We start from the raw sequence: 427,959 nt of genomic DNA on the forward strand, positions 1-427,959 counted from the left end.
TCGCGGTTCAGGTATTGGTGTCTGGTCCGGGGTGAGTGATGGAACGTGAGCAGGCACGGTCCGGAGTGATCATTAGGGTGTCGAGTCCTGTGATCCCCAAGAGAAGGCCGTGCCTGCCCCGCCGATTCTGGAGCGGAAGGCCGGCGAGCGGCTCAATGGCGGCGTATGGCTTGGGAGCTCTGCCTGCCGGCTTCTCCCGGGCCAAGGCGAGGGACCGCGCGGTGAGCGACGAGTGCGGACGGAGGCCAGGTCAGCGAGGAGGCGGCGTGCAATTAGCGTGCAACTAGAGGCGGTGATCTAGGGTCAACCGCGGTCACTCACGGGACGGCTGGAGGGCAGGTCGGCGGCCATAGAGGGCATGATCGGTTTGGTTCCCAAGCTGACAGCGCGGGTTCGATTCCCGTCACCCGCTCCACCACGAAGGCCCAGGCCAGGGACATGTTCCCCAGCACTGGGCCTTGATCGTTTCGGCGCTCCGACGCCGTCGGGCCATTAGCGTGCAATTAGGCCACCGGCACCAGCGCCCCGCCGCGCCCTCGTCGTCCTGGCCGTGCTCGGCCTGAACCAGCGCGTCGAGACCATCGGCGATGGCGCGGTCTCCATTGGCTGACCGGTGCTGGTAGCGCAGGGCGGCCGGCTTGTTGTCGTGGCTCATGCGCGCATCAGGTTCTTGGTCGAGACGCCTGGCCTCTTCCGCGAGATGGGGCGCCGTGGGGCCCGGTACGGCCTGGAGGCGATGTGCATCGGCGGCGACCAGGGCCTGGCGGCGGTCTTCTAGCGCGTCGGTTGGCAGACGCGTCCGCCGCTCAGGCCGGCCGGTTCGTCTTGGTCAGAGGGTGGGGTTGATGACGAACATTCCGCCCTTCTGGGAGACGGCGGAGAGCTTGGCGGCGCTGATGGTGTGCTTGCCGCCGGTCGCCTTCCACGGGTCCCAGACGGTGATGGTCTTCTTGCTGGCGTTGTAGCCGTACACGACGATCGCGTGCCCGGTGTGGTTGGGGAAGCCTTGCTTGGTGTTCCAGGGCAGATCGTCGGCCCATACGCCGAGGACCGTGGCCCGGTGCAGCACGCCCGCGTCGTACCTGACCTTGGTCAGCAGTTTCGTGCCGGTGCTGATGTCGTCCCCGGTCCGGTAGGCGAGGTGCTTGGGCTTGGCGTAGGCGTTGAGCACCGGGAGCGCCTGCCTGGCCGTGGTGCCGGGGCCCGCGGTCTTCATCTTCTTGGCGAGCGTGGCCTGGCTCACGTTGACGCCGAGGGTGCGCAGGCTGATCGAACTCGACGTCGGCACGCACCAGTTGTTCTTGCTCTGGTACTGCCCGGTGATCTTCACGGTGTACGACCCGGGCGCGGCCGCGGCCTGTTGCAGGGCGGGCTGGCTGCGGGGTGCGGCCACGGGCTCGTAGGGCATGCCCTGGGGAATCGCGGCGGGCTGGGTGGGCAGGGCCTGGGCGGCTCCGGCGGCACCCGCCCGGCCGCCGTCCCGGGCGCCGTCTCGGGCGTCGGCCGTCGAGACGACGATTCCGGTCGCGACGGCGGCGGTTGCGGTGAGGGTGGCGATGCCTCCGGCGATCCAGCGGGAAACGGGCACCTGGGTACTCCTTGTGGTCGGCGGGTGATCGAAGTGACTCGGCTGCTGGATGAGACGCACCATGATCGCCGACGGTTTTGGGGGGATCATCCGAAATCTGTGTTCATCGGATCACCATCGATGTCCTGACAATGACCCGGCCGGCCCGGCGCATAAGTTACCGTCGAGTAGTATTCGGACCCCGGATGAACCACGATCGGACGCGCACCCTAACCTGCCCGCCGGCGCCCGTACCTTCATGAGGTCAACAAGTGCGGCGGCGGGCCATTAGCGGGCCATTAGCCAGAGGGAACAGGGGTCATTCACGGTCACTAGCGGCACCGTGGTCGGCCAGGTCAGCGGCCCTGGAGGGGGTGACCCGGTTCGATTCCCGAGTTGACAGCGCGGGTTCGATTCCCGTCACCCGCTCCAGCATGACAAAGCCCCAGGTCCAGAAGCAGTTTCCGGATGCTGGGGCTTCGCCGTTCACAGGCCTTGCACACCTCGCTGTGCCCGCTACGTGCCCGATCCCTCCTCGGGCCTTTGGACTTCTTCCGCTGCTTCTTGATCTTCTTCAGCTCACGTCTTGTCCAGCGTCGAGGCGATCTCACGATCACGCTCACGCCGCGCGTGAAAATAGAACTGCGCCGGCCCGCGTTGAGGAGTGCCCCATCCGGCTCATCATCTCGGCGGGCGAGGCGCCCGACTCGGCGGTGTAGGTGTGCCCGGTGTGCCGCAGGTCGTCAAGGGGCGGCGGCGCTCGCGCCGCCGGGCCGCGCACCGCGCCACCGCCGCCTCGCGTCCGTGTGCCGCTCGCCACGGGGTCCGCGCCGCCGCCCTGAACGAGCCATCACGTCAGGGTCGCGGGCCGCCGGCCAGCGAGGGAAGCTCACCCCTCCAGGTGCCTACGGCATTGGACGGCAGGCCGCTCGCGAGGTTACGGAGTGCTGTCTTCCAGTTGAGCGTGCGTGACTGGGGAACCCCGTGCTTTCCCAGACCCCTCCTGGAGTTGGAGCACTCATTCGCGCGCATCTGTCTGTCACGGGGTACGCGCCGTTCGCGCGAATTAGCATTCTGGAGCGATGCGTGTCTGTTGCGCCCAGCGCCAGGCAGAGGTCGCCACCTCTGCGATCTAGATCGTATGCGGCACAGTGCCGGGCGGATGTCACGGATGACGGCGATCAGGGGAAGGCCAGCAAGTTGGGCAGTGCTCGCGGGGCGTGGGCAGAGCCCCGAGTCTCAGGCGTTGTGAGGCCGACCTTGTCATTCAAGAGTGAAGCGGCCCCTCCGGGGCGAGGAGCCGCTTACGGGTTGGGGTACCCGGCTTCTGCTATCGCCGACGCCGGGCAAGGGTGAGGGCCACGGCGCCGAGGGTCATGCCTATGGCGCTGGTGGCGATGGCCACGAAGTTGTAGCCGTTGAGACCGTTGATGGCCACGCCTTCAAACCCGAGAACGAAGCCCAGGAACCCGAGGGAGAAGCCCCAGGCGCCGATGATCGTATCGGTCTGGGCAGGGGATCGGGTGTCAGTGGCAGGGCTCATGAGGGTTCTCCTTTGAAGTGATCGTCTTACCTTCAAGATCCACCGTCCGGGCAGGCTGATCGATGTCAGCGCGGTGGCTCGGACCGAGCTGGAGCGGTGACGGCAACAGGAACGAATATCAGCGCACGCCGACGGACATCAGAGCAGGGCAGCGCGTTTGCGGACGCTGATGACCTCAGCGCGGAACGACCATAAGGATGCGGTCGGACGGTCAGGGTTGCTGGGCGGCGCCACGTACCAAGATCCGGAATATATGCGGGAACCCGTCGGAGACGTTGAGGACGTCGACCGGGAGCCTGTCCAGGTCAGCGCGGAGGCAGCGCCGAGATCCATAGCGGTCTGTAAAGCCGTTGGCCGTGCCCGTTGCGTGCCCGTTAGGGCGGGCGCTCATGGGCGCGTACTCAACGGGGAGGTTGACGCGTAGGGCCAGGTCAGAGACGCCACAGGTGATCGCCGATCTTGGATGAGTTTCCCAAGCTGACAGCGCGGGTTCGATTCCCGTCACCCGCTCCACAACGAAGGCCCAGGTAGGGAGTACATCCCCGTTAGAGCCCTGCAGGAGCCCTCTTGCCCTTAGCGTGCCATTAGGCCACCGGCACCAAGACGCCCGCCGAACCGTCATCATCCTCGTCCCCGTCCTGGTTTTGCTCGACTTGGACGAGCGCGTCCAGGCCGTCCGCGATGACGCGATCCTCTTGGCTGATCTGTGCTAGTACCGCAGCGCGGCCCGCTCGTTGTCCAGCTTGGTGGAGACGCCCATGTCCGCGGTGAGCTGGTTACCCGTGTGCCGGAGGTCTTGGAAGTGCAGGTTCTGTACGAGGGGCTAGACATTGGTGACACCGTTCCAGAGACGTGAAACGGGTGGCTGACCGCCGGCAAGAAACATTGCCGAACCTATCTGCCTCACCCGACGCCGCGTCGACGTCCTACACGCGATGCTCAAGAACGGTACGACCTACCGACCTAAATCCCTCAGCAGCTTGATGAGCCCGATGGGGTCACCCTTCCGCTCCAGGTACGCCGTCCCTAGTCCCAGGGGTCGCGCCCCGAGGTACGCGGCCAGTCTGGTGTAGACGTCGGCGTCGTCGGGCACCGCGACGACCGGACCGAACGGGCTCTGCTCGCTGCGGGTCTCAGGCGGGGCGAACCTCGGAAACGCCTCGAGCGCCTGCACCGCGAGCTCCGGGTCGAGTTCACTGAGCCGTCCCGTGGCATGGGCGAGGTCCCAGGAGTGCACGGTGAACTCGTGGGTGTAGGCGTCCAGCGCGACGCGGCCTGGCAGCGTGGCCCACGGCAAAGTGACCATGCGGTCGAGCATCGCATCGTCGGTCCACACCCGCTCAACCTCACCGCGAGCTTTGCTGAATGCGCTGATCCAGCCGGTGTCGGCGACATCGTCGATCACGTCTGCAACATCGGAGACGTCGCGTCCGGTGCCGACACCGGCGAGCTTGTGCAGCACCGCGACCATGTGCCCGACCAGCGCGCGAACGTCGTAGTCGGCGCACGGTGTGCTGTTGCCCAGCTCGTCGGGACGTACCGCCGCGACCTGCTGCTCGGCTTGCCCCACCGCCAGGGCGAACAGCGGGCGCGGATCATGGATTGGCCGTGTTGCCATGATCGGCACCATAGAAGGGCGCACCGACACCGGGGTCGTCGGAGACGCTCATCGCCGTTGCCATGTCCTCGGGCGCACTACATCCTGATCACACACGGTCACGGCCTGATCGTCGGACGTTAACCGACCGGCCACATCGCCTATTGATCGCGGTCCTTGTTCTGCTCCTGCGTCAGTTGCACTGGTCCGAAGGTTCTGACGTACTGGCGCTGTTTCTGGTCTTTCACCATGACGCCTAGACGGGTCAGTTCCTCGCGGAGTTCTCGTACCTCGCCGTCATCGGCGCCCTTGTCTTCCAGTGGTTTCTGGCGGGCTTTGAGGAGGGCGTTCGCCTTCTCCGGAAGCCGGGGAGATCGGGGACCCAGCGGCGAAACTCGTCCTTGTAGGGATCACCGGCCCCCCGTCGAAACCGATGCGAATCCTTTCTGGCGATACCGCCCCAACCCGGCGAGCAACCTCCTAAGGCGTGCGGGACACCGCAGCGGTTGCGCGGCCATGGCCGTAGACGGGTGGAGTCGTATCCCCAGCCAGCGTGCAACTGGTCCGCCCGACCCTACGAATGTCGTGCCCATCCCGACTTTGGTAAGTGAATGATCAGTCCTTTTGACGCTGCCGCGCACCAGCTCACCCCCGGTGAGATGGACGGCGGCGATGCGCCAGGCCGACAGGGCCGCCATCGCGAAGACGACGAGACTGCCCGCAGATCATGTCGCCTGCGGCCCTTGAAAGGAGTCCGCCCATGACGACTCGACCGACCAGAGCAACCTATCAACGCAGTGCCGCATCGCCCTCCGACCGTGTGACCAGGCGGTTGCTGGCCTGCGGCGCAATCGGTCCCCCGCTATTCCTGAGCGTGATCATTATCGAAGGTGCCCTCCGGCCTCACTATGACCCGGTCGAACAGATGAGCAGCGCACTGAGTCTCAGCGACCGAGGATGGATTCAGATCACCAACTTCGTGGTCACCGGGCTTTCGATGATCGCCTTCGCCGTGGGACTGCGACGGGCACTGCCCTCGGGCCGTGCCTGCATCGCGGGACCGCTGATGTTCAGCATCTTCGGCGCCGCGCTGATCGGCGCCGGAGTCTTCGTCGGGGATCCCTCCGACGGTTACCCACCCGGGTCGCCGTCCAGCCCCGATGCCGCCACGACCTGGCACGGCACCATGCACAATGCGGTTTCGACCGGGGTGTTCCTCTCGCTTGCAGTCGCATGCTTCGTGTTCGCCAGACGATACGCCGCCAAACCCGGACAGCGTGTGTGGGCCCTATACTGTGCCGCCACAGGCGTGGCGCTCCCAGTCCTGCAGCCTCTGTTGAACGTGCTGACGCCAGGCACCGAAACCGGCAAGGGCCTGATCCAGAAGGTGACGATCGCCGTCGGCTGGGGCTGGATCACCCTGCTGGCCACGCGGCTGCTCCGCAGACACCCCGAACCGACGCAACACCATCTCGACCAGGATCAGGCGCCGTTCATCGCGTGAGTCGACGCTGGCAGACTTCCGATGGCGCTAAGCCGAACGCGCGAGCCTTCACCCGAGAGGAGCCCCAGCCCGCCACGCTGCCGGGGTAACTCTGCACCCTTGCGGCGAAGCGTTTGACGGTTGGACGTGCCCAAAGTGGGGGCTGCTTCGCAGCCCCCAGCCCCCCGCGAGCCGGAGCACTCATCCGCGCGAAACTGTCTGTCACACCGTCTCGCCGTTCGCGCGGATAAGCACTCCGGAGCGAGGAGCGCCCGCGCGGGAGGCATGCGGACGGAGCTACGGTGCAGGGGAGAGCACCCAGGTCAAAGCGCTGTTCCTTGGGACTGCTGTGCAGCAGAAAAGTACAGCAACACCAGCACAGAACCGCTTACGCGATCTACCACCAGCACACGTCACGACCAGGGCGAGAGCCTAGATGTCCAGGATTGCCGGTAGTTCGGATCCAGGGGGTCAGGTCGCTGGCACGGCTGTTTCAAGATCATGATGTGAGGGCGGGTGCCGGGTCGGTCTGGGAACGTGTCCGGGCCTGGAGGAACCAATGCGCGGCGATCAATGGGATGACGCCGACGGGGTACCAGGCAACATCAATGAGGTCGAACTGGGCGCCCAGCAGTTGGCGCGCGAACCAGCTGCGTTGGGAGAGTGCCGCAGGTATGGGGGTGAGCTGTGCGAACTCGATGAACCAGCAGTATGCGACCGCGGCACTGCCGGCGGACAGTGGGGAGATCAGCGGCCGTAGGCAGATCACTATCGTGTAGACGATGGCCGCGGACAGGGCGGCGCCTGAATACTGTTCGATGGGCCCGTCCATCGGGGCACGGATTGCGAAGGCCGCGCCTGCAAAGCCAGCTGCCGAGACCACCATCAGCAGCCGAATCCAGCGCACTGCGAGCGACATGACGCAATAGTAGGTGACAGCGCAGCCAAGGTGGCAGCTGGTCTGCTGATCTTGGACGGGCCTCAACCGCACCGTTTCCAATGCCGAAACCGCGACCCGATGGGTCTGTCACTCGGCGCGAACGTCGCCAAGCAGCGCGTCCAGGCCAGCTGCTCGACGAGATCCTGACGTTCTTCGCCCTAGTCCTCGTCGAACACCGCTGTCGTCGTGCCAGGCGCGAGATGTTTCCACCGAGAGTGTCCGTCCGAGTCCTGTCTGGTCGCTGGGTCCCGCAGCAGAACGGCACGAATAACGGCTTGTAGCCCGAGGTCAGCATCAATGATGCGTGACGGCAACCCTGACGGCAATGGCCACCAACGGGCACCGCGGACGCACGTCGGGCACCGTCTGACCTCGGTCGACGGGTTGGGCGCAGGCCGGTTGCCAGGTCTGATAAGCGGAAGGTCGCCGTTCGGTGCAGTCCGCCGGCTGAGCGCTCCAGCGTGCGGTTCCGTGCGAGATGGCGAACCACGGCGGCCAGAGAGTCAGCAGGCCAGGCGGTAGGCGGCGAACGATTAGCCATGGTGATCTATCTTGCGGATCGAAGTACCAGCCCGGAACCGTTCGTACATATAGGCCTACCCTGCCGGGGTCGACTGGTTCGCCGCTCTTGCCGAAGCCGACGTTAAGGTCTCCCGGGAGGTACTCCGTGCCGCATACCGCGAACCAGCCACCCCGACCGATCTCGCCGACCTCTGGTCGGCCGGACCGCCTATCGGTGGACCCGGAGGCCCTGTTCGTCTACGGAAGTCTCCAGTTCCCTGAGGTCCTGTTCGCCCTGATCGACCGGGTACCCGACCACCGGCTTGCCACAGCCGAGGGCTGGAGAGTCGCAGCCTTGCCCAACGAGGTCTACCCCGGACTCGTCCCAGGGGAGACCATCGCCTGCGGCTACCTCCTCACCGGTCTGGCGCCGGAGGAGTGGCGGCTCCTGGACGCATTCGAGAACCCGCTGTACGAGTTGAAGCGCGTCGAGTTGACCGACGGCGCCCACGGATGGGCCTACGCCTGCACACCCGAAGAGGTTGAGCCGCACGATTGGTCAGCCGAAGACTTCGAGGCCCAGCACCTACCCGCCTACATCGAACGCTGCACAGCATGGCGCCGCCGCTACGAAGCCCGAGAGCAAGTCAGCTAATCCACCAGGCCAAACGCCTCTAAAACTGACGATCATCGTTGACACCTGGGTCTCCGGCGCACTACGGAGATCACCGTGTCCAACCCCAAACCCCCGTTCGATCGGCCCCACCCCCCGCTCGATCGTGAGGCCAAGGGTCGCCTGGCCGTCATCCGCCACGTCGAAGAGGTCACCGGCAACGTCGCGCAGACGTGCCGGTACTTCGGGATCAGCCGGCAGGCCTACTACATCTGGTACCGCCGCTACCAGGCCGAGGGCGTCGAGGGCCTGCGCACCCGCTCCAAGCGGCCCAAGACCAGCCCGAACGCCACCCACGTCGAGGTCGTCGGGAAGATCATCTACCTGCGGCAGAACTACCACTTCGGGCCCGAGAAGATCGCCATGTACCTCAAGCGGTACCACGACATCACCATCAGCAAGTCCGGCGTCTGGCGGATCCTCAAGCGCCTGGACATGGGCCGCCTGCCCGCCTCCCAGCGCTACAAGCGGCACGACAAACGGTGGAAGCGCTACGAGAAGCAGCTCCCGGGGCACCGGGTCCAGATCGACGTGAAGTTCATCGAACCCATCGCCGGGGTCACCACCGGCCGCCGCGGCGGCCGCAACAAGTACTACCAGTTCACCGCCATCGACGACTGCACACGGCTGCGCGTGCTGCGGATCTACCCACAGCTCAACCAGAAGACCGCCATCCAGTTCCTGGACTACGTACTGCAGCGGTTGCCGTTCCAGGTCGAGGTGATCCAGACAGACAACGGGGCCGAGTTCCAGTCGGCCTTCCACTGGCACGTGCTGGACAAGGGCATCGCGCACACCTACATCAAGCCCCGCACCCCGCGGCTGAACGGCAAGGTGGAGCGGTCGCACCGCATCGATGCCGAGGAGTTCTACAGCATGCTCGACGGCGTGCTCATCGACGACGCGGAGGTGTTCAACGACAAGCTCCGCGAGTGGGAGGACTACTACAACTACGATCGCCCTCACGGCGGCCTCGGCGGCCAGACCCCTTACGAACGCCTCAAGCAGAAGACCCAGGCCCAGGCGTAAACGATCACCGTCGGTCGCACACCAGGCCAAACGGCGGCCGGGCAAACGAGACCGGTCACCCGCTGACGGGGTGGGAGGCGAAGGTCGTTCGTCCAGTGGGGAGCCCGGCGGCAACGCGCCGGAGTCCATGAGGCCCAGGTCCATCCGCAACACCAGGTCAGGGGAGAGCCGGAGGGCGGGAGGCCACTGGTGGTGGGCCTGCTCCGTTCGCCGTGCTCTCTCTCCACATCCGCTGGACGGCCTCAGACCAGGTCCCCCCGAAGATCACGACTTGCGGCCGGGTGTTTAGACTCCTTCCCGTAATTCACTCCAGAGCCGTTCCCGGCTCTCGACTCGAGTTGCACCCGGATACCGGGCGCAGCCGAGGAGCCGGGACACGAGACTCCCGGACTCCTGGTGCGCCCACGCATCAGAAGGGACTCCGGATGGAGACCAACAAACAAGATGAACGCGCCGTGCCGGACACACCCGGCGACGACGCTGATACAGAGCCCAAGATCGCTCCGATGCTGGTGCTGGCCTCGCTGAGCCTGGGCCAGCTCAGCAATGTCATCCTCCTTGCCACGGGGGTGCTGATCGAGCAGGGTTCCGTCACGACCGTGTTCCTCCAGACCGCGTTCACCACGATCCTGCTCTGGTTCTTGGTCCGGCCAAAGCGGAAGGCCGGCTGGTCGCTGTGGTGGAGGGGGCTCCTGTTGGGGAGCAGTAACGCCGCGAGCTTGGTCGCATTTCGTGAGGCCCAGTCCATCGCGCCGTACGCCACGGTCACGTGCACGTGGCTCGTCCTGGGTCCCATGATGGCGGCCGGCTACAGGATCGTGCGATCCCAAATGTGGCGAGCCCTGGGCTGGCTGGCTCTCACCCTTCCCGGCACCGTGTTGGTGGTGGACGGGCTCAAGCCGGCCAGCATCACCGCCCTGCTCTGGGTCGGAGTGACGGCCGTGACCTACCACATTCACGTCAAGATCAACTCCGGCCTTCCGAAGGAGGACATCGACACCTGCAGCACACTCGGCAAGATGACCAACATGGTGGTCGTCACCGTTCTGCTCCTCTCTGTCGAGGGGAGCGGGGCACTGCTCGGCATCGACTGGAAGGCACTTGCGGTGTGCTCGGGGGCGGCGGTGCTGTTCGTCGGTTCGACACTCCTGATGAACGCCGCCTGGAAGACGGGACTACACGTCACGTCACACGCCATGCTCATGCCGGCGAAACCGGCGCTCAGCCTGCTGCTCGGCATGATCGCGGGGCAGTTCCTGAGCCTGGCCAACTGGCTCGGCATCGCGCTGGTCACGGTCGCCGGCTGGGGCTCCAAACGAACCCAGATCCGGGACCAGACGAAGAAGGGGAGGCGGCCCGGCTTGGGCTGATCCCTTCACCCGCGGCGGGGAGGACTCCTCCCCGCCGCTCTCCTGCTTTGAGGCCATGCCTCGACAGCACCATTGTTCTCGGCATACAGCCCCATGCCGGGCCCGCACGCGCTGATAGGACGACGTGCGGCACCACATCACCGTGCTCAGCGGTGGCGGCGCCCGGCCGCGTCGGCGAAGTGCGCGTTCGGTGGGCGCGGTCAGCCCGGGGGAGTCGGCGGACCGCTACGTCGACGAGTGTGGACGAAGCCGCAGTCGCGGGATTCCCAGCCGGTGGTTGTTGTCGCCCAGTACGACCAGGGCGCCTGGATCACGGGGTGCGCAGGCAGCCGACACGGCGTCGGCTGACTCCCACCGGTCGCGCCTTCGAAGGGCCTACGGCCATCGACCGGCCTGCGGTAGAACCGGCAGTCCGGCTGGTCTCCTTCACCGCCCGCCGCGCCTGCTCCGCCGGCCACCGCAAGGAAAAGCACTCAACAATATCGAGGTGCAAAAACACGCTCTCGCCAGGCCCGCGCTCTCGCTTCTCCCCAACGAAGCCAGTTGTGCATCCTCGCGTCTGCACACGCGTGGGGCGTCGGGTCCGGCCATGACTCAGGAGAGTGCGCAGGTGAGCGGTTGGTCGAGGGTTGGACGTGCCCGAGTGGGGTCTCGCGACCCCCAGCCCCCCGGCGAGCCGGAGCGCGCGTCTGTGACACCGTCTCGCCGTTCGCATGGATGAGCACCCAGAGGCGGCGCGTGACCGTCCGAGAGGGCGATGGCCTAGCCGTACTCCGCTGCGAAGACTTCCATCGCACGTGCGATCTCGCCGGCCACGTCCGGATCAGTTTCCGATTGCGCCATCCGCTCCAGGAACTGTCGAAGCTCCGGCCAAGCCGCGTAGCGCATGGCCCATACCGCCGCGCTCCGGACTCTCGCCTCACGATGACCGATCGACTCGCGGATCCTGTTCAGAAACTCCTCGTACATGGACCTCGGTGCCCCGACTCCGAGTGCGAGCACCGCTTTCGCCCAGCCCGCCGGGTACATGTTGACATCGAATTCCTCTGCCAGAGCCTCTAGAGACTGGACGGGCAGGCCATCTTCGATCCGCCGTGCGAGTTTCGCCGTAGCCTTTGGGTCATGGTGCTGAACCACCATGTAGAGGACATCTGCGAACTCGTCGATGACGAAGTGGACAGTGTTTCCGTCGTTCACTTCCCATCGGGCCTCGTAGAACACACCTCGTTCAGAATCTCTCGGCACATGCCCCAGGTACGTCCAGCCCTGGCGCTCGGCGAAACCCCAGATGTCCGCGTCGACGACATTGGACCGGAGGATGAGCCGTCGGCTTGAATGCATCGCCATCCCCCCTCTACGGCGCTGTCAGGCACAAAGGGTCGGAGAAGACGGCAAACCTCCCTGGCACATCGGACCTGCACCACGAGCGCAACGCAACGACGCCTGCCCGCTTCTTTGCTGGTTGAGACGGCGCCACGGCGGCCGCACCTCGCCCTCTCCTGACCTCGGCTGGGAACGAGTGCCGATCTGCACTGGTGGCACTACCGGGATCACCCGCCGTTCGAACTTCGCATCGAGCAGCGCAGCAACGATGTGCGCCTTGGCGAGGGTAAGAACCGCCATGACCCAAGACCATCAGCTTGGGGGGTAGTTCGAACTCAGTGGTGACAACTTGTGAGCTGAGCTGTCGGAACTGGGCGATTTGATCGCTAGATCGGGCTTGAACTCCTCGATGAGGATGCTGGACGTGTCCAGGCCGCTCGCGCGCAGCAATAACTCGTGGGCGATGCACAGGTGCTTCTTTCCCCTATACCTGCGATCCAGCCGGGTCCTGCGGGCGTTATAAGCCGAGTTGTTGTTCATGATCCACTGCCCGGTCGGTCGTTCACAGGAGTCTTTCTCCGCCCACAACTCGCCACCCATCCGGGCCGGCGGCCGGAGCATCTTGGGCAACCAGCCGTTCCATCCTCCCGCCGCCAGATCAGCATGCTTGAGCCCGTGATCGATCCTTCCGCTGCCCGCGGGATGAATGCGGCGGGGGTAGAGGCTCACATACGACGGGTCCTGCTCGGGCGCGAGCCGGAAGTCCCCCTTGGCGTCGACGAGCCACAGATAGGTCCGCGACGGATCCAGTGTGCCGAGGTCCAGCGGTGCTCCTGGGTGTATGACGCGCATGGTGGGCGGCGGGACATAGGGCCGTTCGAAGCCGCGGCCCCGGAGGAACGTCCTACTTGGCCTGCCCAAGCGGTTGAGCAGGTGCTCGATCCCCTCCGATACGCCCCCGTCTCCAGGGATGCCACGCTCAGGGCCGTCTGGGCTCTTGGTCTTCGCAGGTTCCCTGACACCTGATGTCACACCGCCACCGTCCCGGACCAGCGGCGAAGGCACTCCCTGCACGCACGCACCTGTATCCGCTCCGAGCTAGGTGGGTCACCCTCTTCCGGCGCACCCTTCTTGCTCGTAACCGTCCGGGGAGTACACGGCTCGGCCACTCGTCGTCGGCGGCGAGGCGGGTCTGCCAATGAACCAAGCCGCCACTCTGGAGGACGCGCCTATGGGGAAGGCGACTCAGGGGAGTGGGCGCGAGGCGTTTGGTTCCCGAGCTGCCGGCGAGGGTTCGGTTCCCGTCACCCGCTCCAAGAAGAAGGCCCAGGCCAGCGGCGTGATCCCGAACACTGGGCCTTGATCGTTTTTGCGGCTCTCGTGCCCGTCGCACATCTGTTGCGGGAAGGCGTGCCTGGTCGGGAATCGACAAGCAAGGGCCCGGTGGTGGCCGGGCCCTTGCGAATGGGGTTGATCGCCAGGCGTTAGGGCCGGGCGTTCAGCATGGCGAGAACGCCGCCGACGAAAAAGCTGCCGGCAACGACGACGTTGAAGGCCGGCTTCTCGCCGAGGACGACGCTGCGCACGAGTATGAGGCTGGCGATGCCAGCGACGATGAGGACCGCGATGACCAGAGCGGCGAGTTTCGAGGTGCGGACGCCGCCCCTGACGGTGCCGGAGGTCAAACCGCGCAACAGCCAGGTGCCGAACACGGCGCCCATGGCGCCCGTGATGGCGCCCATGCCGGCCACGAGAGCGGTGGTGCCACCGGAGAAGCCGTCGAGCCTGACGCTGTCGACCCCTCCGAGGACAGCGCCGAAGACGGCGCCGAACCCGATGCCCTGAGCGATGCCGCCACCGTTGGCGCGGACGTTGGCCTTGGCGATAGCAGCGATGACGCGATCGCAGTTCATGAGATCTCCCGGTTTGGTTGGGACACCCGTGCCATAGACGGGTCGTCAGAGCCTTACCGTGCCGACAACAACCCGCGCCGCACGTCGGCGCGGCTGTCTTGGTTCATCCGCCCCATCAGCGCTATTGGCGGTGCGACTCGGCGAAGGGCGCCCTCAGACGGATGCCCTGGCCCAGCGAGCCCGCCCCGGGGAGACGGTTCCCAAGGCAGCCATGGCGGGAGATCCTCGCCGAACGAGAGGCCATGCAACAGCGTCGCTTGGGTTGCGAGCCGCCTCTAGAAGGTGGCTGTACCCGCAGGTCAATAGGAATGCTGTACAGCAGGAAGTACCGCAACACCCCCTCACGACGACTCACACGACCTTCCAGTGGCGACGTTGTCGAGGCAGGAGTGCCGATAGTTCGGGACGAAGAGGTGGCCGGTCGGGCCGGTTGGTCGAGCGTGACTCTGGGGCCCCGCCGCCCCCAGGCTCCCGTGCATCCGCACCCAGGCCTTGATCGTTTCTGGAGCCCTCGTGCCATTAGGCCACCGGCACCAGGACGCCCGCCGAACATGTCCTGTGTGGCGAAGGTCGTGGAAGTGCAGGTTCGGCACGCCCAACGGGTTCGCCATGTGGCTCCACCGGGGTGAGCTTATTGAAGCCGCTCCGCCGCAGCGGTCCGCCCTTGATCCTGTGAAGACGAGCGTTTCTACGTCCGGCGGGACGTATTTGTCCAGGTGGGGGACGATCGCGGCCGGGAGAGGCGGTGCGCATGCCCGCCCGTGACTTGGCGAAGCCGAGGATCGTCTCCCCGTTGGCCCGTTCGACGTAGGTGGCCCGGACCCGGACGGTGCGGTTCACGATGCCGCACCGCCGCACCGCCGTGACCTCGCCCCACCGCAGACTTGCGACGTCCGCCGCCACGTACAGGTCTCGTCGGGGTCGGGGGAAGGTTGAACAGCGGCTTCGCCGCACGCCTAGGCGAGTCGTTCAGGACCCGTGGATGGGAGCCGCACCGATCCAGCGGTGATAGGCGTCTACGTCGACGTTGCTGCCGCACACGATGGTGACCACGTTCCGGCCGGCGAAGCGGTCACGGTCTTCGAGGATCGCCGCGATGCCGAGCGCGGCCGACGGTTCGACGACGAGGTCGGCGTGGTCGAGGAGCATCCGCATACCGGCGATGATCGACGCCTCCTGGACCAGGACGGCGTCGTCGGCGACCAGGAGGAGGTCGTCCAGGACGGCCGGGATGGGACGCCGGCCGGCGACGCCGTCCGCGATGGTGTCGGTCGAGTCGGTGGTGACGACGCGCCGCCTGCGCCACGAGTGCGTCATCGCCGGGGCGCCCTGCGGCTGGACGCAGATCACTTCGACTTCGGGTGCCCAGGCCTTCACCACATGACCCACGCCGGTGGCCAGCGCCCCGCCGCCGAGAGCGATCAGGACGGCGTCGAACGACGGCACGGTGTCCACCAGTTCCAGGCCGATGGTCGCCGCGCCCTCGCAGGTCTCGATGTCCAGGCTGTCTTCGACCAGCCGGATGCCGTCGTGCCGCGCGACGGCCGCCGCCCGCTCGCGAGCCATGTCGAAGTCGCCGTCCACCAGTTCCAACCTGGCGTCCAGCGCGCGGATGCGATCAAGCTTGGCCGCGGGCGCGAAGCGGGATGCCACGACGGTGACGTCGAGCCCCCGGCCGCGACCGGACCAAGCGAGGGCTTGGCCGAGGTTGCCCGCGCTCGCGCACACCACGGCTCGCGGGCCCTTGTCGGCGAGCAGGCTCGTGACCACCTCGGTGCCGCGGGCCTTGAAGCTGCGGACCGGGTTCGCCGTTTCGAGCTTGATGCTCACCGTGCACCCGAGGTCGGGCTCCAGCGCCTCGCAGCGGTACAGCGGAGTGTCGAGAAAAATCGGGTCGATCACCCGGCGAGCCGCCCGGATCCGACCAGTGTCGAGGCGCGTCTCCTGCACGACACAGCAGCGTAGCGCCGGAGCCCAACGCCGGTCCTGATCTACGGCTTCCAGATCTTCCTCGGGAAGGGGCGACCCTTCATGTCACCCGCCGAGGACCATCCCATCCATCACCTCACAGGGCAGACGAAGATCCCGGGACCCCTCTGGGGGGTCTAAGGGGCGATGTTCTGGCGGCTGGCCACGTCCCACAACCAAACTCCCCGCGGGCGTGCATTGAGGGTGGTGGTATTCGCGGTCACTTACAGTTCGGACGAACAGTGAGGGGGTGGGGAAGGTCGCGAGTTCGATTTCCGTCACCTGCTCCATAACGAAGGCCCAGGTCCCCGAACCTGGGCCTTCGTTTCTAGGCAGTAGGCCACCGTTCGTCAGTGGTGGTGGACGACTGGTGCTGACACCTCAGTGCGGTTCGCCCATGCGCAGCCATCCGGGGGAGAGCAGGGGTCAATTCACGCACAGGGCCGTGGGGAGGGCCTTGGCCATGGCGTCGTCCAGGGCCGGTCCGCCGCCCGGGTTGAGGTTGACCATGACGGTGGCCTGCCTGCCGTCCATGGTGGCTCCCGCGCGGACGCTGAAGCCGAGCATGTCCCCGTTGTGTCCCCAGAAGCCGTCGCCGCAGCCGGGGAAATCCTTGGCGGGAGACCACTCCAGTCCCAGGCCGTACTTGGACCCTGACGCGCGTCCCGTGGGGCGGGCGTCCAGCATTTCCCGCAGTTGCGCCGGCTTCAGCAGGCGTCCGCGGAGCAGCGCCGCCAGGAAGCGGTTGATGTCCGAGGCGCTGGAGATCATCCCGCCCGCGGCTCCGGCGACGGTCGGGTTGAGGCGGGTGATGTCCACCAGGTCGGACTCTGGCCGCACGTATCCCTGGGGGTGCGGCCCGGGGATGTCCGGCGCGTCGCTCGGCACGATGGTGTCGTCCAGCCCGAGCGGAACGACCACGCGCCGATGGATCTCGTCGGTGTAGGGGCTTCTGGTCACCCTCTCGATGATCATTCCGGCCAGTATGTAGTTGGTGCTGGAGTAGCCGAACCTCTCGCCTGGGGTGAAGTCGCGGGGGTGCCGCAGGGCGATGTCCACCAGCTCACGCGCCTCCCAGTGGCGGAGCGGGTCCTTGAGGATCTCCATCGGGGGCAGGTGTTTAAGAATGTCCGGCAGCCCGCTGGTGTGCTGGAGCAGTTGGCGGACGGTGATCTCCCGCCCGTCGTTGTCGGCGCCGCGCACCACCCCGGGCAGGTACCGCTCGACCGGCGCGTCCAGCTTGATCCGCCCATCGCCGACGAGCTGGAGCACCACGGTGGCGGTGAACGGCTTCGTCAGGCTGCCGATTCGGAAGCGGCTGCGGGGATCCACCGGTGCGCCCGTCCGTATGTCCGCCACGCCACTGGTGATCACCAGACGGCCGTCCCGGTCGTTGACCTCCGCGAGCGCCCCGGGAGCCCCGTCCGGCCCGGTGAGCCGCTCCACCACCGGCCGCAGTCCGGCGTGGCCCGCCGCCTCCGCCGGGCTGGTCGAAGCCGCCACCGCCAGGGCCAGAACCGCCGCCGCCGCACGCCGGAACATCACGTTTCTTGTGATCATGGAACGTCACGATAAGTACCGGCGCACTGACCGCACATCCATCGCGTGAGCCATCCATGCCCTCACTCCCAAAGGGGCGAACCACCGCCCTACAAGGGGCGCTCCAGGACGACGTCACCGGTCATCGGCCCACTGCCCGACTCGTCAGGTCGCCGGGAGCCGGCGGACGGCGACGCCGACGAACTGGTCGGCGTGGACGAACCCGTAGTCGCGGGAATCCCAGCTGGTGGCCGCGTTGTCGCCCAGTACGACCAGGGCGCCTGGCGGTACGGTCGTTTGCCGGGTCTGGCGCAGGCATGGCACCCGGTCCACGGGCACGGGATCACCGGCCACCGCGATCGCCCGCTTGATGAACAGTGGCCCGTCCGGGTGCTCCCGCTCAACCGGAGCCGGCGGCACCTCTTCGAGGTCCAGATCCGGCGGTGGCGCGTCCAGCATCGGCGGCCGGATCCGGATCACCACGATCTGGCCTGCGCGCGCGCGTCGGGTCCGGCGGACCAGCAGTCTGTCGCCGGGGTGGAGGGTCGGCTCCATGCTGGGGCCGTCGACTGTGGTGACCAGGTACTTCCGGCGTGCCCATCCGAGGAGGACGGCGGCCAGCGCCAGCCCGCTTCCCGTGGCGGTGGCGAGGAACGTCATCCGATGTCCTGGGTCTCCTGGTATCCGGCTGCCTGCAGCCGGAACAACCGGGCGTAGTGGCCGCCCGCCGGCATCAGCGTCTCGTGTGTGCCGAGCTCGACGACGCGCCCGCCGTCGAGGATCGCGATGAGATCGGTCTCCCGCACGGCGTTGAGCCGATGTGAGATCAGCAGGCTGGTCCGGCCGGCCCGGTGGAGGCGCATCTGGCCGTGGACCTCATGCTCGGCCTCTGGGTCGAGGCCGGAACTGGGCTCGTCGAGGATCATCAGATCCCGGCCGTCGCGGACGAAGGCCCGGGCCAGCGCGAGGCGCTGCCACTGGCCACCGGACAGCACCACCCCGGTGTCGGGGTCCTCCTTGTCGGCCTCTGAGAAGAACATCCGGGTCAGCAGGGTGTCATAGCCGCGGGGCAGCCCGGCGAGCCTGTCGTGGACGCCCGCGCGGGCGGCCGCCTGCCGGATCGCGTCCGGCCGGTCGAGTGTCCCGATGTCGCCGAGCGCGATGTTCTCCCTCGCGGTCATGTCGTAGTTCATGTGGTCCTGGAACACCGCGCTGATGCGCTCGCGCAGCGCGGACGGCGGGATGTCCCGCAGGTCCACGCCGTCCCACAGGATGTGCCCGCGGGTCGGGTCGTACATCCGGCAGAGCAGCTTGACCAGCGTGCTCTTGCCCGCGCCGTTCAGGCCGACCAGCGCGACCGCCCGGCCGTGCGGGATCGTCAGGTCGACGCCGCGCAGCACCCACGGATGGTCGTCGCTGTAGCGGAACCACACGTCCCGGAACTCGATGCCCCGCCGCAGCTTCGGAGCATCGCCCGTGACGACGCTCGGCAGGTCCGGTTCCGCCCGGGTCACCGCGACGTAGTGCGTGAACGTGAGCAGGCGGCCATGGGCGATGGTGATGGAGGACGTCAGCAGATCCAGGGCGGCCTGCACGCCGACGACCGCGGCGAGGAACATGGTGACGTCGCCGACGCCGAGCGTGCCATGCCGCGCCGCCGTGATCGCCCACCACAGGCCGCCGCCCGCCACCGCCGCGCTCAGCGCGGTGAGGCCGCCCTGGACGGCCAGCTCACGCCGGGCCATCCGCTGCTCGGCCGCGTTGCCGCGTTCACGTTCGGCCATCATTCGGGCGCGCAGGAAGGCGCCGATGCCGAACAGCCGGATCTCCGTGGCCGCCTCCACGTCGGTCAGCAGGCCGCTGTAGAAGAACTCGCGGCGATGGGTCTGCTCGGTCGCCCACTCCATGGCCGCCCGGCTCCGCGACAGCAGGAGCTGGGCGATCAGGGCCGGTACGGCGGCCAGCAGGACCAGCACCGCCATCAACGGGCTGATGACCAGCAGCGACATGAGGAAGCCGATGAGTGACAGCGCGCCGCGCTTGGTGCCGCAGACGGCGTCGACCAGGTACCCGGCACTGGCGGTCGCCTCCTGCGCCAGGCGCAGCCGGTCCAGGAAGACCGGATCCTCGAAGCGCCGCAGACCGACCTGGCGTTCGGTCGCGGCGAACAGCCGATCGGTCGCCCGGACTCCGGCGACCCGGCCGGTCTGGTCGCGCAGGTACCTGCCGATCCCGGGGAGGGCCGCGGCGGCCAACCCGGTCGCCACCAGCGCGGCGGCCGGGGCCGCGACCGGGCCCGGGGACGTCGTCAGCCGGTCGACCACCGTCTTCGTCAGCCAGGCGGTCGCGATCGGCGCGGCGGCCTCGGCCAGGGTGATCAGGAAGGTACCGGACACGCCGCCGGGTGCGGACCGCCAGGTGAGCGCGGTCGCCTCGGCCCCGGCGACGGCCAGTTCCCGTGCGTGGGCGCGCCCGCCTGGTCCCCGGCCCGCGTCGGACGTCCTCATGCCGGGGATTCGATGGGCAGGTCCTCCAAGCGTCCGCCTGCGGCCACCACCCGGTGCTCGCCGTCGATGAGGTACAGCGCCGGCGTCCAGGTGTTCTGGAAGGCGCGGCTCACGACGCCGTTGTGGTCCTCGACGACGACGCGGGTCGCCGGCGACAGGACCGCGACCAGCTCGGGGTCGTCACCGGACACCACCGCGAGCCGTGGCAGCCCCGTCGCGAGCCGCGCGAAGCGCGGAGCCAGGTCGTGGCACGGCTCGCAGCCCGCGGAGAAGAAGCCGATCAGCCCGATGAGAATCGCCCGCGAGACCGGCTCGCCTTCGGTGGTCGTCGTGGTGAAGTCACCGACCTCCGCGCCGGGCTCGAGCGCCATCGGCGGCCCGGCGTCCTGAGGCTGCGCCGCGCCCTGCTCCCGCAGCCTGCGGATCAGGCCGAGCGTGAGGACGAGGTTCAGCACGGACAGCAGCCCGATGAGGACGACGGCGGCGGCAAGGTAGGGCATCAGGGGTTCCTCGCGAACAGCTCGACGATGTCGTCGAGGGAGACGATCAGTACCGCTCCGACCGCCCCGGCCGCGGCGGCCACCGCGATCCCGCCCGCCGGCGGCAGGCCGCCGGGGGACAGGCCGCCGAGCACGGCGCAGGCGAACAGCGCCCCGTTGCGGACGAGGTGGCGCGGACCGAGCGGCACGCTGGACGGGCCGAAGCAGCGGCAGGTGGCGCGGCGTCCGCGCCGTATCGAGGCCGCGATGGCCGCGGTGAAGGCGACCAGCAGCGCGGCGGCGAGACCGAAACCGTATGGGGCGGTGGGCGGCGCGATCAGTAGCGGCGGCACCAGTGCCTCGAGCGCGGTCGTGGTGATCGCCACGAGCCGGACGTGGCCTGGCCCCACCGGCACCAGCGCGCGAACGGACCTGGCGAAACCGCCGAAGTCGCGGACCTTGGAAACGGCCGACACGGCGAAGACCAGCCCGATCAGGCAGGCGCTCCCGATCCGCACGAGTTCCATTCGCATCCCTCACAGAACGCCCGTCGCGGGCGGCGACATTACGTCGCCGCCCGCGCGGGACCTCACGGTGATCCGCAGGCACCGATGACGTGGTCGCGGCAGTCGCGGCCGCAGCAAACATGCTTGTACTTCAGGCCGCCGGAGCAGTAGTAGGTCGTTTTGCAGCCGGCGGACGCGGTGGCCTTCGGGGCCACGCGCGCCAGCAGGCGATCGACGAGACGGGCCATGCGTGTCTCCTCTCCCGGGCCGTCAACGGCCGTGGGGCAGTGATCGTGATCAGGACCGTCCCGGATTACAGCAAAAGGCAAGGCCGCGATTCCCGAAGATGATCGTTTTTCGGACTCTTCGGGTATCCGCCTCGGCGGATACCCGGGGCGCGCCCGCCGTCCTGCTCGACTCCGTACTGACACGTGGACGGAAGGGCCACCTCGGCCAATCGCCGGACACGTCAGGCGGGTAACGCAAGGGGACCCGCCGACAGGGGGCTGCCCCGGATCGGGTGAGGCTGGACGCAGAAGGCCGTCCTCAAGGACGGTGGGGCACTCCTGCAAGGAAGCGATCCGCGCTCCCGCTTCGGTCCTCGGCTCGTTCGCATCGCCGTTACGGCGCTAGAGTGAAATTGTGGCTTTTTTGCCGAAAGACTCGCCGTCAATGATCAGCGATGAGGACCGCGACACGGCCGTGCAGCGCCTGCAGGAGGCGTACGCCGAAGGGCACATCTCGCACGAGGAGATGGACGAAGGCCTCCAGCAGGTGCTCACCGCCAAGACGCAGGGCGAACTCGCGCAGGGTCTGGCCTCGCTCCCGGAGGAGAATGCGGGCACCACGTCCACGATCGCCGCCGTCGGAGGACGGATCCAGCGGCGCGGTGCATGGCGGGTGCCTCGGGCTCTCAAGGTCGAGTCCGCGTTCGGAAGGGTGCACCTTGACCTTTCCCGGGCGGTCATCGACCATCCGGTGGTCGACATCGAGTTGCAACTCGGCACCGGCAAGGCCAAGATCACGGTTCCTCGCGACGCGGTCGTCGACGTCGAGGAACTGCGCACCGGGTGGAAGGACACGCTCTACAAGCCCCGCCGGCCCGCCCGCCCCGGCGGGCCGAGGATCCGGATCTCCGGGAGCATGGGGCTCGGACGGTTGAAGATCCGCCACGCGCGGCGTTGAGGCCCCATCGGGCACTTTGTCGTCCCTGGCAGGGCTTGGCAGGTGGGTGTATGACCACGGATCCGCTCCTGGAGGATGTACCCAAGACCTCAACAAGCCGGCTGGTGCGGACCGTCAAGGGCTGCGGTACCGGACCACGGAGCTATCGGGACCGCAGTCCTCTGATGAGCCGACGCCATTCGCCGCGGGTCATTCTGAGTTGGGGGCCGCTCTGGTCGGTGGAATCGCGTACCGCTACGAATCCCTGGCCGTTTGCGACTTCAACGCAACCGCTCTGGTTCAGTGCTTCGCAGCGTGCAGACTTGCGGAACGTCAACGGCTCCATTCGGACCTTTCTCTCTTGGGAGTCGCGGGCATGGGCGGGGGAAGGCCGTGTAGTACCGGAATCGGTCCAGTATAAGCCGCAGGCGCGATCGCTTGTGGCCTTATCATCCCGATGAATTGCCGTTGCGCGGTCATGCCGTTTCGGAAATGTCTGTCATGGACCGAAATGCGATGTCGCGCCATGCCGGCGATCCGTGGGCGTCGCGGGATGCGGCTGCTGTCGCGGATGCGCGGGACGCGCGCCGACGGCTGCGAAGCCGGTGGTCCGCCGGCGCGTGCCGAGAGGCCTGACGACGGGGACCCGCCAAGTCGATCAAGGGCAGGTGTCGGTCATAACGCCTGATCAGGGGTAGGGCTTAAGGCGGGTCCGCCGACGCCGATATGACCGCCGTCCAGAAGGGCACGAACGCGTTCCAGGGATCCGACCCCCCCGAGTGTCCAGGGCCGTCCGCCCACGGGGAGGTTGATCGCAGGTGAACATGATCGGGCCGCGGATCAAGGCACGACCGCTCTTCCACAGGCGCAACGCCGCATGCCTGCTGCTGCTCGTCTTCGCGATGGCGCTGACGCTGTCGGCCTTCGCCGAGGTCGGGTTGGCTCGTGACGGCCGGCTCCCGCTGGGCCTGCCGCTGTACGGGGGCGGGCTGGCCCTGCTCGCGCTGGTCGCGTACGCGGTGCAGTCCAAGTTCGCGCCCTACGCCGACCCGCTGCTGCTGCCGCTGGCGGTGGCGCTGAACGGCCTCGGGCTGGCGATGATCTACCGGCTCGACCTGGACACCAGCGCGCAGAAGCAGGCGGCGCTGAGCACCGGAGAGGTGGCCAAGGACGCGGCCGACGCGAAGACCCAGCTGTTGTGGTCGTTCGTCGGGATCGCGCTCTTCGTGGCCGCCGTCCTGATCATGCGGGACACAGGCAAGAGCGGTGCCCGGCTGTCGTTCACGCCCAAGACCGCGCAGCGCTACCCCTACCTGATCGGCTTCGCCGCGGTCATCTTCCTGCTGCTGCCGATCGTGCCGGGGATCGGCACGTCGATCAACGGCGCCCGGGTGTGGATCCGGGTCGGCGCCTTCTCCCTGCAGCCGGGCGAGTTCGCCAAGATCATGCTGGTCATCCTCTTCGCCGGCTACCTGGTCAACAAGCGGCAGGCGATGTCCCTGATCGGCAAGAAGATCGGGCCGGTCAGCCTGCCGCGCGCCCGCGACCTGGGCCCGATCATGGTGATCTGGATCTTCTGCCTGGGCGTGCTGTTCGTCCAGAAGGACCTGGGCACGGCTCTGCTCTACTTCGGCCTGTTCATCTCGATGATCTACATCGCCACCCAGCGGGCCTCCTGGGTGCTGATCGGCGTCGGGCTGCTCGCGGCCGGCATCGTGATCGCGACCATGCTGCCGTTCATGAGCCACGTGAACCAGCGGATCGACATCTGGAAGAACCCCGAGCCCTACTTCGACGGCGGCTGCGTGGTCGGCGGCAAGGTCGTCCCCGTCAATCCCGACACCGAGCTGTTCAAGCAGGAGGTCGCGGTCTCCGGACGGAAGCTCGGGGCGGGGCTGCGCGCCTGCGACAAGCTGGGCGGCAAGTTCGCCGACAGCGCGCAGCTGATGAAGGGCCTGTTCGCGCTCGGCCAGGGCGGCGTGCTGGGCACCGGCCTGGGCCAGGGTGAACCGTGGCGCACTCCGTTGGCGTTCAGCGACTTCATCTTCGACTCGCTCGGCGAGGAGATCGGGCTCACCGGATTGATGGCGTTGCTGCTGATGTACGCGTTAATCGTGCAACGGGGGATGAAGACCGCCATCGCGGCGCGAGACCCGTTCCTGAAACTCTTCGCGGGTGGTGTGTCGTTCATCCTGGCGCTCCAGGTGTTCCTCATCGTCGGGGGCGTCACCAAGCTCATCCCGCTGACGGGTCTGGCGACACCGTTCCTGGCCCAGGGCGGCTCCTCGCTGATGGCCAACTGGATCCTGATCGCGATCCTCGTCCGGCTGAGCCACGACGCGCGCAAGCCCGCCCCGAAGGCGATCCAGGAAGAAGGCATGACCCAGGTCGTGAGCATGCGGCAAGCTCCCGGGCAATGACCGCCACCGGGTCATCGGTCGCTTTTTCGAGCCGAGAGTGGTGCGGTCGTTACCTGAAGTCGGAAAGGTCATGCTTTTCATGGCGTCGGCGGCCGCCGTGATCACGCCGTGGCTCGCCCGCTACCGGGCATGATGGCGGCATGTTGATTAGGGAGGCCGATGCGGGTGACTGGCCTGCCATCTGGCCGTTCTTCAAGGCGATCGTCGCAGCGGGTGAGACCTTCACCTTTCCGACGGATCTTGACGAGGACCAGGGGCGTGACTGGTGGCTCCTGCCGGCTCCCGACCGTACCGTCGTCGCGGTGGACGGCTCGGGCGGCGTCCTCGGTACGGCGAAGATGAACCGCAACCACGCGGGCAACGCGTCGCATATCGCGAGCGCCAGCTACATGGTCGACCCGGCGCATGCCGGGCGGGGTGTGGGACGGGCGCTGTGTGAGTACACGATGGAGTGGGCGCGTTCGGCAGGCTATCGGGCGATGCAGTTCAACGCGGTCGTGGAGACCAATGTCCGTGCGGTGCGGCTGTACCGGTCGCTCGGCTTCGAGGTGCTCGGCACATTGCCGGAGGGCTTCCGGCACCCCGCACAAGGCTACGTCGGACTGCACATCATGCACCGCGCGCTCTAGGCGCCATCCTCGTAGGAGTCCAGCAGATCGCGGCGAAGCATGTCCGTCCGGACCGTCAGGGCGCCCAGGAGTTCCTCACCGCTCAGTCCGTCGGTCGTTCGGAACGCCCATGCGGGATGCCCCGCTTCGTTCAGGCACTTCACCAGCACGATCGCGGCCAGACCGGTCCAGCCCGGAGGCAGCGGCAACACCCTGATCCCCGCCAACGCTTCGCCGATGGCGACCGTCCCGTCGTCGTCAGTCATAGTTCCAGATCACCGCCCCATGCCCGCCCAGTAGAGACCCGGAATATACGGGAACGTCGCACATCCCCCAACCTTGGGGGTATTCACCGGTCGTACATCGTTGCCATGAGGGCGAGCCGGTCGGCGAACCGCGGACGGCCGAGGTCACGGTAGGCGCGCGCCCAGAGGGGGTGCAGGCCGGCGAACCGGTCGGGGTCGTCGTGGAAAGCGTCCGTGAGCTCCAGCAGGGCGGACGCCGGGAAGCCCGCGTCCAGTAGCCGGTCGGCGCCGGCGAGGATCTCGTCCAGTTCGCCGGAGTTCACGGGGCCTTGGGCGGCGAAGGCATCGGCCGGGGCCAGCACGCCGACTCCGGTCCCGTCCCGGCCGGGCACATGCCTCCAGCCGGACGGGACGGCGGGCTCGAGTGGCACCACCGCGTCGGAACCGTCCGGGGTGATGCCGTGCTCGGGGGCGGGGTGGATGTCGAGTTCGGCGGCGAGCCGGGCGATGAGGGCGCGGGCGTCGTCCCGGAGGTTCTGTCTGCGGAGTCCCAGCGAGAGCATCCACTCCAGGCCGGCCCGGGTGTCCCTGGCGATGAGCCGCATCCCGGCGTCGTCGCCGAAGAGGGCGACGGGGTGATCGGCTCCGTTCAGTTCCGGCGCGAGAACCACCCATCCGACGTAGGTGCCGGTGCCCAGGCTGCCGAACCGCACCAACTCGGGCGTGGCCCACAGCGGAACGAAGTCCTGTCGCACGCCACTCGCCAGCGCGGGGCCTGGATACGTGTATTCCCAACCGTCGGGTGCGGCGGGGACGGCTTCCAGGTCGAACATGAAGCCGAAGTGGGATGCCAGGAGGCACTCGTCGTACAGGTCCTCGTCGGTGAAGGCGTGTTCCCAGGCGATGTCGATCAGCTTGGCGAGCGCGGGAGGTGTGGGGAAGGGGAACAGGTCGTCGACCCAGGGCGGGGGCGCGGACATGGCGATCAAGCTCCCAGAGCGTGCCCGGCTGGTCAAAGAGGTTGACCGGGACAGGCAGACGGGTATGGTTCGCCCAGCAGCTCGAACGGCCCGAGCTGCGGGACGCGTCGGGGCGCACATCACGGCGTGGACGGAGCAGAACGCGGTCGATCTGAACCCGTTCGGCCCGGTGCCCGCCGCCACCTCCGGCGGCGCCGCCTCGGCCCCGTCCACCGGCGAGGGACCCCAGGTGGAACGGCTGCGCGCCGTGCTGCACGCGGCCATCGACGCCATGCCACTGCATGAGCTCATGCGGCTCCGAATCCCCGTGGGATACCTCCCCCCTGGACTGAAAGCGAGCGGCCCCCGACATGGATCCGTCCGCGTCGGCCGCCTTTCTCATTCGGTCGATCCGGGAGATCGCACCGACACACTCAGGCTCAGCCGACGGACAACCACTCGCGCTTCCCCAGGATCAAGCTCACCCTGCTGCCGCAGGGCAGGCTCGTCCTTCCCAAGGACGCCGACGGCGTCCTGCCGATGCCCAGGCGGAGCTGATCGGGCCGGGCCGCTGGCCGCCCGGGTCGGCGGCGACTTCTACCACTGGATCCTGGAGAACCACGGTTTGCACGTCGCCATGTTCGGCACCGGCGGCGTCTCCGACCCGCACATCAAGGTGGACGACAACAAGCACGGCCTCGTCCGGACGGGCCGCATCCACTTCACCATCGATCCGGACCCCGGCGGCCTCGCTCAGGTCGGCGGCGAGCTGTTCTGGGACTGCTCACCGCCGGCGCCTGGCGGGGTGGGGAGGGCCGCCACGTAGCCTTCTCCCCCGTAAAGGGATTCGTAGATGCGGGAGCCGGTCCGGTTCCGCGTCCGGCGGTGAACCGGCGACGCGATGTAGTGATGTTGCCGGAACGGGACAAAATCGGGGGGTTGTGAGGGGTCTCGCGTAGATTCTGGCTGGTGGACGGTGGGGTTGGCGGCCGGGTGGTGCTGCGGCGGACGTCCGTCGAAGACAGGGACGAGTTCGTCGCGCTCGCCAAGGCCAGTACGGAACTGCATCATCCTTGGGTGTGGGTGCCGACCACCGTCGACGCGTTCGGCGAGTATCTGGCGCGGTTCGACCAGGTCACGGCCGTGGGTTTCGTCGTGTGCCTGCGGAGCACGGGGGCGATCGCGGGGTTCGTCGGGATCAGCCGGATCGAGCGGGCCTCGTATGAGAAGGGGGTGCTCGGGTACGGCGCGTTCGTGCCGCACCAGGGGTGCGGCTTCATGACCGAGGGGGTCGGGCTGGCGGTGCGTTACGGGTTCGAGCGGCTCGGGCTGCATCGGCTGGAGGCCGACATCCAGCCGGAGAACGTGGCGTCGCTGCGGCTGGCGGCCAAGGTGGGGATGCGGCGGGAGGGGTTCTCGCCGGGGCTGATCAGGGTCGACGGGGTGTGGCGGGATTTCGAGCGCTGGGCGATCACCAATGATCGGGTTTAGTGATCTTGAGTCTGCACGATAAGCGGACAAATGGGGCGCAGTGCCGCGCTCGGATCTCATCTGGGAGGTCGTTCAGGCGTGGCCGTCGATGTCGAGTTGCTCACGTCCCCATCCCGGCATGAATGGCCGGACACGCTCGACGTGCGGGCACTTCTGGAGGAGGGCTGGCGCCCCACCCCGTTCCGGGAGTTCATCATCAAGGTGCACAGCCGCTGCAACCTGGCATGCGACTACTGCTACATGTACGAGATGGCGGACCAGGGGTGGCGCCGCCAGCCGCGGCGCATGAGCCGTCCCATCGTCGACCAGGTGGCGCGCCGGATCGCCGAGCACGCCGAGGCGAACCTGCTGCGCAAGGTGGACGTGGTCCTGCACGGGGGCGAGCCGCTGCTGGCCGGGGTGGAGCACCTGCGCTACACCGCGACGACGATCCGCGAAGCCATGCCGGATGTCGAGGTGGGGTTCCACGTGCAGACCAACGGGGTGCTGCTCGACCCCTACTTCCTGGAGCTCTTCGACGAGCTGGACGTCACCGTCGCCGTCAGCATGGACGGGGACGAGGAAGGCCACGACCTGCACCGGCGCCGGGCCGACGGGCGGGGCAGCTTCCGGGACGTGCGGGCGGCGGTCGACGCGCTGACGGGACCGCCGCACCGGCGCCTGTTCGGCGGCCTGCTCAGCACGATCGACCTGCGGAACGATCCGGTACGGACCTACGAGGCCCTGCTGGAGTTCGACCCGCCCGCCGTCGACTTCCTGCTGCCGCACGGCAACTGGGACACGCCGCCCCCGGGACGGCCCGACGACGGCACGGCTCCCTACGGGGAGTGGCTCGTCGGCGTGTTCGACCGCTGGTACGGGGCGAAGGTGCGGGAGACCCGCGTGCGGATGTTCGACGAGATCGTCCGGCTGCTGCTCGGCCGGCGCTCGGTCACCGAGGCGGTCGGGCTGGCGCCGGTCTCGCTGGTGGTCGTGGAGACCAACGGCCAGATCGAGCAGGTGGACTCGCTCAAGTCCACGTTCGCGGGCGCGGCCGGCACCCCGTTGCACGTGTCCCGCGATCCGTTCGACACGGCGCTGATGCTGCCCCCGATCGTCGCCCGCCAGATCGGCGCGCGGGCGCTCGCGCCGCGTTGCCTGGACTGCCGCATCAGGAACGTGTGCGGCGGCGGGCACTACGTGCACCGCTACCGTTCGGGACAGGGCTTCCTCAACCGGTCGGTCTACTGCAACGACCTCTACCGTTTGATCACGCACATCCACGAGGTCCTGTCGGCCGACGTGAAGGCGTTGCAGGACGCCTAGGCGGCGTTTCATAAGTCTCGTCCGTGGCGAGCGGCGTTCAGATGCGTGCCTGGGCGTAGCGCAGCAGGACAGCAGGCTTATGAAACACCCCTAGATGGGCGGCGGGTCGAAGTCGGCGTCGAGGTGGCGGCCCTCTAGGAAGACCTTCGTGTCGGGGTGTTCGAGGCCCAGCGTGCGGGTGTACGCGGCCTTGGTCGTCTCGAAGAGCGCCGCCGCCTCCTCTTTCTCATCGAGGGCTTTCAAGTCGGCGGAGAGGTTGGCCGCGCAAGAGAGGGACATCGGGTGGTTGTCGCCGAGGACGGCTCGCAGGCGGCGCAGCGTGCCGCGTCCCAGCCGGCCGGCGTTGTCGTAGTCGCCGAGTGCGGCCAGGTCGCTGGCCAGGTTGGTGGCCACGGTCAGCGCGTAGTGGTGGTCGCGGCCCAGCTTGCTCTCTAGGCCGGCCAATGCCTGCTCGTTGAGTTCCCGCGCGGACTGCGGGTCGTCCATGACGCGGTGCATGATGGCGAGGTTCCCCATGCAGCCGTAGTTGTACGGGTGGGTGGGCCCGTAGACCCTGGGGTAGCGGCGTACGGTGTCGGCGGCCAAGTCCATGGCCTCGGAGGTGTCGCCGCGAGTGCGCAGGAGGTTGGCCAGGCACATCGCGGCGGCGAGCGTGTCGGGGTGGTTGAGGCCGAACTGGCGGACGCATCGGGCGTGGACGTCCTCCGCCAGTTCACGCGCGCGGTCGAGCTCGCCCATGCGCCGCCATGCGATGGACAGGTCTCTGCCCGTGCGCAACGACCAGCTGTGCTCGACTCCGAACTGCTCGACGCTGTAGGCGTAGGCGTCCTCGCCCAGGTCGCAGGCTTCCGAATAGTCGCCGCAGAGCCGCACGGACCGAGCGAGCCCGCTCCAGATGGTGAGATGGGTCAGCTTGTCGTCGTTGTTCGCTTCCAGGGCGAGACAGGTCTGGTACGCGCCCTCCAGCACTTCCTTGGAACGGGTGTAGGAACTGCTGAGCCCGTAGTCCAGCGCCACGTTGTTCGCGGTCCTGACGGTTCTCAGGTCGAGCTCGCCGAACTTGGCCTCGTAGCGGCGCAGCAGCTGCTCGTCGCGTTCGAGCGCGCGCTGGAAATCGCCGCGGGCGCGGAGGTCGGCGCCCTCGCCGCGGAGGAAGCGCAGGGTCAGTTCGTCGTCGGCACCGAGGATCTTCTCGGCCACCTCCAGCGTGCTCAGGTTGAGATTGGACGAGCCCTCGTAGTCGCCCAGCTCCCGCAGGATGTTGGCCTGTTCCATGCGAAGTTCGAGGACGTCCGGGTGTTCCTCCCCCGAGTCGGCGATCCACCTGGGGAGGAAGCTCTCGGCATGGTCGCGGGCCGATTGGAAGTCACCCGACGCGTACAGGTACCGCACGATGTCGACGGCGAGCCGGCGGGCCTCGGCCGCCGCGCTGCGGCCGACCTCGGCCGGGACGATGTGCCCCAGCAGCTCGGAGTACCGCTTCCAGCTGTCGGGCTGGTTGGGGTCGCTGGGGGCGTAGCCCGAGAGCAGCAGGTGGACCTCGTCGCGCAGCCGCCGCTGCTCGTCCGGCGGCAACTCCTCGCGCACCAGGGCCTGGATCAGCCGGTGGACCTGGATGGTGCGGTTGGGGATGTCCAGCCGTGCCAGGGCGTACCGGCCCAGCTCACCGATCACCCTGCTGAGCAGGATGGGGTCGCGGACGAGCCCGGCGAGCGGCTCGCTCAGCCGCAGCCGCGGCTGGCTGAAGGCGTCCCGGGGGATCGGCTCGGGGCCGAACAAGGCGCAGCAGCGCAGCAGGGCGATGGCCTCGGGCAGCTTGTCGTTCAGGCTGGCCACCGACAGGCCCCAGGCGGCGGTCATCGACACCGGGTACTCGGTGGGCTTTCCCTCGGCCAGCAGCCGGCTGGTGTGTTCGGCGAGCAGCCGCAGGTACTCCGCGACGCTCATGCCGGTCTCGGCCTGCAGGGCGCCCGCCTGTTCGAGCGCGAGCGGCAGGTCGCCCAGCTCGTGCGCGAGGCGGTCCGCGTCCTCGGCGGTGATGGCCCGCGGCACCCGCTTCTGCAGGAACTCCAGGCTCTCCTCGCGCCGGAACACGTCCACCGCGACGGTGTCGACGACGCCCTCCCAGCGGTGGTTGCGGGAGGTGATCAGCACATGGCCGCGGCCGTGCGGGATGATCTCGTTCAGGTCCTCGGGCTGGTCGGCGTTGTCGAAGATCAGCAGCCAGCTTTCGTACGGCTCGCCGCGGCGCAGCGCCTCGAGCACCGCCTTGGCCGCGTCCTCGATGCCGCTGGCGGTCGCCGGCGGCAGCCCGAGGAACGGGGCCAGGCTCGCCAGCGAGGAGCGCACCAGCACGGGCTGGTCGGCGGGGATCCACCAGACGACGTCGTACTCCGAGCGGAACCGGTAGGCGTACTCGACGGCCATCTGGGTCTTGCCGACGCCGCCGAGCCCGTGCAACGCGTGCGGCACGACAGCCGTCACCTGGCCGGCGATGCCGTCGCGGAGCTGCCCCAGCAGTTCTTCCCTGCCGGTGAAGTTCTTGTTGCGGGGTGGGATTCTTCCCCACACCTCGGGTACACGTCCCGCCGGTCGCGTCGCCTCCGGGCGTGGGTTGGTCATCCGAGCCACCTCCGGGTCCGTACCGGTCATGACCTTTGCAATTTTCCGTAACACTTACCTATCAGACAAGTCTGCTCTGCGCGGGGATTAGGGAAAAGGATTGGCTAATGTGTCATGTGACACTGCCACCACCTTCCTCCTGCATATGGTCCGGCTTTAATGGTGGTTCTGTGTGGACCTTAATGGGGATGGACGGTGGCAATCATTGGTGGAAGAATCACCGCGGGCGGCAACAAATCCCGCCCACGCCGCGACCCGGCCGATCCGGCGGACCCCGGCGCGCCGGCCCACGGCAACGAACGGTGGCCCACCATTTGCCCAGGGAGAGCGCATGGCAGAGCAGGAACTCCAGACGCACGCCGACGTCGAACCCATCAACACCTCCGGCGTCACGCTCTCCCAGCTGGCAGCACGTCCCGAATCGGCCCTCGTGCACGCCCTGATCGAGCTGCTCGACCCGGAGCGGCCCGGAAGGGGGCCGCTGGGCGGCGGTTTCGACAACAAGCTCATCGGCTACTGACCGGCTCGGGAGAATAACGCGGCGACGCCGTTCCCACCGTCCCGACGAGAGATCTGACGCCCGGGCCGGGATCGCCGGCAATTCATGATCGCAATTTGCGGCCGGGTCGATGGCCGATTAGCCGATATGGCCGGGCCGGGGCGTATTACTCTGGTCGGACCAGCGTCCCCGCGGACACCGCCGTCCGTCCGCGGAGGTCCCGTGCGGAGGTCGTCCGGTGCTCACCAATTCCCTGGCCGAGGGGTCGCCTCCCTATGTCGGAACGCGCCCCTTCGGTATCGGGGACGACCGCATCTTCTTCGGCCGCGACCGGGAGATCGAGGAACTGTCCGCGCTCTGGCGGGACAGCCGGCTCACCGTGCTGCACGGCGGCGCCGGAGTGGGCAAGACCTCGCTGGTGTGCGCGGGCGTGGTGCCGCGCCTGCGCGCGGAGGGCGCGCACGTCCTGCCGCTGGGCCAGATCTGGCGCCGCAACGTCTTCCCCACGGCGGCGTTCCCCGAGCAGAACCCGTTCACCCTCGCGCTGCTGTCGTCCTGGTACCCGGACGAGTCCCCGATCCGCGTCGCGGGGCTGTCGGTCCTGAACTCCCTCCGCAGGCACCGCCGCAAGGACAGGTTCGGCGCGCCCGTGCCCACGTTCGCGGTGATCGATCAAGCCGAGCTGCTGTTCCGGGAGCCGATGCCGCACGCCGGGCAGCGCCGCCGCTTCCTCGACCAACTCCAGGATGCGCTGACCGCCGAGCCGAACCTGCGCCTCCTGCTGGCCGGACGGGAGGAGCATCTCGACGATCTGCTGTCGCTCGGTGAGCGGCTCGGCGAGGACGCCGGCACGCACTACCCGCTGCGCCCCTTCGACCGGGACGCCGCGGTGCAGGCCGTCCACATGCCGCTCACCGGCACCGGCAGGGAGCCGGGCCGGGACGCCGTGGAATCGCTGGTGGACGAGCTCCGCACGGTCCGGACGCCCTGGGAGGCGACGGACCGGCGGATCCCGACCGTGGCGCCGGCCCTGCTGCAACTGGTGTGCGCCCGCCTCTGGGCCGGGCCCGAGCCCGCCGCCGCCCTCGACGCCGGACCTCGCACCGGACGGCTGGCGGGCGAGGTCGACGAGGTGCTCGGCGAGTTCTGCGGCCAGGCGCTGGCGGCGGTCGCGGCCGACCACCGCATCGCCTCGGGACGGGTGGTCTCGTGGTTCCGTGCGGCCTTCGCCGATCGCGGCAGCGGCGGCGGGGTCGCCGAAGAAAGGCTCGGCACGGGCCCGCCAACCGAGATGCCCGCCTCCGTCCTGCGCGCCGTGGAGGACCTGCATCTGGTCAGGGTGCGGGTCCGGGCCGGCGTCCGGACCCACGAGCTCCACCATCCGCGCATGATCGGGCCCGTGCGGGCGCTGGGCGAGCGGTCCTGGCCCGTCCGGCGGCCGGAGCCGGCCGAGCTGCTGCAGGCGGCCGAGCGCGCTCTCTGCACGGGGGACGCGGCCCAGGCGTGGTACGCGGCGGAGGCCGTGATCCGCGCCTGCGGCAACGACGGGCTGCGGTTGCGGGCCGAGGCCGAGCACCTGCTGGGCAACATCGCCTGCGAGCGCCGCCGGGCCGACCTCGCCGTCCAGCATTACCGCAGCTCGGCGAGCATTTTCGAGGTTCTGCAGGACGGCCGGGCGGTCGGCCTCCTGCTCGCCGCGCTGGGCCGGCTGCTCATGGACGGCAGCGCGGCCGACGCCGTCCGGGAGCTGCGGACCGCGGCGAGCCGGCTGCCGAACGATCTGGTCGTCCAGATCGCGCTCGCGCAGGCGCTCTGGGGCGCCGGTCAGCCGACGGCGGCGGTGGCCGTCCTGGACACCGTGCTCGCGCGGGACGGCGACACCCCGGAGGCGCTGCGGGCGCGCGGGGAGATGCTGGTCGACCTCGGCCGGACCGAGCCGGGGCTGCGCGATCTGCGCCGTGTCGATCACCTGGACCGGCCGTCCACCCGCGCCGCCTGGGTCCTCGCGGAGACCGCGCGCGACGATGCCGCGGATCCGCGGGATCTCGTCGGGGGTGTCGGGGGGCACGACGGAGTGTGGCCGGATCCGGCCGGGATCCTCGGTGAGGCGGCCGAGAGCGGGCCGGTGCTGCTGCGCGTCGCGCGGGTGCGCGGGCTGCGCGGGCAGGAGGACGCGGCCGTGTTCGCGGCTCGGGCCATGCGGGCCGGGCGTCCGCCGCTGCCGCCGCATCTGCGGGACGAGGCGCGGCGGCTCATGACCACCGGGTCCCGCGCGTCGCGTGCCACCGGGAGGGAATGATCCGTCGCCGACCGCAATGGCTGGATCACCGAGAATCTCGGATTTGGCGCAATAAAGCCGATGGAAGCGGGTACGGGCGACCTGTGCCGTCAGGCGGTCCGCCATGAGGGCGGATACCGCGCCTTTGTCATCACGGGTGGTGGCGATCGCGGCGCGGTGGGTGGCGCGGTCCGTTCTCGCGCGCGTCACATATTGCGATTTTCTGCGATCCCGGTCGGGAGTGGAGCGCGGTTCGGTAGCGTTCCCTTGCCGGCGTCGAGGTGGCGCGCATCCCACCGGTAGGAGCGGACGGCCACCGCCGCGGTCGCTCAGGTTTTTCGTTCTTGGGCTGAGGATTGATCGACGTGGTCGGAGCATGCCGATATGTGGACGAACGGCTATCCGTAGTTAGCGCGGTCATTGCCCCGGGGCCAGCAGAATGGCGGGAGATGATCTCCTCCTGGCGAGCGGAATAAATGGCACGCCATATCTGGGAACGCGACTTCAGGCTGCTGTGGACCGGTTCGGTGGTCTCGCAGTTCGGGGCGGTCGGGGCAGGGACGGCCACCCCGCTCCTGGCGCTGTCGCTGGGCGGTTCCGCGGTCTCGGCCGGATGGGCGGCGGCGGCGGGCGCGCTTCCGGGGCTGCTGTTCCATCTGCCCGCCGGCTGGCTGGCCGACCGCGCGGACCGGCGCAGGATCATGCAGGTCAGCCAGCTCGTCCGGATGGCGGCGGGGATCGTGTTCGTGGGCGGGCTGATGACCGTGGGCGGGCCGACCTGGCTGCTGCTTCCCGCCGTGATCGTGGCGGGCACCTGCGCGATCTTCTACGGCATCGCCGAGAGCGCCGCGGTCCGGGACCTGGTGTACTCGGCCGGTCCCGGCGCGGATCGGCGGGAGGCGCGCAAGCGTCAGGTGGCGCTGGCGCAGAATGAGGCGCGCCACCATGTGGCGCAGGTCTTGGGGCGTCCTTTCGGCGGGGTCCTTTTCGGTATCTGGCACCTGCTGCCCTATGTCGTCGACGCGGTCGCGGCCCTGTTCTCGTTCGGCATGATGAGGCGGATGAGGGCGGGCCGGGGCGGGGCCGGAACGGGGCACCGGGCGGTGCCGGCCGCCGGGGCGGCGCGGTCGGATTTACCGGCCTCGGAGTCCCTCGCACGAAGCAGCCTTGAATTACTCAGAAAAGACAGATTCCTGTGCACGGTCCTCGTCGTCTGCGCGGTGGCCAATTTCTTCTTCCAGACGGTCGTGCTGCTGCTCATCGTCGCCGCCCAGGAGCGGGGTATTTCCAGCTCCCTGACCGGACTCTTTCTGTCGGCATCGGGTATCGGCGGGCTGCTCGGCGCCTTTGTCGCGCCGCGTGCGTTGCGCAAGGCGGGGGCCGAGAGAATCGTGGTGCGGTGCGTCTGGAGTTGGCTGGCACTGGTCTCGGTCGTGGCGCTCGTCGACCAGCCGCTGGCCGGTCTGGTCGCCTGGGGCAGTTGCAGCTACATGGGCGTGCATGTGAACGTCGCGCTCGAGGTGCACAAAGCGTCGCATGTGCCGCGCGACCTGCAAGGCAAGATCACCGGGATCAGCAGGTTCGTGACCGGCGGGGCGCTGCCGCTCGGCGCGCTGAGCGGCGGTTACCTGATCGCCGAGCTGGAGCCGCGGGGCACCGCGATGCTCGTCTCCCTCGTCATGGCGGTGCTGGCGATCTCGGTCTCTATTGTGGCGTTCCCTCCGACCAGAAAGCGGCTGACCGATATTTCGGTCAGGTGGCGCTGGCGAATGGTGGCCTTGCTGGTGCTGTCGCATGTGGGCCCGTCGCAATCGGGCTCGGCGCACCGGGACATCGAGACTCCGGCGAATTTGTGTCATGAGACATCACTCCGATGTGCCTCGCATGAATCAATGAGTGCGGAACGGTGGAGCCGCGGCCGCGATCTCCGTCCCTTCACCAAGATCAGAATTGGCGGTACCCTGGGTGCCACCAGTGGGGCGGTTGTTTGCATGCCTGCGGACGGAGTGTTCGGAGCATGGAATGAGGGCCAGGTCACTGGACGTCCGGGATCAGCGGCGGCTTGTCGCCGCGTTCCTGGAGATCGACAGCATGCGGCTGCGCAGCACCCGTGACCTCTGCATCTCGGTGCTCGAGCGCGATCTGGGGCACGGCCTCCACCTGGACCGGCACGAGCAGGCGGGGCATGACGTGTGGGGCCTGGTCGACGCCTGCCTGGACAGCCCGGGCGGGATCCACATGCTGCTGGAGGCCGTCGAGACCTTCCACCGCGGCAGCCGCTCGGTGCGGGCGCTGCGCGCGCTCGTCGAGGAGCTGCTGCCCGAGCCGCTGCTGGCCGGCGGCGAACGGCAGGAGCTGAACCAGCTCGTCCAGGCCCTGGAGAGGCAGGGGCTGAGCCCGTTCCAGACCGCCGCGCTCCCGCTGCTCTACCAGCACGCCGTCGGGCCCGTCGGGCCGCCGCTCGGGCTGGAGGTCCGCGGCGTCCGGGACATCATCGAGCAGCTGGAGGAGATGCCGCTCCGCACGGACGGCGTGGCCCCGCTGCTCGTCTTCGTCAACCATCTCGCCGGGTACGCCAGGGGCGCCACGGCCACCGCGTTCGGGGAATGGACGATCCGGTTCGCAGAGCGGTCCGGGCTCTCCGCGGAGCGGCTCCGGCGGCTCCCCCGGATCCTGGAGCCCGCCGCGCCGTCCCTGGACCCCGAATCCGACGCCTACCTGGTGATCGAGTGCCGGCCGGACGGCGCCGACCCGGACCGTTTCGAGGTGACCGCGTGGCTGCAACCCGCCGGCCGCCCCGCAGTGATGCTGCACTGCGACGAGGAACCGCTGCCGCCGGCCCGGCTGCCCGCCCTGGTCGAGGCGCTGCTGGCACGCGACGGCCGGGTGGTGGCGCGGGAGAACCCGGAGCTGACGATCGAGTTCGTGCTGCCGCGCGAGCTGCTCGACCAGCCCTTCGACCAGTTCAAGATCACGATTGCCGGGGTGCGGCGCCGGCTCGGCGTCGAGTACCCGGTCGTCCTGCGCAGCATGGACCGGTTGCGGGGCGGCGCGCCGTGGCACAGCTGGCGGGCGAAGTGGCGGCGGCTGCGCGCGGACCCGGCGGGCGCGACCGTCCACCGGATCGCCGAACCGGGCGGATACGACGACGAGCTGCTGTTCACGCTGCTGTCGGAACCGTCCTCGGTCGGGCTGGCGATGGCGTTCCCGCCGGGCCGCGGCGGCACCGGACGGGTCGACGAGCTCTGGGTCGGCCTGCAGGCGGGCATGCCGGTCGCCGTCTGGTGCCGGGACGGCGGGGCGTCCGGCCGCTTCGCCGACGAGGTCCGCGCGCTGCTGGAGTCCGACCTGCCGTCCTTGCCGCGGAAGGTGCGCGAGCTGCGCCGCGAGGCGGTGCTGGCGCAGGGCGCGCAGGTCAGGGCCGAGGCGATGGCGGGGCAGGAGGCCGTCGCCGTGGGCGCCGGGGCCGTGCCCGGCGCGGGCGTGGAGGTGCGGCGGACGGAGGAGCACGTCGGCTCGCACCTGGCCCTGCTCTACGACGACGCCGACCGTTTTCCCGAGGTGTACGAACCGCTCAGACCGCCGGCGTGACCGGACCACCCGCGTGACCAGCCCCGGAGGGCCGCATGGCGAAACCCGACCCCGCACCGCAGCAGGACCAGAACGGCGGCTTTCGCATCTTCCGCGGCAACAGCGGCCCGCACGACGGGATCGACCGGCTGCCGCCGCCCCCGCCGTGGCGGCGGTTCGGCCCGGGCGGCTCGGTGGCGGCCGGCCGGCTCGGCGACCGCGAGCGGGCCGTCGCCTACCGGGTCGACGAGCGGATCGTGGACCGGGTGAACGCCGCGCTGCACCTGCGCCGCCCGCTGCTGGTGACGGGCAAGCCCGGATCGGGCAAGACCACGCTGGCGTTCAACATCGCCTACGAGCTGGGGCTGGAGCCGGTGCTGCGCTGGCCGGTCAACAGCCGGACGACGCTGCGGCAGGGCCTGTACGACTACGACGCGATAGCGCGATTGCAGGACGCCGGTCTGCGTCGCGGCTGGAACGCGCCCCAGCCCCCGTCCGCCGCGGCGAACACGCGGGAGGATGACGACGAACCGCCCGGCATCGGCCGGTACATCAGGCTGGGGCCGCTGGGCACCGCGCTGCTGCCCGGGAGCCGCCCCCGCGTGCTGCTGATCGACGAGCTGGACAAGAGCGACATCGACCTGCCCAACGATCTGCTGAACGTGCTGGAGGAGGGCGGGTTCGGCATTCCGGAGCTGGAACGGCTGCCCGACGACGCGCCGCCGGTCGAGGTGATGACCGCCGACGAGGGCGGCCGCGCGACGATCAGGCGCGGCCGGGTGCGCTGCTCCGACTTCCCGATCATGATCATCACCAGCAACGGCGAGCGCGAGTTCCCGCCCGCGTTCCTGCGCCGCTGCCTGCGGGTGATGATCGAGCCGCCCACCGCGGCCCAGCTGGCCGACATCGTGGACGCCCACTTCAGCCCGGACGACCACGCCGCCGCGGAGGGGCTGATCAGCACCTTCATCGCCCGCCGCGAGCTGGCCGACCTGGCCACCGACCAGCTGCTCAACGCGGTCTTCCTGGCCCGCTCGCTGTCGCCCGAGACCACCCGGGGAGAGCTGCTTGACGAGATCTTGCGGCCGCTGAACCTCAAGGAGCCGTGATGATCGAGCGGCTGGTCGACGCGCTGGACGGGGTGGAGCCGGCGCCCTCGGCGGAAGAGCTGGCGGACGCGCTGTGGCTGGCCCGGTTCCTCGACCCGCCCGGCGGCGGCCGTCCGGAAGGCGGGAACGGCGCGGGACCGCGGACCGCGGACGCGAGCGGCACCGGGCCCGGAGCGGCGGAGTTCACGCCGGGGAACGGCACGGCATCCGGGGACGCGGCACATGGGGAGGGGCCGTCCGGCTCGACGAACGGCCGGGCCCAGGCCGCCGCACCCGCGAAGACGGGCGCGGGCATCGGCGCCGAACTCGGCACGGTGGCCGGAGCCGGAAACGGAGCGGTCCCGGGGGAGCCGGCGGCCTCCGTGCGGCAGGCGGGCCTCTACCTGCCGGGATCCCTGCCCGGCGGTGACGCGAAGGTCTCCTTCCCCGTCCGTTCCCCGACCCTTCCCGCGCTTCCGCGCACGCTGAAACTCGCACGGGCGCTGCGCCCGCTGCGGCTGGACGTCCCGGCCCCGGGGCCCGGCCGCCTGAACGCGAAGCGCACGGTCAGGCGGTTCGCCGAGACCGGCGTCTGGGCGCCCCAGCTGGACCCGGTGCCGGAGCGCCGGTTCGCCCTGGTCCTGGTCGTGGACGTGGCGGCGTCCATGACGGTGTGGCGGCACACCGCCGACGAGCTGCGGCTGCTGCTGGAACGGCTCGGAGCGTTCCGGGACGTGCGAATCCGATACCTGGACACTGACGCCGACACTGACGGTCTGCGGCTCGGCACCGATTCGGCCGGTGCCGAGGGGCGCCGGATCGTCCTGGTCGTGAGCGACTGCATCGGAGCGGCCTGGCAGGACGGCCGTGCCGCCGCCCTGCTGGAGCGGTGGGGCCGGTCGGGCGCCGTCGCGATCGTCCAGCCGCTTCCGCAGCGGCTCTGGCGCAGGTGCGCGGCCGCCACGGAGCAGGTGTACCTGCGCGCCTCCGCGCCGGGGGCCGCCAACGCCCGGCTGGCGGTGCGGGCGCGGGAGCGCGGCGCGGCCGTCCCGCCGGGTGTCGCGGTGCCGGTCCTGGAGCTGGACCGGCGCTGGCTCGCGCCGTGGGCCGCCATGGTCGCGGGCTCCGGGCGGGAGATCGCGGGCGAGGCGCTGTTCACGGGACGTCCGGTCGCGGAGCGTCCCGCGCCGTCGCAGGCGGCGCAGGAGGGGGAGCCGACCGCGCTGGAACGGGTCCTGCGGTTCCGCGCGTCGGCCTCCCCGCAGGCGTTCGAGCTGGCCGGCTACCTGGCCGCCGCGCCGCTGCGGCTGCCGGTGATGCGGCTCGTCCAGCGGGCGATGCTGCCCCGGTCGACGCCGGCGCACTTCGCGGAGGTGTTCCTGGGCGGCCTGATGCGCGTGGCGGACGGCGACGCGCGTGATCCGTCCGCCGTCGCCTACGAGTTCCACGACGGGGTCCGGGACGTGCTGCTCGGCGGGCTGCGCCGGAACGAGGCGCTGACCGTGCTCCGGGAGGTGTGGGGCACGGTCCGGGACAGGCTGGGGTCCTCGCTCGACTTCCCGGCGCTGCTGGCCGCCGTCCAGGACGACGCGGCCGTGCTGCCGCCCGACCAGCCGTTCGCCCAGGTGGCCGCGCGTGTGCTGGCGCGGCTCGGCGGGAGTTACGGGGAGGTCGCCCGGCGGCTGACCGCGGCCGCCGGGGAAGGAACACCTGTCCCCGCCGGGGGCCCCGGGGACGACCGGCCCGACGAGAAACCGGCGGAGCGGGGCGTCCCATCGCTCTTCGCGGGCGTGCCGCCGCGCGATCCGGGCTTCCACGGCCGCGACGACCTCATCCCGCGGGTCGCCGGGGCATTGCGCGACGCCGGGACGGTCGTCCTGCTGCCGGGCACGGACGGCGCGCCCGGTGGCGAGGGGAAGACACGGCTCGCGGTCGAGTCGACCCACGCCCGCCTTCGCGACTACGACCTCGTCTGGTGGATACCGGCGGCCGACACGCGATCGGTTCGGGCGTCCCTGGGCGCTTTGGCGCACCGGCTGGGCACGCCGTCGAGCGATGACCTCGGGGTGACCGTCGGCAACCTCCTCAGGGCGCTGCGCGGCGGGCTTCCGGGCGGCGGCCGCTGGCTGCTGGTGTACGACGACGCGTGCGACCCCGCCGATGTCCTCCCCTTGATGCCGCGCGGCACCGGCGGCGGCACCGGCGATGTCCTGGTCACGTCACGGGATCGCCGATGGGCGCGCGTGGCGGCGGCGGTCGAGGTGGGCGCCTTCGCGCGTTCGCGCAGCGTCTCCTTCCTCCGGCGCAGGGTGCCGTGGCTGCCGGCGGACGCCGCGGAGCGGGTCGCGGAACGCTGCGGCGATCTTCCCGGCGCGCTGGCACAGGCCGCCGCCTGGCTCACGTCCACGGGGGACACCGACTACGCCGGACTCCTCGACGAACGGATCCACGCCGACCAAGCGGATCCGTACGCCGCGGCCTTGGGCCTCACTCTCGAACGGCTCGACCTGGCGGATCCCGCGGCGGCCGATCTGCTCCGGCTCTGGTCGTATCTCGGCTCGGAGCCGGTGCCCGCCGGTCTGCTCGCCGGGGTCACGGCGGACGAGACCGCCGTGCTCTCCGCGATGCGCGCGCTCGACCGTTCTGAAGTGGCCCGTTTCGATCCGGACGCCCGGACTCTCCAGGTCTCCCCTTCCGTGCGGACCGTGCTGCGCGATCGGCTCCCGGCCGCGGAGCAGGCACGGATGCGGGACCGCGTCCATGCGATCCTCATCGCCGCGACGCCCGAACTCGTCACCCCGCACCTCCTCCCGTCCGGGCTCATCGACGCGGACGGGCCCGACGCCGCGCGCGAGGTCGTCGCGGACCAGTTGCGCCTCCTCCTCCGCTCAGGCGATCACGAGACCTGCCGGGCCCTGGCGGCCGAGGCCGTGGCCCGGTGGAGGGCCCGGCACGGCGACTTCGACGCCCTCATGCACGACGCCGCCCGCGCCCTGACGGACGCGCTGGAGGCGCTCGGCCGTCCGGCGGAGGCGGCGGAGATCGCCGCGGACATCGTCCGCGGCATGGGCGCTCAGCTGGGCCGCGCGCACCCGGCCACCGTGCTGGCGGCCGGCCGTCTCGGCGCCGGCGGCCCGATGCTCCGGCTCCGCGGCGATTTCAAGGGGGCGTACGAGCGCGACGAGGACTTCTGGAGGCGGGTGGAGCAGCGGTACGGCCGGGACCATCCCGAGACGCTGCACGCGGCCGCGGCGGTCGCGGCCGACCTGTGCCTGCTGGGCAGGTTCCACGAGGCGCACGCGATCGACGCGGCGGGCCCGGAACGCCCGCGCGACGGCGACCGGGCGGCCCTCGATGTCGCCTATCGCCTCGCCCGCGATCTGCACGGGCTCGGACGCTACGACGAGGCCGTTCGCGCGCAGGAGGCGGCCATCGCACGGGCCCCCGCACTCCTCGGCCGCGATCACGCGCTCGTCCTGCGGGCGCAGGCCGTCCACGCCGGGGCGCTCCGCAAGGCCGGCCGGCTGACGGACGCGGCGCGCCTGGCGACCCTCTCCCTGGACGGTCACCTCCGCCGGTTCGGCGCCGAACATCCCGGCGCACAGGCCGCCAAGGTGACCGCCGCCCTCGCCCGCGCCGCCGCCGGATCCCCCGGCCCCGGACGCGTTCTGGCGGAGGAGGCGCTCGCGTCCTACCGCCGCACGCTGGGCGAGGACCACCCGTTCACCAGCGCCTGCGCCATCGACCTCGGCATCCTGCTGCGCGTGGTCGGCGACGTCCAGACCGCGCTCGACACCGATCGCGCCGCGCTGGAGGCGCTGCGGCGGGACGGTTCCATGGGGCCGGACCACTACTACGCGCTGTGCGGCGCGGCGGGCATGGCGAAGGACCTCTACCTGCTGGGCGAGCTGGGCGCGGCACTCGATCTCGCGGAGCATGCCCGGGACGGCTTCCGCGCCCGGCACGGCCCGCGCCACCCGTACACGCTGGCCTGCGCCCACAACGTCGCGACGATCAGGCGCGCCGCCGGCCTGCCCGGAGGCGCGGCGGACCCCGGCGCGCTGGCCGGGCTGCTCGGCGAGCACCATCCCGAGGTGCGGGCGGCGGCCCGGGGCGACCTTCTCGACTGCGACATCGCACTCCCGCCCCTGTGAGAAAACCGAGGGTCGACATGGCAGGTTCCCCGAACGGCGGATGGCGTCCGTCCGGTCTCAGCTCCCAGTTCGTCTGCGACGTCGCCTCCTTCGGCGACCAGCGCCGCGGCGACGACGCCCGCGTCCACGTCAGGAAGGGGCTGTACGCCGCGCTGCGGACGGCCTTCGAGGCGGAGGGGATCACGTCCGGCGGCCGGTACCAGGAGGACCGCGGCGACGGCGTGCTGGTGGTCGTCCCGCCGCAGGTGGACACCGCGTCGCTCCTCACCTCGGTCGCGCTCCGGCTGCGCGCCGAGGTGCGCAGGCACAACGCGCTCTCCAGCGAGGCGGCGCGGATGCGGCTGCGCGTCGCGGTGAACACCGGTGAGGTGCACTGGGACGGCGAGGGGCTGGTGGGGACGGCGTTGAACGACACGTTCCGGATCCTGGACGCCGGTCCGTTCAAGGAGGTGCTGCGCGCGACGGACGCCGATCTCGCCCTGATCGTGTCGCAGCGCGTCTACGACGACGTGGTCAGGCAGGGCCGGGGGCTGCTGGACCGGCGGGACTACCTGCCGCTGGAGATCAGGGTGAAGGAGCTGGAGGGCACCGCCTGGGTCACCCTGCCGGGGCTGGGCCGGCCGCCGTCCGGTGCGGTCGCGGGAGGCGGCGAGATCGTCCCGGTCTCCGCGGACCTCGCCGAGCCGGGGCCGCAGGGGATGCCGGCGCCGGGAGGCTGGTCGCACGAGGGGCGGGACGTGCCGTCCGAGGTGCTGTTCGAGCTGGTCGAGTGCGCGCTGGCGATGCCGCAGATGAAGAACGAGCGGGAGCGCGAGCGGGTGGTCGGGGCGCTGCCCGCGGAGATCGGGGACGTGGTGCCGCGGTCGTTCAACGCGCGCGCCGACACCTACGAGATCATCCGGACCTGCCTGGACTACCCAGGGGGACTGCAGGCACTGCTGGGCGTGCTGCAGGGGTTCGTGGGGGAGTCGTTGGCGTTCGGTGAGTTCAAGCGGGCGATCGTCCGCCTGCTGTACGAGGGCTGAGCGGCCACGGCGGGCCCCCGAAACGGCGACCTGGTGGGGGCGTAAGGTCACTGTGCGTGGGGATGGATCTTGCCTGACGCTTAACCGTCCCCCTAGGTTTACTTGGTTGGAACGATTTATGTGGGAGGCCGAGGGCGTCAGCGGCTCGTGGAGTGCGGCCGAGGCCCGGACAGGGAGAAGACAAGGTGCCGGATAAACGCGTGAAACCAGACGACAGCGGCGGAGGGGAGATCTTGGGCACATCCGGCGGGCTGCGGGGGGCGTTGCCGCCCCGGACCGACTGGATCGTGTTCGGCGTGACCGCGGTGCTGACCCTCGCCTTCGTGGTCTGGGGCGCCATGGCCACCGACTCGCTGGAGCGCGTGTCGACCTCGCTCCTGACCGGCACCATGCACAACCTCGGCTGGGCGTTCGTGCTGGCCGCGTCCGGATTCGTGGTGTTCGCGCTGTGGCTGGCGTTCAGCCGGTACGGCAAGATCACCCTCGGTCAGGAGGGCGAGGAACCGGAGTTCCGGACGGTCTCCTGGGTTGCGATGATGTTCAGCGCGGGCATGGGCATCGGCCTGATGTTCTACGGGGTGAACGAGCCGCTCACGCACTTCGCCGAGCCACCGCCGGGCACCTCCGGCACCGACCCCGCGGACAAGATCGAGACCGCGATGGCGACCACGCTGTTCCACTGGACGCTGCATCCGTGGGCGATCTACGCGGTGGTCGGGCTGGGCATCGCCTACAGCTGCTACCGGCGCGGCCGGCGGCAGACCGTCAGCGCCGTGTTCACCCCGCTGATCGGTGAGAAGCACGCCAACGGCGGCGTCGGCAAGGTGATCGACATCCTGGCGATCTTCGCCACGCTGTTCGGGTCGGCCGCGTCGCTGGGCCTGGGCGCGCTGCAGATCGCCAGCGGCGCCGAGGCGGCCGGCTGGACCAAGGAGGTCGGCGAGGGCATCCTGGTCCTCATCATCGCCGTGCTGACGCTGGCGTTCGTGCTCTCCGCCGTCTCCGGCGTCGAGAAGGGCATCCAGTGGCTGTCCAACACCAACATGGTGCTGGCGCTGGCACTGCTGCTGTTCGTGTTCGTGGCCGGCCCGACCGTCCAGATCCTGGACCTGCTGCCCGGCTCGATCGGCGCGTTCATCGGCGACCTGCCCCAGATGGCGGCGCGTACCGAGGCCAGCGCCGGCGCCGACATCGCCGGATGGCTGGCCGACTGGTCGGTGTTCTACTGGGCCTGGTGGATCTCCTGGACGCCGTTCGTCGGCCTGTTCATCGCGCGGATCAGCCGTGGCCGCACGATCCGGCAGTTCGTCGGCGGCGTGATCCTGGTGCCGAGCACGGTCAGCCTGCTGTGGTTCGCGGTGTTCGGCGGCACGGCGACCCGGCTGGAGTCGCAGGGCGCGCGGCTGACCGGCGGCGACGCCACCCCGGAGGGGCAGCTGTTCGCGGTGCTGCGCGAGTACCCGATCGCCGGGGTCACCGGGCTGCTGGTCATGATCCTGGTGGGGATCTTCTTCGTGTCCGGCGCGGACGCGGCCTCGATCGTCATGGGCACACTGTCGCAGCGCGGCACGCTGGAGCCGACCCGCGTCGTGGTGGTCATCTGGGGTGTGCTGACCGGGGCGGTCGCGGCGATCATGCTGCTGGTCGGCGGTGGCGGCGACGCGGCGCTGACCGGGCTGAAGAACCTCACCATCCTGGTCGCCGTCCCGTTCATGCTGGTCATGGTCGGCATGTGCGTCGCGCTGACCCGCGATCTGCGCAGCGACCCGCTGATCCTGCGCGGCGAACGGGGCGAGGAGGCCGTGGAGAGCGCGGTCATCACCGGCCACGAGCTGTACGACGGCGACTTCGAGCTGCGCGTCGTCCCCACCTACGGCAACGGTGACGGCGGGGACCACGAAACGTCCGTCAAGACCTGAACGGAAGATCTGAGACGGCGGCCGGGGCGGGTGCCCCGGCCGCCGTCATTCGGGCACGGCGTAGCCGGGAACCGAGGGCCAGCGGACGGTCAGCACCACCGACGCCTCCTCCGCGTACCACGAGTGGTCCACGCCTGGACCCCACACCACGTAGTCGCCCTGCTTGCTCAGCAGCACGCTGCGCTCCGGAAGCTCCACCCGGAACCGCCCGCTGATCAGAACCAGCAGCGCGGTGCGGCGCTCCCCGGTGGCCCACTGCGCGCGGCGGTCGCCGGGCGGGTGGGTGCCCCACTTGATCTCCACGTCGTCGCTGTGCCGGGCGTCGCCGGGCGGCTTGAAGTGACCCAGCAGCCAGCCCCGGTCACCGGGCGCGTCGATACCGGCGTTCCCCACATAAACCTTCTCCACGGCCCGCGACGCTAGCACCAGTCGAGAAGCACCGGCCGGGATCTTGCGGCACCGGATCCTCCAGTGAACGCCGCAAGTCTTTTGCGAGACCGCGGATTATCCGAAGCCGCGCGTGCGCGCATGGTGGGACGAACGCGCGGATAATCGCCGAGCTTGTCGGCCGGATGACAGGACACGGCGAGGAATTTCCCTCTTGGTCCACCGCGAGTAGGCGCCCCGTTACATTGGCGTCGCGCTGCGTTTCCAACGGATCACACCGGGAACTATTTGATCTATCGACGGGGAAAGGAGGGTGCCATGGAGGTCGTGATCGAGATGACCTTGCCCCGCGACGCCGAGAGTGCGCCACTGGTGCGGCACACGCTCGACGCGTCCTTGCGGGGCTTGGGAGTGACCTCCGAGATTCGTGCGGACATCGCGCTCGCCCTTGGGGAGGCATGCGCCAACGTGATCCAACACGCCGAGTCCAGCCGGGAGTACGAGGTCCGTGCCCACATGGACGGTGTGCGCTGCGTGGTCGAAGTCATCGACGGGGGCCGTACGGGGTGTGACGCGGAACGGTGGAGACGCGAACGCCAGGCCTTGCCGGTGGCCGAGCACGGGCGGGGTCTCCAGCTCATGAGAGCCCTTACCGAAGACTTGAACATCACCGGTCGCGCCGACAGGAACGGCGCGATCGTTCATTTTGAGAAGTCCCTGGCAAGCTGACGGGCATTCCCGCGGACCGGGAGCGCGGGTGGTCCGCCCGCGCTCCCGGTCGGCGCGGATCAGCGGCTCAACCGGTGACGGGGAGGTCGCCGTCCACGGGGACGGGTTTGGGTGCACGCGCCGGCGGCATGCCCGGCCGCCCATCCAGCGACCCGCCGTGGCTGCTCGGGGAGGTCTGGCCGCTCGGCTTGCCGGCTCCGCTGATGGGTGCTTTGGGGCTGGTCCGGGTGCCGGGCAGTCCGGGCACGTCAGGCACGTCAGGCAGGCCGGGTAGGCCGGGTTGGGCTTCTTTGTGGGACGCGTGGCCGCAGATGACGCCGGCGGCGCTGAAGTTCTGGGTGCCGAACGTGTTCATCGGCACGGACGCCTCCAGGGCGGTGACCGACAGGCGGCCGTCCGGGAGGCGGCGCTGCCTGTTCAGCGTGAGCTTGGCCGTGCCGACGCCGGGGATCTGGACCGGGATGGCGGTGTTGGGACGCGGCGCGGCGCCCAGCCTGCGGCCGTAGACGACGGCATTGGCCAGCCGTGACGTGCCGCGGCGGCCCTGGCAGCCGGCGGAGAGCGCGTCCGCGGAGAAGCCCGCGTCGGGCACCTTGAGGTCCTGGACGGTCGACCGGGCGTGCCGGGCGCCGGCCCGGGTGTCCATCGCGGCGGCGCTGAACAACTTGGTGCGTTTCTCCGTGGCCAGGCTCTTGCGGACCTCGCGCCCGCGGGAGGCGACGGCGGGCAGTGCGGGGAGCGTGACCGGGCCGGAGGCGGCGACACCGTAGGCGGCGCCCTCCGGGCGGCCCGGCCCGGCGGGTTCGCCCGCGGCGGCGGCCGGCACCGGCACCGAGGCCGCGGCGGCCACGCCGGCGGCGGTGGTGAGCAGCAGGGTCTTCGCGGTACGCATGATGGTCGTCCTCTTTCGCGGTTGGGGGTTGGGCCGGCGGGTCCGAGCCGCCGGTCAGCCCGTGATGATCACCAAGGTCCCGAGCGGGACCTCCGAGAGCGCCCGGAGCGCGTCCGGCGGCACCCGCACGCAGCCGTGCGTGACGGCCCTGCCGAAGACCGACCGGTCGGGCCAGCCGTGCAGGGCGACCGTGCCGGGGCCGCCGCCGAAGGTGTCGAGGGTGGCCGAGTGCGCGCCCAGCGGCATGAGCAGCGGGCTCGGCGTCCTGGCGGCCGGACGCAGCAGCGCCAGCAGGAACGTGCGGCCGGTGGGCGTGGGGGTGGCGGGCGCGCCGACCGCGACCCGCCAGCGGCCGACCGCCCGGCCGGAGTGGAGCAGGGTCAGCCGGCGGCGCGGCACGTTCACCCTGATCAGGTACGGGGTGCGGGCGGTGCGGAGGCCGGCCTGCGCGGTCGACAGCCAGCCGGTGGCCTGGTTGGGACGGCTCGGCAGCAGCACCTGCACCCAGACGCCCGACCGGCTCACCACCGGCACCCAGGTGGGGCTGCCCAGCTGGGTGGTGGGCAGCGTGGCGATGGGACGGCCGCCGGGGGCGTCCAGCACCGTGCGCGGCGCGACCGGGTGGACGACGAGCCCCGCGGTGGCGGCGGCCGCGTGCGATGGCCGGTCCGCGGGTGCGTCGTGGACGGTCGTGTGGGTGGTGGTCTCGGGCGGCCGGGCCGGGGCCGGGTCCGGCGTGCCGGTGGCCGACGGCGGCGGGGACGAGCCCGTGCAGGCGGCCGGGAGCGCCGTCGCGGCCGCGACGGCGGCCGTGACCGCGAGGCGCGCGGCGCGTGCACGATGCATCAGGAATGCCCTCCGGTGGCAGCTCGGCATTCCGTTCCCGCGGTGGAATGCCATTCCGCCGGGATGCTAGCGCCGGACCGCTGTGGCGTGTCCGGAACTCGGTCCAAGGAATTGATTTCTTTGCCGTGGTGCATGCGCTGGATCTGGGCATTTCCGGCGGAGGCTAACCTCCCCGTCAATTGCCTTCTGTCGGGCATTGTCGACGGCAAGAAAAAGTAGGTCATGTGCGAATTGATCGGCTTTCGGAGGTGGGAGTCGGAGGATGTGCCGGTCGCGGGGTCGCGATCTGGAAGCGCCGGTCGGCAAGGGTTCGCGGGGCGGCCGGGCGCCGCTTGGGCCGTGGGAGCGCTGAAGTTGCCGCATGACAACTGTTCTCGCGGCGGAGACACCACGCCCGAAAGCCGGGAAAGGCTGGGCGTTGGAACGTCGGGCCCTCCGGCGCGACCGTCCGCCGCTGCCGGGACGCGTTGAGACGCGGAAGGAGAAGGCCTTCAGGTGCGGAGGAGGAGGCGTTCAGGTGCGGAGGAGGAGGCGTTCAGGTGCGGAGGGAGAAGCCGTTCGGGTGCGACGTGTTCAGGCGCGCAGGGAGAAAGAGGTCACGCTCTTCTCGTCCGGTGACGCGGTCGCCGCCTCGTGGAACTGCGCCAGCCCCCACAGAAGGGCGGCACGGGCGGGCGACGACATCGTGGCCAGCACCCGCGCGAGCTCCTCGTGGCGTCGCACCTGGAGCCGGTCGAGCAGGGCCTGGCCCTCGGCGGTCAGCCGAACCGTGACCTCGCGGCGGTCGCGGCCGGGATCGCGCAGGAGGAACCCACCGGTCTCCAGCCGGTCGCACAGCCGGCTGGCCGAGGAGACCAGCGCGCCCAGTTCGGTCGCCAGGCTGCTGATGTTCACCGGGCCGCGTTCCACCACGAAGAGCGCGCGCAGCTGGGCCGCGGGGATGGGGACGTCGTGGGCATTATGCGCTCGCGCCCACACGTTCATCAGGGTTCCGGCCGCCTCGTCCAGAGCGGCGGCCGACTCGGCGGCTCCGTGCCCCGGCGTGGCGACCATGCCCCCCACTGTTACATACCGAGTCCGTCCCGGCATCTTTCCCTACCGAAGCGGACGAGGATACGACGCGTCCGGCCCTGCCGCGACGGCGCGGTCGTCGTCTGCCTGGACCGGATCGGGACGCCCGGTTCCGCGTCCGCCGGAGCCGGAAGGGGGCGTTGCGACCGATCGTCCGGGATGGGCGGGGCCGCGGCGGTGGGGTTTGGGTGACCTGACGGTTAGGTAATGCGGGTGTCAGGTGTTACCAGTGGTGCAGGAGATATTCAGTGGGAAGGGGGTTGCCGGATGCGCCCACGGGAAACGTCCCGGGGCGATGCGAAGGGGGAGTGATCACGGGATGCCGCAGCAGGCGGAGGCGCCACCGGGCCGGGCTTCCGATGGCCCGGAGCCCTGGCATGTGCTCCGTTTTCGCGGGGAACTGGATTGCGCGCGGGCCGGCGGCCTGCGCAGGGCGATCGACGAAAAGCTGGCGTTGAGCGATCGGCCGCGACTGGCGATCGATCTCGGGGACGTCTCTTTCTGCGACTCCTACGGCCTGTCCGTTCTGGTGTACGCGGCCAAGAAAGTACGAGAACGCGACGGTACGTTGCTGCTGTCCAGCGTCTCGCGTCAGGTGCGAATGCTCATTGAACGCTGCGGTCTGCAGCGTTTGCTCACCCTTCCCTGACGGAACTCACCCCCGTTCACCTGGGGGAGCTCGGGCGGCCCGGGCGTTCATGCGCTGCGGGCCGCCCGTTGCTGGGTGCGTTTGCGGGCGGCCGCCTGGCGCGCTCGGTTGAAGCTGTCGCGAACGCGGGCGGCGCCGCGCGACGCGGTGGCGGTGTCTTTGGACAAGTGGGCGTATTGGGCCAGCACCTCGGCGACCGGCGGAGGTGTCCATTCTTCGCGGACGAGGACGGGCGGATCGACCGGCACGGCCGGCCGGCTCGGCGCGGCCGGCGAGTCGGGGGCGGCGACGAGCGCGAGATGCGTGCGGCAGTGCGGGCACTGCAACCCCGAATGGGAGTCTCTGCTCATACCACGAATGATTCCCCAAGGGTCTGACAATTCATCCGTGGTTATCGACGAATGGCCGCCCGTCCCCCCGCGAAGCCTCCGGAAGGAGATCAGGAATCGGCGGGCGAACCCGGTCCGAGCAACCCCTCCTTGCCCGCCGCGACGGCCACCTCGTGCCACTCCTGTGCGGTGCGGGCGAAGATTTCCTGCACCTCCTCGGGGATGTCGCCGGCGCGCATCCGGTCGCCCAGGTCTTCCGGCAGTACGCCGCGAAGGTACTGGTCAAGGGCCCAGAGTGCGGGGTCCCAGCCGCCGCCGACGCCCTCGAAGTGGCCGTCGGCCAGCCCGCCGTGCTCCAGTTCGAGAACGGCCTGCCCGTCCTTGGAGGAGATGCGGGCCTCCAGATGGCTGGCCATGTCCCCGTACACCCAGGACAGCCGCAGCAGCCGCGGCGGGTCGCACTCCAAAATCTCGCCGCCGGCGTTGCCCTCGATCTGGTACGTGCCGCCCGGACGCAGGTCGCCGGTGACGGGCAGGAACCAGCGCTCCAGCCGGGAGGGGGTGGTGACGGCCTCCCAGAGGTCCTCGGCGGTGGTGTCGTAGGCGCGGCGCAGCAGGACGGTGCCGGTGGCCGGGTAGCCCTCGATCTTCCGCTCGCCGATCTCGCGGTGGGTCGCGTTGATCAGGTCGGTGATGTCGGTCATGTCTCGCTGATCTCCTTGCTCGGTTCGCCCTCGCCGCCCGGCTCGGGCCGGTGCGGATCGGCATGCCGCCGTTCCCGCCGGCCGCGCGCGATCTCGGTGCCCAGCGCGTCCAGCCGCTGCGTCCAGAACCGCCGGTAGCGCTCCAGCCACAGGTCGATCTCCTGGAGCGGCGCCGGGTCGACCGAGTACAGCCGCCGGGTGCCCGCCGCGCGGACGGTGGTGAACCCGTTCTCGCGCAGCACCCGCAGGTGTTGCGACACCCCCGGCTGGGAGATGCCGAACTCCTCCTGGACCACGGCGCTGATCTCGCCGGCCGCGCGCTCGCCGTCGGCGAGCAGTTCCAGGATCCGGCGCCGGACCGGATCCCCGAGAACGTCGAAGGCGTGCATGACCTCTATATTATCGTCTCGACTTATATAAGCAAACTGTGAACTAGATGCTCTCCGGCCACGGGTCGCCGGCCCGCCAGGCACGGCAGCGTTCGGCGAAGGCGGCCAAGCGGTGCTCGGCGAAGTCCGCCAGGTCCCAGTCGTACGGCTCGGCGGGTCCCCGCCAGAGGTAGGCGCGGGCCCTGCCCGAGCCGTCCGCCAGCGGCAGCACGGCGGGCTCGTACAGGTCGCCCTCGAACTCGTCCAGGACGCGCCGCTCGTCCTCCGTCAGGCCGGCGATCAGCATGCCCTCGGCGGTGCCGCCCGGATCGGCGACCAGCCCCGGATAGTCGACACCCGGCAGCGCCCGAACCCGCCAACCCGGCACGGCGGCCGGGGTTAGTCGGGGCACGCGGCCGAGCAGGATCTCCAGGATCTCGGGAAAGCGCAGCGTGCCGTAGACGAACAGCCCGTGCACCGGCCCGTCCACTGAAGCCTTCCCGCTCATGGATGGGCGGCGTACGCGGCGCTCCAGCACAGCAGCAGCGCCAGTACGGTCAGGCAGGTCAGCAACCGTCCCGTCCGCAGGCCATGGCCGCAGATCAGCCAGGACGCGTGCAGCAGCCATCGCCGGACGGCCCGCGGATCGGCCCGGCGGCGGACTTCGAGCGAGCGGTAGCGGAAGTCGCGGTTCAGCCCGTCGTCGACGTCCGCGGCCGCCAGGGCGAGGTAGCGGTAGAGGACGGGAAGCCCGTCGTACGAGCCCGACAGCTCCTCGGCGAGCACCGCCTCGCTGCGGCGGCGATGGCGCAGCGAGGCGAACGTGCACTCACCGGCGATCCGCAGCCCTTCGGGATGCTCCAGGCCCGCGAACTTGCAGCGGCTGAGGTCCACGTCGGCCAGCCCCAGCCGTGGCGCGTCCATCCCGCGGACGGAGACGACCCGCACGGGAGCGTGGTCGATCCCGTCGTCCTCGGCCAGGCACTGGAACGGGTGGGAGAGGGACCGTACGGTCACCCCCGCGTCGAAGCAGGCGTCCTCGAGGTCGAGTTCGGCATGGCGCAGCCTGAACTCCGCCGGGCCGTGGACGACCGCGTGGTCGGCGTCCACGCGCCGTGCCACCGCGTCCACACGCAACCCGCGATGGGCGATGGCGTTGCTGAGGGACAGCCGGCCGTGTACGGCCAACGGCCCCATCCACAGGTCCTGGCGGAATCTGGCCCGTTCCAAACGCGCGTGCCGTGCGACCCGCACGCGCCTGAACGAGAGCGCCCCGCCGAACCGCGCCGCCTGGAACACCGCGTCCCGGCCGAAGCGCGCGCGGTCGAACGCCGCCGCCCCCACGAAGACGGCTCGGGCGAAGGACGCGTCCGCCAGCCACACCGTTTCCCCGAAGAGCGCGTCGCTGGCGAAGACGGCCTCGTCGAAGGTCGAGTGCCGCTGGAAGCGCGCGCCGTGGAAGGAGGCGTTACCGGTGAACCGGGCCCCACGGAACGAGACATGGCCCAGGAAGCGCACGTCGTAGAAGGACACGCCGCCCGCGAACCGTGCGCCGTCGAACGAGCAATCCCCTTCGAAGCACACCCCGGTCAGCGACGCGCGGTCGGGGAGCACCGCGCCGTCGAAACGGCTGCGTCCGAGGTGCGGACGCTTGTCAGGCCCGGTAACCGCCTTCAGCAGGGCGGAGAAGAGCGGTCCCGGTACGGTCGCGCCCCGCAGATCGATGTCGGCACCGGGTTGGAGCCCTTCGAGCATGTGCTCCAACTCGTCCGGACTCAGATGGTGCAGGCAGGACGGGTAGGGGGTGAAGGCTCGTTCGGTGCATCCGACCGCCGCGCCGCAGCGCGGCCAGGTCCGCCAAGGAGACATCCAAGGGGACGACGAGGGTGAGGCCAGTACGGCCGTCCGCGAGGGCTGGGGAAGGTCCACGCCCACCGTTGTACCCCTGTGGGGCGGTCTCGCTCAGTCGCTCGACCTGATCCTGCGACGTAATCTCGTGACATGAGGGCATTAGGCGGAGTGAAGCCCGCGAACCCGGCGATCATCGGCCGGCCGTCGGTTGACCAATGGGAACCGGGGGCATCATCCGCTTATCTGACTCACAGCTGACACGTCCGAAACACCTGCAACATCATCGTTCGACTTCTGTTCATCTTGACCAGGGATCATCACCGCTATGAGCGTCACTCCAGGACAGATTCCCCACGGTGCGGAAACGCTGCCACACGATCGGTTCCTGGACCGCGAGGAGAGCTGGCTCAGGTTCAACCAACGCGTCCTGGAACTCGCCGAAGACCCCGGCCTCCCCCTTCTGGAACGGGTCCGCTTCCTGTCGATCTTCGCCAGCAACCTGGACGAGTTCTTCATGGTCCGGGTGGCCGGGCTGGCCCGCCGGATGGCCACCGGCCTGGCCGTCACGGCCGCCAGCGGCCGGCAGCCCCGCGAGGTGCTGGAACGCACCGCCGCGGTCGCCCGCGAGCTGATGCTCCGGCACGTCGGCACCTTCCGCGACGACCTGCTGCCCGCCCTTCGCAAGGAGGGCATCGAGCTGCTGCGCTGGAAGGACCTCGCCGAGACCGAGCAGGAGGCGATGAGCCAGCTGTTCCGCGACCGGATATACCCGGTGGTGACCCCGCTGGTGGTCGACTCCGCGCACCCCTTCCCCTACATCTCCGGGCTGTCGCTCAACCTCGCGGTGATCGTCCGCGATCCGGAGACCGAGGCCACGATGTTCGCCCGGGTCAAGGTCCCTCCGCTGCTGCCGCGCTTCATCGAGACCTCGCCGAACCGGTTCACCCCCCTCGAGGACGTGATCGCCGCGCATCTCGGCCAGCTGTTCATCGGCATGGAGGTCGTCGAGCACCATGCCTTCCGGGTCACCCGCAACCAGGACCTGGAGATCGACGACGACATCAGCGAGAACCTGCTGCAGGCGCTGGAGCGCGAGCTGCTCCGCCGCCGGTTCGGCCCGGTCGTCCGGCTGGAGGTCGAGGACTCCATCTCCGACGGCGTCCTGGAACTGCTGACCACCGCGCTGCTCCTCGACGAGCGCCAGATCTACCGGCTGGACGGCCCGCTCGACCTGGCCGGCATGTCGGCCATGGCCGACCTGGACCGGCCCGAGCTGAAGTACGGGCCGTTCGTGCCGTCCAAGCAGGCGATCCCGGGCGAGGCCGACATCTTCCCCGCCATCCGCGAGCGCGACGTCCTGGTCCACCACCCCTACGACTCGTTCACCACGACCGTGCAGCGGCTCATCGAGGAGGCCGCCGACGACCCGCGCGTCCTGGCGATCAAGCAGACGCTCTACCGCACCAGCGGCGACTCCCCGATCGTGGACGCCCTGGTCGGCGCCGCCGCGGCGGGCAAGCAGGTCGTGGTCGTCGTGGAGCTGAAGGCCCGGTTCGACGAGCGCGCCAACATCGCCTGGGCGCGCAAGCTGGAAGAGGCCGGCTGCCACGTGGTGTACGGGTTCGTCGGGCTGAAGACGCACTGCAAGCTGGCCCTGGTCGTCCGGCAGGAGGCCGACAACACGCTGCGCCGCTACTGCCACATCGGCACCGGCAACTACCACCCCAAGACCGCCCGGCTGTACGAGGACTTCGGCCTGCTCACCGCCGACCCGGCCGTCGGCGAGGACGTCAGCGCCCTGTTCAACCACCTCACCGGCTACTCCCGGCAGAACTCCTACAAGCGCCTGCTGGTGGCACCGCAGAGCCTGCGGCCCGGCCTGGTGCAGCGGATCGAGCGGGAGACCGAGCACCAGGAGGCCGGCCGGCCCGCCCACGTGCGGATCAAATGCAACTCGCTGGTCGACGAGGAGGTCATCGACGCGCTCTACCGGGCCGCGCAGGCGGGCGTGCCGGTCGACGTCTGGGTGCGCGGCATCTGCGCGCTGCGGCCCGGTGTCCCCGGCCTGTCGGAGACCGTCCGGGTGCGCAGCATCCTGGGCCGCTTCCTGGAGCACTCCCGGGTGTTCGCGTTCGAGAACGGCGGCGACCCCGAGGTCTGGATCGGCAGCGCCGACCTCATGCACCGCAACCTGGACCGCCGCGTCGAGGCGCTGGTGCGGGTCGCCGACCGCGGACACCGCCTCGAACTGGTCGACCTGCTCGCCCTGGCCATGGACGACGGCACCGACTCGTGGTGGCTGGACGGCGACGGCACCTGGACCCGCCGCTCCGCCATGACCGGCGAACCGCTGCTGGACATTCAGACCCACCTGGTCAAGAGCAGGCGTTGGAGGACCGTCGATGGCTGAACGGCGCGGCCGCGCGAGCCGCGCGGACGGGCAGGACGAGCCGATCCGGGCGGCCGGGGCCGTCCTCTGGCGGGACGGTCCCGAGGGAGCGGACGGGCCCGAGGTGGCGCTGATCCACCGTCCCAAGTACGACGACTGGTCCTTTCCCAAGGGCAAGCTCAAGGACGGCGAGCACATGCTGCGCGCCGTCGTCCGGGAGGTCGAGGAGGAGACCGGGATCGTTCCGCGCCTCGGCCGGCGCCTGCCCTCGGTGACCTATCCCGTGGACGAGCGGATGAAGCGGGTCGACTACTGGGCGGCGCGCGCCCTCGGCCCGTCCGGCGAGGGCCACGCGGTGCCCAACGCCGAGGTCGACCGGCTCGAATGGCTGGCCGTGCCCGAAGCCGAGCGGCGGCTGTCGCATTCGCATGACGTCGACCTGCTGCGCGAGTTCCGGGCCGGGCCGCCGCACACCTGGCCGCTGGCGATCCTGCGGCACGGCTCGGCGGGCGAGAAGGACGAGTGGAACGATCCCGACGAGCTGCGCCCGCTGGACGACCGCGGCCGTGCCGAAGCGGTGCGGCTCGCCGCGCTGCTCGGCGCCTACGGCCCGGCCCGCCCGATCTCCTCGGCGACCGCGCGCTGCGTGGAGACGGTGCTGCCGTACGCCCGCGAGACCGGCGCCGATGTCGCCACCGACCCGGCGTTCACGATCGGCCGGACCGACACCGAGCGCGCCTGCGCGCGGCTGCTCGCCCTGGCCGACGCCGGCGTGCCGGCGATCGTGTGCACGCACGGCGAGATCGTCTCCGAACTGATCAGCGGGCTGTGCCGGCGGCTGGGCGAGAAGGTCCCCGACGAGCCGTCCCTGCGCAAGGGCTCCTTCTGGGTGGCGCACCTGGCCGGCGGCGACGACGGCGAGCCCGCCATCGCCGTCCTGGAACGCCACTCTGCTTGACGGCGCGCCCGACGGCTCAGAACGAAGGGGCCGGGATCTCCGCCCAGGTCCCTTCGAGGCGGTCGAGGGCGGCCCGCGCCTCGCACTGCTCGATGCCGTACAGCACGCCGAGCGAGAACGCGTCGGAGGCGTCCCGGGCCCGCGCCGCCGCCTCCCGCAGGTGCTCGCAGGAGATCACGCCGTCCTGGTAGCCGCCGAGCACGTCCTGGAGGCGCTTGGCGTTCTTCACCGTCTGCCGCGCCGGGTCGCCGAGCACCGCCACCGCGACCTCCGCCGCGTACCGGGCGCGCTTGGCCTCCTTGCGGGTGTCGTGCCGGGCGATCTCGGGATCGTCGGAGGTCCCGATCGCGTCGTAGGCGTTGGCGAGCCGCTTCCAGGCCCGCACGACAAGCCGGGGCAGCTCGGTCGCCGCGCCCCGGTCGGCCCGCGCGGTGAGCGGCGGATCGGCGACCAGTGCTTCGAGCGCGTCCAGCAGCGCGTAGTAGCGGGGCTGCTTGAGCGCGGTGTTGAGACGCCGGTACGCGGACCGTTCCCGGGCGGCCAGCTCCTCCAGCCACGCGGGCTCGCCGACGTCCTCCAGGCCCTCGACCATTTCGGTGAACCGCATCCGCAGCACCTCCAGGTCGCGGACCTCGCCGAGCACCGCCGCCAGCCACTGCAGCTCCGCGCGCAGCGGGTCGGTCCGCTCCCGGTCCAGGATCGGCCGGTAGCTCTGCAGCACGCTGCGGATCCGGCGGGTCGCGACCCGCATCCGGTGCACCGCGTCGAACTCGGCCAGCCGGGCCTTGGGGTCGTACGACAGCAACGCCTGCACCTGCGCCGCGAGGTAGGCGACGACCGCGTCCCCGGCGTTGACGAGGTCTTTGGACTGCGCGAGCTCCCCCGTCTCCTTTGCCGTGGGACGCGCGATCTCGCCGTTCAGCAGCCGTCCCAGCTTGGACGACGTGGACGCCTTACGCGCCCCCGCCTTGCGCAGCCGCTTGCCCGCCGCCTTCAGCAGTTCGCGCGCCCCGGCGGCCAGCTCGACCTCGATCTCCCGCCACGCGTCGCCGCCCTCGGCCTCGCCCTCGCCGGTCAGCACCCGCCCGGTCACCGCGTCGTCGGCGACCTCGGCCAGCACGTCACCGGACTCGTCCAGCAGTCGCAGCACCGTGCGGTCGGTCTCCAGCGTGGCCACCGGCCGCAGGTCGGCACCGCGCGCGTACGCCGCGACCAGGCCCGCCAGCCGGGCCGGGACGACCTGCGCCCGGCCGAGCGGGGCGTGCAGCTCGTTCTTGCTGTCCGGGCCGGCGGGGATCTTCAGATGCCAGCCCGCGTCCGGCCCGCCGCGCCGCCGCCGCAGCGTGATGCCGTGCGCGGCGAGCCGGAGGTCGTCGGTGTCGAAGTACGTGGCGTGCAGCCGGTGCGTCTCGGGCGGGCCGACCTCCGCCACCCCCGGGAGGGCGCTCAGCTCGGGGACGGCGAAATCAGCGGCGGCGTCGTACTTCCGCTCGATCTCCACATGCTTCACGGCCACGTGCGGCTCCTCAAACGTGCAACGTCGCTGGTTATCACGGTTTTGCGGCCAGCATTACACGACAGGGTTAACAGATACAGACACCTCATCGACGCCTCTGTGAGGAGGCATGCCCCCAACGCGTCCGCCCGATGCGCCCATGGCTGTTATGTCCCGCAAGAGTAACCCGCTGACCTGCGTGGACGCTGCGCCGCTGCCCGAATTCGGCCGGAACGGGCGAACCGGGCCCGCTCGGACCGGAGGGCGGCCGGCTCAACGCCCTCGATCACCGACGTCGACCGCTGAGGACGTCAGCGGTCCTTGAGGTGGTACTTCATCCCCATATGGGACGGCCGGAAGCCGATCTTCTGGTAGAACCGGATCGCGTCGGGGCGCTGGCGGTCGGTGGTGAGCTGCACCACACGGCAGCCGCGGGCGCGGGCCTGGTCGATGGCCCAGCGGATGAGGGCCTGCCCGAGGCCCATGCCGCGGTGCTCGGCGCTGATCCGGACGCCCTCGATCTGCGCCCGTTCCGCGCCGGTGTAGGTGAGGCCGGGGATGAAGGTCAGCTGCAGCGTGCCGGCGATGGAGCCGCCGATCTCGGCGACGATGACGCTGTTGCCGGGGTCCTTGTCGATCGCGTCGAACGCGGCGAAGTAGGCGTCCGGGATGACCTCGCCCGGGGTCTCGCGGGCCTGGCCGAGCGGATCGTCGGCCAGTAGCCGGACGATCTCGGGCAGATCCGCCCGGGTCGCCTCCCGGAAGGTCACTTCTTGATCACGCCGCACGTCACACAGGTTATCCGGCCGTATCGTCCCACTGGACAGCGCAACGACTTGTAGTACTACGGGTTGTAGTACTACGTTGGGCTCGACAACGAGAATCCCACCCCGGGAACTGCCCGGCGTCCGATCGACGCCCCAGGGAGCAGACATGCAGCATGTCGACAACGAGGAACACTGGAGCGACCACGCCATCTGCCGCGGCGCCGACCCCGACCTCTTCTTCCCGATCGGCTATTCCGCGCCGATCCTGCGGGAGCAGGAGCGGGCCGCCAAGGCCGTCTGCGGCAACTGCCCGGTGACGGCCGACTGCCTCGCCTGGGCGCTGCGGGTGGGCGAGCCCGACGGCATCTGGGGCGGCACGACCCCCGAGGAACGCCGCCGCCTGCGCCGCTCCGCCGACGCCCCGCCCCGCCGCCGCCTGCCGGTCATCATGGTCCGCGGCGACGTGGTCGAAGACGCGGCTTGACCGAGCGAAGCGAGGGCAAGCTCGCCGCTCTTGCCGGGAGGTGCGGGGGGTCGTCCCCCCACCCGAACATGGCTTGAGATTTCCCTCACCTCCGGGCCCCGGGGCACGGGCCCGGCGTGGTTCAGGGGATCAGGGCGACCTTTCCGACCACCCGCCGGTTCAGCAGATCGTCGAGCACGGCCGGGGCCGACTCCAGTGGTGCGGTGCGCGGCGCGACCGGATCCAGGCGGCCGTCCGCGACCAGCGCCAGCAGCTCGTCGAGGAGGGCGCGCTGCTCGAGCGGATGCGTCCCCGACCAGGCGCCCCAGTCGACGCCGGTCACCGTCCGGTTGCGGAGCAGCACCTGGTTGAGCGGCAGCGACGGGATCGTTCCGGACGCGAACCCGATCACCAGGTAGCGCCCGAACTCGCGCAGCGCCCGCAGCGCGGGGTCCGCCGACGGACCGCCGACCGGGTCGTACACCAGATCCACGCCGCCGGGCGACCACTCCCGGGCGGCCTCTTTCACATCGTCGGACGAGGTGTCCACGGCCGCCTCGGCACCCGCGGCCAGCGCCGCGTCCCGCTTTTCCGCGGACGACGCGGCGGCCAGCACCCGGGCGCCCAGCGCCTTCGCGATCTGCACCGCGGCCAGGCCGACCCCGCCGCCGGCGCCCAGCACGAGCACCGTCTCGCCGGGCCGCAGCCCGCCCCGCTCGCGCAGCCCGAACAGGCCCGTGCAGTGGCTCTGGGTGAACGTGGCCGCCCGCGCCGCGTCCAGCCGGTCCGGGACGGGCACCACGGACGCCGCCGGAACCGCGACCCGTTCCGCGAAGCCGCCCAGGCCGCACATGGCGAGCACCCGCGTCCCCAGGGCCGGGCCGCCCGCGCCGGGAGCCGCCGCGACGATCGTGCCCGCCACCTCGCTGCCGGGCACGAACGGCGGCTCCGGCTTGATCTGGTAGCGGCCCTGGACGAAGAGTCCGTCCACGTAGTTGACCCCCGCCGCCTCCACGGCGACGACCACCTGACCTGGGCCCGGTTCCACCGGACCGGTGTCCCGCACCACGACCGAGCCGAGTTCCTCGCAAACCACTGAGCGCATTGCCTCAGAATGGACGAACCGAATCCCGTTCGCCATACCGGGGTCCCGGGTACGGGTGGGACGCGGCGGGCGGGCACGATGCGCGCTCGCTGAACGTTGCCGATAATGACGGCAGGGTCATCGACACACCTACGGTGGGCGAATATGAGTTACCCCTCGGTCCCCGAGAAGCACCGCTCCGAAGGACTCGCGACGCACGGGTTCCGTGCGCTGTCGGCGGCGATCATCATCGGCGTCGTCACCGCCGGCATGTGGGTGCTGGAGATCGCCGACTACGTGATGAACGGCGCGCTCAACGACTACGGCATCCGGCCGCACGACGTGGGCGACCTGCCCGACATCTTCACCGCCCCGTTCATGCACGGGGACTTCGGCCACCTGATCGGCAACACCCTGCCCTTCGTCATCCTGGGCTTCCTGGCCGCCGCCCGCGGCGTCCTCAAGTTCCTGGCCGCCAGCCTGATCATCATCGTGGTCGGCGGGCTGGGCGTGTGGTTCCTCAGCTCCGCCAACACCCTCGGCTCCAGCATCCTGATCTTCGGCTTCTTCGGCTACCTGCTCGGCCGGGGCCTGTTCGAGCGGCGGGTGATCGACCTGGCCATCGCCGTCGGCGTCGTCCTGCTCTACGGCACGATGATCTTCGGGGTGCTGCCGAGCGACCCGTCCATCTCCTGGCAGGGCCACCTGTTCGGGATGCTCGGCGGCGTGCTGTCGTCCTGGTTGCTGCGCCGCGGCTCCCGCAAGGACAAGGACGACCCCGTCCCCGCCTACGACCGCTGACGTCCCCGCGGCCGGACGGTGAGCTCCGACACCACCGCGTCGGCCGGCGTCTCCAGCGCCGCGACCAGCGCCCGCGCGACGGTCGCCGGATCGGTGAACGCGTCCTCGTCGTACACCCTGCCCTCCTGCGCGTGCACCTTCCGCTGCATCTCCGTGGACGTCCGGCCCGGGTACAGCGTCGTCACCCGGATCGAGGGCTCCTCGGCCCGCAGCGAGTCGGCCAGCGCGCGCAGCCCGAACTTGCTCGCCGCGTACGCCGACCACTTCGGATTGGCGCGCAGCCCCGCCGTCGAGTTCACGAACACCACGTGCCCTTCGGCGGCCCGCAGCGCCGGAAGCAGCAGCCGGGTCAGCTCCGCCGCCGACACCAGGTTCACCATCAGCTGATCGATCCAGTGGTCGGCGTCCTGCTCGGCCACCGCGCCCAGATCCACCACCCCGGCGCTGTGGATCACCCCGTCCAGCCGGTCCGGCAGCCCGGCCTCGGCCAGCGCCGCCTCCAGCCGCCGCGGCTCGTTCAGATCGAGCGTGATCGTCCGCGCCGTGCCCGGCGACGTGGTCGTACGGACCGCGCCCGGCTCGCCGTTGCGCTCCCGCACCAGCACCTGGGTGCGCGCGTGCGTGCCCGAGGTGATCCGTCCGCTCAGCGCGGCCAGCCGGTCCGGCGACCGGCCGGCCAGAATCAGCTCATGCCCGCGCTCGGCGAGCAGCCCCGCGACCGCGGCGCCGATCCCGCCGGTCGCCCCCGTGATCAGATACATGCCCATGAGGCCCCATTCTCGTCCCTCATGGAGGTCGATGCGCCCCGCACCCCGCAGGTTCGCGTCAATCGGGGCGGAGCGCCCTGGTCACGCCGGTGATCAGGGCGGTGGCGAGGATCCAGCCGGTGATCGGGCCCGACCGGCGGCTCGGCGGTGTGTCACAGCTTTGTGCCGTTGACGACCAGCGCCACTTCGATGTTGCCGCGGGTGGCGTTGGAGTAGGGGCACACCTGATGCGCCACTCGGACCAGGTCGGTGGCCTGGGTGAGGTCGGCGATGGACGGCAGGCTGATCTCCAGTTCGACGCCCAGCTTGAAGCCGCCGTTGCCGGCGGGGATGAGCATGACCTTCGAGTCGATTGCCGAGTCGTCGGCGCGCAGGTGCTTGCGCTGGCCCACCAGGACAAGGGAGGTGGCGAAGCAGGCGGCGTAGCCGATGGCGAACAGTTGCTCGGGGTTGACCCCTTCGCCGTCCCCGCCCAGTTCCTTGGGCTGCCCGAGGTCTACCTCCAGCATGCCGTCGGCAGTGTGTCCGTGGCCGTCCGCCCGGCCTCCGACGACGTGGGCCTGGGCGGTGTAGAGCGCGTTCGTCATGATGGTCTCCCTAAGAATCTGCTACTTGAAAAAGAATCTTAGACTTCAAAAATAGGAAGTCAACAGTTAAGGTCGAGAACCTCATGGTGACGAGAGGGATCACATGGCCTCACTGAAGATCGGCTACCTGTTGCCGACGCGCGATCAAGCCGTACGCGGCGATCATGACCTGGAGCAGCTGGTCGAACAGGCGCGACGTGCCGAAGCGCTGGGTTTCGACTCCGTGTGGGCCGGCGACAGCCCCCTCACCAGGCCCCGCGCCGACCCCCTGCTCCTGCTGTCGGCCGTGGCTGTCGCCACCCGCGGCATCACGCTCGGCACCGCCGTACTCCTGCCCGCACTCCGTCATCCGATCCTGCTGGCGCACCAGATCGCCACCCTGGACAGGCTCGCCGGCGAGCGGCTGATCGTCGGCATGGGCGGCGGATTTCCCAACCGGGGCACCGAAGCTCAGTTCACCGCGATCGGCGTCTCCTTTGCGCGCCGCATCAGCCGCCTTGAGGAATCGATCGAGGCGATGCGTCACCTGTGGAGCGGCCGGGAGGCCTCCTTCACCGGCCGGCACTTCGATTACCACGGCGTGACGCTGGCACCCCCGCCCGCCAGTCCAGCAGGCCCGCCGATCTGGCTGGCCGGAGGCGGCGAAGCGGCGCTGCGGCGCGTGGCCCGCCTGGCCGACGGCTGGCTGCCCTACCCGCCCCAGGCGCAGACCTACGCCCGGGAGCGGGCGGCTATCCAGCAGAGCGCGGCCCGGGCGGTCACTCCCGCCCTGTACGCGACGCTGTGCCTGGATGAGGACCCCGAGCGGGCGCGCCAGCGCCTGCGCGTGAGCATCGAGCGCTATTACAACGCACCACTGGAAGCCATCGAGACCGTCCAAGCCATGTTCGCCGGTACGGCTCGCGCGGCCGCGAACTGGCTCACCTCCTACGCCGAGGCCGGTGCTCGCCATGTGGTGATCCGCCTGGCCGCCGACGACCACCACGCGGCCCTGGAGAACTTCGCCAGCCGCGTCCTGCCTCTGCTTCGCTCGAAAGGAACAGCATGACCACCTTCGTTCTCGTGCACGGCGCCTGGCACGGTCCCTGGGCCTGGGAGCGCCTCACCCCTTTCCTGCACCAGGCCGGGATGCGCACCCTGACCCCCGCCCTCACCCTGGAAGACGACGCCGGCCTGGACGTCCACGTCGATGAGGTCCTCACCTGTCTGGACGTCGCCGCAACGGCCGGTGACGACGTGGTGCTGATCGGGCACAGCTACGCGGGCCTGATCGTCCGGCAGGCCGCCGACCTGCAACCCGACCTGGTGAACCAGGTCATCCTGATCGACGGCTGGGCCGGTGGCGACGGCGCGAGCATGTTCAGCCTGGCGTCCGACGCCTTCGTCAACGCGATCCGCGCCGCCGCCCACGCCAGCGCCGACGGCGCTCTCGTCCCCGCCCCGCCCCCGGCGAGCTACGGCATCACCGACCCCGGTGACACGCGCTGGCTCGCCCCCCGTCTGCGGCCACAACCTCTGCGCACCTTCACCGAAGCGACCCGGTTGAGCGGAGCCGTCGACCAGATCCCCGGCACAGCCATCTACTGCCGGCCGCAGACCTTCCCCTTCGACCGATTCGCCACGGCGATCGGATACCGGACCGTCCCTGTGGACGGCCCGCACAACGTGATGCTCACCCACCCGCAGGCGCTGGCCCGGCTCCTTCTAGACGCCCACACATGTCAGTTCAATAACAAGAAGCTCTAGGATTAGAATGGAGAAGTGGAACAGCGGAATTACAACCAGTACTGCGCGACCGCGCGCACTCTCGACCTCGTGGGCGAACGGTGGACGCTGCTGCTGATCCGTGAACTGCTGACCGGCCCCAAACGCTTCAGCGACCTGCAACACAGCCTGCGCGGCATGGGCACCGGCCTGCTGGCGGCACGGATGAAACACCTGGAACGCGAAGGACTGGCACGCAAGGTCACCCTCCCACCGCCGGCCCGCACCCCCGCCTACGCCCTCACCCCAGCCGGCGTGGACCTCGAGCCGGTGGTGATGGCCCTGGCTCGGTGGGGGCTGACCTGGGCGATGGACGAACCCCGCGACCAGGAGAACTTCCACCCCGGCTGGGCCGTGCTCGGCCTGAAGGCATGCTTCGACGCCGAGGCCGCCACCGGCCTGCGGGCACTGTACGAGTTCCGAGTGGAGGAGGAGGTCTTCCACGCCCGCATCGACGACGGCACGATCGAAACCGTGCACGGCCCGGCCCAACACCCTGACGTGATCATCACAACCGGCAGGGAGACTTTCCGCGACCTCGCCGCCAGCAGGTCGACCCTCGATGAAGCGATCAGTAGCGGCGCGGCCTCCGCCGCCGGCAACCGGCAAGCCCTGCGCCGACTCCACGACCTGTTCCGCCTGCCGCACCGGCGAACCCGATCCGCGGCTCCGTCCTCCGCGTCATGACGGGAGCGCGTGCTCCCTCGTCCAACCGGTCCCCAAAATCAAGACCCACCGTCGAACGTTCATGAATCGCTACCAGCCGTCGCTCCGCGTCGTCTGCCACGAACCCTCTTTGTACGGGTCGGCCCCCGCATGATCAAGGCCCGGAGGGCGTCCCCCCGGGCCTGGATCACACGATGTCTAGAACAGGCCTCTGCGGCGGCCGGCCTTCTGCAGGAACTCGTCGAGCCGCTGCTCCCAGTTGGTCTGCTCGACGGTCGCGTAGTCGACGGTGAAGCGGCTGAACGCGTCGCGCCCCTCGGTGAACGCCCCGCCCCGCTTGTCCAGCTCCAGCACGACCTCCATCGACTGGGGGTAGGACACGAAGGTCACTTCGAGCTGCTTGATGCCCCGGGCGTACTGCCCCGGCGGGTAGTACTCGATCTCCTGGTAGAACGGCAGCTCCTGGTGGACGCCCCAGATGCGGCCCTTCTCGCAGTCGGCATTGCGGAACTGGAAGCCGAGGTTGGCGAACGCGGTCAGGATCCGCTCCTGCGCGGGCAGCGGGTGCACCGCGATCGGGTCGAGATCGGTGGCGTCGACGGCCCGCGCGACCTCCAGCTCGGTGGCGAGGCCGACCGTGGTGCCGTGCAGCTGCCTGCCGTAGAAGTGCGTCAGCGGCGCCTCCCACGGGATGGGGAGCTGGAAGGGGATGCTGTAGCGCGCCTCGTCGTCGAGCTTGAACGCGCCCGCGATCGGGAGCTTGGCGTACTCCAGGTCGGAGGCGTACTCGTTGTCGCCCGACTCGACTTCCACCCGGGTCTTCAACGCCAGCTTCACGCCGAGGATGTCGGAGTCGTGCTCCCCGCCGACGATGGTCACCTCACCGGTGACGGTCCCGCCGGGCGTGGTGTTCGGGTTGTGCAGGACGGTCTCGACCTTGGGCCCGCCGACTCCCATCGCCTGCATCAGCTTCTTGAAGACCAAGATTTCCTCCCGTGTCGTGGGCGTGTTCCCATCGCCCTCTCCCGGTAGACGCGTTCGGACACAGCCGCGTTCCCTGTCTATCTGGGGCCCATGTTCGCCCCGGGAACGCCATGTCGGGGGTTCAGTGGGTGCTGCCGGCGAGGTTGAGGCCGATGACGCCGACGACGATGAGCGCCAGCGCGCCGAGCTTGAGCGGGGTGACCCGGTCGCCCATCAGCAGCATGCCGAGGGCGGCGGTGCCGACGGCGCCGATCCCGACCCAGACGGCGTAGGCGGTGCCCACCTCGAGCTTCCGCAGCGCGAGGTTGAGCAGGCCGAAGCTGATCGCGGCGGAGCCGAGGAAGCCCAGTGCGGGGAGCGGTTCGGTGAAACCCTTGCTCTGCTTGAGGCAGAGCGCCATCGCGACCTCGAACAGTCCGGCGACGACGACGAGGACCCAGGCCATGATCTTTCCTTCCCGGACGGGTATGCCATGTCCGCGCGCCGTCTTCGCCTACCGGGTACGGCCCGCACCTCGTCCGGGAAGGCCGGAAGCGGTCACTCCGGCCCTCACCCCGCATGCTAGCAACTCAGGTGCAGGCGCCCTTCTTCGTCAGCCGGCCGCCCCGCACCTCGTTGTCGCACGCGATGGTGTTGCCGCCCGCGGTGTCGTTCACCCCGACGCCGTCGCCGCCGGCGAGATCGATGATGTTGCGGCGGAAGACGTTCCCGACGCCCCAGCCGTCCACGATCTTGTGCGTCTGGAAGCCGTCGGCCAGGGTGCCGGTGCCGCGGTTGCCCTCGATGACGTAGCCGTTGCCCTTCACGTCGACCCACGAGTCGTTGTGCTTGTCGCCGCCCATGGCCGAGCCGTCGAAGACGTTGTTCAGGATCCGGCCGCCTTTGGTGCCCTCCTTGATGTCGATCGCCTCGGCGGTGGCCCGGATGGCGTTGCCGCGCACCACGTTGCCGTCGCTGTTGTCGATCCTGCCGCCGGAGAACCGCTTCCAGTTGGACTGGGCGGTGCCGAGGTAGACGCCCTCGCCGAACTTCTCCCGCCGCATCCCGGTGTTGTAGATCTTGTTGTACTGGACGGTGTTCCCGGTGGAGAAGTCGCGCAGGTGGATGGCCTCGTCGCCGATGTCGTGCACGGTCAGCCCCTGGACGATCGACCCGTTGCTGGTGTCGGCCATCACGCCCTTCTGGCTGTTCCGCACGGTGAACCCGACCAGCCGCCAGTGGCTCGCGTTGTTCAGGTGGAAGGCGTAGCCCTTCTTCACCCCGCCGCCGTCCAGCACGGCGTTCTGGTCGCCGCACAGCCAGATGGGCTGCCGCGGGGTGCCGGAGGTGGTGGCGACGAACTCGCCCTCGTACCTGCCGCCGTTCAGCCGGATCACGTCGCCGGGCTGCGCGCCGTTGAGCGCCTGCTCCAGTTCCTGCGCGCTGCCGGCGGTCTTGGTCGGGTTCGGGCAGGACACCTTGCCCTCGCCTTCCGGCACCGGCAGCGTCAGCGGCGCGCCCGGCTTGGCGCCGCCGCCATTTCCGTCGTCCTCGACGCCCTTGTCAACGGGCGTGGACACCAGACCTTCCCCCGAGGTGCTGGACGACCTGTCTTCGCCGGTGGCCAGGAACACCAGTCCGGCCACCAGCACCGCGCCGACGGCCAGGCCCGCCAGGAATCTCAGATCGAACCTCATCGCCGCACCACTCCTTCATCACTTCCGGGAGCGTCGGCGCGGTGCAGCAACCGCACAGGACGATCCTCGAGCCTGCGCTGGTTCTCGTACGGGTGGGCGCCGCGCCGCCCGATCCGCATGCCCGCCTCGCGGGAGCGGTACATGGACACGGCCACGAGCAGGAAGACGCAGAACCAGATGACGTTCATCGGCTTCAGGATCCGCTTCACCCAGGTCCAGAAACCGGCGGTCTTGCGCCAGCCCTGGGTGTTGTTGTTCGCCTTCACGTAGGCGCCGCTCGCCCGGTCGACGTCCAGCACGCTGCTGCCGGTGCCGCTGAGGGTGTTCCCGGTGATCCGCGTGCCGGTGACCGCGCCGCGCAGCGTGAGCCCGTGCCGGCTCGCCGACTGCACCGTGTTGCCGGTGATCGCACCGTTGGCGTCGCGCAGGTACAGGGCCGTCTCGGAGCCGCTGATGACGTTGCCGGCCACCGCCGAGCCGGTCACCCCGTCGCGCAGCACGATGCCCTGCCGCGCCGGGTCGCTCACCTGGTTGCCCGAGATCTGCATCCGGGTGGCCCGCTCCCGGACGACGATGCCCATGTCGCCGCCGGTGATCCGGTTGTTCTGCACCGCGGTGTCGTCGCCGCCGAGCAGCTCGACGCCGTAGCGCGCGTTCTCCCGGGCGACGCTGCTGCTCACCAGGTTGCCGCCGAACGCGGTGACGGACTCCCCGGACGCCGACGGCCCGTCGGCCAGCGGCTGCCCGTCGAGGGTGAAGCCGTTGCCGCCGTTGCGCTCGGCCTCGCAGTCGGTGATCCGGACGCCCTCGGTGCCGCGGGACAGCACGAACCCGTCGCCGCGGCTGCCCGCCACCGTGGTGTTCTCGATCACCGCGTTCTTGGCGAACCGGTGCAGCAGCACGCCGTGCACCAGGCTGCCCCGGATCGTGTTGTTGGTGATCTGGGTCTGGTTGGACGCGGTGACGAACAGCCCGTAGGCGTTCCCGGACACGGTGGTGTGGTCGATCGTCCCGCTGACGAGGTTGGCCCGCGGGACGTGGAACGCCGCGCCGTCGCCGCCCGGCGCCGCGCCGACCTGGATCTCCTCCTGGGCGCCGCTGCTGGTGTCCTCGTCGCCGCTGGGCAGCCGGATCTTCCGTTTCGGCGCGCCGCCCTTCACCCGCTCGGCGGCAGAGTCGGGACGGTCGGTGCCGGTCAGTGCCAGCCCGCCGGTGCGTCCGCTCCAGAACCCCAGGTCGGAGACCCGGGTGTACTTCATGCTGAACTCGCCGCCGATGGCGCGGATGTAGGACCGCCCGTCGGACACCTGGGTGTCGGGCCGGCGGGCGTCGTCGTTCCAGCTCAGGAAGCGCACCGGGTTCTGGGCCGACCCGTTGACCCGGACGCTGGCGCCGAAGCTGACGATCGAGGTGAACGACCCGGGCACGCTGCGCATCCGGATGGTCAGCGGCCCGGAGGCGTTCTGCAGGATCACCTTGGCGCCCTCGACCGCCAGGATGTTCCTGGTCAGCAGGTACGAGCCGTCGCTCTGCTCCTCCAGGACCCCCTTGTTCTCCAGCTCCGCGACGTAGTACGGCTCGCGGCGCTGCGGCAGCACCAAGGTGCGGCCGATGGCGGAACTGGCGGTGTACGGCTCCCGGACCCGCGCGGCCAGGGCGCCGCCGTCGGCCAGCTGCGACTCGTGGTTGGCGCGCACCTGCATGATGCGCGTGTCCTCCTGGTCGACCAGCGTCGACTGCTGCCGCGCGGACGAGGACGTCACCTCGTTCACGCCGGGCATGCCGTCGCCGCCACCGGAGAAGTGGGTGCGGTAGACGTAGGTGCCGCCGCCGGCCAGTCCGAGGACCAGCACGGTCGTGACGACCTTCCCGAACGCGCCCGTCTTGGCGGGTGGCTCCGCCATGTCAGACACCCCCTGAGTCGGGCTGCTTCACGCTTTGCGCAGGCCGCGGGGCCCGGTGCTGCGGGCTGGCGCTGTGCGCGCCGCCCTTGCCGTTCTGCGAACCGCCGTGGGCATGGCCGACGTGGACGGCGTGTACGGCGGCCGCGTCCCGGCCGATGGCGGGCAGCCCCAGCATGACCGGCTCGCGGGGCTTCTCCCGCTCGGGCAGGCGCCGCACCTCGCGCTTCTCCAGCGGCTGCTGCGACGTGTACGGGTGCACGCCGGTGCGTCCGATCCGGATGCCGTCCTGGCCGCGGGCCCGCAGCATCGAGATGACCACCAGGAGGAACACCCCGGCCCAGATCATGTTCATCGGCTTGGCGTACCGCTGCGCCTTCGTCCACAGCGAGGCGGTGTCGTTCCAGCCCTCGGTGTCGTTGTCCTCCTTGCGGACCTTGCCGCTCGAACCCGAGGTGCTGACCGCGCTGGTGCCCGAGCCGCTCAGCGTGTTGTTCCGGACGGTGGAGCCGCCGTTCACGCCCTTGAGCGTGATGCCGTGCGCGGTCGCGCCCCGCACCACGTTCCCGTTCATCGAGCCGGTCGCGTCGCGCAGGTAGATGCCGGTGCGGGCGCCGATCACGGTGTTGCCCGCCAGGTCGGCGTCGCGGACCCCGTCGCGCAGCGAGATGCCCTGCCGCACCTGCTGCCGCAGCAGGTTGCCGGAGATCTGCACGTCGGTGGCGCCGTTGCGGACGACGATGCCCATGTCGCCGCCGATGACCCGGCTGTTCTGCACCGACGGCTTGTCGCCGCCCAGCAGCTCGATGCCGTAGCGGCCGTTGTCCTTGGCCAGGCTGCTGGTCACCGAGCTGTCGCCGAAGCTCTCCATCGGCTCGCCGGACGCCGAGGGGCCCTTGGCCAGCGCCTGCCCGTTCAGCGTGAAGCCGTTGCGGCCGTTGAGCTCGGCCGTGCAGTTGGTGACGCGGACCTTCTCGGTGGCCCGGGACAGCACGAAACCGTCCCCGCGGCTGCCGGTCACGGTGGTGTTCTGGATCGTGGCGTTCTTGGCGAACCGGTGCATCAGAATGCCGTGCACCAGGCTGTTCTCGATCCGGTTGCCCGTGATCTGGGTCTGGTTGGAGCCGGAGACGAACAGCCCGAACGCGTCCCCGCTGATCGTGCTGTTCTCGATGGAGCCGGTGACCAGGTCCGCGGCGGGCACGTGGGTGGCGGTGCCGCCGGGCTCCTCGATCTGGATGTCGCCCGGCCCGCCGCCGTCCCCGATGTCGCCCTGCTCGTTCTGCCGCTGCCGCTTCTTCTTGGCCGCGTGCCGCTGCTCCTTGTTGAGCCGCTTGACGGCGTTGGCGGGACGGTCGGTGCCGGTCAGCGCGATGCCGCCCGTCCGGCCGCTCCAGAAGCCCAGCTCGGACACCTTGGCGTGCTTCATCTTGAACTCGCCGCCGACCGCCCGGATGTAGGGCCTGCCGTCGGCGACCTGGGTGTCGGGCTGCTCGGTCCGCGCGTCCCAGCTGGTGATCTGGACGGGGTTCCGCTCGGTGCCCTCGATCTGGAGGGCGCCGCCGAAGCTGACGATCGAGCTGAACGCGTTGGGGCTGCCTGCCATCCGGATGCGCAGCGGCCCGCCGGGGTCGCTCAGCACCAGCTTGGCGCCGTCGGCGACGAACAGGTGCGCGCCCAGCAGGTAGGAGCCGTCGTCGAGCCGCTGGAAGTACTTGCCGCCGACGCGTTCCAGGTCGGCGACGGTGTAGGGGCCGCCGCCGGCGACGGGCGGGAGCACCAGGGTCTTGCCGTGGCTGGACCCGAAGACCTGCGGCCGCCTCCACTGCGCGGTCTCGCCGCCGCGGGCCTGGAGGACGGCGGCCAGCACCGAGCGGACCTGCATGATCCGCTGGTCCTCCTGGTCGACGAGGGCGGCCTGGCGCTTGGCGTCCTCGACCGGCGCAGCGTGCGCGGCGTGCGCGGCGGGCGTGTCGGCCGGTCCGAGCGCGGCCGGCGGGGCGAGCCCTATTCCCAGCGTGAGCCCGAGCGCCCGGAGCGTGCGGCGCCTGGGAGCCCTCATCCGGAGCCCGCTCCCTGCAGCGATCCGGCGGTCTGGCCGGCGCCGCCGGTCTGGTCGGCGGCGCGGGTCAGCCAGCCCTGCCTGTTCATGGTGAGGAACGCGTACAGCTTGATCGGCAGCGAGATCATGATGATCACCACCGTGGTCAGCGGCAGCAGCAGGATCTCCGCGGGATGCCGTTTGAGATGCGACCAGCCGCGCACGCCGCGTCCGACCAGCACCCAGCCGATCGCCAGCGCGATGCCGACCGGGTGCAGGTTGTCCAGGATCCGGCTGAAGATCAGGTAGGCCAGGGTGACGCCCATGGTGACCGGGGTGAGCAGGATCTGCAGCACGGTCACCTTGGTGACGAACGGGGTCTTCCACAGCCAGCCCTTCCACAGGGCGGTCAGGTAGCACCGGTAGGAGTTGCGGCTCCAGCGGACGCGCTGCTTGACGAACGCACGGAAGGAGTCGGGGAACATCGAGATCGCGCGCGCCGACGACTGGTGCACGGTCTTGTACCCCTGGGAGAGCGTCAGCCAGGTGAGCCGGCCGTCGTCGCCGGCGACGCAGCGGCGGCCGAGGAAGAACTCGTTCTCCAGGTTCTCCACCACCGGCAGGATCACCGCGCGGCGGTAGGCGGCGGTGCGGCCGGACAGGCAGGCCACCCCGCCCTTGGAGCCCATCGCGGGGACGTAGTCGTGGTAGCGCAGGTTGACCAGCCAGTCGGCGATCCGGCGCCAGACGCTGGTGGTGCGCTGGAAGACGTTCTGCCGGGTGCCGACGCCGCCGACCTGGGGGTCCTCGAACGGCATCTGGACGGCGTCCAGCAGGCCCGGCCGCCACCACGTGTCGGAGTCGGCGAGGACGACGATCTCGCCGCGGGCCGCGCGGATGCCCACGCCCAGGGCGGAGCGTTTGCCCGCGTGCTCGTACACCAGGACCCGCAGGCGCGGGTCGGTGATCTCGGCGAGCCCGCGGTGGGCCTCGGTGTCGCCGACGTCGGCGACGATGATGACCTCGGTGGGGTCCTGCGCCAGCCAGCTCTCCAGGCAGCGCAGCAGGATCTCCGGGTCCTCCCGGTAGGAGGGCACGACCACCGAGACCGTGGTGCGGAAATCGTTGACGACCGGCTTGTCCATGCGGCTCAGGACCACCCGGTACAGCCACAGCGACCATACGAGCAGTCCCGCGAAGCCCAGGGGGACGAATTTGCGCCAATCGCCCCCGGCCGTCGCCGCGGCCATCGCCTCCCAGGCGTCACCGAGCCACCCCGTGACAGACGACAAGACTCCTCCTTCTGCGGCAACGAGGAGAGCGCCCGCCTCTTCCGACCCCGTGCCACCTCAAGTAAGGGCGATGGTTCTGGGGAATAGTCCGTTATTGCCGGAAGTGGTCAAGTTTGCCGGGAAAGGCGATCCGATAGCGGTTTGTCGGGTTGTCGTCAAGGGGTGAGTGGGAACCGTGAAGAAACAGATGGATTTGCCGTATTCCAGCCCCACCTAAGGGCTGTTTCGGAAGCCCCTAATGAAAAGTGCGGTATCCATTGAGGGTTGCCGCCCGGTTTATTGCTGTTTGTCCGCCCCAAAGATCCTCTGCGGGATGTTCGGGTGGCGGCCGCGGGGACGCGTATGTCGTTGATCGTCGCTGTGGTGGGGGGATGGCCGAAGTCACCCGGACGGTGGTGGTTGGCACTGGTTACCAGCGGGTAGCATGATGTCGAGTTACCCACCAGTACGAGTTGCGGGGCCCAGAAGCGCCGCCGGACAGACGGAGTGTTCGATGGGGCACTACAAGAGCAACCTCCGGGACCTGGAGTTCAACCTCTTCGAGGTCTTCGGCCGCCAGGACCTGCTCGGCGCCGGACCCTACGAGGAACTGGACGAGGACACCGCGCGCAGCATCCTCGAAGAGGTCAACCGGCTCGCCGAGGGCCCGCTGGCCGAGTCGTTCGAGGACGCCGACCGCGACCCGCCGGTCTTCGACCCCGCCGCCGGCACGGTCACCATGCCGGAGAGCTTCAAGAAGTCGTTCAAGGCCTGGATGGACGCCGAGTGGTACCGGGTCGACCTGGCCCCCGCCTTCGGCGGCACCGGCGCGCCGCGCAGCCTGGTCTGGGCACTGGCCGAGCAGGTGCTCGGCTCCAACCCGGCCGTCTACATGTTCTCCTCGGGACCCGGATTCGCCCAGATCCTGTGGAACATCGGCACCCCCGACCAGAAGCGGTTCGCCGAACTCGCGCTGGAGCGGCAGTGGGGCGCCACCATGGTGCTGACCGAGCCCGACGCCGGCTCCGACGTCGGCGCCGGCCGCGCCAAGGCCGTCCGGCAGCCCGACGGCACCTGGCACATCGAGGGCGTCAAACGCTTCATCACCTCGGCCGAGCACGACATGTCCGAGAACATCTTCCACCTCGTGCTGGCCCGTCCCGAGGGCGCCGGTGCCGGCACCAAGGGCCTGTCGATGTTCCTGGTGCCCAAGTACCTGGTCGACCTGGAGAGCGGCGAGCTCGGCGACCGCAACGGCGCCTACGTCACCAACGTCGAGAAGAAGATGGGCCTCAAGGTCTCCACGACCTGCGAGCTGACGTTCGGGGAGAAGCACCCCGCCGTCGGCTACCTGGTCGGCGACGTGCACGAGGGCATCAAGCAGATGTTCCTCGTCATCGAGTACGCCCGGATGATGGTCGGCACCAAGGCCATCGCCACCCTCTCCACCGGCTACCTCAACGCGCTCGAGTACGCCAAGGAGCGGGTGCAGGGCGCCGACCTCACCCAGATGACCGACAAGACCGCGCCCCGGGTCACCATCACCCACCACCCGGACGTGCGGCGCAGCCTCATGACCCAGAAGGCCTACGCCGAGGGCATGCGGGCGCTGGTCATGCTGACCGCCTCCTACCAGGACGCCGTCCAGATCGCCGAGCACGAGGGCCGCAAGGACGAGCTGGCCGAGAAGGTCAACGACCTGCTGCTCCCGATCGTCAAGGGCTTCGGCTCCGAGCGGGCGTACGCGCTGCTGGGCGCCGAGTCGCTGCAGACCCTCGGCGGCTCGGGCTTCCTGCAGGACTACCCGATCGAGCAGTACATCCGCGACTCGAAGATCGACACCCTGTACGAGGGCACCACCGCCATACAGGGCATGGACCTGTTCTTCCGCAAGATCCTCCGGGACAACGGCGAGGCCCTCAAGCACCTGGCCGGCGAGATCAAGGCGTTCGCCGGCAGCGACGCGGGCAACGGCCGGCTCAAGAACGAGCGGGGCCGCCTGGGCAGCGCCCTCGACGACGTCCAGAGCATGCTGGAGACGATGGCCGGCTGGGCCCTGGGCTCCCTGGAGGAACCCAAGCAGGTCTACAAGGTCGGCCTCAACAGCTCCCGGCTGCTGCTGGCCCTCGGCGACGTGATCGTCGGCTGGCTGCTGTGCCGCCAGGCCGAGGTCGCGCTGGCCAAGCTGGGCGGCGAGGTCTCGGACGCCGACCGCGACTTCTACACCGGCAAGATCGCCGCGGCCCAGTTCTTCTGCGCCACCGTCCTGCCCCGCCTGGCGTCCGAACGGGCCATCGTCGAGGGCACCACCCTCGACCTCATGGAGCTGCCCGAGTCGGCCTTCTGAGGAAGGCCCCGCTCCCGGCTCGGCCCGCTCCCGCCCGGTCCCGGGCCCGTCGACGACGGGCCGGGACCGGGCCTTCCGTCGTAACCGAACGAATCGGACGGTAGGGCGGCGACGGCATCTATACGCTTGCCGGGAACGCCAGCGCCCCGCATCCGTCGCCTCCCGCGATCGAGACAGTCCGGAGTGTCCATGTCGGCTCGCATGTCCGCTCGCAGGTTCCTCGTCCCTCTCGCCCTGCCGCTGACCGGGTTGATGGTCGTCGGCGGGTGCTCGGAGGGCACCCAGACGGCCGACCCGCCGACCACCCGGACCGGCGGATCGAGCGGCCCGCCGCAGGCCACCGCCACGATGGCCAAGGAAGGCTGGTTCGGCTCCGCGGACGGCCTGCACGCCCGGGTGGCGATCAGGGGGGTCGAGCGGCAGGGCGCCAAGTCGGTGCTCAGGTACTCGGTGACCTCGATGGACACGGCGGCCAAGTCCGTCCCGCTCGGCGTCTCGCTGCTCGACCCGGTCGGGCGCAGGCTCTACCGTCCGACGACCGCCGCCGGAGCCGGCACGGGCGTCCCGCCCACCCCGGCGCCCGAGCAGTTCGCGCCCGGCGCCACCCGCGAGCTGACCGCCGACTTCCCGCCGATCCCGGCGAACGTCCAGAAGCTCACCGTCCTCACCACAGGCACCGCAGGCGAGTTCACCGGCGTCCCAGTGACCGACCCCGCCCCCGGCCAGCCCACCCCCGGCACCCAGCCCACGCCCGGCGGCCAGACCACGCCCGGGGGGCAGTCCACCACCCCCGGGGTCCAGTCCACGCCCAGCGGTCAGAGCACCCCCAGCGGTCAGCTCACCAGTGGTGGTCAACTTGCACTCGGCGGCCAGGGCACGCCCCAAGGTCAGTCCGCGCCCAGCGGCCAGACCACTCCAAGCGGTCTACCGACCCTCGGCGGCCAGGGCACGCCCGGCGGCCAGGGCACCGGCGCAAATCCCGCCGACCTGTACGACATCACCGAGGGCGAGATCAAGGACGTCACCTCCGGGGCCTCCGACGTCAAGATGAACCTGCGCACCGACGTGCTGTTCGCCGTCGACTCGGCCAAGCCGTCCGCCCGCGCCAAGCAGGTGCTCGACCAGGCCGCCCAGGAGATCCGGGAGAAGGCCGACCCGGGCGGGCAGCCGCTCGCCGTCAACGGCCACACCGACAGCAAGGGCGCCGACGACCACAACCTCAAGCTGTCGCGGGAGCGCGCCGAGGCGGTCCAGAAGGAGCTGCAGAGCCGGCTGGGCAACACCTTCAAGTACTCCACGCAGGGCAAGGGCGAGGCCGAGCTGATCGCCAAGGAGGGCGGCGCGGACGACGCCAAGGCCCGCTCCCGCAACCGCCGCGTGGAGATCTCCTACGTGGTGCGGCAGCAGACCCAGGGCACCACCGCGGCGTCCACCGCGCCCGCCGGCGGCCGTGGCGGCACCGTCCAGCCCGCCGCGTTCCGCGCCCAGGACGGCAAGACGGTGGCCAGCCGGTTCGGCCGGTTCGCCGGGGCCAAACGGCGGCTGGACGTCAAGCCGTTCTACCGCGACGGCGCCTACCTGGTCGCGGTGTTCGAGCTGGTCAACGAGGGCCCCGGCACCACGCCCCCGGACGCCGCCTACCCGCACAAGGACTATCTGGGCGGGGCGTTCACCTCGTTCTCGGTGCTGCTGCCCGGCGGCACCGACGTCTACCGGGCGGTACGGATCGGGCCGCCCGCCGCGAACAGCGCCACCTACGTCGACCCGGGACGGGCCACGTTCCGCACCGCGCTCAACCAGCCCGTGCGCGGATTCGCCTACATTCCGGCGCCGCCCGGCAACCCCGCCACCGTGGTCTTCGACGGGGGACCGTTCGGAAAGGTGAACAACGTCCCGATCTCCTGATCACCGCACGTGTGACGGGCGGGCCCAGCGGATATTTAAAGAGCAGGGTTTCGGATCGTCCGGCGGAGGTCATCGCATGGGTGTCGGCGTCAGCATTTTCACGATCACCCTCGGGCTTATCCTCAAGTTCGCGATCGCCGAGGACGCGATGACCGATCCGGTGGACATCCACGTGATCGGCGTCATCCTCATCATCGTCGGCGGGGTGTCGTTCGTGTTGCAGCTGCTGATGATGAGCCGGGTGTCGGCGCGCGGGCGGCCGTCCCGCGACCGCGGCTCCTACTACGGCGGCGACGACCAGCCCCCGAGCTGAACGGGCGGCGCGCGGTACCGCGCGCCGCCCGTTCGGCATCAGTGCCAGGCGAGGATCCGCAGCGGGTCCTCCAGCATGTCGCCGACGTCCCGCAGCACCCGCGAGCCCAGCTCACCGTCGATGACCCGGTGGTCGAACGACAGCGCCAGCGTGGTGACCTTGCGAACGGCCAGTTCACCCTCGTGCACCCACGGCATGTCGCGGATCTGGCCGAACGCCAGGATCGCCGACTCGCCGGGCGTGATGATCGGGGTGCCGGTGTCCACTCCGAACACCCCGACGTTGGTGATGGTGATCGTCCCGCCGGTCAGGTCGGCCGGGGTGGCCTTGCCCGCCCGGGCGGTGGCGGTCAGCTCGGCCAGCGCGGCCGCCAGCTCGGGCAGCGATTTGGTGTGCGCGTCCTTGACGTTCGGGACGATCAGCCCGCGGTCGGTGGCCGCCGCGATACCGAGATTGACGTGCTTCCGCACGACGATCTCGGCGCCGGACGGGCCGTCCGCCCAGATCGCGTTCACCATCGGGTTGCGGGCCACCGCCGTCAGGAGCGCCTTGGCGACCAGCAGCAGCGGCGAGACCTTGACGTCGGCGAACTCGCGCAGTTCGCGCAGCCGCCGCACTGCCTCCACCGTCGCGGTCGCGTCCACCTGGAGGAACTCGGTGACATGCGGGGCGGTGAACGCCGAGCCGACCATCGCCGCGGCCGTGCTCTTGCGGACGCCCTTGACCGGGATCCGCTCCTCCCGCGCCGGTGCCGCCTCGGCGGGGACGTGCTGCGCGGCGCGCACGTCGTCACGGGTGATCGAGCCCTGCGGCCCGGTCCCGCTGATCGTGCCGAGATCCACGCCGAGGTCCTTGGCGAGCTTGCGGACCGGCGGCTTGGCCAGCGGCAGCCGGTTTTCCACAGGCTGTGGACGGACGGGCGGCACCACCGGGGCGGCCGTGCCGCCGTTGGCCTGCCGGCGCGGGCGCCGCTTGGTCGCGCCCGGCTTCACCCCGTACCCGACCAGTACCGGCTGCCGCTTCGGCTCGTCCGGCGCCACCGTGCCCGGCTCCGCCGCGGACGGCACCAGGTCCTCCTTCAGCGCGGCGGCCTGCGCCGGCGGCTCCGACACCGGCGTCGCCACCGCGGGCCCCTCCGGCGCGACGTCCACCGCGATGATCGGGACGCCCACGTCCACCGTGCTGCCCTCGGTGGCCATCAGCTCCGCCACCACGCCCTCGAACGGGCACGGCAGCTCCACGATCGCCTTGGCCGTCTCGATCTCCACGATCGTCTGGTTGACCTCGACCCGGTCGCCCGGCTGCACATGCCACTTGACGATCTCGGCCTCGGTCAGGCCCTCGCCCACGTCGGGCAGCTTGAAGTACTTCACCGGATCTCCCGGAGGAAGCCTGGGCCTTCAGGCCGGGGAGGAATCCGGCGTCCCGCAGAGCGGGGCAGGGAAACAGCTGCCGCCGTTGGGCGACTGGTCGTCCGTCCTGAGATCGCCGTACGTTCGGTCATGGGTGATGGTCCCCTTGTCGTCCGGTGTGGCTGCCGGTGCTTTCGGTCACCAGTCCGGTACACGGGGTGACCGATTTCGGTGACGGATGCCGGTGACGGCCGGTAGATTTTCCGGTCATGCGGACGGCGTACAAGTGCCGGGCCTACCCGGACTCTGAGCAGGCGGTCCTGCTGGGCCGCACGTTCGGATGCGTCCGCCTGGTGTGGAACAGGACCCTCGCCGAGCGGACCCGCCGCCACCGCTGCGAAGGGCAGGCGACGGCCTACCGGGAGACCGACGCCTGGCTGACCGGGTGGAAGAAGACCCAGGAACTGGCGTTCTTGTCGGAGGTGTCCTCGGTCCCGCTGCAGCAGGCCCTGCGGCACCAGCACACCGCGTTCGCCAACTTCTTCGCCAAGCGCGCCCGGTACCCGCGGTTCAAGTCCCGCAACGGCCGCCAGACAGCGCACTTCACCCGCTCGGCGTTCCGGATGTGCGACGGCGAGTTGCGCCTGGCCAAGACCAGTGGGCCGCTGGCGTTCGTGTGGACCTTCGACGATGTGGACCTGTCCTCGCTGGCCCCGACGATGGTGGTGGTCTCTCGCGAGTCCGACGGCCGCTGGTATGTGACCTTCGCCGTCGAGACCGGCGACCCCGAACCCGTGCCCCGGGCCGGGTGCGAGATCGGGGTGGACCTGGGAGTGAAGGACTTCGCGGTCACCAGCGACGGCGAGCGCATCGCCAACCCCCGTCATCTGGACCGCAAGGCCGCTGGCCTGGCCCGGTACCAGCGTCGGATGGCCCGCTGCCAGAAAGGCTCGGCCAACCGGCGCAAGGCCAAGGACAAGGTCGCCCGCGCGCACCGCAAGGTCCGCAACGCCCGCCAGGACTTCCTCCACAAGACCACCACCCGGCTCGTGGAATCCGCCGACCTGATCGCCATTGAGGACCTCAACGTCGGGGGCATGGTCCGCAACCGGTCCTTGTCCAGGGCGATCTCCGACTGCGGGTGGGGCGAGTTCCGCCGGCAGTTGGAGTACAAGTGCGAGCGGGCCGGGCGGACGCTGGTCGTTATCGACCGCTGGTGCCCCTCGTCCAAGACGTGCTCGGCCTGCGGGCACGTCCTGGCGGAGCTGAGCTTGAACACCCGGGCGTGGACGTGCCCGGGCTGCCGCGCCCGGCACGACCGGGACCTCAACGCGGCCGAGAACATTCTTGCGGCTGGTCGAGCCGCAGCCAGGGGCCACATCCCCGGTGATGCCTGTGGAGCCGGTGTGAGACGGCAAGGGTCCTCCCTTCCGCAACTGGCCGTGAAGCAGGAAACCCCACCCGCAAGGGCGGGACTCCCCTTCCTTTGAGGGAGGGGAGGAAGTCAAATCGCTCATCTGTCGGCTCCCCCCGGTCACCACGTGAACGTCCGGTCGACCGCGTCCAGGATGCGGTCGAGGTCGGGCAGATAGTGGTCCTCCAACCGGGAGGGCGGGTAGGGCGTGGAGAAGCCGCCGACCCGCAGGACCGGGGCCTCCAGCCGGTAGAAGCACTTCTCGGTGATCCGCGCGGCCAGTTCGGCGCCGTAGCCGCTGAACACCGGTGCCTCGTGGACGACCACGCAGCGGCCCGTCCGGTTCACCGACTCCACGACCGTGCCGATGTCGAGCGGGTTGAGTGAGCGCAGGTCGACGACCTCCAGCGTGCGGCCCTCCTCGGCGGCCGCCGAAGCCGCCTCCAGGCACGTCTTCACCGAAGGCCCGTACGCCAGAACCGTGACGTGCTCGCCGGGGTTCACCACGCGCGCCTCGTGCAGCGGCGTCCACGCGTCCGGATCGGTCTCCACCGGCGCCTTGTCCCAGTAGCGCCGCTTCGGCTCGAAGAAGATCACCGGGTCGGGGGAGGCGATCGACTGCTGGATCATCGTGTACGCGTCCGCCGGGTTGGAGCAGGCCACCACCCGCAGCCCGGCCGTGTGGGTGAAGTAGTTCTCCGGCGACTCGCTGTGGTGCTCCACCGCGCCGATGCCGCCGCCGCACGGGATACGGACGACCACCGGCAGCGACAGCCGGCCCAGCGACCGCAGCCGCATCTTGGCCAGCTGGGTGATGATCTGGTCCGCCGCCGGGAACACGAACCCGTCGAACTGGATCTCGCAGACCGGCCGGTAGCCGCGCAGCGCCAGCCCGATCGCGGTCCCCACGATCCCGGACTCGGCCAGCGGCGTGTCGATGACCCGCTCCTCGCCGAAGTCCTTCTGCAGCCCGTCGGTGACCCGGAACACGCCACCGAGCTTGCCCACGTCCTCGCCCATGACCAGGACCTTCGGGTCGGCCTCCATGGCCTTGCGCAGCCCCTCGTTCAATGCCTTCCCGAGCGTCAGCGCGGTCATGAGGACACCTCCTCGAAGGACGCCAGGTAGGCGGCGAACTGCTCCTGCTCCTCGGTCATCAGCGGGTGGGACTCGGCGTACACGTTCTCGAAGATCTCCAGAGGCCGCGGATCCGGCAGCGCGAGGCACTGCCTGCGCAGTTCCGCCGCTCCCGCCTTGGCCTCGGCCTCCACCTCGTCGAAGAACGCCGCGTCGGCCAGGTCACCCCGTACGAGATAGGCCTTCAAGCGCTCGATGGGGTCCTTCAACTTCCACGACTCCTCCTCCGCCTTGAGGCGGTACCGGGTGGGGTCGTCGGTGGTGGTGTGGGCGCCCATGCGGTACGTGAATGCCTCGATGAGCGTCGGGCCCTGCCCCGTCCGCGCAGCCTCCAGCGCCTTCTTCGTCACGGCCAGGCAGGCGAACACGTCGTTGCCGTCCACCCTGAGGCCCGGGAAGCCATACCCCTGTGCGCGCTTGTAGAGAGGAATGCGGGACTGCCGCTCCAGGGGCTCGGAGATGGCCCACTGGTTGTTCTGGCAGAAGAACACGATCGGCGCGTTGAACACCGACGCGAACACGAAGGACTCGTTCACGTCACCCTGGGAGGTGGCACCGTCGCCGAAGTAGGCGATGGTGGCCCCCGCCGACGGCGTGCCGAGCACCCCGTCGCGCTGGACGCCCATCGCGTACCCCGTCGCATGCAGGGTCTGGCTGCCGATCACGATCGTGTAGAGGTGGAAACCGTGCTCTGCCGGATCCCATCCACCATGGTTGACGCCCCGGAACAGGCCGAGCAGCCGCAGCGGCTCGACGTCCCGGCAGTAGGCCACCCCGTGTTCACGGTACGTGGGGAACACCATGTCGTGCTCGGTCAGCGCGCGCCCGGAACCGATCTGGGCGGCCTCCTGCCCCAGCAGGGAGGCCCAGATGCCCAGCTCGCCCTGTCTGGTGAGGGCCACGGCCTCCAGGTCGATCCGGCGTACGGTGACCAGGTCCCGGTACAGCCCGCGGATCTCCTCGGGGGAGAGCTCCAGCGGGAAGTCGGGGTGCTCGATCCACTCACCCTCGGGGGTGAGCAGCTGGATGAGCTCGGGTTCGGCGTGCTCGGGTTCGGCGGGCGCGCCGCGCACGGAGTCGATCGTCATCGATGACTACTCCTCGTTCGGGGCCGGATCGCGGGATCGCCGCTGGCCGGCCGGCGTCAGTGGCCTTCGTTCCCCGGTAAGGGACAAATGCCGCTAAAGCCATCGTGGCAGACATCACACCCGGGGGCGCAAGCCCCCGAATACCCCCTTCCTTACCCCGCCCCGCCCCGCCCCAACGACCCCTCACTCCCGTTCTCCCGAAGCACCCGCTCGACATCCACCCGGTAGAACCGCAGACGACCTGAAGGAGTCCGCGTATGGGGCAGCAGCCCCCGCCCCGCCCACTGCGTGATCGTCGACCGGGCCACCCGGAAGATCGCCGCCACCTCCGCCGTGGTGAGCAGCTCACGCTCGTCCATCGATTTCCTCACTGCACCGGACGATGACCTCGGCGAGCTCGATCGTCTCCTCCAACAGAAAGCGCACCGTCCCCGCCAGCACGATGTGATCCCGTCGCCCCCAGACCGTGATCTCGGGTGGTCGGTTGCCGCGCCTTTCCGGCCGACCGCCCCACGTCGGGCCACGCGACCGATGTTCTCGGGGGCTTCAAGCACCGGCTGCGCGACGTGGTACCGCGGCCCCGGGCGCGCACCGTCAACCCGGGGCCGCGGGGTCACAGGCGAAGCGTCAGCCGCGCCGCCTCCTGGACGTCCTCGGCGTCCAGCATGGTCGGGTTCATCGGGTCGCCGAGGTCGGTACGGACGCCCCGCCACCGCCCCCTGCCCAGGTCCAGCAGGATCGCCAGCCGCTGGCCATCGGCGGCGTCGCGCACGTTGAACAGGCGCGGCACCGTGTCGTAGGGCTGGACGATCGTGACGCCCCGGCCGTCGATCATCATCTCGACGCCGCGGAGGGCCTTGAGCTCGCCCATCAATTCATCGCCTCGGTCAGCTTCTCGCGGAGCAGTTCGGCGGTGTCGGCCTCGACCTCGCTGACGTCGAAAGTGGCCGGCCACCCGGTGGACCGGTTCATCACGGGGAGCCGGATCGCCCACCAGCGACCCCGGTCGGTGTGGATGATCGACCAGCCGGGGAAATCGTCCGCCAACTCCCGCTTGGGCGCTTCGACGCCGTCGACCGGGGCGATCCAGCAGTAGAACTCGGCGATGTCCGCGGGCGATCTTGTCGGGGCCTTACTCTCTTTCACGGGTCCGACGCCTCCTGTCGGATCAAGGCCCTGGGAACCGGCATGCCCGCCGGCCCCGGGGCCGCCTTTTGTTCCTGCGCACGTACGGCATCTAGACCAGCGCATTGACGGCTACCGTGGAAGGTGTTGACCTGTTGCCCCTCTGGGCAAGGCCGATGACAGAACAGGTCAACCCGGGGCGAAACGGGTGAGGCGATGACCTTCGGTGAGAAGATGCGGGCGCTTATGGCCGAGCGGGGAATCTCGCTCCGCAGGCTGGCCAAGGACACGTTCTACGACCTCGGGCACCTGTCCCGCGTCTCGCACGACAAGAAACCCCCCTCGGCGGATCTCGCCCGCGACCTCGATGACGCCCTCGGTGCCGACGGCGAACTGGTCGCGCTCGCCAAGACGTCGTCGACCCGCCGCGCGGTGAACGGGTCTCTGACACCCGACGACCGCGAGCGGGTCGCGCTGGTGGCCGCGCGTCCATCCCGTCTCGACGTGGCCACCCTGGAGGCCCTTGCCACCGTGCTCGCCGGACAGCGGAGACTTGAGGACGCCATCGGCGCCAGCGCGCTCCTCGGGCCGGTGGCCGGCCAACTCGACGCCATCACAGCGATACTGCGGGACTCCTCCGGGCCGCTGCGTGACCGGCTCGGACGGATCGTGGCCGAGTGGTCGGTGTACACCGGCTGGCTTCACGCGGCGCTCAGGGACGATGTCAAAGCACTGGAGCTGTTGGGCCAAGGCGGGGACCTTGCCGACGACTTCTCGGATGGCACCGTCGCCGCCATCGCGACCAGCTTCCGCGGATATGTTGCTCGGCAGCAGCGCCGCCCGCACGCGGTCGTACGCGCCTCCCGCGCCGCTCTGGCCACTCCGGGCGGGCATCCTGCACAACGGACGTTCGACCGGCTCCAGGCAGCGCAGGGGTACGCGGCCCTCGGCGAGGTCGATCAGGCCCGACGGTGGCTTGATTCGGCCGCCGAGCAGGCCGACGACGACTTCGAGCCGCCGCCGGCCGTCTATTGGTATTCCACGCCGTTCTTTCAGCTCAACATCGGCATGGTCCACCGCGACATCGGCGAGTACGGGGACGCTACGGCGCTCCTTGATGCCGGACTGCGTGGGATGCCCGCCGACCAGGCCACAGCCGAGTGGCTCGGCGAGTACAAGGCCGCGCACGACGAAGCCCGGGAGCGCGCCTGACCCCCGCCGGTCTTTGACTCGACGAACCCCGACGGTGACGTCATCGCCATCCGCCCGGATGCATGGCGAGAGTTGCTGCGTCGCGTCAAGGGATCTACCGCCTGACTACGCCGACGCGCGCAACTTCATCGTTGGGTTGGTCGTGGTCCTGGTCTTGGCGGCGCTGATGGCGACCGCAGAGGATGGTGTCGAGTCCGCCGTCTGCGTGGCCTTGATTGCCAGCATCATCGCGGTGGTCTTCGTGGGCTCGCTGGCTGCGGCCATCCGGACGGAGGAGGCCACCACGGGCATCGGGTTGGTGGTGACAGCGGGAGCAAGTGTGACGGTCGATTGTGCACGGCTGTGACGCCTGATCCCGGGACACCGGTGCTTTTCGCGAGCGTGTAGGACGGGTGCTTCTGCCGCCAGCGCAGGGCCGCCTTGGCCAGGTCCACGAGGACGGCCGAGCCCCACTTGACGTCCGGGGCGCTGAGCCCTATCAGGAGGGCCTGACCCGGCATGTCAGAGCCGGAGGGCCCCAGGGCGCGGGTGACGGTGCCCTGGTTCTCCTTCTTACGGGAGAGGGTGGCTAGGGCGGTACCCATGTCTCCGAGGGTTTTCTTGTCCGCGGCTGTGACGCCAGCGCCGCCGCTTCGCTTGTGGAGCTGGTAGGCGAGTTTACCGATTGAGCCGGGGTGGGACGTTGCCGAAGAACGCAGACAGGTACGCCTGGTTCTTGTAGTTCTCCCGCAGGGACGCGGCGATGTCGGCCAGGAGGCCTGTGGTTTGGGAGTCGGACTGCGACAGGTGTTTTGCGTAGACCGCTGCTTGGAGGCGGCCTAGGTCAGCCATCTCTTTGGTGCCGAGGCGTTCCCGGTCGGGGATCCGGGTCATGCCGCCGTTGAGAACCCAAGCCGGGTTGGTCTGGTTCTCTGCGAGCGCGTACCGGATCCGGATGCGCATTCGGGTCGCCTGTTCGCGGCACCAGAAGGCTGTGCGCTCGCACTGCGTCGTGCCCCCCGCTCCTGGGCCCGCAGCCCGTAGTAAGCCGCGGATGCGTCCGGCGTGGCGGGGGAGGCCGTCGGCGGCGCGTTTCAGAGCCGTTTCGAGGCGTTGCAAGCCGGTCAGCGAAACGGACGCGACCCCTGACGGGCCCGCGGCTGGGGTCACGCGGGGAATGTCCGGCGCGTCAAGCACCATCGGGACATGGTTCCGTTCGGAGGCATCGCGCAGGATGTCCACCATCATCCGGCCGAGGGAGCGGTTGTGGCCTTGCAGGTCCGTGGTGAACGCACCGGCGGAGCCGCCCTGCGAGATCTGGGGGCTCATCAGCCGTGTCAACTCGGTCATGAGGGCGGCGATCCCTCGAAGTTCCGCCTGGACGGCTTGTACGTCGACCTTCGCGCCCGCCATGTACCGCCCTTCCACCCGTGACGGCTAGAAGTAGCGCACTTGACCGATAGCGTCAACGGCGTGCGTTCAGCGGTTGATGGCGCTGTTTGTGGTTGGAAGCGGGCAAATGGCGTGAAACGGTTCGGGTGCTATTCGCGGGAGAGGGAGCGGGTGGCGCCGGCGGCCACGGTCAGGCCGAGGATGAAGCCCGAGATGACCAGCAGGTTTGCGATCCACTGGTAGATGCCCTTTGGGGCGAACACGCGTTCCTGGCCCAGGTCGCCGATCGGGAGCAGCAGGTCGAGGGTGTAGAAGAACGCGTTGAAATGCGGGTGGTCGTCCTCGTTGAGGATGCCTGGCTTGTGCAGCGAGAAGACGATCGTCCCGAACGCGAGCAGGCCCAGCAACCAGGTCGCGGCGCGGAACGGGCGGTAGCCGTAGCCGACCAGGACGTCCTGCAGCCAGCCGACGAGCTTGCGGAGCGGGCTCTGCGTCTGGCGCCGGTCGCGGGCCTTGGCCAGCAGCACCGAACGGCCGTCGGCGTCCAGGCCCAGGGTGCGGTACATGTGCGCGAGGCGCTCGTACGGCTGGGGCGCGTATCCGTCGGTGTCGCGGCGCAGCCAGTCCAGCCGGTGCCGGGCCGCCAGCGGCGGGTCGAGGCTCTCGTACTGCAGGCCGTCGAGCTGGAGCCGCTCCGGCCAGGTGGTGCGGTCGTCCCGGAGCACGTTGATCTTGGCGTACGAAAGATCGGTCACGCCCATCACCTGCTCGGCCGGACGCAGCATCACCTCCTCGGCTTGCAGGCGTTGCAGGCTCAGCGCCGTGCCGGACGGGTTGTTGAGGTGGGCGCCGCGCAGGCTGAGCTGGCCGGTGATGCGCGCTCCGGCGAAGGTGACGCCGCCGTCGGCGCGGAAGCCGTCGGAACAGTAGACGTCGGTCTCCACCGCCAGGTCGTCGGCGTTCAGTGCCATGCCCTCCGGAGCGGACAGTTGGGCGCCCACGAAGGACAGGTAGCCGCCGACCCGGGCGCCGCGCAGCCGGATCGAGCCCTTCGCCGTGAATCCGCCGTCGCAGAAGACGTTGGCCGCCACGTCCAGGCGGCTGGCGTACAGCGCGGAGCCGGACGGGTTGTGCAGCCGCGCCTCCCGGAAGATCAGCTGCCCGCCCACCCGGGCGCCCGGCAGCCGCACCTCGCCGTTCGCGCTGAACCCCTGGTCGCAGTACACGTTGGCGTCGACCGTGAGCCGGTCGGCCAGCAGCGCGTCACCGCCCGGGTTGTGCAACTGGACGCCCGACATGTTGAGGATGCCCGCGATGTGCGCGCCGTCCAGCCACAGGCCGCCCGAGATGGTGCTGCCCTCCAGCCACAGGTGCCCGTCCACCCGGGTGCCGGACGCGACCAGGCCCGGCAGGCGGCAGCGCATCATGTGGATGCTGTTCATCTGCGTCCAGTAGAGGTGCGGCGCCTCGTCGAACGAGCAGCCGGTCAGCGCGACCGGCACGGTCACCTGGGCGTGGCCGAGGTTGAGCGACCCCATGATCCGCGCCCCGGTCAGCCGCAGCGCGGCCACGTGCCCCGACTCGGGCTCCACCGCCCCCGCCAGCAGTGCCACCAGCACCTCGGCGCGGACCACTCGCTCCCGTCCCCACCGGTCGGACTGGGACGGATCGCTCAGCGTGCGATCACCGCCTGACAGGTCGACGGTTTCGCCGCGCGGGAACGCCTCCCACAGGCGAAGCTCCGAGGGTGACAGCTCATCGATGTTCATCGATCGACTCCGGGTGCTGGTGATCTGTCTGCGGCCATGGTGCCGTACGCTTCTGACGACAAGGAAACCGCAGATCAGTAAGGGAGCGGTCGTGGCGCGCGTGGTCGTGGACGTCATGCTGAAGCCGGAGATCCTCGATCCGCAGGGGCAGGCGATCGCCCGCAAGCTGCCGCAGATGGGGTTCGAGGGGATCGGTGCCGTCCGCCAGGGCAAGCGGTTCGAGCTCGAGCTCGACGGGCCGGCGGACGAGGAGGCCCTTGACCGGGTCCGCAAGATCGCCGAGACGCTGCTGGCGAATCCGGTGATCGAGAACTTCGAGGTGCGCGTTCTCTGAACGCGGCGGGCGTTCCGGAAAAGGCCAGGAAGGGTCCGGAAAACGGGACCGGAATGTGTCGATCTTGGTTCGCTCCAACAGATCCCGACCCTTTTCCCGAACGATTCCCCAGAACGTGCGCGGCACCCCGCCCGGCCCCGTCCGCGCGGGCGGCGCGGCGCCGCCGCCACCGAGTGTTCACGGAAAAGACCCGGCGGTCCAACGATTACGGAAGATACCGCCGGGGAAGTCTTAGCTGCGTCAAGTAAGTCGAGCGCGCTCCGGGGAACCGGCCCTGACCAGGGGCCCGGCATGAGCACGAGGTGACCGGTGGACATGAAGTTCTCGCTCGCGCTGCCGCGCGAGGCGCTGAGCATCCCGGTGATCAGGCGGGTGCTCGGGGACGCGCTGCGCGGCCTCGGGGTCGCCGAGGACTGTGTCGCCGACATCCTCGTCGCCGCCTCCGAGGCGTGCACCAACGCCCTCCAGCACGCCCCCGCCACCGGCGATTTCGAACTGGCCGGACGGGTCGACGACGACATCTGCGTATTGAAGATCACCGATTGGGGGCGCGGCCTCCGGAAAGCGCCGCCCCCGGCCGCTTCCGAACCCGCGGATTTGGCCGAATCGGGCCGCGGTCTTAGGATCATGCGGGCGTTGGTGGACGATTTCAGTATCGACTCCGCACCCGAGCGGGGCACCGTCGTCCAGCTGCGGAAGCGCCTGACCTGGCGCGACGAGGCCTTCATCAGGCGCCTCGACCGCAGTCTCATGCACAGCGCCGGGTAGATTGGGACCCGCGCGGGGGATCGCGCCGCGCATCGGGGAGCGGCACCGCCGCTTCCGGCGGCGACGTTTCGGCGGAGAGCCGTCCGCCCCGGCCGCCCTCATTTCGGAGGAACAGAAGAGATGGACGCTGCCCGGGTAGGGATCATCACCTTCCCAGGTTCCCTCGACGACCGCGACGCCGCACGCGCCGTCCGGCTCGCCGGAGCCGAGCCGGTCGCCCTCTGGCACGCCGACCACGACCTGCAGGGGGTCGACGCCGTCGTACTGCCCGGCGGGTTCTCCTACGGGGACTACCTGCGGGCCGGCGCGATCGCCCGGTTCGCGCCGCTGATGGAGGAACTGGTCGCCGCCGCTGACGCCGGCCTGCCGGTGCTCGGCATCTGCAACGGGTTCCAGGTGCTGTGCGAGACGCACCTGCTGCCCGGCGCCCTGCTGCCCAACGCCGGCCTGCACTTCGTCTGCCGCGACCAGCGGCTGCGCGTGGAGAACGCGGAGACCGCGTGGACCGGCGACTACAGCGAGGGGCAGGAGCTGGTCGTCCCGATCAAGAACCGGGACGGCCGCTTCACCGCCGACCCCGAGACCCTCACCGAGCTGGCCGAGGGCGGGCGCATCGTGGCCCGCTACGTGGACCTCAACCCCAACGGCTCGCTCGACGACATCGCGGGGATCTGCAACGAGGCCGGCAACGTGGTCGGCCTGATGCCCCACCCCGAGCACGCCGTGGAGTCCCTCACCGGCCCGTCCACCGACGGGCTCGGCTTCTTCACCTCGATCGTCAAGAGACTGGTCAACGCATGAGCGAGCAGCCGCCCACCTCCCCCGGCCGGCCGGGCGCCCCCGCGTCCAAAGACCCCGACGAGCCGAGCCTGGAGTGGCTCGTCGAGCTGAAGTCCGACGCGGACGACCCCGAGCTGCAGCCGGTCGACCCCTCGGTGGCCCAGGCCTATGAGGCCGTCGCCGAAGAGGGCGCCCGCGAAGCGGCCGGCACCGGCCCCCAGCCACCCGCGCCCGGCGAAACCGCCCCGCAGCCGGTCGTGACCGGCGACACGGGGCCGCAGCCTTCCGAGCCGACGCCGCAGCCGGTCGTCCCGGACACCGGCCCACAGCCGGTCCTCCCGGGCGGTGCCGGGCTGGAGTCCGGCGTGCCGGGCGGCACGGCGCCGCAGCCGGTCGTGACCGGCGACACAAGCCCACAGCCGGTCGGCTCCAACACCGGGCCCCAGCCTGCCGTGTCCGGTGACAGCGGCCCGGACCCTTCCGAGCCGGAGGGCACGGCGCCGGACTCTGCGGGGGCGGAATCGGTCGTCTCTGAGACGAGCCCGCAGCCGGTCGCGCCCGAGGACGTTCCTGGACGGGAGGGGGCCGCGGAGCAGACGGCGCCCGAGCCCATCGCCGCCGTCCCGGGTGCCGAGACGTCCCAGGAGTCTTCGGCTCCCGTGACGGCCGCGGAGATCCTTGGGCGGCTTGGTGAGCCCGCTGTGGAGGAGGGGCCGGTCCCGGCGGCCGATCCGGCGGTCACGGTGCCTGAGGACGCGGTCGCCGCCGTCCAGGACGAGCCTGTGCAGCGGCCCGAGCCGGGTACGGACACGGTCGCCATCGCCGCGGCCACGCCGGAGCGTCCGCTGCCGTACGCCGAGCTGGGCATGAAGGACGAGGAGTACCAGCGGGTCCGCGACATCCTGGGCCGCCGTCCGACCTCGGCCGAGTTGGCGATCTATTCGGTGATGTGGAGCGAGCACTGCTCGTACAAGAGCTCGAAGGTGCACCTGCGGCAGTTCGGTGACAAGGCGCCGCAGACCGACGCGTTGCTGGTCGGGATGGGCGAGAACGCCGGTGTGGTGGACGTCGGGCAGGGCTGGGCGGTCACCTTCAAGGTGGAGTCGCACAACCATCCGTCCTACGTCGAGCCGTACCAGGGTGCGGCGACGGGGGTCGGCGGGATCGTGCGCGACATCATGTCGATGGGCGCGCGTCCGGTCGCGGTGATGGACTCGCTGCGGTTCGGTCCGGCCGACGCGCCCGATACGCAGCGGGTGCTGCCGGGCGTGGTGGCCGGGGTCGGCGGGTACGGCAACTCCCTCGGCCTGCCCAACATCGGCGGTGAGACCGTCTTCGACCCGTGCTACGCGCAGAACCCGCTGGTCAACGCGCTGTGCGTGGGTGTGATGAAGCATGAGGACATCAAGCGGGCGGTGGCGCCCGGTCCGGGCAACCGGGTGATCCTGTTCGGTGCCGGCACCGGCCCGGACGGGATCGGCGGCGCCTCGGTGCTGGCGTCGGCGACGTTCGATGAGGAGTCGCAGGCCAAGCGGCCCAGCGTGCAGGTCGGCGACCCGTTCATGGAGAAGCTGCTGATCGAGTGCTGCCTGGAGCTGTTCCGCGAGGACCTCGTCGTGGGCATCCAGGACCTCGGCGCGGCCGGGGTGTCGTGTGCGACGACCGAGCTGGCCGCGGCCGGTACCGGCGGCATGCACGTGGAGCTGGACTCGGTCCCGCTGCGCGACGCGACCCTGCTCCCTGAGGAGATCCTCATGAGCGAGTCGCAGGAGCGCATGATGGCCGTGGTCGAGCCGGGCAAGGTCGACCGCTTCCTGGAGATCTGCGCGAAGTGGGAGATCCCGGCGACCACGATCGGCGCGGTCACGGACACCGGCCGCCTCGTCATGACCTGGCGGGGCGAGACGATCGTCGACATCCCGCCGACCACCGCCGCCGACGAGGGCCCGGTCTACCAGCGCCCCTACGAGCCCCCGGCCGACCTGGGCACGCTCCAGTCCGACACCCCCGGGCGGCTCACCCGGCCGTCCAGCGCCGACGAGATCCGCCGCACCGTGCTGTGGCTGGCCGGCTCGCCCAACCTGGCGAGCAAGACCTGGGTCACCTCGCAGTACGACCGGTACGTGATGGGCAACACCGTCATGGCGATGCCCGAGGACGCGGGCGTGCTCCGGATCGACGACGAGTCCGGCCTGGGCATCGCGCTGTCGCTGGACGGCAACGGCCGCTTCACCCGTCTCGACCCGTACTCGGGCGCGCAGCTGGCGCTGTCGGAGGCGTTCCGCAACGTTGCCGCCACCGGCGCCCGCCCCCTCGCCGTCACCAACTGCCTCAACTTCGGCTCCCCGGAGGACCCGGGTGTCATGTGGCAGTTCGCGCGCGCGGTCGAGGGCCTGGCGGACGCCTGCCAGTACCTCGGCGTCCCCGTCACGGGCGGCAATGTCAGCTTCTACAACCAGACCGGCAGCACCCCGATCAACCCGACCCCGGTGATCGGCGTGCTGGGCGTCCACGACGACGTGCGCCGCCACGTGAACATGTCGTTCACCTCCGACGGCGCCACGCTCGCCCTGCTCGGCGAGACCCGCGAGGAGTTCGGGGGCTCGGAATGGGCGCACGTGGTCTACGGCCACCTGGGCGGCCTGCCGCCCCTGGTCGACCTGGCCGCCGAGCACGCGCTGGCCTCGGTCCTGATCAACGCGGCCCGCGAGGGGCTGCTGATGGCCGCGCACGACCTGTCCGACGGCGGACTGTCCCAGACGCTGGTGGAGTCCTGCCTGCGCGGCAGCCTCGGCGCGAAGATCACCCTGCGCGGGGACGCGTTCGTCTCGCTGTTCAGCGAGTCGGTCGCCCGAACCGTGGTCGCGATCCGTCCCGGCGGCGAGAACCGGCTGGCGCAGCTGTGCGAGTCCGCCGGAGTCCCCGTGTCGCAGCTGGGCGTCATCGGCGGCGACTCCCTGGACGTCTCCACGGCCGGCCCGGATGGCGAGGCCCAGGAGCTGTTCTCCATCCCGCTGGTCGAGCTCCGCGACGCCCACGAACGCACCCTCCCCAGCTACGCCGGCTGACCGAAAGGGGACGGGCGCTCTCGCGGGGGCGCCCGTCCCCAAGACGGGGTCGGGGGGAGCCCGCACCCTTCCAACCCAGGTTGCAACCTCCTGAGAATGGGGAAGGGGCCAGTCGCTCGACGGCTAGGACTGCAGCCGGCTCTCGTTGCCCCACAGGTAGTACGCGGGAAGCCCCCGTTGCAGTCCTGATCTGTAGATGCCCACGCCCTGTGTCGGGACCACTGATCTGACCCATGGGGCTTCTATGGTCGCCGCTTTGCTGATCAGCTCTCTGGCGGTGAAGGCGATCCCGGTGTCTGCCTTCACTCGGACGCCCGCCTTCGTGCCTCCGTCGGGCCCGAACGGAAGCAGATAGATCTCGGGCACGTTCAATGTGCTGCCGGCCAGAGCATCCCAGCAGCCGGAAGCCCTCAGGTGCTCAGTAAACCGGACCGTGGCATCGGGTGCCTCCGCCGGCCATTGCACCTCAGCGCATTGCGCCAGGGAGAATCGGAGGTCTGGGCGATGCAACGCGGTTTCGTCGTCGGTCAAAGGCTCTGTGCGCAGGAAAGTTGCCTTTGCCGCCAACGTGGTGACGTCTGTGACGTAATAGCTGACGCGCTTTCGCCTGGTCCGCTTCAGATCCCCCAGGCCCCAGGTCTGGAGGTGCGGCCACCAAGCGTCGTACATGGCGACCTCAGCGTCGCGAAGCAACACGCGCATTGGTCGCTCGTCGCCCGGCCACGCGAAGACAGTGCCGGCTTCGACCTGCGCACGATCCATGATCTGAGTCTGAGATGTTCCCTCTCGGGTGACGTGCGGCCCTGGTCAGAGCGGCATACGGCTAGAAGACCGAAATGTGGACGTGGTCGTAGTGGTTGGCCGTCGCGCCGCCGCGGTTCTCCATGCTGCGCCAGCCGGGGCTGCGCATGTCGTAGATGCGCTGGCGCCAGATGACGTACTTGATGCCGAGCTTGCTGGCGTTGGCGATGGCGTAGGCGGCGGTCTGGTCGCCCTTGGTCTGTGCGCTGCCCGACGCCATCGAGCCGCCGGTGGTGACCATGAAGTCACAGGCGGTGCCGGTGGCGTGGTCCTGGGCGTCGGCGCCGCCGCGGTAGCAGCCGATGGTGGGGAACGGCCCGAACTCGATGTCGATGGTGTTCTTGGTCTTGGCCATCCGGGGGGTGGTTCCGCCCATGCCGGTGCTGGGCGACTCCGGCTTGAACTTCTTGATCAGCGCCTTGACCCGGGCCTTCTCCTTGACCAGGTCCTTGATCTCTTTCTCCAGGTCCTTGATCTTCTGCTCGGCCTCGCGCTTGGCCTTCGCCTGCTCGTTCACCAGCTGCTGGATCTGCTGCACCTTGGCGGACTGGTTCTGCGCCACGTGGCTGACCAGGGTGACGTTGCTGAGCGCGTTGGACGGGTCGCTGTCGGCGAGCACGGAGACCGAGGGGTCGGCGCCGCCCGTCATGTACTGGGAGGCCGCCAGCTGGGCCACCAGGCCGCGGGCGGCTTGGAGGTCGCTGTTGAGCACCTTGGTGCGGTCCAGGGCCTTCTTGACGCCGTACTGGGCGTCCTTCAGCTTGGCCAGGTCGCCGCCGTACGCCTTGTCGAGCTTCTCGATCTGGGCGTTCAGTTTGCGGATGCGGCCCCCGTCGCCCGGCTCCGCCTGTGCGGGGGGCGCGGTGATCGTGGTGCCCGCGGCCAGTGGCAGGGCACCTGCGAGTGCCACGAGTGCCAGGGCGGGACGCCGCAGCCGCGATTGCCAACTGGGGGTGGAGTTGGGGGTCCCCTCCACGTCCTCTCCTCTCCTCGATCGCCTACCGGGTTAGCTGACGGATTCGGGCCGGGAGTCAGCCCTATCACCGCCCGAGCTGGTGGACGGTGAATTCACCCCGGCCGGTCTGGGCCGGAGCGTCGCCGCCCCGGACCGTCCGGCTGTGGTTCCCCGGTTCCCGGGCGAACTGCGCCGCGGGACTCGGCTGGTCCGGCCGGACCCGCCCCGGGGGACGAAGCGGTCACCGGCCGAATGCCATCGAACTGTAAGGAACCATTCGGATCCTCGCCAAGATTAAACCCCTGTGACCCCTGGAAGGGCAGGGCAACAGAGAATCATGTCTTTCTCCTGGGAGCCGGGCCATCCTACGTGACCGGACTCACAGGCCGGCCTTGTACAGAAGCCTGTTGGCCGTGCCGGACGGAAGTCGCCCGATTCGCCCCTTCGTGGAGTTGTCGTTCAGCCATTTCTGCACCTGCGGGAACGTGGCGCCGCGGTTCCCGGCGAGGTACAGCGCGGCGGCGCCGCTGACGTGCGGGGCGGCCATCGACGTTCCGGAGATCGTCGACTTGCCGCCGCCGGGCCACGCCGAGGTGATCCCGTAACCGGGCGCGAAGATGTCCACGCACGAGCCGTGGTTGGACCAGGTCGCGCGGTTGTCGTAGACGGTGGTGGCGCCGACCGCCATCACCCAGCCTGCGCCGGCGGGGGAGGTGTTGCAGGCGTTCTGGTTCTCGTTGCCGGCCGCGACGGAGACGAACACGCCCGACTGCGACAGCTTCTGCACCGCCGTGTTCAGCGCCGCGGACTTGGGGCCGCCGACCGACAGGTTGGCCACGGCGGGCTTGGCGGCGTTCCGCTCCAGCCACTGGACGGCCTGCACGATGGTCGACATCGAGCCGGAGCCTTCGGCGTCCAGCACCCGCATGCCGCGCAGCTTGACGTTCTTGGCCACGCCCCAGGTCTTGCCGCCGATGGTGCCCGCCACGTGGGTGCCGTGCCCGTTGCGGTCCCAGCCGTCGCCGCCGAACTCCGGAGCCACCCAGGCGACCGAGGCCCGGTTCCCGAACTCGGGGTGCGTGGAGGCCAGCCCGGTGTCGATCACGTAGGCGGTCACGCCGGTGCCGGTCGACTTGTAGGTGTAGGTCTTCGACAGCGGCAGCCTGCGCTGGTCGATGCGGTCCAGGCCCCAGGTCGCCGAGCGCTGCGTGCCGACGGCCTTCACCACCTGGTCCTGCTCGATCGCGGCCACGGCCGGGTCGCGGCGCAGCTTGTCCAGCTGCGTGGTGCTCAGCTTGGCGGCGAAGCCGTTCAGCACCCCGTCGAAGAGCTTGACGGAGGTGGCGCGCACGCGCTTGGCCGCCGAGGCGGTGGACTCGCCGGACTTGAGCGTGACGATGTACCGGCCGGGCAGCGGGGTCCCGCGCGCCGCGGTGACGGTGACCGGGCCGGCCGCGGCGGGGGCCGCGGCGGCGGGCAGCGTGCCGGTCGCGCCGACGCAGGTGGCGGCCGCGCCGACGACGAGCACCCTTCGGTGGACAGTCCGCAAGAGCTCTCCTTCTCTCCGGCGGGACCGTGCGCGGTGCCCGCGGCGGCTGACATGACCGGTCAGCCCGGAGGTACTTTAATGGATCTCTTGCAGAAAGAGCCCTTAAATCACGATTAAATTGGCATTCCGGTCATCTCCGCCCGGCGCCGCTCAGGCGCGGGTGAGCTTGCCCTGGTAGCCGAGCGGGGTCCCGGCGCGCGTCCTCCAGGCGTACTGCAGGGTGCCGTCCGGCTGCCGGCTCACCTGGACGGTCCCGTTCGAGCACGGCTTCGGGATCGCCAGCATCATCTGCAGTTGCCGGTTGGTGCCCTTGGTGAAGGTGAGCGTCCCGGTGCAGCGGCTCCGCGGGTACACGGCCCGGGCCGTCGTCTCGCCCGCCTTGAACGTCACCTCGACCGGGAAGGAGGCACCGCGCCCGGGGTTGACCGCGGTGCCCTTCCATGTGCCGGAGAACCCCTCGGGGATGGCGCTCACCGGCCGGTCGTCGACCGGGGCGTTGGCGGGCCCGGCCTGCTGCGTGGCGTGGTCGTCCCGCCACTGCGGCAGCAGCACCAGCGCGATGATCAGGACGCCGACCAGCACCCCGATCGTGAGCGAGAGCGCCACCCCCAGCAGATGGTTGCCGGGACGCGGCAGGCTCTCCAGAAGCCCGCCCAGGCCGCGGCGGGGCTCCTCCTCGGGAGGGAGGGCGAGCACGGCCGTCAGACTCCGCTGGTCGTCGCCGGCGGGCGCCGGCATGCCCGGGATCAGGTGCGGTGTCGGCTCGGTCCGGTCGGTCGGCTCCGGCGGCGCGGGCGGTTCCGGCAGCGGGGGGACCGCCGGCATGGCCTGCGTCGCGAGGTCTTCGTCCCCCGGCTCGTCCCCGGCCGGGACGGAACCGTTCCGCGGCGGCAGCGGGAAGTCCGTGCGGGTGATCTCGGCGGGCTCGTCGAGCGGTGCGCGGCCGAACGACGCGGGCGGCACGGACGCCCGCATGGGCGAAAGGGCGTCCTCCGGGCCCGGGGGCGTCCCTGGGGCCGCGGACGGGGCCGCCACGGGCTCTGGAGCGGGCTCGGGCGGCGGGAACGCGTCCGGGAAGGCCTCGGGGGGTATCGCCGGGGCCGACGGGGGAGCCGGCGCGGCCGGTTGCGGTGACTCCACCGGCTGCTCGACCGGCGGCGGGGACGCCGCGCTGCGCGCCAGCGCCCGTCCTTCGGTGACCAGCGACCCGGGCAGCCGGGCCGCCAGCGGGCCCGACTCGTCCAGCAGCCGCTCCAGGAGCCCGGCCGCGCTCGGCCGCGCGGTGAGGTCCTTGGCCAGGGCGTCCGCGACGATCTCCCGCAGCGAGTCCGGGAGGTCCGACATGTCCGGCTGGTCGTACATGATGCGCTGCATGACCTCGGTCGGCGAGTCGTCGCCGAACGGCGGCCGCGCGGTCACCGCGTACAGCAGGGTGGCGGCCCAGGCGAACACGTCCGCGGCCGGGCCGATGTCGATGCCGCTGAGCTGTTCGGGCGCCTTGTAGGACGGATCGTCGGCGACCCGGCCGCTGGGGGCGGCGTCGACCGCGTCCAGCGCGGGCGTGACGGCGACGTCGCCGACCCTGGGGCCGTCCCGGCCGAGCAGGATGTTGGCGGGCTTGAAGTCGTGGTGCACGGCGCCGGCGCGGTGGATCGCGGCGAGCGAGACCGCGGTGCCGACCGCCAGCCGCTCGACCACGCCGGCGCCGCGCGGGCCCTCCTCGGTCACCAGCTGGAGCAGCGAGGGGCCGTCGACCCATTCGCTCACCACGTACGGGCGGTCGCCCTCGACGTCGGCGTCCAGGATCGCCGCCGTGCAGAAGCCGGACACCTTGCGCGCGGCGGTGAACGCCGCGGCGAACCGGGCCCGGGCGGCGGGCTCGCCGCTCAGCCGCAGGTGCAGCAGCTTGATCGCGACCATCCGGCCGGAGCGGTCCCGGCCCAGGAAGACGGCGCCGTGCTCGCCGACGCCGAGCCGTCCGGTGATCTCGTACTCACCGAGTTCGCGCGGGTCACCGGGCTGCAGGGGCAGCGCCTCGGCCATCTACACAACCTCCGTGTCCTCCGCCGGGGACGGGCTCCACCGGCCCCCCGAAAACATCGCTCATCTCCGGCCGGTTTGGGTCCATTTCTACCGGTTGGTCGGCCCCGGCGCCGCCGATGGCGGGAAGACGGTGACCGGAGGGAGTCCCGACCGGGGCGGAACCATGGAACGGGCCCGCCGTACGAGCCCGCGCCGGACGGGCCCCGCGACCGCAGGAACGGTAGCGTCGGTGCCGATGTCGCGAACACCTCTCACCCGTGCCGTGCTGGACGAGCAGCGCGGCGCCCTCGGCCTGCCGCCGCACGCCGGCTCCGACGAGCCCGCGGAGCTGCGCCGGTCCGCGCTGGAGGCGGTGCTGGCCGCCTATGACGCGGGCATCGAGCCCATGCGGCCGGTCCTCAGGGGAGCCGTGCGGGCGCTGCTGGACCGGCTCGCCGAACTGGCGCCCGGACGGTCGGTGGAGGTCCGGGTGCCTCCGTACGCCGCGGTGCAATGTATCGACGGCCCGCACCATACCCGGGGAACCCCGCCCAACGTGGTGGAGATGGCCCCACCGACCTGGATCGCTCTGGCCACCGGCACCCTGACCTGGGACGAGGCGGTGAAGTCCGGCCGGGTCCGGGCAAGCGGCCCCCGCGCCGACCTGTCCGCCCACCTCCCGCTGCCGCCGTCCGGCTGACCGGCCCCCGCCGCCCCGCGACTCGTCGCGCACCGTCCGCTCAAGGCTCGCGGCTCAACGGGCGGGCGCGGACGGCTTGGCGAACGGGAACTCCTGCTCCACGCACCGCCGGCGGGACGGCTCGTCCGGATACCGGGACGGATTCCCGCACCCCGCCACCTTGATCACCAGCCAGCCGGCGGTCGCCAGCGTGATCAGCGACAGCACGATCCCGGCGATCGCCATGCCGCGCCCGGGGCCGCGCCCGACGCCGTCCCACGGGCCCGTCCCCGGCTGCGGCGGCCCACCCTCGTACGCCCTCCGGCGGGCGCCCGGCCGGGCCCGCACCAGGGCGACGATCCCCAGGACCAGGCCGGCCAGCGCCAGCGGCACCCCGAGGCCGCAGAACAGCAGCGTCGGGACGGAGACCAGCCCCAGCACCAGCGCCGCCACCGCCGCCTTGCGGCCCCGCGGACCCGGCGGCGCCGGCGGCGGCTGCGGCGGGTACGGGCGTTGACCCGGCGTCGACATGCGTGCCTCCGTGATCTCCCGTCGTGCTCGGTGCCGAGCTGTTCCGGATCAGGTTCGCGCGCCCGCCCGCCGCGGCCCCGTACCGCCAGGTAAAGGTCCTTCCAGGAGATCCACCGATCCGAGCAGGTGAACGCGGCATCTACACTGGCGGGCGTGCCTCTCGGTGATGGACGTCTGAGCCATGACATCGACCCCACGGACCGCTCCCCACAGGATGCCTGCGGGGTGTTCGGCGTATGGGTCCCGCCTTCCGAGGCGGGCCGCGCCGAAGTGAGCAAGCTCACCTACTACGGGCTGTACGCGTTGCAGCACCGCGGACAGGAATCCGCGGGCATCGCGGTCAGCGACGGATCCCGCACCGTCGTCTTCAAGGACATGGGCCTGGTCGCCCAGGTGTTCGACGAGTCGGTGCTGAACACGCTGCGCGGCCACCTGGCCGTCGGCCACAACCGCTACTCCACGACCGGCTCCCCGACCTGGGAGAACGCCCAGCCGACCTTCCGGTCGACCGACGCGGGCGGGCTCGCCCTCACGCACAACGGCAACCTGATCAACACCCCCGAGCTGGCCGCCCGGCTCGACCCCGGGGTGCTGACCGCCACCACCGACACCGAGGTCCTGACGGCGCTGCTGGCCACCCGCGCCGGCGGCGACCCGATGGCGGCCGCCCGGGAGATCCTCCCGGTGGTGCGGGGCGCGTACTCCCTCGTCTTCATGGACGAGAGCACCCTGTACGCCGCCCGCGACCCCGAGGGCATCCGCCCGCTGGTCCTCGGCCGCCTCGAGGACATCGGCTGGGTCGTCGCCTCGGAGACCGCGGCCCTCGACATCGTCGGCGCCCGGTTCGTCCGGGAGATCGAACCCGGCGAGCTGATCGCGATCGACGGCGACGGGGTGCGGGCCGAGCGGTTCGCCGAGGCCCGGCCCAAGGGCTGCCTGTTCGAGTACGTCTACCTGGCCCGTCCCGACACCACGATCGCGGGCCGCAGCGTCCAGGCCACCCGGGTCGAGGTCGGCCGGCGGCTGGCCCGCGAGCACCCGGTCGAGGCCGATCTGGTCATCCCGACGCCCGAGTCGGGCACCCCGGCGGCGATCGGCTACGCCGAGGCGTCCGGGATCCCCTACGGCCAGGGCCTGGTGAAGAACTCCTACGTCGGCCGCACGTTCATCCAGCCGTCCCAGACCATCCGCCAGCTCGGCATCCGGCTCAAGCTCAACCCGCTGCGCGAGGCCATCGAGGGCAGGCGGCTGATCGTGGTGGACGACTCGATCGTCCGGGGCAACACCCAGCGCGCGATCGTGGCGATGCTGCGGGACGCCGGAGCCGCCGAGGTGCACGTCCGCATCTCCAGCCCGCCGGTCGCCTGGCCGTGCTTCTACGGCATCGACTTCGCCAGCCGGGCCGAGCTGATCGCCGGGAACCTGTCGGTGGAGGAGATCCGCGACTCGCTCGGCGCCGACTCGCTGGGCTACATCTCCCTGGACGAGCTGATCGCCGCGTCCCAGATCCCCAAGGACAACCTGTGCCGGGCGTGCTTCGACGGGGTCTACCCGATCCCGGTCGAGGAGGCCGCGCGCGGCAAGCACCTGCTGGAGCCGTCCACCACGTGAGCACCGGAGCGGAAGTGAGCACCTCCTACGAGGCCGCCGGGGTCGACATCGCGGCGGGCGAGCGCGCCGTCGAGCTGATGAAGTCCAGGGTCGCACGGGCCCGGCGGCCCGAGGTCGTGGACGACGCCAGCGGTTTCGCGGGCCTGTTCGACGCCTCCGCGCTGCTGCGCTACCGGCGTCCCCTGCTGGCCACGTCCACCGACGGCGTCGGCACCAAGGTCGACCTGGCCAGGCGGCTGGGGATCTACGACACCGTCGGCCACGACCTGGTCGGCATGGTGATCGACGATCTCGCGGTGTGCGGGGCCGAGCCGCTGTTCATGACCGACTACATCGCGTGCGGCAAGGTCGTCCCGGAGCGGATCGCCGACCTCGTCGGCGGCATCGCGGACGCGTGCGCGCTGGCCGGCTGCGCGCTGGTCGGCGGCGAGACCGCCGAGCACCCGGGCCTCCTCGGCCCGGACGAGTTCGACATCGCGGGCGCCGGCACCGGCGTGGTGGAGGCCGACGCGCTGCTCGGACCGGACCGGGTCCGGGCCGGCGACGCCGTCCTCGCGATGGCGTCCTCGGGGATCCACTCCAACGGGTACTCCCTCGTCCGCCACATCATCGCCGGCACCGACCTGACGCTGGAGACCCGGCCGGACGAGCTGTCCCGGCCGCTGGGCGAGGAACTGCTCACCCCGACCCGGATCTACTCCCAGGACTGCCTCGCCCTCGCCCGGTCCGGCGGCGTGCGCGCCTTCGCCCACATCACCGGCGGCGGACTGGCGGCCAACCTGGCCCGGTCGCTGCCCGGCTCGGTGGACGCCCTGCTGAGCCGCTCGTCGTGGACGGTGCCGCCGATCTTCGAAGTGCTGCGGTCGTACGGGAACGTCGCCCAGGCCGACATGGACAAGACGTTCAACATGGGCGTGGGCATGGCCGCCATCGTGTCCGCCGACACCGCCGACGCCGCGCTGCGCCTCCTGGACGAGCGAGGGGTGCCCGCCTGGCGACTCGGCGAGATCGTCCCGGGCACCGGCACCGCCAAGCTTTCTTAGCGGCGGGGAACTCGGCCCGGGAATCGCACGTCACAGACGGTGTGATCATGCGGATGCCGCCGCTGGGCGTGCTGCTGCCCGTCGTGCGGCGCTGGGCGCTGCCGCTGCTGGTGCTGACCGGTCTGGTCGCCTATGCCGTGGCGGCCCCGTTGGGCTGGGCCTATGCCGACACCTCCCGCTACCGGAGGTCGGTGGAGGACGTCCCGCAGACCCCGGTCGCGCTGGTGCTGGGCGCCGGGATCCGGGGCGGCAAGCCGTCCACCTTCCTGGTCCGCCGCCTCGACCTGGCCATGGATCTGTATCGCCGGGGCAAGGTCAAAGTGATCCTGGTGTCGGGTGACAACCGGAGCAGGCAGTACGACGAGCCGACCGTGATGCGCGACCACCTCATGGCCGGCGGCGTCCCGCAGGGCAAGATCGTTCGCGATTTCGCCGGTCTGGACACCTGGGACTCCTGCACCCGGGCCAGGCGGATCTTCGGGGTGCGGCGGCTGACGGTGGTGACCCAGGGCTTCCACCTGCCCCGCGCCGTCGCGCTGTGCCGCGCCGCGGGCCTGGACGCCTGGGGCGTCGGAGACGCCAGCCCGACCAGGATGATCGCCACCTACGTCGGCTACAGCCGCGAGCCGCTGGCGATGCTCAAGGCGACGACCAGCCTGACCACCCGCCCGGACCCGGCGCTGCTGGGCCGCACCGAGCCCGGCGTACGCGAGGCCCTGCTGGCGAACTGACCCGGGCCCGCGGGGCAAAGAAAACGCCACCGCCCGCTGGGTGATCGGCGGGCAGTGGCGTGGCGGCCGGGCGATCAGCCGGAGGTGCCGTCCTTGCGGTCCTCGGGGCCGTCGTCGGCGTAGTCTGCGTACTTCTCGGCGAGCTCGTCGTACGCGTCGTAGTCGTCGCCGCCGGGGTCGGAGACTCCCAATTCGCTCTTCAGGCGATCGATGTCGGTATTGCCGCTCTGGTACTTGAGCTGGCGGGCAACCTTCACCTGCTTGGCCTTGGCTCGGCCGCGACCCATTGGCTCGACCCCCTCGATGGTCAGGGCTTTCGTGGGCCCATCAACGCGCGCGTGTACCACACGAACCGATGCCTGATGAGCCATGCGTCAGTCACGGATACAACCGTACCCGTTTTGCGCCCGGCTCGGTACATGGTCGGTCCGTGGCGGCACGCTCGTTGCGGAGAACACCAGTGTATCCGCCTCCCAACAGTCCCTACACTTCGGACGTAGTACCCCGAAACGGACGTTTCGTGAGGTCCGGGCGCCTCGCGGGAGCGCCGAGCGCCCCCGTGAGGCATCCGGGAACGCTCACAGCAAGATGCCGCGGAGCCGTCCGATGTCGGACATCCGGCGCTCGGCCAGCCGGTCCGCCGCCACCGCCGGCGGCACGCCCTCCTCCGCCGCCAGGGCGAAGATCCGCCGGGTCGTCTCGTAGATCTCGGTCGCCCGCGCCCTGGCCCGGTCGAAGTCGAAGCCGCCGATCTCGTCGGCCACCTGGATCACGCCGCCGGAGTTGACCACGTAGTCGGGGGCGTACAGCACGTCACGGTCGGCGAGCTGCTTCTCGATGCCCGTATGGGCGAGCTGGTTGTTGGCGGCCCCGCACACGATCCGGGCCGTCAGGGCCGGGACGGTGTCGTCGTCCAGGGACGCCCCGAGCGCACACGGGGCGTAGACGTCCAGATCGGCCCGTACGAGGGCGTTCTTGCCGTCGACCACGTCCACCTCTGGGTGCCGGGCCCGTACCCGCTCCACGGCGCTCTCGCTGACGTCGCAGATGACGACGTCGGCGCCGTCCTCGCGCAGGTGCTCGACGAGCCGGTGGCCGACCTTGCCGACCCCTTCGACCCCTACGCGCCGTCCGCGCAGGGTGGGCGCGCCCCAGACGCTCTCCGCCGCCGCGCGCATCCCCTGGAAGACGCCGAACGCGGTCAGGATCGAGGAGTCCCCCGCACCTCCGTGCGCGAGCGTGCGGCCGGTCACGAAGCGCGACTCGCGGGCCACGACGTCCATGTCCTCGCTGTAGGTGCCGACGTCGCACGCGGTGTAGTAGCGCCCGTTGAGCGACTGCACGAACCGGCCGTAGGCCCGCAGCAGCGCCTCCGTCTTGACGACCGCGGGGTCGCCGATGATGACCGCCTTGCCGCCGCCGTGGTCCAGGCCCGCGAGCGCGTTCTTGTACGCCATGCCGCGGGACAGGTTGAGGACGTCCGTCAGAGCCTCGTCCTCCGACCCGTACGGGTAGAAGCGGGTGCCGCCGAGCGCCGGGCCCAGCGCGGTGGAGTGGATCGCGATGATCGCGCGCAGGCCGCTGGCCTCGTCCTGGCAGAACACGACCTGCTCGGGTCCTGTGCCCTTGTGGGGCGACCCGAAGACATTAGGCACGGTAGTGCCCTCCTCTCTGTCTCTAGATCAGCCTAGAGGAGGTAACGCGGGGATCTCGGTGGCCCTGTCGTGCCTTTATTTGCCCTTAGGGCATGTAACGATGCGGGGGTGCTTCCGTACGCCGCGTACCTACGGGTATACGAACCGGTGACCGCCTTCCCCGAACCGGCACGGACACTGTGGACGGCCTACGCCGACTCCCGTAGACGCCCTCGCGGCATGCAGGCCCTGAGCGTGGAGCATCGTGACGCCAAGCGCCGTCTCGTGGCGTCACCCCCTGTAGTCGTCCCGGAGCGGGAGAGTGGGGACGCCTACGTACGCCGCTCGCAGGACATGCTCTACATCTGCCCTTGGGAGACCCGCCTGCGCTCCTGGCAGTCCTTCTCCCGGTTCAGGGAGGAGACCTCGGCCCGTATGGCCGCCTCCTACATACCCGCGCCGGTGATGCGACGGGTGGAGGAGTCCTTCGAGGCGTGGAAGCAGGCCGGACGCCCGTTGCGGTCGCACATCATGTCCAGTACATGGCACGTGCCACCGGTGTGGTTCGCTCCCTTCGCCGCCCACGAACGCTCCTTGACGCTGGGCATGCCGCAGAGTGCCGAACATCGAGGCTCCGGCCCCGCGACGGCGGCGGTGACGCGGACGCTCATCTACGTCACGGCCATGGCGGGGGCCCGCGCACGGGTGGAGGCGGCGCTGCCGTACACCGCCGACGGCCGTTCCGGTCTCGCCGCGGGTCAGCTGGAGACGCTCGCCCGCTGGCTGGCCGGTTTCCATCCGCACGCGCTGGTCGAACTCGACTACGGGGGCCTGGTCCATCTCCTGGACGACGCCTTCCTCCGCGCCGACGAGTCGGTCGCCGAGGTGGGGGTGGCCCTGGCCGCCATCGCCCGGGGTGAGGTTGAGCTGGCCACCGCGATGCATCGTCGTCTCCTCGCCCGATGGCGCCTCGTCAGGGCGCTGGAATCGGCGAACTGAACAAATTTCCCGAATCCGCGCGCGATACGACTATACGTATCGCTAGAATCACGCTGCGTGACTCAGCTGCCATGATGACGCACCGCTCCCGGTTGTCGCGGGGATGTTCCCACGCAACTCTCGCCAGGAGCTTGCTTGTCGCGTTGAGTGGTGGCAAGGTTACACGTTGTGATGTCATAGTGGCTCTTTCGGGCCATAGGGGACATCAGTGACCGCGCGAGGATCAATCGCAGGATCGCTGTCATCGGTCCACGGAGGAGAGGCCGCACACATGTCAGCACGTACGCCAGAGGCCGAGCCCCTGCTGACGCCGGCAGAGGTGGCGACGATGTTCCGCGTCGACCCCAAGACCGTCACGCGGTGGGCAAAGGCTGGAAAGCTGACGTCCATCCGCACGCTGGGGGGGCACCGGCGCTACCGGGAGGCCGAGGTGCGGGCGCTGCTGGCGGGAATCCCGCAGCAGAGGTCGGAGTAGCACACTCCGCCCGGCGAGCGCCCTCGGCACTCGCCGGCCCTACCCGGCTCACCTTGAGGGGGGACAGGAGTGGCCGGACCGTAAGTGTCCGGGCATTTCCTGGAGATGGATCCGGGACCACGATCATCCGAGAATCGCGGTCCCGGATCGTTCATCACTGGAGTGAGGCTGTGTTTTTTGCAAGCACGGCCCAGGGTGCTCGCCTGGCGGCTCGCACCCTGACCGTGCTTGGTGCGAGCGCGGCATCGCTTCGCGATCTGGCCGGTGAGGCTCGCCTTCGGCATCGCGTCACCGGCCAGGTAGCGCGCTCGCGCGGTACCTGGGGCCACTTCTAGACAGGCTCTGGTCCTTGACGACCGCCGGGCTTGGCCCATGGGCCGGATGTGATCTTTCGCATAGCCGCGTCCGCGATCCGGATCGCGTGGTCAGCTCGCCGTGTTCGCCTTGCTGGGCTCTTTCTTGGTGACCATCTCCTGCTGCGCCAGGCTGTCGAAGAGGGCGCCGATGGACGGCTCGTGCTTGCCCGCCACGTGCAGCAGCACAACGAACTGGTCCACCAGCAGGCTTTCCAGCTCGGGACGGGCGAGGTCCCGGTTCTCCAGCCAGTCGAGCCCGGCGGTCTCGACCGAGGCCATCCACGAGCGCAGCGTGATGCGCAGGATCGGCTGGGGCGACTCCACGTCGATCGCGTGCAGGATGCGTTCCAGCAGCAGCCTGCGCATGCCGTCGACTATCTCGCCGACTTCGCCGGAACGATCGGCCGGGCCGCCGCGAAGAAGGGCGGTGAAGCCCGCCGCATGGCTTTCCACGAAATCGAAGTAGCGTTCCAGCGAAATCTGCAGCCGTTCGAGCGGCCGGCCCTCGGTCGGCGGCTCCAGCAGGACGGCCAGTCGTTTCGCGGCGCTGCCGAGAGCTGCGAGGTAGAGCTCGTATTTGCCGCCGAAGTAGTGGTACACCAGTGCGCGTGAGGCGCCCGCGGCGGCGGCGACGTCGTCGATGGAGACGTCCTCGGGCGGTCGCGCGCTGAAGAGCTGGAGCGCCGCCTCGATCAGCTCGTCCCGACGCTCGTCGACGCTCAGCCTGCGGCGGGCCGTACGCGGGCCGGGACGCGGTCCCCGGGAGGGGCCGGCGGATCGCTGCCCGTTCTTCGACTTGCCCGCGGCCACTGCACGATCTCCCACCTGGGAAGCCTATCCGAGTGCGCGGGCCGGGACCGCGCGCACCCGCCCCCGGGACCGAACATTCGCCGCCTGTTCGACCGTCTTCGGCCGGTTTCTTTTGTCTCGCGAACAGAGAATTCCACCGTTGTGATCCAGGACACCACATACCCGAACTACCATTGACGGCGGCCCGTTACTCGCTGTTGCGACGATTTGGGGTGAAGGCAAGGCATCATGGCATCTCCCCCTGAGTTGGGGAAGGCGTGCCGGCCCACCGCAGCGGGCCCCGGGGCGCCGAGGCGGCAGGTCCTGAAGGCCCCCCTGGACGGAGTGCCATGTCAGCTGGTGAAGGAAGTAGCCCCCCGCGCGAGCGCGAGAACGGCGTCCCCCAGTCGCGGAGCGGCGAAGGGGGGACGCTGCCCGTGCCGAAGCCGACGATCCGCAACGTCGCCGAGCGCGCGGGTGTGTCCAAGTCCCTGGTGTCGCTGGTCATGCGCGGCTCGCCCCATGTGAGCGAGCGGCGTCGGCAGGCCGTGCTGCAGGCCGCCCGAGAGCTGGGGTACCGGCCCAACGCGGTCGCCCGGAGCCTGGTGGAGGGCCGCACCAGGTTGATCGGCGCCATCGTGGCCGACCTGCACAACCCCTTCTTCGCCGAGTTCTTGGACGGCTTGCAGGAGAGCCTGCACGGCGAGGGGCTGCGGATGCTGGTCGGCAGCGGCCGCTGGGACCCGCTGTTCGAGGCCGAGGCGGTCGAGGCGTTCCTGGAGATGCGGGTGGACGGGCTGGTGCTGCTCAGCGTCGTGCCCGACTCGCTCAAGGAAGCGGCGGCCAGCGTGCCGGTCGTGGTCGTCGGGGAGCGCGACGTGGTCGGGGTGGACATCGTCGTGGACGACGACGAGCTGGGCGCCAGCCTGGCCGTCGACCATCTGGTGGAACTGGGGCACCGCCGGATCGCGCACATCGAGGGGGCGCGCTCCACGACGGCGCGCTACCGGCGGGCCGGATACGAGAAGGCGATGCGGCGCCACGGCCTGGCCGAGGAGATCGTGGTGGAGACGGGGAACTTCACCGAGGAGGGCGGGCACCGGGCGGCCCGCACGCTGCTGTCCATGGAACGGCGGCCCACCGCGATCTTCGCACCCAACGACGTGGTGGCGACCGGGGCGCTGTCGGCCGCCGACGAGCTGGGGCTGCCGGTGCCGGAGCAGGTCTCGATCGTCGGCTACGACAACACGCATCTGGCGGCGATCCGGCACATCTCGCTGACCAGCGTGGACCAGCCGCGCCGGGACATGGGCCGGGTGGCGGCCGAGCTGCTGACCGCGCGGATCGAGGATCCGGGCCGGGTGGCCCGGCAGAACCTGGTGGTGCCGCATCTGGTGGTGCGTTCCACGACGGGGCCGGCACCCGGTTCTCGGTAGTCGGCAAGGAAACGGCCAAAACTCCTGCAACCCGCGTGTGGCCGGTCGTGCGCGGCGGGTTAATGGGTGGACCCTTCGGCGGGTCAGGGGACCTTGCCGAGGGGACCATCGGAAAGGATCATGTTCAGCGGGGGGACGGGTCGTGCGTGATCCGGAATTGGTGTCGTGCGCACAGCGTGCGGCGAGCGAGCTGGAACGTGCCTGGTCGGAATGGCGGCACGGGCGGGGGCTCGCGGAGGAGCCGGCGGAGTCGGTGGCCAGCTACGTGGCGCACTCGATCGACCATCCGTGGGGGCGGCCCCGCGTGGTGCTGGGTCTGGACGCCGAGGAGGCGCGGGCCCTGGCCGCACTGTTGGGCAAGGAGGAGCCGCTGAGCACCTGATCGCCGCGGTCCATTGCCGAACTTCGTTTGACGAACTCATGCCTGTGTGCAGACTGGCAGGGGCGGTAACGAAGACATTACGGGGAGAGGGCATGCGATTCCACCGGCGCGGCTCGGCGGCCGCTGCCGCCTTGGCGTTCTGCCTGGGCGCGGTCACCGCGTGCGGTGGCGGTTCGTCCGACGGGGGCGGCGAGGGCGCGAAGCCTCCCACCACGGGGGCGAACGCCCAGGACGGGACGACGACGGCGGGCCAGGGGGCGCCCCCCGACGACGGGGGCGGCGGCGGCCTGCGGGGCAAGGTCATCGTGCTCGATCCCGGGCACAACGGCGGCAATGCCAAGAATCCGGCTGCCATCAACAAACAGGTCGACATCGGCAACGGCCGCAAGGAGTGCGACACGACCGGCACGTCCACCAATGCCGGCTACACCGAGCACGCCTTCACCTGGGACGTGTCCAACCGGCTGGCCCGGCTGCTGCGGGACCAGGGCGCCAAGGTCGTGATGACGCGTAAGAACGACACCGGCGTGGGGCCGTGCATCACCGAGCGGGCCGCGATCGGCAACCGGGCGAAGGCCGACGCCGCGGTGTCGGTGCACGGCGACGGGGCGAGCGCGTCCGGGCGCGGGTTCCACGTGATCATGCCGGTGGCGGTGAAGGGGCACAACACCGCGATGGTGCCGGACGCGCAGCGGCTCGGCCGCGCGCTGCGCGACTCCTACCGGGCCGGCACCGGCATCCAGTACTCGAACTACATCGGCGAGAACGCCCTGGATCCGCGGAGCGACCTGGGCGGGCTGAACCTGTCCACGGTGCCGAAGGTGTTCATCGAGTGCGGCAACATGCGCAACCCGGGGGACGCGGCGAAGATGTCGACCGCGGCGTTCCGGCAGCGCATCGCGGTCGCCCTCGCCAACGGCCTCGACGCCTACTTCAAGAAATCCTGAGGCAGAGGACCGAGCGAGAAAACCTGGGCGTCTTCGGGAAGTGCGGGGCGTCCGGTGAGCCGCGGGCGGCAGGATGGTGCGGTGTCTGATCGACTTCGGCGGCTGGGGGCCGCGTTCGAGCATGCCGGGTACACGGTCGACGGCGTGCGGGCGCTGCTGGGCCCTGTGGCGGGCGGGGCGCTGGCCCGGGACGAGATCGTCCCGGCGCTGCGGGCCACCGGCGGTGGATCGCCGCTGGAGGCGCTGACAAGGCTGTTCTGGTTGCAGGTGCCGGTGGTTTCGCCGGCCGGCGGGTTCGCGGACGATCTGGTGGCGGCCGGGCTGGCGGAGGCGTCCGGCGGGGAGGTCCGGGCGCTGCTGCGCGTGGAGCCCCTCGAGGCGGTGGCGCCGGAGCCGGGCGGCGGCGGCCATCTCGGCTATGTGGTGTCGGATCTGAAGGTGCGGCCGGGCGGCGGCGCGGTGCGGCCCGATCATGTGGTGGGGGCGGGCGGCGCGTCGGCGAGCCTCGCGCGGCTACTTGTCCACAGCTATCCCGAGCCTGTGGACAACGCGCTGGATCTGGGCACCGGATGCGGCGTCCAGGCGTTGCATCTGGCGGGCCGGGCGCGGCGGGTCACCGCCACCGACGTGAATCCGCGGGCGCTCGAACTGGCCGCCGCGAGCCTCGCGCTGTCGGGCGCCGAGGACGCCGAGTTCGTCGAGGGCCCGTTGCTGGAGCCGGTGGCCGGCCGCCGGTTCGACCTGATCGTGTCCAACCCGCCGTTCGTGATCACGCCGCCCGATTCGGGTACCCGGTACGTCTACCGCGAGTCCGGGCTGCCCGGCGACGAGTTCTGCCGGCGGCTGGTCGTGGCGGCCCGGGGGCACCTGAACGAGGGCGGCCATTGCCGGCTCCTGGCCAACTGGCTGCAGGTCAAGGACGTTCCGTGGGAGGAGCGGGTCGGCGCCTGGGTGGAGGAGTCCGGCTGCGACGCGTGGGTCGTGCGGCGGGACGTCCAGGACCCGGCCGAGTACGCGGAGCTGTGGCTGCGCGACTCCTGCGAGGTGGGCACGCCCGAGTACCGGACCCGGTACGAGGCGTGGCTCGACTACTTCGAGCGGCACGGGGTGACCGGTGTCGGCTTCGGGTGGATCGTCCTGCGGCGGACGGATTCCGCGCGTCCGGTCACGCGGGTGGAGGAGCTGCGGCACGCGGTCGGGCAGCCCGTCGGGGCGTACGTCGACCAGATCCTGGACGGGCTCACTGCGGCCCGAGAGTTTTCCACAAGCTGTGGACAAGAGTTGTTCGAGCGGCGGCTGCGGACGGCGGCCGGGATCGTCCAGGAGCAGATCGGCCCGCCCGGCGCCGAGCATCCCGAACGCATCCTGCTCCGCCAGGACGAGCGGCTCCGCCGGGCCGCCGGGGTCGGCACGGTCGAGGCGGCGCTGGCCGGGGTCTGCGACGGGACGCTCCCGCTCGGCCGGCTGCTGGACGCCATCGCCCAGCTCACGGATCTCGACTCCGAGCAGGTGCGGGAGCACGCGCGGGCCGTCCTGCCGGAACTGATCGCCGACGGCTTCTTCGAACTCGCCCCGGAGCCGTAGCCGGAGCCGCTGCCGGTCGCTCAGGGCCCGCTGACGGTCGCTCTCATTGCCCGTCCGAGGTCCCGGTTGCGGAGGATGAGGACGGAGAAGCCGATCGTGAGGTAGACCCACGACAGCAGCAGCCTGGCGTGCTCGTCCGGCAGTGCGAACTGCAGCGCGAACAGCAGGAACAGCAGCGCGGCCTCGGACCGGCGGATGCGCAGGTCGATCAGCAGCGCCAGCCCCAGCACGGTCTGCGCGGCGGTCAGCAGCACCTCCTCGGTCTGCCGCGAGTCCAGCGGCAGCGACCAGCCGCCGCCGCCCAGCCGGTAGGCCAGCGGCAGCGAGCCGATCAGCAGCGTCCACTGGTTGATCTTGGACGAGAGCAGCGCGCCGATCGCGTCGTTGTCGCGCAGCCGCCACGCGAAGAGCCCGGCGACGATCAGTTCCGGGGCCTCCGAGGCCAGCGGCGCCAGCCACTGGACCAGCAGGAACTCGTCGATCCCCAGCTCGGCGCCGGCCGCGACCAGCGACTCGGCGAACGGCTCGGCGGAGGCGAACACGATCACCGCGCCGAGCGCGAACCCGGTCCAGGTGGCGATGCGGCGCGCGCGGCGGGGCAGCGCGGCCAGCCGGGCGGGCACGCCGGTCAGCTCCTCGACGTCCTCGCCGCTGATGCGGGAGATCCGCACGATGTAGGCGACGTACAGGCCGATCAGGAGGATCGAGACATACCATCCGATCTCCTTCAGCAGTGCGGGGAGGAACGCGATCACCGCGGCCAGCGCCAGGTACCCCAGCTCGATCCGGTGGTGCCTGCTCAGCCGGACGTCCCGGCGCCGGAGGGGAACCCCGGACCGGCGGGCGGCGCGCCTGGCGCCCAGCGCGAACGCCAGCACCACCAGCGGCCACCCGATGCCGATCAGCAGCCGGTTGGCCCCGGTCATGTTGGCGGCGGCGTAGGCGGTGTACTCCGGCTTGGAGCCCGCCCGGTAGGCGTAGTACAGGTCCACCGCGTACTCGGGCAGCACGGCGATCAGCGCCAGCACCGCCAGGGCGAGCGCGCCCGACATGTCGACCCGCGCGGTCTCGGCCGCCCACATCAGGATCACGGCGGCGGCCAGCACCCCCGCCCCGGACACGATCATGGTCGGCACCGGCGGCGGGTGGACGCCCGCCACCCGCACCACCACCGCGGGCAGCGCGAGCACGAGCGCGGCGGCGACGCGCGTGATCAGCGCCCCGCGTGTGATCGTCTCCAGGGACATACCTGCACGGTGCCGCCGCACCGGTCTCCCGACACCCCGCGCCCCGCCACCGTCCGGTAAAGCCGCGGCGGCCGGGGCCCGGGAGACGGGCGGGTCAGCGGCGCGCGGCGTCCAGGGTGGGGAACGCGCTCGCGCGCAGCCGGCGGCCCAGGTCGCGCTGGACGCGATGCGCCCACAGCGGGCCGCCGTAGATCATGGCCGTGTACGCCTGGACGAGCGTCGCCCCGGCCCGGACCCGCTCCCAGGCGTCGTCGGCGCTCTCCACCCCGCCGACCGAGACGAGGACGAGCCGGTCGCCGGTGCGCGCCTTCAGCCTGCGCAGCACCTCCAGGGAACGCTCCTTCACCGGCGCCCCCGACAGGCCGCCGGCCTCCCCGGTCAGCTCGGCGGGCGAGTCCAGGCCCGCCCGCCCGATCGTGGTGTTGGTCGCGATGATCCCGTCCAGGCCCAGTTCGAGCGCGAGGTCGGCGACCGCGTCCACGTCGCCGTCGGCGAGATCGGGCGCGATCTTGACCAGCAGCGGGACGTGCCGTCCGGCCGCCCCGTCCGCGGCCTCGCGCACCGCCGCCAGCAGCGGCCGCAGCTGCTCGACCGCCTGCAGGTTCCGCAGCCCGGGAGTGTTGGGCGAGCTGACGTTGACGACCAGGTAGTCGGCGTACGGGGCGAGGCGGCCGGCGCTGAGCACGTAGTCGGACACCGCCTCGGCCTCCGGGACGGCCTTGGTCTTGCCGATGTTGACCCCGACGATCGTGCCCGGCCGGCGCGCCCGCAGCCGCCGCAGCGCCGCCTCCGAGCCCGCGTTGTTGAACCCCATCCGGTTGATGACGGCCCGGTCGCGCGGCAGCCGGAACAGCCGGGGACGGGGGTTGCCGGGCTGCGGCCGTCCCGTCACGGTGCCGATCTCGACGTGGCCGAAGCCGAACGCGCCCAGCGCGTCGTAGGCCACCGCGTCCTTGTCGAAGCCCGCCGCCAGCCCGATCGGACCCGGGAACTCCAGGCCCAGCGCCCGTACCGTGAGCGCCGGATCGCGGGGGGCCAGCGCCCGCCGCATCAGCGGCGCCGCGCCCGGCACCGCCTGGATCGCGCGCAGCCCGCGCAGCGTGAGGTGGTGGGCGGTCTCCGCCGGGACGCGGGAGATGACCAGTGAGAACAGCAGTCTGTACATCGCGGCCGATTCTCTCAGCCCGGAAATTCGATTGAGTCGCCGGGGCCGCCCCGCCTACGCTGCGAGCATGCTGATCCATTCGGCCGTCCTCCTGTGGCGGCCCGTCCCGAAGCGCATCTACCGCCCCCGCTCCGTGGCCGGGCCCATCCGGTAAGGGATCGCAGGATCGGACGCTGATCCGGCCGCCGGTCCCCTACCGGACGTGGGTGCACGCATTTCATCGCACACACCCAGCCGAATGGGAGTACAGGCATGGCCAAGAACCGCAACGGCATGCTCGGCGTAGGCGGCCAGCGCAAGAACATCTCGCGCAAGGCGCTGCGCGGGGGCGTCGGCAAGTCCTCGTCCAACGAGACGGACGCGCTCGCCCAGAAGAAGGAACTGCTCGAGCGGATGCGCACGCGCAACGCCGGGCAGCCCCAGAACGAGCAGCCCCAGAACGAGCAGGCTGAGAACGAGAACGAGAGCTGATCCACGCGGGCCGTTGCGCCGGATTCACCCGGCGCGGCGGCCCGTCCCGTCACGGGGTCAGCCGCCCCGGATCGCGCGCCGCACCTGGAGCCGGACGTCACGGCCCGTCGCCCGCATCGGCGCCAGGACGCTGTGCCGCACCCAGCGCGCGGGCTCCACCACCGAGGCGTGCCAGGCCGCGCGCGCGGCCTGCCCGATCGGGACGAGCACCGCGTTCTTGACCGCCCGGGACGGCGCCACCACCAGGGTCCGCCACGTCGCCGCCGCGGCCAGGCCGATCGGCCGCAGCAGGTAGCGGTACAGGGCGACGGCGGGGATGACGAACAGGATCCGGGCCACCCAGTACAGCAGCCGCCCCAGCATCCGCCACGCCCACACCAGCGCGCCCGCGAAGATCGCCCACAGTGCCGCGACACCGGTCGCCAGCAGCCCCCAGGCCCGCGCCAGGACCGCGCCCGTGGCCCGGCCCAGCCACGCCAGGCCCAGCAGCGGCGGGCGCAGCACGTACCGCCACAGGCCGGTTGCCGGCATCACCACGAGCACCTTGAGAAGGAACGTCAGCGCCGTGCCGATGCCCTGGGCCGCGATCACCAGGCCGCGGCCGACCTGCGCCAGCACCCACACCAGGGCCGTCCACACGGCCACGGCGGGACGCGCGACGAGCAGTTCCAGCAGCCGGACGACCGGGGCCAGGACGACGGAGTAGAACCAGCGCGCGAGCCGTCCCGTGCCCTGTCCGAAGAGCCGGAGCCCGCCGAGTATCACCACGACGGTGAGCCAGTGGAGGGGGGCGTACACGCCGTTCGTCCACAGCCAGACCAGGCCCGACCAGAGGGCCATCGCGCCCTGCCCGATCACCCGGAAGATCGGGTGCAGCAGCGCCATGTAGGCGGCTTTGAGGAACCGTCCCAGCTTGCCGGGGACCCGCATCAGGCCGCGGCCGACGAGGGCGAGCAGATCGTAGGCCAGGCGCAGCGGCAGCACGATCACCACCGCCACCACGCGGGCGGGGATCACGATCCAGGCCGGTCCCGCGGGCGCCGGCCGCCGCGGGGCCGGCGAAGGCGCGACCGTCGCCGCCATCGCGGCCGGTTCGGCCGCCGGCTTGGTGAGGTCGATGGCCGGCGGGCTGCCCGCCGGCACGCGGTCGTGGTCCAGCGGCCCCGTGCTCACAGCTGCGCTCCCTGTCGTCCTGGTCGTCCTGGCTGGTGTGCGGTCCGCTCGGCCCGGATGATCCGTGAGCGGGACGTCTCCAGTTTGACCCCAAAAGGGGTGTTCAGGTTCCCGGCCGGAACCGGTTGAACCCCTTCCGTGCCGACCTCCGTACTGCTCGTCGACCGGGGAGGGCGGTGCGGCTGCCCCGCTTCGGTCGCATGTCCGGGCCGCCGGGCCAGTCCAGGCCGGTACCCAGTCGACTTGGAGGACAGACATGGCATTCCCACGGTGGGCGATACCGATGGCGGCCTTGCTGACCGCGTCCGGCGTGGTCCTCACGGCCTGCGGGGAGGAAAGACCGGGGCTCCAGCTGAATACCGGGTCGGGCGCGCAGCAGAGCCCGCCCGCCGACCCGTCCGCCGACCCGTCGGCGGATCCGGCGGAGGCCGTACCGCCCGCCACGCTGTCGGCCGCCAAGGTGCGGATCGGCAGGGTGGTGACCGACCAGGAAGGCCGCACGCTCTACCGGTTCGACAAGGACACCGCCAAGCCGCCCGCGTCCACCTGCACCGAGAAGGACTGCGCGGAGGCGTGGCCGCCGGTCATGACCGGCCAGGGCCAGGTCAACGTCCGGGGCGTGGACCAGAACCTGGTCGGCAAGGTCCGCAGGCCGGACGGCCAGTGGCAGGTCACCCTCGGCGGCTGGCCGCTGTACCGGTTCGCGCAGGACAAGCAGCCCGGTGACGTCAAGGGGCAGGGCAAGAGCGGCACCTGGTACGCCGCGGCCCCGGACGGCAAGAAGGCCGCCGAGCCCCAGCAGCAGGAGGAGCCGCAGCAGGAGCAGGGCGGTGACGACCGCTGGGCCGGCTGGACGGTCCTCAAGGTCCGCAAGGACCCGCGGCTCGGCACGATCGTCACCGACGGCAAGGGCCGGGTGATGTACCGCTTCGACAAGGACCGGCCGAAGACCACCAACTGCTACGGCGACTGCAAGAAGGCGTGGCCGGTGGTCCAGTTCACCAACTGGAAGAAGCTCAAGGTCGAGGGCATCGACCGCGACCTGGTCGACTTCATCGAGCGCAAGGACGACGGCACCTGCCAGGTGACCATCGACGGCTGGCCGATGTACTACTACGCCGAGGACGAGCAGCCCGGGGACGCCAAGGGCCAGGGCGCGCAGAACGTCTGGTGGGTCGTGTCGCCGCAGGGTGACAAGATCACCGCCGGGTCCGGGGGCGGCGGCTACGGCTACTGAGCCCACCGGGTGAGACGGCGCGGCGGGAGCCGCGCCCCACGAGCGAAGGCGTGGAGACCAGCGGGTCGGTCGGGGTCCGCCAGTCTCCACGCCTTCACGTGTCCGCGTAAGCTGCACGCGCCGCATGGCCGGAGGTGGTCGTGCGGCGCGCTTTTTCGGCCGTTGTTTGCCTGCTTTGCGTGGAATGTACCTAAGTTTGACCTTCGGATGCCCGGCAGGCCGGGCATACCGTGGATGAGGGGCTTCCGCCTCCCAGGATGGCATCTCCCACCCGCGCGCGGGCGCAGTATGTGGGGGGTTCTGGTGGAATGCCAGCGCGTTTCTGTTTCTTTTGCGTTGCGTGTTTCTCACGATCTCTTCGTGGTACTTATCCGGATCTCGACAGGTTCTAAGCCGGGTGTTTATGTGGTGCCGGTCTCGCCACGTATGCGGCCCGGCGAAGTGCCCGCACGTGGTGGGAGCTGCGGGAGGTCCGATGGTGGAACCGATCAGGACCCGTACCCGATACGGCGGCGGCCGCCGGCGGGGTACGGGCAGGAGTGTGCGGTGCACGGTCGCGGCGGCGCTGGTCGTGTCCGGACTGGCCGCCTGCGGCGGCGACGGCGGGCCGCCGACTCTGACCTGGTACATCAACCCTGACAACGGCGGGCAGGCGAAGATCGCCGAGTCGTGCACGAAGGCGGCGGGCGGCAGATACAGGATCGCGACCTCGCTGCTGCCGAGCGACGCGACCCAGCAGCGCGAGCAGCTGGTGCGGCGGCTGGCCGCCAAGGACTCCGGCCTCGACCTCATGAGCCTCGACCCCGTCTTCGTGGCCGAGGCCGCCAACGCCGGCTTCCTGCGGCCGTTCACCGCGAGCGAGGCGGCGCCGCTCACCGAAGGCGTGTTCCCCACCGCGGTGCAGAGCTCCACCTGGGAGGGCAAGCTCTACGCGGCACCGTTCTGGGCCAACACCCAGCTGCTCTGGTACCGCAAGTCGGTCGCGCAGAAGGCGGGCATCGACCCCAACGCGCCCGACTTCACCTGGGACAAGCTGATCGACGCGGCCAACCGCACCAACACCACGATCGGCGTGCAGGGCAACCGGTACGAGGGCTACATGGTGTGGATCAACTCCCTCATCGCCTCCGCCGGCGGCCGGATCATCAGCAACGCGGAGAAGGGCGACGACGCCACCATCGAGCTCGACTCCCCGGCCGGGAAGGAGGCCGCGCGGATCATCGGCAAGCTGGCCCGGTCGAAGGCGGCCGGCCCGACGCTGTCCACCGACCTCGAGGAGCAGTCCCGGGCGACGATCAACGGCCCGCGCGGCGGCTTCCTCCTCAACTGGGGCTACGTCTGGCGGGCCGAGAAGGGCGACGCCGAGGACGGCGCCATCGACAAGAACATCGTGAACGACCTGGGCTGGGCCCGCTACCCGCGGATGAACCCCCAGCAGGAGAGCAAGCCCCCGTTCGGCGGCATCGAGATCGGCGTCGGCGCCTACGGCAAGCACCGCGACGATCTGGCGCTCGACGCGGTCCGCTGCATCACCTCCCCGGCGAACATGAAGCAGTACATGCTCGACGAGGGCAACGTGGCCGCCCGTCCGGCGATCTTCAGCGATCCGGACATCCTCAAGGAGTTCCCGATGGCCCCGCTGATGCGGGACTCCATCGCCGCGGCCGCGCCCCGTCCCGCCACCCCGTACTACACCGACGTGTCCGGCGCGATCCAGAACCGCTGGCACCCCCCGGCCTCGGTGAACGAGACCACGCCCCGCCGGTCCAGCGACTTCATCCGCCAGGTCCTGCGCGACCAGGCCCTGCTCTAACGGAGGTGTTCGGATGACGTCCGTTGACGAGGCGCCCAAGCTGGGACCCAAGGTCGGCGCCCCCGCACGCGTGGAGATCTCCGACCGCGGCCGGGCCGAGCGCAAGCTGGGCCTGATCCTGTCCGCGCCCGCCGTGATCGTGATGCTGCTGGTCACCGCGTACCCGCTGGCCAGCGCCCTCTACCAGTCGCTGTTCAGCTACCGGATCACCGCGCCGGACGACCGGAGCTTCGTCGGTCTCGGCAACTACGTGACCGCGCTGACCGACGGCCTGTTCTGGCAGACGGTGTTCACCACCCTGGTCATCACCGTGGTCACGGTGGCGGTCGAACTGGTCATCGGGTTCGCGCTGGCGATGGTGATGCACCGGGCGGTCTTCGGCCGCCGGACGGTGCGGACCGCGATCCTGCTGCCCTACGGCATCGTCACGGTGATCTCGGCGTTCGCCTGGAAGTACGCCTTCGACGTCCAGTCGGGGTTCGTGAACTCCTGGTTGGGCCTGGGGGACTTCGCCTGGTTCTCCGAGCGCTGGGCCGCGCTGTCCGTGATCATCCTGTCCGAGATCTGGAAGACCACGCCGTTCGTGTCGCTGCTGCTGCTGGCCGGGCTGGCGCAGGTCCCCCGGGACCTGGGCGAGGCCGCGACGGTGGACGGCGCGACCGCCTGGCAGCGGCTGTGGCGGGTGACGATCCCGAACATGAAGGCCGCCATCCTCGTCGCGGTCCTGTTCCGCACCCTGGACGCGTGGCGGATCTTCGACAACGTCTTCATCATGACGGCCGGTCAGGAGAAGACCCAGGTGCTGTCGTTCCTGACCTACCAGCAGATCATCACCCGGACCGCGCTCGGCCTCGGCAACGCGGTCGGCGTTCTGCTGTTCCTTTCGGTGGTGCTGATCGCCGCCGTGTTCATCAAGGGATTCCGGGTGGATCTGTCCCAAGTGCGAGGTGATCGCTGATGGAGTCGGCACGCTCGAAATGGATGTGGATCGTCGCCTCGCTGCTGATCCTCGTCTGGACCGCGTTCCCGATCCTGTGGATCGTGATGCTGTCGTTCAAGAACCCCAGCGAGATCGGCAACGCCAAGGGCTTCCTCCCGAAGGACTGGACCTGGCAGAACTACGAGACGGTCTTCAAGACCGACCTGTTCACCTCGGCCCTGATCAACTCCATCGGGATCTCGCTGATCGCGACGTTCGTCGGGGTGGTGTTCGCGACCCTGGTCGCCTACGCGATCGCCCGGCTGGAGTTCCCGGGCAAGCGGCTGATCCTGTCGTTCGCGCTGGCCATCGCGATGTTCCCGGTGGTGTCGCTGGTCGGCCCGCTGTTCGACCTGTGGCGCAACATCGGGCTGTACGACACCTGGCCGGGGCTGATCATCCCGTACATCTCGTTCGCGCTGCCGCTGGCGATCTGGACGCTGTCGGCGTTCTTCCGCGAGATCCCGTGGGAGATGGAGCAGGCGGCGCAGGTGGACGGCGCCACCAGCTGGCAGGCGTTCCGGCGGGTGATCGTGCCGCTGGCCGCGCCCGGGGTGTTCACCGCGGCGATCCTGACGTTCTTCTTCTGCTGGAACGACTTCGTCTTCGGCATCTCGCTGACCTCGACCAGCAGCGCCCGGCCGGTGCCGGCGGCGCTGGCGTTCTTCACCGGCGAGTCGTACTTCGAGCAGCCCACCACCGCGATCTGTGCCGCCGCCGTGGTGGTCACGGTCCCGGTCGTGGTCATCGTCCTGTTGTTCCAGCGTCGCATCGTGGCCGGGCTGACCTCCGGCGCCGTCAAGGGATAGGGGTAGGGAGCCGATCATGGCCGCCATCACCATGAAGAACATCGTCAAGCAGTACGGCGACGGTTTCCCGGCAGTGAACGACGTCAGCCTGGACGTTCAGGACGGCGAGTTCATGATCCTCGTGGGCCCGTCCGGCTGCGGCAAGTCCACCCTGCTGCGGATGATCGTCGGGCTGGAGGACATCACCTCCGGCGAGATGCGGATCGCCGACCGGGTGGTCAACAAGATCGCCCCGCGCGAGCGGAACCTGTCGATGGTGTTCCAGAACTACGCGCTGTACCCGCACCTCACGGTGTACGAGAACATCGCCTTCCCGCTGCGGCTGGCGAAAAAGCCCGACGACGAGGTGGCCCGGCGGGTGAAGGAGACCGCCGAACTGCTGGAGCTGACCGAGCACCTGGAGCGCAAGCCGGCGAACCTGTCCGGCGGGCAGCGGCAGCGGGTCGCGATGGGCCGCGCGATCGTCCGGCAGGCCGACGCGTTCCTGTTCGACGAGCCGCTGTCGAACCTGGACGCCAAGCTGCGCGGCCAGATGCGCACCGAGATCGCCCGGCTGCAGAAGCGGCTCGGCGTCACGACGGTGTACGTCACGCACGACCAGACCGAGGCGATGACGCTGGGCGACCGGGTCGCGGTGCTCCGCAGGGGGGTGCTGCAGCAGGTCGGGAGCCCGCGCGAGCTGTACGAGGAGCCGTCCAACCTGTTCGTGGCCGGGTTCATCGGCTCGCCGTCGATGAACTTCCTGCCGGCGACGGTGGCGGACGGGCACCTGGAGACGCCGCTGGGCCGGTTCGAGATGGACGAGCGCAAGGCCGCCGCGGTGGCGGGCCGCGATGTGGTGCTGGTCGGGATCCGGCCGGAGCACTTCGAGGACGCCTCGCTCGTCTCCGACGAGAAGCGGGCGCGCGGCGCGGTCGTGCGGGCCCGGGTGGACGTGACCGAGTGGCTGGGCAACGAGCTGTACGCCTACGTCCCGTACGAGGCCCCGGAGGATCTGGCGGCGCAGCTGCGCGACCTGTCCCGGGAGCTGGACAGCGACCAGCTCCGCACCCAGGCGGTGGTGGCACTGGACGCGGCCAGCATGATCAATGCGGGTGACGAGACGGAACTGTGGATCGACACCGGCAGGGCGCACGTCTTCGACCCGGCGACCGGTGAGAACCTGACCCGGGACGAGGAGCACGTCGCCAAGCTGGGCCGCCGCGCCGACCAGGCACGGCAGGCGCAGCAGCGGGCCCAGCGGATCGAGCCCGAGACCGACGCGACCACCGCGGCCGACTAGCGTCATGCACTTCGTCTTCACGCCTCCAGCGGAGACGGCGGCGGGGCTGCTGAGCCTTCCGTGGCAGCAGCCGCTGGAGGCGTGGGACGACGACCGGCTGGTGGAGATCCGCCAGCGCGGGCTCTCCCGGCATGTCGTCCGGTTCGTCACGGACGAGGGCCAGGTGTACGCGCTGAAGGAGCTGGACGGGCGGCTGGCCCGCCGCGAGTACCGGCTGCTGCGGCGGCTGCGGGAGCTGGCGCTGCCCGCGGTCGAGGTCGTCGGCGTGGTCGTGGACCGAGGCGAGGGCATGGACGCGATCCTGGTGACCCGGTTCCTGGAGTTCTCCAGCTCGTACCGGGCGCTGTTCGCCAACCCGCGCGGCGGCCATCCGACCGACCGGCTCCAGGACGCCCTGGTGGAGCTGCTCGTGCGGCTCCACCTGGCCGGGTTCATGTGGGGCGACTGCTCGCTGTCGAACGTGCTGTTCCGGTTCGACGCGGGCGCGTTCGCCGCGTACCTGGTGGACGCCGAGACCGCCGAGCTCCATCCGGCGCTGACCAGCGGGCAGCGCCACTACGACGTGCAGCTGGCCCGGGAGCGGATCGCGGGCGAGCTGTTCGACCTGCTGGCGGCCGGGCAGCTGCCGACGCAGGTCGATCCGATCGGGGTCGCCGACGACACCGTCCAGCGGTACGAGGCGCTGTGGGACGAGCTGACCCGCGAGGAGATCCTGCGCCCCGAGGACCAGCGGTACCGGATCGCCGAGCGGCTGCGCCGGATCAACGGGCTGGGCTTCGACGTCGACGAGGTGGAGTTGGTGGACGCGGGCGAGGACGGCGCCCGGCTGCGAGTCCGTACCCGGGTGGCCGAGCCCGGACATCACCGGCAACTGCTGTTCACCCGTACCGGCCTGGCGGCGCAGGAGAACCAGGCGCGCCGGCTGCTGAACGACATCGCCAGCTACCGGGGCCATCTGGAACGCAGGAGCGGCCGTCCGGTGCCCGAGGTGGTGGCGGCCAACAAGTGGCTGGCCGAGGTGTACGAGCCTGTCGTGCGGGCGATCCCCGAGCAGCTGCGCGACCGGCTGGACGAGGTCGAGGTCTTCCACGAGGTCCTCGAACACCGCTGGTTCCTGTCGGAGCAGTCGGGCCGCGACATCGGCACGACGGAGGCCGCCCAGGACTATTTCCGCCACGTGCTGCCGCAGGTCCCAGACGAACTGACCGTCACCGCCGCGAAGGCGTCCCGCCAGAACCGGGCCTAACCGGACTCACGTACCGTACTTGGCCGCCATCAACGCGATCGTCGCCACCACGATCACCGTGGTCAGCGAACCGACGATCCAGAACAGCGCAAGCCGGTCCAGCTCAACCCTGGCGTCGGGGTTCTGGTGCTGGGCGACGTAGGCCCTGAAGAGCCGGGCGCGGACCGGGAAGAGCGCGACGGGGATGGCGGCGAACGCGACGCTGTACAGGAACAGGATCTCTGAGGACGGATTGGGCCGAAGCAGGTTCACCGCCAGCACGGCGCAGGCCAGTACGGGAGCCATGAAGTAGAACACCCGCAGCCGCCGCTCCAACGTGTCCCGCAGATCGTCGGGAAGATCGATGCCGAGCGGCAACGCTCCCATGCCGAGCATGAAGAACATCGTCGCCGCGAGCGCGATCAGACGCCAACCGAACTCGGAGGTTGAAAACAGCATCTTCCCCATCTTTCCGCCCCCGGTGTTGATCATCGTACTCGGTCCCACCGGTCCCGTTCCACGCCGACGGGCGATCCCGGGTCCGGCGACATCCGAGCTCCCGTCGAAGCCGACGCCGCCGCCCCGCTGATCATTTGGCTCCGGCGCGCTGCCGGGAGGGAGTCGAGACGGTGATCCTTTTGTCGATGGTCATGTTGCGTGTACCTCTCGCCGGGGGCGGTGGGTAGCCACGGAAACGCGGAGCATATCTGCCGCTTTTCCTGGATACCACGGTGACCTACCGTGTGGGTCGCCGAGGTCGACCCGGCCGAGTTCGATGAGTCGATCGCCGCGACCGCGCACCTGTTCCAAGCGAAAGTGCAGGCCGTTGGCCATCTGCGGGTGACGGCGATCGGCGACCGCGTGTTCTGCGTGCGGATCGACTCCGGTGACCTCGTCGATTGGAGGTACGACTACGACGCGCTCACCTACGCCGCCACTGACCCGCCGCCAGGTCTGGCCGATCTCATCGCCGCCTACCTCAAGCGGTTCGATCTGGTCTTCGGGTGCTTCGACTTCGCGCTACGGCCCGACGGCACCGCGGTATTCCTGGAATGCAATCCCAATGGTCAATGGGCGTGGTTGGAAGACGAGACCGGCCTGCCCATGACCGCCGCGCTTGCCGAGCTTCTCGAACGGGGACACGCATGACCGACGACAACGACACACGCGCCGCCTCGCTGCGGTATGCGCTCGCTGACGAACTCCAGCGGTCCGGCGACCTGCACTCACAGCAATGGCGGAGCGCTGTCGAACGGGTGCCGCGCCATCTGTTCGTGCCCGAGTTCTTCCGCTGGACCGATGGCCCCAACGGGGTCACCCTGTGGGCGCCGGTCAGTGGCGATCACGATCCGGACCGATGGCTCGACCTCGCCTACCGGAACGAGACCTTGGTGACGCAACTCGACCGGCACATCACCCCCCGCGATGTGACCGAGCCGGTCAGCGGTGACCCGACGTCGTCGTCGACGCTGCCCGGTCTGGTCGTTCGGATGCTGGAAGACCTCAATGTGGCCGACCACATGACCGTTCTGGAGATCGGCACAGGAACCGGGTACTCGACCGCGCTGATGTGCGACCGCCTCGGCGACGACAAGATCACCTCAATCGAGGTCGACCCCTCCGTCGCCGCAACCGCCGCCGCCGCGCTGCGGCGTGCGGGATTCGCGCCCAACCTGGTGAACGGCGACGGTCTCGATGGCGTTCCCGAGCGCGCTCCCATCGACCGCGTGATCGCGACCTGCTCGGTCCGGCAGATCCCCCGTACGTGGCTCGACCAGACCCGACCCGGAGGCCGGATCCTGGTCACCATTACCGGATGGCTCCGCGGGTACGGGCTCGCCATGTTGGACATGGGCGATGACGGGATCGCCGAGGGCCGGTTCCTGCCCGGAACGATCTCATTCATGATCGCTCGCCCGCAGGCGCCGCCGACGATCAGCGACGAGTGGCGGAGCACGGCGTTCGGGGCACTCGCCGATGCCGAACCCCGACCGGCCGTCGTCGGACCCGACATCCGCAAGGACTGGACCGGCACGTTCGTCGCACAGCTAGCCCTGCCCACTGCCCAAGAGCAGATGATCAGCATTGACGGCGGACCGTTCATCACCTACTACTTCGACACCGCGACCGGGTCCGCTGCCTCGCTCACACCCGAGCCCGGCGGCGGATGGACCGTTCGGCAGACCGGGCCGGTCCGTCTCTGGGACGCGGTCGAATCCGCCGTCGCCATCTGGCGCCGCGCCGGTTCTCCCGAGATCGACCAGTTCCGCATACGCACCGACGGTCACGAACAACTCGTGTGGCTCGACACCGCCGACGGCCCGGTGTCCTGGTCGCTGTGACAGACCAGAACGACGCCGCCAACCCGCGACCGGGTGGGGCGGCGTCGTTGTGCGGGGCGAGGTCAGGGTGACGATGTGGACTTTAACGATCTGTCGAAGGAACGGTGGCGCGTCGGTGTGCCTGGGGTCAGGTTGCGGAGGGGAGCGCGGGCTTGGGTGCGGTCTTGGCCAGTACTTCACGGAGCGCACGCACGGCGGGGCGGTCCTGCTGGCCGTATGGCACGGCGCGAAGCACGGTGTTGCCGGTCTCGGTGATCATTTGGCTCCGGTGTGCCGCCGGGAGGGAGTCGAGGAGCGTCGCGGCCAGGTGTGCGCCTTGGTCGGTGCCACCGTTCACGACGGTGCACAGCGCTTCGTGGAGCCGGACGTTGGCGTGGTACTGGTAGTCGAACGCAAGAACCAGGACGCGTTCACGGGCTTCGTCGGCTCCGGCTTCGTTCCCTGAGCCCGCATAGACCCAGCTCTCGGTGAAATGGACCTGGTCAGGAGTCCAGTAGGTGGGGAGCAGGGTGGAAAGAGAGTCGTCGGGCGTGGCGTCGGTGACGCCGCGCATCGTCTCTTGAGCCTCGGTGTGTCTGCCCAATAGGGACAGGGCTTTCGCCTCTGTCTTTGTGATCAGTGCAAGTCCCAAGGACGGCTTGTCCGATGCGAGGCGGCGGGCTCTCCGCGTCAGGTGGAGCACGGTTTCTGGGGAACGCTGGCCGTAGAGCCCGAAGCCCGCTTCGGAACCGCATACCAATAGGCGTAGTTGGAGGTCGCCGGTTGCGTCGGCGGCGGCCTTGGCCGTGCGCCACCAGCGGATAGCGGCACCGTGGTCGCCCAGTCGTGTCAGCGCGTTGGCATGCAGGGTCGACAGGGCGGCCTTGACCCGCTGTAGTTCGGTGAGGTCGGCGGCGTCGGCCGTGTCGATCTGGCGTCCGAGCGCGAGGAGATCGACCACCAGGTCCTGGCGTGCCTGTGCGGGCGGGCGGGTGCGGATGGCGTGCAGGTGGTCACCGCAGGCCAGGTGCCAGTCGTCCAGGTCGCGGGGGTCGGTGGTCATGGCGAGGTCCACCAGGTGCCGGGCCGTTTCGCCGGGTTGGAGGGCCCCCGCACCGATTCCCAAGGCGGCCATTTGCAGGAGTAGCCGACGCTCCATATCGCCCCAATCCGTGCTGCCTGGTTCCTCCACGGTAACGGCCGCCGGTCGCTTTTCGAGGGGCGGCGGGGCGGGGAACAGCTCCTCTTCGGGCTTGCCCAGGGCGAGGCAGTACAGCAGTTTGTACCGCTCACTCACGGCGTGGGCGCCGCGCTCGTGTCCTCGGATGGTGGTCTCGACGTGTTCCCGGTCGGGCAGCCGGACATGGGGTGGCGCGACTTCGCGGAACCGCGCGGCCAGGTCGGAGACGACCAAGCCCTGGGCTTTGCGTTCCGCGCGCAGGGTCGCGCCGGTGATCCTTTTGTCTGCGGTCATGGTGCGTGCATCTCTCGCCGGGGGCGGCGGGTAGCCGCGGAAACGCGGAGCGTATCCGCGGCTTTTCCTGGATACCACGGTGACGTGCGGCGGGTGCCCCGGATTCACTGAGACGTGACGGGGCGTGCACGGTCTGTGTGGGCCGATGCGGCGCGCGTCCCGTCCCGAAGACAAGGCGGCCCCGGACGCGACGATCAGAGCGTCGGCCGGGGCCTGACCGGAAGGAGAGTCCGGCTATGGCCAGTATGGCCCGACCCAACCCGCTCGCGCGGCTGGGCGCGCACTTGGGCGCGCACGGCTTCGCCGTCGACCTGACCGACCGCGGGTTGACGGTGTCCAACCCCGAGGTCGCCGGCTGCTGCCCCGAGGTGGCGCGCACCTCCGACACGATCACCTGCCGTTCGCGTCGGGAGGACGGTGGCAGGTTGTGGTTCTGGTCGTCGTGGGGTCAGCCGCTGGCCGAGGCCGACCACATCACCGATGCGTTGATCGCGGTGAAGATCAACCTCGCGGGTCGGGACACGGCAGAGGGCGGGCGGTGAGCGTGGCCGTGCCGTGGGCGGCGCTGGAAATCGACCCCGATCGGATCGTGGCCGAGCTGCGGCGCCGGTTCCCGGCGGCGCGGGCGTGGTACGGGGAGTTCACGGGCGCCTGGTGGGCCATCGCGCGGGATCGGTCGGGGAGGCACCTCTGGTGGAGGCGTCCGACCCGGCGGAGTTGGGGCGACGGCTGGAGGAGATCTGTGGCCGGGTGACGCCGCGGTTGTCCCGGGCGGCCTCGCAGACCGGCGCGGTGGCGCGGCCCGCGCCCTCGCCGTCCCGGGTGTCGCGCTCCGCCGTATGTCCGCGGCACGCTCGGGGGCGGGGTGAGGCGGCGTCCAGGGGCGGGTGGTGGCGGAGAGTGTTCCGCTGGTAGACCCCGTGGTCGGGCGGAGGCGCAGGGCCGAAATGCCTCGGCCCCGGGCATAGCCCGGGGCCGAGGACGGACGGAGGTCAGGCGGGGGCGCTGCCCTTCTTCCACTTGTCGAAGGGCATCTGCCAGAAGCTCCAGCCGTTGTCGTACTCCAGGCCGCGCTTGGTGCCCTTGATGTCGACGATGTCGCCGGGCTGCACGTTCTTGTAGAACCAGATGGCGTCCTTGGCGGGCTGCCGGACGCAGCCGTGGCTGCAGTTCTGGTTGCCGAGGCAGTACTCCTGGCCGGAGGTCTGGTGCAGGTACTCGCCGCTGTTGGAGATCCGCACCGCCCAGTTGATCATCTCGTCGTAGTAGCCGGGGTCGCCCTTCTTGCGGCCGGGCGAGATCATCCGGGTCGGGTTGTTCTTCTCCATGGTCAGGTGGACGCCGCTGGTGGTGGTGTACTCGAGGGTGCTGGCGTTGCCGCCGCTGATCGGGACGGTGCGGGCCTTCTTCCCGTCGATGGTGACCACCATCTTGTGCTTCTTCATGTTGAGCTTGGCGATCCGGGAGGCGCCGATCTCGAACGTGCGGGTGAGGTTCTTGGTGCCGTAGACGTCCTTGGCGGCGCGCACCCCGGCCAGCCGCGCGTTCAGCGTGACCTTCTGGTGGGCGGGCCAGTAGTCCTTGGTGCGGTAGATGATCCGCTGGTCGCCCATCCACCGCCAGGCGCCCTCGACCGGCTTCTCGGCCTTGACCTCCAGCGCCTTCTCGACCAGTTCCTTGTTGCGCACGGCGCGGTCGAAGTCGAGGATGATCGGCATTCCGACGCCGTAGGTGTCGCCCTTGTTGCCCTCGAGGATCCAGTCCAGGGAGGCCGCGACGGTCTCCTTGGGCTTGAGCGTCTTGAACTTGCTGGCCGCCTGCGAGGCGGTGCCGATGGAGTTCTTGGCGGTGGCGTTCACCGTGTACTCCGTGGACGGCTTGAGCGTCCAGCGGGACCGCCACTGCGTCCGCTGGGCGTTGAAGTCACCGGGGACGGGCTTGCCGGCGGTCTGCACGTTGACCGCGTCCAGCGTGCCGCCCGCGGCCGTGACGACCACGCCCTTGTCCGGGCGGGCCTTCTCGGCGCCCTGGCCGGGGGTGATCGTCACCTTCGCCGCCGGGACCTTGGTGTCACCGCCCGCGGTGGTCCCCTCCCGGCTGGAGGAGCAGGCGGTCAGTGCCAGTGCTCCGGCCACCGCCACCGCCGCGGCCTTCCAACGTCGATTGCCCTTACTGATCATCCGCACCTGCGCCACCCCGAGCCGGCTTCCCCGTTATACCGATGAAGGTCCCTATTTGATGATGTTGCAAAAAATACCCGGTACGGGTGCCTGTGTCCCGGCGGATCAAGATTGCGATTTGCTATCGGTTGATCACACAGGTGTACGGGAGCACTACCGGGGCGTCTCCGGCCTGGTCAGTCTCGGGCCGGGAGGACGCGCCCGCGGACGTCGCCGAAGCCGATGCGGACCCCGTCCGGGCCGGGGGCGGTGGCGGAGATGACCACCTCGTCGCCGTCCTCCAGGAACGTGCGTTCCCGGCCGTTCACCTTGATCGGCTCCTTGCCGCCCCAGGTCAGCTCGATGAACGCGCCGCGCTGGTCGGGGCCGGGCCCGGAGATGGTGCCGGACGCGTACAGGTCCCCGGTACGGGCCGAGGCGCCGTTGACGGTCATGTGGGCCAGCATCTGCGCGGGCGACCAGTACATCTCGCGGTAGGGCGGGCGCGAGACGACCTCGCCGTTCCATTCGACGGCCAGGTCGATGTCGAGGCCCCACGGGCTGGCCTCCCGCAGGTACGGCAGGGGCTCGGGGTCCTGCGGCGGCGTGGGGACCCGTGCGTGCTCCAAGGCCGGCAGAGGAACCACCCACGCCGAGATGGACGTGGCGAAGCTCTTCCCGAGGAACGGGCCGAGCGGCACGTACTCCCACGCCTGGATGTCGCGTGCGGACCAGTCGTTCACCAGGACCGCGCCGAACACGTGCCGTCCGAAATCGGCACAGCCGATCGGGGTGCCCAGCGGCGAGCCCGCGCCGACGATGAAGCCCATCTCGGCCTCGATGTCGAGGCGCCGGCTCTCCCCGAACGTCGGCGCGCCCTCGCCCTTGCGCTGCCCCCGCGGACGGACGATGCCGGTGCCGGAGAGCACGACCGTCCCGGCGCGGCCGTGGTAGCCGACCGGCAGGTGCTTCCAGTTCGGCATCAGCGGCTCGGCGTCGGGCCGGAAGAGCCGTCCGAGGTTGGACGCGTGGTGCTCGGAGGCGTAGAAGTCCACGTAGTCGGCGACCTCGATGGGAAGGTGCAGGGTCACCGCGTCCACCGCGAAGACCGCGTCCTCGGGCACGCCGCCGCCGGACACCAGCTCGGTGATCCGCCGCCGCACCTCGCCCCAGCGCTCGTACCCCTGGGCCATGAACGCGTTGAGCGTGGGACGTGCGAAGACGTCGTCGCCGAGCGCGCGTGCGAGGTCCACGACCGAGTCGCCCACGCGGACGCCAACCCGCGGCGCCGTCCCCGACGTGGAGAACACGCCGTAGGGCAGGTTGGCGAGCCCGAACGGCGAGCCTTCCGGGATGGGGATCGTCCTCATGAGGGGTCTCCTTCTATGGCTTCCGCGACCAGGCCGAGGGCCGCCAGGTCGGTCAGGGGGTCGGTGATGCTGCACGTGCCGAACGACAGGAACCGGGCGCGGACCTGGGAGGCGTCCAGGTTGGTGATACCCACCGCCACACCCGTCCCATCCCTTCGGGCGAGGATCGCGGCCAGGTCCTCCTCCCCGGCGCCGCCCAGCGCGGCGTCGACGGCCAGCAGCAGGTTGAGGAACCCGTGCTGCTCGAAGCCGGTACCCGGGTCGGTGTTGCGGACGGCGTGGTGCAGCCCGGCGGTGGCCTTGAACGGGACGCCGGCGTCCACCACGGCCTTGATCGCGGCGGCCAGTTCGGTCTCGCCCGGGTGCAGCGCGGCCTCGACGCCGCCGGTGCGGAACTTGGCGCGGTAGGGAGTGCCGGGCAGCGCCGCGATGATCTCCGGGCGCCGCTCGTCCCGCGGGACCTCGACGAAGACCGGCACGCCTTCGGGCGCCCCGCGGTCGAGCGCGTCCCGCAGTTCGGCCGCGGGCAGGCCGGGCGGCACGGCGACCTCGATGCCCGCGAGCCGGACCGGCAGGGCGGCCGCCTCGGCCGCCACGTCCGGCAGCGCCCCGGGCCCGGCCGGGACGGTGACGACGAGGTCGAGGACCGGGCCGTCGCCGTCCAGCCGCGTGCCCAGCTCCTTCAGCATGGGCGCGGCCACGACGAACGAGCCCACCAGCGCCGCGTGCCGCGACGCCTTGTGCCGCAGGTGCGCCGGGACGGCCTCGGCCAGCGGCATCGACCCGGGCGGGAAGACGGCCGCGTCATCGCAAAGCCCAGCCGCGAAAGCCGGAATCGTCATGAGGTCTCCTTGCCCCGGCGGCCGGCCCACGTCCAGGCGTAGTCGGGGTCTTCGCAGGCCAGGCCGCCTTCGCCCAGTTCCAGCGGGCGGAAGGTGTCGACCATCACGGCCAGCTCGTCGAAGAACTCCACGCCGATGCTGCGCTCGTACGCGCCGGGCTGCGGCCCGTGCGGGTGCCCGCCCGGGTGCACCGAGACCGAGCCCTGGCCGATCCCCGAGCCCTTCCGCGCCTCGTAGTCGCCGCCGCAGTAGAACATGATCTCGTCGGAGTCCACGTTGGAGTGGTAGTACGGCACCGGGATCGACCGCGGGTGGTAGTCGACCTTGCGGGGGACGAAGTTGCAGACCACGAAGTTGTGGCCCTCGAACACCTGGTGCACGGGCGGCGGCTGGTGGACCCGGCCGGTGATCGGCTCGAAGTCGTGCACGCTGAAGGTGAACGGGTAGAGGCAGCCGTCCCAGCCGACGACGTCGAAGGGGTGCTCGGCGTACACCAGCCGGGTGCCGTCGAGGCCGCGGGACGTGCGGTGCTTGACCAGCACCTCGACATCGGTCCCGGTGGCGCGCAGGACGTCGGCGGGGCCGTGCAGGTCGCGTTCGCAGTACGGGGCGTGCTCGAGGAACTGCCCGAAGCGGGACAGGTACCGCTTGGGCGGGGCGACGTGCCCGGTGGCCTCGATGACGTAGGCGCGCAGCGGCCCCTCGCCCTTGGGCAGCCAGCGGTGCGTGGTCGAGGTGGGGATGACGACGTAGTCGCCCGGCTTGGCGTCGAGGGCGCCGAAGACGGTCTCGACGGTGGCCTCCCCGGACTCCACGTACACGATCTCGTCGCCGGTGGCGTTGCGGTAGAGCGGGGAGTCGGCGGTGGAGACGGCGTAGGACAGCCGGACGTCGGCGTTCCCCAGGATCAGCCTGCGGCCGGTGACGACGTCCGCCGCGGCCCAGGCGTCCTTGGGGAACAGCTCGTGCAGCCGCAGGTGGCGCGGCTTGAGCGGGTGGTTGGGCCGGGTCGACGCGTCGGGGATCTCCCACGCCTGAGAGTCGACGATCGCCGCCGGCAGGCCCCGGTGGTAGAGGAGCGAGGAGTCGGAGGAGAAGCCCTCCTCGCCCATCAGCTCCTCGTAGTACAGGCGGTCGGGGGAGTCCGCTCGCGGGAACCGGGTGTGCCGCTTGGCCGGGACCTCGCCGACCCGGCGGTAGTGCGCCATGCCAGACCTCCTCCAAGGAACTAGTTAATGCATTTACTATCTTCCGGGCATGGAACGGCGTCAAGCCCTGTGCGAAGCGGGTTCAGCTGCGTTCGCGCACGTCGAACTGGTCGCGGTTGGCGATCAGCTTGTCCAGCAGCATGATCAGGATGCGCTGCTCGGTCTCGGTGAGGACGGACGTCCACTGGTGCTCGCGCTCGTTCTGCGCGGTGAACACCTCCAGCATCGTGCGCCGCCCCCGCTCGGTCAGCGACAGCAGCACCGCGCGGCCGTCCCGCTCGCCCGGCGAGCGCGCCAGCAGCCCGTCCGCCACCAGCGGCTTGGCCAGGTTGGACACCGCCGCCCGGCTCATCCCCGCCACCGTGGCGGCGCGCCGCGACTCCAGCGGACCGGCCAGCCAGATCACGAACAGCAGCCGGAAGCCCGCCCAGGACAGGCCGCGCGGCCGGTGCACGGCCGCCTCCAGGTCATAGGTGACGATCATGGAGGTCCGGTTGAGGGTGAGCAGCACCTGGGTGGCCAGCCGGTGCGGGAACCCGAACTCCTCCGACAGCCGCCGGTCGGCCAGCTCGACGAAGGACCAGAAGTCCAGGTCCGGGGCCGCGGCCCCGTTCGCCTCGGCGGCGGGCGACGCGCCCGCCGCCGGAGCGTCGTCCTCGTCAGCGGCCATGCGAACACCCTAGCCCCGCCGCCGACGAGATGATTCATGCATGTACTAGTTTTTCGCGTCCTTCTTCGGGAGCCGAAGGAAGGCCAGCATGATCGCGCAGAGCACCAGGCAGCCGATCGGGAAGTAGAGCCCGATCGTGGCGTCGTCCGCGGTGGCGTTCTTGCCGATCACGTACGGGCCGAAGAACCCGCCCAGCGCCGCGATCGAGTTGATCGCCGCCAGCCCGACCGCCGTGCGCTCCCGCGACAGCACCCGGGACGCCATCGCCCAGTACGGCGCCATGTAGCCCAGCACCCCGACCGCGACCAGCGACAGGCAGGTCAGCGCCGGCACCGGATCGTGCCGGAACTGGATCGTTCCGAACAGGCCCGCCGCGGCCAGCAGCATCAGGGCGATCACATGCCAGCGCCGTTCGCCCGTCCGGTCGGAGTTGCGGGCGACCAGCAGCATCCCGACCGCGCCGACCAGGAACGGGATCGCGCCGAGGAACCCGATGTTGGTCGCCGAGTACGACGGGTCCATCTGCTTGACGATCTGCGGCAGGAAGAACGTGAACCCGTACAGGCCGCAGGCGGCGAAGAAGTTGGCCACCGCCAGGTACAGCACCTTCGGGTCGCGGATCACGCGCAGCTCGGCCAGCGCGCCTCCCTTCTCCTCCGGGACGTACTCCTTGCCGATCTCGGTGTCCAGCCAGGTGCTCTCGGCTTTGCTGAGGAAGCGCGCCTTGGCGGGCACGTCCGGCAGGTAGAACAGGACGATCACGCCCAGCGCCACCGCGGGCAGCCCCTGCAGGATGAACACCCACCGCCAGCCGCTCATGTCGAACCACTGCACGTGGTCGAGGATCAGCCCGCCGGTGAGGCTGCCCAGGATCATCGCGATCGGCTGCGCGAGCGCCAGCGCCGCGATGGCGCGGCCCCGCTCCCCGGACCGGAACCACAGCGTCATGTAGAGCAGCAGGCCCGGGAACAGGCCCGCCTCGGCCACGCCCAGCAGGATCCGGGCGACGTAGAGCTGGGTGACGCTGTGCACGAAGCCGGTTCCGACGGTCACCAGCCCCCAGGTGATCGCGATCCGGGCCAGCCACAGCCGGGCGCCGATCCGCTTCATGACCATGTTGCTGGGGATCTCGAACACCACGTACGCCAGGAAGAAGATCGCCGCCGCGGTGCCGAAGACGGCCGCCGTGATGGCCAGCTCGTGCTCCATGCCGAGCTGGGCGTAGCTGATGTTGGCACGATCCATGTAGTTGAAGACATAGAGCAGGCCGACGATCGGCAGGATGCGCGTGGACACCTTGCGGACCGTGCGGGCGCCGATGTCGGCGTCCGGAGCGGCGGTCTTGGGGGGTGGGGCCATGTCGTTCGTACTCCTAGAACTGGGAGGGGGTGGGGAGTCCTGCGTTGCGGCCCGCGATGCGGCCCATGGTCAGCGCGTTCGCGACGGCGTTGCCGCCGCCGACGTACCGCGGGCCGAGCACTCCGGCGCCGGCCTCGCCCGCGGCGTACAGCCCCGGGACGACCGCGCCGCGCGCGTCCAGCACCTCGGCGGACGGGTTGATCTCCAGCCCGGCGTGCGTGCACACCAGCTCGGCGGGCAGCGTCCGGACCGCGTAGAACGGCGGCTCGGCGATCGGGTCCGGCGGGCCGTCCGACCCCTTCGCGGCCAGCGTACGGTGCCGCAGGAAATCGTCGTCCCGCCCGCGCGGGAGCTGCTCGTTCCAGCGGGCGACGGTGGCGGCCAGCGCGTCCGCCGGGACGCCGATCAGCGCGGCCAGCTCGTCCAGGCTCCCGGCCCGCGCGGTACGGCCCGCCTCGGCCTCGGCCCGGACGACCTGGGGCGTCCAGTGCGCGTACCCGGCGGGCAGCCCCAGCCGGGCCCGCTCGTCGAAGACCGCCCAGACCGGGCCGGGCTGGGCGTCGATGATCCCGCCCGACACCGCGTAGGAGGCGTCCTCGTCCATGAACCGGCGGCCGTGCCCGTTCACGTGCACCCGCGACCGCGGCGGGAAACCGGACTGCCAGTGGTGCAGCCGCTGGAAGTAGGCGGTCGGCATCAGCAGTCCCCACTCCGCGCCGGTGACCGCCGCGCCGACCTGCTCGCCGAACCGCAGATGGTCGCCGCGGCTGCCGGGCGCCGCCACCACGAACAGCGCGTCCCCGGCCCGTCCGGCCGCCGGGTAGTAGCGCTCCAGCAGCCCGGGGTCGTGCGCGAAGCCCCCGCTGGCGACCACGACGGCGCCGGCCCGGACCTCCAGATCGTCGGCCACCACGCCGACGACCCGGCCGTCCTCCTCCAGCAGCCGCTGCACGCGGGTGCCGAGCACGACCTCCACACCGCTCGCCCGGCACGCCTTCGCGAGCACCTGGACGAGCCCGAGCCCCTGGTCCTTGGGGACGTGCCCGCGCCAGACGTCCTCCACCCCCGCCTGGCACAGCCCCGGCATGTGCGCGTGGTGCGACACCGCCGCGGGGATCTCCACGCCGAGCCCGATGAGCCACTCCAGCGTCGGCCCGGCCTGCTCGCAGAACGTCCTGATCAGCCCGGGGTTGAGCATCCACTGGTTGAGATCCATGTAGTGCTGGAAGAACCGCTCGGCCGAGTCCTCGATCCCGAGCCCGGCCTGCACGCTCGTCCCCGCCGCGGTGAACAGCCCCGCCGACAGCTGCGTGGACCCGCCCAGCTCCCGCTCCGCCTCCAGCAGCAGCACCGAGGCGCCGAGCTCGGCCGCCGAAGCCGCCGCCGCCAGACCGGCGCCCCCACCACCCACGACGATCACGTCAGCGTCCACTGGAGGCACCTCCGGAATCGGCGGTGATGCGGTGGTAGAGGCCGTTGGAGACCAGGCCGCCGTCGACGGTGACCTCGCTGCCGGTCATGTAGGTGGAACGGTCCGACAGCAGGTGCAGGACGACGTCCGTCACCTCCTCGGGACGGGCCGTGCGGCCCGCCGGGATGCTGGCGACGGCGGACTCCACGAACGCGTCCGCGCCGTCCAGCAGCGGGGTGTCGACCAGCCCCGGATGCACGGAGTTGACCCGGATGCCCCACTTGGCGAAATTGCCGGCGGCCGACTTCGACAGCCCGGTCAGGCCCCATTTGCTGGACGAGTACGCGGGGGAGAAGTAGCCGATCTGCCCGGAGATGGAGGAGATGTTCACGATCGAGCCGCCGCCCGAGTCGCGCATCAGCCCCGCCACGGCCTTCATCCCGTAGAACGGGCCGAACAGGTTGATCCGCAGCACCAGCTCCCAGACGTCGTCCGGGGTGTCGAGGAAGTCCAGCCGCCGCGAGATCCCGGCGTTGTTGACCAGGCCGCCCAGCTCGCCGCGCGCGGCGTGGATCTCCTCGACCACGCGGGCCCAGGCCGCGGGGTCGGTGACGTCGAGGGCGTGGCCGCTCGCCGAGCCGCCCGCCGCCCGGATCTCCGCGACGACCGGGCCGGTGTCGGCGACGTCCGCCGCGCACACGTGCACGCCCCGCGCGGCCAGCGCCCGGGCATGCCCGGCGCCCATGCCGCCGGCCGCGCCCGTGACCAGCACCACCGCCGGGTAGCGGACGGTCTCGGTGGCTTCAGACATGGCGGGAGCCGCCGTCCACCGCGATGCTGTGGCCGGTCACGTACCGGGCGCTGTCGGACAGCAGGAACAGCAGCGGGCCGAGGACCTCCTCCGGCGACCCGAGCCGGTGCAGCGGCACGACGTCGAGCGCGTGCTGGAGCGCGGCCGGGTCCTCCTTCACCCAGCGCGTCATGTCGGTGTCGATGTAGCCGGGCGCGAGCGCGTTGACGCGGATGCCCCGGTCGCCCAGCTCCACCGCCAGCGACTCGGTGAGGTGCGCCACCGCCGCCTTGGACGTGCAGTACGCGCCGCGTCCCTTGCGGACCCGTACCGCCGAGACCGAGGACATGTTGACGATCGCGCCGCCGGGGGACATGTGCCGCGCCGCGGCCTGCGCGCCGTACAGCACCCCTTCCACGTTGACGGAGAGGGTCGAGCCGATCTGCTCGGGCGTGATCTCCCCGACCGGCGCGTACGGGAAGACGCCCGCGTTGTTGACCCAGAAGTCGAGCCTGCCGAAGCGCTCCAGGGCGATCCGGGCCACGGCCTCGTGGTCCTCGGCGCGGGTCACGTCGATCCGCGCGGCGACCACCTTCCCCGGCCCCGCGATCTCCTGGGCCGTCGCCGCCATGGCCGCCTCGTCGATGTCGGCGCCGACGACGTCGACGCCGCGTGCGGCGAGTCCGGCGGCGAACCGCGCGCCCATCCCGCGGGCGGCGCCGGTGACCACGGCGGCCTTGCCCGGGAACTCGGGGTACTGCGCGGTGATCGGGGCGTTCTGGACCCGGCCTGCCGGCTCGGTCATGCGTTCTCCTCGTTGCTCTGGTCGTCGCGGCGGACGGTGCGGCGCCGGATCAGCCAGCGGCCGCCGGTCCGCACCAGCTCGTCGGTGATCGTCGTCATCCGCTCCAGGCGGGACGGCCCGCCGGCCGGAGTGGTGACGATCTGCAGGTACGCGCGGACCGCGGCGCGGTCGCCGCCGGCCGACTCCACGAACAGGTCGGTGACGACATGCCGGGTCACCACCCCCGACGCGCGTGCGCCCGCGTGGAACCGCTCGGCGAACGCGGTCAGCTCCCGCGTCCCGATGACGGGCTCCGGGTAGGACGGCGAACGGAACTCCCCGTCGGCGGTGAACGTGGCCGCCCACTCCGCCGCGCGGCCCTCGTCGATCAGATGGCTCTGCGCGCCGTACAGCCGCTGGATGCGCAGCAGCGTCTCGGTGCCGATGTCGTCGAGCGGCATTTCGCCGGAACCTTCCCGCCGTACGATAATGTGTGCGATAATCGCACGCGACGTGCGATGTGCGAACACGGTAGGTAAGCTGCCTCACATCCGTCAAGAGGAGTGCCATGCCCGAGGCCGATTCCGGGATGTCGAAGACCCTGCACAACGGCCTGCAGATCCTGGAGTTGCTCGCCGACCACCCGCACGGGCTGTCGCTCACCGAGATCGCGGAGGCCGTCGGCGTCCACCGCACCGTGGCGCACCGCCTCGTCCGCACCCTGGAGGCCCACCAGCTGTGCCGGCGCGACCGGTTCAAACGCATCTCGCTCGGCACCGGCCTGGTCCGCCTGGCCGAGCCCGTCGAGCAGGACCTGCGCACCCTGGCCCGTCCCGTGCTGGAGGAGCTCACCGACGTCAGCACGTCCACCGCGCACCTGGTCGTGCGGGACGGCGACGACAAGGTGCGGATGCTGATGATCGTGCCGCCGCGCCGCGCCCGGATGCACGTCGCGTTCCGGCCCGGCCAGGTCGACCCCATCGACCGGGGCTCGGCGGGGCTGGCGATGCTGGCCGCGCTCCCGCCCGCCCCCGGCGAACGCGACGAGGTCGCCCTCGCCCGGCGCCGCGGCTTCGCCGTCTCCTACGGCGAGATCGCCACGTCGATCATCGGGATCTCCGCCGTCGTCCCCGGAGCCAGGACGCAGACCAGCATCGGCCTGTCCCTCTTCGAAGCCCCGGACGAGGAAGCACTGGGCCGCCTGGTCGTCGACGCCGCCACCCGGCTGGGGGGCCTCCTCCGCTGATCAGCCGTCGACGGTGAAGACGACCGCCCGCCCCGCCTCCGCCGCACGTGCGAAGAACTCCCGGACGTCCTCGAAGTTCTCCCACGTGTAGGCGAAATCCCGCTCCCCATGAGGCCCGGGGTACTCGTCGACGTCCATCGCGAAATAGCGCCGGCTGAACCGCTCACGGTCCAGGGAGGGCAGTGCCTGGGCGAGGGCGCGCACCTCTTCGGCGGTCACGTAAGCGACGAAATAGTCCTCGCCCTCGTACAGATCCCGCCCGCCCAGGATCACCGGGGAGAGGCCGTCGTCCTCCGCCGAAAGGCAGCGGTGGATCGCGTCCCACGCCTTGTCGCTCGGCATATGCCAGTGCGGGTCGGAAGTCTCCTCGATCTCCTCGATGACGGCCGCGAGCTCCTCGTCACCCTCAGCACCCAGAACCAGGCGTTCCTGCTCCTGATCCAGCGCGAAGTGCACTCCGAGACTCACGAACGCCCTCCGAGCTCCAGCCGGGCCGCGGCGGCCTCGGCGTCCGGGACGACGTCAAGGCCGCCCCACCGGACCGGCCACGCGAACCTTCGTCCCACCACCCATGCCAGCACCGAGTCGAGATCGCCCCGGTCTTCCCCGATCACCAGGGCCGCGCCGGGCCCCGCGGCCGGGGACGCCAGAGCGCACCACCGCCCGCCGTCCAGCGGGAACGGGTCGGCTTCGAACACGTCGTGCAGCGGCCCCTCCCACTCGGCGGGGGCCTCATTCTCGTCGTCCTCGTCGTCCCGGCAGCCGAACGTGTAGTCGCCCACGGCCTCACCCGTCCCGGCCCGGACGAACCGCAGCGTGCGCTCGCCGAGCACGGCCAGCACGTCGCCCGCACCCCACAGCACCGCCACCGACCCCTCCGGCACTGGGAACGACGCCGCCCGCGCCGCGGTGCCGACCAATGACCAGACCTCGACCCGGTCGTCGCCGGTCAGGCAGGCTCCGTGTGTTCCGGCCGGGGCCCAGGCCCACGGGCGTCCTTCATCGAAGAAGCCCCGGCCGGTGTGCTCGGTCGTGGCGATGCTCAGGTGGTGGAGCGGACGGCCGTTCTCGTCGTAGAGGGTGACGCCGCCGCCGTTGTCGGCCACGACGGCCAGCACTGGTGTGTTCCCGCGCATGCCCCAGTGAAGCGAGCCCTCCGGCCGCCGCACGGGCTCGCCGACCCTCTCACCGGTGTCGGCGTCGAACACGCGCAGGAACCCGCCGGTGACCGACGCCAGGCGCCGGTCGTCCGGGCTGAACTCCACAGGCGCGTCCGCCCGCGCCAGCCATCGCATCCGCCCGCCCGGCATGTCGATCGAGCACGCCCAGCCGCGGCCGTCGGATCCCAGCAGCCGGGTACCGTCCTTCGACCAATGCACCCGGGAGAAGAACCACTCACGACGGTTCAGGCGCCGCGCGAACTCCGCGGGGATCGGCTCGGGGAGCAACTCCGGTTCCGGACCGGCCGCGCCGTGCCCGGAGCCGGTGTAGAAGACTTCGCCCTGGTCGAGCGCCGCGACACATCCTTTCACCTCATGGTCGCTGCCCATCGAGATGTAGGCGCCGCTCCCGTCAGGTCTGAGTGCGAAGATCGGTGCCGCGTCCTTGCCGTTGGTCACGTCCGCGGACCCGAACGGGTTGAGGCGCTCGCCGAACGGGTCCCACACCCCGACCACGTTGGTGTTGAACGTCACCGCGACGCGGGTCCCGTCCGACGACCATCGGACCGTCTCGTATCCGGGCCAGCCGGGCCCATCCTCGATGCCGTCGATCCCGTTCACCGACCGCCCGGTCGCCATCTCCCAGATCTGCAGCGTGCCGGCATCGTCGTCCATGTCCCACCGGGCGGTCGCCAGCCACCTCCCGCACGGGCTCAACGCCTCGTCCATGAACGTGGCCCCCACATTGACGTAGGGGTGCCGCAGCCGCGCACCATGCTCGCGGAGCCGCGCCGTCGCAGCCCGGTGCTCGTCGGTGACACCCCGCTCGCGTTCCAGGGCTTCAAGCCGCGCACGCTCCTCCTCGAACCACGCGGGCACGGCGACGTCATGGCCGCCGCCGCTCACGACCGCGTCCATCAGCTCGGCCGCAGGGAGCACCGGAACCCCCTCGAACGCGTCGCCGAACCAGGCGAACGCAACGTCCCCTGGGCCGGACGGCCTCGCGCCCACCTCGGCACCGAGCTCCTCCAGCCGCCGCCGCATTTCCTCGGAAAGAAGAGGCGGGTCCAGCACGACCCGCTTACCTCGAACGTCCACGATCACGAACTCTTTCATGTCCCGCCCGTTGACCGAGCCGAGTCGGTCAACGGGCGGGAAACGGATTGTCGATGCCCGTTCCGCCAGGCGGCGGGACGGGCATCATCCCTGGTGGTTACAGGCTGCGTTGCACCACCTCGGCCACCGTTGCCGGGTCGGATGCCGGGGTGACGCCGTAGACGACTTCACCCTTGTCGATCAGTTCCACCGGCTTGTTTATGGCTTTGGCGACATTGACCGCATCCGCTGCGGTCTTTTCGGCGGACTGGTCCTTAGGAACGCTCATCCGCATGCTTTTCTCCTCCGGTTGGTGTGTGACGAGCTCCAACGACACTCATCGTTGATCGTCCCGGGTGACCTCGTGACGACAACAGAGGCGCCCTCCGCGCGGCCGAAGAGGGGGCGGCGCATGATGCTGTGCACGAACTTATGACTGGCAGCGCTTCATGCCTTCAGGGGCGTAGCACGGCACGTGTCCGAAAGACTCCAGCAGGTCCTGGCCGTGGCCTCTGATCATGTAGTTCAGGAAGCTCGAGGTCAGGGAGTCGGGGGCCGCCTTGCCGTTGGTGTAGGCGTACTCGATTTCGGTGAAGCGGTAGGTGTCGGCGCCGATCGTCTGGACCGAGGGCGGCTGACCGTCGATCTTCAGCGTGTGCAGGCCGCCCTTGTAGGTGGTGGCGGCCCGTAGCTCGCTGTAGCCGATGGCGCCCTCCACCCGGGCCACGGTCCTGAGTACCTGATCCGTGTCGCCGAGCTCGCAACGGACGATCTTGTCCTGTGCGGAGTTCGTGTTCTCGCAGTCTCGCGAGGTGAAGGACGGCTCACCTAGGCCGCCGAGGATCCGTTGGCGGAGCAGCTCGCGGGTGCCGGAGTCGGCGTCCCGGCTGACGAGGCGGATCGGGATGCCGGGGCCGCCGAGCTCTTTCCAGTTGGTGACCTCGGCCCGGTAGATCCTGCGTATCTGGTCGATCGTCAGATCGGTGAGGGTGACCGAGTTGTTGACCACCAGCGAGAAGGCCACGATGGCGACCCGGTCCGCCTTTACATCAGTAACGCTGGCCGGGTTGGGACCGTCTGATAGTGCGAGGATCGGCGGCGACGTCTGTGTCGCTCTCACAGCATCCCAATCGACCTTGTTGCTGCCGCCCGCGTTAAGGATGATCTCCGAACCCGAGCAGTCCGCCATATACCGTTGAGCGATTTTCCGCACGGTGGGGGCGAAGGCCGTGGAGCCGACCACCTGGAGCTTTCCCCTGGCGCAACCAATGGGAACTGGACGCCAGAAGACAATGATGCCCGACAGCAGGAGAAGGGAGACGGCGAGCAGCGCGGTGGTCCCCACGGCGAACCGGCTGAACAGGGGTGGTTTTTCGTCGATCGTGATGCTGCGGGTGGGCGCTACCCTGCCGTCCTGGATACCGCCACTGACCCGGATCTTCTTGCTGTCGACGGGGCCGTCGCTGAGCCACACGAGCAGCTTGAAGTGTTGGTCGGGGTTGAGTGGAACTCCTGGCAGGCGGATCGTATCGCCATCGTGTTCCAAGCCGTTCTGGTCATCGGGCGGAACGAGGTAGCTCAGCACATGTTCCGCGCCAGGGCCGGGGATGACCGTGACATCTCTGACCACACGGCCTGTGAAGACGACCTGGAGACCGTGATCGCGATTGGTGTAGTCGGTTCGGCGGATGCTGCTCGTACCATCGTTCTCGATGCGGAGAAGCACGAGGGTGGGGCTCGCGACGCCGGGTTGATCGATACCCGTGTCCATCTGCACCCGGTGGCCGATGCTTTTGCCTCGCCGCGTGCGGAGCTGGTACACGGCGCCGACGGTGGGCGCTATGAGCCCGAGCAGTGCGGTGATGATGGCAATGACGTTCTGGGGATCGTCGAGCCAGTTCACGTCCCCACGCCCCCGCAGACACTCCGTGATAGCGCCAATTCACTTAGCTGCTGGCTGCCCTTTAGTCGCGAGTAGTGAGTGTATGCGTTCTATAACCGGTATGTCCACGTCTGTCGCCGGGGTGATATGAACCGAGTGAACGGTTGGAGGTGATTGATTGAATGGCAGGTTAGCGCGCCATTACACCGCCACCAACAGCATCGGCCCGGCAGCCGACCACCACTTGCTAAGCGCGCTCCCTGGGTCGGGCGTACGCGCCTTTGTACTCCTTGAGCCACTCGGCGTCCCGCTGGTCCGCGGGCATTCTGCTGGGAGCATCGCCCAGCAGGTCGGCGGCATCGCGATAATCACCGATCTTGTTCTGGACGATGCCGATGTTGAGCTGGAAGAACGGCTCCGAGTACCAGTAGACCGGAGGTGGCGGCTCGATGCGTTCGGCGGCGCTTTCGGCCGCGGTGCCGAGGAGGCGCCGTGCCTGATCCGTTTCGCCGAGGGCGGCGTGCGCCTGTGCGGCCTGCAACTGGTCGAACGTCCGCTGGGTGGGATGGCCCCCCGGGCGTCGCCATGGCAGCGCACTGGTGCTTGGTGGGCGGTGACGGTCGATCGGTATGGGCGGCATCGGCTGTTGGAGGCGCGCACACCGGCTGAGCTGGGCCAGATGCTGGAGGCCGTTGTCGAAAATGATGGCGATATTCGGGGTTCGGGGTGGTTAGGCTGCTTGGCGGGTCGTAGCGCAGAGGTCGACGCACCCGGCCTGTCAAGCCGGGAGGACGCCGGTTCGAATCCGGTCGGCCCACTCAGTGCGTGGAGGAGGCATGGGCAGGTCCGGGCCGTTCGGAGCGAGGGTCGCCGGCTTCTGGGAGCGGGAGCGGCGGTACGAGGTGCCGCGGTGGCTGATCGAACGAGCGACCGAGCGGAGGCTGGCCGGGGACTGGCGGGGCGCGTGCGCGGCGGTCGGCCTCGGCGTCAAGTTCGACCTGCGGGACGTGGCCGCTCAGCATGGCGCCGACGTCGCCGAGGCGCTCGCGGACGATCTCCTCAATCTGGCCCCTGACCTGTTGCGCTGGCATACGTCCGGGGACGCGGACCAGTATGCGCTGGCCGCGTACGGCGATCTCCGGCTCTTCACTGGGCGTGGGAACGAGTTGAAGTTCGGGCACGCGCCACCGGAGCTCCTCCTGGCCCCGGGGTACATGTGGGACGTGCGGCGGTCCGGTGAGATCCTGGCCCGGAACGGTGGGGTAGGGCGGGCGCCGTTTTTCGAGGCGGACGGTACGCCGCGCAAGCCCCCGGAGGGGCCCGGCGATGATCCGGTGGAGCGGGCCGAGCGGGTCACCGCACTTCAGGACCGGGGGCTTGTGGACGAGGCGTTTGCGGAAGCGGGGATCGAACTCCGGCTCCACGAGGAGGATGCCGAGGATCTGGACGAGAGGCGGCGACGGCTGGGCCTGCTGCCGATGGCCTTGTACCGGATCGAGCCGGAGTTGCGGCGGCTGGGCGGCGGCCGCTTTCTCGTGACTCATTCGATGTGGCCTTTCGGCCCGTCACCCATCCGGTACGGGTACCACGTGATGAGCCTGCTGCTGGAGACCGTGGACGGCGGCGTGCGGGCCACGTTCCTGCGGCACAGTCGCGATGGTGGGCTGGAACCGGCGCTGGCGTTGCCGGAGGCGTTCTGGCACCGGTCTCCGGACCTTGAGTTGGTGCGGGCCGGGCGCCTCGCTCCGGAGGAGTTGCATCCGCTCGTGCGGGAGGCGTTCTTCCCGGAACTGCGCATGGCCGGACCAGGCGGCCCGGGGGACTCCCCACCGCCCAGGGTCGCGCGGGTGCGGTGCCGGGGCGAGTGGCACGAGGTGTCGTTCGAGCGCGGATTCCTGCACCTCCATAGGCACACCGACGAGGAGCGGCGGCGAGAGTTGGCGTTGCGCGCTCTCGGTGGCAAGGTCACCGGGTGCTTCGCCGTTCGCCGGACGTGGGACGGTGCCGGGTTCCTGCCGCGCGCTCTGCGGGAGCAGCGGCGGGAGTTGTTCCGCCGGGTCGAGTGCGGTGACGCCGAGGGCGTGCTGCGCTGCTTGGACGCGGGCTACGACCCCTTCACGCTGGACGGGGACGGCAGATCGCTGATGCATTTCCTGTACCTCATGGACCACACGGTGCTGTTTCCCCGGCTGCGGGCCGAGGGACTCGACTTAGAGGCGCGGGACGCCCGGGAGAGGACGCCGTTATTGGCCGCCGTCGAAGGCCGTGCTCCGGCGGCGCTCGTCCGGACGCTGGTCGATGCCGGGGCACGGACCAACGCACGGAGCACGAAGATGTGGGCCGCGCGGACCGCGGCGCAGGTCGCGGCCCGCGACAAGCGCACCGACCTGGACTTTCTCAACTGAAAGGGCGCGGGCGGGGCGTCGCGGAGGGCGAGTGGGGTGATGTTCGGGTTTCGGGGTGGTTAGGCTGCACGACGGGTCGTAGCGCAGAGGTCGACGCACCCGGCCTGTCAAGCCGGGAGGACGCCGGTTCGAATCCGGTCGGCCCACTCTGTACGTGGAGGGGGCATGGTTACGTCCTGGGCGTTCAGGCCTTTCGGGCCGAGGGTCGCCGGGTTCTGGGAGCGGGAGCGGCGGTATGAGGTGCCGCGGTGGTTGATCGAGCGGGCCACCGAGCGGAGGCTGGCCGGGGACTGGCGTGGCGCGTGCGCGGCGGCGGGCGTCGCTGTTGGATTCGAGTTGAAGGACGTCGCGGCCCAGCATGGTGCCGGTGTCGCGGACGCGCTCGCGGACGATCTCCTCAATCTGGCCCCTGACCTGTTGCGCTGGCATACGTCCGGGAACGCGTACCAATATGCGCTGGCCGCGTACGGCGATCTCCGGCTCTTCACTGAGCGCGGGAGCGTGCTGAAGTTCGGGCACGCGCCACCGGACCTCCTCCTGGCCCCCGGGTACATGTGGGACGTGCGGCGGTCCGGTGAGATCCTGGCCCGGAACGGTGGGGTAGGGCGGGCGCCGTTTTTCGAGGCGGACGGTACGCCGCGCAAGCCCCCGGAGGGGCCCGGCGATGACCCGGTGGGGCGGGCCGAGCGGGTCACCGCGCTCCAGGACCGGGGGCTTGTGGACGAGGCGTTCGCGGAGGCGGGGATCGAACTCCGGCTCCACAAGGAGGACACCAAGGCCCTGGTGGATCGGCGGTGGCGGTTGGCCCTGCTGCCGCTGGCCCTGTACCGGATCGAGTCGGAGTTGCGGCGGCTGGGCGGAGTCCGCTTCCTCGTGAAGCATTCGATATGGCCCTTCTGTCCGCCACCCAATCGGTTCGGGTACTACACGGAGCGCCTGCTGCTGGAGATCGCGGACGGCGGGGTGCGGGCCACCTACGTGCGGCAGCAGCGCGACGTGGGGGACGAACCGGTGGTGGAGTTGCCGGAGGCGTTCTGGCACCGGTCTCCGGATCTTGATCTGGTGCGGGCCGGACGCCTTGCCCCGGAGGAGTTGCATCCGCTTGTGCGGGAGGCGTTCTTTCCGGAACTGCGCATGTCCGGACCGGGCGGCCCGGGGGATTCCCCGCCGCGCCGGGTGGCGCGGGTGCGGTGCCGGGGCGAGTGGCATGAGGTGTCGTTCCAGCGCGGAACCCTGCGCACCCCTCGGCACACCGACGAGGAGTGGCAGCGGGAAATGGCGTTGCGCGCTCTCGGTGGCAAGGCCACCGGGTGCTTTGCCGTTCGCCGGACGTGGGACGGCGCCGGATTCCTGCCGCGCGCGTTGCGGGAGCAGCGCAGGGAGCTGTTCCGCCGGGCCGAGTGCGGCGACGCCGAGGGCGTGCTGCGCTGCCTGGACGCGGGTTACGACCCGTTCACGCGGGACGGGAATGGCCGGTCGCTGCTGCATTTCGTCTACCGCCTCGGCACGGAGTTGTTTCCCCGGCTGCTGGACGAGGGCCTCGACTTAGAGGCGCGGGACGTCCGGGAGGGGACACCGTTGCTGGCGGCCGTCGAAGGCCGTGCTCCGGCGGCGCTCGTGCGGGCGCTGGTCGATGCCGGGGCGCGGACCGACGCGCAGAGCACGAAGATGTGGGCGGGGAAGACCGCGGCGGAGATCGCGGCCCGCCACAAGCGCGACGACCTGGACTTCCTCAGCTGAGCGGGCGGGACATCTCGTCCAGGTCTGGGGCGCCATCCGGACCGAAAGTGGGGTGAAGTTCGGGGTTCGGGGTGGTTAGGCTGCGCGGTGGGTCGTAGCGCAGAGGTCGACGTGCCCGGCCTTCTAAGCCGGGAGGACGCCGGTTCGAATCCGGCCGACCCACGGAGGGGGCATGGGCGCGTTCGGGCCTAAGGTCGCCGGTTTCTGGGAGCGGAATCGGCGGTACGAGGTGCCGCGGTGGCTGATCGAACGGGCCACCGAGCGGAGGCTGGCCGGGGACTGGCGGGGCGCGTGCGCGGGGGCGGGCCTCGGTGTCGGGTTCGAGTTGAAGGACGTCGCGGCCCAGCATGGTGCGGGGGTCGCGGACGCGCTCGCGGACGATCTCCTTAATCTGGCCCCTGACCTGCTGCGCTGGCATCTGAGCGGGGGCGGTGACAACTACGCGCTGGCCGGGTACGGCGATCTTCGGCTCTTCACCGCCGATCAGGGCCCGACCACCGTGCTGCGGTTCGGGCACGCGCCACCGAAGCTGCTCCTGGCCCCGGGGTACATGTGGGACGTGCGGCGGTCCGGTGAGATCCTGGCCCGGCACGGTGGGGTAGGGCGGGCGCCGTTCTTCGAGGCGGATGGTACGCCGCGCAAGCCCCCGGAGGCGCCCAGTGATGAGCCGGTGGAGCGGGCCGAGTGGATCACCGCGCTGCATGATCGGGGCCTCGTGGACGAGGCGTTCGCGGAGGCGGGGATCGAACTCGGCCGTCACGAGTCGGACAACGCCGAGTCCCTGGAGAATCGGCGGTGGCGGCTGGGCCTGCTGCCGCTGGCCTTGCATCGGATCGAGCCGGAGCTGCGGCGGATGGGCGGGGGCCGCTTTCTCTTGTCGCACTCGCTGCGGCCCTTTGTCCTGGAGTCCATGTTGTACCAGCGCAACATGGGGAGCGTTATGAGCCTGCTGCTGGAGACCGTGGACGGCGGGGTGCGGGCCACCTACGTCCACAGCTTCGCTCACGATGTGGGGCAGGAACCGGTGGTGGAGTTGCCGGAGGCGTTCTGGCACCGGTCTCCGGACCTTGAGCTGGTGCGGGCCGGGCGCCTTGCCCCGGAGGAGTTGCATCCGCTCGTGCGGGAGGCGTTCTTCCCGGAATTGCGCATGTCTGGACCGGGTGGCCCAGGGGACTCCCTGCCGCCCCGGGTGGCGCGGGTGCGGTGCCGGGGCGAGTGGCACGAGGTGTCGTTCCGGCGCGGAACCCTGCGCATCCATCGGCACACCGACGAGGAGTGGCAGCGAGAAATGGCGCTGCGTGCTCTCGGTGGCAAGGTCACCGGATGCTTCGCCGTACGGCAGACATGGGAGGGGGCCGGGTTCCTGCCCCGCGCGTTGCGGGAGCAGCGGAGGGAGCTGTTCCGCCGGGTCGAACGTGCTGACCTTGAAGGCGTGCTGCGCTGCCTGGACGCGGGCTACGACCCGTCCGCGCGGGACGGGGAGGGCCGGTCGCTGCTGCATTTCCTGCACCGCCTCGATCACACGGTGCTGCTTCCCCGGCTGCTGGACGAGGGGCTCGACCTGGAGGCGCGGGACGTCTGGGAGCGGACGCCGTTGCTGGCCGCCGTCGACGGCAACGCCCCGGCGGCGGCCGTGCGGGCGCTGGTCGATGCCGGGGCGCGGACCGACGCGCGGAGCACGAAGATGCCGGGCGGGCGGACCGCGGCGGAGGTCGCCGCCCGGAAGAAGCGCGACGACCTGGACTTCCTCAGCTGAACGGGCGGGCCATCTCGTCCAGGACCTCGTCGACGATCGCGCGCAGGGAGCGCGACGGCTGCTCCTCGATCCAGGTCTGGGTCGCCATCCGGATCGAGGCCAGGAACGCGATGGCGACGACGCGGGGGCGGCGGCTGGTGGCCGGCAGGCCGTCGCGGAGGGCGATCTGCTCGGCGAGGCGGCGTTCGAACGAGGCGTAGTGTGCGAGCTGCCGGCCGAGGACGCTCGGGTGCTTGCGGGCGAGGCGGGACTGGGCGGCCCACTGCGGTTCGGGTTCGCCGAGCTCGTCGTAGAGGCCGTGGAGCGCGCGGCGTAGCGCCGTCCAGGACGATTCCTCGGCGGGACGGTCGACGAAGGCGCGCAGCAGGCGTTCCACGCGTTGCTCGTCGCCGTAGAGGACGGCGTCCTCCTTGCCGGCGAAGTAGTTGGAGAAGGTGCGCCGGGAGACGCCGGCGGCGTCGGCGATGGCCTCCACGGTGACCGCGTCGAGGCCGTGCTCGACGGCGAGGCGCATGGCGGCCTCGTGCAGTGCCTTGCGCGTCGCCTCTTTCTTGCGCTCGCGCAGTCCGACCTGGGTGTTCATGATGCGTCCAGCCTACCCTGAGTGCTCAGTGAGAAATTTTGCTCACTGGGAATTTTATGGGACTCTAGAGCATTCCAAGTGATGTCACTACTCCCTGTTCCTGGAAGGCGGATGCGTTGAGCGTGCAGAGCTCATCGGCGCCGATGTCGCGGCGGCAGACGCTGGAGGCCCTCAGCGGCCTGCTGCTCGTGCTGTTCGTGGCGATGCTGAGCGCGACGGTGGTGTCCACCGCGCTGCCGCAGATCATCGGCGCGCTCAAGGGCAGCCAGTCGCAGTACACCTGGGTGGTCACCGCGACGCTGCTGGTGTCCACGGCCAGCACCCCCATCTGGGGCAAACTCGCCGACCTCTATGACAAGAAGCTGCTCCTGGAGATCGGCATCGCGATCTTCACGGTGGCGTCGCTGGTCTCCGGATTCGCGCAGAACACCGAGCAGCTCATCGCGGCGCGGGCCGTGCAGGGGCTGGGCATGGGCGCGCTGCAGATCCTCGTCCAGATCGTCATGGCCAGCATGATCAGCCCGCGCGACCGGGGCCGCTACTACGGCTACCTCGGCGGCGTCATGGCCGTGGCCACGGTCGGCGGACCGCTGCTGGGCGGCCTGATCGTGGACACCTCCTGGCTCGGCTGGCGCTGGTGCTTCTTCATCGGGGTGCCGTTCGCCGTGGTCGCGTTCGGCCTGCTGCACAAGACGCTGCGGCTGCCGGTGATCCGCCGCGACAACGTGAAGATCGACTACTGGGGCGCGCTGCTGATCGCCGCCGGGGTCAGCCTGCTGCTCCTCTGGGTCACCTTCGTCGGCGACTCGTTCGCCTGGATGTCCCCGGAGACCCTGGCCATGGTCGGCGCGGGCGCCGCGATCCTGGCCGCCGCCGTGTGGGTGGAGTCTCGGGTGGCCGAGCCGGTCGTCCCGCTGGACATCATCGCCCGCCGCAACACCGCGCTGGCGATCGTGGCCAGCCTGGCGGTGGGCATGGCGATGTTCGGCGGCGCGGTCTTCCTCGGCCAGTACTTCCAGATCGGCCGCGGCTACAGCCCGACCGAGGCGGGCCTGCTCACCTTCCCGATGATGGCCGGCGTGCTGGTCTCGTCCACGGTCATCGGACGGCTCACCAGCAAGACCGCGCGGGTGAAGCCGTACATCCTGTTCGGGACGGTCGTGCTGACCGCCGGTTTCGCGATGCTGTCGGTGATCGACCACGAGACCCCGCTGGCGTACGTCGCGTTCGGGATGCTGCTGGTCGGCATCGGCGTCGGCGGCTCGATGCAGAACCTGGTCCTGGTCGTGCAGAACTCGGTGCCGCTGAAGGAGATCGGCGCGGCCAGCGGCGCGGTCACCTTCTTCCGGTCGCTCGGCGGGACGATCGGCGTGTCCGTGCTCGGCGCCGTCCTCGCCAACCAGGTGTCCGCGAACATCGCGAGCGGGCTGGAGCGGCTCGGGATCAAGGGCGGCGGGAACGCCGGCGGCGATCTCGACATCGCCGCCCTGCCCGCGCCCGTGCAGGAGGTCGTGCGCGCCGCCTACGGCGACGCCACAGGGCACATCTTCCTGGTCTCCGCGGCGATCGCGGTCGTCGGGGTGATCGCGGCCGCCGCGCTCAAGCCGGTCGTGCTGCGGGACGCGCTCGACCTGCCCGCCGAGCCCGAGCCCGAGCCCGAGCCCGAGGCCGAGCCCGTGGACGTCGTCGCCCCCGAGGTGAAGGTCACGCCTTCCGCGCGCTGATCGACGCCATCAGGGACGGCCACACCGTGGTCGCCTCCCGGATCCAGGCCGGCCAGTTGTGCCGCCCGTCGCCGTAGATGTGCGCGGTGTACGGGACGCGCAGCTGGTCGAGCCTGGTCCGGAACTCCTTGTTGTTGGCGCCGATCGCGATCTCGCTCAGCAGGCCGATGTCCCACGGCGCCACGTTCGGGTCGCCGGGGCCGGGCCGCCCGGTCGTCCCCGCCGAGAAGTACAGCTTGGTGCCGCGCAGCTTCTCGGCCAGGGCGTACGGGTCGTGCGCCTTCCAGTTGGCGTCGTCCGCATAGGGGATGCCCCAGATGGCGAACGGGTCCTGGCCGTTGCTCGCGTTCGTGAGCATCAGCATGACCGGGATGCCGACCCCCCGCATCGACAGCAGCCCGCTGAGCGCCGCCACGTGCTTGAACAGGCCCGGGTGCCGCGCGGCATAGGACACCGCCCCCTGCGCGCCCGACGAGTTGCCGATCGCGGCCCGCCGCGCGCCGCCGCGGTAGTTGCGCTCGACGAGTTGCCGCACCTCGGTGGTGTGGAAGGTCTCCCACTTGGGCGTGCCGCCCTTGCCGTAGTTGAACCAGTCGGCGTACGAGCCGTTCGACGCCTCCGGCATGACCACGATGACCTTGTACTTGGCGGCCCACGCCTCGATGTCGGTGTTGCGCGCCCACGAGGTGTAGTCGTCCTGGCCGCCGTGGAAGGCGTACAGGACGGGCCAGGTCGTCGTGGCGTTCTTGCTCCAGTCCGCGGGCAGCAGGATGCGCGTCTTCACTGATCTGCCCAGGGACGGGGAATCGATGGTGACGTCCACCTGGCGGGCGCTCAGCTTGGTCTCCTGGACGATCCGCGCCCCGGTGTCGGCGCGCTTGGCCGGCAGCGCCCGTGCCGGGACGGCGGTCACGCCGGCGGCGACGATCGCGGCCGCGGCGAGGGCGCCCGCGGTCAGGGAGCGGCGTCGGGAAACGCGTGTCATGCCTTCACCTCGCGGATTTCGACGTCCGCGCCGGCATGGTGCGGTCGGTCGTCGTCCAGTGTCGTGCGGCGCCGCGATTCGATCTATGGGCGGGCGTGACAACTCCGGTCGGCGGTACTGATCGGGATTGAGTGGGATTCCCCGATGCCATCCGGGCCCGCAACGGCGTTACTCGGGGGTTGTCAGAACGGTGATAAAAACACGGCTCCAATGCCCTGCGGAATGTGCGGCCCGACTCACCGGGCCGCAGGGAAGGTCGTCCGCGTCCCGGGGGTCAGGCACCTGGCGGCGGGTCGACGACGAACCACAGGTGGGTGCCGCAGGAGGCGTACTCCAGGGCCCATTCGGTGGCCAGCGCGTCGATGACCGCCAGGCCGCGGCCGTGGTCGACGCCGTGCCTGGCCGGATCGGCCCGGCCGCACGCCGGGCCGTCGTCGCGCACCTCCACCCGGACCCGGCGGCCGTCGGTGGCGACGGCGATCCGGATCGCGCCGGAGCCGTGCAGCACGGCGTTGGCGATGGCCTCGGAGGTCATCAGCTCGATGTCGTCCAGCACGCCGGGGGCGCCGACGACCTTGGCGGCCCGTTCGCGGACGGCCAGCCGCACCGCCCGCCCGTCGCCGGCCGCGCCGGGCCGGCCGGGGAGCAGCAGCCGGTCGCCGAGCCGCTCCATCGCGGGTTCGGTCGTGGTCGGTGTCGCACCTGGGGTCACGGGATCACCACTCTGCGGGGTCGGTGAACGGCGGCGCGCACCGAAGGTGGACCTCGCTGGATCGTGGCCGGGCGCCCCTGCCCCGAGCCGGGACTCGGGACGGCTCGTCGCGCCCGGAGCCCGCCGCGGTGGCGGATCCACCGTACCGGTGCCGGTGCCCTCCGGACATCATGGAATAAGTAAACTTCCCCGGTCGGATCGCTCACTGGTCTGTGTAACGGAGATGAGGGAGCGAAACATCCAGTTTGTCGATTATTCGGCGCCCGATCGGTCGGTCCGAAATTACGCACAATGGAGTGTGTTCCGAACCGATTCCCCGTCTCCTAAAGACCATCCGGTACCGGTGTTATAAGCCTGGCAGAAAAGGCCGCGGGTCCGTTTCAGGCGGGCCTGGGCCCGTCGGCGGCGGCCCGCCAGAGCGCGAGCAGCGGGGGCGGCCAGTAGCGGCCCGGCAGGATCATGGTGCTGTCGGTCTCCGGATGGATGATCAGCGGGAAGGTGCCCGCGGCCAGATGGCGGCCGGGCACCTGCCGGCGGGCCACCAGCACGGTGGTGGCGTACACCGGCAGGCTGCCCACGAGCGGACGCGGCACGCGGGCCCGGGACGGCCGCCGGGCCGGGTCGCCGAGCATCCCCGCGAACTCCCGCAGTTCGGGGTCGGCGGATTCGGATTCGGAGCCACGCAGCGCGAACAGCCGCCCGGCGACCTCCTGCAGGTCGTCGGGCATCTCGTCGAAGGCGGGGTCGGGACTGTAGATGACCAGCGCGGGCCGGTCGCCGCGGCCCCGCCGGAACAGCGCCGCGTCCGCCTGGACGACGCTGCCCCACACCACCCGGCCGTGCGCGAGCAGCATCTCCTGCCGCTCCAGGACGTCGCGCAGCAGCCGCCGCAGCGACTCGTCCCGGGCCAGGCGCAGCCACAGCGGCGTGCCGAGCCGGACGCGGCGCGCGTCGCGGCGGCCGAACTCGCGGGGCGGGGGCCCGAACCGATCCCGGCAGAGCTCGATGATCTCCCGCCCGATCCGCGTCATGATCGGGACGATAGCCCCCGCATTTCAACGAAACGGACGGCGCCCCCCGTCCGAGGCGGCGGCGACGGCCGTCCACCGCGCGCGGGCGGGGCCTCAGCCGCCGATCCGGCGGGCCAGCGCCCGCAGGAAGATCTTGACGATCTGGTCCGGCGACTCGGCCACGTACACCGCGCCCGGCACCACCCGGGCGAGCTGCCGGAGCTCGCCGGTGTCCACGCCGCGGCCCACCCCGACCATGATGATCTGCACCGGGCGGGCCGGATCGGTGATCGCCCGCAGGTCCGCCAGCGTGCGCTCCAGCGACGGGCCGCCCGGGTCGTCGTTGCCCTTGCCGTCGGTGAACAGCAGCACGGTGTTGCCGAACTCCGGCTTGTAGCCCAGCGTCATCTCCCGGTACGCCGCCGTCAGCGTCTCGAACAGCCCGGTGTCGCCGGTCGTCTTCGGCCGGACCGAGCCCAGGCTCGACAGCACCGCCTGGCGCCGGGTCGCCGAGCCGATCCGCTCGCCCAGCGGCCCGACCGGCACCAGCTCCCGCCAGTCCTGGTCGCCGCGCAGCCGGGTGGAGAACGCCCAGACGCCCAGCTCGGTGTCGTTGGACATCATGCTGAGCCCGCTCTGCGCGGTCCGCGCGGTGGCCTGGAGCCGGGTGGTCCCGGGGGCGATCGGCTCGGCCATCGTGCCGGAGACGTCGATCAGCGTCAGGATGCGGATGCCGAGCGACAGCTTGGACCAGGACTGCATGACCTGCCGCACGGACGCGGGCCGCGGCGCGGGCAGCTCGCGCGGCCTTGCCGGGGCCACCCCGGTCTGGGCGGTGAACGAGCCGGGCGCCTTCCCGTCGGCGGAGCGGAAGCCCAGTTCGCGCACGTCGGCGCGGACCGCCTCGGACCCCATCGCCCGTTCGAGCCGGCGGGCCGCGTTCCGCCGCGCCGGATCGGCGGTGGTGATCGTGAACGGGTGGTCCAGGGAGAGCGTGCCCTCCTGCGGGTACAGCGCGACGGCGGGCTCGGCCGGTCCGGTCCGGTTGAACGCCCACACGTCCCGTTCCGAGGCCAGCGCGATCGGCCGCTTGCCGGTCCGCGCCGGCCGGAACCGGGTGAACTGCGCCTCCACGGTCGGCAGCGTGCTCTCCCGGACGGTGCGCACCATGCCGGTGAAGATCGCGTCCTTGTTGGGGTCGTTGGCGAGCAGGAGGTCGGTGAGGGCGAGCGCGTGCATCCCGGCGGCGGTGCGGGCCGGATCGGGCACCAGCATCCGGACCGAGCCGGGCGGGATCGTCGCGTTCTTGGTGACCGCGCCGCCCGCCGTGCCGCCGGCGGCCTGGAGCAGGTTGTCCCAGGACGGGGCGGCCGTGACGCCCTGCGACTTCAGCGTGGCGGCCAGCGTCCGGGGCAGCGCGACGACGATGGGGCTGCGCGCCACGGACGTCCGCGTGACCTCGACGGCGCCGTTCGCCTCGGCGGGGGCCGCCAGGGCCGTCCAGAGGGACGAGTCCGGGATCCACACGTCGGGGCGCCGCTCGTTCCTCTGCGGGACGCTGCGTCCGGCCAGCAGCGCGGCCATCGCCGCCGGGTCGGCCTTGCGCACGACGGCCCGCGCGCAGCGGCCGCCGCCCGGGCTCCCGCCGGCCCCGGCGTTCGTCTGGAGCCGGTCGGCGTTGAACCGGCGGGCCGCCTTGACCATCGCGGGCCCGATGCCGGGCGCCACGGCGACGTCCAGCGTGACCGCGTCGCCGCCGGAGCAGGCCGCGCCGGCGGAGGCGAAGGCGTAGACGCCGATGCCGAGCAGCGTGGCGAGGGTGACCGCGCCGGCCAGGGGGACGAGCGTCGCGGCCCGTCCGCGCGGGGGCGGGAGGCGCGGCTCACGGGGGACGGGCCCGTCGGCGCCGCCGAAGTACCTGGCCGGATCGGCGCCGGAGCGGTCCCATGTTCCGCCCGCGTGCTGAGGTCCGCTCATCGCCGTCCTCGGTGTCGGGGTCGAGGAGGAATGCCACCGCATTGTATTTTGCCGGGTTTCCCGGGAAAGATATATGAGTAGCAAAAAAAGGGCTAAGTGGTGATTTATCGGGCACTTTGTGAAGAGCCGCCCGGCCGCTCCAGCCAAGTCAGTGCCTCCGCCACCCCGTCCACCATCGGAGCGTCCGGTGCCGGCGGCCGGTCCACCATCACCACCGGAACCCCGAGCCGGCGCGCCGCGACCAGCTTGGCCGCCGTCATCGGGCCGCCGCTGTCCTTGGTGACCAGCAGGTCCACGGCGTGCTCGCGCATCAGCGCCGCCTCGCCGTCCACCGTGAACGGCCCGCGCCCCAGTACCGCGTGCGTGCGCGGCGGCAGCGGCGGCTCGGGCGGATCGACCGACCGGACGAGGTAGAAGCGGCGGACGTCGCCGGCGAACGCCGCCAGATCCTTGCGGCCGACGGTGAGGAAGACACGGTCGCCCGGCAGGCCCGCCGCCGCCTCCGCCAGGGACGGCACGCGCCGCCAGTCGTCGCCGGGACCCTCCGTCCAGCCCGGACGCCGCAGCACCAGCAGCGGGACGCCCGTCCGCCCGGCGGCGGCGACGGCCGACGCGGTGATCGCGGCCGCGAACGGGTGTGTGGCGTCGATCACGGCCCCGATCCGCTCGGCGGCCAGCCAGCCCGCCAGCCCGTCCGCGCCGCCGAACCCGCCGATCCGCGTCCGGCCCTTCGGCAGCGCGGGATCGGCGACCCGGCCCGCCAGCGAGGTGACGACCTCGACGCCCGGCCGCCCGGCGAGCAGCCCGGCCAGCTCCCGGGCCTCACCCGTCCCGCCGAGCACCAGCACGCGCACAGGGTGCATTTTAGGAGCGTGACTTCCCTTCGATACGGGTGGACGACCGGCGCGTGCGCGACCGCGGCGGCCAAGGCCGCCCACACGGCGCTGCTGACCGGCGAGTTCCCCGACCCGGTCGAGATCATCCTGCCGCGCGGGCAGCGTCCGGCGTTCGCGCTGGCGGTGGAGGAGCTGTCGGACGGCGCCGCGATGGCCGGGATCGTCAAGGACGCCGGCGACGACCCGGACGTCACGCACGGCGCGCTGGTCCGCGCGACCGTCCGGCACGGCGCCCCCGGCACCGGCGTGGTGTTCCGGGCCGGGCCGGGCGTCGGGACCGTCACCCGGCCCGGCCTGCCGCTGGACGTCGGCGAGCCCGCGATCAACCCCGTGCCCCGGCGGATGATGCGCGAGGTGCTCGGGGACGCCGACGCGATCGTGGAGATCTCCGTGGACGGCGGCGCCGAACTGGCCAGCCGCACCTGGAACCCGCGGCTGGGCATCCTGGGCGGGCTGTCGATCCTGGGCACCACCGGGGTCGTCGTCCCGTACTCGTGCTCGGCCTGGATCGACAGCATCCGCCGCGGCGTGGACGTCGCCCGCGCGGCCGGGCGCGCGCACGTCGCGGGCGCGACCGGCAGCACGTCCGAGAAGGTCGCCGCCGAGCTGCACGGGCTGCCCGACGACGCGCTGCTGGACATGGGCGACTTCGCGGGCGCGGTGCTGAAGTACCTGCGCCGCCATCCGGTGCCCCGGCTCACCCTCGCCGGCGGCATCGGCAAGATGGCCAAGCTGGCGGCCGGGCACCTGGACCTGCACTCCAAGCGCTCCCAGGTCGACTTCGGCCTGCTCGCCCAACTGCTGGAGGACGCCGGCGGCGACGCCGGGACCGCCGCCCGGGTGCGTTCCGCCGGCACCGCCCTGGAGGCCCTGCGGATCTGCGCCGACGCCGGACTCCCGCTGGGCGACCTGGTCGCGGCCCGCGCCCGCGAGGTCGCCTCGGACGTACTGCGCGGCGCCCCGGTCGAGGTCGACGTCGTCGTCATCGACCGCGGCGGCACGATCGTCGGCCGCGCCTAGACGGTGGCCGTCCATTGGGTGACGGGCAGTTGCGGGCGCCAGCCGGTGAAGCCGCCGATCGGCGCGGCGCGGTCGATCGCGATCCGGACCAGTTCGCCGCCCAGTCGCGCGCGGGCCTCCAGGACCGCCCGCTCGCCCTCCACCGTGACCGTGTTGACCACCAGCCGGCCGCCGGGACGGCGCAACGCCCGCCAGCAGGTGTCGATCATGCCGGGCGCGGTCACCCCGCCGCCCACGAAGATCGCGTCCGGTGCGTCCAGGCCGGCCAGCGCGGCCGGGGCCGTGCCGGTCACCACGCGGAGCCCGGGGACACCGAGGGCCGCGGCGTTCGCGGCGGCCCTCGCGGCCCGCTCCGGCGCCGCCTCGACGGCGATCGCCCGGCACGCCGGATGCGCCCGCGCCCACTCGATCGCGACGCTGCCCGCACCCGCGCCCACGTCCCACAGCAGTTCCCCGGGCGCGGGCGCGAGCCGGGCCAGCGTGATCGCCCGCACCTCGCGCTTGGTGAGCTGGCCGTCATGGTCGTAGACGCCGTCCGGCAGACCGGGAACGGCGGTGCCGGCCCCGGGTCGCTTCCGGTCCATGCCGTCCCCCTCCGTCCCGCCGATCGCGGCGGCACATCTTACGCGCGACCGGCTATGCGGGCGCTCGTCGCAGGTCGAGGAGGTAGAGGAGGATCTCGTCGCCCACCTCGTCGACCGCCGTCTGCCCGGTGAGCACGAACCCCTCCGACTCGTACAGGACCCGTGCGCGCTCGTTGCCGGTCTGCGTGAACAGCTGGGCCTGGCCGTACCCGAGCCGCCGTGCGTCCGCGAGGACCGCGGTCAGCACCCGCCTGCCGAGCCCTCGTCCCCAGTGCCCGGGCTCGACGGCGACCATGCTGATGTGGCACAGCCCCGGGATGGGATCGCCCACGCCGCCGCCCACGCGCCCGGGCATCCCGGCGGCGACACCGATCGGCTCGCGTTGCCCCGGGGCTTCGGCGACCCGGAAGAAGGTGGACGGCACGGCGAGGCGGCGGGCCGACCGTCCCCGGATCTCCGCGTCCGCGGGCGAGGGACCGCGGCGCGCGAGATCGGCGCGGTGCACCAGCGCGGCGGCGGCCTCCGCGTCCGCCGCCGTGCCGGACCGGATCGCCGCCTCTAGATCGTTCATGACGGCACGTTACTCGCCGGGGGTGACGCCGGGGGCCACTGTGGGGCACGGTGGGACATAGCCAAGCGAATGCTTGGTCAAGCCGGCGGTGCGGAAGGGGCAGGGGAGATGCGGACGTTCCGGTTCGGCGCGGTGGTCCGGCTGGCGGGCACCCGGCGGGAATGGGTCGGCAAGGCGCGGCGGCTCGAGGGCTCGGGCTTCGACGTGATGCTCGTGCCCGACCACATCGTCGGCCCCCGGTTCGGCCCGGTCGCGGCGATGATGGCGGCCGCCGACGCCACCACCCGGCTGCGCGTGGGCACGATGGTGTTCGCCAACGACTTCCGCCATCCCGTCCTGCTGGCCAAGGAGGCCGCCACGCTCGACGTCCTGTCAGAAGGGCGGCTGGAACTGGGCATCGGAACCGGCTGGCTAGCAAAGGACTACCAGGGCGCAGGGCTCACCTTGGACGAGCCACGCGCTCGCCTACGCCGTCTACGCGAGGGCTTGGCCGTCCTCAAGGGCGTCTGGGGGGAGGGGCCATTCTCTTACGAAGGCCAGTACTACCGCGTCCACGGACTGGAACAGGAGCCGCACCCCCTGCAACGGCCGCATCCGCCGATCCTGATAGGCGGCGGAGGGCCGGCCATGCTCCGTCTCGCGGCGCAGGAGGCCGACATCGTCAACCTGACCATGCGGACGCTCCCGGACGGCAGCGGCCCCGACCCGTCCGACGGCGGCGCGGAGTCGTTCATCCGGAAGATCAAGCTGCTGCGCGAGGCGGCCGGCCCCCGGTGCGACCGGATCGAGATCGGCACCAGCGTCATGCGGGTCGGCTCCGGCGGCCCGCGGGCCGCGTGGAGCGCCGCCGACACCTCGCGGCAGGGGGACACGCCGCAGGTGCTCACCGGAAGCGTGGCAGCCATGGCCGACAAACTCCGGCGCTGGCGGGACGAGCACGGCATGTCCTACTTCGTCCTGCACCACGAGACCGACCTCGACGCCTTCGCCCCCGTCGTCGCCGAACTCGCCGGCTCCTAGGGCGTGTCCTCGAAGCGGCGCTTGATGATCGCCAATGTCGCGGACGTCGGGTCTGAGAGTACGGAGAACCGGCCGTTGGGCGTATCGGTGCACGGCAGCCGCACGGTCCCGCCCAGCCGTTCGGCCTGGGCCACGGACGCCTCGCAGTCGGGCACGGCGAAGTAGGGCATCCAGCGCGCGGGCACGTCGCCGGACAGGCGCCTCCCGGCGGCGCGCACCACGCCGGCGACGCGACGGCCACCGACCCGCCATACGTAATAAGTGCTGACGACGCCCTGCATCTCGGTCGGTCCGCTCCAGCCCAGGACGCGGCCGTAGAAGTCCATGGCCTTGCCGGTGTCGCCGCAGGCCAGTTCCACCCAGGACACCGTATTCGGCTCGTCGAACAAGGCGGCGCCCGGGAACGCGAAGGGCTGCCACAGCCCGAACCCCGCGCCCTGCGTGTCGGCGGCCAGGACCACACGCCCCATGTGGGCGACATTGGTCGGCTCCATGTGCACCTGGCCGCCCGCCTCGAGGACCGCGTCGGCGGCCGCGTCCGCGTCGTTGACCGAGAAGTAGCAGATCCAGGTGGCGGAGATCGAGTCGTCGGCCAGGGAGGTCAGCCCGGCGACCTCCGGGCCGGTGACATCGCCGCGGGTGAAGATCGAGAAGTCGCCCACCCAGTGGTCGGCGACGGTGTAGACGGACCAGTCGAACAGCTCGCAGTAGAACGCCTTGGACGCCTCGATGTCCGGGCTGGACAGCTCCACCCAGTTGGGCGACCCCGGTTCGTACGACGTGATCTCCGGCATGCGGACCTCCTTCCGGCGTTCCCGCGTGCTCCTTCTTCCGTCGTACCCCGGCTCGGCCCTCCGTTCGAGTGCACGCTCCCCGCCGTCTCGTTCGCCGCCGCTTCCACGCTACTGCGGACCGGGTAAACGATCAAAGCCCCGACCGGAATCCACTTCCCCAAGAAAACGGCACTAACGGAAATTTCGGTAACGGCGACTTTAGTGGCTTTTCTTGTTAATGGAGGGCTAGAGCAGCAGGCCCATGTAGTACTCGTCGGCCTCGTCCCCGTCCACCCGGAGCGCACCCCGGCGCAGCCCTTCCACCTGGAAAGGGGGGGTGCCCGCAAGCCGAACCTGACCCGGATGGAACCCCGCTGTGGCGCGACCATCGGCACGGAGCCGTCAACTTGCGCAACAGCCGCACCGTGGGCCGTCCGCCACCACACGCACGACACCCGGCCGTCATGAACCTGCCGTCGCGGACGCCCCGAGCAGGCCCACGACGTTGCCGCTGGACGCATGAACGAGGCCTATGCCGGGATAAGCCCCCGGACGAAGGCGGCCTGCCCCGCATGCTGCAGGTTGTCCGAGACCACGCTGATCAGCCGCACGGCCAGCGTGACGGGCGGATCCCAGGACCGGTCCACGATCCGCGGCAGATCGTCATCGGTGAGGGTCTCGGCATAGGCGATCGTCTGCTCGTACACGGCATCGTGATAGCCGGTCAGCAGTTCACCTGAGTCGACCCTGACCGCCGCCACCTGCTCGCTGCTGTGGGCATATCCCGTCTCGGCCGGGTCGAACGGCAGCCCGAAGCGTTCGGCCCAGTCCTCGGACGTCCACACCTGCGGCAGGTCCGCGACGCCGGCTATGTGGTCGTCCTGGATCCGGGTGAGATGCCACACCAGCCAGGCGATCGAGTTGGCCGTCCCGTCCACCCGGTAGGCCAGCTGCTCCGGCGTGAGGCCGTCGACGGCCTGGTGGACCACGCCCTTGATCCTGTCGAATGCGTCAACGAGCAATCCCGCACTGGTCATTCACCCGACGCTAGCGCCCGCCGCCGATGTCTCCGGTCCCCGACACGGCGGATCAGCCGTTCGTCCAGGCGTCGAGGAAGGGCTGCGCCTCGGCCCGCCCGAGCTCCCAGAGCTCCGTCGGGGAGTAGCCGAAGTAGGCCGCGATCAGCAGCACCGTCCCGGCTAGCAGCACCAGCGACAGCAGCTACCCGCCCGACATGAGTTCACATGATCACAAGATCGGGCGGCCGTCCTGCTTGACCTTGACGCCGGTGTCAAGGAGTACCGTCGCGAACGGATCAGGGAGGGCCGATGCGGATCGGGGAACTGGCCGACCGGGCCGGAGTAAGCACGCGCGCGCTGCGCTATTACGAACAGCAGGGGCTGCTGGTCTCCCGGCGCTCCAGCAACGGCTACCGCCGGTACGAGGAATCCGACCTGCGACTCGTCCAGGAGATCCGCTCGCTGCTGAGCGCGGGCTTCACCTTGGAGGACGCCCGGCCGTTCGTGAACTGCCTCCGGGCGGGCAACGAGGCGGGTGCGTCCTGCCCCGAATCGCGGGCGGTCTACCGGCGCAAGCTCGCCGAGATCGACGCCGAGATCCGCACTCTGATCAGGCGCCGGACCGAGGTCGCCGACCAATTGGCGCGCGCCTGCCCGGGCTGCGCGCTGTTCCCGGAGGAGACGAATGATCACGCTGACCGCGGCGAACTTCGACGAGCGGGTACTGCGCGGCGGCAAGCCGGTACTGGTCGAGTTCTGGGCCGACTGGTGCCCCCCGTGCAAGATGATCGCGCCGATCCTGGAGGAGATCGCGGCGGAGTACGCTGACCGCCTCACCGTCGCGAAGATCAACGGCGACGACCATACGGAGATCGTGACCCGCTACGGCATCATGGGCTTCCCCACGATGCAGCTCTTCCGGGACGGCGAAGTGGTGCACCGCATCGTGGGCGCCCGTTCCAAGCGACGCCTGCTCGCCGAACTGGACGGCCACTTCTGAGCCGTCAGACCGCAGCCGAAGGACGGCCCAGGTGCCGAGACGATAACAGCAGCCCGCGTCGACATGGGCCAGGGCCATGCAGGGCAACGGGGGGCGCGACGATGCCGCGTCGCCTCACGGCGTGCGAGTCACAGCCCTGTGCGGGACGAATGGTGGAGCCCTATTCGAGCCCGAGGAGCCGATCGGCAAAAGCCCTGCCATGCCTTATCGCGGACGACACTCGCGAAATGAAGATCGACCGGTGTGCGGTGGCGGCCTAATCTGCGAGGAAAGGTCGCGTTGAGGTCGCTCGGTCGAGAGCGAATGGCCCGAAATGGTATGTTCTATTGTGACACGGTCATTCAAGGCGGTCACGCGTATCGCCGGGCTCGCGGTAATCGTGGCCGCCTTCGGAGCGTTGATGCTGTGGCAGGTGCTGCCGCCGCCGCCCTTCACCGATTCGATCCACGTGTTCCGGGCCGCCAGGCTTTGGCCCGATATCCCCGTCGATGCCGCACCACTCCACCAGATGTGCAGGGTCGGGCTGCTGCTCCCGTCATGGGCCGCGCAGCAGATTCTCGGCTACGGCCAGGCGGCATACTATGCGACCTCGCTCTTTCTCATGAGCTTCTTCGCGGTCGGGTGCTACCTGTCCGGACGAGTCCTGTTCGGCGACGGGGTCGGCCTTTTCACGGTGGTCCTGCTGCTCGTTCATCCCTTCTTCACGATCGTCGACCCGTACGTGGAGAGCGTGAACGCGTCGACGGGAGGAATCCTCCCCGATGCCCCCGCGGCCGGGCTGTTCGCCATCGGATTCGCGGCCGTCGTCGTCGCCGCGCGCCGCGATGGCCGTGCCCAGGCAGGGCTTCTCCTGGCAAGCGGTGTCGTCCTCGGCGCGGCATTTCTCTGCCGCGAGTTCGTCGCCTTCATGTACGCCGCGGTTCCGGTCTTCTTCCTGCTGCTCGGCATCCCGCTGCGGCGCATTCTGCTGGTCGCCGCCCCGGTGGCCGGGGTTGCCGCGCTCGGCATGCTCCACAACGAATTGGTGTTCGGCGACGCGTTCGTCACCCTCCACGCCGCCGAGAGCGTGGCGGACGGCGGCGCAAGCATCCCCTGGTACGTCGCGCTGGGCCGCCTCTTCGAAGCCATGCTGACATCGCATTGGCAAGGAGCGGTGCTTCTCACCGGGCTGGCGCTCACAATCGTGGGCTGGGCTCTGACACGCGACCGCGGACTCGCCTTGTGCTTGGTGTGGTTCCTTTCCCTGTGGATTCCGCTCACCCTCCTGGGAGGTGTGCTCAACGGGAAGGATCCGGACTTCGAGTGGGGATACCTGCCCCGTTACTGGACCCCGATCTTTCCGCCTCTCATAGTGGGCGGACTCGGCACCGCGGTCATCCTGTCGCGCCGGATCCGTGCCGGCCTCCCACGTACGATCACGACCACGGCAGTCGCGAGCGCTCTGCTCTTGGTGTACCTGGTGCTGACCGTCCAGCAGATCCAACCGGTGGAGCGCGACGCCGCCTGGAACGAATTGCGCGGCTGGCTTGCCAAGCACCAGAACCTCACGCTGATCTGGACCGACTCGTACTCAGCGCAGACCTTGCAGTTCTATACGCGCTCGCCCTTCGGCAGACCCTTGTGGCACGGCCGCGTCGAGACCTTCCTTCACGAACGCGCGCTTTTGCCGGGCAAGGTGACCGGCCCGCTACTCCACACCCGTTACGGCGCCAAGACGCCGCCGAGCCTGGAATCCGGTTGGAGAAGCATCTGGAAGTCATCGGACGGCGCGACACTCAGCGTGTGGATCCGCGAGCCGAAGACCGACCCACGCTGCGCCGATTGCGGCCCGCCACACCTCGCCCGACCCTGAAGCCCGTCGCAAGATCCAACGAACCCGGCGGCCTGACGCCGTCGACAGGATCGTCCACTGCTCCCCCTGCTGACCAGCCGCTTCCTGGCCGCGCTCCACCTCTCCGACCGTGCGAGGGGAGCCGTCCCGGATGCGCCTGTAACGTGCTCCGCATGAGTGATCAGCTTCTGGCCGAGGCACACCGGTTCCTGGCCTGGGCGCGCGAGCAAGGCGCCGGCCTGGACGGCACGGACGACAGCGTGTGGTTCGTGCAAGGGGTGCTGGAGTCGATGGCCGAAGACACCGAGGAGGAATCCTCACTGCGGATGGTGAAGTGCTTGGCGTACTCGGTCTACCTGGCCGAGCTGCTGGCCGACACCTGCCGCGACGTTCGGCGCGTCGTCGAGGGCGAAGGGATGAATCTGCAAGAGGTGCTCGCAACCCGTGAAGGGGAGCATACGCAGTTCGTCTTGTCGTGGGTGCTGAAGTGCCTCGACGACCCGCACGCCGACAACGTCGGCTTCAAGTTCGCCGGGGCGCTCAGTGACTTCGGCGAGAACGAACGAGCCAAGGCCATGTACGCCGAACTCGAAAGGTATCGCGAGTTCGGAGATTTGTGACGACGCTCACCGTCCTCGCCGAGTACTAGCCACGCCACGTGGCGTACAGGCGGCTGGCCCAAGTGAGCCGATCGTCACCGACGTCTGCCAGGAAGTCGGCGCTCACCTCTTGGAGAGAACTCGTGGCGTCGTCGGCGGTCATGCCGGTGAAGCGGAGCAATGCGTAGGCGAACATCCCGGTCCGGTGTATCCCGGCTGAGCAGTGGATCAGGATGTGGCCTCCGTCGCGGAGTATGGCGGCCAATCGAATGAGAGACGCGCCGAGTCGGCGGTCATGTGCGGGTGGCGGCGGACCGGCATGGGGCAACGGAATCCAGGTCCACACAAGGCCGGCGGCCTTGACCGCGGAGCCGAGCCGCCGTGCGCCCTCCTGCTGAGAGAGGAGCGTCACCACATGGGTGACGCCCGAGTCCCGCAGAGCCGGTAAGGCTTTCAGCCTCGGCCGCCTGGACGTCGAGAGCGTTCCATTGCCGACGGTGATCGAGCTCGGCGGCGGTGGGGAACCCATGCGCCGGAAGGCTAATGCTCCACGAGGCGATACCGCCTCCCGTTTTCCGGGCATCGTGACCGGCTTCCTGCGCGCCAGCAGGCAGGTGGTGAGCATCGGTTTCAAGCCAGACCGCCTGAACGAAGACGCATGGGAACTGCTCGACCAGACCCAGGCGTTCATCGCCACCCGACTGGACGGGGTACTCGCCATCCACGACGACGGCGTCTATGACCGGGACCTCCAGCGCCAGGTCGGTCTCGGCCGCTCCTAGGGCGTGGCTTACGGATCCAGGTTCTGCAGGCACGCACCTCGCCGCGTTGCCGTCGGCCGACAGCCAAACGCGGACTGACCCCCTCCTCCGCCTTGCCATGCACGCACCTGGACCCTGCTCACGACGAACACGCCCCAGGCCCGACGAACTTGCCGCGCGGGGCAGGCTGGACCGGCGACCGAGGATGCGCTCGATTGCCGGTCAGCGGGCAAACCGCCGACCTGCCGCTTCCGGGAGTGGGGGCCGGGTCGTCCGTTAGCCGATCTCTGTCGCGATGTCACCCGAGGCGCTTGGCGAGCCAGCCCGCCATCGCGCGGACGCCGATGCCGATGGCCCGCTCGTCCGGGTCGAAGCCGCCCAGGTGCGGATAGCAGGTGGTGATGTCGGCGCCGGGTGCGCGGACGCCGAGGAAGGTGAAGGTGCCGGGGATGCGGTCCAGGAAGAGCGCATAGTCCTCGCCGCTGAACGGAATTGCGGCGTGCAGCACCGTGACGGCGTCCGGGCCGAGGACGCGGCGCAGGTGCCGCTCCAGGGCGCGCCCTTCCTGCTCCGGGCAGACCATGGCGGGAAACGGCTCGGCGGGGAAGCTCACCTGGGAACCGGCGTACGGTTCGGCGAGGCCGCGGAGCTTGTCACGGACCTCGACGTACCGCTCCTCGGGCCAGCACCGGTAGGACACCTCCACCTTGGCTTTGCCTTCGGCATCGGCCTCGCCCGCTCTGGCCCGGATGGCGATGGAACGCGCCAGCGGTCCGTTCGGTTTCTGGAGGTTCTGGACGAGCCACTCGAAGTCCGCGGATGTCACGGGCAGCGCCACCGTGTTGAGCTCGGCGATCGCGGCGGCGAGCCGCCGTGCCTGCTCCGCCGCGTCGGGGCCCTGCAGGGTGACGACGGAACGATCCTGGCCAGGCAACCCCGTCCCGGGCGTAACGGCGAACTGGCCGACCGGAAATGGACCGCAGTGCAGGGCATGGATCTCCTGGGGCCTGGTCCATTCCAGGACACCGTCGGCGAGCATCGCACGGGCACCCGTCAAGGCCTCCTCGGCGGGCTGAAAGAGGAAGACCAGCCTGCCGCTGAGCCTGTGCCGCAACCGTGCCAGAACCTGCGCGACGCCGACGCCCACCGTGGTGTGCAGATCGTGCCCGCACAGGTGCGCGGCCTTGCCGGCGCCCTCGATCTGGTCGCCCGGCGGCACCGCGTCCATGTCCGCGCGATACGCGACCGTACGGCCGGGGCGCGCACCGTCGAGCACACCGACGACTCCGTGCCCGCCCACGCCGGTGGTCACGGTGAGTCCGGCGGAACGGAGCCGGCCCGCCACCATGGCGGCGGTGCGGCCTTCCTCGCCGGCGGTCTCGGGGTGACGGTGGATGTCGCGGCGTAGCGCGACCAGATGGCGGTCGAGCCGCGCCGCGACGGCGTCGACCGACTTCTGGTCCACCGAGCCGCTACCGGGAACAGCGTCGGCGATGGCGGGGGCGGCGGAAGCCAGAAGGGCTCCCGCTCCGACCGCCGCGGTGCCGCCGAGCAGGGCCCGGCGGGTGAGATGGTGCTTCTCCGGAAGAGACATCTTCCCTTCATGGACGGTGCGATCGATTCGCCGCAGCTAGCCGAAAGCTACTGAGCGGCAAATAGCACGGTCTGCCCGCCGAAGAGGCATCTGCTCTCTAGCTCGAAGGTCTCATCGATTCCCTTGGCGTTCCCCGTTCAGCGTGGCCTTTTCACTCCGAACCAGCGGCGGTACCGCCAGGTCGCCGACCAGGTGACCGCGGAACGGTTGAGTCGGGACCTCGAACCATGCATGACCTGCAGCAGATGCGGGAGCGGCACGACGGGCAGCCGGACCCGGCTCCCGAGACCATCGCCCAGGCCCGCGCCCGGCTGACCGCTCACATGCGGCAGGCGCGCCCGCCCAGGAAGCGGTCCTGGCGTCTGGGGCTGGTCGGGGTGGCGGCCATGGCGCTGCTCGCGACGGGTGTGGTGGCCGCCGTCGGAACCGGCGAAGACCGCCCCGGCGGGCAGCCGACCGCCGAACCGCGCCCGGTCGCCAACGCCCAGGACCTGGCCGGCAACGCGGCGATCAAGGCCGCGGCCCAACCCGACCCCATGCCCTAGTCGGGGTACGTGAAGACCGTCAGCGCCCAGACCGCGACGGACGGCGAGCCCCACCTGAGGGGAACCCCGACGCACTGCTCGCCCAGGTTTTCAAGACGGTGACGGCGGGCGGCAGCCAGGAGGCGCCCCCGGCGTGGACGCGCGCGACCCCGACAGGAAGTTCGTCCCCATGGGCGACGAGGAACGCAACGAAAACGCGTTCTCGTACATCGCAGCGTCCATGCACGACAGCGCGCTGCCGGCCAAGCTCCGCGCCGCCATGTACGGCGCCATGGCCAAAATCCCCGACGTCCGCTACGAGCCCCGCGCCTCGGACCTCGAAGGGCGCCCCGGCGTCACCCGCTACCGCCAGGGCGGCGATCTTCATCGACCCGAACACCTACGGGTACCTGGGCCAGCGCCAGGTCGCCTTCAAGACCCACAAGGAGATGGGCACGGACGTGAAGAAGGGCGACATCATCAACTGGAGCAGCAACCTCAAGACCGCCATCGTCGATAAGCCAGGTCAGCGCCCCTCACCCCTCGCTCGTGGCGATCGGCCCACCCGGCGGGGCCGCCCGATTCCTCCCGGTCTTCGGTTCCGGGAGGAATCGGGCGTTCGGGGACCGGTCCCGGCGGCCGCCCGGATAATGCGTCCATGAGCGGCTACTCCGAGCGGCGCTGGATCACAGCAGTGGCCGCCACTCTCGTTCCCGGCCTGCTGGCGGGCTGTTCCGGGGGCGACAGCGCCGCACCACCGCCGTCCTCGCCTCCCGCCAAGGCGCCGACCCCTGCTCGGACGCTGCCGCGCGGTGCGACGGCGACACCGCCGACCCAGCCGCTACGGCTGACCAAGAAGATGACCCGGCCGGGGACGCGGCTGCGGTTCGGCCAGAAGGCGATCGTGCCCATCCGCGACTACCACCCCTTGCCCAAGACCTTCGCCGAGGGCGTGCTGGGCATCGTGGTGAAACGGCTCCGGCAGGCCCCCGGCTCCAAGATCAATGGAAACTTCGACGACAGCGGCAGAGCCGTGCTGAAGAGGAGCACCGCGTTCTACGCCGAGATCGTCATCACCAACGAGAGCGGCAACCCCATGTCACTGTCCCTCCCCGATTTCGAGGGCCGTCGCAGCGGCGGGGAACCCAACGACGTCAGCCTGCTCGGCGGTGAGCTGCCCGGCTGTCCGGAGAACCCCTCCCCGGACTCGTTCGACCACAAGGGCGCCCGATGGGTCACCTGCAAGCTCTGGGCATCGACGAGCTCCTCCCCGCTCCGAGAGATCCACTACCTGGCCCCGCCGTACGGCAAGAACGCCCAGCACCCCAACAGCCCGGCACCGGACTTCAACCAGCACTACGAGCTCGGAGCCATCATCTGGCACTGAGCCGAACCGAACGGGCCACCAAGCCGCCCGTCCAGCGCCCTGGCCTGGCCCCGAGAGATCGCCGGGCGGCGCTTGCGGTGCCGGAACCCGGCTGAGGCCGTTGCCGTCCAAGGCCCGGATCCCGGAAGCAGGAACGGCGGGAGGGGATCCTCCCGCCGCTCGGGTCGACGCGGCGTCCAATGCCGCCGCGCCTATTTTGCCGTGACCGTCCCGTTCGGCGTGTGCCCGGACAGGACGGCGATTTCCTTCGTCACCTCTCTTCAGCTGCGGTTTTTGTGGGCATCTGCTCTTTCAGGCGAGCCACGCCGAGGGCGATCGTGCTGATCAGCGACATTCCGAGGATCTGCCAGAATGTCGGGACCTTGCCCTCCATCACCCAGTCGACCGGCAGCCCCATCAGGGGGGTGAGGCTCACCATGATGGCGTAGAAACCGTCCGGAACCATCTTCCTGGCCCTTGTGTGAATGAACCTGGGAAGTACCGTCCCCATCCCGGCCACGAACAGCAGGGTGAAGAACAGACCCCAGGACCAGCCGGCTGTCAGGCTCTCGCCCGCCAGCAGGGCCCACACGGTGATGCCGAACGCCCCGATGAGCGTCACCAGGGCTTGGAACTGGTCGGACGCCTTCTCCGGCATGTCGACGAACCGACGGGAGAACACCAGGTAGAGCAGGCCGAAGGACCCGTTCACGATGGCGAACACGGCGCCCAGGATGGACGATTTCATGTCCCATACCTCGATGGTGACGCCGAGGCCCGTCGCCACCAAAAGAGGCACCGAGATCGCGGCAGTTCGCAGCCCGGCCCGCCATGCCTCGGCAGAGAACAGCAGGATGGGAATTGCGAATCCGATGGCGTTGACCGAGGCCAGCGCCATGCCCGAGGTGAGCGCCAGGGTCGCAGAACCCCTGCCGCCGACGTTCAGCAGCCCGATAATGGCCAGGTTCGCCAGGTTGGCCCGGGTGAACCTCAACCTCTGGGGCCTGTCGCCGCTTCGGCGAAACAGATACCAGATCTGCCCCTGGTAGGCCAGGGCCAGCAGGATCATGGCGGCCAGCCCGTACTCTACCGCCGTGACCGCGAGCGCGGCCACCTGAAGCGACTGCAGAGCGTGGACTTTGAACCATGACCTTCCCAGCAGCTTTGCGGTGGACTCGGATAACGCGTAGAGCGCACCCTTTGGATAGTTGTAATCCGTCTCCGATTTTCTGGAGACAGCATTTTCCACGTTACGATCCCTTTCGTGCCGGGGCGCGCAAGGGATCGGATTCTTGTCCGGTCCCTTGAGGTCGCGCCAGAATGGATATGGCGTGACTCCGCGGAACCGGATGGTTCTCTTTTGTGGAGTTCGGTACGATGGTACCTTGTCGGCGATCTACGTGGGAAGTTGCCTCGGGCGAGGCCGTTCTCACATGATGGAGGGGCGCGCAGGGCGCTCGGCTGCTGAAGTCAGAAGGCTCATTTGCTCTCAGTGGCGCGAGAAGCGCCGTTCAAGGCCCGTACACCTCGGCATCATTTCGGCCGGAATAGTTGGCCGACTGTTTACGTGCAGTTGTCCTCAATGAAAGACCCCGTTGTGCGTGGTGGGCAGAGGCGGGTCAAACCAGCCGCCTTCCCCTTTTCGGAAGTAGCAACGTGATCATTGCCGAGGCAGAAGGCTGCCGGTGGCCTCCGTGCAGGGCTGGCGTCGTCACCCTCACCGCGCTGACCACAGGCTTTCAAGCGCCGTACCGGCTTTGGTCGCGTCCAGGGGCGGTGGTGTACGAGTTTCACCAGGTCAAAGGGAATGGCGTCGTGAGAATTCACGCAGGGGACCCTGCCGGGTGGCTGGCCGAATAGATCGGGCCTGCCGGCCCGATGTGTTGCGGTCGATGACCGCGGCGCTCATGTCGGCCGAGGCCGACGCGGTCTGAGAGCAGCGCTCGGGCGAGCACGTCAACTGGGACACCCGGTGCTGGCACCGTCGAGTTGGCCATCCCCAAGCTGCGATCGGATCGTGCTTCCCCCGAATGGATGCTGGAGCGCCACCGCCGAACCGGACAGGCCCCAGTCAGCGTGGTGGCCACCTGCTACATCAGGCACATCTCCCTCAGCCGGGTCAGTGAGATGTCCAAGATGCTGGACGCCCAGGTACAGGCGGGCCGTATGCGTTTGTGGGCTCGACACGCTTCGTAGGACGGCCGGACGGTGGACGTGCATGTGCTGGTGGCTCGCGGCCCGATCGAGACGATCGCCGCCACCCTGCCGGGGCGTGCTGGCAGCGGTGCCGCACCCACTACCTGCGACAAGAAACCTGCGACAGCCGTCGGCTCGACCTCGAACGGGTCGGCGTCGTACTCGATGAGCCGCACCAGCGCTTCCGGTCCTGCTCGACTGCCCCGCCCTCGCAACTCGTCCCGCCAGATCTGCTCGCTCACCTCCGCCTCGTCCAACCCGGGAGCAAGTCAGAGGTCATCGTTCGAGTATGCGGCGATGCCACCAGGGGAGGTCCGCCGGTGCTGAGGGGTCGGGCAGGGTCTGGCGTTCGTAGCGTTCGCTGAGCGGCTCCACGATGGCGGCCATCTGACGCCGGGCGTCGCTGGGCAGAAGCTGCATGATCGAGTGGAGCAGGTCCAGCGCTTGACGCGGGTCGCACCAGGGGCAGTCCATTCCGTGGCGCAGTGCGTGAGCGGGCGGGCGCAGGGATCGCTTCAGCGTCGTGATCGCTTGGGCCGTTGCGCCTGGGGTGGTGTGGGGGCGCTGCTGTTCGGCTTTGGTGATCTGCCGTATGACCTTCGCGGGCAGGCCAGTGATGGGGGGAGAGGGAACGGGGTGCTTTGTGTGACGCGCCGTGGGCAGTCGGCTTGGGGGCCTACGCGGCATTGTCCGTTCGTGTCGTCGTCATGAGGTCATGCTGGCAGTCGACGCTGAGGTTGCCAAGGTCCGGCTGTCTGGCGTATCGCGCTCGGTTCCCTGGCCTGAGCCATTTCGTCCGCCGTCGTCCCACCTTGGAGAGAAGACCCTGACGGTGACGAGACTTCGGTGCGGTACCGGTGCGGACGGCTCGGTTCATGAAGGTTGCGCCGGACAGGACGACGAGGCTTGCGGAACCCGTGGCCTCCTCGACGATGCGGCCTACAGGGACGTTTCAGTAGAGCAGATCCTCACGCTCATCCCGGATGGCTACGAGGCATCCATCCTCGTCGTGGTCGACAAGACTGCGATCACATCGGCCGAGATTCCGGTTCTGCTCATCGACCTGAACGAACTGAATGAGGAATACGGTAGGACGTTCCGCGTCATCCCGGGCGAGCTTCCGTCGATCGAGGTCAATCTGTCCCTCGGCAACATGGACTTCTTCGAGCTCGCCGACTCCGTGGACGATGACGGTGTTTTCCGGGGCTTCACTGATTGAGCAAACATCCACGCCTGGCGATAGGTATCAACCCTCCGTCTCATGCGGGCCATCTAGACAATCAAGCCTGAAGACCGGAGAAGCCACTCGAAGATCTGGATTCACATTGCTCAGGCACAACGGGGATCGGCCGCCCGCCAGACAGCGTTGTGAGCCGCCCGACCAACGGCGGGCATGGTCTCCGACGTGAGGGCCGCGGGCGCCTACAGGGGCGTGGCCGGTCGATGGCCGCGGGCTTTCCATGAACGGTATGACCCACCCGAGGGCCTGTGGCCCTCAGGTGACGAACCCCCGCGGAACCCGGTATGACGCGATCTTCCCGACTTCGTAGCCCTGACTCAACTAGTCTCAGCGAGTGTCTCTTACCGATGCAGACATCGCCGCCGCGCTGGCGCCTGCCGGGCTTCGTTTCATCGAACGTGAGCGAGCCGAGGTCAAGCTTCCACTTCAACCCAACAGGTCCGCTGCAAGCTCATTGGCCGAGCATGGACGCATCGACGCCGAGCCGGATGAAGTTGTTGACGTCGATGATTCCGACATGGCCGCGAAGCTCAATGCGAGCTGGCTCCGGCTCGCGCTGCAGTACGGTCTCTTCGACGAACAGCGCGAGTTCTTGATCGGAGTCGACTTCTCGGCTACCGACGAGCCGGACTGGGCGTGGGTGCGCGTCCGGCTCCTTGACGAGTGGGACATAGCCGGAAGTGGCGTAGCGACACTCCGGAGCAATCTCGCTGGTGTTTTCACCACACGATTCGTACCCGAGTTCACCTCGGTGTCCCTGGACAGGCGCATGCTGCTGCACACCACCGTTTGGGGCAATGGGACAGTCAGCTCCATCGTCATCCGCCCTGACCTTGTCAAAGGGAACGCCAACTGAGTACGCGGACACAACAGCAGTAGATCGAGGTGTTGGCGAAGCCCCTGGTAGGACGGTTGATCTCGCGCAACCGGCCGTCCACACCAGAGGTTTCAGTTGCTTTTCGGGGCGCGGTCGAGACCGGCCTTCTGGGCCAGCGCGTTGGCCTCCGCCGTCCCCAGCGCGGCCTTGCCCTTCGCCCGCCGCTGCCGGTAGATCAGCACAGGGCACCCCCCGCCCACCGGGGAGGTGGCCCCGCCAAGGCGCCGGTCGCCCGCAAACCACACCAGCTCGGGGTGTGCACGCCGGGACCGGCCCTCGGGGGAACGGGTCAGCACGCCGCCGCTGAACGGCGCCGTCTGCCCCCGCGCGAACTCGATCTTGACCTTCTGCCCGACGCGGTCCCCGGGGAGCATCTCGAAGGACGCCGGGAACGTTTCCCAGCCGTACGTCCGAAGGATGCGCTCAGTGCGCCGCAGCGCGACCAGCGCCGCCGCTTCCAGAGGCAGGGCCAGCAGTGCCAACAACTCGACCACGAAGATGAGGCCCGGGACGCCGAGGAGCACGGAGATCGGGACGACTGCCACGGCCACCGCAACGGTGCCGGCGAGCCACAGCCAGAGTCGGCGCGCCCGCCAGCGCACGTTCTCTCTCGTCGGAACGTGCTCCCAGGCGGGTCCGGGTGGGGGTGGAGGGGCCTCGATCATCAGGCCGTGATGCTAGCAGGGTCTTCCTGGCCTGGGCCTTCTTGGGGGAGCGGTGATGGGAACCGAACCCGCGTTGTCAGCTTGGGAATCTTTCGGCTGACCGTCAAGCATCGTGGTCCGCCATCTCGCGCGGACGGCGGCCTTCCGCCGTCAGGGTGAGGGTTGGCCTGCTGAGGATGTCCATAACCCGCAGTGAGGGTCCTGCGGCCTGAAGAGCGACTGGTACCTCGGAAAGCCGTCCCTCCCACCGCTCCGCCACGGGCGATGCATGCCGTGATCGGTCACGGAGAAGTCCGGCCACTTCGCGGTGGCCGTTGAACAAGGTCAACGAACCGTACGAGGATGCCTCCGCCCGCCGAGGCGTACCCGCAACGATCCCGTGCCCCGCTGATCTCGGAGATGAGGCGTGCGGAATCAGGTTGCCCTGATTACCGTCGTCGCTGTGATGGCGGATGGGACTCAACCGGCGCACCGCACCCTCCAGGACGCACCGGACCCAGGTGACCTGAAGCGAGTAGCGGAGGAGTTCGGGCTGGGCAACGTCCGCGATGCCCTCTTCCTGGCCAACGGGCGCAGGAACCGCAGCTGGCGCATCGACACGGCCACAGGGGTTTACGCGCTGAGACTCCTGCGCGATGTCCCCGTAGAGATCGCACACCGCAACGCGAAGGTGCTGGCCGCTCTGAGGCCGTCCGGTCTGCCGGTCTACCCCCCGATGAACATCCGCGATGGTGGCCCGGTGCTACAGATCGGGGCGCACAGCTACTTGGTCTCCCCGTGGGCGAACGGCGCTCATGTTGAAGGGACCGACCTGCCGCTTGGCGAGGTCTCCGATTTCGGGGCGCTGGTGGCCACCGTCCATAAAGCTTTGAGTGAGCCGGAACGTGTATCGTTGCCGCCGGCGGATTTCCGGCCCCGCATGAAAGTCACCAGCCCGGACAAGGCCATCGACAAGGCCGACCGGCTGCTGGCCGCAATCGCCTCGATCACAGAGCCGAGCGAATTCGACAAGCTTGCCAGGACCCTGCTGGAGGAACGCAAAGTCCTGATCGACAAGCATAGGGGCAGCCCGCCGGTCGAAGGCGATGACCCCGGGCCTTTCGGCTGGACGCACGGAGACCTGCAGCACCGCAACATCCTGCATTCCAAGGGAAAGGTCAGCGCCGTACTCGACTGGGACCGGATCGCGGTCAGACCCATTGGAGAGGAGATCACGCGGACCGCACTGGTCCAGTTCGGCGGTGAGAACGGCCGCCTGGACCTAGATCGTGTCGCCGCGTTCGTCGGCGGATACCGTTCGGTGCTGCCGCTGTCCCGCACGGACCTCGCCGACGAGGTGGACCGGCTGTGGTGGAAGCGCATGTCCGACTACTGGATCTTCGAGTTCCACTACGACAGGTCTGATCACGATGTCGACCCACTGATGGCTCCCAGCGGACGACTCCTGAGTTGGTGGACCGACCGGCGCGAGGACGTGCACCAGGCGTTCGCTGCAGGGACCTGACCAACGGTCAGAGGTGGCTCGAATGAGACGATGGAACTGTTCGCGTTCGGCACGCCGGTCGACAAGTAGGCCAGGAAGCTGAGTCGGCCGTGCCGAACCGGTTCGGCCTGCGTGATGCACTATGCCTGTAGGACCGTGCCCACAGTGCCGCCCACCACAGACCACGATCGTCGGCCAGCCGTAGGGCAGTTCCCGCTCGTCGAACCGGTGACCATGGCCCACGAGCCTCGCGTCACGGAACCGCCGGGCATCACTGGCTCACTCAAGCGACAATTTCCTCTTCCTCAGCTGCCAAATGTGTGGCCATCCTCTGCTCCGGTCGCCGGCGTTCCCACCGCACGGTAAGTCAGAACAGGGTGTCGCGGATACGCAAGGGCTGGTAGCCGGTGGGCCGCGTTGGGGGAGTTCGTCGTCGATGTCGACCTCGATAAGACGCGCAGAGCGTGCCCGTCGTCCATGTGCTGAAGGGATGGCACGGTTGCCATTGCCCTTGATGCCGATGAGGGGCTGATCGCCCTCGGCGTGGCCCGTGTACTCGCAGATGGGGCCGCGCTCGTCGTCCTCAGGCAGCCACCCATCGAAGTGGCCGGACTGTTCGCCGGCGGCAGGGGCGGAGTAGATGAGCGCGTTGGGGGTCGTCGCAGACGGCACGACGCCACCCTGGACCGAAGATGTTTCATCTCGGCGCATGCGGTGACCTTGCCAAGCTCGACCGGATCCAGCATCGCGAGTGTCGGCTCACTTCAGCCGTGGTGAAGGTCCGGATGGAACTGACATGCAGGCCCCGTTCGTCTGAAGATCGCCCAATCCCCAGGACTCGGAGCTCCCATGTACTACAAGGACGACGGTTCGATCGACTACGAGGACCTTGGGAACGAACTCGCCAACATGCTCCATGGGTATCCGTACGGCGAGCCGCAGATGACGCTTGGGATGATCGCCGATGAGCTGAAGGCCGCCCCCGACAGCCGGCAGGGACGCGCCATGATGGTCGCGGCGTATGCCAGCCGCTGGTACGCCAAGTGGCAGATCACCGAGGTCGCCGTCTTCGACAACTTGATCGAGGCCGCCAGCCGGGCCAGGGAGGTTTACGGGGCTGCGATCTGCTCGGCCCCCGGCGGGCACGAGCATCCCGAGATCAGCGCCGATGACCCGGAGGGCGCGGCCGAGGTGATGGCGCTGATCGGCGACCCTGAGGGGCGGGCGGCCCACGACTCGCTCCTCGACGAGGAGGACGTGGACCTCGACGCCATGAACTGCCCCGGATTCCTGGCAGAACTGGCTGCCGAGACGGTGGAGGACCTCAAGGAGGCCAGGAGGGGACGGTTCGAGGCTCCGCCAACAGACGCCTCGCTGGACGAGCGCTATCTGACCGAGGACGGTCGGACGAACTTCGACGCGCTGCTCTCCGACATCGAACGGCAGAAGTACAGCAGTATCGATCCAATCGCCCAAAAGGCCGCCGTCTGGGCGGGCCGCAGGTTGATGGGGGGCGCACTTCCCGAGGAACGCGCACCACTGGCCCTGGCCGTGGCATATCTGACCAAGCACTGCTACTGGGGCTCGGCCGCGCCGTCCGTGGTCGCTGTCTACATTGACGCTCTCAAGACGTTCGATCTCGCCGCCCTCGACCAGCCGTGCCCGCATCCCAACGGCCACCCCGTTCGCCTCCGGGACACCCCGCGCCGTGCGCGTGCCCTGATCTCCCCGCCAGGGGATGCCGATGACCACGGCGAACGATGCCCACGTGGGATAGCCACGTACGTCCACGAAATGATCGACTATGCCGTGTCCTACACGTCCCGCCACGAGCAGTAACGGCGACTCGACCGCCGAGTGCGCCTGGCGGTCCAGCGGTGGGTTGTGAAGCCGGAACGAGTCGTCTTTCCGCCCGGCTCCCGGCAGCGATCGCGGAGAATCCAACAACTTGTCTCTGACCTTGTGTGAATTGGATTCTGAGGACGACGGACGATAATACTTCTGGCGCAGTGGGGCCCGCGGGCGAGAACGCCCGAGCCCACGCGGCCACCCGAAGGGAACCCCACCCATGGTCGGGAGGCGTGCCAGTGCTGCCGGAAGGGCTGGGAAGAGGCTCGCGAGGTCACCATGACGAGCTACGCTCATGCGGCCTTCGGGGAGAAGCGGAAGGCACTCGGAAAGCCAGGGCTGTGCTCGGCTGAGGGTGTTGCCGGCAAAAGGCCCGGAACCTGATCAGGCTCCGGGCCTTTTCGCTGGTCAGATGTGGTGGGCAGGCGCGGGGGCAACCGCCGACCTTCCGCTTTTCAGAAGTGAGGACCAGCCTGCTGGCGGGCTCCATGCCGAGGTGGACGGCGGTCGATGTCCTTGGGTGGCGAGGGGACACGTGGACGATCCACACTGCGCGGTCCTCATCGTTGATCGCTAGCGCGCCCGCCGCTCGTGACCTCGAATTCCTTGACGTACTGCTCCTCTTCGGGACTGTTCTCGGTGGTCGCACAAGGCGGCCCGCCGCCGCACGGCGGACGCACCCCAAACGGAGGAGGACAGATGGAAGCGGCTTTTCCCGAGGAGATGACCGTTCACGATCTGCTTCGAGCAATGGAGACCGGTCGGCTGACCTCAGAGGAACTGACCATCCGATGCCTGGAGCGCATCGAGCGGCTGAACCCCTCATTGCACGCGGTCATCACCGTGAATCCGGACGCGCCGGCACAGGCCCGTGAGATCGACCGTCTCCGGGCTTCGGGCGGTGCGCTCGGACGACTCGCCGGGGTTCCGGCCCTGGTGAAGGACAACATCGACACCCTCGGCCTGCCCACGACGGCGGGTTCCGAGGCTCTGCGTGAAACACTGCCGTCCCGCGACGCGGGGCTGGTGGCCCGGCTGCGCCGAGGTGGCGCGATCATCCTGGGCAAGACGAACCTGTCGGAGTGGGCCAACTACCGCACCGACGCCGCACCACACGGTTGGAGCCCGATCGGCGGTCAGACCAGCAACGCCTATGTCCTGGATCGGAGCCCGTTGGGGTCTTCCAGCGGTTCCGCGGTTGCGGCGGCCGCGGGTATGGCCCCGGTGACCATCGGCACCGAGACCTTCGGCTCCATCATCTCGCCCGCCGCGGCGAACGCCGTCGTGGGCTTCAAACCGTCCCTGGGGCGGGTCAGTGGGGCCGGCGTAGTGCCGGTCTCGCCGCGACAGGACATCGCCGGGCCGATCACCCGGAACGTGGCCGATGCCGCCGCGGTCTTCGAGGTGATCGCGTCCCCCCGCTTCGCCCCCCGTCTGGAAACGGACTTTCCGCCCGGGACCAGGATCGGTGTGTGGAGCGGGATCAGACCGGCCGGAAGCTACCCGGACGTGGATCGTGTTCTCGCCGAAGCGACGGCGAAGCTACACGAACTGGGCGCGTCCACCGTTGCGGTGGACCTGCCCGTACCTAACGCGCTCGGGGTGCTTCCTTACGAGTTCAAGGAAAGCATCAATGCCTACTTGAGCTCGGCCGGTGGCGAACACCCTCGCAATCTCGCTGAGCTGATCGCCTTCCACCGGAACCATCCCGCCGAGCGGGCGTCCGAATTCGGGCTGACCAGGTTCGAACTGGCCCAGGCTTCGGACACGGTTCGCTCACCGCAGGAATATCTGGAGGAACGCAATCGGGTCACCGAGGAGGCGCGCGAACGCCTTGGCCACCTCTTCAGGCGACACCGCCTGGATGCGATCATGGCTCCATCCAACGGCCGGGCCTTCGAGATCTCCCAGCTGCGCAACCTCCCCTGGGTGCATTCCTGCATTCCAGCGGCGGTCGCCGGGTATCCGAACATCACGGTCCCGGCCGGTTACGCCGACGCCCAGCTGCCGCTGGGGGTCTCGTTCATAGGCCACAGGAACCGCGACGAGGAACTCCTGGGGCTCGCCTACACCTTCGAGCAGGCGACCCGGGCACGCAAGGTGCCCATGTACCTGCCCTCGCTCCCGGTGTGACAGCCGGGCACGCGTAACGGGTGAACACCTGCCGGCCCCAGCTACCCGCTGGGGCCGGCGGAACTCGACACTCTCTAACTGGGGCCAGAAACGGTCGGTGCCCCGCAGGCACAGGTTCCGTGAAGCGGACCCATGTCGGTCGGCCGGCAGGACGCGTCCGCGCAGAAGGCCGGGGTTGGTGCGGCCGTGCATCTGAGGAGCGGGACCAGCCTGGTCAACGTCATCCGGCTCACCGCGGCCGCCAAGCGCCCAGGGCGGGTGTGGCCCCGTTCACGGTGTCCCTTGCCCGGTTTGAGGGCCGCCGAGGGCGGCCGGATCAGGACAGCGGTTCCCTGCCCTCTGGTGATTGCCGCTGGTGAACGGCTTGGGGGTGGTATCAGACACCCTCCGTAATTGCGTTTGAGTACTCAACGTAATTAAACGAATGCATTCAGGTATGGAAACACTCTGTCGGTCAATGGACACTCTTCGTGTACGCACCACTGAACTTCCCCCTCGCCTCTCACGTTCACTGGCGTCACGATCGCGGGCGTCCCAGTGGCACCTGTCAACGCGTGAGGCACAGGGAACCCACCAAAGGAGAGCAGATGCGTGTGAAGAGGACCACCGCCCTCACCCTCGCCGTCCTGGCGACCGGGGCCTGCCTGGCCACGACCGGGGCCGCCAGCGCCCAGCCCGCTCGATCTCCCGCGCAGGCGCACGCCAAGCAGTCGACGGCGCTGCCCCCGGGCTGGCAGCTGGTGACCCTGCCCAACGCGAACGTCCCCAACTTCCAGCGTCGTACCCTCTACTGCCCCGGCTCCAAGAGGGTCCTCGGCGGTGGCGCCGAGGCCCGGGGGAACCGGGCGATCCTGGTCGGCTCCTTCCCGACCGACGACGGCCGGGGCTGGATCGGCCTCGGCCGCCAGGACGGCTACAACGACGTGGGCATCAGCGTCTTCGCCATCTGCGCCGACTGACAGTGCGCATGCTCCGGCCCCGGTCACGCATCACGACCGGGGCCGGTCCCCGTTTCCAGGGGTCTCAAGAGCCGTGTGCGACAGTGCGCCCGCTGCTGCGGTGAATGTGATGCCGTTGGCGTCACCCTTGCCGATGCTGACCTCGGGCTTTCACCCGCCGGTGCGCCTCTCGTACTGTCGGGCCTCGCGTCTCTTAGCCCGGTCCAGGAGCTACTGCGCCGCCGGAAGATCACGTAAGCCCCTGTATTTCTCTGCTGTACAGCACGGACCTGAGGAATCGCGCCCAGCGGAAATTGCCCGGCTCCGGTCGCCAACCCTGGGCCGGGGTCTGCCGCGTTGGGTGGACGTGAGTGACACGACGAAGGACCTCACCTACGCCGCGTTCGTGGAGGCGGCCTGGAGTCGGCATCTCGGCGTCGCCACGCTGCTGGCCGGAAGCCCGCATCAGGCGGAGGAGCTTGGGTTCCGGTTCGGGCAGTGGGGGATAAGTCCGGGGCACGGTGCGCCGTCGCGGTCGGATAACCGTGCGGACGCGCCTCGTCTGCGGTCGGATCTATGAAACCTGCGCAGGTCAGGAGCGGATTCGCAGCGGCCGGGCGAGGCCCTGGCAGTGGTCGGGTTCGGACACTATGTCGAGTCGACTGTCACGCTCCGCTACCTGGCGGCTGGGGACACGTTCGGGAGAACACCGCCGTCTTACTTACCCCGGCTCCTGGGAACCTAGGTATCTACCTGCCCTGACTCCCCAAGATCCCGATCTGCGGCTGGAGTACTAGAAGCCACTGCCCGACAAGTGCTCCGGGCCGCCCTTCAGCCGTTCCGGCAGGTCATCCAACGCGCACGGGCAAACCGGGGGTGTGCCGGTGGGCCGGGACGTCGGTTTGCGACGGACTCACGCAGTTGACCAGGCGCGCGATAGGTGACGCGCCCCTTGTGCGGACTGGAGCCCTTTGTCGAAGCGGTGCTATCCGCAGATTCGGGCAGCCCAAAAACGGCCTGAAACCGTCGTTCCCCCCGCGGTCGGCCAAGCGCGCCGAGTGTCGTCCCTGCTGCGAAAAGTAACCCACGCCAAGGAGGCAGCCCGCGCCGAGAAAAGGGGACTGCCTGCTCTTGACACCGAATAGGGGTGAGATCATCATGATCTCGACTCATCCGAAATATCTTCTGACCGCGGCGACAATCCCGCGCGTCGCGGCCTCCTTCCCGAACCGGCGACCTCGACTAAAGGAGGAACGATGCGCAAGCGGGTCCTGTCCCTGATGGTAGCGGCAATGGTTTCTGCGCCTGCCCTGGTTGCTACGCCCAGCGCAGCGGCGACTTCATGTTCGGACCGTAATTTTATCGCGGAAGTCGTCGCCAACAGCGCTCCTGTGCATTCGAACTACTATGGGTCATCTCCCATTATCGCAAGGTTCAACGACGGGAAGCTCATCCATATCGACAAGCTATGTATAAACAATTATGGAAACCTGTGGTATCACACGGACTGGCCTAGCACGCAGGGCTGGATCTACAGGGACTATGTGGAGTACTTCTCGGGGTGATTCCGATCGCGCCCGCGAGATGATCAGGCGGCACGAGGGGCCAATTTGATCAACGGTCGCCTCGTGGGGGCCACGTCCCGGCGCGCCGGCGGCCGACCGGTGAGGCCTGCGAGGTCGCGATCGCTGAGCTATGCGAGATCGCCACCGTCAAGAACCTTAGGGATCACTTACGCTGAGGATGACGATCTACGCTCACGCGGCCCTCGAGGAGAAGCGGGCGGCGCTTTGGAAGCTGGGGGATGCCCTCGGCTGAGGCCGTTGTCGTCAGCGCTGTCCCCAAAACGCCCCGGCCCGTTTGGCGCCGGGGCGTTTGCGCGCTTGGAAGGTGTGGGCAGGGGCGGGGGCGAACCGCCGACCTCCCGCTTTTCAGTGTGGCAGAGAGCCACTTGGGGGGTTTGTCGAGGTTGGAAGGTCGTTGCTGTGAGCCCGTGATCGGCTCTGCCTGCTGTTGCTGTCACCGGTCGCGCAGTCGACGGTTCGGTTGGCGCCTGGAGGCCGGTGGCTGTTGAGGCGGCAGCGCGGACCCCCGGGGTCGGCCGCGAACGACAGGGCGGTGGTGGCGCGAGGCGCCGCGGCTGGCCAGGGTGTTGGGGGAGGCGACGCTCAGCCGCCTCTTGGTCTCCAAGACCGCCCAGCGTTCGGCCCCGGCCTGCTGCAGCAGTTCTGTCTGGCAGATCAAGGGATCGTAGGATTTTGCCATGCACGCCACCCTCACGGAGCACGCTCGGTGCCTCTACGGCGATGAGTATCAGACCACCCCCGAGTGCAACCTTGAGCACCGCGAGCACTACTTCGTCGAGCAGTTGACCTTCGCCGACGCGAACTCGATTCTCGTCATGCTCCGTGAACTGTCTCCGCATCGAGTCGACGGATACCTTCCGGTCTGGATTCGCAACTTGGCATACCGGCTCGTGCTCCTGCAGAGGCCTGACGAGCCAGCACTGATGCGTGAGGCAGCACACAGTCTCTATTTGCATGGTCCCGACTGGGATGACATCGCCGCGGACCTCCGGCGTCGGGCTGATGCTCTTGAGGCGACGGCCTAGCGTTCGTTGACGGGTTGTGAACGGCAGGCCACGCCGACCCGCGCCGGCCATTAAAGACCGTCCGCCTACGCTGCGTGCCCCATAGGGCGTGCCGGAGTGGGCGGCTGCGGCGGCGCGAACCGCAGTCGCCATGATCTACAACAGCCGAATCCGGCAGTCGCCGATGCCCCCTGGATGCGAACTATCGGCGATCACGACCTTTGTTGCCCTACCTAGGTCGCAACGTGTGCCGTTGGAAGGCCACGTAAGCCCTCGGGCGGGACGTTCGTGACGGTCTGGCTGGGGATCTGAGGAGCCGCGCGGCAGGCAGTTGCTCTCGTGAGCGGGTACTCGGTCGAGCCTTCTCCTGCATGACGTGCAGTACGACGATCAGGTCGTGACCGTGTGTGATCAGGACGTGGTGCGCCCGAGCACATGGCAACGGCGATGAGCGTCTCCGACGGCCCTGGTGTCGGTGCGCCCTTCTATGGTGCCGATCATGGCAACACGGCCAATCCATGATCCGCGCCCGCTGTTCGCCCTGGCGGTGGGGCAAGCCGAGCAGCAGGTCGCGGCGGTACGTCCCGACGAGTTGAGCAACAGCACACCGTGCGCCGACTACGACGTTCGCGCGCTGGTCGGGCACATGGTCGCGGTGCTGCACAAGCTCGCCGGTGTCGGCGCCGGACGCGACGTCTCCGATGTTGCAGACGTGATCGACGATGTCGCCGACACCGGCTGGATCAGCGCATTCAGCAAAGCTCGCGGTGAGGTTGAGCGGGTGTGGACCGACGATGCGATGCTCGACCGCATGGTCACTTTGCCGTGGGCCACGCTGCCAGGCCGCGTCGCGCTGGACGCCTACACCCACGAGTTCACCGTGCACTCCTGGGACCTCGCCCATGCCACGGGACGGCTCAGTGAACTCGACCCGGACCTTGCGGTGCAGGCGCTCGAGGCGTTTCCGAGGTTCGCCCCGCCTGAGACCCGCAGTGAGCAGAGCCCGTTCGGTCCGGTCGTCGCGGTGCCCGACGACGCCGACGTCTACACCAGACTGGCCGCGTACCTCGGGGCGCGACCCCTGGGACTAGGGACGGCGTACCTGGAGCGGAAGGGTGACCCCATCGGGCTCATCAAGCTGCTGGGGAGCCTGAGCATGCCCGTGCTCTGCCGATCGGGATTGGGGGATGCGACTTCCACCAGAACGTGCCGTCCACGTGCTTCTTGATGCCAGTGCCCGGGAGAGCAAGGCCGTGACCGTTCGCCGCGTGGTCTCCGACGGTGATGGTGAACGTGGTGTGCATGGCCTTGGCGATTCGGTCCAGCATCGCGGGTGTCGGCTCACTTCCGCTGCCCTCGATGCGTGACGGTGGGGGTTGTGTGATGCCTGCGCGCTCGGCTACTTCTGCTTGGGTGAGTCCCAGTTCCCTGCGGCGCTCGTGGACCATGTCGCCGAGCCGAAGGTCGAGGCCGGCCAGTTCGTACTCAGGGGGCGAGTACTCCCTTCGCGCAGCCGCCGTTCACGGCCAAGCTTCCATTTGAAGTGCCCGGCCATCACTTGCTCCTCTCGTAGACATGGTCTGCTGGTCCTGTATGGGACGACTCGCAGGCCAGTCGTGCGTTCACCGCTCGCTCCACGTCGCGCGGTCGCGCGTCGTTGCGAACCTTCCGGAACACCGTCAGTAGCGCAATCAAGCGGCCGGGCCCGGTCGGTAGCCGATACGTGATCCGCCAGGCCGTTTCCTCCAGGTGGGGACGCAGTTCACGGACGCCGTGGCGCAGTGCCTTGGTGTGGTCTCGATCGAGCATGTCACCTAGGTCGACCAGGTAGTGATCGTCCAGCCCGGGCTCCGTGGGGCACTGCGGTGGTGCGCCAGCCGGTGATGACCTCCCGGGCATTAGTGTCGAGGTCGAGTTCGGTTGCGTCGACCCGTTCGACGGGGAAAGCGCGCATTTCTTCGGTGCTCAGGTGCCGTGCCCAAGACCGTCCGCGGCGCAAAGTACGCCGATGGCGGCCGGTCGCACCTGCTGGCGGCGGTAGCCGGTCAGGCCCGGAACCGATCGTCCTGGTGGTGGTGGCCCAGGCCGAGGTCCTGGACGCCAGATCCGAAGAGACCACCATCGCCCCTCCGGTACTGGCCCAGATCGACCTGAACGACAGGGTCGTCACCGCAGACGCCCTGCGTGAGTCGCACTGGCACAACTCCTGCATCGCGGGCACGGAGAGAAAGTCCACGCAGGTGAAAGGGGTTCAGTTGGGCCGGGCGGTGGACGCAGGAACTGCGAGGTTGTTTTTACATCTGTGGGAGGGGTTGCCCTGGGTCGACAGCAATGTCATCCTGACCAAGGATGGCGCACAAGCAGTGCATGCCTCCATTGGCAGAGGAGGGAATTGGCATGGAAAAGCAGATCGTCGAAAACGATCCGCAGAATCCCGGTACTGATTCATCTGAGATATTTCCGCACTTTAAGACTACGGCACACTCCAAGGGATCCGGGGACGCCGACGTGCTGATCAAAAAATAGCCTCACGCACCCTCCGGACGGACACGGCTCCCCGCAGATCAACTGCGAGGAGCCGGCTTTCTATGTCGCGCTGCGGCCTATCAAGGAGAGGCGATGCGAGTCGCTCTTGTTTCCATGCCCTGGGCATCGATCGACGCGCCGTCCCTTGCGCTAGGAATTCTTACTTCGCGGCTTCGCGAAACTCTGCCAGAGGTTGATGTGGATACACGCTACGTCAACATTGAATGTGCCGAATGGATGCGGAGCATCCTACCCGGATCGAGTGGTTACGACTATGATTTCTTGGCGCTGAGGAGTTATTTCAACGGCTGTGGCGACTGGGTGTTCTCCGCGGCCCTGAACGGCAAGCGCGAGTGGAACGTCGAGGGCTTCACTGAGCAGCTGAAAGGAAAGATCTCACCGCGAGACTACGATATCTGCATGCGCTTGCATGCGGCTGCTCCGGAATTCATTGATGCCCAGGCCGCGTCGATTTCGGCCACCAAGCCGGACCTGGTCTGCTTCACCTCGACCTTTCAGCAAAATGTGGCGTCCCTGGCGCTGGCGCGTCGGCTGAAAGAGATCGTTCCAGACGTCCGTTGCGTCATGGGGGGTGCCAACTGTGACGGGGACCAGGGGGCAGGGTTTCACCGCGTGTTCGAAGAAATCGACTTCGTCGTGCGCGGCGAGGGAGAGCGGAGCTTCCCAGAGCTCATACGCCGCCTCATGGTCGACGGGGACTTCACAGACCTGACGGATATCCCCGGACTCTGCTGGCGGAAAGGAGAAGAGTCGGTAGTCAATCCCATGGCGGACCGGCTGCTGACCCCGGCAGAGATGCCGGCCCCCGACTACGACGCTTACTTCTCGCGGATCAAGGCCACCAGCGTATCCTCCTGGTTCGAGCCACGACTGGTCGTCGAGTCCGCTCGTGGGTGTTGGTGGGGGGAGAAGCATCACTGTACGTTCTGCGGGCTCAACGGCTCGATGATGACCTTCCGAAGCAAGTCTCCCGGAGTGTTCACCCGTGAGCTGGAAGAGCTGGCGCGTCGACACAGGGTCATGGACTTCTACGTAGTCGACAACATCCTGGATATGAAGTACCTGAATACCGCCGTACAAGAAATAGCGAAAGGGGATTACGACTACCGGATCCATTACGAGATCAAGTCAAATATGAAGCTCAACCAACTGAAGCAACTCCGTGATGCGGGAATAGTGTCCGTCCAGCCGGGGATCGAGAACCTGAACGCGACTGTCCTGCGCATCATGGACAAGGGTGTCAGCGGGGTGCAGAACGTTCGAATGCTGCGGGACGCGGAGAGCCTCGGCATCTCCGTTTCCTGGAACTATCTGTTCGGATTTCCCGGCGAATCGGAGGAGCACTATCTCCCCATCATCGCCCAGCTTTCGCGGCTGCATCACCTGCAACCGCCGGGAGGTGCGTCACGCATCGCCCTCGAGCGCTTCAGTCCCTATTTTGATAGGCCTGAACTCGGGTTCACGGACCGGCGACCTCACGGCCAGTACACGATGATCTATGATCTCCCCGAGTCGGACCTCTATGACATCGCCTATCTCTTCGACACGCCTGACAAAGGAATCGAAGGCCCAGTGGTCGAGGCTCTGGAAGAAGCTCTCGCCATTTGGGGTCGACAGCACCACTCCAGCACCCTGACTCATCAAGCCTTTGGCGAGGCCATTCTCCTCGCGAACACCAGGCCAGACTTCGACTGGTGCCAGGTCGAGCTCCGAGCCCCCGAAGAGGTCTTCCTCTTTCGCATGCTGGATCAGCCGCGCACCGAGGCCGCCCTGTGCGGCGCGCTGGGCGGCGTCGGCTTCCCCCTGCAGGCCGACGCCGACACGATGGTCCGAAGAATCCTTGCGGAATGGCAACGTCTTGGCTTGCTCTTCACCGACGAAGGGCGCCATGTTCATGTGGCCACCACGGTTGAGAACCAACAGCTTTGCCGCATCACCGGTCACGCCGAGGAGGCCACCGCATGACGGACGCGTCAGCACCGTTGCGTGCAGACCGCACCGACCAAGCCGACTGGCTGAAGGTCCGCGTGCGGGACGCTGTCCCGTTCCCCGCCGGAAATCTGTATCGCTCAGGCGTCCGCACCGTGGAGCTCGACGAGCCTGTCGACCTCGCAGCACCCTCGCCTGTGGATTGCCGGAGACTGGACATCGTACGGCTGGCAACCGCTCGCGGCATGCGCGTGATCTGGGAACTTCGCGCGATGTCACCGTCCATCGGCGCCAACGAGCTGAGTCACCTTCACCCGCCTCGCCGGATCGGCGACGACCCTGACGGAACCAGGAAGATCGCAGCCTGGTGGGAGGGTTTCTACCTCGGGCGCTGCTGCTGGCGACAAGGGCCGGGCTTCCTGCAGATACGCGACCGTCGGGACCGCCGGCTGGTCAAGTACACGCTGACCGAACCTGACCTCATAGCCGCTCTGCACGAACTCGATCAGGGGAATCACAGCGTATCCGCCGAGACCGTCGGCCCACTGCTCGAGGAGCGGCTCGTTCTGGCGATGGGCGAGCTGTTCTGGCTTGCTCCGTACCGCATGGTCCGCTGGCCAGACCCGTCGATGACGGTGTGAGACGATCCGACGGCCAATACGACGCCACGCGCGCGTGCCCAGCACCATACCCGCCCGACTGCACCAGCCACGCGCGATGGTGCCCGCAGCGGCAAGACGGCGGTGGACACCAAATCAAGCGCGGGCTGCGGCGCGGAGAGCTGCTCGGGCTGCGCTGGGAGGACATCACGCTGACTCCGTGCCGGGTCTGCGAGGGAGAAGGGCGGCAACCTGGAAGGGGAGCCCTGCCCGCACTGCGCGGAAACCGGCGTCCAAGACGCCAAGCTCGAAGTGGTCCAGACTCTCTAGCCGGCGAGCTTCGCTTCGTCTCACCCAAGACCGATGACGCGACGCGGACCATTCCGCTGCCGGACCTTTGCGTCACGGCGCTGTGCGAGACACCGAAAGGGCGGACGCCTGGCCGAATGGGCAGGATCACGGGCTCGTGTTCCCGTCCCGTCTCGGCACGCCTATGGAGCCTGACAACCTGCGGCGTAGCTGGGGCCGGATCCGCGAGGCTGGGACATGCGGCTCCACGACATGCGGCACACGTGCGTCTCGCTGCTGCTGGACCTGGGCGTCCCGCCGCACGTCGTGCGGGAGATCGTCGGGCACAGCGATATTGAGGTGACGATCTATGCTCACGCGGCACTGGACGAGAAGCGGGCGGCGCTTCGGAAGCCGGGGGATGCCCTCGGCTGAGGCCGTTGTCGTCAGCGCCCTCGTCAAAACGCCCCGGGCCGTTTGGCTCCGGGGCGTTTGCGCTGCTTAGAAGTGTGGCAGGGGCGGGGTCGAACCGCCGACCTTCCGCTTTTCAGCGGCCACCCTGTTGCACAGTGCCCTGCCGAGGTCAGACGGTGCTCGACGAATGCGGGCGTGAGCTCATGGAAGCCGTCGTTGCCGTCAGCGGTCGGTGTCTTTGGGATGGCGAGGGGACGCGTAGACGACCCACACCGTGCGGTCGTCATCGTTGATCACATAGCGTACGCGTCCGCCGCTGGTGACCTCGTACTCCCATTGTTCGAGGTCCCGGCCGTTGTGCCGGTGCGTTGCGAGATCTCCGCGGAGTCGGTGCTGTCGCTCGTGGTTGGAGCGGGAACGCGGCTCGGTGCTCAGGGCTTCCAGGCATCGGCGGGTGTTCGACAGTGCGAGGCGGCATAGCTCTTCCCAGCCTCGTACCGCGTCACTGGTGCCGAACCTGACGTCCCATTCTTCGTCTGGTGGTGGGACGGTGACCCGATCCCCTCGTTTGGGGCTCAAGGCGTGACCTCGACTGGGCCGAAGTCACCAGAAGTCGACCGAAGCGCCTCCTCGTACTCCGTGCGATCCGCCTTGATCCGTGCAGTGGCGCGCCAGCCCGTGATGACCTCTTGGGCGTTCGTGTCGAGATCAAGTTCGGCTGCGTCGGACAGAGCGTTTACCAGCTCCACGGTGAAGGCGCGAACCTCGTCAGTGCTCAGGTGGCGTATCCAGGGGAACACGTCGGGCATGGCGAGCAGGAGTGCCCGAGCGCTCGGATCATGTTTCATGAGCGCCAGGAAGATCCGCGACGCGGTCGTCAAGCTCTCATCGCGCTGCTCCTCGCGGTCGGCAGCCGTTAGGTAGAAGTCAGGGGCGTCGCGGTGGGTGACGCGCAGCCGGCCGAGGCGCGCGGCACGCTCAGCTACGGACTTGGGGTTGCGGGACAGGTCGGAGAAGGTCACTGCGTCCGCGGTGGTGCTCATGCCGCCAGTATACTCAGATTGTGTTCTGAAGTTCTGTCGATATCGTTCAGGGTGCTGTTGGCACCAGGCTGCCTGGGGGCATGCCGCCCGCCGCGAATGTCTGCCTGCCTGCCCAGTACCGGAGTGGAGCCGTCCGCCGTCGCGTTGTCGTCAAAACGCCCGGGCCGTTTGGCTCCGGGGTGTTTGTGCTGGTCAGAAGGTGTGGGCAGGGGCGGGGGTCGAACCGCCGACCTTCCGCTTTTCAGAAGTGGCGACCACGCTCCCGCTACCGCATCGGCCGTGGTCGGACGGTGCCCGACGTGGCCATTGTGTGTCGATGTTGCCGTCACGGTTGCCGTCATCTGGTCGATGTTGTCAGGCGACCTTGATTGAGTGGGGGCCGACGCTGACGGTGATGTCCACGTGTCCGCCGAGTGCGGTGGCGTAGGCGCGGAGGGTCTCCAGTTCCATGGTTTCGATGTCGCCGTTCTCGATCTGGGAGACGCGGGACTGGGAGACTCCGAGGATCTGGGCGACCTCGGCTTGTGTCTTGCCGATGGCCTTGCGGAGTTCCTTGAGGTGGTGGCCGGCGACGTGGGCGTCCAGTTCGGAGCGGGCCTGGGCCTGGCGTTCGGGGTCGGCCAGTTCGGGGTTGCGGCGGTGTGCTTCGGCCTTGATGTCCTGCCAGCGGCGTCCGGTGCTCATCGTCCGGCCTCCTTGTCCTTCGCGGCCCGGTACTCGGCGTGGCTGAGCTTCCCCCCGTTGCACGGACACCGGAGGTGAGGTCACTCGCGGCTGTCTGAGGGCAGGTTGAGCCCTTCGAACGTGATCGGGCTGTACATCCCAATACTGGAATGTCGTCTGTATGGATTATACCAGCATTCGAGCCATTCGAAGATCGCGCTGGCCAGCTCTTTCCTTGTTCTCCATGTCCGGGTGTCGAGCAGCTCCAACTGCATCGTTCCCCAGAACGACTCCATCATGGAATTGTCGTAGCAGTCGCCGACCGTGCCCATCGATCCGAGCAGGCCGGCATCCCGCAGACGCTTCCCGAACGCCCAGGATGTGTACTGCGTCCCGTGGTCGGAATGCAGAATCGTCGAGTGCGGAGCCGGACTACGTCGGGTGATGGCCATGGCCAGCGCATTGACGACCAGATCGGTATCCTGACGCACGTCGATCGACCATCCGATGATCCGTCGGGAGAAGGCGTCCATTACGGCCGCGCAGTACAGTTTCCCTTCCGCTGTGGGATGCTCGGTTATATCGGTCAGCCACAAGCGATCGGGGCCGGCGACGTCGAAGCGGCGCTGCACCAGGTCCTCCTCGGTCGCGGCACCTGCCAGGCTGGGGCGGCCGCGTCGCCGGTAGACGCCCTGCAGGCCGGCCCGGCGCATCAGCCGCTCCACCCGCTTGCGGTTCACCCGCTCGCCCAGCCCGAGCGTCAGTTCGGCGTGCACCCGGGGCGAGCCGTAGCTGCCGCGGGATTCAGCGCGGATTTCGCGGATCATTTTGGTGAGTTCCTCGTTGCGCTGCGCACGCGGTGATTCAGGGCGCCCGAGCCAGTCGTAGTATCCCGAGGCGGAGACGTTCAATACTCGGCAGGCCACGGCGACCGGGATCGAGTCGGCGGCGAGTTCACGGACCAGCGAGTAGATTACTTTGGGAGGACGTTTTCTCTCGCGAAGTAGGCGGCGGCCCGCTTGAGGATCTCGTTCTCGGTCTCCAGTTGCCGGTTACGGCGCCGCAGCTCGGCCAATTCCCTCTTCTCAGCGCTCGTCAGACGCCCGGACTCGCCTTTCTCGCCGTCGTCGGCGTCGGCCTGGTTCACCCAGTTCTGCAGGCAGGAACGGCTGATGCCCAGGTCCTTGGCGAGCTGGACGAGTGACTTATCACCCTGGCGCGCCAGTTCGACGGCGCGGCGGCGGAACTCGGGCGGGTGTGGTGAGGGCATGACGGACATCCTTCCTGATGATCAAGGGTGACCTCAGGTCATGTGTCCGTGCTGTGGGGGGAAGCTCAGAAGGCCAGTGCCTGACATGAGGTTCGCAGCCGCGTCACTGGCCGAACACTCATGCCCGCTCCTGCTCACCTCGATGCCCCAAAGAGCATGGGTGCGGCTCGTCCTGAGTGAGCGTGCCGGTCAGGCGGAGAGTGCGGTCGAACGTGCCGAGCCATGGCCGCGGCTCCCTCTACGTCCAGTTCGCTCTTGCCCTGTACAGTCTCTTATGTCCGGCACGAAGAGCGTGTCGGTTTTTGCACAAAAAAGGAGATCAACATGCCTATTGGCGAGGCCACTCGTTATGTTATGGCCAGGACCGCAGGGAACCCGGCGGATGCTCTGTTCAGTGACGATCAGGACTACCTGCCCCCTCGGCTTCGGGTATTAATAGCGACGAATGAGCCCTGGGGCACCTACCACGTGCAGCCACTGCTCGCCGAGGCCGAGCGGCGCGGCTGGAGGCTGACTCAGGTGGTGCCCGACAAGTCGCGGATCAGCCCCGGAGATCCGGTGCCGACCGCGACACCACAAACGGCACCGTCGGCCGATCTGCTCGTGGTCGCCGGGGCCGGTGCCTGGCCGGTGGAGGTCGCCGGTCGATTTCCGAGGCTGCCCCTGGCCGCCAGCGGGCTCGCCTATCTGGGGCCGCGGGAAGCCGCCGACGCCAGGAGGCTGCGCCCGCGGCTGCAGGCGGTCACCGCCGCGTCGCCGGGAGCGGCCCATGCGTTCGCCGGCCATCTCGGCACGCAGCTGACGGTAATCGTCGTCGGTTCTCCGCGGACCGATGATCTGCCCAAGCGGGTGCCCGAGCCGGGGCTGGTACTGGTCCTGACGAGCGTCACCCGCCCCGACTCGACCGGGGAAGCGGCGCCCGGCACCGCTCTCCTGCTGGCGGCCGTGGAGGAACTGCGGACGGCCGGCAAGCGAATCAAGGTGGGTCTGCACCCGAGGGAGGACCCCACGTTGTGGGCCCGCTACGAGATCAGCCAGGTCCCGTCGATGAATGCCTCGGCACGGGCTGAGGCGACGATCGGGATTCCGGGAACGGTGTTCCCCCTGATCGCCGCCGTGGGCACACCTCTCGTGGGATGCACCGATCCCGCGCTGGAGGTTCCCGACTATCTGCTCACGGTCTGTTCGTCCACGATCGATGATGCCGCGCTCGCGGTATCCGCGGTGGACAATGCCCGGCTTCCGGCGCCTGAGGCGCTGCGGGAGGGCATTGGGCCGGTCGGCGGGTCGGCGGGGCGCCTATTCGACGTCTGGTCGAAGGCGGCACGAGGGGATGTCGCCGAAATGGCGTAACCCCTCGTTCCAGCTCCACCCCTAGTCACCCACTTGGGGTGGAACACCCACTGCTCAGGTGGACCGGTCGTATGCCGGTCCGCCTGGGCAGTTCTCACGAGGTGCTGCCGTACAAGCACATGGACGGCGGCCAGTTCCACCAACGGGGCGTGGTCATCGTGGTCATCGACGCCGATCCGATCGCCCGATCGCGCTTCTATATGGAGCCCGTGGACGCGCCGCGGGTGCAATGAACCGCAACGGGCGGGACGCCCTTCAACCATTCGCGATGGGTCGCAGCAGGGTGAGCAAGTCGGGCCGGCCCTTCACGGTCAGGCCGAGCCGGGTGGCGCCGCTGATGTCGATCACCCGGTGAGCAGCCCGAGGACCGCGCGGGGTGGGCCGTCCAGGACCAGGTCCGGGTCGGCGGCGCGGCCGGTCCGGGTACGGACCTGACCTTCGCCGATCTCGATGACGCCTGCTCGCCGGAGGCGACGAGCTGGATGACCCCGGCCTGTCCTCGGCCGCCCACCCCCGCTCGACCAGCCGCTTGAGCTTTGGACCGCAGCCCTTCCCGCTTGGCCGCCTCGTCCGGCAGTCCCATCGCCGCCAGGATCTGCCCGGCCCGTACCGCCTCGCCGGCATCGGCCATGATCTCCACCGCGTCCCGGGACACCTGCGGCAGCACCTGGGCCGACATGCCCGGTCGCCATGGCGGCACCGTCACCACACCACGCACCAGCGACCGCGCATCCACCGATTCGCCCTGCTCGCCCGGTTCGACGGACTCGCCCTCACCCGCGGGCACATCCACTGGCGAGGCCGCCTCCGCGTAGGTGGACGGGTTGGACACAGCCGCCGGTGGAGCGTGCGCGCTGAGCCCAGCGAGCGAAGTCGCGCCGGTTATACCGGGCGGCCATATCGCGAGCGGCAACGCCGGTGATGTGGGGGGCGGGGGCAGCGTCGGGAATGCCTGCGTTTGGGTGCCCTCGATGAGTTCGCCGGACTGCGGCTGACTGACTGGGCACACATGCTCGGCTTCCGCGGCCACTTCTCCACCAAGAGTCGCGCGTACTCGACCACCCTCGGCGCGCTTCGTGAGACCCGCATTGCCCACAACCAGCAGCGACACGAGATCACCACGGGGCGGCTGCCGCTGACCGAAGAAGACGAGGTTCTCGTCGTTGCCCACTGGCGCTACCTCGGCCAGGGGCTCACACCTGGCGAAGCACTGCTGACCGCCGCACTCACCGGAACACCGCTACCGCCGCTAGGTCCGACTGTCACCACGTATGGGAGCACAGCTTGACCGAACTGGTCCTCACCGTCGACGAAGCCGCCGCCCGGCTCCGCGTCAGCCGGTGGACCCTCTACGACCTCATCCGCTCCAACCAGCTTCGCACCATCAAGATCGGCCGTCGCCGTCTCGTCCCCGCCGATGCCCTCGCTGAATGCCTCGACCAGCTCTCGGAGGTTGCCGCCTGATGACCAAGACTGCGCTCGCTACACCTGAGGAGCCGGAACGCCGGAAGACGCGTAGGGCTCGGTCTCGTCGGCGGGCCAACGGTGAGGGGACGATCGTCCAGCGCAAGGACGGCCGGTATGAGGCCAAGGTCTTCATGCCCACCACAGCCGGGACGATCAAGCGCGTGAGCGTCTACGGCCGGACTCGCGACGAGTGCCACGCCAAGTACGTCAAGCCCAAGGCACAGGCGGATGACGGTATCCCGGTCGCTTCGGTGAGCTGGACTGTTGAGCAGAACCTCGGGTACTGGCTGAAGCACGTCGTACGAGTGGAGCGGCGACCGAAGACAGTCCAGGGCTACGAGAGCGTTGTCCGTCTCCACATCATTCCGGCGCTGGGCAAGAAGCGGTCACGGCCCGTGACGTGCGGGTCTTCGTCACCAACGTCCGTCAGGTGTGCCAGTGCTGCCGGCACGGGTGGGACGCGCAGCGGGACAAACCGCGCTGCTGCGCTCTCAAGGGCGGGGAGTGCTGCGAGTGTCCCGGCTCTCGGTGCGGATGGTGCAGTTCGTTCTAGCCGTACTGCGCAACGCCCTACAGGCGGCCGTTCGTGAGGAGGTCCTTACGCGCAACGTCGCTCGGCTCGTCACGGTGACCACGCCCAAGTACAAGGTGAATCGGGGCCTGGCGGTCGACCAGGCGCGGGCCGTTCTCAAGGCGGCACACGACGAACGGCTGTACGCGCTGTACGTCCTGGCGCTGTGCCTGGGCCCGCGGCGTGGGGAACTGCTCGGGCTGCGCTGGGAAGACATCACGCTCACACCCTGTCGGGTCTGCGGGGGAGAGGGCGGGACCCTGGAGGGGGAGCCGTGCCCGCACTGCGCGGAAACCGGCGTCCAAGACGCCAAGCTGGAAGTAGTTCAGACTCTCCAGCGGGTAGCCGGTGAGCTTCGCTTCGTCCCGCCCAAGACCGATGACTCGACGCGGACCATTCCGCTGCCGGACCTTTGCGTTACGGCGCTGTGCGAGCACAGGGTCAGGCAGGACGCCGAAAGGGCAGATGCCTGGCCGAACTGGAAGGATCACGGGCTCGTGTTCCCGTCCCGCCTGGGCACGCCCATGGAGCCTGACAACCTGCGGCGTAGCTGGGGACGGATCCGCGAGGCAGCGGGGCTGGGGGACATGAGACTCCACGACATGCGGCACACGTGCGTCTCGCTGCTCCTGGACCTGGGCGTCCCGCCGCACGCGGTTCGGGAGATCGTCGGGCACAGCGATATCGAGGTGACGATGACGATCTACGCTCACGCGGCACTGGACGAGAAGCGGGCGGCGCTTCGGAAGCTGGGGGATGCGCTCGGCTGAGGCCGTTGTCGTCAGCGCTGTCGTCAAGAACGCCCCGGGCTTACTGACTCCGGGGCGTTTTCGCTAGTCATGTGTGCTGGGCAGGGGCGGGGTCGAACCGCCGAGCTTCCGCTTTTCAGGAATACCAGCCACCCTGCTGCCCTGGTGTCGACCAAGGTTGCACGGCGGTCCAGGTGTGCCCGTGGTGGGCTCTGGTGGTGGCCGTTGCTGTCAGTTTCCGCGACGTTCAAAGCTCGCACTGCCTGGTCATCCCGTGGCCGTCGCCCCACCCTTCGGGGAAGCCACCGATCTGCTTGACTCGGCCTGGGGCGATGGCTGTCGGGGTGACTGGGCCTCCACCTCGACCGCAGACCATGTGAGGACTGCCGACAATGCTCCAGCCACACTCGAACCTGAGCGCCTCCGCCGGAGGCGTCTAGACAGAGCGCTGGGTTGGGTAGCCGTCCTCCAGATCGACGGGGATTCCGCTCTGACAGACTGCGAGGCCGGCATGGACACGGCGTAGGAGGAGTCCACCGATGTAGTCGGTTAGGGCATCGGGTTCCACGAAGCGGTGGTCGGTTAGTTCGTCGGCCGGAAGTGTGATCGCGTTCTTCTCGATGGCGCTGAGCCGGCCGCCGTCGAACAGGTACATGATCCCTGGCTTGAGGCGGGTGGGCGGTTTTGCGGGGACGAAGTCGACGCACAGCAACATGCCGGGCTCGTGGGCCAGGCCGAGTTCTTCGTTGATCTCACGGCGGGCGGTTTGTCGTGGTGTTTCCGCTGGCTCCATGGCACCGCCCGGGATGACCCAGCGGGGCTCATAGGTCGGTTTGACCAGCAGTATGTGCCCGTCGTCGTTGCGGAACAGCACTCCGGCTCCAGCGAACAGCACGGGGCGGGAAGCGTAGTACTGCTCGGCAGTCATCGCATGCGGCCGGGTGGTATCCGAGGGCATGAGATCCCAGGGTAGTGCTGCTCCGACCGACCGCCCTTCCCATTGGGGATGCTCGACCTTGTCGATGACGGGATTCGTGAAGGGCTGTTCGTGGTCGTCGTGGGCTCTACTCCAAGAAACGATCAAGGCCCAGTGTCGGGGATCTCGTCCCTGGCCTGGGCCTTCGTTGTGGAGCGGGTGACGGAATCGAACCCGGGCTGTCAGTTTGGGAACCAAACCGATCACGCCCTTTGGACCCACTGACCTGGCAAACCACGGTCCCGCAAGTGACCGTGATCAACCCCTGTTCCCCCCTGGCTGATTGCCCGCTAATTGCCCGCCACGGTTCCGGCTGACCTGCATGGACTCGTGCCCTCATCGCCCGCTGCCGCACGGACGCTCCACGCTCCGGACGCTCCGGCGAGACGGTGTGACAGACCTGTCCGCGCGGATGAGTGTCCCGGCCCGCGGGGGCCTGGGGGCGGTGGAGCCTGGCGGTGGAGCCCTCAGAGTCATGCCCGTTGGACCAACAGATCCGGGACGGTGTCCGTCGCGACCACCTGGATGCGAACTATCGGCACTCCTGGCCCGTCACCACCTCACCCAGTTCGTGACGTGTGCTGGTGGTAGATGGCTCCAGGACCAGGGCGTCCCCGGCCGGGCGGGGCTGCGGGGCGCCTGCTCCGGTGGCGAGGATGGAGCGGACGTCCTCGGCCCGCCACCTTCGGAACATCACCGCCCGCTCCAGCGCGGCCAGCAGGGCGGGCTCGCCGTGAGCGGCACGCAGCGCGGCAAGCTCGGCCAGGTCACCGGCCAGGCGGGTGTTGCCCGAGGACGCCGACCCGGTCAACCACGTCTCCGCGATCGGGCCGAGGCCCAGGAACGCCTTCTCCTCGGCGGTCTTGGCGCGGGCGGCCCGGCGAGGCGCAGCGCGGGGTCCGCCGTAGTGCTCATCCAGCACCGCGGTCTCGCCGGGAGCGACTGGGGTGTGGTCGGCGACGACCTCACCGGTCGTCAGGACGGCGACCAGCAGCCGGCCAGCCGACTCCATGACCGTGACCATCGTGTCGATGAGAGCGTTGGGCACCGAGTAGCGGGCCGAGCCGAACCGGACGTAGGACAGCCTGTCGACCTTCCGGGTAATCGGCGGCTTGCCGATGGTCGGCCGCAGCGACGGCAACGCCGTCAGCAGGTCCCGCTCTGCTTCCAGCCGGTCGGCCGGGACGGCCGCGATCTCCGAGTGCGGGACGATGTTGACCTCCGTGCACCACTGCCGGGCGGCGATATTCGCGACCGTCAGGTCCTCGAACGGGGCGTTCGGGACGATGAGGTCACGCTTGGCATAGCCCACCAGGTTCTCCACGATCCCCTTCGACTCCGGATCAGCGGCCTCGCACCAATCCGGCCGAAATCGGTAGTGGGTGGCGAACCGGACGTAATCCGCGGTCGGGATGACCTTGTTCGCCACGACACCGCCCTTCAGGCAGCCCCTTCGGTCCGCCAGCACGACCTTCGGCACCCCGCCCAGCGTCTCGAAGCACTCAGCCAGCATCGCCAGGGTCGTCTCGGCCCGCTCGTTGTCGGCGAACCGCACGAACCGGACCCACGACCAGGCCGGCACTGCACAGAACACGTGCAGCCCGCCGGTGCTGCCCCAGTCGATGGCCAGCATCTCGCCCGGCGTCCAGACCGCCGGGCGCCGTCCCCGGTGATGGCCGCGCCGCCACGTCTTCTTGGCCTCGGAGACCAGACGGCGGAAGTCGCGCGCCGACCCCTCATACCCAGCCGCCCGCGCGACCGGCAGCAGCCGCTTCGCCGAGATCTTCCCCGACGTCGCCTCGACCTTCTCCGCGACCAGACCGGCGAAGGAGTCGTAGTTGCGCGAGCGTGGCCTGCGGCTCGGCGCCTTGCCCCGGCCTCCTGCCGCTCGATGATGCGTTGCACCGTCTTGTGCGTCGTCCCGCACAACACGGCGGCCCCGCGATACGTGCCCACCTCACGGTAGGCAGCGATGATGTCCATGATCTCCCCCGATGACTTCATGACGCTGGAGGCCCCCTGGCCGGTGATCTCGACTGGCTTCGAGACCGTCAAGATCACCGGCCAGGGCACACACACCCCCGCCACGACACGCACCGTCAACGAGAGATGGCGACTTTCACCTGGCCACCAGCGGCGACCTCAACCCGGCCGCCGCTGGCGACTTTTACATGGCCACGGACAGCCTGTGCCTGCGTCGCGTGGTGCAGTGGATTTGCAGTCCCCACGCCCAACTCCCCTGACCTGCGTCTACGCGGCTCAGCCACCAAATTTCGGCCCGCATTGGGCACTACGCCCAAGAGGCTGTGCTGTCTGCTCTCCACAGCTCGACTGGAACTGGCCGGTTGCCCTGCTAGTTCTTCCCCGGACAGTACGTAGTGTCCAGATCAGTCTCGATCTTGGACCGTTCGTGACCAGGTCACGGACGAACGCAAACGGAGGAAATATGAGCACGGATCACATTGACCAGGCGTCCCATTTAGGTTCGCACATCAACCTGTTAGCAGACTTATCGAGGGTCGATGGCAGGGCGAAAAGTGGAACGGTGGACGCCATTCTGGTTCCCACAATCGCTCCACACCGAGTGGGACCGGCGATCGCCTTGGCAAAAGCATTAGAGTGCACTATCGTCCTGTTATGCAGCACATCTTCACAGCTGCGGGAGATTGACAGAATGGGGCATGTCCTGCCCTCCAGCGCACTTCGCCTGGAAGTCTCGCCGGGGTACAGCCACCCGCTGCTCGACTTCGAGCAGCGGGCGATGGAAAAGCATACAAACATCGCGACAAAGAGGAACATCGGACTGCTGCTGGCCCGCCTGTGCGGCTGGCGGACGGTCTTCTTCCTCGACGACGACATCCGGGACATGGAGCCTTCCCTGATCAGGAGGGCCGCCGGTCTGACCGAGCAGTACCAGGTAGTCGGATTCCAGATTCCCGAATTCCCGGACAATTCGGTCGTGTGCCACGCCAACCGGGTTTCCGGGGGAGCACAGTCAACCTTCATAGGGGGTAACGCACTCCTCGTCGACACACATCGCGCGGATACGTACTTCCCCCCGATCTACAATGAGGACTGGCTGTTCATGTACGATGCGGTCGCCGCTCGCTCGGCGGGCGTCGCAGGCAGGCTGCGGCAGTTGGCGTACGATCCGTTTAGCCGGAGCGCCACGCCGGAGGAGTTCGGCGAACTCATCGCCGAAGGTCTGGTCCGGGCGCTCCATTCCGGATCGGATGTGTCCACGCTTTACTTCTGGATGGACGCGATCAAGAGGCGCTCGCGTTTCATCGAGGAGGTAGTGGACCGCCTGCACGGATCTGCTCGCGGAAAGGACGAGCCAAATCCGGATCACGACCGGATTCTGCGACGTCTCGACGCGGCGATGAAGCGTCTCCTGGAGATCTCCCCGATGATCTGCTTATCCTTCTATCGCACGTGGCGCGACAACGTGGATATCTGGCAGCAGCAGCTTCTGAAGCTTCCCACCTCCCTCACCTCTCAACAGGCGATTCGCTACCTGCGACTGTCGAGCGCGTAGGGCTCGCCGGCGAGGGAAGGTGAGATCCTAAGTGTCCGATAGGGCCCGGTCGGCTATGGCCGGGCCCTACCTGGCCCAACTGGTCCCGGGGCTGAGGCCCTGGGACCGCGGACTCTTGCCTCGATCTTGCATGAGTCGGGTTCGGTCGCGGAGCGACCGAACCCGACTGTTGTTTTCGGTGGTTGGTCGTGGTGGTGGCCCTACTGTCGCGTCGGGTGGGCGGGGTTCCACGGGCCCTAACGTTCTCCTTCCTGTGCTGACGGGACGGTTTGTCCTGGTCAGGGTGCTGGCAGCATATGCAGTCCTGGGCTGCGGCCTGGACCAAGTGTTCGGCCTGGCAAATCGGCGCACCGCCCGTGCCAGCGGTGGGCCCGCGTCTCGGCCCAGGACTCGCCGGGTAGCCCCGGTGCATTGCTGTAACGAATAACCCCAGAGTTCACTCCGTCCGCACCGAAGGGCCCTGGCCGACGGATACCTCGCGTTGCTCCTCCAGGACGACCTAGGTAGCGAAGCCGCGCTCTCCGAACGCGTCCGTGAGCATGTTGCCTCCCTGGCTGAACGGCCTACCGCTCCACGGTGCGGTTTCCAGCAGGGTGAACAGTTCTGCCAAAGGTTGAAGGGCTTCGCTGGGAAGCGCGGAGTCCTACTCTTCGGCGATCGGGGCTGTGACGAACTGGTACAACTACCGCTCGGCCTCTCGCTCGGCGAGGATCTCCCGCCATGGCCGGCCCGGGGAAGCGTCTCGCCAGCTTGGATCCGCTCGGCCAGGACGTGCATCTGACGGCGTCACTCGGAATCCTTCGCCGAGTCGCATGCCGTGGCCCACCAGCGGTCGACGAAGTCGTTCAACATGCCCAGATCCAGGCTCACACGGACCTCGTCGAGCACGGACTTAAGGCCGGCGTCGAATGCTTCGCGGTCCTGTGGCAGGGCGAGGGCGGCCCGGATAGCACGCAGACTCTTCTCCGGCATGGGCAGGCTGCCTGCCTGGGAGTCGTGCGGTTGCGCAGTCATCACAAGCCCTCCTCCCCGTGCCTAGAGCACACAGACTCAGCCCGTCCCGCGCTTGACCCCACCGGGCCGGGCGCTCGTCCGGGCGACACGGTGTGACAGGCCCGTCCGCGCACTTGAGTGCTCTGACCCGGGAACGATCAAGGCCCAGTCAGGGATCTCGTCCCTTACCTGGGCCTTCTTGGTGGAGCGGGTGACGGGAATCGAACCCGCGCTGTCAGCTTGGGAATCATTCGGATCTTGGCCCCTAAGGGCGCTGACCTGGTGCTCTAGGGTGCCGCGAGTGACCGTGAATCCCCCTTGATCCCCGTGGCTAATCGTTCGTCGGTCGGTGCCTGACCTGGGACGTCACAGAGTCTCGTTGGCTTGCGCGGGCGCGCACCGATCCGGAGCGCTCATCCGCGCGAACGACGCGACGATGTGACAGACAGAATCGCGCGGATGAGTGTTCCGGTCCGCGGGAGTCCAGAGGGCGGCGTAGCCCTCTGGTTCGAGCTCGCTTGACCCTCTGCATCCGTCCGGTGGTTGCCATGACGATCTACGCTCACACCTCGCTCGATGACAAGCGGGCGGCTCTTCGGATGCTGGGGGATGCGATCGGCTGAGGACGTTGCCGTCAGGGTTGCCGTCAAAAAGGCCCGGAACCGATCTCGGTCCGGGCCTTTGGGCTGTTCAGAGAGGTGGGCAGGGGCGGGGTCGAACCGCCGACCTTCCGCTTTTCAGGCGGACGCTCGTACCGACTGAGCTACCTGCCCATGACGCGCATCCGCACGTCTTGCGGTCCTGACGGGATTTGAACCCGCGGCCTCCACCTTGACAGGGTGGCGAGCACTCCTAACTGCTCCACAGGACCTTGCTGCTCCGAGCCTAGCGGCTCTGGAGGTGTTCACCGGCGTTCTTGGCGACGTCCGGAAGCATACGCGATGGCCCAGGGGAGCGCCAACTCGTTAAGGGATGCGTGGTGGGGGGATGGGCGACCGTGTGGTGGGCGTGTCACTCTTGGTGTCTGGCTGAGAAGGGAGAGGGATGGCTGAGGAGGGATACGAGAGAGGGCTTGGGACCCGGCAGATCCAGATGCTGGCGATCGGCGGGACGATCGGTACCGGGCTGTTCCTCGGGGCCGGGAAGAACATCGCCAAGGCGGGGCCGAGCCTGATCCTGATGTACGCGGTGGCCGGTCTGGCGCTGTTCTTCGTGATGCGGGCGCTGGGGGAGCTGCTGACGTACCGGCGGGCGGAGGGGGGTTTCGCGGACTACGCGCGGGAGTTCCTGGGGCCGTTCTGGGGGTACGCGACGGCCTGGACGTACTGGATCATCTGGGTGACGACCGGGATGGCGGAGCTGACCGCCGCCGGGGAGTACGTGCAGTACTGGTGGCCCGAGTTCGAGCAGTGGAAGACGGCGCTGATCGCGCTGGTCGTGCTGTTCACGGTGAACCTGATCTCGGTGAAGCTCTTCGGGGAGCTGGAGTTCTGGTTCGCGATGGTCAAGGTCGCGGCGATCGTGGGGATGATCGTCGTGGGGCTCGGGGTGCTGGTCATCGGGTTCTCGGACGCGGGGAAGACCGCGTCGGTGTCGAACCTGTGGGCGCACGGGGGCGTGTTCCCGGAGGGGTTCGGGGCGACGCTGATGACGTTGCAGATGGTGATGTTCGCGTATCTGGGCGTCGAGCTGGTCGGGGTGACGGCCGGGGAGGCCAAGGACCCGGAGAAGAACATCCCGAAGGCGATCAACGCGCTGCCCATCAGGTTCGCGCTGTTCTACATCGGGTCGCTGCTGGTGATCCTGTCGGTGATCAGCTGGACGGAGTTCGAGGAGGACAGCAGCCCGTTCGTGCTGGCGTTCACCAAGATCGGCATTCCGGCGGCGGCGGGGATCGTGAACTTCGTGGTGCTGACGGCGGCGCTGTCGTCGTGCAACGCCGGCGGGCTGTACTCGACGTCCCGGATGCTGCGGACGGCGGGGGCCAACGGGGACGGGCCCCGGGTGCTGGCCCGGTTGAACGGGCGCGGCGTGCCGGTGCTGACCGTGGTGATCTCGGCGCTGGTGATGGGCATCGGGGTCGTCGTGAACGCGATCGTGCCGGACAAGGCGTTCGAGTACATCACCTCGGTCTCGACCGGTGGCGCGATCATGGTGTGGGCGGTGATCGTCGTGGCGCATCTGGTGTACCGGCGGCGGGTGCGCGCGGGGCTCGTGAAGGCGTCCGGCTACCGGATGCCGTGGGCGCCCTACAGCAGCTGGGCCGTTCTGGCGTTCTTCGTCTTCGTCACCGTGCTGATCGCCTGGGAGGCGGACACGCGGGTGGCGCTTTACGTGATGGCCGGTTGGCTCGTCCTGGTGATGGCCGCGTGGCCGCTGGTGCGACGCGGGTCCAGTGCGGGGCGCGGGGCCGAGAAGGTGCAGGTGTCGGCGAAGTAGCCCTGCGGGCGGGCGCCGGCGCGGCTTAAAGTGTGCCGCAGACCCCCAGAGGGCTGGAGGCGATGTGTCCGGCAAAGCGGTGGCGCGCAGTCTCAGCGCCCGGCTGGACCACTATCCCGGTCTGCCCCGCACGCTGCTGGAGCTGCGGGTCCGCTGGGTGCTCCTGGTCGTGGTGGTGGTCGCGAACGTCGGTGGCGCGGTCGTGGTGCTGCTGTTCGCCACGTTCGTCGTCCCCGATCCGCCGCTCGCCGACATCGCCCACGTGCGGCTGGTGCACACGGTCGCGTTCTTCAGTTACCCGGCCTTCGCGGGGCCCGGCGCGCTGCTCCTCGGGTTGTACCTGTGGCGTCCGGTGGTACGTCTTGTCCGGGAAGGCGGCATTCCTGACCGGGCGCAACGCCGCGCCGTGCTGCTCGGGCCGTTCCGGCTGACGTTGCTGGTAGGCGGCCTGTGGGCGGTCGGCGCGGTCGGCTGGGCGGTGCTCGACCTGGCGCTGTTCACCCCGCGGCTGGCGGTGAAGACCGGGCTGACCTGCCTGCTCGGCGCGATGACCACGTGCACGATCGTGTACCTGCTGTCGGAGCGGCTGCTGCGTCCCGCCGCGGCGCTGGTGCTGGCCAGTGACAGCGACCGGTGGCGCGCCGGGCCGGCCGTGCTGCCGGGCGTCACCACCCGCGTCATGCTGGCCTGGGCGCTCGGCACCGCCATCCCCGTGTTCGGGCTGATCTGCGTGGCGATCGCCGCGCTGGTCGCGCCCGGGATCGCCACCACGCAGCTGGCCATCACGATCCTCGGCCTCGGCGGCGTCGCTCTTCTGGTCGGGATGTACGTGACGTACATCGCCACCCGGGCCATCGCCGACCCGATCAAGTCGGTGCGCAACGGCATGGCGCGGGTGGCGCGCGGCGACCTCGGCACCGAGGTCCCGGTGTACGACGCCAGCGAGGTCGGCCGTCTCCAGGTCGGCTTCAACCATATGGTGGCCGGGCTGCGCGAGCACGAGCGGCTCCGCGACCTGTTCGGCCGGCATGTCGGCGAGGAGGTCGCCGGGCTGGCCCTGGCGCGCGGGGACATCGAGCTCGGCGGCGAGACCCGCGAGGTCGCGGTGCTGTTCGTCGACCTCGCCGGGTCGACCCGGCTCGCCGAGACCCGCGCGCCCGACGAGGTGGTCGGGCTGCTCAACCGGTTCTTCGGCGTGGTGGTGAACGTGGTCGGCGCGCACGGCGGCTGGATCAACAAGTTCGAGGGCGACGCCGCGCTGGCGATCTTCGGTGCGCCGACCGAGACCGAGGACGCCGCCGGGGGCGCCCTGGGCGCGGCTCGCGAGCTGGCGCTGCGGCTGCGGACCGAGGTCCCGCAGCTGGACGCGGGCATCGGCGTCTCGGCCGGGCCCGTCGTGGCCGGATACATCGGCGCCGAGAAGCGCTTCGAGTACACCGTCATCGGCGACCCGGTCAACGAGGCGGCCCGGCTCAGCGACCTGGCGAAGGTCTCGCCCGGCCGGGTGCTGGCCTCCGAGACCGTCCACGATCTGGCGCACGTGGACGAGGCCGCGGAATGGGAGGTCGGCCGCGCGGTCACGCTGCGCGGGCGCCGCCGGCCGACCCGCCTGGTCATGCCGCGTCCCGCCGCCGTGTCCGGCTCCGTGATCCCGGTGCCCGTCTCCGCGCCGGACGTCTCCGAGGCCGCGCGCCGGCTCCGCCTGCCCCGCCCGCCGCGGTTCCGGCGTCCGCGCAGGCTGCCGCTGCGGGCGCCGATCTCGATCCCGCTCGCGGTGTCGCTGCCGCGCGTCATCCGTCCGTCGCGGCAGGTCGCGGAGGCGCCACCGGAGCTGGACGGCGCCAACGCCCCCGCCGAGACCGAGGACGATGACCCCGGGTCGGTCGCGTAGGCCCGAAGGCGGCGGCGCAGATCTTTGTCGTCTTTTAGCCGTTCATCGCCTGTCGGCGGACCCCGGTCCGGCCACCGGCGTGGTTACCTCACCGTCGGGGGGTTGGGTGACCAGACGGCACACGGGTTCCATACGGGTGCGGACGACCCTCAAGGCCGGGGTCCTCGCCGCCCTGATCTGCCTCGCCATCACCGTCCTGCTGGTGGTGGCGGTGCGCGGCTGGGAGGAAGACCACAAGCACCAGCGCATGGGCGCGGCGGCCCTGAGCATCGTGGACCTGATCCAGCGGGACAGGCTGCCCCGGACGCTGCCGCGGCGCGGCGTGGAGGCCCTCCAGGTGCTGAACGCGCACGGCAAAGTGGTCGCCTCGACGCCCAACCTGCTGGGCCGCCCGAGTATGGCGACGTTCCCGCCCGCCCCGAACAGCGCGTTCGCCCTCCGCACGCTCTGCCCGCCCACCGGCCTTGAGGGCTGCATGCGGGTGGTCTCGCTCCGGGTGTACGAGCAGGACGGCGACTGGCGGGTGTACGTCGCCGACCCGGGCGTCCCTTGGTACGTCAGCGGCGCGCTGTGCGCTCTCCTGGTCGCGGCGTCGCTGCTGGTGATCCTGCTGGCGGTGGTGCGGACCTGGTGGACCGTGGACCACACCCTGGCGCCGGTGGACGCGATCCGGGCCGAGCTGGCGGAGATCACCGAGACCCGGTCGGGGCGCCGGGTGCCCGTCCCGGAGAGCCGGGACGAGATCCGGCTGCTGGCCGAGACCGCCAACGCCACGCTGGACCGGCTCGACGCGGCTCTGGAGCGGCACCGGCGGTTCACCTCCGACGCCTCGCACGATCTGCGCAGCCCGATCACGGCGGCGCGGGCCCAGCTGGAGGAGGCGCTGCTGCGTCCGGAGGAGGCCGACTGGCCGCGGGTGGGGCGTTCGGTGCTGGGCAGCCTGGAGCGGTTGCAGGCGATTGTGACCGATCTGCTGGAGCTGGCGCGGCTGGACGCCGACGCGCACCGGGACGCCATGGGACGCCGCGGCGAGGAGATCGATCTCGCCGGGCTGGTCCGGGCGGAGCTGGAGCGTGCGCCGCGCGAGGGCACGCGGCTGGTGCTGCGGCTCGAACGCGGGGTGCTCGTCCGCGGGGATCGGCTCCGGCTGTCGCGGCTGCTGGCGAATCTGCTGGACAACGCCCGCAGGCATGCCGCGCAGGAGGTGTCCGTCACGGTACGGGCTGAGGACGGGACGGCGGTCATGGAAGTGGCCGACGACGGGGAGGGAATCGAACCGGAGGACCGTGAGCTGGTCTTCCAGCGGTTCTCCCGGCTCCGGGCGGGGCGTGACCGCGACGCGCACGGCACCGGGCTCGGGCTGCCCATCGCCCGGCAGATCGCCCGCGCGCACGAGGGCACGCTGACGGTCGAGGACGGTGCGCGGGGCGCCCGTTTCGTGCTGAGGCTTCCGCTCGTCGGGTGAGCGCTCAAGCGCCGGGAAGCGCGAGCTTGGAAGAGCGTGCGGGCGCCGGGAGGGGCGCGGGGTGGCCGGGTGCGGGGGAAGAACCCGGCCTTCTGGCGCCGCGCGTCAGGCGGCGGCTGGAGGGATGGTGGCGCTGGACAGGTGCATCCAGCCGGTGACGTCCGATTCCTTGACGGTGCAGCTCACCTGCTGGTAGCTGGCCGGGACGACGTGTCCGGGTGCCTGGGCGATGACGTTGTCGAAGACGAAGGTGGAGGTGATGAAACCGAGGTCGGATCCGGTCTTGGCGAGCCACTCCTTGAGGACCGGCGCGTCCAGGAGGCGCGCTGTGTGGATGACGGCGGAGCCCGCGACGCCTTCCGCGTCGTGGGTGACGGGGCCGACGTGCAGTGCGAGGCGCAGCTGGATGCGCACCGCGTCGCCGGCGCTGAGGTTGTGCCGGCGCAGGCCGGCGGTGAGGTCGGCCAGCAGCGGGTCGACGACGGCGCGGGTGGGCACCTGCGGCGGGACGATGATGAGCGCGCCGTCGCCGCGGTCTTCGCGATGGCAGTCGTCCCAGGGCACGCCGGAACCGGCGAAGGCCTCGCGGAGCAGGTCGTACATGACATGGCGGATGGCCAGGCGGTCGGGGTCCGTGCGGTGCCGTGAACTGAATCCGGCGATGTCGACGAACACGATCGAGCACATCTGGCCCGCCCACGCGGAGCACGAGGCCCCGGGCCGGGCCTCGGACCGGCGGGCCGGGGTGTGCGCGCCGCCCAGTTCGGCCGGGGCCGGGGCGGGCGTGTAGGGGGCGGTCGCGGTGAGCTCGGGCGGGAAGGCGACGTCGAGCTCGGCGGAGGGGGTTCCGCCTTCCGTCATCCGCTCGTAGATCTCCTTTTCGAGGGTGCCGACCACGCGCGGGTGGTCGGCGAGGAACGCCGCGAACTGCCGGGTGGTCATGCGCAGGGTGCGCACGACGTCCAGCGCGACGATGGTGGCCGAGCGCTGCCGCAGCAGGAGGGCGGCGCGCTCGCCGATGATGTCGCCGGGACCGCGGGTGGCGATGATCCGCTCGCGGCCGTCGCGGACGACGCTGACCCGGACGTAGCCGGACAGGATGACGACCAGGTGGTCGGCGACCTCGCCCTCGTACCACAGCGCCGTCCCCGCGGAGGAGACGCCGGCGGCCGCCGCGACGGTGAACGCGTAGCGCTCCTCGCAGGTCAGGGAGTTCCAGAAACCGCGGGCGGGCACGGCCGGCCGCGGCTGGACCGCGCCGGGGTGGTGATGGGCATGGGCGCGCTCGTGGATGGCCTGGGCCGGATGCAGGGCGTCGGCGGGCCGGGGCGCGCGGCCGGGATGATGGGACGCGCGGCCGCGCTGGTCGGGCAGGTGGCCGCGGTGGTCGGGCGTATGGACGGGCCGGTCGGGGTCGAAGCGGTGACCTGCCGGGTCGAGGACCGGGTCGACGCTCATTGAGCCCCCTCGTTCCAGACCCCGTGGGCCGCGCCCAGGAGTCTCCGGGCGGCACCCGCTGCCGCGGGGTGCCAGGGGAAGAGGTGCGGGGGTGCGGCCGGGATCGCGGGGCCGGTGGCGGCCGCCGGAGCCGGGACGCTCTTGTGTGTGGATTCGGGTGGTATGGGGGTTATGGCGGTGGTCGGGGTTGGATTGAGGTCATTACGCATTGTCGAGTCACCCCATGCTCGAACGCGACTTGCCGCCCGAAGGCACTGATGAACGGCGGTGCGTGCCAGCGGCCCGCCGTTTCCACCAGGGCACCGGAACGGCGCCTTGGCGGCGCCGGAAGGGGCCCGGAATGGAGCGGTGCACCGATCGGAAGTCGCATCCCCTATAGCCTCAACCGCGCGGTGGCGGTTAGACTGGGTGAGTCCGTTAGGGTCGTTTTTCCAGGTCAGCGGGCTGTCTTGGCAGAGTGCCAGGAAAGTCCCCAGTTCTGGTGAACGGTCCCATCGGTCCCGAATGGGTCGCCCTCCACTTTCCCTTGATCCGCTTGGCTGGCTACCGGTGGTCAAAGGTGAGTGAGGGCGACTCTGTTTATTTGTGCTGTTCGTACGCGCATGTCGGCCTTGTGACTTGGTCATCCGCCTCCCGAGTTGAGGGCCATCGCCGAGCGCGGCGCCGGAGCGCCGACGGCCTGTCTCACCGAGAGTGCAAGATCTTTACCCTAGCATGCATCCGGTTCGGTGTCAGCGAGGTCCCTTCCATCGCGATCCCTGCTAATCTGCTACCTAGCACGCTACAACATAGACCCCCGGGATGCAGCATTCGGCAAGGTCGTTCTGTAACTTTCACCCCCATTTATCAGCAAGATCCCTGGATCTTGGGACACCTAGATCCAGCCGGATCCAGAATGTCAGCGGAACGTGACGAGATGGCAGGCCCTAACATTGCAGGTAGCTTTCTGCCACATGGCGCGCGAGTTGATGGCACCGACTACATAGAGTGAGCGAAGATGGCAAGTGATCAAGGGCCCATCGTCCAGAGCGCCCTGCTGCGCACCGAACTCGTCCGGCTCCGGAAAGAGAAGGGGATGACGCAGGAGCAGGTGGCGAGCGCGCTGGAATGGTCGCCGTCCAAGCTCATCCGGGTGGAAGGCGGAAAGAACGCCATCACCCGCACCGACCTCCAGGCCCTCCTGCTGACCTACGGCGTGACGTCGGAGAGCAAGCAGGAGCGGCTCCAGGCCCTGGCCCGCGGCGCACGTGAGGCGGCGTGGTGGAACGCCTTCAGGGGGGAGGTCAGTGACACTTTCCTCACCTTCACGGGTTACGCGGCCGGAGCCTCCTATATCCGGCACTTCCACAACTCGATCGTCCCTGGCCTGCTCCAGACCCGCGAGTACGCCGAGGTCTTCAGCACCGGCCTGGTGAGCCAGATCGTCCGTGCCCGCACGGTGCGGATGCGCATGCAGCGCCAGGAGGAGATGGCCAGGCGGGAGGAGCAGCCGCAGCAGCACTACATCCTCGACGAGGCCGTCATCCGCCGCCATGTCGGGATCAAGACCGATCCGGCGATCATGCCGAGGCAGCTGACCCGGATCGCCGACGAGGCCGAGCAGAAGGAAGAGATGTCGGTCCGGGTGATCCCCTTCAGTGCCGGCGCCCACCTCGGCGTGTACGGGCCGTTCACGATCCTGGAGTTCGAGGGCGGGCTCGGTGACGTCCTCTACATGGAGGGCATGAGCGGCCCCAGCTCGCTGGTGACCGGCGACGATCAGCGCGTCGCCGAGTACCGGGACAACTTCGAGATCCTCCGCGACGAGGCGCTGCCGCCGGAGAAGTCGATCGCACTGCTCCGGGAGACGGCCGAAGAAATGATGACCTGACCCCCGACCCCGCCCCGTCCGATCATCACCGGAGGTGACAGCCTCGACCGGCACCCACAAGGCGAGCGGGCCTCATAACGCGTGAGCTGATCTTGTGTTCCCGAGGTAGGCGGGATAACTAGAACCGTTTACACTCATGAGCGGGAAATTTTCCACAAGGTCGTGGTTTGTTATGCCCTGCTCGGCTCTGGCCTAGGCGGGTGTCGCTTGCCCGATCGACGGCGAGACAGACCCCGCCGGCAACGGATGGAGGGTGCTGGATGATTGACCGGTCGGATCGGGGGGCCGTGCTGAACTGGCGCAAAAGCAGCGCGAGCATCGAGAAACAAGACGAGTGCGTCGAGGTGGCGGCGACGGAGCGGTCGGTGCTGGTGAGGGACTCGCACGCCGTGTCGGCCGGGGTGCTGGAGTTGGATTCCGCCGCCTGGCGGGGGCTCCTGGAACGGATCGTCAACGGTGACCTGGAGTGCCGATGAGTCTGGTGACTCAACGCGCGGCGCAAGGCCATGAGTGAATGACCGCGAGACTCTCGTGCCCGGATGGTGCGGGTTTTCCCGCGCTCATTCCGGGCCGGTCCCGCGCCAATCCGGCGGTGGGTGCGCCGCCGGATCCGCCCGTGCGGGCACCGGGGTCGCCGTTTGCGCGCATTCACTGCGCCCGGGCGTTCCTTGCGAGGCGCCCGGTGCGCATTGGAACGCGTACCGTGACGTCTGCGGTTTTGTCATGCCCGGCCGCCGGGCAAAGGGGCCGCGGGCTTCTGCGGGCTGCCCGAAATTCTTCGTCCGCGACCGCGTAGCCGTAGCATCGTCGCAGGTCAGTACGTGGCGCTGAAGATCGAGTGGGTTTTTCGGCCCCTCGGCGGTGAGCAGAAGCACCCGCCGCCCTCATAGCCCGGGGAAAAGCGTGCATGCGTTCCGCTGAACGGGCGGCAGGCGGCGCGGAGGCCCTTTTCGGAATCGCGTCCGGCGGTGAAACTCGTCCCGTCCCGGACCTGGGCCTTCCCCGTACGCGACGGCCGACGCGGGGCCGGGCCGCCCGCCCCGTACCGGGCCGTCGCCGTCGCCCTGGGTGACGGCGGGCGCCGGCGCGGGACCGCCTCGACCGACGCCGCGGTCGACCCAACGGCATCGGCAGGTGGAGCCGCACTCCGCCGCCCTTCGACGTGATCTCCGGTCCGCCGCGCGCCGCGGCGATCCCCTAGCCTGGTCGTGACCGAGCATGTGAACGACCTGGTGGGGGGCAAGCCTCGTGGGAGAAGGCCAGCCGATCCGATTGGGCGCGGGCGATCCGGACACGGCCGGGACGCGGCTGGCGGCGGCGCTGCCCGGCGTGTTCCGGACCGACCTGACGACCCGTACGGCCTATTCCTCGGACGCGTCGATCTACCGCCAGGTCCCGGTGGCCGTGGCCGAGCCCCGGTCGGCGGACGATCTCGCGCGGATCCTGGAACTGGCCGCCGCGGAAGGGCTGCCGATCACCGCGCGCGGCGGCGGCACCTCGATCGCGGGCAACGCCGTCGGGTCGGGCATCGTGATCGACACCTCGCGCCGGCTCGACCGGATCCTGTCCATCGACCCCGAGTCCCGCACCGCCGTGGTCGAGCCCGGGGTGGTCCTGGACGATCTGCGGGCGGCGGCCGGCCGCCACGGGCTGACGTTCGGCCCCGACCCGTCCAGCCATTCGCGCTGCACGATCGGCGGCATGATCGGCAACAACGCGTGCGGCTCGCACAGCGTGGCCTGGGGGATCACCGCCGACAACGTCGAGTCCCTCGACCTGCTGCTCCCGGACGGCCGCGTGCTGACGGCCGGGCGCGGCGGCAGCGGTGACGCGCGGATCGACGCCGAGCTGACCCGCCTGCGCGACGCCCACCTGGCGTCGTTGCGCACGGAGCTGGGCCGGTTCAGCCGCCAGGTGGCCGGCTACGGGCTGCACCACCTCCTGCCCGAGAACGGGTTCGACGTGGCCAAGGCGCTGGTCGGCAGCGAGGGGACGTGCGGGCTCGTCACGCGGGCGACCGTCCGGCTCGTGCCGGTGCCGGCGGTGCGCGCGCTGGCCGTGCTCGGCTTCCCGGACGTCTACACCGCGGCGGAGCTGGCCCCGTTCGCGGCGCGGGCCGGGGCGCTGACCGTGGAGGGCATGGCCTCCGACCTGCTCACCGCGCTGCGCCTCCAGCCGGGCCGCGCGAACGCCGGTGCCGACCTGCCGCCGGGCGGCGGCTGGCTGTACTGCGAGGTCGGCGGCGACTCGGCCGCGGCGGCGCAGGAGGCGGCGCACGCGCTCGTAGAGGCGGTCCGTGGACGATTCGCCGACGCGACGGCCGTGGTCGTGGACGAGCCCGCGCGGATGCGGGCGCTGTGGTGGATCCGCGAGGCCGGGTCGGGGATCGTCACGAGGCTGCCCGATGGCGGGGAGGCGTGGCCGGGCTGGGAAGACTCGGCCGTACCGCCGGAGCGGCTCGCCGACTACCTGCGCGGCCTGTACGCGCTGATGGGTAAGCACGGCTTCCGCGGCGTCCCTTACGGCCACTTCGGTGAGGGGTGCCTGCACCTGCGCGTCGACTTCGCTTTGGACGACCCGGCCGGCGTGGCCAAGTACCGGGAGTTCATGCGGGCGGCCGCCGAACTGGTCGTCTCGTACGGCGGGACGGTTTCCGGCGAGCACGGCGACGGCCGGGCCCGTTCCGAGCTTCTGCGCTACATGTACTCCCCGGAGTTGCTGGACGCGTTCAGAGCCTTCAAGGCCGTGTTCGACCCCCAGGGCATGCTCAACCCGGGCGTCATAGCCGATCCGGCTCCGCTGGACGCCGACCTCAGGCCGGGGCCTGGGCGCGACACCCTTTCCGTTACCCCGGTGCACGCCCTCGCCCGGGACAAGGGGTCGTTCACCGCCGCGGTGCACCGCTGTGTAGGCGTCGGCGCGTGCCGCAACCTGGAGACGGGGGCGATGTGCCCCTCGTTCAAGGTGACACGGGACGAGGTGCATTCGACGCGCGGCAGGGCCCGCGTACTGGCCGAGATGCTGCGCGGGGAGACGTTGCAGGACGGCTGGCGTTCCACAGAGGTACGGGACGCCCTGGACCTGTGCCTGTCGTGCAAGGCCTGCGCCAGCGACTGCCCGGTGAACGTGGACATGGCCACGTACAAGGCCGAATTCCTGCACCGCCACTACGCCGGACGGCTTCGGCCTTTGGCGCACTACTCAATGGGCTGGCTGCCCCTATGGTCGCGTCTGGTGGCCGGCGCTCCGGGCTTGGCACGGTCTGCGAACGCTGCGTTGCGCGTCCGTCCCGTGGCCGCGGCCGCGAAGCGCCTAGCGGGCGTGGAGCCGCGCCGCGAGATGATCCGGTTCGCCGAGGAGCCGCTGCGCGACTGGTTCCGCCGCCGGTCTGCCAACGGCCGCCGTACGGGCCGCAAGGTGGTGCTGTGGCCGGACACCTTCACCAACTTCCACCAGCCCGAGGTCGGAAAGGCCGCGGTAGAGGTGCTGGAGGCGCTCGGCTACCGGGTGCTGATGCCGCCGGGCCGCGTGTGCTGCGGTCTCACCTGGCATTCGACCGGGCAGTTGCGCGTGACGCAGCGTGTGCTGCGGCAGACCCTCGACGTACTTGAACCGGCGTTGAACGCGGGCCTTCCCGTCGTCGGCCTGGAGCCGTCCTGCACGGTGATGCTCCGGGACGAGGCGACCGAGCTGCTCCCGGACGACCCGCGTTCCGAACAACTGGCCTCCAGCACCGTGACGCTGGCCGAGCTGGTAGCGAACCATGAGGGCGAATGGCCGTTCCGGCGCCTGGACGCCGACGCCGTCGCCCAGGTGCACTGCCACCAGGAGGCCAAGGGGTCGTACGACCCGGACCGTGCCGTACTGGAACGCCTCGGCGTGAACACGGACGTCATCGGGGCAGGCTGCTGCGGGCTGGCGGGCAACTTCGGGTTCGAGCCGGGCCACTGGGACGTCTCCCAGGCGTGCGCGGAACGCGAGCTGTACCCGAAGGTCCGCGAGGCGGCCGACGACGACCTCGTCCTGGCCGACGGCTTCTCGTGCCGCACGCAGATCGCCCAGGGCACCGGCGACAGGGCGCTGCACCTGGCCGAAGTGCTCCGCCGGGCGCTCTAGACAGCTCGGTGATGTCGGAGGGTGTTGGTACGGTCGCGTCATGTCATCATTCAGCGGATGGGCCGTCATCGACCTGAAGGACGGCCGGGATCCCGACGAGTTCGTCCGCGCGCTGGCGGCGGCCGGCGACTCGGTCCTCGATGTCGCTTTCCAAATCGCCGCCGACGCCTCCAGGGTCTTCGTCTTCGCCGACCACGATGTGACGCTGCCCTCGACGGTCGGGAAGCTCCTGCCCGAGTGGGGCACGCGGGCGATCGCGGCCACCGACGGCGACGAGTACGGCGTGGTCAACGAGGTCCTCGGCCCCGACGGAAGGGCCGTGCACACCGCCTCGATCGACGAGCAGGGCGACGGGACCCTGCCGGCCGACGACACGGCGGAGAGCCGCCGGGCCGCCGCCGCGCTGTTCGGTGTGGAGCCGTCCGCCCTCGACGAGGTGTCGGAGATGTGGAGCGAGGAGGGCGCGCAGCCGTCCGTACTGGGCGAGCCCTACCTGAAGTGGTGGACGGCCCTGGGCGCCCCCTGGCCACACCCCTTCGAGGCCACCACTGTCACCCCCTGACCAGGGGGCGGGGTCAGCGGCCGTCGGCGGCTCGGTAGACGTCGGCGGCGAGGCCGTCGAGCCCGTCCCGCAGGCCGTCCGGACGGCTCAGCACGTCGTGCAGCCGCGCTTGGAACGTGCCGGAGATCTGGTCGTAGTACGGGCTGGGCCCGCGGTTGCGGGCGCCCTCGACGGTCTCCCGCAGGATCCGCAGGTGGGGCTGGGAGTGGCGGAGCGCCGGGTCGTCGTACAGCGCCTTGCGCGCCGGGGCGAAACCGGCCGCGTCGAAGATCACCCGTTCGCTCGCCTCGCTGGACATGAAGCGCATGAACCGCAGCGCGGTGCGGCGCCGTTCGGAGCAGGTCGACAGGGCGAGGTTCCAGCCGCCGAGCGCCGACGGCGTCGGCAGCCGGGCGACGCCCACCTTGCCCGCGACGGGCGAGTCGCCCGCGTTCAGCAGCCCGTGCGCGTACGTCCAGTTGCGCATGAACAGCGCCCGGCCGTCCTCGAACGCGCTGCGGGCGCCCTCCTCGTTGAAGCCCAGCGCGTCCCGCGGGATCCACCCCTCCTGGACGCCCTGGACGAGCCGCGCGAACCCCTTCTCGATGACCTGCGGCCTGGCCTGGATCTCGCCGCCGGAGGTGACCACCGTGCCGCCGGTGTCCCAGATCGACTCCAGGGTGTTGACGGTGAAGCCCTCGTAGCGGCCGAGCTGGGTGACGAACCCCTGGAGGTTGTGCCGGGGCGCGACCGTCCTGGCCTGGTGCCGCAGCTCCGCCCAGGTCCGTGGGGGTGCCAGGCCCTCGGCGTCGAGCACGTCCTTGCGGTAGTAGAGGAGGCCGACGTCGGTGCGCAGCGGCACGCCCCACAGCCGCCCCCGGTAGCGGGCGCTCTCGATCGGGCCGCGCATGAACGCCCGGTGGCCGACGGCCTTCTCGTCGAGCGGCACGATGTAGTTCCAACGCGCGAACTCGGCCGTCCAGATGACGTCGAGCGCCACCACGTCGTAGCAGCCGGGGTCGAAGCCGGGCCGGGAGCCCGCCCCGCCGCCGCGGGCGGCCGTCGCGGCGTCCTGTGCGCTGGTGACGAGCTGGGCGCGGTGGTCGCCGTTGTACTCGGACAGTTCCACCATCTCGACCCGTTCGTCCGGGTTGCTGGCGTTCCAGCGGTTGACCAGCCCTCTGATCTGGGCGCCGCGGCTGGTGTCATGGCCGTCGGCGAACACGATCGGGCCCGTGCCGTTCATGTCCGGGCCGCCGCCGCCCGTGCACGCGGCGAGGGGCGCGGCCGCCAGCGCGACGGCCAGGACGCCGCAGGCCGCACGGGACGCGGGCGCGCGTCCGACGCTTCTCACGCTGCCCTTGTGGGGGGACGGCTCACTGTGGGGGACGACCCCCCACACCCCCCGGCGAAACCGGCGCTCATGCCCTCGCTTCGCTCGGTCATGCCGCCCACCTCCTTCGCTTCGTTCCGGGCCGTGATCAGGGCGGGGTGCCCCAGAGCCCGGTGGCGATCCCGTCCAGGGCCCGCCGCATCGCGGTCATGCCGTCGATCTCGTAGCAGGCGCCGCCCGCCGCCTGCGTGACCCGGTCGAGCCCCGCCGCGCAGCTCTCCGGATGGAACGCGATCACGTACACCCGGACCGGGTCGCCGGAGGAGATCTCGTCGGCCAGTTCTGCCGCCCCGGCCGCGCCGCCGCCGGAGTCGACGCCGTGCGCGAGCATGATCACCGCCCGGGTGGTCTCGTCCGGATCGGCGCCGCCGCGCTTTCGCATCTCGCGCACCGCGGCGCGGACGCTGGAGTACAGGCTCGCGTCGTCCGCGGACGGGCGCAGCCCCGCCAGCCGCTCGGTGAGCCGGTTGAGCCGGCCCCGGTCGGGCGGGCCGACCGGGACGAGCGGACGCTGGTCGCGGGCGCCGCCGCCGACGCCGTCGGCGAACTCCCAGAGCCCGATCTGGTCGCGGGCGCCCATCAGCGGACGGGCCAGGCCGATCGCGTCCGCCGCCGCGGCGACCCGGGTGCCCCTGAGGTAGGGGAAGGGGGCCGCCATCGCCCGCGACACGTCCACCGCGAACAGCACCTGCGCGGACTTGCGGGCCTTGTTCCAGGCGTCCAGCAGCGCCCCGTCGTGCACTTGCCCCGCCAGATCGGCGGCGGGCAGCAGCGACGGGAGCGCCTCCTGCCGCGTGGTGGTGCCGCCGGACGCGTCGCGGTAGCCCGCGTCCTGGAGGCGCGCCTGCGCGTCGGGCTGCCGCAGCCGGTCGTAGAAGTCGCGGATGACCTGACGCCGCGCCGCGCCGGGCGGCGGCGTGCGGGTGATCGTGACGAACGGGTGGTCGAGCAGCGGCATGCCCTCCTCGACGTAGAACGGCCGCAGCTCTGGCCGCTCCGGAGGGGCGCCGGGCCCGCACCCGCTCCCGCCCAGCGGCGCGTTCGCGCGATAGTCGATCAGGGCCTTTTCCGAGACCAGCAGCGCGGTGCGGCGCAGTCCGCCGTCCGGCGGCGACTCGCGCATCGCGCACAGCAGCTTGCCCGGCTCGTCGTCCTCGCGGGCGATCGCCTGCTCCACCGTGTGCAGCCGGCTCGCCGCGTCGCCCCTGGTCAGCACGTCCTCGTTGAGCACACGGGCGGCGAGCGCGGCCTGGTACAGCACCGCGGTGGCGGCCAGGCCGACGCCGGACGAGCGCGGGCTGGCGCGGCCGAAGGCGTAGCCCTTGCGCGGCCAGCCGAGCACCTCGTCCCAGGTGACGGTGTGCCCGGTGAGGCCGAGGCCGTCGGCCATCGAGGCCGGGACCGCCACCACCAGCCGGGAGGTGGTGACCGGGCCCTTGACCTCCAGCCGCACGGTGCCGATCCGGTTGCGGCGCAGCGCCTCCCGGACCTGCTCCACCTCCAGCGACGAGTCCGGCAGCCACACGTCCGCCTCGTCCACCACCTCCTTCGGATCGCGGAGCAGCCAGCCCTGCTTCAGCGCCTCGCGGGCCCCGCCCGGGTAGGACGCGGACACCACGTTCACATCGGTCCTGCGGCAGCCGTCCGGGCCGCGGTTGTCGCGTTCGAACTCCAGCGCCAGCCGGCGGACGATCGCCTCCTTCTCGGTGGACACCCGCACCTTCATCTGCACCGGAGGCGCGGCGCAGGCCGCCTGGGGCGCCTCGCCGGGCGCCGCCGCCAGCGGTACCGCCAGCAAGCCCAGGACCAGCGTCGCCCTGACCGGCCGCGGCGGCAGCGGGATCCGTAACCGCCGCCCGGTGGCCGTCGCCGCCGCCGGTACGGCCGGCGGGAAGATCCTTATGTACGCCTCGGACGGCCCCGCGCCGCGGACCGTGACCGCTGTCGGCTGATATTCACCGAATTCGTTGTCCGGGTTCTGGTGAATGACACTCTGATAGAACCAGTCGGAGGCGATGACGCCCAGGCAGGAGTCCGCGGCGGCGAAAACCTCTTTGAACTCGGGGGCGTCCAGCAGCCGCGCGGTGTAATCCATCGCATTTCCGCTGACGCCTTCCGGATCGAAGTGCACCTCGCCGGCGTGCAGGGCGGTCCGCAACCGGATCGCGGCCGCTTCCGGGGCGTCCCGGTTGTAGGACTCCAGCGCGCTTTTCAGATGCGGCAGCGCGGCCACCAGCCTGCCCTTGGGCACCGACGGTCGGATCAGGCAGAACGCGCCGTCCCCGCGGTCCTCCCGATACCCGGCGAAATGGTTGTGCCAGGTGTACCACGGCAGCCGGGCGCGCCAGAACGCCCTCCGCAGCGCGCGGTACATGCCCGCGCGGGCGGCCCGCCGGTCCAGGTCGGTGCGGCTCCGCGAACTGGACCCCGCGATGTCGACCCAGAAGATCGCGCGGTGCTGCGGTTCCGTGCTTCGGGGCATGGGGAGTGGTTTCGGGCCGGGGCGGGCATTGGACGGCACTGCGCCATTGACGCGGTGTGGGTGCCGACGTCAACATAACTTGTTCCGTCATTTCCACTCCACCACAATGTGAGGCGGACACGCGCGGGAACGCAGGAGCCACAAGAGGACGGGCACGGACATGGACGCGAAGTCGCCGGTCATCACACATGTGTCGTGGGGGCGCATGGAAATCGACGGGCTCGGCTCCGGCAAGGACTTCAAGCTGTGGCCGGGCGGCGGCCGTCCCTGGGACTGGAACGAGACCGGAACGCGGCACGCCCCCGGCATTCAGGCCGCCGACCTTCAGGAACTGCTCGAGCACGGCTGCACGGTCGTCGTGCTGAGCCGCGGCATGGAGCTGCGGCTGCAGACCACCGGCGAGGCGCTTCGGGCCTTGGAGCAGGCGGGTGTCGAGGTGCACGTGGAAGAGACGACCGCCGCCGCCGAGACCTACAACCGTCTCGCGAAGGCCGGCGGCGCCGTCGGCGGGCTCTTCCACTCCACCTGCTGACACCCCACCTGCCGGCGGGGCGGCTCAGCCGACGGGAACGCCCGCCTGGACGACCTGCCGCTCCACCGCGCCGTCCCACAGCACCTCGGGCTTCTCCAGCGGGTTCCCGGGCACGATCAGCAGGTCGCCGCGGGCGCCGATCTCGACCCGGCCCAGGTCGTCGCGGTTGAGCAGGCTGGCGTTCACCGACGTCGCCGAGCGCAGGCAGGCCAGCGGCCCGGCCGCCTCGGTCTGCAGGCGCAGGCCGAGCAGCTGGTCGTCCTCCAGGTCGCCCATGAGGTCGGTGCCGAACCCGACCGGGACGCCGGCCTTGTGCGCCAGCTCGACGGCGTGCTTGCCGGCGTGCAGGACCTCCTGGTTCTTGGCGCGGCCGACGGCCGACAGGCCCACCTCGTCCGCGCGCCGGTCCATCGCGTCGTAGGTGACCAGGGTCGGCACCAGGTAGGCGTTGTGGTGCGCCATCAGCTCGGCGGTCTTCTCGTCCAGCAGGTTGCCGTGCTCGATCGAGCGGACGCCGTTGACCAGCGAGTGCCGGATCGCCTCGGGCGAGTAGGCGTGCGCGGCGACGTAGCCGCCGCGGCGGGCGGCCTCGCCGGTCACCGCGCGGATCTCCTCGGGCGAGTACTGCGGCTGCCGGATCGGGTCGGTCGGCGACACCACCCCGCCGGAGGTCATGATCTTGATGGCGTGCGCGCCGCGCCGGAACCGCTCCCGCACCGCCACCAGCAGCGGGTCCACCCCGTCCACGACCTCGTTCATGTGCTGCGCGCACAGGCAGATCTCCAGGTCGCGGGGACGGCCGTCGCCGTGCCCGCCGGTCTGGCTGAGGGCGGGACCGGTGTACAGGTAGCGCGGCGCGGCGACCAGCCCGCCGGCGATGGCCTTGGCCAGACCGGGGTCGCCGCCGGCCACGTCCCGGACGGTGGTGAAGCCGCGGCGCAGCGCCCGGCCCAGCCGGCGCGCCCCGGCCAGCGCGAGGTAGCTCAGCGGCGCGCCGTCGAACTCCAGGCTGTTCAGGGAGATCCCGTACGCGTGGAAGTGCGCGTCGATCAGCCCCGGCAGCACGGTGCGGCCGCGCGCCTCGAGCACCCGCTCGGCCCGGGTCACCCGGTCCCCGATCTCGGTGATCACACCGTCCCGGACGTACAGCGACCCCTCCCGCGGCTCCGCCGACCAGCCGTCGAAGATCAGGGCATCGGTGATGGTCAGGCCGGTCATGCGGTGCCTCCTCGGCGGCGTGGCGGGCAGCGTCCCCGTGACGCTACCGGCACCGCCGGGCGGACCGGCCTTCTGCAGTCCGCTGTCCGGTACCGCGGCGCGGCGACACGGCCTGACCGGCGTTTCTCCCGTGGCACGTGCCCGGCGTGGTCCATAGGCTTGGGTGATGATCGACATGTCTTGGCTCGGGCCCGCCATCGACGCGCGGCCGCTGTTCGCCGGGCAGCAGGCCGCCTTCGTCGCACTGCTGGAGGACCTCCGCCCGGATGATTGGGACCGTGCCACCGCCTGCCCTGGCTGGTCCGTCAAGGACATCGCCGCGCACGTCCTCGGCGACCACGTCGGACGGCTGTCCATGCTCCGCGACGGGTACCAGGTGCTGGGACCGCGCGAGGGCGAGGCGTTCACCGCGTTCATCGACCGGATCAACGACGAGTGGGTGACCGCCGCCCGGCGGATCAGCCCGCCGCTCCTGATCGACCAGCTCGCCACCGTCGGCGAGCAGGTCGTGGCGTACTGGCAGACGATCGACCCGGGCGCGCTCGGGCTCCCCGTGTCGTGGGCCGGGCCGGAGCCGCATCCGGCCTGGCTGGACGCCGCCCGCGACTTCACCGAGTACTGGACGCACCACCAGCAGATCTGCGACGCCACCGGACAGCCCGGGCTGGACGACCCCGGTTACGCCGGACCCGTCATCGACACGTTCATGCGGGCCCTGCCCCACACGCTGCGCGAGGTCTCCGCACCCGAAGGGACGTCCCTCCAGGTGATCGTGACCGGCCCGGGCGCCGGCGCCTGGACCTGTACCCGCGGCGCGGAACGCTGGGGGCTGGAACGGCGCCCGGAGGACGCGCCGGACGCGTCCCTCGAACTCGACACCGACACCGCCTGGCGCCTCTGCACCCGCGGCATCGACCCCGGCACCGCCGCCGGACGCGCCCGCGCCACCGGCGACCCCCGGCTGACCGAGGCCGCGCTCCAGATCGTCTCCATCATCTGGACACCCTCCTCCGGGACCTGAACGGGGATCTCTTATAGATATTTCAGATTGACTAGGTGGGGAATTGCTGGCATGCTGGTCCGCATGCGGCCGTGCCTTCCTCTGTGGTCACGCCTGCACGTCGACTTCCGGCGGCAGGCCAGTGCTCTGTGTCGTCGCGCCTGACCACGACACCCACGCGAGCGAGACGACGAAGGCAAGGAACCTGCATCCCATGACCGTGAGCACACCCGCGTTCGTGCTGTCCGGCCCCGCCGAGACGGCCCTGGCCCTGGCCGCCGCCCCCGACGACTGGCTGCCGCGGGTCCGGCTGAGCCCGCAGGGGCGCTGGTACGAGCGCCTGCACAACGACGGCGAGACCGAGATCTGGCTGATCAGCTGGCTGCCCGGCCAGACCACCGGGCTGCACGACCACGGCGGATCGCGCGGCGCGTTCGCGGTGGCGCTCGGCGCGCTGGAGGAGCGCGACCTCGGCGGCAGCCGCCAGGTCACCAACGGGCAGACCCGGGCGTTCGGGGCCGACTACATCCACGAGGTGCACAACACCTCGACCGCGCCGGCGGTCAGCGTCCACGTATACTCGCCACCGCTGAGCACCATGAACCGCTACGAGCTCAACGGGTCCGGCGAGCTGGTCCCGCTGATCGAGGAGAAGGCCGAGCAGTGGTGACCGTACGTCCCGCCGGGGCGCGTTCCATCGACGAGATCCTTGCCGAAGCGCGCGGCCGCCTGGAGCGGCTGACCGCCGAGCAGACCCACGCCGAGTGGCTCGACGGCGCGCTGCTGGTCGACATCCGTCCGGCGGCGCAGCGGGCGGCCGAGGGCGAGATCCCCGGCGCGCTCGTCGTCGAGCGCAACGTGCTGGAGTGGCGGTTCGACCCGGCCAGCGACGCCCGCCTCCCCGAGGCCACCGGTTACGACCTGCGGATCATCGTCGTCTGCTCGGAGGGCTACACCTCCAGCCTGGCCGCGGCCGCCCTGCACGATCTGGGACTCACCAGCGCGACCGACCTCGCGGACGGTTTCCAGGCCTGGCGCGCGGCGGGCCTCCCCGTCACGTCCGGCGCCACCGCCTGAGCGGTCCCTCCCAGGGGCACGCCTGAACAGGCAAGGAAGCCGCCAGGTGCCGTCGAGTTCGTTGCGCGCTGACCAGCCGATGGGCCACCGCGTGAGTTACGCCCAGTGCGACTCCTGCCAGAGCGAGGCTCTGGACGGCCTCGTGCGGGCGCGTTGGGCGTAGCATCCCTGCTCGTCGCAGCCGGCCCCTGGCCCAGAGGGTGAAGGGGATGACGACCAGTGGCGAGGTGACCGAGCCCGGCGTGTACCCGCGGACGGCGGCGGCCTGGGCCAGGTGTGCCACGCCGTGCAGGCCGAATCCGAGCAGGACGGCCTGGTAGGCGGGCGAGCTTCCGCGCGTGCGGTGACCGGCGCCGACACCCTCGCGCTCAGATCCGTTCATCGGAACACAGTCTGCCGAACCGTCACGGCGAGTGCCCCAGCGTGGGGGCGGTCTCCCAGGTCGGGTCGCTCCAGAACTCCATCAGCTCTCCTTCCGTGAGCTCCTCGGGCGGCGCTTCGCGCAGCCGGCGTCCAGTGTGCAGCGACCAGTTCGCCACCAGGAGGAAGGCCAGGTACTCGTCATCGCCGCGCGGGAGGTCCATCCACACCTGCCTTTGCTCGGCACCGGCCCGGAGGGGGGCCGGTACGCCACGTCTCCAGTACGCCACATCCGCACCGCGCAACGGATACGGATTTCACTTATCGGATCGGAGTGGAACGAGATGGTACGCCCGATCACGGCAAGCCCATAAAAACGGACGTAATTCAACAATCACCCCTAAGGCGGAAAACTCCGAGACGAATTCGGGTTCGATGGTAGCCGGTGATCAGCGTCCTCTTCTATGTCGTTCTGCTCTGTTCTGATGCGGTGTCCCCTGTCCGGGAATTCCGATCTGGAGTGATTTGGAACGCGATTCGCATACCGCGGGGGACTTCGAAATGAGACCATTAACGCGGCGTATGCGAGCTGTCGCCCATGCTGATCGGTCAGGGGGTTCGATGATCGGTAAGTCTGACGAGGGAGCCCGGCTCGACGGGTTCGTCCAGCAGCTCGTCGAGCTGCGCGAGGCTTGCGGTTCTCCCAGCCTGCGCGATATCGCGTCCATCTCCAAGGCGCTGCACGCCCGTGACGGCGATGAGCCGCCCAGAGTGCAGGAACTGTCGGCCACCGCGATCAGCGACGTCCTGGCGCGCCGCCGCGAACGCCCGCCCGCCTGGCACTGGGTCGCCTCCTACGTGCTGTCCTGCCAGGCATTCGCACGCCACAGCGGCGCCCGCGCCGACGACCCGGCCCACGAAAGCCTGCCCGACTGGCACCGGCGCTACCGCGCCGCCCTCCCGCCGCCGCCCGGCACCCCGGTCGGCACCGTCGCCGGCCTGGACGAGGCGCTGATCAACGTCTCGGTGGCCGCCCTGATCGACAATCTGACATCTCTTGTCGACGATCACCCGGGCGCGCGGGCGCCGGACTGGTCGGCCGCCCCGGCCTGGCACGAGCCGTTGTCCATGACAGAGCGCCGCTACGGGGCCCTGTTCGGCACGCATGGCATCGACCTTCTGAATGCCGCCGAGGAGGGGAACGAGGACGCCGCGTGCCGGCTCGGGCTGCTGCTGCTCTGCGAGGACCGGACCGCCGAAGGGCTCGCCTGGCTGGAGTCCGCCGCCGCCGCGGGCGACATCGTGGCCCAGGTCGTCGTGCACAGTGCACCCCAGTGGCGCACCGAGATCGCCGCCCAGCTCGCCTACGAGCTGACCCTTCCCGGGTACGGCGGCGATCCCCCGGCATGGGCCGAGGGACGCACCGGCGCCGAGGCCTACTACCGCGGCGCCGCGCGCTCCGGCCATCCCGGTGCCACCTACCGATTGGCCCTGATGCTCCACGCCCGGGGCGACGACTCCACCGCGGCCCACCTGTTCGGCAAGGCGGCCCGGCTCGGCCACCCCGAGGCCGCGCAAGCCCGCGACCGGCTCCGGCGCGGTGAAGACGCGCACTGACCCGCTTCAGACCATCCCAGATGATCATCAAGAAGCCCGGCGGGCGAGGGCCTGGTCAGGGCGTGGTGAGGGTGCTCAGGTCGTTGAGGATCTCGGAGGCGGTCACCGGGGCCAGGGCTGAGAAGGGGAGCGGGGAACGGTCGATCCGCCAGCTCAGCCTTGTGCCGTCACTCAGCCAGACCCGAGTGATGGTCTGCTCGGGCCAGTAGGTCGGGTCGCCGACCGTGATGCCGGGGTCGAGATCGATGACGACCGTGCCGCCCGGGACCTCGCGGGTGATCCAGGACTGGATGCCGTTGTCCTCGGCGGTGCCGCGCTGCCAGCCGCGGCGTTCCATGCCGAGCACCTTGACCGATGGGACGGAGACGTTCGCGAATCGCTCCAGGGCGGTGCCGGCACGTTCGCTGTCGGTCAGCGCGTGGACCGGACGCCGCAACTGCTGAAACGGCTGCATGAGCTCGTAGTCGGCGAGAACCTCATCCCAGGCGTCCAGCTTGCCGCTCAGGTCGAGGGGGTGGGCCACGCCGACCCGGTCCTCGGCGGCGAGTTCCAGCCCGGTGTCGTCGACGTCGGCGAGCGTGCGGTCTTCGGCGATGCGGAACGCGCGTCCCTCTCCGGTGATCCAGACCAGCCGGCGGGCGATGTGCCACAGCAGCGGGTGCGAGACGATCAGGCCGTGGAACTCTGCCGACGTCCACCGGCGCCGGGTGACCATGGCCTGTTCCAGCCGCAGGATCTGGTCGGCGGCCACGGTCCGGACGTCCTTCTTCAGGGCGGCGAACCGCTTGTGCGCGGCCGGGGCCAGCTCCTGGTCGTCGCGGGCGCCGGGCTTGGGCAGGGCCGTGCGCCGGGCGCCGTTCTCGTCCATGACGTAAGGCTTGAGCCGTTCGTCGAACCCGACGGTGAAACGGCGCGGGCCGTAGTCGAGGGTGAGGCCGCCGTCGGCGTCCAGCCCGAGGTCGGGGACGAGCCGGTCGCCGAGCCGCTCCGGGGACAGTCCGAGTTCGGCGGCGAGCGCGGTGATCCGCTCCTGGGCCTTCGCCCTGATCCCCTTGTACTTGACGCTTCGCGCGATGCCGTTCAGGTGCATGAGGGCGACGTCGGTGCCGATCGCGACCAGGACGTCCAGCCCGGCGACCGCCTTGTGGTGGCTGCCGTCGCCCGGCCAGGCGCGGATGATCGGCGTCAGCGCGCGGACCGTCTCGTCGTCGCCGAGCAGCCCGAGCGCTGTGAGGACCCAGGCCTCGTCCCCCGCGCCGCCGCTCTGCCCGCGCAGGCCGGACCCTTCGAAGAGGGCCCAGGCGAACGCCGCGAGCGAGGCGGGGTCGCAGATCTCCTTCACCTGGTGGACGCCCGGGTACGGGTGGTCGGGCTTGGAGAGGAGCAGCATGGTGATGATGTGCCGGGCCGCTTCGCCGGAGAGAGCCTGGCCTGTGCCGCGGAGGAGCACCTGGGGGAGCAGGTGCGGGTCGACCCAGCGGTCGATCTGGGGCATGTCGGCCGGCAGATCGTCCAAGGGGTCGCGGTCGAGGAGGGTCTCGATCGCCTCCGCCGCCTTCTTCTTGTGGTCGCGCGCGGCGTCGACGACCTTGTCGCGATGGCCGTCCGAGGCGAGGAACCGCAACGCCGCCTCGGCTTCGCGCCGCTGGGGGCCCGCCTTGCCCAGGGCCGCCGGGACGAGTTCGCGGGAAGCCGCGAAGGCGTGCCTGCGCAACCATTCCTCGACGGTCGGGCGCAGCCTCGGGCGCCGCACCAGCGACTCGGCCATCAGGGCGGCGACCTCGGCGTTGCAGAACGGCAGCAGCACCCTGACCGCCATCGCCGGGCGGTATGCGAAGTCGAGGGCGGCGGGCAGGGCATCGAGCCCGAAGCGGGCCACGATGGGCTTCAACCACGCGCTGTCGGTGTGGTGGGTGTGGGTCGGCCGCCACCCGGCCAGCAGCGGGCGGACGCGATCCTCGGGGCCGCCGGTCAGCAGGTTCACCTTCTCAGCGGCGTCCATGGGGCTTGCCCGGAACTTCTGGATCGCCTTGTCCCAGTGGGGATCCTGCTCCGGAGGACGGCCGGGTTCGGTGGTCGCCGCCCATTTCTCGCGCTCGCCGGGCGCCCAGGCGATGACCGGCTCGTCCGGCGCCTTCAGACCTCGGACGGTCACCGGCTTGACCTCGGCCCGGTCGCGTGTCCATGGGGGCTCGACCAGCAGCCGCGGCAGGGCCTGGGGAGGTACCTCCGCGGGCCACTCTTTCGCGTGCTCGTCGATCGCCTCGACGGCGTGGCGCGCGTCGGCGGGGAGACTCGGCAGCAGGGCGGCGGTCAGTTCGGGGTGGGTTGAGATGTGAGTGCGCAGCAGGCGTGCGGCGTACGAGGCGGCCGCGGGGTCCTTGCCGACGGTGGCGGCCAGCAGGCGCAGTGCCCGTGCGGGGAAGCGCCGGGCGGCCTCGACCACGGCGGCGTGCACGTGTGGCCGGTGGAGGCGGGCCACGAGCAGGTCGAACGCCTCATCGGTGGGCAACGCGGCGAGTACCCGGGCCTGGACCTCCGTGTCATAACCGGAGACGTCGATGGCTCTGGCCACGGCCGGCGCGAGGGCGGGCCCGACGCCATCGACCATGGTGTAGAGCGGATCGCCGGTGAGGATCAGCAGGTATCGCTCGCGGAGCAGTTCGAATTGCTCGAACGAGCCCAGCGAGCGCAGCACGTCGAGCCTGTCGCGGTCACCGGTGTCGCGATCCAGCTCCGCGCACGCCTCGTCGACCCACTTCAGCCGGGTGGGCGCCAAGTACGCCGTGGTGATGCGCTGCGCCTTGTCCCGACGGCGATCGGCGAGGGCTTCGACGGCCTCCAGGTAATCCCGTTCGCCGGCGGCGGCGAGAAACGCCCGCACACGCGACGAGACCAGGTCGAGGCAGTACTCGATCCGGCCCGAGCCTCGTTCCTCCTCGCCGGGACGGCGGACGCTGAGATGGCACCAGGAGTGTTTCTTCTGGTACTCGTACCCGCGGACGAAGACGCGGCTCAGCTCGGCCGTCGCCGCGGCGGCGAAAGTGAGGCCGTGCTCGCTGATCCAGGCGTCCGCGAACAGGCCGAGCCCGCGCGCCCGATCGATGGCGGCGAAGATGTCGTCCATCAGCTCGGTCTCGGCGGCGACGACCGCCGCGACCACCGCCGCCCCTTGGGGGTCGGCCTCGCCGTTCAGATGGGCGCGCGTCGACTCGATCATGTCGATGGGGGTCTTCTCGGCCTTGAGCAGGAAGACGATCGCGTCGTGCGCCTCTTCGGCGAGACTCCGCGCCGCGGCGGCGGCCTCGGGGTCGAGCTCGATCGGCGGCCCCGGGGTGCCTCCATGCCGCGGGTGCAGGATCGCCCGCCAGTCCTCGGGCATGGCGAAGACGTCCTCGTCAACGGGCACGGGCCCGCTCGGTGAGGCAGCTGGGGCGTTCGACATGGACGACGACCCTTCGGAACCCGGGGAGCTGATCGTTCCGCGAAAGGCTACCGACCGTCTCGGACAAAGGCTGCGAAGACATTTCCGTCATCTTCTTTCGTCCGGCTCCTGGAACGTGCGTCGGGAGCCGGGCGAATGCGGGCCGGGGCCTGTCTCGAAGTGGCCTCAGGTACCGCGCGAGTGCGTTTACCTGGGTGGTGGACATGGCGCCAGCGCCGCTCGCCCGGTCGGGACGGCGCGGTCAGGTGAAGTGCGGGAGGACGCGGTCCCGGAAGGTCTCCAGGGTCTGGAGCATGCGGTCCTGGTCGAGGTCGTACCACTGCATCCGCAGGATGACGTAGGTGATCCCGTTGGCCTCCAGTTCCTTCAACGACGCCACGCACGACTCGGGGTCGGTGAACAGGTAGGACGTGTCGGCGACCTCGGCGAGGTCGGCGGAGCCCTTCAGGTGCCGGTAGGAGCCGGTCTGGTCGGGCGCCTCGAACTGGGAGTACTTGGCGGAGGTCGCGCCGCGCGCGGCCAGGCCGATGGCGCGGGCGCGCTCGCGGTCGTCGTCGAGGACCAGCTCGCGCCGCACGACGATCTCCTGGGCGGCGCCGCGGCCGAGGCGCTCGCGTTCGGCGCGGTAGAGGTCCAGGATCGGGACGAGCTTGTCCAGCGGCGCGTGCGGCGGGACGATCCAGGCGTCGCCGAGGCGGGCGGCGCGGCGGGCGCCGGTCTTGTGGACGCCGGCGCCGACCCACACCGGCGGGCCGCCGGCCTGCACCGGCGGCAGTCCGATCCGCTGGTCGCGGACCGTGAAGTGGGTGCCCTCGAAGGTGACCGGGCGGTCGGCCCACAGCTCGCGCATGAGCGTCACGCTCTCCTCGTACCGGCTGACGCGCTCGTCCATCGGGACGCCGAACGAGGCGAACTCGTTGCCCCGGTACCCCATGCCGAGGCCGGCGATGGCGCGGCCGCCGCAGAGGTGGTCGAGGGTCGAGTACTCCTCGGCCAGGCCGACCGGATGCCGCAGCGGCAGGATGTACATGTTCGTCCCCAGCGACATGTCCCCCGCGTGCTCGGCGAGCGCGGCCAGCGCGGGCAGCGGCTGCAGGGTGGGCATGTTGCCGAGGTAGTGGTTGAGGACCCAGACCGAGCCGATCCCGGCGTCCCGGGCGGCCCGTACCTGCTCGCGCATCTGCCCGATCCGCGACGCCGCCTGGACGTGCGGCGGGAAGTCGTTCATGAGGGCCAGCCCGAACCTCAGGGTCATGGTGTCTCCACTCGCTCCGGCGGCAGTGCGAAATACATACTATTCATACTCATGGATTGCGGGCTAGACTCCGACGGCGGGCCATCCGGCCGGAGAAAGGGGACAGCGATGAAGGCCGTGCGCGTCACCAGCCTGGACGGGCCGCGGGCGCTCGTCGTGCAGGACGTCCCCGAGCCCGTCCCCGGCGACGGCGAGGTCCTCATCGACGTGCACGCCGCCGGGGTGAGCTTCCCGGACCTGCTGATGACACGCGGCCGGTACCAGCGCAAGCCCGAGCTCCCGTTCTCGCCGGGAGTGGAGGTCGCGGGCACCGTCCGCGCCGCCCCGCCCGGGACCGGCCTGTCCTCCGGCGACCGGGTGGCCGCGTTCGTCCGGGTGGGCGGCTGGGCGGAGGTGGTCGCCGCGCCGTCCGAATACACCTTCCGCCTCCCCGACGCGATGTCCTTCCGCGGCGGCGCCGGTGTCGTCATGAACTACATGACCGCGCACCTGGCCCTGGCGCGGCGGGCCCGGCTGCGCGCCGGCGAGACCGTGCTCGTGCACGGCGCCGCGGGCGGTCTCGGGACGGCGTCCCTCCAGGTCGCGGCGGCGCTCGGGGCGCGGACGATCGCGGTCGTCTCCACCGCGGACAAGGCCGCGTTCGCCCGCGCCGCCGGAGCGGACGAGGCCGTTCTCGCCGCCGGCTGGCTGGACGGGGTCCGCGCGCTCACGGGCGAGCGCGGCGTGGACGTCGTGGCCGACCCGGTCGGCGGGGACCGGATGCTCGACTCGCTCCGCTCGCTCACCCGCGAAGGAAGGCTGCTCGTGCTCGGGTTCGCCGAAGGGCGGATCCCCGACATCCCGGCCAACCGGCTGCTGCTGAAGAACATCGACGTCATCGGCGTCGCCTGGGGCCACCTCGTCCAGGAGGAGCGCGGCTACCCCGCCGAGCAGTGGTCGGACCTGCTCGCCTACTACGAACAAGGCCACCTGCGTCCCGTCGACGGCGCCGCGTTCGCGCTCGACGACGCCCCGGCCGCCCTCGCCCGGCTCGACGACCGGGCGGCCACCGGCAAGATCACCCTGACCGTCCGTCCCTGACCGGAGAAGGAGAGCACATGCTGGGAGACAAGCGGATCCTCATCACCGGGGCCGCGAGCGGGATGGGCCGGGAGATCGCCGTGGAGGCCGCCCGGCAGGGCGCCACGAAGGTCGGCATCACCGACGTCGACACCGCCGGCCTGGAGGCCACCGGGGAACTGGTCGAGGCCGAGGGCGCCGGCGTCCGCGCCCTCACCGCCGATCTGCGGTCGGGCGAGCGGATCCGCGCGATGGTCGACGACTTCGCCGCGTGGGCCGGCGGCCTGGACGTCCTGGTCAACAACGCCGGCGTCCTGGACCATGTGTTCACCCCGGCGGACCGCACGTCGGTGGACAAGCTCGACGAGGACGCCTGGGACGCCGTCCTCGACATCAACCTCAAGGCGGTCTGGCTCGCCACCAAGCACGCCGCGCCGCACCTGATGGCCTCCGACCGGGGCCCGGCCATCGTCAACGCCGCCTCGGTCTCCGGCATGACGGGAGCGGGGATGACGGCGTACGCCGTGTCCAAGGCGGCCGTCATCCAGCTGACCCGGACGGCGGCCATCAACCTGGGCCCGCACGTCCGCGTCAACTCCTACAGCCCCGGCTCGATCAAGACCCCGATGAGCGACTCCCACCTGGAACGCTCCGCCGACAAGCTCGCGACCGCGCGCGCCATGTACGGCACCCACCTGATCCCGCGCCGCGGCTATGTCGGCGAGATCGCCAAGGTCGCCTGTTTCCTCGCCAGCGACGACTCCTCGTTCGTCACCGGAGTGAACGTGCCCGTCGACGGCGGCACCATGGCCTGGCGCGGGATCCGGGAAAGCGTCGAACTCGACTAAAGGCGGGCCTGGAGGCCGTCGAGGACGCATTCCAGGCCGTAGGTGAAGTTGTCCTCGCGGATCTGGCGCGGATCCTGCTCGTGTAGCGCGGCGTATCCCTCCTGCATTCGCGGGTGGCCCTCGATCGCCTGCTCGGTGGTGGCCCGCAGGTCGTCGGCCCACTGGTCCTCGGTCTGGCCGCTGCGGGCGAGCATCGACAGGTAGGCCGCCTCGCTGATGGCCGTCCCCATGGTGTAGGCGAGGACTGTGTTCAGGGCCAGGTCGGCCGTACCGGGGGCGAAGCCCGCCGCGTGCAGGACGGCGAGCATGCGCTCCGACCGGTCGATCAGGTTCGGTCCGAGCTCGGCGAGCCCGACCTGGCCGAGCACGGTGGCCGACCAGGGGTGGCGGAGGATCATCGCGCGCAGGCTCTGGGCGCATTCGGTGACGGCCGCGCGCCAGGTGGCGGGGTCGGCGTCCGGCACCCGCAGCTCGCCGTAGATCTCGTCCACGACGAGTTCGATCAGCTCGTCCTTGTTGGCCACGTGGCGGTACAGCGAGGTGGCGCCCGCGCCCAGCCGGGTGCCGAGGCCGCGCATGCTGAGGGCGTCGAGGCCTTCCTCGTCCAGGAGGCGGACGGCCTCGGCGACGATCCGGTCCTGGCTCAGCGCCGGCTGCTCGCGCTGCCGCCGCTGGCGTGCCCATACCGAAGGAACGGTCGGTTTCGCTGCTGGCATGTGGGGCTCCTCTCGTCCCCGGCACCGTAGCGCACAGTGTGCGCAATTTGCGAACAGGTGTTGCGTACGTCGGACGCTTGTGCGTACAGTGTTCGCATCACAAGAACGATGTGCGCAAGCCCTGGAGGAGTCCTGATGCGAGTACGCGATCCACGCCGCCGGCTGATCCTGGCCGTGCTTTGCCTCAGCATGTCCGTGCTGGTCATCGACAACATGGTGCTGACCGTGGCGATCCCGTCGCTGGCCGCCGACCTCGGCGCCGACGCCCGCGACGCCCAGTGGATCCTGGACTCCTACATCCTGGTCTTCGCCGGGCTGCTGCTCACCGCCGGCGGGCTGTCGGACCGGTACGGCCGCCGCCGCGTCATGGTCATCGGGCTGGCACTCTTCGGCGCCGCCTCGCTGGCCGCCACCTTCGCCGCCGATCCGGCACAGCTGATCGCGGCCCGCGCGATCATGGGTGCCGGCGGGGCGCTGATCATGCCGAGCACGCTGTCGATCCTGATCACCGTGTTCGACGACGCCGAACGCCGCAAGGCGATGGCCGCCTGGAGCGCGGTGGCCATGCTCGGCCTGGTCGGCGGCCCGGTGCTGGGCGGCGTGCTGATCGCCTGGTTCTGGTGGGGCGCGGTGTTCCTGATCAACGTGCCGATCGCCGCCCTCGCGATCGCCGCGGCGCTGCTGCTGATGCCCGAGTCCAAGGGGCCGCGGACCAAGGCCGACCCGCTCGGCGCCGTCCTGTCGATGGCCGGCGCCACCGCGCTGGTCTGGACGATCATCGAACTGCCCCGGCACGGCCTGACCGGCCCCGCCACGATCACCACCGCGGCGCTCGCCCTCACCGCCCTGACCGCCTTCGTGGTCTGGGAGCTGCGCACCCCGCACCCGATGGTCCCGCTCGGCCTCTTCCGTAACCGCGTCTTCAGCGGCGGCAGCCTCTCCCTCCTGCTCGTCCAGATCGGCAACGGCGGCCTGCTGCTCGTCCTGACCCAGTACCTGCAGTACGTCCTGGACTACACGCCCACCCAGGCCGGGCTGGCCTTCATCCCGATGGCGGTCGCCTCCCTCGGCTTCAACGCGCTGGGCGCCGGCCCCGGCGCCAGGTTCGGCAACCGCGCCCTGATCGTCACCGGCCTGACCGTCATGGCCGCCGGCTTCGGGCTGCTGGCCGCCACCTCCCCCGAGCACGGCCTGTGGCTTCCCGCCGCGGCCCTGTTCGTGCTCGGCGCGGGCGGCGGCCTGGCGATGCCCGCGGCGATCTCCGCCCTGATGGGCACCGTCCCCGCCGAGCAGGCCGGAGTCGGCTCCGCGCTGAACGACACCCTGCAGCAGATGGGCGCCGCGCTCGGCGTCGCGGCCCTGGGCAGCGTCCTGTCGAGCGGCTACACCGAGGCGCTGCCCGCGAACGCCCCCGAGGCCGCCCGGCGCTCCCTCGGCGACGCGCTCGCCACCGCGGACGGCGCACTGGCCCAGGCCGCCCGCGAGGCGTTCACGTCCGCCATGTCCACGACCTTCGCCGTCAGCGCCGCCGGGGTGCTGGCCGCGGCCGTCCTGGCCCTGATCGTCATCCGCGACAGGCCCCGCAACGCCGCCCCGCACGGCGACCACCACGACAAGGTTCGCGAGCCCGTCGCGGCCGCGAGCCACTGACCTTCCTCACCGACAAGCCTTCAACATCAAGACCAAGGAGAAGAGAGCCATGACCGAGAAGCTGAACTGGGACACCGAGGGCAACTGGACGGCCGAGGGCGAGTGGGGAGCGTGGAACTCGGAGGGCCAGGGCTTCGACCGGGCCCGCTGGCAGGCCCGGCTGGACGAGCTGCGCGCCGCCCACCACGTCCCGGGCGCGACCCTGGCCGTGCTGGTGGACGGGCGGATCCACGAACTGGCCAGCGGCGTGCTGCACCGCGGCACCGGGGTGGAGGTGACCACCGACTCGGTGTTCCAGTCCGGCTCCATCGCCAAGGTCTACACCGCCACGATGATCATGCGGCTGGTCGACGAGGGCCGGCTGGACCTGGACGCGCCCGTCGTGGACGTGCTGCCCGAGTTCGGTACCCCGGACGAAGAGGCCACCCGCAAGATCACCATCCGGCAGCTGCTCAGCCACACCGGCGGGGTCACCAACGACTTCAACTTCGACGGCGGCCGCGGCGACGACGCCCTGGCCAAGTACGTCGAGGCCGCCAGGAACGTGGCGCTGGACTGCCCGCCCGGGACCGCGGTGTCGTACGGCAGCCTCGGATACGTCGTCCTGGGCCGCGTCATCGAGGTGGTCACCGGGCAGACCTGGGACGCCGCGATCCAGGAGCTGCTCGCCGCCCCGCTCGGGCTGGAGCACACGATGACGCTGCCGGAGGAGGCGCTGCGGTTCCGCGTCGCGATGAGCCACCTGGGCGAGCCCGGCAAGTACCCGGACCCCGCGCCGTTCTGGGACCAGATGCCGCGCTCGGTCGGACCGGCCGCCCGGGTCCTCATCACCGCCGGTGACCTCGCCGGCCTCGCCAAGATGCACCTGGACGGGGGCACCGCGCCCGACGGCACCCGTGTCCTTTCCGCCGCCGCCGTCTCGGCCATGCAGCACCGCGAGGTCGACGTCCCCGACAAGTGGACGGTCAGCGCCGACGGCTGGGGACTGGGCTGGACCCTGTACGACTGGGACGGCATCGCCGGCTTCGGCCACGACGGAGCCGCCATCGGCCAGTACGCCTACCTGCGCGTCGTCCCGTCCGCGGGCGTGGCGGTCGTCCTGCTGACCAACGGCGGGAGCGCCCGCCTGCTGTACGCCGACCTCTTCCGCGAACTGCTCGGCGAACTCGCCGGGGTGCGGATGCCGGCCCCCTTCGGCCCGGCCGAGGAGCCGCCCGCCGTCGACATGACGCCGCTCCTCGGCACCTACCGGCGGGAGGGTGTCGTTGTGACCGTCACCAGGGCCGATGACGGCACCGCGCACATGCGGTACGAGTTCGTGGACGGCATGAAGGACCTCTCCCCGCCGCTGGAGATGGAGCTGACGCCGGTCTCGGAAACGGTCTTCGCGGCGTCCGGAGCCGGGCCGTCCTTCAGCGAGGACTACATGCCCGTGGTCTTCTCCACGCTGACCACCGGCACCCGGTGCGTGTACGTCGGCATGCGCGCCACCCCGAAGGTCGGCTGACCGGGACCCTTTGGCGAATTCCCTTAACGCGAATCCATACGCGCGCCGGGCGATCTGCGAAATCGGGAATCAGGGCATGGAGGCGCCCTGTTCCCGATGACGCGGAAAGCCCGGCGCGGCCGTGTTTCGGGGCCCCGTCAGCGTCGCGTCAAGACGGGTGGGGGGCGCGTCAAGAACACGTTAAGAGGGTCGATATCACCAGAAGTCGGGCGTTTGACTGTCCAAAGCGGCCCAGAACGCTCGGGGCGTCCTGGGGCCGTCCCGGAATCCGGACTTCGACTGAGGTGACCGATCGATGAGTGACGTGGCGTTCCTGCTGCTGACCGTGGCGATCTTCGCCGCGCTCGGCCTGCTGGTGAAGGGCGTGGAACGACTGTGACCGCCGAGAACGCCATCGGACTGGTGCTGGCGGTCGCGCTGATCGCCTTCCTGGTCGCCGCCCTGCTGTTCCCGGAGCGTTTCTAGTGGGCTCGACGACCGCGGGGATCCTCTTCCTCGGCTCCCTGGTGCTCGCCGTCGCGGCGGCGTACCGGCCGCTGGGCGACTACATGTTCCGCGCCTACACCGGGACGAAGCACTCGCGCGTGGAACGGGCGCTCTACCGGCTGATCGGGGTGCAGCCCGACGGGGAGCAGACCTGGGGCGTCTACGCGCGCAGCGTGCTGGCGTTCTCGGCGATCGGGGTCCTGTTCCTGTACGGCTTCCAGCGGTTGCAGAACCACCTGCTGCTGAGCCTGGGCATGGACCCGGTCAAGCCGGACCAGGCGTGGAACACCGCGGTGAGCTTCGTGACCAACACCAACTGGCAGTCGTACTCGGGCGAGTCGACGATGGGCCACCTGGTGCAGATGGCGGGGCTGGCGGTGCAGAACTTCGTGTCGGCGGCGGTCGGCATGGCGGTCGCGATCGCGCTGGTCCGCGGGTTCGCCCGCAAGCGCACCGACCGGCTGGGCAATTTCTGGGTGGACCTGACCCGCGGTTCGCTGCGGATCCTGCTGCCGATCGCGTTCGTCGCCGCGATCGTGCTGATCGCCGGCGGGGTGGTGCAGAACTTCGAGGGCGGCACGACGGTGAGCACGCTTTCGGGCGTCCACCAGACGATCACCGGCGGGCCGGTGGCGGGCCAGGAGGCGATCAAGGAGCTGGGCACCAACGGCGGCGGCTTCTACAACGCCAATTCCGCGCACCCGTTCGAGAACCCGACGTCGTGGACGAACTGGCTGGAGATCTTCCTGATCCTGCTGATTCCGTTCGCGCTGCCGCGCACGTTCGGCCGCATGGTGGGGCAGAACCGGCAGGGCTACGCGATCGCCGCGGTGATGGGCGTCATCGCGATGGGCAGCGTCGTGCTGACGATGGTCTTCCAGGGGATGCACCACGGCACCGTCCCGACCGCCGTGGGCGCCGCCGCCGAGGGCACCGAGAGCCGGTTCGGGGTGCTGAACTCGGCGGTGTTCGCCGCGTCGACCACGCTGACCTCGACCGGCGCGGTCAACTCCTTCCACGACTCCTACACCGGCCTCGGCGGCATGATGACGATGTTCAACATGATGCTGGGCGAGGTCGCGCCCGGCGGGGCCGGGTCCGGCCTGTACGGGATGCTGGTGCTGGCCGTGATCACGGTGTTCGTGGCCGGCCTGATGGTGGGCCGCACCCCCGAATATCTGGGGAAGAAGATCGGGGCGCGGGAGATCAAGCTCGCCGCGGCGTACTTCCTGATCACGCCGATGCTGGTGCTGGCCGGGACCGCGGTGGCGATGGCGACCGGCAGCGGCCGGGAGGGGATGCTCAACTCCGGGCCGCACGGGCTCAGCGAGGTGCTCTACGCCTTCACTTCGGCGTCCAACAACAACGGGTCGGCGTTCGCGGGGTTGACGGTCAACACGGCCTTCTATGACACCGCGCTGGGCCTGTGCATGGCGCTGGGCCGCTTCATGCCGATCATCTTCGTGCTGGCGCTGGCGGGGACGCTGGCCCGGCAGGGGCACGCGCCCGAGTCGGAGGGGACCTTGCCCACCCACCGTCCGCAATTCGTCGGGATGGTCGCCGGTGTGGCGGTCATTCTCGTCGCTCTCACGTTCCTGCCCGCGCTGGCGCTCGGGCCGCTGGCCGAAGGACTCCACTGATGACACCGCAGATGACACCGCGACAGACACCGACACAGACGAAGATCCCGGCTCAGGCCCCCGCCCGGCCGCCCGGCCGTCCTGGCCGACCCGGCGGCGAGGGCAAGGTCTCCGGCGGGCTACTCGACCCGAAGCTGCTGGTGACGACGCTGCCGGAGGCGGTCCGCAAGCTGGATCCGCGCACCCTGTGGCGCAATCCGGTGATGCTGATCGTCGAGGTCGGCGCGGTGTGGAGCACGGTGCTGGCGGTGCTGGACGCCACCGTGTTCGCCTGGGCGGTCGTGGTGTGGCTGTGGCTGACGGTGCTGTTCGCCAACCTGGCCGAGGCGGTCGCCGAGGGACGCGGCAAGGCCCAGGCCGACGCGCTCCGCAAGGCCAAGACCGACACCATGGCCCGCCGCCTGCTCGACTGGGCCCCGGGCCGTAAGGACGTCACCGAGCGGGTCGGCGCGACCGACCTCAAGCGCGGCGACCACGTGGTGGTCGAGGCCGGGCAGGTCATCCCCGGTGACGGGGACGTGGTCGAGGGCATCGCCAGCGTGGACGAGTCGGCGATCACGGGCGAGTCGGCGCCGGTGATCCGGGAGTCGGGCGGCGACCGCTCGGCGGTGACCGGCGGCACGCGGGTGCTGTCGGACCGGATCGTCGTCAAGATCACGCAGCGGCCGGGGGAGTCGTTCATCGACCGGATGATCGCGCTGGTGGAGGGCTCCAGCCGGCAGAAGACGCCGAACGAGATCGCGCTGAACATCCTGCTGGCCGCGCTGACGATCATCTTCCTGCTGGCGGTCGCCACCCTCCAGCCGCTGGCGATCTACTCCAAGGCCGGCAACCCGGGCGTGCCGGACTCCCTCGCGCTGGGCGGCGACGGGGTGACCGGGATCGTGCTGGTGTCGCTGCTGGTCTGCCTGATCCCCACCACGATCGGGGCGCTGCTGTCGGCGATCGGCATCGCGGGCATGGACCGCCTGGTGCAGCGCAACGTGCTGGCGATGAGCGGCCGCGCCGTCGAGGCGGCCGGGGACGTCAACACGCTGCTGCTGGACAAGACCGGCACCATCACCCTCGGGAACCGGCAGGCGGCCGAGTTCGTCCCCGTGAACGGGGCGAGCGCGGAGGAGCTCGCGGACGCCGCGCAGCTGTCCAGCCTGGCCGACGAGACCCCCGAGGGCCGCTCGGTGGTCGTCTACGCCAAACAGCGGTACGGGCTGCGGGAGCGCGGCCCCGGCGAGCTGACCCACGCCACCTGGGTCCCGTTCACCGCCCAGACCCGGATGAGCGGCGTCGACCTGGACGTCCCCGGCGAGCGCCGGATGCTGCGCAAGGGCGCGGCGAGCGCGGTGGCCGACTGGATCCGCGGCCACGGCGGGACGGTCTCGCCCGAACTGGGCGCCATCGTCGACGGGATCTCCGCCTCGGGCGGCACCCCGCTCGTGGTCGGCGAAACAGTGGTCGGCGAGGCGGTGGACGGAGCGGCGGGAGACGGCAAGGCGCGGGTCCTGGGCGTCATCCACCTCAAGGACGTGGTGAAGGAGGGGATGCGGGAGCGGTTCGGCGAGATGCGCCGGATGGGCATCCGCACCGTGATGATCACGGGTGACAACCCGCTGACCGCCAAGGCGATCGCGGACGAGGCGGGCGTGGACGACTTCCTGGCCGAGGCGAAGCCCGAGGACAAGCTAGCCCTCATCAGGACCGAGCAGGAGGGCGGCCGGCTGGTCGCGATGACCGGCGACGGCACCAACGACGCCCCCGCCCTGGCGCAGGCCGACGTGGGGGTGGCGATGAACACCGGCACCTCGGCCGCCAAGGAGGCCGGGAACATGGTCGATCTGGACTCCGACCCGACCAAGCTCATCGAGATCGTCCAGATCGGCAAGCAGCTGCTCATCACCCGCGGCGCGCTGACCACCTTCTCCATCGCCAACGACATCGCCAAGTACTTCGCGATCATCCCCGCGATGTTCCTGGCGCTGTTCCCCGGCCTGGACGCCCTCAACATCATGCGGCTGCACAGCCCGCAGTCGGCGATCCTGTCGGCGGTGATCTTCAACGCGCTGATCATCGTCGCGCTGATCCCGCTGGCGCTGCGCGGCGTGCGGTACCGGCCCGGCGGCGCGGCCAAGCTGCTGTCGCGCAACCTCTACCTCTACGGCCTGGGCGGGATCATCGCCCCGTTCATCGGCATCAAGCTCATCGACCTGATCGTCCAGTTCCTCCCCGGGATGTCCTGACATGCGTATGCCCAGTTGGATCCGGCAGCACCTGGCCGCGCTGCGCGCGCTGCTGGTCTTCACCGTGCTGCTCGGCCTCCTCTACCCGCTGGCCGTCTTCGCGGTCGGCCGCGTTCCCGGCCTGAAGGACAAGGCCGACGGGTCGATGGCCGAGACCGGCGGCAGGACGGTCGGCAGCGGGCTCATCGGGCAGTCGTTCACCGGCAAGGACGGGATCCCGCTCCGGCAGTACTTCCAGAGCCGCCCGTCCGCCGCGGGCGACGGCTATGACCCGACCGCCAGCGCCGCGAGCAATCTCGGCCCGGAGAGCGTCGTCGACAAGCTGCCCGACCCCAAGCTGATCGCGGCGGGCAAGGAGGACGCGAACGCCTCCCAGAGCCTGCTCACCCAGGTCTGCGAACGCAGCAAGGCCGCGGGCGAACTGGAAGGGGTCAGCGGTGCGCGCCCGTTCTGCACCCCCGGCGGCGTGGGCGCGGTGCTCGCGGTCTTCGGCCCCCGCTCGGCCAACGGCGACGTCCCGCACCCGACCCGCGTGATCAGCCTGAACGAGCAGCAGGGCGTGGTCCGGGCCCCGTTCATGGCCACCTACAAGGGCGTCCCGGTCGAACCGGCCGAGTACGGCGAGGATTACGGCAAGGGCCTGGTCGTTCCGGTTCGGGGGAACGCGCCCGCCCGGCCGGCCGTCCCCGCCGACGCGGTCACCGCCAGCGGCAGCGGCCTCGACCCGCAGATCAGCGCCGCCTACGCGCGACTGCAGGTCAACCGGGTCGCCCGCGCGCGGGGCGTCCCACCGGCCCGGATCGAGCGCCTCGTCAAGAAGGAGGAGAATGGACGTGCGCTGGGCTTCATGGGCGAGCCCGCGGTCAACGTCCTGAAGCTCAACATCGCGCTCGACCAGCTGTTCCCGTTCCGCGGCTGAGTCAGGAGGGTTGATGGGCCGGGGAATTCTGCGCATCTACCTCGGCGCCGCGCCCGGGGTGGGGAAGACCTATGCCATGCTCGCCGAGGCCGCCCGGCGGCAGGGGCGCGGCACCGATGTCGTGGTCGGCTTCGTCGAGACGCACGGCCGTGCCGTCACCGCCGCGCTCCTCGACGGGCTGGAGATCATCCCCCGCCGGACGACGACCTACCGGGACGCCTCGTTCACGGAACTGGACGTCGCGGCGGTGATCGAGCGGCGCCCGCGGGTGGCGCTGATCGACGAGTTGGCCCACACCAACGTGCCGGGCTCGGCCAACACCAAGCGCTGGCAGGACATCGAGGAGATCCTGGACGCCGGCATCGACGTGATCTCCACCGTCAACATCCAGCACCTGGACTCGCTCAACGACGTCGTCGAACAGATCACCGGCGTCCCGCAGCGCGAGACCGTGCCGGACGAGGTCGTCCGCCGCGCCGAGCAGATCGAGCTGGTCGACATGGCCCCGGAGGCCCTGCGCCGCCGGATGGCGCACGGCAACGTCTACGCCCCCGAGAAGATCGACGCCGCGCTCGGCAACTACTTCCGCGTCGGCAACCTCACCGCGCTCCGCGAACTCGCACTGCTCTGGCTGGCCGACAAGGTCGACGACCAGCTCGACCGCTACCGCGCCGACCACGATATCCGCGGCACCTGGGAGGCCCGCGAACGCGTCGTCGTCGCCCTCACCGGCGGCCCCGAGGGCGACACGCTCATCCGCCGCGCCGCCCGCATCGCCGACCGCACCAAGGGCACCGACCTGCTCGCCGTCCACGTCACCCGCAGCGACGGCCTCACTGACGCCAACCCCGCCCACCTCACCCGCCAGCGCGCCCTGGTGGAGAGCCTGGGCGGCAGCTACCACCAGGTCGTCGGCACCAACGTCCCCGAAGCGCTGCTGGACTTCGCGCGCGGCGTCAACGCCACCCAGCTGGTGCTGGGCGCGTCCAGCCGGGGCCGGCTCGCGCAGCTGCTCTCCCGCGGCGTCGGCGTCACGACCACCGCCCAGTCCGGCTCCATCGACGTCCACCTGGTCACCCACGAGAAGGCCAAACAGGGACGCCGCTGGAAGGCGCTGCGGGAGTCTTGGGGCGTTCCCGCCCGGCGGCGCAACGCCGGCTTCCTGACCGCCGCCATCGGACTGCCCCTGCTCACGGTCCTCTTGGGCCTCCTGCGCGAGCAGTTCTCGCTCGCCAGCGAGATCCTGCTGTTCCAGGTCGCCGTGATCGGGGTCGCGCTGATCGGCGGGCTGTACCCCGCGATCTTCGCCGCGGTCGCGGGTTCGCTGCTGCTCAACTACTTCTTCACGCCGCCCCTGTACACCTTCATGGTGCACGCGCCCGAGGCGCTCCTCCAGCTGATCGTGTACGTGGTCGTGGGCATCACCGTCAGCGTCATCGTGGACCTCACCGCCCGCAGGAGCCGCGAGGCGGCCCGGGCCCAGACCGAATCGCAGATACTGTCCACCCTGGCCGGCGACATCCTGCGCGGCGAGCACGGCGGCGTCGCGATCGACGGGCGCCGCGAATCCACCGCGCTGGCCGGGATCCTCGAACGGCTCCGCGAGACCTACGGGCTCACCGCCGTCACGCTGCTGGAACGCGACCCCGACGAGCCCGCCACGCCCGCCACGCCGCGCGACCCCGACGCCTGGAACGTGGTCGCGACCGTCGGCGGCGAGCCCTGCACCACCCCCGACGCGGGCGAGACCGACATCCTCGTCGCCGAGGACGCCCTCTCCGTCGTCCTGCGCGGCCGGACGCTGCCGGCCGCCGACCGCCGGGTGCTGGAGGCGTTCGCGGCGCAGGCCGCGGTGGCGCTGCGCCACCAGCGGCTCGCCCAGGAGGCCGAGCAGGTGCGGCCACTGGCCGCCGCCGACAAGATGCGCACCGCGCTGCTCAACGCCGTCAGCCACGACCTGCGCACCCCCCTCGCCTCCGCCAGGGCCGCCGTCGACAGCCTGCGCAGTCCGGACGTCCACTGGAGCGTCGAGGACCAGGACGAGCTGACCGCCACCGCCGCCGAGTCCCTGGAACGGCTCGACCGCCTCGTCTCCAACCTGCTCGACATGAGCCGGCTGCAGGCCGGGGCGCTGGGCATCTCGCTGCGCCCGATCGCCGCCGAGGACATCGTCCCGCGGGCCCTCGGCGACGGCACCGGCACCGTGATCCGGATCCCGGACGGGCTGCCCGAGATCCTCGCCGATCCGGCCCTGCTGGAACGCGTCCTGGCCAACGTCATCGCCAACGCCGCCCGGCACAGCCCGCCCGGCGAGCCGGTGCTGGTCACCGCCAGCACCCACGCCGACCGCCTCGAGCTGCGCGTCATCGACCGCGGGCCCGGGATCCCGGCGGAGGACCGCGACCGCGTCTTCGAACCCTTCCAGCGCCTCGGCGACCGCGACAACCACACCGGCGTCGGCCTCGGCCTCGCCCTCTCCCGCGGCCTCACCGAGGCCATGGACGGCACCATCGACATCGAGGAAACGCCCGGGGGCGGCGTCACCATGGTCATCACGCTGCCCGCCTACAAGGCTCTGTGACGGTCGTCGCCGGGCGGGACGCCGAAGGCGCCGCGAAAGGCGCGGTGGGTGAAATGCCAGTGGGCGGCGATGCGTACGACCACGCCGGCTGACAGCGGACCGCGACCACCGGTACACCGCGGCGGCCGTCCAGCCTGTTGCCACCGCGGCTCCGCTCCACACCGTCTCTCCTGTGCCCGTCCGACCGACGGACGGGGAGAAAAACTAAGGGGAGAACCGTGATTCGTCTCGGACTCAAAAGCCTCAACGCCATCGCCATCGCCGTACTTTTCAGCGGTGTCGTCGGGGCCCTCATCCACAGGTACGGCAATGACTCTGGTCTGCACGTGTGGGCTGCCGACTCTGACCTCGCTGTCTACGGCGCCTTCATCGCCGCCGTTTCCGCCCTGGTCTTCGGTTGCATCTTCGCCGTGTGCGCCGTCAAAGGCGTCGACTTCGGCGCGATCGTCGCCGTGGGAGCCATCAGCTGGTTCGGCGTCGTCAACGGCGCCGCCTTCCGCGGCGAGGGCCTGCACGGCCTGGTGATCGGCGTCGCCGTCTTCATCACCGCACTCATCGTCGGCTTCTTTCTCACGAACGAAGACGACAACACCGCCGTCAGCGCCACCTCCGGCGCCGTCGGCAACACCGCAGTCAGCACCGTCTCGGACGACGCCGACAGCACCGTCGGCGGCGCCCCCGGCGCGGCCGGCGACACTGCCAGCAGCTTCGTCAAGAAGGTCGACGGCTGACGGATGAGCTGACGGCGAGGGCCCGACTCTCGGGCCCTCGCCGTCTTCCTCTGTGGCCGGGTGCCACAGGGACGGGTCGATCATGCTTCGATCGTTTCCGCCTGCCTCGACGGCGGCGAGCGCTTCCGGTGCCCGCCGATCGGGAACCGGTGTGCCACCAGGCTGGCGAGGCCGCGTTCGGGGCCGCGAACGCCATCGTCAGCGCGGCGGCGAGGGAGAAGTTGAGGGTCTGTACCCAGCCGCGTTCTCCCAGGGCTAGGGAGCTCACCTGATGGCGTACGACCACGCCGGCTGACAGCGGACCGCGACCACCGGTACACCGCGGCGGCCGTCCAGCCTGTTGCCACCGCGGCTCCGCTCCACACCGTCTCTCCTGTGCCCGTCCGACCGACGGACGGGGAGAAAAACTAAGGGGAGAACCGTGGATCGTATTCTCGGACTCAAAAGCCTCAATGCCATCGCCATCGCCGTACTTTTCAGCGGTGTCGTCGGGGCCCTCATCTCCAGGAGCGACTTCAATTCTGCCGTGCACACCGAGGTCGACGCCGCTGCCTCCGCTGTCACCGGCGGCATCTTTGCCGCCAGTTTCGCCCTTGTCAGCGGCTTCGTCTTTGCCCGCTGCGTCGTCGTCTACGACGTTGGCTTCGGCAGGGTCGTCGGCTGGGGAACCATTGGCGAGTGCGCCGCCGTCATCAGCGGCGTCAACTCCGGCGAACCCCTGAAGGGCCTGGCGATCGGCTCTGGCTGCTTCGTCGCCGCAGTCATCGTCGGCGGCGCCCTCTCGGCCAAAGCCGACAACACCGCCGGCAGCGCCACCTCCGGCGCGGCCGACAACACCGCCTTCAGCGACAAGGACGTCGACCGCTGAGGGATGAACCGACGGCGAGGTCCCGACTCTCGGGCCCTCGCCGTCTTCCTCTGCCGCCGGGTGCTACAGGGACGGGTCGATCACTGCCTTGATCGTCTCGCCTGCCTTGACGGCGGCGAGCGCTTCTGGGGCCCCGCCTATTGGAAACCGGTGTGTGACCAGGTCGGCGAGGCCGAGTTCGGGGCCTAGGCGGGCGGCGAGATTCATCGCCCGGTAGTAGTGCTTGGGCTTGGGGAAGGTCGCGCCGGTGACGCGCAGGTTCTTGGTCGTCAGCTCGCGCGGTGCGACGGGGACGGTGCCGATCGCGCCCCACAGGCCGAGGACGCTGTACCTGCCGTGCGCGCCGGTGAGGTCGAGCCCTTCGGGGAACGCGGGCAGCGCGCCGGCGGCCTCGACGACGACGTCCGGACCGGTCTGGCCGCACAGGTCCAGCACCGCGTCCTTCCACTCCTCGGCGGACGTGCCGCTGAGGTCGATGGTCGCGGTCGCGCCCAGCCGGCGGGCGACCTCCAGCCGGGTGGCGAACGCGTCGATGGCGATGATCTCGCGGGCGCCCGCCGCCCGCGCGGTGAGGACGGCGGCGAGGCCGACCGGACCGGCGCCCTGATTGAACTGACGGGTGTCCCTGGCCTGGTGGCGGTGCGTGACAGCAAGGACCCTGAGGGCCCCGTGCTTTTGGTGACGGCCTCCGCGCTACGCGATGCAGTTCGAGTGGCGCTCCCGAGGGCCTGACCCGCACCGATCCTCACAGGACCTGGCGAAAGGCGCTGGAGACATGGACTTGACCGGCGCCAAGTGGCGTAAGAGCAGCCGTAGCGCATCCAACGGCGGCGATTGCGTCGAGCTGGCTGGCCTGCCTGGTGTGGTGGCCGTTCGTGACACCAAGGATCCCGAGGGTCCAGTGCTGATCGTGACTCCCGCGGCACTGCTTGTGGCCGTACGGGCAGCCTTCCCGGCGGCCTGACCCCACAGGGGCTGGGACTGGCACCCTGCCGTATTCGACTGTGTCGTATTTCGTGCGCTAAGGCTTCGTCGGCCCTGGCGGACGGCTGACGGGGTGTCGGCGTCCGGGCCGGTGTGAAGTTGTCCCACGGATAACACCCAGTATCTGCGGTGGCGTGAGCCGTCACCTGCGGTGACGGTCTCCGGCCGCTAAGCGGTCCTGTTATCTGTGGCATGGGGAAGCGAAACCCACTGTCGTACAGTTGCCGGCGGAAAGGCGATGACCATCCGCGCGGCGGACGTGAGCGCGTATTCGGGTGTCGCGTATTGCGGGGTGTCGGCAGGGTTCCTGGCTGCCGTGTGCCGTTCGGGATGAGTCATTCGCTCAGCTACGATCCGTGTGACCGTCGTGAGATGAGCCGGTGAGGGAACCGCAGATGATCACTGACCCAACGCTCACCCGGATCGGCGAAGGGGTGGAGCTGCACCATCACAGAGGTCAGCGTGAGACCGCTCGCGACCTGTTCGCGCAGATCTGGGACGACATCGGTGGCGAGCAGGGCGACCCGCTGCACGTGTGCGTCCTTGCCCATGCGATGGCCGATGTGCAAGACGACGTGCGCCAGGAGCTGGTCTGGGATCTACGAGCGCTTGCCGCCGCCGATCTGGTCACCGATGAGCGGGCGGCACAAGCCGGGGTAACGCTTTCGGTGGCTGGCTTGTACCCGTCGTTGCACCTCAACGTGGGCGACTGCTATCGCAAGCTGGGCGATCTCGGCCGCGCCCGTGAGCATCTCCAGCAGGCGCGGGACACGATCGGCGCGCTTGGCGACGACGAGTATGGGCAGCTCATCAAGGGTGGCCTGGAACAGCTGGCGCATCAGTTGACCTGATCGCGAGCTCCCACACGGTTGGTCGGGTGGTCCAGGAGTGAGATCTCGGTCGGCCCCCTTCTGAGAACTGCATTGTGCGAAGATCCGGGGTCATCACCACCCCTCGTCGGGGACGCGGACGCCCCGGGCGCGGACATCCTGAGTCAGGAACTCGACTCCCGGCTCGACGCGCTCACGGCATCCCGCGCGACGAGGTGTTCAGCGAGAAGATCAGCACCCGAGTGCGGGTGCGCCCTCAGTTCGAGGAGGCGCTTCGTACGGCGCGGGAGATCAAGGCGCACGCCCCGCACTGCCGGGCCATCGTCACCGTGTACGAGATGAAGCGGCTCGGCCGCGACGCCGCCGGACTCACCGCGTTCGCCGGGCCGCTGCCCGGCATCTACGAGCCCGCCGGGCCGGGGAAGCTGCTGTTCGCGTTCTTCGTGGCGATTGCGGAGACGGAGCGGGAGAACATCCGGGAGTCGACGCTGGAGGGGGTAGGCACGGCGGACGGCCGCCGGTCATCACCGACGACATGCTGCACACCGTGCTGCGACGCCGGGCGCTCGGCGAGCACGCCGAACGCGAGGCGTCCCCCAGCCGTCGAGGCGGCGCTCCAGGCCGGCGAACTCCCCAGCCCGCGCAAGGCGCGCGGATTCCCGTTCCAATGCTAAGGAGCGTTCGTCGGCTGGCGGGCGGCCTGCCACCTGCTGCGTTTCCAACCAGAAGAACTAGCCGCTCAGGTTCGCGCGTAGTTGGGGAGGTGGGCGTTGAGGGCGGCCAGGCCTGCCATCACCTCGTCGGCGGTGGGGGCGTCCTGCGGGGCGATGAGGTGCTGGATCATCATGCCGCTGATCAGGGCCAGCTGGACCGAGCCGAGTGTGCGGACGGTCTCCTCGGGCAGCTCGGCCTCGTCGATGCCGGTGATCACCCTCGCCATGCCGGTTCGGCCCTGACGTAGCCCTTCGGCCACCTGGTCGCGCAGCTCCGGATCGCGCAGCGCGAGCATGACGGTCTCCAGATTCGCCAGCCAGAACGTCGTGTTGCCGGAGAACGCCTCGACCAGGCCGCGCCACAGGTCCGCGACTGACGTGGCGCCGTCGGCGGCCCCGCCGAAGAGCGCCTCGCCCGAGTCGAGGGCCTCGAACAGCGCCTGGTTGAGCAGGGCCTCCTTGGAGCCGAAGTGGTAGCCGATGGCGGCCATGCTCACCCCGGCGGTCGAGGCCAGGTCGCGCACCGTCGTGCGCTCGTAGCCCTTGTCGAACAGGCACTTCCTGGCCGCGTCCAGCAACTTCTCCCGGTTTCCCATGGGCGGGATGATAGCAGCGCTTGATGCGGGCGAACGCCTCAGGCGATCGTCTTGCGCGTTTGCCCAAATTTGATCTAGGTTCCTCGGTATGCCAACTCTCATGACCAAGAAGCGGTCGACGGTCGCGGTCCTCGGCGCCGCCGTGGCCGTGGGCGCGTTCGTGCCCGGCGCGTCGGCGGACGATGCCGCCCAGGTCAGGACCGTCGAAGGCCCGGTGCGCGGCACCGTCTCCAAGGACGTGCGCACGTTCCAGGGCATCCCCTACGCGGCGCCCCCGACGGGCGAGCGGCGCTGGCGGCCTCCGCAGCCGGCGCGGCCGTGGTCGGCTCCGCTTGACGCCAGCAAGCCACGCGCTTCCTGCCCGCAGCCGTCCGACCAGCCCATCGCGGTTCCCAGTCAGAACGAGGACTGCCTCTACCTCAACGTGACCACCCCGGCCAAGACCCGCGGCCCCCTGCCGGTGATCGTCTGGATCCACGGCGGCAGCTTCGTGTATGGCGACGGCGCCGGTTACGGGGCCGCCAAACTGGCCGCCGAGGGCAACGTGGTCGTCTCGATCAACTACCGGCTGGGAGTGTTCGGCTTCCTTTCCCACCTAGGTCTCGACGCGCCCGCCAATCTGGGGCTGCTGGACCAGCAGGCCACCCTCAAATGGGTACGGCGCAACGCGTCCGCGTTCGGCGGCGACGCCCGCAACGTGACGATCATGGGGCAGTCGGGCGGCGGCTACAGCGTGTGCTCCCAGCTCGTCTCACCCGGGGCCAGGGGACTGTTCGACAAGGCGATCGTGCAGAGCGCCGGATGCGTCGGCGACGACGCGGCCATGACCCTCAAGAAGGCCCAGGAGAACGGGCTCGCAACCGCCAAGGCGGCCGGTTGCGAGAATACGGACGACGCCGATGCGTGCCTGCGGCGCAGGTCGGTGCCGCAACTGCTCGCGGCGTCCGAGTCGGGACACGAGGGCTACCGCCCGGTTGTGGACGGCGCCGTGCTGCCCATGTCGCCCGCGCGCGCGTTCGCCGCCGGCGCGTTCCAGCGGGTGCCGGTGCTGCACGGGTCCACCCATGACGAGGAGAGCGGCCGGGTGGGCGCGGAGGAGACCGTGCTCGGCAGGCCGCTGACCAAGGACGACTACGTCAAGAAGGTCACCGAGACCTTCGGGAGCGACGCCCAGAAGGTGCTCGCCGAGTACCCGGTCGACGCCCACGGCTCAGCCGGCGCCGCCTTGACGGCCGTGATGACCGACTCCCAGTGGTCCACGGACGCGTTCGACACCCAGCGCGCGCTCTCCCGCCACGTGCCCGTCTACGCCTACGACTTCGCCGAGAAGGAGTCCCCGTACTTCCAGGGATTCCCCCGGCCGAGCTTCCCGCTGGGCACCGGTCACATGATCGACCAGGCCTACCTCTTCGAGTACAAGCTGTTCGAGCCGCTCAACGAGCCGCAGGCCGAACTGTCGGACGCGACGATCTCCTACTGGAGCGCTTTCGCGCGCACCGGTGAGCCGCGCGCCGCCGGACTCCCGAAGTGGGCGCGGTTCACGCCTCAGGGCCGGTACGTCCAGAAACTCGCCTCTGGAAACGGCGGCATCGGCCGTACCGACTTCGCCGCGGACCACCGCTACGCGTTCTGGACCTCCCTACAGCGCTGACGGGCCATGAGGCGGAGGGCGGGCGGAAAGCGTTGGGGTAGCGGCTCCATGTTCCGCCGACGGTGGTAGCCGAGGGCCTGGGCGACGACGAGCGCGGGAGCTTGGAGTACCAGTTGCTGGAAGGCCGCGGTGCGGGTCTGGGTGACCGGGACGCCGAGCGGGTGTAGCTGGTTCAGGAAGGCGCCGGGCGAGAGCCAGTCTGTGTCGGGGTTCATGTTGGCGGCCCGCTTTCGAGCATCGCGGCGAACGGCTCGGGCGCCGAGGCGGACGGACACCTGTCCGTCGTCGTGGATGGTGAGGCGGACCAAGCGGCTGACGGGTCGGGCCTAGAGCAGGACGAGGCATGCGGTGACCCGGGTGCGGAGCAGGGTTCCCTCGTCGGTCGGGAAGCGGCGCAGCAGAGCCAGGCGGCGGGAGGCTGTTCCGCGCGACGGTGGGCAGCTGCGGGCGCGGCATGTGGCCGTCGGCCATCGCCCAGTTCAGGAAGGTGTGGAGCCGCCTGGTGAAGTCGGCGGCCGCGGCTGGTGAGCAAGGCCAGGAAGACCGCGCCGCTTGGTCCAGGTGGTGAACTGGCGTTGCGCGCGGATACGCGCCACCTCGTTGCCGGCGTGGTCGAAGAACGCCTTTCCCGCGACACAGATCGACGAACTTGCCGAACTTGTCCACACCTCGGCCGGCTCATGACCGCATGCCCCGGCTCATGGCCCATCCGCGCGCGTACGAAATGCACCAGCCGTCGCAAGAGCTGGGTATTGGGAAGCTTCAGCCGTCACGACGCGCTCGGTCAGGGGGCTGGCCGGCGCGTCGCGTGCGGTGATCTCCTTGCGGCCGGCGGGCGTGTCGGAGACTGCGGATTGCTGTCGTTCTTGGTTCCTAGAATCGCCTGCATGTCTCCCGAACGCCTGCTCAAGTACAGCCAGCTCCCGTCAAAGAGCCCCATTGACGATCTCGACGTCGTCACCGTGGACGGTCAACCGCTGGTGGTGTGCACCGCTCAGAGCGACGAACTGTGGACCTGGCACCCATTGGACGGCTGGTCCGAACGTTCGCTGCCGTGGGCCGTCGCCGACGAGGACGAGGAAGAGGAAGACGAGGATCAGGACTCCGACCCGCTCTACCCCGACTTCGCGCAGGTCGGGGCGGCGGTCGTCGGTGGGCGCATACTGGTCGCCACGGGCGGGCAGCACCAGGGACCGGCGCTGTGGGATCTGGACGGCGGTGAACTGCTCAGCCGACCCGAGCCGTGGCGTGTCGCGGAGACGCTCGACGTGTTCGAATTGGGCGGAAGACTGCACGCGTTCGCGGGCGGGGGTCTGGAACATTTCGTATGGGACCCGGCTGCTCCGGCTGAGCTCGATGAGAGTGCCCGCTGGCTTTCCAGCCCCGGCGAACTCTGCGCCGTGACCGCGGCGCAGGTCGAGGGGCGCGCTCTCGTCGCCGCAGGCGGGGGCGGAGAGGTGGTGGTCATGGACTTGGAGACCGCCGAGCCGCTGCACAGGCTGGAGCCGAGCAAGCTCTACATCAACGGTGTCGCACTGACCGAGACCATGGTCGCGGCGGTCGACGAAGCCGGCACGATCTACCGTTGGAACCTGGCCGACGGCACGCCCCTCGGTGACCCGATCGAGAGCGGGACCGAGGTCCGTGCCATGGACACCGTCGTCACCGCCGACCGTGTCCTCGCCGTCACCGGCCATGAGAACGGCGCCGTCCGCCTCTGGGACCTCACCGCGGGCACCGAACTCGCCCCGCCGATGGAGGACCACGAACGTGAGGTCTTCTCAGTGGTCACGACCACGTTCCAGGACCGCCCCGCCGCCGTCACCGGAGGCCGCGACGGCATCTTCCGCATCTGGGACCTGACCCCCTGAAGCGCCCCATTCTCCCATTCCAGGTGGTGACGCCGTCCCGCTGCGGGATGGTGGCGGGGGACCGGTACGTGTACCTGGCGGCCGCGTTGATCCCGCGGACTTCTTCCATGCGGTCAGCGGGTCGGTGGGCGGCTGGTCGATCAGTGCGGCGATCGGCGGGACGGCCTTGGCCGCGGGCTGCGCGAGTACTGCTGACATGGCCCGGACGACGCTGCGCAGTGGTTGCTTGGAAGGCTCGTGCAGCCCGGTCGCCGAGCCGCACATAGTGGCGAGCCGGCGCCGAGCCGATGCCGTTCGTGCCACCGGTGATCACGATGGTGCGAGGCATGATTTGAGGGCCTCCTCAACTGCGTGCCGTTGCCGCCCGTGGACTGCCGGACCCGCCCATGTCCACGGCCCAGACACGTGCCGCGATGCGCGCGTGCTGAAGGCCCATGTCCTGGATGACGTCAGCGCGAGGGGAAATGTGGCACTGCCCCCACCGGATCGCGAGGAATGTGTTCTGAGCATGATTCCGATCTGGTGGGCGCCGCGGTCTGCGGGCCCGTGCGTCAGGCGGCATGGCGCATCCTGACATTCAGTCCTCGAGTATCAGATCAGCAGCGCGGGACGACACTCGACGGCTCAGCGAGACAGGTGCTCGCATGTCCACTGGCAGGGAGTCCGGTCTCCCCCGCTCGATGAAGCCTGTGGCGGGTTCAGTACCCAGCGGTCCACGGTGGCGCGGGAGGCGCCGCAGGGCACGGGGACCGTCCATCAGCCGCGGCCTCGGCCGCCCCACAGGGCGAACGCAGACAGCAGCGGTCCCCTATCCCGCAAATGCCGGTTGTACTGCGCCTGGCCGGACAGCCGCGGGAACAGGTCCCCGATCCGGGCCAGGGCCGGACGCAGCCGGCGGCGGTCGGGTCATCACCACGCCGGTATGGGCGCCGCCCGCCAACGCGATCGCCGAACGGCGGCAACCGCCCGACGGGCGAGACGACCCGGCTCCATCCGAGTCCTCTGCCGTGCTCGACTCAGCGGACCCCTTCATGAATACTCGCCGGTCGCGTGAGGTGGCACAGTTGTGCGCACCGACACTCCAGACGGTCGGTCCGGCAGAGGTAGGAATCGGCGAGTCTGGCTTGGAGTTTGGCGTGCCGGAACTGGTAGACGGTTCCGACTCGGCGGAGCAGGCCGAGACGGTGGGCGTCCTCCAGGAAACTCATGAGGTGGAGCGGTGCGTGCCGGCGGATGCGCACGAGTGTGATGAGGTAGGCGCCGCTGCACCCTTGGAGCGCGACCATGAGCGCGAAGGTGAGGCCGAACAGCAGCCCGTAGGAAACGCCGTTGGCGGGGCCGGCCTCCAGGCCGATCGCGAGCCCGAACGCCAGCCCTGTGGCAAGTCCGAGCGAGAACGATTCCAGGCATGTCAGCTGCAGGTCGCGGTGAAGCGAGTCGCGCGGAGTCTGTGTTCTGCCGGTGGCCTGGGGAGTCCGTGACCAGTTCCGGAGCCCCAGCCCGATTCCGAACGCCAGTCCGAAGGCGAGGCTCATCCAGGCCATGGCGATCATGCCGGTGAGGCCGTCCGCCCCAGGGGCGAGTTCGTTTCCCAGCCCGCCCGCCAGCCCGTTGATGAGTCCGACCGCCAGCCCGAACGGCAGCCCGCCGACGCTCCAGATCGTGACATGCCGCAGTAGCGGGCGGAGCCGGCCCCGAAGCCGCAGATCGGCATAGGCTGGTACCGCGTCCGGCCGGGTGGGGTTGAAGAACCCGGTCGCCAGGGCGTAGGCGAGTCCCACGGTGAGCCCGTTGGCGAGCGCGACCGTGAGTCCGTCGGCGAGCCCATCCCGCAGCCCGTCGGTGAGCGCGTCCACCAGCCCGACCGTCAGCCCGAAGACCAGGCCACCGTAAAGCCAGATCACGGTCTTGCGGAGGAACCGACGAGTTCGTTGGTGGCGGGACGGCGCGGCGTCCAAGCGGCCCATGCGGGCAGAGGCCCAGGTGAAAAGCCGGTACATGGCCCCGAAGGCCAGCCCGAATGCCGGTCCGTTGCCCAGTTTGCCGGTGAACCCGAAGATGGCCAGGTTCGTCAGCGTAAGGGTGAGGCCGGCGACGAGCCCGACCGCCAGGGCAGTGAGGTTGTCGATGCCATGGCGGGGCTGTGACCTGTGCAGGTGCCACCAGGCGATGTCGGTGGCGTTGGTGGCTTGCAGGTGATGGGCCAGGTACGACAGCCGGCCGCGGACCTTCTCGGGCCTGCGGGTGCGGCGAGGCCGCAGCGCGTGGTCCTCGGCGCGGTGATCGCGGTCGGCGGTGAGGAGGGCCTCGATGAGATGGTCGAGCAGATGATCGATGATCTCCTCGGAGCCGGAGAAGCGCGAGGTGTCCATGAGGGGGGCGGGGTCGGTTCGCGTGTCGACGTAGACCTTGCGCAGTAGCCACAGTGCCAGCGGTGTGGCCAGCGCCCGGGCCAGGGGAGTGTGTTCGTCCGCGGCGAGGGTGCCCAACAGGGCCGGCCATGTGCCGCCGGGGCGGGGCGGCAGACTGCGGGCCAGGTAGGCGGTGATGTCGGCCGACCGCAGAGGCGCGGGTTCGATGACCGCCCCCGCTGTGAGAACGTCGCCTCCGAGGGCGTTGACCGCGGTCTCGTACTCCGCGGTGCGGCAGGTGAGGATCAGCGGGTCCTCGGCGGTCAACGCTTCGTTCAGCGCGTTGATCACCTTCGGGTGCATCTCTTCGGGCAGTTCGTCCAGGCCATCAAGGATCGGCAGGATCCGCCGCTCACGCACCAGGGCCCTGGACGCATCCGGACCGAAGACGCCCGCGCGCAGCGCGGGATAGATCTGTTCGAGCCGGGCGGCCAACCATTCATGGAAAGGCACGCGGTCGGGATCCCAGCCCGACAGCGTCACCATGACCGGAACCTGCTCGTGTTCCCGCCGTTCATGCAGAAATTGGCGCAGGAGCAAGACGGCGAGCGTGGTCTTGCCCATGCCCGGATCCCCCAGGATCACCAGCCGACGGCGAGGCAGATCCCGGTACGCCTTCACCATGGCGGCGATACGGTCGCTGCGGCCGGTGAACCGCGGTCGCCCGCCGCCCAGCAGCGACCTGAGCCCTCGCGACCGTGCGAGTCGAGGGTCGTGGTCCATCACCGGAAGCCCGGTCAGACACCACCGCACCGCCATGGGAGCCGGATCGTCCAGCCGGCGGATGCCGATCTCCTCACGCCACTGTTCCGATACCAGGCCGGCCAAGGTCTGCTGGGCCCGGTCGATCTGCTCGGGAGTGCACACCCCCGGCCCGCCGTCCGTTCTCCGCCATCCAGCGATCACCAGGGAGAACAACGGCGCGACCGTCAGCGGGATCGACCCCAGCTGAGCCCAGCTCGCCGCGGCCTCCACCCCCTGCCGGCGCAGCACCACGACCAGGCCGGAACAGATCACCAAGATCACCACAGCCAGGGCTGCGGCACCCGCGCTCCGCCACCATGCCCACCAGCGCCCCTTCACGGCTCACATGCTGCCAACGTCTCACCCGCTTGACACCTTAAGTAAGTGATGAATCACTCTTGGTAATGGAGGCGCATGCACGCTCGGCCGGGGCCGCGGACGGAATGGACGACGCCGGCTGCCGACCCTCGACCCGGTCACCGCACACCGTGCCGTGCCGGTGTGCTTCGATCGGTGGTTGGGTGATCTGGGATCCGAGTCGCCTTCGTGCCGTTGGGGACCCTGCAGGCTGGAGAATGTGGCACGGCGCCCACCGGATCGCGAGGAACGTGTTCTGAGCATGATCCCGATCTGGTGGGCGCCGCGGTCTGCGGGGCCGGAGCGTCAGGCGCCCTTGGCGGTGGTGAGGCGGGCGGCGACGTCGTTCCAGTTCACCAGGTCCCAGAGCTTCTCGACGTAGTCCGGGCGGACGTTGCGGTACTGCAGGTAGTAGGCGTGCTCCCAGGCGTCGAAGACCAGCAGCGGGGTGGCGCCGATGCCGACGTTGCCGTGGTGGTCGTATACCTGCTGGACGACCAGCTTGCGGCCGAGCGGCTCCCAGCCCAGCACGCCCCAGCCCGAGCCCTGCACCGTGGCGGTCGCCGTGGTCAGCTGCTTGCGGAACGCCTCGAACGAGCCGAAGTGCTCGTCGATCGCGCTGCCCAGCTCGCCGTCGGGACGGTCGCCGCCGTCCGGTGACAGGTTGTCCCAGAAGATCGTGTGCAGCACGTGGCCGGACACGTTGAACGCCAGGGTCTTCTCCAGCCCGACCAGGCCGCCGTACTGCTCCTTGCCGCGGGCTTCGTCCAGCCGCTCCAGGGTGTCGTTGGCGCCCTTGACGTAGGCGGCGTGGTGCTTGGAATGGTGCAGCTCCAGGATCTCCCCGGTGATCGCCGGCTCCAGCGCGGCGTAGTCGTAGGGGAGATCAGGAAGTGAGTAGGTCATGGCCGCCACTATTGCAAACAAGTCGCAACTGCATCAAGGATGCGCCTGGAGTACGTCCGCGCAGCCGCGGGGCATTGGGCCGGTGTTGCTCGCGCCGGAACATCGTGCCGCCGTCCGTGCAGGCCGATCCTGGACGTTCTCGTTAGCGCCTACAGGTCGAGGTTGATCGCTTCGTCGTCGAAACCCTGCTGCTGCAACCTTTGCTGCAGGAAGGAACGAGCGGCCCGGTAGGTTTCGCCATAGAGGGCCTCGTCACCGCTCGCCAGGGCTCGCCAGACGGCCACCGCCTCCCGCCATGCAGCCAATTTTTCGCGGTGACGATCGAGAATGCCCAACTGGCCGCCGAGGTTGGTGAGGGCGTGGGCGAAGTTGGGGCGTTGGGCTGGATCGTCGTCCACCAGGTCCCGGAAGAGGGCGACAGCCTCTTCAAGGGCTGCATGGCTCTCGGCATGACTCCCGAGTGCGTTCAGCGCGGTGCCGAGGTTGGTGAGGGCGTGGGCGAGGTTGGGGCGGTGGATGGGCGCGTCAACCGTCAGGTCCCGGTACAGATCGACGGCCTTCTGGTGGGCGGCGTGGCTTTCGGTGTGCCGCCCCAGGCCGTTCAGCGCGGTGCCGAGGTGGTCGAGGGCGTGGGCGAGGTTTAGGCGGTGGACCGGGTCGTCGGCCGCCAGATTCTCCAAGTACCTGGTCGCCCGGGCCGGCCGCGTGCAGTACCGCGAACATCGCGGCGGCGAGCACTTCCAGCAGGGTCTGGCCCTCCTGGACCGGCGCGGTCGCGGACGACAGGTGCGGGACCGACCTGCCGCTTCGGGTGGCGAACGCGACGGTCGCCTCGCCGTACCAGCGGATCAGATCACCCTGCTGACCCAGTCGGCGCAGCGTCAGCACCGGCGCCTGGACGATCACTGGCCGGTGCGGCTCCTCCACCGCGTCGATCAGTGCCTGCCGGAGTCCGTCCCCGTGCCGGGTGATCAGCAGCACCCGCAGCGGTGGACGCCCATCGTGTGCGGCCACCGCGTCCAGTAGCGTGCCCACATCGGTGCGGGTGTCGGCGTCGTCGACCAGCACCAGCGTCGGCATTTCCGCCGCCGCCACCGCATCTACCAGTTGTGGCCCGGTATCGGCCTTGAGCCAGCCGGTCACCCAGTCCTCGTCCAGTCCGCGGGCGGCTTGCAACGCCAGGCGCGTCTTGCCGCAGCCGCCGTGACCGCCCAGCACCATCACCGGGCTGGTGGCCGGAGCTTCGCACCAGTCCCACAGCCGCTGCCGCTCGGCTTGACGCCCCCAAAACGGTGTGGGGCAGGTTGTCGCCAGCAGCAGCGTGAAAACGCTCTGCTCCGCCTCGTCCACCGGTGCGGGCGGCGTCAGGGGCCTGAGCAGATGCTCCAAGACGCCCCGCGTGCTGGTCTTGGCCCGTCGAGCGTTCATCACCTCGGTGACGAACGATCCGGCGGCGCCGGCGGCAATCGCCGCCGCCACCGCTGCCGCCACCCGAACGCCCAATGGCCAGTCGTCCGGCACCCAGGCTCCTGCGGCCGCCAGTCCCCCACTGGCCAGCAGGCACACCAGGAACCACCTCAGCCGAGCCCTGTGGCTGCTCCACATCCTCCTAGGATCGGCGCTACCAGCCCGCTCTCCGGAAGCGAATCTCCTTTCCGTCCGGAATGGGTCAACGGGCCGATCGGCACGGCCGCCCGAAAACCATCGGTTCGCAGCGCGGGTGGCGGCTCCTCAGATGAACATGAACGGGCGCGGTGTGGTGCCGCGCCCGTTCGTGTTCGTGGTCAGTCTTGTGCCGTGGTCGCGGATTCTTGGGTGGTGCCGGGCAGGGGAGTGTCGTGCTTGCGGTGTGGTGTGAAGAAGAAGCAGAAGAGGGTCGCGACGACGAGGGCCGCTGCGGAGGCCAGGAGCGCGGTTTGCATGGCGTCGACGAAACCGGCGGCGAAGGCTTCTTGGCCGAGGCGTTCGAACAGGGCGGTGTTCGTCGGCGTCAGGCCGTCCGGTGGTGTGGGCGGGCTGAACCGGTGTGCGCCGCTGGTGGTGTTCTCGATGAACTGCGTGCGCAGGTGTGCGGGTAGTCGGCCTGCTTGTTTCGCCGCTTCGTCCCGGAGGGCCGAGCCGAGACCCGCGGAGAGGACGGCGCCCAGGACGGCGGTGCCGAGGACTCCGCCGATCTGGCGGGTGGTACTGGAGACTCCGGAGGCGGCGCCGGCGAGCCGGGGATCGACGCCCGCCATGGTGCACTGCTGCAGCGGTGCGAAGGTCGCACCGCTGGCGAGGCCGATGATGATCAGGCCCGGCAGCAGGTGCCAGGCGCTGCTGCGCGGGCCTGCCATCAGGACCAGGACCAGGAGCCCGGCGGCGAGCAGGGTCATGCCCGCCATGAGGACGTACTTGCCGCCGATCTTGTCGGAGAGCCGGCCGGCGTAGGCCGAGCCGATCGCGGTCAGGACGGCGTTGGGCAGCAGCACCAGTCCGGTCTGCAGAGGCGAGTATCCACGTGCCGTCTGCAGGTAGAGGACGAGCACGAAGGCGATGCCGATCATGCCGAGCTGGAAGACGAACCCGACCCAGTTGCCGACCGCGAAGTCGCGTCCGGTGAACAGGCTCAGCGGCATGAGCGGTTCGCCGCGCTGGAGGTGCTGCCAGACGACGAACAGTCCCAGCAGCACGCTCCCGGCCACGATGATCGAGGTGATGCTGATCGGCCCGGTGACCGTGCCCCAGTCGTAGCGTTCCCCTTCGATCAGGCCGAAGACGATGCCGGCCACTCCCGCGGTCGCCAGGGCCACGCCGGTCAGGTCGAGCCGGTGGGTGCGGCCGGAGCGCATGGCGGGGGCGTGGAGCAGGGTCAGGACGGCGGTGATCACGCCGATGGGGACGTTGATGAAGAAGATCCAGCGCCAGCCGAGGTGGGCGAGGATGAAGCCTCCGACGACCGGGCCCACGATCGGGGCGAATCCCGCGATCGCGCCGAAGACGCCGAAGGCCCGGCCGCGCTGATGCGGCGGGAAGATCGCCAGGATCGACGAGATCACCTGGGGGAACAGGAGTGCTCCGCCCAGCCCTTGGAGCACCCGCGCGGCCAGCAGCTGTGCCGGGGAGCCGGCCAGGCCGCACAGCGCCGAGGCGACGGTGAAGACGGAGATGCCGATCAGGAACAGGCGCCGGTATCCGAAGATGTCCCCGAGCCGTCCCGTGCTGATCAGCAGCACCGAGAAGACGAGCATGTAGGCGTCGATGACCCACAGCACCTGGTCGTACGAGGCGTCGATCCCGTGGATGAGCGTCGGGACGGCGATGTTGACGATGGTTCCGTCCAGCAACGACATGAAGAAGCCGATGCAGAGGATGCCGAGAACCAGCCACGGTCGTTGTGTGACCGGCTCGGTGGATTTGTCTTCCGGCATTGCGGTGACCTCCCGGTGGCGCGGCGACCGTCGTGGCCGCGCAACGCGTGACCTCTGCCTGGTGGCGAAACAGAACAGCGCGGAACGGCGCGAGCGAGAAGAACCGCTAACGCCGGATCACGGTTTCAGGCGGATCCTCGGCACTGTGCGGAAGACCGGAATGCCGGGCAAGAACTCAGGCGTTCGAACGCCCATGGGCCAGACGGCGATTCGGCACGCCAAACTGTCACGACCATCACAGAGCACCCTTTTCAGGATGTGATGTGTGACTCCCACCTTCTCCAGGCCATCGGGACCCGTAGAAGCTGGTTGGCGAGGCAAGAGCCCAACGGTGAGAGATCGCCTCGGACCTTAACACAAGTCTGTGCGCCTGAACGCGGTGGCGATGTCGCGGACGGACGGCCTTCTTCGCGCTCGGCGAGGTAGAGGGCATCGTCCTCGTACCCGACCTCGAACGTGGCGTCCCTCAAGCCGCTGTACGGGTTCTCGCCGAGCCCTCCGCTGCGCGTCCCTCGACCGTCCCGCCGTTGGGCCGAGCTGAGGCTGTAAGTGCGGCGACAGTGGTCTGTACGCGGTCTGCAAGTTCGGGGCGGCACCTTGAGCCGCGTGAGAAATGCGTTCGAGACCGAGGGCTTGGTCAAACGGTTCGGTAAGACCATCGCGCTGGCGGGAATGGACATGGCCGTCCGGGAGGGGGAGGTGCACGGCTTCCTGGGCCCCAATGGCTCGGGCAAGAGCACCACCATCCGGATCCTGTTGGGATTGCTGCGCGCCGACGAGGGTTCGGCCCGGTTGCTCGGCGGCGACCCTTGGCGTGATGTCATCGAGTTGCATCGGCGCCTGGCCTATGTGCCGGGCGACGTGAGCCTGTGGCCCACGCTCTCCGGCGGGGAGGCCATCGATCTGCTCGGCCGGTTGCGTGGAGGGCTGAACCCAAGGCGCCGGAACGAGCTGCTGGAGCGTTTCGAACTGGACCCGCGCAAGAAGGGGCGGGCCTACTCCAAGGGCAACCGGCAGAAGGTGGCGCTGGTCGCGGCCCTGGCTTCGGACGCGGAGCTGCTCATCCTGGACGAGCCCACCTCGGGCCTGGATCCGCTGATGATGGAGGTCTTCAAGGACTGCATCGCCCAAGAGCGCAGAGACGGGCGAACCGTGCTGCTGGCGAGCCACATCCTGGGAGAGGTCGAGCAGCTCTGCGATCGGGTGAGCATCATCCGCCAAGGGCGCATCATGCGGACCGGCTCGCTCACCGAGATGCGGCACCTCGCCCGGAGCTCGATCCAGGCCGACCTGGGCCGGGTGCCGGTGGGGCTGGACGGGCTTCCCGGCGTGCATGACCTGACCGTCGAGGGCACCCGTGTGACCTGTCAGGTGGACGCCGGTCATCTGGGGGAGCTGCTGCGTCGCCTGACCGACCACGACATCCGCGATCTGGTCAGCCGGCCGCCGACGCTGGAGGAGATGTTCCTTCGTCACTACCAGAGCGACGAGCCCGTGGGGGCCGCGCTGTGAAGGCGTTGACCGGAACATGGACACTCGCGCGCCTGGCCCTGCGGCGCGATCGGATACGGCTGCCGGTGTGGGTGCTGCTCGCCGCGGGCCTCGTGGCGTCGACGGCTTCGACGATGAAGTCGAGCTACACCACGGAGGAGCAACGGCGGGAGTACGCCGAATCGGTGGTTTCCAATCCGGCCTCGGCGGTCTTCAGCGGGCCCGGATTCGGGGCGGACACGCTCGGCGGCATGACCGTCGCCGAGGCGGGCGCGCTGCTGGTGTTCCTGCTCGCGCTGCCCGCCGTGCTCCTGGTCGTGCGCCATACCCGTGCCGAGGAGGAGGCCGGGCGGGCCGAGCTGCTCGGCGCGGCGATCCTGGGCCGGCATGCCCGGCTCGCGTCGGCGATGCTCGTGGCGGGCGCCGTGATGCTGGCGATCGCATGCGTCACGGCGCTGTCGTTGATCGGTTACGGCGCGCCGGTGGCCGGCTCGCTGGCGTTCGGGTTCTCCATGGCGCTCGTCGGCTGGACGTTCGCCGGCGTCGCCGCGGTGACCGCGCAGTTCTTCGCGCATGCCCGTACCGCCACGGGCGCCGCCGCCGCGGTGTTCGGCCTGGCGTTCATGCTGCGGGCGGCAGGCGATGCCAGTGCCGCGTCCGGCGACGGTGGCGTCGTCAAGCACCTCTCGTGGCTCTCGCCGATCGGATGGGCCCAGCAGGTGCGCCCGTTCGGCGGCGAGCGCTGGTGGGTGTTCGCGCTCCCTATCGCGGCGGTCGCTCTCCTGACGGGGGCGGCGGTACGGCTCGGCGCTCGCCGGGACGTGGACGCCGGCCTCATCGCGCCGCGGCCGGGCCGTCCCGGAGGCTCGCCGTACCTTGCGAGTTCCTGGGGCCTGGCGTGGCGGCTGCAGCGCGGCGGCCTGATCGGATGGGCGGCCGGGGTCGCGGTCGTCGCGGGCGTGTTCGGCGCCGTCGCGCACGACATCGAAGAGCTCGTCGGGAGCAACGAGGACGTCGCCGATTCGATCACCAAGCTGGGCGGCGGCGACACGGTGACCAACGGCTATCTCGCCTGGGTGCTGACCATCACGGGCTTCATGGCCGCGGCGTACGCCATCACGGCGGTGCTGCGGCTGCGTACGGAGGAGACCGGCCTGCGCGCCGAACCGGTGCTGGCCACGACCGTGACGCGGCGTCGGTGGGTGGCCTCCCACCTGGCCTGCGCGGCCGCGGGGACGGTCGCGCTGATGGTCGTGGCGGGCCTGGTCGTAGGGACCGTCCACGGGCTGCGCAGCGGTGACATGGCCGGTGAACTGTCGCGGATGCTGGCGGGGGCGCTCGTGCGGGTCCCCGCCGCCCTGATCCTGGCCGCGGGCGGGGTCGCGGTCTTCGGCCTCCTGCCACGGGTCACGGCCTTCATCTGGGCACTCGCGGCGGGCGCCCTGGTGCTCGAGCAACTCGGCGGGGTGCTCGAACTCGACCAGCGGGTGCTGAACCTCTCGCCCTTCGCCCACACCCCGGATCTCCCGGGCGGCGATTTCAGCGCGACACCCCTGATCTGGCTCGGCGGTATCTCCGCGGGCCTCGTCGTCGCGGGGCTGGTGGGCTTCCGGCGGCGCGACACCCCTATCGCCTGAACCACGAAGAAAGGATTCTCAGCGTGCGTCCAGCTGGGTGGTCAGCGCGGTCCGTTCCTCGGCGAGCAGTTGAGCCTCGATGAGGGCGAGCGCGCCCGTGCGGTCCGAGCCGCTCCCGCGGGCGTAGGCGGCTTGGAAGGCGTGTTCGCCCAATTCGACCTTGAGACGGTCGGTCAGCCCGGCGATGTCGGGGTGGTGTTCGCTGGGGCCGCCGCGCAGCGCGTGCGCGGCCCCCAGCACCTCCGCCGCGGCGGTGGCCGCTCCGCGGCGCGAGCACAGCATCGCCACCCCGACGCCGACGTCGGCCACGCCCGTCATGTCGGGTGCCTCGACGGTGAAGGTGAACGCCTTCGTGAGCCGGCAGCGCGCGGTCTCCAGTTCCCCGCACTCCACCGCGTGCCGTCCGGCGGCGGACGCGATCATGGCGTCGACCAACGGCGTCGGATAGGGCAAGGACTGCGAGCCCTCGCGTGCCGCGTCGTAGTGGCGCGCCGCCTCTTCCTGGTCGCCCTGCCAGCGGGCGACGTCGCCCAGGTGGGTCAGAGCGAGGACGACGTAGCGGGGAGGCGGCGTCTTGGCGCCGGGCGTGACCGCCTCCAGCAGGATGGCGCGTGCCTGGTGAAGGTCACCCTGCTGGGCACGGGCCTCCGCGAGCAGGATGCGCTGGAGGCCGGCCTCGTCGGTGGTGTCGAGCTCGCGCAGCAGCCGGATCGACTCTTCGAACGACTTGACGGCGCCGTCGAGGTCGCCGAGCGTGGTCAGCGACTGCGCCAGGAATGTCAGCGACATCGCCAGGCCCCACCGTTCCCCGGCCCGGGTGAAGTCGTCGACCGCGGCCGCCAGGTCGCGCCGCACCTCCGCCGCGTCGCAGCGGTCGTGCTGGAGGAGCGCCCGCATCAGCCGCAGCATCCCCGAGATCCACGGATCGGCGTGCGGCAGCTGCCGCTCGATCGCGACCAGCCCGGCAGGGCCCTCGCCGGTGAGCAGCGCCAGAGCCCCCTCGACCAGCGCCGTGGCGGGATGATCCGCCGCCAGCCGGACCCCGCGCGCCGCGAGGTCCCGGATCTCCTGGCGTTCGGCGGGCGCGGCCCCGCCCGACAGGATGAGGTTGAACAGGTAGAAGGCCGTGGCGACCGCCATCGCGTTCGCCGGGGGCCGCTCGGCACCCTCGGCCGAACGCAGGGCGAGCCGCAGCCGGTCCGCCACCGCCGCGTGGTTGCCGTTGATCGTCCAGCAGAGCGCGAGCGCCGCTCCCAGCCGCACCGCCGCCTCGGCGTCGCCCCTGACGCGGGCGCGATGGAAGGTCGATTTCAGGTTGTCGCGTTCGGCTGTGAGAACGTCCAGCCAGCGAAGCTGCCCCGTGCCGGAAAGATGCGGTTTGGCCTGCTCGGCGAGGTCGACGAAGTAGGCCGTGTGAGCGGCTTCCGCCTCGTCCGCCTCCCCGCTCTCGGCCAGCCGCGCGAGGCCGTACTCCCGGATCGTCTCCAGCATGCGGAAGCGTGCCTCCGTGCCGTCCACCGGCTGGAGCAGCGACTTTCCGGCGAGGCCGGAAAGGGCGTCCAACGCCGCCGGCGGGGACAGGCCGCATACCCGTCCAGCGGCCTCCGGCGTGATCGCCGAGGCGAAGACCGCGAGCCTGCGGGCGAGCCGCCGCTCCTCGGCGGTCAGCAGCTCCCAGCTCCAGGACACGACGGCCCGCAGGGTCTGGTGCCGGGGCAGCGCCGTCCGGTCGCCGCCGGTCAGCAGCCGGAACCGGTCGTCCAGACGTTCGGCCAGGGCCTGGACGGGAAGCGTGCTCAGGCGCGCGGCGGCCAGTTCGATCGCCAGCGGCAGCCCATCCAGCCGCCGGCAGATCTCGCCGACGGCCGCGGCATTGTCATCGGTGACCGAGAACCCCGGCCGCACGGCGGCGGCCCGGTCGGTGAACAGCCGTACCGCCTCGGGCAGCCCGAGCGGCCGCACCGGGCACAGCGCCTCGCCGCCGATCCGCAGCGGTTCGCGGCTGGTGACCAGCATCCTGAGCCGCGGGCATCGGCCGAGCAGGTCCGCGGCCAGCCGTGCGGCGGCCTCGACCAGGTGTTCGCAGTTGTCCAGGACGATGAGGGTCTCGGCGCCGGACAGCGCCTCGGCCAGGCGGCTCACCGCATCCGGTGCGGTGGCGGGAGGATCGAGCAGGCTCGGCTCGCGCTGCCCGAGCGCGCCGGCCAACGCCTCGGGAAGGCCGGCGGGATCGGTCACCGGCGCGAGCTCGACCAGCCAGGCGCCGCCTTCGATCCGGTCCGCCAGCTCCGCCGCGACGGTCGTCGCCAGCCGGGTCTTTCCCGCGCCGCCTGGGCCGACCAGAGTGACCAGCCGCCCGCCGCCGAACGATCGCCGGATGTGCTCACCTTCCTCCGTCCGGCCGACGAAACTCGTCAGCGGGCTCGGCAGGTTGCCGCGCGGCCGCGCGCCGTTCTCGCGTCGCCGCGGGGGCGTCTCGTCGCGCAGAACCGACAGGTGGAGGTCCCGGAGCCGCGACCCGGGATCGGTGCCGAGCTCGTCTGCCAGCAGCCGCTGATACTCCGCGTAAGCGGTGAGGGCCTCGGTCTGCCGCCCGGCCATGTGGAGCGCTCGGACGAGGAGCTCGCACAGGCGCTCCCGCAGCGGGTGCAGCGCCGTGAGCTCCCTCAGTTCGGGCGCCAGCTCCGAGCACTCGGCACCGTTTGCGAGGTCGGCCTCCACCCGTTCCTCGACCGCCGACAACCGCAGCTCCACCAGCCGCCGCCTGTGCGGCTCCGCGAACGGCGCGTCCGCCACCTCGGCCAGGACCTCGCCCCGCCACAGTGCCAGCGCTTCGCGCAGCCGGAGCGCGGCCGCCGCCGCGTCGCCGTCCCTCAGGGCGCGCCGGCCGTCGCGGGCCAGCCGTTCGAACAGGAGGGCGTCCACCGCCTCGGGTGGGAGGTCGAGGCGGTAGCCGCCCTGGCCGCGGCGCAGCACCTGCTCCCCGGGCAGTGCCCGGCGCAGCCGCGACACCAGCGTCTGGAGCGCGTTCGTCCGGTCGGCGGGGCCGTCGCCGGGCCACAGCGCCCGCGCCAGCGAGTCCTCCGAGACCACGCGCCCCGCGTCCAGCGCCAGGCGCGCCAGCAGCGCGCGCTGCCGAGCGCCCCCGACCTCGACGGGCCGCCCGACCACCACCACTTCGAGCGGCCCCAAGATCCGCACGTGCATACAGCCACTGTGCCACGCCCATGTTCATGACTTCAGAAGGAGATGGAGCACGATGGAAACGCTGACGCGGTGGGTACTGTCCCACCGCCTGGTCGTTGTACTGGTGTGGGTGGCCCTGGCCGTGGCAGGCGGGGCCACCGCGGGCAGCACCATCGACAAGCTCAGTTACGAGTCACGTCTTCCCGACAAACCGGCACAGATGGCCAACGACGCCATCAACGAGCGCTTCGCCGGAACGGGCGGCAGGACCGCCCCGCTGCTGATGACCGTGACGGTGCCCCAAGGCACACGGCTGGACGAGGCTCCCCACCGCCGGCAATGGGAGGAACTGGTGCGGCGCGCCACCCCCCAGGGCGGGCGGAGCGCCTCCTACACCGGCACCGGTGACCGCTCCCTCCTGTCCGCGGACGGAAGGACCACCGTGGCGCTGCTCTACCCGCCGGCGGTTCCCGGCCAAGCACCGTACGCCGAGTCGTTGCCCGCGGTGAAGAAGGCGATCGAGAACGCCCGGATCGCCGGGGCGCCGGTCGAGCTGACCGGCCAGCCCCTGCTCTCAGGACGCGACAGCGGAGCGGCGCGCAGCCCCATCATCGAGACGCTCGTCGGCGCGGTGGGTGCCCTGGTGGTGCTCATCCTGGTCTTCACCAGCGGACTGGCGATCGTGCCGCCGCTCATGGCGGCCGTGGCCATCCCCACGACGTTCCTGCTGGTCAGACTGATCACCGCGGTGACGGACGTGTCGTTCATCGTGCAGTACCTGGTGGCGCTCATCGGCCTGGGCATCGCGATCGACTACGCCCTGCTCGTGGTGACGCGATGGCGGGAGGAACAACAAGGGCTCGACGCCGCCGACGCGGAGCAGCGCAAGGCCGCAATCGTCAGGGCCGCCGCGAGTGCCGGGCGGGCGGTCGCGCTCAGCGGCGCCACCGTGGCCATCTCCCTGGCCGCGCTCGTGGTCCTTCCCGTCCCCTTCCTGCGCAGCGTGGGATTCGCGGGCCTGCTCATCCCGCTGGTCAGCGTGGCCGTCGCGCTGACGCTCCTGCCCGTGCTGCTGTTCTCCTGGGGTCCCGGACTCGACCGGCCGCGCCGTTCCCGCCGTCCCGACAGCCCGCTGTGGACCCGCGTCGCCCGCGCCACGACCGGACGCCCGATCATCAGCGCGCTGGTCAGCGGGGCGCTGCTGATCGCACTGGCCGCACCCGCCCTGACCATCCGCCTCGGCCTACCGGACACCGAGACCCTGGGACACGGCGGCCGGCCCGCCGCGGCCTTCGCCCAGATCGTGAAGGCGGGCTTCGGCGAGGGCATCGCCCGTCCGATCGAAGTGCTCACCCAGGGGGACCCGGCGGCGACGCGGGAACGCCTGCGAAAGGTCGACGGAGTGGCGGGCACGGCGGCTCCGGCCGGCTGGTCGAACGGCGGCAGCCGGGTCATCGACGTGTGGACGGTGCGGGACCCGGCCGACGACGCCGGACGCGACGCGGTCTCCGCCGTCGTCGACACCGCCCGTTCACAGCCCGGCACCCTGGCCGGAGGCGGGCCCGCGCTGGACGCCGACTTCGTCGACGCGGTCTACGGCTCCCTGCCCGCGATCCTCGGGCTGGTCGCGCTGCTCACCTTCGTCGCCCTGGCCCGCACGCTGCGCTCGGTGCTGCTCCCCCTGAAGGCGCTGATCCTCAACGCGCTGTCCACGGCCGCCGCGTACGGGGCCGTGGTCCTGATCTGGCAGCGGGGGTACGGCAGCGAGGCGCTGTTCGGCACACCGGCCACCGGAGCGGTGACCATCTGGGTGCCCATGGCGGTCTTCGCCTTCCTCTTCGGGCTCTCCATGGACTACGAGGTGTTCATCCTGCACCGGATCCGCGAGGCCCACGTCGACCTGACCCGGCAGGGGCTGCGCCGGACCACGGTGCCCGCCGTGATCACCGGCATCAGCCGCACCGGGAGGCTGGTGACCTCGGCCGCGCTCATCCTCTTCCTGGCGTTCACGGCCCTGTCGACCATCCCCGTCACCGACGTCAAGATCTTCGCCACCGCGCTGGCGGCGGGGATCGTCATCGACGCGACGATCGTGCGCGGGCTGCTCACCCCGGCGCTCGTCGCCCTCCTCGGCCGGTACAGCTGGTGGTTCCCCCGCCCGCTGGCACGCGTGCTGATGTCCTCGGCCGACGAGCCGCATGAGATCCCGGCTCCCCGCGAGATGATCCGGAGCTAGCCGCCCCTCACCTTCCTTCGGGAGGGGTCCCGCGCGGCTTGCCGATAATTTCGCTCATGCGTGAGAGCTCCAAGTCGGAAGTCCGCCAGATCGCGGGCGCCATCGCGTTCGAGACCGTCATGCGGTACGGCGACGCCCTGGCCAGATCGCCCCATGCCGAGCAGACCATGGAGGCGACGGCGCGGCGCGTGGCCGAAGAGGTCGCCCGCGCGATCGCCGACGAGCGCGTCGCGCACGCCGAGGAGATCGTCCAGGCCGCGGAGTCGGCGGCCGGGGTCACGGCCACCGACACCGCGCAGCGGGTCGCCGAGAAGACGGCCGCGAGCGTCGCGGGCGAGTCGGCGGCCAAGACGCTCAAGGAAGCGCGCGAGTCGGCGGCCAAGACGCTGAAAGAAGCGCGCGCGGCAGCGGCGAAGGCGCTGGACGAAGCGCGCGCGGCGGTGGAGGAGGAGCTGAAGGACGCGTGGGAGGCGCTGGAGGAATCGCGCGAGGAGATCACGCGGTCCGTCGGCCGGTTCGCCCGCGACGAGGCGGCCCGCGTGGTCGCCGCGACCGTCGCCGAGACGGTGCCGCCCGTCGTCGAGGTCAGGGTGGGGGACGCCCCGGACCCGGTCCGCGTCGGCGGGCACACCCACGCGGTGTTCCCGGACGTGCTGCTCGCGCTCGGCGCCGGCTGCCACGTGCTGCTCGTGGGCCCGGCCGGCACCGGGAAGTCGATGATGGCGCAGCAGGTGGCGGAGGCGTTCGGGCAGGAGTTCCACGCCCTCTCCCTCGGCCCGACGACCCCGATGAGCAAGATCTTCGGTTACTACGACGCGCACGGCCACTACCACGCGACACCCTTCCGGCGCGCTTTCGAGCACGGCGGGCTGATGCTGCTCGACGAGCTGGACAGCGGCCATCCCGGGCTGCTGGCGGAGCTGAACCAGGCCCTGTCCATCCGGTCCTGCGCCTTCGCCGACGGCATGATCAGTGCGCACCCGGACTTCCGCATGATCGCCACCGCGAACACCTACGGCACCGGCGGCGACCGGCAGTACGTGGGCCGCCAGGCGCTGGACGCGGCGACGCTGGACCGCTTCATCATCATCGACGTCCCGGTCGACGAGGAACTGGAGGAACGCATCGCGCTCGCGCACGCGCCCGCGCAGCCCGAGGCCGCCCGGCGGGTGATCGAGGAGGTGCGGCGGCTGCGTGCGATGGCGGCGGAGAAGCGGCTGCCGGTGATGTTCTCGCCCCGGGCCAGCATCGACGCGGCCAAGCTGCTCCAGGCGGGCGCGAGTGTGGAGCAGGCCATCCGGTGGCGGGTGGCGCGGGGCATGTCGGCGGCCCACCGTTCGGCTCTGGAACTGGGAGAGGAATGAGCCAGGACGATCCCCGGTTCGGAGACACCGTCCACGCCCTGCGCACGATGTGGTCCTGGCAGGAGTTCGTGGACGAGGCCCGCGCCCCCGACAGCATCGAAGGCGGAGACGGGCGCCACTGCAGCGACGACTGGGCCGGCGCGTCGTGGGACGAGGCGCTGCAGCTGGCCAGGGACGGCTGGACCACCGTCCTCCCCGAAATGGACGCCGAGGTCGCCGAGCTGCGCGAGCGCGTCGAGGACGAGGTGCTGACGACGGCCCTTGTGCCCGCCTGGGACGTGACCGGCAGTGAGGTCGACATCGGCGCCTACCTGAGCGGCGAGCCCGAGTGCATGGTGGACGCGGTGCCGCAGCGGCTGTCGGCGCGCGGCCGCGTGGTGACGTTCCTGGTACCGGCCGGCTACACCAACACCACCCCGCACTCGGCCATCCACAACCGCGGGGTGGCACTGGCCGCGCTGTGCTCGTCGATCACCGCGTCGGGGCACAGCGTCGAGATCTGGTCGGCCTTCGGCCCCTACGTGAGCCCGACGGACCGGTTCGCGTCGGCCGCGCGGGTGATCTCGGCGGCGGAGCCGCTGGACATGGGACGGCTGATGTTCGTGATGGCGCATCCCGCGATGCTGCGCCGCCTGTGGCTCGCGGTGTGGGACAGCGCCGCGGAGCCGATCGCCGGCCGCATGCGCGACAACGATTACGGGTACCCGCCGCACGACTGCTATCCGGAGGACCTTCCAGAGGGCATCACGAATCCGTACGTCCTGCCGTACCTGTCACCCGACGACCCCCAATGGGAGACGACGGACACCGCGCTGGCATGGTGCCGGGAGATGTTCACCAGCCTGGGCCTGCTACGCGCGTGACCCGTCCCGGGGCGGTTCGGTGGCGCCGTCGAGGATCCAGGGGAGGTTGAGTTTGCGGAAGCTGATGGAGCGGTGTGAGGTCTTGGACTGATCGGTGTTCTCGTTGATCTCGACCAGCGCGCCGACGTGCGCGTCGGTGGTCTTGGCCATGCTGGAGTAGCCGCCCTCCATGTAGCCGTTCCCCTCCTGCGGGAGCGGAGCCTGGTCGAACGCGCGGCTGACGGGCCAGGTCTGTCCGCCGTCATAGCTGATGCGGAGGCGCATCCTGCCGCGGTTGTCGGTGCTGGCGGAGTTGAGGAACATCAGCCGGGGAGTCTGGGCGGTGTAGCGCAGGGTGGAGGCGTGCATCCGCGGGTCCAGCAGCCCCATGTCCGGCTCGAACCGGGTGAACCCCTCCTCGATCCCGCCCCAGGCCACCCACCGGCGCTTGGCCGTCTCCCACGTGCTCTCCCTGACGCGGTCGTTGCGGTAGAGCCGCCCGTCCGCCAGCTCGACGACACTGCTTTCGGTCGTCTTCTCCTGGACGGTCCCCGTGGCCTGGTCGGTGATGAGCCGCATCTGCCAGGTCCGGCCGCCGTCGTCGCTGTAGATGTGCCGGTGCACGGCAGGAATGATCAGCCTTCCCGGCTTGCTCACGGTGGTCTGGACGCCGGCTCCGGGGCCGACCACGTCCCAGACCCAGGCCGAGCCGTCCGCCTTGGTCCTGGGCTTGAGCCGCTCGGACATGTCGACCGGGTCGCTCCAGGTCCTGCCGTCGTCTTCGCTGCCGGACAGGAACACCTTGCGGTGCTCCCACTTGGAGATCTTCTTGGTGCCGTCCTCCCCGCGCTGGCTGTAGCCCTCCGGCATCCAGGTCATGAACAGCCAGATCTTCCCCGTGAGCTGGTCGGCGACCGGGGTCGGGTTGCCCCATTTGCCCTGGCCGACTCCGACGACCTGGAGCAGCCCCGACCAGGTGGCGCCCTGGTCGGTGGAACGCTTGTAGACCACGTTGATGTTGCCGTGGTCACGGTTGCCGCTCACCCGCCCCTCGGCGAACGCCAACAGCGTGCCCGCCTTGGTACGGGTCAGCGACGGGACGCGGAAGGAGTGGTACTCGACACCGTTGAGACTCTCGTCGCCGCCGTTGAAGAGCACTTCCCGAGAATGGGCCTGCGCCGCCGCCTGCACCGCGGCACCCGGCGCCTGGCCCACCATGATGATCAGGCCGCCCGCCAGAACCGCGGCCCCGGCGATCCCCATCGTCCGTCGCCCCACCATTCCGCTCCCCGTCATTGTGCTCTTCCCCGGCCGCAGGAATATCGGGTTCGCCTCATCCTCGACCTGGAGTCGTCCGCTCTCTGGATCGCATCTTTGTCGTCGCCCGATTTGGCGTCTGAACCGATGTCCGTGCGGTCGCCGCGGCAGCATGTCAGACGGTTGTCCCCCTGCATATAACGCATTCGCGCACCCCCTGAACGCAAGCTATTGGGTGCTGTTCGCCGGCGCCAGATCACGGACGCACATCTTCGCGATCATCACGATGCGCCGATGCCCGGCCCGGTGCCGTGATGCACACCGGGCCGCGGCAGTGGGCGTCACCGGTGCACAAGACGGCCGCGACGGTTCACCGCGGGACACCGCTGAGACCGCCCTTATGCACGGAGCCGGTCCACTGTGCACCCGGCACCCCGCTGTGACGAGGAAATTGTGCGCTTGGGACCTAGTGCCGACATGAGGAGGTGGATAGCTTGCGGGTATTGATCGGCTTCTCCGGGACGTCGTTTTCGACATCGGCGCCCGTGCTTCACGGACGGGTCACGTGGCTGCCTTTGGTGAGGTCCAGGTGGCGGGTAGGGCGGGGCGGCGGGTGCCGGCGTAGAGCGCGAAGGCGAGGGGGCGCACGCCGCCGAGCACATGCTCGTCCGGTGTGACCTGCTGGTCCAGGCCGGCGACCAGTTCGTGTTGCAGGAGCGGGACGGCGGCTCGCACATGGTTGCGGACGGTGATCGGTGAGATGTTCAACGCGCCGGCGGTCGTTTCGGCGTGCGCGTTGTTGTCCAGCCATGCGGTCAGCGTGCGCAGGAGGTCGCGGCGGTCGGCTTCGAGGGGCTGGAGGAACGCTTGGGCCCAGGACCGCACGCGGGGCGTCGACAGCATCGCGGTGAAGTCGGCGGTGAGATCGGCGGAGGCCTCCCGGTGGCCGTAGCTGAAGACGATCTTCAGGGCGGCGGAGACGACCACCTGGTGCAGCAGGCGGGTGCGGTCGAGCCCCAGCAGGCCGAAGGCGTGGTCGATGCGGTGCCTGATGGTGTTGCGGTGGACGCCCAGGATGCGCCCGGCGGCCTTGTGCTGGAAATCCAGCCCCAGGTCGAGGGTGCGCAGCAGCTGGTCGCGTTGTGTCACGGGCAGGGCCAGCAGCGGGTGCAGGAGTGCCGCGGCCCAGCGCCGTGCGGAGTCGACGGGCAGGACCTCGACGAGGTCGGTCTGCGCCTGGGCGAGCGCCACGCGGTCGGGGGCGTGCCGCGCCAGGGTCAGCGCGTCGGACGCTTCGGTGTAGGCGTCGGCGATGGTGTCGAGCGGATGCGCCCGGCTGCATCCCATCCGGTGCTGGGGCAGGGTGGCGACGATCTTTCGCAGCCCGTCGCGCACGTCGTGCGATCCGTCGTCGGCGGCCACGATGATCAGATGGTTGAACGCCGGGCACCTGACCATCATCGCCCGGTCGTCGAGCGCGTTCTCGCACTGTTCGGCGGTCGGCTCCCGGTCGGCGCCGGCGCAGTCGAGCAGATGGACGCGCACCCGCTCGGCCGCCAGCAGCCGCGGCGCCAGCCCGGACAGCACCCGCCGGGCGGCCACCACCTCGCCCGTCATGAGCAGTTGGAAGGCCCCGAGGCGGACGCCGTGCTCGGCCACGCTCAGTTCGCGCTGCCGGACGGCGGCCTGATCGATCAACCCGAGCACCCGGGCCGCGTGCTCCACCAGGTCGTCATCGTCGGAGCGGAGGGGGCGGCCGCTGTGCAGTGCGAGCACCGCCGGCCGCGCACCGGCGAGCGCGGTGACCCGTGTGTGCGCTCCCATCTCCGCCGCGGCGGCGTGCCTGGCCAGCAGGGGTGCCAGCGTGGCGGGCGCGGTCTGCGGGCAGGCGGCGAGGATGCCCCGTTCCGGATCGCTGACCAGGACCTCGGCGTCCACGGTCGCCGCCAGCCACTCGGCCACCCGCTGCAGGGCACCCGGGTCGCTCGACCGGGAGGGAAGGCGCTCCAGCAGGGCGGTGAGCCGCTCTGCGTACCAACCGGCGCGATAGGCGCGCAGGCGCGGCGCCAGGTGGCCCCATTCGTCGATCGTCCTGGTCGTGGTCAGCAAGGGCACGTTCAGGCGGGCGGCGCGACTGCGCAGCCACACCGGAATCGCCTGCCCGTCCTGCCGGTCCGCGACCAGGGCGAGTCCCGCGGCCTTCTGCCGCGCGAGATCGTTCAGCAGATCCTCGACCATCGGATTCCCCGCCAGCCGCTCGGGACGCCTCGGCAGCCCGGTCACCACGAGCGCGTCCGTGCGGTCGCCCGGCTTGCAGGGATGGGCGGGGTGGTGCATCACGCCGACCGCTTTCACCACCCGGTCCTTGGCGGCGTGGTCGCCCACCACGAGTCGAAGAGAAAAGTCCGGCTCCTTGCAGAGCTCACCCAGCGTCGGCACCTCTCGCTGCTCCTCCCTTGGCACAGGGATTCCGACACGTGTTCGGAAGGACACTTCGGTCGTCCGGTCGAGCGGGGACTTTCTTTTCGCCGGCGAATGCTCCTCACCCGAGATGGTCCTCGACGCGCGCCCACCGCGGCGGACACGCGCGCCCCCAGTTTGTTTGCTGTAGATAGTATGTCTATCACACTAAAGTGGAGGTGATCACCTGTCATGGGTGCGGAGGACGTTGCTCCCGAACTGGTCCGGCTGTGGCGGCTGCCGGCCGGGTCACGGATGGGACGTCCGGCCGAACTGGACGTCGAACGGGTCGTGCGCGCGGCGGTGGCCCTGGCCGACGAGGGCGGGCTGGCGAAAGCCACCCTTCCCAAGGTCGCCGAGGCGCTCGGGTACACCACGATGTCGCTCTACCGGCATGTGGGCTCCAAGGACGAACTGCTCTCCCTGATGCGGGACCAGGCGCTCGGCCCCGCGCCGGCGCCGCGAGCCGACGGCCTTGAGTGGCGCGCCGGGCTGCGGGAGTGGGCGCTGGCGCAGGCCGCGATCTACTGGCGGCATCCATGGCTGGTGCGGTTGCCGATCTCGTCACCGCCCCGCGGCCCCAACGAGATCACCTGGCTGGACGCCGGTCTGCGGATCCTGCGCGAAACCGGCCTCGACTGGCCGCGGAAGCTGGGCGTCATCGGCCTGCTGGCCGGTCAGGTGCGCAGCGCCTGCCAGCAGGCGTTGGACCTGGCCGACGGCAGGCGGGACGGCGGCCTCGACCAGCACCGGGCCGAGCAGGACTACGGGCGGACGATGGCCCGGCTGGTCGACGCGGTCCGCTGCCCCGAAGCGGCGGCCATGTTCGCCTCGGGGCTGTTCGAGCCGCCTCCCGTCCAGGAGACGGACGAACCGATCGACGCCGACTTCACCTTCGGTCTTGACCTGATCCTCGACGGCGTCGCGACCATGATGGCTACGAAACCTGCGGGCGACCGGGGAGGAGGCGGTGCGCGGCCATGAGTTCCAGGGTCCTGGTGGCGGTGTCGTGGGGAGCGCCGTCCGGCAGCAGGCGCAGTTGTACGTGGGTGACGCCCCAACCGCGGTACCGCTCCAGTTGCCGGGCCACGGTCTCCGGTGAGCCGACGAGCCAGGGGGACGGGTCGCCGGCGTCCGCGCCGATGTTCCACAGCCCGCGGGAATGGTAGTAGTCCCGGACGCGGCCGAAGGCCCGCTCCGCCTGGTCGAGGGCCGCGGCGGGGTCCTCGGCGACCAGGCAGAGCCGGTTGACCGCGATCGACGGTGATCGTCCCTCCGGCAGGTGGGCCAGGTAGCGGGCGCACTGCTCCGACAGCAGCCGATCGGAGTAGTTGGTGGCGGCGTAGTAGCCGTCCGCCGACCGCGCGGCGCGCCGGGCGGCGGCATCGCCCTGGCCGCCGACCAGCAGCTCGGGGCCGCCCGGCCGGTACGGGGCGGGGACGGCCGGCCTGGTGGTGGACGCCGCCCACGCCTCGCGCAGTTCGGTGAGCAGCCGGTCGATCATCGTCCCGCCCGGCTGGTCGGGGCCGCCGAGGGTGCCGCGGAGGCCCGGGGCGCCCAGGCCGATGCCGAGGGTCAGCCGGCCCGCGCTGATCTGGTCGACGAGCGCCGCCTCGTACGCCAGCCGCGCGGGGTCGTACGCGCGGGCGAGGAGCACGCCGGTGCCGAGCCGCAGCGGGGTGCGGGCCGCCAGATGGGACAGCGTGATCAGCGGGGACGGCAGGTGGAACGACTGCGGGGACGAGTGGTAGCTCTCGCCCAGCCAGACCGATTCGACGCCCGCGGCCTCGGCGTGGGACAGCAGGTCCTCGGCCGCCGCCAGCTGCGGCGGCAGCGGCCGGGTGGACCCGAGGTCGACGGCGACCCCGAACGCCAGTGAACCCACGTCCATGTCAGTACCCGGCGTCGGCGAGCGCGAACTGTGGGAGCGCCTCGCCCTCGTCGGTCCTCTCGATGATCGTGACCACCCGCGCGCCGATCCGGACGGATTCGAGGTCGTCGGTGACGACCCGTCCCATGGCCCGGGTGCCCTCGTCCAGATCCACCAGGGCGACCGCGTAGGGGGCCAGCTCGGCGAATCCGGCGGGCGGGCGGTGGACGACCGTGAAGCTGTAGATGCTGCCGCGCCCGCTGACGGGAGCCTGCTCGACGGGGCCGCCGCAGGCGACGCACAGGAGCCGCGGGTAGAACTGCACGGAACCGCAGTCGGAGCACCGCTGGACGCTGCGCGTCCCATGCTCGCGCACCAGTTCCCAGTACGCCTCCGCGTCCGGGGTGACCTTGGGCTGTGGACGCTCGATCATGTTTCCTCCCGGCGCAGGATCGCGGTGGACGCGGTGGACAGCTGCCCGCCCGTGCCGTGGCACAGCGCGACGCGCGGCGATCCGGCCTGGCGGTTCCCGGTCTCGCCGCGCAGCTGGCGCACCGCCTCGATGATCAGGAAGATGCCGAACATGCCCGGATGGCAGTACGACAGGCCGCCGCCGCTGGTGTTCAGCGGGAAGTCCCCGCCGGGGCGGATCCGGCCGTCCGCCACGAAGGCCGCGGCCTCGCCCTTTCCGCACAGGCCCAGGTCTTCCAGGCTCAGCAGCACGGTGATGGTGAAGGAGTCGTAGATCTGCGCGATGTCGATGTCGGAGGGGCCGAGCCCGGCGCGCGTGTAGGCCAGCCGGCCGCTCTCCCGCGCGGCGGTGTCGGTGATCTCGGCCGCGTTGCCGATCGACTCGTGCGACTGCGCGTAGCCCGTCCCGCTGATCAGCACGGGATCGGCGCGCAGGTCCCGGGCCCGTTCCGCGGAGGTCATGACGACGGCGCCGCCGCCGTCGGTGACCAGGCAGCAGTCGAGCCCGCGCAGCGGGGTGCTGATCATCGGGGAGGCCAGCACGTCGTCGACGGTCAGGTCCTTCGTGCGGACCGCCTTGGGGTTGAGCTGGGCCCACTGCCGTGCCGCGACCGCGACCTCGGCGAGGTCGGCGGAGCCGGCCCCGTACAGGTGCATGTACCGCTGGGCCGCCAGGGCGTATCCGCCGAGGGGCAGCGGGAGCCCGTAGGGGACCTCGAACTGGTAGCCGAACTCGGCCGGCCGGCCGCCGAGCGCGCGGGTCTTGCTGGAGTACTGCGTCGACCCGTACGTGATCAGGACGGTCTCGCAGAGCCCGCATTCGATCGCCGCCGCGGCCCGTTCCATGGCGGCGATGAAGCCCGAGCCGCCGATGTTGGTGTCGTCCACGTACCGGGGCCGCAGGCCGAGGTATTCGGCGGCGCTGACGGCCTGCCGCTCGGTGTAGGGGTAGCCGGACGTCATGAAGCCGTCCACGTCGGCGGGCCGCAGCCCGGCGTCCCGCAGCGCCGCCGTCATCGCCTGCTGCTGCAGGGAGAAGACGGTGTGCCCGGGGGTCTTGCCGATGTCGCTCTCGGCCACGCCGACGATGGCGGTCCGGTCCCGGAGGCCGGGGGATGTCATGCCCGCTCCTTGGTGAGGGCCACGCGCACGGGCCCGTCGGTGTTGCTCAGCACGTCCTGGGCGGTCACTCCCGGGGCCAGTTCGGTGAGGACGAACTCGCCGCCGGTGATGTCCAGGACGCCGAGATCGGTGATCACGCGGTCGGCGACGGCCCGGCCGGTCAGCGGCATCGTGCAGCCGGACACCAGCTTGGGCCGCCCGTGCTTGTCGGTGTGCGTGGTGAGGATCAGCACCCGGCGGGCCCCGGCGACCAGGTCCATCGCCCCGCCCATGCCCTTGACCAGGCTGCCGGGAACGGTCCAGTTCGCCAGGTCGCCGTTGGCGGCGACCTGCATCGCGCCGAGGATGGCCAGGTCGATGTGCCCGCCGCGGATCATCGCGAACGAGTGGGCCGAGTCGAAGCACGCCGCGTTCGAGGCGAGCGTGACGGTCTCCTTGCCGGCGTTGACCAGGTCCGGGTCGGCCTCGCCGGGCAGGGGGTAGGGGCCGACGCCGAGCAGCCCGTTCTCGCTGTGCAGCACAATGCCCGCGCCGTCGGGGAGGTGGTTGGCCACCAGGGTGGGCAGCCCGATGCCGAGGTTGACGTACTGGCCGTCGCTGGCCTCCGCCGCCGCGCGGCGGGCGATGTCGTCTCTGGTCCACGCCATGGTGCGGTCACGCCTCCCGGGTTGTGATCTTCTCGACGGGCTTGTCGGGGCGCTGCGCGGTGGTGAGCCGCTGGACGAAGATCCCCGGGGTGTGCACCTGATCGGGATCGAGCCCGTCCACCAGGTTCTCGGTCTCGGCGATCGTGACCGCGCCCGCCATCGCCGCCAGCGGGTTGAAGTTGCGGGCGGTGAGGCGGTAGCGCAGGTTGCCCGCCCGGTCGGCCTGGTGCGCCCGGACGAGCGCGAAGTCCGCGCGCAGCGCGCGTTCGAGCACGTGCGGGCGGCCGTCGAAGTCGCGGGTCTCCTTCGGCTCGCTGACCTCGGCGACGGACCCGTCGGGCGCGTACCGCAGCGGCAGGCCGCCCTCGCTCACCTGCGTCCCGGCGCCGGTCGGGGTGTAGAACGCGGCGATGCCGGCGCCGCCGGCGCGCAGCCGCTCGGCGAGCGTGCCCTGCGGGGTGAGGTCGATCTCGATCTCGCCGGCCAGGACCTGCCGGGCGAACTCCTTGTTCTGCCCGATGAAGGAGCAGGTGACCTTGCGCAGCCGGCCCGCGGCCAGCAGCAGGCCCAGCGCCTGGCCGTCGATGCCGCAGTTGTTGGCGATGACGTGCAGGTCGCGGGCGCCCTGGTCGAGCAGGGCGTCGATCAGTTCGAACGGGGTTCCGCAGATCCCGAACCCGCCTACGGCGATCGTGGCGCCGTCGGGGATGTCGGCGATGGCCGCGTCCCCGGTCGTCAGGTCCGTGCCCACGTGGCCCTCCTTTGTGTGTTGCGGTGCGCTGTGTCGCGGTCGGTCATGACAGGGGGCCGCCCATCTTCACGGTCAGCTGCCGGGCGGTGTCCAGCAGCAGCCGCAGCTGCGGCGACTCGGGCTCCAGCGACATCGCCTGGACGGTGTTGAGCAGCGCCAGGGAGGCGCACAGCCCGTGCTCGTCGTAGATCGGGGCGGCCAGGACGGCGATGCCGCGGCCGTTGTCGACGGCGGAGTACCCGCCGGCCCGTACCCGCTCCAGCTGTTCGCGGAGGCGGGTCTGCGCCTCGGCCGGCCAGGTGGCGATCAGGCGTTCGGCCTGGAGCTGGTCCCGGTGGAAGGCCAGGAACACCGCGGCCTGCGCGGTGCCCAGGTCCAGTTGGGTGCCGACCTTGACCCGGACGGAGACGGTGCCCGCGACGTCCTCCTCGACCCTCGACACGACCGGGCCGGACGAGCCCCAGAGGCTGAGCACCGCCGTGGACCGGGCGCCGGCGGCCAGTTCGCTCATGTGCGGCGGCGCGAGGTCGAGGATCTCCCGGCGGGACAGCGCGAAGACGCCGAGCTGCAGGGCGAGCGGGCCCGGTGCGAAGGTGCCCTCGCCGCGGCGTTCCAGCAGTCCGGCCGAGGCCAGCGAGGTGCAGTAGCGGTAGGTGGTGGTGCGGTTGAGTCCGATGGCCGCGGCGGCTCCCGCCGCCGTGATCTCGGGGGTGCCCGGGCTGAAGAGCGCGAGGATCTGGGCCGCCCGGGCGACCGCCTGGATGTCGGCGGGCTGCCCTCCGGAGACATCGGTGTCAGGTCGAGACACCTGGCAAACCTCCATGTTCACGATATGAACTTGATGTTCAGAACTCTAGCGAATCTGGAGCAAGATTTCCAAGCGACCAGGCATGACCCGATGGACTCGATTGAAGCATCCGCGAAACTTGTTCGCAATGGGACCTTGACATTCACGATACGAACAGCGCAGAGTGTCCGGGGCCGAGCGCAATGACCTCGGTCACGTAAGCCACAACCACGGGAGCAGCACACATGGCGTCACCGCCCCCCGCAGCGGAGGTCCTCACCGGTCTGGTCGACCTGCACTGCCACTCGGGTCCCAACCCGTTCGCCCGGGAGTTCGACCACGCCGAGGGCGCCAAGGACGGCGAGCGCCTCCAGATGCGCGCGATGCTGGTGAAGTCGCACCACCACAACACGGTGATGGACGTGCTCGCCATGCGGGACCGGCTCGCCACGATCCGCACCGAGGTGTTCGGCGGCATCGCGCTCAACGCCCAGGTGGGCGGCATCAACCCCTACGCGGTCGCGATGTGCCTGCGGATGGGCGGCAAGGCCGTGTGGTTCCCGACCTTCTCGTCCCAGCGGCACATCGACGCGCACCCCGAGGGCGGCGGCTTCCCCGTCGCGACGGTGGAACTGCCGTCCCGGATCGTGCCCATGTGCACCGAGGACGGCAAGCTCGTCCCCGAGGCCCACGAGGTGCTCGACCTGGTCCAGGAGACCGAGACCATCGTCTCGGGCGGGCACGGGCACCCCGACCACATCCGCGAGCTGTTCACCCAGGCCAAGGCCCGCGGCATCGAGCGCATGCTGATCAACCACCCGGACTTCGTGATCGGCGCCGACCCGGCCCTGTGCAGGGAGTTCACCGCGATGGGCGCGTTCGTCGAACACGAGGTCGGCATGTACGATCCGCTCGGCAACAAGAAGTGGGACCCGGCGAACCTCCTCAACTGGATCCGCGAGATCGGGCCGGAGCACACGGTCATCGCCTCCGACCTCGGCCAGAAGGGCCGGCCCATGCCGGTCGACGCCTTCCTGCGCGTCGGCCAGGCGCTGCTGGACCTCGGGCTGCCCGCGGCCGACCTGCGGCGCATGGTCCGCGACAACCCCTCGTTCCTGCTGCGCCTCCCCGACTGAGGAGATCCCATGGCATACGCGTCCGACGACCCGCGGGCGGCCCTGGCCGCCAAGCAGGCCGCCGCCGACCCCCACGCCCCGATCGCGGCACCGGAGTACTACGACTTCAGCGCCCTGGGTCCCGACGAGGTCTCCGCGGCCGGTTCCCGCACCTGGATCATCCGGGGCCAGAACGTCGTGCTCCTCTACACCCGGGCCGTGCCGGGCGAGCGCCTGGCGCGGGACGGCCAGCACGACGAGTACGTGGTGGTCCTCCCGCACGACGACGCCAAGGTCGTGATCGAGTCCGGCGGCACCACCGAGAGCGTGACCGGCAAGTCGATCGCGATCGTCCCGCCCGGCGACAGCGCGATCACCGTCGAGTCCGCCACCGACATCGTCCGGCTGTTCACCCCGCACAACGACGACCTCGCCCGGCGGGCCCGCAACGCCGACTCCTACGCCGCGCCCCACCCGCGCGTGGCGCTGCTGGAGGAGTGGCCCGAGCCCGCGGGCGGCGACCGGCTGCGGGTCTACTCCGGCATCGGCGAGATCGAGCGCAGCCCGGACCGGCTGGGCCGCATCTTCCGGTCCCGCGCCTTCATGGTCAACTTCCTGTACCACTACGACGGCCCGCGCGACGCCACCAAGCTCTCCCCGCACGACCACGCGGACTTCGAGCAGATCTCCCTGGCCGTCTCCGGGGAGTTCGAGCACCACATCCGCACCCCCTGGACGAAGAGCCGGATGGCCTGGCGCGAGGACGAGCACGTCCGGATCGGCAGCCCGTCGGTCGCGATCATCCCGCCGCCCACGGTGCACACCACCGAGGCGTCCGGGCACGGCCGCAACCAGCTGCTCGACATCTTCGCCGGCCCCCGCCGGGACTTCTCCGCCAAGCGGGGCTGGGTGCTCAACGCCGCCGACTACCCCGAACCGGACGATCTGGAGGTGCGCTGATGACCTTCGAGAACGCCTTCGCCCGGCAGCGCGGCCCCATCCCCGTGGGCACCTGGGTCAAGCTCTCCGCCTCCGAGTCGGTCGAGGCCATGGCGCACGCCGGGTTCGACTTCGTCGTCATCGACCTCGAGCACACCCTGCTGTCGGCCGAGACCGCCGGCCGGCACATCTCGCTCGCCTCGGCGCTCGGCGTGCTGCCGCTGGTGCGCGTCGCCGACCACACGCCGTCCACCGTGCAGCGCCTGCTGGACGGCGGCGCGGCCGGGATCCTGTTCCCGCACGTGGACGACGCGCAGGCCGCGCGGGAGGCGGCGGCGGCGACCCGCTTCCCGCCGCACGGGCGGCGCGGCAGCGGCGGGACCTCCCGCGCCGGCGAGTGGGGCACGCTGCCCCGCGCGGAGTACCTCCGGCGCGGGAACGAGGACGTGCTCTGCCTGCCGCAGCTGGAGAGCCGCGCGGCCATCGAGAACGTCGAGGAGATCCTCGCCGTCGACGGGGTCGACGGGGTGTTCGTCGGCGCCGCCGACCTGGCCCTCGACATGGGGCTTCCGGGCGGCGACCCGGAGGTCAAGAAGCTCGTCGGGCGGGTGAGCGAGGCCGCGCGGAAGGCGGGCAAGCCCTCGGGCGTCGCCTATGGGTCGAACCCGAAGGGCCTGGCCCAGGCCGTCCAGGGCGGCCACGGCTTCGTGATCCTCGGCAACGACACGTCGCTGCTGGTCGAGGCCGCCTCGGGCCTGGTCGGCGCCGCGCACGAGGCGGTGGCCTCATGAGCGGGCCGTTCACGTTCGAACCCGACCGGATCTACCGGATGCCGGTCCTCTTCGGGCCGACGCCCGGCCCCCGGCAGCGCCTGGACGACTCCCGCTGGCACGGCTCGCCGTCCCCGCACCAGACGACGGTGTGGGCCGACTTCACCGCCGACCGCGGGCGGCTGGAGTCCCTGCTGCCCGAAGGGTTCCGGCTGGACGGGACGCCCACCGTCCGCGTGCGGTTCCGCTACCTGACCCGGATCGCCTGGCTCGCCGGGCGCGGCTACAACATCCTCGACCTCGCCGTCCCGGTGGTCTACGAGGGCGGGGCGGACCCCGTCCGCGGCGACCTGGTCCTGGTGCTGTGGGAGAGCCTCGCCGACCCGATCATCTCCGGCCGCGAGGAGCTCGGCTACGCCAAGCTCTACGCGGAGATCCCGCCGGCCCGCGGCGCCGCGGACGCCGGCTACGTCGCCGCGCACGCGTCGTGGGACGGCTTCACCTTCGCCGCGCTGTCCGTCGAGGGCATCGGCGACCCGAAACCGGCCGGGTCGGGCGACGCGGAAGCGCCGCTCCTGCACGTCAAGTACATGCCGTCCACGACCGGCACGGGCGTCCCGGACGCCCACTACGTCACGGTCACCCCCGCCGACTACCCCAAGCGGCGCGTTCTCGACCGCCGCACGGGCACCCGTGCGACCGTCGAGTTCACCGCCGGTGACTTCGACCGCCTGCCCACCCTCTACCACATCACCGGACAGCTCGCCGGGCTCGGCCTGTCGGAGACCACCGCCTGCGGGGTCCTGACCACGCTCGGCGGCAAGAACCTGTCCGACCAGTACCCGGCCCCCTGAGGCAGGAGCGCAGCCATGACGAGCGCTAAGCAACCGATCATCGAGATCGACCGCGTCGACAAGCGGTACCGATCCAGGAAAGCCGAGAGCGTGCACGCCCTTCGGGACGTCAGCCTGTCCATCGAGGACGGCGAGTTCGTCTCCATCGTCGGGCCGAGCGGCTGCGGCAAGAGCACCCTACTGAAGATCATCAACGGGCTGGAGCGGCACTCCGGCGGCGTGCTGCGGTTCCGTACCGGCGCCGAGGACCCGCGGCAGGCCATGGGCATGGTCTTCCAGCAGCCGCTGCTGCTGCCCTGGCGGACCATCCTGGACAACGTGCTGCTGCCCCGCGACCTGGGCGGACGGCGCGGCCGCGACGCCGATGTGGAACGCGCCAAGACGCTGCTCCGCACGCTCCGCCTCGGCGACTTCATGGACCGGCACCCCAAGGAGCTGTCCGGCGGCATGCAGCAGCGCGTCGGCATCGCCCGGGCCCTGATGCACGACCCGCCCATCCTGCTGATGGACGAGCCGTTCGGCGCGCTCGACGCGATGACCCGCGACCAGATGTCCCTGGAACTGCTGCAGATCTGGGAACGCGACCGCAAGACCGTCGTGTTCGTGACGCACAGCATCTCCGAGGCCGTGCTGCTGTCGGACCGCGTGGTGGTCATGTCGTCCCGGCCGGGACGGATCGTCAGCGTCGTCGAGGTCGGGCTGCCCCGCCCCCGCAGCCTGGCCGACATCAACACCGAGCGCTTCGGCGACTACGTCAGGGAGATCCGCGACACGCTGGACTCCGAACACGAACTCACCACCACCTGACCGCATCCGTCCGAGGAGGAGAGCACTATGACGACGGTCGCGGATCACTCTGGACCGCCCCGCGCCAGAGACACCCACACCATCGAGGCCCGCACCGCCGACCGCCGCTTCCGGCTCGGCGACCTGCCCGGCTGGGCGCTGAGCTCGGCCCTGTTCGCCATCGTCCTGACGGCCTGGGAGATCGTGGTCCGGGCGATGGGGGTCTCGCCCATCATCGTCCCGCCGCCCAGCGACGTCGCCGTCGCCCTGGTGAACGGCCTGGTGGACGGTGAGCTGGTCTTCCACACCTGGATCACCCTGCAGGAGATCCTCGGCGGGTTCCTCATCGCGACGATCCTCGCGATGGGCCTCGCGCTCCTGGTCAGCCAGTCGACCCTGGCGGAGAAGGCGGTGCTGCCCCTGGTCGTGACGATCCAGGCGGTGCCGAAGGTCGCCGTGGCCCCGCTGCTGCTGATCTGGTTCGGGTTCGGGATGACCTCCAAGACCCTCACCACCGCCCTGATCGCGTTCTTCCCGCTGCTCATCAACGCGATCCTCGGGCTCAACTCGGCCGGCGCCGACGAGCGGAACATGCTGCGCTCGTTCGGGGCGTCCGAGTGGCAGGTGATGCGCCGGCTGCGCATCCCGTCCGCGCTGCCCTACGTGCTGGCCGGGCTCGACTCCGCGGCGATCCTGTCCGTGCTGGGCGCCATCGTCGCCGAGTTCGTCGGCGCGCAGGCCGGCCTCGGCTACGTCATCCAGGCGTCCAACACCCAGCTCGACACCGCGTCCATGTTCGCCGTCCTGGTGATCCTCTCGATCATCGGCCTGGTGCTGCATTTCCTGATCACCGGCATCGGCCGCCGGGCCGTGTTCTGGTCGGCCGACAACGACGTGCGCGTCCAGGACGTCTGAGGAGGCCCGATGAAGTTCACCACCCGGCGGCGGGCCGCGATCCCGGCGGCGCTGATCGCGCTGACCGCGCTGACCGCGTGCGGGCAGCCGGTGCCCGGAGTCGGCGCGCCGGACGGCGACAAGGTCGTCATCACCCTGTCGGCCAAGACCTGGAACGCCGGCCTGGCCAGCCTCGCCGTCTCCGAGCGGCGCGGCTACTTCGCCGACGAGAACCTCAACGTCAGCTTCGTGCTGCTCGACGGGGCGACCATCCAGGCCCAGCAGGTCGCCACGGACAACGCCACCGTCGGCGCGATCACCCCGGAACCGGTGATCTTCGGCGACCAGCCGAGCAAGCGCCTCGGCCTGCGCTACTTCTCCTCCTTCTACCGCAAGAACATCTACGGGCTGCGGGTGCCCGCCAACTCGCCGATCAAGAGCCTGGCCGACCTGCGCGGCAAGCGGATCGGCGCCGCGTCCCTGGGCAGCGCCGCGGTGACCAACGTGAAGGTGGCGCTGCGGGACGCCGGGATCCCCGAGAAGGCGGTGAACTTCGTCGCGATCGGCACCGGCGCGCAGCAGGCGACCGCCCTGAAGAACCGGGACGTGGACGCCGTCGCCCTGTTCGACACCCAGTTCCAGATCATGGAGAACAGCGGGATCCGGCTGCGCAGGATCGCGATGCCGAAGATCGACGAACTGGCGGGCGGCGGCCTGGCGGCGACGTCCGCCAACCTCCGCAAGGACCCCGCCCTGTTCGCCCGCATCGGCCGCGCCGTCGCCAAGGGCGTCGTCTTCGCCCAGGCCAACCCGAAGGCGGCGATCGACGACCTCTACGCCGCACACCCGGACGCGCGAAACCCCGCCCTGCCCCCGCAGAAGGCCCGCGCCAACGACACCAAGGTGCTCCAGACCCGCATGTACACCCTGGGCGTGCAGCCCGGCGAGCGGCAGTGGGGAATCCTCAAGGCGGACGAACTGCAACGCAACATCGACTACATGACCCGCGCCGGCCTGATCACCGAGAAGGTGGCCGTGAACAGCGTCTTCACCAGCGAACTCACCGGCCAGATCAACGATTTCGACGCCGCGGCCATCCAGGCCGAGGCCAAGCGCGCGGCCTCCTGAACAGGCGCCCGGAGTCGTCCACTCCGGGCGCCGTTCAGCGGTCCCTGGCGTCGAGGGCCGCGGCGTGGTCGGGGACGTAGGTCTGCATGTCCCGCGGTGGCCGTTCGTAGCCTTTCGGGGGTGGCCGCGAAGGCAGCTTCAGCGGTGCGCGTTCCACTTTGTGGTAGGGGATGCTGGCCAGCAGGTGCGCGATCATGTTGATCCGGGCGCGCCGTTTGTCCTCGCTCTCCACGACATACCACGGCGCCTCGGGGATGTCGGTGTACAGGAACATCTCGTCCTTGGCGCGCGAGTAGTCCTCCCAGCGGGTGATGGACTCCAGATCCAGCGCCGACAGCTTCCAGCGCCGCATCGGGTCGTCGAGCCGGTTGCGGATGCGGCGCTCCTGCTCGGCGTCGCTGACGGAGAACCAGTACTTGCGCAGCAGCAGCCCGTCCTCGACGAGCAGCCGCTCGAAGGTCGGGCACTGGTGGAGGAAGCGCATGTACTCCTCCTTGGTGCAGAAGTCCATGACCCGCTCGACGCCCGCGCGGTTGTACCAGGAGCGGTCGAACAGCACGATCTCTCCCGCGCCGGGCAGGTGCTCGACGTAGCGCTGGAAGTACCACTGCGTGCGTTCGCGGTCGGTCGGCGCGGGCAGCGCCACGATCCGGGCCACCCGGGGGTTGAGGTACTCGGTGACCCGCTTGATCGTGCTTCCTTTGCCGGCCGCGTCGCGTCCCTCGAACACCACGGCGACCCGGGCGCCCTCGACGCGCACCCACTCCTGCAGTTTCACCAGTTCCGCCTGCAGGCGGGCGAGCTCCCCTTCGTACACCTGCCGCGGCAGCCGCTTGCCCTTTCCCATACGGGACTCCTACCCCACTGGACGTCAGGGGGTGCGCGGGGCGACCAGGCCGGATTCGTAGGCGAGGACCACGAGTTGGGCGCGGTCGCGGGTGTGGAGCTTGGCCATGGCCCGGTTGATGTGGGTTTTCGCGGTCAGCGGACTGATCACCATGCGGTCGGCGATCTGGTCGTTGGACAGGCCGTGGGCGACCAGGACCACGGCCTCGCGTTCGCGGTCGGTCAGTTCCTTCAGCCCTCTGCCGGTGCGGGTGTCGAGCGGCTGGGTGATGTACCGGTCGATCAGCTTGCGGGTGATCGACGGTGCGAGCAGCGCGTCGCCGCGCGCGGCGACGCGCACCGCGTGGAGGAAGTCTTCCGGCTGGATGTCCTTGACGAGGAATCCGGCCGCGCCGGCGCGCAGCGCGTCGAGGACGTACTCGTCCAAGCCGTAGTTGGTCAGGATGACCACGTGCACTCCGGTCAGGGCCGGGTCCGCGGCGATGCGCCGGGTGGCCTCGATGCCGTCGACGACCGGCATCTGGATGTCGATGAGCGCGACATCGGGCAGATGCTCCCTGGCCATTGCCAGGCCCTGGCTTCCGTCGGCGGCCTCGGCCACCACCTCGATGTCGTCCTCGTCCTTGAGGAGCGCGTGGAATCCGCTGCGAATGAGCGGCTGGTCGTCGACCAGCAGGACACGGATCATGACGTCCGGTCCACGGGGAGTTCGGCTTGTACGGTGAAGCCGCCCTCGCTGCGCGGCGCCGTCTGAAGGCGACCGCCGAGGGCGGTGACGCGCTCGCGCATCCCCAGCAGCCCGGTGCCGGGCACCGGCGCGGTGTCCGGGGTGGCCTTGCCGTCGTCATCGACCTGTATGACCAGCGCGTCGGGACGGTGGTCGATCCGGATCGACGCCGTCGTGGCGGCGGCGTGGCGGGCGATGTTGGTCAGCGACTCCTGAACGATCCGGTAGGCGGTCCGGTCCACCGCGGTCGGCACGTCGTGTCGTCGTCCCTCGATCGTCAGCGTCGCGTCCAGGCCGGTCGTCCGAGCCCGTTCCACCAGTTCCGGGACGTTGTCGAGCCCATGCGGCGGGCTCTTGTCGTCGTCACGCAGCGCCTCCAGGGTCGCGCGCAGTTCCCTGGCCGCCTCCCGACCGGCCTCCCGGATCGCCAGCAGCGACTCAGGAACCTGTTCGCCGCGCTTGCGGGCCAGGTGGACGGCGACTTCGGCCTGCACCTTGACGACCGAGATCTGGTGGGTGAGCGAATCGTGCAACTCCCGCGCGATGTGCAGCCGCTCCTCGTCCGCGCGGCGCCGCGCGGTCTCCTCCCGGGTGCGCTCGGCTTCCGCCGCCCGCCGCTCGGCCTGCCGCAGCGCTTCACCCGCCGCACCGGCGGCGAACAGCCACCCCAACTCCAGGACGCCGGTGCCCCGCGGATAGGCCTCGCCCATCGTCCAGCCGTGCGGGGAGATCACGGCCGCCAGCGGCAGCGCGGCCAGCACGACCACGGAAGCTGCCACCGTGACGATGCGTTGCCCCGCCCGCATGGCGGCGTAGACCGCGAACAAGAAGGCGACGGCAGGAGCTTCGAAACCGGCCGCCTGGTAACCCACCGCGCACGAACCCGTGACGGCCAGGACGAGCCCCGGCGCCCGGCGGCTCGCGGCCAGCGAAAGGCCACCGCCCGCCAGCAGCACGTAGCCGAGCAGGTCGAGATCCGTCCCGGGCCGATCCCCGGACAGCCCGACGAAGAGCAGGACCGAAGCCACCCCACCGGCGATCGCCCAGTCTCTGACACCGACCCGTCCCCTGCCCATGTGCGCACCCTAGCCAGATGTCCGCGCGGGCGACTCCTGCGCACAGGTGATCATTCGGCTACCGCGAACGCAGTACCTTCGCGGTTCCTGCGGCGTCCGCGGCAGCCGGCTACGGCATCGGCGGTCGTACGGATTGCCTGCGTACGCGGGACGACCGGCGGTGGGTCCGGCGGACATGATCAGGCGGCGTCCAGTCCCATGATGAAAGGAACACCTCATGTCCCTCCGTCGCTTGCTCACCACTGTCGCGGCCCAGCCGGCCGCCGCCGATGTCTACGCCATGAGTGCCGGCCGACTCGGGGCCGTCGTCGCCGCGCTGGTGGGGCTGGCCGGCATGGCCATCGGCGGGCTGGCTCTGGCCCGCCCCGCTGGGCGTATCGGCACCAACGGGGGACGCGGGGCCCTGGTGGCGGGGCTGTCCGCCATGGCCCTCGGCGGGCTGGTCGTGGTCACCGCCGACGGTGGTCTCGGCACCGGCAACGGGCTGGGCGGGGGCATCGTGGCCCTGTTGGTGGGGCTGATCGGAGCGCTCCTCGGCGGGCTGGCTCTGGCCCGCTCCCGCCGCACCGGCTGAACACGGCGAATACCGGCGCGATCGAGGGTGTGCCGCGGCATTTCCGGCTGAAAGGAATTAGTCATCCGTCGGCCATTTGGCTAGGTCGTCAACTGGGCGGGGTAGTCGGCCTTCCAGCCAGGCGGCGCATGTTCCTGGACGGAATTCCGGGTCGTGCGCCTCGATGATCCACGAGAGGCACTCTTCGGGGCCGCCGTTCAGGTAGGGCGGAGGCGAGACGGGCTTGAAGACCGTCGGCAGCCGCTCCTGCAACGAGAGGTGGTTCAGGACGTGGCCGAGCTCTTGGACGACATTCCAGGCCAATGGGTGCCCGGTGCTGATCTCGAACTTGACCCACCACCGTCCCTCGGCGTCCGCCCCGTGCCCGAAGGACGGTCTGATCCCCGGGACGCGTCCGAGGTAGTCGAGCAGCTTCGTGAAGGCGCGGTCGTCCATCCGGCACACCGTACAGGGCGTTCGGCCACGCCGACCTCGGACGCCTCCCCGGCTCGGCCGGTGGACGCTTCACCATTATTTGATCTCGGCTTGGGCGTGCGGCGCGGGGAGTGGGCATGAGGGGGTGGGTGTGCTCGGCCGGGCCGCGAAATGATAAATCGGACGTAAGGGATATTTTTCGGAAATCAGGCAAAAGGGGTGGCCAAGCTCGGCCAGCCCGGACGGCGCGACAGCCGCGAATTCGAGAGTTAGTGTTATTCGAAATGAGCGCGATTGTGTCGCGGTGATCGGGTGCGGGAATTGATCACGGAAAGGGGCGGTCGTGGTTGCCGGGCGAGCCGTATCCGCGGGTTCCGTGGCACTGGGATCGCCGCCGCCGGAACAGTGCGTCCTCAGAGTCGACGGGGCCACCGCGAAGACGATCGACGTGACGTACGGAACGCTTTCCGGGAATCAGCCGAAGTCCTATCGGAACGTACTGGCGGTCTGGGAGAGTTCGGTGATCCCCTGGACGGTCAAACCGCTGGTAAGAGTGCGGCTGGCGCAGAATGTCGAGTCCGGGCTGGAGACCATTTCCGGGCTTGAGGTCACGCGGTCGGCTTACACGGTCGCCTACTGCACCGGACCGGACGTCACCGATGCCTGCGCGAGCGCGGTACTGGCCGCGGGCGGGGTCGCGGAGGCCCCGACCTCGGTGAGCATCGCGGTCGATGAGATCGGTGCCCATTCCCTGTCGATCCACTACCGGACGCTGTACGGATACCTGCCCCAGACCTACCGGAACTGGGTGGGGCTCTGGCCGGGCCTGGCCAGCCCCTACAACGCGCCCGCACCGATGGCGCGGGCGGTGCCCACCGATGCCAGCGAGGGCCGTCTCAAGCTGGACGGCCTCGACCTCGCAGCCGACACCACCTACACGCTCATCTACTTCATGGACGAGAGCCAGACCACCGCCGCCGCCGTCCACACGTTCCGCACCACCACCTGAAGCGCCTCACCAGCCGATGGTGGGCCTTCGCATGGCCGGATTCCGGCCGACGACGCAAAAGGAGAACCGACATGGCGACCCAGACCCCGGCGCGCCCGCGGGCGGCCCTGGACCAGAAGCTGCTCACCACGGGATTCGAGATCCCACCGGACGGCGTGAACCCGAAGCGCATCGACTACATCTTCGACACCATGCCGGGCAACCGGCCCTCGACGTACGGCAACAAGGTCTTCATCTGGGAGACCAGCGGGCACGACGTCCCGCGCAACCAGCCGTTCAAGAACGAGAACAGCGTGACCAGCGACCGGCCCGACGGCGACGGCACCTTTCCCGAGGACGTCACCAACCTGAGCTACCTGCTCGGTTACGCGACGGGCCCGGCGGTGGAGAACGTCTGCGCCACGGTCTTCGTGCCGGCCATCGGCCAGGGGGACCCGGTCATCTACCCGCCCTCGGTCACCCTGGAGCGGATCGGCACCAACGTGGTGACCTTCTCGTACTCGATGCCGGGCGGCAGCCAGCCGATGGCCGACAACGACTGGGCGGGGCTGTGGGAGAACCAGACCTCCTCGGCGCTCTACAGCGTTCCGCCCAAGTGGTTCGTCCAGATCCCGGAGAACACCGCGAAGGGGGCGGGCGCGCTGCAGAACGTCCGGCTGCTGCGCAGCACGTCGTACATCCTCGGGTACTTCAAGGGCGGTTACAGCACGTCGAAGCCGAAGCAGTCGACGCTGGCCTGCTCGCTGACGTTCCAGACGTGACGCCCGCCCCGGCCGGCCCTTCGCGGGGCCGGCCGGGTCGCCCGCCCTTCCGGCGCCCGATCTCTAAGGCGGATCGCAGTGAGCTTCTTCCAGCAGGTCGAGGAGACCCGGCTGTACCTCGCCTCAGCCGCAACGCCCGACCCTCTCCACCGCTGGCTCGGCTACCTGCTGCCCGAGGGGGCGCGGGCGGACCCGGAGATCGGGCTGGAGCAGGCCATGCACGGCCTGGGCGGCTCGTTCGTCTTCGCGACCGCGGCGCCCGACCTCGCGCCCGCGGGGGCCGTCGACCGGTTCATCGGCGAGGTCGACGTCATCGTCCGCGGGGCGGCGTCGGACCGGGTGATCGTCTGGCTGCCCGACCCGGCGCGGATCCCCGGCTCGCCGAACGTCGTCATGGGCATCGACCGGGACGGCGGCAAGATCGCGACCGCGGTCGAGATCCCGCTCGTCCGGGATCTGCGGCTCAGGATCCTCGGCGGCACCGGGCTCGTCCTCGACGGGGAGGTGCTGCGGGTGCGCGGCACCGGGGCGATCGGCTTCTCCGGTCCCGCCGCCCCGGACGCCACCCAGATCTCCGAGGCCGACCTGGCCTTCTCCGGTCCCGGCCGCGGATGCCTGGACTTCACCACCTACATCGAGCGGCGGTCGCTGTACGAGAGATGGCGCTGGGGCTTCCAGTTCGCCGTCCCCCCGGACGACGCGCTGTGGCTGCCGCTGGCCGCCGGGCACCTGCCGTCCGGGGCGGACAGGCTCGGCTTCGCGGTCGCGATCGACCCCGCCGACCCGGTGAACGCGATCCTGCCGGGACGTACGGTCGTGGTCTTCACCGGACAGAACCATGACGGTGCCCGGACGGTCCTGGAGTCGCACTACCGCACCGACACGGGCGCCCGCATCCGCCTGGTGCCGGCGCCCGGCCCGGACGCCGGACATCTGGTGTTCAATCCGGGCACGGCCGAGCCGCTCCAGGCGTTCCAGGCGGCACCTTCGGGCGCGTTCACGCTGGAGGCGCCAGGGGCCGAGGGCACCGTCCAGCAGCTGCTGTGCGGTCTCCAAGGCACCGAGTACATCGCCTTCACTCCGGGGGACCGGCTCGTCTTCACGCCGCGCCTCCCCGCGTACGTGGCCGGCTACCCCTTTCCCGAAGCGTCGCCGGTCGGGCCGCCGTCCGACCCGGAAGCGCCGCTGCTCGTCGACACCTATCGCACCTCGTGGGCGAGCCTGGTGCGGGCCGACGGGGAGGACGCGACGCCGTACGTCGCCCAACCGCGCGGCGCTTCCCTGTACGGGAGGGACGCGAGCACCTACCCCGCGAACCACACCCTCTTCGGAAACGTGGCCCCCGGGGTGGCGCTGCACCGGGGCGCGGTGTTCCCGCTGGCCCCGTACGCGGGAGTGCAGGTGGATCCGGAGCACGGCGGCTGGAGCCGGGAACGGATCGAGGACGTCGAGCGGACGGCGCTCGCGTCCACCCGGCGGACGCGGATCGGCGGGCGCGCGCACCCGTTCAACGCCGAATCGCAAGCCGGACCCGAGAACGCGACCACGCCGGCCGGGCTGCTCGTCACCGTCCAACCCGACGGCCGCTGGAGCAGGATCCTGCTCGGCCAGAACGACGACCCGAAGCCGCGCCGGATGTGCTTCCTCGCGCCCGTCCCGGAACTGCAGCAGGCGTTCCAGTCCAGTGACCTGTTCCTCGTCGCCGCCAACGCCACCCGCCTCGGCCGGTTCACGGGCGCGGGCGACGGCGCGGGCGAGGCGGTGTTCCAGAACACCATGAACATCGGCGAATGGGACTTCGCCGCCGACGTCGGCCGCAACCGCTACGACGACTACGCCAACGTCCTCATCGTGAAGGGCAGGGAAGGCCCGCTCTACGACCCCGGGCGCCCGGCGAGCGAGAGCCTGGTCTGCAACCCGGAGCGGTGGACGCAACGGGAGGAGTTCGCCGCGCCGAGCGACCTGGTCCCCGGGCTCGGCCCGGGGCCGGACGAGCGGCCCGGTCCGCCGGACCCCGCCGAGCTCGTGGTCCTGTCGAGCTGGCTGCGGCGCTACTTCGAGGCCGCGGCCGGGCGCCCCGAGCCGTATCTCGCGCGCTTCAACGCGCTGGCCCGCGATCGTGCCTGGACGGGCATCCTGGTGCTGCGCATGCGGATCGACGCGCTCCCGGTCGATCTCGCCGGGGTCGTCGCCGGGGTCACCGACCCGAGCCGGTTCCACGCCCACCACTTCGGGATCGAGATCAGCCAGGTCCGCAACGATCCCGGCGCCCCGGCGATCGACCTCGCCGGGGACAGTTCGATGTTCGGGCTCGTCGACTACGCCGATCCGGCGTTCACGCCGCCCGGTCCGGGCGAGCGGGCCCGGCCGGTGCCGCCCCGCCAGGGCGTGGACCACGACTTCCGGTTGCTGAGCCTGCGCGCGGTCTTCGAGAACACCGCCGTCCAGGAGTTCGAGTCGTGGGCCCAGCTCACCGTGAACCGGCTGTTCGGCATGCGGGTCGCCGGGATGGGGGAGGGCGGCAACCCGTTCAACACCCTCGTGCTCCGCGGGCACTACCAGCACGACGGCTCCCGGCCGGTGCACAGCCTCACCGGGACGGAACCGGCGACGTTCCGGTTCGGCGCCGGCGTCCCGGTTCGGAAGGTGGAGATCACCGGGGTGCGGATGTCCACCCGCGACCCGGGCGACCCGCAGACCGGCCGGGACGTCGCGTCGTGGTTCGACCTGTCCGGATTCCTCGACCTCAAGGTGCTGCGGCGGAACGACGGCACCCCGTTCGACGTGCTGTCGTTCGGCGGCGACGCGGACGCGGACCTGCCGCGCCGGGGGCTCGCGTTCTCCGGGCTGGGCGTCCGCATGGCGTTCCCGCCGCTGGACCCGGCCCGGCGCACGTTCACCTTCGAGCCCGGGGAGGTGCGCTTCGACCTCGCGACGAGCACCCCGCGCAAGGACAGCCTCTTCCAGGACTTCGCGCTCGACCTGCGCGGCCTCGCCACGGGGGACGCGGACGCGCCGCCGGAGAGCGCCGGCTACCTGCCCGTCGTCACGGGCGCTCCGCTCAGCGGGGTGGCGGACGGCCCGTGGTACGGGCTGGCGTACGAGCTGGACCTCGGCACCCCCGGCGAGCTCGCCGGCGACGCGGGCCTGGTCGCGCGCCTGCTCACCGCCTGGTCCACCGCCGACGACGACACCGGGGACGAGGGGGCGCAGCGCGTCCTCGTCGGGCTCGGCCTGCCCGGGACGAAGGGCGGCGCGACGCTGTTCAGCCTGGAGAACGTCCTGCGGCTGTCGGTCGGGCAGATCCGGCTGGACCGCGCCGCGGCAGGCGGGACGCCGCCGCGCGAGGGATTCCTGCTCACCCTGAACGACATCGCGCTGCGCTTCCTCGGCCTGGCCGGCATCCCGCCCAGCGGCTCCACCTCGTTCTTCCTCTTCGGCGACCAGGACACCGCGGGGCCCGGCGGCCTCGGCTGGTACGCCCTCTACCGCCGCGAGAAGGCCGGAACCGGGCCGGAACGGCGGCGGCCACATCTCCTCCTGGAAAGAGAGCGGGGCTGAAATGGAACTGGCGATCGAGCAGGTGATCGACGTTGCCTCGGCGCAGCTCGACTCCTCCATCAAGCAGCTCCATGAAGTCGTGTCCCGCTTCCTCAAGGACACGACACCGCGTTTCTACGCGGCGCACGGGGCGGCGTTCGGGCACCAGGCGTCCACCGTCCAGGTCCTCAAACGCTTCGTCGCGCTCGGCGCCGTCCAGTACGCGGAACTCGTCTACGACTCGGACGAGGTCCTGGAGAAGCTGCGGATCATCCTGCCGCAGATCAAGCCCGGTACCGATCCGCCTCCGATCGAGGTGACGAGCGAAGGCAGGACCGCTGAGGTCACCTTGGTGAAACTGCCGCGGGAAGGGCTTCCCACGCCGACCAGGTTCGCGATCAGCGGTGGCTGGGATTACAACAGCCAGAGCGAGGTCCGGGAGGCGGCCGGGCGGTTGAAGGTCGAGCTCCTGATGGCCGTCCAGCCGTACGGGTGGGAGAACGAGCGACTTCGCTACGAAAGCTTCGCCTACTTCACCGGGCAGGACCGGTTCGTGGTCATCGGCGACGAGCTGAGCAAGCAGGGCCTGGAGTTCAGGTCGATGCTCTACAGCCGGCCCACCCCGCGCATCTCCGAGGCGGAGTGGGAACTCCTGGCCAAGCTTCCGGGCAAGGAGGAGATCGTCGCGGCGGCCAAGGCGGTCATCGACGGGGTGCGCGACAACCGGCTGTTCTGCCCCGTCTACGGCATCAGCGACCAGGGCGCCATGACCCCGGCGAGCAGCCCGCCCCCGGCCTCGATCACCTTCAACCTGGCCGGGACGATCCGCGTCCTCCAGGAGCGCTCCGAACGCTTCCGCAAGGGCGCGGTGATCCTCGTCCTGACCGCGTTCAAGCCCGGCACCTGGCAGATCCTCGCCAGCAGGTTCAAGGGCGATCCCATTCCCGGGGCCGCTCTGACGGTCGCCCCCTTCGTCGACAAGTACCTCTGCCCCGGAGGCCGGCCGAAGGTCGCCGTCAAGCATCTCCTGCGCGACCCCACCGAGATCTCCAGGGCGATCCGGGACCTCCGGAACGACGAGATCCTGATCCTCAACCTGCAAGGCCTGCCGCAGGACGTGTTCGACCTCATGTACGCGGAGGCCACGCTGCCCTCGCTGCTCGAAGGGGCGGGCACGGCAGGTCTGGCGATCCCGCTGGGAAACCCGTACTTCCGATTCGCCAACGTTCCGTACCCGGTGCTGCCGCTCGGCGCGGAACCGACGGCCGAGTCGCTGGCCGCGGCCCAGGCCACGAACGATGTGCGCACGCTCCCGTCCGTATGGGGAACGGACGGGAACGCCATCCCGCCGCTACGCCTCGCCGACTACGTGACCGACGCCTATTCCCCGGAGAACGCGCTCTACCGGTATTTCCACCAGTTCGGCCCGTTCCTGCGGGAGAACCCGCAGCAGGAGAAGCTGACCGCGGCATTGCAGTGGGTGTTCTCGAGCGAGTCCTTCAAGCAGATCGGCCGATCCAGTACGGTCCAGGATCCGGTGCTCGACAAGGTCTACCAGGATCTGCGGGCCAACCTCCGGCCGGACGGAACGCTGGACCTCGCCCCCGGCGCGTTCTCGACCGGCCCGCTCGCCGACCTCTTCCGGAACATGTCGGACGGGCACCGGCTCGTCCTGTCGGCCGCCGAGATCAAGCCACCGGAGAACGGACGGCTCGAAGCGCGCGGCCAGGCCCGGAGCCTTCTCCGCCTGGTCACCGCCGAGCTGACGATCGTCTTCACCAACGGCGGCACGGGCCTGACCGGCACCGTCCGGATCTCGCCCGGCGCGGCCGGGAACTGGAACCTCACCGGCGCGCCCTGGTTCCCGATCAAGGACTCGTACCTCCAGGTCGTCCAGCCCGCCGACCCCGCCGCCGTCACCACCGGCCTGGTCGGGGGGTCGATCCCGCTGCCCGGCGCGGTCACCGACGGCCCGCCCGCGATGAACATCACGCTGTCGGTCCCCCCGGCGGCGGGCCGGTGGGTGTTCAACGCCTCGTTCACCGATCCCTACCCCACCCTGTCGCGGCTGTTCGCGCTGCTCGGCGGCGTCAACCTCGCGGGCGCGCTGCCCGCGCCGCTCAACGTGGCCGCCGACCTGGGCGTGCGCCGGTTCGAGATCCGCTACGGCGTGGCGTCGCACGCCGTCGAGGCGTTCTCGGTGCGGTTCGCCACGACCGAGCCCTGGCCGCTGTTCGGCCCCGTCGTGCTGAACCAACTGGAGATCCAGGCCAACGTCGCCGACCCGGGCAAACCGGCCACCCGCAGCACCCGGTTCGAGATCGTCGGGACGTTCGCGCTGGGGCCGGGCGCGGTGCGGGTGTCGGCCGCGCTGCCCGACCAGAACTTCCAGGGCACGCTCGTCCCGCCCAAGGACCCGAAGGAACGCGTCCGGATCGCCGACGTGCTGGCGCTGTTCCTGCCCGGCGGGCAGTCCGCGCCGGTCGACGGCGCGGTGACCCTCTTCGACTTCCAGTACAACCGTCCCGCCGGATCCTGGAGCGTGGACTGCGGGATCGAGGCGGACTGGCCCGTCCCGCCCGCGCCCGCCGCCCCGTGGTTCACGATCAAGAACCTGCGCTTCGGCGTGCGCGGCGACGCGTCCGGCACCGACGGGCGGTTCGGCGGGACGGTCCTGGTCCTGCCGGAGAGCGCGAAGATCGAACTGGCCGTCGAGGCGTCCTACCGGAAGGCCGCCGGCTGGCGCTTCGAGGGCCGCCAGACCGGCGGCGCGGTCCCCCTGGACGAACTGCTCGCGGCCTACACCGGATGGACGACCGGCAGCCGGTACGGGATCAGCGACCTGGAGCTGGTCATCGACACCGGGGACGGCTCCTGGACCTTCGGCGGCCGCACCGCCGAGCCGTGGACGGTGCCGTTCATCCCGGGCCTGTCGGTCGCGGCGAAGCTGCGGCTGGGGTACCGCGCCGGAAAGCCCGGCCCGCCGCCCGTGACCGCCGGTCACTTCGCGCGCCTGGAGACCGACTGGACGTGGCAGGGCGTCCGGCTGCGCGTGTGGTCGGACTACGACCCGGACGTCAGCTCGTTCGGCATCACCTGGAACGGGCTGGAGGGCAAGGTCACCGGCCCGTCCGCCGAAGGCGACTACACGGCCGCGCTGGGGCTCGCCGCCGGCGCCACGCTCGGCTCGGTCATCGAGGCCATGGTCTCCTGGGTGACCGGGGCGAAGTACGCGCTCCCGGCACCGTGGTCCGCGCTCAACTCGGTCAAACCCGGCGACCTCGCCCTCACCTACCGGTTCAACCCGAAGAACCCCGCCCGCGACCAGGTCGGGTTCAAGGTCGGCATCGGGCCGATCGACCTCGGCTTCGCGCGTATCGACGGCATCGACGTCGCGTACCGGAGCACCGAGCCCGGCAAGGGCGTCATGGTGACACTGCGCGGGTTCTTCCCGTGGAACATCGGCGCCGATGCCCTGGGCGACACCGGGGCCCTCGGCCCCTGGGACGCCAGCGACCCCGGCGCCGCCCCTGCCCCGCCCGGCCAGGGCGGCAAGTACATCGACCTGCGCCTTCTCGCCCTGGGCCAGCACATCGACGTGCCCGGCCTGGCCCAGGACGACACCGTGACAAAGGCGATCAAACGGCTGGCCGAACTCCCCGAACCCGCATCGGGCGAGATCCCGGACGTCCGCCTGGACCGAGCCGTCTCCTGGACGGCCGCCCTGGACCTGGGCATCCTCCGCGCAGACGAGGAGAAGCCCGGAGATGACGAGTTTGAGGCCACGGCGGGCGGCGGTGGGCGTTTCGTCGTGGCTGGGGAGGAGGGTAAGCCGGCGGCTTATCTGCTCAACGGGCAGGTCGTCTTCTGCGATCCGCGCTTGTACGGGCTGCGGCTGGCCCTGGACGGCCCGGCGGCGAAGGTCTTCAAGGGGCTGGCGCTGGAGGTGATGTACCGGCAGATCAGCGACGCGGTCGGGGTGTACCAGGCGGAGATCACGCTGCCCGACCAGATGCGCCATCTGAGTGTCGGGGCGTACTCGATCACGCTGCCGGTGTTCGCCGTGGCGGTGTACACCAACGGCGACTTCCTCGTCGATGTCGGGTTCCCCAGGAACATGGACTTCTCGCGCTCGTTCAGGCTGGAGGCCCTGATCTACCCGGGGATCCCCCTGGTCGGCTCTGGCGGCCTCTATCTGGGCAAGCTGTCCAGTGCCACGACCGATCTGGTGCCCAAGGCGGCGAACGGCACCTTCAATCCCGTGATCGTCTTCGGGCTCGGGCTGCGGGTGGGCTTCGGCAAGTCGCTGGAGTACGGGGTGCTGCGGGCCGGGTTCGAGCTCACGGTCACCGGCGTCCTGGAGGGCGTCATCGCGAAGTGGAACCCCTACCGGCCGGGATCCGGCGCCCTGGAGCAGGCCGACCAGGTGCAGGGGAGCTACTACTTCCTGGTCCGCGGGACGGTGGGGCTGCTCGGGCGGCTGTACGGATCGGTCGACTTCGCCATCGTCAAGGCCGATGTGGACGTGCGGATCAGCGTGCTGGCCGAGATCGTCTACGAGTCGTTCGCGTCGCTGTCCCTCAGCCTGGTGATGTCGGTCGACGTGTCGGCGAGCGTGCGGATCGACGTGGGGCTGTTCACCATCAAGATCAGCTTCACGTTCTCGATGCGGCTCAAGGAGACCTTCAGCATCGACAACCTCGGCGTCCCGCCGTGGAAGGGCGTGCGGGCCCGGCCGCTGGGCGCTTCCGCCGGAGTCCTCGGCGGGCCCGCCGACCGGCGCCTGAGGATGCGCCGCGAGCCGGCGGCCCGCGTCATGCGCCCGCCGAACTGGGACAACCTGCTGCCCGCCGCCACCCCCGCCGAGCTGACCGGCTACGCCGTCCCGGGGCTCACCCTGGCGCGGGACGAGTGGGCGACCCGGCCGGACGCGGACCAGGCGCCCTGCTGGGTGGCGATGCTGCTCATCGATTCGGTGCCGGCCGTGCACGAGGCGATGCTCGCCGACGCCGCCGCCGATGGCGACACCTCGTTCGAGACGCTGTGCAAGGGCGTCCTGCGGTGGGCCGTCGCGGCGATCCAGGACGGTCCGCGCACCGCCGAGCAGATCGATGACCTGGTGATCGACGAGCTGGATCTGACGTACCTGCTCGACGAGGTCCTGGTCAGCGGCCGGGCCGTACCGGCACCGGTACCGGCCGAGGCGGTCGAGCGGTTCCTGGCGGGGCACTTCAGGCTCACCGTGGGGAAGGCGGGGACGAACGAGGCACCGGACGCGACGTACCTGCCCGTTCCGCCCGCGCTCGTCCTCGACATCCCGGAGTACGGGGACGGGCGCTCCGCGTCCCGGTACGCGTTCGGTTCCTACAACGAGATCGACGGGGAGGCGCTCGCCCGGCTCCGCGACTATTTCGCCGAGCTGGCCGTGCAGGTCTCCGGCGAAACGGCGAGCGTGCCCGACACGTCCCTGTCGATGGCCGGGTGGGTCTTCGGCGACTACTTCCTGCTGCTGGCCCGGCAGATGGTCCAAGCCGTCCGCGACGGGCTGCGCCTGTTCAAGTATCCGATCGGGCCGGACGACACGCCCCGCGGCATCGTGCGCTGGATCAACGAGAACGGCGACGGCCCCGCGTACACCGTGGTCGGCCTGTTCGCCGCCAACGGGTCCCACCCGGTCCAGCCGGACCGGACGCTGACGGTGGGCGTGACGTGCCGCACCGGCGAGGACGACGGCTTCGCCTCGCTCGCCCGCCGCTACGAGGACGCGGTCACCGCGAGCGACATCGCGGGCGCGAACGCGGCCGATCCCGGCGTGCTGCGCGCGGGCGCGCGGATCGCCGTTCCCGGCAAGCCGCCCTACACCGTCCGGGACGGCGACACCCTGGTCGGCGTCGCCAGGTCGGTGGGCGTCCGCTACACCGAGCTGATCACGGGTGCCGGGGTGCTGGACCAGCCCGGTCTGCTGCGCCCGGACGCCACCCCGCTCATCCCGCTGGTGACCTGCCCCGCCGGCGCCGGGGCGACGTTCGCCGCGCTGGCCGGGCGGGACGTCTACGCGGGCGGTTTCACCGCCGCCACGCTCGCCGAGTGCAACGCGGGCCGGGCGGTGCTGCGTCCGGGCGCGGAGGTGCCGTTCCCCGGCCACGCGTCGTACCAGGTCCGGCCAGGGGACGTACTGGGCGATGTCGCGGCGAGCCTGGGCGTGTCGCTCGACGAGCTGCTGGCCGAGGGCGGCGTCCTCGTCCAGGAGGACCTGATCGCTCCGATGGCGACCCTCGCCCTGCCGGTGTTCGGGCACGTCACCGCGTCCAGAAGCCTGGGCTCGGTGGCGGCCCTGTTCGGGACGACCGCGGCGGTGCTCGGCGAGCAGGCCGCCAACGGCGAGGTCCGGGGCCTGTTCGCCACCCGGACGGCGGGCGGCGACCCCGCCCCGTACCTGGACGTGCCGCATCTCATCAGGTTCCGGGTCGGCGAGCTGATCGCCGAGGCGCAGCGGACGTTCGCGATCAGGCAGCTCTCGGCCCTCGCGTCGCGCTACTCCCTGCACGGCCTTCGCCTGCCGACCGGCGGGATCACCCCGAAGGCGTGCGGGATGTGGGTCCGGGACGAGGGCGGGCGGCTCAGCCTGCCGCCGCACGCGGGCCTGCACGCCCTCACCGGCCAGCAGATCGCGCTGCCCGTCCTGTCCGCGGAGCCGTTCCGCGTCGTCCTCGACCGGGCCGCGGGACCCGGCTGGCTGCGGTTCACCGACGGCGCGGGCCGGGAGACCGACCGCCTGGAGATCACGCTCGCGCCCGGTTCGGTGGACGCCCGGCGGGTCGCCGAACTGCGCGATCGGTACGGGCGGGGCGAACGGCTGGACGTCGGGCTCGCGTCGCTCGGTCCCGGTCCGATGTCGGTGAGCACGCCCGCCACCTACCCGTTCACCGGGACCGTCCCGTGGCGGAGCCCGGTGCCGGTGCCGCTGCCCTACAGACCGGAACCCGGAGTGGAGCGCCAGCGGAGCGGAGGGGTTCGGTCTGTAGGTTCTGGCCGGGGGGTGTGGGGGGTCGTCCCCCCACAGGAGCACGGCTCTTCGTCGGCGGGGGAGCTTCGGCTTTACCGGCTGCCCGCCGACCTGACCGCTCTGCCCGACCGGTCCGTCCGGGCCTGCGATCCGCGCATGCGGGTGCGGGTCGGCCGCTACGACGAGGCGACCGGCGCCACCGGCACCGCCGACGTCGGGATCTACGGCTGGGCCACCGCCGTGAACCTCAAGGTGAAGCGGGTGCCGCCGGTCGACGGGAGCCCGTCCACCCGGTCCACGTACGAGATCGCGGGAGTGAACGACAAGGACGCCGTCCTGCTCGAACGGCTCCTGGAACGCTGGGGCACCGGTAGCGACGGGCCCGAGATCGACCGGCTCGTCCTCGCGTTCCCCGGATCGGGCGACGGCGCGGGCCTGGACAACGACACCCTGCCGCAGGTCACGATGGGCATCGCCCAGGTCGACCTGAGCACCCGTACGCGCCCGCCCGGCACCCCTCGGGCGGCCATGGCGGGCACCGGGCCGCGCCTGCTCAACACTCCCGAGGAGTTCATCCGGCTCCTCTGGGAGGCGGGCATCACGCGCGGCGGCGGCTTCTTCCTCTACTACGACGCCGCCGCCGAGGGGCGGGGGCTGCCGGAACGGCTCTTCGCCGACGGCGACGAGGCCACCCTCACCCTCATCGTGCTCTACGCCGCGCCCGCCGAGCCGATGCAACGCGACCGTGTCGGCGCGTTCATGAACCGCCTCGCCACCGCCGCGGACCTGCCCGCCGACGCGACCGTCTTCGCCGAGGCCGATCCGCCCGACCCGGCCGTGCGGGTGGCGGCGGCACCGGACGTCCGGCTCGGCGAGCTGGCCAGGGCGTACTACGGCGACGTCGCGGACCTGCTGGCCGCCAACACCGCGCTCGCGCTGGCCGCCGGCGCCCGGATCGTGGTGGACGAGGGCGTCTGCCAGGCGCCGCCGGGCGGCATCGCGCTGGCCGACCTCGCCCGCGAGTTCGGCACGACCGTCGAGGCGCTGCGCGAGGCCAACCCGCGCTGGGACGGCGGGCTGCCCGACCCGCTGCCGTTCCCGGCCGCGCTCCGGCTGCCCCGGCTGGTGCTGACCCCGGGCACCAGCCCGTCCAGCCGCACGTTCGGCGAGATCATCGCCGCGTACGGGCAGGACGCGGCGTCCCTCGCCGCCGCCAACCAGGACGTTCCCGGCCCGTTCGCGACCGGGCAGCAGATCACCGTGCCGGGCGGGCCCCGGGTGCGGACCGCGACCGTGCAGCCCGGAGTCGCCGCCGTCGCCGCGACCCGCGAGCGGCCGCACGAGGTCCCGGTCGAGCCGGGCGCCGATTTCGCGCGGCTGTTCCTGCTCAACGCCTTCACTCTGCTCGGCTACCAGGTCGCGGGCAACGCCGCGTTCACCGAGAGCGTCCTGGGCCTGCCCGCCGGGCCGGTGACCGAGACGGCCGACGCGGAGAACCACGACAAGATCCGGGCACCGCGCGCAGTGGCGCCAGGGGAAGGCGTGTGGGACTACGAGCGGGCCGTTCCGTACACCCGCTTCACCCGTCCTGAGGGCGTCGCGTCACCGTACGAGGGCATCGGCGAGATCCTCCAGGTGTCCTTCGGCTGGCGTGACATCTACGGGAACACGCTGTCCACCGTCCTGTCCGATCCGCGGAAGGGCGACCGGGGTCCCTACGACCAGCCTCCCCTTCTGACCGGGTACACCGACGCGCTGGTGGGTCTCGGCCAGTGGCCCTCGGTGTCGTCGAGCTGGCAGGTCCGCGCCGCCGACACCGGCGCACCGCTCCTGGAACTGCTGCTGGGCTTCGACGACAGCCGCTACCAGGGACTCCTCGCCGCCGCCGCGCGGGACGCCGGCACCGTCGAGCTGACGTTCACGGCCCCGCTCGCCCCGGACGGGATCGCCGACCTGGACCACTACACCTTCGACGAGAACGTCACGGTCCGGTCCGCGGTGCTCGGCGCCGACGGCCGCACCGTCCGGCTCACCGTCTCCGCGCTCGCCGACGGCCGGCGGTACGAGGTGTCCGTGCGCGGGCTCCGCTACGCGGACCGTCCGGGCACCGTCGAAGGCCGCGCCGGGTTCGCCTACCCGGCCGACGGCGCGGCCCGCACCTCCTCGGTCGCCGCGAACGCCCGCACCGACGCGAGCGTCTACGCCAGGCTGCGCGACCAGCTCGACGACCCGCACGGCATCGCGTACACGATCGAGACCACGCTGCTGGGCCGCTCCCAGGACGACCCGGCCGCGACCGGCGACGCCGAGCTGACCCCGGAGCAGGCCCGCGCGCTGCGCGCATGGCTGTGCGACGCGGGCGGCTCCATCCTCGCCTTCCTCGACGACCGCGCCGCCTTCGGGACCGCGGTGCCCTCGCCGCCGCCCGCGCACCCGATCGGGATCGTGCTCGCGCGCGACGCGGTCAACCCGGCCCTGATCTTCCCGCTCCGGGTCGCGTTCCGGCTGGCCCGCACCGGCGGCACCGTCCTCGGCGAGCTCGCCACCGTGCCGGGCGTGCGCGCGGCGACCACGCCGGTCGCGCCCTACCAGCACCCGCTCCCGCCGGAGGCCGGGACGCCCGGGGAGACGCTGGCGCTCCTGGAGTTCGCGCAGCGGCTGCAGACCGCGCTGTCCGGCGATGAGCAACTGGTCAAGGTCGCGGTGGGCGTCGACCGCTTCGCGCGCGAAGCCGCGTCCGGCACGGGCGAGGAGACGACCGTGTGGGCGGTACGGACCGGCCGCGCCCCCGGCACCCCGATCTCCTACACCCTCACCGGGGACGGCCCGGCGATCTTCGCGCCGCGGCCGGTGTCCACGCACCTGCAGAGCCGCCGCGGAGTGCCGATCCGCGACTACCGCACCGGCACCGGACTCGCCCCGCGGCCGTCCCGGCACGAGGACTTCGCCGAGGTCAACCTGGACGGCTGGTGCCGGACGCTGTTCGGCGCAGTGGACACCCTCCTCACTCCCCGCTTCACCGCCGCCGCGCAGGTCGTCGGCGCGCTGACCGGGGAGGACCTGCTCGCCCGCGCGCTCCGGGTCAAGGAGCGGCTGGCCGCGGCCGCCTGCCGGTGGATGATCCCGGTGTTCGACGGCGAGCACGCCGACCCCGCGCACGCCCGCGAGCTGTTCCGCCAGCAGATGCTCACCCGCCTGCTCGACGCCTACTCGGTCCGCGCGGCCGCGCAGTTCGCCGCGGACGTGCACGCCGACGTGCGCGACCCCGGCGCCGAGTCGCCGCCGGAGCTGTTCGGGGAGCCGATCCAGCGCGGGCAGGACACCGACGGGGGCGACATCACGCCGGTGTCGCTGACCTCGCCCCGGCTCCCGCTCCGCACCGGCACCGGGGTGCCGCTCGCCTTCCTGGTGACCGCGCCCGACACGGTGCGCGCGGACGGCGCCGTGGTCGCGCGGGCCGACCTGGACGTCCGCTACGAGGCCGGCGCGATCGAGCACCAGATCGGCCCGGTCCCCGGCATCGACCACCGGGCGTCGAGCTGGCTCACGTTCATCGACCGCGAGGGCCCGGCGCCGCTGTCGGCCGACCTGGGCGCGTTCTCGGTGCCGCTGGTGCTGCGCGCCTACCCCGCGAGCCCGACGATGCGCGGGCAGGCGGCGCACTACCCCGCCGACCAGGACGGGCAGCTGGACCGCGCGGTCCGCTGGGAGTACCGGTTCGGCTACTCGCTGCCGTACCACTACCCGCAGGACCGGGTGATCGCCGGAGTCGCGTTCAACGTCGGCGGCGACCGGGCCGGCGCCCTCACCGCCGACGACCCCTTCGGCGCGCTGGCCGAGTTCGCGGCCGTCCACCCCGCCGTCGCCCGGGACCTGGACGCCTACCTGGCGCCGATCGACGCGCGCACCGGGCCCGGCGAGGAGGTGACCAACGCGGCGGCGGCGCTGCACGCGTTCCTCACCCTGGCCGAGACGGTCGCCGACTCCGGCCTCGTCGTGGAGGCCGCCCACCTGTCCGCCGCGGGCGGCACCGTCTACGAGTTCACGATCGACGAGGGCTCGGTCGACGTCGGAGCCACACCGCACGCCCTGCTCGTGACCGTCACCGGCGCCCCGCCCACGGGTGTCGGCGTGCCCGTCGTGCTGATCGACGACGAACGGTACGAACCCGAGCCGCACACCACCGGCGAGGACGGCCGTTTCGGGTACGTCTACCGTGCCCGCGGCGGCCCTGAAGGGCGGTACCTGACAGCCGCGAGCGGCCAGGCCATACCCGACCGCACCGTCGTCATCCCGGGCCTGCACCTGCTGGAACAGCAGGACGCGCTCGCCTCCGTGGCCGTCGAACGCAACCGGGAGCTCGTACCGGGACGCCCATCGGCCGACCCGTTCGTGTACCGTACCCCGGCGATCCGCGGTGCCGCGCCGCTGCAACCGTCGACCGACATCGGCACCGTCCTCCAGGTCCCGTTGATCGGCGTTCCGGCCCCGTCCCAGCCCGCCTACCGCACGCTCGCGGGACACCTGGAGGCGGTGTTCGCCGCACTGCTCCTCAACACCGCGGAGCCGGACCTGACCGTCCAGGTGGAGGTGACGTACTCCTACGAGGCCAACCCCGGCCTGACACCGGTGACGCTGCCCCTGCTGATGCAGGCGCCGCTCACCGCCCAGCGCCCGGACGGCGCCCTGACCAGGATGCTCGCCGGATGGGCCAAGGCGATCCACGACTGGTTCCAGGCGCGCACACCCGTCTGCGGCGGAACGCTCGGCTTCGACCTGACGCTCATGACGAACCTGACCGCGCGTCCGATGCCCTTGCTGCGCCTGCGCAACCTGCACCTGCCCATCAAGTACGTCATCGACCCCGCACCGGCCTGCCGCCAGGCCACCGACACATGAGATAAATGAGGTGAAATGCGGGCCCGGCGCCTTCCGGTGAGCAGAAGGCGTGTTCTGGCCGATTCACTTCCTGTCGCTCAGCGGAAGCGCGCCTTCCAGCGGCTTCGGACGGGATTACGGTGCGGGCGCATGCGTTTTCCGGCATTGCGCCCGCCCCCGGAGGTCATTCGATGCGACCATTCCACCGTCCGTCCGGCATCGCGCCGCCGCCCAGAACCCGCTCCCGTGCCGTGACCCTGCTGAGCGCGCTGGTCCTCGGCACCGCCTTCGTGCTGGTGGCCGTCCCCGCCGCGCCGGCGACCGCCGCGGAGCTGCTGTCCCAGGGCAAGCCCGCCTCCGCCTCGTCCACCGAGAACGCCTCCACCACGGCGTCGGCGGCCGTGGACGGCAACACCGCGACCCGCTGGTCGAGCTCCTTCGGCGACCCGCAGTGGCTGCGCGTCGACCTCGGCGCCACGGCCGACATCAGCCAGGTCGTCCTGCGCTGGGAGGCCGCGTACGCCCGCGCGTTCCAGATCCAGACCTCGGCCAACGGCACGACCTGGACCACCATCTACTCGACCACGACCGGCACCGGCGGCGTGCAGACCCTCAACGTCACCGGAAGCGGCCGGTACGTCCGCGTCCACGGCACCGCCCGCGCGACCACCTACGGCTACTCGCTTTGGGAGTTCCAGGTCTACGGCACCGGCGGCGGCACTCCGCCGGGCAGCACGATCCCGGCCCCGACCATCGCTTCCCTCGAAGCCGCCAACGGGCCGCTGGCCACCGCCAACTACACCGTTCCCAGCCCGAGCGGGTACGGGTCCGGCACGATCACCTATCCGACGGCCGCCGGCTCGTACCCGGGCGTCGTGCTGATGCCGGGTTACCAGGGCACGCAGCAGAACCTGCAATGGCTCGCACCCCGCCTGGCCTCCTGGGGCTTCGTCGTCATCAACGTCGGCACCCGCACGCCCACCGACGACCCCGAATCGCGCGGCGACCAGATCACCGCCGCGGGCACCCAATTGCTGGCGCTCAGCAACGCCACCGGCAACCCGATCTCCGGAAAGGCCAACGGCACGCTCGGCGCGGCCGGCCACTCGATGGGCGGCGGCGGCACGATGGTGGCCCTCCGCGACGACGCCCGTTTCAAGGCGGGCGTGCCGACCGCCCCCTACTATCCGAACGGGAATTTCTCCAGTGTCACCGAGCCCACCTTTTTCCTGACCTGTGAAAGCGACCCTGTGGCCAACGGTGACACCTACGCGGTCCCTTGGTACAACTCCATGTCCCAGGCCGAGAAGCTCTACATCGAGGTTCCCGGCGACCATCTCTGCCCGATGACCGGGTCCGGTAACAAGGCCAAGCAGGGCAAGTGGATCGTGTCGTTCTTCAGCCGCTGGCTGCGCTCCGACACCCGCTTCAGCCCGTTCCTGTGCGGAACCGAGCGCGAGGCCGACAAGAACAACACGTCTCTGGTCACGCGCTGGATGGACACCTGCGCCTTCTGACCGGGCCTGTCCGCGCCGGGCGGCACGCGGATTCAACCGCCTTCCGCCCGGCGCGACAACGCGCGCGAGATCGTCCGGCCGGTGACCACGACCGCGGGGCCGAGCGTGCTCGGCCTGGGACCGTGCGGCCCCACGACGATCGACACCGCGGCGATGACCTCTCCCGTCGCGTCCCGTACAGGCGCGCCGACCGACACGATCTGGTCGCTCATGGCGAACCCCGTCCGGCGGACCTCGGCGAGCGCCCGGCGCAGGCCGGCGCCCGGCTGATGACCGGCCAGATACCGTTCCTGGACGGCCACCGCCGCGAAAGCCAGGAGCACCAGCCCGTCACCGGTCGCATGCGCCGGGCTCCGTCCGCCGGTCGGCTCGCGTGCGGACCCGGCACCCCGGGCGCGGATCCGCTCCACGAGCACCGCGTCCATGCCGTCCAGCACCGCCAGCCGGACCTGCTGCCGCCCAGTGGTCTCCGACAGGTCCTCCAGAAACGGAATCGCCACCTCCCTCAACTCCAGCCCCCGGGGAGCCAGCGCCGCGACGGCCCACAGGTGCAACCCGATCTGGTAGCGGCCGTTGTGGCTGCGTTCGAGCGCGCCCCAGGACACCAGCTCGCCGACCAGCCGATGGGTGGTGGTCAGCGGCATTCCGGTCCGCCGGCTGATGTCCGAAAGGGTCAGCCACCCGCGCTCCCCGGCGAACACGTCCAGCACGCTGAGGACGCGCCTGGTGACCGAACGGGTCGCAGGCTCCTCGACGACGGACCTGCTGTGCGACGGTAGCGGCATCGCTCTGTGCTTTCTGCAATCCCGGCCCAGGGCACTCGCCTAGCGGCTCGCACCCTGACCGTGCTTGGGCGAGCGCGACATCGCTTCGCGATCTGGCCGGCGACGCTCGCCTCCGGCATCGCCCCACCGGCCAGGCTGTGTTCTCGCAGCCCCGGCCCAGGGCACTCGCCTAGCGGCTCGCACCCTGACCGTGCTTGGGCGAGCGCGACATCGCTTCGCGATCTGGCCGGCGACGCTCGCCTCCGGCATCGCCCCACCGGCCAGGTAACGCGCTCGCGCGGCGGTTGCGTGTGTGCCGAATGGCTCAGCCGAGCGCCGGCGTCCCGAGGCTGACGCCGCGGGCGGCCATCAGGTCGATCGCGCGGGACGCGGCGCCGGGGGCCGACACGGTGTCCCAGAAGTCGCAGTTGTGGTCTGCGCGGTACTGGGCGAAGGAGATGCGCGTGCTCTGCCCGCCGGGCCGGAGCGAGAGCACGGCCTTCGCCCTGACGTCCGGCCAGTACGCCAGCCGGTGCCGCGGCGTGTTGGGAGTGCCGCCACGGGTGAACGAACCCCAGTAGTGGCTCATGTCGTCGGCGAGCCGGCGCTGGTCGGCGGTGAAGAGCGGAGTGATCGGGGTGCCGTTGTCGAAGCTCGGGAACAGGTAGGGCAGCTCACCCGCGTGCGGCGCGCCCCACTCGTACCCCTCCGGCCTGCCGGGGGTGAGCCCGGGGAACTTCCGGTCGTCGAACCGGTACTTGAAGGTGCGGGTGTGGCGGGCGAACCGCTGGGCGAGGGTCAGCGTCGGGCAGCCCCCGATGCCGGCGACCAGACCGGCATCGGTCATGATCGCCGCGATGGCGTAGACGGCGGCGTACCGGCCGGTGTAGTCGCTGATGGGGTAGCGCTCCAGCACCCCGGACGCCCTGTCCCCGTACACCGTCCTGACCCAGGCCTCGTACTGCTCGGGCGTGTACCCGAGGAAACCGAGCGCGAAGGACCGGCCCTCGTCGCGGTTGGCGCCGATCATCACCGGCACCCGGGCGAAGCGGCCGGCGTCCACCGCGTCCGCGGGCGCGGTCGGCAAGGGACCGCCGCCGTGCACGAAGAAGGTCTGCGTGCGCGCGCTCGCGTCCAGCAGTTCCGCGACGGGCTTGGCGCGCAGGCACGCCAGCGCGTCCGGATCGGTGCAGCCGACCGAGCGCGCGAACTCCGCGCCCTGCGCCTCGGCCTGCGCCCGCGGCGCCGACGTGCAGGCGCCGCTCTGGATGATCGCGCCCTTGAAGAGCCCCGCCGAGCCCGGTGCGGCCAGGTGCGCGCACACCGACATCCCGCCCGCGGACTCGCCGCCGATCGTCACCGCGCGGGAGTCGCCCCCGAACGCCGCGATGTTCGTCCGCGTCCAGCGCAGCGCGGCCTGCTGGTCGAGCAGCGCCTGGTTCCCGCCGAACCCCGGCAGCGTGAGCAGGCCGAACACGTTCAGCCGGTAGTTGGCGGCGACCACGACGACGTTGTTGTCGGCGGCGAGCTTGGCCCCGTCGTACTGCTGGGCGCCGCCGTTCTGCAGGCCGCCGCCGTAGATGTAGAACAGCACCGGCAGGCGGCCGCGTGCCCCGGCCGGCCGGAAGACGTTGACGTAGAGGCAGTCCTCGGCCTCCGACCGCGGTCCGTTGCCGCTCGGAAGTTGCGGGCAGGGCGGGCTGAACGCGGTGGCCTGGCGCACGCCGGACCAGCGCGTGGCGGGCGCGGGAGGGGCGAGGCGGCGGTCCCCGACCGGGGGCGCCGCGAACGGGATGCCGAGGAACTTGTCGACGCCCTGGACCGTGCCGCCCCGGACGAGTCCCTTGTCGGTCCTGACCACGTTCCGGTCGGCGGCCTGGGCCGCGGGCACGTGCAGGGCCGGCAGCGCGAGGGCCAGCCCGATGACGAAACGGAACGCTCGTTGACGGATCATGTTGCCTGCCTCTCAAGCCGCCTCGGGCCGCGGACGCCGAGGTGTCGTCACCTCACCTTTCCGCAGCACGACGACATAATTGGCCCCCGATCACGAGTCTCACTCCCGGCGCCGTACCTGCAAGAGGAGCGTAAATATCGTTATCTGCGGGGTCAATAAGAGTAATTGTCCGCCGGTTTTGTGCAGGTCTTGACGGAAATCATTAACGTCAAGAACCGGACATAATTCCGCACGGCCGGGTTAGGATTTTGCCGGTGAGCGACTCAGCCGGGACTCGCCGCAGGCCGACCGCCGCGCGCCTGGTCCTGAACGAGCTGCGCGGGGAGGTGTTCCTCACCCGCGCGGAGCTGATCGAGCGGACCGGGCTGTCCCGGTCGTCGGTGTCCGGCGCGGTGGCGGCGCTGCTGTCGGACGGCCTGCTGACCGAACGCACCGCCGGCCCGGACCCCGGGAACCGCCGTCCGGGCCGTCCCGTCGCCGGACTGTCGCTCACCCCCGCCGCCGGGCTGGTCGCGGCCGTCGATTTCGGGCACAGCCACCTGTCGGTCGCCGTCGCCGACATGTCCCTGCGGGTGCTGAACGAGCACACCATCGAGTTCGACGTGGCCGGCAGCAAGGACGCCGCGCTGCGGGCGGCCGAGGAGGAGATCCGCGCCGCGCTCGCGCCGCTGCCGCGTCCGCGCGAACCGGTGGCGGTCGGCATGGGCCTTCCGGCGCCCGTCCTGGCCGCCGACCAGAGCGTGGTGACCGGCTCGATCCTGCCCGGCTGGAGCGGTACCCGCCCGGCCGCCGAACTCGGCGACCGGCTCGGGCTGCCCGTCGTCATCGACAACGACGCCAACCTCGGAGCGCTGGCGGAGGCCCGGCTCGGCGCCGCCCGCGGCCTCGAGGACCTGATCTACCTCAAGGTCTCGTCCGGCGTCGGCGCCGCCCTGATCCTCGCCGGCCGCGTCCACCGCGGCTTCCACGGCCTCGCCGGAGAACTGGGGCACATCCCGGTGGGCGGTGCCGCCGGGCCGGGCCGCGCGTGCCGGTGCGGCGGCCACCGCTGCCTGGAGTCGCTGGCGTCGTCGGGCGCGATCCTGGAGGTGCTCCGGCCGTCCTTCGGCGCCCTCGCCCCGGCCCGCCTGATCGACCTGGCCGGCACTGATCCGGTCGTCCAGCGCGCCCTCACCGACGCGGGCCGGGTCATCGGCACCGTCGTCGGCGACCTCGCCAACACCCTCAACCCGGCCGCGGTCGTGCTCGGCGGGTTACTGGCCGACGCCGCCGAGCCGGTGCTCGCCGGCCTCCGCGAGTCGCTGGACCGGCGCACCCAGCCCGCGGTGGGCGACGGGATGCGCCTGGTGGCCGGCGAACTGGGAGAACGCGCGATCAGCCTGGGCGCCCTCATCCGAGCGACACGGATCGCCGTCCCGGGAGCGTCATGACCGAGCGAAGGGAGGGCATGAGCGCTGTTTTTGCCGGGGGGTGTGGGGGGTCGTGCCCCCACGGGGAGACGTCATGACGGCCGCGGGCAGGTCCCGGCTGCTGGCGCTGATCCCGTACGACACCGCCGTGACGATGGCGGACCTCGGCCGGCTCAGCGGCCTGAGCCGACCGACGCTCGCCGACATGCTGCACCGGCTGCAGGCGGAGGGGGCCGTACTGTGCGAGCCCGCCGTCGCGTCCGGTGGCCGGGGCCGTCCCGCGCAACGTTGGCGCAGACGGCCGCCCCAGGGGATGTTCGCCGCGCTCGCGTTCTCGCGCGATTCCGTCCGGGTCCGGGTCGCGAGCTCCGACGACCGGGTGTTCGCCGAGCGCGAGGCAAGGGTGAACGTCGCCCTCGACGTCAGGGGCGCACTGGACGCCGGCCGCCGCCTCCTGCACGAGTGCCTGGCGGAAGCCGACTCGGCCACGGACTCGCTGACGAACCTCACGCTGGGCCTGCCCTGCCCCATCGGCGACGGGGGCCAGCCGCAGCCCCGCGGCTTCCTGCCGGACTGGGTGGGCTTCCGGCCGGTGGAGTGGCTGAGGGACTGGCTGCCCGACATCCGGATCTCGGTGGAGAACGACGCGAACCTGGCCGCCGTCGGAGAGCTCGTGGAGGGCGCCGGGCAGGGCTGCCGCGACCTGGTGTACGTGAAGCTCGCTCCCGGCGTCGGCTCGGCCCTGGTCGTGGGCGGGCGGCTCTACCGGGGCGCGGCGGGCTACGCCGGCGAGATCGGCCACGTCCAGATCAACGAGATGGGCCACCCGTGCGTTTGCGGCGCCCGCGGCTGCCTGGCCATGGAGCTTTACATCGCCGCCCGGCACGGCACCGGGGGCAAGGGCGGGCTGCTCGCCCTGACCGAGCTCTTCCGCCGCTGCGACGCCGGAGACACCGCCGCCGGACGCGTCCTCGGCCGCATCGGCGGGCAGATGGGCGAGCAACTCGGCGCGCTGGCCAACATGCTCGACCCCGAACGCATCGTGATCAGCACCGCCGACGTGCCACCGCACCCCGCGCTGCTGGCCGGAATCCAGGACGGAATACACCGCACCGCGCTGCCCCCCGTCGGCGACCTGCCGGTGATCCCCTCGCCACTGGGCATTCGAGCAGAGCCACTGGGCGGGATCGCACTGGCGAGAGGCACCTACCTCACCAGCCCCGGCAACCTGTAGAAATGCCTCCGCGGCGAAGGCCCGCGCACATCGCCGAATAGGAAGGGGTCACCCGGGACCCCGTCTGCGGCCGGCTGAATTACGCCACGGAGCATCCCGCAGTGAGCTCCATGAGCTGCTCGGCGGCGGTGGTATTGCCCTTGTCTGCGAGGCGCCGCAGCTCGTTCAGGTCGCCGTGTTCGGTGGCGAGTTCGATCAGTTGGTCGGTGGCGGTGGCGTTGCCCTTGTCGGCCAGGCGCCGCAGTTCGTCCAGGTCGCCATACTCGGTGGCCAGCTCGATCAACTGGTCGGTCGCCGTGGCGTTGCCGCTTTCGGAGAGGCGCCGCAACTCGTCCAAGTCGCCGCGGTCGGTGGCCAGCTCGATCAGTTCGTCGACCGCGTCCTCGTCGCCGTTGTCGGCCCGTTCCCGCAGCTCGGACATATCGATGTCGGCCATGATGGGCTACCTCCGGTTTCCGCTACTCGCCGGGGGCGGGCAGCTTGCCTGATGCTCGAAGTTCATCGCGGTGGGCATGCCACTCGTCCAGCAGCGTGGGCAGCCGCTCGCTGAGGAAGTCGGCCAGCGCGACCATCTCCTCAAGCGGGGCGCGGCGTTCCGGCGGGGCATCGGTGAGCAGCGCCAGCCCTTCCCGGAACAGTGCCGCATGCTCCTTGTGGATAGCCGAGTCGAAGTTTTGCGGCTGCTGACTCGCCGGATCCAGGCTCACCCGGTCCACCCGCTCGCCGGCGAGACGCGTCCGTCGTGCGATCCGGTGGCTCTCGAGCAGCTTGACCGCGCCGGTGATGGCGCTCCGGCTCGCCAGCAGCGCCTCGGCCAGCTCATCGATCGTCTGCTGCGCCGGATCGCAGACGAACAGATACCCCAGAAGGCGGCCGGCCATCGGCGGGAAGCCGTACTGGCGCGCGTAGAAGCGGCCGACATGGTCGGCGAAGATCAACTGGGCGTCATGTGACACATGGGCGACGATAACAGTCATAGCTGAGATGACACAAATTTATGTCATCTTGCCGGCACCCAGACGCCCGCTTCGTTCTCCTCGGAGTAGAACCAGCCGCCGGGCCGGGGCCTGACCACTCGGACCCCGCGCTGATCGAGAAGGCGGCGCGCGTCCACCAGGTCCCGCCGGCAGGTCTCGACCTGGGCGGTCGGAACTTACGGAAGAGGGTCGACGCGGGTGTTCTGGAAGGAATCCTGGAGCCACCGGCCCTGACGCCACGTCAGCACATTGGTGTTGGCCGACAGCGAGCCGTTGCGGCAGTCGTTCTGCCCGGCGTTGACCAGGCAGGTCGTGCGCACGATGATCGCCAGCCCCGGCCCGGCGAACCGCACGCGCTCGCTGAGATATCGAATGGAACTGTCGGTGATGTACTCGTCGAAGTAGCGCTGCATGCCGACCGCGATGCCCCGGCGGGTGCGGAGGTGGTCACCGTTGAATGTGACCATGTCGCCATTCGGGGTGAAGGTGGCGGCGAACGCCGCACCGTCCTTGCGGGCCCAGGCGTCGGCCTGCCGTTGCCGCAGACGATCGAACTCCTTTTGCGGATCGTGCGTCGCGCCGCGCTCCTCGTTCCGGGCCTCCCCGTCCTGGCCCAGCGCCGGTAGAGCCGCCGTGACCAGGAATCCGCTGAGCGCCACGACGGTGGCGGCCGAGATCGCGGCAAGCTTCGCCCACTGGGAACGCATCTCGTTTCTCCCGTCATGAAAGAACTGCAACGGATTGGACGCTAGCTCCGCCGGGGCAGTCGAGTCGTCAGCCCGGAGTCGTCACCGGGCTACATCTGGGGATGCGGGAGTATTGGAAGCTCATACTCCATTGTTCGGCTCTACAAGTCCTTCACCCGCAACTCCTGGGCCGGCTCCCAACGGGCCGGGGGGCTCATGGCAGGGTGAGGATGCGTGGGCCGTCCTCGGTGATGGCGACGGTGTGCTCGACGTGTGCGGCGCGGCTGTCGTCGTCGGTGCACAGTGACCAACCGTCGGAGGCCGTGTGGTAGTCGTCCCTGCCGCCGGCCATGAGGCTCGGCTCGATCGCGATGACGAGGCCCGGGCGCAGGCGCAGTCCTCGTCCGGCGCGTCCTTCGTTGGGTACGAACGGGTCTTCGTGCATGGCCTTTCCGATGCCGTGGCCTGCGAAGTCGTTCTGCATGCCGTAGGCGGCGCCGCGGCCGATCCGGGACATCGTGTGGCCGATGTCGCCCATCCGTGCGTCCGGGACGGCGGCGTCGATGCCCGCGGCGAGCATCTGTTCGGCCGTGCGGATCAAGGCCAGGTCCTGCTCCCTGGCATGGCCGACGACGAAGCTGACCGCCGCGTCGGCATGCCAGCCCTCGATGTGCGCGCCGCAGTCGACGCTGAGCAGGTCACCCTCACGCAGCCGGTAGGCCGTCGGCAGGCCGTGCAGCATGACGCCGTTCACCGACGTGCAGATGACGCCCGGATAGGGGGTCGCGCCGAAGGACGGGTGGTAGCCCAGGAAGGACGATCCGGCGCCGGCGTCGGCGATGACCTCGCGTGCGAGTCGGTCCAGTTCGAGCAGGGACACGCCGACGGCGGCCCGTTCCCGCACCTGTGCGTGCACCGCGGCGACGACACGGCCCGCCTCGCGCATGGCGTCGATCTCACCGGCGGTCTTCAGTTCGATCACGTTGATCCCTTCCAGTTCGGGATAACTATACCGGTATTAGTATGTCAGTCATGGTGAGAGAGCCGTTGACCGCCCCTGAACGCGAACGTGGCGAGCGACTGGGCGAGGTCCTGCGCCAGGCACGGGGGTCGCACAGCATCGTGGAGGTCGCGGCCAAGGCCGGGATCTCACCGGAGACCCTGCGCAAGATCGAACGTGGCCGGATCCCCACACCGGCCTTCTTCACCGTCGTGGCCGTCGCCGATGTCCTCGGAGTGTCACTGGACGCCCTGATCTCCCAGGTCACGGAGCCGCCCTTCGAAGCGGCGGCCCGGGGCTACAAGGAACCGGTGCCCGCCGCGCCGATATGACCGGCCGTGCGGACGAGCCAGGTGCCGCCGTCGGCCGTTGCGCCGCGCAGGCCGTGCAGGGTGTCGGCACCTGCGAGTGCGGCCAGGCGGGGGTCGTGGAGTGAGGCGAACGCGACGGTGCGGGCCGGGTCCCAGTCGGTGGAGTGGCGCAGGCGCCGGGCGAGCTGGGCGAAGCCGAGCGGGGCCGCCGCCATGACCCAGGCGTCGGGCGTCTGGACGGTCAGCCGGGTCGCCGGACGCAGCCAGGATGCCGCGGTCTCCGGCCAGTCGACCACGGCGAGGACGCTGTTGCCGCGAGCCTTCCACGCTGCCGCGAACGTCCGCGCGGCGGTGCGGGACGCTGCGTCGCGGCCGTGGCCGATGGCGACGGTCTCGATCCCGGTCAGCAGGCCGATGAGGGCGGCGAGCTCGGTGCCGGTATGGGGCGCGGGGGCGGTCAGGTCGTCGCCGTAGGCGGTCAGGTCGGCCTCAGGGACGAGGGGTGAGCGGAAGAGCCCCGGGCTCATGAGGTCGCTTTCCAACGGGCGTACTCGGCGGGCAGGCACGCGGCGCAGGGCCGGTATCCGGCCGCGATGGCGGTGGGCTCGTCGGCGAAGAACACCCGGTGCTCGACGTAGTGGCCTCGGGCGACGGCCCTCAGCGCGGAGGGACACTCCAGCCGCCCGTACAGGCGGCCGCGGCGATGCCCGCCGAGCGTGCCCGGCGTGCTGCTCTGGTAGGGCCGTCCGTCCGCGCCGAGCAGCGTGTAGGTGACGTGGGTCATGCCGCGTCGTGGAAGACGAGGCCGAGGGTGTGCCGGCGGCCGGAGCGGACGGTGCTCACACCGTGCCGCATCGGCCCGTTCGACCAGCCCCGCTTGGTGGCGACCGGCCGGTCCCTGGTCGTGAAGACCAGCCCGTGGCCCTGGAGCAGGGTGGTGGACGAGCCGCGCGACTGGGCGCGGGGACGCTGCTCGGTCATCAGGAACTCGCCGCCGGTGAAGTCGGCTCCGGGTGCGTCCAGGCCGATGACGACCTGGAGCGGGAAGAGCATTTCGCCGAACACGTCCCGGTGCAGGGCGTTCCAGTCGCCGGGCCCGTACCGGAGCAGGATCTGCGCGGACCTGGCCTGCCCGGCCTCGTGGCACAGTTTCACCCACTCCTCCAAGGTGTCCGGCCACGGTGCGGGACGGCCCAGCTTGTCCGCCCAGTCGCGGGCGATCGGCAGCAGGGACGGGTAGAACGCCTCGCGCAACTCCCGCACCAGATCGGGCAGGTCGTGGGTGAAGTAGCGGTACTGGCCGGAGCCGAAGCGGTGGCGGGCCATGTCGATGGTCGTCCGGAAGCGCTCGGGCTCGTCGTACAGGGCGGTGATCTCGCGGCACTCGGCGGGAGTGAGGAGCGGCCCGGTCAGGGCGTGGCCGTGCTCGTCGAGCTCGCCGGCGAGCGCGTTCCAGTCCGACCGTGCGATCCGGTCGGCGACCGGTCCGGCCGGCTGAAAGGGGTCGGTCATGGTCAGGTCCTCGGTTCAGATCAGCGCGGGCTGCAGGATGCCCTCGTGCGTGAGGAGGTGGACCTTGCGCTCGACGCCTCCGGCGTAGCCGCGCATCGATCCGTCCGCGCCGATCACGCGGTGGCAGGGGCGCACCAGCAGCAGCGGGTTCGCGCCGATCGCCGCGCCCACCGCCTGGATCCGGCCGCGCGGCAGGCCGAGCCGCGCGGCGAGCGCGCCGTACGTGGTCGAGGTGCCGAACGGGATCTCCTCCAGCGCGCGCCAAACGCGCCGCTGGAAGTCGGTCCCGCCAGGGGTGAACTCGATGTCGAACGTGGTGAGCTCGCCGGCGAAGTACGCCTGGATCTGGCGGGTGACGTCCGCGAAGAGTTCCGGAGCGCGGCGCCGGGCGGCCGGGGCGTTCTTCTGGCCGGGCATCGACAGCGAGGTCAGGGTGATCCCGTCGCCGGACTCCTCACCGGTCAGGAGCAGGTCGCCCAGCGGGCTGGTGATCGTCGTGCAGGCGGTCATCGTCGCCTCCTTCTCGTCGTTCCACCTTCAACAATGCGATGCCGCGGGCACGGATGCTGGCGGGAATCGGACGTCACGTTGCGGGGCCCAGGGTCCCTTGACCGTCGCAAGACCATCTCGGCAGCATCGGCTCCGCGCCCGGAACCCGGCCGAGGAAGAGGGAGCGCACCGATATGCGCGTGCTGACCTGGAATCTGTGGTGGAGGTTCGGTCCCTGGGAGGAACGGCAGGCGGCGATCCTTGCCGTCCTGCGCGAGGAGCGGCCCGACATCGTCGGCTTGCAGGAGGTATGGGCCCGCGGTGCGGACAACCAGGCGAAGATCCTGGCCGAAGAACTCGGCATGGAATGGAATGGACCTGGGAGGCTTCCCACGCCCCCGGGCGGTGGCAGCGGCGACTCGGCGATTCCACCGTGGACATCGGCAACGCCGTGCTCAGCCGGTGGCCGATCGCGGCCCGACACGCGGCCCGGCTGCCCGCTCCCGACGCCGACGACGAAGGACGCCTGGCGCTCCACGCACGCGTCCAGACCCCCGAACACCAGATCTCCTTCTTCACCACGCAGCTGGCCTCGCCCATCCACGCCTCAGCGGCACGCTGCCGGCAGGTCAGAGCGCTCGCCGGGTTCGTCGCCGCCCACCGCGGCGGCACCGCGTTCCCCGCGGTCGTGACCGGTGACTTCAACGCCTGGCCCGACTCGGAGGAGATCCGGCTGTTCGGCGGCTACAAGACCGCGCCCGCCGTCCCCGGCCAGGTCCTCTTGGACGCCTGGGAGCACGCCGACCCGGCAGCGCCATCGGCCACCTGGGACGCGTCCAACCCCTATGTCGCACCCGGTTTCGACCCGAGCGTCCGCGTCGACTACATCCATGTCGGCCCACCCGGCCCCGCCGGCATCGGCCACGTCCGCTCGATCCGACGCACCGGCGACGGGCCGGTCGACGACGTCTGGCCCTCCGACCATGCCGCCGTCATCGCCGACCTGGCGACACAGCCGGTCCTGCGTCAGTGACGTTCGCCGCTCGCCGGCACGTTCACCTTGGGCGACCGAACACCACCGACACCTTCCGGATCTACGGCTGAACAAAAACCCGCCGCGGTTCGGCCCTGGTCATCCTGGCCGGACGGCGGCGGGCTCGCTGGTCCGCACTTCTGCTTCGGGTTCTTCCGCGTGGGCACGACGCCCCTGCGCCGGCTGTACGTGGTGCTCTTGCGAAACCGCAGTCTGGAACGGCGGTGTCCGCCGCGTCGTGCTCGACGCTCGGTGTCCTCACCCAGACCGCAAGGAATCACACCACGAGGTGCGCCAGGCTAAGGAGCTCGGTCTGGCGCATCCAACCTCGGCTTCCTCGCGCCGCGAGGGGGCAGCCGTGTTGGATCAGCGAGCGCTGTCCGGTCCGGGCGGGAGCGCGATGCACTCGCCGGTGATGGGGTGCTCAAGGTGGCCGGGAGGGCACTTGGCGGTCGGCGCCAGGCCCGCGTGGTTGTCCGCGGAGGCCGCGGTGGCGGACAGCCCCAGGATGCCGAAGCCGAGGAAGCCGCTCATCGCAGAAACGAGCAGGACCTTTTTCATCCAGATTCCCTTCAGGAATGGGTGATGGCATTCATTGCCCACCAATTCATCATCCGCTGTGGCGAAATGACCCCGTGTCGGTGTGGCAACTCGAGGGCATATTAGTTGATCTTCAATCCAGGGGCGAGATCGGAACTCGAACTCGGCGGAGCATTATCGGACCGCTGTCCTATCTTCACTCCGCGTGCTCGGGCCACGGGTAACCGAGGACTTCGGCGTACTCGCGGCTGCCGCCTCTGACTTCCGCGTAGTTCTTCGGATCCTCCGCCGAGAGGCGCCGCAACGCGGCGGCGGCTTGCTCCTCGGGTGGCGTTCCGTCGTCCGGAAGGCTCCAGATGAATTGCAGCCAGGGCCCGTCCTTGTCCCTTTGACCAGCGGCGAGCCCCGGCCAGTACGTAAAGGACAGCACGGCCGTATCCGGATCGAGGAAATCGGTACCGACCCAACCCAGCCTCCCGTCCCATTGGACGAGGAGTTCGGGCCGATCGCGAAGTCCCGCGGCGATTCGCCACGCGGTGTCGCGCGCAGGCCACGCCCACGAACGGTCATTCTCGGCATGCGCGATCTCGGCGTCGTATTCGGCGGCGTCGAAACGGTACTCGGGCAACTCGGGCGCGGGCCGCCGGGACGGGAGCGCGGCAGGGCGGCGCCAATCGCGCCACACGACGTGTTCCCCTTCGCGGCAGATCGTGACGTAGAGCGCCCCGCAGCAGCCTTCCGTGCAGTACGCCTCGGCCAGCTGCACTTCCCGGGGTTCGGCTTCCGCGCGCAGGCGACCGGTGTCGAGCAGGTCCTCCGGTGAATTGCCGGGGCCTCGGCCGAAGGCATCGGGTACCAGCGGGCGGCCGTCGATCAGGAACCGGGTCTCGACGGTGTCCGGGTCCAGCGGATCCCGCACGGCGACCTCGACGCGGAACCGGGCCGGCGCCGTCCGGTGGGCGAAAAGGCGCTGTGCCGTGCGGCGCGCCCAGTCGGCCCGGCGGCGTGCGGCCGCGTCGTCGGGAGCGATGGCCGGTACGGCGGCCCAGGCGGGTGCCTTGAGCACGTGTTCCAAGGTGTGCAGCAGCGCCTCGCGCTGACCGGGACGCCAGTCGAGAAGGACGCTGGGGCCGCTGTCCAAGTCCAGGACGAGAGACAAGAGGGCCGCGTAGTTGTCGAGGGTCGGGAGCAGTCGGGAGACGCGGGCCACGATGGCGTCGTACGCGGCGACGGCCTGCGGGTAGACGAGGATCTCGGCCTGGTAGTCGCGCACGCTCGTCATCCTGACCAGCAGGCGTGCCCCTTGGGCCAGCGCGCGGGGATCGCCCGGATCCTCGGCGGCGATGTCCGCGAGCCGGACGGCCTCGGCGATCCTGCGCGCGGTCTCGGGGCCCGCGGCACGGGGCTCCAGGGGAATCGCCATCAACCAGGCGCGGACGGCGGGGTCGTCACGGGCGACCAGGGCATCGATCAGGTGGCGCAGTTCCCGGCCCTCGGCGAAACCGCCCAGCCAGAGCAGGGCAGCGGTCGAGGAGTCGAGGCGGGTGAGCGCCCGGACGACAGGCAGGGTGAAACCTCGCAGCAGCCCAAGGATCTTGAGAAAGGGGACGTCCTCCGGCTCGCCGAGGCGGGCCAGCAGGTCGATGCCGACGGACACGGCCGCGTTGCTCGTGCCGGTACGCGTCAGGTGTCGGCTCAAAGCGCGGGCGGTCGCCTTGTCGTCCAGAGGGAGTTCGGCGACGTAGCGATAGAGGAGGTGGTCTTGTACGCCCAGCTCGTCGAGACGGCGCTGGAACTCGTCCGCGGCCCGGACCGTGTCCAGGTCGGTCAACAGCGGGGTGAGTGTCGTGGCCAAGGCTTTCGCGACCTCGGACCGGTTGCGGCCCTGCCGTGATGGCCGGTCTGGCAGGGGATGTCCACCCTTGGGAAAGCGGCCTTCGGGTTCCGCCCGATACAGGCGCAGGGCGTAGTCGTAGAGGGACGGGCGAGGGGAGAGCGCGCCGCGCTCATCCTGGGCGCTCACCGAGCGGGGCGGGTCTCGATTCCGTAGATCATGCACGGATGATGTCAGCTCGCCCCGCCGGGCGCCACTCGATATCCCGACTGTCGTCGGGGTGCCCTAACGTGCTGCGACATGGACGACCGGCTTGCCGAGGGTGAGAACGTGCTGACGATCCCGCGGGCGTGGCACTCGTCGATACATCCGCGCCGCGGCGGGACCCCCGTGGAACCGATGAAGGTCACCAGCGGGGCGGCGGGCGCGGAGTCACGCGGCGGAGGCCGCCATCGGCACACTGTCGGAGGGGGTCGGCGCCGCCGGTCTGATCGGGAAGGCGCGGCGGCACCTGGACGGGGACCCTGATCCGGCGGCCGCCGCGACCGTCGCGCTGCTGGCCTCCCTGGATCGCCCGCCCCAGGAGATCTCGACCATGCTGAGGGACTTCACCGACTCCTGGATCGAGGAGCACGGCCCGGCGCCCGCCGCCTACAAGCGGTTCGCGGACCTGAAGAAGGACGTGCGCACCGTCGCCGCCGACCAGGTCCAGAGGCTGGAGTCGGCGATGGTGGCGCGGCGCCGCTGGACCGCGGCCGAGTTCCAGACCCTGCTCGTGGAGCACCCGCTGGTCTGGCATCTGGCCCGCCGCCTGGTCTGGCTCGCCGGGGACGACGCGTTCCGGATCGCCGAGGACCGCACGCTCGCCGACATCGACGACGATGTGCTCACGCTTCCCGAGTCCGTGTCGGTCGGCATCGCGCACCCGCTCGATCTCGGCGGCGAGCTCACCGCCTGGACGCGGGTGTTCGCCGACTACGAGATCGTGCAGCCGTTCCCGCAGCTGGGCCGCGAGGTGCACGTCCTGACCGAGCGGGAGCGGGCGAGCGCCCGGCTGGAACGGTTCGAAGGCATCACGGTCCCGGTGCACAGCGTGCTCGGGCTGGCGCGGCGCGGCTGGGAACGCGGCGCACCGCAGGACGCGGGCATCGAGCGGTGGATCTCCAAACCCGTGCCCGGCGGGCTGCACGTGGTGATCGGGCTGGACATGGGGATTCACGCGGGCCTCGCGAGCGACAGCGAGGACCAGACGTTCGACCACGTCTGGATCACCGCTCGTCCCACCGACTTCCGCTACGACGACCGCCCCCGCACCTTCGGCGAACTGGACCCGATCACCGCCTCCGAGGTCCTGTCCGACCTGGCCTGGGCGGCCGCGTCCGCGCTCTGACCCCGCTACGCCGGGTCTTCCACCGCTGGGCGGCTCCGGCGCTGGGCGGGCTCCGCCTCGGGGCCCGCGCTGCGGATCTCCTTCGCCGTCCGGCCGAACTCCGCCTTGAGCGCCCGGCTGAGGTGGGTGGGGTCGAGGATCCCCCAGCGGGCCGCGATCTCGGCGGCCGTCCGGTGCGCGAGCGCCGGATTGGACAGGTCGCGGCGTATGCGCAGCAGCCGCTCGTGCCTGATCCAGGCGGCGAGGGATATGCCCCGTCCGCTCAGCACCCGGTGGAGATGGCGTACCGAGATGCCGTGCCGGCGCGCCACGGAGCCCACGGAAAGGTCGGGGTCGCTCAGGTTGGCCAGGCAGTGGGCGACGACGCGGTCGCCGAGGGCGGAGTCGGGCTCCGCGCGTTCGGGCGCCTCATCGGTGAAGGCCGAGGTGACCAGCGAAACCAGCGCGTCGGCGAGGTGCATGCCGGCCGCGGGCGAGAGCCCGTCCAGGTCCGCGCCGAGCCCGGCCAGACACCCCGAGACCACCGACCGGACCGTCACGTCGACCGGTAGCGGGGAGGCGCTCCGGCGGCGGATCAGTTCGGCGCTGGGGCCGAGGCGCGCCCGCGGGATCGCCAGGACCGTGATGTCGAAGTCGTCCCAATACCGCAGCTCGTAGGGCCGGGTGGTGTCGTAGGCGACGAGATCGCCGGGCCGCACGACGCACTGCTGGTCGTCCTGCTCGACGCCGGCCCGGCCGCGCCGGATCAACGCGACCTTGAGCATCTCCGGGTCGGCGGACCCGATCAGCCGCGCGTCCCGGTGGACCGAACACGGCGTGCCGGCGATCCGTCCGACCGCCACCCCGTTGACCGTCCCGCCGCCGATCGCGGCACGGAAATCGGCTTCCCGCGGCACCCGGACCCGCACGGGCACGAACGCCTTCGCGGCGGCCGCCTGGAACGGCTCCAGCCGGTCGTATTCGATGCCGTTCATCTGCCCTCGCTGTGAGCGACCGGGGTGGGATCCGGCTTACATCCTGGTCAGGCGACGTTATCCCGCCGTCTTCGCCCTGTAAATGCTGCGTAACGGGTGACGGCCGGGGGCACGAACTGGCGAAAGCCCAGGCACGCGATGGCGCGTCCGGGGATCCCCGTCCGCATAGGCTCACCGCGAGTGACCGGAGAAGGGACGGGCCACATGGACGACATCGGTTTGCGATTCGATCCCCTCGACCCTGGCCAGGCCGAGATCCGCTACGACTTCTGGGCCGAGGCGCGGAAAAGCCAGCCGGTGTTCTACAGCCCGAAGTACGACGTCTGGTTCATCACCCGCTACGAGGACATCGAGCGGGTGATGAAGGACCACGCGCACTTCTCCACCGGCAGCGTCTTCGCGCCCGCGCGGCCCTGGCCGGAGGAGGTCCGGCGGATCCTCGACCAGGGGTATTCGTGGCACTACTTTCTGTCGAACAACGACCCGCCCGACCACACCCCGCTGAAGCGCGCGGTGAGCAAGGCGTTCTCCCGCACCCAGACGCGCGCCATGGAGGACCGGGTCCGCGAGATCGCCGACGAACTGATCAGCGGCTTCGCGGATGAGGGCGTCGCGGACCTCGGCGAGCGGCTGGCCTGGCCCTTCCCGGCACTCGTCGTCGTGGAGATCCTCGGATTCCCGCGCGCGGACATGGAGCGGCTCAAGAAGTGGGGGGACGACTGGGTCTCGCTGTTCTCCGACTCCGCCGGCACCGAGGCGATGGTCGAGGCGGCCGAGAACTTCGTCGCCTTCCAGAACTACGTCCTCGAGCACCTCCGCGACCGCCACCGGAACCCGCGCGAGGACCTGCTCAGCCATCTCGTCCGGGAGCTCCACGACGACCCGGAGATCAACCTCGGGCTCGAGGACATCGTCAACGTCCCGATCAACATCATGACGGCCGGCCACGCCACCAGCACGCTGCTGTTCCTGGAGGAGATCACCGAGCTGCTGCGGCATCCGGAGCTGATGGCCGAGGTCCGCGCCGATCCCGGCAAGATCCCGGCCCTGGTCGAGGAGGCCCTGCGGTTCGAGGCGCCCGTCCACGGCATCTTCCGTACCACCAAGGCCAAGGTCGAGGTCGCGGGCGTGACGATCCCCGAGCAGGCGCGGGTGCTGCTCTGCTACGGCTCGGCCAACCACGACCCGCACCGCTTCGCCGACCCGGACGTCTTCGACATCCACCGGCCCGACATCAACGGGCACCTGGGCTTCGGCAAGGGGACGCACTTCTGCCCCGGCGCCCCGATCGCCCGGCTGGAGCACCGTGTAGCCCTGGAGATCCTGCTCGAACGCTGCCCCGACCTCCGCCTTGTCCCCGACCGTCCCCCGGAACGCATGCAGCACTTCTGGCTACGCGGCTTCCAATCGCTCTGGGTGCAGTGGGACAAGCCCGGGCACGCCAAGTACGACCCAGTCCGGACGGGGTGACGAGGTGACAGATCTGACGAAGGCTCACCGGGCCACGCTCGACGCGGTTTGCGACACCCTCCTTCCAGAGGTGCGCGACACTCCAGAACCGCTCCGTGCGGGAGCCCGCGAGCGCGGAATCCCGGACGTGATCGCCGCCGCGGTGCCGGGTCTGCCTCCGCACGCCGCCGGGGCGCTGACCGAGCTGCTGGACGGCCTCGACTCCGAATCCTTCGCCGACCTGGACTTCGACTGGCGGACCGCGCTGCTGCGCCAGGCGGCCGACGACAACCGCTTCGCGCTGAAGCAGTTGAAGGCGATGGTGTTCGGGCTGCTCCTCGGCCCCGTGGACGGTACCGGCCGCAACCCGGTCTGGGAGGCGATCGGCTTCCCGGGCCCGGTCTCCGCGCCGCCGAGCCCCGCGCAGGCCCCCAAGTCGCTGCCGCTCGTCCCCGTCGGATCCGGGCCGATGACGCTGACCGCCGACGTGTGCGTGGTCGGTTCGGGCGCGGGCGGATCGGTCATCGCCGCGAGGATGGCCCAGGCGGGCCGGTCGGTGATCGTCCTCGAAGCGGGCCCCTACCGCAACGAGGCCGACTTCGACCAGCTGGAATCGACCGGGGCGCGGATGTACCTCGGCGGTGGCGGTCTCTGGTCGGAGCAGGGCGAGATCGGCCTCCTGGCCGGTTCGACCCTCGGCGGCGGCACGGTCATCAACTCGATGGTGTGCCTGCGCACGCCCATGGACGTCCGCCGGGAATGGGCCTCGGCCGGGCTGGACGGTCTCGACGGACCCGACTTCGACGCGCACCTTGACCGCGTCTGGGGACGCCTCGGCGTGAACACCGAGGCGACCCGCTTCAACGTCAACACCGAGCACATGATCAAGGGCCTGACCGCGTGCGGGTACGCCCACGAGCGGCTGCCGCGCAACGCCTCGCCCGACGACGACCCCAAGCTGTGCGGCTACTGCAACGCGGGCTGCCAGCAGGGCCACAAGCGGTCGACGCTGAGCACCTACCTGGAGGACGCCGCCGCGGCGGGGGCCCGGTTCCTGACCGACTGCCACGTTGACCGGATCCTCGTCGAACACGGCCGCGCCGCCGGGGTGGAGGGCGTGGCGGCGGGCCGGGTGCCGCTGGTCGTCCGGGCGCCGACGATCGTGGTCGCGGCCGGCGGCATCGAGTCGCCGGCGCTGCTGCTGCGCTCCGGGATCGGCGGTCCGGCGACCGGCCGTCATCTGCGCCTGCACCCGGCCTGGATGGTCACCGGCGTCTACGACGAGCCGATCGAGGCGTGGCACGGCCAGATCCAGGCGGCCGTCTCCTTCGACCTGACGCACTGCGAGAGCGGCGTGGGGTTCCTCGTGGAGACGCTGGGCCTGAGCCCGGCGGTGTGGGCGGCCAACACGCCGTTCACCGACGGGATACGCCATCGCGACGAGCTGCTCAAGCTGCGGCACATGGCCTCCTGGCACGGCGTCTGCCACGACCACGGCACCGGACGGGTCGTCCTCGACCGAGCCGGCCGCGCGCTCGTGCGCTGGCGGCTCGACGACGACATCGACCGGCGGGTCGCGCTGCGGGCCCACCTGGAGATCGCCCGGATGCACCGGGCGGCGGGCGCGCGGGAGGTCTTCCCGTTCCACTGGAACGGTCCCCGGTGGCGCGAAGGCGAGGACTTCGAGGCGTTCCTGGACGCCCTGCGAGCGGTTCCGCCGGACGAGTACACGGGGTTCTCGGCGCATCAGATGAGCTCCTGCCGGATGGGCGCCGACCCGTCGCGGTCGGTCGCCGACGGCCGCGGCGAGCTGCACGACGTGCCGGGCGTGTGGATCGGCGACGCCTCGGCACTGCCGGGCGCCCCCGGAGTCAACCCGATGATCACCATCATGGCGCTGGCCGAGCGGACCGCCGAACGCATGACGGCCGCGGAACCGAAGTGAGGAGGCGTGATGACCGATTCCAGTGACGCGCCGTACGAACCCGCCGGGCCGTACGGGCTGTTCATCGGCGGGGAGGAGGTCGCGGGCGAGGAGGGGTTCCGCGCGTTCAACCCGAGCACGGGAGGGGCGTGGGCGGAGCTGGCGGAGGCGTCCGAGGAGCAGGTGGACGCCGCCGTGCGCGCCGCGCGCTCCGCCTACGCCTCATGGCGCCGATCCTCACTGGAGGAGCGCCAGCGCGTCCTGCTGGCGATGGCGGACGTGATCGAGTCGGCCGGCGACTGGCCGCGGCTGCTCGCCACCGAGAACGGCCGTCCGATCCGCGAGGCCGTGGGCGCCGACGTGCCCACGGCGGCCGGCGTCCTGCGCTACTACGCCGGACTCGTGCGCGGCCTGCACGGCGAGACGATCCCCGTCGCCGACCCGGCCGGCCGCGTCTTCACCGTACGGGAGCCGCTCGGCGTGATCGCCGCGCTCATCCCGTGGAACTCGCCCCTGATCTCGGCGGCGCTGAAGCTCGGCCCGGCCCTCGCGACCGGCAACACCGTCGTCCTCAAGCCGTCGGAGTTCGCCGCGGCGAGCGTGGTGGAGTTCGCGCGCCGGACCGCCGGGCTGCTGCCGCCGGGGGTGCTGAACATCGTCACCGGTGTCGGCCCGCGCGCGGGCGCGGCGCTCGTCGGCCACCCGGACGTGACGAAGATATCGTTCACCGGCGGCACGGCGACCGCCCGCCGGATAGCGCGCGCGGCGGCGGAGCACCTGACCCCCGCGATCTTCGAACTGGGCGGCAAGAGCGCGCTGGTCGTCTGCCCCGACGCCGACCTGGACGCCGCCGTCCACGACGCCGTGACCGGGATCCTGGCCCAGAACGGCGAGGTGTGCTTCGCCGCCTCCCGCCTCTTCCTGCACGCCGACGTGCGCGAGGAGTTCCTCGAACGCATGGTCGCCGCGATGGCGGCGGTGCGCATCGGGGACGCGCTCCATCCCGCGACCGAGCTGGGCCCGCTGATCTCCGCCGCGCACCGCACGCGCGTGCTCGGTCACGTGGAGCAGGCCGTCAAGGAGGGGGCCGGGCTGGTGGCGGGCGGCCGCCCGCGCCGGCTCGACGGGCGGCTGTCCGGCGGCCACTACGTCGAACCGGCGCTCCTGGACGACGCCGCCGGCGCCACCACCGCGGCGCGGGAGGAGATCTTCGGCCCGGTCGTGGTGGCCCAGACCTGGCAGGACGAGGACGAGGTGGTCGCCCGCGCCAATGCCAGCGACTACGGGCTGGCCGCCGGGGTCTGGACCCGCGATCTCGGGCGCGCGCACCGCCTGGCCGACCGGCTCGACGCGGGCACCGTGTGGGTCAACACCTGGTTCCAGGTGCCGCCGGGCCAGCCCTTGGGCGGCGTCCGGCTGAGCGGCCACGGACGGGAGATGTGCGCCGAGACGCTCCTGGAGTACAGCGCCCCGAAGGCGATCAGCATGCACCTCGACACCGAGCGTCCCGCCATGTGGGGAATCGACGGCTGAACGCATCGTTCCCGGGCGACTGGAGTCCCATTTGTCCGTAGCCGGTCATGCCCGGTCAATGCCCTTGAGCGTCTTCTGTGTCTCATGGATGGTCCCAACCAGAGATCGACGGTGAGGGTGTCGCCGGACGGTGTGCCCTCAACGAGGAAAGGGGCACGATGTGATACGGGGGCATACGCTGCGCCGCAGCCTGGTCGCCGCCATGGTGATCACGACCGTCCTGGGGGTCGCCGTGGCGGTCCAAGTCGTTCGTTCTCCGAAGGCGGAGGCGTTCGCCACCTACTACTGGTTCTCCTCGGGACACGGGGAGCACGAGAAGGTGACGCGGGCCGCGCTCGCGTGTCCGGAGGACCAGCCATCCGACGGCACCTGTTTCGAACCGGACTCGATGGACATTCTCGCCGGGTACCGCGGTTATCTCGGCGGGGTCGGCGGCCCCGACTCATGGTTGAGCGGCGGCGAGCTGGACAACCCGGCGGCCCATTGCGACAACGCCGACTACATCCGGCCTGAGGACAACGGCGGCAATACGTACGTGCGCAGCCGGTCGCAGGCCTCCGAACAGCTGGTCGACTGCCTCCGGCACCTGCGCGGCCGGTTCCACAGCGCCGCGCAGCAGGCCGGGACCGCCTTCGACGACGATGGTGATCTGTCCAACTACGAGACGCGCTCGTCCTGTGCCGACTACGGGCCGCCGGGACAGCGGGCACGCGCCAAGTGCCGGTTCGTCGACCTGTTCGCCCGTGCCCTGCACGGCGTCCAGGACTTCTACTCGCACTCCAATTGGGTCGACTCCGCCGATCCCGGCAAGCCGACCGGCGTCGGCAACCCGCCCGGCATGCACCGGAGCGAGGTGTTCCCGCTGATGAACTTCCGGCTGCCGCTGTCGTCACCTTCCGACGTCCCCGAGCAGCTCACCACCGGCTGCTACCCGTCGGACGAATGCGGGGGCAGGATCCGCCACGACGAGGAGCTGAACAAGGACGTCGCGCAGATCGACCCGGCCACCGGCAAGGTCACCAGGGACGGGACCAGCGCACGCGGTTCCATCTCCGACAACCAGGAACGCGCCGTCCTGTGGGCGATCAATGACACCCGCCGCCAGTGGGCGGAGATGCGCGGCGAGATCAGGGCCCGGTACGGGGATGACAAGGGCGACACCATCATCTGCGCCATGACGCACGACACCCCGGTCCGCAACTGGCCGTGGACGACGGGCGACTGCGAGTAGCCGAGCACGCCGAGTCGTTGACGGCAGGCCTCGCTTCATGCGGGTCTGCCATCAACGGTCGCCGGCTCGCGGCCGGGTCAGGTCAGCTTCCACAGCCGCGCGGCCCCCTGGCGAACCCGCCAGAAAGACCTCGCCCATCCCGCCGGCCCCGAGCCGGCCTTGAAGGCGATACGGGCCGATCTGCCGCGGATCATGCGGTCGCAGCGGATCCATCATCCCCCCTGAAGAAACACCGACGCCGATCATGCTAGGGCGTGTCTTCATGGACGGTGATCGAATCAGCGGCTCCGTCGGCTGAACGATCAAACAGCCGGTCCCCCTGCGCACGGGCGAGTGTCGGGGGCGAGCTGGGCGCCATCCCTCCTGGCCCGCGTCCCCGCGCCCCGGAGCGTCTCCGGGATCGAGGCGAGGCCGCTCCTCCTCGGAGGTGCGCCCTTGTCCATCCCCTGGAGAGTGATTTGTCGTTTTCGGTGCGGGTGCTCTACGATCCCGCTGAATTAGGCATGCCTAACCTATCTGATGGCGGCCTGATCTCTTCAACGTGAAGGTGGCGGCGGGTGATCGTGATGCGCGGCAGGCGGCTCGCCGTGGTGGCGGGGTGCGCCGTGCTCCTGGTGGCGGCGGCGCTGGCCAGCCTGGCCGCGGGCAGCCGCGGCATCGCCCCCGGGGACGTCCTGGACGCGCTGCTGCGCCCCGACGGCGGCGAGGAGAGCACGATCGTCCGGTCGCTGCGGGTGCCGCGCACCGTCACCGGACTGGCGGTCGGCGCCGGGCTGGCGCTGGCCGGGGTGCTGATGCAGGCCCTGACCCGCAACCCGCTCGCCGACCCCCGGCTGATGGGCGTCACGTCCGGCGCGTCCGTGGGGGTCGTCATCGCGATCAGCATGTTCGGGCTGACGACACTGCCCGCCTTCGTGTGGTTCGGCATCGTCGGCGCCGCCGCGTCCGGGGCGTTCGTCTACGTGCTGGCGGCCCGTGCGCGGGACGGGGCGTCCCCGGTCACGCTCGCCCTCGCGGGCGCCGCCCTGGACGCCTCGCTCACCGGCGTCGTCGTCGGCGTGCTCACCGTCGACGCGCAGACCTTCGACACCTACCGCTTCTGGGCCGTCGGCTCGCTGGCCGGGCGCCCCGCCGAGGTCGCCCTGTGGGTGCTGCCGTTCCTGGCCGCCGGGACGCTGCTGGCCTTCGCCGTGGCCCGCGGGCTGGACGCCCTCGCCCTCGGCGACGACGTGGCGCGCGGGCTGGGCCGCAACGTCGGCCGGGTCCGGCTGCTGGCCGCCGTCGCCGCCGTCGTGCTCACCGGCGCGGCGGTCGCCGCCGCGGGTCCGATCGGGTTCGTCGGGCTGGCCGTGCCGCACCTGGCGCGCGGCCTGGTCGGCGCCGACCACCGCTGGGTGCTGGCCGTCTCGCTGCTGCTCGGGCCCGCGCTGCTGCTGGCCGCCGACGTGCTCGGCCGCCTGATCGTGCCGCCCGCCGAGGTGCGCGCCGGGGTCGTCACCGCGCTGCTGGGCGCCCCGTTCCTCATCCTGCTGGTCCGCCGCGGACGGACGGTGACCGCATGAAGGCCGCGCATCCCGTCGCGGGCCATGTGGTCGTGGGCGGCGGGCCGATGGCGTTCGTGGTGCGGCGCCGCCCGGCCGTCGTCGGCGCCGTGCTGGCGGTGCTGACCGGCGTCGCCGTGGTCGTCTCGCTCGGCGTGGGCAGCACGTTCATCCCGCCGGGCGACGTCGTGCGCGCGCTGGCGGGGGACGGACCGTTCACCGTCGTCGTCCAGGACCTGCGGCTGCCGAGGATCACGGTCGCGCTGGCCGTCGGCGTGCTGCTCGGCCTGTCCGGCGCGCTGCTCCAGTCGATCAGCCGCAACCCGCTCGCCAGCCCGGACGTCGTGGGCGTCACCCAGGGCGCCGGGCTCACCGCCACCGTCATGATGAGCGCGGGCGCGGGCGCGGTCTGGCTGGGACCGGCCGCGCTGCTCGGCGGCATGGCCGCGGCCGCCGTCGTGTTCGCGCTGTCATGGCGGTACGGGCTGGCCGCGCACCGCTTCGTGCTGTCCGGGATGGCCGTCGCGCTGGCGCTGCGGGCGCTCACCGAAGTGGTCATCGTCGACGCCGACCCGATCGAGGGCCAGCGCGCGCGGATCTGGCTGGCGGGCAGCCTGGGCGGGCTCGGCTACACCGAGGCCCGCATGCTGCTGATCCCGCTGCTCGCCCTCGCGCCCCTGCTGCTGTGGGCGGGACGGGCCATGGACACCGCCGCCCTCGACGACGAGGTGGCCCGCGGCCTGGGCGTCCGGGTCGTGCGGCGGCGGGTCGCGCTCGGCGCCGTCGCGGTGGTACTGGCCGCGCTGGCCACCTCGCAGGCGGGCGCCGTCGACTTCGTCGCGCTCGCCGCGCCGCAGCTCGCCCGCCGGCTCGTCCGCGCCGAACGTCCCCCGCTGGCCTGCGCCGCGATCACCGGCGCGCTGCTGACCGTCGTGGCCGACCTGGTCGCCCGGACGGCGTTCGCGCCGATCCAGCTGCCGGTCGGGGTGCTCACCGCGGCCCTCGGCGGCCCCTACCTGCTGTGGCTGCTCGTACGGAGGAAGAAGGCATGACCACCGAGGAGAAGCCGCGTCCCCCGGTGCGGCTGACCGCGCGCGGGCTCAGCGTCGGCTACGGCAACCGCCTCGTCATCGAGGACATGGACCTGGAATTGCCCGGCGGCGCGTTCACCGTGATCGTCGGGCCGAACGCCTGCGGGAAGTCGACGCTGCTGCGCACGATGGCCCGGCTGCTGGCCCCGCGCGGCGGCGCCGCCCTCATCGACGGCGCCGACGTGCACGCCCTGCCCACCCGCGACCTGGCCCGCCGCCTGGGCGTCCTGCCGCAGAGCCCGGTCACCCCCGAGGGGCTGAGCGTGGCCGACCTGGTGGCGCGCGGCCGCCAGCCCCACCAGCGGTGGTTCCGGCAGTGGAGCGCGGCCGACACCACCGCCGTGGAGCGGGCGCTGGCCCTGACCGGCCTCGGCGACCTGCGCGACCGCCCGGTGGACGCGCTGTCGGGCGGCCAGCGGCAGCGCGTGTGGATCGCCATGACGCTCGCCCAGGACACCGACGCGCTCCTCCTCGACGAACCCACCACGTTCCTCGACCTGGCCCACCAGGTGGAGGTCCTCGACCTGCTGCGGCGCCTCAACCGTGCCGGGGGATCGGTGTCGGATACGGCGGGAGGACGCACGGTCGTGGCGGTGCTGCACGACCTCAACCAGGCGTGCCGCTACGCCGACCACATGGTGGTGATGAAGGCGGGCCGGGTCGTCGCCCAGGGCCCGCCCCGAGAGGTGATGGACGCCGACCGCCTCGCCGAGGTGTTCGGTCTGGGCGGCGTGGTCGTCCCGTGCCCGGTGACGGGGGCTCCGATGGTCGTGCCGGACGCTCCGGCATGACCAGGGCACGGTGGTTCCGGGGGTGCGGGGGCGTCCCCACAGCGAAAACGCCCCTGCGACTACAGAGTTCGACCCCCACAGAAAGTTAGGTGACGCACGTGAAGTTCCTCGGACTCGGCCGGCGGCTGGGTGGAGCGGTCGCCGGTGTGCTCGCGGCCGGACTCGTCCTGACCGCCTGCGGAAGCGGCGACGCCGAGTCGTCCGGCCCCACCCGCGCCGTCAAGCACGCCATGGGCGAGGCGAAGGTGCCCGAGACCCCCAAGCGGATCGTGGTCCTCGACACCGACAAGCTCGACACCTTGAAAACCCTCGGCATGACCCCGGTCGGCACCGTGCTGCCGGGGGAGGCGGCGGGCATGCCCAAGTACCTCGGTGGCGAGTTCGCCAAGGTCAAGGTCGTGGGGACGACCCAGGAGCCGGATGTCGAGGGCATCGCCGCGCTGCGGCCCGACCTGATCCTGGGCTCGAAGTTCCGGCAGGAGAAGTTCTACCGCGAGCTGTCGAAGATCGCCCCGACCGTGTTCACCGACAAGATCGGCATCACCTGGAAGCAGAACTTCCTGCTGGACGCCGAGGCAGTCGGCAAGAAGGCCGAGGGGCAGCAGAAGCTGCAGGCCTACGAGGCGCGTGCCAAGGAGCTGGGCAAGTCGCTCGGCGACCCCGCGAAGCTCAAGGTCAGCGTGATCCGGTTCATGCCCGACGAGCTCCGCCAGTACGGGCCGGACTCCTTCTCCGGCATCGTGCTGCGCGACGTCGGGGCGGGCCGTCCCAAGCTCCAGCTGCTGGAGGACAAGGCCGACAAGCGGATGGCCCCGCTCAGCCCGGAGCGCATCGCCGACGCCGACGGCGACATCGTCTTCGTCGCCGCCTACGGGAAGAAGGCCGCCCAGGACCAGGCCAAGATCACGGCCGGGCCGCTGTGGAAGAAGCTGAACGCGGTCAAGGCCGGGCACTCCCACGTGGTCGACGACGAGATCTGGATGACCGGCATCGGCGTCACCGCCGCCGGGTTGCTCCTGGACGACCTGCAGAAGTACCTGACGCCGCTGGCCAAGAAGTAGCCGCCGGCGCACGAGAGGCGCCGTCTCCCCAGGCCCGGGGAGACGGCGCCTCCGGCGTTCGGGGTCAGTGCGGATGGGCCTCTTCGAGGGATGATCCGGCCAGGCGCGCCGCGACCACGTCGGCGAATTCGGGGCACTCATGGATGTCTTCGTGCGGGCAGGCCAAGCCGTGGGCGATGGCGGTGCGCGCCGCCTGGAACCGGGCGATCCGCCGGTCCAGCTCGGCGAGCTTGCGCCGGTGCAGCTCCCGCCGATCGTCGCCGGCCGACGAACGAGACGCGATCAGCTCCTTGAGCTCGCGCAGCGTGAAGCCGACGTCGCGCAGCAGCAAGATCTCGCCGACCAGCCCGACCGCGGACGGCGGATAGCGCCGCTGACCTGAGACCCGGGCCGGCGCCGGGAGCAGGCCGAGCTCCTCCCAGTAGCGCAGGGCGGAGGTGGCGACACCGGTGCGGCCCGCCAGCTCGCCGATCGTCAACCGCTCGTCGGACATCTTGACTTCAAGCGTACTTGAAGTCGTTGACTGGCGATCGTGAAGACAGCAGGTGCAGATCTCAAGCAACGCGCGCTCCGAGCCGGGGTGCGCCAGTTCCACCACCCCCGTGGCATCGCCGGACGCATGGTCGGTTGGTTCATGGCTCACCGCCGCTCCAACCGGCAGCGCAACATCTGGGCGGTGACATTGCTGGAGGTGCGGCCCACCGATCGGGTGCTCGAAATCGGCTTCGGCCCCGGCATCGCCATCGCCGAACTCGCCGCCCGCGCCACCCGAGGCCACGTCTACGGCATCGACCACTCCGAAGCCATGGTCCGCCAGGCCGGCCGGCGCAACGCCGCCGCCGTCCGTGTCCGCCGTGTGCACCTCGTCCACGCCTCTGTGGACCGATTGCCGAACTTCGACGAGCCGCTCGACGCCATCCTCGCCGTCAATTCCGCGGGGTTCTGGCCCGACCCGGTAGAACGGCTCCGCGATCTACGGCGGCTGCTCCGTCCCGCGGGACGCATCGCACTCGTCAGCCAGCCCCGCTGCCCCGGCGCCACCCGAGAGACCACGGCCCGAGCCGCCGACAACCTCCGGGACCAGCTCACCCAGGCGGGCTTCACCCGGATCCGCGCCGAAACCCTCGACCTCGACCCGCCGGTCGCGTGCGTCCTCGCCACCAACCCGACCGGCGGGTGACCGATCGGTCAGAACTGGTCGTCGTACTGCCCTGCGCCAGCCGGTCGACCACGCTGATCCCCGGACGGCCCGCCTCGACCTGGAACCGCGCGGCGGTGGTGACCGTGGGGCCGCCCGGCGCCGAAGCGAGCCCTGGACGTCCTAGACGTCGGCGGTCAGCAGCGCGACTCCGCGGGCCGCGAGCCGGAGGGTGTCGGTGGGCCCGTCCTTGCCCAGGTGGTCGCGCATCGGCACCGGAAGCCTCACGGTGACGGGCTCGTCGGCGTGGTTGAGGACGACGTGGTAGTCGGTCCCGTCACCGGCCCGGCGTACGCGCGCCTGCACTCCGCCGGGCAGGCCGGACAGGACGGGCTCGACGCCGGCCTCCCGGCGGACGTCGTCGTACAGCCGCCGCATCGTGGCCGGATCGGGACGGGTGGCGAGGTACCACGCGGTGCCCGCGCCGAAGCGATGCCGTGTGATGGCGGGCCGGCCGGACGTCTCGCCGCCGTCGAAACACGCCACGGCCTCGGCGCCGTCGAGCCGGAGCTCCTCGGACCACAGCGCGCCCGAGCCGTCCGGGCGAAGCCCGACGGTCTCGCCCTGTGCCAGCGGCCAGAACTCGGTGACACGAAGGCCGAGCACCGGGGCGAGAGGCCCGGGGGCCCCTCCGGGATGGACCCGGTCACTGGAGTCGACGACGCCCGAGAAGAAGGAGATCAGCAGGGTCCCGCCGTTCCGCACGTACTCTTCGAGCGACGCCGCGTCGCCGTCCTCGACCAGGTAGAGGTTCGGGACCACGACCAGGCGATAGCCCGACAGATCCGCGCCGGGGCGCACCACGTCGCAGGCCACGCTCGCCTCGTAGAGCGGCAGGTAGTGCTCCAGGGCGGCGCCCAGGAACTGGAGATCGGAGCTGGGGTGGGCGTCGAGTTCGAGGGCCCACCAGTTGTGCCAGTCCATGACGATCGCCACGTCGGCCTGCGGCGGTCGCGCGCCCGCCGGCGAGCTCAGGGCGGCCAGCTCCTGGCCCAGGTCGCGGATCTCCTGGAAGGTACGGGTATCGGTGCCGCCATGCGGAACCATCGCCGAATGGAACTTCTCCGCGCCGCCGCGCGACTGCCGCCACTGGAAGAACATCACCGCGTCGGCGCCGTGCGCGATCGCCTGCCAGCTCCACAACCGCATCACGCCCGGCGGTTTGGCGGCGTTGCGGGTGCGCCAGTTGACGGCGCTGGGCGCCTGCTCCATCAGCAGCCAGGGCTGGCCGCCGCGCAGCGAGCGCATCACGTCGTAGCCGAAGGCCGCCCGCGCCGCCGCGTCCGCGTCGTGCGGGTCGGGGTAGGAGTCGTAGCTGATCACGTCCAGGTGCCGCGCCCACTCGAACAGGTCGAGGGTCCGCGCCAGCGGGACGAAGTTGGTGGTCAGCGCCACGCCGGGGGTGACGCGGGCCAGGACCTCGCGTTCGGCGAGATAGCAGGCGAGCAGCTCGTCGGAGCTGAACCGGGCGTAGTCGAGCCGCTGGGCGGGGTTGCGGAACGTCGGCGCGGTACGCGGCGGCAGCACCTCCTCGAACGACCCGTACCGCTGCGACCAGAACGCGGTCGACCAGGCCCGGTTGAGCTCGTCCACGGTGCCGTACCGGGCGAGGAGCCAGCGCCGGAACGCCTCCGCTGACACGTCGCAGTAGCACGCGCGGACGTGGCATCCGTACTCGTTGCCGATGTGCCACAGCGCCAGCGCCGGGTGGTCCCGGTAACGGGTGGCGACCTGTTCCGCGAGGGCGGTCGCGCGCTCCCGGTAGACGGGGCTGGACGGGCAGTAGTGCTGCCGGGCGCCGGGCCACAGGCGGGTGCCGTCCTCGCGTTCCGGCAGGGTCTCGGGGTGCAGCCGGGCCAGCCACGGCGGGGGAGAGGCCGTCATCGTGGCCAGGCACACGGCGACGTCCGCGTCCGCGAGCAGGTCCATGACCCGGTCGAACCAGCCGAAGTCGTATTCCCCCGGTGCGGGCTCCACCATCGCCCACGAGAAGATGCCCAGGCTCACCATGGACACGCCCGCCTCGCGCATGAGCCGGACGTCCTCGTCCCACACCTCCTCCGGCCACTGCTCGGGGTTGTAGTCGCCGCCGTAGGCGATGCCGCCCAGCCGCCGTCGCAACCGGTCCATACGGTCGTGGCTCTGGCTCATTTCTTCACACTCCCCTGGGTGAGGCCGGCGCGCAGGAACCGTTGCAGGAAGACGATCGCGATCATTAGGGGGACCACGGACACGAAAGCTCCGCCCACGGTGAGCTGGTAGAGGGCGGGCTGCCGGTCGGCGGTCGACAGCCACGAGCTGAGCCCGAGCGTCACCGGGTACAGCTTGGAGTCCGACAGCATGACCAGGGGCAGGAAGTAGTTGTTCCAGGTGTCCACGAACTGGAACAGGAACACGGTGACCAGTGCGGGCGACATGATGCGCAGTACCAGGGTGGTGAAGATGCGCAGCTCGCCCGCCCCGTCCATGCGGGCCGCCTCGATGATCTCGTCGGGGACGGCCGCGGCGGCGTAGACCCGGCACAGGTAGACCCCGAACGGGGTGACCATGCTCGGCAGCAGGACCGACCAGTAGGTGTTCGACATGCCGGCGCGGCTCAGCAGCAGGTAGAGGGGCAGCGCGAGCGCGGTGCCCGGGACCAGCACGCCGCCGATGATGATGTTGAAGATCGCCTCCCTGCCGCGGAACTCGTACTTGGCCAGGGCGTACCCGGCCATCGCCGCGAACAGCGTGGCGCACAGCGCGCCGACCCCGGCGTAGAGCAGGCTGTTGGCGACCCAGCGCAGGAAGATCCCGTCGTCGCGTTCGAGAAGGAGCCGCAGGTTCTCCAGCGGGCGCGGATCGCTGAACCACAGCCCGAACGAGCCGAACAGGTCCCCGGTGGACTTGGTCGCCGAGACCGCCAGCCAGTACACCGGCAGCAGGAAGTAGACCGCGGCGACGGCCAGCGCCGAGGTCAGCAGGATGCGCCCGCGCAGCGACCGCCGCGGCCGCGGGGACGGGGACGGGGGCAGGGCGGTGTCGTCGGCGCCGGCCGGCCGCGGAGCGGTCTCCACGCGCGTCGTCGGCACCGGGGTCACCGGCCGACCCTCGTCGAGGTCATCCGGAGGAACCCGAACGAGAGCACGAAGGCGATCAGCGCCAGCAGCACGGCCTCGGCGGCGGCGAGGTTGTAGTCGTTGTTGGCGAACGCTTCGCTGTAGGCCGACATGTTGGGCGTGTAGTGGCTGCTGACGCCGCGCGCCAGGGGTTGCAGTACGAGCGGTTCGGCGAACAGCTGCAGCGTCCCGATGATCGTGAACACCGTGGTCAGCACCAGGGCGGGCCGGACCAGCGGGAGCTTGATGTGCCGGACGACCTGCCAGGCGCTCGCGCCGTCGACGCCGGCGGACTCGTACAGGTCACGGTCGATCGCCTGCAGCTGAGCGATCACCACCAGCATGTTGTAGCCCGCGAACTCCCAGGTGACGATGTTGGCGATGGACCACAGCACGGTGTCGGGGCCGAGCAGGTCGGCCCGCACGCCCACCTGTTCCAGCACGGACAGGATCGGGCTGATCCCCGGGACGTACAGGAACCCCCACAGGATCGAGGCGATCACACCGGGCACCCCGTACGGCAGGAAGAAGGCCGTCCGGAAGAACCGCACGCCGCGTGCGGACGCCGCGTCCAGCATCAGCGCCAGCACGGTCGCGAGACCGATCATCACCGGCACCTCGACGGCCGCGAACACCAGCACCCGCCAGAGGCTGTCCACGAATCCCGGTTCGCCGAACGCCCGCGCGTAGTTGTGCAGGCCCGCGAACGTCCGGGTCTCCTCGCCCAGCCCGAGCGGTCCGGTGCGTTCGACCTTCAGCAGGCTCTGGTAGACCGCGTAGCCGATCGGCAGCACGAAGAAGACGAGGAACAGCAGGCAGAACGGGGCCAGGAACCCGGCGGCGGCGCGCGGGTGACGACGGGACATTGACCGGCTCCTACAGGATCGGCGGAAACGGAATCGGTGAACGCGCGGTCACCTGCCGGCCACCTGGAGGCCCTTGCTCTTCAGATCGGCGACGGTCTGCCGGTCGGTGGTGGCGATCACCTGGCCGAACGCGCCCGCGCCGCCGCCGACCGCGCCCTTGAACCCGTCGGTGAGGGTTGCCGCGGTCTGGCTGAACGTGGGGATCCACTTCCAGTTCTTGTTGACGGACTGGTCCGCGGTGGCGAACACCTCGTTGTAGCGCTGGCCGCCGAAGAAGGCGTCGGCCTGGTCGAGCGCGGAGCCCTTGAACGCGCCCTTGGCCGCGGGCCAGCCGTACCCGCCCTTGATCAGCAGGTCGACGCTCTCCTTGTCGGTGTTGAGCCAGACCGCGAACCGCAGCGCCTCCTTGGCGTTCTTGGTGCCTTTGAGCAGCGCGGTGGACGACCCTCCGAAGTTGCCGGCCGTGTTCTGGCCCGCCTGCCACTGCGGCATCGGCGCGACGCGCCACTTGCCCGCGGTCTTCGGGGCGTTCTCGCGCAGGATCGCATCGCCCCAGGACGCGCCGACCCAGGTGGCGATCTGCCCCTCCTGGAGGTCCCGGAACCACTCGTTGGACGAGTCGGGGATCGTCTTCACCAGCTTCCGGCGGACGAGGTTCTCCCAGTAGCGGGCGACCTGCTGGGTCTGCGGGTTGTCGATGTCGACCACCCAGGTGTCCCCTTGGGTGCCGAACCACTGCCCGCCCGCCTGCCAGGCCAGCCCGGCGAACCAGCCCGAGCTCTTGGGCGAGAACGTGCTGATGTAGGCGCCGCGCTTGCGGACCTCCTGCGCCGCCTTCTCGTAGTCGGCCCAGGTCTTCGGCGGCTCGATGCCCCACTTGTCGAACAGGTCCTTGCGGTAGAACATCGCCATCGGACCGGACGCCTGGGGGATGACGTACGGCTTTCCGCCGAACACCCCCTGCTGCCACTGCCAGTCCACGAAGCGGTTCTGGTACTGCGCGGCGTCGTGCCGCGACAGGTCCTCCAGGCCGCCCGCGAGCAGGAACCCGGGAACCTCCTCGTACTCCAGCTGTGCCAGGTCCGGGGCGTTGCCGGCCTTCAGGGCGGAGTGCATCTTCTGGTAGCCGCCGTCGCCGCCGGCCGGGATCTTCGACACGTTGACCTGGACGTCGGGGTTCTCCTGGTTCCAGAGTGCGACGGCCTTGTCGATGCCCGGCACCCATGCCCAGAAGGTGAGCGTCACCTTCTCCCCGGACCCCTCACCGGAACCGCCGCCGCACGCCGCGGCCAGCAGCGTCGTGGCCGTGGTCAGCAGGGCAACAAAACGAGACCTCATTGCTGTCGTCCTTTCGCTCCGTCGTTCCCGAAGGCAGGGCGGACGTCGGCGAGGACGTAGGATGTCCTACGTTGGACATACCATAACCAGGTCCCCAAAACCGGTCAACGGTTTGTTTCGCGACGCTCTCAGCGGTGGTTCGTGCCCGGCCGGTCCCGGCGGTCGGCCCGCGCCACCCGCGTGTCGATGTTGCGGAAGTGCTTGGCCAGCGCCTCCTCGGCGGCCTCCACGTCGCGGCGGCGCAGCGCCGTCACGATCGCGCGATGGCGCCGGACCGTGCCGATCGGGGACGGGTCGTGGTCGAAGCCGCGGACGCGGGAGACGCGGTCGAAGACGTTCCAGAACACCTCGAGCAGCTGCGGGACGAGCGCGTTGCCGACCGAGCGGTAGAGCAGCTCGTGGAACTCGCGGTCCTCCTCGGCGAAGGTCTCCCCGGCCCGCGCCCTGGCGTCCATCCGCCGGACGATGACGTCGAGCGCGGCCAGGTCCTCTTCCGGGATGGTCGGGGCCACGCGCCGGATCAGGCCCGCCTCCAGCACCTCGCGCACTTCGAGGATCTCGCTCAGCGCCCGCACGTAGCCGCCCGCCTCCTGGAGCGTGCGGAAGGTGAGGCCGTCGGCGAGCGGGGTCAGCGACACCTGCCCCACGTACGTGCCGTAGCCGTGCCGGATCTCGACGATGTCGAGCGCCTGCAGCCCCTTGAGCGCCTCGCGGACCGAGTTGCGGCTCACGCCCAGGCTCGCCATCAGCTCGGTCTCGGTGGGCAGCGGCTCCCCGGGGCGCAGCCTCTCGTCGAGGATCAGCTGCATGATCTCGTGCTGGACCTGAGCGCCCGTCCGCCGGGCCGTCCCCCGCGCCGTCCCCCGCTCCGCCTGCCGCTCCGCCACCGTTACCTCCCGCCGCCGGGGCCGCCCCGTGCCCCGGTCCGGGCACGGTTGTGCTCCCGGGCTCCGAGGCTTATCGTACGACCACTTCCACTCTGACATAGGACGTCCTACGTTGTAGGCCGCAGCAGTCGTCGTGCGTCACCGGAGGAGGGCCCGTGTCCCCCGTCATCAACGCGATCCCCGCCTCATGAGCGGCCCGGCCCTCCGGGGCGTCATCCCGCCCGTGTGCACCCCGCTGACGGCGGCGGGCGAGCTGGACGTCCCCGCACTGGAACGGCTCTGCGGCTTCCTGCTCGACGCCGGCGTCGACGGGATCTTCGTCGGCGGCTCCTCCGGCGAGGCCGCCCTGCTCACCGACCGGGCCCGTGCCGCGGCGTTGACCACCGTCGTCGGCGTCGTCGCGGGCCAGGTCCCCGTGCTCGCCGGTGCCATCGACACCAGCGCGCCGCGGGTGCTCGACCACGCGCGCACCGCCCAGCGGCTCGGCGCCGACGCCGTCGTCGCCACCGCCCCGTTCTACGTCGAGGTCTCGGCGCGCGAGATCGGTGCCCACTTCCGGCTGCTCGCCGGGGCGCTCGACCGGCCCGTCGTGGCCTACGACATCCCTTCCAACACGGGGCGCAAGATCCCCGGCGAGCTGGTCGTGGAACTCGCCCATGACGGGGTCATCGCCGCGCTCAAGGACTCCAGCGGCGACCTCACCGGCTTCCGCCGGGTGCTGGCCGGCACCCGCGACCTGGACTTCGCCTGCCTCACGGGCTCGGAGACGCTCGCCGACCTGGCCCTGCTCAGCGGCGCGCACGGCATCGTCCCGGGGCTGGGCAACGTCGACCCGCACGGATACGTGCGCCTGGCTGGCCATGCCCGGGACGGCGACTGGGCCGCCGCGCGCGACGAGCAGCGCCGGCTCACCGAGCTGTTCTCCATCATCACGGTGGCCGACGCCCAGCGCATCGGGCCGATCTCCGCCGCGCTGGGCGCGTTCAAGGCCGCCCTCGTCCTGCGCGGGGTCATCGACCACCCGCGGACCTGCGACCCGCTGTCGCCGCTGCTCCCCGCCGAGATCGAACGGATCGGCGACCGGCTGCGGAGCGCGGGCCTGCTACCGGTCGCCGACCTCCGCTGACGGCCGGAGGGCGCGGGGTCAGCGGAACGCGGCGGCGTTGCGCCGCGCCCACTCGGCGTAGGTGCCGGGCGCGCGGCCGAGGACGCGCTCGACGTCGGGGCTGATGCGCTGTTCGGCGGGGGTGGGGTCGCCGAGGATGGCGAGGGTGGTCTCGACCACGGGCTCGGGCATGAACCGCAGCATCTGCTCGCGGGCCTGTTCGCGGGACTGCTCGACGAACCGGACGGGTTCGCCGAGGGCGTCGCCGATCGCTTCGGCCTGATCCCGCGGCGTGACGAGGGCGGGGCCGGTGAGCTCGTAGATCTGTCCTGCGTGGCCGTCCTCGTGGAGCGCGGCCGCGGCGACCTCGGCGATGTCGGCCGGGTCGATCGTCGGCAGGCCGACGTCGCCGAAAGGCGCGGCGACGGTCCGCGCCGTCCGGACCGGTTCGGCCCAGGCGTAGGAGTTGGAGTCGAAGCCGCCGGGCCGCAGGATCGTCCATTCGATGCCCGATTCCCGGACGGCGTCCTCGATGGACCGCCCGAGTTCCCCATGCGAAGGCGACTGCGGCCGGGTGGCCACGCCTTGCGAGGACAGCAGCACCACCCGTTCGACGCCGCCGGCCTTGGCGGCGTCCAGGATGTCCTGCGGGCTGAGCAGGTGCGCGCCGGCGCCGCCGTTCTGCATGAACAGCGCATCCGCGCCGTCGAGAACGGGTCGCAGGCTCTCCGCGTCGGCCAGGTCCGCTCGCCGGTGCTCGACGCCCGCCGGCACGTCCGCTTGCGAGATCCCGCGGGACGTCGCCCTCACCTGCCCGCCGGCCGCCGCGAGCACCTCCACCAGCGATCGGCCGACGTTGCCGGTCGCCCCGGTCACCACGATCATGGCGTCCCCCAGAAGTTAGTTAGTTGGCTGACTGAAAAGAACGCTAGCACACCCGGGCGGCGGCCTGTCTATAGTTAGTGAGGTGACCAACTCACCCAAGGGGCGGGCGCGGGGGGCCGACAAGCGGCGGCGCCTGATGAGCGCGGCCGCCCGGGTCGTGCACCAGCAGGGCGTCGAACGCACGACCATCGCCGACATTGCGGCAGCCGCCGACGTTCCCCTAGGGAACGTGTACTACTACTTCAAGACCAAGGACGAGCTGGTCCAAGCCGCGCTGGCCGAGCATGCCGGGCACCTTGCCGAGCTCACCGGCGAGCTCGACGAGCTCCCCGACCCGCTCCAGCGACTCAAAGCCCTGGTCGACGCGTGGGTCGGCCAGCGTGACACCACGGCCCGCTACGGCTGCCCCACCGGCACCCTGGCCGCCGAACTCGACAAACGCGCCGACGGCGGCCTCGACCTGGAAGCAGGCGAGGTCATCCGGTCGCTCCTGAACTGGACAGAGCAGCAGTTCCGTGAACTGGACCTGCCTGACCCGGATGACCTCGCCCTGACGTTCGTCGGCGCTTACCAGGGAATGTCCTTGCTGGCCAATGCACTGCGCGACCCGGAGATCATGACCGGCCAGGGAACCCGCCTGACCCGCTGGCTCGACTCCCTCATGGAGGCTTGAGCGGTCACAGGGTGGTGGGGAGCAGGAAGGCCGTCGTCGCCGAGGAAGCCTGGACGCCGGTCGCGTCAGCCGAGGAGACCTTCGATCATGCGGTTGAGCAGTTGCTCGAAGTCGGGCGGCGGTACCTGGTCCGGTGCGGCCAGCAGCGCTGCCAGCCGGGGCAGGTCGTACGCGGCGACGGCCTTGTGAAGGTAGCGGGACTGGGCTTCGGCGTTGTGCTGCGGGTCCGTTCCGGCGCGCTCCTGGGTGCGCTCATGGAGCACATGGCTGCCGATGAAGCCGGTCAGCAGGGCGATGATCTCCAGCAGTGAGGGGCCGTCGCGGCCGGTCGGTTCCAGGATCGCCAGGGTGTGCTCCATGAAGGCCAGGAGGTTGGGCCCCAGGGTGCGGCGGTCGGACTGGGCCGCGTGCAGCCAGGGATGGCGGCGGAAGACCTCCCGCTGGGAGTGGCACTGTGCGCGCAGGTCCGTCCGCCAGTCGCCGGTCGGCGCCGCGAGCTCCACTTCGCCCGCGGCTGCGTCGATCATCAGCTCCACGAGCGTCCGTTTGTCGGAGGCGTAGGTGTAGAGCGTCATCGTGCCGACGCCGAGCCCGGCCGCGACCCGCCGCATGGTCACCGCGGCAAGTCCGTCGGCGTCGGCGATGGCGATCGCCTCGGCGACGATCTGCGGCCGGGTCCGCGCCGGCGGCCGGCCCAGCCGCGAGGTGCCGCGGTCCAGCCAGAGCCTTTCCGGATCCATGGCCCTCCCTCCTCGTGCGTGCTCCATCCTGCTATTCTCGTACGGTGTACTAGAAATGGGGGGGCGAGGATGGGGCACAGGAAGCCGCCGTGGCGGGTCCGTGCGATGCGCAACACGTTCAAGGGCCTTCCGCGGGCGCTGCACCACGTGGCCTACGAGTCCGGGCTGGTCGTCCCGGGCGCCGACGGTCGTGCCTTCACGGCCGATCACTACTTTCCGGTGGACCCGGGTGACTTCCCGACGCTTCTGGTCCGCACCCCGTACGGGCGCGGCCTGCCCTGGGCGGCGCTGTACGGGCTTCTGTTCGCCGAACAGGGTTTCCACGTGGTGCTGCAGGACAGCCGTGGGCCGTTGGGAGGCCCGGACTCCTGGCGGGCCGAAGCCGCCGACGGTCACGCCGCCGTCGCGTGGCTGCGCGAACAGCGCTGGTTCACCGGGGTGCTGGGAACGGTCGGCCCCAGCTACATGGGCTACACCCAGTGGGCCCTGGCCGCCTCACCGCCGCCCGAACTGCGTGCGATGGTGATCCAGGTCGGCCTTAGCCGACCCCATGACCTCTACTACACCGGCGGAGCGTTCAACCTGGAGACCGCGTTGGTCGCCACCACGATGGCGGTCCACCAGTCACGTGGCCTGGGCGCCTATCTGCGGGCGGCGATCCGCGCTCAGCGCCGGATGGACAAGGCCGCGCGCGACCCGTCGATCAAGGACGCCTATGTGTCCGTGCTCGGTGAGCGGGCGGCCGTCCTGGAGGGGGTCCTGGCGCACCCCGACCCCGCCGACCCGTTCTGGGCTGGCACCGACCTGACGGCGGTGGCCGACGGCTTGCGGATCCCCACCGCGCTGATCAGCGGCTGGTACGACGTGTGCCTCGACCAGACCCTGCGCCAGCACTCCCGGCTGGTACGCTCAGGTGCGCCCACCTCACTGCTGGTCGGCCCCTGGACCCACACGTCGGCGTTCGACAAGGGAATCAAAGACGTGTTCGCCGACACCCTCGGCTGGCTCAACGCCCACCTGCGCGACGACAAGTCAGGTCTGCGACCGACCCAAGTGCGTGTCTGGGCAGGCGACGGCTGGCGGGACCTCACCGGATGGCCGCCGGCCGGCAACGTGCGCCGGCATGTGCGCGCGGACGGCACCCTGGGCGACGCCACATCCCACGAGCCCATCCCACTGCGCCAGGATCCCGCCGACCCCCCGCCCGCCCTCGGCGGACCCCGCCTGGGACCACGGGCCGGGGCCAAGGACAACCGCGAGCTGGAGACCAGGAAGGACGTGCTGACCTTCACCAGCGAACCGAGCACCCGGCCATTCGAGGTGCTCGGCCCCGTCCGCTGCGAGGCCAGGATCTCCGCCGACGGCGCGGGCGCCGACGTGTTCGCCCGGCTCTGTGTCGTCGACACCCAAGGCCGTTCCACCAACCTGTGCGACGGCCTGCTACGCCTGAACACGGCCCCGGCCGGGCCCGTCGACATCACCGTGCCCATGAGCGCCACCGCCCGGATGATCCACCCGGGGGAGCGGATCAGACTCCAGCTCAGCGGCGCCCCCAGCCCCCGGTTCGCGCGCCGTCCCGCAGGCCCGTCGGTGGTCTCGGTGCACCGGGCATCCCTCGTCCTGGGAAGTGCGGGTGACTGATCCGGTCATGGCCGGGGGCTGACTCCGGCCAAGGTCAGGCCGAGTTGCCGGTCCGCCTCGGCGGCGGGGTCCGGGTGGCGTTCCGTGGCCAGGGCGATGCCGGTGATCAGGGTGAGCAGCCCGATGCCGATGTCCATCGTGCTCATTCCTATGGATCCGGATAGCGTCGTACGCGTCGAACCGATTGGGGAAAACGATGCGCAACACCGAACTCGAGAAACTCGACGGGCTCCTCGGCGAATGGACGACAACGGTGTCGGACGCCTGGTTCCTCGAACCGCCTGGCGCCGAGGTGCCGGGCAAGACCGACGTCGCGCTGCTCGGGGAGTCGTTCCTGGTCGTGACGTCGGAGTTCGGCGAAGGCGAGGACCGCTCCGAGCTGAGCCTCGTCATCGGACGCAGCGACGCGAACGACGCCTACGTCGTGCTTTACCAGGACGACCGCGGTGTATGCCGCCAGTTCGCCATGACCTTCGGCGACGGGCGCTGGACCATGACCCGCGAGGACCCGGACTTCCACCAGCGCTTCATCGCCGACGTCGAGAAGGATCGCATCGTCGGACGTTGGGAGGCCTCCGACGACCAGGGCAAGACCTGGCGGAAGGACTTCGACCTCACCTACGAGCGGGCCTGAGCCGGATCGCGCAGGGCGGGCACCGACCGGCACGCCCGCGGCCCCGAGCGCCCTGCGCCTGCCGGCCGCCGCGGGAGGGCATGACCCTTACGGAGTGATGACGTGTCCCGGGTATCGATACAGGCCGGGCCTAGCGTGAGCACGTGATCTCTGCTCTTCCGGCTCCCTCTCGGGAACGCGTGCGCCCAGGACGTCGCCGCCGGGAAGGCCGTCGAGCCGGCCGCATCTGGTTGCCGTACGCTGCGTGGGTGACGGTCGCGACGGCGCTGCACCCGCGAGCCTTTGCCAGGTCGCCGTGGTGAGCCCCGCTGAGGAGACCGGGCGAGTCCTGGTGGTGGACGACGATCCGACCGTCGCCGAGGTCGTCGCCCGCTACCTGGTGCGCGACGGTCACCGGGTCGAGTGTGTGGCCGACGGGCGCGATGCTCTGCGACGGGCTCTGGACGACCCGCCCGACCTGGTGGTCCTCGACCTCATGCTGCCCGGGCTGAACGGCCTGGAGGTGTGCCGCAGGCTCCGCGAGACCTCCCCGGTGCCGATCGTGATGCTGACCGCGCTCGGCGAGGAGACCGATCGGCTCGTCGGTTTGGAAACCGGTGCCGACGACTACGTCACCAAGCCGTTCAGCCCTCGCGAGCTGGCCCTTCGGGTGCGGTCGGTGCTGCGCCGGGCCCGCGGCATGGTCGTCCCCGCCGGCACCGGGGTGCTGCGCGATGGCGACCTGACGCTGGACGCGCGGGCGCACGAGGCCGAGTTGCGCGGCGCTCCGCTGAGCCTGACCACCCGCGAATTCGACCTGCTGGCGTTTCTGATGCGCCACCCGCGGCGGGCGTTCACCCGGGACGAGCTGCTGGAGCGCGTGTGGGGCTGGTCGTTCGGCGACACTTCCACGGTCACCGTCCACACCCGGCGGCTGCGGGAGAAGATCGAGGACGACCCGACCGCGCCGCGGCGGATCGTCACCGTGTGGGGTGTCGGCTACCGCTACGAGCCCGCCGGCATCGAGGAGGCCTCGCCGTGATCCCCGTGTCCGACCTGCTGCAGGTGGTCTGGTACGCGGCCGTCGCCGCGCTCGGCGTCGCGGCGGCCGGGTTGGCGCTGCTGCACCGGCTGCGCGGCCGGTCCATCGCGGTCCAGCTCGGGCTGGTCGGCGTCGCGACCGTGCTGGCGACCGTCTCCGGCATCGTCGTGATCACGTTCATGATGGTGCTGAACGACCACGACCAGTCGGTGGTGCTCGCCGTCGTGGCGGCCTCCGGCGCGGTCGCCGCCGGGGTGTCGTTGCTGCTGGGCCGTCGCCTGGTCGCCGCGAACCGCGTCCTGGTCGCGGCCGTGCGCGCCGATCCGTACCGCGTGCCGGGCACCCGCCTGCCCGCCGAGCTGGCCGAGTTGGCGCACGAACTCGACGACGCCTACCGGCGGCTGGCGGAGGCCCATGCCCGTGAACGGACCCTGGAGGCCAGCCGTCGCGACCTCGTCGCCTGGGTCAGCCACGACCTGCGCACGCCCTTGGCCGGGCTGCGGGCGATGGCCGAGGCACTGGAGGACGGCGTCGTGGCCGACACCGCGACCGTGGCGCGTTACCACGGCCGCATCCGCGTGGAGGTCGACCGCCTGTCGGAGATGGTGGACGACCTGTTCGAGCTGTCGCGCATCCACGCCGGAGCGCTGCGGCTGTCGCGGCGGCGGGTCGGGCTTCAGGATCTGGTCGCCGAGGTCGTCGCGGGCACCGAGGCCTTGGCGAACGCCAAGGGCGTCCGGCTGCGCGGCGACGTCCGGCGCCGCACCCCCGTCGAGGTGGACGCGGGCGAGATGGAACGGGCCCTGCGCAACCTGGTCGTGAACGCGATCCGGCACACCCCCGCGGACGGCACCATCGAGATCACCGGTGAGGTGACTGAGGGGATGGCGTGCGTGACCGTCGCCGACGCCTGCGGCGGCATTCTCGAGGCCGACCTGCCTCGGGTGTTCGACGTGGCGTTCCGCGGCGAGAGCGCCCGTACCCCGGGCGGCGGCGCGGGCCTCGGGCTGGCCATCGCGCGCGGCATCGTGGAGGCGCACTCCGGGCAGATCGGGGTGACGAACGCTGGTCCCGGCTGCCGCTTCGTCGTGCGCCTCCCGCTCACACCCTGACGGCGACGCCGGTCGCGGACCATTTCCGGGCCAAGCCGTGCCCTCCCTCCGGTCGATCGCCGGCGGCAAATCTTACGAGGTTCGTACGGGACGGGCCCAGACCGCGTTTCCAGGCGTCCGCCACCCTACGTTCGTCGCATGCGAGTGCTGCTCACAGGTTCGGCCGGATTCATCGGCTCGCACGTCGCCGAGGCCCTCGCGGCCTCCGGGCACGAGGTGCGCGAGCTCGATCCGCGCGCGGGCGAGGAAGCCGGAGACGTACGGGACCCCGAGACGGTGGCGCGCCGCCTGCGCGGCGTGGACGCGGTCTGCCACCAGGCGGCGATGGTCGGCCTCGGTGTGGACGTGTTCGATCTCCCGGCATATGCGGGCGTGAACGTGCAGGGCACGGCGGTGTTGCTGGCCGAGATGGCCCGCGCGGGAGTGCGAGGGCTTGTGCTGGCGTCGTCGATGGTCGTGTACGGCGAGGGCGCCTACGCCTGCGACGCCCATGGGAACGTCAGACCGGGCCCACGCTCGGAGAGCGATTTGCAGGCAAGACGCTACGAGCCGTCGTGCCCTGTATGCGGGAGCCCTCTGGAGCCCGGGGTCGTCCAGGAGGAGACCGTCCACGATCCGCGCAACGTCTACGCCGATACCAAGGTGGCCCAGGAACATCTGGCCGCGTCCTGGGCGCGTATGACCGGGGGCAAGGTCGCGGCGTTGCGCTACCACAACGTGTACGGCCCGCGGATGCCTCTGGACACGCCCTACGCGGGGGTGGCCGCGCTCTTCCGTTCGAGGTTGGAGCGTGGGGAGCCGCCGTTGGTGTACGAGGACGGGCGGCAGCGACGCGACTTCGTTCACGTGCGGGATGTAGCCCACGCGAACGTTCTCGCCCTGGAGTCACTCAAGGACAGGAGCGAGGGTGAGTCGCGCGCGTACAACATTGCCAGCGGCACTCCTCGTTCCATTGCCGAGATGGCTCATGCGCTGGCTGACATGTACGGCGGCCCAGAGCCGCAGGTGACCGGTGGTTACCGCCTGGGCGATGTACGCCACATCGTGGCGAGCCCTGGGCGTGCGCGGGACGAACTTGGATTTACGGCGGAAGTGCCTTTCACCTCAGGAATGGCCGAGTTCGCCAACGCGAAGGTAGGCGCCGCCCGGTGAACGACGTCGTCGATGTCATCCTGCCCTGCCTGAACGAGGCGGAGGCGCTGCCCTGGGTGCTGTCACGGATGCCGCCCGGCTTCAGGCCCATCGTGGTCGACAATGCGTCCACCGACGATTCGGCGGAGATCGCGCGAGGCCATGGCGCGGCCGTGGTCGAGGCTCCGCAGCGCGGATTCGGTGCCGCATGCCATACCGGCCTGCTGGCGGCCTCAGCGGATGTGGTGTGCTTCATGGATGCCGACGCGTCCCTTGACCCTGGGGAACTGCCCCGCGTCGTGGCGGCTCTGGGGACGCGCGGGCAAGGCATGGTGCTCGGTAGGAGGCGCCCATCGGGACGGGGCGCCTGGCCGATGCACGCCCGCTTGGGCAACACCGTCCTGGCGCGCTCCCTCAACCGGAGGGCCGGTACGGCCCTGAACGACCTCGGCCCCATGCGGGCCGTCCGGCGAGCCGGGCTGCTGGGCCTCGTGCTCGCCGATCGCCGTTTCGGCTACCCGCTGGAGATGGTCCTGAAGGCCGCCGCCGCCGGCTGGACGATCACCGAGGTCGACGTGACGTACCGTCCCCGCCAGGGCCGTTCCAAAGTGACCGGCACTGTCGGCGGGACCGTGCGGGCGGTCCGCGACATGCGCCGCGTACTGGCCGAGGTAGCGCCGTGAACGCCGACCTGGTCGTCATCGCCAAGGAGCCGGTGCCGGGACGGGTCAAGACGCGGCTGACACCCCGCTACACGGAGGAGGAGGCCGCCCGGCTGGCAGAGGCGGCTCTCGCCGACACGCTCGCCACTGTCGCGCGCACCCCGGCCGGAGCGCGGACCCTGGCTCTGCGGGGCGGTCCCGGGCCGTGGCTGCCGCCCGGCGTGCGGGTGATCCCGCAGCGTGGCGACGGCCTCGACGAACGGCTCGCGCACGCCTTCGAGGACGCGTACGCGGGGCGGCCCCTCGTCCTGATCGGCATGGACACCCCGCAGGTCACGACCGCTCTCCTGGAACAGGCGGGGCGGGCGATGGAGCACTGCGACGCGGTGTTCGGCCCGGCCGACGACGGCGGGTTCTGGCTGCTCGGCCTGGACCGCCCCGACGCCGCGCTGCTGCGCGGCGTGCCGATGTCACGCCCCGACACCGGGCGGGCCCAGCTCGACCGGCTGCACTCGGCGGGGCTAACCGTGGCCGTACTGCCCCGCCTCACCGACGTGGACACCGCCGCCGACGCCGCCGGCGTCGCCGCGCTCGCCCCGCACGGCCGGTTCGCCGCCGCCGTCCGGGCCGTCCAGGACGGCAAGGCCGGGAACGCAGGGGATACGAGGCAAGCCCTCCGGGCGGGGACGGCATGATCGGGGAGCTGTACGAGCGGGCCCTCGAAAGGCCGGACGGCGTCGAGGTCGAGGTCGAGGACGGCACGGGCCGCCGCGATCCGCTGCCCGTCGGGGAATGGATGTCCCTGCGCCCCGGCGACGCCGGCCTGCTCGACCGGTGCGACGGGCCCACACTGGACGTCGGTTCCGGCCCGGGACGGCTCACCGTGGCGCTGACCGAACGCGGGCTGCTCGCCCTCGGCATCGACGTCGCCCCGTACGCGGTCGCGCTCACCGTCGCGGCCGGCGGCCCCGCGCTGGTCCGGGACGTGTACGACCGGGTGCCCGGCGCCGGGATCTGGACGACCGTGCTGCTGGCCGACGGCAACATCGGCATCGGCGGCGACCCGTCCGCGCTGCTGGGCAGGGTCTTCGCCCTGCTCGCGCCGGGCGGCGGCCGGGTGTTGGCGGAGGTGATGGCGCCGGGGACCCGCTCGCACGCCGGACGGGTCCGGCTCCGTACCGGCCGGGCCGTCGGCGAGTGGTTCCCGTGGGCTCGGGTGTCCGCCGACGACGTCATCGGACTCGCGGAGGGCCAAGGGGCCGAGGTGACCGAGGTGTGGGAGGAGGGGGGCCGATGGTTCGCGTCCCTGGGCCGCTGCTGAGCCGGATCCGCGGCCGGGCGGTGACGTTCACGAGCCGGTTGCACGATGAACGGGTGGCGGCCTGGCTCGGCATCGCGCTCGGCCTGTCGTTCACCACGGCTTTCGTCACGGGCCTGATCAGCCATTTCATGCAGCACCCACCGGACTGGACGGTGTGGCCGTCCCGTCCGGTGAACCTTTACCGGTTCACCCAGGGCCTGCATGTGATCGGTGGGCTCGCGACGATTCCCTTGCTGCTGGCCAAACTGTGGACGGTCTATCCCAAGCTGCTGCGGTGGCCGCCCGTGCGTTCCGTCGGGCACGCGATCGAGCGGATCCTGGTGTTCGTCCTGGTCGGGGGTTCTCTGTTCCAGCTCGTCACAGGGCTGCTCAACGTCGCCTACTGGTATCCGTTCCCGTTCTTCTTTCCTACGGCGCACTACTGGACGGCCTACATCCTCATTGGAGCCTTGGTCGTGCACGTGACCAACGAGTGGGCCAAGGTACGGCGCACGGTCATGACTCGTCCGGAGGACGGCCTGGGACGGCGCGGGTTCCTGTTGACCGTTGCCGCCGCCGGGGGGACGGTCGTGTTGACCACGGTCGGTGAAGCATTCTCGCCTCTTGCCAAGCTCGCGGTACTCGCGCCCAGGCGTCCCGGGGTCGGTCCACAGGGATTGCCGGTCAACAAGTCGGCGGCCGCCGCGGGCGTCATCACGGCCGCCCGTGACCCCGGTTACCGGCTTCACGTCGCAGGCCGCGTAGAACGAGAAGTGTTCCTTTCCCTGGACGACCTCAACGCGCTCCCATCCCATATGGCGCGACTGCCGATCGCATGCGTGGAGGGATGGAGCGCGGAAGCCACCTGGAAAGGGGTGCGGCTACGCGACCTCCTCCACATGGCCGGTGTCTCTCAGGACGCGCGCGTACGGATCGAGTCACTGGAACGCGGTGGCCTCTACCGAACGTCCTGGGTCGACCCTCCCCACTGGCACGACCCCCTCACCCTGCTTGCGCTCGAGGTGAACGGCTCGCCTTTGGATCTCGACCACGGCCACCCATGCCGGCTCATCGCGCCGAACCGCCCTGGGGTGCTGCAGACCAAGTGGGTCCACAAGGTGGTGGTCGTATGAAGAAGCGCATCCTGGGTTACGGGGTTGGCGGAGCGCTTATGGCTACCGGCCTATGGGGCCTTGTCAGGGAATCCGATTTCGATCTCGTGGGCTGGGCGGTCTGGTTCGGGGGAGCGGCCCTCGTCCATGACGCGGTCCTGGTCCCGTGCGTGCTTCTCGTGGGGGCGGCCACCACGCGTCTGCCTCGCTCCTACCGGTGGCATGTGCAAGGCACGCTCATGGTGGGCGGAATGGTGACGCTGGTGGCGTTGCCGTTCGTGCTGGGGCAGGGGCGACGTGCGGACAACCCGTCCATCCTGCCTCTCTCCTACGGCCGCAACCTTCTCATCGTTCTGGCTGCTGTTTTCGTCCTCGCCGTTTGCACCGCTCTAAGGCACCGCTACGGAATCCGCAAAAGTCGTCGAAGGTGTTCCGATGGCGACCGGTGAGCTTGAACGGCCTCGTCCCCGGCCCGCTCCCCGGAAAAGGACCCGTCCGCATGGGCGGATCGTGGTCGCGGCATGGGCCCTGCTCATTATGGGCGCGTTCGTCGTCGGCGACCTACTCAAGCGGGCTGGGCTCGCCACCGAGGACGAACTGCCCCCGTTGCATGCCGCACCCCGGTTGCTCACCTGGCAGGTCGTCCCCGCGGCCTGCCTGGGCGGGGCCGCCGTGGCAGTGCTGCCGTCCCTTGCGCGCCTGCTGCCGTGGCGGGTTCTGCTGCCGGTGTCCTGGGCCGCGTCTACATCATGGACGGTCGTGCTGGCCCTCACCGACGGTCTGGACGCTCTGCACCGCCCCTTGGACGCCCCCACCGAGTACCCCGCAGGACTTGACGCCGTCCGGGCGGGCGGCCCTGCGGAGTGGCTGCGAACGTTCACCGAGAGGCTCGGCGGCTACACCACCCACGTGCGCGGCCACCCGCCGCTTCCCACCCTCGTGCTGTGGGCGCTGGAGGAGATCGGGCTGCGCGGCACAGGCTGGTCCTCTGCGCTCGTCGTCGCGTCCGGGACGTCCGCCGTCGTGGCCATCGCCGTCACCGTCCGCCACATCGCCGGGGAGACGCTCGCTCGACGTGCCCTGCCGTTTCTCGTGCTGGCGCCGCTCACACTGTGGATCGCCACGGCAATGGACGCCTTCTTTCTCGGCGTTGGGGCCTGGGCCACCGCCCTTACCGCTATCGCGGCCAAACGCAACAGCTTCGTCGCAGCCGCAGGAGCCGGTCTCCTACTGGGCACGCTGCCCTACTTTAGTTACGGTCTTCTTCCCCTGTTCGCCCTACCGCTCGCGGTCGTTATCCTGGCGCGGCCCAACCGTCGCGTGCTTGCCATACTGCTGTGCTGTGCCGCGGTCGTGCCCTTGGCCTTCGCCACTGGCGGCTTCTGGTGGCCGGACGGTGTTGCGGCCACCCGCGAGACGTACCTCATCAGCCGAGGGTCGGCGCAACGCTCGTACGCTTACTTCGTCATCGCCAATATCGCCGTGCTCGGCCTATTGGTCGGCCCTGCTACGGCCAGCGCCCTGCCGGCAGTGTTCTCACGACGCCGTCCCCTGGCATGGCTTGTGGGGGCGGCCCTAGTCGGGGTTCTCGCACTGGACGTGTCGGGCGTGACAAAGGGCGAGGTGGAACGCATATGGGTGCCCTACGCGGCATGGGTGCTCCTTGCCTCGGCCCAGCACGATCCCCCTGCACGCAGATGGCTGGCCGCGCAGGTAGGGCTGACCCTAGCGATCCAGGCGCTCGTCCAGTCGCACTGGTGATGCGGCAGGTCGGCGCTCAGCCGGCGGGCTGGTGGTTGAAGATGATGCGGGCGATCTTCCAGTCGCCGTCGGCGCGGCGGAGGAGCCAGATCTCCCGGCTGCGGACGGTCTTCGAGGGACCGCCCTCCCTGGGACGCACCTCCTCGTAGGACGTGCCGCACACATATCCGTATTGTTCGACGACCTTGATCTCTTCGGCGTGGAAGGTCGGGTCGATCTCGTACTCGGCGAGGAAGTCGGAGACGCCCTTGCGGATCTCGTCCTTTCCCCGGCGTTCGGGCAGGTCCGGTGGGCACCACATGCAGTCTTCGTCCCACAGGCTCATGTATCCGGTGATGTCCGACGCGCGGACATAGGCGGGCAGCTCCTCCTGGAAGATGCGCCGGATTTCGGTTTCGTCTTTCTGAGGATTGGACGGTGTCATGGTGCTCACCTTCAGATGACCGTTTTCGTGCGGCCGGCGTCTCGGCGGCGGCGCCAGAACGGCGCGGTGGTCCAGCGGCGTTCCAGCCCGTACAGGTGGTCCCGGACGCGCAGGTAGTCGTCGAAGCGGAGACCGACCGCGCGGTGGTGCTCGGCCGGGTCGCGGGGACGGCCGTCCAGCCGTTCCGCGATCAGGGCCGCGGCCGTCCGCGCGTCGGCGAGCGCGTTGTGCAGGCCGCGCGCGCACAGCGGGTCGCAGGGCGCGGCGGCGTCGCCGACCGCCAGCCAGCCGGGCCCGGCGGCACGGTCGAGAACGAAGGACGGCGCGGCGCGGGCCGTCACCCGCCCGCCCGCCAGCGGCCGGCCCGCGATCTCGCCGGACAGCCTGGACGCAGCCCGCGCGCCCGCGAACCAGCCCTCCGCCGTGTGCAGCTTCAAGGACCGCACGATGCCGGGATCGCTGGCGACCGCCACCGCGAGCCGGTCGCCGGGCAGCCGCGCGGCGTACCACCAGCCGTGCTCGGTCGCCTCCACCAGCGTGAGGCGCGGGAACACCGACGAGGCGGCGAGCCGTACCACGCCGGTGACGCAGGCGAGCCGGTCGTGGTGGCGCGGGCGCGCGCCCATCGCGCGGGCGAGCCGGCAGCGGCGCCCGCTGGCGTCGACGGCGACGGCGGCGCGCACGGTGCGGGGCGGGCGCCCACCCTGTGCGACCCGCAGCTCGACCCCGCCGGGCACGGCCCGCGGCGCGCCGACGAGCCTGCCGTGCGGCAGCACCTCCGCGCCCAGCCCGGCGGCGCGCCGGGCCAGGAGCGCGTCGAAGCGGTCGCGGTCCAGCTGCCATCCGGTGCCGTGCGGGTTGAACAGGTAGTCGTTGTAGCCGAGCGCCTCCCCGCCCCACGACGAGAAGGAGCCCAGGCAGGGCTCGTGCCCCTGGGAAAGGAAGTCGTCCCATACGCCGAGGTCCTCCAGGAGCGGACGGATGTCGGGCGGGACGCTCTCGGCGGTGCGGGGCCGGGTGGTGCCGGGCCGGGTGGTGCCGGGCCGGGCGGGGCGGCCCGCGTCCACCAGCAGCACTCGTACCCCGCCTCGCCGCAGGGCGATCGCGGTCGCGGAGCCCGCCGGCCCCGCCCCGATGATCACGACATCGGGGTCGCGGGTCACGGTGACGGCCGGCTGTACTTGGCGCCGCTGAAGTCGTCCCAGTGGTCGGAGTTCATCGGCCAGGGATCGATCTTGGGTTCCTCGGACGTCCCGTTGTCGAGTTGGCCGGCGACCTCCAGGTACTGGTCGGCGGAGTGCCCCGCGCCGCCGTCGCCGTCGATCCGGCTGCCCTGGAGGACGAAGCCGATCCGGTGCCAGTGGATGACACTGTCCAGCAGCTTCTGGTACCTGCCCACCTCCCCCAGGTCCTCGGACTCGGTGCCCTCTCCCCGGACCGAGTAGTACTGCGGCCCCAGCTGCTCGCCGCGGACGTCCTGGGCCCGGTGCACCTGCACGGGACGCTGGGCGGGCCACGACCAGAACAGCGTGGTGCTCTTCGGCAGGTTCGGCGCCACATTGTGCGTCGCGCACGAGTTGTAGTCGGTCTGCCAGGGGACCGCCATGAACTTGGTCGCGTCGCCCGGCTCCAGCGGTGCGGTCTCCCCCGGGGCCGGATGCAAGGGGATGTAGCCGACGGTGAGGAAGGGCCGATCCGGCCGTGCGCTGCCGTAGTCGAGGTCGCGGGCCCGCAGCCGGAACGGCCCGCAGCCCGACTCTCGCCAGTCCGTCCGGTAGATGTCCTCCTCCCGCACGATGAAGGTCATCTCGATGCCGGGGGCGAAACGCCCGCCGAGGCAGTTGGTGAGCACCGCCTTGTCGAGATGCTCGCCCGGCCCGAGCCGCGGTCCGCCGCCGGGATCGGCCAGGCGCTGGTCCCACTGCTGGAGCAGGAAGTACTGGGTCGGCGTGACGGTCAGGAACGCCAGCCCGGCGTCGCCCATGGCCAGCGGCATGTACGGCGGCCCTACATGGGACTGCTCGGTGTTCGCGGGATCGCGGATGTAGGCCAGCCCGGTCATGACCGTGTCGGCCGGGTCGCTGTCCGCGTCGATGCTGCCGACGGACTCGTGCGCGTCGACCGCGCGTTCTGGCAGGTTGGTCGTCCAGCGTTGCTGTGCGGCGGCGCGGAAGAGCGGCGCCAGTTCGTCGTCGAAGGCCGGCCGGTACCCCAGATCGAACTCGCGGCCGTTGAACAGCTCGGGCTGCAACCCGAGCTCGCGCACCCAGGTGTCGTAGATGTCGTCCCACAGCGTGACGACGTTGCGGATCTGCGGGGCGTAGCCGGGATCGGTGGTGATCGCCCAGGCCCCGTGCACGGGCTGCGTGCCGCCGTCCTCGAACACCAGCACCGCCGTCACCGGGCCGTCGCCGGTGTCGTCGAACCACCCGTCGGCGTTCACGTCGCCGTACACGCCCGGCGAGAGCAGGTCGCCGATCAGCGGGTACGGCTTGCCGTCGGGCATGTACCTGCCGCAGGCCCGGCCCGGCGCGGGCAGGACCAGCAGCCGGCCGTGCTCGTCGGTGAGCAGCTCGCCGAGCGTGTCGATGCGCCCGGTGGGCTCGTAGAGCTCGTCGTACCGGTCGCAGGGGAACGCCTTGGGGTACCTGGGGACGGGCTTGATCCGCGCGCCGTCACCCGCGCAGGGCGTCGTCTCCCGGTCGAACCGGACCGGCCCCGTTTCCTTGCCCTGGATGGCGCGCGGCCCCGGGTCGATGACCAGGCGGTTGAGGCGCTCCAGGCTGCCGAGGTCGGTGCCGTCCTGTGCGTTGCGCACGAAAAGCCGCTGCTGGTGCTCCGGCTCGTAGAGGTGGATGCCGAGGTCGTCGTTGAGAACGTAGGAGTTCGCCTTCTTGTTGGCCAGGTGAACGGTCCAGACGATGTCGGCGACGGTCCGGCCGCCGATCTCGCTCCCGATGCGTATCTCCGTACCGGCCCCGGACGGATAGGCGTCCGCCTGCTCCTCGGGATAGGCGTAGATCCTGAACCGCGCCGCCTGGCGCTTCAGAGCCCCGTCGGAGTCCCTCAGGTCGCCGCTGGTGATGGGCTCGTCCTCGGTCCCGGCCCGGATGGGCAGGCCCCCGGTGACCGTGCCGTCCGGAGGTGCGGGCATTCCGGTCATCGTTTCCGGGCCGAGGTGGTACTCGGCACTGTTGCCCACCCTGGCGATGCCTATCGCCGGGTGAATCCGGAACTGGTAAGCGGAATCGGCCACCGCTTTCTCCCTTCGACGCTCGTGGCCCTGATCCTCAGGAGAATCTGGGGACGGCACCGTGCCGCCAGCAGGCGAGGACGTCCCCGCCGACCTCGGCCATGCAGGAGCCGAAATCGTCCGCCGGGCGACCGGCGAAGAGGTCGCCAAGGATCTCCAGCAGGCGGCGGAAATCCTGCACGAGGATGCGCTGCGCCTCCTGCCCGTCTTCATTCAGGGGTTCCGGGACGGCGGAATAGACCTCGGGCAGGTCCGCCAGGTCGTAGCGCAGGTCCTCGAAGCGGCGGAAGTGCGACCATGCCTCCGCGTATCCGTCGGCGGTGTTGCGATGCTCCCACGCCACCTCGGAGTCCCCATCCGACTCGCCCTCGCCCTGATCGACGATCAGGTTGACGAATTCCAGCGCCTGGGCGAGCCCGCCCGGCCCGTCCTCGGTGATCCGCTGCTCGCCGAACCACTGGTAGAAGGCCCCGAACTCGTCGACCTGGTTGATCCCGCCGCGCAATTCGCTGACGAGTTCGCACATGCCGAAGCTGGTCACGTGATAGAACTCCGCGATCGAGCGGTACTTCTCGAGTTCCGCGTACGGAGCCATGAGGCTGCTCGACTTCCAGTCCGGATACTCGACGAGGCACATGGTGTTGATGCGCTTCTCGTCCAGCGGTCCGATCTCCGCGCTGTACGGACTGTAGAGCTCCGTCGGATCCGGATGGTTCAGCGAGAAGTCGAGGTGCGGGATCTTCTTGCCCCGGTACTTCGGTGGCCTGAACCTCGGCTTGTGCCCGTAGGCGTTGGCGATGTTGCAGGCCAGTTGCAGGTGCAGCATCTCCTCCCGGAGGACCGCCTCGACCAGCCGGAACGCCCGGTGCGCCGGGTCGACGACCGAGTACATCGCGGCCATGTAGTAGGGAATGGTCCACATTTCCAGGTCGACCAGACCCTGCAGATGCTTTCTCAGGTGGCGCAGGTCCCACGTCGTCGTCGGTTCTGCCGCGAGCGTCATCAGAAGTCCGCCTCCGCGCAGGGGTCGTTCTCGTTGAGCTGGTTGGCGGTGCTGAACCAGACCGTCACGGCGCCCCTGAGATCAAGGGTCGCCGGCGCGTCCTTCCTGCCCTGGAAGAGCACCGGGCAGGAACCCTCGGGCAGCGGCTCCCGGCACGGGACGGGAAGGCTCGGGCCGTTCTGGAGCGTGAGCTCGGCGCTCGCCTCGACCTGCTCCGCCGACATCCAGTCCGGCACCCTCCCGAGGGTGACGATGTGCTGGAAATCGGGGTCGCACGCGATGTAGTGGGTCAGGTGCGCCTCCGCGCCCCTGCCGAACACCACATAGTTGTGGTGCTCCGGGCGCGGGATGTCTTTGTTGAAGTGGCGGAAGAGCACCACGTCCTCCACCGTGACCGGGACGTTCTCCGCGAACGGCGGCCCGATCGGCTTCGGGTCCTGCTGGTCGTCGTCATAGGCGCTGTACAGGTCCGCCCGGAACGACCTCACCCGCCCGGACTTGATCCCCGGCAGTGTCATCTTGTCGTTCTCGCGATTGACGAGGTTGAAGGTCTGCCCGGGGTTCTTCCTGCGGCGGTCCTGGTAGCCCCGCATGACCTCCGGCGGCAGCGACGCCCGCAGCACGATCTGGTACATGTGCTTGCCCATGGTGAACATCGGCATATGGGACAGGAACAGCGTCTCCATGCCGATCATGAAGAAGTTGTGCTCACCGGGCTCGTCGATGATCGGATCGGATGGGGTCATCGTGCGCCTCCTCGTGCGGTTCCCTGCCGGCCGGACTCCCGGCCGCCTTCCCCGGTCTCGCCCAGCACGTCGCGCAGGGCGCTGATCGACGGGCTGAAGAAGTAGCCGCCCCCGGTCGGGACGACCCACTCGGCGGTGGCCGACAGCGACCCGGCCGCCCCGCCCGAACCGAAGATCGTGCTTTGCCTGCGGCGGCCCTGGCCCGGCTCGCCGTTCTGGCCGATGAACATGTCGTGTCCGCTCGGGCTGCGCGGCGCGGTCGGGCTGCCCATCCATCTGGTGCTCAGGAACTCGAACTGGTCGCTGAGCGAGGCCTGGTACGACAGGAAGAGCAGGCCGCGGTCGGCGTCGTGCGTGCCGGGATCGTCCTCGGCGTACGGCGGTCCGTACGGCAGCCCCCTGCGCAGGATGCGGCGGCCGAACGACGCCCGCCGCCCGCCGAGGTCGTTCGGCGTCCCGCGTGCGTTCAGCTTGCGGATGTGGGCGGCCATCGGGCAGGTCAAGCCCACCGGGTCGGCCTTGGCCTCGGGCCAGCCGTCCGTGTCGCCGTCCCCGACGTGGAGCGGCGGCGGGCCGCCCGGGAACGCGAAACCGAAGTTGTTGTTGGCGAGACGGTCGACGCCCAGCGACAGATCGTCCTTGTCGGGCAGGCGCACCACGGGTGCGCCGCTGGGCCAGCGCCCCACCACGCGCGCCGCCAGCCACTCGGGCGTCGCCTGCGCGAACCCCTGCTGCTTCGACAGTCGCTCCGACTCCTCGCGCACGAACGTCCGGAACGCCGGCACGTCCTGCCGCAGCCGACGGAAAGCCAGGTAGGAGCCGTTCCGGCTCCACGACGGACCGGGCAGGTTGACCCGGCCCGGCATCAGGGGATCGGCCCCCGACTTGGGATAGCCGAAGACGAACTCGCCGGGCCACACCAGGTACTGGCCGGGAAGCCCGTAGAGCCAGGCGTCGGGGACCGCGTCGGGGTCCACCAGCCGCGGCGTGATGAAGGCGTCCGGCTCCTCGGCGAACCGGCCGCGGACCCCGGGCTGCGACACCCCGTCCTGGAAGCCGAAGTGCTCGGCCCCGAGGTCGTTGAGCTTGGCGCCCTCCTCCTCGTAGAAGCAGCGCAGGCCGCCCGCCTCGGCGCCGCGGCGCATCTCCTCCATCAGCTCCCGGCACGCCTCCTGCCGGTCGGCGTTGAACACCAGCAGCACGTCGGCCTCGTTGCCGGGGCCGCCGAGCCGCCAGTTCGCCGGGTTGCCCTCGCTGGACGGGTCGGTGGGATCGCCCAGCAGTGACGACCGCGCCGCCATCCCGAGGGCGAACCCCTCGTCCTCGAAGGACTTGACGTCGGAGGCGTGCGGCCCGCCCGCGAGCAGCCTCTCCAAGGCCGCGCGGCTCACCGCGACGTTGAACCAGGCGTCGTCGACCTCCGCGGGGATCTCGCCGAGGGTCTCCAGCCGTTTGGCCGCGGTGAAACCGCGCAGCCGCCTGACCTTCACCCGCGTCTCCATGACCCGCGCCAGCGTCGTCACCGACGGCGCGATGCGGGCGAACCAGCGCCGCGCCTCCGCCGGGTCGGCGATCGTGAAGGCCGCGACGGCCATGTGCGGCTTGAGGAACCCCGGGACGATGTTGCCCTGGATCTCGTCGGCGTCCAGCACCGGCTCCAGCGCTGGTTCGTACTGCTGGTCGGCCATCACCGGCCCCCTTCGCTCGGACGGCCTGCGGTGGCCAGCGACGCCTGCGGGTAGTCGAAGGCGGGCAGCGTGCCGGACCGGCAGGGCTGTTCGGACCCCCGGTAGTAGAGGAACTCGGGGTTGGTCGCGTCGGCGCACGCCCCGCAGCGGCGCTTCTGGCACTCGCAGTCGACGGCCCAGTTGGTGAAGCGCTTCGGCGCCGACACCTGCCCGATGATCTTCATCGTGACGCACTCGGCGACCTGGCCGCCGGACGTGATCGGCACCCCGCCGATCGTGATGTCGCCCACGGAGTAGCCCTCCTCCGGAGGCACCTCCAGCACGGCCCGCTCGATCATCCCGGGCCGGCCGCGCAGGATCCGGAAGAAGGCGGGATCGACCTCCGCGCCGCCGGGCCCGGCCCACCCGGTCATCTCCAGGTGGTCCATGTAGAGGCCGACGGGATTGGCGAGGGTGATCTCGAACCCGAGCGCGGCCAGCTCGTTCACGCTCCCGCCGATCGTCGGGTCGCTGCAGCGGTTGAGGCCGCCGTAGCCGGCGCAGGCGATCAGCGCGTCCGGGTCGGCCATCGGGGCCGCGCGGCCGGGCGCCGGGGTCGTCGTGCGCAGGACGGTCGCGTCGGCGCCGAGCTGGATCTCCGCGGACAGCGTGTTGTCGGGCTGCCCGAGGTGCATGATGCCGTCGACGGTGTTCCAGCGGTTGTACGGGTTGTAGGTGCCCTTCGCGTACACCACCCGGGGCTTGCGCGGATCGCTGTGGTCGACCAGGTCCTCCGAGCAGATCAGGTCCTTGTACTCGACCTCGGGGCTCACGAACTCGCGGTAGCGCTCGACCAGCAGCTCCCGGTCGCCGACCGTTTCGTACTTGGGCTTCCCATTCATGTCGGGGAGCTTGTCCCCGTGCAATGCCTGCCAGTACTCCGGCGGCTCGGAGGTGAACGTCACCCTGACGACGCGGCCCCACTCGTCGCGGGTCGTACGCCATTCGCAGTACTCGTCCTGCGGGCGATAGTAAAGACCATTCCATTGCTCGCCCACAAAATAGGAACCGGGCCCGTCCATGCGTTCGGACAACGGCATCAGAAGCTCGGCACGGCGTAGTGCCTCCGCCCGTCCCCAGCGATTGCGGAGGGTTCCGGAAAAGCCGGTCCAGACGATGTCCTGGGTGAGCGCCGGCCCCTGCGGCGGCGTCTTGAGCTGGTTGATGTACTGGCATGGCTGCCCTTGGAGGACGGGCAGCTCGGAGGCGATGCTCTCGTCGAACCAGCCGGAGACCGCGTCGCTCCACTTCTGTCGCTGGCCCGGAATAAGGTCGAAATCGGTCAGATATCCGGGCGGGTCGTACAGCTTCAATCGCGCGGACCCGGAGGTGGCGTTCGCATGGGTCATGCCGGTCATTCCTCGTGATTGCTGAGCGTTTCCGGCTGCGTCCATACCCCTCGGTGAAAGGCGTAACCAAGGACCTGATTCCGGTGCATCCAGCGATTTTTTCGAAAAATGACCGGCCGCGGAACATCTAATGGGCCGATGCCGGAGAGGCCGTCCTCTCGCTGCGCTCAGCCTGCGACCCGGTCCATACGGAGGAACTCGGTGATGCGGAGCAGCTTCGGTGGGCGTGCCACCTCATCGGAGAGGGCTTGGAACGCCTCCTCTTTCCCGACGAGGCGCGGGGCCGCGAGTTCCACCTCCCGCCCGTCGACCCGGAGCCGCGCACCGTCGGCTGCCAGGACGTTCCGCACCCAGTCCGAGCCCGATCCATACACGGGAACGAACAGGTAGCCGCCGTCGACAGGATGCGCGTCGAGCGGCGTGTGGTACGTCGCGCCAGAGGTGCGGCCGACGTGAGTCAGCACCGGCCACCTCCCGCCCGCGATCGCGCGGGGGTTGAACACCCGCTTGTTGACGTGCCCCCACCACTTCGGCATCGGCATCGGAATCTCCTTCTCTCGCTCCTGCGGGGTGCGTCGTGGGTCAGACGTGCGCCGGGCTCCCGGCTGATTCCACCCCGGCGGACTTACACCCGTAAGGATGACTTACGTATGTAAGGATGACTTACGCGCGTAAGCTTGGCAACCCCGCCCCGTAGCTTGGAGTCGCCTTGTCACCATCACCATCGCGGACGCCGCTCAGCAGAGGCCTCGTGCTGGAAGCCGCGATCCGGGTCGCTGATCGCGGCGGGGTGGAGGCGATCACGATGCGACGGGTGGCGCAGGAACTGGGCGTGGAGGCGATGTCGCTTTACCACCACGTACCGAACAAGGACGCGATCCTCGACGGTGTGGTCGACATGGTGTTCGCGGCGATCGAGCTACCCGGTGCCGAGTGCGACGATTGGCGCGACGCGATCCGTGCACGGGCTTCCTCCGCGCGCGCGGTCCTGTCGCAGCACAGCTGGGCGCTCGGCCTCATGGACTCTCGCCGCGCCCCGGGGCCGGCGACGCTACGCCACCACGACGCCGTCCTCGGTGTCCTTCGCGAGGCGGGCTTCACGCTGCCGATGGCCGCGCACGCCGTCTCGCTCATCGACAGCTACGTCGGCGGGTTCGTCCTCCAGGAGGCGAACCTGCCAGTGACGACGCCCGACGATGTCGAGGAAGTGGCCGGCGGCATCCTCGAGCACCTGCCGGCGGACGAGTTGCCGTACCTCACGGAGATGATCGTCGACCATGCCCTGCGGCCGGGCTACGACCACACGAGCGAGTTCGGCTACGGCCTGGACCTGATTCTGGACGCGCTCGAAGCTCGCCGGAGGTAGATCGCAGCCTCTGGAAGCGGTCGGGTGGTCAGGTCTGTCGGCGCAGCCGGTACCACTGCGGCGAGGTCCTGTTCATCGGCCAGCCCAGCCCTGCGGTTTCCGCGGGCTGGACGTCGAGCAGCTCCCAGTCCGGGAAGGCGGCCTCGACCTCCGCCTGGGACACGCCGCCGATCCGGGAGCGCAGCCGGGTGGGACCGAAGGCGAGCATCAGCAACGTCGAGTCGGGGTTGGCCAGCGCGGAGACACTCCGCCCCTCGGCCCGTTGCCGTTCGGTGTCGAAACCCTGAAAACAGCCGATGTCGAGGAAGAAGTCGAACGTCCCCAGGTCGGCCGACGGCAGGTCCGTCACGTCGCCCACGGCGTAGGTGACCCCGTCCGTCTCCTGACGCTTGGCCGCTTCGATCGCGGCCGGCACGTAGTCGATGCCCACCGCCTCCCACCCCCGGCGTCCGAGCTCGGGGGTGAACTGGCCACGGCCGCAGCCTAGGTCGAGCGCCCGGCCGAACGGGCGGGAGCGCCCGGTCTCCTCACGGTCCAGCAGGGCGGCGATGCTGGCGGCCGCTGCCTGTCCGTAGCGCTCCCAAGGTGTGATGCCGAAGCGGTACATGCGGGCGTAGTTCGTCATTTGACTAGACCGTCTCATGGCGCGGCCCAGAGGCCGCAGCGGGGTGCGGCGGAGCATCCGAAGAGCTGGTGGCCGCGGCACGTCGCCACCAGGGCCGGTTTCCCGCGTCCACGAACAGGGCGTGGGGTGAACTGGACCCGGTGGTGATGTCGGAACTCGCGGGCCGCTGTGGACGGCTCAGCCGTTCCCCTGGACACGGTGGGTGCAGACGGGCTTGCTGTGGGCGACCCGGTCGACGTCCAAGACGGCGACGACCGTCAGGCAGTAGTCCACGCTCGGGTTCAGCGCGGAGACCATCACCTTCGCGGCTCCCGGCGGTGCGGTGGCCAGGGTGGAGGGGGCGCGTCGCGTGGGCCCGCCGACCACGTAGTGCGCGGCCCGACCCCCGGTGCGGTCATCCCAGGCGACCTCGAGCGAGACCCGGCCGTCGGTGATCCGCACCCGGACGGGCGCGTACTCCTTGACCGGCCGCACCGCCGTCGGGCTGGACGAGGGCACCTGGGTGGGCTTCGCCTGCGGGGACTGCGCCCGCGACGGCTTCGCCTCCGCCTTCGCCGTCGGACGCCGCTCGGCCGACTTGTCCCCGGCCGTCAGGTTGACCGCAGCGATTCCTACCGCGACGACCACGAACGCCACCAAGAACGCCAGCACGGGCTTGCGGTGGCCGCCGCGTTGCCCGCCGCGTTGGCCGCCGCGAGGGCTTGGGGGCACAGGTGCGGCGACAGGCATCGGTGCGGCGACAGGCATCGTCGCCTGGTGGGTTCGGACGGTGTCGTCCGGCTCGGGTGCCGGCTCGGGTGCCGGCTGTGGTGCCGGCTGTGGTGCCGGCTCCGCCCATCCCCACTCCAGAAGGGGATCCTGCTCGGTGGGCGGTGCGGGAACGGCCCGCAGGCCGTCCTCAAGCGCATCGGTGAACGCCCGCGCCGTCGGGTACCGGTCGGCGGGATCGCTCGCCATCGCCTTCGCGAGGACGTTCGCGAGCCACTCCGGCACGTCGCCGCGCGGCACCCGCGGCACCGGCTCGTTCAACGCCCGTTGCCGTATCGCCCACCGGTCGTCACCGGTGAACGGGGCATGCCCGGCCAGCAGGCTCCACAAGGTCGCGCCGAGCCCGTACACGTCGGACGCCACGGTCGCAGGCCGCAGCCGCAGCACCTCGCGGGCGGCGAATCCAGGGTCGATGCGTTCCAGGTCCACCGGATCGAGCACGCCCGGCGCGGAATGCGCCGCCAGGGCCCGGAGCGTGGCCGACCCCGTCAGCAGCGGCCCCTCGGTGCCGCGCAGGATCTGGCCAGGGTGGACATCGCCGTGGACCAGGCCCTCCTCGTGCAGCGCCTGCAGCCCCTTGCCCACCGAGACGGCGGCCCCGACCGCGTCCTGGACGGTCAGAGGCGATCCCGGTGCGAACGCGTCTGAGGGGCAGTGCACCGAGGCCGTGAACGCCAGTCCGCTTGGGGTACGGCCGTTCTCGAGCACGGCGACAATGTGGTCACTGCGGGAGGCGCGTTCTAGGGCGGCCAGTTCATCCGGTGGGGGCTCCACACCGTCGTGCCGCACCCGGAGGGCGACCGCGATGCCGGACTGCTCGTGCACGGCACGGTAGGTGACCGCACCGGCACCGCGATGGATGATCGACAGCTCGCCGTACCCAGGCGGGGTTTCCGGAGACTCTTGCTCGTCGCCGATGCCGGCCTGGACCGGGCTGGGAAGTGGCGCGACCTTGATGTCGGTCTGGACTCGGCTGGGTGGTGGCTCGTGGCCGATGTCGGGCTGGACCGGGCTGGGTGGTGGCTCGTGGCTGACCTCGGCCTGGGCCGGACCGGGCGCCGGCGCGTCGCTGATCGTGGGCCGTGGCTGTGCCCGGGTTTGGCCGGCCGGCCCGGCAGGCGTCGGTCCGGGAGGCGCCCAGGGGTCCGGTGGGGGCTCGGGTTGCAGGTCAGGCTGTTCGGGGCTCGCCGACTGGGCGGCACCGAGCATTGTCAGCAGGTCTGACAGGCTCATCGGCCCCGTGGTCGCGATCACTCTTGGGTCGAACCGGTCACCGCGTGCGGTGAAGAAGCTGTGGACGAGCACGGTGAACCCGTTGGCCGCGAGCCCGTCGGCCAGGCGGGGGACTCCGGCGTCGGGGAGGTCCTCGTTGAAGCCCGGCGCGAACATGCACGCGACCGGGGACCCCACTTTGCCGCTGTTGGCCAGATTCTGAAGCTCGGTGGCGGAGGCGACATCGAACACGGCCGGAAACCGTCCGGTGCTACGCAGCTTGTGTGACAGGCCCGGGTCTCCCGCCACGACAAGGTTCGGCGCGGTAGTCATCACACGTTGTCCTCAGGGCTCTGGTAGTCGGTCGGACCAGCTCGGTCCGGTTCCACTAGAAAAGACAGTGCAGGCAAGCGGCGCTACCGCCATCCCCGACGCCCCAAGCCGGGGCCGTGGCGCTGCCACTGGAGCACCCGACCACACGGCGAGGATAAACGTCCACCACTTCGCCGATGGAAAGCCGTGAGCCCGGCCACGCCGGGCGCCCCAGGTTGACGGTGCGGGACCGGCGTGCACTGTCAAAGGCAGCCTGGACCCGTGCGAAGAAGATGGGCAATGGGGCGCCGAGCGTCGCGCGGGTCACGGCAGGGCGGGCCGTGTCCGGCGCGGGTTTGGATTGCCCGCCACATTCAGCGTTGCGCATCGCGGGTTTCTCCGGACAGTCGCTCTCAGAACCTCTGTGTGCAGTGCGAAGGCGCGGGCTGGATCGGAAATGCGAACTGAGGAACACAGGGCCGGGGTCCGTCAGGACGCCGGGCCCGCACCGGGAAGCCCACACGGCAGAGCCCTGCCGGGGACGACGAAGGGGTGCCTCTGATGACGTGGGGAAGGACCGCGGTGAAGTCCCGGGCACGCATCGGCGGCTGGGGCACGGCCGTCCTGATCACCGGGGCGCTGGCCGCGACGCTGCTCGGCAGCGGCCGGATCGGTCACGCCACCGAGGCGTCCGATGGCAGCGCCTGGTTGTGGAGCCGGACGGCGAGCGAGGTGGCGCGGGTCAATCCCGACAACGGCCAGGTGGAGCGGCGCCGCAAGGTGACCGATGCCCGCGGCCACCGGGTGCGGCTCTCCCAGAACGATCAGAACCTGCTCATCCATGATCTCGAGACCGGCCGTGTGTCTTCGCTCAACCTGAGCGGCCTGGGGTTGTCGGGACGGCTGAACGTCGGCGCCCGCGGCGACACCCACCTGGCGATGGGCGCCACCGCCGCCGCCGTGATCGAGCGCACCTCCGGCACGGTGCGCGCGCTGGACCCCGCCACGCTGCGCCCCGTGGGGACCCCCCTGCAACTGCCGGGACCGCTGGTCGGCGGCGAGTTCGACGATGACGGGCGGTTGTGGGTCGCGGTGCCCCAGCAGGGCACGGTCGCGGCGTTGAAGATCTCCGCTCAGGGCGCCGCCGTCGCCCGTACCGACGAGGTCGCCGAGCCCGGCCGTGATCTCGCGCTGAGCGTGCTGGACCAGGGCGCGCTGGTGCTCGACCGCGGCGGGCGCGACCTGGTGGTCGCGACCGGCGACGGCACCCGCCGGATCACGGCGCCGGTCCCGCTCGCGGGCGCGATGGTGCCCGAGCGCACCCATGGCGCGCTGGCCGCGGTCACCGTCCCCGCCGCCGGTTCGGTGGTCACGCTGGGCGATGTGGAAAAGGGCGGCCCGGTCCTGTCGTTCCCGTTGGCCGATCCCGTCCAGGAACCCGTCGTGCCGTTCGCGGGCAAGGTGTACGTGCCCGTGCGGGAGACCGGGCAGGTCCGGGTGTACGACCCGGCCGGACGGCAGACCGGCGCGCTCTCCATGCCGGCCGGGCGCGGCGATCTGGAGTTGCAGGTTCGGGAGGGCAACCTCTTCATCAACGCGCCGGGAAGCGCGGACGCACAGGTCGTCGGTACCGACGGCCGGGCCCGTAAGGTCGGCAAGTACCCGAACGGGCAGGGGAAGGGCGGGGACCGCCCGGTCGCGCCGGGCGGCGGGGAGAACAGCCCGCCGCTGATACCGGCACCGCCTGTCGAGCCGGTGTTTCCGGACCTGCCCGTCCTGCCTCCCTCGCGCGAGGAGCCGGAAGAGCCCGAGACGCCGTCCGAACCCTCCACGCCTGGAACGACCCCTTCACCTCCCGGGCGTACGGGGCCCACACCGAAACCGCCCCGGAAATCGGTGCCGCCCGTCCCCGAGATGCCGTCTGCTCGACCGACCACGAGTGCGCCTGGGACGAAGTCGCCCACGCCGCCGCGCAGCACCACGCCGAGGCCCCCTTCTACGTCGAGGCCCCCTTCCACGCCGAGGCCCCCTTCCACGTCGAAGCCCCCCACGTCGAAGCCCCCCACGCCGAAACCTCCGAAGCCGACGCCCAAGCCGACCCCCAACCCGTACACGCCGGCGCAGGTCTGTAACGCGAGTTCGGGCGGCAACTACTACGTGCAGCGGTCGGTCGGGTTCAGCGGCGGGCGGGTCTACCAGCTCTACAGCAACAGCACCAAGAAGAACTGCGCGGTCACGATGAAGACCGGCGCGAATGTCGGCAAGGGCACCAACGTCTGGGTCCGCCTGCAGGAGAAGAAGGGCGGCGAGGTCGGGTACGACGGCGGCACGTTCAAGTACTACGCCGGGCCGGTGTTCGTGAACGCGTCCGGCATCTGCGTCCGCATCTCGGGAGGCGGATCCGGCGCGAGTGTCTCGACCGGCTGGGCCAACTGCGGCTAACACTGGGAAGGATCGAGCGTGAGCATCACTACGGCTGAGCCTGCCGCTATCACAGGTGAGGAGGCGATGCTGGCGGCCGACACCTTCGCGCGGATGGCGGCGGGCGTCGGGACGGTGGCCCGCTGCGCTCCCGCGACGGTGCGGCTGATCCTCACCGCGTTCGCCACGGGCGGGCACGTCCTGCTGGAGGACCTGCCCGGCATGGGCAAGACCACCCTGGCCCGCGCCCTGGCGGCGGTGACCGGCGGGACGGCGCGCCGTGTGCAGTGCACACCGGACCTGCTGCCCTCCGACATCACCGGGGTGACGATCTTCAATGAGCGGACCCGGGAGTTCGAGTTCCATCCCGGCCCGGCGTTCACCAACGTCCTCATCGTGGACGAGATCAACCGGACCTCGCCCAAGACGCAGTCGGCGCTGCTGGAGGTGATGCAGGAGCGGCAGGTCACCGTGGACGGGACGGCGCACCCGGTGCCCCGCCCGTTCCTGGTGGTGGCGACGCAGAACCCGGTCGACCTGGAGGGCACGTTCCCGCTGCCGGAGGCCCAGCTCGACCGTTTCCTGATGCGGCTGCCACTGGGGTACCCGGGGGAGGAGGCGGAGCTGTCGCTGATGCGCGGCTCCGCCGTGGGCTCTCCCGAGGACTTGGCCGCCGTGCTGGACAGCGCGGAGATGGCACGGCTGAGCGACGTCGCCGAACGGGTCATCTTCGCCGAGCCGGTGTACCAGTACGTGCTGCGGCTGGCCCAGCGGACCCGCGGGCACGCACGGCTGCGGGCCGGGGTGTCGATGCGCGCGTCCATCGCGTTGTGCCAGGCGGCGCGCATGTACGCGCTGACCGACGGCCGCGTGTACGTCACCCCGGAGGACATCAAGGCTCTGGCCGGGCCGGTATGGGGGCACCGGTTGGTGCCGTTGTCGGGCGCCGCCACCGCGGAGGAGAGCGCCGTGCTGCTGGACGAGGTCCTGGCCGAGGTTCCGGTGCCGGTGCCGCACGAGAACCGGGGTTAGAACATGGCAGGGGGCACGCCTCGGCCCACCCGCCGCGGCTGGGGGCTGCTCGCGTCCGGGGCCGTCCTGTGTGTTGGCGCTCTCGGTCTGGGCTACCTGGCACCGGGTGCGCTGGGCGCGCTGGCGTTCCCCACTGTCGCGTTGGCGATGGCCCTGGCCCGGCAGCCCCGCGCCACCCGGGTGCACCGTCGCATCACGAACGCACGGGTGCACGCCGGCGAGTCCGTCACCGTCATCCTTGAAATGGACGGCGCGGAGGAGGGGCGCGTGACCGCCGCCGAACGTGTCACCGCGCCCGCGGGCACGTTCGTCCTCCCGCTGGGGCGAGCCCGTGCCCAGATCCGTTACGAGCTGACCGCGCAGCGGCGGGGCGTGTTGGAAGTGGGCCCGCTCAGCCTGGTCCGCACCGACCCGCTGGGGCTCGTACGGGCCACCCGGCGAGCCGACGACGAGACCGTGCAGGTGCTCGTGCATCCCCGCCACCACGAACTGGCCGTCCTGTCCGCGGCCGGTGTCGGCGGCCGGGACACCTCGGCGGCCGCGACCCGGGCGACCGAAGGCGCCTTCGCGGGGCTGCGCGAGCACGCGCCCGGCGACGACGTCCGCCAGATCCACTGGCGCACCTCGGCCCGCCGCGGGCGCCTGATGGTGCGCGAGCACGCCGACTCCCCGCAGCCGGGCGTCACCGTGCTCGTCGACGACCGCCGCGGCCCGGCGGAGCTGGACGACCTCGCCGAGGTGGCGGCCTCGATCGTGCTGTCCGGCCCGGACCTCCCGATCGATCTGCGGCTGGCCGGCGGGAAGTACTCGCCCGCGGCCGCCGGCGTCAGCGCGCACCTGGACCTGCTCGCCGAGGCGGCGGCCCGTCCCGATGCGGACTTTCCGACCGCCTGCGCCCGGCTGCGCTCCGCCCCCACCGGCCGCGCGGTCGTCCTGCTGCCCGCCGGGGCGGCCCCGGAGGACACCGCCGCGGCGCTGGACGCCCTCGCCGTGCGGCGCGGCCTTTCGCTGGTCGCCCTGATAGGCCCCGCTTCCGGAGCAGAACCCCCCGCACCGCCTCCCGGCGTGCGGCTTCTGGAGGCCCAGACCCCGGAGGCCTTCGCCACCGGCTGGAATCAGAGCCGCTGGTGGACCCGGTGAGCCGGGTGCGAACCGTCCTCGCCTCCGCGACGGTGACCATGACGGTGGCGGCGTCGGCGCCGCTGCTGGCCGCCGGGTACGAACGGTCGGCGCCGGTGGTGTTCGTGCTGGCCGGCACGGCGATCGCGGCGGTGGCCGTCGCATCGGCGGCGCACCGGCTGCTGCGCGGGCTGGGACCCCTCGCGGTGCCGGCGGGGCTGCCCGTGGCCGCGCTCGTGCTGGTCGCGCTGGCCGTCTGGTCGCCCGGGCCGGTCAAGGAGCCGGTGCCCGCGGTGGTGGACGCCGTGCTGCACTCGGGGGCCCGTATCCTCACCACGGCGGCGAATCCCCCGGCGACCGTGGACCTGCTGGCGTTCCCCGTGCTGGCGGTCTGGCTCGCCGGAGCGATCGCGACCGTACTGCGCCGCGACGGCCGGGTCCTGCCCGCGGTGCTGCCCGGAACGGTGCTCCTCTGCGGGGCCGCCGCGCTCAACCCGGAGGCGACCGAGCCCGGGTACTTGTCGGCGGCGCTGCTGGCCGGCGCCGCCGCGGTGGCGCTGGCCTCCGCCCCACGCGATGATCCCGACACCGCTCGGGCCGGGTTCACGGTGGCGGTGCGGGCCCCGGCGGCGGTGCGTGCACAGCGAAGCTCTCTGCCCCGTACCGCCGCGGCGGGGACGGCGGTGGTGTGCGCGGTGAGCCTTCCCGGTGTCGGCGCGGCGGTCGCGGCGCCCGGCGTGCTGGAGGGGTGGCCGGTACGGGCGTCCGACCCGCGCAGGCAGGGCGATGCTCCCGAGAAGCCGCGTGAGGTGCGCAATCCGCTGGCTTACCTCTCGGCGTGGGCGGCTGACCCCAATGTGCCGCTGATGACGCTTTCGGGTCCGCCGACGAGTACGCGGTGGGTCGCGCTCGCGGAGTTCACCGGAACGGTGTGGCTGCCCGACAGCAGCTACCGTCCCGCGGGGCCCGCTCTGCCGCCCCCTGAGGTGGTGCCGCCGCGGACGACGCGGACCACCGTACGGGTATCGGTCGGGAACCTGCCCGGCGACTGGGTGCCGGTCCCGGGCATCGCCACCCGGGTGGACTCGGTCGCGGTCGGCCACGACGCCGTGTCCGGCACGCTGCTGTCCTTGGACGGTCCGGTGGCCGGACGGTCGTACACGGCGGCCGGGATGGTCCCAGACTGGAATGGATGGAAGGGCTCCGGGGCCGCGGCCGCCTCCGGAGCCGGATATGAGCGTTACCTGCGGTTGCCGCCCGGAGCGCCGGCGCGCCTCGCCGAGATCGCCACAACGGCGGCCGGGGACGGCAACGCGCACCAGCGCGCGGCCCGTATCGCCGAGTACCTGCGTGACTCCTACACGTTCGAGCCGGGCGCCCCGGGCGGCCACGGTTACGCCGAACTCGCCGAGCTGCTGGTCCAGCCAGGCCGCAAAGGCGGCGGCGCCACCTCCGAGCAGTTCGCCGGCGCGTTCGCGGTCCTCGCCAGGGCGGCCGGGCTGCCGAGCCGGGTGGTGGTCGGGTTCGGACCGGGGAGCGGCAGCGGCAGCGGCAACCACGCGATCCGCACCGGTGACGCGGTGGCCTGGGGCGAGATCTACTACGAGGGCCTGGGCTGGGTTCCCTACGACCCCAACCCGCGGAAACGTTCGGAGGCGTCCCCGCGACCGCGCCCGCAGGAACGGCCGGACAGCGATGGGACCGACCGCGACGGTACGTCCCGCGACGACGCCGACGACCTGGCGGGTGGTGGTGGGCGCGGCGCCAAGCCGCCGTTGGCAGGTGGCGGGTACACCCTGCTCGTCGTTCCCCCGCTGGCCCTGCTCCTTCTCCTTCTGGGCGGGGTGCCGTTGCTACGGCTGCGGGGGCTGCGCAGGATGCGGCGGGGCACGGCGCCCGAGCGGGTCCTGGCGGGCTGGACAGAGCTTCTGGTGGCGATGCGGCTCGCGGGCCTGGCCATGCCCGCTTCCGCCACGACGGCCGAAGTGTCGGAGCGTCTCGCGGCGAAGTTGCCGGAAACCGATCCTGGACGGCTACGCCGGTTGGTCATGCTGGTGAACGCGGCGGGCTTCGGTGGTCCGGTCACGCCGGACGACGCCGAGTTCACGTCCGAGCAGGTCCGCCTGCTGGCCACCGGGCTGCGGCGCTCATCGTCACTGCCACGCCGCCTGTCATGGTGGTCGGACCCGCGCGCGCCGCTCTGGTCGGCTCGGCCGTCCCGCTTGAAACGACGAGTGCGGACAGGCTCCCTGCGGACGTCCACCGTCAGGCGGTAGCCCGCACTCGGACCGAGCGTGACGACCAGCTTGCGCCCTGTTCATATCAGTCCGGGAAAGTTATCCCTTTGTGTCTCACATCGGCCTGACGCAGAGACTTCTCGCCGCCTGCACGATTTCTTGCCCGCCGGTGGTTGACGATCGCGGCGGCTCGCGGACTGTCCAGCGCATAGTGCCAGATATGTGCCCGGGAGGTGCTCGTCCGTCGGTCGAGTCCTGACCGGCGAGCGACCCCTTCGGAGAGGGGGCCCATAGATCATGCAAGCGACGGACGTAGCCCGATCACAGGGCGCATCCGGTCCCGGAGGCCCGCCGAACACCTCGGACACGGTGACGAGTGCCTCTGCCCAGGGGACCGTTCCAAGCAGCCAGTTCCACGCGCGGCAAGTCGTACCGGCGGGTCTGGCGCCACCGCCCACGAGTCCGCTGGGGCTCGCGGCTTACAGCGGCCCCGGCCCTGCTCTCTGGTTCTCTTCATGCCATGGGGGCGCCGGCGCCTCCACGCTGACCACCCTCATCCCCTACGGCAAGAGCGCCGGACGGTACTGGCCGACACCCGACCCCCCTGGACAAGCCCGGGTGCTTCTCGTCGCGCGCAGCCATGCCTCCGGCCTCATCGCGGCTCAGAGCGCCGCCCGGCAGTGGGCCGCGGGCGTGCTTCCGACAGTGCGGCTGCTGGGACTGGTGGTGATCGCCGACGCCCCCGGAAAGCTCCCGAAGCCACTGAAGGACCTGCTGCGCCTCATTTCCGGAGGCGTGCCCCAGATATGGGAGCTTCCGTGGGTGGAGGCGCTGCGCCTCGGCGACCCCCCGGACCAGACCAAGTTGCCGTCCGCCTACCAAAGGCTCGCTCAAGACCTCAGTCGCATCATCTCGGAGGACGCACATGCTTGATGTGATGATCACGTGGACGACCGAGCTCGTGCACCATGTGGCAGCCCTGGCCCCCGGCGACCCAAGCCCCGGTGGCCCGACCATCCCGAACCCCGGACAGGGCGCGGAACCACCGTTCGGCAACGTGGTGACGACGCTGCTCAAATGGGGGATGTGGGGCGCTTTTAGCCTTTGTGTGGCGGGCTTCATCATTATCGGTGCCAGGATGGGGATCCAGCACAAGAGGGGCGAGGGGGGCGGTCACATGGCCAGTTTGGCCATCACCGGATTCGCCTGCGCCCTCATCGCGACCGCGTACACCATCGTCACGCAGATCGTCGCCTCAGCAGGCGGATGATGTCCCGGCGCGCCCAGGCAGCAGCATGCGCAGAGCGCTGTCAGAGCCCAGTGCGGCCAGGTCAGCGCGTAGTCGGCCTGTCTGCTGTAGTTCTTGCGCTGGGGCTCCTCTTGGGCGCGCTCGGCTCCTTGGCTCCCGTCTCGGGGTCGGTCCTCCAGGCCTCGACTGTGCCCGCCCCGGTAGATCGATTCCAGCCGGCCGATCGGAATTCCATTGGCCGGGCGCAGCCCACGGTCAACCTTGTCTCGGCTGTTCAGGCACCTCCTTGGGACACCAATTGTCCCGGACAGCCGAAATCCCCCGCCGACTGGAAGCCGACGGAGGCCATCTGGACCGTCGACGGCGACCCTGGCGGCACGCTTCAGTGGGACAGCAAAACCGGCCGGGTGAGGGTGTACGACATCGAGCCTGACGGCCACTACGTGCGCGGCGAGGTTTATGCCAAGGGTGCTTTGGTGGGCCAGCTGCGCGCCGGCGAAGCCGGCAAGTGCGACGAGGTTGCGATCCGCGGTTACAAGCCCGGCGACAAGGTCGAACTCAAGATCTGCCTGGGCACGAAAAATGGAATCGGGTACTGCAACGGCAGCGACAGTGGCAAGTGGCCCAAGCCGGACAGAGAACAGGATTACTGTGACACGCTGAGCGGGGACAAGAAGATCACCTGCATAGGCGGAGTAGAGGAAGCCTGTTCGGGCATCAAAGGGCCGGCCAAGGAGCATTGCATGGAAGGTGCCCGTGGTGACGGTTATGAGGAGGGTGACGGCTGTAGTCTGCTAGACGGCCCGCTCAAGAAGCTATGCGAGGGAAACAGCGGGGGAGGCGGCGGCGGAAACGGCGGGGGAAACACGGGCGGCGGAGGAAGCGGCTCGGGGGATCTTTACAGCACGGAAAAACCGGACGTACCCGCGCCTCCTGATGGGTCTCCTAGAGATAAGGATCCCTACGTCACCCTGCCACGTGGCCACGCGGAGGGAGTCTCCGCGGTCGCCGGACCATTGGCGCCATTGCTTCGCTGGTTGGTTTGGACTGTTTTGGGGGCGTGTGTGCTGGGGTTCATGATCGTTGGTGGCAATATGGCGATCAAGCATAAGAGGAGCGAGGCCGGTGCGCATGCCGCTGGCCTGGGCTGGGTGATGCTCGCGAGCGTCGTAGCAGCCTCTGGGGCGGCCGTCGCGTTCATTTCCCTGCTGATCGATCCACTGTGAAGTGGGGGTCCACCTTGTCTGAGTCGAGCGATTCCGTGATGTTTGTTCAACGCGATTCGGATGTGGCCTGATGGATATCACCGAGACCGCGTTCACCATCGTCGAGCAGCTCGCCAAAGGCCGATGATGTCTGGGCAGACCCGTGCAGCATGCGCAGAGCGCTGTCAGAGCCCAGTGCGGGTACGTCAGCGCGTACTCGGTCTGTCTCTTGTATCCCTCGCGCTGGGGCTCGTCCTGGGCACCCTCGGCTTCTTCAACGCTCCCGTTTCGGGTGGGCCCGCCCCGGTGGATCAGCTCCTGACGGCCAGTCGGGTCCCCGTTGGCCAGGCACAGAACACGGTTGACGTCGTGCCGGCCGTTCAGGCACCGGGCCGTGTGACCACCGTTGGTCTCGCGGCGTTGAAAGCTCCCGTCGACTGGGACAAGACGAAGAACATCCGGACCATCGACGGAGACCCTGGTGGCCAACTCCAATGGGACCCCGAAACCGGTCGGGTGAGAGTGTGCGACGTCGAGGACGACGGCCACTACGTGCGCGGCTACGCTTATAAAAAGGGTGTTGCGGTGGCCCGCGTACGCGCGGGCGAAAAAGGTAAGTGCGACGAGGCCTCTACCGGTTATAAGTCCGGCGAGGGGGCGAGATACGACCTCGTCGTCTGTCTGGCCACGGAGAATGGAGAAGGGTACTGCAATAACAGTACCAGTGGCACGTGGCCGAAGGCGGAAAGAAGCGAGGATGACTGTGAGAAGTTGGACGGGAAGAAGTACATAGAATGCGTAGGAGGGGTGGATCAGGCTTGTGGAAATTTGACAACGAACCCGGGAGAAAAGAAGAGGTGCATCAAGAACGGCGGGGAGATCAAGGAGCCTGAGGGATGTGAACTTCTACCCCCGTTCCTGCAGCCGGCCGGCTGCGGCGGAGGCGGAGGATCGGGTGGGGGGAGTGATTCAGGAGATGGAAACTGTGCGCTCCTGAGCGGGAAGGCCAAGGAGGTATGCCTGGGGGACTCCCGTAATAGGGTTGGTGGGGGGAGTGGTTCGGGGGGTCTTTACAGCACGGAAAAACCGGACGTACCCGCGCCTCCTAATGGGTCTCCTGGAGATAAGGATCCCTACGTCACCCTGCCGCGTGGCCATGCGGAGGGAGTCTCCGCGGTCGCCGGTCCATTGGCGCCATTGCTTCGCTGGTTGGTCTGGACTGTTTTGGGGGCGTGTGTGCTGGGATTCATGCTCGTCGGTGGCAATATGGCGATCAAGCATAAGAGGAGCGAGGCCGGTGCGCATGCCGCCGGCCTGGGCTGGGTGATGCTCGCGAGCGTCGTAGCAGCCTCTGGTGCTGCCGTCGCGTTCATTTCCCTGCTGATCGATCCACTGTGAAGTGGGGGTCCACCTTGTCTGAGTCGAGCGGTTCTGTGATGCGTGTTCCACACTATTCGGATGTCGCCTGATGGATACTGAGCTGCCGATTCTCGGCACCATATGGCGCGAGTTCTGCCAGCTGATCATTGCGTGGGCACTGGGAAGTTTCCAGACGCTGATGACCTGGTGGGTGAGCGATAGTGCTTTCACTGTGCACTTGAGTGGAGCGAAGAATGGTGCACTTTACAGTCTGCGTGACCACACTAACTGGCTGACTGCCATTGCGGCGTTCGCCGGATTCATGATCGCGGCCTTCCGGGTTGCCGTCCAGCGCAAGGGCGAGCCTTTTAAAGCAGCGCTTTCGCAATTCTTCGAGTTGGCCGTGATCGTGCTCACCCTTGCTACAGCGGTGAATCTGGCGGTCATCGCCAGCGATGAGTACTCCACTTGGGTTCTGAAAGGCCTGGCGCCGAAAGACGATAACTGGATTGCGAACTGGCAAAAAGGACTTGACCAGCTGGGGGGGTCCGAAACCGCTACCATGTTCCTCCTCGTCTTTTTTGCGTTCTTTGCGGCGATCTCTTCGGCAATACAGTTCCTGATCATGCTTTTTCGAAGCGGCATTCTGATATTTCTGGTCGGCATCCTGCCTCTATTGGCCGCGTCGAGGTTCACCTCATATGGAGAGTATGCCTATAAGAGGGCTGTCAGCTGGACAGTCTCGTATATAGTCATCGAGCCGGTTTTTGCGTCGGTTTACGCTCTAGCCCAGAAATTGATGGCGTCCGGCTCTGAGGCGGACCGTCTTTTTGGTCTGGCCCTCCTTGGCGGGGCGATCTTCTGCGTGCCTGCAATCTTCCGTGCCGTGGCGGCTCCGATCGCGGAGGATCACAGCTCCTTCGGCGTACGCCAGGCCGGCCACTTCTTCTTCGGAAGTAGCTCTATGAACGCCGTCCGGGGGGACAACGTCGTGACGGGCTCGGCGCGTACGGGGGGCCGAGTGGGGCGCTGGATATTCGGTGGTGGTGGCGGCGGAAATCAACCGGGTAATGGGCCGAATGGCGGCAATGCCCCGCACAATAATCCGCGTGGTGGCGCCCATGGAGGCCCCCATGGTGGCCCCAATGGCGGTCCAGGTGGCGGTGGCCCCAATGGTCGGCCGGGTAGCGGTGGTCCTGTTGGTGGCGCCGGTAGTGCTGGGCTCAATGGTGGCCCCGGTAGTGCTGGGCTCAATGGTGGTCCCGGTAGTGGTGGACCTAATGGTTCCCCAGGTACTGGTGCTGGGGGTATTGGTGGTCCCGGCCCCGGTTCCCCCGGTAGTGGGGCTCCGCGTAGTGGTTGGCCCTCTACTAGTTGGAGTGGTAGCGCTCCCGGTGGCGCCCCGGGTAGTAGTGGCGCTCCGGGCGCTTCCGGCAGTCCTCCAGGTGGTGGTACACCGGGTGGCGGTGGCTACGTGGGACGCTCTGCGGTGGGTTCCTCCGGTGGCACGAGCAGCTATCCGATGGCTGGCGCCTCAGGCGCGGATAACGCCTCTCGCGGCCCGGTTCCCGCCTATCAGGTTCCTAGTTACCAGGTCCCTGATTACCAGGTCCCTGATTACGTGGTCCCTCCTTCTTCCGTTAGCCCTGGTAGCGACTCCAGGCCTGGGTACACGCCTCCAGACCTTAGAGCGGCCATAGCGGAGAACCGGAATAACGTCCCACGCGGCAATAGCGGGACCGGCAGTTCCATTGGCAGCCGATATGAAGGCCCGAGCGGCGCTGGCCGGACTTAAGGAATGAGGTGAGCCGAAGTGGCATCCGACTATCGTGAACCGACGTATGGAAACTGGCGTAAACCGGTGTCTCCGGGGGTCGGGCGGCTGGGACTGGCCGGCACCCTGATCCTCATGGTCGGGCTGATCGTGATCACCATGATCGCGATGGTGTCGCCGGTTGCCAGCCTGATCGGCATCGCGGTGCTGGGGTTGGTCATGCTGCCGCTGGTCATCCAGGACCAGCACGGGCGGACCGCGCTTCAGTCGCTCACGGCCCGGTTCAACTGGTGGTGGGGGCGTTCCCAGGGGTGGCATCTCTACCGGTCGGGACCGCTGAGCGTCATCGCGTACGGATCGTGCCGGCTTCCGGGGCTGCTCGCCGCGTCTCGGCTGGTGGAAGGCCGGGACGCCTACGGGCGCCCGTTCGCCCTGATCGTGATCCCGGCCACCCGGCACTACACCGTGGTGTTCGACTGCAACGCCGACGGGGCGGCGCTGGTCGACCAGAGGCAGGTCGACACCTGGGTCGCCCACTGGGGGCATTGGCTGGCCTCACTGGGCTATGAGCCGGGCCTGGTCGGCGCGAGCGTGACCATCGAGACGGCCCCCGACCTCGGGCATCGCCTCCGTGAGGAGATCCACGCCAATACCGATCCGAACGCTCCGGAACTGGCTCGGGCGGCCTTGGAAGAGATCGTCTGGAACTACCCGGTGGGCAGCGCACGTGTCTCCACCCGTATCGCGCTCACCTATGAGGCCCTGCCGCATCCCGGAGGCAAGCGCCGTGACCAGGAGACGATGGTGCGGGAGATCGGAATGCGCATCCCCGGGTTGATCTCCGGGTTGGAGATGACCGGTGCCGGATCCGCTCGCCCGATGACCGCCGACAAGCTCGCCCGCGCCGTGCGGACCGCCTACGACCCGAACGCGCAGGCGGGCATGGAAGGCGGCGAGGGCGAGGAACCGCGTTGGGAGGATGCCGGGCCGGTCGCGGCGCAGGAACTGTGGGATCACTACGTTCACGACAGCGGCCATTCCATCACCTGGGGCATGTCCGAGGCGCCGCGCGGCGAGGTGCTGTCCAGCGTGATGAGCGGTCTGGTGTCCCCGCATCACGATATCGCCCGTAAGCGCGTCACTTTCCTCTACCGGCCGCACGATCCGGCCTCCGCGGCTCGGATCGTGGAACGGGATCGCAAGGACACGCGTTTCCGTCTCGACGGGAACGCTTCCGCCGCCCGGAACGAGATCGACGTCATCAAGAGCGATCAGTCGGCCATCGAGGAGGCCCGGGGCGCGGGGGTGACCCGCTTCACCATTCTCGTCACCGCCACCGTCCACTCGGCCGAGGAGCTTCCGGTCGCGGCGGCCGCCGTCGACACGCTCGCGGCCCCCGCACGTCTGCGGTTGCGGCGGATGTACGGGTCGCAGGCGACGGCGTTCGCGGCCGCGCTTCCACTGGGCATCGTCCTTCCTGATCACCTCCAGGTCCCCGCCCTGGTGAGGGAGTCTCTGTGAGCAAATCATCGGAACCATTCCTGGGCCTCGCGGACGGGGAGCCGCTCGCCGAACAAGCCGGCGAAAAGGCTGGGAAGAAGGGCAAGAACAAGAAGAAGACCCGCCGGATCGTGCACAAGCCCGGACTCAGGGGTTTCAGTCACCGCGGCGGCGGCAGGGCCTCCTTTGTGGAGATGCCTTCGGAGTGGCGCGGGACCACGGTCCAGGTGTGCGGGCTGTGGCCGTTCGGGGCCGGGTCGGGGACGCCGATGATGGGCGTGCCGCTCGGCCGGGAGCTGACCACCGGCGCCGCGCTGTGCTGCGATCCGATCTCCTGGTTCCAGCGCGCCAACCTGATCCACAACCCGTCGGCCCTGGTGCTGGGCAAGCCCGGCCTGGGCAAGTCGACGCTGATCCGCCGGATGGTCCTGGGCCTGGTCGGGCAGGGGGTGTTCCCCATGGTGCTCGGCGACCTCAAACCCGACTACGTCGATCTGATCCGGGCGATGGGCGGGCAGATCATCAAGCTCGGCCGCGGGCTGGGCTCGCTGAACGTGCTCGACCCCGGCGCGACCGCCGCCGCGGCCGCCAGGCTCCCGGAGGAGGCGCGGACCAAGCTGGTCGCCGACGCGCACGGCCGCCGGCTGAACATGGTCGCCGCGTTGATCACGGTGCTGCGCGGGCACCCGATCGCCGACACCGAGCGCACCGTCCTCAACGCGGCCCTGCGGGTGCTGGACGAGCGCCACCGCGGCGTGCCCGTCCTGCCCGACCTCATCAGGGTGATCGATGAGGGGCCGGAGCGGCTCCGCTCGGTGACCCTGGCCCGCGGGGACGAGGCACGGTACCGCATGGCCGTCGACCCGCTGCACGCCTCGCTGCTAGGGGTGCTGGACGGCCCGATGGGGCAGACGTTCGCGCATCACACCACCACCGCGATCCAGCTGGACAATCCGGGCGGGGTCTGCATCGACATCAGCGGGATCGACGACGCCGACGCCGAGCTCCAGGCCGCCGTCCTGCTGGCGTGCTGGTCGGACGGGTTCGGCGCGGTGGAGGCCGCGCACGCCCTGGCCGACGAGGGGCTGGCGCCGCGGCGGCACTTCTTCGTCGTCCTGGACGAGCTGTGGCGGGTGCTGCGGTCCGGGCGCGGCCTGGTGGACCGGGTCGACGCCCTCACCCGCCTCAACCGGCAGCGCGGCGCGGGCCAGGTGATGATCACGCACACCATGGCCGACCTGCTGTCGCTGAACGACCACGCCGACCGCCTCAAGGCCAAGGGCTTCGCCGAACGCGCCGGCATGGTGATCTGCGGCGGGCTGCCGCAGTCGGAGATGCCCATGGTGAACGAAGTGGTACGGATGTCGTCCATCGAAGAACACATGATCACCGATTGGGCGACCCCGCCCTCCTGGAATCCCGACCTCAACCGGGACAGCGAACCCCCGGGACGCGGCAGGTTCCTCGTCAAGGTCGGCGGCCGCCCCGGCATCCCGTTCAAGGTGGAGCTCACCTCCGTCGAAGCGAACGTCAACGACACCAACAAGCGCTGGACCAACTCGACCACGAGACCTTCCGCCAACACCACCTGACCGGTCCGGTAGTGGCGGCGCCCGCCTTTGGCACCGGGCCCGCAGGAGCGGCGTTCGAAGGCGGCGGTGATCGGTCGGCCACCAGGTGATCGAGCCGGGTGGCCCGTCGCCCTGACGGGGGTGGCCGACCGAACCGCCGCCCCGGCGCCGGTGGTAGCAGGCCGGCGATGCCTGGTCACGGCCATCGGTCGAAGCCGCGGTGAGGGGGAGAACAGGGCGCGGGCGGCATCTCCTCCTCCAACGCCTCGATCACCTGATGCGGCTTGGCGGTGAAGGTGCCGTCTCCGCGACGCCACAGCGGCGCATGCCGCCGAGCGGTGGTCGAAGATTCGGGAGGACACAGGCGCCCGCCGAGGAGGTGTGCCACGCTTCGCGGCGCGAGTGAGCATCGCCTCACCTGGCGGTTCTCGATCTTCCCGGTCGCGTCTTCCGCCCGCCGGCGGTGTCACCGACCTGCCAGGACAGAACACCGAACGATCACAAGGCCTGAGGGCCGAACGATCAAGATCCTCGAGATCAGCGGGAGCGCGGGGGATGCCCCGCGCTCCCGCGTCCTGGTCTTCTTGCCGGCACCTCACCTCACGTCCTGGCCACGTCCAAGCCCCATGCTCGATGACGCGTCCCGTGTCGCCATGCCCACTCCTTCGGGGGCCAGGAACCTTGCGGCCGGGACTCCTATTCGTCCGGCGTGGTCGGGTCGGGAGCGGCATTCACGCCGGCTGCCTGCTCCTCGACGGCCTTTTGAATCATCTGTTCGACCGCCTCCTTGCCTTGGGCGATGGCGTCCTGGTCCTTGCGTTTCCACCAAGGGGTGAGCCACATCTCGACGGGACGGGCCGTGCCCGCGACAACGGCCGCGCGGCCGAAGGGCATGGTCCTGAGCTCTTCGGGACTCAGGATCTGCTTCCCGTTCTCCTTGCCCACGAGGCTGGAGAGTTCGTCCAGGTCCTTGGCGCTTCCGCTGCCGCCCGAGACGATCTTGATCGAGGAGTTCTCCCACAGGCGTGCGGCGCCGTCGCTGCCCCATCTGGCACGTGCGTCGGCCAGGGAGGTGATGTAGACGTGGACCGCGATGGAGTAGCCGCCCGACTCTCCCATGTACACCGGAAGACCGCCCAGCGGGCAAAGGTCGGTCGCCTGGTTCAACTCGAAGGTCAGGGGCGGGTCGAGGCGTCCGGTCGGGTTCTTCATCGCCGTGCCGCGGGCGGATCGGAAGTACTGCTCGATGATCGTGGTGACCACCGGCGCGATCCCGCCCCAGTCGGGCTGCTGCTTGCCGACGAAGTAGAGGGTGTTGCGTCCCTTGAGGAAGTTGATGAAGTCGAACTCCTCACCGGGCGGCGGCGAGCAGTCCTCCAGCACGTTCGGGTGCGAGAAGCAGTGCATCACCTGGATCACCGTCGACCAGACGTTCTCGTCCCTCCTCTGGAACTCCAGCTGCGCCGCATACCCCGGGGCCGCCCTCTCCGCGTTCTCACGCAGGATGGCCAATGCCTCGTCGGCGTTGGCCTCGTAGATCCAGCCCATCACCTCCCGGAAGTTGACCTTGCCGATCGCGCCGGCGTGCAGCAGGCAGCGGATGATGGTCAAAACCCCGGTGAGGTGGGCCCCCTCGCGCTTGATCTCCAGATGGCTGGACTGGACGAGCGTCGCCGAGCGGACCGCGCACACGTTGGGGTCCTCGCATCCCTGCAACGGCGACCAGCGCATCCGGTTCGGCCACCCGGTCCAGTTGAAGGGATCGAACACATACACCTCACCGAACTGCGCCCGGACTTTCGCGGTGTTGACGAACGTCTCCCGCCGGGTCGAGGTCACGATGCACGGACCGGGCGCATCGATGGTGAAAGGCGTGACGAAGTGCACGTCCTTGCCCTGCCGCGGTGCCGACACGATGATCGCGGTGTCCTCGATCGAGGCGTACAGCTTCCGCCGCGACCTGATGTCCCGCCCGATGTAGAAACCCACGTCCTCGGGCTTCACCTCGCCCGCGGGCCCGGTCGCGGTGGACGGCCGGACCTGCCCTGCCTTGCTGAGGACGGTCTGCGCGCTCAGCAGCTTGCGGACCTCCCAGCCGGAGGCGAAGCCCAGGCGCAACCGTCGGAACTGCCGCATCCGCCGTAGGTTCAGGAACACGCGCACCAGGAAATACGTCCCCACCGTCGCCGCAGCGAGGAGCAGGATCAGGAACACGAAGAACACCGAGGCCGGTCCCAGCGCGGCCGCCGCCGCGGGCGGCCACGCACCGTGCGGATCACCGGGATCCCGCACGAAATTGATGGCGACGCCCAGAAAATCCTGCGGACTCGAGTCGGGCCAGCCGCCCCCCGTGAGCAGGCCGGACAGTTGGCCCGCCAGCCAGACCAAGAAACTGAACGCGCCACCCGACAGGATCACCAAAAAGGCAACACCGAACAAGAAACCGTAGACTTCGTCATCATCCGAACTGCTCACGAACGCTCCTCATATCAATTTCAGGCGCTAGCTCTCGTCGATGGCACGAACATCCGAGACCCGCCAGGGGGCACGTTCAGACGACCTGGCCAGTGCCACGAAGATCACGGATTTGCGGGGAGTGTCGCGCCAATCATCTCGGCCAGTGGCAGTCGTGGTCATCTCCCACTGCCGATAGGCGGCGGTCGATCTGTCGGATGGGGCTCCCGCCTCTCTCCGAAGTGGTTCAAGCCGCACCGCGAGGTAGGCCCGGTGCTGCCGCCATTCCTTGGGGACGTACTGCACGGGCTCCGCCCTGACTTCGGCGGCGTAGGCCGGGGCCAGGTAGACCGCCGCACGCAATTTCGCGTTCAGCAACCCCGCATCCACGGTGCTGTCGACCGAATACATGACCGTCAGCGCCGCCCGCGACACCGCCGTCGCATCCTTCTGGTCGACCCGCCCCGGATCCGGCAGACCACCGGGAATCCGAGGACTCCGCGACGGAGAAGGCGTACCGCCGCTGACCGTCGGGATGACGGTCGCATCGCCCGGTGCGGATGACGGCCGCCCGCCCGACTGCGACCGCTCGCCGCCGCTGCACCCGGCCACAAGGATGGCTACCGTAACGACACAGCAAGCGGCACGGAGTCCGGCGGCCAACCCACCGGTCACGCCGCACCTCCACCGGTGCCCGCTCCGGATGGAGCCATTGCCTGGATCACATCCGGTTTTCCCGAGCCGGACGGCGGTGTGACCCGAAGGGCCCCCACATAGCTCCCTCTTCCGTCGAACTTGCTGAATTTAACGTAGTCGCCGGGCTTCGGGGCCTCGACCATCCAGCGCACACCGTTGACCTCACCATAATAGATCCCCATATGAGACAGATTGCTGAAGAAGACCAGATCCCCGGGGGCCAACTGGTTGCGAGGAACTTTGGTTAGTCCCTTGTTGCTGCGCCATATCGCCCAGGTCGTTCGGGGTATCGTAATCTTTTTCCCAGATGCCTGGTAGACGGCGTATAGTGCGAGACTCGAACAGTCGAACCCGACGACGTTGGTGCCGCTGGCGCCGTTCGGTGAGCAGCATATGCCCGTGTCGGGGCCATTGGGGGTTCCACCACCCCATGAATAGGGGGTGGGCGCACCACCCTTCTTGGCGTCCTTCTGGGTCGGTGGCCGCGGCGTACCCGGGTCCGCCCTCGCCCAATATGCGGCAGCATAGGCGATCTTTTGGCCGAAGGATCCGGACCCTAGTGATGCCGGCCCCGCGCAGGTGGCACTTGCGTAATTGGCCGTCGCCACTTTGTAGCCCTTGGCATATCGATTCGCAGCCGCCAGCACGTCGTTTGCATAGGGATTGTTCTGGGGAGTATAATTCCCAGGGTTATAGCGATGGACGGCTCTTCTTATGTCACTCTGACTGAGTGGTATCGATGAACTCATCTTGCCTATGCTGCCCCTGAGATGGTTGGCCGCCCCGGCGATGGCGTCCGCCGGATTATAACGGTCCTCTTTCCCGTCTCCATCTCCATCAGCCCCATAGATATCCCACGATGACTTGAGGAACTGCATCGGCCCCCCTGCCCCCGCATAGTTTTCTCCGGAGGTAACGCCCTGCGCATCAAGCGTCCCGTGGTGGGTCTCTATGTATCCGATGCCGGCGAGCACATTCCATGGGATGTTCCGCTTTTCTCCGATCTCTTTATACAATTTTAGGTAGTTCTCGGGTATGGAATCTGCCGCCTTGGTCGCCTTGGCCTGCACCACCCCCGACCCGCCCGTCGGGTTGTTCGGGGCGCATGCCTGTAGAATCCCGGAACCGCTGGTGGACGTCATCACCGCAAGCATGACGAGTACCAGGAAGGTCGCCACAAAGGCTATGCCGCTGCCCCCAAAAATGGCGAACATCCATATCATGGGCCTCCTGCGCACCCTGGCCCCCTCCTTGATGTCGAAATGCCACCGAGTGGGATCACGGCACTTCGCCCCCGGTCCACCGGTTGTTCAAACTTTCGCAGCGATACCCGGCTGCGCGGAAAACGGATGAGCGTCGTCAAATGAAGGCAGCCCGCTGTGCGCGGCTGTCTTCTGCATTCGTCATTGATCAGCGCTCTCCCGCCTGTCGGCAATACAAAATGCGGGTTCGCCGGCTGCGTCAGTCTGAGCCGCCAGACGGCGCTGCGAGGCCGCGGCATCTGATCAGGGCCGATGAAGAGCGCGACGGGTGCCCGGCCAAGTCGGCCGTGACCGTCCGGGCGGTCGGAACGCCCGGCGAGCACCCTCGCAGGGTGCGTAGGCGACTGTTCGGGCATCGCTCACCTCCTGCCACGCTGCATAAGACAGTGCGGTCACCGCCCGGATGCGCAAGCCCTTTCGGCCTGTTCATCGCCGCGTCGGCGGGCTGCGCCGTCCGCTCTCTGGCCGCGGACCGTGATCCGCGGCACGATGTCGGCTCGGCTGTCGCGACTGGGCTGCCTGCCGTCTCGAACGCGTCCGCGTAGCTGATCCGGCGCGTCGGCGCCCGCTTCGAGCAAGGCATCGGCCACGGCCGCCGGACCGACCCCGTCGACGAGCCGGGCGTTGTGCACCCGCAGAGCCGCCTTGCTCTCGATCTCCATGAAGAGCCCCGTTCCGCCCGTTTCGCTCCGACCGTCGGCACGCTACGGTGATCTTGCAAATGGGCTCCGAAATCGCATGTTCTCGTCCATGAGGAAGTCCTCGCTGCATGTAGGGGCGATCGCCGAGCATGCGGGACTCAGCCTTCGACGAACTCGACATCGCCATCGTGGACGCCGTGAGATCCGCTCCGCGCGCGAGCTGGCGGGACCTCGCGCCCGTCCTGGGAGTCGACCCGGCGACCGTCAGCCGGCGCTGGTCGCGCATGCAGTCCGCGGGGGACGCCTGGGTCACCGCCCACCTGTCGGGCGGCGCGACCCCCTCCTGTGCTCTGGTGGAGATCAACTGCATCCCGGGGCGGTCGCGCGAGGTGGCGAACGTCCTCGCGGACGACGTGGAGGCGGCCACCGTCAAGTTGACGGCCGGTGCGCGGGACGTGCTCGTGCTGGCACAGGCACCGGGTCTCGACGCACTTTCCCGCTACCTCCTCGACCGCGTGGAACACGTCCCCGGGGTCACGAACGTGCGCAGCCACGTCGCGACTCGGTCGACCCTGGAGCCCAGCCGGCGGCGCGAAGGCGCCCTGGACCCGGAGCAGCGGCGTCGCCTGCACAGCCAGACGAAAACCCGTCCGCACCGCGGTGGCGCCCTGGAGGCCCCGGACCACCGCATCGCCCGCGCACTGAACATCGACGGGCGGATGTCCTTCCAGCGGCTCGCCGAACACGCCGGCGTCGGCCCGGCCGCCGTGCGGCGCCGGTTGGCGCGCCTGGAGGCGGCCGGGCTCATCACACTCCGCTGCGACACCTCGCGGCACCTGTCAGGGCATGCCGTCGCCGCCGTCTACTTCGGCTCGCTCGACGTCCGCGACCTTTGAAGAGGCCGAGGGCCGGATCCGCGCCCTGCCGGGGGTGCGGGCCTGCAGCCTCGTGGCCGGGCCCTACAACGTCATCGTCGACGCGTGGCTGCGGTCGACGGCGGAAGTCCACGACCTCGAACGGAAGCTGAGCCGGGCACTGCCCGCGCGGAGGATCCAGGACCGGTCGGTGGTCCTGCGCACGGTCAAGCTGCTCGGCCGCGTCCTGGACGCGGAGGGAAGATCGGTGCGGTCCGTGCCGCTCCTGGCGGAGAACCCCGCACCCGGCAGCGGCACGTCATAGGCGTTGAGCACCATCGGGATGGCGCGATCAGGAAGACAAGCTCCGCAGTGTGATCCGCCGGAGGGGCGAACTCGGCAGGACACGTCCGGGCTTGCTGGGCCGCCACCTCTAGGGGCAACCCCGACGACGCCCGCGCGACGGCCAGGGTAAGGAGAGCGGTGTCGGCATCGGGCGAGCGGGCCGGGGCGATGACGGCAGGTGAGCCCCACGGGCCGACATTGAAAGCAACTTCGGGGATTGGACCATAACCTTTTGGGCTGGTGATCGCCCGCCGCGGTCGCGCTGTCCTGGAATGGCTTCACCACTTGATGCTGCAAGTGACGTACAGGTAATCAACGCCATGGCTGGACACTGCAGGATGGTGAGCCGCGCCCAATGTCTGGCCGGCTTCACATGCCAACCGTCGTCACCGTGCTGGGGCGGGCGTGCCCGCGGGTGCCGGACGAGCGTCCCGCGGTCGTCCTCCACGTCCGCCCCCAAGGGCCCGGCGCCCGTTCTCCGTCCGGGTGCCGGGCCCTCAGGACCCCTCCTGTCCTGGGCAGGTCCAGCCGTTCGAGCAGCGGAGGGAGCGCGCGTCGGAGTCCGGCCGGAGTCGTATTCCCCGCGTTCCTGAACCGAATGCCGTGGTCCACGTATGCCGGACTGTGACCCGTCCGGCTGTCGCCGCCTTCCTTGATTCGGGCAGGGCCGAGTTCACTTCTGATTCGTCCTTTGCTGGACGAAACTGACCGGTGAAGAAGTCCGGTGAGCCGCAGGCGGCCGGTGTTCAGCACTGCGTGACCAAAGGAGGCGGAAATGGGTATTGAGGGAAGTCGCGTCGGTGTCGTCGGGGGCAGCATCGCCGGTTGCGCGGCGGCCATCGCCCTCCGGCGGGCGGGCTGCGAGGTCACGGTCTTCGAGCGCAGCCCCGGCGGGCTGCAGGACCGCGGCTTCGGCATCGGCCTGCCCGTGTCGCTGCGCGATGAGTTCGTGGCGGCCGGGTACCTTGATGCCGCGCTGCCCGCGAACCAGACCTGGGAACGCCTGTGGATCGTAGGTGACGGTGGCTCGTCCGGTGCCTCCGAGACCGGACGGATCGCAGGGCGCCAGCCGTTCGTGGCCGCGCTCGTCAACTGGGGCCTCCTGTGGCGCACCCTGCGTGCGGGCGTGGCCGACGGGACGTATCGGGAATCGGTCACGGTCACGGACATCGAGGCCGACGCCGACGGGGCCACGGTCGTCACCGACTCCGGGCGTCGCCACAGTTACGACCTGGTGGTGGGCGCCGACGGCTACCGGTCCGGTGCCCGCCGCCTCATAGATCGCGGGACCAGGCCCGACTACGCCGGTTATGTGCTCTGGCGCGGCAGCTATCCCGAGAGCAGGCTGCCGGGCCGGCTGCCGCGCGAGTTCGAGCACGCGGTATTGACGGTGGGCTTCCCTGGCGGCCACGGGATGTTCTACCTGATCCCTGATTTCGACGGGGAGCAAAGACGGATGAACTGGGCGGTGTACGGCAGCCTGCCGGAACGGCTGCGGTTCGACGATGCCATGTCCTTGCCGCCGGGATGTCGTTCCGGCGCCGCCAGGCGATCAGGAACGTCTCCGCGGCCACGTCCCGCGCCGTCTCGTGGTCGACTCGCCGGGCCGCATAACCCAGCACGTCGTCGTTGTGCGCGTCCCACAACTCGGCGAATCCGTTATCAGGATCCGGCACGCCGACTCCCTTCTCTCAGGTCTGCGTCATCCCGAGATGTCCGGCACCGCCCAAATCTCTACGGTCGCACCGGAAACTTTTGCGGCGGATAAGCGAAGCGGCCTCGGTGCGTAGGAACTCGGCGAGCGTGCGCGTGCGGTCCGGCGGCTGTTCGACGTGGGCCGATTGCTCGCCTCTGGCCTGGACGACCCGTACCGCGGCTCGTACACAGGCGGTTCGGGTGACGTAGGCGCGCCTGGCGGTACAGATCCTGCAGGACGTCGAGGATGCCACGGCGGAGCGGGGACGCCTGGCCGCACTCGGGACGTCGCTCCGCACCATCTTGGTGCAGGCCGGTACCAGTGCGCTCAGCACGAGCCTGCTGTCGCTCTGGACACCCTGACGGCTTGGCCCGCACTGCCTGCTTCACCAGCTCGAACGCCCGCCGGGTCACCTTCAGTTGAGCGATCCGGCGCCGGCCAGGGCCGATGATGGTCGTTGGGCCGCCGGCCGCGAGTACGTGGAGGCGGCCCTCCACACAGGGGATTCGGGTGCGGCAGCATGGCGGCCGAAGCGCCACTGAGTGTGGCGGCATCTGCGTCTGGCCGGAGCGCACGCGTCAGCGCCGCAGGAGCGCGAGGTGCAGGCAAGGTCGGGCGATCATGGGCTCGACACGGACGGGTCCGACTCTCTCAGCGAAGGTGACGCCCTTTGGGCGCTCCTCCGTCCTTCACCGCTGTCGCCGAGGGGCCAGCCGAGCAGGCAATCGGCGTGGCGACGCGTTCCAGCAGGAAGGTGGTGGCCGTCGCAGACTGGAGGCGGCAGCGACCGCATCGAGGGTCCCCAGCATCCAAGGCGCGGCCTGGACGGGGTTTCGGGGCCGACGGTCCGCGCCGGCACCATCAGCTCGCCGGCCTCATCGGCATGGACCACACGAGAGCCCGGATCGGCTGGCGTGCCTTCGGCGGTCAGGCCGGGGCCTCGGACGGCGCCGCGTCGAGAAGGACCTCCACCGCGGCCGGATCCTGGGAATGATTCGCCCGGTGGCCGCGGGTCCGGGCCAGTACGGTGGCGGCCGCGGGCGCGGAATGGGGCGTGGTGAGCGCGAGAGGGCCTGGAGCGTCGCCGTTGGAAGCGACGCTCCAGGCCTTTTGGGCCAGCCTGCGGGACCGTCAGGAGACGGGCCGGCCGGCGGGTGGTTGGGGTCCGCCCCCCACAACGGGAACGTCGGCCCCGTTCACCAGAGGATGCAGCAGGTCCTTGTCGATCTCGACGACGATGACCTTGTTGCCGTTCACCGCCTCAGCGATCTTGAAGTCCCCCACGAGGCTGGAGAGCGTGTAGGCATCGACATCCTCCATCCCCAGGACGTTGGCGAGGTAGTGAACGACCTCTTGGCCGGCGATCCTGATGGCCTTGGAGTAATCCGCATGGATGCCCATGCACCAGACGTGATCGTCATTTTCCGCGCGCGGAAACTCCTTCAGGACGCCACCCTTGCGCACGATGAACTGCACGGTCAGCGACATCGAGTGCTCGATGGCGGTCTGGTCGACCTCGCCGTGACCTTGCGCGCCGTGGGTGTCGCCCGTGTAGAACATCCCGCCGGGCTGGAAGACCGGCAGGTACAGCGTCGAACCCGCGACGAGGTCGCGAAAGTCCATGTTGCCGCCCCACCTGTCGGGTGGGTTGGCGGACACGGTGCCGGCCGAGGTGGGCGGCGCGACCGCCATGATCCCCGCGAACGGCTTGAACGGAATCTTGATGCCGCCCGCGAAGGGGTAGTAGCGCTGATCGGGATCGAGCTGGAACAGACGGTCGGACCGCCTGTCCAGCAGATCGTCGAGGATCCCGCAGCCCGGGCCAGTGCTGTTCACGCCGTACGGAACACGCGGCGAGACGTCCAGGATGCGGATCTCCAGTACGTCGCCCGGTTCGGCACCCTCGACGCCGATCGGCCCGGTGAGGATGTGGCCACTGGCTCCCTCCGGGCGAGGTATCTTCGCCACTTCCATCAGCTCGGGCAGCACCTGGTCGGCGGGCACACCCAGCGCTTTGAAGTAGGCGACCGGCCCCTCGGGGGCGAGGGCCCCGACCCAGCTGACGGTGTTGATCGTGACGCACGCGCCGGACTTCACGGTCAGTACGGGTTCCGGGGTGGGAGTGAAGAGACCCCAACCCGCGGTCTTTCGATTGGTGTCCAGTACAACTGGCTCCGGCAACACGTGTCGGAGCCTGTCTGAGGGCATCTCACCCATGCCAGATCTCCCTTTTCTCTAGTTTTGAGGCGTTTTGGCCTTGCTGCCTTGTGCGGCCTTGCAGCGAGAACCGTCCGTCCCCATCGCGCCTTTGCAAGCCCGGACAGCATCCGCGCCAGTTCGGCCTCAACGTCGTCACCGCGCAGCAGCGGCCGACCGCGACCGTCCAGCCGCAGCTCAGCGACGAGGGCTCCGAGCCAGTGGCCGACCTCGCTGAGAACCGCCAAGGCGGACTGGTCGCCCGCGATGTCAGCGGCATCGCCGAGGGCGGTCGTCGCGAACACTGGCAGTGAAGGCGAGCCGGAGCCGTTGATCGATGGCGGTGCCGATGGTTCCGGCCTCGTGCCGACTCCTTCGCCCGGCCGGAAGAGGAATCGGCGCAGCGGCGCTGGACGTCAGGTCGTACTTTCTGGCTTACCTTCTTCACCTCACCGAAGCCCCGCGCAGGCCCTCAACTGTGTCCCGTCTGCCGCCTTCAGCGCGGACGGACTTGGACTCGGGCCGCCGACGGGCGGTACCGGAAGGCGATGCGCTCGGAGGCGGCGTGCTCGGCGCAGGCGTGGAGGAGCGCGGGGCGGTCACATCTGGTTCGTCGTCGCCGGCAGGGCCGCCGCGGTGATGAGCCGTTGTTGACGGTCGGCCGTGACGCTAAGGGACGGCGCGTCGGGGTTGGGCCCGATCGGGACTCGCTGGACTCGTCGCGGGGCAGTGGCCGGACGTCCGGTTCGCGAGAACGCGACAGCATCCTTCGGCGCGCAGGATGACGGCGGGAACCCGCCAGAGATCCGCAAGTGACGCCTGTTGGGTGGGATGCGCTTCCACTGGCGTTCTCCCACCCACAGGACGGAATCGATGTCAACAGTCGGTACCGCGACGTCGTCCCGCTCGTCCACGACGGGCTGGGCGGCGGTGCTCTCGGTGACGATGGGAATCTTCTCGATCGTCACCACCGAAATCCTGCCGATCGGGCTGCTGACGTCCATCGGTTCCGGCTTCACCGTCTCCGACGGGACGGCCGGGCTGATGATGACCATGCCCGGCTACCTGGCGGCGGTCGCGGCTCCCACGGTCACCGTCGCCACGGCTCGGATCGACCGGCGGCTGATGCTGTGCGCCTGCATGTTCCTGCTGGCGTCGGCGAACTTCATCGCGGCCGCGGCCCCGGGCTACTGGGCGATGCTCGTCTCGCGGGTTCTGGTCGGGATCGTCATCGGCGGCTTCTGGTCGATCGGCGCGGGGCTGGCGGGCCGGCTGGTGCCCGCAGAATCGACGCGCCGGGCGACCGCGGTCATCTTCTCGGCCGTCCCGTTGGGCTCGGTTCTCGGCGTGCCGCTGGGGACGTTGATCGGGGGCCTGGCAGGGTGGCGGGTCGGCTTCGCGGTGATGGGCGTGCTGTCCGCGGCGGTGCTCGTCGCGCTCGCCGTGCTGGTGCCGCCGCTGCCCGCCGAGCAGGTCACCCGGCTCGACGTGCTGCGCGGCATGATCCGGAACGTCGGCAGCCGGTTCGCGCTGCTGGCGACCTTCCTGATCGTCATGGCGCATTTCAGCACCTACACGTATGTGACGCCATTCCTGGAACGCGTCACGCATGTGTCCTCGGGGTCGATCACGGTATTTCTGCTGACGTACGGCGCCGCGGGCATCGTCGGCAATTTCCTGTCGGGCGCCGCCGTCGCGCGCCACCCGCACGCCGCGTTCGGCGTCGCCGGAGGGCTCATCGCCTTCGCCACGCTGGCGTTTCCCGTTCTCGGGCGATGGGATGCCGGTGCCATCGCGCTGCTGATCGTGTGGGGCGTCGGCTACGGCGCCGTTCCGGTCTGCTCGCAGACGTGGTTCGCCAGGTCGGCTCCGCACGCGCCGGAGGCCGCCTCCGTGCTGTTCACGGCGTCGTTCCAGGCGACGTTGTCGACGGGCGCCCTGGTCGGCGGCCTCGTCGTGGACCGCACGTCCTTGTCGACCGTCATGATGCTCGGCGGAACCACCGCCGTCGTCATGATGATGACCGTGCTGGCGTTTCCATCCGCTTCGCGTCCGGTCGGCCCTCGATCGTCACCAGGCCACCGGGACGATCAAGGACGTGTGGCTTGAAGGGCGTCACACAGCGACTCCAGTCTCCAAAGGAGAAAAGCATGATGCACTCCCCCCGTAAGCAGCAGCGGACGCGGTCAAGCTCGTCGAACGTCGCTGATCTCGCCGACGCATCAGGCTCTGGCGGAACGTCAGGTGCACACCCGTGCCGTCGGTCATGAGTGGAACGCGGTGTTCTCGGTGCGGGCTTCTGGGTGGATCATCAGGAGGTCTGGGGCGACGTTCGCGCGGCGTTCGTGACGACCTGGCCGCCGAGACCACCGCCCAGACCGGCACCATGGTCACCTACACCGACATGCCGCCGGCCGAGTATTCCAAGACGCTCGCGAGCGTGGGCCTGCCGCAGGTCCTCGCCGACGCCATCGCAGACAACAGCGCCGGCGCCGCGCGCGGTGGCTGGTACACCGACAGACCTGGCCAGGACCGGCGTACGCGTGCTGAGCCACCACGAACTCACCCGGCAATTCCGGGAATGAGGCGAGCGCGCTCTCACGCCGTGGGCAGCATGTGACGACCGTGACGCCGACGGGCCCTAAGACCCCGACACTCTCCTGCGGCGGCATAACGTCGGGCAGCGTGGCGAGGCCGGCGCCGTTGAGGTGGGCAGGACGCCACGGTTGCGGTGGTGACGGTGAGGTGCCGCGTGGACGTCAGCCCGAACGCCGCACGTACCACTGACAGACGCATGGCCGCGCCTGCGGCGTACGGTCCGTCGCCGGAGGCGAACCGGCCCTGCAGGCCTCGCGTGTAGCTCGAACCTGGTGGCACAGTTCCCTGTCCCTGTGGTCTGTCAGGCGGGTTGGCAGGTGGCGGCCAGGTGATCCTGGAGTTGGGCGCGGCGGAGCTGCCGCTCGCAGCGGTAACTTGCGCGCCCTCGACCCGGGCTTGATCGATTCTGAACCCAGAGTGATCGTAGTATCACCTTGTGTGGCGGCGGTGTGGATGGCTCTGATCGGGCCGTGAGCAGAGGGTGTGCTGATCTCAGGGGGCGCTCGTGGTTTCCGACCTGGTCTTGGTCCCTCACTGCGATCTCCACATGGCAATGAATGTTACGGAACCGCTCACGCTACGTCTGTTCAAGCGAGTGAATTCCCCGACGGATCCGCTGCTTTACAAACTCACGGAGGTGCCGACCTTCGAGGTCGACTTCTTCGCACCGCACAACAAGACTGGGCAGCGGTTTAAATTTCTTCCCTCGTTCGACCCGGACACTCGGGTGGTCACGGCCACGACCCTCGGGGTGTATCTGTTTCAAGTCCGCCTCGTTCGCCAGTACATCGTCGGCCGACTGCAGGTGCACAGTGAACTCGAGGACTGGTGGTTCGGAAACGACTCCATCACCACGGCGCTCGACCCGCCTCGCGCGCACGCACTGCCGTCGATCTACGCCAGATTCAAACCCGATGACAAGGGTACCGATCTGGTGGGTGACATCACGGGTCACCGGTATATCGCATTGACTTCCACGGCTCCGGGCAAGGTGGTTCCCACACCGGAAGGGCGGCTGCGCGGAGTGGCTGAGACGGAACAGCCGGTGAACATATCAGGCACCTTCCAGAACGGGCGGGCCAAGATGTTGCCGGTACGTGTGGTGAATTACGCAAAGAAGCGCCGTGACCTTCTCCCGGTACAGACCCAGGATGTGCCACGCGCCCCGGAAATGCATAACATCGTCTTCATTTCCGAGGGTTTTCGGGAGGAAGACCGGGAGCGATTCGACCGGATCGTCGCCCGGACCCGGAAGGCGATGTTCACCAAGGATCGGCATGAGCCGTACGGGCTCCTCGAACATTCCTTCAACGTGTTCAAGGCCTTCGCGCCGTCGCAGGAGAACATGGTCACTTGTGCGTTCAAGGTCACCGACACGTCCGTACCGGAGGTGCCGAAAGGGCGCCCGATCCCGTTCGATGATCAGGTCAGCGCCACTGATGACAAGTTCTACACGATGGAGCAGCTCGTCTCGAAGGTGGGGCTGCCGATGCGTGATGAGAAGAGGAATAACCTGCCGGATATTTGGCGCGGCCAGAGCCTGGACGACTTCCATGCCGAGAGGGTCAATCCCGAACTTGTGAACGCCTGGAAGGCGCAACAGTCCGTTGGGATCCTCCATGCCCGCGACACGTTCTTCGGTCTGCAACTGGGCTGCCGATGGGCCGACAGGTCCTCAGCCTTCCCTGACGCGGAACCGGTGCGCCCACCCCCCGACGGGGACACCCCAGGGCCCGCCCTGAGCCGTTTCGTGGCCCGCCTCTATGAGTTCTACAGCGGCGTCGATCCCCATATATTCGGGCTTGATCCCCGTCGTCACGCGCCCGAGGTGTGTACCGATCCCGCGAACAATACCGATCCGGGAAACCTGGTCATGAGTTATCTCTCAGGGCTGGAATACGCGGTCTCACCGTTCCCGCTGATCGGGCCGCTCTGGGCGCCCGATGACGAAAACTTCAAACCCAGTCGGGGTATGGTCATCGTGATCGTCAACGAAACCATGAACGGCGGGACCGCCATCAAAGATAGCACGATTACGGCGGCCACCTGCAACAAGGCAAAGGTGCTGGAATTTGTGTACGGCGACCCGAACGTCAAACCGGGAATGCGCCGCCCCCCGAAGGCGGATGTCGTCACTGACTTCATCGAGGTCGCGAACACGGTCGCCCACGAACTAGGCCACGGCTTCAACCTGGATGACGAGTACGAGTCGGCCGGCGGGCTCTCCGATGATGCCGGAGACCTCGAGGACAGTACGAAAGACAACGTGGCCGTGTTCGGGTTCATCCAGTTCGGCACAAACCGAGAGCGAAAGATCGACCCGAGCAAGGTCAAATGGCTCGCGCTACCCCGGATGCGGCTCTCCGACCGCCTGATCGCCCCACTCAGGCTCGTGCCCGGAGGAGTCGAAGTCACCATCGACAAGGGGCAGCTGGCCAAATGGGCCAAGATGAAGGCTGAAAACGCGCAGGTGCACCTGCGTAGGCGCAACATCACGCCCGACGGTCAGCAGTTGCCTCTTACATCTGGCGCACACCAGGTGCACGAGGCACTCAGCATCGCCTCGATCAACGAGGCCGCGGGCACCATGGTGCTGGCCGGCCCGAACTTGCCGCCCGTGGTGTTCGAGCAAGGGTCCACAATCTTCGTGCCGCTCAAGGACGGTCCCGACCACCCGCTTCTTGCGGTCGAGGCGAAGGTGCTCGAACACCTCAACCGCACTCGCCTTCCCCTCAACAGCGACCCCGACACGAGCGCGGCCAACGAAGAACCCGACGGCTCGGTGTCCATCCCCGGCTTCAAGGCGCCCTGTATCGGCTCCGAGCTGATCGGAATCTTCGAAGGGGCCGCGCGTTTCGCCGGCGGCATGTACCGCCCGGCCGGTGACTGCAAGATGCGCAACCAGGGAGACGCGGGGTTCTGCTTCGTCTGCAAGTGGTTGATCGTCAACCGGGTGAATCCAGGACGCCACGGCATCCTCAGCAAGATCTTCTATCCGAAGGCGAAGTAGCGTGGCTGAGACGGGCACGTTCGAGAAGCTGATCGCCGAGCTCGGCCAGGCGCTGCTGCCGCTGCGTGCGCCACTCGCCTCGACGGAGGCGTTCATCGGTCTGCTGCAAGAACTCGGCTGGCAGGCCGACGACATCCCGCAGCCGCTGCGCGATCTCGGTCCAGCGGTGGAGACCCTGTACGACAGTCTGCGCAGAATGCTCGGCGACGGCGGTATCAACCTGTCCGGCTCCGTGGGAGAGGGCGAGGCGAGCGTCGATGTCTCGCCCGACGATGTCGCCCGGGCGCTGCGTGCGGCCCAGGACGTCATCAGCGGCATCCGGGCGATCACCAACGCGCCCGACTCGGCCTTCCCCGCGCCGCTGCTCGCGGACGGCTTCCGCGCCAAGTTCCCCGGTCAGCTGATCCAGTACCTGATCGTCAAGTACCTGCGGCGTTTCCACCCGTCCATCGCGTTCGGGCTGCACTCGCTGGGGGTCGTCAAGACGCCGTACGCGCCGCCCGCGGGCAATCGCCCGCCCTATGTCCACCTCGCGCTCGATCTGGGCGACCTGCCCCGGGCGCTGGGCGACCCGTCGCTGGTGCTGAAGAACGCGTTCGGCTGGGGCGGGGTGGGTTTCGATTTCGGTGAGTTCGCCTCCCAGGTCGATGACCTGATGATGGCGCTGGGCGTGGGCATCACCGTTGGTGAACTGCCGGTGGACGTGGCGACAGCGGTGCAGGGGGCGCCACCGGACCTGACGGTGTCCTCGCCCAAGGCGTTCAAGGCGGTTTTCTTCGAACGGTTCAAGCCGCCCAAGCCACCCATGCCGGCCAACCGCATGGCCGCCGAGATACGGATGCTCGCCCTGCCCGCCAGTGACGGGAACTCGCCCGGCCTGGTGCTGCTGCCCGCCTACAACGGCGTGCTGGACTTCAAGCTGCAGTTGGGCGACGACATCGCCCTCACCATCCGCACCGACCTGGACCTGCAGGGCGGGTTGGCCCTCCAGGTCAGGCCGGGCCGTCCGATCGAGCTCCTCGCCGGCTTCGAGGGGGGCGGCTCTCCCACGCACGCCCGCGGCTCTTTGGCGATCAAGACCGAACGCGGCGACGCCGCCGCCGAACCCAAGGTCATCCTCGGTTCCCCGGGGCGGACCCGGCTGCAGTTCCGCAAGCTCGCCGGGACGGGCGGCGTCCGGCCCGCCGACGGAGCCGTGGACGCCTTCGCCGAGTTCGAGCTGGAAGGCCTGGAGTTCGTCTTCGACCCCTCCGGTGCCGACGGGTTCATCGCCAAGCTCGTCCCGGACGGCGGTTTCTCCTTCGGAGCCGACCTGGCTCTGGGCGTATCGCACCGCACCGGGTTCTACTTCCGCGGCACCTCCAACCTGGAGATCCAGCTCCCCGTCCACCTCAACCTCGGCCCGATCGACGTCCAGTCGCTGACGATCTCGGCGGCGCCCTCCGGGGACGGCCTGCCCATCGGCCTCGGCGCCACGTTCAAGGCCGACCTGGGGCCCATCAAGGCGGTGGTCGAGCAGCTCGGCCTGTCGGCGACCTTCTCCTTCAAGCCCGGCAACGACGGCAACCTCGGGCCGCTGGACGCCTCGCTGGGTTTCAAGCCGCCCAAGGGGGCGGGCCTGTCCGTGGACGCCGGGGTGGTCAGCGGCGGCGGCTACCTGCTCTTCGACCCCGGAAAGGGGGAGTACGCGGGGGCGCTGGAGCTGGAGTTCGCCGGGCTGTTCGACGTCAAGGCCATCGGGCTGATCAGCACCCGCATGCCGGACGGCTCGCGGGGCTTCTCCCTGCTGCTGGTGCTGACCGCCGACTTCGGCACCGGCATCCAGCTCGGGTACGGCTTCACCCTGCTGGCGGTGGGCGGCCTGATCGGGCTCAACCGCCGGATGGACCTGCGGGCCCTGGTCGAGGGCGTCCGCACCGGCTCGCTGGAGTCGGTGATGTTCCCGCGGGACGTGGTGGCCAACGCTCCGCGCATCCTGTCGGACCTGCGCACGTACTTCCCGCCGCAGCAGGGCACCTTCCTCGTCGGCCCGATGGCCAAGATCGGCTGGGGTACCCCCACACTGATCACCGTGTCGCTGGGTGTGGTCATCGAGATCCCCGGCAACATCGCCGTCCTCGGCGTGCTGCGCTGCGTGCTGCCCACCGCCGAGCTTCCGCTCCTGGTCCTGCAGGTTCAGTTCGTCGGCGCGATCGAGTTCGACAAGCAGCGGCTATGGTTCTTCGCCCAGCTGTTCGAGTCGCGCGTGCTGTTCATGACGATCGAGGGCGGCATGGGGCTGCTCGTCGGCTGGGGCGACAATCCCGATCTGGTCGTCTCGGTCGGCGGGTTCCATCCCTCCTACAAACCGCCGCCGCTGCCCTTCCCGGTGCCGGCCCGGATCCGGGTCGACATCATCAACCGGCCGGGCGCCCGCATCACCGTCTCCGGCTACTTCGCGATCACCAGCAACACCGTGCAGTTCGGCGCGCGCGCAGAACTGGTGCTGGGCTTCGACGACTTCGGCATCTCCGGCCATCTCAGCTTCGACGCGCTCTTCCAGTTCTCCCCGTTCCGGTTCGTCATCGCCATCTCCGCGGGCGTCTCGCTCAAGGCGTTCGGCGTCGGCCTGTTCGGCATCGACCTGGCGTTCCAGCTCGAAGGGCCGGCCCCCTGGCGGGCGCGCGGCCGGGGCTCGATCTCCCTGCTCTTCTTCGAGATCTCCGCCGACTTCGACATCACCTGGGGCGAGGACCGCGACACCACGCTCCCGCCGGTCGACGTCCTGCCGCTGCTCGCGGGAGAGCTGGCCAAACCGGAAGGCTGGGAGACCCGGCTGCCCACCGGTGGCGGCAACCCGCTGGTCACCCTGCGCGCCCTGCCTCCGGGCGGAGACCTGGTGCTGCATCCGCTCGGCTCCCTCTTCATACGGCAACGCGCCGTGCCGCTGTCGGTCAGGCTGGACCGGATCGGTGCCCAGCGTCCCCGCGACGGCAAGCGATTCAGCGTCGAGCCCCTCGCGGAGGGTGGCCTGATCCGGGCCTCCGTCACCGCCGACAAGTTCGCGATGGCCCAGTTCCAGGACATGGACGACGCGGCCAAATTGTCGCGACCGGCGTATGAGAACCAGGACGCGGGCCTGGAACTGGTAGCCGCCCAAGGTGCCATGGCCTCGGCCCGGGTCGTCAAGCGCAGCGCCCGGTACGAGCAGATCGTCATCGACAGCAGGCTGCGCCGCCCGCCCGGGGCGGTTCGCCCCGCCATCCGTATGGTCAGGCAGGCCGACGGCGTGGTCCGACAGGTCGCCGCGACGGCCGTCCCGACCAAGCGGCTCACCAGCGTCAGCCCCGCCGTCTTCAGCCGGCTTCTCGAAGGCAGCAGCACCAGCCGCTCCCCGCTGTCACAGCGCGAGGCAGACCAGCGTCAGCCCTTCCCGGCCGCCGAGACCATCAAGGTCAACGGCCGGCGGTACGTCATCGCCTACGTCCGCAACAACCTGCAGGCGTTCCCTCCCGCCTCGCACGGCTCGGCCACTGCGAGCTTCCGCAGCCATGCCGCGGCCGAAGACGCCCTGGCCGAGTGGGTGATCGCGGACCCGACCCTGGCGGGGCAACTCCAGGTCATCCCCGAATCCGAGGCGGCGGCTCCGCCGGCGCCCGCCCAGGCCTGGGCCACGATCGGCCCGCTGCCGGCTCCCGTGGCCATGCCGGCGGTCGTACGGCTGAACAACAACAAGGTCCTCAGCGCGGGCGGTCAGGACGCCACCGGCAAGCCGGTCACCGGCGCGACCCTCTTCGACCCGATCGCCGGCACTTGGGCTGCCACAGCACCCTTGCGTACCGCCCGCGACCAGCACACCCTCACCAAACTCCAGGACGGCCGCGTCCTCGTCGCCGGCGGCCGCACGCCGGACGCCGCCACCGGCGTCACCACGGTCGAGATCTACGATCCCCTCACCGCCACCTGGTCCGCCGACGTGCCGCCCATGCACGTCCCCAGGTACGACCACACCGCGACGGCGCTCCCCGACGGCAGGATCCTCGTCGCGGGCGGCACCGGCACCCGCGGCGGCTCACTCGCCTCGGCCGAGGTGTACGACCCCGCCGAACGCGAGTGGACCGAGATCGCCCCGATGACCGACGCTCGCTCCGGTCACCAGGCCGTACCGCTGACGGGCGGGCGGGTGCTGATGATCGGCGGGGTCCTCAAGACCGGCCGCACCGACGCCGCCCTCGCCTACTGCGAGATCTACGACCCCGCCGCCGCCCGTGCCTGGACGCCCACCGGATCCCTCAACACGCCTCGTTCCGGCCACCAGGCGACCCTCCTCAACGACGGCACGGTCCTGGTCTCCGGCGGCGACGCGCCCACCGGCCTGGGGAGAGGCCCGTTCAGCCCGGCCGCCCTGGCCGGCGCCGAGCGCTATGACACGGCGAGCGGAACCTGGCGGCCCGTACGGCCCATGCCCGGTGGCCGCACCCGTCACCGTGCGCTGCTCTTGCGCTCCGGCCAGGTGCTCGTCACAGGCGGCACCCGGGCGCCCGTTCCCGACGGCGGGTTCCGCAGCGCGCTGCTCTACGACCCCGCCGCAGACGGCTGGACCGGCGCGGGTGCGCTGGCCACCGGGCGGTGGGCGTTCGCGGCGATCGACCTCGCCGACGGCCGGGTGCTGGCGGCGGGCGGCCGAACCCGCTCGGCGACCGCCGCTCCGCACCCCGGTACCGACGTCGTGACCGCCACGGCGGAGATCTTCACGCCCTGATATGGAGGCTTCAGCCATGAAAAGTCCCACCCTGGCGGCCACGGGGCAATGGACGAGCACCGGTGCGTTGCCGTCTGCCCGCGCCTGGTCCGGTCAGCATGACAGGCCCGTCGTGCTGGCCAGCGGCAACGTCCTGGTGGCGGGAGGTGCCGACGGCGCGGACACCGCGCTCGCGCAGGCGGCCTTGTACGACCCGATGGCCAGGACCTGGGCCGCCACCACCGCACTGCACACGGCACGGCGGCTGCACACCGTCACGCTGCTCGAAAACGGCAAGGTGCTGGTGACCGGCGGCATCACGGGGACGGCGACGTTCCCGGCCGCGGGGCTGGCCTCGGCCGAGCTGTTCAATCCGATGGGCAGCACCTGGACCGCGGTCGGAAGCCTGGGCACGGGCCGGTGGGGGCACAGCGCGGTGCTGCTGCCGAACAAGAAGGTGCTCGTCGCCGGCGGCTGCACGACCCGGGACGGGCAGTCGGTCAAGGCACTGCGTTCGGCCGAGCTCTACGACCCGGGGACCGGGGCCTGGTCCGAGGCCCCGCCGATGACCGACGCCCGCTGCGGACACTCCGCGCTCGTGCTGAGCAACGGCAAGGTACTCGTGGCCGGGGGCAGCGCGCCGGTCGCCCGGGACACCAACGCCGCACTGGCCTTCTGCGAGGTCTATGACCCGGGAACGGGCACGGCGGGAGCCTGGACGCCGACCGGGAGCCTGCTCGTGGCCCGCGCCGGGCATCAGACCACGCTGCTGTCGGACGGCACGGTACTGGCGAGCGGCGGCAGCGCACCGGGCGGTCCGGGCGACGGCACGTTCGACCCGTTCAGCCGGGCCACGGCCGAGCTTTACAACGCGACGTCGGGGGGTTGGAGCGCGGTGGCGAACATGCCCGCCGGCCGGGCCCTGCACCGGGCCGTCGCGCTCGGCTCGGGCAAGGTGCTGGTGGCAGGCGGCACCGACAGCCCGCACGACGGCGTCGGCTATGCCAGCGCGCTCATCTTCGACACCGCCACAAGAGGGTGGAGTCCGGCGGGCGGGCTGGCCGTGGGCCGGTGGGGGTTCGCGGCCGTCGCGCTGACGGACGGCAAGGTGCTGGTCACCGGCGGGATCACGCGGACCGGGCTGGCCGCCGCCGATCCCGGCACCGCCGAACTCACCGCCGCCACCGAGATCTTCAGCACCGGCGGGTGACCCTCATGACGCCGAACGCCTACTCGTTCCTGCCCTGGCTGCGCACGGGCCTCTCCACGCGGATCACTACCGACCCCGGGACCGCCGACCGCGCCACGATCCCGGTCAAGCTGCGGGTGACGGGGGACGCGCTGGAAGGCGGCGGCACCATCAAGCAGGATGTCGAGAAGACCCTGCAGCTGTACGGGCCGGGCGATGTCGTCGGGCTCGACCCTCGGGTGATTTCACGCACCGAGCCGCGCCCGTGGATGACCAACGTCGAACCCAACTACCTGGCGCACATCGAGTTCTACGACGAGGATCTGCCGTGGCGCTACAGCCCGGCACCGCCCGATCCGGCGACCAGGCGGCTGCTGCCCTGGCTCGCGGTGATCGTACTGGCCGGGACGGCCGAGCCCGCCGGCGATCCGAACGCGGAGTTCACCGAAGGCACGGTCGCGGGCAGGCCCCTGCCGTCCATCACGGTGAAGGATCCTGCCGCCTCCCTGCCACCGCCGGCCCAGCTCGGCGCGTGGGCTCACGTTCACGTCAACGGTGAGCTGGACCGCGTGATCGCCAGCGACGACCCCACGGCGGCGCTGGCCTCCCTGCGGGGGGTGCTGAGCAGGAACGCGGACCTGGCGTGCTCCCGGCTGATGTGTCCTCGGCGGCTCGGCCCCGGCACCGGCTACCACGCGTTCCTGGTGCCCGCTTTCGAGACCGGGCGGCTGGCCGGTCTCGGGCTGGACCCGGCCCTCTCGCCCGGCGCGCTCCATTCCAGCTGGGGGCCCGGCTACCCGGGCCGTCCCGAACCAGGGACCTTGCCGTATTACCACCGCTGGTCCTTCAGCACCGGGAGCGCGGGCGACTTCGAGTTCCTGGTCCGCCTGCTGGAGCCGCGTTTCGCCGATCCGCGCATCGGCCGCCGGGACATCGACGTGCACAACCCGGCCGGGCCCGGCCTGCCCCCCATCACCACGCCGCCCGAGCTGCACGGCGTCCTCAAGCTGGGCGGTGCCCTCCAGGCCCCTCGGCTCTCGGAGGACGTCCACGACAAATGGGATCAGCCGTATCCGCATCCCTTCCAGCGGGCCCTCGCCGGTCTGATCAACCTGGCCGACGACTATCTCGTCCAGACCCCGGCGGCCGCGCATGCGGCGCTCAGCGACGAGGTCCGGGAGTACGGGGTCCAGGAGGTGGCCGGGGAGGTCGATCCCATCATCACACCGCCGCTGTACGGGCGCTGGCACGCGCCCGCCGGCCGGCTGCTGACCAAGCGCAACGGTCAGCCGATCACGCCCAACCGGAACTGGGTGCACCGCCTCAACCTCGACCCGCGCTTCCGCGTCGCCGCCCATCTGGGCACTCGCGTCGTCCAGGAGCGGCAGGAGGAGTTCATGGCCGCCGCCTGGGCCCAGATGGGCGACGTGCTGGCCGCCAACGCCAGGATCCGCGCCGCCCAGCTCGCCCGCGAGGTCGGAAATGTGATTCATGCCAAACACCTGGAGCCCGCCGCCACGACGCCGGCCGCGTCCGGCGACGCTGCTCCGGTCCCGTCCGGACGGGCCCTGGTTCTGACCGCGCCCGCCAGTTCCCGGGTGACGACTGTGATCAGCAGCGCACCGGGCGCCGTGGGAGCGGCGGCGGAGGCCGCGGGGGAGAGGGTCACGCTGGGGTTCCAGATGGCGCGCAGCCGGGTGAGGGCGGCCCCGTCGTCGGCCCCGATGCGGCGGATGACCCGGCCGGGCTCGCGGCTGATCCGGACCCTGCCGTTCACCGAGGCCAAACCGCCGGAGGTGCTGGTACCGCGCATGAGCGACCCGGCCGAGGCGGTCACGGCGGCGCCCGCCAAAACGACGCCCGAGGCTGTGGTCACGCCTGCCGAACTGGACAAAAAGCTGCATCCGACTCCGCCGCCCGTCTCCCCGACGAGTGGAGATCCGGTGGACCGGTTGCCGCTCAGCCCGGACTTCGTGCTCACCCTGCCCGGCGACACGTTCGTCCCCACCCAGGGGACCGAGGACAGCAAGGAGGCCAAGCGTTTCAAGGACGGGCTCCGTGACATCTACCGGGGATGGAACGCGGCGGCCGTCGGCGGGCAGGAGGACCGGCGCGATCCGCTGAACGTGCCTGCCGCCACCAAGGCGATGCTGACCGGGCTGCGATCTGACCAGGCGGTTCCGAAGAGCCTCCTGAGCACGGTCACGTTGCCCGAGCGGTTGCAGCCGTTGGCGAAGCGGTTCGTCGAGGCGATGGCCTACCCCGTTATCGACCTGCCGATGTACCGGGCGTTGCTGGACCTTTCGGTGGACTTCTTCGTGCCCAACCTGGGGTTGGTGCCACAGAACACTGTGACGCTCCTGAAGACCAACCAGGCCTTCATCGAGTCCTACATGGTCGGGCTCAACCATGAGATGGCCCGCGAGCTGTTGTGGCGGGAGTACCCGACCGACCAGCGCGGCTCGCCCTTCCGGCAATTCTGGGATGTGCGCACGGTCGCGTCACCCCCGGAGGAGGACGCGGAGCAGCGGCGCGAGCGGCTGTACGACATCCGGCCGATCCATGATTGGCCGCAAGGCTCCGAGCTTGGTCACAACGACAACCGGGAGACCGGCGCGCAGGAAGAGGAGCTCGTCCTGGTCATCCGGGGCGAACTGCTGAAGAAGTATCCGAACGCGGCGATCTATGCCCACCGTGCCCGCTGGCAGCCCGAAGGGGGGCCGCCGGACCCTGCCCAGGAACGGGTCCCGATCAAGCCGCGCGACCCGGCGCATCCGACGCTGGAAGAGATCATGCTGCCGCTGTACGAGGCGAAGGTGGACCCGGACCTGTACCTGCTCGGGTTCGACCTGACGGAGAAAGAGGCCAAGGGCGACATCGCGACCGGCGAGGCGGGCTGGTTCTTCGTCATCCAGGAGCGGCCCGGTGACCCCCGGTTCGGCCTGGACGTGAACAAGGCCCCGAAGGTCGAGGTGTGGAACGACCTGTCCTGGCCTGACGTGGATCCCGGCGGGCTCGGATTCGTCAGGCTGGACGAGAACACCGTGCAGGTCCCGCTGCGGGAGTTCGACGTCCCCGCCGAGGACCAGGAGAAGAACGACCAGCAGCTGGAAGACAAGTCTCTACCGGTCTGGCACGGTGGGCTGAGCTCGGCGGACGTCGCCTACATGCTCTTCCAGGCACCGGTGCTGATGGCCGTACACGCCCAGGAGATGCTGCCGTGACAGCCGACAATGTGACGGGCGCGCTCGCCTCGCTCAGCGACGACTTCCCGGTGCTGCTCGGCCCGGTCCGGGTGGAGACCCGCTTCACCGCCACCGAACTGCTGGTGCGGATCTTTCCGGACGAGTGGTGCACCGACAAGTTCGAGCCGCGGCCGACACGGGCCGAGATCGGCGCGCTCGACGCGTACTGGACGGCGCTGTGGCGGTCCGGCGGCAACCCGGTGGGCGAACAGGCCGCCTGGCAGGAGCTTGTGGCGCGAGTGCCGGGCGGGCGGGCGAGCTGGCTGCTGCGCACGCACCGGCCCGCCAATCCAGGGGAACGGCCGACCGGCCTGCCCGGCGGGACGACCGTCCTGGTGGTCGTGAGCGGCTGGCCGCTCCCGGCCGACGACCGGCAGCCGACGATCACGTACTGGACCGCGATCTGGCGGGCGCACGGTGACCGGGCCAAGCAGCGGGCCGCCGACACGGCACTGCGCAGCGCCGTCGGCCAGACACGGGCGCAGGCCATCCGTGCCCGCCGTCCGGCGGGCATCGACGCGGCGCCCACCACCGCCGGCGACGCCGTGGCCGTGGCCTTCCTGGTGCTGCCGCCGCCCGCCGCCGCCGATGTCGCCGAGCATTCGTGGACCCAGGCGGCACGGGCCCGGCTGCTGCCCGACCGGTTCACCGTGTTCGGCTATGTCAACGGCGAGCGGGTTTTGACGGCGACCGGGGTGACAGTGCCCGACACGCTCGCGGTGAGCCCCGACCCGGGCGTCGGCACCGACCGCCAGCTCAAGGTGAACGAGCAGACCGGAGCGCTGCGCGTGCCCGACGAGCTGCGCTGGCTGACCGACTTCAACCGGGCGGTCGCGGTCGGCATGGGGCTGCGCATCCCGCTCACCCCGTCGATCGGGCGCGGGCTCGACCGGCTGATCGTGCTCGGGCTGCGCGAACGCTCCGGCCCCGAGCAGTCGGCCACCCAGCTGGCCGAGCTGATCAACCGCCAGTCGCGCGGCCCCGCCGGGTACGTGCTGTTGCCCCAGGGCACCCCGACCAACAACACCGAGGCGGCACCGGCGGGTCAGGACGCCCGGGCGGAGGCCGAGGCCGGTCTTCGCGCCGCCGCCGGGGTCACGGCCACCGACGACTGGCGAACGAAGACCGACGGCGAGTGGTTCGCCGACCTGCTCGGCATCGACCCGTCCGTGCTGGAGGGGATGCCGAACGCCGACGGTACCGACCAGCGGGACGCCCGCGCCGCCAACACCGCGTTGTGGCCCGCCACCTGGGGTGCGTACCTGCGCGGCATGATGCACCCGATCCTGTCCGACCAGGCGGTGGACGAGACCCGGGACTTCTTCGTCCGGCACGTGTCGGGGCGCGGGCCCATCCCGGCGGTCAAGATAGGACGTCAGCCGTACGGGATCCTGCCCACCACCGCGTTCTCCCGGATGGAGTTTCCAGAGGGCGCCAAGCACCGCCGTGCGTTGCACAAGCTGCTCGGCGTCGCCGCGCAGGACTGGCAGACTGCTGCCGACACAGTCAGCCACCTGGGCAAGAACGGCGATCCGCACCGGCTGCTGCTGGACATCCTGGCGCTGCACCCGACATCGGCGGAGTTCTATCAGCGCTATGCACAGAGCGTCGAGGACATCTTCAACAGGGAGAACCTCAACAGCGGCGGCCCTCGGGTACTCCCGGCCCTCGACCAGCTGAACATGCCGCAACCGATCCGCGCCCTGCTCACCCGGCTCGGCTACGCCGACCCGCCCGGCCCCGACCCCGACGTGATCCGGCGGCTGTTCGTCGGAGACCAGTACCCGCTGCTCGGCCCGCTGGTCGATGACCGTCCGCCGTCGGAGACCGACACCATCCGCCCCTACGTCCCCGACCGGGGAAACTACCTGCACTGGCTCGTCCGGCATGCTGCGCGGGATCTGGAGACGATTCGCCTCGAAAGGGGCTTCATCGACGACCGGCCTCCGGCCGCGCTGCTGTACCTGCTGGCCCGGCACGCGGTCCTGCTGGGCTGGGAGGACTGCGCGCGCCGGCTGGCCGCCGCCACACCCGGCCCGGTTCCGTCCGGCCGCGACCAGCTGTTCATTCACGTGCGGCCCAACCGGCCGGGACAGCAGCCCCTGCCGAGCGAGAGCAGGTTCCGCCAGCTGTACGAGCCTGACCGGAACATCACCGGAACCGCGGATAAGCTGGTGGTCGACTTCATCCCGGACGCCATCGCGGCGCAGCGCCCGGCCACCGCGCAGCTCGTCGAGCAGATACGGGCGCTGGAGCATCTCGCCGGGCTGTCCACGGCGCGGCTGGAGCGGGTGCTGGCCGAGCATCTGGACTGCGCCTCGTACCGGCTCGACGCCTGGAGGCTCGGCCTGGTCAACGAGCGGCTGGCCGAGCTGCGGTACGGTCCGGACGGTGTCTCCGGTGGCAGCCCGGCCCGGCGCGGGATCCATCTCGGCGCGTACGGCTGGCTGGAGGAGGTCAGGCCCCGGTCGCGTCCCGGGGAGAAGCAGGTGGAACTGTCGGGTGACCTCGCCGAGCTGTTCACACCGCCGGGATCCAGCCCGCTGATGCACGACCCCGCGAACGGCGGCTACATCCACGCGCCGTCCCCCGGCCAGGCGACGACCGCCGCCGTACTGCGCGCCGGATACATCGCCAACGCCTCCCCCGCCAACCGCGAAACGTTCGCGGTCAATCTGAGCTCGGAGCGGGTCCGGGTGGCGCTGACCCTGCTCGACGGGCTGCGCCAAGGCCAGTCGCTCGGGGCGCTGCTCGGGTACCGGTTCGAACGGGCCTTGCACGACCGGTACGCCGACGCCGAGCTGGACTCGTTCATCACGGCCCTGCGCGGGGCGTTCCCGCTCCGGGCCGGGCGGATCGCCGACACCAAGCCCGAGCCCGGCGTCGCCGTCGACCTGATCGAAGCCCGCAACGTCATCGACGGACTCGAACTGGTGCTCCGCGCGACCAGGGTGCCCGGCGCGGACGTCTACCCGTTCGGCGTGCAAGGTCTGCCGAAGCCGAGCGACGCCCAGCGCAAGGCCATCAATGACGAGGTGCGAAGGCTGCTCGACACCCACGACGCACTGACCGACCTCGCCGTCGCCGAGAGCACCCACCAAACGGTCGCCGGCAACCCAGAACGTGCCGCGTCGACGCTCGACGCGTACGCCAAGGAAGGTGTCGCACCCGAGCCCGAAGTGGTCCGCTCACCCCGCAGCGGCACCACCCTCACCCACCGGCTGGCACTGCAGCTCACCCCGGGCATCCGCCCCGGCCACAGCGCCCCCTCCTTCCAGGGCGACGGGCCGCGCGCCAAGGCCGAACCCGCCGTCGACGACTGGCTGCCCACCGTACTGCCCGGCCAGCAGGACGTGACCGCGCTGGTCACCTGGGTCGACCCCGGCAACGGGGTGGCCCGCAGCAGCAAGGTCACCCAACGGGATCTGAACCTGCGGCCGATCGATCTGCTGTGGGCGGTACGGCCGGTCAGCGAGGCGGCGATGACCGACCTGGACGACCGGATCATCGGCGTGGTCGCCACCCGGGACCGTCCCCGCCCCGACGCCCAACTGATCATCCAGCACACCCGGCGCGTCCCCGGCAAGGTGACCTTCTTCGAGCTGGCCCCGCTGATCGCGGCGCTGCGGTCGCTGCTGACCACGTCCCGGCCGGTGCGGCCCACGGACCTGATCCCCGCCGCGGGCGACGCCCCCATCGACAGGGCCGCCGACGAGGCCCTGACACTGCCCAGGGAACGGCTCGTGGCCGTCCGGGACAGCCTGGCGGCGTTGCGCGCGACGGTGACCGGCTACCTCGCCGACCTGGCGCCGCTGTTCCCCGCCCCGCCCGCACCGGTTCACCGGACCGAGGTGATCGGCAACATCGACACCTTCCTGCACCGCTACGCCGACCTGATCGTGACGGCGGGCGGGTTCGGCATGGTGCGCAGCGGCTGGGGCGAGGCCACCGCCTGGCGGCGCGACAGTTACGCCGCGGTGCTCGCCGCCGTCGACGAGGTCGCCGACCGGATGGGCCGGGCGCTCGCCGACGCCGACGCGCTCATCGCCGCCTACGACGCGCTGCCGTCGAACACCCCGGTGCCCGAGCGGTTCCGGCTGCTGGAGCGGATCGAGCGGCTGCTCACCACCAAGCCGACCACCCCGCGCCCGAGCACCCCGGAGAGGCTGCGGACGACCATCGCCACCCGCCGCCAGACGTTCGACAACCGGCTCCAGGACCTGCGCGAGGTGGCCCGCACCACGCAACCGGCCCTGAGCGGGCTCATGGCCCAGGTCGCCGCGCTGCTGCCGCTCACCCATCTCGACCCCGCCGGGCTGACGCTCACCCCGTTCGAGGACAAGATCGTCGACTACGGCAGGGACCTGCTGGACCGGGCCCGGGCATTGCAGACCGAGATCGTCGACCGGCTGACCGCCGCCGAAGCCGGGCTGGCCGAGCACGACCAGGCGGTGACCGGCCCAGACCGGTTGCGGGCCGCGCTCGACACGCTCAAGGCGCTGCTCGGAGAGGACGTGCTGGCCGTCCCGGAGTTCACGCCGTCCACCCAGCTCGCCACGGACTGGAAGAAGGCCCGCGACGACAGCGGCAAGCTGATCAAGCATCTGGAAGACGCCGGGCGGGACTTCCCGGTGGACGACTGGCTGCACGGCATCGCCCGCGTCCGGGAAAAGCCGCGGATGTGGGAGCAGGTCGTCATCCTCAGCGACGCGCTGCGCGGCAGCGGCGGACTGCTCGGGGACGTGCTGGGTCTCGAGGAGCCCCAGCTGGAGCCGATCCAGCTGCCCTACCGGACGAACGACCACTGGTTGGGCATGGAATTCGCCCCGGACACCGCACTCGACACCGACCGGCTGCTGTTCACGGCCCACTACGCGTCCAAGCCTCTACCGACCGCCGGCAACGCCTGCGGTCTCCTGCTCGACGAATGGACCGAGGCGATCCCCGCCCTCAAGGAGACCACGGGGATCGCGGTGCATTTCGACGGGCCCGACTCCGAGCCCCCGCAGGCCCTGCTCCTGGTCGCCCCGCCGGTGCGGACGGGCGCCTGGAATCCCGACGACCTGCTCGCCGCACTGCATGAGACGTACGAGCTGATGAAGGCCCGCGCCGTCGAACCCGCGCACCTGGACGACACCGCCTACGCGCACCTGCTGCCCGCGACGCTGGTGTCGGCCACCCAGAAACCCATCACCATCAGCACCGACTACGCGACCAACAACCTGCGATGGAAGGCCCCATGACCGCGCCGCTCCGCATCGAGAACCTGCCGGACGCCTTCGCCAAGCGGGACCACCCCACCGTCGGGCTGTGGAACCGGCTGGAGGGCCGCCCGCGAACGGTCGACTTCGATCGCGCCCTACGGGTGGAGGTCCGCGACGCGCTCTGGATGCTCACCCGCCAGTGGCAGCTCGGCGAGTTCCGCGGCTCCGACGCGGGCTCTCCGGTCACCGCCACCTACTCGGTCGCAACGGCAACGCCCAGCCGATTCCGTCCCACCTCGGGCGGTACGGTGCAGAACCTGCCCGCCGGCCGCCCGTTGGAGGACATCGCCGAACGCAGGCCGCTGCCGTTCGCGTTCGGACCTGACCGCATCTCGTACGACCTGCGCCTGGCCATCGGACGCCGCTGGCTGAAGATGATGAGCCGGAACCTGCCCATCCGGCACCACCGCCGGGCTTACGTCGACCGCTACCCGATCGACCTGCCGAACCCGGCCGCCGACGCCGACACCCCGCGCGTGGCCCACCCCTCGGTCTGGTCCACCCTGCAAGCCGCCTCCGGACGCCGCATGGACGGCTACGAGCTCTACCGCCGTATCAAGCTCGGCCACGAGGCCGCCGAAGGCATCCCCCTTGTGGCACCGCCCCACCGCACCCTCCTCAACAACCTCGGCACCCGCCTGGTCAAGTGGTTCGACGACCTCATCGACCAGCCCGCCGGGGATGTCACCTGGGATCCGCGCCGCCTGGAGCACCGCTTCTCCATCGCCGCCGGCCAGCAGGGCGGCACCGAGAAGGTCCTCACCGCCCAGGAGTACCCCGGCGGCGAACTCGACTGGCATGCCTTCTCGATCGACAGGAACGTCCAGATGGGCGGCACCACCGCACCGCCCGCCCCGATCAACAGAACCGTGTTCCCGGCACCGGTCCGCTACTCCGGCATGCCGCTGCCCCGCTGGTGGGCCGTGGAGGACGGCCGCACCAACTTCGCCGCCGTACGGCCCGACAGCACCGACCTGGCCCGGCTGGTCGTCCTGGAGTTCGCGCTGGTCTACAGCAACGACTGGTTCCATCTGCCGTGCGACCTGCCCGCCGGGACCCTCGCCGAGCTGCGCGGCCTCGCGGTCACCGACGTCTTCGGCCGGCGACAGTGGATCACCCCGGCCGGCGCCGGAGCCGACAACGACTGGCAGCGCTGGTCCATGTTCACCCTCGACACCATCGGCACCGACGCCGTCCCCGCCGACACCGGACTGTTCCTGCCGCCCACCATCCCCAAGGTCGCCGACGGCCCCGCCCTGGAGGAGGTCTCCCTCATCCGCGACGAGAATGCCAACATGGTCTGGGGCATCGAGCAGACCGTCCGGCTCCCCACCGGCGAAGGACGCAGCGGCAGTGAGGCCGCCGCCGAGATCCTCGCACACCGCCGCCGCCTGTTCCCGCCCACTGCCCCCAGCACGCCCGTCGCCCCTATCGCCTACCAGGCCATGACATCCGTCCCAGGCCACTGGATTCCGTTCATCCCCGTCCGCGTTCCCGGCGACAGCCGTCGCATCCAGCTCCAGCGCGCAGCCATGCCCAGCGAAATCGACCAGCGGCCGGTACGCCCCCGCACTGCCCTGCTACGCGAAGGCCTCGACGCCACCCAGCCCCGCTCTTACTTCGTCAACGAAGAGGAAGTGCCGCAGACCGGGACCAAGGTCACCGTCGCCTACAACCGCACCCGCTGGGCCGACGGCCAGGTCGCGGTCTGGCTCAGCGCACGCCGCGGCACAGGCCGCGGGGAAGGCTCCAGCGGCCTGGCCTTCGACCTCCCCGTGGACACCCGCCCTCCAACCTGACCGCGCCTTCGCCAGGGCCGGGCCGCTGATGTCCTGCGTACCGGCCGCCTGCAGCGCATCACCGGAGGCGGGTACATGCTGCCCAAGGCATTGGCCGAGCGACTCTTGTAGGGCTCCATGCCCGGGTACCGCGCCCGCATTTGAATCTCTGGGGAACACAGCCGCCCGCCCACTGAGGGACCGTGCGGGCGTCGATGCCGCACTAACCGCGGCGACCGTAGTGCGCACACTGCTCATCGGCTGCATCGGATCGCCCCAGAACTGCATCCGTGCAGGTGAGAGACGTGAATCCCGGCGACCCCAGGTCCGTGCTTCGTCGGCCTGGTACAGCCATGGCGTGGTGGCCGTCACGGCATGATGCGACCCTGATCTCCCTGTCTGGTGGCGTGCTCGGCGATGTCGGTGACCCACAGCAGGTCTGGCGCGTCGACGGCGAAGTCGCGGCTGACCAGGTCCTCCTCGGTGGCCTCGTTCACCGGGTCGTGCCGGCCCCGGCGCCGGTGAGCAGCTCGACCCGCTTGCGGTGGACCGACTCACCCAACCCCAGCGTCAACTCGGCATGCACTCGCGGCGACCCCGTAACTGAACCTCGATTCTTCATGAATCATCTTCACCAGCTCGGCGTTGCGCTGCTCACGCAGCGACACGGGCCGCGGCCTGCCCAGTCCTTATAGCCCGAACGGGAAACACCCAGGACTCGGCAGGCCACCGCGACAGGAACACCCTGCGCGGCCAACTCGTGGACCAGCGAGTACTTTATTTTGGGACCACGTTCTCACGCGCGAAGTAGGCGGCCGCCTGCTTGAGGATCTGGTTCTCCAACTCCAGCTGCCGGGTCTTGCGGCGCAGCTCGACCAGTTCTTTCTTCTCCTGGCTGGTCAGCCCGTCCGAGCGGCCGTCACCGGCGTCGGCCTGGCGGACCCGGTCACTCAAACAGGACTGGCTGATTCCCAGGCTCTTGGCCAGCGCTGAGACCGATTTGTCACCGGCCGGGCCAGCTCCACAGCGCGGCGCCGGAACTCCGGCGGATGAGGTGGCGGCACGAGACACGTCCTTCCTCGTCGGCCCGAGGCCAACTCAGGACACGCGGGCGCGGTGGGTGAATCCCCAGCGGGCGGCGATTGCGTGCACGGGCGCCCGGCCAGGCCAGGGTCGGCCAGTTCGCGGCGGCAGCGTTGCACCCGCTGTTGCCGGATCTAGATGACCACGGTCACCTATTCGTCCTGGAAGAGATTGTGCAGGTAACGGACTGATATGCGGTGGGCCGCGGTGATGGTGTCCGGGCAGAGGGCAAGGTTGGCAAGATGATGATCGCTGAAGTAGTAGATCTGGCAATGGGGCGACGCCGTCCTCGGTGCGAGATCGCCGCCCTCCTCACCGCCGGCGGCCGGCACGAGAGCCGACGGTCATGACCTCGGTACTCACGATCCAGGCGTCTCGAGTCCTATGGCCTCTTGATGGCGCCAAGCCGCGGGCTTCGGGTGGGCTTGATGCTCATCTTGGCTGTGGACGTACGGCGGTCGGGTCACGCGCAGCCGGGCCGAGAAGGGCTGCTCCCCGCGTACGCGGGGATGGTCCCTCCGGGATCAAGACCAAATACCTCGCCGAAACCTGCTCCCCGCGCACGTGGGGATAATCCGATGTAACGCCTCGGACCGAGATCAGCTCCTGGGGCGGGCTGAGTGGTGGCGGGCTCGGGTGCGCCGGTGGCGATGCGGATGGTGTGGAGCATGCCGCGGGCGTCGGTGGCCGTGAGGTGGACAGGCGTGCGCCGTGCAGAGCGTCGGCGTGGTGCCCTTCGGCGTGGGTGAGCGAGCCGTTGTTGCCGACATGGGCGGTGGTGCCGTGTGGCCAGCGGCCGAGAAGGAACGCGCCGATGCCATAGCGGGCTCCGAGTTGGACGCTGGCGTCCAGCGTGTGGGTGGCGTGTTCGGGCACGGAGGCGACGAGCAGGACGGCGGGGAGCGGTTCGGCGGGGTCGGCAGTGCGGAGGCTGGGCAGGTCGGGTTCCTCGGTGTCCTCCAGGAGGCGGGTGCGGCGGATGATTCGGCTTCCAGGTGGGTGATGGCCGCGTTGAGGGTGGGCGGGACGACAAGCCCGGGTAGAGCGATGGCCAGTTCGGGGATGTCGGTGTCGGGGAACAGGGTTTGGGCGTCGGGTGAGGCGATGAGGAGTTCGACGCGGTCGGCGCGTGCTCTGGCCAGGAGCTCGGTGGCGATCGCCCGCAGCGTGCCGACAGCCCCGTCTCCCTCGAGACCGAGTCCGAGCCCGGGGAGCGGGAGGGTGATGGCGCCGTCGGGGCCGGTGCCGAGGGTGATCTGGTTGGGGATGGGCTCGTCGCGGTCGGCGTAGCTGTCCAGGTGGGCCCGGTGTGCTTGGGCGACCGCAGCCGGCGGTGTTGGCTCGGGTGAGGCGGGTGTCGAGCGCTCGGCGGCGGCGCCGGTGAAGGCGGGTGGCCGCCAGCGCAACGCTGAGGGCCGAGGCGAGGCCGAGGCGAGGCCGAGGCAGGCGCCGCTGGGCAGGGTGATGGCCAATCGTTCGGTGTGCTCGGCTTTCTGCCGTGCGGGAGGCGAATGCGGTCTGGAGGGTTGACTCAGCGGACGCGGATCAACCGGAGGGGGTGGGGCCGAGATTGGCCTACTCGCCGGAGAGTGCGTGGCCCTTGGGGAGGGGGTCTCCTCCGATCGGTCGGGTGCCTGTGTGGACGGGCCTGATGGGCCGGAGGCGTTCTTTGGCGCTACCGGTTTCGAAGGGTTGGGCGACGAGGGCTTGTCGTTGTTTGTGGTGGTCGGAGGTAGGCGGAGTTTCTGCCCTGGGTAGATGCGGTCGGGGTCGGTGAGCGGGGGCAGGTCTTCGGGTTGGGTGAGGCGTCGGCTGGCTTTGAAGATTTTGGGGTAGCGGGTTCCGGAGCCGTATTCGCGGCGGGCGATGGCCCACAGGGTGTCGCCCCGTTTGACGATGCGGGTACGGAAGCGCGGTTGCTTTGATTGCTCTTGGCGGCTGGTGGCTGGTCGGGTCTCGTGGAGTGGTGCTTGTTTGGTGGCGACGGATGCCGGGGCCGCAGGGCCTTTGGTCTCAGGTGCGGCGCTTGTTGCATGTGCTGGGGTGCTGGTCATCGGGTGGGCGAGTGCGGTGCTCGTGGTGAAGATGAGCGCGGTCATGGCGACCAGGTCGCGGGCCAGGTGCTGGGCGGGGCGGACGGGCCGGGGCAGGCTGGGGGCGGATCGTCGCGCGAGGGCATCTCCTCAGATGCGCAAGGGAGGTGACGGCTTTCCCGCCCACGGGCGCGCAGTGCTCCCTTGCGCGCCCGTAGCATCAGCCGCGCCGCGATGTGCGGGCGAGTGATGTCGATGCCGTCCAGTTGTGCGACGAACTCGGTGAGCAGTTCGGAGCCGATGTCGTCGGCGAGCCGTTCGGGGCTCGAGCGGAGCACGCGGGCCGCGACGTTCTTCAGCCCCGGCATCGCGACCCCCACGCACCCGATGACCCATGCCGGATCTTTGGTACGCGCCCGACTGACCAGCTCAGCCCAGACGGCGTCTTTGAGGGCTTCGGTCGCGGCGGGTTTCAGGAGTGCTTCGCGCAGCTCGCCGAGGCCCACTGCTCGCGCGGGCAGTCCGTGCCCGACCTTGCGGCCGTCGAGCGCCAGCGGGCCGGCGATCAGGAGCTGGAAGGTGCGCTCGGCCACGGCCAGGGCGCTGGCCGGTCGCCCAGGCATGCCTCTGCTGCGCCGTTGGTGCTGCTGTCGTCGTGCGTCATGGCGGCCTCCGAATGTCGAGACGTTGGTGCCGCCAGGTATCGGCCACGGCCTGAGCACTTCCTGGGCAGTGTACAGGCGGCTGCACCCGTGCCCAAAATCTGCTCAGAATCGCTGTGACCTGCGGAGATGTTGCTCCGGCGATGCCTGCCTGGCAGAACGGCAAAGCAGGCGTCAGTGTCCAGATCCGTCCCTGATCTGGCCCACGTTCATCGCCGGGGTTTCTCGGTTAGGACTTCGGCAACCGAGTTCGGCCTTGTGCGGCCGAGAGCGCTGGTGGAGGGCGTCCTCTCTGTCCGGAGGTGGCTTGGCGAGAGGAATGACAGAGATGACCGCGTGGTCCTCGTGGTAAGGAAGACGTGCGCGAGCATGCCCAAGGTGGCCGACCAATACCAGGACCTCTAGGCAAGGACTTGGTGCTGGTCGAGCCCGCACATGCCCGTGCTGGTCGTAAACAGTCACTCGTCTGCGGAGCATGTGTCGGAGAACCTGATGATCTCCTTGTGTTGCACTGCAGTGCGGTCACGCTCGCGCTTGAGCGCCTCGAGGTAGGAACCGATCCCTGCTTCAAGACCGCCGCAGTTGCCAGCGGCGGCTTTTTGCTCGGCAGTCGCAAGGCGGCTTGAGCTGTGAAGCGGAGCCTCCCCGTAGAAACGTTGAGGAAACGTAGGGCCGATGTATGACAGAAGGGGAGCGGGCGAACGCCGGGTGACAGTCGGTGTCAGGGAGCGAGAAAGGATCACGGGAGTAGAGGGATCGTCGAGCATCTGTGCTCAGTGTTAAGGACAACTCGCTCAGCAGGAGCGTCCCAAGGATCTGCAGCGAGGTCCGAGCGTCCCACGGCCTCAATTCGCGGTTGGAAAAGGGGCTGGCACGGTGCATGCGCAGCCCAGGATGGCTGGAAGCATCAGAGTGTGGTGCTTCTAGCTACCCAGAATATGCATCGTTCGCGTCCGACGCCTGTCCAGTGGCGCGTAGCCACTCAAGACACTCAGGAAGGGGAGACAACACCTGATGTGGAGAAAGAATTTCATCGCCCTTGCAGTGGCGACCATTGCCATGAGCGGGGGTTCAATCGGTCTCGCGGGACCGGTGGCGGCCGAGCCGGCAGGAACGGGGCTTTCAGCGGCTGAATCGCAGGCATGCACAGCCGCTATAGCCAAGGAAGCGCTCAACATACGCTCAGCGGCTTCAACCGGTTCCAAGATCAAGGATAGCCTCAAGAAGGGCGAGTTCGGATGCTTGATTAGTTTTGTGCCTAACGGCGGGGGCTATACAGCATGCGGTGGTTCCAGCACCGTCTGGTACCACGTGAAGGTTCCCAAGTTGAGGGTGACGGGTTATGTAGTCGCCAGATGCATAAAGATCAAGGGCTGATCAAGAGCCGACGGGCTAGATGATCCCACGGCCACAGAAAGTGCTCGAGCCCGAAATTGTCCGGTTCCTGGCCGGACGGCATCAGCGACCGATGTTCCGTAGACGGAGGGCGAGGTCTCGCGCTTCTCGTACCGGACTGGGGGCAGCGCCTGGACTTCCGGGTCACCTTCCTGACCATGGCGGCCGGAACCGGCTACAGCCGCAGGAAGGAACCCAACGCCATCGTGTAGCAGGGCGTGTTCAAGTTCCTGATAGGTGCGGCATGTCGGCCCGCGGGAGAGCGTCCGGGTCAGGTTCGGCTGCTGGAACCAGTGCAGTGCACGGCTGTGCTTAGCGGTGCAGGGTGGGCCGGTAGATGAGCTCTTGGGTGTGGCCGTCGAACGTCCGGCTCTCGATCAGCTCGAGGTCGAAGTCGGCCGCGCCCTCGAAGATCGGGTCGGTCCCGGTCTGACCGCTGATCACAGGGAAGATCGTCACCTGGACGCGGTCGACGAGCCCTGCGGCCATCAGCGCCCGGTTCAACGACAGGCTGCCGTTCGAGAGCAACGGCACCTCGGACTCCTCCTTGAGTTGGGCGACGACGTCGACGGCGTCGCCGGCCACGACGGTCACGTCCGGCCATGCGAAGGGTCCAGCGAGCGTCGTCGACACCACCGTTGTCGGCATGCTCCGCATCCGGGAGTTCACCGGGTCGAGGTCGGCCTCTGGGATCGGGCCCAGCAGCTCCACGAACTGCCGAAAGGTGTTGCTCCCGAGAACCATCCGCTGCTCTTCGCTGATCGCGGCAAGGCGGTTTTCAAGGAACTCAGGGCCCTGTTTTCCCCAGTAGCCGCCCCAGTCGCCGTCGGGGCCGTAGGAGCCGTAGCCGTCGAGGGTGGAAAAGACGTCCCAGGTGTAGATAGCGGTCATGGTGCTCTCCTCGAGTGCGGTTGATGGCGTGTTGTGGATACAGACGAGGAACCATGACGAAACTTATCGCACTTGGACTCCTGGATTCGGGTCGCCTTCGATGCAGGTCGCCTTTAGATTTCCAGGTCGTGTGGGCTGTGTAGTTGCGACTGCATGGGGCGCATAGCGGAACGGGCACGGACTTCGTGATCATGGTGGTGCCCAAACCCTATGGCCTCGAAGGTATCCCGTGCCCTGTGCCCCATCCTCCCCGATTCCCGCAATCCTGGCGAAGCTCGACCCCGATCGCGTCGCCGACCTGCGCCCCTACCTGGAGTCGGTGCCCGACCCCGGGTCGCGGCTGGGCGCTGGTACTCCCTGGTCGCGATCCTGGCCGTGTGCGCGTGCGCGGCCGTCTCGGGCGCGAAGACCATCGACGAGCTCGCCGACGGCGCGGCTCGCTCGACGCCTACCTGGCCGACCGCCACCGCGCCGAGACCGCCACCGACGCGGCTGACAGCAGATGGCGGCGCCGGATCATCGCCGTCGAAGGCAATGCGCTGAAAGGCTCGGCCCGGCTCGACCAGCGGCGCCGACACCTGCTCTCGGCACTTCAAGCCCCTACGCGCACCACTCGACCTGGCCGGGAACGTGATCACCTTCGACGCCCTCCACACCGTCCAAGACCACGTCAAATGGCTGGTCCAGACCAAGAACGCGCACTACGTCGCGATGATCAAGACGACTCAGCCGAATGCACACGCCCAGGTCAGCGCCCCACCACGGAACGCGATCCGCGTTCAAGACACCCGATCCGAGACGGGGCACGGCAGGAGAGAGGCACGCTCGATCAAAACCATGGGCATCGCCGCCAACCTCGGTGGTCTGACCTTCCCCGAGGCCGAACTCTCCATCCGGGTCCACCGCCGTCGCAAGGAGGACGGGAAGGCCGAGACGCGGGAGACGGTCTACGCGGTCACCAGCCTCGACGCTCACCAGGCGAGCCCCGCAGAACTGGCCGACTACCTGCGAGGACACTGGATCATCGAGAATTCGAGTCCTCACATCAGGGACCGCGTCTTCGGCGAGGACGCCTCGACCGTCCACCACGGATCCGCGCCCCGCGCCATGGCCACGCTCTGTACGGGCACGGGCATGCACCCCGTCGACTGGCTAGCACACGCTTCCACTGAAACCGTCCGTCAGGCCGCTCACGACCCCGACCGCCTGTTCGACCACGTCGTCACGGTGTTGGGGATCCGAGCACGGTGATCGACGGGTTGGCCCGCGAGGAGGATGAACGCAGAATTAGCGGTAGGGGTCGGTTAGCGGGTCCGGAGGTGTCCAAGCGTGCGCGTCGTCGGGCAGTGACCTTGGCAAAGGTCTGTTCGCCAAGGCGGACATAGGCGGAGTGGCGCAGCTGGTGGAGCGTCCAGCCTCGCCGGTGCGGTCGAGGGCGGCGGTGGCGGCCTTGAACGGGTACTTCGCCACCGCGCCAGCAGGGGTGGCGTTACCGATGCGCCACCAGCCGCGAGTGCGCGGAGCGTGGCCCGCTATGGCCATAGTCCGTGAGGGCGGCGCAAGCGTCTGAGCTGATGTGAGCGAACCCCACGACGTTCCCAGGTCGTCCTCGTCCTCTGGTTCCCGGTTCCGCCAGCCGAACGGGTCGAGCTTTCCCGGTCCGCTCGGTCGGCGGTGCCGCAGATTCCCGAGCCCACCCCCGACGAGCTGAAGGACATCCCCGTCGGTCGGCGTCTGGAACTGCTGGAACTGCGACGCCAGCGCCAAGACGCTGAACGCGACCGGCGGCGGCAAAGCAAGCACCAGTGGTTCAACAGTGTCGGCATCCTGATCGGCGTCCTGGCCGCCGTCGCCGGCCTGGTGACCACCGCCATCACCTGGCGCGTCGGCCAGGACGAGCTTCGCACAACCAGGGAGAAGCAAGTCACCGACCGCTACGCCAAGGCCGTCGAGCAGCTTGGTTCGGACAAGCCGGAAGTACGGATGGGCGGTATCTACGCCCTGGAACGCCTGATGGCGGACTCCTCGCGTGAACGGCGTACGATCATCGAGGTGCTCGCGGCCTACGTCCGCACTGTCCGCTGAAACGCGAAGTGGAGGCCCAGGTGATCCCGGGACCTCCACATGTGCGGTCAGTGTGTGTCCGAGGGGGGACTTGAACCTTCTGCCTATATTGTCCTTCCCCTTGGCGATGTTCCGCTAAACGCCGAGGCCCTGGTCGACGAGGCGGAGGGCTGATCGGCTATGGGGAACGCACAGTATTCTCCTGCGGGCCGGGTGATTCGATCGGCGTCCACTGTCAGCGTGATTGTGCTGGCCGGTATCGCTGCGGTGATCTCCTATAAGCACATGTACGAGTTGGTGGTGCGGTACGGGGAGAGTTCGTGGACGGCGGCGCTGCTGCCGGTGAGTGTGGACGGGATGATCGTGGTGGCCTCGATGTCGCTGCTGGTCGATTCCCGTCAAGGTCGCGGCGGGGGGCTGCTTCCATGGACGCTGCTGGTGCTGGGCAGTGCAGCCAGCCTTGCCGCCAACGTCGCCGTCGCCGAACCATCAGCGGTCGGCCGACTCATCGCCGCCTGGCCCAGCTGTGCCCTGATCGGCTCCTACGAGCTGTTGATGCGGCAGATCCGGCGCACCGCTGTGGAAAATACCGGGCGTGACGATGCGGACGCCAATGTTGGCTCTGAAGGGGCGCATATGATCCCTGGCGCCGCTCATAGGTCTTCTGAGGAGGCTCATAGCCCGCTTGACGAGGTCATCGATCTGTGCGGCGGAGTTACAGGAGTTCAGCACCAGCAGCGGCGGGCCGCACGAGGGCCGGTCGGGCGGGCCGGTCGCCGTCACTGTCGTGTCCCTGGTTTCCCGACGACGCTCGCTGGGTTACCGGTGCGGTTGTGGGGCGTTTCTGGCGGCCTCTTACTGCGACCTGGGATCTAAGTCAGCCGGGCTTGGTGTGGTGTTTGGGTTCAAGCGGGTGCTGTGTGCAATTCTGGTGGATAGGGGTGTCGCCATCGATAGCCGTCCGGGGGGACGAGTTCGCTCAAGTGGTCGCGCGTCTCGGGCACTTTGCTCTTGAAGTAACGGGCCGGTGCTGAGCGCGGGTTGGTACGTGCTAGGTACTCAAGTCCCTCGCGTCCCGTGAGGTAGATGTATCCGCGCTGGCCACGTCCGTGGAACACATACGCGGGGCGTCCCCATTTCCCGGGCCCTGCGGCCCTGCGGCGCGAGACGGTGACGATGAGTCGGCCGGTGGTGCGCCAGTTTGGTCCATGCCAGGCGTCCAGCCAGACCCGCCGCCCGTTGGAGATCCATCGGACGTCCCATCCGTACAGCCTCAGCAGGCGCGCATCGGAGTCTAGAGCCTCGGGGCTGGCGGGACGCGTGTCGATCGGCTCGGGGGAGGTGCCGGGAAGCCGGATGTGGTCGCACTCGATCAGTCGGGCGCGCAGGTGGGTGAGAAAGGTCAGCTTGGATGCCCACTCGTCGGCGGAAACGTCATGGCGGACGCGGATCAGGTGCCGGTCGGGGACAGCGAAGGCGGTGTCCAGGTGGTGGGGGCCGAGCTTGATGCCGAGTCGGGTGAAGGTCGCCCGTCCCAGGTCGATCAGGGCTTCTCGCCAGCGTGCTGCGAGGGCGGGGTGGGCCAGATCGTCAGAGTGTCCGCCTTGCTGGATGTCGCGGGCGACCAGGTTCTGGAACTGGAGGTCGCTGAGATCGATGAGCCGTTGGGAGGTTGGGGTGAGCGGCCTGTCATGGGCTGGCAGCGAATCGGCTCGCCGGCCGGTCACGATCTGGTGGGCTTCCAGTCGTCGCTGCCGAATCGCAGCCAGGCGGCGATCAGCGGACAAGGCGTCTGGATGATCAATCCCCGAGGAGGCGATCTTGTTCCACCAGGAAAGCTGATGTGCTCCCTCCTGGATCACTAGGGTGCGTTCCCACCTTCGGCAGACCTGTGAGGACCAGAGCCAGTGTGTGACGGCGGCGGGCACCCGGTTGAGTGTCGCCTCGGCGACCGCTACAAGGCTGAAGCGCGCCGGGTCTTGGGCGCACATAGTGCCGATCTGGCTGACGGTGATGTCGGGGTCGAGCGCGGCGACGGCGGCCGGGGTGTCTAAACCGGTCATGGCTTCCTCGGACTGTGGCACACAAGAACGCAGTCGAATGTTAGATGTGCATCAGTATCGATGTCTAGCTAGTCGTACTATTTCCTATCCGCCGACAGCAATAGTTGATCTTGATCCACGCAGCGGGTGTCCGATTAGCCCCATGGCCTTCCCTGGTGGGTGGTCAAAATGATCGCCGGACCATGTGGGTCGGCATGCAATCAGATGCTCTCTGTGGCGAAAACTAGTTGAAGTGAATAATCGTCGCGATGCCTGTGGTGGGCGGCAGATGCGGCGGGATTTGCGTGATACTTCGAGATCTGCGGATCGTCGTCGTCCTCTGGATTTGTGTGGCTGATCGGATTCCCGGCTGGATGTGGTAATTCAGGGCGGTGCTGGGGTTGCTGACATGCGCGTTAGTTCGCACTAACTTCGGCACAGTGCAATGCCTACCGCCAGTTCATCGTGTAATACTCTGCGCAGTTGAGAGTGGGGGGTTGCATGGTGCCGACTGTCCCAGATTCGTCGCTGACCTTCGGTCGTGGTTTCCGAGAACCGATATCGGTCAGCGTGGAACGGGCTGCGCTAAAGGCTGTCACGTAACTCGCCTGTTGGATGGGGACGATGTTGGCTTGGCCGTTCCTGGT

General features: G+C 70.1%; 369 protein-coding genes, 6 tRNA genes, 7 pseudogenes and 2 riboswitches. Of the genes and pseudogenes, 202 read left to right on the plus strand and 180 right to left on the minus strand.

What is annotated here, in order from left to right; translation table 11 throughout:
• Positions 1–829: 829 nt before the first annotated feature.
• From ABD340_RS00005 to ABD340_RS47810, 4 genes are all read right to left on the minus strand, one after another.
• Positions 830–1,588, minus strand: a complete 759-nt coding sequence (locus tag ABD340_RS00005) for a C39 family peptidase (RefSeq protein ID WP_344586133.1) — start codon at positions 1,586–1,588, stop codon at positions 830–832.
• Positions 1,589–2,897: 1,309 nt separating this feature from the next.
• Positions 2,898–3,110, minus strand: a complete 213-nt coding sequence (locus tag ABD340_RS00010; RefSeq protein ID WP_344586134.1) for a hypothetical protein — start codon at positions 3,108–3,110, stop codon at positions 2,898–2,900.
• A gap of 955 nt (positions 3,111–4,065) precedes the next feature.
• Positions 4,066–4,728 carry a TIGR03086 family metal-binding protein gene (locus ABD340_RS00015; protein ID WP_344586135.1) on the minus strand — a complete coding sequence of 221 codons (663 nt, stop codon included), beginning with the start codon at positions 4,726–4,728 and terminating at the stop codon, positions 4,066–4,068.
• A 140-nt stretch (positions 4,729–4,868) separates the two neighbouring features.
• Positions 4,869–5,093 (minus strand): CysS/YqeB C-terminal domain-containing protein, encoded by a 225-nt coding sequence (locus ABD340_RS47810; protein WP_425547299.1) that lies wholly within the window; start codon positions 5,091–5,093, stop codon positions 4,869–4,871.
• Positions 5,094–5,467: 374 nt separating this feature from the next.
• Here ABD340_RS47810 and ABD340_RS00020 point away from each other — a divergent pair, with 374 nt between their 5' ends.
• A complete protein-coding gene (locus ABD340_RS00020; protein ID WP_344586136.1) occupies positions 5,468–6,211 on the plus strand; it encodes a DUF998 domain-containing protein in 744 nt (247 codons plus the stop codon).
• Between the two features lie 478 nt (positions 6,212–6,689).
• Here ABD340_RS00020 and ABD340_RS00025 read toward each other — a convergent pair whose 3' ends face one another.
• The gene (locus tag ABD340_RS00025) at positions 6,690–7,109 is read right to left on the minus strand and encodes a ribosomal maturation YjgA family protein (RefSeq protein ID WP_344586137.1); all 420 of its coding nucleotides are present in this window, start codon (positions 7,107–7,109) and stop codon (positions 6,690–6,692) included.
• A gap of 757 nt (positions 7,110–7,866) precedes the next feature.
• Here ABD340_RS00025 and ABD340_RS00030 point away from each other — a divergent pair.
• From ABD340_RS00030 to ABD340_RS00040, 3 genes are all read left to right on the plus strand, one after another.
• The gene (locus ABD340_RS00030) at positions 7,867–8,286 is read left to right on the plus strand and encodes a gamma-glutamylcyclotransferase family protein (RefSeq protein WP_344586138.1); all 420 of its coding nucleotides are present in this window, start codon (positions 7,867–7,869) and stop codon (positions 8,284–8,286) included.
• A gap of 75 nt (positions 8,287–8,361) precedes the next feature.
• The gene (locus ABD340_RS00035; protein ID WP_425547294.1) at positions 8,362–9,333 is read left to right on the plus strand and encodes an IS481 family transposase; all 972 of its coding nucleotides are present in this window, start codon (positions 8,362–8,364) and stop codon (positions 9,331–9,333) included.
• 425 nt (positions 9,334–9,758) lie between these two features.
• Positions 9,759–10,703, plus strand: a complete 945-nt coding sequence (locus ABD340_RS00040; protein WP_344586139.1) for a DMT family transporter — start codon at positions 9,759–9,761, stop codon at positions 10,701–10,703.
• A gap of 762 nt (positions 10,704–11,465) precedes the next feature.
• Here ABD340_RS00040 and ABD340_RS00045 read toward each other — a convergent pair.
• From ABD340_RS00045 to ABD340_RS00090, 10 genes are all read right to left on the minus strand, one after another.
• Positions 11,466–12,050, minus strand: a complete 585-nt coding sequence (locus ABD340_RS00045; RefSeq protein WP_344586140.1) for a hypothetical protein — start codon at positions 12,048–12,050, stop codon at positions 11,466–11,468.
• A gap of 288 nt (positions 12,051–12,338) precedes the next feature.
• The gene (locus tag ABD340_RS00050; protein ID WP_344586141.1) at positions 12,339–12,878 is read right to left on the minus strand and encodes a hypothetical protein; all 540 of its coding nucleotides are present in this window, start codon (positions 12,876–12,878) and stop codon (positions 12,339–12,341) included.
• Between the two features lie 632 nt (positions 12,879–13,510).
• On the minus strand, positions 13,511–13,939 hold the full coding sequence (locus tag ABD340_RS00055) for a hypothetical protein (RefSeq protein WP_344586142.1): 429 nt from the start codon (positions 13,937–13,939) through the stop codon (positions 13,511–13,513).
• A gap of 969 nt (positions 13,940–14,908) precedes the next feature.
• A complete protein-coding gene (locus tag ABD340_RS00060) occupies positions 14,909–15,889 on the minus strand; it encodes a threonine ammonia-lyase (protein WP_344586143.1) in 981 nt (326 codons plus the stop codon).
• Positions 15,890–16,333: 444 nt separating this feature from the next.
• Positions 16,334–17,467, minus strand: coding sequence for a serine hydrolase domain-containing protein (locus ABD340_RS00065; RefSeq protein ID WP_344586144.1), 1,134 nt, complete (start codon positions 17,465–17,467; stop codon positions 16,334–16,336).
• A gap of 144 nt (positions 17,468–17,611) precedes the next feature.
• Positions 17,612–18,106 carry a S26 family signal peptidase gene (locus tag ABD340_RS00070; RefSeq protein WP_344586145.1) on the minus strand — a complete coding sequence of 165 codons (495 nt, stop codon included), beginning with the start codon at positions 18,104–18,106 and terminating at the stop codon, positions 17,612–17,614.
• Positions 18,103–19,953 (minus strand): ABC transporter ATP-binding protein, encoded by a 1,851-nt coding sequence (locus ABD340_RS00075; protein WP_344586146.1) that lies wholly within the window; start codon positions 19,951–19,953, stop codon positions 18,103–18,105. The genes ABD340_RS00070 and ABD340_RS00075 overlap by 4 nt, the downstream gene beginning before the upstream one ends.
• On the minus strand, positions 19,950–20,453 hold the full coding sequence (locus ABD340_RS00080) for a TlpA disulfide reductase family protein (protein WP_344586147.1): 504 nt from the start codon (positions 20,451–20,453) through the stop codon (positions 19,950–19,952). Before ABD340_RS00080 ends, ABD340_RS00075 begins: the two co-directional genes overlap by 4 nt.
• Positions 20,453–20,959 (minus strand): MauE/DoxX family redox-associated membrane protein, encoded by a 507-nt coding sequence (locus ABD340_RS00085; RefSeq protein WP_344586148.1) that lies wholly within the window; start codon positions 20,957–20,959, stop codon positions 20,453–20,455. The genes ABD340_RS00080 and ABD340_RS00085 overlap by 1 nt, the downstream gene beginning before the upstream one ends.
• A gap of 62 nt (positions 20,960–21,021) precedes the next feature.
• Positions 21,022–21,186, minus strand: a complete 165-nt coding sequence (locus ABD340_RS00090; protein WP_344586149.1) for a hypothetical protein — start codon at positions 21,184–21,186, stop codon at positions 21,022–21,024.
• A 424-nt stretch (positions 21,187–21,610) separates the two neighbouring features.
• Here ABD340_RS00090 and ABD340_RS00095 point away from each other — a divergent pair, with 424 nt between their 5' ends.
• Positions 21,611–22,123 carry a DUF1707 SHOCT-like domain-containing protein gene (locus ABD340_RS00095; RefSeq protein WP_344586151.1) on the plus strand — a complete coding sequence of 171 codons (513 nt, stop codon included), beginning with the start codon at positions 21,611–21,613 and terminating at the stop codon, positions 22,121–22,123.
• 142 nt (positions 22,124–22,265) lie between these two features.
• Here the strand turns inward: ABD340_RS00095 and ABD340_RS00100 are convergent, their stop codons facing one another.
• Positions 22,266–22,448 carry a DUF397 domain-containing protein gene (locus ABD340_RS00100; RefSeq protein WP_344586152.1) on the minus strand — a complete coding sequence of 61 codons (183 nt, stop codon included), beginning with the start codon at positions 22,446–22,448 and terminating at the stop codon, positions 22,266–22,268.
• 478 nt (positions 22,449–22,926) lie between these two features.
• On the opposite strand from ABD340_RS00100, the gene ABD340_RS00105 reads away from it, so the two are divergent.
• A complete protein-coding gene (locus tag ABD340_RS00105; RefSeq protein ID WP_344586532.1) occupies positions 22,927–24,522 on the plus strand; it encodes an FtsW/RodA/SpoVE family cell cycle protein in 1,596 nt (531 codons plus the stop codon).
• Between the two features lie 140 nt (positions 24,523–24,662).
• Entirely contained in the window at positions 24,663–25,151 is a 489-nt protein-coding gene (locus ABD340_RS00110; RefSeq protein ID WP_344586153.1) for a GNAT family N-acetyltransferase, read from the plus strand.
• Here ABD340_RS00110 and ABD340_RS00115 read toward each other — a convergent pair.
• Both ABD340_RS00115 and ABD340_RS00120 read right to left on the minus strand, forming a co-directional pair.
• The gene (locus ABD340_RS00115) at positions 25,148–25,396 is read right to left on the minus strand and encodes a hypothetical protein (protein WP_344586155.1); all 249 of its coding nucleotides are present in this window, start codon (positions 25,394–25,396) and stop codon (positions 25,148–25,150) included. The genes ABD340_RS00110 and ABD340_RS00115 overlap by 4 nt on opposite strands.
• Positions 25,397–25,479: 83 nt before the next feature.
• Positions 25,480–26,355: a hypothetical protein gene (locus ABD340_RS00120; RefSeq protein ID WP_344586156.1), complete on the minus strand. Its 876-nt coding sequence runs from the start codon at positions 26,353–26,355 to the stop codon at positions 25,480–25,482.
• 604 nt (positions 26,356–26,959) lie between these two features.
• On the opposite strand from ABD340_RS00120, the gene ABD340_RS00125 reads away from it, so the two are divergent.
• From ABD340_RS00125 to ABD340_RS00135, 3 genes are all read left to right on the plus strand, one after another.
• Positions 26,960–27,160 (plus strand): hypothetical protein, encoded by a 201-nt coding sequence (locus ABD340_RS00125; RefSeq protein ID WP_344586157.1) that lies wholly within the window; start codon positions 26,960–26,962, stop codon positions 27,158–27,160.
• A 143-nt stretch (positions 27,161–27,303) separates the two neighbouring features.
• The gene (locus ABD340_RS00130) at positions 27,304–27,825 is read left to right on the plus strand and encodes a GNAT family N-acetyltransferase (RefSeq protein ID WP_344586158.1); all 522 of its coding nucleotides are present in this window, start codon (positions 27,304–27,306) and stop codon (positions 27,823–27,825) included.
• 78 nt (positions 27,826–27,903) lie between these two features.
• The gene (locus ABD340_RS00135; protein ID WP_344586159.1) at positions 27,904–29,130 is read left to right on the plus strand and encodes an FxsB family cyclophane-forming radical SAM/SPASM peptide maturase; all 1,227 of its coding nucleotides are present in this window, start codon (positions 27,904–27,906) and stop codon (positions 29,128–29,130) included.
• Between the two features lie 90 nt (positions 29,131–29,220).
• Here ABD340_RS00135 and fxsT (ABD340_RS00140) read toward each other — a convergent pair whose 3' ends face one another.
• Positions 29,221–31,752 (minus strand): FxSxx-COOH system tetratricopeptide repeat protein, encoded by a 2,532-nt coding sequence (gene fxsT, locus ABD340_RS00140; protein ID WP_344586161.1) that lies wholly within the window; start codon positions 31,750–31,752, stop codon positions 29,221–29,223.
• A 331-nt stretch (positions 31,753–32,083) separates the two neighbouring features.
• Between fxsT (ABD340_RS00140) and ABD340_RS00145 the strand changes: the two genes are divergently transcribed.
• The 8 genes from ABD340_RS00145 to ABD340_RS00180 all read left to right on the plus strand — a co-directional run bounded on the left by ABD340_RS00145 (position 32,084) and on the right by ABD340_RS00180 (position 46,285).
• A complete protein-coding gene (locus tag ABD340_RS00145; protein ID WP_344586162.1) occupies positions 32,084–32,272 on the plus strand; it encodes a hypothetical protein in 189 nt (62 codons plus the stop codon).
• 217 nt (positions 32,273–32,489) lie between these two features.
• Entirely contained in the window at positions 32,490–34,550 is a 2,061-nt protein-coding gene (locus ABD340_RS00150; protein ID WP_344586163.1) for a tetratricopeptide repeat protein, read from the plus strand.
• Positions 34,551–35,005: 455 nt separating this feature from the next.
• Entirely contained in the window at positions 35,006–36,643 is a 1,638-nt protein-coding gene (locus tag ABD340_RS00155; RefSeq protein WP_344586164.1) for an MFS transporter, read from the plus strand.
• Positions 36,552–38,120, plus strand: coding sequence for a VMAP-C domain-containing protein (locus ABD340_RS00160; protein ID WP_344586165.1), 1,569 nt, complete (start codon positions 36,552–36,554; stop codon positions 38,118–38,120). Before ABD340_RS00155 ends, ABD340_RS00160 begins: the two co-directional genes overlap by 92 nt.
• A gap of 35 nt (positions 38,121–38,155) precedes the next feature.
• Positions 38,156–39,208: an AAA family ATPase gene (locus tag ABD340_RS00165; RefSeq protein WP_344586166.1), complete on the plus strand. Its 1,053-nt coding sequence runs from the start codon at positions 38,156–38,158 to the stop codon at positions 39,206–39,208.
• Positions 39,208–43,341 (plus strand): FxSxx-COOH system tetratricopeptide repeat protein, encoded by a 4,134-nt coding sequence (fxsT, locus tag ABD340_RS00170; protein WP_344586168.1) that lies wholly within the window; start codon positions 39,208–39,210, stop codon positions 43,339–43,341. Before ABD340_RS00165 ends, fxsT (ABD340_RS00170) begins: the two co-directional genes overlap by 1 nt.
• Positions 43,342–43,358: 17 nt before the next feature.
• Positions 43,359–44,366, plus strand: coding sequence for an effector-associated domain 2-containing protein (locus ABD340_RS00175; RefSeq protein WP_344586169.1), 1,008 nt, complete (start codon positions 43,359–43,361; stop codon positions 44,364–44,366).
• A 200-nt stretch (positions 44,367–44,566) separates the two neighbouring features.
• Complete coding sequence (locus ABD340_RS00180; protein ID WP_344586170.1) at positions 44,567–46,285, plus strand: BCCT family transporter; 1,719 nt, start codon at positions 44,567–44,569, stop codon at positions 46,283–46,285.
• Between the two features lie 45 nt (positions 46,286–46,330).
• Here the strand turns inward: ABD340_RS00180 and ABD340_RS00185 are convergent, their stop codons facing one another.
• Entirely contained in the window at positions 46,331–46,693 is a 363-nt protein-coding gene (locus ABD340_RS00185; protein ID WP_344586171.1) for a cupin domain-containing protein, read from the minus strand.
• A gap of 297 nt (positions 46,694–46,990) precedes the next feature.
• Here ABD340_RS00185 and ABD340_RS00190 point away from each other — a divergent pair, with 297 nt between their 5' ends.
• Entirely contained in the window at positions 46,991–47,401 is a 411-nt protein-coding gene (locus ABD340_RS00190) for an ATP-binding protein (RefSeq protein WP_344586172.1), read from the plus strand.
• 67 nt (positions 47,402–47,468) lie between these two features.
• Here the strand turns inward: ABD340_RS00190 and ABD340_RS00195 are convergent, their stop codons facing one another.
• The 3 genes from ABD340_RS00195 to ABD340_RS00205 all read right to left on the minus strand — a co-directional run bounded on the left by ABD340_RS00195 (position 47,469) and on the right by ABD340_RS00205 (position 50,192).
• Positions 47,469–48,293 carry a choice-of-anchor P family protein gene (locus ABD340_RS00195; protein ID WP_344586174.1) on the minus strand — a complete coding sequence of 275 codons (825 nt, stop codon included), beginning with the start codon at positions 48,291–48,293 and terminating at the stop codon, positions 47,469–47,471.
• Between the two features lie 54 nt (positions 48,294–48,347).
• Positions 48,348–49,139 (minus strand): L,D-transpeptidase, encoded by a 792-nt coding sequence (locus ABD340_RS00200; protein WP_344586176.1) that lies wholly within the window; start codon positions 49,137–49,139, stop codon positions 48,348–48,350.
• 573 nt (positions 49,140–49,712) lie between these two features.
• The gene (locus ABD340_RS00205) at positions 49,713–50,192 is read right to left on the minus strand and encodes a MarR family transcriptional regulator (RefSeq protein WP_344586177.1); all 480 of its coding nucleotides are present in this window, start codon (positions 50,190–50,192) and stop codon (positions 49,713–49,715) included.
• A gap of 337 nt (positions 50,193–50,529) precedes the next feature.
• Here ABD340_RS00205 and ABD340_RS00210 point away from each other — a divergent pair, with 337 nt between their 5' ends.
• Entirely contained in the window at positions 50,530–50,859 is a 330-nt protein-coding gene (locus ABD340_RS00210; protein WP_344586178.1) for an STAS domain-containing protein, read from the plus strand.
• Between the two features lie 47 nt (positions 50,860–50,906).
• Here ABD340_RS00210 and ABD340_RS00215 read toward each other — a convergent pair whose 3' ends face one another.
• The 5 genes from ABD340_RS00215 to ABD340_RS00235 all read right to left on the minus strand — a co-directional run bounded on the left by ABD340_RS00215 (position 50,907) and on the right by ABD340_RS00235 (position 54,129).
• On the minus strand, positions 50,907–51,209 hold the full coding sequence (locus ABD340_RS00215) for a hypothetical protein (protein ID WP_344586179.1): 303 nt from the start codon (positions 51,207–51,209) through the stop codon (positions 50,907–50,909).
• An 89-nt stretch (positions 51,210–51,298) separates the two neighbouring features.
• A complete protein-coding gene (locus tag ABD340_RS00220) occupies positions 51,299–51,892 on the minus strand; it encodes an SRPBCC family protein (protein ID WP_344586180.1) in 594 nt (197 codons plus the stop codon).
• A complete protein-coding gene (locus ABD340_RS00225) occupies positions 51,889–52,281 on the minus strand; it encodes an ArsR/SmtB family transcription factor (RefSeq protein WP_344586182.1) in 393 nt (130 codons plus the stop codon). The genes ABD340_RS00220 and ABD340_RS00225 overlap by 4 nt, the downstream gene beginning before the upstream one ends.
• Positions 52,282–52,324: 43 nt before the next feature.
• A complete protein-coding gene (locus ABD340_RS00230) occupies positions 52,325–52,768 on the minus strand; it encodes a gamma-glutamylcyclotransferase family protein (RefSeq protein ID WP_344586183.1) in 444 nt (147 codons plus the stop codon).
• A complete protein-coding gene (locus ABD340_RS00235) occupies positions 52,765–54,129 on the minus strand; it encodes a pentapeptide repeat-containing protein (protein WP_344586184.1) in 1,365 nt (454 codons plus the stop codon). Before ABD340_RS00235 ends, ABD340_RS00230 begins: the two co-directional genes overlap by 4 nt.
• Positions 54,130–54,436: 307 nt before the next feature.
• Here ABD340_RS00235 and ABD340_RS00240 point away from each other — a divergent pair, with 307 nt between their 5' ends.
• The gene (locus ABD340_RS00240) at positions 54,437–56,521 is read left to right on the plus strand and encodes an RNA degradosome polyphosphate kinase (RefSeq protein ID WP_344586185.1); all 2,085 of its coding nucleotides are present in this window, start codon (positions 54,437–54,439) and stop codon (positions 56,519–56,521) included.
• A complete protein-coding gene (locus tag ABD340_RS00245; protein ID WP_344586186.1) occupies positions 56,514–57,458 on the plus strand; it encodes an NUDIX hydrolase in 945 nt (314 codons plus the stop codon). The genes ABD340_RS00240 and ABD340_RS00245 overlap by 8 nt, the downstream gene beginning before the upstream one ends.
• Before the next feature lie 16 nt (positions 57,459–57,474).
• Here the strand turns inward: ABD340_RS00245 and ABD340_RS00250 are convergent, their stop codons facing one another.
• Together ABD340_RS00250 and ABD340_RS00255 are read right to left on the minus strand one after the other, a co-directional pair.
• Positions 57,475–58,974 (minus strand): CYTH and CHAD domain-containing protein, encoded by a 1,500-nt coding sequence (locus ABD340_RS00250; RefSeq protein ID WP_344586187.1) that lies wholly within the window; start codon positions 58,972–58,974, stop codon positions 57,475–57,477.
• Positions 58,975–59,264: 290 nt separating this feature from the next.
• A complete protein-coding gene (locus ABD340_RS00255; RefSeq protein ID WP_344586533.1) occupies positions 59,265–59,723 on the minus strand; it encodes a GNAT family N-acetyltransferase in 459 nt (152 codons plus the stop codon).
• Between the two features lie 163 nt (positions 59,724–59,886).
• Between ABD340_RS00255 and ABD340_RS00260 the strand changes: the two genes are divergently transcribed.
• Positions 59,887–60,204 (plus strand): WhiB family transcriptional regulator, encoded by a 318-nt coding sequence (locus tag ABD340_RS00260; protein ID WP_344586188.1) that lies wholly within the window; start codon positions 59,887–59,889, stop codon positions 60,202–60,204.
• Between the two features lie 121 nt (positions 60,205–60,325).
• On the opposite strand, the gene ABD340_RS00265 is transcribed toward ABD340_RS00260, so the two are convergent.
• Complete coding sequence (locus ABD340_RS00265) at positions 60,326–61,288, minus strand: NADPH:quinone oxidoreductase family protein (protein ID WP_344586189.1); 963 nt, start codon at positions 61,286–61,288, stop codon at positions 60,326–60,328.
• A gap of 144 nt (positions 61,289–61,432) precedes the next feature.
• Between ABD340_RS00265 and ABD340_RS00270 the strand changes: the two genes are divergently transcribed.
• Complete coding sequence (locus ABD340_RS00270; protein WP_344586190.1) at positions 61,433–62,068, plus strand: rhomboid family intramembrane serine protease; 636 nt, start codon at positions 61,433–61,435, stop codon at positions 62,066–62,068.
• On the opposite strand, the gene ABD340_RS00275 is transcribed toward ABD340_RS00270, so the two are convergent.
• On the minus strand, positions 62,056–62,835 hold the full coding sequence (locus ABD340_RS00275; RefSeq protein WP_344586191.1) for an SDR family oxidoreductase: 780 nt from the start codon (positions 62,833–62,835) through the stop codon (positions 62,056–62,058). The two genes, ABD340_RS00270 and ABD340_RS00275, sit on opposite strands and share 13 nt — an antisense overlap.
• A 152-nt stretch (positions 62,836–62,987) precedes the next feature.
• Positions 62,988–63,422: an organic hydroperoxide resistance protein gene (locus ABD340_RS00280; protein WP_344586192.1), complete on the minus strand. Its 435-nt coding sequence runs from the start codon at positions 63,420–63,422 to the stop codon at positions 62,988–62,990.
• 103 nt (positions 63,423–63,525) lie between these two features.
• Here ABD340_RS00280 and ABD340_RS00285 point away from each other — a divergent pair, with 103 nt between their 5' ends.
• The 3 genes from ABD340_RS00285 to ABD340_RS00295 are packed head-to-tail and all read left to right on the plus strand — an operon-like array spanning position 63,526 to position 65,873.
• Positions 63,526–64,470 (plus strand): LLM class flavin-dependent oxidoreductase, encoded by a 945-nt coding sequence (locus ABD340_RS00285; RefSeq protein WP_344586193.1) that lies wholly within the window; start codon positions 63,526–63,528, stop codon positions 64,468–64,470.
• Positions 64,467–65,168 (plus strand): alpha/beta fold hydrolase, encoded by a 702-nt coding sequence (locus tag ABD340_RS00290; protein ID WP_344586194.1) that lies wholly within the window; start codon positions 64,467–64,469, stop codon positions 65,166–65,168. The genes ABD340_RS00285 and ABD340_RS00290 overlap by 4 nt, the downstream gene beginning before the upstream one ends.
• A 15-nt stretch (positions 65,169–65,183) precedes the next feature.
• A complete protein-coding gene (locus tag ABD340_RS00295; protein WP_344586195.1) occupies positions 65,184–65,873 on the plus strand; it encodes a winged helix-turn-helix transcriptional regulator in 690 nt (229 codons plus the stop codon).
• A 177-nt stretch (positions 65,874–66,050) separates the two neighbouring features.
• On the opposite strand, the gene ABD340_RS00300 is transcribed toward ABD340_RS00295, so the two are convergent.
• The 6 genes from ABD340_RS00300 to ABD340_RS00325 all read right to left on the minus strand — a co-directional run bounded on the left by ABD340_RS00300 (position 66,051) and on the right by ABD340_RS00325 (position 73,746).
• A complete protein-coding gene (locus ABD340_RS00300; RefSeq protein WP_344586197.1) occupies positions 66,051–66,836 on the minus strand; it encodes a sporulation protein in 786 nt (261 codons plus the stop codon).
• Positions 66,837–66,957: 121 nt separating this feature from the next.
• Positions 66,958–67,281 carry a DMT family transporter gene (locus ABD340_RS00305; protein WP_344586198.1) on the minus strand — a complete coding sequence of 108 codons (324 nt, stop codon included), beginning with the start codon at positions 67,279–67,281 and terminating at the stop codon, positions 66,958–66,960.
• Between the two features lie 32 nt (positions 67,282–67,313).
• A riboswitch (guanidine-III (ykkC-III) riboswitch) is annotated at positions 67,314–67,380 on the minus strand.
• Between the two features lie 25 nt (positions 67,381–67,405).
• Positions 67,406–68,512 carry a right-handed parallel beta-helix repeat-containing protein gene (locus tag ABD340_RS00310; protein WP_344586199.1) on the minus strand — a complete coding sequence of 369 codons (1,107 nt, stop codon included), beginning with the start codon at positions 68,510–68,512 and terminating at the stop codon, positions 67,406–67,408.
• Positions 68,509–70,416: a right-handed parallel beta-helix repeat-containing protein gene (locus ABD340_RS00315; protein ID WP_344586201.1), complete on the minus strand. Its 1,908-nt coding sequence runs from the start codon at positions 70,414–70,416 to the stop codon at positions 68,509–68,511. Before ABD340_RS00315 ends, ABD340_RS00310 begins: the two co-directional genes overlap by 4 nt.
• Position 70,417: 1 nt before the next feature.
• Positions 70,418–72,475, minus strand: coding sequence for a right-handed parallel beta-helix repeat-containing protein (locus tag ABD340_RS00320; RefSeq protein WP_344586202.1), 2,058 nt, complete (start codon positions 72,473–72,475; stop codon positions 70,418–70,420).
• The gene (locus tag ABD340_RS00325; RefSeq protein WP_344586203.1) at positions 72,472–73,746 is read right to left on the minus strand and encodes a glycosyltransferase family 2 protein; all 1,275 of its coding nucleotides are present in this window, start codon (positions 73,744–73,746) and stop codon (positions 72,472–72,474) included. Before ABD340_RS00325 ends, ABD340_RS00320 begins: the two co-directional genes overlap by 4 nt.
• A 493-nt stretch (positions 73,747–74,239) precedes the next feature.
• On the opposite strand from ABD340_RS00325, the gene ABD340_RS00330 reads away from it, so the two are divergent.
• From ABD340_RS00330 to ABD340_RS00340, 3 genes are all read left to right on the plus strand, one after another.
• Entirely contained in the window at positions 74,240–76,072 is a 1,833-nt protein-coding gene (locus ABD340_RS00330; RefSeq protein ID WP_344586204.1) for an acyl-CoA dehydrogenase, read from the plus strand.
• A 201-nt stretch (positions 76,073–76,273) separates the two neighbouring features.
• Positions 76,274–77,977 (plus strand): OmpA family protein, encoded by a 1,704-nt coding sequence (locus tag ABD340_RS00335; protein ID WP_344586205.1) that lies wholly within the window; start codon positions 76,274–76,276, stop codon positions 77,975–77,977.
• A gap of 76 nt (positions 77,978–78,053) precedes the next feature.
• Entirely contained in the window at positions 78,054–78,290 is a 237-nt protein-coding gene (locus ABD340_RS00340) for a DUF6458 family protein (protein ID WP_344586206.1), read from the plus strand.
• A gap of 38 nt (positions 78,291–78,328) precedes the next feature.
• Here the strand turns inward: ABD340_RS00340 and ABD340_RS00345 are convergent, their stop codons facing one another.
• Positions 78,329–79,663, minus strand: a complete 1,335-nt coding sequence (locus tag ABD340_RS00345; RefSeq protein WP_344586207.1) for a dihydrolipoamide acetyltransferase family protein — start codon at positions 79,661–79,663, stop codon at positions 78,329–78,331.
• 248 nt (positions 79,664–79,911) lie between these two features.
• On the opposite strand from ABD340_RS00345, the gene ABD340_RS00350 reads away from it, so the two are divergent.
• Entirely contained in the window at positions 79,912–81,132 is a 1,221-nt protein-coding gene (locus ABD340_RS00350) for an RNA-guided endonuclease InsQ/TnpB family protein (RefSeq protein WP_344586208.1), read from the plus strand.
• 44 nt (positions 81,133–81,176) lie between these two features.
• Here ABD340_RS00350 and ABD340_RS00355 read toward each other — a convergent pair whose 3' ends face one another.
• The 5 genes from ABD340_RS00355 to ABD340_RS00375 all read right to left on the minus strand — a co-directional run bounded on the left by ABD340_RS00355 (position 81,177) and on the right by ABD340_RS00375 (position 84,427).
• Positions 81,177–82,154: an alpha-ketoacid dehydrogenase subunit beta gene (locus tag ABD340_RS00355; protein WP_344586210.1), complete on the minus strand. Its 978-nt coding sequence runs from the start codon at positions 82,152–82,154 to the stop codon at positions 81,177–81,179.
• On the minus strand, positions 82,151–83,281 hold the full coding sequence (gene pdhA, locus ABD340_RS00360) for a pyruvate dehydrogenase (acetyl-transferring) E1 component subunit alpha (protein ID WP_344586211.1): 1,131 nt from the start codon (positions 83,279–83,281) through the stop codon (positions 82,151–82,153). The genes ABD340_RS00355 and pdhA overlap by 4 nt, the downstream gene beginning before the upstream one ends.
• Before the next feature lie 152 nt (positions 83,282–83,433).
• Positions 83,434–83,640, minus strand: a complete 207-nt coding sequence (locus tag ABD340_RS00365) for a helix-turn-helix domain-containing protein (protein ID WP_344586212.1) — start codon at positions 83,638–83,640, stop codon at positions 83,434–83,436.
• Positions 83,641–83,894: 254 nt separating this feature from the next.
• Complete coding sequence (locus ABD340_RS00370) at positions 83,895–84,152, minus strand: hypothetical protein (protein WP_344586213.1); 258 nt, start codon at positions 84,150–84,152, stop codon at positions 83,895–83,897.
• Positions 84,152–84,427 carry a hypothetical protein gene (locus tag ABD340_RS00375; protein WP_344586214.1) on the minus strand — a complete coding sequence of 92 codons (276 nt, stop codon included), beginning with the start codon at positions 84,425–84,427 and terminating at the stop codon, positions 84,152–84,154. Before ABD340_RS00375 ends, ABD340_RS00370 begins: the two co-directional genes overlap by 1 nt.
• 195 nt (positions 84,428–84,622) lie before the next feature.
• On the opposite strand from ABD340_RS00375, the gene ABD340_RS00380 reads away from it, so the two are divergent.
• Positions 84,623–85,618, plus strand: coding sequence for a helix-turn-helix domain-containing protein (locus ABD340_RS00380; protein ID WP_344586215.1), 996 nt, complete (start codon positions 84,623–84,625; stop codon positions 85,616–85,618).
• Positions 85,619–85,676: 58 nt separating this feature from the next.
• On the plus strand, positions 85,677–85,964 hold the full coding sequence (locus ABD340_RS00385) for a hypothetical protein (protein ID WP_344586216.1): 288 nt from the start codon (positions 85,677–85,679) through the stop codon (positions 85,962–85,964).
• A gap of 311 nt (positions 85,965–86,275) precedes the next feature.
• Here ABD340_RS00385 and ABD340_RS00390 read toward each other — a convergent pair whose 3' ends face one another.
• Both ABD340_RS00390 and ABD340_RS00395 read right to left on the minus strand, forming a co-directional pair.
• A complete protein-coding gene (locus ABD340_RS00390) occupies positions 86,276–87,010 on the minus strand; it encodes a hypothetical protein (RefSeq protein WP_344586217.1) in 735 nt (244 codons plus the stop codon).
• 128 nt (positions 87,011–87,138) lie between these two features.
• Positions 87,139–88,758, minus strand: a complete 1,620-nt coding sequence (locus tag ABD340_RS00395; protein ID WP_344586218.1) for a hypothetical protein — start codon at positions 88,756–88,758, stop codon at positions 87,139–87,141.
• A gap of 91 nt (positions 88,759–88,849) precedes the next feature.
• On the opposite strand from ABD340_RS00395, the gene purS reads away from it, so the two are divergent.
• From purS to purL, 4 genes are all read left to right on the plus strand, one after another.
• Positions 88,850–89,092: a phosphoribosylformylglycinamidine synthase subunit PurS gene (gene purS / locus ABD340_RS00400; protein WP_344586219.1), complete on the plus strand. Its 243-nt coding sequence runs from the start codon at positions 88,850–88,852 to the stop codon at positions 89,090–89,092.
• 315 nt (positions 89,093–89,407) lie between these two features.
• Positions 89,408–89,860, plus strand: a complete 453-nt coding sequence (locus ABD340_RS00405) for an ATP-binding protein (protein WP_344586221.1) — start codon at positions 89,408–89,410, stop codon at positions 89,858–89,860.
• A 120-nt stretch (positions 89,861–89,980) separates the two neighbouring features.
• Entirely contained in the window at positions 89,981–90,661 is a 681-nt protein-coding gene (gene purQ / locus ABD340_RS00410) for a phosphoribosylformylglycinamidine synthase subunit PurQ (RefSeq protein ID WP_344586222.1), read from the plus strand.
• 845 nt (positions 90,662–91,506) lie between these two features.
• Entirely contained in the window at positions 91,507–93,708 is a 2,202-nt protein-coding gene (gene purL / locus ABD340_RS00415) for a phosphoribosylformylglycinamidine synthase subunit PurL (protein ID WP_425547300.1), read from the plus strand.
• A 123-nt stretch (positions 93,709–93,831) separates the two neighbouring features.
• Here the strand turns inward: purL and ABD340_RS00420 are convergent, their stop codons facing one another.
• From ABD340_RS00420 to ABD340_RS00435, 4 genes are all read right to left on the minus strand, one after another.
• Positions 93,832–94,470, minus strand: a complete 639-nt coding sequence (locus ABD340_RS00420) for a hypothetical protein (protein WP_344586223.1) — start codon at positions 94,468–94,470, stop codon at positions 93,832–93,834.
• A 61-nt stretch (positions 94,471–94,531) separates the two neighbouring features.
• A complete protein-coding gene (locus tag ABD340_RS00425) occupies positions 94,532–95,485 on the minus strand; it encodes a coiled-coil domain-containing protein (RefSeq protein ID WP_344586224.1) in 954 nt (317 codons plus the stop codon).
• Between the two features lie 3 nt (positions 95,486–95,488).
• Positions 95,489–95,681, minus strand: a riboswitch (cyclic di-AMP (ydaO/yuaA leader).
• Between the two features lie 162 nt (positions 95,682–95,843).
• On the minus strand, positions 95,844–97,013 hold the full coding sequence (locus ABD340_RS00430; RefSeq protein WP_344586225.1) for a S8 family peptidase: 1,170 nt from the start codon (positions 97,011–97,013) through the stop codon (positions 95,844–95,846).
• A gap of 150 nt (positions 97,014–97,163) precedes the next feature.
• Positions 97,164–99,056, minus strand: a complete 1,893-nt coding sequence (locus ABD340_RS00435; RefSeq protein WP_344586226.1) for a serine/threonine protein kinase — start codon at positions 99,054–99,056, stop codon at positions 97,164–97,166.
• Positions 99,057–99,291: 235 nt separating this feature from the next.
• Between ABD340_RS00435 and ABD340_RS00440 the strand changes: the two genes are divergently transcribed.
• A complete protein-coding gene (locus tag ABD340_RS00440) occupies positions 99,292–99,735 on the plus strand; it encodes a sterol carrier family protein (protein ID WP_344586227.1) in 444 nt (147 codons plus the stop codon).
• Between the two features lie 54 nt (positions 99,736–99,789).
• Here ABD340_RS00440 and ABD340_RS00445 read toward each other — a convergent pair whose 3' ends face one another.
• On the minus strand, positions 99,790–100,245 hold the full coding sequence (locus ABD340_RS00445) for a hypothetical protein (RefSeq protein WP_344586228.1): 456 nt from the start codon (positions 100,243–100,245) through the stop codon (positions 99,790–99,792).
• A 153-nt stretch (positions 100,246–100,398) separates the two neighbouring features.
• On the opposite strand from ABD340_RS00445, the gene purF reads away from it, so the two are divergent.
• The 3 genes from purF to ABD340_RS00460 are packed head-to-tail and all read left to right on the plus strand — an operon-like array spanning position 100,399 to position 103,630.
• Complete coding sequence (gene purF / locus ABD340_RS00450) at positions 100,399–101,856, plus strand: amidophosphoribosyltransferase (RefSeq protein WP_344586230.1); 1,458 nt, start codon at positions 100,399–100,401, stop codon at positions 101,854–101,856.
• Positions 101,857–101,870: 14 nt separating this feature from the next.
• Positions 101,871–102,899 carry a phosphoribosylformylglycinamidine cyclo-ligase gene (purM, locus tag ABD340_RS00455; RefSeq protein WP_344586535.1) on the plus strand — a complete coding sequence of 343 codons (1,029 nt, stop codon included), beginning with the start codon at positions 101,871–101,873 and terminating at the stop codon, positions 102,897–102,899.
• Positions 102,900–102,946: 47 nt separating this feature from the next.
• The gene (locus ABD340_RS00460; RefSeq protein WP_344586232.1) at positions 102,947–103,630 is read left to right on the plus strand and encodes a SanA/YdcF family protein; all 684 of its coding nucleotides are present in this window, start codon (positions 102,947–102,949) and stop codon (positions 103,628–103,630) included.
• A 74-nt stretch (positions 103,631–103,704) separates the two neighbouring features.
• Here the strand turns inward: ABD340_RS00460 and ABD340_RS00465 are convergent, their stop codons facing one another.
• Positions 103,705–103,917: a DUF3073 domain-containing protein gene (locus ABD340_RS00465; protein WP_344586233.1), complete on the minus strand. Its 213-nt coding sequence runs from the start codon at positions 103,915–103,917 to the stop codon at positions 103,705–103,707.
• Between the two features lie 291 nt (positions 103,918–104,208).
• On the minus strand, positions 104,209–105,285 hold the full coding sequence (locus tag ABD340_RS00470; protein ID WP_344586234.1) for a Glu/Leu/Phe/Val family dehydrogenase: 1,077 nt from the start codon (positions 105,283–105,285) through the stop codon (positions 104,209–104,211).
• Between the two features lie 108 nt (positions 105,286–105,393).
• On the opposite strand from ABD340_RS00470, the gene ABD340_RS00475 reads away from it, so the two are divergent.
• Positions 105,394–106,263 (plus strand): DUF8083 family protein, encoded by an 870-nt coding sequence (locus tag ABD340_RS00475; RefSeq protein WP_344586235.1) that lies wholly within the window; start codon positions 105,394–105,396, stop codon positions 106,261–106,263.
• A 271-nt stretch (positions 106,264–106,534) separates the two neighbouring features.
• Complete coding sequence (bldC, locus tag ABD340_RS00480) at positions 106,535–106,738, plus strand: developmental transcriptional regulator BldC (RefSeq protein WP_012850682.1); 204 nt, start codon at positions 106,535–106,537, stop codon at positions 106,736–106,738.
• Between the two features lie 425 nt (positions 106,739–107,163).
• Here the strand turns inward: bldC and ABD340_RS00485 are convergent, their stop codons facing one another.
• Entirely contained in the window at positions 107,164–107,919 is a 756-nt protein-coding gene (locus tag ABD340_RS00485; protein ID WP_344586237.1) for a TetR/AcrR family transcriptional regulator, read from the minus strand.
• A 401-nt stretch (positions 107,920–108,320) separates the two neighbouring features.
• Between ABD340_RS00485 and ABD340_RS00490 the strand changes: the two genes are divergently transcribed.
• The 4 genes from ABD340_RS00490 to ABD340_RS00505 all read left to right on the plus strand — a co-directional run bounded on the left by ABD340_RS00490 (position 108,321) and on the right by ABD340_RS00505 (position 112,232).
• Positions 108,321–109,319: a LacI family DNA-binding transcriptional regulator gene (locus ABD340_RS00490; RefSeq protein WP_344586238.1), complete on the plus strand. Its 999-nt coding sequence runs from the start codon at positions 108,321–108,323 to the stop codon at positions 109,317–109,319.
• A gap of 142 nt (positions 109,320–109,461) precedes the next feature.
• Positions 109,462–109,701, plus strand: a complete 240-nt coding sequence (locus tag ABD340_RS00495) for a hypothetical protein (RefSeq protein WP_344586239.1) — start codon at positions 109,462–109,464, stop codon at positions 109,699–109,701.
• A 92-nt stretch (positions 109,702–109,793) separates the two neighbouring features.
• On the plus strand, positions 109,794–110,648 hold the full coding sequence (locus ABD340_RS00500) for an N-acetylmuramoyl-L-alanine amidase (protein WP_344586240.1): 855 nt from the start codon (positions 109,794–109,796) through the stop codon (positions 110,646–110,648).
• Positions 110,649–110,702: 54 nt separating this feature from the next.
• Positions 110,703–112,232: a DUF7059 domain-containing protein gene (locus tag ABD340_RS00505; RefSeq protein WP_425547295.1), complete on the plus strand. Its 1,530-nt coding sequence runs from the start codon at positions 110,703–110,705 to the stop codon at positions 112,230–112,232.
• A gap of 20 nt (positions 112,233–112,252) precedes the next feature.
• Here the strand turns inward: ABD340_RS00505 and ABD340_RS00510 are convergent, their stop codons facing one another.
• Positions 112,253–113,479, minus strand: a complete 1,227-nt coding sequence (locus ABD340_RS00510; protein WP_344586242.1) for a sodium:proton exchanger — start codon at positions 113,477–113,479, stop codon at positions 112,253–112,255.
• A gap of 94 nt (positions 113,480–113,573) precedes the next feature.
• The gene (locus ABD340_RS00515) at positions 113,574–114,644 is read right to left on the minus strand and encodes a quinone-dependent dihydroorotate dehydrogenase (RefSeq protein WP_344586243.1); all 1,071 of its coding nucleotides are present in this window, start codon (positions 114,642–114,644) and stop codon (positions 113,574–113,576) included.
• A 252-nt stretch (positions 114,645–114,896) separates the two neighbouring features.
• Between ABD340_RS00515 and ABD340_RS00520 the strand changes: the two genes are divergently transcribed.
• The gene (locus tag ABD340_RS00520) at positions 114,897–115,115 is read left to right on the plus strand and encodes a DUF6243 family protein (protein ID WP_344586244.1); all 219 of its coding nucleotides are present in this window, start codon (positions 114,897–114,899) and stop codon (positions 115,113–115,115) included.
• Positions 115,116–115,172: 57 nt separating this feature from the next.
• Here ABD340_RS00520 and ABD340_RS00525 read toward each other — a convergent pair whose 3' ends face one another.
• Positions 115,173–116,288, minus strand: coding sequence for a hypothetical protein (locus tag ABD340_RS00525; RefSeq protein WP_344586245.1), 1,116 nt, complete (start codon positions 116,286–116,288; stop codon positions 115,173–115,175).
• 256 nt (positions 116,289–116,544) lie between these two features.
• Here ABD340_RS00525 and ABD340_RS00530 point away from each other — a divergent pair, with 256 nt between their 5' ends.
• The 6 genes from ABD340_RS00530 (at position 116,545) to ABD340_RS00555 (ending at position 123,654) form a co-directional block, all read left to right on the plus strand.
• Complete coding sequence (locus ABD340_RS00530) at positions 116,545–117,525, plus strand: SCO0930 family lipoprotein (protein WP_344586246.1); 981 nt, start codon at positions 116,545–116,547, stop codon at positions 117,523–117,525.
• Between the two features lie 475 nt (positions 117,526–118,000).
• Complete coding sequence (locus tag ABD340_RS00535) at positions 118,001–119,338, plus strand: extracellular solute-binding protein (RefSeq protein ID WP_344586247.1); 1,338 nt, start codon at positions 118,001–118,003, stop codon at positions 119,336–119,338.
• A gap of 13 nt (positions 119,339–119,351) precedes the next feature.
• A complete protein-coding gene (locus ABD340_RS00540) occupies positions 119,352–120,296 on the plus strand; it encodes a carbohydrate ABC transporter permease (protein WP_344586248.1) in 945 nt (314 codons plus the stop codon).
• Complete coding sequence (locus tag ABD340_RS00545) at positions 120,296–121,126, plus strand: carbohydrate ABC transporter permease (protein ID WP_344586249.1); 831 nt, start codon at positions 120,296–120,298, stop codon at positions 121,124–121,126. The genes ABD340_RS00540 and ABD340_RS00545 overlap by 1 nt, the downstream gene beginning before the upstream one ends.
• Positions 121,127–121,142: 16 nt before the next feature.
• A complete protein-coding gene (locus ABD340_RS00550; protein WP_344586250.1) occupies positions 121,143–122,408 on the plus strand; it encodes an ABC transporter ATP-binding protein in 1,266 nt (421 codons plus the stop codon).
• Between the two features lie 4 nt (positions 122,409–122,412).
• Positions 122,413–123,654 carry a DUF4032 domain-containing protein gene (locus tag ABD340_RS00555; RefSeq protein ID WP_344586252.1) on the plus strand — a complete coding sequence of 414 codons (1,242 nt, stop codon included), beginning with the start codon at positions 122,413–122,415 and terminating at the stop codon, positions 123,652–123,654.
• 6 nt (positions 123,655–123,660) lie between these two features.
• On the opposite strand, the gene ABD340_RS00560 is transcribed toward ABD340_RS00555, so the two are convergent.
• A complete protein-coding gene (locus ABD340_RS00560) occupies positions 123,661–124,125 on the minus strand; it encodes a hypothetical protein (protein WP_344586253.1) in 465 nt (154 codons plus the stop codon).
• A gap of 249 nt (positions 124,126–124,374) precedes the next feature.
• On the opposite strand from ABD340_RS00560, the gene ABD340_RS00565 reads away from it, so the two are divergent.
• Both ABD340_RS00565 and tgmC read left to right on the plus strand, forming a co-directional pair.
• Entirely contained in the window at positions 124,375–124,782 is a 408-nt protein-coding gene (locus ABD340_RS00565) for an MvdC/MvdD family ATP grasp protein (RefSeq protein ID WP_344586255.1), read from the plus strand.
• Positions 124,779–125,975, plus strand: coding sequence for an ATP-grasp peptide maturase system methyltransferase (gene tgmC / locus ABD340_RS00570; protein ID WP_344586256.1), 1,197 nt, complete (start codon positions 124,779–124,781; stop codon positions 125,973–125,975). The genes ABD340_RS00565 and tgmC overlap by 4 nt, the downstream gene beginning before the upstream one ends.
• A gap of 127 nt (positions 125,976–126,102) precedes the next feature.
• On the opposite strand, the gene ABD340_RS00575 is transcribed toward tgmC, so the two are convergent.
• On the minus strand, positions 126,103–127,428 hold the full coding sequence (locus ABD340_RS00575) for a tetratricopeptide repeat protein (protein ID WP_344586258.1): 1,326 nt from the start codon (positions 127,426–127,428) through the stop codon (positions 126,103–126,105).
• Positions 127,429–127,664: 236 nt separating this feature from the next.
• Here ABD340_RS00575 and ABD340_RS00580 point away from each other — a divergent pair, with 236 nt between their 5' ends.
• On the plus strand, positions 127,665–127,970 hold the full coding sequence (locus tag ABD340_RS00580) for a hypothetical protein (protein ID WP_344586259.1): 306 nt from the start codon (positions 127,665–127,667) through the stop codon (positions 127,968–127,970).
• Positions 127,967–128,182: a hypothetical protein gene (locus ABD340_RS00585; RefSeq protein ID WP_344586260.1), complete on the plus strand. Its 216-nt coding sequence runs from the start codon at positions 127,967–127,969 to the stop codon at positions 128,180–128,182. Before ABD340_RS00580 ends, ABD340_RS00585 begins: the two co-directional genes overlap by 4 nt.
• A gap of 238 nt (positions 128,183–128,420) precedes the next feature.
• Here the strand turns inward: ABD340_RS00585 and ABD340_RS00590 are convergent, their stop codons facing one another.
• The 10 genes from ABD340_RS00590 to ABD340_RS00635 form a co-directional block, all read right to left on the minus strand.
• Positions 128,421–129,608 (minus strand): L,D-transpeptidase, encoded by a 1,188-nt coding sequence (locus ABD340_RS00590; protein ID WP_344586536.1) that lies wholly within the window; start codon positions 129,606–129,608, stop codon positions 128,421–128,423.
• A 176-nt stretch (positions 129,609–129,784) separates the two neighbouring features.
• Positions 129,785–130,957: a fumarylacetoacetase gene (fahA, locus tag ABD340_RS00595; RefSeq protein WP_344586261.1), complete on the minus strand. Its 1,173-nt coding sequence runs from the start codon at positions 130,955–130,957 to the stop codon at positions 129,785–129,787.
• Entirely contained in the window at positions 130,954–131,799 is an 846-nt protein-coding gene (locus tag ABD340_RS00600) for a hypothetical protein (protein WP_344586262.1), read from the minus strand. The genes fahA and ABD340_RS00600 overlap by 4 nt, the downstream gene beginning before the upstream one ends.
• Positions 131,796–133,007, minus strand: a complete 1,212-nt coding sequence (locus tag ABD340_RS00605) for a homogentisate 1,2-dioxygenase (protein ID WP_344586263.1) — start codon at positions 133,005–133,007, stop codon at positions 131,796–131,798. The genes ABD340_RS00600 and ABD340_RS00605 overlap by 4 nt, the downstream gene beginning before the upstream one ends.
• 82 nt (positions 133,008–133,089) lie before the next feature.
• Complete coding sequence (locus tag ABD340_RS00610) at positions 133,090–133,677, minus strand: MarR family winged helix-turn-helix transcriptional regulator (RefSeq protein ID WP_344586264.1); 588 nt, start codon at positions 133,675–133,677, stop codon at positions 133,090–133,092.
• A gap of 45 nt (positions 133,678–133,722) precedes the next feature.
• Positions 133,723–135,036 carry an MFS transporter gene (locus tag ABD340_RS00615; protein WP_344586265.1) on the minus strand — a complete coding sequence of 438 codons (1,314 nt, stop codon included), beginning with the start codon at positions 135,034–135,036 and terminating at the stop codon, positions 133,723–133,725.
• Positions 135,037–135,049: 13 nt separating this feature from the next.
• A complete protein-coding gene (locus ABD340_RS00620) occupies positions 135,050–136,468 on the minus strand; it encodes an FAD-dependent oxidoreductase (protein WP_344586266.1) in 1,419 nt (472 codons plus the stop codon).
• On the minus strand, positions 136,458–137,258 hold the full coding sequence (locus ABD340_RS00625; RefSeq protein WP_344586267.1) for an SDR family NAD(P)-dependent oxidoreductase: 801 nt from the start codon (positions 137,256–137,258) through the stop codon (positions 136,458–136,460). Before ABD340_RS00625 ends, ABD340_RS00620 begins: the two co-directional genes overlap by 11 nt.
• Entirely contained in the window at positions 137,251–138,042 is a 792-nt protein-coding gene (locus tag ABD340_RS00630) for an SDR family NAD(P)-dependent oxidoreductase (protein WP_344586268.1), read from the minus strand. The genes ABD340_RS00625 and ABD340_RS00630 overlap by 8 nt, the downstream gene beginning before the upstream one ends.
• Positions 138,039–138,482: a nuclear transport factor 2 family protein gene (locus ABD340_RS00635; protein WP_344586269.1), complete on the minus strand. Its 444-nt coding sequence runs from the start codon at positions 138,480–138,482 to the stop codon at positions 138,039–138,041. The genes ABD340_RS00630 and ABD340_RS00635 overlap by 4 nt, the downstream gene beginning before the upstream one ends.
• 107 nt (positions 138,483–138,589) lie before the next feature.
• Between ABD340_RS00635 and ABD340_RS00640 the strand changes: the two genes are divergently transcribed.
• The gene (locus tag ABD340_RS00640) at positions 138,590–139,267 is read left to right on the plus strand and encodes an IclR family transcriptional regulator (RefSeq protein ID WP_344586271.1); all 678 of its coding nucleotides are present in this window, start codon (positions 138,590–138,592) and stop codon (positions 139,265–139,267) included.
• Here ABD340_RS00640 and ABD340_RS00645 read toward each other — a convergent pair whose 3' ends face one another.
• The 5 genes from ABD340_RS00645 to ABD340_RS00665 form a co-directional block, all read right to left on the minus strand.
• Entirely contained in the window at positions 139,268–139,735 is a 468-nt protein-coding gene (locus ABD340_RS00645; RefSeq protein WP_344586272.1) for a YfbM family protein, read from the minus strand.
• Positions 139,732–141,543 carry a WD40 repeat domain-containing protein gene (locus ABD340_RS00650; protein WP_344586273.1) on the minus strand — a complete coding sequence of 604 codons (1,812 nt, stop codon included), beginning with the start codon at positions 141,541–141,543 and terminating at the stop codon, positions 139,732–139,734. The genes ABD340_RS00645 and ABD340_RS00650 overlap by 4 nt, the downstream gene beginning before the upstream one ends.
• Positions 141,544–141,640: 97 nt before the next feature.
• Entirely contained in the window at positions 141,641–141,817 is a 177-nt protein-coding gene (locus tag ABD340_RS00655; protein ID WP_344586274.1) for a hypothetical protein, read from the minus strand.
• 135 nt (positions 141,818–141,952) lie between these two features.
• Positions 141,953–143,425: a PstS family phosphate ABC transporter substrate-binding protein gene (locus tag ABD340_RS00660; RefSeq protein ID WP_344586275.1), complete on the minus strand. Its 1,473-nt coding sequence runs from the start codon at positions 143,423–143,425 to the stop codon at positions 141,953–141,955.
• 226 nt (positions 143,426–143,651) lie between these two features.
• A complete protein-coding gene (locus ABD340_RS00665) occupies positions 143,652–143,945 on the minus strand; it encodes a hypothetical protein (RefSeq protein WP_344586276.1) in 294 nt (97 codons plus the stop codon).
• A 202-nt stretch (positions 143,946–144,147) separates the two neighbouring features.
• On the opposite strand from ABD340_RS00665, the gene ABD340_RS00670 reads away from it, so the two are divergent.
• The 6 genes from ABD340_RS00670 (at position 144,148) to ABD340_RS00695 (ending at position 149,305) form a co-directional block, all read left to right on the plus strand.
• Positions 144,148–144,222 (plus strand) — tRNA-Asp (locus ABD340_RS00670).
• Positions 144,223–144,240: 18 nt separating this feature from the next.
• Positions 144,241–145,809: a hypothetical protein gene (locus ABD340_RS00675; protein ID WP_344586277.1), complete on the plus strand. Its 1,569-nt coding sequence runs from the start codon at positions 144,241–144,243 to the stop codon at positions 145,807–145,809.
• A 72-nt stretch (positions 145,810–145,881) separates the two neighbouring features.
• Positions 145,882–145,956, plus strand: a tRNA-Asp gene (locus tag ABD340_RS00680).
• 18 nt (positions 145,957–145,974) lie between these two features.
• Positions 145,975–147,549 (plus strand): hypothetical protein, encoded by a 1,575-nt coding sequence (locus ABD340_RS00685; RefSeq protein WP_344586278.1) that lies wholly within the window; start codon positions 145,975–145,977, stop codon positions 147,547–147,549.
• An 88-nt stretch (positions 147,550–147,637) separates the two neighbouring features.
• Positions 147,638–147,712 (plus strand) — tRNA-Arg (locus ABD340_RS00690).
• A gap of 9 nt (positions 147,713–147,721) precedes the next feature.
• Positions 147,722–149,305, plus strand: a complete 1,584-nt coding sequence (locus tag ABD340_RS00695; protein ID WP_344586279.1) for a hypothetical protein — start codon at positions 147,722–147,724, stop codon at positions 149,303–149,305.
• Here the strand turns inward: ABD340_RS00695 and ABD340_RS00700 are convergent.
• The gene (locus tag ABD340_RS00700) at positions 149,298–149,888 is read right to left on the minus strand and encodes a TetR/AcrR family transcriptional regulator (protein WP_344586280.1); all 591 of its coding nucleotides are present in this window, start codon (positions 149,886–149,888) and stop codon (positions 149,298–149,300) included. The two genes, ABD340_RS00695 and ABD340_RS00700, sit on opposite strands and share 8 nt — an antisense overlap.
• A gap of 143 nt (positions 149,889–150,031) precedes the next feature.
• On the opposite strand from ABD340_RS00700, the gene ABD340_RS00705 reads away from it, so the two are divergent.
• A complete protein-coding gene (locus ABD340_RS00705) occupies positions 150,032–151,612 on the plus strand; it encodes an MDR family MFS transporter (RefSeq protein ID WP_344586537.1) in 1,581 nt (526 codons plus the stop codon).
• Here the strand turns inward: ABD340_RS00705 and ABD340_RS00710 are convergent.
• The 5 genes from ABD340_RS00710 to ABD340_RS00730 all read right to left on the minus strand — a co-directional run bounded on the left by ABD340_RS00710 (position 151,593) and on the right by ABD340_RS00730 (position 157,159).
• The gene (locus tag ABD340_RS00710; protein WP_344586281.1) at positions 151,593–152,597 is read right to left on the minus strand and encodes an alpha/beta hydrolase; all 1,005 of its coding nucleotides are present in this window, start codon (positions 152,595–152,597) and stop codon (positions 151,593–151,595) included. The two genes, ABD340_RS00705 and ABD340_RS00710, sit on opposite strands and share 20 nt — an antisense overlap.
• A gap of 274 nt (positions 152,598–152,871) precedes the next feature.
• Positions 152,872–153,309, minus strand: coding sequence for an ATP-binding protein (locus ABD340_RS00715; RefSeq protein ID WP_344586282.1), 438 nt, complete (start codon positions 153,307–153,309; stop codon positions 152,872–152,874).
• A gap of 380 nt (positions 153,310–153,689) precedes the next feature.
• Positions 153,690–154,340, minus strand: coding sequence for a hypothetical protein (locus ABD340_RS00720; RefSeq protein ID WP_344586283.1), 651 nt, complete (start codon positions 154,338–154,340; stop codon positions 153,690–153,692).
• A 93-nt stretch (positions 154,341–154,433) separates the two neighbouring features.
• Complete coding sequence (locus ABD340_RS00725) at positions 154,434–156,296, minus strand: substrate-binding domain-containing protein (RefSeq protein WP_344586285.1); 1,863 nt, start codon at positions 156,294–156,296, stop codon at positions 154,434–154,436.
• A 104-nt stretch (positions 156,297–156,400) separates the two neighbouring features.
• A complete protein-coding gene (locus ABD340_RS00730; protein WP_344586286.1) occupies positions 156,401–157,159 on the minus strand; it encodes a cobalt-precorrin-6A reductase in 759 nt (252 codons plus the stop codon).
• 9 nt (positions 157,160–157,168) lie between these two features.
• On the opposite strand from ABD340_RS00730, the gene ABD340_RS00735 reads away from it, so the two are divergent.
• Positions 157,169–158,212, plus strand: coding sequence for a cobalt-precorrin-5B (C(1))-methyltransferase (locus ABD340_RS00735; RefSeq protein WP_344586287.1), 1,044 nt, complete (start codon positions 157,169–157,171; stop codon positions 158,210–158,212).
• Here the strand turns inward: ABD340_RS00735 and cbiT are convergent.
• On the minus strand, positions 158,209–158,796 hold the full coding sequence (gene cbiT / locus ABD340_RS00740; RefSeq protein WP_344586288.1) for a precorrin-6Y C5,15-methyltransferase (decarboxylating) subunit CbiT: 588 nt from the start codon (positions 158,794–158,796) through the stop codon (positions 158,209–158,211). The two genes, ABD340_RS00735 and cbiT, sit on opposite strands and share 4 nt — an antisense overlap.
• 52 nt (positions 158,797–158,848) lie before the next feature.
• Complete coding sequence (locus ABD340_RS00745) at positions 158,849–159,367, minus strand: GNAT family N-acetyltransferase (protein WP_344586290.1); 519 nt, start codon at positions 159,365–159,367, stop codon at positions 158,849–158,851.
• 108 nt (positions 159,368–159,475) lie between these two features.
• Here ABD340_RS00745 and ABD340_RS00750 point away from each other — a divergent pair, with 108 nt between their 5' ends.
• Positions 159,476–160,387 (plus strand): TIGR03621 family F420-dependent LLM class oxidoreductase, encoded by a 912-nt coding sequence (locus tag ABD340_RS00750; protein WP_344586291.1) that lies wholly within the window; start codon positions 159,476–159,478, stop codon positions 160,385–160,387.
• Here the strand turns inward: ABD340_RS00750 and ABD340_RS00755 are convergent.
• Together ABD340_RS00755 and ABD340_RS00760 are read right to left on the minus strand one after the other, a co-directional pair.
• Entirely contained in the window at positions 160,384–161,181 is a 798-nt protein-coding gene (locus ABD340_RS00755; RefSeq protein ID WP_344586292.1) for a VOC family protein, read from the minus strand. The two genes, ABD340_RS00750 and ABD340_RS00755, sit on opposite strands and share 4 nt — an antisense overlap.
• Positions 161,182–161,690: 509 nt before the next feature.
• Positions 161,691–162,197 (minus strand): mycothiol transferase, encoded by a 507-nt coding sequence (locus ABD340_RS00760; protein ID WP_344586293.1) that lies wholly within the window; start codon positions 162,195–162,197, stop codon positions 161,691–161,693.
• A 291-nt stretch (positions 162,198–162,488) separates the two neighbouring features.
• Here ABD340_RS00760 and ABD340_RS00765 point away from each other — a divergent pair, with 291 nt between their 5' ends.
• The 4 genes from ABD340_RS00765 (at position 162,489) to ABD340_RS00780 (ending at position 165,630) form a co-directional block, all read left to right on the plus strand.
• Positions 162,489–163,007, plus strand: coding sequence for a MerR family transcriptional regulator (locus tag ABD340_RS00765; RefSeq protein WP_344586294.1), 519 nt, complete (start codon positions 162,489–162,491; stop codon positions 163,005–163,007).
• A complete protein-coding gene (locus ABD340_RS00770; RefSeq protein WP_344586538.1) occupies positions 162,925–163,179 on the plus strand; it encodes a thioredoxin family protein in 255 nt (84 codons plus the stop codon). Before ABD340_RS00765 ends, ABD340_RS00770 begins: the two co-directional genes overlap by 83 nt.
• A gap of 328 nt (positions 163,180–163,507) precedes the next feature.
• Entirely contained in the window at positions 163,508–165,031 is a 1,524-nt protein-coding gene (locus tag ABD340_RS00775) for a hypothetical protein (protein WP_344586295.1), read from the plus strand.
• A 152-nt stretch (positions 165,032–165,183) separates the two neighbouring features.
• On the plus strand, positions 165,184–165,630 hold the full coding sequence (locus tag ABD340_RS00780; protein WP_344586296.1) for a hypothetical protein: 447 nt from the start codon (positions 165,184–165,186) through the stop codon (positions 165,628–165,630).
• Positions 165,631–165,655: 25 nt separating this feature from the next.
• Here the strand turns inward: ABD340_RS00780 and ABD340_RS00785 are convergent, their stop codons facing one another.
• On the minus strand, positions 165,656–166,138 hold the full coding sequence (locus tag ABD340_RS00785; RefSeq protein ID WP_344586297.1) for a protein-tyrosine phosphatase family protein: 483 nt from the start codon (positions 166,136–166,138) through the stop codon (positions 165,656–165,658).
• On the opposite strand from ABD340_RS00785, the gene ABD340_RS00790 reads away from it, so the two are divergent.
• A complete protein-coding gene (locus ABD340_RS00790) occupies positions 166,029–166,391 on the plus strand; it encodes a hypothetical protein (protein WP_344586547.1) in 363 nt (120 codons plus the stop codon). The genes ABD340_RS00785 and ABD340_RS00790 overlap by 110 nt on opposite strands.
• Before the next feature lie 277 nt (positions 166,392–166,668).
• Here the strand turns inward: ABD340_RS00790 and ABD340_RS00795 are convergent, their stop codons facing one another.
• Positions 166,669–167,964, minus strand: a complete 1,296-nt coding sequence (locus tag ABD340_RS00795) for a M20 metallopeptidase family protein (protein ID WP_344586298.1) — start codon at positions 167,962–167,964, stop codon at positions 166,669–166,671.
• 227 nt (positions 167,965–168,191) lie between these two features.
• Here ABD340_RS00795 and ABD340_RS00800 point away from each other — a divergent pair, with 227 nt between their 5' ends.
• From ABD340_RS00800 to ABD340_RS00810, 3 genes are all read left to right on the plus strand, one after another.
• Positions 168,192–168,509: a hypothetical protein gene (locus ABD340_RS00800; protein ID WP_344586299.1), complete on the plus strand. Its 318-nt coding sequence runs from the start codon at positions 168,192–168,194 to the stop codon at positions 168,507–168,509.
• A 133-nt stretch (positions 168,510–168,642) separates the two neighbouring features.
• Complete coding sequence (locus ABD340_RS00805; RefSeq protein WP_344586300.1) at positions 168,643–169,008, plus strand: hypothetical protein; 366 nt, start codon at positions 168,643–168,645, stop codon at positions 169,006–169,008.
• A gap of 138 nt (positions 169,009–169,146) precedes the next feature.
• Positions 169,147–169,875 (plus strand): hypothetical protein, encoded by a 729-nt coding sequence (locus tag ABD340_RS00810; protein WP_344586301.1) that lies wholly within the window; start codon positions 169,147–169,149, stop codon positions 169,873–169,875.
• Between the two features lie 250 nt (positions 169,876–170,125).
• Here the strand turns inward: ABD340_RS00810 and ABD340_RS00815 are convergent, their stop codons facing one another.
• Entirely contained in the window at positions 170,126–171,103 is a 978-nt protein-coding gene (locus ABD340_RS00815) for a DMT family transporter (protein WP_344586302.1), read from the minus strand.
• A 566-nt stretch (positions 171,104–171,669) separates the two neighbouring features.
• On the opposite strand from ABD340_RS00815, the pseudogene ABD340_RS47815 reads away from it, so the two are divergent.
• Positions 171,670–172,160: pseudogene (locus tag ABD340_RS47815) on the plus strand (transposase); the annotation flags it as partial.
• A gap of 166 nt (positions 172,161–172,326) precedes the next feature.
• Here the strand turns inward: ABD340_RS47815 and ABD340_RS00820 are convergent.
• Complete coding sequence (locus tag ABD340_RS00820) at positions 172,327–172,524, minus strand: hypothetical protein (RefSeq protein WP_344586303.1); 198 nt, start codon at positions 172,522–172,524, stop codon at positions 172,327–172,329.
• Positions 172,525–172,765: 241 nt separating this feature from the next.
• On the opposite strand from ABD340_RS00820, the gene ABD340_RS00825 reads away from it, so the two are divergent.
• Positions 172,766–173,269, plus strand: coding sequence for a DUF6924 domain-containing protein (locus ABD340_RS00825; protein ID WP_344586304.1), 504 nt, complete (start codon positions 172,766–172,768; stop codon positions 173,267–173,269).
• A gap of 355 nt (positions 173,270–173,624) precedes the next feature.
• Complete coding sequence (locus tag ABD340_RS00830) at positions 173,625–174,146, plus strand: hypothetical protein (protein WP_344586305.1); 522 nt, start codon at positions 173,625–173,627, stop codon at positions 174,144–174,146.
• A gap of 92 nt (positions 174,147–174,238) precedes the next feature.
• On the opposite strand, the gene ABD340_RS00835 is transcribed toward ABD340_RS00830, so the two are convergent.
• Complete coding sequence (locus ABD340_RS00835; RefSeq protein ID WP_344586306.1) at positions 174,239–174,832, minus strand: hypothetical protein; 594 nt, start codon at positions 174,830–174,832, stop codon at positions 174,239–174,241.
• A gap of 406 nt (positions 174,833–175,238) precedes the next feature.
• Between ABD340_RS00835 and ABD340_RS00840 the strand changes: the two genes are divergently transcribed.
• From ABD340_RS00840 to ABD340_RS00870, 7 genes are all read left to right on the plus strand, one after another.
• A complete protein-coding gene (locus ABD340_RS00840; RefSeq protein ID WP_344586307.1) occupies positions 175,239–176,336 on the plus strand; it encodes a phosphotransferase in 1,098 nt (365 codons plus the stop codon).
• A gap of 828 nt (positions 176,337–177,164) precedes the next feature.
• Entirely contained in the window at positions 177,165–178,154 is a 990-nt protein-coding gene (locus tag ABD340_RS00845; protein WP_344586308.1) for a hypothetical protein, read from the plus strand.
• Positions 178,155–178,862: 708 nt separating this feature from the next.
• A complete protein-coding gene (locus ABD340_RS00850; protein ID WP_344586309.1) occupies positions 178,863–180,296 on the plus strand; it encodes an amidase family protein in 1,434 nt (477 codons plus the stop codon).
• Positions 180,297–180,883: 587 nt separating this feature from the next.
• Positions 180,884–181,255, plus strand: a complete 372-nt coding sequence (locus ABD340_RS00855) for a hypothetical protein (RefSeq protein ID WP_344586310.1) — start codon at positions 180,884–180,886, stop codon at positions 181,253–181,255.
• 1,235 nt (positions 181,256–182,490) lie between these two features.
• Positions 182,491–182,799: an SH3 domain-containing protein gene (locus tag ABD340_RS00860; RefSeq protein ID WP_344586311.1), complete on the plus strand. Its 309-nt coding sequence runs from the start codon at positions 182,491–182,493 to the stop codon at positions 182,797–182,799.
• A gap of 698 nt (positions 182,800–183,497) precedes the next feature.
• Positions 183,498–183,845, plus strand: a complete 348-nt coding sequence (locus tag ABD340_RS00865) for a hypothetical protein (RefSeq protein WP_344586312.1) — start codon at positions 183,498–183,500, stop codon at positions 183,843–183,845.
• A 478-nt stretch (positions 183,846–184,323) separates the two neighbouring features.
• Positions 184,324–185,052 carry a TIGR03086 family metal-binding protein gene (locus tag ABD340_RS00870; RefSeq protein ID WP_344586313.1) on the plus strand — a complete coding sequence of 243 codons (729 nt, stop codon included), beginning with the start codon at positions 184,324–184,326 and terminating at the stop codon, positions 185,050–185,052.
• Here ABD340_RS00870 and ABD340_RS00875 read toward each other — a convergent pair.
• Both ABD340_RS00875 and ABD340_RS47820 read right to left on the minus strand, forming a co-directional pair.
• Entirely contained in the window at positions 184,958–185,272 is a 315-nt protein-coding gene (locus ABD340_RS00875; protein WP_344586314.1) for a helix-turn-helix domain-containing protein, read from the minus strand. The genes ABD340_RS00870 and ABD340_RS00875 overlap by 95 nt on opposite strands.
• A gap of 106 nt (positions 185,273–185,378) precedes the next feature.
• Complete coding sequence (locus ABD340_RS47820) at positions 185,379–185,723, minus strand: type II toxin-antitoxin system RelE/ParE family toxin (RefSeq protein ID WP_425547296.1); 345 nt, start codon at positions 185,721–185,723, stop codon at positions 185,379–185,381.
• A 170-nt stretch (positions 185,724–185,893) separates the two neighbouring features.
• Here ABD340_RS47820 and ABD340_RS00880 point away from each other — a divergent pair, with 170 nt between their 5' ends.
• The 4 genes from ABD340_RS00880 (at position 185,894) to ABD340_RS00895 (ending at position 189,622) form a co-directional block, all read left to right on the plus strand.
• Positions 185,894–186,268, plus strand: a complete 375-nt coding sequence (locus tag ABD340_RS00880) for a hypothetical protein (RefSeq protein ID WP_344586315.1) — start codon at positions 185,894–185,896, stop codon at positions 186,266–186,268.
• A gap of 175 nt (positions 186,269–186,443) precedes the next feature.
• Positions 186,444–188,336: a RiPP maturation radical SAM C-methyltransferase gene (locus ABD340_RS00885; protein ID WP_344586316.1), complete on the plus strand. Its 1,893-nt coding sequence runs from the start codon at positions 186,444–186,446 to the stop codon at positions 188,334–188,336.
• Positions 188,333–188,941, plus strand: a complete 609-nt coding sequence (locus ABD340_RS00890; RefSeq protein WP_344586317.1) for a DUF5825 family protein — start codon at positions 188,333–188,335, stop codon at positions 188,939–188,941. The genes ABD340_RS00885 and ABD340_RS00890 overlap by 4 nt, the downstream gene beginning before the upstream one ends.
• Positions 188,942–189,445: 504 nt before the next feature.
• The gene (locus ABD340_RS00895) at positions 189,446–189,622 is read left to right on the plus strand and encodes a tyrosine-type recombinase/integrase (RefSeq protein ID WP_344586318.1); all 177 of its coding nucleotides are present in this window, start codon (positions 189,446–189,448) and stop codon (positions 189,620–189,622) included.
• A 201-nt stretch (positions 189,623–189,823) separates the two neighbouring features.
• Here ABD340_RS00895 and ABD340_RS00900 read toward each other — a convergent pair whose 3' ends face one another.
• From ABD340_RS00900 to ABD340_RS00920, 5 genes are all read right to left on the minus strand, one after another.
• Positions 189,824–190,180 carry a hypothetical protein gene (locus tag ABD340_RS00900; RefSeq protein ID WP_344586319.1) on the minus strand — a complete coding sequence of 119 codons (357 nt, stop codon included), beginning with the start codon at positions 190,178–190,180 and terminating at the stop codon, positions 189,824–189,826.
• Positions 190,177–190,644: a hypothetical protein gene (locus ABD340_RS00905; RefSeq protein ID WP_344586320.1), complete on the minus strand. Its 468-nt coding sequence runs from the start codon at positions 190,642–190,644 to the stop codon at positions 190,177–190,179. The genes ABD340_RS00900 and ABD340_RS00905 overlap by 4 nt, the downstream gene beginning before the upstream one ends.
• Before the next feature lie 354 nt (positions 190,645–190,998).
• Positions 190,999–191,328, minus strand: a complete 330-nt coding sequence (locus ABD340_RS00910) for a helix-turn-helix domain-containing protein (RefSeq protein ID WP_344586321.1) — start codon at positions 191,326–191,328, stop codon at positions 190,999–191,001.
• 80 nt (positions 191,329–191,408) lie between these two features.
• Positions 191,409–192,281, minus strand: a complete 873-nt coding sequence (locus ABD340_RS00915; RefSeq protein ID WP_344586540.1) for an IS3 family transposase — start codon at positions 192,279–192,281, stop codon at positions 191,409–191,411.
• On the minus strand, positions 192,281–192,577 hold the full coding sequence (locus ABD340_RS00920) for a transposase (RefSeq protein ID WP_344586322.1): 297 nt from the start codon (positions 192,575–192,577) through the stop codon (positions 192,281–192,283). Before ABD340_RS00920 ends, ABD340_RS00915 begins: the two co-directional genes overlap by 1 nt.
• Before the next feature lie 324 nt (positions 192,578–192,901).
• Between ABD340_RS00920 and ABD340_RS00925 the strand changes: the two genes are divergently transcribed.
• From ABD340_RS00925 to ABD340_RS00950, 6 genes are all read left to right on the plus strand, one after another.
• The gene (locus tag ABD340_RS00925; protein WP_344586323.1) at positions 192,902–193,930 is read left to right on the plus strand and encodes a hypothetical protein; all 1,029 of its coding nucleotides are present in this window, start codon (positions 192,902–192,904) and stop codon (positions 193,928–193,930) included.
• Between the two features lie 71 nt (positions 193,931–194,001).
• Positions 194,002–194,163, plus strand: a complete 162-nt coding sequence (locus ABD340_RS00930; RefSeq protein ID WP_344586324.1) for a hypothetical protein — start codon at positions 194,002–194,004, stop codon at positions 194,161–194,163.
• A 719-nt stretch (positions 194,164–194,882) separates the two neighbouring features.
• Complete coding sequence (locus ABD340_RS00935; RefSeq protein ID WP_344586542.1) at positions 194,883–195,218, plus strand: replication initiator; 336 nt, start codon at positions 194,883–194,885, stop codon at positions 195,216–195,218.
• Positions 195,215–195,394, plus strand: coding sequence for a helix-turn-helix domain-containing protein (locus ABD340_RS00940; protein WP_344586326.1), 180 nt, complete (start codon positions 195,215–195,217; stop codon positions 195,392–195,394). The genes ABD340_RS00935 and ABD340_RS00940 overlap by 4 nt, the downstream gene beginning before the upstream one ends.
• A 134-nt stretch (positions 195,395–195,528) precedes the next feature.
• Positions 195,529–195,987, plus strand: coding sequence for a tyrosine-type recombinase/integrase (locus tag ABD340_RS00945; protein WP_344586543.1), 459 nt, complete (start codon positions 195,529–195,531; stop codon positions 195,985–195,987).
• Positions 195,911–196,738, plus strand: a complete 828-nt coding sequence (locus tag ABD340_RS00950; protein WP_344586327.1) for a tyrosine-type recombinase/integrase — start codon at positions 195,911–195,913, stop codon at positions 196,736–196,738. Before ABD340_RS00945 ends, ABD340_RS00950 begins: the two co-directional genes overlap by 77 nt.
• 77 nt (positions 196,739–196,815) lie before the next feature.
• On the opposite strand, the gene ABD340_RS00955 is transcribed toward ABD340_RS00950, so the two are convergent.
• The 3 genes and pseudogenes from ABD340_RS00955 to istA all read right to left on the minus strand — a co-directional run bounded on the left by ABD340_RS00955 (position 196,816) and on the right by istA (position 199,697).
• Positions 196,816–196,880 (minus strand) — tRNA-OTHER (locus tag ABD340_RS00955).
• Positions 196,881–197,153: 273 nt separating this feature from the next.
• Entirely contained in the window at positions 197,154–197,675 is a 522-nt protein-coding gene (locus ABD340_RS00960) for an NUDIX domain-containing protein (protein ID WP_344586328.1), read from the minus strand.
• Positions 197,676–198,225: 550 nt separating this feature from the next.
• Positions 198,226–199,697, minus strand: a pseudogene (gene istA / locus ABD340_RS00965) (IS21 family transposase).
• A 670-nt stretch (positions 199,698–200,367) separates the two neighbouring features.
• On the opposite strand from istA, the gene ABD340_RS00970 reads away from it, so the two are divergent.
• Positions 200,368–201,231 (plus strand): hypothetical protein, encoded by an 864-nt coding sequence (locus ABD340_RS00970; RefSeq protein WP_344586329.1) that lies wholly within the window; start codon positions 200,368–200,370, stop codon positions 201,229–201,231.
• Positions 201,232–202,017: 786 nt separating this feature from the next.
• On the opposite strand, the gene ABD340_RS00975 is transcribed toward ABD340_RS00970, so the two are convergent.
• The 3 genes from ABD340_RS00975 to ABD340_RS00985 all read right to left on the minus strand — a co-directional run bounded on the left by ABD340_RS00975 (position 202,018) and on the right by ABD340_RS00985 (position 203,095).
• Positions 202,018–202,245, minus strand: coding sequence for a DUF6247 family protein (locus ABD340_RS00975; RefSeq protein ID WP_344586330.1), 228 nt, complete (start codon positions 202,243–202,245; stop codon positions 202,018–202,020).
• A 678-nt stretch (positions 202,246–202,923) separates the two neighbouring features.
• Positions 202,924–202,997, minus strand: a tRNA-Phe gene (locus tag ABD340_RS00980).
• Positions 202,998–203,020: 23 nt separating this feature from the next.
• Positions 203,021–203,095 (minus strand) — tRNA-Asp (locus tag ABD340_RS00985).
• 173 nt (positions 203,096–203,268) lie between these two features.
• Between ABD340_RS00985 and ABD340_RS00990 the strand changes: the two genes are divergently transcribed.
• The 3 genes from ABD340_RS00990 to ABD340_RS01000 all read left to right on the plus strand — a co-directional run bounded on the left by ABD340_RS00990 (position 203,269) and on the right by ABD340_RS01000 (position 208,019).
• On the plus strand, positions 203,269–204,663 hold the full coding sequence (locus tag ABD340_RS00990; protein ID WP_344586331.1) for an amino acid permease: 1,395 nt from the start codon (positions 203,269–203,271) through the stop codon (positions 204,661–204,663).
• A 64-nt stretch (positions 204,664–204,727) separates the two neighbouring features.
• On the plus strand, positions 204,728–206,554 hold the full coding sequence (locus tag ABD340_RS00995; protein ID WP_344586332.1) for an adenylate/guanylate cyclase domain-containing protein: 1,827 nt from the start codon (positions 204,728–204,730) through the stop codon (positions 206,552–206,554).
• Between the two features lie 106 nt (positions 206,555–206,660).
• On the plus strand, positions 206,661–208,019 hold the full coding sequence (locus ABD340_RS01000; protein ID WP_344586333.1) for a sensor histidine kinase: 1,359 nt from the start codon (positions 206,661–206,663) through the stop codon (positions 208,017–208,019).
• A 105-nt stretch (positions 208,020–208,124) separates the two neighbouring features.
• Here the strand turns inward: ABD340_RS01000 and ABD340_RS01005 are convergent, their stop codons facing one another.
• Positions 208,125–209,477 carry a cyclic nucleotide-binding domain-containing protein gene (locus ABD340_RS01005; RefSeq protein WP_344586334.1) on the minus strand — a complete coding sequence of 451 codons (1,353 nt, stop codon included), beginning with the start codon at positions 209,475–209,477 and terminating at the stop codon, positions 208,125–208,127.
• 997 nt (positions 209,478–210,474) lie between these two features.
• Between ABD340_RS01005 and ABD340_RS01010 the strand changes: the two genes are divergently transcribed.
• The 4 genes from ABD340_RS01010 to ABD340_RS01025 all read left to right on the plus strand — a co-directional run bounded on the left by ABD340_RS01010 (position 210,475) and on the right by ABD340_RS01025 (position 216,025).
• Positions 210,475–211,347 (plus strand): helix-turn-helix domain-containing protein, encoded by an 873-nt coding sequence (locus ABD340_RS01010; protein WP_344586337.1) that lies wholly within the window; start codon positions 210,475–210,477, stop codon positions 211,345–211,347.
• Between the two features lie 260 nt (positions 211,348–211,607).
• The gene (locus ABD340_RS01015) at positions 211,608–211,823 is read left to right on the plus strand and encodes a DUF397 domain-containing protein (protein ID WP_344586338.1); all 216 of its coding nucleotides are present in this window, start codon (positions 211,608–211,610) and stop codon (positions 211,821–211,823) included.
• 772 nt (positions 211,824–212,595) lie between these two features.
• Positions 212,596–215,463, plus strand: coding sequence for an FAD-binding and (Fe-S)-binding domain-containing protein (locus tag ABD340_RS01020; RefSeq protein ID WP_344586339.1), 2,868 nt, complete (start codon positions 212,596–212,598; stop codon positions 215,461–215,463).
• A gap of 40 nt (positions 215,464–215,503) precedes the next feature.
• Positions 215,504–216,025 carry a hypothetical protein gene (locus tag ABD340_RS01025; protein WP_344586340.1) on the plus strand — a complete coding sequence of 174 codons (522 nt, stop codon included), beginning with the start codon at positions 215,504–215,506 and terminating at the stop codon, positions 216,023–216,025.
• 13 nt (positions 216,026–216,038) lie between these two features.
• Here the strand turns inward: ABD340_RS01025 and ABD340_RS01030 are convergent, their stop codons facing one another.
• Both ABD340_RS01030 and ABD340_RS01035 read right to left on the minus strand, forming a co-directional pair.
• Positions 216,039–217,358 (minus strand): ABC transporter substrate-binding protein, encoded by a 1,320-nt coding sequence (locus tag ABD340_RS01030; RefSeq protein WP_344586341.1) that lies wholly within the window; start codon positions 217,356–217,358, stop codon positions 216,039–216,041.
• A gap of 127 nt (positions 217,359–217,485) precedes the next feature.
• Positions 217,486–219,879: a substrate-binding domain-containing protein gene (locus tag ABD340_RS01035; RefSeq protein WP_344586342.1), complete on the minus strand. Its 2,394-nt coding sequence runs from the start codon at positions 219,877–219,879 to the stop codon at positions 217,486–217,488.
• A gap of 160 nt (positions 219,880–220,039) precedes the next feature.
• Between ABD340_RS01035 and ABD340_RS01040 the strand changes: the two genes are divergently transcribed.
• Positions 220,040–220,411, plus strand: coding sequence for an Mth938-like domain-containing protein (locus ABD340_RS01040; RefSeq protein ID WP_344586343.1), 372 nt, complete (start codon positions 220,040–220,042; stop codon positions 220,409–220,411).
• 24 nt (positions 220,412–220,435) lie between these two features.
• Here the strand turns inward: ABD340_RS01040 and ABD340_RS01045 are convergent, their stop codons facing one another.
• Positions 220,436–221,629, minus strand: a complete 1,194-nt coding sequence (locus ABD340_RS01045) for a metal-dependent hydrolase family protein (RefSeq protein ID WP_344586344.1) — start codon at positions 221,627–221,629, stop codon at positions 220,436–220,438.
• A 166-nt stretch (positions 221,630–221,795) separates the two neighbouring features.
• Here ABD340_RS01045 and ABD340_RS01050 point away from each other — a divergent pair, with 166 nt between their 5' ends.
• From ABD340_RS01050 to ABD340_RS01060, 4 genes are all read left to right on the plus strand, one after another.
• Entirely contained in the window at positions 221,796–222,650 is an 855-nt protein-coding gene (locus tag ABD340_RS01050; protein WP_344586345.1) for a maleylpyruvate isomerase family mycothiol-dependent enzyme, read from the plus strand.
• A gap of 63 nt (positions 222,651–222,713) precedes the next feature.
• Positions 222,714–222,794 carry a putative leader peptide gene (locus ABD340_RS47825; protein WP_425547301.1) on the plus strand — a complete coding sequence of 27 codons (81 nt, stop codon included), beginning with the start codon at positions 222,714–222,716 and terminating at the stop codon, positions 222,792–222,794.
• A 49-nt stretch (positions 222,795–222,843) separates the two neighbouring features.
• Positions 222,844–223,299, plus strand: coding sequence for a cysteine dioxygenase (locus ABD340_RS01055; protein ID WP_344586346.1), 456 nt, complete (start codon positions 222,844–222,846; stop codon positions 223,297–223,299).
• Entirely contained in the window at positions 223,296–223,706 is a 411-nt protein-coding gene (locus ABD340_RS01060) for a rhodanese-like domain-containing protein (RefSeq protein WP_425547297.1), read from the plus strand. The genes ABD340_RS01055 and ABD340_RS01060 overlap by 4 nt, the downstream gene beginning before the upstream one ends.
• On the opposite strand, the gene ABD340_RS47830 is transcribed toward ABD340_RS01060, so the two are convergent.
• Both ABD340_RS47830 and ABD340_RS01065 read right to left on the minus strand, forming a co-directional pair.
• Positions 223,684–224,088, minus strand: a complete 405-nt coding sequence (locus ABD340_RS47830) for an HXXEE domain-containing protein (RefSeq protein WP_425547298.1) — start codon at positions 224,086–224,088, stop codon at positions 223,684–223,686. The two genes, ABD340_RS01060 and ABD340_RS47830, sit on opposite strands and share 23 nt — an antisense overlap.
• Positions 224,089–224,110: 22 nt before the next feature.
• A complete protein-coding gene (locus ABD340_RS01065; protein ID WP_344586348.1) occupies positions 224,111–224,290 on the minus strand; it encodes a hypothetical protein in 180 nt (59 codons plus the stop codon).
• 397 nt (positions 224,291–224,687) lie between these two features.
• Between ABD340_RS01065 and ABD340_RS01070 the strand changes: the two genes are divergently transcribed.
• A complete protein-coding gene (locus ABD340_RS01070) occupies positions 224,688–225,683 on the plus strand; it encodes an SEL1-like repeat protein (protein WP_344586349.1) in 996 nt (331 codons plus the stop codon).
• 55 nt (positions 225,684–225,738) lie between these two features.
• On the opposite strand, the gene ABD340_RS01075 is transcribed toward ABD340_RS01070, so the two are convergent.
• Positions 225,739–229,092, minus strand: a complete 3,354-nt coding sequence (locus tag ABD340_RS01075) for a DUF4132 domain-containing protein (protein WP_344586350.1) — start codon at positions 229,090–229,092, stop codon at positions 225,739–225,741.
• 277 nt (positions 229,093–229,369) lie between these two features.
• On the minus strand, positions 229,370–230,383 hold the full coding sequence (locus tag ABD340_RS01080; protein ID WP_344586351.1) for an LLM class flavin-dependent oxidoreductase: 1,014 nt from the start codon (positions 230,381–230,383) through the stop codon (positions 229,370–229,372).
• A 108-nt stretch (positions 230,384–230,491) separates the two neighbouring features.
• On the opposite strand from ABD340_RS01080, the gene ABD340_RS01085 reads away from it, so the two are divergent.
• Positions 230,492–231,463, plus strand: coding sequence for an NADPH:quinone oxidoreductase family protein (locus ABD340_RS01085; RefSeq protein WP_344586353.1), 972 nt, complete (start codon positions 230,492–230,494; stop codon positions 231,461–231,463).
• Between the two features lie 17 nt (positions 231,464–231,480).
• Positions 231,481–232,290 (plus strand): SDR family NAD(P)-dependent oxidoreductase, encoded by an 810-nt coding sequence (locus tag ABD340_RS01090; RefSeq protein WP_344586354.1) that lies wholly within the window; start codon positions 231,481–231,483, stop codon positions 232,288–232,290.
• Here the strand turns inward: ABD340_RS01090 and ABD340_RS01095 are convergent.
• Complete coding sequence (locus ABD340_RS01095; protein ID WP_344586355.1) at positions 232,287–233,006, minus strand: TetR/AcrR family transcriptional regulator; 720 nt, start codon at positions 233,004–233,006, stop codon at positions 232,287–232,289. The genes ABD340_RS01090 and ABD340_RS01095 overlap by 4 nt on opposite strands.
• A gap of 135 nt (positions 233,007–233,141) precedes the next feature.
• Between ABD340_RS01095 and ABD340_RS01100 the strand changes: the two genes are divergently transcribed.
• The 9 genes from ABD340_RS01100 (at position 233,142) to ABD340_RS01140 (ending at position 245,622) form a co-directional block, all read left to right on the plus strand.
• Complete coding sequence (locus tag ABD340_RS01100) at positions 233,142–234,656, plus strand: MFS transporter (RefSeq protein ID WP_344586357.1); 1,515 nt, start codon at positions 233,142–233,144, stop codon at positions 234,654–234,656.
• Between the two features lie 49 nt (positions 234,657–234,705).
• Complete coding sequence (locus tag ABD340_RS01105) at positions 234,706–236,163, plus strand: serine hydrolase domain-containing protein (RefSeq protein ID WP_344586358.1); 1,458 nt, start codon at positions 234,706–234,708, stop codon at positions 236,161–236,163.
• A gap of 375 nt (positions 236,164–236,538) precedes the next feature.
• Positions 236,539–236,628 carry a K(+)-transporting ATPase subunit F gene (kdpF, locus tag ABD340_RS01110; RefSeq protein WP_344586359.1) on the plus strand — a complete coding sequence of 30 codons (90 nt, stop codon included), beginning with the start codon at positions 236,539–236,541 and terminating at the stop codon, positions 236,626–236,628.
• The gene (gene kdpA, locus ABD340_RS01115; RefSeq protein WP_344586360.1) at positions 236,628–238,289 is read left to right on the plus strand and encodes a potassium-transporting ATPase subunit KdpA; all 1,662 of its coding nucleotides are present in this window, start codon (positions 236,628–236,630) and stop codon (positions 238,287–238,289) included. Before kdpF ends, kdpA begins: the two co-directional genes overlap by 1 nt.
• Positions 238,289–240,523: a potassium-transporting ATPase subunit KdpB gene (gene kdpB / locus ABD340_RS01120; RefSeq protein WP_344586361.1), complete on the plus strand. Its 2,235-nt coding sequence runs from the start codon at positions 238,289–238,291 to the stop codon at positions 240,521–240,523. The genes kdpA and kdpB overlap by 1 nt, the downstream gene beginning before the upstream one ends.
• A 1-nt stretch (position 240,524) precedes the next feature.
• On the plus strand, positions 240,525–241,442 hold the full coding sequence (locus ABD340_RS01125) for a potassium-transporting ATPase subunit C (protein WP_344586362.1): 918 nt from the start codon (positions 240,525–240,527) through the stop codon (positions 241,440–241,442).
• 13 nt (positions 241,443–241,455) lie between these two features.
• Positions 241,456–244,023 (plus strand): ATP-binding protein, encoded by a 2,568-nt coding sequence (locus ABD340_RS01130; RefSeq protein WP_344586363.1) that lies wholly within the window; start codon positions 241,456–241,458, stop codon positions 244,021–244,023.
• A 218-nt stretch (positions 244,024–244,241) separates the two neighbouring features.
• The gene (locus ABD340_RS01135; RefSeq protein WP_344586364.1) at positions 244,242–244,754 is read left to right on the plus strand and encodes a hypothetical protein; all 513 of its coding nucleotides are present in this window, start codon (positions 244,242–244,244) and stop codon (positions 244,752–244,754) included.
• A gap of 421 nt (positions 244,755–245,175) precedes the next feature.
• Positions 245,176–245,622 (plus strand): hypothetical protein, encoded by a 447-nt coding sequence (locus tag ABD340_RS01140; protein ID WP_344586366.1) that lies wholly within the window; start codon positions 245,176–245,178, stop codon positions 245,620–245,622.
• A 63-nt stretch (positions 245,623–245,685) separates the two neighbouring features.
• Here ABD340_RS01140 and ABD340_RS01145 read toward each other — a convergent pair.
• Positions 245,686–246,216 (minus strand): annotated as a pseudogene (locus tag ABD340_RS01145) (zinc-binding dehydrogenase); the annotation flags it as partial.
• Between the two features lie 18 nt (positions 246,217–246,234).
• On the opposite strand from ABD340_RS01145, the gene ABD340_RS01150 reads away from it, so the two are divergent.
• The 4 genes from ABD340_RS01150 to ABD340_RS01165 all read left to right on the plus strand — a co-directional run bounded on the left by ABD340_RS01150 (position 246,235) and on the right by ABD340_RS01165 (position 248,110).
• Complete coding sequence (locus tag ABD340_RS01150) at positions 246,235–246,354, plus strand: DUF397 domain-containing protein (protein WP_344586544.1); 120 nt, start codon at positions 246,235–246,237, stop codon at positions 246,352–246,354.
• Between the two features lie 43 nt (positions 246,355–246,397).
• On the plus strand, positions 246,398–246,586 hold the full coding sequence (locus ABD340_RS01155) for a DUF397 domain-containing protein (protein ID WP_344586367.1): 189 nt from the start codon (positions 246,398–246,400) through the stop codon (positions 246,584–246,586).
• 415 nt (positions 246,587–247,001) lie between these two features.
• On the plus strand, positions 247,002–247,457 hold the full coding sequence (locus tag ABD340_RS01160; protein ID WP_344586368.1) for a hypothetical protein: 456 nt from the start codon (positions 247,002–247,004) through the stop codon (positions 247,455–247,457).
• Between the two features lie 194 nt (positions 247,458–247,651).
• Complete coding sequence (locus ABD340_RS01165) at positions 247,652–248,110, plus strand: recombinase family protein (protein WP_344586369.1); 459 nt, start codon at positions 247,652–247,654, stop codon at positions 248,108–248,110.
• 65 nt (positions 248,111–248,175) lie between these two features.
• Here ABD340_RS01165 and ABD340_RS01170 read toward each other — a convergent pair whose 3' ends face one another.
• On the minus strand, positions 248,176–248,745 hold the full coding sequence (locus tag ABD340_RS01170; protein ID WP_344586370.1) for a TetR/AcrR family transcriptional regulator: 570 nt from the start codon (positions 248,743–248,745) through the stop codon (positions 248,176–248,178).
• A 100-nt stretch (positions 248,746–248,845) separates the two neighbouring features.
• Between ABD340_RS01170 and ABD340_RS01175 the strand changes: the two genes are divergently transcribed.
• Positions 248,846–250,396 carry a carboxylesterase/lipase family protein gene (locus ABD340_RS01175; protein ID WP_344586372.1) on the plus strand — a complete coding sequence of 517 codons (1,551 nt, stop codon included), beginning with the start codon at positions 248,846–248,848 and terminating at the stop codon, positions 250,394–250,396.
• Here the strand turns inward: ABD340_RS01175 and ABD340_RS01180 are convergent.
• Complete coding sequence (locus ABD340_RS01180; RefSeq protein ID WP_344586373.1) at positions 250,366–250,611, minus strand: hypothetical protein; 246 nt, start codon at positions 250,609–250,611, stop codon at positions 250,366–250,368. The two genes, ABD340_RS01175 and ABD340_RS01180, sit on opposite strands and share 31 nt — an antisense overlap.
• A gap of 672 nt (positions 250,612–251,283) precedes the next feature.
• Between ABD340_RS01180 and ABD340_RS01185 the strand changes: the two genes are divergently transcribed.
• A complete protein-coding gene (locus ABD340_RS01185) occupies positions 251,284–252,267 on the plus strand; it encodes a WD40 repeat domain-containing protein (RefSeq protein ID WP_344586374.1) in 984 nt (327 codons plus the stop codon).
• Positions 252,268–253,026: 759 nt separating this feature from the next.
• On the opposite strand, the pseudogene ABD340_RS47835 reads toward ABD340_RS01185, so the two are convergent.
• From ABD340_RS47835 to ABD340_RS01210, 7 genes and pseudogenes are all read right to left on the minus strand, one after another.
• Positions 253,027–253,170 (minus strand): annotated as a pseudogene (locus ABD340_RS47835) (IS982 family transposase); the annotation flags it as partial.
• Positions 253,171–253,283: 113 nt separating this feature from the next.
• Positions 253,284–255,695: an NACHT domain-containing protein gene (locus ABD340_RS01190; RefSeq protein ID WP_344586375.1), complete on the minus strand. Its 2,412-nt coding sequence runs from the start codon at positions 255,693–255,695 to the stop codon at positions 253,284–253,286.
• Between the two features lie 390 nt (positions 255,696–256,085).
• Positions 256,086–256,685 carry a superoxide dismutase gene (locus ABD340_RS01195; RefSeq protein WP_344586376.1) on the minus strand — a complete coding sequence of 200 codons (600 nt, stop codon included), beginning with the start codon at positions 256,683–256,685 and terminating at the stop codon, positions 256,086–256,088.
• A 149-nt stretch (positions 256,686–256,834) separates the two neighbouring features.
• Entirely contained in the window at positions 256,835–257,083 is a 249-nt protein-coding gene (locus ABD340_RS01200) for a hypothetical protein (protein ID WP_344586377.1), read from the minus strand.
• Positions 257,084–257,290, minus strand: a pseudogene (locus ABD340_RS47840) (tetratricopeptide repeat protein); the annotation flags it as partial.
• Entirely contained in the window at positions 257,211–258,206 is a 996-nt protein-coding gene (locus tag ABD340_RS01205; protein WP_344586378.1) for a P-loop NTPase family protein, read from the minus strand. The pseudogene ABD340_RS47840 and the gene ABD340_RS01205, both read right to left, overlap by 80 nt.
• Before the next feature lie 263 nt (positions 258,207–258,469).
• Complete coding sequence (locus ABD340_RS01210) at positions 258,470–260,095, minus strand: DHA2 family efflux MFS transporter permease subunit (protein ID WP_344586379.1); 1,626 nt, start codon at positions 260,093–260,095, stop codon at positions 258,470–258,472.
• 606 nt (positions 260,096–260,701) lie between these two features.
• On the opposite strand from ABD340_RS01210, the gene ABD340_RS01215 reads away from it, so the two are divergent.
• Positions 260,702–261,607: an ABC transporter ATP-binding protein gene (locus tag ABD340_RS01215; protein ID WP_344586380.1), complete on the plus strand. Its 906-nt coding sequence runs from the start codon at positions 260,702–260,704 to the stop codon at positions 261,605–261,607.
• Positions 261,604–263,223 (plus strand): ABC transporter permease, encoded by a 1,620-nt coding sequence (locus tag ABD340_RS01220; RefSeq protein WP_344586381.1) that lies wholly within the window; start codon positions 261,604–261,606, stop codon positions 263,221–263,223. The genes ABD340_RS01215 and ABD340_RS01220 overlap by 4 nt, the downstream gene beginning before the upstream one ends.
• Before the next feature lie 18 nt (positions 263,224–263,241).
• Here the strand turns inward: ABD340_RS01220 and ABD340_RS01225 are convergent, their stop codons facing one another.
• Positions 263,242–266,430 (minus strand): AfsR/SARP family transcriptional regulator, encoded by a 3,189-nt coding sequence (locus ABD340_RS01225; RefSeq protein ID WP_344586382.1) that lies wholly within the window; start codon positions 266,428–266,430, stop codon positions 263,242–263,244.
• 52 nt (positions 266,431–266,482) lie between these two features.
• Here ABD340_RS01225 and ABD340_RS01230 point away from each other — a divergent pair, with 52 nt between their 5' ends.
• Genes ABD340_RS01230 through ABD340_RS01240 form a run of 3 tightly spaced genes read left to right on the plus strand, consistent with a single transcriptional unit; the run spans position 266,483 to position 270,872 of the window.
• A complete protein-coding gene (locus ABD340_RS01230; protein ID WP_344586383.1) occupies positions 266,483–268,645 on the plus strand; it encodes an MMPL family transporter in 2,163 nt (720 codons plus the stop codon).
• Positions 268,646–268,701: 56 nt separating this feature from the next.
• Complete coding sequence (locus ABD340_RS01235; protein ID WP_344586384.1) at positions 268,702–270,009, plus strand: AAA family ATPase; 1,308 nt, start codon at positions 268,702–268,704, stop codon at positions 270,007–270,009.
• Positions 270,006–270,872 carry a DUF7192 family protein gene (locus tag ABD340_RS01240; protein ID WP_344586385.1) on the plus strand — a complete coding sequence of 289 codons (867 nt, stop codon included), beginning with the start codon at positions 270,006–270,008 and terminating at the stop codon, positions 270,870–270,872. The genes ABD340_RS01235 and ABD340_RS01240 overlap by 4 nt, the downstream gene beginning before the upstream one ends.
• Here ABD340_RS01240 and ABD340_RS01245 read toward each other — a convergent pair.
• Together ABD340_RS01245 and ABD340_RS01250 are read right to left on the minus strand one after the other, a co-directional pair.
• Positions 270,861–272,132, minus strand: a complete 1,272-nt coding sequence (locus ABD340_RS01245) for a sialidase family protein (RefSeq protein WP_344586386.1) — start codon at positions 272,130–272,132, stop codon at positions 270,861–270,863. The two genes, ABD340_RS01240 and ABD340_RS01245, sit on opposite strands and share 12 nt — an antisense overlap.
• A 537-nt stretch (positions 272,133–272,669) precedes the next feature.
• Positions 272,670–274,547 (minus strand): helix-turn-helix domain-containing protein, encoded by a 1,878-nt coding sequence (locus tag ABD340_RS01250; protein WP_344586387.1) that lies wholly within the window; start codon positions 274,545–274,547, stop codon positions 272,670–272,672.
• A 213-nt stretch (positions 274,548–274,760) separates the two neighbouring features.
• Here ABD340_RS01250 and ABD340_RS01255 point away from each other — a divergent pair, with 213 nt between their 5' ends.
• Complete coding sequence (locus tag ABD340_RS01255) at positions 274,761–275,552, plus strand: TetR/AcrR family transcriptional regulator (protein WP_344586388.1); 792 nt, start codon at positions 274,761–274,763, stop codon at positions 275,550–275,552.
• Here ABD340_RS01255 and ABD340_RS01260 read toward each other — a convergent pair.
• The 6 genes from ABD340_RS01260 to ABD340_RS01285 are packed head-to-tail and all read right to left on the minus strand — an operon-like array spanning position 275,506 to position 280,237.
• A complete protein-coding gene (locus ABD340_RS01260; RefSeq protein ID WP_344586389.1) occupies positions 275,506–276,459 on the minus strand; it encodes an LLM class flavin-dependent oxidoreductase in 954 nt (317 codons plus the stop codon). The two genes, ABD340_RS01255 and ABD340_RS01260, sit on opposite strands and share 47 nt — an antisense overlap.
• 1 nt (position 276,460) lies before the next feature.
• Complete coding sequence (locus tag ABD340_RS01265; protein ID WP_344586390.1) at positions 276,461–276,871, minus strand: Zn-ribbon domain-containing OB-fold protein; 411 nt, start codon at positions 276,869–276,871, stop codon at positions 276,461–276,463.
• Entirely contained in the window at positions 276,868–278,031 is a 1,164-nt protein-coding gene (locus tag ABD340_RS01270) for an acetyl-CoA acetyltransferase (RefSeq protein ID WP_344586391.1), read from the minus strand. Before ABD340_RS01270 ends, ABD340_RS01265 begins: the two co-directional genes overlap by 4 nt.
• On the minus strand, positions 278,028–278,678 hold the full coding sequence (locus ABD340_RS01275) for a 3-oxoacid CoA-transferase subunit B (RefSeq protein ID WP_344586392.1): 651 nt from the start codon (positions 278,676–278,678) through the stop codon (positions 278,028–278,030). The genes ABD340_RS01270 and ABD340_RS01275 overlap by 4 nt, the downstream gene beginning before the upstream one ends.
• A gap of 7 nt (positions 278,679–278,685) precedes the next feature.
• Entirely contained in the window at positions 278,686–279,429 is a 744-nt protein-coding gene (locus tag ABD340_RS01280; protein ID WP_344586393.1) for a CoA transferase subunit A, read from the minus strand.
• A 43-nt stretch (positions 279,430–279,472) separates the two neighbouring features.
• Complete coding sequence (locus tag ABD340_RS01285; protein ID WP_344586394.1) at positions 279,473–280,237, minus strand: IclR family transcriptional regulator; 765 nt, start codon at positions 280,235–280,237, stop codon at positions 279,473–279,475.
• 224 nt (positions 280,238–280,461) lie between these two features.
• Here ABD340_RS01285 and ABD340_RS01290 point away from each other — a divergent pair, with 224 nt between their 5' ends.
• From ABD340_RS01290 to ABD340_RS01320, 7 genes are read left to right on the plus strand one after another with little or no spacing between them, the layout of a single operon-like run.
• The gene (locus tag ABD340_RS01290) at positions 280,462–281,352 is read left to right on the plus strand and encodes a DUF6282 family protein (protein ID WP_344586395.1); all 891 of its coding nucleotides are present in this window, start codon (positions 280,462–280,464) and stop codon (positions 281,350–281,352) included.
• Between the two features lie 9 nt (positions 281,353–281,361).
• A complete protein-coding gene (locus ABD340_RS01295) occupies positions 281,362–282,291 on the plus strand; it encodes a cupin domain-containing protein (RefSeq protein ID WP_344586396.1) in 930 nt (309 codons plus the stop codon).
• Complete coding sequence (locus ABD340_RS01300; RefSeq protein WP_344586397.1) at positions 282,291–283,061, plus strand: HpcH/HpaI aldolase family protein; 771 nt, start codon at positions 282,291–282,293, stop codon at positions 283,059–283,061. Before ABD340_RS01295 ends, ABD340_RS01300 begins: the two co-directional genes overlap by 1 nt.
• Positions 283,058–283,894 (plus strand): acetoacetate decarboxylase family protein, encoded by an 837-nt coding sequence (locus tag ABD340_RS01305; RefSeq protein WP_344586398.1) that lies wholly within the window; start codon positions 283,058–283,060, stop codon positions 283,892–283,894. Before ABD340_RS01300 ends, ABD340_RS01305 begins: the two co-directional genes overlap by 4 nt.
• A 15-nt stretch (positions 283,895–283,909) precedes the next feature.
• On the plus strand, positions 283,910–284,701 hold the full coding sequence (locus ABD340_RS01310; protein WP_344586399.1) for an ABC transporter ATP-binding protein: 792 nt from the start codon (positions 283,910–283,912) through the stop codon (positions 284,699–284,701).
• A gap of 27 nt (positions 284,702–284,728) precedes the next feature.
• Positions 284,729–285,595, plus strand: coding sequence for an ABC transporter permease (locus ABD340_RS01315; RefSeq protein WP_344586400.1), 867 nt, complete (start codon positions 284,729–284,731; stop codon positions 285,593–285,595).
• Positions 285,596–285,604: 9 nt separating this feature from the next.
• Complete coding sequence (locus tag ABD340_RS01320; RefSeq protein WP_344586401.1) at positions 285,605–286,702, plus strand: ABC transporter substrate-binding protein; 1,098 nt, start codon at positions 285,605–285,607, stop codon at positions 286,700–286,702.
• A gap of 34 nt (positions 286,703–286,736) precedes the next feature.
• Here ABD340_RS01320 and ppk2 read toward each other — a convergent pair whose 3' ends face one another.
• The 3 genes from ppk2 to ABD340_RS01335 are packed head-to-tail and all read right to left on the minus strand — an operon-like array spanning position 286,737 to position 289,351.
• Positions 286,737–287,549: a polyphosphate kinase 2 gene (gene ppk2 / locus ABD340_RS01325; RefSeq protein WP_344586403.1), complete on the minus strand. Its 813-nt coding sequence runs from the start codon at positions 287,547–287,549 to the stop codon at positions 286,737–286,739.
• A gap of 24 nt (positions 287,550–287,573) precedes the next feature.
• Positions 287,574–288,236, minus strand: a complete 663-nt coding sequence (locus tag ABD340_RS01330) for a response regulator (protein ID WP_344586404.1) — start codon at positions 288,234–288,236, stop codon at positions 287,574–287,576.
• Entirely contained in the window at positions 288,233–289,351 is a 1,119-nt protein-coding gene (locus ABD340_RS01335) for a sensor histidine kinase (RefSeq protein WP_344586405.1), read from the minus strand. The genes ABD340_RS01330 and ABD340_RS01335 overlap by 4 nt, the downstream gene beginning before the upstream one ends.
• 217 nt (positions 289,352–289,568) lie before the next feature.
• Here ABD340_RS01335 and ABD340_RS01340 point away from each other — a divergent pair, with 217 nt between their 5' ends.
• Positions 289,569–289,925, plus strand: a complete 357-nt coding sequence (locus ABD340_RS01340) for a DUF6223 family protein (RefSeq protein ID WP_344586406.1) — start codon at positions 289,569–289,571, stop codon at positions 289,923–289,925.
• Positions 289,926–289,982: 57 nt separating this feature from the next.
• Here ABD340_RS01340 and ABD340_RS01345 read toward each other — a convergent pair whose 3' ends face one another.
• A complete protein-coding gene (locus ABD340_RS01345) occupies positions 289,983–290,360 on the minus strand; it encodes a hypothetical protein (RefSeq protein ID WP_344586407.1) in 378 nt (125 codons plus the stop codon).
• 499 nt (positions 290,361–290,859) lie between these two features.
• Between ABD340_RS01345 and ABD340_RS01350 the strand changes: the two genes are divergently transcribed.
• From ABD340_RS01350 to ABD340_RS01370, 5 genes are all read left to right on the plus strand, one after another.
• Entirely contained in the window at positions 290,860–291,348 is a 489-nt protein-coding gene (locus tag ABD340_RS01350; protein WP_344586408.1) for a hypothetical protein, read from the plus strand.
• A 71-nt stretch (positions 291,349–291,419) separates the two neighbouring features.
• A complete protein-coding gene (locus ABD340_RS01355; protein ID WP_344586409.1) occupies positions 291,420–292,109 on the plus strand; it encodes a hypothetical protein in 690 nt (229 codons plus the stop codon).
• Positions 292,110–292,187: 78 nt separating this feature from the next.
• Positions 292,188–295,670 carry a hypothetical protein gene (locus ABD340_RS01360; RefSeq protein ID WP_344586410.1) on the plus strand — a complete coding sequence of 1,161 codons (3,483 nt, stop codon included), beginning with the start codon at positions 292,188–292,190 and terminating at the stop codon, positions 295,668–295,670.
• Position 295,671: 1 nt separating this feature from the next.
• Positions 295,672–307,554: a LysM peptidoglycan-binding domain-containing protein gene (locus tag ABD340_RS01365; RefSeq protein ID WP_344586411.1), complete on the plus strand. Its 11,883-nt coding sequence runs from the start codon at positions 295,672–295,674 to the stop codon at positions 307,552–307,554.
• A gap of 170 nt (positions 307,555–307,724) precedes the next feature.
• Positions 307,725–309,050 carry a poly(ethylene terephthalate) hydrolase family protein gene (locus tag ABD340_RS01370; RefSeq protein ID WP_344586413.1) on the plus strand — a complete coding sequence of 442 codons (1,326 nt, stop codon included), beginning with the start codon at positions 307,725–307,727 and terminating at the stop codon, positions 309,048–309,050.
• A gap of 32 nt (positions 309,051–309,082) precedes the next feature.
• Here the strand turns inward: ABD340_RS01370 and ABD340_RS01375 are convergent, their stop codons facing one another.
• Together ABD340_RS01375 and ABD340_RS01380 are read right to left on the minus strand one after the other, a co-directional pair.
• On the minus strand, positions 309,083–309,835 hold the full coding sequence (locus ABD340_RS01375) for an IclR family transcriptional regulator (protein ID WP_344586415.1): 753 nt from the start codon (positions 309,833–309,835) through the stop codon (positions 309,083–309,085).
• 304 nt (positions 309,836–310,139) lie between these two features.
• Positions 310,140–311,768 (minus strand): carboxylesterase/lipase family protein, encoded by a 1,629-nt coding sequence (locus ABD340_RS01380; RefSeq protein WP_344586417.1) that lies wholly within the window; start codon positions 311,766–311,768, stop codon positions 310,140–310,142.
• 254 nt (positions 311,769–312,022) lie between these two features.
• Here ABD340_RS01380 and ABD340_RS01385 point away from each other — a divergent pair, with 254 nt between their 5' ends.
• Both ABD340_RS01385 and ABD340_RS01390 read left to right on the plus strand, forming a co-directional pair.
• Entirely contained in the window at positions 312,023–313,198 is a 1,176-nt protein-coding gene (locus ABD340_RS01385) for an ROK family transcriptional regulator (protein ID WP_344586419.1), read from the plus strand.
• Positions 313,199–313,271: 73 nt separating this feature from the next.
• A complete protein-coding gene (locus ABD340_RS01390) occupies positions 313,272–314,411 on the plus strand; it encodes an ROK family transcriptional regulator (protein WP_344586421.1) in 1,140 nt (379 codons plus the stop codon).
• 79 nt (positions 314,412–314,490) lie between these two features.
• Here the strand turns inward: ABD340_RS01390 and ABD340_RS01395 are convergent, their stop codons facing one another.
• From ABD340_RS01395 to map, 4 genes are all read right to left on the minus strand, one after another.
• On the minus strand, positions 314,491–314,847 hold the full coding sequence (locus ABD340_RS01395) for a hypothetical protein (RefSeq protein ID WP_344586423.1): 357 nt from the start codon (positions 314,845–314,847) through the stop codon (positions 314,491–314,493).
• Between the two features lie 22 nt (positions 314,848–314,869).
• Complete coding sequence (locus ABD340_RS01400; protein WP_344586424.1) at positions 314,870–315,349, minus strand: GbsR/MarR family transcriptional regulator; 480 nt, start codon at positions 315,347–315,349, stop codon at positions 314,870–314,872.
• 215 nt (positions 315,350–315,564) lie between these two features.
• Positions 315,565–316,095 carry an SgcJ/EcaC family oxidoreductase gene (locus tag ABD340_RS01405; protein WP_344586425.1) on the minus strand — a complete coding sequence of 177 codons (531 nt, stop codon included), beginning with the start codon at positions 316,093–316,095 and terminating at the stop codon, positions 315,565–315,567.
• Between the two features lie 193 nt (positions 316,096–316,288).
• The gene (gene map, locus ABD340_RS01410) at positions 316,289–317,056 is read right to left on the minus strand and encodes a type I methionyl aminopeptidase (RefSeq protein WP_344586426.1); all 768 of its coding nucleotides are present in this window, start codon (positions 317,054–317,056) and stop codon (positions 316,289–316,291) included.
• Positions 317,057–317,106: 50 nt separating this feature from the next.
• Between map and ABD340_RS01415 the strand changes: the two genes are divergently transcribed.
• Positions 317,107–317,406, plus strand: coding sequence for a helix-turn-helix domain-containing protein (locus tag ABD340_RS01415; RefSeq protein WP_344586427.1), 300 nt, complete (start codon positions 317,107–317,109; stop codon positions 317,404–317,406).
• On the opposite strand, the gene ABD340_RS01420 is transcribed toward ABD340_RS01415, so the two are convergent.
• Genes ABD340_RS01420 through ABD340_RS01435 form a run of 4 tightly spaced genes read right to left on the minus strand, consistent with a single transcriptional unit; the run spans position 317,373 to position 319,407 of the window.
• Positions 317,373–317,912: a hypothetical protein gene (locus ABD340_RS01420; protein ID WP_344586428.1), complete on the minus strand. Its 540-nt coding sequence runs from the start codon at positions 317,910–317,912 to the stop codon at positions 317,373–317,375. The genes ABD340_RS01415 and ABD340_RS01420 overlap by 34 nt on opposite strands.
• Positions 317,909–318,169, minus strand: a complete 261-nt coding sequence (locus ABD340_RS01425) for an Ada metal-binding domain-containing protein (protein WP_344586429.1) — start codon at positions 318,167–318,169, stop codon at positions 317,909–317,911. The genes ABD340_RS01420 and ABD340_RS01425 overlap by 4 nt, the downstream gene beginning before the upstream one ends.
• Entirely contained in the window at positions 318,166–318,897 is a 732-nt protein-coding gene (locus ABD340_RS01430) for a 2OG-Fe(II) oxygenase (RefSeq protein WP_344586431.1), read from the minus strand. Before ABD340_RS01430 ends, ABD340_RS01425 begins: the two co-directional genes overlap by 4 nt.
• A 15-nt stretch (positions 318,898–318,912) precedes the next feature.
• Complete coding sequence (locus ABD340_RS01435; protein ID WP_344586432.1) at positions 318,913–319,407, minus strand: methylated-DNA--[protein]-cysteine S-methyltransferase; 495 nt, start codon at positions 319,405–319,407, stop codon at positions 318,913–318,915.
• A 173-nt stretch (positions 319,408–319,580) separates the two neighbouring features.
• On the opposite strand from ABD340_RS01435, the pseudogene ABD340_RS01440 reads away from it, so the two are divergent.
• Positions 319,581–319,715, plus strand: a pseudogene (locus ABD340_RS01440) (endonuclease/exonuclease/phosphatase family protein); the annotation flags it as partial.
• 104 nt (positions 319,716–319,819) lie between these two features.
• Positions 319,820–320,419, plus strand: a complete 600-nt coding sequence (locus ABD340_RS01445) for an endonuclease/exonuclease/phosphatase family protein (RefSeq protein ID WP_344586433.1) — start codon at positions 319,820–319,822, stop codon at positions 320,417–320,419.
• Positions 320,420–320,785: 366 nt separating this feature from the next.
• Here ABD340_RS01445 and ABD340_RS01450 read toward each other — a convergent pair whose 3' ends face one another.
• The gene (locus tag ABD340_RS01450; RefSeq protein WP_344586434.1) at positions 320,786–320,980 is read right to left on the minus strand and encodes a hypothetical protein; all 195 of its coding nucleotides are present in this window, start codon (positions 320,978–320,980) and stop codon (positions 320,786–320,788) included.
• A gap of 175 nt (positions 320,981–321,155) precedes the next feature.
• Positions 321,156–322,982 carry a hypothetical protein gene (locus ABD340_RS01455; RefSeq protein ID WP_344586435.1) on the minus strand — a complete coding sequence of 609 codons (1,827 nt, stop codon included), beginning with the start codon at positions 322,980–322,982 and terminating at the stop codon, positions 321,156–321,158.
• A 406-nt stretch (positions 322,983–323,388) separates the two neighbouring features.
• Between ABD340_RS01455 and ABD340_RS01460 the strand changes: the two genes are divergently transcribed.
• The gene (locus ABD340_RS01460; RefSeq protein WP_344586436.1) at positions 323,389–324,183 is read left to right on the plus strand and encodes a DUF4132 domain-containing protein; all 795 of its coding nucleotides are present in this window, start codon (positions 323,389–323,391) and stop codon (positions 324,181–324,183) included.
• A 5-nt stretch (positions 324,184–324,188) separates the two neighbouring features.
• Here the strand turns inward: ABD340_RS01460 and ABD340_RS01465 are convergent, their stop codons facing one another.
• Complete coding sequence (locus ABD340_RS01465) at positions 324,189–325,157, minus strand: AraC-like ligand-binding domain-containing protein (protein WP_344586437.1); 969 nt, start codon at positions 325,155–325,157, stop codon at positions 324,189–324,191.
• Positions 325,158–325,361: 204 nt separating this feature from the next.
• Here ABD340_RS01465 and ABD340_RS01470 point away from each other — a divergent pair, with 204 nt between their 5' ends.
• From ABD340_RS01470 to ABD340_RS01505, 8 genes are all read left to right on the plus strand, one after another.
• Positions 325,362–326,627 (plus strand): cytochrome P450, encoded by a 1,266-nt coding sequence (locus ABD340_RS01470; protein WP_344586438.1) that lies wholly within the window; start codon positions 325,362–325,364, stop codon positions 326,625–326,627.
• A 4-nt stretch (positions 326,628–326,631) separates the two neighbouring features.
• Positions 326,632–328,551 carry an FAD-dependent oxidoreductase gene (locus tag ABD340_RS01475; RefSeq protein ID WP_344586439.1) on the plus strand — a complete coding sequence of 640 codons (1,920 nt, stop codon included), beginning with the start codon at positions 326,632–326,634 and terminating at the stop codon, positions 328,549–328,551.
• Between the two features lie 9 nt (positions 328,552–328,560).
• Positions 328,561–330,063, plus strand: a complete 1,503-nt coding sequence (locus ABD340_RS01480) for an aldehyde dehydrogenase family protein (protein ID WP_344586440.1) — start codon at positions 328,561–328,563, stop codon at positions 330,061–330,063.
• 160 nt (positions 330,064–330,223) lie between these two features.
• Complete coding sequence (locus ABD340_RS01485; RefSeq protein WP_344586442.1) at positions 330,224–331,294, plus strand: hypothetical protein; 1,071 nt, start codon at positions 330,224–330,226, stop codon at positions 331,292–331,294.
• Between the two features lie 566 nt (positions 331,295–331,860).
• The gene (locus ABD340_RS01490; protein ID WP_344586545.1) at positions 331,861–332,856 is read left to right on the plus strand and encodes a FecCD family ABC transporter permease; all 996 of its coding nucleotides are present in this window, start codon (positions 331,861–331,863) and stop codon (positions 332,854–332,856) included.
• Positions 332,853–333,887, plus strand: a complete 1,035-nt coding sequence (locus ABD340_RS01495; RefSeq protein ID WP_344586444.1) for a FecCD family ABC transporter permease — start codon at positions 332,853–332,855, stop codon at positions 333,885–333,887. The genes ABD340_RS01490 and ABD340_RS01495 overlap by 4 nt, the downstream gene beginning before the upstream one ends.
• Complete coding sequence (locus ABD340_RS01500) at positions 333,884–334,717, plus strand: ABC transporter ATP-binding protein (protein ID WP_344586445.1); 834 nt, start codon at positions 333,884–333,886, stop codon at positions 334,715–334,717. The genes ABD340_RS01495 and ABD340_RS01500 overlap by 4 nt, the downstream gene beginning before the upstream one ends.
• A 98-nt stretch (positions 334,718–334,815) precedes the next feature.
• Complete coding sequence (locus ABD340_RS01505; protein ID WP_344586446.1) at positions 334,816–335,778, plus strand: ABC transporter substrate-binding protein; 963 nt, start codon at positions 334,816–334,818, stop codon at positions 335,776–335,778.
• Between the two features lie 64 nt (positions 335,779–335,842).
• On the opposite strand, the gene ABD340_RS01510 is transcribed toward ABD340_RS01505, so the two are convergent.
• Complete coding sequence (locus ABD340_RS01510; protein ID WP_344586448.1) at positions 335,843–336,271, minus strand: MerR family transcriptional regulator; 429 nt, start codon at positions 336,269–336,271, stop codon at positions 335,843–335,845.
• 126 nt (positions 336,272–336,397) lie between these two features.
• Here ABD340_RS01510 and ABD340_RS01515 point away from each other — a divergent pair, with 126 nt between their 5' ends.
• Positions 336,398–336,958: a class I SAM-dependent methyltransferase gene (locus ABD340_RS01515; RefSeq protein WP_344586450.1), complete on the plus strand. Its 561-nt coding sequence runs from the start codon at positions 336,398–336,400 to the stop codon at positions 336,956–336,958.
• Positions 336,959–337,099: 141 nt separating this feature from the next.
• Here the strand turns inward: ABD340_RS01515 and ABD340_RS01520 are convergent, their stop codons facing one another.
• From ABD340_RS01520 to ABD340_RS01540, 5 genes are all read right to left on the minus strand, one after another.
• Positions 337,100–339,127 carry a beta-galactosidase gene (locus tag ABD340_RS01520; protein ID WP_344586451.1) on the minus strand — a complete coding sequence of 676 codons (2,028 nt, stop codon included), beginning with the start codon at positions 339,125–339,127 and terminating at the stop codon, positions 337,100–337,102.
• The gene (locus ABD340_RS01525) at positions 339,124–340,056 is read right to left on the minus strand and encodes a carbohydrate ABC transporter permease (protein ID WP_344586452.1); all 933 of its coding nucleotides are present in this window, start codon (positions 340,054–340,056) and stop codon (positions 339,124–339,126) included. The genes ABD340_RS01520 and ABD340_RS01525 overlap by 4 nt, the downstream gene beginning before the upstream one ends.
• A complete protein-coding gene (locus ABD340_RS01530; RefSeq protein WP_344586453.1) occupies positions 340,053–340,940 on the minus strand; it encodes a carbohydrate ABC transporter permease in 888 nt (295 codons plus the stop codon). The genes ABD340_RS01525 and ABD340_RS01530 overlap by 4 nt, the downstream gene beginning before the upstream one ends.
• Positions 340,941–340,988: 48 nt before the next feature.
• Positions 340,989–342,278: an ABC transporter substrate-binding protein gene (locus ABD340_RS01535; RefSeq protein ID WP_344586454.1), complete on the minus strand. Its 1,290-nt coding sequence runs from the start codon at positions 342,276–342,278 to the stop codon at positions 340,989–340,991.
• Positions 342,279–342,406: 128 nt separating this feature from the next.
• Entirely contained in the window at positions 342,407–343,165 is a 759-nt protein-coding gene (locus tag ABD340_RS01540; protein ID WP_344586455.1) for a FadR/GntR family transcriptional regulator, read from the minus strand.
• Between the two features lie 187 nt (positions 343,166–343,352).
• On the opposite strand from ABD340_RS01540, the gene ABD340_RS01545 reads away from it, so the two are divergent.
• Positions 343,353–344,291 carry a dihydrodipicolinate synthase family protein gene (locus ABD340_RS01545; protein WP_344586457.1) on the plus strand — a complete coding sequence of 313 codons (939 nt, stop codon included), beginning with the start codon at positions 343,353–343,355 and terminating at the stop codon, positions 344,289–344,291.
• Between the two features lie 18 nt (positions 344,292–344,309).
• On the opposite strand, the gene ABD340_RS01550 is transcribed toward ABD340_RS01545, so the two are convergent.
• Complete coding sequence (locus tag ABD340_RS01550) at positions 344,310–345,155, minus strand: SDR family oxidoreductase (RefSeq protein WP_344586458.1); 846 nt, start codon at positions 345,153–345,155, stop codon at positions 344,310–344,312.
• A gap of 82 nt (positions 345,156–345,237) precedes the next feature.
• Between ABD340_RS01550 and ABD340_RS01555 the strand changes: the two genes are divergently transcribed.
• Positions 345,238–345,828: a TetR/AcrR family transcriptional regulator gene (locus tag ABD340_RS01555; protein WP_344586459.1), complete on the plus strand. Its 591-nt coding sequence runs from the start codon at positions 345,238–345,240 to the stop codon at positions 345,826–345,828.
• Positions 345,829–345,893: 65 nt separating this feature from the next.
• On the opposite strand, the gene ABD340_RS01560 is transcribed toward ABD340_RS01555, so the two are convergent.
• On the minus strand, positions 345,894–346,568 hold the full coding sequence (locus tag ABD340_RS01560; RefSeq protein ID WP_344586460.1) for a TetR/AcrR family transcriptional regulator: 675 nt from the start codon (positions 346,566–346,568) through the stop codon (positions 345,894–345,896).
• 69 nt (positions 346,569–346,637) lie between these two features.
• Between ABD340_RS01560 and ABD340_RS01565 the strand changes: the two genes are divergently transcribed.
• Positions 346,638–348,209, plus strand: a complete 1,572-nt coding sequence (locus tag ABD340_RS01565) for a CocE/NonD family hydrolase (RefSeq protein ID WP_344586462.1) — start codon at positions 346,638–346,640, stop codon at positions 348,207–348,209.
• A gap of 5 nt (positions 348,210–348,214) precedes the next feature.
• Here ABD340_RS01565 and ABD340_RS01570 read toward each other — a convergent pair whose 3' ends face one another.
• Positions 348,215–348,355: a hypothetical protein gene (locus ABD340_RS01570; protein WP_344586463.1), complete on the minus strand. Its 141-nt coding sequence runs from the start codon at positions 348,353–348,355 to the stop codon at positions 348,215–348,217.
• Between the two features lie 50 nt (positions 348,356–348,405).
• Here ABD340_RS01570 and ABD340_RS01575 point away from each other — a divergent pair, with 50 nt between their 5' ends.
• From ABD340_RS01575 to ABD340_RS01620, 10 genes are all read left to right on the plus strand, one after another.
• Positions 348,406–348,843 carry a hypothetical protein gene (locus ABD340_RS01575; RefSeq protein WP_344586464.1) on the plus strand — a complete coding sequence of 146 codons (438 nt, stop codon included), beginning with the start codon at positions 348,406–348,408 and terminating at the stop codon, positions 348,841–348,843.
• A gap of 298 nt (positions 348,844–349,141) precedes the next feature.
• Positions 349,142–349,864, plus strand: a complete 723-nt coding sequence (locus ABD340_RS01580; RefSeq protein WP_344586465.1) for a response regulator transcription factor — start codon at positions 349,142–349,144, stop codon at positions 349,862–349,864.
• Complete coding sequence (locus ABD340_RS01585) at positions 349,861–350,976, plus strand: sensor histidine kinase (protein ID WP_344586466.1); 1,116 nt, start codon at positions 349,861–349,863, stop codon at positions 350,974–350,976. The genes ABD340_RS01580 and ABD340_RS01585 overlap by 4 nt, the downstream gene beginning before the upstream one ends.
• Before the next feature lie 138 nt (positions 350,977–351,114).
• Positions 351,115–352,128 carry an NAD-dependent epimerase/dehydratase family protein gene (locus ABD340_RS01590; RefSeq protein ID WP_344586467.1) on the plus strand — a complete coding sequence of 338 codons (1,014 nt, stop codon included), beginning with the start codon at positions 351,115–351,117 and terminating at the stop codon, positions 352,126–352,128.
• Positions 352,125–352,790, plus strand: a complete 666-nt coding sequence (locus ABD340_RS01595) for a glycosyltransferase family 2 protein (RefSeq protein WP_344586468.1) — start codon at positions 352,125–352,127, stop codon at positions 352,788–352,790. The genes ABD340_RS01590 and ABD340_RS01595 overlap by 4 nt, the downstream gene beginning before the upstream one ends.
• Positions 352,787–353,464 carry a TIGR04282 family arsenosugar biosynthesis glycosyltransferase gene (locus ABD340_RS01600; protein WP_344586469.1) on the plus strand — a complete coding sequence of 226 codons (678 nt, stop codon included), beginning with the start codon at positions 352,787–352,789 and terminating at the stop codon, positions 353,462–353,464. The genes ABD340_RS01595 and ABD340_RS01600 overlap by 4 nt, the downstream gene beginning before the upstream one ends.
• Entirely contained in the window at positions 353,461–354,090 is a 630-nt protein-coding gene (locus tag ABD340_RS01605; protein ID WP_344586470.1) for a class I SAM-dependent methyltransferase, read from the plus strand. Before ABD340_RS01600 ends, ABD340_RS01605 begins: the two co-directional genes overlap by 4 nt.
• A 53-nt stretch (positions 354,091–354,143) precedes the next feature.
• Positions 354,144–355,202 carry a molybdopterin-dependent oxidoreductase gene (locus ABD340_RS01610; protein ID WP_344586472.1) on the plus strand — a complete coding sequence of 353 codons (1,059 nt, stop codon included), beginning with the start codon at positions 354,144–354,146 and terminating at the stop codon, positions 355,200–355,202.
• The gene (locus ABD340_RS01615; RefSeq protein ID WP_344586474.1) at positions 355,199–355,630 is read left to right on the plus strand and encodes a hypothetical protein; all 432 of its coding nucleotides are present in this window, start codon (positions 355,199–355,201) and stop codon (positions 355,628–355,630) included. Before ABD340_RS01610 ends, ABD340_RS01615 begins: the two co-directional genes overlap by 4 nt.
• Positions 355,617–356,942: a hypothetical protein gene (locus ABD340_RS01620; RefSeq protein WP_344586475.1), complete on the plus strand. Its 1,326-nt coding sequence runs from the start codon at positions 355,617–355,619 to the stop codon at positions 356,940–356,942. Before ABD340_RS01615 ends, ABD340_RS01620 begins: the two co-directional genes overlap by 14 nt.
• A 16-nt stretch (positions 356,943–356,958) precedes the next feature.
• On the opposite strand, the gene ABD340_RS01625 is transcribed toward ABD340_RS01620, so the two are convergent.
• The 8 genes from ABD340_RS01625 to ABD340_RS01660 form a co-directional block, all read right to left on the minus strand.
• Positions 356,959–357,366 carry a YybH family protein gene (locus ABD340_RS01625; protein ID WP_344586476.1) on the minus strand — a complete coding sequence of 136 codons (408 nt, stop codon included), beginning with the start codon at positions 357,364–357,366 and terminating at the stop codon, positions 356,959–356,961.
• Between the two features lie 11 nt (positions 357,367–357,377).
• A complete protein-coding gene (locus ABD340_RS01630) occupies positions 357,378–358,529 on the minus strand; it encodes an NAD(P)/FAD-dependent oxidoreductase (protein WP_344586477.1) in 1,152 nt (383 codons plus the stop codon).
• Complete coding sequence (locus ABD340_RS01635) at positions 358,526–360,622, minus strand: LodA/GoxA family CTQ-dependent oxidase (protein ID WP_344586478.1); 2,097 nt, start codon at positions 360,620–360,622, stop codon at positions 358,526–358,528. The genes ABD340_RS01630 and ABD340_RS01635 overlap by 4 nt, the downstream gene beginning before the upstream one ends.
• A gap of 34 nt (positions 360,623–360,656) precedes the next feature.
• Positions 360,657–361,622: a ferritin-like domain-containing protein gene (locus ABD340_RS01640; protein ID WP_344586479.1), complete on the minus strand. Its 966-nt coding sequence runs from the start codon at positions 361,620–361,622 to the stop codon at positions 360,657–360,659.
• The gene (locus ABD340_RS01645) at positions 361,622–362,368 is read right to left on the minus strand and encodes a hypothetical protein (protein WP_344586480.1); all 747 of its coding nucleotides are present in this window, start codon (positions 362,366–362,368) and stop codon (positions 361,622–361,624) included. The genes ABD340_RS01640 and ABD340_RS01645 overlap by 1 nt, the downstream gene beginning before the upstream one ends.
• Positions 362,365–364,056, minus strand: coding sequence for a Dyp-type peroxidase (locus tag ABD340_RS01650; RefSeq protein ID WP_344586481.1), 1,692 nt, complete (start codon positions 364,054–364,056; stop codon positions 362,365–362,367). Before ABD340_RS01650 ends, ABD340_RS01645 begins: the two co-directional genes overlap by 4 nt.
• On the minus strand, positions 364,056–365,444 hold the full coding sequence (locus ABD340_RS01655) for a hypothetical protein (RefSeq protein ID WP_344586482.1): 1,389 nt from the start codon (positions 365,442–365,444) through the stop codon (positions 364,056–364,058). Before ABD340_RS01655 ends, ABD340_RS01650 begins: the two co-directional genes overlap by 1 nt.
• Before the next feature lie 167 nt (positions 365,445–365,611).
• Complete coding sequence (locus ABD340_RS01660; protein WP_344586483.1) at positions 365,612–365,986, minus strand: nitroreductase family deazaflavin-dependent oxidoreductase; 375 nt, start codon at positions 365,984–365,986, stop codon at positions 365,612–365,614.
• Positions 365,987–366,195: 209 nt separating this feature from the next.
• On the opposite strand from ABD340_RS01660, the gene ABD340_RS01665 reads away from it, so the two are divergent.
• Positions 366,196–366,810 carry a TetR/AcrR family transcriptional regulator gene (locus tag ABD340_RS01665; RefSeq protein WP_344586484.1) on the plus strand — a complete coding sequence of 205 codons (615 nt, stop codon included), beginning with the start codon at positions 366,196–366,198 and terminating at the stop codon, positions 366,808–366,810.
• 28 nt (positions 366,811–366,838) lie between these two features.
• On the opposite strand, the gene ABD340_RS01670 is transcribed toward ABD340_RS01665, so the two are convergent.
• Both ABD340_RS01670 and ABD340_RS01675 read right to left on the minus strand, forming a co-directional pair.
• Positions 366,839–367,435 carry a class I SAM-dependent methyltransferase gene (locus tag ABD340_RS01670; protein WP_344586486.1) on the minus strand — a complete coding sequence of 199 codons (597 nt, stop codon included), beginning with the start codon at positions 367,433–367,435 and terminating at the stop codon, positions 366,839–366,841.
• A 177-nt stretch (positions 367,436–367,612) separates the two neighbouring features.
• Positions 367,613–369,667 (minus strand): serine/threonine protein kinase, encoded by a 2,055-nt coding sequence (locus ABD340_RS01675; protein WP_344586487.1) that lies wholly within the window; start codon positions 369,665–369,667, stop codon positions 367,613–367,615.
• A gap of 621 nt (positions 369,668–370,288) precedes the next feature.
• Between ABD340_RS01675 and ABD340_RS01680 the strand changes: the two genes are divergently transcribed.
• The 10 genes from ABD340_RS01680 (at position 370,289) to ABD340_RS01725 (ending at position 385,215) form a co-directional block, all read left to right on the plus strand.
• Positions 370,289–372,169: an NHL repeat-containing protein gene (locus ABD340_RS01680; RefSeq protein WP_344586488.1), complete on the plus strand. Its 1,881-nt coding sequence runs from the start codon at positions 370,289–370,291 to the stop codon at positions 372,167–372,169.
• A gap of 18 nt (positions 372,170–372,187) precedes the next feature.
• A complete protein-coding gene (locus ABD340_RS01685) occupies positions 372,188–373,180 on the plus strand; it encodes an AAA family ATPase (protein ID WP_344586489.1) in 993 nt (330 codons plus the stop codon).
• Positions 373,181–373,183: 3 nt separating this feature from the next.
• Positions 373,184–374,320: a DUF58 domain-containing protein gene (locus tag ABD340_RS01690; protein ID WP_344586490.1), complete on the plus strand. Its 1,137-nt coding sequence runs from the start codon at positions 373,184–373,186 to the stop codon at positions 374,318–374,320.
• Positions 374,317–376,575, plus strand: coding sequence for a transglutaminase domain-containing protein (locus ABD340_RS01695; protein ID WP_344586492.1), 2,259 nt, complete (start codon positions 374,317–374,319; stop codon positions 376,573–376,575). The genes ABD340_RS01690 and ABD340_RS01695 overlap by 4 nt, the downstream gene beginning before the upstream one ends.
• Before the next feature lie 258 nt (positions 376,576–376,833).
• Positions 376,834–377,469 carry a DUF6668 family protein gene (locus ABD340_RS01700; protein ID WP_344586493.1) on the plus strand — a complete coding sequence of 212 codons (636 nt, stop codon included), beginning with the start codon at positions 376,834–376,836 and terminating at the stop codon, positions 377,467–377,469.
• Complete coding sequence (locus tag ABD340_RS01705) at positions 377,462–377,806, plus strand: hypothetical protein (RefSeq protein ID WP_344586494.1); 345 nt, start codon at positions 377,462–377,464, stop codon at positions 377,804–377,806. The genes ABD340_RS01700 and ABD340_RS01705 overlap by 8 nt, the downstream gene beginning before the upstream one ends.
• A 167-nt stretch (positions 377,807–377,973) precedes the next feature.
• A complete protein-coding gene (locus ABD340_RS01710) occupies positions 377,974–379,011 on the plus strand; it encodes a hypothetical protein (protein WP_344586495.1) in 1,038 nt (345 codons plus the stop codon).
• Between the two features lie 348 nt (positions 379,012–379,359).
• Positions 379,360–380,388 carry a hypothetical protein gene (locus ABD340_RS01715; RefSeq protein WP_344586496.1) on the plus strand — a complete coding sequence of 343 codons (1,029 nt, stop codon included), beginning with the start codon at positions 379,360–379,362 and terminating at the stop codon, positions 380,386–380,388.
• 1,774 nt (positions 380,389–382,162) lie between these two features.
• Positions 382,163–383,644, plus strand: coding sequence for an SCO6880 family protein (locus ABD340_RS01720; protein WP_344586497.1), 1,482 nt, complete (start codon positions 382,163–382,165; stop codon positions 383,642–383,644).
• Positions 383,641–385,215, plus strand: coding sequence for an ATP/GTP-binding protein (locus ABD340_RS01725; RefSeq protein WP_344586498.1), 1,575 nt, complete (start codon positions 383,641–383,643; stop codon positions 385,213–385,215). The genes ABD340_RS01720 and ABD340_RS01725 overlap by 4 nt, the downstream gene beginning before the upstream one ends.
• Before the next feature lie 675 nt (positions 385,216–385,890).
• On the opposite strand, the gene ABD340_RS01730 is transcribed toward ABD340_RS01725, so the two are convergent.
• The 4 genes from ABD340_RS01730 to ABD340_RS01745 form a co-directional block, all read right to left on the minus strand.
• Positions 385,891–387,486, minus strand: a complete 1,596-nt coding sequence (locus ABD340_RS01730; protein WP_344586499.1) for a type IV secretory system conjugative DNA transfer family protein — start codon at positions 387,484–387,486, stop codon at positions 385,891–385,893.
• A 210-nt stretch (positions 387,487–387,696) separates the two neighbouring features.
• Positions 387,697–388,323, minus strand: coding sequence for a hypothetical protein (locus ABD340_RS01735; protein ID WP_344586500.1), 627 nt, complete (start codon positions 388,321–388,323; stop codon positions 387,697–387,699).
• Positions 388,320–389,558: a C40 family peptidase gene (locus ABD340_RS01740; RefSeq protein WP_344586501.1), complete on the minus strand. Its 1,239-nt coding sequence runs from the start codon at positions 389,556–389,558 to the stop codon at positions 388,320–388,322. The genes ABD340_RS01735 and ABD340_RS01740 overlap by 4 nt, the downstream gene beginning before the upstream one ends.
• A 440-nt stretch (positions 389,559–389,998) precedes the next feature.
• Entirely contained in the window at positions 389,999–390,268 is a 270-nt protein-coding gene (locus tag ABD340_RS01745; protein ID WP_344586502.1) for a hypothetical protein, read from the minus strand.
• A 128-nt stretch (positions 390,269–390,396) separates the two neighbouring features.
• Here ABD340_RS01745 and ABD340_RS01750 point away from each other — a divergent pair, with 128 nt between their 5' ends.
• The 3 genes from ABD340_RS01750 to ABD340_RS01760 all read left to right on the plus strand — a co-directional run bounded on the left by ABD340_RS01750 (position 390,397) and on the right by ABD340_RS01760 (position 393,214).
• Entirely contained in the window at positions 390,397–391,143 is a 747-nt protein-coding gene (locus ABD340_RS01750) for an Lrp/AsnC family transcriptional regulator (protein WP_344586503.1), read from the plus strand.
• A 34-nt stretch (positions 391,144–391,177) separates the two neighbouring features.
• Positions 391,178–391,426 carry a hypothetical protein gene (locus ABD340_RS01755; RefSeq protein WP_344586504.1) on the plus strand — a complete coding sequence of 83 codons (249 nt, stop codon included), beginning with the start codon at positions 391,178–391,180 and terminating at the stop codon, positions 391,424–391,426.
• A gap of 795 nt (positions 391,427–392,221) precedes the next feature.
• On the plus strand, positions 392,222–393,214 hold the full coding sequence (locus tag ABD340_RS01760; RefSeq protein ID WP_344586505.1) for an FAD binding domain-containing protein: 993 nt from the start codon (positions 392,222–392,224) through the stop codon (positions 393,212–393,214).
• A gap of 1,059 nt (positions 393,215–394,273) precedes the next feature.
• Here ABD340_RS01760 and ABD340_RS01765 read toward each other — a convergent pair.
• The gene (locus tag ABD340_RS01765) at positions 394,274–395,359 is read right to left on the minus strand and encodes an acetamidase/formamidase family protein (protein ID WP_344586506.1); all 1,086 of its coding nucleotides are present in this window, start codon (positions 395,357–395,359) and stop codon (positions 394,274–394,276) included.
• 50 nt (positions 395,360–395,409) lie between these two features.
• On the opposite strand from ABD340_RS01765, the gene ABD340_RS01770 reads away from it, so the two are divergent.
• Positions 395,410–395,652 (plus strand): hypothetical protein, encoded by a 243-nt coding sequence (locus tag ABD340_RS01770; protein ID WP_344586507.1) that lies wholly within the window; start codon positions 395,410–395,412, stop codon positions 395,650–395,652.
• A 285-nt stretch (positions 395,653–395,937) separates the two neighbouring features.
• On the opposite strand, the gene ABD340_RS01775 is transcribed toward ABD340_RS01770, so the two are convergent.
• Positions 395,938–396,306, minus strand: a complete 369-nt coding sequence (locus tag ABD340_RS01775) for a hypothetical protein (RefSeq protein ID WP_344586508.1) — start codon at positions 396,304–396,306, stop codon at positions 395,938–395,940.
• Here ABD340_RS01775 and ABD340_RS01780 point away from each other — a divergent pair.
• The 8 genes from ABD340_RS01780 (at position 396,284) to ABD340_RS01815 (ending at position 417,163) form a co-directional block, all read left to right on the plus strand.
• Entirely contained in the window at positions 396,284–397,447 is a 1,164-nt protein-coding gene (locus ABD340_RS01780) for an MFS transporter (RefSeq protein ID WP_344586546.1), read from the plus strand. The two genes, ABD340_RS01775 and ABD340_RS01780, sit on opposite strands and share 23 nt — an antisense overlap.
• A gap of 277 nt (positions 397,448–397,724) precedes the next feature.
• Positions 397,725–397,958: a hypothetical protein gene (locus ABD340_RS01785; protein ID WP_344586509.1), complete on the plus strand. Its 234-nt coding sequence runs from the start codon at positions 397,725–397,727 to the stop codon at positions 397,956–397,958.
• Positions 397,959–398,573: 615 nt separating this feature from the next.
• On the plus strand, positions 398,574–400,946 hold the full coding sequence (locus ABD340_RS01790) for a M64 family metallopeptidase (RefSeq protein WP_344586510.1): 2,373 nt from the start codon (positions 398,574–398,576) through the stop codon (positions 400,944–400,946).
• 1 nt (position 400,947) lies between these two features.
• On the plus strand, positions 400,948–405,687 hold the full coding sequence (locus tag ABD340_RS01795) for a DUF6603 domain-containing protein (protein ID WP_344586511.1): 4,740 nt from the start codon (positions 400,948–400,950) through the stop codon (positions 405,685–405,687).
• A 16-nt stretch (positions 405,688–405,703) separates the two neighbouring features.
• Positions 405,704–406,876, plus strand: coding sequence for a Kelch repeat-containing protein (locus tag ABD340_RS01800; protein WP_344586512.1), 1,173 nt, complete (start codon positions 405,704–405,706; stop codon positions 406,874–406,876).
• A gap of 5 nt (positions 406,877–406,881) precedes the next feature.
• Positions 406,882–410,079, plus strand: a complete 3,198-nt coding sequence (locus ABD340_RS01805; protein WP_344586513.1) for a hypothetical protein — start codon at positions 406,882–406,884, stop codon at positions 410,077–410,079.
• A complete protein-coding gene (locus tag ABD340_RS01810; protein ID WP_344586514.1) occupies positions 410,076–415,343 on the plus strand; it encodes a hypothetical protein in 5,268 nt (1,755 codons plus the stop codon). The genes ABD340_RS01805 and ABD340_RS01810 overlap by 4 nt, the downstream gene beginning before the upstream one ends.
• On the plus strand, positions 415,340–417,163 hold the full coding sequence (locus tag ABD340_RS01815; RefSeq protein WP_344586515.1) for a hypothetical protein: 1,824 nt from the start codon (positions 415,340–415,342) through the stop codon (positions 417,161–417,163). The genes ABD340_RS01810 and ABD340_RS01815 overlap by 4 nt, the downstream gene beginning before the upstream one ends.
• A gap of 347 nt (positions 417,164–417,510) precedes the next feature.
• Here the strand turns inward: ABD340_RS01815 and ABD340_RS01820 are convergent, their stop codons facing one another.
• The 4 genes and pseudogenes from ABD340_RS01820 to ABD340_RS01830 all read right to left on the minus strand — a co-directional run bounded on the left by ABD340_RS01820 (position 417,511) and on the right by ABD340_RS01830 (position 418,557).
• Positions 417,511–417,639 carry a hypothetical protein gene (locus tag ABD340_RS01820; protein ID WP_344586516.1) on the minus strand — a complete coding sequence of 43 codons (129 nt, stop codon included), beginning with the start codon at positions 417,637–417,639 and terminating at the stop codon, positions 417,511–417,513.
• A gap of 99 nt (positions 417,640–417,738) precedes the next feature.
• Positions 417,739–417,878: pseudogene (locus ABD340_RS47845) on the minus strand (IS3-like element ISBvi3 family transposase); the annotation flags it as partial.
• Positions 417,879–417,919: 41 nt separating this feature from the next.
• Positions 417,920–418,096: a hypothetical protein gene (locus ABD340_RS01825; protein ID WP_344586518.1), complete on the minus strand. Its 177-nt coding sequence runs from the start codon at positions 418,094–418,096 to the stop codon at positions 417,920–417,922.
• Between the two features lie 281 nt (positions 418,097–418,377).
• Positions 418,378–418,557: a hypothetical protein gene (locus tag ABD340_RS01830; protein WP_344586519.1), complete on the minus strand. Its 180-nt coding sequence runs from the start codon at positions 418,555–418,557 to the stop codon at positions 418,378–418,380.
• A gap of 379 nt (positions 418,558–418,936) precedes the next feature.
• Between ABD340_RS01830 and ABD340_RS01835 the strand changes: the two genes are divergently transcribed.
• Positions 418,937–419,515, plus strand: a complete 579-nt coding sequence (locus ABD340_RS01835) for a hypothetical protein (RefSeq protein ID WP_344586520.1) — start codon at positions 418,937–418,939, stop codon at positions 419,513–419,515.
• 805 nt (positions 419,516–420,320) lie between these two features.
• On the opposite strand, the gene ABD340_RS01840 is transcribed toward ABD340_RS01835, so the two are convergent.
• Entirely contained in the window at positions 420,321–420,851 is a 531-nt protein-coding gene (locus ABD340_RS01840) for a hypothetical protein (protein ID WP_344586521.1), read from the minus strand.
• Positions 420,852–421,934: 1,083 nt separating this feature from the next.
• Here ABD340_RS01840 and ABD340_RS01845 point away from each other — a divergent pair.
• On the plus strand, positions 421,935–422,297 hold the full coding sequence (locus ABD340_RS01845; protein WP_344586522.1) for an SH3 domain-containing protein: 363 nt from the start codon (positions 421,935–421,937) through the stop codon (positions 422,295–422,297).
• Between the two features lie 330 nt (positions 422,298–422,627).
• On the opposite strand, the gene ABD340_RS01850 is transcribed toward ABD340_RS01845, so the two are convergent.
• Entirely contained in the window at positions 422,628–423,206 is a 579-nt protein-coding gene (locus ABD340_RS01850) for a dihydrofolate reductase family protein (RefSeq protein WP_344586523.1), read from the minus strand.
• A gap of 630 nt (positions 423,207–423,836) precedes the next feature.
• Between ABD340_RS01850 and ABD340_RS01855 the strand changes: the two genes are divergently transcribed.
• The 3 genes from ABD340_RS01855 to ABD340_RS01865 all read left to right on the plus strand — a co-directional run bounded on the left by ABD340_RS01855 (position 423,837) and on the right by ABD340_RS01865 (position 426,146).
• Complete coding sequence (locus ABD340_RS01855) at positions 423,837–424,457, plus strand: ISAs1 family transposase (protein ID WP_344586525.1); 621 nt, start codon at positions 423,837–423,839, stop codon at positions 424,455–424,457.
• 423 nt (positions 424,458–424,880) lie between these two features.
• Entirely contained in the window at positions 424,881–425,291 is a 411-nt protein-coding gene (locus ABD340_RS01860) for a hypothetical protein (RefSeq protein ID WP_344586527.1), read from the plus strand.
• Positions 425,292–425,510: 219 nt separating this feature from the next.
• Positions 425,511–426,146, plus strand: coding sequence for a DUF2637 domain-containing protein (locus tag ABD340_RS01865; RefSeq protein WP_344586528.1), 636 nt, complete (start codon positions 425,511–425,513; stop codon positions 426,144–426,146).
• Between the two features lie 29 nt (positions 426,147–426,175).
• Here ABD340_RS01865 and ABD340_RS01870 read toward each other — a convergent pair whose 3' ends face one another.
• Positions 426,176–427,333, minus strand: coding sequence for a hypothetical protein (locus tag ABD340_RS01870; RefSeq protein ID WP_344586530.1), 1,158 nt, complete (start codon positions 427,331–427,333; stop codon positions 426,176–426,178).
• Positions 427,334–427,959 lie beyond the last annotated feature (626 nt).

This window comes from Actinomadura vinacea (assembly GCF_039532545.1).
Lineage (GTDB): Bacteria > Actinomycetota > Actinomycetes > Streptosporangiales > Streptosporangiaceae > Spirillospora > Spirillospora vinacea.

What these genes read in the sequence shown, in the direction of transcription:
- ABD340_RS00010 (WP_344586134.1), bottom strand. Translation starts at nt 3,110, where the DNA reads ATGAGCCCTGCCACTGACACCCGATCCCCTGCCCAGACCGATACGATC.
- ABD340_RS00015 (WP_344586135.1), bottom strand. Translation starts at nt 4,728, where the DNA reads ATGGCAACACGGCCAATCCATGATCCGCGCCCGCTGTTCGCCCTGGCG.
- ABD340_RS00020 (WP_344586136.1), top strand. Translation starts at nt 5,468, where the DNA reads ATGACGACTCGACCGACCAGAGCAACCTATCAACGCAGTGCCGCATCG.
- ABD340_RS00025 (WP_344586137.1), bottom strand. Translation starts at nt 7,109, where the DNA reads ATGTCGCTCGCAGTGCGCTGGATTCGGCTGCTGATGGTGGTCTCGGCA.
- ABD340_RS00040 (WP_344586139.1), top strand. Translation starts at nt 9,759, where the DNA reads ATGGAGACCAACAAACAAGATGAACGCGCCGTGCCGGACACACCCGGC.
- ABD340_RS00045 (WP_344586140.1), bottom strand. Translation starts at nt 12,050, where the DNA reads ATGGCGATGCATTCAAGCCGACGGCTCATCCTCCGGTCCAATGTCGTC.
- ABD340_RS00050 (WP_344586141.1), bottom strand. Translation starts at nt 12,878, where the DNA reads ATGCGCGTCATACACCCAGGAGCACCGCTGGACCTCGGCACACTGGAT.
- ABD340_RS00055 (WP_344586142.1), bottom strand. Translation starts at nt 13,939, where the DNA reads ATGAACTGCGATCGCGTCATCGCTGCTATCGCCAAGGCCAACGTCCGC.
- ABD340_RS00065 (WP_344586144.1), bottom strand. Translation starts at nt 17,467, where the DNA reads ATGATCACAAGAAACGTGATGTTCCGGCGTGCGGCGGCGGCGGTTCTG.
- ABD340_RS00070 (WP_344586145.1), bottom strand. Translation starts at nt 18,106, where the DNA reads ATGACGTTCCTCGCCACCGCCACGGGAAGCGGGCTGGCGCTGGCCGCC.
- ABD340_RS00075 (WP_344586146.1), bottom strand. Translation starts at nt 19,953, where the DNA reads ATGAGGACGTCCGACGCGGGCCGGGGACCAGGCGGGCGCGCCCACGCA.
- ABD340_RS00080 (WP_344586147.1), bottom strand. Translation starts at nt 20,453, where the DNA reads ATGCCCTACCTTGCCGCCGCCGTCGTCCTCATCGGGCTGCTGTCCGTG.
- ABD340_RS00085 (WP_344586148.1), bottom strand. Translation starts at nt 20,959, where the DNA reads ATGGAACTCGTGCGGATCGGGAGCGCCTGCCTGATCGGGCTGGTCTTC.
- ABD340_RS00090 (WP_344586149.1), bottom strand. Translation starts at nt 21,186, where the DNA reads ATGGCCCGTCTCGTCGATCGCCTGCTGGCGCGCGTGGCCCCGAAGGCC.
- ABD340_RS00095 (WP_344586151.1), top strand. Translation starts at nt 21,611, where the DNA reads ATGATCAGCGATGAGGACCGCGACACGGCCGTGCAGCGCCTGCAGGAG.
- ABD340_RS00100 (WP_344586152.1), bottom strand. Translation starts at nt 22,448, where the DNA reads ATGGAGCCGTTGACGTTCCGCAAGTCTGCACGCTGCGAAGCACTGAAC.
- ABD340_RS00105 (WP_344586532.1), top strand. Translation starts at nt 22,927, where the DNA reads ATGATCGGGCCGCGGATCAAGGCACGACCGCTCTTCCACAGGCGCAAC.
- ABD340_RS00110 (WP_344586153.1), top strand. Translation starts at nt 24,663, where the DNA reads ATGTTGATTAGGGAGGCCGATGCGGGTGACTGGCCTGCCATCTGGCCG.
- ABD340_RS00115 (WP_344586155.1), bottom strand. Translation starts at nt 25,396, where the DNA reads ATGACTGACGACGACGGGACGGTCGCCATCGGCGAAGCGTTGGCGGGG.
- ABD340_RS00120 (WP_344586156.1), bottom strand. Translation starts at nt 26,355, where the DNA reads ATGTCCGCGCCCCCGCCCTGGGTCGACGACCTGTTCCCCTTCCCCACA.
- fxsT (WP_344586161.1), bottom strand. Translation starts at nt 31,752, where the DNA reads ATGACCAACCCACGCCCGGAGGCGACGCGACCGGCGGGACGTGTACCC.
- ABD340_RS00145 (WP_344586162.1), top strand. Translation starts at nt 32,084, where the DNA reads ATGGCAGAGCAGGAACTCCAGACGCACGCCGACGTCGAACCCATCAAC.
- ABD340_RS00155 (WP_344586164.1), top strand. Translation starts at nt 35,006, where the DNA reads ATGGCACGCCATATCTGGGAACGCGACTTCAGGCTGCTGTGGACCGGT.
- ABD340_RS00160 (WP_344586165.1), top strand. Translation starts at nt 36,552, where the DNA reads ATGAGGGCCAGGTCACTGGACGTCCGGGATCAGCGGCGGCTTGTCGCC.
- ABD340_RS00165 (WP_344586166.1), top strand. Translation starts at nt 38,156, where the DNA reads ATGGCGAAACCCGACCCCGCACCGCAGCAGGACCAGAACGGCGGCTTT.
- fxsT (WP_344586168.1), top strand. Translation starts at nt 39,208, where the DNA reads ATGATCGAGCGGCTGGTCGACGCGCTGGACGGGGTGGAGCCGGCGCCC.
- ABD340_RS00175 (WP_344586169.1), top strand. Translation starts at nt 43,359, where the DNA reads ATGGCAGGTTCCCCGAACGGCGGATGGCGTCCGTCCGGTCTCAGCTCC.
- ABD340_RS00190 (WP_344586172.1), top strand. Translation starts at nt 46,991, where the DNA reads ATGGAGGTCGTGATCGAGATGACCTTGCCCCGCGACGCCGAGAGTGCG.
- ABD340_RS00195 (WP_344586174.1), bottom strand. Translation starts at nt 48,293, where the DNA reads ATGCGTACCGCGAAGACCCTGCTGCTCACCACCGCCGCCGGCGTGGCC.
- ABD340_RS00200 (WP_344586176.1), bottom strand. Translation starts at nt 49,139, where the DNA reads ATGCATCGTGCACGCGCCGCGCGCCTCGCGGTCACGGCCGCCGTCGCG.
- ABD340_RS00205 (WP_344586177.1), bottom strand. Translation starts at nt 50,192, where the DNA reads ATGGTCGCCACGCCGGGGCACGGAGCCGCCGAGTCGGCCGCCGCTCTG.
- ABD340_RS00210 (WP_344586178.1), top strand. Translation starts at nt 50,530, where the DNA reads ATGCCGCAGCAGGCGGAGGCGCCACCGGGCCGGGCTTCCGATGGCCCG.
- ABD340_RS00215 (WP_344586179.1), bottom strand. Translation starts at nt 51,209, where the DNA reads ATGAGCAGAGACTCCCATTCGGGGTTGCAGTGCCCGCACTGCCGCACG.
- ABD340_RS00220 (WP_344586180.1), bottom strand. Translation starts at nt 51,892, where the DNA reads ATGACCGACATCACCGACCTGATCAACGCGACCCACCGCGAGATCGGC.
- ABD340_RS00225 (WP_344586182.1), bottom strand. Translation starts at nt 52,281, where the DNA reads ATGCACGCCTTCGACGTTCTCGGGGATCCGGTCCGGCGCCGGATCCTG.
- ABD340_RS00230 (WP_344586183.1), bottom strand. Translation starts at nt 52,768, where the DNA reads ATGAGCGGGAAGGCTTCAGTGGACGGGCCGGTGCACGGGCTGTTCGTC.
- ABD340_RS00235 (WP_344586184.1), bottom strand. Translation starts at nt 54,129, where the DNA reads ATGTCTCCTTGGCGGACCTGGCCGCGCTGCGGCGCGGCGGTCGGATGC.
- ABD340_RS00240 (WP_344586185.1), top strand. Translation starts at nt 54,437, where the DNA reads ATGAGCGTCACTCCAGGACAGATTCCCCACGGTGCGGAAACGCTGCCA.
- ABD340_RS00245 (WP_344586186.1), top strand. Translation starts at nt 56,514, where the DNA reads ATGGCTGAACGGCGCGGCCGCGCGAGCCGCGCGGACGGGCAGGACGAG.
- ABD340_RS00260 (WP_344586188.1), top strand. Translation starts at nt 59,887, where the DNA reads ATGCAGCATGTCGACAACGAGGAACACTGGAGCGACCACGCCATCTGC.
- ABD340_RS00265 (WP_344586189.1), bottom strand. Translation starts at nt 61,288, where the DNA reads ATGCGCTCAGTGGTTTGCGAGGAACTCGGCTCGGTCGTGGTGCGGGAC.
- ABD340_RS00270 (WP_344586190.1), top strand. Translation starts at nt 61,433, where the DNA reads ATGAGTTACCCCTCGGTCCCCGAGAAGCACCGCTCCGAAGGACTCGCG.
- ABD340_RS00275 (WP_344586191.1), bottom strand. Translation starts at nt 62,835, where the DNA reads ATGGGCATGTATCTGATCACGGGGGCGACCGGCGGGATCGGCGCCGCG.
- ABD340_RS00280 (WP_344586192.1), bottom strand. Translation starts at nt 63,422, where the DNA reads ATGACGAACGCGCTCTACACCGCCCAGGCCCACGTCGTCGGAGGCCGG.
- ABD340_RS00285 (WP_344586193.1), top strand. Translation starts at nt 63,526, where the DNA reads ATGGCCTCACTGAAGATCGGCTACCTGTTGCCGACGCGCGATCAAGCC.
- ABD340_RS00290 (WP_344586194.1), top strand. Translation starts at nt 64,467, where the DNA reads ATGACCACCTTCGTTCTCGTGCACGGCGCCTGGCACGGTCCCTGGGCC.
- ABD340_RS00305 (WP_344586198.1), bottom strand. Translation starts at nt 67,281, where the DNA reads ATGGCCTGGGTCCTCGTCGTCGTCGCCGGACTGTTCGAGGTCGCGATG.
- ABD340_RS00310 (WP_344586199.1), bottom strand. Translation starts at nt 68,512, where the DNA reads ATGAGGTTCGATCTGAGATTCCTGGCGGGCCTGGCCGTCGGCGCGGTG.
- ABD340_RS00315 (WP_344586201.1), bottom strand. Translation starts at nt 70,416, where the DNA reads ATGGCGGAGCCACCCGCCAAGACGGGCGCGTTCGGGAAGGTCGTCACG.
- ABD340_RS00320 (WP_344586202.1), bottom strand. Translation starts at nt 72,475, where the DNA reads ATGAGGGCTCCCAGGCGCCGCACGCTCCGGGCGCTCGGGCTCACGCTG.
- ABD340_RS00330 (WP_344586204.1), top strand. Translation starts at nt 74,240, where the DNA reads ATGGGGCACTACAAGAGCAACCTCCGGGACCTGGAGTTCAACCTCTTC.
- ABD340_RS00335 (WP_344586205.1), top strand. Translation starts at nt 76,274, where the DNA reads ATGTCCGCTCGCAGGTTCCTCGTCCCTCTCGCCCTGCCGCTGACCGGG.
- ABD340_RS00340 (WP_344586206.1), top strand. Translation starts at nt 78,054, where the DNA reads ATGGGTGTCGGCGTCAGCATTTTCACGATCACCCTCGGGCTTATCCTC.
- ABD340_RS00350 (WP_344586208.1), top strand. Translation starts at nt 79,912, where the DNA reads ATGCGGACGGCGTACAAGTGCCGGGCCTACCCGGACTCTGAGCAGGCG.
- ABD340_RS00355 (WP_344586210.1), bottom strand. Translation starts at nt 82,154, where the DNA reads ATGACCGCGCTGACGCTCGGGAAGGCATTGAACGAGGGGCTGCGCAAG.
- pdhA (WP_344586211.1), bottom strand. Translation starts at nt 83,281, where the DNA reads ATGACGATCGACTCCGTGCGCGGCGCGCCCGCCGAACCCGAGCACGCC.
- ABD340_RS00365 (WP_344586212.1), bottom strand. Translation starts at nt 83,640, where the DNA reads ATGGACGAGCGTGAGCTGCTCACCACGGCGGAGGTGGCGGCGATCTTC.
- ABD340_RS00370 (WP_344586213.1), bottom strand. Translation starts at nt 84,152, where the DNA reads ATGGGCGAGCTCAAGGCCCTCCGCGGCGTCGAGATGATGATCGACGGC.
- ABD340_RS00380 (WP_344586215.1), top strand. Translation starts at nt 84,623, where the DNA reads ATGACCTTCGGTGAGAAGATGCGGGCGCTTATGGCCGAGCGGGGAATC.
- ABD340_RS00385 (WP_344586216.1), top strand. Translation starts at nt 85,677, where the DNA reads ATGCATGGCGAGAGTTGCTGCGTCGCGTCAAGGGATCTACCGCCTGAC.
- ABD340_RS00390 (WP_344586217.1), bottom strand. Translation starts at nt 87,010, where the DNA reads ATGGCGGGCGCGAAGGTCGACGTACAAGCCGTCCAGGCGGAACTTCGA.
- ABD340_RS00395 (WP_344586218.1), bottom strand. Translation starts at nt 88,758, where the DNA reads ATGAACATCGATGAGCTGTCACCCTCGGAGCTTCGCCTGTGGGAGGCG.
- ABD340_RS00405 (WP_344586221.1), top strand. Translation starts at nt 89,408, where the DNA reads ATGAAGTTCTCGCTCGCGCTGCCGCGCGAGGCGCTGAGCATCCCGGTG.
- purQ (WP_344586222.1), top strand. Translation starts at nt 89,981, where the DNA reads ATGGACGCTGCCCGGGTAGGGATCATCACCTTCCCAGGTTCCCTCGAC.
- purL (WP_425547300.1), top strand. Translation starts at nt 91,507, where the DNA reads ATGAAGGACGAGGAGTACCAGCGGGTCCGCGACATCCTGGGCCGCCGT.
- ABD340_RS00420 (WP_344586223.1), bottom strand. Translation starts at nt 94,470, where the DNA reads ATGGATCGTGCGCAGGTCGAAGCCGGCACTGTCTTCGCGTGGCCGGGC.
- ABD340_RS00435 (WP_344586226.1), bottom strand. Translation starts at nt 99,056, where the DNA reads ATGGCCGAGGCGCTGCCCCTGCAGCCCGGTGACCCGCGCGAACTCGGT.
- ABD340_RS00440 (WP_344586227.1), top strand. Translation starts at nt 99,292, where the DNA reads ATGTCGCGAACACCTCTCACCCGTGCCGTGCTGGACGAGCAGCGCGGC.
- ABD340_RS00445 (WP_344586228.1), bottom strand. Translation starts at nt 100,245, where the DNA reads ATGTCGACGCCGGGTCAACGCCCGTACCCGCCGCAGCCGCCGCCGGCG.
- ABD340_RS00460 (WP_344586232.1), top strand. Translation starts at nt 102,947, where the DNA reads ATGCGGATGCCGCCGCTGGGCGTGCTGCTGCCCGTCGTGCGGCGCTGG.
- ABD340_RS00465 (WP_344586233.1), bottom strand. Translation starts at nt 103,917, where the DNA reads ATGGGTCGCGGCCGAGCCAAGGCCAAGCAGGTGAAGGTTGCCCGCCAG.
- bldC (WP_012850682.1), top strand. Translation starts at nt 106,535, where the DNA reads ATGTCAGCACGTACGCCAGAGGCCGAGCCCCTGCTGACGCCGGCAGAG.
- ABD340_RS00500 (WP_344586240.1), top strand. Translation starts at nt 109,794, where the DNA reads ATGCGATTCCACCGGCGCGGCTCGGCGGCCGCTGCCGCCTTGGCGTTC.
- ABD340_RS00510 (WP_344586242.1), bottom strand. Translation starts at nt 113,479, where the DNA reads ATGTCCCTGGAGACGATCACACGCGGGGCGCTGATCACGCGCGTCGCC.
- ABD340_RS00515 (WP_344586243.1), bottom strand. Translation starts at nt 114,644, where the DNA reads ATGTACAGACTGCTGTTCTCACTGGTCATCTCCCGCGTCCCGGCGGAG.
- ABD340_RS00520 (WP_344586244.1), top strand. Translation starts at nt 114,897, where the DNA reads ATGGCCAAGAACCGCAACGGCATGCTCGGCGTAGGCGGCCAGCGCAAG.
- ABD340_RS00530 (WP_344586246.1), top strand. Translation starts at nt 116,545, where the DNA reads ATGGCATTCCCACGGTGGGCGATACCGATGGCGGCCTTGCTGACCGCG.
- ABD340_RS00535 (WP_344586247.1), top strand. Translation starts at nt 118,001, where the DNA reads ATGGTGGAACCGATCAGGACCCGTACCCGATACGGCGGCGGCCGCCGG.
- ABD340_RS00540 (WP_344586248.1), top strand. Translation starts at nt 119,352, where the DNA reads ATGACGTCCGTTGACGAGGCGCCCAAGCTGGGACCCAAGGTCGGCGCC.
- ABD340_RS00545 (WP_344586249.1), top strand. Translation starts at nt 120,296, where the DNA reads ATGGAGTCGGCACGCTCGAAATGGATGTGGATCGTCGCCTCGCTGCTG.
- ABD340_RS00550 (WP_344586250.1), top strand. Translation starts at nt 121,143, where the DNA reads ATGGCCGCCATCACCATGAAGAACATCGTCAAGCAGTACGGCGACGGT.
- ABD340_RS00555 (WP_344586252.1), top strand. Translation starts at nt 122,413, where the DNA reads ATGCACTTCGTCTTCACGCCTCCAGCGGAGACGGCGGCGGGGCTGCTG.
- ABD340_RS00560 (WP_344586253.1), bottom strand. Translation starts at nt 124,125, where the DNA reads ATGATCAACACCGGGGGCGGAAAGATGGGGAAGATGCTGTTTTCAACC.
- tgmC (WP_344586256.1), top strand. Translation starts at nt 124,779, where the DNA reads ATGACCGACGACAACGACACACGCGCCGCCTCGCTGCGGTATGCGCTC.
- ABD340_RS00575 (WP_344586258.1), bottom strand. Translation starts at nt 127,428, where the DNA reads ATGACCGCAGACAAAAGGATCACCGGCGCGACCCTGCGCGCGGAACGC.
- ABD340_RS00580 (WP_344586259.1), top strand. Translation starts at nt 127,665, where the DNA reads ATGGCCAGTATGGCCCGACCCAACCCGCTCGCGCGGCTGGGCGCGCAC.
- ABD340_RS00590 (WP_344586536.1), bottom strand. Translation starts at nt 129,608, where the DNA reads ATGATCAGTAAGGGCAATCGACGTTGGAAGGCCGCGGCGGTGGCGGTG.
- fahA (WP_344586261.1), bottom strand. Translation starts at nt 130,957, where the DNA reads ATGAGGACGATCCCCATCCCGGAAGGCTCGCCGTTCGGGCTCGCCAAC.
- ABD340_RS00600 (WP_344586262.1), bottom strand. Translation starts at nt 131,799, where the DNA reads ATGACGATTCCGGCTTTCGCGGCTGGGCTTTGCGATGACGCGGCCGTC.
- ABD340_RS00605 (WP_344586263.1), bottom strand. Translation starts at nt 133,007, where the DNA reads ATGGCGCACTACCGCCGGGTCGGCGAGGTCCCGGCCAAGCGGCACACC.
- ABD340_RS00610 (WP_344586264.1), bottom strand. Translation starts at nt 133,677, where the DNA reads ATGGCCGCTGACGAGGACGACGCTCCGGCGGCGGGCGCGTCGCCCGCC.
- ABD340_RS00615 (WP_344586265.1), bottom strand. Translation starts at nt 135,036, where the DNA reads ATGGCCCCACCCCCCAAGACCGCCGCTCCGGACGCCGACATCGGCGCC.
- ABD340_RS00625 (WP_344586267.1), bottom strand. Translation starts at nt 137,258, where the DNA reads ATGTCTGAAGCCACCGAGACCGTCCGCTACCCGGCGGTGGTGCTGGTC.
- ABD340_RS00630 (WP_344586268.1), bottom strand. Translation starts at nt 138,042, where the DNA reads ATGACCGAGCCGGCAGGCCGGGTCCAGAACGCCCCGATCACCGCGCAG.
- ABD340_RS00635 (WP_344586269.1), bottom strand. Translation starts at nt 138,482, where the DNA reads ATGCCGCTCGACGACATCGGCACCGAGACGCTGCTGCGCATCCAGCGG.
- ABD340_RS00640 (WP_344586271.1), top strand. Translation starts at nt 138,590, where the DNA reads ATGCCCGAGGCCGATTCCGGGATGTCGAAGACCCTGCACAACGGCCTG.
- ABD340_RS00650 (WP_344586273.1), bottom strand. Translation starts at nt 141,543, where the DNA reads ATGAAAGAGTTCGTGATCGTGGACGTTCGAGGTAAGCGGGTCGTGCTG.
- ABD340_RS00655 (WP_344586274.1), bottom strand. Translation starts at nt 141,817, where the DNA reads ATGCGGATGAGCGTTCCTAAGGACCAGTCCGCCGAAAAGACCGCAGCG.
- ABD340_RS00675 (WP_344586277.1), top strand. Translation starts at nt 144,241, where the DNA reads ATGGGCAGGTCCGGGCCGTTCGGAGCGAGGGTCGCCGGCTTCTGGGAG.
- ABD340_RS00685 (WP_344586278.1), top strand. Translation starts at nt 145,975, where the DNA reads ATGGTTACGTCCTGGGCGTTCAGGCCTTTCGGGCCGAGGGTCGCCGGG.
- ABD340_RS00695 (WP_344586279.1), top strand. Translation starts at nt 147,722, where the DNA reads ATGGGCGCGTTCGGGCCTAAGGTCGCCGGTTTCTGGGAGCGGAATCGG.
- ABD340_RS00700 (WP_344586280.1), bottom strand. Translation starts at nt 149,888, where the DNA reads ATGAACACCCAGGTCGGACTGCGCGAGCGCAAGAAAGAGGCGACGCGC.
- ABD340_RS00705 (WP_344586537.1), top strand. Translation starts at nt 150,032, where the DNA reads ATGTCGCGGCGGCAGACGCTGGAGGCCCTCAGCGGCCTGCTGCTCGTG.
- ABD340_RS00710 (WP_344586281.1), bottom strand. Translation starts at nt 152,597, where the DNA reads ATGACACGCGTTTCCCGACGCCGCTCCCTGACCGCGGGCGCCCTCGCC.
- ABD340_RS00720 (WP_344586283.1), bottom strand. Translation starts at nt 154,340, where the DNA reads ATGACGCGGATCGGGCGGGAGATCATCGAGCTCTGCCGGGATCGGTTC.
- ABD340_RS00725 (WP_344586285.1), bottom strand. Translation starts at nt 156,296, where the DNA reads ATGAGCGGACCTCAGCACGCGGGCGGAACATGGGACCGCTCCGGCGCC.
- ABD340_RS00730 (WP_344586286.1), bottom strand. Translation starts at nt 157,159, where the DNA reads ATGCACCCTGTGCGCGTGCTGGTGCTCGGCGGGACGGGTGAGGCCCGG.
- cbiT (WP_344586288.1), bottom strand. Translation starts at nt 158,796, where the DNA reads ATGGACCGGAAGCGACCCGGGGCCGGCACCGCCGTTCCCGGTCTGCCG.
- ABD340_RS00745 (WP_344586290.1), bottom strand. Translation starts at nt 159,367, where the DNA reads ATGAACGATCTAGAGGCGGCGATCCGGTCCGGCACGGCGGCGGACGCG.
- ABD340_RS00750 (WP_344586291.1), top strand. Translation starts at nt 159,476, where the DNA reads ATGCGGACGTTCCGGTTCGGCGCGGTGGTCCGGCTGGCGGGCACCCGG.
- ABD340_RS00755 (WP_344586292.1), bottom strand. Translation starts at nt 161,181, where the DNA reads ATGCCGGAGATCACGTCGTACGAACCGGGGTCGCCCAACTGGGTGGAG.
- ABD340_RS00760 (WP_344586293.1), bottom strand. Translation starts at nt 162,197, where the DNA reads ATGACCAGTGCGGGATTGCTCGTTGACGCATTCGACAGGATCAAGGGC.
- ABD340_RS00765 (WP_344586294.1), top strand. Translation starts at nt 162,489, where the DNA reads ATGCGGATCGGGGAACTGGCCGACCGGGCCGGAGTAAGCACGCGCGCG.
- ABD340_RS00780 (WP_344586296.1), top strand. Translation starts at nt 165,184, where the DNA reads ATGAGTGATCAGCTTCTGGCCGAGGCACACCGGTTCCTGGCCTGGGCG.
- ABD340_RS00785 (WP_344586297.1), bottom strand. Translation starts at nt 166,138, where the DNA reads ATGGGTTCCCCACCGCCGCCGAGCTCGATCACCGTCGGCAATGGAACG.
- ABD340_RS00795 (WP_344586298.1), bottom strand. Translation starts at nt 167,964, where the DNA reads ATGTCTCTTCCGGAGAAGCACCATCTCACCCGCCGGGCCCTGCTCGGC.
- ABD340_RS00800 (WP_344586299.1), top strand. Translation starts at nt 168,192, where the DNA reads ATGCATGACCTGCAGCAGATGCGGGAGCGGCACGACGGGCAGCCGGAC.
- ABD340_RS00810 (WP_344586301.1), top strand. Translation starts at nt 169,147, where the DNA reads ATGAGCGGCTACTCCGAGCGGCGCTGGATCACAGCAGTGGCCGCCACT.
- ABD340_RS00820 (WP_344586303.1), bottom strand. Translation starts at nt 172,524, where the DNA reads ATGGACTGCCCCTGGTGCGACCCGCGTCAAGCGCTGGACCTGCTCCAC.
- ABD340_RS00825 (WP_344586304.1), top strand. Translation starts at nt 172,766, where the DNA reads ATGCTGGCAGTCGACGCTGAGGTTGCCAAGGTCCGGCTGTCTGGCGTA.
- ABD340_RS00835 (WP_344586306.1), bottom strand. Translation starts at nt 174,832, where the DNA reads ATGATCGAGGCCCCTCCACCCCCACCCGGACCCGCCTGGGAGCACGTT.
- ABD340_RS00845 (WP_344586308.1), top strand. Translation starts at nt 177,165, where the DNA reads ATGTACTACAAGGACGACGGTTCGATCGACTACGAGGACCTTGGGAAC.
- ABD340_RS00850 (WP_344586309.1), top strand. Translation starts at nt 178,863, where the DNA reads ATGGAAGCGGCTTTTCCCGAGGAGATGACCGTTCACGATCTGCTTCGA.
- ABD340_RS00855 (WP_344586310.1), top strand. Translation starts at nt 180,884, where the DNA reads ATGCGTGTGAAGAGGACCACCGCCCTCACCCTCGCCGTCCTGGCGACC.
- ABD340_RS00860 (WP_344586311.1), top strand. Translation starts at nt 182,491, where the DNA reads ATGCGCAAGCGGGTCCTGTCCCTGATGGTAGCGGCAATGGTTTCTGCG.
- ABD340_RS00865 (WP_344586312.1), top strand. Translation starts at nt 183,498, where the DNA reads ATGCACGCCACCCTCACGGAGCACGCTCGGTGCCTCTACGGCGATGAG.
- ABD340_RS00870 (WP_344586313.1), top strand. Translation starts at nt 184,324, where the DNA reads ATGGCAACACGGCCAATCCATGATCCGCGCCCGCTGTTCGCCCTGGCG.
- ABD340_RS00875 (WP_344586314.1), bottom strand. Translation starts at nt 185,272, where the DNA reads ATGGTCCACGAGCGCCGCAGGGAACTGGGACTCACCCAAGCAGAAGTA.
- ABD340_RS47820 (WP_425547296.1), bottom strand. Translation starts at nt 185,723, where the DNA reads ATGCCCGGGAGGTCATCACCGGCTGGCGCACCACCGCAGTGCCCCACG.
- ABD340_RS00885 (WP_344586316.1), top strand. Translation starts at nt 186,444, where the DNA reads ATGCGAGTCGCTCTTGTTTCCATGCCCTGGGCATCGATCGACGCGCCG.
- ABD340_RS00890 (WP_344586317.1), top strand. Translation starts at nt 188,333, where the DNA reads ATGACGGACGCGTCAGCACCGTTGCGTGCAGACCGCACCGACCAAGCC.
- ABD340_RS00895 (WP_344586318.1), top strand. Translation starts at nt 189,446, where the DNA reads ATGCGGCTCCACGACATGCGGCACACGTGCGTCTCGCTGCTGCTGGAC.
- ABD340_RS00905 (WP_344586320.1), bottom strand. Translation starts at nt 190,644, where the DNA reads ATGAGCACCACCGCGGACGCAGTGACCTTCTCCGACCTGTCCCGCAAC.
- ABD340_RS00910 (WP_344586321.1), bottom strand. Translation starts at nt 191,328, where the DNA reads ATGAGCACCGGACGCCGCTGGCAGGACATCAAGGCCGAAGCACACCGC.
- ABD340_RS00920 (WP_344586322.1), bottom strand. Translation starts at nt 192,577, where the DNA reads ATGCCCTCACCACACCCGCCCGAGTTCCGCCGCCGCGCCGTCGAACTG.
- ABD340_RS00925 (WP_344586323.1), top strand. Translation starts at nt 192,902, where the DNA reads ATGCCTATTGGCGAGGCCACTCGTTATGTTATGGCCAGGACCGCAGGG.
- ABD340_RS00930 (WP_344586324.1), top strand. Translation starts at nt 194,002, where the DNA reads ATGCCGGTCCGCCTGGGCAGTTCTCACGAGGTGCTGCCGTACAAGCAC.
- ABD340_RS00945 (WP_344586543.1), top strand. Translation starts at nt 195,529, where the DNA reads ATGCCCACCACAGCCGGGACGATCAAGCGCGTGAGCGTCTACGGCCGG.
- ABD340_RS00960 (WP_344586328.1), bottom strand. Translation starts at nt 197,675, where the DNA reads ATGCCCTCGGATACCACCCGGCCGCATGCGATGACTGCCGAGCAGTAC.
- ABD340_RS00970 (WP_344586329.1), top strand. Translation starts at nt 200,368, where the DNA reads ATGGGGCATGTCCTGCCCTCCAGCGCACTTCGCCTGGAAGTCTCGCCG.
- ABD340_RS00975 (WP_344586330.1), bottom strand. Translation starts at nt 202,245, where the DNA reads ATGACTGCGCAACCGCACGACTCCCAGGCAGGCAGCCTGCCCATGCCG.
- ABD340_RS00990 (WP_344586331.1), top strand. Translation starts at nt 203,269, where the DNA reads ATGGCTGAGGAGGGATACGAGAGAGGGCTTGGGACCCGGCAGATCCAG.
- ABD340_RS01005 (WP_344586334.1), bottom strand. Translation starts at nt 209,477, where the DNA reads ATGAGCGTCGACCCGGTCCTCGACCCGGCAGGTCACCGCTTCGACCCC.
- ABD340_RS01010 (WP_344586337.1), top strand. Translation starts at nt 210,475, where the DNA reads ATGGCAAGTGATCAAGGGCCCATCGTCCAGAGCGCCCTGCTGCGCACC.
- ABD340_RS01015 (WP_344586338.1), top strand. Translation starts at nt 211,608, where the DNA reads ATGATTGACCGGTCGGATCGGGGGGCCGTGCTGAACTGGCGCAAAAGC.
- ABD340_RS01025 (WP_344586340.1), top strand. Translation starts at nt 215,504, where the DNA reads ATGTCATCATTCAGCGGATGGGCCGTCATCGACCTGAAGGACGGCCGG.
- ABD340_RS01035 (WP_344586342.1), bottom strand. Translation starts at nt 219,879, where the DNA reads ATGCCCCGAAGCACGGAACCGCAGCACCGCGCGATCTTCTGGGTCGAC.
- ABD340_RS01040 (WP_344586343.1), top strand. Translation starts at nt 220,040, where the DNA reads ATGGACGCGAAGTCGCCGGTCATCACACATGTGTCGTGGGGGCGCATG.
- ABD340_RS01045 (WP_344586344.1), bottom strand. Translation starts at nt 221,629, where the DNA reads ATGACCGGCCTGACCATCACCGATGCCCTGATCTTCGACGGCTGGTCG.
- ABD340_RS01050 (WP_344586345.1), top strand. Translation starts at nt 221,796, where the DNA reads ATGATCGACATGTCTTGGCTCGGGCCCGCCATCGACGCGCGGCCGCTG.
- ABD340_RS47825 (WP_425547301.1), top strand. Translation starts at nt 222,714, where the DNA reads ATGCGGCCGTGCCTTCCTCTGTGGTCACGCCTGCACGTCGACTTCCGG.
- ABD340_RS01055 (WP_344586346.1), top strand. Translation starts at nt 222,844, where the DNA reads ATGACCGTGAGCACACCCGCGTTCGTGCTGTCCGGCCCCGCCGAGACG.
- ABD340_RS47830 (WP_425547298.1), bottom strand. Translation starts at nt 224,088, where the DNA reads ATGAACGGATCTGAGCGCGAGGGTGTCGGCGCCGGTCACCGCACGCGC.
- ABD340_RS01065 (WP_344586348.1), bottom strand. Translation starts at nt 224,290, where the DNA reads ATGGACCTCCCGCGCGGCGATGACGAGTACCTGGCCTTCCTCCTGGTG.
- ABD340_RS01070 (WP_344586349.1), top strand. Translation starts at nt 224,688, where the DNA reads ATGATCGGTAAGTCTGACGAGGGAGCCCGGCTCGACGGGTTCGTCCAG.
- ABD340_RS01080 (WP_344586351.1), bottom strand. Translation starts at nt 230,383, where the DNA reads ATGACCCTGAGGTTCGGGCTGGCCCTCATGAACGACTTCCCGCCGCAC.
- ABD340_RS01085 (WP_344586353.1), top strand. Translation starts at nt 230,492, where the DNA reads ATGAAGGCCGTGCGCGTCACCAGCCTGGACGGGCCGCGGGCGCTCGTC.
- ABD340_RS01090 (WP_344586354.1), top strand. Translation starts at nt 231,481, where the DNA reads ATGCTGGGAGACAAGCGGATCCTCATCACCGGGGCCGCGAGCGGGATG.
- ABD340_RS01095 (WP_344586355.1), bottom strand. Translation starts at nt 233,006, where the DNA reads ATGCCAGCAGCGAAACCGACCGTTCCTTCGGTATGGGCACGCCAGCGG.
- ABD340_RS01100 (WP_344586357.1), top strand. Translation starts at nt 233,142, where the DNA reads ATGCGAGTACGCGATCCACGCCGCCGGCTGATCCTGGCCGTGCTTTGC.
- ABD340_RS01105 (WP_344586358.1), top strand. Translation starts at nt 234,706, where the DNA reads ATGACCGAGAAGCTGAACTGGGACACCGAGGGCAACTGGACGGCCGAG.
- kdpB (WP_344586361.1), top strand. Translation starts at nt 238,289, where the DNA reads ATGACACCGCAGATGACACCGCGACAGACACCGACACAGACGAAGATC.
- ABD340_RS01125 (WP_344586362.1), top strand. Translation starts at nt 240,525, where the DNA reads ATGCGTATGCCCAGTTGGATCCGGCAGCACCTGGCCGCGCTGCGCGCG.
- ABD340_RS01130 (WP_344586363.1), top strand. Translation starts at nt 241,456, where the DNA reads ATGGGCCGGGGAATTCTGCGCATCTACCTCGGCGCCGCGCCCGGGGTG.
- ABD340_RS01155 (WP_344586367.1), top strand. Translation starts at nt 246,398, where the DNA reads ATGGACTTGACCGGCGCCAAGTGGCGTAAGAGCAGCCGTAGCGCATCC.
- ABD340_RS01160 (WP_344586368.1), top strand. Translation starts at nt 247,002, where the DNA reads ATGATCACTGACCCAACGCTCACCCGGATCGGCGAAGGGGTGGAGCTG.
- ABD340_RS01170 (WP_344586370.1), bottom strand. Translation starts at nt 248,745, where the DNA reads ATGGGAAACCGGGAGAAGTTGCTGGACGCGGCCAGGAAGTGCCTGTTC.
- ABD340_RS01175 (WP_344586372.1), top strand. Translation starts at nt 248,846, where the DNA reads ATGACCAAGAAGCGGTCGACGGTCGCGGTCCTCGGCGCCGCCGTGGCC.
- ABD340_RS01180 (WP_344586373.1), bottom strand. Translation starts at nt 250,611, where the DNA reads ATGAACCCCGACACAGACTGGCTCTCGCCCGGCGCCTTCCTGAACCAG.
- ABD340_RS01185 (WP_344586374.1), top strand. Translation starts at nt 251,284, where the DNA reads ATGTCTCCCGAACGCCTGCTCAAGTACAGCCAGCTCCCGTCAAAGAGC.
- ABD340_RS01195 (WP_344586376.1), bottom strand. Translation starts at nt 256,685, where the DNA reads ATGACCTACTCACTTCCTGATCTCCCCTACGACTACGCCGCGCTGGAG.
- ABD340_RS01210 (WP_344586379.1), bottom strand. Translation starts at nt 260,095, where the DNA reads ATGCCGGAAGACAAATCCACCGAGCCGGTCACACAACGACCGTGGCTG.
- ABD340_RS01225 (WP_344586382.1), bottom strand. Translation starts at nt 266,430, where the DNA reads ATGCACGTGCGGATCTTGGGGCCGCTCGAAGTGGTGGTGGTCGGGCGG.
- ABD340_RS01230 (WP_344586383.1), top strand. Translation starts at nt 266,483, where the DNA reads ATGGAAACGCTGACGCGGTGGGTACTGTCCCACCGCCTGGTCGTTGTA.
- ABD340_RS01235 (WP_344586384.1), top strand. Translation starts at nt 268,702, where the DNA reads ATGCGTGAGAGCTCCAAGTCGGAAGTCCGCCAGATCGCGGGCGCCATC.
- ABD340_RS01240 (WP_344586385.1), top strand. Translation starts at nt 270,006, where the DNA reads ATGAGCCAGGACGATCCCCGGTTCGGAGACACCGTCCACGCCCTGCGC.
- ABD340_RS01245 (WP_344586386.1), bottom strand. Translation starts at nt 272,132, where the DNA reads ATGGTGGGGCGACGGACGATGGGGATCGCCGGGGCCGCGGTTCTGGCG.
- ABD340_RS01255 (WP_344586388.1), top strand. Translation starts at nt 274,761, where the DNA reads ATGGGTGCGGAGGACGTTGCTCCCGAACTGGTCCGGCTGTGGCGGCTG.
- ABD340_RS01260 (WP_344586389.1), bottom strand. Translation starts at nt 276,459, where the DNA reads ATGGACGTGGGTTCACTGGCGTTCGGGGTCGCCGTCGACCTCGGGTCC.
- ABD340_RS01265 (WP_344586390.1), bottom strand. Translation starts at nt 276,871, where the DNA reads ATGATCGAGCGTCCACAGCCCAAGGTCACCCCGGACGCGGAGGCGTAC.
- ABD340_RS01270 (WP_344586391.1), bottom strand. Translation starts at nt 278,031, where the DNA reads ATGACATCCCCCGGCCTCCGGGACCGGACCGCCATCGTCGGCGTGGCC.
- ABD340_RS01275 (WP_344586392.1), bottom strand. Translation starts at nt 278,678, where the DNA reads ATGGCGTGGACCAGAGACGACATCGCCCGCCGCGCGGCGGCGGAGGCC.
- ABD340_RS01290 (WP_344586395.1), top strand. Translation starts at nt 280,462, where the DNA reads ATGGCGTCACCGCCCCCCGCAGCGGAGGTCCTCACCGGTCTGGTCGAC.
- ABD340_RS01295 (WP_344586396.1), top strand. Translation starts at nt 281,362, where the DNA reads ATGGCATACGCGTCCGACGACCCGCGGGCGGCCCTGGCCGCCAAGCAG.
- ABD340_RS01300 (WP_344586397.1), top strand. Translation starts at nt 282,291, where the DNA reads ATGACCTTCGAGAACGCCTTCGCCCGGCAGCGCGGCCCCATCCCCGTG.
- ABD340_RS01305 (WP_344586398.1), top strand. Translation starts at nt 283,058, where the DNA reads ATGAGCGGGCCGTTCACGTTCGAACCCGACCGGATCTACCGGATGCCG.
- ABD340_RS01310 (WP_344586399.1), top strand. Translation starts at nt 283,910, where the DNA reads ATGACGAGCGCTAAGCAACCGATCATCGAGATCGACCGCGTCGACAAG.
- ABD340_RS01315 (WP_344586400.1), top strand. Translation starts at nt 284,729, where the DNA reads ATGACGACGGTCGCGGATCACTCTGGACCGCCCCGCGCCAGAGACACC.
- ABD340_RS01320 (WP_344586401.1), top strand. Translation starts at nt 285,605, where the DNA reads ATGAAGTTCACCACCCGGCGGCGGGCCGCGATCCCGGCGGCGCTGATC.
- ppk2 (WP_344586403.1), bottom strand. Translation starts at nt 287,549, where the DNA reads ATGGGAAAGGGCAAGCGGCTGCCGCGGCAGGTGTACGAAGGGGAGCTC.
- ABD340_RS01330 (WP_344586404.1), bottom strand. Translation starts at nt 288,236, where the DNA reads ATGATCCGTGTCCTGCTGGTCGACGACCAGCCGCTCATTCGCAGCGGA.
- ABD340_RS01335 (WP_344586405.1), bottom strand. Translation starts at nt 289,351, where the DNA reads ATGGGCAGGGGACGGGTCGGTGTCAGAGACTGGGCGATCGCCGGTGGG.
- ABD340_RS01340 (WP_344586406.1), top strand. Translation starts at nt 289,569, where the DNA reads ATGTCCCTCCGTCGCTTGCTCACCACTGTCGCGGCCCAGCCGGCCGCC.
- ABD340_RS01345 (WP_344586407.1), bottom strand. Translation starts at nt 290,360, where the DNA reads ATGGACGACCGCGCCTTCACGAAGCTGCTCGACTACCTCGGACGCGTC.
- ABD340_RS01355 (WP_344586409.1), top strand. Translation starts at nt 291,420, where the DNA reads ATGGCGACCCAGACCCCGGCGCGCCCGCGGGCGGCCCTGGACCAGAAG.
- ABD340_RS01365 (WP_344586411.1), top strand. Translation starts at nt 295,672, where the DNA reads ATGGAACTGGCGATCGAGCAGGTGATCGACGTTGCCTCGGCGCAGCTC.
- ABD340_RS01370 (WP_344586413.1), top strand. Translation starts at nt 307,725, where the DNA reads ATGCGACCATTCCACCGTCCGTCCGGCATCGCGCCGCCGCCCAGAACC.
- ABD340_RS01375 (WP_344586415.1), bottom strand. Translation starts at nt 309,835, where the DNA reads ATGCCGCTACCGTCGCACAGCAGGTCCGTCGTCGAGGAGCCTGCGACC.
- ABD340_RS01380 (WP_344586417.1), bottom strand. Translation starts at nt 311,768, where the DNA reads ATGATCCGTCAACGAGCGTTCCGTTTCGTCATCGGGCTGGCCCTCGCG.
- ABD340_RS01390 (WP_344586421.1), top strand. Translation starts at nt 313,272, where the DNA reads ATGACGGCCGCGGGCAGGTCCCGGCTGCTGGCGCTGATCCCGTACGAC.
- ABD340_RS01395 (WP_344586423.1), bottom strand. Translation starts at nt 314,847, where the DNA reads ATGGCCGACATCGATATGTCCGAGCTGCGGGAACGGGCCGACAACGGC.
- ABD340_RS01405 (WP_344586425.1), bottom strand. Translation starts at nt 316,095, where the DNA reads ATGCGTTCCCAGTGGGCGAAGCTTGCCGCGATCTCGGCCGCCACCGTC.
- ABD340_RS01415 (WP_344586427.1), top strand. Translation starts at nt 317,107, where the DNA reads ATGGTGAGAGAGCCGTTGACCGCCCCTGAACGCGAACGTGGCGAGCGA.
- ABD340_RS01420 (WP_344586428.1), bottom strand. Translation starts at nt 317,912, where the DNA reads ATGAGCCCGGGGCTCTTCCGCTCACCCCTCGTCCCTGAGGCCGACCTG.
- ABD340_RS01425 (WP_344586429.1), bottom strand. Translation starts at nt 318,169, where the DNA reads ATGACCCACGTCACCTACACGCTGCTCGGCGCGGACGGACGGCCCTAC.
- ABD340_RS01430 (WP_344586431.1), bottom strand. Translation starts at nt 318,897, where the DNA reads ATGACCGACCCCTTTCAGCCGGCCGGACCGGTCGCCGACCGGATCGCA.
- ABD340_RS01435 (WP_344586432.1), bottom strand. Translation starts at nt 319,407, where the DNA reads ATGACCGCCTGCACGACGATCACCAGCCCGCTGGGCGACCTGCTCCTG.
- ABD340_RS01450 (WP_344586434.1), bottom strand. Translation starts at nt 320,980, where the DNA reads ATGAAAAAGGTCCTGCTCGTTTCTGCGATGAGCGGCTTCCTCGGCTTC.
- ABD340_RS01460 (WP_344586436.1), top strand. Translation starts at nt 323,389, where the DNA reads ATGCTGAGGGACTTCACCGACTCCTGGATCGAGGAGCACGGCCCGGCG.
- ABD340_RS01465 (WP_344586437.1), bottom strand. Translation starts at nt 325,157, where the DNA reads ATGAACGGCATCGAATACGACCGGCTGGAGCCGTTCCAGGCGGCCGCC.
- ABD340_RS01470 (WP_344586438.1), top strand. Translation starts at nt 325,362, where the DNA reads ATGGACGACATCGGTTTGCGATTCGATCCCCTCGACCCTGGCCAGGCC.
- ABD340_RS01480 (WP_344586440.1), top strand. Translation starts at nt 328,561, where the DNA reads ATGACCGATTCCAGTGACGCGCCGTACGAACCCGCCGGGCCGTACGGG.
- ABD340_RS01490 (WP_344586545.1), top strand. Translation starts at nt 331,861, where the DNA reads ATGCGCGGCAGGCGGCTCGCCGTGGTGGCGGGGTGCGCCGTGCTCCTG.
- ABD340_RS01495 (WP_344586444.1), top strand. Translation starts at nt 332,853, where the DNA reads ATGAAGGCCGCGCATCCCGTCGCGGGCCATGTGGTCGTGGGCGGCGGG.
- ABD340_RS01500 (WP_344586445.1), top strand. Translation starts at nt 333,884, where the DNA reads ATGACCACCGAGGAGAAGCCGCGTCCCCCGGTGCGGCTGACCGCGCGC.
- ABD340_RS01510 (WP_344586448.1), bottom strand. Translation starts at nt 336,271, where the DNA reads ATGTCCGACGAGCGGTTGACGATCGGCGAGCTGGCGGGCCGCACCGGT.
- ABD340_RS01515 (WP_344586450.1), top strand. Translation starts at nt 336,398, where the DNA reads ATGGTCGGTTGGTTCATGGCTCACCGCCGCTCCAACCGGCAGCGCAAC.
- ABD340_RS01520 (WP_344586451.1), bottom strand. Translation starts at nt 339,127, where the DNA reads ATGAGCCAGAGCCACGACCGTATGGACCGGTTGCGACGGCGGCTGGGC.
- ABD340_RS01530 (WP_344586453.1), bottom strand. Translation starts at nt 340,940, where the DNA reads ATGTCCCGTCGTCACCCGCGCGCCGCCGCCGGGTTCCTGGCCCCGTTC.
- ABD340_RS01535 (WP_344586454.1), bottom strand. Translation starts at nt 342,278, where the DNA reads ATGAGGTCTCGTTTTGTTGCCCTGCTGACCACGGCCACGACGCTGCTG.
- ABD340_RS01545 (WP_344586457.1), top strand. Translation starts at nt 343,353, where the DNA reads ATGAGCGGCCCGGCCCTCCGGGGCGTCATCCCGCCCGTGTGCACCCCG.
- ABD340_RS01550 (WP_344586458.1), bottom strand. Translation starts at nt 345,155, where the DNA reads ATGATCGTGGTGACCGGGGCGACCGGCAACGTCGGCCGATCGCTGGTG.
- ABD340_RS01560 (WP_344586460.1), bottom strand. Translation starts at nt 346,568, where the DNA reads ATGGATCCGGAAAGGCTCTGGCTGGACCGCGGCACCTCGCGGCTGGGC.
- ABD340_RS01565 (WP_344586462.1), top strand. Translation starts at nt 346,638, where the DNA reads ATGGGGCACAGGAAGCCGCCGTGGCGGGTCCGTGCGATGCGCAACACG.
- ABD340_RS01570 (WP_344586463.1), bottom strand. Translation starts at nt 348,355, where the DNA reads ATGAGCACGATGGACATCGGCATCGGGCTGCTCACCCTGATCACCGGC.
- ABD340_RS01575 (WP_344586464.1), top strand. Translation starts at nt 348,406, where the DNA reads ATGCGCAACACCGAACTCGAGAAACTCGACGGGCTCCTCGGCGAATGG.
- ABD340_RS01590 (WP_344586467.1), top strand. Translation starts at nt 351,115, where the DNA reads ATGCGAGTGCTGCTCACAGGTTCGGCCGGATTCATCGGCTCGCACGTC.
- ABD340_RS01605 (WP_344586470.1), top strand. Translation starts at nt 353,461, where the DNA reads ATGATCGGGGAGCTGTACGAGCGGGCCCTCGAAAGGCCGGACGGCGTC.
- ABD340_RS01615 (WP_344586474.1), top strand. Translation starts at nt 355,199, where the DNA reads ATGAAGAAGCGCATCCTGGGTTACGGGGTTGGCGGAGCGCTTATGGCT.
- ABD340_RS01620 (WP_344586475.1), top strand. Translation starts at nt 355,617, where the DNA reads ATGGCGACCGGTGAGCTTGAACGGCCTCGTCCCCGGCCCGCTCCCCGG.
- ABD340_RS01625 (WP_344586476.1), bottom strand. Translation starts at nt 357,366, where the DNA reads ATGACACCGTCCAATCCTCAGAAAGACGAAACCGAAATCCGGCGCATC.
- ABD340_RS01640 (WP_344586479.1), bottom strand. Translation starts at nt 361,622, where the DNA reads ATGACGCTCGCGGCAGAACCGACGACGACGTGGGACCTGCGCCACCTG.
- ABD340_RS01645 (WP_344586480.1), bottom strand. Translation starts at nt 362,368, where the DNA reads ATGACCCCATCCGATCCGATCATCGACGAGCCCGGTGAGCACAACTTC.
- ABD340_RS01650 (WP_344586481.1), bottom strand. Translation starts at nt 364,056, where the DNA reads ATGGCCGACCAGCAGTACGAACCAGCGCTGGAGCCGGTGCTGGACGCC.
- ABD340_RS01655 (WP_344586482.1), bottom strand. Translation starts at nt 365,444, where the DNA reads ATGACCCATGCGAACGCCACCTCCGGGTCCGCGCGATTGAAGCTGTAC.
- ABD340_RS01660 (WP_344586483.1), bottom strand. Translation starts at nt 365,986, where the DNA reads ATGCCGATGCCGAAGTGGTGGGGGCACGTCAACAAGCGGGTGTTCAAC.
- ABD340_RS01670 (WP_344586486.1), bottom strand. Translation starts at nt 367,435, where the DNA reads ATGACGAACTACGCCCGCATGTACCGCTTCGGCATCACACCTTGGGAG.
- ABD340_RS01680 (WP_344586488.1), top strand. Translation starts at nt 370,289, where the DNA reads ATGACGTGGGGAAGGACCGCGGTGAAGTCCCGGGCACGCATCGGCGGC.
- ABD340_RS01690 (WP_344586490.1), top strand. Translation starts at nt 373,184, where the DNA reads ATGGCAGGGGGCACGCCTCGGCCCACCCGCCGCGGCTGGGGGCTGCTC.
- ABD340_RS01700 (WP_344586493.1), top strand. Translation starts at nt 376,834, where the DNA reads ATGCAAGCGACGGACGTAGCCCGATCACAGGGCGCATCCGGTCCCGGA.
- ABD340_RS01705 (WP_344586494.1), top strand. Translation starts at nt 377,462, where the DNA reads ATGCTTGATGTGATGATCACGTGGACGACCGAGCTCGTGCACCATGTG.
- ABD340_RS01740 (WP_344586501.1), bottom strand. Translation starts at nt 389,558, where the DNA reads ATGTTCGCCATTTTTGGGGGCAGCGGCATAGCCTTTGTGGCGACCTTC.
- ABD340_RS01745 (WP_344586502.1), bottom strand. Translation starts at nt 390,268, where the DNA reads ATGGAGATCGAGAGCAAGGCGGCTCTGCGGGTGCACAACGCCCGGCTC.
- ABD340_RS01750 (WP_344586503.1), top strand. Translation starts at nt 390,397, where the DNA reads ATGCGGGACTCAGCCTTCGACGAACTCGACATCGCCATCGTGGACGCC.
- ABD340_RS01760 (WP_344586505.1), top strand. Translation starts at nt 392,222, where the DNA reads ATGGGTATTGAGGGAAGTCGCGTCGGTGTCGTCGGGGGCAGCATCGCC.
- ABD340_RS01765 (WP_344586506.1), bottom strand. Translation starts at nt 395,359, where the DNA reads ATGGGTGAGATGCCCTCAGACAGGCTCCGACACGTGTTGCCGGAGCCA.
- ABD340_RS01780 (WP_344586546.1), top strand. Translation starts at nt 396,284, where the DNA reads ATGGGAATCTTCTCGATCGTCACCACCGAAATCCTGCCGATCGGGCTG.
- ABD340_RS01785 (WP_344586509.1), top strand. Translation starts at nt 397,725, where the DNA reads ATGGTCACCTACACCGACATGCCGCCGGCCGAGTATTCCAAGACGCTC.
- ABD340_RS01800 (WP_344586512.1), top strand. Translation starts at nt 405,704, where the DNA reads ATGAAAAGTCCCACCCTGGCGGCCACGGGGCAATGGACGAGCACCGGT.
- ABD340_RS01805 (WP_344586513.1), top strand. Translation starts at nt 406,882, where the DNA reads ATGACGCCGAACGCCTACTCGTTCCTGCCCTGGCTGCGCACGGGCCTC.
- ABD340_RS01815 (WP_344586515.1), top strand. Translation starts at nt 415,340, where the DNA reads ATGACCGCGCCGCTCCGCATCGAGAACCTGCCGGACGCCTTCGCCAAG.
- ABD340_RS01845 (WP_344586522.1), top strand. Translation starts at nt 421,935, where the DNA reads ATGTGGAGAAAGAATTTCATCGCCCTTGCAGTGGCGACCATTGCCATG.
- ABD340_RS01850 (WP_344586523.1), bottom strand. Translation starts at nt 423,206, where the DNA reads ATGACCGCTATCTACACCTGGGACGTCTTTTCCACCCTCGACGGCTAC.
- ABD340_RS01870 (WP_344586530.1), bottom strand. Translation starts at nt 427,333, where the DNA reads ATGACCGGTTTAGACACCCCGGCCGCCGTCGCCGCGCTCGACCCCGAC.